Annotated in this window: 426 protein-coding genes, 12 pseudogenes and 2 riboswitches (1 of these 440 cut by a window edge); of the genes and pseudogenes, 205 read left to right on the top strand and 233 right to left on the bottom strand. The window is 65.2% G+C overall.

Annotation, left to right across the window (positions count from 1 at the left end):
* From PRtIB026_RS16985 to PRtIB026_RS16925, 13 genes and pseudogenes are all read left to right on the top strand, one after another.
* A protein-coding gene (locus PRtIB026_RS16985; RefSeq protein WP_267812558.1) for a filamentous hemagglutinin N-terminal domain-containing protein crosses the window boundary here: on the top strand, positions 1–5,753 show its 3' end. Its footprint begins 9,199 nt before the window's first position; the window shows 5,753 of its 14,952 coding nt (coding positions 9,200–14,952); the start codon falls outside the window, past its left edge; the stop codon is at positions 5,751–5,753.
* On the top strand, positions 5,750–6,346 hold the full coding sequence (locus tag PRtIB026_RS16980; protein ID WP_324256548.1) for a hypothetical protein: 597 nt from the start codon (positions 5,750–5,752) through the stop codon (positions 6,344–6,346). The genes PRtIB026_RS16985 and PRtIB026_RS16980 overlap by 4 nt, the downstream gene beginning before the upstream one ends.
* 341 nt (positions 6,347–6,687) lie before the next feature.
* The gene (locus PRtIB026_RS16975) at positions 6,688–7,134 is read left to right on the top strand and encodes an HNH endonuclease (RefSeq protein WP_203646267.1); all 447 of its coding nucleotides are present in this window, start codon (positions 6,688–6,690) and stop codon (positions 7,132–7,134) included.
* Positions 7,135–7,159: 25 nt separating this feature from the next.
* Entirely contained in the window at positions 7,160–7,498 is a 339-nt protein-coding gene (locus tag PRtIB026_RS16970; RefSeq protein WP_203646269.1) for a hypothetical protein, read from the top strand.
* Between the two features lie 487 nt (positions 7,499–7,985).
* Positions 7,986–8,198 carry a hypothetical protein gene (locus PRtIB026_RS16965; RefSeq protein WP_244670876.1) on the top strand — a complete coding sequence of 71 codons (213 nt, stop codon included), beginning with the start codon at positions 7,986–7,988 and terminating at the stop codon, positions 8,196–8,198.
* 304 nt (positions 8,199–8,502) lie between these two features.
* Complete coding sequence (locus PRtIB026_RS16960; protein WP_203646271.1) at positions 8,503–8,823, top strand: hypothetical protein; 321 nt, start codon at positions 8,503–8,505, stop codon at positions 8,821–8,823.
* Positions 8,810–9,145 carry a hypothetical protein gene (locus PRtIB026_RS16955; protein WP_203646273.1) on the top strand — a complete coding sequence of 112 codons (336 nt, stop codon included), beginning with the start codon at positions 8,810–8,812 and terminating at the stop codon, positions 9,143–9,145. The genes PRtIB026_RS16960 and PRtIB026_RS16955 overlap by 14 nt, the downstream gene beginning before the upstream one ends.
* Positions 9,146–9,251: 106 nt before the next feature.
* Positions 9,252–9,536, top strand: coding sequence for a hypothetical protein (locus PRtIB026_RS16950; protein WP_203646275.1), 285 nt, complete (start codon positions 9,252–9,254; stop codon positions 9,534–9,536).
* Positions 9,537–9,590: 54 nt separating this feature from the next.
* Complete coding sequence (locus PRtIB026_RS16945; RefSeq protein ID WP_203646277.1) at positions 9,591–10,226, top strand: hypothetical protein; 636 nt, start codon at positions 9,591–9,593, stop codon at positions 10,224–10,226.
* Positions 10,227–10,903: 677 nt separating this feature from the next.
* Positions 10,904–11,299, top strand: a complete 396-nt coding sequence (locus tag PRtIB026_RS16940; RefSeq protein WP_203646279.1) for a barstar family protein — start codon at positions 10,904–10,906, stop codon at positions 11,297–11,299.
* A 203-nt stretch (positions 11,300–11,502) separates the two neighbouring features.
* Entirely contained in the window at positions 11,503–11,805 is a 303-nt protein-coding gene (locus PRtIB026_RS16935; RefSeq protein ID WP_203646281.1) for a contact-dependent growth inhibition system immunity protein, read from the top strand.
* A 106-nt stretch (positions 11,806–11,911) separates the two neighbouring features.
* Positions 11,912–12,190 (top strand): colicin immunity domain-containing protein, encoded by a 279-nt coding sequence (locus tag PRtIB026_RS16930; protein WP_203646283.1) that lies wholly within the window; start codon positions 11,912–11,914, stop codon positions 12,188–12,190.
* Positions 12,191–12,254: 64 nt separating this feature from the next.
* A pseudogene (locus PRtIB026_RS16925) lies at positions 12,255–12,386 on the top strand (DUF3077 domain-containing protein); the annotation flags it as partial.
* A gap of 133 nt (positions 12,387–12,519) precedes the next feature.
* On the opposite strand, the gene PRtIB026_RS16920 reads toward PRtIB026_RS16925, so the two are convergent.
* Both PRtIB026_RS16920 and PRtIB026_RS16915 read right to left on the bottom strand, forming a co-directional pair.
* A complete protein-coding gene (locus tag PRtIB026_RS16920; RefSeq protein WP_203646285.1) occupies positions 12,520–13,074 on the bottom strand; it encodes an RNA 2'-phosphotransferase in 555 nt (184 codons plus the stop codon).
* Positions 13,075–13,358: 284 nt separating this feature from the next.
* Positions 13,359–13,496, bottom strand: coding sequence for a hypothetical protein (locus PRtIB026_RS16915; RefSeq protein WP_203646287.1), 138 nt, complete (start codon positions 13,494–13,496; stop codon positions 13,359–13,361).
* A gap of 239 nt (positions 13,497–13,735) precedes the next feature.
* Here PRtIB026_RS16915 and ilvA point away from each other — a divergent pair, with 239 nt between their 5' ends.
* Positions 13,736–15,298 carry a threonine ammonia-lyase, biosynthetic gene (ilvA, locus tag PRtIB026_RS16910; protein ID WP_267812554.1) on the top strand — a complete coding sequence of 521 codons (1,563 nt, stop codon included), beginning with the start codon at positions 13,736–13,738 and terminating at the stop codon, positions 15,296–15,298.
* A 239-nt stretch (positions 15,299–15,537) separates the two neighbouring features.
* Here the strand turns inward: ilvA and PRtIB026_RS16905 are convergent, their stop codons facing one another.
* From PRtIB026_RS16905 to PRtIB026_RS16875, 7 genes are all read right to left on the bottom strand, one after another.
* Positions 15,538–15,807, bottom strand: a complete 270-nt coding sequence (locus tag PRtIB026_RS16905) for a PAAR domain-containing protein (protein ID WP_203646289.1) — start codon at positions 15,805–15,807, stop codon at positions 15,538–15,540.
* 3 nt (positions 15,808–15,810) lie between these two features.
* On the bottom strand, positions 15,811–16,749 hold the full coding sequence (locus PRtIB026_RS16900) for a hypothetical protein (protein ID WP_244670877.1): 939 nt from the start codon (positions 16,747–16,749) through the stop codon (positions 15,811–15,813).
* 261 nt (positions 16,750–17,010) lie between these two features.
* A complete protein-coding gene (locus tag PRtIB026_RS16895; protein ID WP_244670878.1) occupies positions 17,011–17,931 on the bottom strand; it encodes a hypothetical protein in 921 nt (306 codons plus the stop codon).
* Complete coding sequence (locus PRtIB026_RS16890; RefSeq protein ID WP_244670879.1) at positions 17,928–19,814, bottom strand: hypothetical protein; 1,887 nt, start codon at positions 19,812–19,814, stop codon at positions 17,928–17,930. The genes PRtIB026_RS16895 and PRtIB026_RS16890 overlap by 4 nt, the downstream gene beginning before the upstream one ends.
* Positions 19,807–20,646, bottom strand: coding sequence for a hypothetical protein (locus PRtIB026_RS16885; RefSeq protein ID WP_203646291.1), 840 nt, complete (start codon positions 20,644–20,646; stop codon positions 19,807–19,809). The genes PRtIB026_RS16890 and PRtIB026_RS16885 overlap by 8 nt, the downstream gene beginning before the upstream one ends.
* Entirely contained in the window at positions 20,643–21,215 is a 573-nt protein-coding gene (locus PRtIB026_RS16880) for a DUF4123 domain-containing protein (protein ID WP_203646294.1), read from the bottom strand. The genes PRtIB026_RS16885 and PRtIB026_RS16880 overlap by 4 nt, the downstream gene beginning before the upstream one ends.
* The gene (locus tag PRtIB026_RS16875) at positions 21,212–23,320 is read right to left on the bottom strand and encodes a type VI secretion system Vgr family protein (protein WP_267812552.1); all 2,109 of its coding nucleotides are present in this window, start codon (positions 23,318–23,320) and stop codon (positions 21,212–21,214) included. The genes PRtIB026_RS16880 and PRtIB026_RS16875 overlap by 4 nt, the downstream gene beginning before the upstream one ends.
* Positions 23,321–23,675: 355 nt before the next feature.
* On the opposite strand from PRtIB026_RS16875, the gene yiaY reads away from it, so the two are divergent.
* Entirely contained in the window at positions 23,676–24,824 is a 1,149-nt protein-coding gene (gene yiaY, locus PRtIB026_RS16870) for an L-threonine dehydrogenase (RefSeq protein WP_096047947.1), read from the top strand.
* 86 nt (positions 24,825–24,910) lie between these two features.
* Here the strand turns inward: yiaY and PRtIB026_RS16865 are convergent, their stop codons facing one another.
* From PRtIB026_RS16865 to PRtIB026_RS16850, 4 genes are all read right to left on the bottom strand, one after another.
* Positions 24,911–26,104: a hypothetical protein gene (locus tag PRtIB026_RS16865; RefSeq protein ID WP_203646297.1), complete on the bottom strand. Its 1,194-nt coding sequence runs from the start codon at positions 26,102–26,104 to the stop codon at positions 24,911–24,913.
* Between the two features lie 87 nt (positions 26,105–26,191).
* The gene (locus tag PRtIB026_RS16860) at positions 26,192–26,659 is read right to left on the bottom strand and encodes a VOC family protein (protein WP_232856938.1); all 468 of its coding nucleotides are present in this window, start codon (positions 26,657–26,659) and stop codon (positions 26,192–26,194) included.
* Between the two features lie 269 nt (positions 26,660–26,928).
* A complete protein-coding gene (locus tag PRtIB026_RS16855) occupies positions 26,929–28,548 on the bottom strand; it encodes an NADP-dependent glyceraldehyde-3-phosphate dehydrogenase (RefSeq protein ID WP_203646299.1) in 1,620 nt (539 codons plus the stop codon).
* 97 nt (positions 28,549–28,645) lie between these two features.
* The gene (locus PRtIB026_RS16850) at positions 28,646–31,774 is read right to left on the bottom strand and encodes a dermonecrotic toxin domain-containing protein (RefSeq protein ID WP_203646300.1); all 3,129 of its coding nucleotides are present in this window, start codon (positions 31,772–31,774) and stop codon (positions 28,646–28,648) included.
* Between the two features lie 136 nt (positions 31,775–31,910).
* On the opposite strand from PRtIB026_RS16850, the gene PRtIB026_RS16845 reads away from it, so the two are divergent.
* A complete protein-coding gene (locus PRtIB026_RS16845; RefSeq protein ID WP_203646302.1) occupies positions 31,911–34,154 on the top strand; it encodes an EAL domain-containing protein in 2,244 nt (747 codons plus the stop codon).
* Here PRtIB026_RS16845 and PRtIB026_RS16840 read toward each other — a convergent pair.
* Genes PRtIB026_RS16840 through PRtIB026_RS16765 form a run of 16 tightly spaced genes read right to left on the bottom strand, consistent with a single transcriptional unit; the run spans position 34,151 to position 52,148 of the window.
* The gene (locus PRtIB026_RS16840; protein WP_203646304.1) at positions 34,151–34,927 is read right to left on the bottom strand and encodes a ChbG/HpnK family deacetylase; all 777 of its coding nucleotides are present in this window, start codon (positions 34,925–34,927) and stop codon (positions 34,151–34,153) included. The two genes, PRtIB026_RS16845 and PRtIB026_RS16840, sit on opposite strands and share 4 nt — an antisense overlap.
* Positions 34,899–36,071, bottom strand: a complete 1,173-nt coding sequence (locus PRtIB026_RS16835) for a GNAT family N-acetyltransferase (RefSeq protein WP_203646306.1) — start codon at positions 36,069–36,071, stop codon at positions 34,899–34,901. The genes PRtIB026_RS16840 and PRtIB026_RS16835 overlap by 29 nt, the downstream gene beginning before the upstream one ends.
* Before the next feature lie 4 nt (positions 36,072–36,075).
* On the bottom strand, positions 36,076–36,765 hold the full coding sequence (locus tag PRtIB026_RS16830) for a GNAT family N-acetyltransferase (RefSeq protein ID WP_203646308.1): 690 nt from the start codon (positions 36,763–36,765) through the stop codon (positions 36,076–36,078).
* A gap of 34 nt (positions 36,766–36,799) precedes the next feature.
* A complete protein-coding gene (locus tag PRtIB026_RS16825) occupies positions 36,800–38,710 on the bottom strand; it encodes a hypothetical protein (protein ID WP_203646310.1) in 1,911 nt (636 codons plus the stop codon).
* Entirely contained in the window at positions 38,707–40,011 is a 1,305-nt protein-coding gene (locus tag PRtIB026_RS16820; RefSeq protein ID WP_203646312.1) for a lipopolysaccharide biosynthesis protein, read from the bottom strand. Before PRtIB026_RS16820 ends, PRtIB026_RS16825 begins: the two co-directional genes overlap by 4 nt.
* Complete coding sequence (locus tag PRtIB026_RS16815; RefSeq protein ID WP_254464886.1) at positions 40,011–41,018, bottom strand: polysaccharide deacetylase family protein; 1,008 nt, start codon at positions 41,016–41,018, stop codon at positions 40,011–40,013. The genes PRtIB026_RS16820 and PRtIB026_RS16815 overlap by 1 nt, the downstream gene beginning before the upstream one ends.
* 9 nt (positions 41,019–41,027) lie before the next feature.
* Positions 41,028–42,164: a glycosyltransferase family 2 protein gene (locus PRtIB026_RS16810; RefSeq protein WP_186735661.1), complete on the bottom strand. Its 1,137-nt coding sequence runs from the start codon at positions 42,162–42,164 to the stop codon at positions 41,028–41,030.
* Positions 42,157–43,122, bottom strand: a complete 966-nt coding sequence (locus tag PRtIB026_RS16805; protein WP_203646314.1) for a glycosyltransferase — start codon at positions 43,120–43,122, stop codon at positions 42,157–42,159. The genes PRtIB026_RS16810 and PRtIB026_RS16805 overlap by 8 nt, the downstream gene beginning before the upstream one ends.
* On the bottom strand, positions 43,119–44,489 hold the full coding sequence (locus PRtIB026_RS16800; RefSeq protein WP_203646316.1) for an O-antigen ligase family protein: 1,371 nt from the start codon (positions 44,487–44,489) through the stop codon (positions 43,119–43,121). The genes PRtIB026_RS16805 and PRtIB026_RS16800 overlap by 4 nt, the downstream gene beginning before the upstream one ends.
* Positions 44,486–45,718 (bottom strand): glycosyltransferase family 4 protein, encoded by a 1,233-nt coding sequence (locus PRtIB026_RS16795; RefSeq protein WP_232856947.1) that lies wholly within the window; start codon positions 45,716–45,718, stop codon positions 44,486–44,488. Before PRtIB026_RS16795 ends, PRtIB026_RS16800 begins: the two co-directional genes overlap by 4 nt.
* Positions 45,715–47,289: a GumC family protein gene (locus PRtIB026_RS16790; protein ID WP_203646318.1), complete on the bottom strand. Its 1,575-nt coding sequence runs from the start codon at positions 47,287–47,289 to the stop codon at positions 45,715–45,717. Before PRtIB026_RS16790 ends, PRtIB026_RS16795 begins: the two co-directional genes overlap by 4 nt.
* Before the next feature lie 14 nt (positions 47,290–47,303).
* Positions 47,304–48,323 carry a polysaccharide biosynthesis/export family protein gene (locus PRtIB026_RS16785; RefSeq protein WP_203646320.1) on the bottom strand — a complete coding sequence of 340 codons (1,020 nt, stop codon included), beginning with the start codon at positions 48,321–48,323 and terminating at the stop codon, positions 47,304–47,306.
* A gap of 22 nt (positions 48,324–48,345) precedes the next feature.
* Positions 48,346–48,993, bottom strand: a complete 648-nt coding sequence (locus tag PRtIB026_RS16780; RefSeq protein WP_203646323.1) for a CpsD/CapB family tyrosine-protein kinase — start codon at positions 48,991–48,993, stop codon at positions 48,346–48,348.
* A 1-nt stretch (position 48,994) separates the two neighbouring features.
* Positions 48,995–49,741, bottom strand: a complete 747-nt coding sequence (locus PRtIB026_RS16775) for a sugar transferase (RefSeq protein WP_050705463.1) — start codon at positions 49,739–49,741, stop codon at positions 48,995–48,997.
* Positions 49,738–50,802 (bottom strand): NAD-dependent epimerase, encoded by a 1,065-nt coding sequence (locus PRtIB026_RS16770; protein ID WP_203646324.1) that lies wholly within the window; start codon positions 50,800–50,802, stop codon positions 49,738–49,740. Before PRtIB026_RS16770 ends, PRtIB026_RS16775 begins: the two co-directional genes overlap by 4 nt.
* The gene (locus PRtIB026_RS16765) at positions 50,799–52,148 is read right to left on the bottom strand and encodes a UDP-glucose dehydrogenase family protein (RefSeq protein ID WP_203646326.1); all 1,350 of its coding nucleotides are present in this window, start codon (positions 52,146–52,148) and stop codon (positions 50,799–50,801) included. Before PRtIB026_RS16765 ends, PRtIB026_RS16770 begins: the two co-directional genes overlap by 4 nt.
* Before the next feature lie 384 nt (positions 52,149–52,532).
* Between PRtIB026_RS16765 and PRtIB026_RS16760 the strand changes: the two genes are divergently transcribed.
* Complete coding sequence (locus PRtIB026_RS16760) at positions 52,533–54,242, top strand: sulfatase-like hydrolase/transferase (RefSeq protein ID WP_203646328.1); 1,710 nt, start codon at positions 52,533–52,535, stop codon at positions 54,240–54,242.
* 2 nt (positions 54,243–54,244) lie between these two features.
* On the opposite strand, the gene PRtIB026_RS16755 is transcribed toward PRtIB026_RS16760, so the two are convergent.
* Positions 54,245–56,491: a TonB-dependent receptor gene (locus PRtIB026_RS16755; protein WP_244670880.1), complete on the bottom strand. Its 2,247-nt coding sequence runs from the start codon at positions 56,489–56,491 to the stop codon at positions 54,245–54,247.
* A 123-nt stretch (positions 56,492–56,614) separates the two neighbouring features.
* A complete protein-coding gene (locus tag PRtIB026_RS16750) occupies positions 56,615–58,342 on the bottom strand; it encodes an NAD(P)H dependent flavin oxidoreductase family protein (protein ID WP_203646331.1) in 1,728 nt (575 codons plus the stop codon).
* Here PRtIB026_RS16750 and PRtIB026_RS16745 point away from each other — a divergent pair, their 5' ends adjacent.
* On the top strand, positions 58,343–59,833 hold the full coding sequence (locus PRtIB026_RS16745; RefSeq protein ID WP_203646333.1) for a PLP-dependent aminotransferase family protein: 1,491 nt from the start codon (positions 58,343–58,345) through the stop codon (positions 59,831–59,833).
* Positions 59,834–59,839: 6 nt separating this feature from the next.
* On the opposite strand, the gene PRtIB026_RS16740 is transcribed toward PRtIB026_RS16745, so the two are convergent.
* A complete protein-coding gene (locus PRtIB026_RS16740) occupies positions 59,840–60,628 on the bottom strand; it encodes a formate/nitrite transporter family protein (protein ID WP_267812541.1) in 789 nt (262 codons plus the stop codon).
* A 297-nt stretch (positions 60,629–60,925) separates the two neighbouring features.
* Between PRtIB026_RS16740 and PRtIB026_RS16735 the strand changes: the two genes are divergently transcribed.
* Together PRtIB026_RS16735 and PRtIB026_RS16730 are read left to right on the top strand one after the other, a co-directional pair.
* On the top strand, positions 60,926–61,753 hold the full coding sequence (locus PRtIB026_RS16735; protein ID WP_203646335.1) for a DNA-binding protein: 828 nt from the start codon (positions 60,926–60,928) through the stop codon (positions 61,751–61,753).
* Between the two features lie 213 nt (positions 61,754–61,966).
* On the top strand, positions 61,967–62,860 hold the full coding sequence (locus PRtIB026_RS16730; RefSeq protein WP_203646337.1) for a sterol desaturase family protein: 894 nt from the start codon (positions 61,967–61,969) through the stop codon (positions 62,858–62,860).
* Here the strand turns inward: PRtIB026_RS16730 and PRtIB026_RS16725 are convergent.
* Complete coding sequence (locus tag PRtIB026_RS16725; protein WP_203646339.1) at positions 62,843–63,529, bottom strand: helix-turn-helix domain-containing protein; 687 nt, start codon at positions 63,527–63,529, stop codon at positions 62,843–62,845. The genes PRtIB026_RS16730 and PRtIB026_RS16725 overlap by 18 nt on opposite strands.
* 203 nt (positions 63,530–63,732) lie before the next feature.
* Between PRtIB026_RS16725 and PRtIB026_RS16720 the strand changes: the two genes are divergently transcribed.
* Entirely contained in the window at positions 63,733–65,412 is a 1,680-nt protein-coding gene (locus PRtIB026_RS16720) for an MFS transporter (protein WP_203646341.1), read from the top strand.
* 60 nt (positions 65,413–65,472) lie between these two features.
* Here PRtIB026_RS16720 and PRtIB026_RS16715 read toward each other — a convergent pair whose 3' ends face one another.
* Positions 65,473–66,042: a hypothetical protein gene (locus PRtIB026_RS16715; protein WP_203646344.1), complete on the bottom strand. Its 570-nt coding sequence runs from the start codon at positions 66,040–66,042 to the stop codon at positions 65,473–65,475.
* A 146-nt stretch (positions 66,043–66,188) separates the two neighbouring features.
* Between PRtIB026_RS16715 and PRtIB026_RS16710 the strand changes: the two genes are divergently transcribed.
* From PRtIB026_RS16710 to PRtIB026_RS16680, 7 genes are read left to right on the top strand one after another with little or no spacing between them, the layout of a single operon-like run.
* Positions 66,189–66,866 carry a thermostable hemolysin gene (locus PRtIB026_RS16710; RefSeq protein WP_203646346.1) on the top strand — a complete coding sequence of 226 codons (678 nt, stop codon included), beginning with the start codon at positions 66,189–66,191 and terminating at the stop codon, positions 66,864–66,866.
* Complete coding sequence (locus PRtIB026_RS16705) at positions 66,856–68,322, top strand: AMP-binding protein (protein WP_232856960.1); 1,467 nt, start codon at positions 66,856–66,858, stop codon at positions 68,320–68,322. Before PRtIB026_RS16710 ends, PRtIB026_RS16705 begins: the two co-directional genes overlap by 11 nt.
* Before the next feature lie 8 nt (positions 68,323–68,330).
* On the top strand, positions 68,331–69,011 hold the full coding sequence (locus PRtIB026_RS16700) for a TenA family transcriptional regulator (RefSeq protein WP_203646348.1): 681 nt from the start codon (positions 68,331–68,333) through the stop codon (positions 69,009–69,011).
* Entirely contained in the window at positions 68,998–69,804 is an 807-nt protein-coding gene (locus PRtIB026_RS16695) for an SDR family oxidoreductase (RefSeq protein ID WP_203646350.1), read from the top strand. Before PRtIB026_RS16700 ends, PRtIB026_RS16695 begins: the two co-directional genes overlap by 14 nt.
* The gene (locus PRtIB026_RS16690) at positions 69,801–70,442 is read left to right on the top strand and encodes a tetratricopeptide repeat protein (protein WP_203646352.1); all 642 of its coding nucleotides are present in this window, start codon (positions 69,801–69,803) and stop codon (positions 70,440–70,442) included. Before PRtIB026_RS16695 ends, PRtIB026_RS16690 begins: the two co-directional genes overlap by 4 nt.
* A 2-nt stretch (positions 70,443–70,444) precedes the next feature.
* Complete coding sequence (locus tag PRtIB026_RS16685) at positions 70,445–71,107, top strand: response regulator (RefSeq protein WP_203646354.1); 663 nt, start codon at positions 70,445–70,447, stop codon at positions 71,105–71,107.
* Positions 71,104–72,477, top strand: a complete 1,374-nt coding sequence (locus tag PRtIB026_RS16680; RefSeq protein ID WP_203646356.1) for a sensor histidine kinase — start codon at positions 71,104–71,106, stop codon at positions 72,475–72,477. Before PRtIB026_RS16685 ends, PRtIB026_RS16680 begins: the two co-directional genes overlap by 4 nt.
* On the opposite strand, the gene PRtIB026_RS16675 is transcribed toward PRtIB026_RS16680, so the two are convergent.
* Both PRtIB026_RS16675 and PRtIB026_RS16670 read right to left on the bottom strand, forming a co-directional pair.
* Positions 72,478–72,864: a VOC family protein gene (locus PRtIB026_RS16675; RefSeq protein ID WP_203646358.1), complete on the bottom strand. Its 387-nt coding sequence runs from the start codon at positions 72,862–72,864 to the stop codon at positions 72,478–72,480.
* Between the two features lie 120 nt (positions 72,865–72,984).
* Positions 72,985–73,704 (bottom strand): IclR family transcriptional regulator, encoded by a 720-nt coding sequence (locus tag PRtIB026_RS16670; protein ID WP_203646361.1) that lies wholly within the window; start codon positions 73,702–73,704, stop codon positions 72,985–72,987.
* A gap of 171 nt (positions 73,705–73,875) precedes the next feature.
* Between PRtIB026_RS16670 and PRtIB026_RS16665 the strand changes: the two genes are divergently transcribed.
* From PRtIB026_RS16665 to PRtIB026_RS26700, 3 genes and pseudogenes are all read left to right on the top strand, one after another.
* A complete protein-coding gene (locus PRtIB026_RS16665) occupies positions 73,876–74,628 on the top strand; it encodes an SDR family NAD(P)-dependent oxidoreductase (protein WP_203646364.1) in 753 nt (250 codons plus the stop codon).
* Positions 74,629–74,719: 91 nt separating this feature from the next.
* Positions 74,720–75,511 (top strand): annotated as a pseudogene (locus PRtIB026_RS26705) (PAS domain-containing protein); the annotation flags it as partial.
* Positions 75,512–75,601: 90 nt separating this feature from the next.
* Positions 75,602–76,096, top strand: a complete 495-nt coding sequence (locus tag PRtIB026_RS26700) for a methyl-accepting chemotaxis protein (protein WP_371349979.1) — start codon at positions 75,602–75,604, stop codon at positions 76,094–76,096.
* Here PRtIB026_RS26700 and PRtIB026_RS16655 read toward each other — a convergent pair.
* From PRtIB026_RS16655 to PRtIB026_RS16625, 7 genes are all read right to left on the bottom strand, one after another.
* Positions 76,071–79,352 carry a transporter substrate-binding domain-containing protein gene (locus PRtIB026_RS16655; RefSeq protein ID WP_203646368.1) on the bottom strand — a complete coding sequence of 1,094 codons (3,282 nt, stop codon included), beginning with the start codon at positions 79,350–79,352 and terminating at the stop codon, positions 76,071–76,073. The genes PRtIB026_RS26700 and PRtIB026_RS16655 overlap by 26 nt on opposite strands.
* A 3-nt stretch (positions 79,353–79,355) precedes the next feature.
* The gene (locus tag PRtIB026_RS16650; RefSeq protein ID WP_203646370.1) at positions 79,356–79,970 is read right to left on the bottom strand and encodes a response regulator transcription factor; all 615 of its coding nucleotides are present in this window, start codon (positions 79,968–79,970) and stop codon (positions 79,356–79,358) included.
* A 173-nt stretch (positions 79,971–80,143) separates the two neighbouring features.
* Positions 80,144–80,386, bottom strand: coding sequence for a DUF1272 domain-containing protein (locus PRtIB026_RS16645; RefSeq protein WP_203646372.1), 243 nt, complete (start codon positions 80,384–80,386; stop codon positions 80,144–80,146).
* Positions 80,387–80,451: 65 nt separating this feature from the next.
* On the bottom strand, positions 80,452–81,204 hold the full coding sequence (gene cobM, locus PRtIB026_RS16640) for a precorrin-4 C(11)-methyltransferase (protein WP_203646373.1): 753 nt from the start codon (positions 81,202–81,204) through the stop codon (positions 80,452–80,454).
* Between the two features lie 29 nt (positions 81,205–81,233).
* Positions 81,234–81,635, bottom strand: a complete 402-nt coding sequence (locus PRtIB026_RS16635) for a cobalamin biosynthesis protein (protein WP_203646374.1) — start codon at positions 81,633–81,635, stop codon at positions 81,234–81,236.
* Positions 81,635–82,330 (bottom strand): CbtA family protein, encoded by a 696-nt coding sequence (locus PRtIB026_RS16630; protein ID WP_203646375.1) that lies wholly within the window; start codon positions 82,328–82,330, stop codon positions 81,635–81,637. The genes PRtIB026_RS16635 and PRtIB026_RS16630 overlap by 1 nt, the downstream gene beginning before the upstream one ends.
* A 10-nt stretch (positions 82,331–82,340) precedes the next feature.
* Entirely contained in the window at positions 82,341–82,526 is a 186-nt protein-coding gene (locus tag PRtIB026_RS16625) for a CbtB domain-containing protein (protein WP_028690797.1), read from the bottom strand.
* A gap of 99 nt (positions 82,527–82,625) precedes the next feature.
* Positions 82,626–82,848, bottom strand: a riboswitch (cobalamin riboswitch).
* Between the two features lie 60 nt (positions 82,849–82,908).
* A riboswitch (cobalamin riboswitch) is annotated at positions 82,909–83,109 on the top strand.
* Between the two features lie 99 nt (positions 83,110–83,208).
* Here PRtIB026_RS16625 and cobW point away from each other — a divergent pair.
* Genes cobW through PRtIB026_RS16605 form a run of 4 tightly spaced genes read left to right on the top strand, consistent with a single transcriptional unit; the run spans position 83,209 to position 89,710 of the window.
* Positions 83,209–84,276 (top strand): cobalamin biosynthesis protein CobW, encoded by a 1,068-nt coding sequence (gene cobW / locus PRtIB026_RS16620; RefSeq protein WP_203646376.1) that lies wholly within the window; start codon positions 83,209–83,211, stop codon positions 84,274–84,276.
* A 3-nt stretch (positions 84,277–84,279) separates the two neighbouring features.
* Positions 84,280–88,041 (top strand): cobaltochelatase subunit CobN, encoded by a 3,762-nt coding sequence (gene cobN, locus PRtIB026_RS16615; RefSeq protein WP_203646377.1) that lies wholly within the window; start codon positions 84,280–84,282, stop codon positions 88,039–88,041.
* A 2-nt stretch (positions 88,042–88,043) separates the two neighbouring features.
* Positions 88,044–89,042: an ATP-binding protein gene (locus tag PRtIB026_RS16610; protein WP_203646378.1), complete on the top strand. Its 999-nt coding sequence runs from the start codon at positions 88,044–88,046 to the stop codon at positions 89,040–89,042.
* A gap of 53 nt (positions 89,043–89,095) precedes the next feature.
* Positions 89,096–89,710 carry a vWA domain-containing protein gene (locus PRtIB026_RS16605; protein ID WP_244670881.1) on the top strand — a complete coding sequence of 205 codons (615 nt, stop codon included), beginning with the start codon at positions 89,096–89,098 and terminating at the stop codon, positions 89,708–89,710.
* A gap of 103 nt (positions 89,711–89,813) precedes the next feature.
* Here PRtIB026_RS16605 and PRtIB026_RS16600 read toward each other — a convergent pair whose 3' ends face one another.
* The gene (locus PRtIB026_RS16600) at positions 89,814–90,080 is read right to left on the bottom strand and encodes a hypothetical protein (RefSeq protein WP_028690802.1); all 267 of its coding nucleotides are present in this window, start codon (positions 90,078–90,080) and stop codon (positions 89,814–89,816) included.
* Positions 90,081–90,413: 333 nt separating this feature from the next.
* Here PRtIB026_RS16600 and PRtIB026_RS16595 point away from each other — a divergent pair, with 333 nt between their 5' ends.
* Positions 90,414–91,739, top strand: coding sequence for a sigma-54 dependent transcriptional regulator (locus PRtIB026_RS16595; protein ID WP_203646383.1), 1,326 nt, complete (start codon positions 90,414–90,416; stop codon positions 91,737–91,739).
* Between the two features lie 156 nt (positions 91,740–91,895).
* On the opposite strand, the gene PRtIB026_RS16590 is transcribed toward PRtIB026_RS16595, so the two are convergent.
* From PRtIB026_RS16590 to PRtIB026_RS26690, 11 genes and pseudogenes are all read right to left on the bottom strand, one after another.
* Positions 91,896–94,091 carry an LTA synthase family protein gene (locus tag PRtIB026_RS16590; RefSeq protein ID WP_203646385.1) on the bottom strand — a complete coding sequence of 732 codons (2,196 nt, stop codon included), beginning with the start codon at positions 94,089–94,091 and terminating at the stop codon, positions 91,896–91,898.
* Between the two features lie 129 nt (positions 94,092–94,220).
* Positions 94,221–95,501: a hypothetical protein gene (locus PRtIB026_RS16585; protein WP_203646387.1), complete on the bottom strand. Its 1,281-nt coding sequence runs from the start codon at positions 95,499–95,501 to the stop codon at positions 94,221–94,223.
* Positions 95,502–95,547: 46 nt separating this feature from the next.
* Positions 95,548–96,285 carry a hypothetical protein gene (locus PRtIB026_RS16580; RefSeq protein WP_203646389.1) on the bottom strand — a complete coding sequence of 246 codons (738 nt, stop codon included), beginning with the start codon at positions 96,283–96,285 and terminating at the stop codon, positions 95,548–95,550.
* 33 nt (positions 96,286–96,318) lie between these two features.
* Complete coding sequence (locus PRtIB026_RS16575) at positions 96,319–96,999, bottom strand: C39 family peptidase (protein WP_203646390.1); 681 nt, start codon at positions 96,997–96,999, stop codon at positions 96,319–96,321.
* A gap of 63 nt (positions 97,000–97,062) precedes the next feature.
* On the bottom strand, positions 97,063–98,373 hold the full coding sequence (locus PRtIB026_RS16570) for a heme utilization protein (RefSeq protein ID WP_203646391.1): 1,311 nt from the start codon (positions 98,371–98,373) through the stop codon (positions 97,063–97,065).
* Positions 98,374–98,425: 52 nt separating this feature from the next.
* A complete protein-coding gene (locus PRtIB026_RS16565; RefSeq protein WP_203646392.1) occupies positions 98,426–98,998 on the bottom strand; it encodes an adhesin in 573 nt (190 codons plus the stop codon).
* Position 98,999: 1 nt separating this feature from the next.
* Positions 99,000–99,443, bottom strand: a complete 444-nt coding sequence (locus PRtIB026_RS16560; RefSeq protein ID WP_203646393.1) for a hypothetical protein — start codon at positions 99,441–99,443, stop codon at positions 99,000–99,002.
* A 298-nt stretch (positions 99,444–99,741) separates the two neighbouring features.
* Positions 99,742–100,293 carry an AAA family ATPase gene (locus PRtIB026_RS16555; protein WP_203646396.1) on the bottom strand — a complete coding sequence of 184 codons (552 nt, stop codon included), beginning with the start codon at positions 100,291–100,293 and terminating at the stop codon, positions 99,742–99,744.
* Positions 100,290–100,856 (bottom strand): nicotinamide riboside transporter PnuC, encoded by a 567-nt coding sequence (gene pnuC, locus PRtIB026_RS16550; protein ID WP_203646398.1) that lies wholly within the window; start codon positions 100,854–100,856, stop codon positions 100,290–100,292. Before pnuC ends, PRtIB026_RS16555 begins: the two co-directional genes overlap by 4 nt.
* Positions 100,857–100,981: 125 nt before the next feature.
* Positions 100,982–101,497: pseudogene (locus tag PRtIB026_RS26695) on the bottom strand (methyl-accepting chemotaxis protein); the annotation flags it as partial.
* 405 nt (positions 101,498–101,902) lie between these two features.
* Positions 101,903–102,526, bottom strand: a pseudogene (locus PRtIB026_RS26690) (cache domain-containing protein); the annotation flags it as partial.
* Positions 102,527–102,916: 390 nt separating this feature from the next.
* Here PRtIB026_RS26690 and PRtIB026_RS16540 point away from each other — a divergent pair.
* Positions 102,917–103,747 (top strand): undecaprenyl-diphosphate phosphatase, encoded by an 831-nt coding sequence (locus PRtIB026_RS16540; protein ID WP_203646402.1) that lies wholly within the window; start codon positions 102,917–102,919, stop codon positions 103,745–103,747.
* Positions 103,748–103,757: 10 nt separating this feature from the next.
* A complete protein-coding gene (locus PRtIB026_RS16535) occupies positions 103,758–104,165 on the top strand; it encodes a DUF1294 domain-containing protein (RefSeq protein WP_420713668.1) in 408 nt (135 codons plus the stop codon).
* A 971-nt stretch (positions 104,166–105,136) separates the two neighbouring features.
* Here the strand turns inward: PRtIB026_RS16535 and PRtIB026_RS16530 are convergent.
* The gene (locus PRtIB026_RS16530) at positions 105,137–105,781 is read right to left on the bottom strand and encodes a helix-turn-helix transcriptional regulator (RefSeq protein WP_203646406.1); all 645 of its coding nucleotides are present in this window, start codon (positions 105,779–105,781) and stop codon (positions 105,137–105,139) included.
* 229 nt (positions 105,782–106,010) lie between these two features.
* Between PRtIB026_RS16530 and hisN the strand changes: the two genes are divergently transcribed.
* The 3 genes from hisN (at position 106,011) to PRtIB026_RS16515 (ending at position 108,842) form a co-directional block, all read left to right on the top strand.
* A complete protein-coding gene (gene hisN / locus PRtIB026_RS16525) occupies positions 106,011–106,802 on the top strand; it encodes a histidinol-phosphatase (RefSeq protein ID WP_203646408.1) in 792 nt (263 codons plus the stop codon).
* A 111-nt stretch (positions 106,803–106,913) separates the two neighbouring features.
* Entirely contained in the window at positions 106,914–107,648 is a 735-nt protein-coding gene (locus tag PRtIB026_RS16520; protein WP_203646410.1) for a hypothetical protein, read from the top strand.
* A 237-nt stretch (positions 107,649–107,885) separates the two neighbouring features.
* The gene (locus tag PRtIB026_RS16515; protein WP_203646413.1) at positions 107,886–108,842 is read left to right on the top strand and encodes an AraC family transcriptional regulator; all 957 of its coding nucleotides are present in this window, start codon (positions 107,886–107,888) and stop codon (positions 108,840–108,842) included.
* Between the two features lie 49 nt (positions 108,843–108,891).
* Here PRtIB026_RS16515 and PRtIB026_RS16510 read toward each other — a convergent pair whose 3' ends face one another.
* On the bottom strand, positions 108,892–109,590 hold the full coding sequence (locus PRtIB026_RS16510) for a pirin family protein (RefSeq protein ID WP_203646415.1): 699 nt from the start codon (positions 109,588–109,590) through the stop codon (positions 108,892–108,894).
* Between the two features lie 187 nt (positions 109,591–109,777).
* Between PRtIB026_RS16510 and PRtIB026_RS16505 the strand changes: the two genes are divergently transcribed.
* Positions 109,778–112,282: a UvrD-helicase domain-containing protein gene (locus PRtIB026_RS16505; protein ID WP_203646417.1), complete on the top strand. Its 2,505-nt coding sequence runs from the start codon at positions 109,778–109,780 to the stop codon at positions 112,280–112,282.
* Between the two features lie 2 nt (positions 112,283–112,284).
* Here the strand turns inward: PRtIB026_RS16505 and PRtIB026_RS16500 are convergent, their stop codons facing one another.
* Complete coding sequence (locus tag PRtIB026_RS16500; RefSeq protein WP_267812524.1) at positions 112,285–117,285, bottom strand: dermonecrotic toxin domain-containing protein; 5,001 nt, start codon at positions 117,283–117,285, stop codon at positions 112,285–112,287.
* A 222-nt stretch (positions 117,286–117,507) separates the two neighbouring features.
* Between PRtIB026_RS16500 and PRtIB026_RS16495 the strand changes: the two genes are divergently transcribed.
* From PRtIB026_RS16495 to PRtIB026_RS16420, 16 genes are all read left to right on the top strand, one after another.
* Entirely contained in the window at positions 117,508–117,930 is a 423-nt protein-coding gene (locus PRtIB026_RS16495; protein WP_203646423.1) for a VOC family protein, read from the top strand.
* 565 nt (positions 117,931–118,495) lie between these two features.
* Positions 118,496–119,311, top strand: coding sequence for an ABC transporter permease (locus tag PRtIB026_RS16490; protein ID WP_203646424.1), 816 nt, complete (start codon positions 118,496–118,498; stop codon positions 119,309–119,311).
* A 2-nt stretch (positions 119,312–119,313) separates the two neighbouring features.
* Complete coding sequence (locus PRtIB026_RS16485; protein WP_420713583.1) at positions 119,314–120,075, top strand: ABC transporter ATP-binding protein; 762 nt, start codon at positions 119,314–119,316, stop codon at positions 120,073–120,075.
* Positions 120,072–121,262: an acyl-CoA dehydrogenase family protein gene (locus PRtIB026_RS16480; RefSeq protein WP_203646425.1), complete on the top strand. Its 1,191-nt coding sequence runs from the start codon at positions 120,072–120,074 to the stop codon at positions 121,260–121,262. Before PRtIB026_RS16485 ends, PRtIB026_RS16480 begins: the two co-directional genes overlap by 4 nt.
* Positions 121,259–122,203: a D-isomer specific 2-hydroxyacid dehydrogenase family protein gene (locus PRtIB026_RS16475; protein WP_203646426.1), complete on the top strand. Its 945-nt coding sequence runs from the start codon at positions 121,259–121,261 to the stop codon at positions 122,201–122,203. Before PRtIB026_RS16480 ends, PRtIB026_RS16475 begins: the two co-directional genes overlap by 4 nt.
* Complete coding sequence (locus tag PRtIB026_RS16470; RefSeq protein ID WP_203646427.1) at positions 122,200–123,018, top strand: class II aldolase/adducin family protein; 819 nt, start codon at positions 122,200–122,202, stop codon at positions 123,016–123,018. The genes PRtIB026_RS16475 and PRtIB026_RS16470 overlap by 4 nt, the downstream gene beginning before the upstream one ends.
* Before the next feature lie 15 nt (positions 123,019–123,033).
* Entirely contained in the window at positions 123,034–123,990 is a 957-nt protein-coding gene (locus PRtIB026_RS16465) for an ABC transporter substrate-binding protein (protein ID WP_203646428.1), read from the top strand.
* Positions 123,991–124,150: 160 nt separating this feature from the next.
* Positions 124,151–125,347 (top strand): dipeptidase, encoded by a 1,197-nt coding sequence (locus tag PRtIB026_RS16460; RefSeq protein ID WP_244670882.1) that lies wholly within the window; start codon positions 124,151–124,153, stop codon positions 125,345–125,347.
* Positions 125,348–125,667: 320 nt separating this feature from the next.
* Entirely contained in the window at positions 125,668–127,242 is a 1,575-nt protein-coding gene (locus tag PRtIB026_RS16455; protein WP_203646430.1) for a flavin monoamine oxidase family protein, read from the top strand.
* A gap of 75 nt (positions 127,243–127,317) precedes the next feature.
* Positions 127,318–127,812, top strand: a complete 495-nt coding sequence (locus PRtIB026_RS16450) for a RidA family protein (RefSeq protein ID WP_110737047.1) — start codon at positions 127,318–127,320, stop codon at positions 127,810–127,812.
* Between the two features lie 55 nt (positions 127,813–127,867).
* Entirely contained in the window at positions 127,868–130,318 is a 2,451-nt protein-coding gene (locus PRtIB026_RS16445) for a TonB-dependent receptor plug domain-containing protein (RefSeq protein ID WP_203646432.1), read from the top strand.
* 328 nt (positions 130,319–130,646) lie between these two features.
* Complete coding sequence (locus tag PRtIB026_RS16440) at positions 130,647–131,558, top strand: aliphatic sulfonate ABC transporter substrate-binding protein (RefSeq protein WP_244670883.1); 912 nt, start codon at positions 130,647–130,649, stop codon at positions 131,556–131,558.
* A gap of 220 nt (positions 131,559–131,778) precedes the next feature.
* Positions 131,779–132,555, top strand: coding sequence for a 2OG-Fe(II) oxygenase (locus PRtIB026_RS16435; RefSeq protein ID WP_050705786.1), 777 nt, complete (start codon positions 131,779–131,781; stop codon positions 132,553–132,555).
* Positions 132,556–132,560: 5 nt separating this feature from the next.
* Complete coding sequence (locus tag PRtIB026_RS16430) at positions 132,561–133,310, top strand: tRNA-dependent cyclodipeptide synthase (RefSeq protein ID WP_050705754.1); 750 nt, start codon at positions 132,561–132,563, stop codon at positions 133,308–133,310.
* Positions 133,311–133,380: 70 nt separating this feature from the next.
* Positions 133,381–134,925 carry an MFS transporter gene (locus PRtIB026_RS16425; RefSeq protein ID WP_244670886.1) on the top strand — a complete coding sequence of 515 codons (1,545 nt, stop codon included), beginning with the start codon at positions 133,381–133,383 and terminating at the stop codon, positions 134,923–134,925.
* The gene (locus PRtIB026_RS16420) at positions 134,912–136,252 is read left to right on the top strand and encodes an LLM class flavin-dependent oxidoreductase (RefSeq protein WP_203646436.1); all 1,341 of its coding nucleotides are present in this window, start codon (positions 134,912–134,914) and stop codon (positions 136,250–136,252) included. Before PRtIB026_RS16425 ends, PRtIB026_RS16420 begins: the two co-directional genes overlap by 14 nt.
* A 132-nt stretch (positions 136,253–136,384) precedes the next feature.
* Here PRtIB026_RS16420 and PRtIB026_RS16415 read toward each other — a convergent pair whose 3' ends face one another.
* From PRtIB026_RS16415 to PRtIB026_RS16385, 7 genes are all read right to left on the bottom strand, one after another.
* Entirely contained in the window at positions 136,385–137,299 is a 915-nt protein-coding gene (locus PRtIB026_RS16415) for a fatty acid desaturase family protein (protein ID WP_244671009.1), read from the bottom strand.
* Between the two features lie 88 nt (positions 137,300–137,387).
* Positions 137,388–138,455 carry a GNAT family N-acetyltransferase gene (locus tag PRtIB026_RS16410; protein ID WP_203646440.1) on the bottom strand — a complete coding sequence of 356 codons (1,068 nt, stop codon included), beginning with the start codon at positions 138,453–138,455 and terminating at the stop codon, positions 137,388–137,390.
* Positions 138,456–138,882: 427 nt separating this feature from the next.
* Positions 138,883–140,166, bottom strand: a complete 1,284-nt coding sequence (locus PRtIB026_RS16405) for a histidine decarboxylase (RefSeq protein WP_203646442.1) — start codon at positions 140,164–140,166, stop codon at positions 138,883–138,885.
* A gap of 80 nt (positions 140,167–140,246) precedes the next feature.
* Positions 140,247–140,996, bottom strand: a complete 750-nt coding sequence (dhbA, locus tag PRtIB026_RS16400; protein ID WP_203646444.1) for a 2,3-dihydro-2,3-dihydroxybenzoate dehydrogenase — start codon at positions 140,994–140,996, stop codon at positions 140,247–140,249.
* On the bottom strand, positions 140,996–141,862 hold the full coding sequence (locus tag PRtIB026_RS16395) for an isochorismatase (RefSeq protein ID WP_203646446.1): 867 nt from the start codon (positions 141,860–141,862) through the stop codon (positions 140,996–140,998). The genes dhbA and PRtIB026_RS16395 overlap by 1 nt, the downstream gene beginning before the upstream one ends.
* Positions 141,863–141,879: 17 nt before the next feature.
* Positions 141,880–143,481, bottom strand: a complete 1,602-nt coding sequence (locus PRtIB026_RS16390) for a (2,3-dihydroxybenzoyl)adenylate synthase (protein WP_203646448.1) — start codon at positions 143,479–143,481, stop codon at positions 141,880–141,882.
* A 26-nt stretch (positions 143,482–143,507) separates the two neighbouring features.
* Positions 143,508–144,680 (bottom strand): isochorismate synthase, encoded by a 1,173-nt coding sequence (locus PRtIB026_RS16385; protein WP_110737067.1) that lies wholly within the window; start codon positions 144,678–144,680, stop codon positions 143,508–143,510.
* A 128-nt stretch (positions 144,681–144,808) separates the two neighbouring features.
* Between PRtIB026_RS16385 and PRtIB026_RS16380 the strand changes: the two genes are divergently transcribed.
* Both PRtIB026_RS16380 and basC read left to right on the top strand, forming a co-directional pair.
* Positions 144,809–149,095 carry an amino acid adenylation domain-containing protein gene (locus PRtIB026_RS16380; protein ID WP_267812518.1) on the top strand — a complete coding sequence of 1,429 codons (4,287 nt, stop codon included), beginning with the start codon at positions 144,809–144,811 and terminating at the stop codon, positions 149,093–149,095.
* Positions 149,096–149,156: 61 nt separating this feature from the next.
* Complete coding sequence (gene basC / locus PRtIB026_RS16375) at positions 149,157–150,476, top strand: putative histamine N-monooxygenase (RefSeq protein WP_203646450.1); 1,320 nt, start codon at positions 149,157–149,159, stop codon at positions 150,474–150,476.
* Between the two features lie 119 nt (positions 150,477–150,595).
* Here the strand turns inward: basC and PRtIB026_RS16370 are convergent, their stop codons facing one another.
* Positions 150,596–152,701, bottom strand: a complete 2,106-nt coding sequence (locus tag PRtIB026_RS16370; protein ID WP_267812516.1) for a condensation domain-containing protein — start codon at positions 152,699–152,701, stop codon at positions 150,596–150,598.
* Between the two features lie 217 nt (positions 152,702–152,918).
* Between PRtIB026_RS16370 and PRtIB026_RS16365 the strand changes: the two genes are divergently transcribed.
* From PRtIB026_RS16365 to PRtIB026_RS16325, 9 genes and pseudogenes are all read left to right on the top strand, one after another.
* Positions 152,919–153,434 (top strand): sigma-70 family RNA polymerase sigma factor, encoded by a 516-nt coding sequence (locus tag PRtIB026_RS16365; protein WP_110737074.1) that lies wholly within the window; start codon positions 152,919–152,921, stop codon positions 153,432–153,434.
* A gap of 120 nt (positions 153,435–153,554) precedes the next feature.
* Positions 153,555–155,339 carry an ABC transporter ATP-binding protein gene (locus tag PRtIB026_RS16360; protein WP_203646452.1) on the top strand — a complete coding sequence of 595 codons (1,785 nt, stop codon included), beginning with the start codon at positions 153,555–153,557 and terminating at the stop codon, positions 155,337–155,339.
* A 2-nt stretch (positions 155,340–155,341) separates the two neighbouring features.
* Positions 155,342–157,111, top strand: coding sequence for an ABC transporter ATP-binding protein (locus PRtIB026_RS16355; RefSeq protein WP_203646453.1), 1,770 nt, complete (start codon positions 155,342–155,344; stop codon positions 157,109–157,111).
* Between the two features lie 50 nt (positions 157,112–157,161).
* Entirely contained in the window at positions 157,162–158,052 is an 891-nt protein-coding gene (locus PRtIB026_RS16350) for an ABC transporter permease (protein WP_232856261.1), read from the top strand.
* Positions 158,052–158,987 carry an iron chelate uptake ABC transporter family permease subunit gene (locus PRtIB026_RS16345; RefSeq protein ID WP_203652649.1) on the top strand — a complete coding sequence of 312 codons (936 nt, stop codon included), beginning with the start codon at positions 158,052–158,054 and terminating at the stop codon, positions 158,985–158,987. The genes PRtIB026_RS16350 and PRtIB026_RS16345 overlap by 1 nt, the downstream gene beginning before the upstream one ends.
* On the top strand, positions 158,984–159,766 hold the full coding sequence (locus PRtIB026_RS16340) for an ABC transporter ATP-binding protein (RefSeq protein ID WP_203646455.1): 783 nt from the start codon (positions 158,984–158,986) through the stop codon (positions 159,764–159,766). Before PRtIB026_RS16345 ends, PRtIB026_RS16340 begins: the two co-directional genes overlap by 4 nt.
* Positions 159,763–160,725, top strand: a complete 963-nt coding sequence (locus PRtIB026_RS16335) for a siderophore ABC transporter substrate-binding protein (protein WP_203646456.1) — start codon at positions 159,763–159,765, stop codon at positions 160,723–160,725. Before PRtIB026_RS16340 ends, PRtIB026_RS16335 begins: the two co-directional genes overlap by 4 nt.
* A gap of 240 nt (positions 160,726–160,965) precedes the next feature.
* Positions 160,966–163,203 (top strand): TonB-dependent receptor, encoded by a 2,238-nt coding sequence (locus PRtIB026_RS16330; RefSeq protein WP_244670890.1) that lies wholly within the window; start codon positions 160,966–160,968, stop codon positions 163,201–163,203.
* Between the two features lie 248 nt (positions 163,204–163,451).
* Positions 163,452–163,592: pseudogene (locus PRtIB026_RS16325) on the top strand (CopG family transcriptional regulator); the annotation flags it as partial.
* Positions 163,593–164,016: 424 nt separating this feature from the next.
* On the opposite strand, the gene PRtIB026_RS26685 reads toward PRtIB026_RS16325, so the two are convergent.
* Both PRtIB026_RS26685 and PRtIB026_RS26680 read right to left on the bottom strand, forming a co-directional pair.
* Positions 164,017–164,721, bottom strand: coding sequence for a methyl-accepting chemotaxis protein (locus PRtIB026_RS26685; protein ID WP_420713667.1), 705 nt, complete (start codon positions 164,719–164,721; stop codon positions 164,017–164,019).
* Positions 164,722–164,925: 204 nt separating this feature from the next.
* Positions 164,926–164,979: pseudogene (locus PRtIB026_RS26680) on the bottom strand (hypothetical protein); the annotation flags it as partial.
* A gap of 875 nt (positions 164,980–165,854) precedes the next feature.
* Between PRtIB026_RS26680 and PRtIB026_RS16315 the strand changes: the two are divergent.
* Both PRtIB026_RS16315 and PRtIB026_RS16310 read left to right on the top strand, forming a co-directional pair.
* Positions 165,855–166,703, top strand: a complete 849-nt coding sequence (locus PRtIB026_RS16315; RefSeq protein WP_203646459.1) for a hypothetical protein — start codon at positions 165,855–165,857, stop codon at positions 166,701–166,703.
* Positions 166,704–166,810: 107 nt separating this feature from the next.
* Positions 166,811–167,548, top strand: a complete 738-nt coding sequence (locus tag PRtIB026_RS16310; protein ID WP_203646461.1) for a hypothetical protein — start codon at positions 166,811–166,813, stop codon at positions 167,546–167,548.
* Positions 167,549–167,840: 292 nt separating this feature from the next.
* Here PRtIB026_RS16310 and PRtIB026_RS16305 read toward each other — a convergent pair whose 3' ends face one another.
* From PRtIB026_RS16305 to PRtIB026_RS16285, 5 genes are all read right to left on the bottom strand, one after another.
* Complete coding sequence (locus tag PRtIB026_RS16305) at positions 167,841–169,199, bottom strand: DUF4041 domain-containing protein (protein WP_203646463.1); 1,359 nt, start codon at positions 169,197–169,199, stop codon at positions 167,841–167,843.
* Positions 169,200–169,546: 347 nt separating this feature from the next.
* A complete protein-coding gene (locus PRtIB026_RS16300) occupies positions 169,547–169,855 on the bottom strand; it encodes a DUF3077 domain-containing protein (RefSeq protein WP_203646465.1) in 309 nt (102 codons plus the stop codon).
* Between the two features lie 76 nt (positions 169,856–169,931).
* Entirely contained in the window at positions 169,932–170,168 is a 237-nt protein-coding gene (locus PRtIB026_RS16295) for a hypothetical protein (protein ID WP_028688843.1), read from the bottom strand.
* Between the two features lie 367 nt (positions 170,169–170,535).
* Positions 170,536–171,087, bottom strand: coding sequence for a YdeI/OmpD-associated family protein (locus tag PRtIB026_RS16290; protein ID WP_203646467.1), 552 nt, complete (start codon positions 171,085–171,087; stop codon positions 170,536–170,538).
* 22 nt (positions 171,088–171,109) lie between these two features.
* Complete coding sequence (locus tag PRtIB026_RS16285; RefSeq protein WP_203646468.1) at positions 171,110–172,243, bottom strand: aminotransferase class V-fold PLP-dependent enzyme; 1,134 nt, start codon at positions 172,241–172,243, stop codon at positions 171,110–171,112.
* Between the two features lie 288 nt (positions 172,244–172,531).
* On the opposite strand from PRtIB026_RS16285, the gene PRtIB026_RS16280 reads away from it, so the two are divergent.
* Positions 172,532–173,467, top strand: a complete 936-nt coding sequence (locus PRtIB026_RS16280; RefSeq protein WP_203646469.1) for a cyclase family protein — start codon at positions 172,532–172,534, stop codon at positions 173,465–173,467.
* A 69-nt stretch (positions 173,468–173,536) separates the two neighbouring features.
* On the opposite strand, the gene PRtIB026_RS16275 is transcribed toward PRtIB026_RS16280, so the two are convergent.
* The 3 genes from PRtIB026_RS16275 to PRtIB026_RS16265 form a co-directional block, all read right to left on the bottom strand.
* The gene (locus PRtIB026_RS16275) at positions 173,537–176,560 is read right to left on the bottom strand and encodes an amino acid adenylation domain-containing protein (RefSeq protein ID WP_267812508.1); all 3,024 of its coding nucleotides are present in this window, start codon (positions 176,558–176,560) and stop codon (positions 173,537–173,539) included.
* A 328-nt stretch (positions 176,561–176,888) separates the two neighbouring features.
* Entirely contained in the window at positions 176,889–178,034 is a 1,146-nt protein-coding gene (locus tag PRtIB026_RS16270; RefSeq protein ID WP_203646474.1) for an AAA family ATPase, read from the bottom strand.
* Between the two features lie 14 nt (positions 178,035–178,048).
* On the bottom strand, positions 178,049–178,909 hold the full coding sequence (locus PRtIB026_RS16265; protein WP_203646475.1) for an RNA ligase family protein: 861 nt from the start codon (positions 178,907–178,909) through the stop codon (positions 178,049–178,051).
* A gap of 297 nt (positions 178,910–179,206) precedes the next feature.
* On the opposite strand from PRtIB026_RS16265, the gene PRtIB026_RS16260 reads away from it, so the two are divergent.
* Entirely contained in the window at positions 179,207–179,425 is a 219-nt protein-coding gene (locus tag PRtIB026_RS16260; protein WP_050705559.1) for a hypothetical protein, read from the top strand.
* A gap of 21 nt (positions 179,426–179,446) precedes the next feature.
* Here the strand turns inward: PRtIB026_RS16260 and PRtIB026_RS16255 are convergent, their stop codons facing one another.
* The 4 genes from PRtIB026_RS16255 to PRtIB026_RS16240 form a co-directional block, all read right to left on the bottom strand.
* Positions 179,447–179,983, bottom strand: coding sequence for a DUF3833 domain-containing protein (locus tag PRtIB026_RS16255; RefSeq protein ID WP_203646477.1), 537 nt, complete (start codon positions 179,981–179,983; stop codon positions 179,447–179,449).
* A 2-nt stretch (positions 179,984–179,985) separates the two neighbouring features.
* Positions 179,986–180,528, bottom strand: a complete 543-nt coding sequence (locus PRtIB026_RS16250) for a chalcone isomerase family protein (RefSeq protein WP_203646479.1) — start codon at positions 180,526–180,528, stop codon at positions 179,986–179,988.
* A gap of 115 nt (positions 180,529–180,643) precedes the next feature.
* Complete coding sequence (locus PRtIB026_RS16245) at positions 180,644–180,970, bottom strand: putative quinol monooxygenase (protein ID WP_203646481.1); 327 nt, start codon at positions 180,968–180,970, stop codon at positions 180,644–180,646.
* A 409-nt stretch (positions 180,971–181,379) separates the two neighbouring features.
* Positions 181,380–182,387 carry a zinc-binding alcohol dehydrogenase family protein gene (locus PRtIB026_RS16240; protein WP_203646483.1) on the bottom strand — a complete coding sequence of 336 codons (1,008 nt, stop codon included), beginning with the start codon at positions 182,385–182,387 and terminating at the stop codon, positions 181,380–181,382.
* A gap of 106 nt (positions 182,388–182,493) precedes the next feature.
* Here PRtIB026_RS16240 and PRtIB026_RS16235 point away from each other — a divergent pair, with 106 nt between their 5' ends.
* Positions 182,494–183,384 (top strand): LysR family transcriptional regulator, encoded by an 891-nt coding sequence (locus PRtIB026_RS16235; protein WP_203646485.1) that lies wholly within the window; start codon positions 182,494–182,496, stop codon positions 183,382–183,384.
* On the opposite strand, the gene PRtIB026_RS16230 is transcribed toward PRtIB026_RS16235, so the two are convergent.
* The 3 genes from PRtIB026_RS16230 to PRtIB026_RS16220 form a co-directional block, all read right to left on the bottom strand.
* Positions 183,385–184,002: a dTMP kinase gene (locus PRtIB026_RS16230; protein ID WP_203646487.1), complete on the bottom strand. Its 618-nt coding sequence runs from the start codon at positions 184,000–184,002 to the stop codon at positions 183,385–183,387. It abuts the gene before it with no gap.
* A 42-nt stretch (positions 184,003–184,044) separates the two neighbouring features.
* The gene (locus PRtIB026_RS16225; protein WP_203646489.1) at positions 184,045–184,467 is read right to left on the bottom strand and encodes a hypothetical protein; all 423 of its coding nucleotides are present in this window, start codon (positions 184,465–184,467) and stop codon (positions 184,045–184,047) included.
* Positions 184,468–184,531: 64 nt separating this feature from the next.
* Positions 184,532–185,440, bottom strand: coding sequence for a hypothetical protein (locus PRtIB026_RS16220; protein WP_203646491.1), 909 nt, complete (start codon positions 185,438–185,440; stop codon positions 184,532–184,534).
* A 256-nt stretch (positions 185,441–185,696) separates the two neighbouring features.
* Here PRtIB026_RS16220 and PRtIB026_RS16215 point away from each other — a divergent pair, with 256 nt between their 5' ends.
* Complete coding sequence (locus PRtIB026_RS16215) at positions 185,697–186,533, top strand: bifunctional allantoicase/(S)-ureidoglycine aminohydrolase (RefSeq protein WP_110739035.1); 837 nt, start codon at positions 185,697–185,699, stop codon at positions 186,531–186,533.
* 192 nt (positions 186,534–186,725) lie between these two features.
* On the top strand, positions 186,726–187,325 hold the full coding sequence (locus PRtIB026_RS16210) for an START domain-containing protein (protein ID WP_420713666.1): 600 nt from the start codon (positions 186,726–186,728) through the stop codon (positions 187,323–187,325).
* 3 nt (positions 187,326–187,328) lie between these two features.
* On the opposite strand, the gene PRtIB026_RS16205 is transcribed toward PRtIB026_RS16210, so the two are convergent.
* The 4 genes from PRtIB026_RS16205 to PRtIB026_RS16190 form a co-directional block, all read right to left on the bottom strand.
* A complete protein-coding gene (locus PRtIB026_RS16205) occupies positions 187,329–188,837 on the bottom strand; it encodes an MDR family MFS transporter (RefSeq protein WP_203646495.1) in 1,509 nt (502 codons plus the stop codon).
* Positions 188,827–189,963, bottom strand: a complete 1,137-nt coding sequence (locus tag PRtIB026_RS16200) for an HlyD family secretion protein (protein WP_203646497.1) — start codon at positions 189,961–189,963, stop codon at positions 188,827–188,829. Before PRtIB026_RS16200 ends, PRtIB026_RS16205 begins: the two co-directional genes overlap by 11 nt.
* A gap of 240 nt (positions 189,964–190,203) precedes the next feature.
* Entirely contained in the window at positions 190,204–191,076 is an 873-nt protein-coding gene (locus PRtIB026_RS16195) for an alpha/beta fold hydrolase (RefSeq protein WP_203646498.1), read from the bottom strand.
* Between the two features lie 18 nt (positions 191,077–191,094).
* The gene (locus PRtIB026_RS16190) at positions 191,095–191,715 is read right to left on the bottom strand and encodes a LysE family translocator (RefSeq protein WP_203646499.1); all 621 of its coding nucleotides are present in this window, start codon (positions 191,713–191,715) and stop codon (positions 191,095–191,097) included.
* Between the two features lie 245 nt (positions 191,716–191,960).
* On the opposite strand from PRtIB026_RS16190, the gene PRtIB026_RS16185 reads away from it, so the two are divergent.
* A complete protein-coding gene (locus PRtIB026_RS16185; RefSeq protein WP_203646500.1) occupies positions 191,961–192,440 on the top strand; it encodes a GNAT family N-acetyltransferase in 480 nt (159 codons plus the stop codon).
* On the opposite strand, the gene PRtIB026_RS16180 is transcribed toward PRtIB026_RS16185, so the two are convergent.
* On the bottom strand, positions 192,422–192,862 hold the full coding sequence (locus PRtIB026_RS16180) for a general secretion pathway protein GspC (protein ID WP_203646501.1): 441 nt from the start codon (positions 192,860–192,862) through the stop codon (positions 192,422–192,424). The genes PRtIB026_RS16185 and PRtIB026_RS16180 overlap by 19 nt on opposite strands.
* Positions 192,863–192,977: 115 nt before the next feature.
* Here PRtIB026_RS16180 and PRtIB026_RS16175 point away from each other — a divergent pair, with 115 nt between their 5' ends.
* Positions 192,978–193,412, top strand: a complete 435-nt coding sequence (locus PRtIB026_RS16175; protein WP_244670891.1) for a GspH/FimT family pseudopilin — start codon at positions 192,978–192,980, stop codon at positions 193,410–193,412.
* A complete protein-coding gene (locus tag PRtIB026_RS16170; protein ID WP_203646504.1) occupies positions 193,409–194,002 on the top strand; it encodes a PulJ/GspJ family protein in 594 nt (197 codons plus the stop codon). Before PRtIB026_RS16175 ends, PRtIB026_RS16170 begins: the two co-directional genes overlap by 4 nt.
* Here the strand turns inward: PRtIB026_RS16170 and PRtIB026_RS16165 are convergent.
* From PRtIB026_RS16165 to PRtIB026_RS16155, 3 genes are read right to left on the bottom strand one after another with little or no spacing between them, the layout of a single operon-like run.
* Entirely contained in the window at positions 193,995–194,897 is a 903-nt protein-coding gene (locus PRtIB026_RS16165; protein ID WP_203646505.1) for a FecR family protein, read from the bottom strand. The two genes, PRtIB026_RS16170 and PRtIB026_RS16165, sit on opposite strands and share 8 nt — an antisense overlap.
* Positions 194,898–194,926: 29 nt before the next feature.
* Entirely contained in the window at positions 194,927–195,469 is a 543-nt protein-coding gene (locus PRtIB026_RS16160; protein ID WP_028692228.1) for an RNA polymerase sigma factor, read from the bottom strand.
* Positions 195,466–196,110, bottom strand: a complete 645-nt coding sequence (locus PRtIB026_RS16155; RefSeq protein WP_234561166.1) for an STN domain-containing protein — start codon at positions 196,108–196,110, stop codon at positions 195,466–195,468. Before PRtIB026_RS16155 ends, PRtIB026_RS16160 begins: the two co-directional genes overlap by 4 nt.
* 160 nt (positions 196,111–196,270) lie before the next feature.
* Here PRtIB026_RS16155 and PRtIB026_RS16150 point away from each other — a divergent pair, with 160 nt between their 5' ends.
* On the top strand, positions 196,271–196,585 hold the full coding sequence (locus PRtIB026_RS16150; RefSeq protein WP_203646506.1) for a hypothetical protein: 315 nt from the start codon (positions 196,271–196,273) through the stop codon (positions 196,583–196,585).
* Between the two features lie 108 nt (positions 196,586–196,693).
* On the opposite strand, the gene cobF is transcribed toward PRtIB026_RS16150, so the two are convergent.
* Both cobF and PRtIB026_RS16140 read right to left on the bottom strand, forming a co-directional pair.
* Positions 196,694–197,443, bottom strand: a complete 750-nt coding sequence (gene cobF / locus PRtIB026_RS16145) for a precorrin-6A synthase (deacetylating) (protein WP_203646507.1) — start codon at positions 197,441–197,443, stop codon at positions 196,694–196,696.
* 64 nt (positions 197,444–197,507) lie between these two features.
* Positions 197,508–198,797 (bottom strand): OprD family porin, encoded by a 1,290-nt coding sequence (locus tag PRtIB026_RS16140; RefSeq protein ID WP_084942878.1) that lies wholly within the window; start codon positions 198,795–198,797, stop codon positions 197,508–197,510.
* A 346-nt stretch (positions 198,798–199,143) separates the two neighbouring features.
* Between PRtIB026_RS16140 and PRtIB026_RS16135 the strand changes: the two genes are divergently transcribed.
* From PRtIB026_RS16135 to PRtIB026_RS16125, 3 genes are all read left to right on the top strand, one after another.
* Positions 199,144–199,500 (top strand): histone-like nucleoid-structuring protein, MvaT/MvaU family, encoded by a 357-nt coding sequence (locus PRtIB026_RS16135; RefSeq protein ID WP_186713382.1) that lies wholly within the window; start codon positions 199,144–199,146, stop codon positions 199,498–199,500.
* A 206-nt stretch (positions 199,501–199,706) separates the two neighbouring features.
* Positions 199,707–200,234, top strand: coding sequence for a lactoylglutathione lyase (gene gloA, locus PRtIB026_RS16130; RefSeq protein WP_203646508.1), 528 nt, complete (start codon positions 199,707–199,709; stop codon positions 200,232–200,234).
* Positions 200,235–200,331: 97 nt separating this feature from the next.
* Entirely contained in the window at positions 200,332–200,577 is a 246-nt protein-coding gene (locus PRtIB026_RS16125; protein WP_203646509.1) for a hypothetical protein, read from the top strand.
* A 115-nt stretch (positions 200,578–200,692) separates the two neighbouring features.
* Here PRtIB026_RS16125 and mnxG read toward each other — a convergent pair whose 3' ends face one another.
* Complete coding sequence (gene mnxG / locus PRtIB026_RS16120; protein ID WP_203646510.1) at positions 200,693–206,542, bottom strand: manganese-oxidizing multicopper oxidase MnxG; 5,850 nt, start codon at positions 206,540–206,542, stop codon at positions 200,693–200,695.
* A 649-nt stretch (positions 206,543–207,191) separates the two neighbouring features.
* Here mnxG and PRtIB026_RS16115 point away from each other — a divergent pair.
* The 12 genes from PRtIB026_RS16115 to PRtIB026_RS16060 all read left to right on the top strand — a co-directional run bounded on the left by PRtIB026_RS16115 (position 207,192) and on the right by PRtIB026_RS16060 (position 221,969).
* On the top strand, positions 207,192–207,335 hold the full coding sequence (locus PRtIB026_RS16115; RefSeq protein ID WP_181427902.1) for a hypothetical protein: 144 nt from the start codon (positions 207,192–207,194) through the stop codon (positions 207,333–207,335).
* Positions 207,336–207,384: 49 nt separating this feature from the next.
* The gene (locus PRtIB026_RS16110) at positions 207,385–208,446 is read left to right on the top strand and encodes a 3-deoxy-7-phosphoheptulonate synthase (protein ID WP_203646511.1); all 1,062 of its coding nucleotides are present in this window, start codon (positions 207,385–207,387) and stop codon (positions 208,444–208,446) included.
* Between the two features lie 79 nt (positions 208,447–208,525).
* Positions 208,526–208,807 carry a peptidylprolyl isomerase gene (locus PRtIB026_RS16105; protein WP_203646512.1) on the top strand — a complete coding sequence of 94 codons (282 nt, stop codon included), beginning with the start codon at positions 208,526–208,528 and terminating at the stop codon, positions 208,805–208,807.
* 16 nt (positions 208,808–208,823) lie between these two features.
* Positions 208,824–210,746: an extracellular solute-binding protein gene (locus PRtIB026_RS16100; protein ID WP_420713582.1), complete on the top strand. Its 1,923-nt coding sequence runs from the start codon at positions 208,824–208,826 to the stop codon at positions 210,744–210,746.
* Positions 210,743–211,801, top strand: coding sequence for a microcin C ABC transporter permease YejB (locus tag PRtIB026_RS16095; protein WP_203646514.1), 1,059 nt, complete (start codon positions 210,743–210,745; stop codon positions 211,799–211,801). Before PRtIB026_RS16100 ends, PRtIB026_RS16095 begins: the two co-directional genes overlap by 4 nt.
* Positions 211,801–212,817, top strand: a complete 1,017-nt coding sequence (locus PRtIB026_RS16090) for an ABC transporter permease (protein ID WP_203646516.1) — start codon at positions 211,801–211,803, stop codon at positions 212,815–212,817. Before PRtIB026_RS16095 ends, PRtIB026_RS16090 begins: the two co-directional genes overlap by 1 nt.
* Positions 212,818–212,979: 162 nt before the next feature.
* Complete coding sequence (locus PRtIB026_RS16085; protein ID WP_203646517.1) at positions 212,980–214,365, top strand: sigma-54 interaction domain-containing protein; 1,386 nt, start codon at positions 212,980–212,982, stop codon at positions 214,363–214,365.
* Between the two features lie 278 nt (positions 214,366–214,643).
* Positions 214,644–216,035, top strand: coding sequence for a GntP family permease (locus PRtIB026_RS16080; RefSeq protein WP_203646518.1), 1,392 nt, complete (start codon positions 214,644–214,646; stop codon positions 216,033–216,035).
* Positions 216,036–216,046: 11 nt separating this feature from the next.
* On the top strand, positions 216,047–216,817 hold the full coding sequence (hbdH, locus tag PRtIB026_RS16075) for a 3-hydroxybutyrate dehydrogenase (protein ID WP_203646519.1): 771 nt from the start codon (positions 216,047–216,049) through the stop codon (positions 216,815–216,817).
* A 213-nt stretch (positions 216,818–217,030) separates the two neighbouring features.
* A complete protein-coding gene (locus tag PRtIB026_RS16070) occupies positions 217,031–218,980 on the top strand; it encodes an acetoacetate--CoA ligase (RefSeq protein ID WP_203646520.1) in 1,950 nt (649 codons plus the stop codon).
* Between the two features lie 163 nt (positions 218,981–219,143).
* Positions 219,144–219,419 (top strand): peptidylprolyl isomerase, encoded by a 276-nt coding sequence (locus PRtIB026_RS16065; RefSeq protein WP_008095636.1) that lies wholly within the window; start codon positions 219,144–219,146, stop codon positions 219,417–219,419.
* 120 nt (positions 219,420–219,539) lie between these two features.
* A complete protein-coding gene (locus tag PRtIB026_RS16060; RefSeq protein WP_203646521.1) occupies positions 219,540–221,969 on the top strand; it encodes an autotransporter outer membrane beta-barrel domain-containing protein in 2,430 nt (809 codons plus the stop codon).
* Here PRtIB026_RS16060 and PRtIB026_RS16055 read toward each other — a convergent pair.
* From PRtIB026_RS16055 to PRtIB026_RS16040, 4 genes and pseudogenes are all read right to left on the bottom strand, one after another.
* Positions 221,966–222,244: pseudogene (locus PRtIB026_RS16055) on the bottom strand (LysE family translocator); the annotation flags it as partial. The gene PRtIB026_RS16060 and the pseudogene PRtIB026_RS16055 sit on opposite strands and share 4 nt — an antisense overlap.
* 179 nt (positions 222,245–222,423) lie before the next feature.
* Positions 222,424–223,101, bottom strand: coding sequence for a hypothetical protein (locus PRtIB026_RS16050; RefSeq protein WP_267812486.1), 678 nt, complete (start codon positions 223,099–223,101; stop codon positions 222,424–222,426).
* A gap of 235 nt (positions 223,102–223,336) precedes the next feature.
* The gene (gene umuC / locus PRtIB026_RS16045; protein ID WP_203646524.1) at positions 223,337–224,608 is read right to left on the bottom strand and encodes a translesion error-prone DNA polymerase V subunit UmuC; all 1,272 of its coding nucleotides are present in this window, start codon (positions 224,606–224,608) and stop codon (positions 223,337–223,339) included.
* Positions 224,598–225,026, bottom strand: coding sequence for a LexA family protein (locus PRtIB026_RS16040; RefSeq protein WP_203646525.1), 429 nt, complete (start codon positions 225,024–225,026; stop codon positions 224,598–224,600). Before PRtIB026_RS16040 ends, umuC begins: the two co-directional genes overlap by 11 nt.
* A 107-nt stretch (positions 225,027–225,133) precedes the next feature.
* Between PRtIB026_RS16040 and PRtIB026_RS16035 the strand changes: the two genes are divergently transcribed.
* Positions 225,134–225,811 carry an SOS response-associated peptidase gene (locus PRtIB026_RS16035; protein ID WP_203646526.1) on the top strand — a complete coding sequence of 226 codons (678 nt, stop codon included), beginning with the start codon at positions 225,134–225,136 and terminating at the stop codon, positions 225,809–225,811.
* A gap of 46 nt (positions 225,812–225,857) precedes the next feature.
* On the opposite strand, the gene PRtIB026_RS16030 is transcribed toward PRtIB026_RS16035, so the two are convergent.
* The 34 genes from PRtIB026_RS16030 to PRtIB026_RS15865 all read right to left on the bottom strand — a co-directional run bounded on the left by PRtIB026_RS16030 (position 225,858) and on the right by PRtIB026_RS15865 (position 253,450).
* Positions 225,858–226,043: a hypothetical protein gene (locus PRtIB026_RS16030; protein ID WP_203646529.1), complete on the bottom strand. Its 186-nt coding sequence runs from the start codon at positions 226,041–226,043 to the stop codon at positions 225,858–225,860.
* Positions 226,044–226,128: 85 nt separating this feature from the next.
* Positions 226,129–226,923, bottom strand: a complete 795-nt coding sequence (locus PRtIB026_RS16025) for a DNA adenine methylase (RefSeq protein WP_203646530.1) — start codon at positions 226,921–226,923, stop codon at positions 226,129–226,131.
* A 151-nt stretch (positions 226,924–227,074) separates the two neighbouring features.
* The gene (locus PRtIB026_RS16020) at positions 227,075–227,617 is read right to left on the bottom strand and encodes a lysis system i-spanin subunit Rz (RefSeq protein WP_203646531.1); all 543 of its coding nucleotides are present in this window, start codon (positions 227,615–227,617) and stop codon (positions 227,075–227,077) included.
* Positions 227,617–228,168 (bottom strand): glycoside hydrolase family 19 protein, encoded by a 552-nt coding sequence (locus PRtIB026_RS16015; RefSeq protein WP_203646533.1) that lies wholly within the window; start codon positions 228,166–228,168, stop codon positions 227,617–227,619. Before PRtIB026_RS16015 ends, PRtIB026_RS16020 begins: the two co-directional genes overlap by 1 nt.
* A 23-nt stretch (positions 228,169–228,191) precedes the next feature.
* Positions 228,192–229,250, bottom strand: coding sequence for a phage late control D family protein (locus tag PRtIB026_RS16010; RefSeq protein WP_203646535.1), 1,059 nt, complete (start codon positions 229,248–229,250; stop codon positions 228,192–228,194).
* A gap of 57 nt (positions 229,251–229,307) precedes the next feature.
* On the bottom strand, positions 229,308–229,514 hold the full coding sequence (locus PRtIB026_RS16005; protein WP_203646537.1) for a tail protein X: 207 nt from the start codon (positions 229,512–229,514) through the stop codon (positions 229,308–229,310).
* The gene (locus PRtIB026_RS16000; RefSeq protein WP_267812479.1) at positions 229,489–230,331 is read right to left on the bottom strand and encodes a phage tail protein; all 843 of its coding nucleotides are present in this window, start codon (positions 230,329–230,331) and stop codon (positions 229,489–229,491) included. The genes PRtIB026_RS16005 and PRtIB026_RS16000 overlap by 26 nt, the downstream gene beginning before the upstream one ends.
* A 9-nt stretch (positions 230,332–230,340) precedes the next feature.
* Positions 230,341–232,947, bottom strand: coding sequence for a phage tail tape measure protein (locus tag PRtIB026_RS15995; RefSeq protein WP_203646542.1), 2,607 nt, complete (start codon positions 232,945–232,947; stop codon positions 230,341–230,343).
* A 131-nt stretch (positions 232,948–233,078) separates the two neighbouring features.
* A complete protein-coding gene (locus PRtIB026_RS15990) occupies positions 233,079–233,375 on the bottom strand; it encodes a phage tail assembly protein (protein ID WP_203646544.1) in 297 nt (98 codons plus the stop codon).
* A gap of 27 nt (positions 233,376–233,402) precedes the next feature.
* On the bottom strand, positions 233,403–233,912 hold the full coding sequence (locus PRtIB026_RS15985) for a phage major tail tube protein (protein WP_046856348.1): 510 nt from the start codon (positions 233,910–233,912) through the stop codon (positions 233,403–233,405).
* Between the two features lie 12 nt (positions 233,913–233,924).
* A complete protein-coding gene (locus PRtIB026_RS15980) occupies positions 233,925–235,091 on the bottom strand; it encodes a phage tail sheath family protein (RefSeq protein WP_203646546.1) in 1,167 nt (388 codons plus the stop codon).
* A gap of 102 nt (positions 235,092–235,193) precedes the next feature.
* Positions 235,194–235,619, bottom strand: coding sequence for a phage tail assembly chaperone (locus PRtIB026_RS15975; RefSeq protein WP_203646548.1), 426 nt, complete (start codon positions 235,617–235,619; stop codon positions 235,194–235,196).
* Positions 235,620–235,627: 8 nt separating this feature from the next.
* Positions 235,628–237,304, bottom strand: coding sequence for a phage tail protein (locus tag PRtIB026_RS15970; RefSeq protein ID WP_203646550.1), 1,677 nt, complete (start codon positions 237,302–237,304; stop codon positions 235,628–235,630).
* Positions 237,297–237,905, bottom strand: a complete 609-nt coding sequence (locus tag PRtIB026_RS15965) for a phage tail protein I (protein ID WP_203646552.1) — start codon at positions 237,903–237,905, stop codon at positions 237,297–237,299. The genes PRtIB026_RS15970 and PRtIB026_RS15965 overlap by 8 nt, the downstream gene beginning before the upstream one ends.
* A gap of 1 nt (position 237,906) precedes the next feature.
* Positions 237,907–238,788, bottom strand: coding sequence for a baseplate assembly protein (locus PRtIB026_RS15960; RefSeq protein WP_203646554.1), 882 nt, complete (start codon positions 238,786–238,788; stop codon positions 237,907–237,909).
* Complete coding sequence (locus tag PRtIB026_RS15955) at positions 238,785–239,111, bottom strand: GPW/gp25 family protein (protein WP_203646557.1); 327 nt, start codon at positions 239,109–239,111, stop codon at positions 238,785–238,787. The genes PRtIB026_RS15960 and PRtIB026_RS15955 overlap by 4 nt, the downstream gene beginning before the upstream one ends.
* Positions 239,112–239,113: 2 nt before the next feature.
* On the bottom strand, positions 239,114–239,329 hold the full coding sequence (locus PRtIB026_RS15950) for a hypothetical protein (protein WP_203646558.1): 216 nt from the start codon (positions 239,327–239,329) through the stop codon (positions 239,114–239,116).
* 44 nt (positions 239,330–239,373) lie between these two features.
* The gene (locus PRtIB026_RS15945) at positions 239,374–239,955 is read right to left on the bottom strand and encodes a phage baseplate assembly protein V (protein ID WP_203646560.1); all 582 of its coding nucleotides are present in this window, start codon (positions 239,953–239,955) and stop codon (positions 239,374–239,376) included.
* Positions 239,952–240,464, bottom strand: a complete 513-nt coding sequence (locus PRtIB026_RS15940; RefSeq protein WP_203646563.1) for a hypothetical protein — start codon at positions 240,462–240,464, stop codon at positions 239,952–239,954. The genes PRtIB026_RS15945 and PRtIB026_RS15940 overlap by 4 nt, the downstream gene beginning before the upstream one ends.
* On the bottom strand, positions 240,457–241,119 hold the full coding sequence (locus tag PRtIB026_RS15935; RefSeq protein ID WP_203646564.1) for a hypothetical protein: 663 nt from the start codon (positions 241,117–241,119) through the stop codon (positions 240,457–240,459). Before PRtIB026_RS15935 ends, PRtIB026_RS15940 begins: the two co-directional genes overlap by 8 nt.
* Positions 241,116–241,430, bottom strand: coding sequence for a head-tail joining protein (locus tag PRtIB026_RS15930; RefSeq protein WP_203646566.1), 315 nt, complete (start codon positions 241,428–241,430; stop codon positions 241,116–241,118). Before PRtIB026_RS15930 ends, PRtIB026_RS15935 begins: the two co-directional genes overlap by 4 nt.
* A 2-nt stretch (positions 241,431–241,432) precedes the next feature.
* Positions 241,433–242,428: a major capsid protein gene (locus PRtIB026_RS15925; protein ID WP_203646569.1), complete on the bottom strand. Its 996-nt coding sequence runs from the start codon at positions 242,426–242,428 to the stop codon at positions 241,433–241,435.
* A gap of 62 nt (positions 242,429–242,490) precedes the next feature.
* On the bottom strand, positions 242,491–242,838 hold the full coding sequence (locus PRtIB026_RS15920; protein ID WP_203646572.1) for a head decoration protein: 348 nt from the start codon (positions 242,836–242,838) through the stop codon (positions 242,491–242,493).
* Positions 242,835–243,986, bottom strand: a complete 1,152-nt coding sequence (locus PRtIB026_RS15915) for a head maturation protease, ClpP-related (RefSeq protein ID WP_203652652.1) — start codon at positions 243,984–243,986, stop codon at positions 242,835–242,837. The genes PRtIB026_RS15920 and PRtIB026_RS15915 overlap by 4 nt, the downstream gene beginning before the upstream one ends.
* Positions 243,987–243,991: 5 nt before the next feature.
* Positions 243,992–245,473, bottom strand: a complete 1,482-nt coding sequence (locus PRtIB026_RS15910) for a phage portal protein (protein WP_203646574.1) — start codon at positions 245,471–245,473, stop codon at positions 243,992–243,994.
* Positions 245,470–245,676: a phage head-tail joining protein gene (locus PRtIB026_RS15905; RefSeq protein ID WP_203646576.1), complete on the bottom strand. Its 207-nt coding sequence runs from the start codon at positions 245,674–245,676 to the stop codon at positions 245,470–245,472. Before PRtIB026_RS15905 ends, PRtIB026_RS15910 begins: the two co-directional genes overlap by 4 nt.
* Position 245,677: 1 nt before the next feature.
* Positions 245,678–247,711: a phage terminase large subunit family protein gene (locus tag PRtIB026_RS15900; protein ID WP_203646577.1), complete on the bottom strand. Its 2,034-nt coding sequence runs from the start codon at positions 247,709–247,711 to the stop codon at positions 245,678–245,680.
* A 4-nt stretch (positions 247,712–247,715) separates the two neighbouring features.
* The gene (locus PRtIB026_RS15895; RefSeq protein WP_203646578.1) at positions 247,716–248,297 is read right to left on the bottom strand and encodes a terminase small subunit; all 582 of its coding nucleotides are present in this window, start codon (positions 248,295–248,297) and stop codon (positions 247,716–247,718) included.
* A 160-nt stretch (positions 248,298–248,457) separates the two neighbouring features.
* On the bottom strand, positions 248,458–248,805 hold the full coding sequence (locus PRtIB026_RS15890) for a phage holin family protein (protein WP_203646579.1): 348 nt from the start codon (positions 248,803–248,805) through the stop codon (positions 248,458–248,460).
* Between the two features lie 510 nt (positions 248,806–249,315).
* Positions 249,316–249,678, bottom strand: a complete 363-nt coding sequence (locus tag PRtIB026_RS15885) for a hypothetical protein (protein WP_203646580.1) — start codon at positions 249,676–249,678, stop codon at positions 249,316–249,318.
* Positions 249,675–251,891, bottom strand: a complete 2,217-nt coding sequence (locus PRtIB026_RS15880; protein ID WP_267812473.1) for a VapE domain-containing protein — start codon at positions 251,889–251,891, stop codon at positions 249,675–249,677. Before PRtIB026_RS15880 ends, PRtIB026_RS15885 begins: the two co-directional genes overlap by 4 nt.
* Entirely contained in the window at positions 251,881–251,958 is a 78-nt protein-coding gene (locus PRtIB026_RS15875; RefSeq protein ID WP_244671011.1) for a hypothetical protein, read from the bottom strand. The genes PRtIB026_RS15880 and PRtIB026_RS15875 overlap by 11 nt, the downstream gene beginning before the upstream one ends.
* Before the next feature lie 142 nt (positions 251,959–252,100).
* Positions 252,101–252,619 carry a phage regulatory CII family protein gene (locus PRtIB026_RS15870; protein WP_203646583.1) on the bottom strand — a complete coding sequence of 173 codons (519 nt, stop codon included), beginning with the start codon at positions 252,617–252,619 and terminating at the stop codon, positions 252,101–252,103.
* A gap of 606 nt (positions 252,620–253,225) precedes the next feature.
* Positions 253,226–253,450 carry a helix-turn-helix domain-containing protein gene (locus PRtIB026_RS15865; protein ID WP_125858024.1) on the bottom strand — a complete coding sequence of 75 codons (225 nt, stop codon included), beginning with the start codon at positions 253,448–253,450 and terminating at the stop codon, positions 253,226–253,228.
* Between the two features lie 103 nt (positions 253,451–253,553).
* On the opposite strand from PRtIB026_RS15865, the gene PRtIB026_RS15860 reads away from it, so the two are divergent.
* The 10 genes from PRtIB026_RS15860 (at position 253,554) to PRtIB026_RS15810 (ending at position 260,679) form a co-directional block, all read left to right on the top strand.
* Positions 253,554–254,222, top strand: coding sequence for an XRE family transcriptional regulator (locus PRtIB026_RS15860; RefSeq protein WP_267812470.1), 669 nt, complete (start codon positions 253,554–253,556; stop codon positions 254,220–254,222).
* A gap of 246 nt (positions 254,223–254,468) precedes the next feature.
* Positions 254,469–254,780 (top strand): hypothetical protein, encoded by a 312-nt coding sequence (locus tag PRtIB026_RS15855; RefSeq protein WP_203646585.1) that lies wholly within the window; start codon positions 254,469–254,471, stop codon positions 254,778–254,780.
* A gap of 9 nt (positions 254,781–254,789) precedes the next feature.
* Positions 254,790–255,074 carry a phage antirepressor KilAC domain-containing protein gene (locus PRtIB026_RS15850; RefSeq protein ID WP_203646586.1) on the top strand — a complete coding sequence of 95 codons (285 nt, stop codon included), beginning with the start codon at positions 254,790–254,792 and terminating at the stop codon, positions 255,072–255,074.
* Between the two features lie 158 nt (positions 255,075–255,232).
* Positions 255,233–255,550, top strand: a complete 318-nt coding sequence (locus PRtIB026_RS15845; RefSeq protein ID WP_203646587.1) for a pyocin activator PrtN family protein — start codon at positions 255,233–255,235, stop codon at positions 255,548–255,550.
* A gap of 57 nt (positions 255,551–255,607) precedes the next feature.
* The gene (locus PRtIB026_RS15840) at positions 255,608–256,015 is read left to right on the top strand and encodes a hypothetical protein (protein WP_203646588.1); all 408 of its coding nucleotides are present in this window, start codon (positions 255,608–255,610) and stop codon (positions 256,013–256,015) included.
* Positions 256,012–256,560, top strand: coding sequence for a hypothetical protein (locus PRtIB026_RS15835; protein WP_203646589.1), 549 nt, complete (start codon positions 256,012–256,014; stop codon positions 256,558–256,560). The genes PRtIB026_RS15840 and PRtIB026_RS15835 overlap by 4 nt, the downstream gene beginning before the upstream one ends.
* The gene (locus PRtIB026_RS15830; RefSeq protein WP_420713581.1) at positions 256,557–258,737 is read left to right on the top strand and encodes a DNA cytosine methyltransferase; all 2,181 of its coding nucleotides are present in this window, start codon (positions 256,557–256,559) and stop codon (positions 258,735–258,737) included. The genes PRtIB026_RS15835 and PRtIB026_RS15830 overlap by 4 nt, the downstream gene beginning before the upstream one ends.
* Positions 258,734–259,255: a hypothetical protein gene (locus PRtIB026_RS15825; protein ID WP_203646590.1), complete on the top strand. Its 522-nt coding sequence runs from the start codon at positions 258,734–258,736 to the stop codon at positions 259,253–259,255. Before PRtIB026_RS15830 ends, PRtIB026_RS15825 begins: the two co-directional genes overlap by 4 nt.
* Entirely contained in the window at positions 259,252–260,193 is a 942-nt protein-coding gene (locus tag PRtIB026_RS15820; protein ID WP_203646592.1) for a hypothetical protein, read from the top strand. The genes PRtIB026_RS15825 and PRtIB026_RS15820 overlap by 4 nt, the downstream gene beginning before the upstream one ends.
* Positions 260,194–260,406: 213 nt before the next feature.
* A complete protein-coding gene (locus PRtIB026_RS15810; protein WP_203646594.1) occupies positions 260,407–260,679 on the top strand; it encodes a hypothetical protein in 273 nt (90 codons plus the stop codon).
* A 3-nt stretch (positions 260,680–260,682) separates the two neighbouring features.
* Here the strand turns inward: PRtIB026_RS15810 and PRtIB026_RS15805 are convergent, their stop codons facing one another.
* Entirely contained in the window at positions 260,683–262,308 is a 1,626-nt protein-coding gene (locus tag PRtIB026_RS15805; protein ID WP_203646596.1) for a recombinase family protein, read from the bottom strand.
* A 163-nt stretch (positions 262,309–262,471) separates the two neighbouring features.
* Here PRtIB026_RS15805 and PRtIB026_RS15800 point away from each other — a divergent pair, with 163 nt between their 5' ends.
* Positions 262,472–263,092, top strand: a complete 621-nt coding sequence (locus PRtIB026_RS15800) for a LysE family translocator (protein WP_203646598.1) — start codon at positions 262,472–262,474, stop codon at positions 263,090–263,092.
* Positions 263,093–263,128: 36 nt separating this feature from the next.
* Here PRtIB026_RS15800 and PRtIB026_RS15795 read toward each other — a convergent pair.
* A pseudogene (locus PRtIB026_RS15795) lies at positions 263,129–263,497 on the bottom strand (LysE family translocator); the annotation flags it as partial.
* Between the two features lie 136 nt (positions 263,498–263,633).
* On the opposite strand from PRtIB026_RS15795, the gene PRtIB026_RS15790 reads away from it, so the two are divergent.
* Positions 263,634–264,449 (top strand): AraC family transcriptional regulator, encoded by an 816-nt coding sequence (locus PRtIB026_RS15790; RefSeq protein ID WP_203646600.1) that lies wholly within the window; start codon positions 263,634–263,636, stop codon positions 264,447–264,449.
* Between the two features lie 63 nt (positions 264,450–264,512).
* A complete protein-coding gene (locus PRtIB026_RS15785; protein WP_203646601.1) occupies positions 264,513–265,133 on the top strand; it encodes a LysE family translocator in 621 nt (206 codons plus the stop codon).
* On the opposite strand, the gene PRtIB026_RS15780 is transcribed toward PRtIB026_RS15785, so the two are convergent.
* Positions 265,111–265,806 (bottom strand): metallophosphoesterase, encoded by a 696-nt coding sequence (locus tag PRtIB026_RS15780; RefSeq protein ID WP_203646602.1) that lies wholly within the window; start codon positions 265,804–265,806, stop codon positions 265,111–265,113. The genes PRtIB026_RS15785 and PRtIB026_RS15780 overlap by 23 nt on opposite strands.
* A 74-nt stretch (positions 265,807–265,880) precedes the next feature.
* Here PRtIB026_RS15780 and PRtIB026_RS15775 point away from each other — a divergent pair, with 74 nt between their 5' ends.
* Positions 265,881–266,387, top strand: coding sequence for a DUF3016 domain-containing protein (locus tag PRtIB026_RS15775; protein WP_203646603.1), 507 nt, complete (start codon positions 265,881–265,883; stop codon positions 266,385–266,387).
* Between the two features lie 3 nt (positions 266,388–266,390).
* On the opposite strand, the gene PRtIB026_RS15770 is transcribed toward PRtIB026_RS15775, so the two are convergent.
* Positions 266,391–266,915, bottom strand: coding sequence for a DUF2867 domain-containing protein (locus tag PRtIB026_RS15770; protein WP_244670898.1), 525 nt, complete (start codon positions 266,913–266,915; stop codon positions 266,391–266,393).
* 141 nt (positions 266,916–267,056) lie between these two features.
* Here PRtIB026_RS15770 and PRtIB026_RS15765 point away from each other — a divergent pair, with 141 nt between their 5' ends.
* Positions 267,057–267,299, top strand: coding sequence for a hypothetical protein (locus tag PRtIB026_RS15765; RefSeq protein ID WP_203646606.1), 243 nt, complete (start codon positions 267,057–267,059; stop codon positions 267,297–267,299).
* Positions 267,300–267,302: 3 nt separating this feature from the next.
* On the opposite strand, the gene PRtIB026_RS15760 is transcribed toward PRtIB026_RS15765, so the two are convergent.
* Entirely contained in the window at positions 267,303–267,803 is a 501-nt protein-coding gene (locus PRtIB026_RS15760; protein ID WP_203646608.1) for a methylated-DNA--[protein]-cysteine S-methyltransferase, read from the bottom strand.
* A 150-nt stretch (positions 267,804–267,953) separates the two neighbouring features.
* On the opposite strand from PRtIB026_RS15760, the gene PRtIB026_RS15755 reads away from it, so the two are divergent.
* Positions 267,954–268,463: a GNAT family N-acetyltransferase gene (locus PRtIB026_RS15755; RefSeq protein ID WP_050705405.1), complete on the top strand. Its 510-nt coding sequence runs from the start codon at positions 267,954–267,956 to the stop codon at positions 268,461–268,463.
* Here PRtIB026_RS15755 and fos read toward each other — a convergent pair.
* The 3 genes from fos to PRtIB026_RS15740 all read right to left on the bottom strand — a co-directional run bounded on the left by fos (position 268,454) and on the right by PRtIB026_RS15740 (position 269,968).
* On the bottom strand, positions 268,454–268,864 hold the full coding sequence (gene fos / locus PRtIB026_RS15750; RefSeq protein WP_203646610.1) for a fosfomycin resistance glutathione transferase: 411 nt from the start codon (positions 268,862–268,864) through the stop codon (positions 268,454–268,456). The genes PRtIB026_RS15755 and fos overlap by 10 nt on opposite strands.
* Before the next feature lie 79 nt (positions 268,865–268,943).
* A complete protein-coding gene (locus PRtIB026_RS15745; RefSeq protein ID WP_232857654.1) occupies positions 268,944–269,291 on the bottom strand; it encodes a hypothetical protein in 348 nt (115 codons plus the stop codon).
* Between the two features lie 137 nt (positions 269,292–269,428).
* Positions 269,429–269,968 carry a GNAT family N-acetyltransferase gene (locus tag PRtIB026_RS15740; RefSeq protein ID WP_203646612.1) on the bottom strand — a complete coding sequence of 180 codons (540 nt, stop codon included), beginning with the start codon at positions 269,966–269,968 and terminating at the stop codon, positions 269,429–269,431.
* Positions 269,969–270,122: 154 nt separating this feature from the next.
* On the opposite strand from PRtIB026_RS15740, the gene PRtIB026_RS15735 reads away from it, so the two are divergent.
* The gene (locus tag PRtIB026_RS15735; RefSeq protein ID WP_203646614.1) at positions 270,123–270,569 is read left to right on the top strand and encodes a hypothetical protein; all 447 of its coding nucleotides are present in this window, start codon (positions 270,123–270,125) and stop codon (positions 270,567–270,569) included.
* 77 nt (positions 270,570–270,646) lie between these two features.
* Here the strand turns inward: PRtIB026_RS15735 and PRtIB026_RS15730 are convergent, their stop codons facing one another.
* Together PRtIB026_RS15730 and PRtIB026_RS15725 are read right to left on the bottom strand one after the other, a co-directional pair.
* On the bottom strand, positions 270,647–271,027 hold the full coding sequence (locus tag PRtIB026_RS15730; RefSeq protein ID WP_110738881.1) for a hypothetical protein: 381 nt from the start codon (positions 271,025–271,027) through the stop codon (positions 270,647–270,649).
* 274 nt (positions 271,028–271,301) lie between these two features.
* Entirely contained in the window at positions 271,302–271,499 is a 198-nt protein-coding gene (locus tag PRtIB026_RS15725; protein ID WP_203646616.1) for a hypothetical protein, read from the bottom strand.
* A gap of 729 nt (positions 271,500–272,228) precedes the next feature.
* On the opposite strand from PRtIB026_RS15725, the gene PRtIB026_RS15720 reads away from it, so the two are divergent.
* From PRtIB026_RS15720 to PRtIB026_RS15705, 3 genes are all read left to right on the top strand, one after another.
* Positions 272,229–272,747: a GNAT family N-acetyltransferase gene (locus tag PRtIB026_RS15720; protein WP_203646618.1), complete on the top strand. Its 519-nt coding sequence runs from the start codon at positions 272,229–272,231 to the stop codon at positions 272,745–272,747.
* A 213-nt stretch (positions 272,748–272,960) separates the two neighbouring features.
* Complete coding sequence (locus PRtIB026_RS15710) at positions 272,961–273,626, top strand: SOS response-associated peptidase (protein WP_203646620.1); 666 nt, start codon at positions 272,961–272,963, stop codon at positions 273,624–273,626.
* 620 nt (positions 273,627–274,246) lie between these two features.
* Complete coding sequence (locus tag PRtIB026_RS15705) at positions 274,247–274,570, top strand: DUF2388 domain-containing protein (RefSeq protein ID WP_203646622.1); 324 nt, start codon at positions 274,247–274,249, stop codon at positions 274,568–274,570.
* A gap of 132 nt (positions 274,571–274,702) precedes the next feature.
* Here the strand turns inward: PRtIB026_RS15705 and PRtIB026_RS15700 are convergent, their stop codons facing one another.
* Positions 274,703–274,942, bottom strand: coding sequence for a YceK/YidQ family lipoprotein (locus PRtIB026_RS15700; RefSeq protein ID WP_203646624.1), 240 nt, complete (start codon positions 274,940–274,942; stop codon positions 274,703–274,705).
* Between the two features lie 128 nt (positions 274,943–275,070).
* Between PRtIB026_RS15700 and PRtIB026_RS26480 the strand changes: the two are divergent.
* The 3 genes and pseudogenes from PRtIB026_RS26480 to PRtIB026_RS15690 all read left to right on the top strand — a co-directional run bounded on the left by PRtIB026_RS26480 (position 275,071) and on the right by PRtIB026_RS15690 (position 278,540).
* A pseudogene (locus PRtIB026_RS26480) lies at positions 275,071–275,451 on the top strand (integrase).
* Positions 275,452–275,483: 32 nt separating this feature from the next.
* Complete coding sequence (locus tag PRtIB026_RS15695; protein ID WP_203646626.1) at positions 275,484–277,070, top strand: ABC-F family ATPase; 1,587 nt, start codon at positions 275,484–275,486, stop codon at positions 277,068–277,070.
* A gap of 303 nt (positions 277,071–277,373) precedes the next feature.
* Positions 277,374–278,540 carry an MFS transporter gene (locus PRtIB026_RS15690; protein ID WP_203646628.1) on the top strand — a complete coding sequence of 389 codons (1,167 nt, stop codon included), beginning with the start codon at positions 277,374–277,376 and terminating at the stop codon, positions 278,538–278,540.
* On the opposite strand, the gene PRtIB026_RS15685 is transcribed toward PRtIB026_RS15690, so the two are convergent.
* Both PRtIB026_RS15685 and PRtIB026_RS15680 read right to left on the bottom strand, forming a co-directional pair.
* The gene (locus tag PRtIB026_RS15685) at positions 278,499–279,548 is read right to left on the bottom strand and encodes an alpha/beta hydrolase family protein (protein ID WP_203646630.1); all 1,050 of its coding nucleotides are present in this window, start codon (positions 279,546–279,548) and stop codon (positions 278,499–278,501) included. The genes PRtIB026_RS15690 and PRtIB026_RS15685 overlap by 42 nt on opposite strands.
* Before the next feature lie 148 nt (positions 279,549–279,696).
* On the bottom strand, positions 279,697–280,308 hold the full coding sequence (locus PRtIB026_RS15680) for an FMN-dependent NADH-azoreductase (protein WP_062363121.1): 612 nt from the start codon (positions 280,306–280,308) through the stop codon (positions 279,697–279,699).
* A 133-nt stretch (positions 280,309–280,441) separates the two neighbouring features.
* Here PRtIB026_RS15680 and PRtIB026_RS15675 point away from each other — a divergent pair, with 133 nt between their 5' ends.
* The 3 genes from PRtIB026_RS15675 (at position 280,442) to PRtIB026_RS15665 (ending at position 283,029) form a co-directional block, all read left to right on the top strand.
* The gene (locus tag PRtIB026_RS15675; protein WP_203646632.1) at positions 280,442–281,344 is read left to right on the top strand and encodes a LysR substrate-binding domain-containing protein; all 903 of its coding nucleotides are present in this window, start codon (positions 280,442–280,444) and stop codon (positions 281,342–281,344) included.
* Positions 281,337–281,714, top strand: coding sequence for an MmcQ/YjbR family DNA-binding protein (locus PRtIB026_RS15670; protein WP_203646633.1), 378 nt, complete (start codon positions 281,337–281,339; stop codon positions 281,712–281,714). Before PRtIB026_RS15675 ends, PRtIB026_RS15670 begins: the two co-directional genes overlap by 8 nt.
* 289 nt (positions 281,715–282,003) lie before the next feature.
* Positions 282,004–283,029: an IS110 family transposase gene (locus PRtIB026_RS15665; protein WP_203646634.1), complete on the top strand. Its 1,026-nt coding sequence runs from the start codon at positions 282,004–282,006 to the stop codon at positions 283,027–283,029.
* A 364-nt stretch (positions 283,030–283,393) separates the two neighbouring features.
* Here PRtIB026_RS15665 and PRtIB026_RS15660 read toward each other — a convergent pair whose 3' ends face one another.
* On the bottom strand, positions 283,394–284,290 hold the full coding sequence (locus PRtIB026_RS15660; RefSeq protein WP_203646635.1) for a LysR family transcriptional regulator: 897 nt from the start codon (positions 284,288–284,290) through the stop codon (positions 283,394–283,396).
* A gap of 110 nt (positions 284,291–284,400) precedes the next feature.
* Between PRtIB026_RS15660 and PRtIB026_RS15655 the strand changes: the two genes are divergently transcribed.
* The gene (locus tag PRtIB026_RS15655) at positions 284,401–285,003 is read left to right on the top strand and encodes a cysteine dioxygenase (RefSeq protein ID WP_203646636.1); all 603 of its coding nucleotides are present in this window, start codon (positions 284,401–284,403) and stop codon (positions 285,001–285,003) included.
* Positions 285,000–286,583, top strand: coding sequence for a rhodanese-related sulfurtransferase (locus PRtIB026_RS15650; protein ID WP_203646637.1), 1,584 nt, complete (start codon positions 285,000–285,002; stop codon positions 286,581–286,583). Before PRtIB026_RS15655 ends, PRtIB026_RS15650 begins: the two co-directional genes overlap by 4 nt.
* Before the next feature lie 174 nt (positions 286,584–286,757).
* On the opposite strand, the gene paaX is transcribed toward PRtIB026_RS15650, so the two are convergent.
* Both paaX and paaY read right to left on the bottom strand, forming a co-directional pair.
* Positions 286,758–287,681 (bottom strand): phenylacetic acid degradation operon negative regulatory protein PaaX, encoded by a 924-nt coding sequence (paaX, locus tag PRtIB026_RS15645; protein ID WP_203646639.1) that lies wholly within the window; start codon positions 287,679–287,681, stop codon positions 286,758–286,760.
* A gap of 59 nt (positions 287,682–287,740) precedes the next feature.
* Positions 287,741–288,340 carry a phenylacetic acid degradation protein PaaY gene (gene paaY / locus PRtIB026_RS15640; protein WP_203646641.1) on the bottom strand — a complete coding sequence of 200 codons (600 nt, stop codon included), beginning with the start codon at positions 288,338–288,340 and terminating at the stop codon, positions 287,741–287,743.
* Positions 288,341–288,681: 341 nt separating this feature from the next.
* Between paaY and paaF the strand changes: the two genes are divergently transcribed.
* The 16 genes from paaF to PRtIB026_RS15560 all read left to right on the top strand — a co-directional run bounded on the left by paaF (position 288,682) and on the right by PRtIB026_RS15560 (position 304,874).
* Entirely contained in the window at positions 288,682–289,455 is a 774-nt protein-coding gene (gene paaF, locus PRtIB026_RS15635; protein ID WP_203646643.1) for a 2,3-dehydroadipyl-CoA hydratase PaaF, read from the top strand.
* A gap of 31 nt (positions 289,456–289,486) precedes the next feature.
* Positions 289,487–290,281: a 2-(1,2-epoxy-1,2-dihydrophenyl)acetyl-CoA isomerase PaaG gene (gene paaG, locus PRtIB026_RS15630; protein WP_203646645.1), complete on the top strand. Its 795-nt coding sequence runs from the start codon at positions 289,487–289,489 to the stop codon at positions 290,279–290,281.
* 2 nt (positions 290,282–290,283) lie between these two features.
* Positions 290,284–291,801, top strand: coding sequence for a 3-hydroxyacyl-CoA dehydrogenase PaaH (gene paaH / locus PRtIB026_RS15625; RefSeq protein ID WP_267812462.1), 1,518 nt, complete (start codon positions 290,284–290,286; stop codon positions 291,799–291,801).
* On the top strand, positions 291,794–292,243 hold the full coding sequence (gene paaI / locus PRtIB026_RS15620; protein ID WP_203646647.1) for a hydroxyphenylacetyl-CoA thioesterase PaaI: 450 nt from the start codon (positions 291,794–291,796) through the stop codon (positions 292,241–292,243). Before paaH ends, paaI begins: the two co-directional genes overlap by 8 nt.
* Positions 292,236–293,456, top strand: coding sequence for a 3-oxoadipyl-CoA thiolase (pcaF, locus tag PRtIB026_RS15615; RefSeq protein ID WP_324256542.1), 1,221 nt, complete (start codon positions 292,236–292,238; stop codon positions 293,454–293,456). Before paaI ends, pcaF begins: the two co-directional genes overlap by 8 nt.
* Positions 293,457–293,550: 94 nt before the next feature.
* A complete protein-coding gene (gene paaK / locus PRtIB026_RS15610) occupies positions 293,551–294,870 on the top strand; it encodes a phenylacetate--CoA ligase PaaK (protein WP_203646649.1) in 1,320 nt (439 codons plus the stop codon).
* A gap of 288 nt (positions 294,871–295,158) precedes the next feature.
* Complete coding sequence (paaA, locus tag PRtIB026_RS15605; RefSeq protein WP_203646651.1) at positions 295,159–296,148, top strand: 1,2-phenylacetyl-CoA epoxidase subunit PaaA; 990 nt, start codon at positions 295,159–295,161, stop codon at positions 296,146–296,148.
* A 28-nt stretch (positions 296,149–296,176) separates the two neighbouring features.
* Positions 296,177–296,458, top strand: a complete 282-nt coding sequence (gene paaB / locus PRtIB026_RS15600; protein WP_011533969.1) for a 1,2-phenylacetyl-CoA epoxidase subunit PaaB — start codon at positions 296,177–296,179, stop codon at positions 296,456–296,458.
* A gap of 8 nt (positions 296,459–296,466) precedes the next feature.
* A complete protein-coding gene (paaC, locus tag PRtIB026_RS15595; RefSeq protein ID WP_203646653.1) occupies positions 296,467–297,225 on the top strand; it encodes a 1,2-phenylacetyl-CoA epoxidase subunit PaaC in 759 nt (252 codons plus the stop codon).
* Complete coding sequence (gene paaD, locus PRtIB026_RS15590) at positions 297,212–297,736, top strand: 1,2-phenylacetyl-CoA epoxidase subunit PaaD (protein ID WP_232856182.1); 525 nt, start codon at positions 297,212–297,214, stop codon at positions 297,734–297,736. The genes paaC and paaD overlap by 14 nt, the downstream gene beginning before the upstream one ends.
* A gap of 15 nt (positions 297,737–297,751) precedes the next feature.
* Positions 297,752–298,828, top strand: coding sequence for a 1,2-phenylacetyl-CoA epoxidase subunit PaaE (gene paaE / locus PRtIB026_RS15585; RefSeq protein WP_203646655.1), 1,077 nt, complete (start codon positions 297,752–297,754; stop codon positions 298,826–298,828).
* A gap of 171 nt (positions 298,829–298,999) precedes the next feature.
* The gene (locus PRtIB026_RS15580) at positions 299,000–299,308 is read left to right on the top strand and encodes a DUF485 domain-containing protein (RefSeq protein WP_110736998.1); all 309 of its coding nucleotides are present in this window, start codon (positions 299,000–299,002) and stop codon (positions 299,306–299,308) included.
* A complete protein-coding gene (locus PRtIB026_RS15575) occupies positions 299,305–300,867 on the top strand; it encodes a cation acetate symporter (RefSeq protein WP_244670900.1) in 1,563 nt (520 codons plus the stop codon). The genes PRtIB026_RS15580 and PRtIB026_RS15575 overlap by 4 nt, the downstream gene beginning before the upstream one ends.
* Positions 300,868–300,902: 35 nt before the next feature.
* Entirely contained in the window at positions 300,903–302,135 is a 1,233-nt protein-coding gene (locus PRtIB026_RS15570; protein WP_203646657.1) for an OprD family porin, read from the top strand.
* A 25-nt stretch (positions 302,136–302,160) separates the two neighbouring features.
* Positions 302,161–304,209, top strand: coding sequence for a phenylacetic acid degradation bifunctional protein PaaZ (paaZ, locus tag PRtIB026_RS15565; protein WP_203646659.1), 2,049 nt, complete (start codon positions 302,161–302,163; stop codon positions 304,207–304,209).
* A gap of 353 nt (positions 304,210–304,562) precedes the next feature.
* Positions 304,563–304,874 (top strand): hypothetical protein, encoded by a 312-nt coding sequence (locus tag PRtIB026_RS15560; RefSeq protein ID WP_232856177.1) that lies wholly within the window; start codon positions 304,563–304,565, stop codon positions 304,872–304,874.
* Positions 304,875–304,879: 5 nt separating this feature from the next.
* On the opposite strand, the gene PRtIB026_RS15555 is transcribed toward PRtIB026_RS15560, so the two are convergent.
* Positions 304,880–306,511: a hybrid sensor histidine kinase/response regulator gene (locus tag PRtIB026_RS15555; protein WP_203646661.1), complete on the bottom strand. Its 1,632-nt coding sequence runs from the start codon at positions 306,509–306,511 to the stop codon at positions 304,880–304,882.
* Positions 306,512–306,618: 107 nt separating this feature from the next.
* On the opposite strand from PRtIB026_RS15555, the gene PRtIB026_RS15550 reads away from it, so the two are divergent.
* Positions 306,619–307,233: a LuxR C-terminal-related transcriptional regulator gene (locus PRtIB026_RS15550; protein ID WP_203646663.1), complete on the top strand. Its 615-nt coding sequence runs from the start codon at positions 306,619–306,621 to the stop codon at positions 307,231–307,233.
* Between the two features lie 159 nt (positions 307,234–307,392).
* Here the strand turns inward: PRtIB026_RS15550 and PRtIB026_RS15545 are convergent, their stop codons facing one another.
* The 4 genes from PRtIB026_RS15545 to PRtIB026_RS15530 form a co-directional block, all read right to left on the bottom strand.
* Positions 307,393–307,614 carry a DUF6555 family protein gene (locus tag PRtIB026_RS15545; protein ID WP_186713273.1) on the bottom strand — a complete coding sequence of 74 codons (222 nt, stop codon included), beginning with the start codon at positions 307,612–307,614 and terminating at the stop codon, positions 307,393–307,395.
* Between the two features lie 157 nt (positions 307,615–307,771).
* On the bottom strand, positions 307,772–308,323 hold the full coding sequence (locus PRtIB026_RS15540; RefSeq protein WP_203646666.1) for an ATP-dependent Clp protease proteolytic subunit: 552 nt from the start codon (positions 308,321–308,323) through the stop codon (positions 307,772–307,774).
* 14 nt (positions 308,324–308,337) lie between these two features.
* Entirely contained in the window at positions 308,338–308,733 is a 396-nt protein-coding gene (locus PRtIB026_RS15535) for a low affinity iron permease family protein (protein WP_203646667.1), read from the bottom strand.
* Between the two features lie 13 nt (positions 308,734–308,746).
* Positions 308,747–308,875 carry a hypothetical protein gene (locus PRtIB026_RS15530; protein WP_267812455.1) on the bottom strand — a complete coding sequence of 43 codons (129 nt, stop codon included), beginning with the start codon at positions 308,873–308,875 and terminating at the stop codon, positions 308,747–308,749.
* Between the two features lie 260 nt (positions 308,876–309,135).
* Here PRtIB026_RS15530 and PRtIB026_RS15525 point away from each other — a divergent pair, with 260 nt between their 5' ends.
* The 5 genes from PRtIB026_RS15525 to PRtIB026_RS15505 all read left to right on the top strand — a co-directional run bounded on the left by PRtIB026_RS15525 (position 309,136) and on the right by PRtIB026_RS15505 (position 312,838).
* Positions 309,136–309,432, top strand: a complete 297-nt coding sequence (locus PRtIB026_RS15525) for a hypothetical protein (protein WP_203646668.1) — start codon at positions 309,136–309,138, stop codon at positions 309,430–309,432.
* Positions 309,433–309,538: 106 nt separating this feature from the next.
* Entirely contained in the window at positions 309,539–309,682 is a 144-nt protein-coding gene (locus tag PRtIB026_RS15520; protein ID WP_203646669.1) for a hypothetical protein, read from the top strand.
* Positions 309,683–309,906: 224 nt separating this feature from the next.
* On the top strand, positions 309,907–310,680 hold the full coding sequence (locus PRtIB026_RS15515) for an endonuclease/exonuclease/phosphatase family protein (protein ID WP_267812453.1): 774 nt from the start codon (positions 309,907–309,909) through the stop codon (positions 310,678–310,680).
* The gene (clsB, locus tag PRtIB026_RS15510; RefSeq protein WP_203646670.1) at positions 310,677–311,879 is read left to right on the top strand and encodes a cardiolipin synthase ClsB; all 1,203 of its coding nucleotides are present in this window, start codon (positions 310,677–310,679) and stop codon (positions 311,877–311,879) included. Before PRtIB026_RS15515 ends, clsB begins: the two co-directional genes overlap by 4 nt.
* Positions 311,879–312,838, top strand: a complete 960-nt coding sequence (locus PRtIB026_RS15505) for a lysylphosphatidylglycerol synthase domain-containing protein (protein ID WP_267812452.1) — start codon at positions 311,879–311,881, stop codon at positions 312,836–312,838. Before clsB ends, PRtIB026_RS15505 begins: the two co-directional genes overlap by 1 nt.
* A gap of 1,033 nt (positions 312,839–313,871) precedes the next feature.
* On the opposite strand, the gene PRtIB026_RS15500 is transcribed toward PRtIB026_RS15505, so the two are convergent.
* Positions 313,872–314,102, bottom strand: coding sequence for a metallothionein (locus tag PRtIB026_RS15500; RefSeq protein ID WP_203646671.1), 231 nt, complete (start codon positions 314,100–314,102; stop codon positions 313,872–313,874).
* Positions 314,102–314,563, bottom strand: coding sequence for a phosphotransferase system, HPr-related protein (locus tag PRtIB026_RS15495; protein WP_203646672.1), 462 nt, complete (start codon positions 314,561–314,563; stop codon positions 314,102–314,104). The genes PRtIB026_RS15500 and PRtIB026_RS15495 overlap by 1 nt, the downstream gene beginning before the upstream one ends.
* A gap of 157 nt (positions 314,564–314,720) precedes the next feature.
* Here PRtIB026_RS15495 and ligD point away from each other — a divergent pair, with 157 nt between their 5' ends.
* Genes ligD through PRtIB026_RS15470 form a run of 5 tightly spaced genes read left to right on the top strand, consistent with a single transcriptional unit; the run spans position 314,721 to position 320,218 of the window.
* Positions 314,721–317,183: a DNA ligase D gene (ligD, locus tag PRtIB026_RS15490; protein WP_267812448.1), complete on the top strand. Its 2,463-nt coding sequence runs from the start codon at positions 314,721–314,723 to the stop codon at positions 317,181–317,183.
* Positions 317,183–318,205: an acyl-CoA dehydrogenase family protein gene (locus tag PRtIB026_RS15485; protein ID WP_203646673.1), complete on the top strand. Its 1,023-nt coding sequence runs from the start codon at positions 317,183–317,185 to the stop codon at positions 318,203–318,205. Before ligD ends, PRtIB026_RS15485 begins: the two co-directional genes overlap by 1 nt.
* A complete protein-coding gene (locus tag PRtIB026_RS15480; protein WP_203646674.1) occupies positions 318,202–318,972 on the top strand; it encodes a PIG-L deacetylase family protein in 771 nt (256 codons plus the stop codon). Before PRtIB026_RS15485 ends, PRtIB026_RS15480 begins: the two co-directional genes overlap by 4 nt.
* Positions 318,969–319,568 (top strand): class I SAM-dependent methyltransferase, encoded by a 600-nt coding sequence (locus PRtIB026_RS15475; RefSeq protein ID WP_203646676.1) that lies wholly within the window; start codon positions 318,969–318,971, stop codon positions 319,566–319,568. Before PRtIB026_RS15480 ends, PRtIB026_RS15475 begins: the two co-directional genes overlap by 4 nt.
* A complete protein-coding gene (locus PRtIB026_RS15470; RefSeq protein ID WP_203646677.1) occupies positions 319,565–320,218 on the top strand; it encodes a glycosyltransferase in 654 nt (217 codons plus the stop codon). Before PRtIB026_RS15475 ends, PRtIB026_RS15470 begins: the two co-directional genes overlap by 4 nt.
* A gap of 23 nt (positions 320,219–320,241) precedes the next feature.
* On the opposite strand, the gene PRtIB026_RS15465 is transcribed toward PRtIB026_RS15470, so the two are convergent.
* The 3 genes from PRtIB026_RS15465 to PRtIB026_RS15455 all read right to left on the bottom strand — a co-directional run bounded on the left by PRtIB026_RS15465 (position 320,242) and on the right by PRtIB026_RS15455 (position 321,554).
* Entirely contained in the window at positions 320,242–321,078 is an 837-nt protein-coding gene (locus tag PRtIB026_RS15465) for a Ku protein (protein WP_203646678.1), read from the bottom strand.
* Between the two features lie 9 nt (positions 321,079–321,087).
* On the bottom strand, positions 321,088–321,225 hold the full coding sequence (locus PRtIB026_RS15460) for a PSPA7_2676 family Cys-rich small protein (RefSeq protein WP_203646679.1): 138 nt from the start codon (positions 321,223–321,225) through the stop codon (positions 321,088–321,090).
* 140 nt (positions 321,226–321,365) lie between these two features.
* Positions 321,366–321,554 (bottom strand): general stress protein, encoded by a 189-nt coding sequence (locus PRtIB026_RS15455; RefSeq protein WP_203646680.1) that lies wholly within the window; start codon positions 321,552–321,554, stop codon positions 321,366–321,368.
* Positions 321,555–321,794: 240 nt separating this feature from the next.
* Between PRtIB026_RS15455 and PRtIB026_RS15450 the strand changes: the two genes are divergently transcribed.
* Positions 321,795–323,006 (top strand): multidrug effflux MFS transporter, encoded by a 1,212-nt coding sequence (locus PRtIB026_RS15450; protein WP_203646682.1) that lies wholly within the window; start codon positions 321,795–321,797, stop codon positions 323,004–323,006.
* A 5-nt stretch (positions 323,007–323,011) separates the two neighbouring features.
* Positions 323,012–323,644 carry a TetR/AcrR family transcriptional regulator gene (locus tag PRtIB026_RS15445; RefSeq protein WP_203646684.1) on the top strand — a complete coding sequence of 211 codons (633 nt, stop codon included), beginning with the start codon at positions 323,012–323,014 and terminating at the stop codon, positions 323,642–323,644.
* Positions 323,645–323,740: 96 nt separating this feature from the next.
* Here the strand turns inward: PRtIB026_RS15445 and hpaR are convergent, their stop codons facing one another.
* On the bottom strand, positions 323,741–324,163 hold the full coding sequence (hpaR, locus tag PRtIB026_RS15440) for a homoprotocatechuate degradation operon regulator HpaR (RefSeq protein WP_203646685.1): 423 nt from the start codon (positions 324,161–324,163) through the stop codon (positions 323,741–323,743).
* A gap of 171 nt (positions 324,164–324,334) precedes the next feature.
* A complete protein-coding gene (hpaA, locus tag PRtIB026_RS15435) occupies positions 324,335–325,237 on the bottom strand; it encodes a 4-hydroxyphenylacetate catabolism regulatory protein HpaA (RefSeq protein ID WP_028688922.1) in 903 nt (300 codons plus the stop codon).
* Between the two features lie 162 nt (positions 325,238–325,399).
* On the opposite strand from hpaA, the gene PRtIB026_RS15430 reads away from it, so the two are divergent.
* From PRtIB026_RS15430 to PRtIB026_RS15395, 8 genes are all read left to right on the top strand, one after another.
* Positions 325,400–326,074: a fumarylacetoacetate hydrolase family protein gene (locus tag PRtIB026_RS15430; protein ID WP_203646689.1), complete on the top strand. Its 675-nt coding sequence runs from the start codon at positions 325,400–325,402 to the stop codon at positions 326,072–326,074.
* The gene (locus PRtIB026_RS15425; RefSeq protein ID WP_203646698.1) at positions 326,071–326,850 is read left to right on the top strand and encodes a fumarylacetoacetate hydrolase family protein; all 780 of its coding nucleotides are present in this window, start codon (positions 326,071–326,073) and stop codon (positions 326,848–326,850) included. Before PRtIB026_RS15430 ends, PRtIB026_RS15425 begins: the two co-directional genes overlap by 4 nt.
* Positions 326,847–328,307, top strand: coding sequence for a 5-carboxymethyl-2-hydroxymuconate semialdehyde dehydrogenase (gene hpaE / locus PRtIB026_RS15420; RefSeq protein WP_203646701.1), 1,461 nt, complete (start codon positions 326,847–326,849; stop codon positions 328,305–328,307). Before PRtIB026_RS15425 ends, hpaE begins: the two co-directional genes overlap by 4 nt.
* A gap of 156 nt (positions 328,308–328,463) precedes the next feature.
* Positions 328,464–329,387, top strand: coding sequence for a 3,4-dihydroxyphenylacetate 2,3-dioxygenase (gene hpaD, locus PRtIB026_RS15415; protein ID WP_203646703.1), 924 nt, complete (start codon positions 328,464–328,466; stop codon positions 329,385–329,387).
* A gap of 11 nt (positions 329,388–329,398) precedes the next feature.
* A complete protein-coding gene (locus tag PRtIB026_RS15410) occupies positions 329,399–329,809 on the top strand; it encodes a 5-carboxymethyl-2-hydroxymuconate isomerase (RefSeq protein WP_203646704.1) in 411 nt (136 codons plus the stop codon).
* 7 nt (positions 329,810–329,816) lie between these two features.
* Entirely contained in the window at positions 329,817–330,620 is an 804-nt protein-coding gene (hpaH, locus tag PRtIB026_RS15405) for a 2-oxo-hept-4-ene-1,7-dioate hydratase (RefSeq protein ID WP_203646706.1), read from the top strand.
* A gap of 135 nt (positions 330,621–330,755) precedes the next feature.
* Entirely contained in the window at positions 330,756–331,556 is an 801-nt protein-coding gene (gene hpaI, locus PRtIB026_RS15400) for a 4-hydroxy-2-oxoheptanedioate aldolase (RefSeq protein WP_203646708.1), read from the top strand.
* Positions 331,557–331,678: 122 nt separating this feature from the next.
* On the top strand, positions 331,679–332,638 hold the full coding sequence (locus tag PRtIB026_RS15395; RefSeq protein WP_267812440.1) for a ribonuclease Z: 960 nt from the start codon (positions 331,679–331,681) through the stop codon (positions 332,636–332,638).
* Positions 332,639–332,853: 215 nt separating this feature from the next.
* Here PRtIB026_RS15395 and PRtIB026_RS15390 read toward each other — a convergent pair whose 3' ends face one another.
* Together PRtIB026_RS15390 and PRtIB026_RS15385 are read right to left on the bottom strand one after the other, a co-directional pair.
* On the bottom strand, positions 332,854–334,422 hold the full coding sequence (locus tag PRtIB026_RS15390) for a sensor domain-containing diguanylate cyclase (RefSeq protein ID WP_203646710.1): 1,569 nt from the start codon (positions 334,420–334,422) through the stop codon (positions 332,854–332,856).
* Positions 334,423–334,615: 193 nt separating this feature from the next.
* Positions 334,616–335,506 carry a LysR family transcriptional regulator gene (locus PRtIB026_RS15385; RefSeq protein ID WP_203646712.1) on the bottom strand — a complete coding sequence of 297 codons (891 nt, stop codon included), beginning with the start codon at positions 335,504–335,506 and terminating at the stop codon, positions 334,616–334,618.
* A 108-nt stretch (positions 335,507–335,614) separates the two neighbouring features.
* Between PRtIB026_RS15385 and PRtIB026_RS15380 the strand changes: the two genes are divergently transcribed.
* The gene (locus PRtIB026_RS15380; protein WP_203646714.1) at positions 335,615–336,589 is read left to right on the top strand and encodes a polysaccharide deacetylase family protein; all 975 of its coding nucleotides are present in this window, start codon (positions 335,615–335,617) and stop codon (positions 336,587–336,589) included.
* Between the two features lie 130 nt (positions 336,590–336,719).
* Here the strand turns inward: PRtIB026_RS15380 and PRtIB026_RS15375 are convergent, their stop codons facing one another.
* Positions 336,720–337,274, bottom strand: a complete 555-nt coding sequence (locus PRtIB026_RS15375) for an ester cyclase (RefSeq protein WP_203646716.1) — start codon at positions 337,272–337,274, stop codon at positions 336,720–336,722.
* 128 nt (positions 337,275–337,402) lie between these two features.
* Between PRtIB026_RS15375 and PRtIB026_RS15370 the strand changes: the two genes are divergently transcribed.
* Complete coding sequence (locus tag PRtIB026_RS15370) at positions 337,403–337,816, top strand: winged helix-turn-helix transcriptional regulator (RefSeq protein WP_267812437.1); 414 nt, start codon at positions 337,403–337,405, stop codon at positions 337,814–337,816.
* Positions 337,817–337,948: 132 nt separating this feature from the next.
* On the opposite strand, the gene PRtIB026_RS15365 is transcribed toward PRtIB026_RS15370, so the two are convergent.
* The 20 genes and pseudogenes from PRtIB026_RS15365 to PRtIB026_RS15270 all read right to left on the bottom strand — a co-directional run bounded on the left by PRtIB026_RS15365 (position 337,949) and on the right by PRtIB026_RS15270 (position 354,707).
* The gene (locus PRtIB026_RS15365; RefSeq protein ID WP_186735546.1) at positions 337,949–338,800 is read right to left on the bottom strand and encodes a CsgG/HfaB family protein; all 852 of its coding nucleotides are present in this window, start codon (positions 338,798–338,800) and stop codon (positions 337,949–337,951) included.
* 32 nt (positions 338,801–338,832) lie between these two features.
* Positions 338,833–339,252, bottom strand: coding sequence for a curli assembly protein CsgF (locus PRtIB026_RS15360; protein ID WP_050705917.1), 420 nt, complete (start codon positions 339,250–339,252; stop codon positions 338,833–338,835).
* The gene (csgE, locus tag PRtIB026_RS15355) at positions 339,249–339,644 is read right to left on the bottom strand and encodes a curli production assembly/transport protein CsgE (RefSeq protein WP_203646718.1); all 396 of its coding nucleotides are present in this window, start codon (positions 339,642–339,644) and stop codon (positions 339,249–339,251) included. The genes PRtIB026_RS15360 and csgE overlap by 4 nt, the downstream gene beginning before the upstream one ends.
* Positions 339,641–340,162, bottom strand: a complete 522-nt coding sequence (locus PRtIB026_RS15350) for a type II secretion system protein (RefSeq protein WP_203646721.1) — start codon at positions 340,160–340,162, stop codon at positions 339,641–339,643. Before PRtIB026_RS15350 ends, csgE begins: the two co-directional genes overlap by 4 nt.
* Positions 340,137–340,511 carry a type II secretion system protein gene (locus PRtIB026_RS15345; protein WP_096050074.1) on the bottom strand — a complete coding sequence of 125 codons (375 nt, stop codon included), beginning with the start codon at positions 340,509–340,511 and terminating at the stop codon, positions 340,137–340,139. Before PRtIB026_RS15345 ends, PRtIB026_RS15350 begins: the two co-directional genes overlap by 26 nt.
* A gap of 5 nt (positions 340,512–340,516) precedes the next feature.
* On the bottom strand, positions 340,517–340,990 hold the full coding sequence (locus PRtIB026_RS15340) for a type II secretion system protein (protein WP_203646723.1): 474 nt from the start codon (positions 340,988–340,990) through the stop codon (positions 340,517–340,519).
* Positions 340,987–342,864: a secretin N-terminal domain-containing protein gene (locus PRtIB026_RS15335; RefSeq protein WP_203646724.1), complete on the bottom strand. Its 1,878-nt coding sequence runs from the start codon at positions 342,862–342,864 to the stop codon at positions 340,987–340,989. Before PRtIB026_RS15335 ends, PRtIB026_RS15340 begins: the two co-directional genes overlap by 4 nt.
* On the bottom strand, positions 342,861–343,361 hold the full coding sequence (locus PRtIB026_RS15330; RefSeq protein WP_203646725.1) for a hypothetical protein: 501 nt from the start codon (positions 343,359–343,361) through the stop codon (positions 342,861–342,863). The genes PRtIB026_RS15335 and PRtIB026_RS15330 overlap by 4 nt, the downstream gene beginning before the upstream one ends.
* A complete protein-coding gene (pilO, locus tag PRtIB026_RS15325) occupies positions 343,361–343,912 on the bottom strand; it encodes a type 4a pilus biogenesis protein PilO (RefSeq protein WP_203646726.1) in 552 nt (183 codons plus the stop codon). Before pilO ends, PRtIB026_RS15330 begins: the two co-directional genes overlap by 1 nt.
* Complete coding sequence (locus PRtIB026_RS15320; protein WP_203646727.1) at positions 343,899–344,441, bottom strand: PilN domain-containing protein; 543 nt, start codon at positions 344,439–344,441, stop codon at positions 343,899–343,901. Before PRtIB026_RS15320 ends, pilO begins: the two co-directional genes overlap by 14 nt.
* Before the next feature lies 1 nt (position 344,442).
* Positions 344,443–345,225 (bottom strand): hypothetical protein, encoded by a 783-nt coding sequence (locus PRtIB026_RS15315; RefSeq protein ID WP_203646728.1) that lies wholly within the window; start codon positions 345,223–345,225, stop codon positions 344,443–344,445.
* On the bottom strand, positions 345,206–346,957 hold the full coding sequence (locus PRtIB026_RS15310; protein WP_244670903.1) for a GspE/PulE family protein: 1,752 nt from the start codon (positions 346,955–346,957) through the stop codon (positions 345,206–345,208). The genes PRtIB026_RS15315 and PRtIB026_RS15310 overlap by 20 nt, the downstream gene beginning before the upstream one ends.
* A gap of 54 nt (positions 346,958–347,011) precedes the next feature.
* Complete coding sequence (locus PRtIB026_RS15305; protein WP_203646729.1) at positions 347,012–347,545, bottom strand: response regulator; 534 nt, start codon at positions 347,543–347,545, stop codon at positions 347,012–347,014.
* Between the two features lie 239 nt (positions 347,546–347,784).
* Positions 347,785–348,426: a SurA N-terminal domain-containing protein gene (locus PRtIB026_RS15300; protein WP_203646730.1), complete on the bottom strand. Its 642-nt coding sequence runs from the start codon at positions 348,424–348,426 to the stop codon at positions 347,785–347,787.
* Positions 348,427–348,447: 21 nt separating this feature from the next.
* Entirely contained in the window at positions 348,448–350,016 is a 1,569-nt protein-coding gene (locus PRtIB026_RS15295) for an ABC transporter substrate-binding protein (protein WP_267812419.1), read from the bottom strand.
* 83 nt (positions 350,017–350,099) lie between these two features.
* Positions 350,100–350,756 (bottom strand): SCO family protein, encoded by a 657-nt coding sequence (locus PRtIB026_RS15290; RefSeq protein WP_203646732.1) that lies wholly within the window; start codon positions 350,754–350,756, stop codon positions 350,100–350,102.
* The gene (locus PRtIB026_RS15285) at positions 350,753–351,406 is read right to left on the bottom strand and encodes an SCO family protein (protein ID WP_203646734.1); all 654 of its coding nucleotides are present in this window, start codon (positions 351,404–351,406) and stop codon (positions 350,753–350,755) included. The genes PRtIB026_RS15290 and PRtIB026_RS15285 overlap by 4 nt, the downstream gene beginning before the upstream one ends.
* On the bottom strand, positions 351,403–353,382 hold the full coding sequence (locus PRtIB026_RS15280) for a cytochrome D1 domain-containing protein (protein WP_267812416.1): 1,980 nt from the start codon (positions 353,380–353,382) through the stop codon (positions 351,403–351,405). Before PRtIB026_RS15280 ends, PRtIB026_RS15285 begins: the two co-directional genes overlap by 4 nt.
* Positions 353,383–353,741: 359 nt before the next feature.
* Positions 353,742–353,816 (bottom strand): annotated as a pseudogene (locus PRtIB026_RS15275) (DUF3077 domain-containing protein); the annotation flags it as partial.
* A gap of 69 nt (positions 353,817–353,885) precedes the next feature.
* Complete coding sequence (locus PRtIB026_RS15270; protein WP_203646738.1) at positions 353,886–354,707, bottom strand: shikimate 5-dehydrogenase; 822 nt, start codon at positions 354,705–354,707, stop codon at positions 353,886–353,888.
* A 164-nt stretch (positions 354,708–354,871) separates the two neighbouring features.
* Between PRtIB026_RS15270 and PRtIB026_RS15265 the strand changes: the two genes are divergently transcribed.
* Both PRtIB026_RS15265 and PRtIB026_RS15260 read left to right on the top strand, forming a co-directional pair.
* The gene (locus PRtIB026_RS15265; protein ID WP_186735574.1) at positions 354,872–355,216 is read left to right on the top strand and encodes a hypothetical protein; all 345 of its coding nucleotides are present in this window, start codon (positions 354,872–354,874) and stop codon (positions 355,214–355,216) included.
* Positions 355,217–355,318: 102 nt separating this feature from the next.
* Positions 355,319–355,501: a hypothetical protein gene (locus PRtIB026_RS15260; protein ID WP_203646739.1), complete on the top strand. Its 183-nt coding sequence runs from the start codon at positions 355,319–355,321 to the stop codon at positions 355,499–355,501.
* Positions 355,502–355,569: 68 nt separating this feature from the next.
* On the opposite strand, the gene PRtIB026_RS15255 is transcribed toward PRtIB026_RS15260, so the two are convergent.
* The 12 genes from PRtIB026_RS15255 to PRtIB026_RS15200 form a co-directional block, all read right to left on the bottom strand.
* On the bottom strand, positions 355,570–356,628 hold the full coding sequence (locus tag PRtIB026_RS15255; protein ID WP_203646740.1) for a metal-dependent hydrolase: 1,059 nt from the start codon (positions 356,626–356,628) through the stop codon (positions 355,570–355,572).
* A gap of 75 nt (positions 356,629–356,703) precedes the next feature.
* Positions 356,704–357,954: an OprD family porin gene (locus tag PRtIB026_RS15250; protein WP_203646741.1), complete on the bottom strand. Its 1,251-nt coding sequence runs from the start codon at positions 357,952–357,954 to the stop codon at positions 356,704–356,706.
* 192 nt (positions 357,955–358,146) lie between these two features.
* The gene (gene catA / locus PRtIB026_RS15245; RefSeq protein WP_203646742.1) at positions 358,147–359,061 is read right to left on the bottom strand and encodes a catechol 1,2-dioxygenase; all 915 of its coding nucleotides are present in this window, start codon (positions 359,059–359,061) and stop codon (positions 358,147–358,149) included.
* A gap of 35 nt (positions 359,062–359,096) precedes the next feature.
* On the bottom strand, positions 359,097–359,387 hold the full coding sequence (catC, locus tag PRtIB026_RS15240; RefSeq protein WP_203646744.1) for a muconolactone Delta-isomerase: 291 nt from the start codon (positions 359,385–359,387) through the stop codon (positions 359,097–359,099).
* A 144-nt stretch (positions 359,388–359,531) separates the two neighbouring features.
* The gene (locus tag PRtIB026_RS15235; RefSeq protein WP_203646746.1) at positions 359,532–360,653 is read right to left on the bottom strand and encodes a muconate cycloisomerase family protein; all 1,122 of its coding nucleotides are present in this window, start codon (positions 360,651–360,653) and stop codon (positions 359,532–359,534) included.
* Between the two features lie 29 nt (positions 360,654–360,682).
* Positions 360,683–362,017 carry an MFS transporter gene (locus tag PRtIB026_RS15230; protein ID WP_203646748.1) on the bottom strand — a complete coding sequence of 445 codons (1,335 nt, stop codon included), beginning with the start codon at positions 362,015–362,017 and terminating at the stop codon, positions 360,683–360,685.
* Positions 362,018–362,072: 55 nt separating this feature from the next.
* Positions 362,073–362,834: a 1,6-dihydroxycyclohexa-2,4-diene-1-carboxylate dehydrogenase gene (locus tag PRtIB026_RS15225; protein WP_050705109.1), complete on the bottom strand. Its 762-nt coding sequence runs from the start codon at positions 362,832–362,834 to the stop codon at positions 362,073–362,075.
* Positions 362,835–363,036: 202 nt separating this feature from the next.
* Positions 363,037–364,047 (bottom strand): benzoate 1,2-dioxygenase electron transfer component BenC, encoded by a 1,011-nt coding sequence (gene benC, locus PRtIB026_RS15220; RefSeq protein WP_203646750.1) that lies wholly within the window; start codon positions 364,045–364,047, stop codon positions 363,037–363,039.
* Positions 364,048–364,113: 66 nt separating this feature from the next.
* On the bottom strand, positions 364,114–364,599 hold the full coding sequence (gene benB, locus PRtIB026_RS15215) for a benzoate 1,2-dioxygenase small subunit (RefSeq protein ID WP_186714351.1): 486 nt from the start codon (positions 364,597–364,599) through the stop codon (positions 364,114–364,116).
* Entirely contained in the window at positions 364,596–365,954 is a 1,359-nt protein-coding gene (gene benA / locus PRtIB026_RS15210; protein ID WP_203646751.1) for a benzoate 1,2-dioxygenase large subunit, read from the bottom strand. Before benA ends, benB begins: the two co-directional genes overlap by 4 nt.
* A 117-nt stretch (positions 365,955–366,071) precedes the next feature.
* Positions 366,072–366,872, bottom strand: a complete 801-nt coding sequence (locus PRtIB026_RS26675) for an RHS repeat-associated core domain-containing protein (protein ID WP_420713580.1) — start codon at positions 366,870–366,872, stop codon at positions 366,072–366,074.
* Positions 366,873–367,010: 138 nt separating this feature from the next.
* Entirely contained in the window at positions 367,011–368,030 is a 1,020-nt protein-coding gene (locus tag PRtIB026_RS15200; protein ID WP_203646752.1) for a LacI family DNA-binding transcriptional regulator, read from the bottom strand.
* Between the two features lie 207 nt (positions 368,031–368,237).
* Here PRtIB026_RS15200 and PRtIB026_RS15195 point away from each other — a divergent pair, with 207 nt between their 5' ends.
* The 3 genes from PRtIB026_RS15195 (at position 368,238) to PRtIB026_RS15185 (ending at position 370,649) form a co-directional block, all read left to right on the top strand.
* On the top strand, positions 368,238–368,777 hold the full coding sequence (locus PRtIB026_RS15195) for a gluconokinase (RefSeq protein ID WP_186735161.1): 540 nt from the start codon (positions 368,238–368,240) through the stop codon (positions 368,775–368,777).
* A gap of 114 nt (positions 368,778–368,891) precedes the next feature.
* The gene (locus PRtIB026_RS15190; RefSeq protein ID WP_203646753.1) at positions 368,892–370,244 is read left to right on the top strand and encodes a GntP family permease; all 1,353 of its coding nucleotides are present in this window, start codon (positions 368,892–368,894) and stop codon (positions 370,242–370,244) included.
* Between the two features lie 105 nt (positions 370,245–370,349).
* Positions 370,350–370,649, top strand: coding sequence for a hypothetical protein (locus tag PRtIB026_RS15185; protein ID WP_203646754.1), 300 nt, complete (start codon positions 370,350–370,352; stop codon positions 370,647–370,649).
* A gap of 156 nt (positions 370,650–370,805) precedes the next feature.
* Here the strand turns inward: PRtIB026_RS15185 and PRtIB026_RS15180 are convergent.
* The 7 genes and pseudogenes from PRtIB026_RS15180 to PRtIB026_RS15150 all read right to left on the bottom strand — a co-directional run.
* A pseudogene (locus PRtIB026_RS15180) lies at positions 370,806–371,054 on the bottom strand (helix-turn-helix domain-containing protein); the annotation flags it as partial.
* Between the two features lie 114 nt (positions 371,055–371,168).
* Complete coding sequence (locus PRtIB026_RS15175) at positions 371,169–372,002, bottom strand: IS3 family transposase (RefSeq protein WP_232857812.1); 834 nt, start codon at positions 372,000–372,002, stop codon at positions 371,169–371,171.
* Between the two features lie 8 nt (positions 372,003–372,010).
* Entirely contained in the window at positions 372,011–372,370 is a 360-nt protein-coding gene (locus tag PRtIB026_RS15170; protein ID WP_075043813.1) for a transposase, read from the bottom strand.
* Positions 372,371–372,505: 135 nt separating this feature from the next.
* The gene (locus PRtIB026_RS15165; protein WP_203646755.1) at positions 372,506–373,933 is read right to left on the bottom strand and encodes a sigma-54-dependent transcriptional regulator; all 1,428 of its coding nucleotides are present in this window, start codon (positions 373,931–373,933) and stop codon (positions 372,506–372,508) included.
* Positions 373,902–375,395, bottom strand: coding sequence for a sensor histidine kinase (locus PRtIB026_RS15160; RefSeq protein WP_203646756.1), 1,494 nt, complete (start codon positions 375,393–375,395; stop codon positions 373,902–373,904). Before PRtIB026_RS15160 ends, PRtIB026_RS15165 begins: the two co-directional genes overlap by 32 nt.
* 290 nt (positions 375,396–375,685) lie before the next feature.
* Entirely contained in the window at positions 375,686–377,131 is a 1,446-nt protein-coding gene (locus PRtIB026_RS15155; RefSeq protein WP_203646758.1) for an ATP-binding protein, read from the bottom strand.
* A 207-nt stretch (positions 377,132–377,338) separates the two neighbouring features.
* Positions 377,339–377,938: a lytic transglycosylase domain-containing protein gene (locus PRtIB026_RS15150; protein WP_203646759.1), complete on the bottom strand. Its 600-nt coding sequence runs from the start codon at positions 377,936–377,938 to the stop codon at positions 377,339–377,341.
* A 185-nt stretch (positions 377,939–378,123) separates the two neighbouring features.
* On the opposite strand from PRtIB026_RS15150, the gene gspG reads away from it, so the two are divergent.
* The 3 genes from gspG to PRtIB026_RS15135 all read left to right on the top strand — a co-directional run bounded on the left by gspG (position 378,124) and on the right by PRtIB026_RS15135 (position 380,962).
* Positions 378,124–378,549, top strand: coding sequence for a type II secretion system major pseudopilin GspG (gene gspG / locus PRtIB026_RS15145; protein WP_203646760.1), 426 nt, complete (start codon positions 378,124–378,126; stop codon positions 378,547–378,549).
* 11 nt (positions 378,550–378,560) lie between these two features.
* Positions 378,561–379,739: a type II secretion system F family protein gene (locus tag PRtIB026_RS15140; RefSeq protein ID WP_203646761.1), complete on the top strand. Its 1,179-nt coding sequence runs from the start codon at positions 378,561–378,563 to the stop codon at positions 379,737–379,739.
* Between the two features lie 65 nt (positions 379,740–379,804).
* Entirely contained in the window at positions 379,805–380,962 is a 1,158-nt protein-coding gene (locus tag PRtIB026_RS15135) for a sensor domain-containing diguanylate cyclase (protein ID WP_203646762.1), read from the top strand.
* Positions 380,963–380,977: 15 nt separating this feature from the next.
* Here the strand turns inward: PRtIB026_RS15135 and PRtIB026_RS15130 are convergent, their stop codons facing one another.
* Positions 380,978–381,892 carry a site-specific integrase gene (locus PRtIB026_RS15130; RefSeq protein WP_203646763.1) on the bottom strand — a complete coding sequence of 305 codons (915 nt, stop codon included), beginning with the start codon at positions 381,890–381,892 and terminating at the stop codon, positions 380,978–380,980.
* Between the two features lie 215 nt (positions 381,893–382,107).
* On the opposite strand from PRtIB026_RS15130, the gene PRtIB026_RS15125 reads away from it, so the two are divergent.
* Together PRtIB026_RS15125 and PRtIB026_RS15120 are read left to right on the top strand one after the other, a co-directional pair.
* Complete coding sequence (locus PRtIB026_RS15125) at positions 382,108–383,289, top strand: NnrS family protein (protein ID WP_203646764.1); 1,182 nt, start codon at positions 382,108–382,110, stop codon at positions 383,287–383,289.
* 208 nt (positions 383,290–383,497) lie between these two features.
* Positions 383,498–384,145 carry a DUF1345 domain-containing protein gene (locus tag PRtIB026_RS15120; RefSeq protein WP_203646766.1) on the top strand — a complete coding sequence of 216 codons (648 nt, stop codon included), beginning with the start codon at positions 383,498–383,500 and terminating at the stop codon, positions 384,143–384,145.
* On the opposite strand, the gene PRtIB026_RS15115 is transcribed toward PRtIB026_RS15120, so the two are convergent.
* Positions 384,071–385,300, bottom strand: coding sequence for a pyridoxal phosphate-dependent aminotransferase (locus PRtIB026_RS15115; RefSeq protein ID WP_203646768.1), 1,230 nt, complete (start codon positions 385,298–385,300; stop codon positions 384,071–384,073). The two genes, PRtIB026_RS15120 and PRtIB026_RS15115, sit on opposite strands and share 75 nt — an antisense overlap.
* Positions 385,301–385,596: 296 nt before the next feature.
* Between PRtIB026_RS15115 and PRtIB026_RS15110 the strand changes: the two genes are divergently transcribed.
* Positions 385,597–385,860 (top strand): DUF1652 domain-containing protein, encoded by a 264-nt coding sequence (locus PRtIB026_RS15110; RefSeq protein ID WP_186714368.1) that lies wholly within the window; start codon positions 385,597–385,599, stop codon positions 385,858–385,860.
* Here PRtIB026_RS15110 and PRtIB026_RS15105 read toward each other — a convergent pair.
* The gene (locus tag PRtIB026_RS15105) at positions 385,857–387,944 is read right to left on the bottom strand and encodes a putative bifunctional diguanylate cyclase/phosphodiesterase (protein WP_203646770.1); all 2,088 of its coding nucleotides are present in this window, start codon (positions 387,942–387,944) and stop codon (positions 385,857–385,859) included. The genes PRtIB026_RS15110 and PRtIB026_RS15105 overlap by 4 nt on opposite strands.
* 364 nt (positions 387,945–388,308) lie before the next feature.
* On the opposite strand from PRtIB026_RS15105, the gene PRtIB026_RS15100 reads away from it, so the two are divergent.
* Entirely contained in the window at positions 388,309–388,590 is a 282-nt protein-coding gene (locus PRtIB026_RS15100; protein ID WP_203646772.1) for a hypothetical protein, read from the top strand.
* 1 nt (position 388,591) lies between these two features.
* Here the strand turns inward: PRtIB026_RS15100 and PRtIB026_RS15095 are convergent, their stop codons facing one another.
* The 3 genes from PRtIB026_RS15095 to PRtIB026_RS15085 all read right to left on the bottom strand — a co-directional run bounded on the left by PRtIB026_RS15095 (position 388,592) and on the right by PRtIB026_RS15085 (position 390,966).
* Entirely contained in the window at positions 388,592–389,272 is a 681-nt protein-coding gene (locus PRtIB026_RS15095) for an alpha/beta hydrolase (RefSeq protein WP_203646774.1), read from the bottom strand.
* A gap of 116 nt (positions 389,273–389,388) precedes the next feature.
* Positions 389,389–390,198, bottom strand: a complete 810-nt coding sequence (locus PRtIB026_RS15090) for a substrate-binding periplasmic protein (RefSeq protein ID WP_203646775.1) — start codon at positions 390,196–390,198, stop codon at positions 389,389–389,391.
* Positions 390,199–390,339: 141 nt separating this feature from the next.
* On the bottom strand, positions 390,340–390,966 hold the full coding sequence (locus PRtIB026_RS15085) for a glutathione S-transferase family protein (RefSeq protein ID WP_203646776.1): 627 nt from the start codon (positions 390,964–390,966) through the stop codon (positions 390,340–390,342).
* 198 nt (positions 390,967–391,164) lie between these two features.
* On the opposite strand from PRtIB026_RS15085, the gene PRtIB026_RS26670 reads away from it, so the two are divergent.
* On the top strand, positions 391,165–391,926 hold the full coding sequence (locus PRtIB026_RS26670) for an RHS repeat-associated core domain-containing protein (RefSeq protein ID WP_244670904.1): 762 nt from the start codon (positions 391,165–391,167) through the stop codon (positions 391,924–391,926).
* Positions 391,927–392,061: 135 nt separating this feature from the next.
* Complete coding sequence (locus tag PRtIB026_RS15075) at positions 392,062–392,379, top strand: DUF2388 domain-containing protein (RefSeq protein WP_186735195.1); 318 nt, start codon at positions 392,062–392,064, stop codon at positions 392,377–392,379.
* 40 nt (positions 392,380–392,419) lie between these two features.
* Here PRtIB026_RS15075 and PRtIB026_RS15070 read toward each other — a convergent pair whose 3' ends face one another.
* From PRtIB026_RS15070 to PRtIB026_RS15055, 4 genes are all read right to left on the bottom strand, one after another.
* The gene (locus PRtIB026_RS15070) at positions 392,420–393,355 is read right to left on the bottom strand and encodes a 5'-nucleotidase (RefSeq protein ID WP_050705958.1); all 936 of its coding nucleotides are present in this window, start codon (positions 393,353–393,355) and stop codon (positions 392,420–392,422) included.
* Positions 393,356–393,395: 40 nt separating this feature from the next.
* Positions 393,396–394,094, bottom strand: a complete 699-nt coding sequence (locus tag PRtIB026_RS15065; RefSeq protein WP_203646778.1) for an MOSC domain-containing protein — start codon at positions 394,092–394,094, stop codon at positions 393,396–393,398.
* A 289-nt stretch (positions 394,095–394,383) separates the two neighbouring features.
* Positions 394,384–394,653, bottom strand: a complete 270-nt coding sequence (locus PRtIB026_RS15060; protein WP_050705960.1) for a hypothetical protein — start codon at positions 394,651–394,653, stop codon at positions 394,384–394,386.
* A gap of 66 nt (positions 394,654–394,719) precedes the next feature.
* Positions 394,720–395,640: a LysR family transcriptional regulator gene (locus PRtIB026_RS15055; protein WP_203646779.1), complete on the bottom strand. Its 921-nt coding sequence runs from the start codon at positions 395,638–395,640 to the stop codon at positions 394,720–394,722.
* A gap of 124 nt (positions 395,641–395,764) precedes the next feature.
* Between PRtIB026_RS15055 and PRtIB026_RS15050 the strand changes: the two genes are divergently transcribed.
* A complete protein-coding gene (locus PRtIB026_RS15050; RefSeq protein ID WP_203646780.1) occupies positions 395,765–396,499 on the top strand; it encodes an SDR family NAD(P)-dependent oxidoreductase in 735 nt (244 codons plus the stop codon).
* A gap of 16 nt (positions 396,500–396,515) precedes the next feature.
* Positions 396,516–396,722 (top strand): tautomerase family protein, encoded by a 207-nt coding sequence (locus tag PRtIB026_RS15045; RefSeq protein WP_203646781.1) that lies wholly within the window; start codon positions 396,516–396,518, stop codon positions 396,720–396,722.
* A 41-nt stretch (positions 396,723–396,763) separates the two neighbouring features.
* Here the strand turns inward: PRtIB026_RS15045 and PRtIB026_RS15040 are convergent, their stop codons facing one another.
* The 5 genes from PRtIB026_RS15040 to PRtIB026_RS15020 are packed head-to-tail and all read right to left on the bottom strand — an operon-like array spanning position 396,764 to position 403,271.
* Positions 396,764–397,141, bottom strand: coding sequence for a response regulator (locus tag PRtIB026_RS15040; RefSeq protein ID WP_203646783.1), 378 nt, complete (start codon positions 397,139–397,141; stop codon positions 396,764–396,766).
* 44 nt (positions 397,142–397,185) lie between these two features.
* On the bottom strand, positions 397,186–398,412 hold the full coding sequence (locus PRtIB026_RS15035; protein WP_203646785.1) for a hybrid sensor histidine kinase/response regulator: 1,227 nt from the start codon (positions 398,410–398,412) through the stop codon (positions 397,186–397,188).
* Positions 398,406–398,981 carry a chemotaxis protein CheB gene (locus PRtIB026_RS15030; protein WP_203646787.1) on the bottom strand — a complete coding sequence of 192 codons (576 nt, stop codon included), beginning with the start codon at positions 398,979–398,981 and terminating at the stop codon, positions 398,406–398,408. The genes PRtIB026_RS15035 and PRtIB026_RS15030 overlap by 7 nt, the downstream gene beginning before the upstream one ends.
* Complete coding sequence (locus PRtIB026_RS15025) at positions 398,978–399,799, bottom strand: CheR family methyltransferase (protein WP_050705979.1); 822 nt, start codon at positions 399,797–399,799, stop codon at positions 398,978–398,980. Before PRtIB026_RS15025 ends, PRtIB026_RS15030 begins: the two co-directional genes overlap by 4 nt.
* Before the next feature lie 4 nt (positions 399,800–399,803).
* Entirely contained in the window at positions 399,804–403,271 is a 3,468-nt protein-coding gene (locus PRtIB026_RS15020) for a response regulator (protein ID WP_267812377.1), read from the bottom strand.
* Between the two features lie 256 nt (positions 403,272–403,527).
* Between PRtIB026_RS15020 and PRtIB026_RS15015 the strand changes: the two genes are divergently transcribed.
* Together PRtIB026_RS15015 and PRtIB026_RS15010 are read left to right on the top strand one after the other, a co-directional pair.
* Positions 403,528–403,893, top strand: coding sequence for a response regulator (locus tag PRtIB026_RS15015; protein ID WP_203646789.1), 366 nt, complete (start codon positions 403,528–403,530; stop codon positions 403,891–403,893).
* Between the two features lie 208 nt (positions 403,894–404,101).
* Positions 404,102–404,389, top strand: a complete 288-nt coding sequence (locus PRtIB026_RS15010; RefSeq protein WP_186714385.1) for a hypothetical protein — start codon at positions 404,102–404,104, stop codon at positions 404,387–404,389.
* A gap of 2 nt (positions 404,390–404,391) precedes the next feature.
* Here the strand turns inward: PRtIB026_RS15010 and PRtIB026_RS15005 are convergent, their stop codons facing one another.
* The 3 genes from PRtIB026_RS15005 to PRtIB026_RS14995 all read right to left on the bottom strand — a co-directional run bounded on the left by PRtIB026_RS15005 (position 404,392) and on the right by PRtIB026_RS14995 (position 406,454).
* Positions 404,392–404,652 (bottom strand): DUF1652 domain-containing protein, encoded by a 261-nt coding sequence (locus PRtIB026_RS15005; protein WP_203646791.1) that lies wholly within the window; start codon positions 404,650–404,652, stop codon positions 404,392–404,394.
* 207 nt (positions 404,653–404,859) lie between these two features.
* Positions 404,860–405,765 (bottom strand): LysR family transcriptional regulator, encoded by a 906-nt coding sequence (locus PRtIB026_RS15000; RefSeq protein ID WP_203646793.1) that lies wholly within the window; start codon positions 405,763–405,765, stop codon positions 404,860–404,862.
* A 146-nt stretch (positions 405,766–405,911) separates the two neighbouring features.
* Entirely contained in the window at positions 405,912–406,454 is a 543-nt protein-coding gene (locus PRtIB026_RS14995; protein WP_186714388.1) for an RrF2 family transcriptional regulator, read from the bottom strand.
* 261 nt (positions 406,455–406,715) lie between these two features.
* Between PRtIB026_RS14995 and PRtIB026_RS14990 the strand changes: the two genes are divergently transcribed.
* From PRtIB026_RS14990 to PRtIB026_RS14975, 4 genes are all read left to right on the top strand, one after another.
* The gene (locus PRtIB026_RS14990; RefSeq protein ID WP_203646795.1) at positions 406,716–407,918 is read left to right on the top strand and encodes an NAD(P)/FAD-dependent oxidoreductase; all 1,203 of its coding nucleotides are present in this window, start codon (positions 406,716–406,718) and stop codon (positions 407,916–407,918) included.
* Positions 407,919–408,136: 218 nt separating this feature from the next.
* Positions 408,137–409,762: a methyl-accepting chemotaxis protein gene (locus tag PRtIB026_RS14985; protein ID WP_203646797.1), complete on the top strand. Its 1,626-nt coding sequence runs from the start codon at positions 408,137–408,139 to the stop codon at positions 409,760–409,762.
* 189 nt (positions 409,763–409,951) lie between these two features.
* Positions 409,952–411,574, top strand: coding sequence for a methyl-accepting chemotaxis protein (locus PRtIB026_RS14980; protein ID WP_203646799.1), 1,623 nt, complete (start codon positions 409,952–409,954; stop codon positions 411,572–411,574).
* A gap of 180 nt (positions 411,575–411,754) precedes the next feature.
* Positions 411,755–413,938 (top strand): response regulator, encoded by a 2,184-nt coding sequence (locus tag PRtIB026_RS14975; RefSeq protein ID WP_203646801.1) that lies wholly within the window; start codon positions 411,755–411,757, stop codon positions 413,936–413,938.
* A 64-nt stretch (positions 413,939–414,002) separates the two neighbouring features.
* On the opposite strand, the gene PRtIB026_RS14970 is transcribed toward PRtIB026_RS14975, so the two are convergent.
* Positions 414,003–416,183 carry an ATP-binding protein gene (locus PRtIB026_RS14970; RefSeq protein ID WP_203646803.1) on the bottom strand — a complete coding sequence of 727 codons (2,181 nt, stop codon included), beginning with the start codon at positions 416,181–416,183 and terminating at the stop codon, positions 414,003–414,005.
* An 87-nt stretch (positions 416,184–416,270) separates the two neighbouring features.
* Positions 416,271–416,903: a LysE family translocator gene (locus PRtIB026_RS14965; protein ID WP_203646805.1), complete on the bottom strand. Its 633-nt coding sequence runs from the start codon at positions 416,901–416,903 to the stop codon at positions 416,271–416,273.
* Positions 416,904–417,010: 107 nt separating this feature from the next.
* Between PRtIB026_RS14965 and PRtIB026_RS26665 the strand changes: the two genes are divergently transcribed.
* From PRtIB026_RS26665 to PRtIB026_RS14950, 3 genes are all read left to right on the top strand, one after another.
* Positions 417,011–417,706, top strand: coding sequence for an RHS repeat-associated core domain-containing protein (locus PRtIB026_RS26665; protein ID WP_203646807.1), 696 nt, complete (start codon positions 417,011–417,013; stop codon positions 417,704–417,706).
* A gap of 393 nt (positions 417,707–418,099) precedes the next feature.
* The gene (locus tag PRtIB026_RS14955) at positions 418,100–418,333 is read left to right on the top strand and encodes a hypothetical protein (protein WP_028689390.1); all 234 of its coding nucleotides are present in this window, start codon (positions 418,100–418,102) and stop codon (positions 418,331–418,333) included.
* Between the two features lie 274 nt (positions 418,334–418,607).
* Complete coding sequence (locus tag PRtIB026_RS14950) at positions 418,608–419,609, top strand: FecR family protein (protein ID WP_203646808.1); 1,002 nt, start codon at positions 418,608–418,610, stop codon at positions 419,607–419,609.
* A 165-nt stretch (positions 419,610–419,774) separates the two neighbouring features.
* Here the strand turns inward: PRtIB026_RS14950 and PRtIB026_RS14945 are convergent, their stop codons facing one another.
* On the bottom strand, positions 419,775–421,094 hold the full coding sequence (locus PRtIB026_RS14945) for a Na+/H+ antiporter family protein (protein ID WP_203646809.1): 1,320 nt from the start codon (positions 421,092–421,094) through the stop codon (positions 419,775–419,777).
* 262 nt (positions 421,095–421,356) lie between these two features.
* On the opposite strand from PRtIB026_RS14945, the pseudogene PRtIB026_RS26660 reads away from it, so the two are divergent.
* The 7 genes and pseudogenes from PRtIB026_RS26660 to PRtIB026_RS14915 form a co-directional block, all read left to right on the top strand.
* Positions 421,357–422,598: pseudogene (locus PRtIB026_RS26660) on the top strand (chemotaxis protein); the annotation flags it as partial.
* Between the two features lie 150 nt (positions 422,599–422,748).
* Positions 422,749–423,504 carry a methyl-accepting chemotaxis protein gene (locus PRtIB026_RS26655; RefSeq protein ID WP_371041468.1) on the top strand — a complete coding sequence of 252 codons (756 nt, stop codon included), beginning with the start codon at positions 422,749–422,751 and terminating at the stop codon, positions 423,502–423,504.
* Between the two features lie 177 nt (positions 423,505–423,681).
* Positions 423,682–424,698, top strand: a complete 1,017-nt coding sequence (locus PRtIB026_RS14935) for an ABC transporter substrate-binding protein (RefSeq protein ID WP_203646811.1) — start codon at positions 423,682–423,684, stop codon at positions 424,696–424,698.
* Complete coding sequence (locus tag PRtIB026_RS14930; protein ID WP_198745492.1) at positions 424,695–425,543, top strand: ABC transporter permease; 849 nt, start codon at positions 424,695–424,697, stop codon at positions 425,541–425,543. Before PRtIB026_RS14935 ends, PRtIB026_RS14930 begins: the two co-directional genes overlap by 4 nt.
* Before the next feature lie 52 nt (positions 425,544–425,595).
* The gene (locus tag PRtIB026_RS14925) at positions 425,596–426,207 is read left to right on the top strand and encodes a cell wall hydrolase (RefSeq protein ID WP_203646812.1); all 612 of its coding nucleotides are present in this window, start codon (positions 425,596–425,598) and stop codon (positions 426,205–426,207) included.
* 239 nt (positions 426,208–426,446) lie between these two features.
* Entirely contained in the window at positions 426,447–427,310 is an 864-nt protein-coding gene (locus PRtIB026_RS14920; protein WP_203646814.1) for a LysR family transcriptional regulator, read from the top strand.
* A gap of 285 nt (positions 427,311–427,595) precedes the next feature.
* Positions 427,596–428,513, top strand: a complete 918-nt coding sequence (locus PRtIB026_RS14915; RefSeq protein WP_203646816.1) for an AEC family transporter — start codon at positions 427,596–427,598, stop codon at positions 428,511–428,513.
* Between the two features lie 459 nt (positions 428,514–428,972).
* Here PRtIB026_RS14915 and ureG read toward each other — a convergent pair whose 3' ends face one another.
* From ureG to PRtIB026_RS14875, 8 genes are read right to left on the bottom strand one after another with little or no spacing between them, the layout of a single operon-like run.
* The gene (gene ureG / locus PRtIB026_RS14910; protein WP_203646818.1) at positions 428,973–429,596 is read right to left on the bottom strand and encodes an urease accessory protein UreG; all 624 of its coding nucleotides are present in this window, start codon (positions 429,594–429,596) and stop codon (positions 428,973–428,975) included.
* An 11-nt stretch (positions 429,597–429,607) separates the two neighbouring features.
* Entirely contained in the window at positions 429,608–430,282 is a 675-nt protein-coding gene (locus tag PRtIB026_RS14905; protein ID WP_203646820.1) for an urease accessory protein UreF, read from the bottom strand.
* Positions 430,282–430,827 carry a HupE/UreJ family protein gene (locus PRtIB026_RS14900; RefSeq protein WP_203646823.1) on the bottom strand — a complete coding sequence of 182 codons (546 nt, stop codon included), beginning with the start codon at positions 430,825–430,827 and terminating at the stop codon, positions 430,282–430,284. Before PRtIB026_RS14900 ends, PRtIB026_RS14905 begins: the two co-directional genes overlap by 1 nt.
* Before the next feature lie 19 nt (positions 430,828–430,846).
* On the bottom strand, positions 430,847–431,332 hold the full coding sequence (ureE, locus tag PRtIB026_RS14895) for an urease accessory protein UreE (protein ID WP_203646825.1): 486 nt from the start codon (positions 431,330–431,332) through the stop codon (positions 430,847–430,849).
* 10 nt (positions 431,333–431,342) lie between these two features.
* A complete protein-coding gene (ureC, locus tag PRtIB026_RS14890) occupies positions 431,343–433,046 on the bottom strand; it encodes an urease subunit alpha (RefSeq protein ID WP_203646827.1) in 1,704 nt (567 codons plus the stop codon).
* Positions 433,043–433,360 carry an urease subunit beta gene (locus PRtIB026_RS14885; protein WP_186714494.1) on the bottom strand — a complete coding sequence of 106 codons (318 nt, stop codon included), beginning with the start codon at positions 433,358–433,360 and terminating at the stop codon, positions 433,043–433,045. Before PRtIB026_RS14885 ends, ureC begins: the two co-directional genes overlap by 4 nt.
* Positions 433,361–433,370: 10 nt before the next feature.
* The gene (locus PRtIB026_RS14880; RefSeq protein WP_038706005.1) at positions 433,371–433,673 is read right to left on the bottom strand and encodes an urease subunit gamma; all 303 of its coding nucleotides are present in this window, start codon (positions 433,671–433,673) and stop codon (positions 433,371–433,373) included.
* Between the two features lie 11 nt (positions 433,674–433,684).
* Positions 433,685–434,518, bottom strand: coding sequence for an urease accessory protein UreD (locus PRtIB026_RS14875; protein ID WP_203646830.1), 834 nt, complete (start codon positions 434,516–434,518; stop codon positions 433,685–433,687).
* Between the two features lie 284 nt (positions 434,519–434,802).
* On the opposite strand from PRtIB026_RS14875, the gene PRtIB026_RS14870 reads away from it, so the two are divergent.
* The 8 genes from PRtIB026_RS14870 (at position 434,803) to PRtIB026_RS14835 (ending at position 441,766) form a co-directional block, all read left to right on the top strand.
* Positions 434,803–435,171, top strand: a complete 369-nt coding sequence (locus PRtIB026_RS14870) for a glyoxalase superfamily protein (protein ID WP_050706017.1) — start codon at positions 434,803–434,805, stop codon at positions 435,169–435,171.
* Complete coding sequence (locus PRtIB026_RS14865; RefSeq protein WP_186733310.1) at positions 435,168–435,521, top strand: hypothetical protein; 354 nt, start codon at positions 435,168–435,170, stop codon at positions 435,519–435,521. The genes PRtIB026_RS14870 and PRtIB026_RS14865 overlap by 4 nt, the downstream gene beginning before the upstream one ends.
* A 347-nt stretch (positions 435,522–435,868) precedes the next feature.
* Positions 435,869–437,449 carry an ATP-binding cassette domain-containing protein gene (locus tag PRtIB026_RS14860; protein ID WP_203646832.1) on the top strand — a complete coding sequence of 527 codons (1,581 nt, stop codon included), beginning with the start codon at positions 435,869–435,871 and terminating at the stop codon, positions 437,447–437,449.
* Positions 437,450–437,587: 138 nt separating this feature from the next.
* Positions 437,588–438,070 (top strand): hypothetical protein, encoded by a 483-nt coding sequence (locus PRtIB026_RS14855; RefSeq protein WP_203646834.1) that lies wholly within the window; start codon positions 437,588–437,590, stop codon positions 438,068–438,070.
* Positions 438,067–438,309 (top strand): hypothetical protein, encoded by a 243-nt coding sequence (locus PRtIB026_RS14850; RefSeq protein ID WP_203646836.1) that lies wholly within the window; start codon positions 438,067–438,069, stop codon positions 438,307–438,309. Before PRtIB026_RS14855 ends, PRtIB026_RS14850 begins: the two co-directional genes overlap by 4 nt.
* A 125-nt stretch (positions 438,310–438,434) precedes the next feature.
* On the top strand, positions 438,435–439,454 hold the full coding sequence (locus PRtIB026_RS14845) for a branched-chain amino acid aminotransferase (RefSeq protein WP_203646838.1): 1,020 nt from the start codon (positions 438,435–438,437) through the stop codon (positions 439,452–439,454).
* 262 nt (positions 439,455–439,716) lie between these two features.
* Positions 439,717–440,397: a response regulator transcription factor gene (locus tag PRtIB026_RS14840; RefSeq protein ID WP_050706019.1), complete on the top strand. Its 681-nt coding sequence runs from the start codon at positions 439,717–439,719 to the stop codon at positions 440,395–440,397.
* A complete protein-coding gene (locus tag PRtIB026_RS14835; protein ID WP_203646840.1) occupies positions 440,375–441,766 on the top strand; it encodes a sensor histidine kinase in 1,392 nt (463 codons plus the stop codon). Before PRtIB026_RS14840 ends, PRtIB026_RS14835 begins: the two co-directional genes overlap by 23 nt.
* Before the next feature lie 120 nt (positions 441,767–441,886).
* Here the strand turns inward: PRtIB026_RS14835 and cysS are convergent, their stop codons facing one another.
* Together cysS and PRtIB026_RS14825 are read right to left on the bottom strand one after the other, a co-directional pair.
* Positions 441,887–443,269, bottom strand: a complete 1,383-nt coding sequence (gene cysS / locus PRtIB026_RS14830; protein WP_203646842.1) for a cysteine--tRNA ligase — start codon at positions 443,267–443,269, stop codon at positions 441,887–441,889.
* Between the two features lie 9 nt (positions 443,270–443,278).
* Positions 443,279–444,982, bottom strand: coding sequence for a glutamine--tRNA ligase/YqeY domain fusion protein (locus PRtIB026_RS14825; protein ID WP_203646844.1), 1,704 nt, complete (start codon positions 444,980–444,982; stop codon positions 443,279–443,281).
* 260 nt (positions 444,983–445,242) lie between these two features.
* Here PRtIB026_RS14825 and PRtIB026_RS14820 point away from each other — a divergent pair, with 260 nt between their 5' ends.
* Positions 445,243–445,746, top strand: a complete 504-nt coding sequence (locus tag PRtIB026_RS14820) for a peptidylprolyl isomerase (protein ID WP_203646846.1) — start codon at positions 445,243–445,245, stop codon at positions 445,744–445,746.
* Complete coding sequence (locus tag PRtIB026_RS14815; RefSeq protein ID WP_203646848.1) at positions 445,743–446,465, top strand: UDP-2,3-diacylglucosamine diphosphatase; 723 nt, start codon at positions 445,743–445,745, stop codon at positions 446,463–446,465. Before PRtIB026_RS14820 ends, PRtIB026_RS14815 begins: the two co-directional genes overlap by 4 nt.
* Positions 446,466–446,568: the final 103 nt, after the last annotated feature.

Below are 446,568 nucleotides of genomic sequence, written 5' to 3'. Positions count from 1 at the left end.
GTTTCGCCAACAGCGGCACCGTGGGCAGCGCCGGCAAGCTCGACCTGGTCAGCCAGGTACTGCGCAACGAAGGCAGTGCCGCTGGCCAGAGCCTGATTTCCAGCGGCGGTGACATGCGCCTGCTGACCGGCAGCTTCACCAACCGCTTCGCCACCGTGTACAGCCTCGGCGGCCTGATGGTGGCGGCCAATGCCGCGCAGGGGTGGGCCAGCCTGATCGAGAACGTTTCCGCCACGCTGCAAAGCGGTGGGGCGATGGCCTTGTATGCCGATACCATCAAGAACCGCCGCGATTCGTTCTCTGCGCCCGAGCAAGTCGTCTCCGGGACCATTACCTATCATTGCATCGACTGCAAAGGCCGCCACTACGACCTGTATTACTACCTGACTGAAGAGATACAGCGCTCGTTCCACTCCGACGTGGCGGCGGCTTCGATCAACGCAGGTTCCACGTTCAAGGCGCAGTCGAACAGTTTCGAGAACACCCAGAGTGCGATCAGTGCCGGGGCTTCGATCGATATCGCCACCGGCGATTTCAATAACGAAGGCGCGGCCAATGAATCCGTGGTGCGCACCCGCCAGTTCCGCAACCCCAACGACAGCGAGCGCTATTGGGTGTGGGAGAGCCTGATCAGACCAGGTGGTGGGGTGTACGAGTACGTCAAGTACAACGCCAAGACCCAGTTCATGTACGAGGAGGAGGTGTATGACAACGACGGCAGCTACTACGTAGGGGTAGCACAGCACCTTCAGAACACGGGCAAGGCCAATCCTTACTACCGTCCCAATTCCGGCGTTGCGATTCCGGCGATCTTCCACACATATTCCCTCGTCGACGATCGTGAAACACGGACCAACACAGGGGCTGGCTCCAACGCGGTGATCCAGGCTGTCGGTGCGGTGAACATCAGCGCCAGTCGCAACCTGGGCAATGGAGTGACCCGTGGCGGCAGTGGCTATGCCGGCCAGGCCTTGAATGCCGCCGACACCCAGGCCGGCAGCCAGGTCAGGAATACGGTCGTCAAGATCAACGCACAGTTGCCGCCAGATCTCGCCCAGCGCCAGGTCAACCCGTTGACCTTGCCCGGCTTCACCCTGCCCACCGGTGGTACCGGGCTGTTCCGCCTGAGCGCCCAGGCCGCCAGTCAGGCCGGTGCCAGCACCACCGCGCCGGCGCCGAGCAACTGGACCCTGGGCGGTGCCAGCATCGACCTGGCCCAGCGTCAGCAACTGTTGCCGGTGGTCCAGGGGCGTACGGTGGACATCGCCGCGATCACCGCCATCCAGGGCACCGAGCGTCAGCTCACGGCCAACCAGCGCCAGGGCCTTGGCCTGGACAACCGGGCCGATGTGGCCAGTGTCGCGGCGGTGGGCCAGGCCCAGGGCGCGGACAACCTGCCGAGCCGCACCCAGGTCGGCACCGGCACCCCGCTGGAGCAGACCCAGGTCAGCAGTCCCGGCCTGGCCGCGCTGGACATCAGCCGCCCCAGCGGCGGCAGCTCCGCCGTCCCGCTCGAACGCAATACCGCCACCCCGATCGTCCAGCCGGGCACCGCGCCGGCGCCGCAGGACGTGCGCATGGCCGCGGCGCAGGCGGTGTCCAGCGCCGCCACCGCGGTCAGCCCGCAGACCATCGCCCGGGTCCAGGGCCTGCCAGCCAACAGCCGCGCGCCGCAGCCGCACAAGTACCTGGTCGAGACCGATCCGGTGCTCACCGACCTAAAGCAGTTTATGAGCTCGGACTACCTGCTCGGCAACCTAGGCTACGACCCGGACCAGAGCTGGAAGCGCCTGGGCGATGGGTATTACGAGCAGCAGCTGATCCAGCAGGCGGTGACCGCCCGCACCGGCAAGCGTTTCATCGATGGCCAGACCTCCGACGAGGCACTGTATCGCCACCTGATGGACAACGCCGTGGCCAGCCGCGAGCAGCTCGGCCTGTCGGTGGGCGTCACCCTGACCTCCGCCCAGGTGGCGGCGCTCACCAAGGACATCGTCTGGCTCGAAAAGCATGAAGTGAAGGGCGAGCAGGTACTGGTGCCAGTGCTCTACCTGGCCCATGCCAATGATCGCCTGGCGCCGACCGGGGCGCTGATCGAAGGCAAGGACGTCAACCTGGTCGCCGGCGAAAGCCTGAGGAACAGCGGTACCCTGCGCGCCAGCAACAACCTGTCGGCCAGCGCCGGCAAGGACCTGGTCAACGCCGGCTTGATCCAGGCCGGTGGCCGCGTCGACCTGCTGGCCGGCGACACCCTGTTCAACGGTGCAGGGGGCATCATCAGCGGGCGCGATGTTGCCCTCAACACGATGCTTGGCGACCTGATCAACGAGCGCACCCAGACGATGCTGGGCGGCATGTTCGTTACCGAAGGGCGTCTCGACAACACCGCGCGAATCGAGGCCGGCAATGACCTGACACTGGGCATCGGTCGCGATTTCCTGAACGTGGGCGGGATGCTCCAGGCCGGCCGCGACGTGGACGTGCGCACCGGTCGTGACCTGCTGATCGGCTCGGCCGAGCAAACCTACAGCTACCAGAACGGCCATAACAACCGCAGCAGCTCGGTGCAGCAGTTCGGCTCGCAGATCAGCGCCGGGCGCGATATCGGCATGAAGGCCGGCCATGACTTCGCCGCGACCGGCAGCGAGCTTGATGCCAAACGCAACATCGCCATCAGCGCCGTCAACGACATGACCCTGTCCTCGGCGGCCAACGAGGAGCACTTCTACTCCAAGACCAAGAAAGTCACCCGCCAGGAGGACCACGTCCGCCACGTCGGCACCCGCGTCACTGCCGCTGGCGACATATCGCTGACCGCCGGCGAGGACCTCAAGCTGATTTCCAGTCGCGTCAGCGCCGGTGACGAGGCCTTCCTCCGTGCCGGTGACCAGCTGGAACTGCTGGCCGAGACCGACAGCGACTATTCGCTGTACGACAAGAAGAGCAAAGGCAGTTGGGGCAAGAAGAAGACCCGCCGCGACGAAGTCACCGACGTGCGCCATGTCGGCAGCGAGATCAGCACCGGCGGCGACCTCATCCTGGAGAGTGGCGGCGACCAGCATTACCAGGTGGCCAAACTCACCAGCGGCGACGACCTGACCCTGGACAGCGGGGGTGATATCACCTTCGAAGGGGTCAAGGACCTGCACGACGAGAGCCACGAGAAGAGCAAGTCCAACGCTGGCTGGTTCAGCATGAAGGGCAAGGGGCGTAGCGACGAAACCTTGCGTCAGAGCGAACTGGTGGCCCAGGGCGAAGTACTGATCAACGCCGTCGGCAAGATTCGCGCGGATGTGCGGCAGGTCAACCAGCAGTCGGTGCATGAGTCCATCGACGCGATGGTCAAGGCCGATCCGAAGCTGGCCTGGCTCAAGGACCTGGAAGCGCAAGGCGGCGTCGACTGGCGTCAAGTGCAAGAGATCCATACCAGCTTCAAGTACAACAACTCGGGCCTTGGCCCGGCCGCCCAGCTGGCCATCGCCATTCTGATGGCCGTGGCCATGGGCCCGGCGGGGTTGGGGCTGACAGGCGCGCCGTTGGCCGGGGCCACGAGCCTGGCGACTACCGGCGCGGTCAGCACCATCAACAACAAGGGCAACCTGGGCAAGGCGCTCAAGGAGACGTTCAGCAAGGACAGCCTGAAGAATGCCGCGATCTCCATGGCGGTCGCCGGGCTGGCGCAGAAGTTCATCACCCCGGCGTTGCGCGGCACCGATGCGGTGTTCGACAAAACCAATGGATTCAACCTGGGCACTCTGGAGGGTATCGGCGGCTTCAGCCTGCATGCCGGCGCCATCGGCCTGACGTCCGGGCTGGTCAAGACGGCGGTCAATGGCGGCAGCCTCAGCGACAACCTGCTCCAGGGGCTGGTCTCGCAAGCGGCGACCGTCGCGGCTGCCGTGGCCTTCAACAACATCGGGACCTATGCCGACAAGCAGGTCAGCCTGGCGGAGTCGGCCAAGGACAACAGCACCGCGGCGATGTGGAAAGAGGGGGGTATTGGCCGCACCGCGCTGCACGCACTGGCCGGTGGCGCCATCTCTTCGGCGACGGGGGGCGACTTCACCACGGGTGCCGTGGCGGCGGGGGCCAGCCAAGCCATGGCCGGCGTGCTCAAGGAGCGTTTCGCATCCAAGCCTGAGTTGCGAGAGGCATTCGCCCAGCTGATCGGCATGACCTCGGCCGGCTTGGCCGGGGGCGATATCCACAAGGGTTCGTGGGTCGCGCAGATGGCCGACCAGTACAACCGTCAGGCGCACCCGGACGAAATGCGCCTGATCAAGGGCCAGGCCGAGGCGTTGGCCAAGGCGCAGGGCATCAGCCCCGCAGAGGCCGAGCAACGCATGGCCCGGGCATTCGCCTACCTCACCGACAAACAATGGCAGGAGATGTTGACCAAGGAAGGCCTGGTCATCGACCCCGTCACCATGAGGTATCTGGCCCAGGCACTGACGCCACTGGCCAAGCGCTTCGATGTGCCCGAGGCCACGGGTGACGTACCGGTAATCGAGAACCCGGACAAGCAGTACACCACGGAGCAGACGCTCGGCTTGCTCAATGCCTACGCGATCAACCACAGCGTCGCCTTCAATGATGACACGTTGTATGGCGAGTTCATGCAGAAGGGCAAGGGCGCCGACTACTACCAGAAGAACCTGAACTTCGGCAAGGTCGACCTGGGCGCTGACGCCGTCGGTGCGGGCAAAGGCATTGGCGATGCCCTGGGTGGTTTCCTCAAGGACCTTGCCGGGCTGGCCGAGGGGTTAGTCAAACAGCCTGAGCGCACCACGACCGGCATCCTGCATCAACTGATCAGCTCGGCCAGCAATCCCCAGGACGTCGTCAAGTCGTTCCTGCAGGCCAAGCAGGATGCGGAGGTCAAGTCAAGCCTGCTGCGTCTGCAGGGCAAGCCCGAGGAAGCGGCAAGGGTCGAGATGGACTGGCAGATGCAGTTCTACATGAACTTTGTCGCGGTCAATCGCGTGGCCAAACTGGGGCAGGTTGCCAGGATGCTGACCGCCAGCGAGGAGGCAGCGAAGGCGGGCACCTTGGTTGGTGCGGGCGCTACAGCTCGAGAGGTGGCCGGGCTACCTGCCTGGTATCGCGATGCCAGTGGGGTTGGCGCCAATGTGGCCAAGCTGGATGGATACCAGACCGTATTCAACAGCAGGACAGGCAGCTTTGAATACCTTGCTTCGGACGGGAAGCTGTACTTCTACACCGAATCAGGGCTCAAGCCGAAGGTGGGAGGTAATCTAGCTGAGTTGGCGACGGCGGAAAGGGATATCATTGCATCCAGGCCAAGCGTCGAAGGATCCAAAGTAGAGACGCCAGGAAAAGAGAAATATTTTAGAGTTGAGGGTGGTGGAGCGGGCACAGCAACAAGCCAGTACCGTATTACCGCAAACTCTGATGGAAGTATCAGTATAAATCCGGGCTGTGCTGGCCAGCTTTGTGTTAGCGTCGGAAATGCAGATCATGCAACTTATTATTTGACAAATAAGCGTCCTGATGGTTCTGTGGTGGTGTTTGATGTGGACGCTAAGCTTCATAAAGAAATAATGGAAAAGGCAGTTCCTCAAAGGCCGGTGCCCGGTGTCCCACGGGACCCGTCAGCACCTAAGGTTGTGGACCCTAGTAAGCCGGGTACTGCGCTGGAACTACCGAGAATGTGGGAGGCGCTGCTTGAGAAAGGTTCAAGTAATGCCAGGGTATACACACAGTCGGAGTTCTTGAAGGAGTTTAATAAATGATGTTTAGTCCAGAATTGCTAGAGGATCTTTGGAATGGTGAAAAAAGCATATGCTTATTCATTCTTGAGGGGCGGTTTTATTGGGTTCTAGATTATAAGTACAATTTTACTCTTGATGCCGAAAAAGATTATGCGGCTTATCTTCGGCGGGGCGATATAACCAAAGAGCAATATGTGCAGGCGTGTAGAGAATTTAGGGGTGGCACTCTGAGGCTGACGGCAGATAATTTTTTGCAGTATGTGAGTTGGCTTGAAGCCGGCGTTTTGTTGAGTGAGGATTTTGATAGGATTTTCGATGTAGAGGGGTGCGATGTAGGAGCTTTGTTCAAAAAGATTGAGGATTATTATGTGTCAGGCGAGGGGTTGGATTCGGAGGCGTACTATTATGCAGGGCAGGTAGCTGCAAGGCTACCAATGTTTTATGTTAATTTTGATAGAAAGATCTATCTGCACATGGATGCGGGGAGGTCGCATGAGGATCTTGTGTATCCTGATTGGCATGCGGAGTGTTTGGACTTTAGCTTTCTGATACCGGATGCAGAGCGATATTGGGTTAAGTTTGGCGATTTTTGGAAATTCAGGTTTGTGCAGTGAGGGTTTGGGGCAAAAGGGGATAGATTTATTTGTTCTAATTTAATCTATTCTGTTGCATGGCCTAGACGACGGCGAAGCCTGGTGCTTAAGGTCTCGGTGAGGAGGTTGAGCGCTGGAGGCGGGGCGCGCTGAAGTTAGGGTATGGAAGTTAAATCTCCCCTTTTGAAATTCAGGGCTGTCAAGAACTATCTCTGGCGATCATTGGGGGCCGAAAAGCGACCGATTTATTTTTTCTACTATAATTTCTGCCTTTGCACGGCCAAGACGGCGACGAAGCTTGATGCTGAAGATGTTAGTGAGGACGTCTAGCGCTGGGAGCGGGGCAAGTCGAAATTTAGAGTGTGAAAAATAAATCTGTCCCCTTTTTCAGTGACAAAGTCGTTTCCACTACAGTCCCACCAGTTGATGGTCGGAATGTGCATCTTGCAGGACAGCGGCATCCGGTGACGGGTGTTGTATTCGATAACAAGGGCTTTCCTATTTTTGATGATATAACTGCGTTTGATACACGTATATCAATTGATGTGTTTAGGTCAGCGAGTTATCAAGGGCAGATGAAGCTCGCTACCAAGGGTTTATCGGATGCAATACAGAGGGGGCAAGTCAAAGCTTCAAGCTTTACTGTAAAGCAACTCCAGCAGATTAGCGCAGGAGCAAGAAAAATCGATGGCTATACTTGGCATCACCATCAAGATAGCGGGCGAATGCAGTTGGTTCCTGAATTGGTTCATAAAAAGACAGGACATATTGGCGGAGAAGCAATGGGGGTGGAATGTGAGATCTATTGAGTTTAATGGTTTTAATGATGAGCTGATGGCCTTCGTCATTACTTGCCTGTTTTGTGGGGCCATCAGCAAAGAAGAGCTCAATGTTTGGTGTGCTGAAGCGTTGTCGCTGGATAAGACTCCGCCATATATATATGACCTGATGGAGTTTCAGGATGAGATTTTTAAGGTGTATAAGGTAATTGGCTTCGTGCCCTATTGGGAGCATTCGGATGTTGACGAGTATGCGTTATATGGTATTGCAGTTCGTCGAGGTTTTGAGCCTTACGATATGCCTTTGACTCCGAGCGAAGCACTTACCCACCTTGAAGCATCGCCTGATATCGAAAATTCATTTAGAAAGGTTTTTTCCTTTATCAAGCTGTAAGTCGCTGATCGGTATAAAGGGGCTCCTTCAATTGTTGAGCTGAAAATTGTCCGGTAGATGGGTGGGCGAGGTTAAAGAGAAAAGGGCAGATATATTTGTTCTAGTCTAGTTTCTGCTGTTGCATGGCAAGGACACGGCAAAGCCTGGTGCTTTAAAGAGAAAAGCAAGAGAAAAGGGGCAGATTTATTTTTCTACTCTAATTTCTGCCTTTGCATGGCCAAGACGGCGACGAAGCTTGATGCTGAAGATGTTAGTGAGGATGTCTAGCGCTGGAAACGGGGCAAGTCGAAATTTAGAGTGTGAAAAATAAATCTGTCCCCTTTTTTCGGTCCCCTTTTTCCGCTTTTTGCCGCTGCTCAGTATTTACAGAATGTCGCGAATGGAATGACAAAAGAAAATGCTGCTTTGAATACGTGGACTGGTCGGATGTCTCAGAAGTATGGGTATACCAAGATCTTAAAGGTTGAGGACGTTAATGGAGTGATCCATGCTACTTTCGGAAAATAACGATTTGCTGGCGCAAATTCTGGGAGGGATACTACCAAGCGTTGTGTTAAATAGAGTGCTGGAGGAAAATCCAAGATTGGATAAATATGATTTGGCTAATATTTTTCTTGGGGAGTGCGATCTCTTGGATAGTAAAACTCTTCCGATTGTTTGGAATTGGAAGAGTGTCAGGTCAAATAGGGGGGGTGTCTGACGAAGTATTTGATGAAATGGTACTTGCACACATGAGGCTTGCGGGCTATAGGGTATAGGTTTGCAGGCGCTCTCGTTGAGTTTGATGCGAAGTAGAAAGATTGAAGAGAAAAAGTGAAAAGGGGACAGATTTATTTTTCTACTCTAATTTCTGCCTTTGCATGGCCAAGACGGCAACGAAGCTTGATGCTGAAGATGTTAGTGAGGACGTCGAGCGCTGGAAACGGGGCAAGTCGAAATTTAGAGTGGGAAAAATAAATCTGTCCCCTTTTTGCTAGTCGTGCACCGAGTGTGAGCTTACCAAAATGACTGTTGCGTATGATCTATATGGTGCGAAAGGCCTAGGTCTTCTCTCGGCAAAAGTTAATGTAGAACGAACCTTGGGGGAAGCTTTCGAGGAAAGGGATGGCTCTTATCAAGGGGGTATTTATTATATGTTGGGTGGGGGTGACGCAGAGAATTTTGTTCTAAAGCTGAATGTTGATCCTTTTGATGGTGATGCGGTGGAGCAAAATTATCCGGATTATACGGTCCTGCTTTATATAAATGCTACGGATCGCTCATCTGTTTTAGAGAGAGTCATGAGGCAGGCGGGGTTTAAGCTGCTTAGACATGAAGTGTTTTAAGGGTATCCATGGTTATTTGGTAAAAATAACTGGGGTAGTAGTGCTGGGATGTTCAGGAATTCAAGTGACTGATCAAAGGCTTGAACTGCTTAAGGTCGTTTTTGCGCCAGAATTCGTTTCGGATGAGGACGTAATTGAAGGGTTTTGGAATCGCTATCCAGCGGAGAAAATGGGGCAAATAAAAAAAGGGGCGAATTTTTTTGCTCTAATTTCTGTCTTTGCATTGCCAAGACGGCGACAAAGCTTGATGCTTAAGATGTTAGTTAGTGTGAAAAATGAATCTGTCCCCTTTTTCTCCATTTTTCTTGTTTGCTTCCCGTAGAGCAGTTGATCAAAAAATGGAGTGGATGGCCCGTTTGTGGGCAAGGTTGCGACGGGGAAGCTGGCGAATGTTCAAGATATTTCCAAAGCATTGAGAGGCTGGGCTAATGTCTTCTAATGAGTTTTCTGATAGATATGCGGCTCGTTTCGGCTTGCCAAGTATGAGTTGTGTCGAGTTTGACGGTTTTGTTCAAATTCTTGAGCGAGTGGCAGTGAAGAATAAAGGGTTCTTTATATTTAAGGTGGGCGGTGAGCGAGTGGGTAGTATTTATGCTTTTGTTTTAAGTGTGTCGGCGACCAAGGGTGTTTTAATAAGAAAGGATGCATGCAGTATACGGGAAGGTATGGTTTTTTTGTTTTGCGAGCTTGAGCGGGCTGGCATATATCCATAGCCTGAGTGCAGGGCTTAAGGTGTATTCTTAAACTACGGTGTAAAAGGATTTTCCATGATACGCGGCATTCTGTTTTTGTTGGGCTGCTTACTCGCTGGCTGCTCCGGCTTCGATTCTGTCCCCTATCTTGAGCCGACCCCGCCTGCCGACATGGCGTCGGTACGTGTAACCACCAATACCGATGTATATGGCGACTCCCTCGCAGGTTCGTGCGTACCCAAGGTAAGGCACCTGATGGCCATGGCGGGCCGTGGGTTCGATGAGGTCAGCCCGGCTTATCCTGCATTTCCCAGGCAGAGCGCTTCGGTAGGCATGTCGCTCCCTGTCATGACGTCGTTACCGGCCATCAGTGGTATCCGGCAAGCGTCAGCCGGGCCTTACCAGCCCGTGGTCACGGAGTATCGCGTCCCGGTGTCGGTGCCGTTCATGTTCTCCACCAACCGCTCCGTTGCCGCTGACAGCAGTATCAGCTCGGTGAGCTGTCCGGAACAGAGCAAGGTCTATCGACTGGAGGCGGGGCAGCAGTACGAGGTGACGGTGGGTATCGACACACCTTGGAACAGCAAGGGCACAGGGCAGTGGCGGTGTGTGTTCGAAGTCCGCAAGCTGGTGCCCCTGGCGCAGGTCGAACAGACCTTGCCGGTGCCTGTGCAAGGGAGCACTGCACCCGAGATAAACTGTCGTGAGTGATGCTCCAACGCACGGGGCGAATATCCAGTGGGCATGATGGGGTGCGTTGGATACAGGCTAAATGTGAATCAGGACTTCTCAACCCATCTTGGTTTGAAGTGGCGGAGGAAAGGTAAGTTATGCAGGTTTTATACGCTTTGGTAATAATGACGGGCAGGTTCGCGGGGCCGTAACCCAATGGACTAACAATTCTGGCTATTATCAGCCTCCTGCTACGCTGAGTAGAAATTCGGGCTTGCCGCAGGATGTATTGAAGCCAAGGTAGGTGGTGTTATGAATTCACAGCAGAAGCAGCTGTGTCAACAGCTTGCGGCGCTGAGCTCAGAGCAGGCTGTTGAATGGCTAATGAGGACCTATCCGTTAGAATCCATGGAATATGGTGAGGCGCTGTTGCTGATTCCTCACCGCTCTTGGAAGCGATCCGATCAAAGGCGATTGGCTAGCTACTATTTTAAGAAGATACCGTTTTCCAGTGCGAGAGGGTACGAGGTGTTTTCCTCGTGTATGTCAGTAAAGACATTTATTGAGTGTGTCAGGGACAGCCTTCCAGCTAGCACTTCTGATAGGGCGTTGCTGCTCTACTATCTGACTCCTGTTCTGGGTAAGGCCGCAAAAAATGAATCTGACCGACTGTTAGTAAGAGGCTTTTTGAGTGAGGTTGGCTCTTGCGACTAAAAATGAATTCGGATAAGCAAGCACCGTTTGTATTCTTCGATAGTCATAGGGGCTACGATACAGCCAAAGCTTTCTATGTGCGTATAGACCCCGGAATAGCGTTACCAGCCGAATTGCTGAGGGCGCTTTATTATGGACTTTGGTTTCCTGGATATTTTGGGTTTAACTGGAATGCATTGTATGATTGCTTGACAGATCTTGAGTGGATTACCTGTCAAAAAGTGATCATCGCTCATGAGGGGGTGCCTGCCTTGCCGGACAGTGAGTTTAAGGTCTATTTAGAAGTTTTGCGAGATGCAGCTCTTAGTTGGGAGGTGGGGTGCGAACATAAGCTTGAAATTTTGTTCAGGGAAGTCGATAGGGGCATGATAGAGCGATTCTTGAATTCCGGCGTTTGAGTCACAACGGAGAAAACGAGGAGGGCAGGTTTGTTTGCTCTATTCTAATGTCTGCTGTTACATGACCAAGACGACTACGAAGTCTGATGCTAAGAAAGTGCTGATGTAGTCGAGCGTTGCAAACGGATGTGTAAAAAAATAGTGCGGAAAATAAAAATGTCCTCTTTTTGGCCCGTCTTTCACCTCTTCGAGTTAAGGTGTTTATGAAGCTCCCCGTGCTCTCTCACTTGCTGGGCTGTTACTTTCATCAGGACTGGCCAGAAGAATATTCCGACAGCGCTGAAGCGTTGCGCAACATGCTTGTGGATGAACCAAGGGAAATGCATGCAGCAGGCGTGCGAGAGATTGATGAGGTGCTGGGCTTCAATTTTTCTGAGGAGGCGCTTGAATATCTCGTGGTACAGGAGGTAGGTTGCTTCTTTGCGCCAGATTCAGAGGGTCTGGATTATGCTGGTTGGCTGCGCAAGATACGGGAGGTGCTGGCTGATGGGCACCCACAGTGCTGAGGACGGGAAGTTGGGGCGCAGCATGTCCGCTTTCACAGCGGTAATCCTGCCTTGCGAAACGGTGATGGATTAAGTCTGTCGAACCCCTTTGTTTATGGTGATGAAGATGGATGAGACAGTATTGTCTTATTTTGCCCTGATCAAAGGGTGTTTGGATGGAGAGTGTTCGCTTGAGCAATTCTCCGAATTATATTTTGAACGTTTCAAACGCGAGCAGTCCCCTCTTTTAGAGGAGGCCTATGTCGTGCTGGATAAGCTGTTCGGCGATCTTGATGCTTTTACGAAGAGTGAGCGTTTGCTTCAGAGCGATCCAGATTACTATCTTGGCGCAGAGCAAGTTCGCGATTGCATCTGGTGTGCATATGAAGCACTGAAGGGTTGTTGATGTTCATCTCGCCGGAGGACGAAGGGGCAAGTACAGGGCCAGGTTAACACTGGAAATTGCTGCGATGGACTATGTGCGTCACCTGACCTTGGTCAGGGTGATGGACGAAGACCCGCGGGTGGTCTGGACGGCGCATTACCTCAGTGCCTTGGCCAAGGCGCTGATGGATGATGCGGAGTTGGGGATGGCGCATTAGTCCCAGGCTTTGCACATTCTCCTGTAGGAGCGGCCTTGTGTCGCGAAAGGGGTGCGAAGCGGCCCCAGGATTTGTGCATCAAGCTGATATCGCCGGGGCTGCTTCGCAGCCCTTTCGCGGCACAAGGCCGCTCCTACAGGGCTTGGCGTGACAGATGGGCCGGTGGCACTTGGTCTACCAGCCAGACACCGTTGTCGGCTTGGTAGAACACTGTTCCTGCTGCGCACATGGCCCGGGTATCGACCGTGAGCAGCACCGGCTGACCATAGCGCTTGCCCACCGCCAACGCGGTCTGCGGGTCCTCGCTCAGGTGCACATGGTGGCGGCTGCCGGGGATGAGGCCCTGGGCTTCAATGGAGGCGATGAAACGACTGGCGGTGCCGTGATAGAGCAGGGTGGGTGGCGTCTTGGCGACATGGCGCACTTCGACCTGGGCGCTGCTGTGGCCCTGGGCGGCGCGGATGCGGCGGCCATCGTCGGAGAGGGTGAAGCGGCGCTTGTCATTGGTCTCGACCACTTCGCGCAGGGCGTGCAGGTCGAAGGCATGGCCTTGCCGGCCGGCGCCGTGGATCAGCGCGTCGACATCGGCCCAGCCGTCGCGGTCCAGGGACAGGTCGATGGATTCGGGGGCATGGCGCAGTACGTAGCTGAGGAATTTGCTGAGGGCGTCGCGTTGTTTCTGGTTCACTGGAAAGGTCCTTTTCCATGGCTTCTGGTCGTCTGGTTCGGTGCATTCTCCGGGTTCGGGGTTGAGTTCTCAAGCGTGCAGATGACCTGTGGGAGCGGACTCCCGCAGGCACGTCGCTGATGCTAGTGTCCTGTCTCGGGAATACGTTCTCTTTTGGCGAGTGGCTTGGGTGTCCGGCCAAGGCGCCGCGACGAGTCATAGCAGGGCTATGGCGAGGAGTGGCAACGCCGGCCGGGCATCCAAGACGCCGCCAAAAGTGAACAGCTTATTTCCGAGACAGGACACTAGCCCTGACGCAAGGCGTCGAGCAGCGTCCTCATCTGGTCGCGGCCTTGGGCATCCAGCCCGAACACCCGCCGCCGTGGTTCGCCCACCGGCAGCCCGGTCATCTCCAGGCCCGCCTCGATGATCACCCTCGCCAATAAATGCGCATACAAACACTCAAACCAACACGCTTGAGCCAAAGCTGAAGTCCTTGACTTCCGCCCGTCCCTCAAGCTAGCTTCCCACCCCATGAACCTATTCCCGCAGCGTCGCGCCCTCAGCATTATTACCGCCATTATCAGCTTGGCGGGCTAGCGCACACATGCACTGAACCCGCCCTGGAGGCGGGTTTCTTCTCTCTGACTCCTGGGCACTACAAAAAAACCAGGAGTCATCGATGACCAGCCTCAGCGCCACCCTGCGTACCCCGGCAACGCCCCAGCAACTGCTGTCCGAGCAAGTGCGCCGGATTCTCTCGGCCCCGGTGTACGACCTGGCCATCGAAACCCCCTTGCAAGCGGCGCCGGCCCTGTCGGCCAGCCTGGGCAACCAGGTCCTGCTCAAGCGCGAAGACCTGCAACCGACGTTCTCCTTCAAGATCCGCGGCGCCTACACCCGGCTGTCGCGCCTGACCCCCGCCCAGCGCGAGCGCGGCGTCATCACCGCGTCGGCCGGCAACCACGCCCAGGGCGTGGCCCTGGCCGGCTCGCACCTGGGCATCAAGACCACCATCGTCATGCCCACCACCACCCCCTCGCTCAAGGTCGAAGGCGTGCGTTCACGGGGTGGCCATGTGGTGCTGCACGGCGAAAGCTTCCCCCACGCCCTGGCCCATGCCCTGCAACTGGCCGATCGCGACGGCGCGACCTTCGTGCCGCCGTTTGACGACCCCGACGTCATCGCCGGGCAGGGCACCGTGGCCATGGAGATCCTGCGCCAGCACCCCGGCCCGCTGCATGCGATCTTCGTCCCGGTCGGCGGCGGCGGCCTGATCGCCGGCATCGCCGCCTACGTCAAGTACCTGCGCCCCGAGGTCAAGGTGATCGGCGTCGAGCCGGAGGACTCCAACTGCCTGCAGGCCGCCATGGCCGCCGGCGAGCGGGTGATCCTGCCGCAGGTCGGCACCTTCGCCGACGGCGTGGCGGTGGCGCAGATCGGCGCGCACTGCTTCGAGCTGTGCCGCCACTTCGTCGACGAGGTGGTGACGGTCAGCAGCGACGAGCTGTGCGCGGCGATCAAGGACATCTACGACGACACCCGCTCGATCACCGAGCCCTCCGGCGCCCTGGCCGTGGCCGGCATCAAACGCTACGTGGCCCGCGAGGGCCTGCAGGGCCAGGCCTTGGTGGCCATCGACTCCGGCGCCAACGTCAACTTCGACCGCCTGCGCCATGTCGCCGAGCGCGCCGAGCTGGGCGAGCAGCGCGAGGCGATCATCGCCGTGACCATCCCCGAGCGCCCCGGCAGCTTCCGCGCCTTCTGCCTGGCCCTGGGCAAGCGCCAGATCACCGAGTTCAACTACCGCTACTACCCGGGCAAGGAGGCGCGCCTGTTCGTCGGCGTGCAGACCCACCCCCAGCACGACCCTCGGGAGCAACTGCTAACCAGCCTGCACGAGCAGGGCTACCAGGTGCTCGACCTGACCGACAACGAACTGGCCAAGCTGCACGTGCGCCACACCGTCGGCGGCCACGCGGCGCCGGGCGCCAGCGAGCGGGTACTGCGCTTCGAGTTCCCCGAGCGTCCGGGGGCGCTGCTGGGCTTCCTCGAACGCCTGGGCAAGCGCTGGAACATCAGCCTGTTCCACTACCGCAACCACGGCGCGGCACAAGCGCGGGTGTTCGCCGGGCTGGAGGTGCCGGACGACGAGCTGGCCGGGCTGCCACAGGCGCTGGACGAGATGGGCTATCAGTACTGGGACGAGACGGAGAATCCGGCGTACCGGCTGTTCATGGGGTAAACATGCCGCCACTGGCGTTGCCGGCGCTCTACAGCTCCCAGTGCTGCACATACCAGCGTGGGAGCGGGCTTGCCCCGCGATGGCGTCGGCGCTGCCAGCCAACCTCCCCAGGTCGGCTTACGCTATGACGCCACTGGCGTTGCGGGCGCTCTACAGCTCCCAGTGCTGCACATACCAGCGTGGGAGCGGGCTTGCCCCGCGATGGCGTCGGCGCTGCCAGCCAACCTTTTCAGGTTGGCTTACGCTCTGGCATTACCCGGCATACAGGAAGACAAAACGCTGCAGCCACACGCCAGCTGCGCAGGTTCGAACACCAAGGGGATGTCGTTGAACAGCAAGGTGTTGTCAGCGCTGGATACCAGCGCGAACTCACCACCGTGCAGCGGGCAGGCTGCGCGATCGCCAAGCACACACTGCGGCACACCATCGATCAGTACACCGCGGCCCTCGAGCATCCGACCGCCACCACTGTGACGGTCACCCTTGCGAATCGCGCCGTGTCGGGCCATGCCTCAAGACTCCTCGGTTGATTGCATGACGGCTTGGTAAAGTCCTTCCGGCATGGCTTGTGGATCGTATTTGCAGACTGCAGCCATAAAACGCTCCAGCAACTCGTCTTTTTCCAGCCGGGTGCCTGGCGGGCAGGTGAGCTTCGCGTACGGAGTTGTCATCAGTGGATGATCAATGAAGGGATTGGTCAGGCCCAGTGATCGTCGCAGATTGAGGATGGCGAGGATTTCGGCGGGGTAGACGGCTTCGAAGGGCGAGCCGAATTCGAAGTTACCTGAATCAAGTTCCCGGGAGTTGAGGGCGATGCGCTCGACATGGGTGTCGCAGGCCGCCATCAGGATGGGTAGCAGTTTCTCTGGATCGGGCTCGCGCCAATGGGCGACCAGTTGGCCCCAGGCTGGATCACGGGGCAGGGCGTGCTTGTCGAGGTCCAGTGGTTTGCCCAGCCAGTCGCCAATGATTGCTAGACCGAAGGCGGCGTAACGTAGTGTGGTGCCGATAGGGAGATCGTGTCCATCACTTACTCCATAGCCTTGCCCAAGGCCTTCGAAGACAGTCTGATGAACTGGGTGAATTAAGTTGAACTGGCCACAAGCTAGTGTACAAAGCATGAGGTGGGTAAGGTCGTCCAGTGTTGCAAGGCCTAACTCTTGAGTGTCTTTAAGTTTATGTGTTCGAATTGTGTCTGCGGTAAGCATTTTCATGATCGCATTGGAGAAAACCATTCTGATCGCAAAGTGTTGCTTGGTTGTGGCGGCTGTTAGCGCGCCCCCTATTTTGGTCATGCCGGCTACAAATAGCTCTCGACTTGCTTTGTGAAGATGGCCGACCCCGTGAACATAGTCAACGATCAAATGTTCTCTGTTAGGGAAGTTGTCAGTGCTCCATGTTGAAATTTTTTTGAGAGAGCACTGAAGGCGTGACGGTATCTTGGGCTTCATTTCTCGTTCCACTGGTTGATCTGAAAGGCGTTCTTATTTTTTCTTGGCTTTCTCAAGGAATTCTATTCGTCGAAAATGCTAATCGGGTTAAGCTCGCTTATCGAGAGTCTGAGGGGGGCGTATACCAGCATGTCGATGTCCCTCTCGCCTTGCCTTCCAAACTGGCCTGGCGGGCTTGAGAGAGAAGGGGACGCATGCCTAGAAGCCTCTCCGGTTTGAGTGGCTGATCAGCGCTGCTTGCATACACCGGGTATTACTGGTTCAACTCAATGGTGGTTTCTGAAATACAGCTTCGTAGAGCCCCTCTGGCGTGGCTTCCGGGTTGTATTTACGGATAGCGATCAGAAAACGCTCTAGCAGTTCGTCTTTTTCGAGTTGGGTGCCCGGTGGGCATGTGAGCTTCGCGTACGGGGTTGTCATCAGTGGGTGATCAATGAAGGGATTAGTCAGGCCCAGTGATCGTCGCAGATTGAGGATGGCGAGGATTTCAGCGGGGTAGACGGCTTGGAAGGGAGAGCTGAACTCGAAGTCACCAGAATCAAGTTCGCGTGAGGTGAGGGCGATGCGGTCGATATGGGTGTCACAGGCAGCCATCACGATAGGCAGGAATTTTTCGGAGTCAGGTTCGCGCCAGTGGGCGACAAGTTGGCCCCAAGAGGGGTCTCGGGGCAGGACATGTTTATCGAGATCCAGTGGTTTTTCAAGCCAGTTGCCGATGATCGTCAGGCCGAATGCGGCGTATCGGAGGGTGGTGCCGATAGGAAGATTATGACCATCCTCAACACCATAGCCTTGACTTAGTGCTTTTATGACAGTTGAGTGTAAGACACCTAGAAGCTTGTATTGCCCAGTGGCGGCCGCACAAAGCATGAGCTGTGTTAAATCATCTAATGTTGATGTGTCTGACTGTTGAGTGTTTTTAAGGCGCTCTATCAATATGGCGTCACAGGCAATCATCCTGGTCAATCCAGTTATCAGGCTTGAGTAGGCTGTTGTGTGGTGTGCTGCACAAAAAAGGCTTTTTTTGATTTCGAGAAGTCCCAGCCTAAACAAGTCGTTGCAAGCGAGTACTAAGTTGGCGGTGCCTGATATATAGGTTTCGAGGTCTTCGGGGATATAGGGATGTTTCTCCGTTACCCAGTCTTGCACTGAGTTCAGGCTTTTTGATAGGCGGCTTTTCAATGTGATGATCTCCACATGTTTAACTGGATTCCGGGTGCTTTGTTTGTTAGGGGGTTAAGTCTCCCTTGAGAGTCTAGGAAGACCTGTGCATGAATGTACTGGGCTTTCCCAGAGCTAGTGGCTAGCAAGGTGGCTTTGTATTTTTTAATTATGTCGGGGTCAATATTTATTATATTGCTTAGTTTCCAAGAGGCACTGTCATTTTTGATCAGGCCGTGAATTCTCTTCAGGTTCTTATCCCCACCGACAGCCTGGGTTTTCAGAAACCCCGGCGTCTTGGTTTTCCCCAACGTCGTCTTCACCTCGATCACCAACAACGTCCCCTCGGCAAACTGCAACTCTTCCATCGGCGCCACCCCCTTGATCCCATCGATGTGATGCCGCATCTGCTGGTTCGTCGGATTGCGCACGCTCATCGATGGCGGTGGCGGCACGTAGACCAGCATGTCGATGCCCTGGTCGCTCTTGTTCTTCAAACCGAACTGGCTGGCTCGCGAGGGATGGGTGCTCATGCCGAGGATGTTCTCCGGCTTGACCTTCCAGTGGCTGACCAGCGCCGCGGCCAGTGCCTCTTCGCCCGCGTCGGCCACCACCCGGGTCAGGCCGCCGCCCATGCGCACCGGCCCGACGGCGTGGCTGATCAGCGCCACCAGGCGGTCGCGCATTGTCGTGGCCATGTAGGCGTAGTCGGCACGGCCGCCGACCACCTCCAGCGCTATCCGGCTGGCGTTGCGGTCGATGGCGTGCAGCTCGCTGGCGCGCACCGCCAGCCCGCCGTCGCGAGCCGGACGGTCGATGCGGGTCTCGAGCACGCTGACCTCGCCGGCCTCACGCCGGCCCAGGCGGCGTACCTGTTCCTCGGTCAGCGCGGCGTTGTCCAGGCGCACCGTGGTGACGCTGCCGGGCCGCAGCTTGTGCATCAACCAGCGCGCGCCGCCCAGGGCGTTGGGCAGCAGCAGGGCCAGGTTGATGGCCATGAACACCTGCTTGCCACGGGCCTCGGCGGTGGTGGGGTTGGCCAGGCTGGCCAGCTCGGTGAAGAACGCCTCGCCGATGCTCAGGCCTTCGCCGGTGATCATGCGGCTGCTGCCGTCGACCATGGCGTCGGCGGCCAGGGCGCCCTCCAGGGCGAGGAAGGCGTAGCGCCCGGCGCTGACGCCGCCGCGAATGCCGCGCACCACCGGTACCGTGGCCAGCAGGCCGAGGGCGAGTTCGGCGGCGCCCTTGACGCCCTCCCAGGTGCGCGACTTGGCCTTGGCCTCGGCGAAGTGGGCGGCCAGTTGCGTGCACGCCTGGTCGACGGGGTAGAGGCCGCTGGGCGAATGCCAGGTGTAGGGCGGGCTGATGTGCCGTTCGCCCTGGTCGTCCAGGTACTCCTCGCGAGGGGCTTCGGACCAGCGGGCGTGGGTGAAGGTGGCGAAGTAGATGCTGTGATCGGCGAAGAAGAAATTGCTGTGCAGTTCGAAGCCCATGCCCTGGTGGGTGCGCACGCCCATGTGGTCGAGCACGGGCGGCGCCAGGTCGTCCAGGCGCATCTGCTCGTCGATGCAGACCAGCTGCAGTTTTTCGCGAGCGGCGAAGGCATGGAACTCGGCGAGCCAGGCGTCGCCGTAGGTGCTGCCGGCCTGCTCAAGGACCTGCTGCAGAAAGGTGTCGCGGTGGTTGCGGGCCGTGTCGCGGATCCATGGGTTGTCGCGGAACCAGGCGGGGCCGACGCCCTGGCGTGGAATGCCCAGCAGGAAGTCGCAGCCCTCGTCGCCCTCAAGGGAGAACATCGCTCCGGGGAGGGTGCAGGGGATGCACAGCTCGACGGGTTTGGGCAGGTTGCCGTCGAGGATGTCCTGGTAGATCTTGTCCTGGGATGAAATAGCTCTTTCAGGCATGGGGCACGACCTCCACCAGCGTGCGTTGATAAGTCGTCAGTAGCCCGGCCAGCGTGGCGCGTCTTTCCCTGGAGGATGTTTGCTGGTCCAGTGCCGCCATCCACTTGGTGAACGCTGCGCTGAGGAAGAAGGCGCGGCCGAACACGATCGCCAGCAGGATGTGCTGCACTATTTGGCTACGTTGCAGAGCGGGCTGTTTTGTCAACGCATCGGAGAGCTTCGGGATGCGCCAGCCGTAATGACGGTAGGCGAGCACTTCCTGGCCATTGAGCTCGCGATGGACCAGGGGCGGCAGGCCATAGCGCTCACAGGCATCCGTTTCGTAGGTGCGGTAGATCTTCTCGTGCGTCTCCAGCGCCAGGCCTCGGCGGGTCATGAGCCGGGCCAGCGTGTCCCAGAGCCGATCCATCTCCCAGGTGTCGTCATGCCAGCCCAGCAGGTCGAGGAGGACGGCAAGCATGCCGGGCAGCACAGCCTGCTGGCGCTTGCCCTGGGCAATCGCCTGCGCGGTCAGCAGGTGCAGCCGTTGGTCATGGTGCAGCCCATCAACCTCAAGCAGCGAGCACAGTGGCTGGCAGCTGGGGTCGTTCCACCAGGCGAGCCCCAGGAGCACGTGGATCAAGGTCTGCGTGGCGTACTCCGTGGCGTCGGGGGAGTCACTGCTCCAGGTGATGCTGCCCGCCTGGTCGATCAGGTGGGGAAGACGCTCCTGGGTGATGGGTAGATGCGCCAGCGCATCGAAGTGCTCTTTCAGGTAACGGACAAGCTGGCGATTGGCGTTTTGCCGGGAGGCCGTGGTCAGGGCGTCGAGGTCGAGGGTGGGCAGTTTCACCGGGCGACCTCCATGGACGGTGCCAGCCAGGCCAGGCAGCCGTCCTGTTCGCAGTCTTGCGCGGTTTGTTCGAACAAGGGTTGAACGCCTTGTGCCAGGCCGGTCTGGGGGACATGGAAATACAGCTGGCGTATGCGGCCATGGGCGAAAAGGTCTGTCAGGGCCTGCGGTTGTTGCGCCAATGAGGCCACATACAGGTGCAGCGAAGCGGGATCGCCAAGGCGCAGGAAGTAACGCTGTCGACCCTGTTGCACTTTGCCGAAACGCCGCAAGTGCGATGCCAGTTCCGCGAGCGGCAGAGTGCTCTGGACCACGGAGCAGGCGAACGTCGTCTGTCGGCTTGCGAGCCAGGTATCGAGGTCAGTGCCGGGTGACAGCTGCAGGAGCAGTGGCGCATGGTTTTCCAGGCCTGGGCGCAGGTGCAGGTGCCACAGGTATTGGTAATGCGCGCCATGGAACTCCAGCCGCCCCGGCAGGCCAGGCACGGCGCAGGCCTCCGCCAGCAGGTACAGAGGCTGGTCGGCGCTGACTGGCGCACCGGCCTCGCTCAGTTGCCGATGCAGGCTCATGCGTCGTCCTCCCCGGCAAAGGGGCATTCCTCGATCAGCGGCGTCCCTTCGCGGATTGCCGCTTCGATGGCTTCGACCTGGGCCTGGACCGGGGGATGGTAGGTGACGTTGCCCTTGAAGCGGATGTTGGGGGCTTCGAGGGTGATGCCGTCGGCGTCCAGGATGATCTTGCCGGCGGGGCCGCGGATATGGATTCGCTCGGTGCCCTGCAGCATGTACGACGGTGTCAGCAGGCGCTGGGCCGTGCGGGCCTCGAGGGTCTGGGTGCCCTCGATGATCAGTGTCTGGTCACGCCCGATGCTCAGGTGGTGGTCGCTGCCGATCGTCTCGTTGCAGGTGTTGCCGATGGTGTGCACCAGGTTGCGGTCGATGTCGGTGAAGCAGTCCTGGCGCACATGGTCGCGGCGGTCGCGACCGGTGCTGAGTGTCGCGTCGCGGGCAATGCAGGTGCTGCTGTCTCGGCCGGTGGAGAGGGTGCGATCGTTGCCCACGGTGTGGCTTTCATCGTGATTGATCTTGGCGTTGAGGTCTCGCTGCGCATGGATGAACACCTCTTCCTGCCCCAGTTCATCCTCGAAGCGCAGCTCGTTGAAACCTTGCCCCTTGTGGGTCTTGCTCTTGATGGTCATGCGCGTGCGGTGCTTGGGCAGTTCGTAGGGCGGCCGCTGGTTGCCGCAGTAGGTGCGCCCGGTGATCATCGGTTGGTCGGGATCGGCGTTGACGTACTGGATGACCACGTCCTGGCCGATCCGTGGGATGGCCATGGCGCCCCAGCCGCCGCCGGCCCAGCCCTGGGACACCCGGACCCAGCAGGAGCTGTACTCGTTGTCGCGGCTCTCGCGGTCCCAGGGGAAGCTGACCTTGACCCGGCCCCACTCGTCGCAAAAGATCTCCTCGCCCTCGGGGCCGACCACCGTGGCCATGTGCGGGCCGTCGATGCGCGGCTTGGGCGGCGCCTCGGGGCGCCACTCGATGCGCCCGGGCACCAGCAGGGCCTCTTGCGAGTAGCGCGTGCCTTGCTCGGCGCCGGCGGCTTCCTCCTGCAGGCTGGTGAACTGCGCGCCTTCGTGGCGCACGCTGGCCACCCGCCAATGGATGTTGAGGTCTGCGCGGGGGTGTTCGACCAGGTTGAAGCTCAGGCCCGGCTGCAGGCGCACGTCGTCGCCCTCGACCTCGGCGATGCGCGCATCGTGGCGCAGGGCGGTGAGGCGGGTACGGGTGAAGGGGATGCCGACTTCGTCGCGCTTGTAGCGGCCGGGGTAGTCGAAGCGCTCGTAGTCGTCGGCCTGGTGCTGCAGGTCGCTGGCGTTGAACTCCTGCTGCAGGTGGTAGGCCGGGTGGGTGAAGGAGTAGTCGCGTTGCACCTGGCGGGCCGTGCGCACCTGTTCGCGGTAGTGCAGGCGGCGCAGGCAGGGGCGGGCCTGGTCGCCGCCGCTGTTGGCGTGGTAGAGCACGGCGAGCGGGTCGGGGTAGTCGTCGTCGATGAAGCCTTCGTCGTCGTCATCGTCTTCGGGCTTGACCAGGCTGGAGCTGATCATGCCCAGGGTCAGCACGCGGTCGCTGACGAGCAGGCGATGGCCCTTGGCGCTGTGGACAAAGCGGTAGATGAAACCTTCCTCGGCGGCCAGGCGGGTGATGAAGGCGAGGTCGGTTTCGCCGGCCTGGACACAGAACTCGCGGGGGGCGTGGGGGAAGCTGTGGCCCAGTTCGAAGTCGGTGATGCGCTGGGCCTTGAACAGGGTTTCGAGGATCTGCGGCACACTTTGTTGCTGGAAGATACGCCAGTTCGAACGCAGCCCGGCGCGGGCCAGCTTGGGCTCGATCACGGCCTGGTAGCGGGTGCGGCAGTTGCCGGTGTCGCCCTGGCTGAAGGCGCTGATCAGGCCGTGTACATGGCGCATCGGTCGCTGGCCGCGCAGGATGGTGAACAGCGCGGGCTTGTCGAGCAGGTGGGCGAAATCGACGTTGTCTTCGTAGCTGACCAGTTCGAGCACCAGCCTGAACGGGGTGCTGAGGGCTTCGTCGAGGGTGAACGAGACCACTTCGAACGGGTCCTGGCTGGCCAGGGGCTCGAAGCGGTAGCTCAGGTCGGATTGGCGGGTCATGGCACTCCAGTGTTTATATGTAACTAGTTGTTATCTGGAATTGTCAGGGCTGCCGTAGAGTCCGTAGGACCCTGTTAATGGCGAGCAAGAAAATGCCCCTGGCAAAGACGAAGGCCTAGGCTAGAACGCTATTTCAAATAATTAAATAAACTTTGCGTTCTTATTTTGGTGGGTTTGTAGGATGTTTCTTAGTTGGCGTTTTATTGATTTTTACTACTGGGTGAAAGAGTCCGGCCGTATACAACTAGATTCGTTTTTCGAATGCCGGCCCGCATCAGTCTTGCCCTGGATCAACGCCTCCACGCCCATTCCGGCGGATGCTGAAAACCTACCGTCAGCTTGAGAGGATCCGGCCATGAGCAGCACGTTCTTCATCCCCGCCGTGAACATCATGGGCATCGACTGCCTGGACGAGGCGATGACCGCGATCGCCGGCTATGGCCTGCGCAAGGCATTGATCGTCACCGATGCCGGGTTGGCCAAGGCCGGCGTCGCCGAGCGCATCGCCGGGATGCTGGCCATGCGCGACATCGATTCGCGGGTATTCGACGGCGCCAAGCCCAACCCGAGCATCGCCAACGTCGAGGCGGGCCTGGCGATGCTGCGTCGCGAGGGCTGCGACTGCGTGGTCTCGCTGGGGGGCGGCTCACCCCATGACTGTGCCAAGGGCATCGCCCTGTGCGCCACCAACGGCGGGCATATCAGCGACTACGAAGGCGTGGATCGCTCGGCCAAGCCGCAGCTGCCGCTGATCGCGATCAACACCACGGCGGGCACCGCCAGCGAGATGACCCGCTTCTGCATCATCACCGACGAGGCGCGCCACGTGAAAATGGCTATCGTCGATCGCAACGTCACGCCGATCCTGTCGGTCAACGACCCCGCGCTGATGGTCGGCATGCCCAAGGGCCTCACCGCCGCCACCGGCATGGACGCGCTGACCCATGCCATCGAGGCCTATGTCTCCACCGCCGCCACGCCGATCACCGACGCCTGCGCGCTCAAGGCCGTCAGCCTGATCAGCGACAACCTGCGCCAGGCGGTCGCCGACGGCGGTGACCTGGTGGCGCGGGAAAACATGGCCTATGCCCAGTTCCTGGCGGGCATGGCGTTCAACAACGCCTCGCTGGGCTACGTGCACGCCATGGCGCACCAGCTGGGTGGCTTCTACGACCTGCCCCATGGTGTGTGCAACGCGGTGCTGCTGCCCCATGTGCAGCGCTTCAACGCCAAGGTCAGCGCCGCTCGCCTGCGTGATGTGGCCAAGGCCATGGGGGTGAAGGTCTGCGGACTGGACGCGGAGCAGGGCGCCGGGGCGGCGATCTCGGCCATCGAGCACCTGGCGGCGGCCATCGGTATCCCGGCCGGGCTGGCGGAGCTGGGAGCCAAGGTCGAGGATGTGCCGGTGCTGGCGGCCAATGCCTTGAAGGACGCCTGTGGGTTGACCAATCCGCGGGTGGCCAGCCAGGTGGAAATCGAGGCGATCTTCAAGGCGGCGTTCTAGCCAGGTCGAGTCATCGCGGGGCAAGCCCGCTCCCACACAAGCCAGCTCTCACAAGGGCCGTGAAAATCGGCCCTTGTGGGGCTTGCTCAGCGTTCGCGCATGAAGAACCCGGCCACGTACTTGCGGAAGGTCTCCAGGCTCTTGAAGTCGGCGTAGCGCTTGAAGTTCTCGGCATCCGGCTCCGGCCCGATCGGCTGCTCCAGCAACGACACCGACAGCACCCGGTCCTGGTCCGAGGTCAGCACCAGTTCGTCCATCACCTGGCCGCCGATCACCGGGCGGCGCATCAAAACTTTCACCCCCTTGCTCACCATCCAGTCGATCAGCGACACCAGCGCCTTGAGCGGTTCGCGCTCTTCGTCGCGGTACACCGGGAACAGGTGCCCGCGTGACAGCACCGGCACGCTGGCGACATGGATCAGTTCGTAGAAATGGCTGCCGGCGGTGGCCGGCGAGTACAGCGCCAGTGCCAGCAAGGGGCCTGAGGCGCGGTTGCCGCCCCAGTAGTGGTGGTGGCCCTGGAAGTCGAAGCCGTCCTCGCTGCGGTTGTTGAACAGCTTGCGGCCCTTGACCTGGTCGACGCAGTCGAGCAGCAGGCCATGGCGGCGATGGTTGCCGAACACCGTGGCCTCGCGCAGGCGCGCCTTGAGCATCATCATGTGCTTCATGTCCAGGCGTGTTTCCAGGTAGTTGCTGGCCGGCACCCGTTCCAGCAGCGGGTAGCGGCCGGCGACGCCGCGCAGCTCGGCGAACTGGGCGGTGAGGTCCTTCTTCAGGTGGGTGGCGTAGACATTCAGACCGCTGGCCTCGATCCAGGTCAGCAGCAGCGACAACAGGCGCTGCTGCTCGCGGCGCTCGCCGGGGTCGCGTGGTCCGGCGGCCGTGTCCCCGTCAATGGCACGGCGGTAGTCGCCGAGCAGCCGCAACGGCGCATCCGGCGCCAGCCAGGCCGCGGGAGGCGTGTTGTCCTCGGCGCTTGCGCCGGTCTCGCGTTCATCCTTGCTGAACGGGCAGCCCGGGGTGTGTTCCGGGGTGTCGGGGTTGTTGCGCAGGAACAGGGTGCCGGTGTTGCCGTTCAGCGACACGTTGAGCACCGGCAGGGCATCCTGGCGGCAATCGCAGGCCAACCACTGGTTGGCGCTGCGCACTTTCATCAGCCACTGGTTGGCTTGCAGCAGGCGGGGGCCGGCCAGGGTGCCGGTGGCGAAGCTGGCCAACAGTTCCTCTTCGGCCAGGGTCAGGCTGCGCACCTGCGCGCCGGATTTTTCGATGATACGCATTGAGAGGCAGCTCCAAGCTACAAGCCTCAAGCTTCCAGCAAAGCGCGACGGCTTTCAACTTGAAGCTTGCGGCCTGGAGCCCGCCGCTCACTGGCTGCTGAACAGCTTGGCGGCGCGGGCGCGGATTTCCTCGGGGGTGAGGTCTTCCTTGTGGGTGGAGACGAACCACAGATTGTTGAACGGATCCATCAGGGTGCCGCTGCGGTCGCCGTAGAACTGGTCCTGTACCTCTTTGATCGGCTTAGCACCAGCGGCGATGGCATTGGCGTAGACCTTATCGCAGTCCTCGACATACAAGTGCAGGCCGACCCCCGGGACCTCGATGTCCTCGCTGGGCTTGAGGCCGCCCTCCATGTCACAGGGTGAGCCAAGCATCAGCGACGAGTCGCCGATTTTCAGTTCGGCATGGCCGACGCGGCCTTGGGGGTCTTCAAGGCGGAACATCTCGACCGCGCCGAAGGCCTTCTTGTAGAACTCGATGGCTTTGGCGGCGTCCTTGATGCCGAGGTAAGGGGTGATGCTGCGCTGGCCTTCGGGGATAGGTTTGACTGCCATTTTCGTAAACTCCTTTCACGTGGGTTGTTGTTTGCAACAGCCTGGTGATTAGAGTCGTCTAGGCGGATGGAAAATCGACAGTCGCGTTATATCGATTGTCGATTAAAAACCCGGTTTTGGGACTGATGCGGTCAGGGTAGGAGCGGCCTTGTGTCGCGAAAGGGCTGCGTAGCAGCCCCGGCGATTGATGCTTTTACGCTGAAAACCTGGGGCCGCTGCGCGCCCCTTTCGCGACACAAGGCCGCTCCTACAGGGGGAGTGTGTGGTGATCAGAAGATGTAATCGGTCGTCAGGAAACTCGACTGCCGGTTACGGATGATCTCGCTGATCAGCTCCTTGTTCGCCTCCTGGAACTTGGTCGCCACCAACGTACGGATGGAGAACACCCGCAATGCATCATGCACCGACAAGGTCCCCTCGGCGCTGTTCTTGCGGCCGTTGAACGGGTAGGTGTCCGGCCCGCGCTGGCACTGGGCGTTGAGGTTGATCCGGCCGACCTGGTTGGCGAAGGTGTCGACCAGCGCGCCGACGGTCTCGGGGTCGTTGCCGAACAGGCTCAGCTGCTGGCCGTAGTCGGAGTCGAGCACGTAGTCGATCACCGTCTGCAGGTCGCGGTAGGGCACCACCGGCACCAGTGGGCCGAACTGTTCCTCGTGGTAGACACGCATGTCCTGGCTGACCGGATAGAGCAGGGCAGGGTAGAAGAACGAACCGCGGCTGTGCCCGCCGCCTTCGTTGAGTACCCGCGCGCCCTTGGCGGTGGCGTCGGCCACCAGGCCGTCGAGGTAGTCGACCTTACCCGGCTCCGGTAGCGGCGTCAGCGCAACGCCCGGCTCCCAGGGCATGCCCGGCTTGAGCGCGGCGAGCTTGCGCTGGAACTTGTCGAGGAACGCATCGACCACGTCTTCGTGCACGAACAGGATCTTCAACGCCGTGCAACGCTGGCCGTTGAACGACAGGGCGCCGGTAACGGCCTCTTCGACGGCGTTGTCCAGGTCGACCTGGGGCAGGACGATGCCGGGGTTCTTGGCATCCAGGCCCAGGGCCGCGCGCAGGCGGTGCGGACGCGGGTGGAGTTTCTTCAGGTCGCTGGCGGCCTTGTGGGTGCCGATGAAGGCGAACACATCGACCTTGCCGCTGGCCATCAGCGCGCTGACGGTCTCGCGGCCACGCCCGTAGATGACGTTGATCACCCCCGGCGGGAAGCTGTCGCGGAAGGCCTCGAGCAGCGGGCGGATCAGCAGCACGCCGAACTTGGCCGGCTTGAATACCACGGTGTTGCCCATGATCAGCGCCGGGATCAACGTGGTGAAAGTTTCGTTGAGCGGGTAGTTGTAGGGGCCCATGCACAGCGCCACGCCCAACGGCGCCCGGCGGATCTGGCCGAGGGTGCCCTGTTCGAGCTCGAAGCGGCTGGAGCGGCGGTCGAGGTCCTTGAGCGCGTCGATGGTGTCGACGATGTAGTCGCAGGTGCGGTCGAACTCTTTTTCCGAGTCCTTGAGGTTCTTGCCGATCTCCCACATCAGCAGCTTGACCACCGCCGTGCGCTGCTCGCGCATGCGCGCCAGGAAAGCCTCGACATGCTGGATGCGCTCGGCCACGCGCATGTTCGGCCAGGCACCGCGGCCCTTGTCGTAGGCGGCCACGGCCGCGTCGAGGGCGGTGAGCGCGGTGTCGGCGTCCAGCAGCGGCGCGCTGCCGAGGATCACCTGGCGTTCGCTGTCGCCTTCCTTGAGCCACACCGGGCTGCGCACGGTGGCCAGCGGCCCGTCCCAGCGGCGCAGCTCGCCGCCGACCAGGTAGTCGCGTTGCTCCAGCGGCGCACCCAGGCGCCAGGCTTCGGGGATGTCCTCGGGGGCGGGAAACAGCGAATCGAGCAGACGGTCCATGGGTACTGCACCTCTCAAATCCGGATGGTGAAACGCTTCAGCCTGCGAGCATGCGCCGACCGGCTGAAAATTGCCAGCCTGGCGCAGCCGCACGCGGTCATTCCTCGAAGGGCGGCGGGAACACCTCGGCGTCCATCAGCCGCATCGCTCCGATCGACAGGCCATAGTCCATGGCCCGAGGGTCGGCGAACGTGCGCAGGCGCTGCCACAGTTGCGGCTGAGTGTAGTCCGGCAGGTCCTGCAGCCCGCGCAGGTCGCGGCGATACTGCAGCGGCAGGGTGTTCCAGATGCTCCAGTCGTCGACATTGGTGTCCTCCAGCATGTCTTCGTACTCCGCGTCGGCCACCAGCAGGTCGACGCCATCGCGCTCGTAGTAGGCCTGGATCTGCTGGCTGACGCGCTCGCTGAGTTCGGCGCTCTCCAGCCACAGGGCCTGGCCCGCCACCCGCGACAAACGCAGGTCGTCCGGCAAATGAGTGAACCGGTTATCGCGCAGATCGAAAACGATGGGTCGCCAGTCGGCATCGTTGCGGATGCCGGCTGGCCAGTCCGTCAGTTCGCAGGTGTTGAGGTTGAGCATGTCCAGCGCGGCCAGGCGGCTCAGGTCAGGGCTGCGGGCCAGCGGGTTGTGTGACAGGTCGAGCAAGCGAAGATTGTCGAGGCGATCCAGGGCAACCTGATTGGTGTCGTTCCAGAGGATGCTGTTGCCTTGCATATCCAGCCATTCCAGTGAGTGCGGCACGGCGACCGCTGGTATTTGCTCGAAGCCGCAGTTCATCAGGTGCAGGCGTTGCAAGTGGGGAAACCGTTCGAGGAACTCCGCAGGCAGTTCGCTCAGGGCGGGGTTGGCGGTCAGGTCGATGCGCTGGATATGGGTGAAGCGATCAGGTAGCGCCAGCGAGGCCAGGTCCTGGTGGGTCAGGGCCAGGTCGGCGAGGCTGATCAGGTGGATGACCCGGCCTTCTTCCTCTGAGTACTCCGAGATCCGTTGCCAGTTGCTCACCAGTCGGCGTGCGGCGGCCTGGCGCAATGGGTTTTCGCCTGCCCAGGCACGCACCTGGTCGCGGAACGCAAGCAGTTGCCGCTCCAGTTCGGCGAGCTGCTGCGCCGGATCCAGGCCGGCTTCGAACCATTGGGTCAGTTGTTCGTTGACCTGGAAATCGACGGACTCGGGGTAGAGCGCCCGGTAGCGGCGCAAGAGCGCGCCGACGTCGATGCGTTGCGCGGCAAGGGCAGGCGCGTCCAGGCCGCCGCGCAGCAGGCCTTGACTGCTCCAGCCCGACGCCGGGTTCTCCAGCAGGCGACTGGCCATGTCACGGCTCGACAGGGCCAGATCGTGGATCCGCTGGCGCAGCTCACCGATGCTGGTGGTCTTCAGTCCAAGGGCCGCACGGTCATCGGCAGGCAGTGCCTGCATGACAGCGCGGCAGAGGTCGTGGTCCTGGTGAAGCGGGGCCGGTCGCTCTCCGAGGTAGGCTTCATAGCCGTCGGCTGACTTGAGCACGGTGCAGGCGCGGCTGCTGTCCCTGGCGCCGGAGGCCAGCAGCAGCGGACCCTGGGGCGACGCCGCCCGCAGCTCGAGACGCAGATGCTCCGGCCAGCCGGGCAGTCGCGGCATCGCATTGATGATCAGTCGCTCGCTCAGCAGGCTGGCTTGCTCGGGAAGATACAGCCCCTTCAGGGCGTTCTTCAGGACGCTCTCGTCACGCTGATCGGCGCGCCGCAGGCGCTGGCTGCCGTCTTCGAGGGTGACGGGTTCGAGGCTCTCCATCAACGGGCTGCTGGCCAGGCGTGACACGGCCTTGCCTGCCAGGTGCAATCCGCCGATCAACGCCAGGTTGAGGCCCACCGACTTGAGGTGGGCCATGGCTTGCTCGCGGTCACCGACCTGCCAGGCTTCATAGCCTTCGTAGGCGTCATCCAGCAGCTGGTAGGCAATCACCGCGGTCATCATCGTGCCTAACGCGGGGACGAACATGCCGGCGATCATCAGTATGTCGAGGCCGGCACTTTCCCAGAGGGCTTTGCGCGCCTTGAGCGCCTGTTCGTCGGCTTGCGCAGTGGGCACGGCCAGTTGTCGGGCTTCGTGCTTCAGGCGTGCCAGGTGGTCGTCGTGGAAAAATATGTACAGGTCTGCGGCGATGGGCAGGGTGCGCAAGCGCAGGTCGCCACCGGCATTCTGGCGCAGGCGGCTGGTGAACTGGTCCTGTTGCTCGCTTGGCACATAAGCCATGAAACCCTGGCGAAATGGCTCCTGTTGCAAGTCGCTGCGCAACTGGTCATGCAGGGTTTCGAGGTTGTCGAAGGCACGTAGGTGGTCTGTCTGTTCCGGCAGGTACAGCACGATGCCCGGAGTGCCGGTGTCGATCAGGACGGCCTCGTGCAGGGTGATGCCGAACAGGCTCAGTTGGCTACTGGGCAATGCTTTGCCATTTTCCAGCAAGGTCTGCAGCGCATCCCATCCCGCACCACTGAGGCGGTTGCGGACTCGGGCGAGGTCAGCCGCCAGACGCAGGCTGTCCTGGTACACGCGCAGCGCCGCCGGGCGCACGCCGGACGCGGCGAAGGCGGTATCGAGGTGATCCTGGTAAGCCTGGCCGAGGTCCAGCTCGCGGCAGGTTCTGGCGAACGCTTCGGGTGTCAGCGCCAGGGGCTTGATCTGGATCTGCTCCGAAGGCAGGTCGATATCGACTTCGGTCTCGCTGTCGCCCAGGGTCGTCTTGCCGGTGACCACGGTCTGGCTGACCTGCCAGTCGCTGTCCAGGGCGAGGGCGCTGTCGCGGCTGAAGGTCACGGCGTCGCTGAAGTTGTGCAGGGCGGCTTCGAGCAGGCTGCGGTGTTCGTGGTGGGTGAGGTAGACCTGGAAGCTGTAGAGGTGCTTCACCCAGACCAGCGACGTGCTGCGCAACGGCGCGCTGAATCCGTGTTGCGTGCGCAAGCGCTCGGTGAGCAGGGGCTCGGCGAATTCGTTGATGTTCTTCAAGCCGCGCAGGTGCCGTGCCAGCGCACGTTGCGCCTGCATCAGGCGTGTCTGGCTGGTCTGGACCGCCTCGCGCAGGTGTGGCGCGGCATTGGCGAACCAGGCCGCCTCGGCGCCGGGCAGGCCCTGCGCCGGCAGGATGGCGTCGCTCAGTTGCTGCCAGTGTTCGGCTCTCGCCTCCCTTGTCCAGGCGGGCAGTCGGCGTTGCAGAAGGGCATGGTGTGAGTGGGGGATATTCGCTGTCATCTGTGGCTCCTTGCAAAGCGCACATCAGAGCAGCTGCATCGGAGCTGTCGGTGGTACATGCTTGTACTGGTAAAACAGGCCTCAACATTGGCCGCGCAGCGCCGATAACTGCGTAATTGCCTGCCATCGCTTGCCTATGATCACTTCCCAGCCCCCACAAGACCCCACGCCAGCCCCAGCCGGGACCTTGCGCCAATCGCTCAATCGCCTGCTGCCGGTCGGTCTCGCCCTGGTGGGTATCGGCCTGTCAGTGGTCCTGGGGCACCTGGATGCGCAGCGCGAGCGCAGTGAGCAACTTGGCAACCTTGCGGCCCGCCTGGCAGGGATGCGCGGCGCCCTGGAAGCCCAGTTGGGTGCGGCATTTGGCGAGGCCGAAGGCATCGCCCAGTTGATCAGCGCCGACGGTGGCATCAGTCCGGCGCACTTTCACGGCATGGCCCGCGATGCCTTGCAGTCGGTCCCCTACATGCGTCATATCGCACTGGCGCCGGGGGATGTGATCGGCGATGTCTACCCGATGGCGGGCAATGAGCGGCTGGTCGGGCTGGACTATCGCCAGCTGCCAGACCAGTTCCCGCTGGTGCGCTCGGCCCGCGACCAGGCCCAGCCGGTGCTGGCCGGTCCCCTGCAGCTGTACCAGGGTGGCCGGGCGCTGGTCTACCGGCGCCCGGTGTTCGTCACTGGCAAGCGCGGCGTGCGCTTCTACTGGGGCAATGTGTCGATCGTCGCCGACATCGACCGCTTGCTGCTGACGGCGGGATTGCGCCCGGATACCGAGTTCGAGGTCGCCGTGCGCGGCGGCGACGGCAAGGGCGCCGAGGGTGCGTTGATCTGGGGCGATCCGAAGCTGTTCGACACGTCGCAGGTGAAGATGACCGTGGAAGTGCCGGGCGGTGTCTGGCAACTGGTGGCGGCGCCACGGGGTGGCTGGTCGGGGCTGGACCTGTTCGGCTCGCCGCTGTTCCTGTTCGCCTTGAGCTGCACGGGGCTGTTCAGCCTGTTCGTCGCCCAGCTCAACCGCAAGCAGCGCCTGCTCGAGCAGCGCAACCGCGAGCTGCAGCGCTACCAGGCCCAGCTCGAACGCCTGGCCCATTACGACACCATCACCGGGCTGCCCAACCGGATCCTGTTCCAGCAGCAGCTGGGCGCGGCGATCCTGCAGGGGCATGGCCTGGCGGTGCTGATGCTTGATATCGACGGTTTCAAGCAAGTCAACGACAGCCTCGGGCATCCGATGGGCGATCTGTTGCTGCAACAGGCGACCGCGCGCTTCTTGCAGGAACTGGACAGCCAGGACCGTCTGTGCCGCCTGGGCGGTGACGAATTCGTGTTCATGTTGCAAGGCGCCCAGGGCCAGGTGAACCACCAGGTCCGTGCCTTGTTGCGCTGTCTGCAGCGGCCATTCGACCTCAATGGCAACGCCGCCCTGGTCACCGGCAGTATCGGCCTGGCCTGGTGCCCGCAGCACGGCGAGGACGCCGACAGCCTGCTGCGCCATGCCGACACCGCCATGTACGCGGCCAAGGAAGCCGGGCGCGATGCCTGGCGGCCTTACCACCCGGACATGACCGAGCGCCTGCAGCAGCGCCTGGAGCTGGAACGCAACCTGCGTCGGGCGCTGGAGCACAACGAATTCGAGCTGTGGTACCAGCCCAAGGTCGATTTGTTCAGCGGCCAGCTGGAGGGCGTCGAGGCCCTGCTGCGCTGGCGCGACCCCGAGCATGGCCTGGTCTCGCCGGGGGAGTTCATTCCCCTGGCCGAGCGCACCGGGCTGATCATCCCGCTGGGCGAGCGGGTGCTGGAGCTGGCCTGCGCGCAACTGGCCGAGTGGCGCGCCGGCGATGGCCTGCCCGGGCCGCTGGCGATCAACGTTGCGGCCCTGCAGATCGAGCGCAGCGACTATGTTACCAGCCTGGCCTCGGCGCTGGAGCGCCATGGCCTGCCGGCCAACCTGCTGGAAGTGGAGATCACCGAGAGCCTGCTGATGGAAAGCCAGCAGCAGGCCTGCGCGGTGCTGGCGCAGCTGCAGGCCATGGGCGTGGCCACGGCGGTGGACGACTTCGGCACCGGCTATTCGTCGCTGGCCTACCTGCGCGCGTTGCCGATCGATCACCTGAAGATCGACCGCGCCTTCATCAAGGACCTGCCCGGCGACGATGACGCGGTGGCCATCGCCAGGGCGATCATCGACCTTGGCCACGCCTTGGGTTTTCGCATCACCGCCGAGGGCATCGAAACCCAGGAGCAATACGACTTTCTGCGCCATGCCGGCTGCGACCAAGGCCAGGGCTTCCTGCTCGGGCGACCGATGCCGGCCGAGGCGCTGCGTCGCTGGCTGGCCGAGAACCACGAACGGCGGCATCGGCCGCCGGGGCGTTAGCTCGCTTGCTCGAGGCTCAGGCTCGCATACCCCACCCGCGGCACCTGCCCCAGGCGCTGCTCGACCAGCGCCAGCAGCGATTCGCCGCTGGCCAGGTAGGCGTCGCCGAAATCATGCCCACCCAGCGCGCTGGGATGGGCCACCAGCTCCAGCACGCCATGCTCGGGGGCCAGGCCGGCCTTGAGGTCGGCCGGGGTGCAGACGAAGTCGGCGGTGCTCCCGGCGAGCTGGCGCAGGCGCCAGTTGAGCAGGGTCTTGAACGCGCGCTTGGCCGGCCCGATGTTGTGCCCCAGGTTGCGCGCCAGGCGCACCGGCACGCCCTGGTCGCGGGCGAAGCGGGCGACGACGGTGCCCACCGGCCAGATGTTGTGCACGTGCTGGTGCGAATCCAGGTGGCTGGGCATCAGGCCGTGGTCCAGGCAGTGTTTCCATTGGGCCTCAAGCTCCGCTTCCACGGCGGCCCGCTCGCGGCGCGACAGGCGCAGGGTACGTTGCTTCAGGCGCAGGTCGAACTCGCCGTGGGGCGTGCAGAAGCGCGGCTCGTCCAGGATCGCCTGGCTCAGCGGACGGCCGTAGGTGAGGTTGAAGTGCAGCCCGATGCGTCCCTTGAGCGCCGGTTGCTGGGCCAGCGCGCAGGCGGTGGCGAAGGCCGGCATGTTGGCCATGGCCGTGGCCGAGCTGATCAGCCCGGCCTGGAAGGCGTGCAGGATGACCGCGTTGGTGTGGGCGCTGAGGCCGAAATCGTCAGCGTTGACTATGACCTGGGATGGCATCCGGGCGCTCCTGTGGCGGGGTGGGGGCGACAATATCGGCTTCTTTGCGCGGCGAGCGCCTGCGCAGGCGTGGTTTGAGCCAGTGCCAGCAGCGCTGCGCCAGGCCCAGCAGCACGCCGTCGGGGCGCCAGCTGTAGCTGCTCAGGCGCCACTGTTCGAGCTGGCCGGTCATGCGTTCGTGCAACTGGTGGCTGGAGTTGTCCAGGCTGACCCGCGAGGCGTCGATCCATTTCCAGTCCGCGTCCAGGCCCCAGTGGATCCACTCCTCCAGCAGCACGCGGCCGCTGCCCAGGTCGCGGTGCTCCGGGACGAAGGCGAGGTTGTAGTCGTAGACCCGGCCGCGCTCCACCAGGCCCAGGCGGTAGCTGATGCAGCGCCCGTCCAGCTCCAGCAGTACCAGGCACACCAGGCCGTCGCCGGCCAGCGCGGTGAAGGCCTGGTCCATCCACTGGCGGCGCAGGGGGCCGGAGAATATGCCGACCTCGTCGTCGCCTTTCCAGCTCACGGCCTCGACGGCGCTGATGGCCGCGAGCAGTTCAGCCATGTTCTCGGCGGTGGCCGTGACCCGGCGCACGCTGGCGCCGCAGGCGTTGATCCGCTTGCGCGCGCGGCGCAGTTTGTAGCGCGGATCACCGCTGACCTCCTGGCGGTCCTGCTCGTTGATGCGGTGCACCGGCACGCGGCAGGTCAGGCGCTGCTGCCAGGTGGAACTGGCGCCGGCCCACTGGCGCAGCCAGCCTTCGTGCTCGGCGTTGTCCGGCACCTCGTTCAGTTGCAGCAGGGCATGGGGCAGGTGTTTGCGGATGGCCTGCAGGACCTGGTCGGCGTACAGCGCCGGCAGGTCGATGAGCAGGGCGATGCGGTCGCTCAGCGGATAGCCCAGGTGGCGCACCACCGGCGCAAACAGCGGGCCGAAGGGCTCCCGGGCGCGAACCAGGGGCAGGCACAGGCATAGGCGTTCGTCCTGGTAGCCGAGCAGCACGCCGAGCCGCTGGCCGGGCAGCAGGGCGGCCTCGGCGGCGCGCAGCCAGCCGAGGTGGTTGAACGGCGTGCTGCCGGGCAGGCGCCGGCGCAGCGCCTCGTAGTCGGCGGCGGGGAAGTCGTCGCTGCGCAGCGACGCGCACCAGCTGAGCTGCAGGGCCATGGGCTCAGCCCGCCGTGGCCGAGGAGGCCGGGGCCTCCGGTTTGCGCAATGGCTCCAGGCGCGAGGTGGTGTAGCGGCTCTCGCGGTAGAACCTCCAGCGGCCGAACAGGCAGTACACGTTCATGATCCGTCCTTGCTCCTGATAGCCCATGCGCAGGTGCAGCTTGAGCGCCGGGATGTTGTGCTGTTCGCACACGTCCACCACCTTGGTGCAGCCCTGGGCGGCCATGGCCTTCCACAGCGCCAGTTGCAGGTCCACCGACAATTCGGTGCCCCAGTACTTGCGGATCAACTCGCCACCGAACTCGAAGAACTCGCCCGGTCCGACCGGGAACCAGCAGCCGTAGTAGTGGCGGTCGTGATAGTGGCGGCTGCTGCCCCAGATGAAGGCCACGGCGTCGTTGTCGTCGTCGAGGAACATCAGCCCGGTGTGGCCTTCGGCGGCCAGCTCGCGCATGGTCTCGACCCGGTCGCCGAAGTGGCGGGCGAAGGCCTGCACGTTATGCACGGTGATGCCTTCGACGCGCAGGCTGCCGTAAGGCTTGAGCCGGTGCGGCGGCACCGGGCTGACCAGGTCGCGCTCCATCCACAGCAGCTCCCAATGATAGAAGACGTAGTGCCGCAAGGCGCTACCGAGGGTGTCACGCAGTCCCTTGCGCTTGATGCGATCCTGGATCTTGGCAAATGCAGTCATGGTGCCTCCTGGGCATGGCTGATCGAGGTGCGTCTCATGACGCGCTCCAGGTCAGGGCGAATACGGTCTGCCCTGGCAGTTGAAAACGGACCTGGCCATCGGCGCAGCTGAAGCTGGCGCGGCGGCTCTGGTTGTCGGGGCCGAACAGTTCGAGCTGGCCGGCCGGGCAGTCGCCCAGGACCAGCGCCACCTGTTGCAGGCGCTCGGCCTTGTTCACCCCCAGCAGGCTACGTTGGTGCTGGCGGGCCATGGCCAGGGCGTCGACCTCGAAGGCGTCGTTGTCCAGGGTCAGCACCTGGTCCAGCCAGTGGCGCTGGATGAACTGCTGGGCCAGGCCCACCGGCTTGAGCTCGTAGCGCTGGTCGCCGGCATCGCGCAGCATGCCCTTGGGCCATTCTGGCTCGTCGGCGACATGGAACCAGTTGAGCATGTCGAGCAGGCCGTCGCCGGCGGCGTTGATCACCACCGAGGTCCACCACAGCCCGGCGTAATGGGTGTTCTGTTCGTAGGGGCTGAGGCTCGAGCCACTGGACAGGTTGGTCTGGTCCAGCAGCAATGCCTTGCGTGGCCGGCCCCGGCCATCCAGGCCCACCAGCTCGGCGGCCTGGCGCACGCTGTCGCGGTAGCTGCGGGTGGCGAGTAGGTCGCGGACCATCCATTCGTGCCAGGCCAGGGCGTCGATCTGCGCGCCCTGTTCGGCGAGCAGGCGCCGCGCCCAGTCGATGCCGCGGCGTTGCTTGCCGTCGTCGGTGAAGGGCCCGCCGAGCAGGCGCGAGGAGGCCGGCATGGCGATGCGCACGCCGGCCTCGCGGGCGCCGGGGTATTCGCGCACGCGCCTGGCCATGGCCTGGAAGAAGTCGCGGTAGCTGGCGTAGTCGCGGTAGTTGAGGTTGGGCTCGTCGGCAAAGGCCAGGTAGTGGGTGCCGTTGCCGCCCAGGGCCTTGGTCGCCTCGAGCCAGGCGTCAAGGCCATCGCTGCTGGTGCGGTCGCTGCGCAGGTCGGCGACCCGGGCGCTGCCGGCCAGCAGGGTGATGTCCTGGAGGATGCCGAAACGTTCCTGGTAGAGCTTGCGCCAGGCGTTCTCGAAGTCGGGTTGGCGTTGCAGCACGTCGACGAAGCTGTAGAAACCGGCGGCCTGGGGGCGCAGGGCGTCGAGGGCGGCAAAGCTCGAGGCCGGCGGCAGCACATAGGGCAGGGCCACCCCTAGCCTTGGCGTGGGGCCGAGTACTTTGCTGCCCAGGGCCAGGCGCACCTGGCCTGGTTGCTGGGGCAGGTCGCCCAGGTCGTCGGCACGCTGGGCGAACAGGTTGGCGCTGCCGTCGAGCCAGAACGCCGCCTTGCCGCTGCCCTGCAGGCCCAGGCGCCAGGTCTCGTCGCGGCTGCTGACCGGTAGCGGCAGCTGGTCGAAGCGCCAGTAGGCGCGGTAGGGCTTGAGCGGCAATTGCACGCGGCGACCGTCACCGAGGCGTTCGGCGAACAGCCCGTGGACGCCGCCGTGGTGCTTGCCGGCCAACACCGCCCGTTCGCCGGCCTTGACCCGGAAGTACAGCTCGACACCCGGCCCGACCTCGGCGCTGAAGTGCACCTTGGCCGGCGCGAACAGCGCACGGGTGCTGGCATCGTGCTGGATGCGGTAGTCGCGGAAGCTGTAGCCGGGCACTTCCAGGCGATAGGTACCGCCACCGGCTGCCAGGGGCCAGCGCTGCTCGCCGCGCACCTGCGCGGCCTCGATGCGCCGTTCGCCGGTCAGGCGGCCCTGGCCGTCCAGCAGGTACAGGCGCTCCGGGTTGGCGTCGGCCTGCCAGGCCGGGCGCCACTGGATGCGCAGCTCGTCGGCGCGGGCCGGGAGCAGGTACAGGCTGCCATCGCGGATCTCGCCCCATTGCACGGGCGCGGCGAGCGCCGACTGTGCCAGCAGCGCGGTGCACAGCAGCAGGGCTCTCATGCCGCCCTCCGTTGCAGCATCTGGCGCAGCGGCGCCAGGTCGGCGGGCAGGATGATCAGGGTCTGGCCCAGCGGCACGCCGCTGAGGCGGCAATACAGCACCAGCATGGCCACGGTGACCGCCAGGTAGGCGATGGACGAGGCCGCCGCGGCGCCGACGATGCCCCAGGTCGGGATCAGCAAGACGTTGAGCACCAGGTTCAGGGCGGCGCCCGCGCCCATCAGCAGCGACACCGTGCCAGGGCGGTTCTTGCCCAGCAGGTCCAGGCGCAGGATGCTGGCGTAACACAGGCCGAGCAGGCCCGGCAGCAAGGCCAGCAGCGCCGGATAGGCCGGCGCGTAGTCGGCGCCGAACAGGGTGACGATCAGCCACTGGCCGATCAGCGCCATGCTCAGGCAGGCGCCGAGCATCACTGTGGCGGTCAGGCGCAGGGCCAGGGGTGTCAGCCGCTCCATGCCGGCGTCCTGCTGCAGCAGGCGTTTCATCAGCGGCGTGGTCACCGCCTCGGGGACGATCAGCAGCAGTTCGGCGGCGGCGCTGGCCATGGCGTAATGGCCCAGGGCGGTGCTGCCGAGCATGGCGCCGATGAACAGGTAGTCCGAGCGCAGGATCACCTGCTGGAAGAGCAGATCAGGGTGGCTCTTGGCGCTGTAGCTCAGCAGCTCGCGCTGGCCGCCGCGATCCCAGCGCAGGGTGAGCGGGTGCTGGCGGCGCAGCCACCACAAACCCAGCACCAGCACCAGGGCAATGCCGCACAGCCAGCTGATCAGCGCGGCCTCCAGGGCCTCGTCGCGCCACATCCAGAACAGCCCGAGGAACAGCAGCAGCGGCGCCAGCGATTCGGTCAGGCGCAGGGCGTTGAAGGCGCCGACGCCGCCGCTGGCGTTGTGCAGGGTCAGCAGGCCGCTCTTGAGTACGGTCATCGGCACCGCCAGCAGCAACAGCCAGGCCAGCAGGCCCAGCTGCACGGTAATTTCCAGGTCGCTGCCGAACTCGCGCACCAGCAACACGCAGACCAGCGTCAGCAGCCCGGCCAGCAGGCAGCCATAGACCAGCACCTGGGTCAGCAGCAGGCCCATGTCGCGTTGCTTGGCCGCCTGGTAGCCGACCGCGCTGTTCAGGCCGCCGCTGGTGGCGGCGCTGATCAGGTCGGGCAAGGTGCTGAGCAGGGCGAACAGGCCGCGCTCGCTGGGCCCGAGGATGCGCGCCAGCAGCACGTTGCGCAGCAGGCGCAGGGCGATCATCGCAAGCTTGGTGCCCATGCTCAGCGCCAGGTGGCGCAGGTAGCTGTTGCGGTTCATCAGCGTTCTCCGCGGCTGATGCGCCAGGCCAGCAACGAGGGCCGGCTGGCATTGCGCTGGCTGACGCCGATGCGCGGCAGCGCCAGCGGGTCGTCCTGGCCCTGGCAGATCCCCGGGCGGGTGCTCAGGGCGTAGGGGTAGCGGTGCGCGGCGACCCGCGCGCGCACACGTTCGTCGTGGTCGCCGTTGGGGTAGCAGTACACCGGCAGCGGTTCGCGGCAGCCTTCGTTGAGCGCGGCGTGGCTGCGTTGCAGCTCTTCGTTGAGGCGGTGGTCGTCCAGGTACGGCAGCAGGGCATGGCTGGCGCCGTGGGGGCCGAAGCGCACCAGGCCGGAATCCTCCAGGGCTCGCACCTGCTGCCAGTCCATGGCCTGGGGCAGCGACTCCGGCGGGCAGGCGTCGGTCAGCACATGCAGGGCCTGGGGGCTGAGGCTCTTGAGGGTCTGCAGGTAGCGCGCCAGTACCAGGCTGCGGGCCTTGCTGTGGTCGTGCATGAAGTAGGCCGCAGGCAGTGGCCGGCCGAGCTTGCGCAGGCGCTCGATCAGTTGCCGTCGAGCCTCCTCGCCATGGGTGCCCCACAGGGTTTCGCCGACGCTTTCCCACCAGAAGCGCTGGCGGCTGCCGATGTAGTCGGTGGACAGGAAGATGCTCGCCGGCACCTGGTGGCGTTGCAGCAGCGGGAAGGCGTTGACGGCATTGTCGCGCCAGCCGTCGTCGAAGGTCAGGGCCACTTTGGGGCGGGTATCGCCTCGGGGCTCCTCGTGGCTCTTGAGCAGGTCCATGAGGCTGACGCAGTCGAAATGCCGGGGCAGCCAGCGCAGCAGCCCTTCGAAGGCCCGGGGGCCGACGCACAGCTCGTTGCGATGGGGCAGGGCGGCGCTGGCGTCATCGGCCAGCACCCGGTGCAGCATGAGGATCACCCCGGCGCCGCGCAGTTCGGCGCGGCCACGCGGCGACTTGAAATAGAACCAGCCACTGGCCTGCTTGATGTGGGTCTTGATCGGCATGTCCGTCGCTCATCGATTCTGGTCGGGGTTCCATTGGCTGTAGCTGTGCCCGCGCAGGAACTGCCACAGGCCCACGCTCATGCCGGCGAGGGTGACCAGCACGAAGGCGGCCAGGCGGAACGGGCGCGGCAGGCGGCGGCGGGCGTCGAGCAGGCCGGCGATGGCGGCGGCGTAGCCGAGCAGCTGCAGGGCCAGGGTCAGGCGGTAGAAGCCGGGCTCGATGGCCAGCCACAGGTTGGCCAGCAGCAATGGCAGCAGCAGCACCGGGGCCAGGCGGCGGATCAGTTTGTGGCTGATCAGGGCGATGGCGTACAGGCCGTGACGCGCCGGGTTGAGCAGCTCGCGGCGAGCGGCCAGGCTCAAAAGGCCGCCGACGGTGACCCGCTGGCGGCGGCGGAACTGCTTGTCGGCCTCGTCCACGCCCTGGTCCAGCACCACCGCCTCGGGCACGTAGACAATGCGCAGCCCTGCGGCCGGGGCGCAGGTGCTGATGAAGAAGTCGTCGTTGACCTGCTTGGGAATCGGTTGGTACAGCGCCCGGCGCAGGGCCAGCAGGGCGCCGTCGGCCGAGACCATGCAACCGGTGCGGTTCTCCACCTTGCGCACCCAGGCTTCGTAGTGCCGGTACAGGCTGTCGCCGATGCTCAGGCCCTTGCCCGGGTCGGGGATGATCATGTGCCCGGCGGTGCCGCCAACCTGGGCGTCGGCGAACGGCGCCAGCAGCAGCCCGAGGGTATCGGCCGACCACTGGTTGTCGGCGTCGGTGAATACCAGCAGGTCGCCCGTGCACACCTGCACGGCACTGTTCAGCGCCCCGGCCTTGCCCAGGCGCGGCAGGTCGAGCACTTGCACCCGCGGGTCACCCAGGGCGCGGGCCAGCGCCACGGTGCGGTCGCTGGAGCCGTCGCTGGCCACCACCACCTGCAGCTCGGCGGCCGGGTAGTCCTGGCCGAGCACGCTGGCGAGCTTGGCTTCGATATGCCGCTCTTCGTTGTGCGCGGCGATCACCACGCTCACCCGTTGCGCCGGCAGCGGCGAATGCGTGCGACGGGCAAAGAACGGCGCGGCCAGGGTCAGCAGCAGGGGATAGCCGACCCAGGCGTACAACGGCAGCAACAGGCATAGCCAGAAGATGAACTCAGCCACGGGCGGGCCTCCTTGCGGTGCGGTTGAACAGGCTGAGGATGAACGCCGCGCCGGCCAGGTGCAGGCGCAGCCAGTGCAGGCCCCAGAGTTGCAGGGTGAGCAGCGGGTCACGGTGCCGGCGGCTCTGGCGCAGGCTCAGGAACAGCGCGGGCAGGGCGCTGACCAGCAGGAAGAACAGCGCCACATGGGGGAATCCGTCGAGCAGGGCCGACAGGGCCATGGCGTCCAGCACCCACGCCCCCACCGAGAGTAGCGGGAAGCGCAGCAGGCGCAGGCTCACGCCATGGCTGCGCAGCAGTTGCAGGTGGCTGCCCTGGCGCCACATCTCCTTGCCCAGCCATTCGCGCCAGTTGGCCTCATAGCCCCAGTGCAGCACCGCGGGCTGGCGCAGCACGCGCAGGCGGGCGCCGGACTCGTGCAGGCGCAGGGTGAAGTCCTTGTCCTCGCCGGTGCGCAGGCGCTCGTCGAAACCACCGACCTGCTCGAACCAACTGCGGCGCATCAGCAGGTTGGGGGTGGGCAGCCAGGTGCAGTCCTGCACCGTCTGCCCGGTGCGCAGGGTGCGCCGCTGCCAGGCCTGGGCGAACCACGGGGCGTGGCGCGGGGTGTCGCAGTCGAGGGCGAAGACATCGCCTTCGCCGCGACGCTGCAGGTCCAGCAGCAGGTCCAGCCAGTGCTCGGGCACCTCGATGTCGGCGTCAAGGAAGGCCAGCCATTCGCCGTGGCTGGCGGCTACGCCGGCGTTGCGCAGGGCACCGATGGCCACCCCGGGCAGCGTCAGCACCTGGGCGCCGTGCTCGCGGGCGATCCGCGGGCCGTCGTCGCTGGAGCCGTTATCCACCACGATCAGCTCGCAGGCCAGGCCCGCCGCGCTGGCCGAGCGCCGGGCGGCGTCCAGGGTACGGCCGATATGGCGGGCCTCGTTGAACATCGGGATGACGATGCTCACCCGGCTCATCGGGCCACCTCCACCGGCTGTTGTTCACGGGCCTGGCCCAGCAGCACGCTGGACAGCGCCAGCATCAGCCACAGGTACTTGTGGCTGGGGGCGCTGAGGAACATCAGGAACAGGCCGATGGCCAGCATGCTCATGGTCAGGTGGGTCATCAGGTCGGCGCGGTCCGCATCGCCGGCCGCGCGGAAGGCGGCGCGGGCCTGCCAGAAGTTGCGCAGGGCCAGGGCGATCATGCCGACGAACAGCAGGCCCGCCGGCAGGCCGACCTCACTGAACAGCTCCAGGTAGGTGTTGTGGGCGCGGCGGTAGAGGTCGGTGGTCTTGCTGTTGACCGGGGCGAAGGCCTTGGAGAAGCCGGTGTCGGCATAGTGCAGCGGGAAGGTGCCGGGCCCGGTGCCGAGCAGCGGGCTGTGGCTGATCATTTCCTTGCCCACCACCAGGTAGGAGGCGCGGCGGCCCAGCGATTCGTCCTGGTGCGCGTTGACCCCGGACTTGAGCAGCATCAGCGACTGGATGCGCTCGGCGTAGCCCGCCGGCATCAGGGCCACGCCCAGGGGCAGGACAATGGCCAGGCCGAGCATGGCGAAGCCCAGGTGGCGCGGGCGGATGCGCGTCAGCTGTTCGCGGTAGTTGTACAGCACGATGCCCAGGCTGATCAGCAGTACCACCAGCCCCGAGCGCGATTCGGTCTTGGTCATGCCCACCAGCAGCAACAGGCAGCAGCCGGCCCAGAACAGCTTGACCGGGATCTGCCGGGCCTTGATCGCCAGCCACAGCCCCAGCGGCATGGCGATGGTGATCAGCAGGGCGAAGGCGTTGGGGTCGAGCATGGCCGAGGCGCGGCCCTGTTCCTGGTACTTGGTGGAGAAGATCGCGAACAGGCAGGTGACGCACACGCTGACGGTGATCAGCCGGGCCAGCATCGGCAGGTTGAGGTCGCGGCCGACCAGCAGGGTGATGACGAACACCACCAGGCCCACCAGCAACTCGCGCAGGTGACCGCCCGACAGCGCCAGGTCGTCGCTGGCCCACAGGCTCAGCAGGTACAGGGCCATGAACGGCAGCAGCAGGCGCCATTGGTTGCTGCGCAGGCGCTCGCCGGGCAACTGGCGCACTGCCAGCTGCAGGCTGAGGATCAGCACCAGGCCGATGCCCACCAGCTTGGCGCCGGACACCAGGCCGTCCTTGAGCAATCCCTCCAACGGCACCAGGGTGGCGATCGCCAGCAGGCCCCAGGCTGGCTTGCGGTACAGCACTAGTACGCCGGCCAGGCCGATCACGCCGCCGGGGGCCAGGAATGGGTAGGGGCTGGCCAGCAGCCCCAGGCTCAGCAAGGCCACCAGGGCCACCAGCGACAGGGGAATGATCATGCGACAACCTCCTCGGCCGTGCCCCGGTACACCAGGGCCCAGCGGTGTGCCAGGGTCGGCAGGTGGTAGCGTTCGCGTTGCGTGCGGCGGGCGCCGGCGACCAGCTCGGCGGCCTGCGCGGGATCCACGAGCAGGGCCTCGAGGTGTTCGCCCAGTTCAGCGCTGGCCAGCGGGGCGGCCAACAGACCGTTGCGCCCGTGTTCGATGACGTCGGGAATACCGCCGACACCGAAGGCCACTACTGGCACGCCGTCCTGCATGGCCTCGAGCAGGATCATCGGCGTGCCTTCGGTGCGCGAGCTGATGACCAGGGCGTCCAGGCGCTTCATCCAGCCGCGCATGTCGCGCTGGAAGCCCGGCAGGGTGATGCGCGCGGTGAGACCGGCGGCGTCGATGCGGGCCTGCAGGGTGTCGCGCTCGGGGCCTTCGCCGAGCATCACGGCGTGGACCTGTGGGTGGCGCTGGCACACCGGGATCAGGGTGTCGAGGAACAGGTCGGGGCCTTTTTCGCTGGACAGGCGGCCGACGTAGGCGGCGAGCCAGGGGGCCTTGTCATGATCGCAATCCCTGTAGGAGCGGCCTTGTGCCGCGATCGGCCGCGAAGCGGCCGCCGCTGCGGGGTAATCCGATGTGCCTGACTTATCGGCGTGGGTGGCCTTGGGGCCGCGTTGCGGCCCATCGCGGCGCAAGGCCGCTCCTACATGATCTTCATCAGCCGTGCAGGCCTCGGGCAGGCCGTTGGGAATCACCCGCAACTTGGCCTCGGGAACGCCGGCATCGCGGTGGATGCGGGCGATGCTCTCGGCCACGCACACCACCGTGTCCACCGTCGGCGTGCGGCACAGTTGCAGGCTCAGCCAGGTGTAGAAGCGCTGCTTGCGGCTGCGCGGGGTGAAGCCATGCTGGGTGCTGACCATCGGCAGGCGCCACAGGGTGGCGCCGATCCAGCCGAACAGCTGGCCCTTGAAGTTGTGGCTATTGACCAGCGGACGTTGGCCGCGCTGCGCACCGAGTACCTTGAGCACCGCCCCCAGCCCCCGGCAGGTGTCGCATTCGACCCCGGCCTCGCGAAAGCGCGCCACCAGCTCCGCCGGGGCATCGAGAAACAGCACCCGATGCTGGCCGGGGGTCGCCTGGCAGTGGTCCAGGAGCATGCGCTCGGCGCCGTAGAATCCGCCACTGCCGAGCAGGTGCAGGATCGGCCGGCCGGCGTGCAGCGCGGCGTTCAATTGCGCACCCAGTGCCACAGGCGTGGCAGCGACCAGCTCTTGTGCGGGTTGGGCAGCGCCGGGGCCTGGTCGTTGATCACCAGCAGCACCGGCAGGCCCAGCTCGTGGCTGATCTGCGCCGGATGCTTGAAGCGATGGTCGAAGAACTCCCTGACGTAGACCACGGCGATCGCCAGCAGCAGGCCGGTGACCAGGCCGAACGGAATGATCAGGCCAGGTTTCGGGAAGCTCGCCGCAGTGGGCTCGTAGGGGGCGCTGAGGATCCGCGCGTTGGACTGGCTGCCGTCGAGCAGGCCCTGGCCGCGGCTTTCCTCGTAACGCTGGGCGTAGGTGGAGAAGGCCTTGTGCAGGGCATCGATCTCGGTGTCCAGCTGGCGGGTCTTGCTCTGGGTCTCGCGCAACTGGAGGATGCGCTTGCTGTAGTCGGCGATGCGCTGGGTCTTCTGCTCGATCACCTGCTGGGTCACGGCCAGGTCCTGCTGGCGCTCGCGGATGCGGTTCTCGACGATCTTGAGGAACTGCGCGCGCAACTGGGCGATTTGCTGGCGGGCCATGACCATCTGGTCGGAGCCTGGCTGGAACACCGTGGCGTCGCCGTTGTAGCGGGCCAGCTGGGTGGTCAGCTGTTCGCCGAGCTGCTTGATCTCGCGGTCCTCGAAGGCGACGTTGTCGACCGTGGTGGTGAAGGTGTAGGGGAACGCGTAGTCGGCCATCCTCGCCTTGCTGGCCGCGGCCAGGCTGCTCTGCAGGTAGTCGAGCCACTTCTGGTTCTGCAACTGGCGGTCACGTTGCAGGTTGAGCGCCTGCTCCTCGGTGTTGATGGCGTTCAGCCGGAAGGTGATCTCTTCCTTTGGGTCAGACGAGCCGATGGCGGTCAGCAGGCCCAGGCGCTGGCTTTCCAGGTCGCCCAGGCGGGCCTGGTAGTGCAGCTTCTTCTGCTCGTAGAACGCTTCGGGCAGCTCGTTGGACTGCAGGTCCTGGCGGTTGGCCAGGAAGTTCTCCAGCAGGCGACTGACGAACAGCGTGCCCAGCTTCGGATCGTCGGCGCTGTAGGTGATGGAGATCACGTTGGAGCCGGGCAGGGTCTCGACCTTGAGGTCCTTGACCGCCTGGTCGGTAAGGGTGTCGAGCTGGGTGTCGCGGTCATCGGCCACGCTGTTGCCGAACAGCCGGTGCAGCGGGTCGAATACCGCGTGGCGCACCGGGTCGAGCACGGTACGGCGCAGCAGGCCGGGCTCGTCCGGGTAGTGGCCTTCCTTGCGCAGCTCGCCGATGGTCTGGCGGATCAGGGTCGGCGAGCGCAGGATGTTGCTCTCGGTCTCCATGTCGGCCAGCGACGGCGGGATGAACTGGTCGGCCTGCTGGCTGAGCGCCGAGGTGGTGTCGCTCTGCGAGAGCTTCTTGGACTGCACGATGACTTCGGCGGTGATGTCGAAGCTCTGCTTGAGCACCAGCGGTAAAATCACCGCGATCACCGCGAACACCAGGAACACCCGTTTCACCAGCTGGCGGTTGGCGAAGAAGATGCGGAAGAACTCATGTACGTAGTTTTCTTTGGGTTGCGTGGTCATGGTTCGTCCCCCGGTCAGTCGTCGCTTTCTTTGTTGTCGACGCGGTAGCTGAAGCTGAAGCCGAAGCCCTGGAACAGCACCACGTCGGCCAGTTGCCGGGACAGCTCGGCGGCGCTGGCCAGCTTGGTCTTGGGCACGTAGAGCATGTCTTCGGGCTGCAGGTAGGCGAGTTTCTGGGTGCCGCCGGACAGCGCCTGGTCGACGTCGTAGTTGACCGCGTGCACGGTGTTGCCTTCACGGCGCATGATCACCACCGAGCCGAGCTTGGCCTTGAGGGTCGGGCCGCGGGCCAGGGTCAGCGCTTCGAGCACCGATATTGGGCGGCGGATCTGGAAGGCGCCGGGCTGGCCGACTTCGCCGAGCACATAGATCTCGTTGGCGGCGGTGGACTTGAGCAGCACGTCCACGCTCATGCGCCCGGGCAGGGTGGCGTAGCGCTCGTTGAGGTAGTCGCGCAGCTGGTTGACGGTCATGCCCTGCAGCGGCACCGAGCCGATTTCCGGGAAGGTGGCGCGGCCGTCGTTGCCCACGGTGATGTCGCGGCTCATGCCGGTGCCGGGGTGGTTGAGGGCGTTCTTCAGGTTGACCTCGTCGGTCATTGGGCTGATCACCCGCACGGTGACCTGGTCACGGTTGGGCTTGAACACCCGCTTGTCCTGGTAGGCCTGGCGGATGGCGCTCTCGGCCTCGCCGGGGGTCATGCCCTCGACGCGCACCGCGGCGTTGGTGCTGGGCAGGGTGATGCTGCCGTCGGGCTGCACCAGCTGGTTGCCGTTCAGGCCGCTGGCGGCCATGAAGTTCAGGTCCAGGGTGTCGCCGGACTGGATGCGGTAGACCCCGGCCGAACGGTTGCTGACGTGGAAGATCACCTCCAGCACGTCCTGCGGGCGCAGCACCTGCTCGCGGCGGGCGACTTCGGTGGCCTGGCTCTCGGCCGGCGGCGCGGTGAGGATCTGCACCGGCATCTGGCGGTCTTCCTGGCTGGCGCAGCCGGCCAGGGCCAGCACGCACAGGGCAATCGATGGGTATCTCATGGCGTTCATCCTGTGCGGCCTCTCAGAGATTTTCGTACAGCCACTTGGGCATGTAGTACTTGCGCTTGTTGAACACGCTGCCGATCAGTCGCGCGCCGGCCTGGGTCAGGCGCTGGCTGGCGGCCTGGGCGACTTCCCAGCGGGTCTCCTCGGCGCAGACCACCAGGATCACGCCGTCGACCAGGGTGCCGATCACCAGGCTGTCGGCGCTGGCGTAGATGGCTTCGCCATCGATCACCACGAAGCGGTACTGGTTGCTCAGCTGGTGCAGCAGCATGCGCAACTGCTCGTGGTCGAGGCGGTCGCGGCCGCGTTTCCAGGTGCCCACCGGCAGCACGTCGAACGGCTGGTCGGACAGGCGCACGATGCAGTCCTGGGCCAGCGGCGGTGTGTCCTGGTTGAACAGCAGGTCGCTGTAGCCGCGCAGCTTGCCCAGGCCCAGTTGCTGGCTGAGGCCGCCGGGGCTGAGGCTGGCGTCGATCAGCAGCACGTTGCCCGCGCTCATCAATGCCAGCTGGCTGGCAAAGGCCAGGGCGCTGGTACTGGTGCCGCTGCCGGTGTTGGCCGCGGTCAGCAGCAGGGTGCGCTGGTCGAGGTCGAGCACGGTGGAGGTCAGGTTGGTCTCGCTTGGGGTAGCGATGGTCAGACTTCTTGAGGATGAACCGTCCATCTCAGCTTGCTCCGTGGCCAGTGAACACTTTGAACGGGGTCTTGAGCAGGATCTTCAGGTCCAGCATCAGGCTCTGTTCGTTGATGTAGCTCAGGTCCAGCTCTACGCGTTGGTCGAAGTCGATATTGCTGCGCCCGGAGATCTGCCACAGGCCGGTCATGCCCGGGTAGATCGACAGCCGTGCCAGGTGGTTGTCGTGGTAGCGGTAGGCGTTGAACGAGGTGGGGCGCGGGCCGACCAGGCGCATGTCGCCGGTAACCACGTTGATCAGGTTGGGCAGCTCGTCCAGGCTGCTGCGGCGCAGCCAGCCGCCTATCGAGGTGATGCGCGGGTCCTTGTCGATCTTGAAATCGATGGATTCGGCGCCGTGCTTGTTCAGGTGGCGCAGCGAGTCCTTCAGCGCCTCGGCGTTGGCCACCATGGTGCGGAACTTGTACATGCCGAAGGCGCGGCCCCGGTAGCCGGTGCGCTTCTGCACGAAGAACACCGGGCCCTTGCTCGACAGCTTGATCAGCAGCGCCAGCACCAGGAAGACCGGCGACAGCAGCAGCAGCAGGGTCAGCGCGGCCAGGCACGACAGCACGCGGTTGGTCCGCGACAGCGTCCACGGGCGGCCCCCGGCACGGCCGGTCATCCAACCGCGGCCCTGCATGTGGATGGCGGCATCGATGCGCTGCCGGTGCGCCGGGTCCATGCGTTTGTCCTGGTACAGCGCCTGCAGTTGCGCGCTCTTGGGTTGTCCTGTCATACCGCCCTCCGCTGATCTGGCTGCTCGCCCGTGGGCGCCGCTTCGCTGGCGGCGGGCGAGTGGTAGCTCTTGAACCAGGCGACGAAGCGCCCGAGCCCTTCATCAAGGCCTATCTGTGGGGTGAAACCGGTGACCCTGGCCAGGGCGCTGGCGTCGGCGCAGGTGGCCAGCACATCGCCCGGTTGCAGCGGCAGCAGTTCGATCACCGCGTTGCGCTGCAGGTGTTTTTCCAGCAGGGCCAGGTAGTCGAGCAGCTCCACCGGGCGCTGCCCACCGATGTTGTACAGGCGCCAGGGCGCGTGGCTACTCGCCGGGTCCGGGTTGAGCGCGTTCCACTGCGGGTCGGCGACCGGGGGCAGGGGGATCAGCCGCACCAGGCTTTCGACGATGTCGTCGATGTAGGTGAAGTCGCGCTGGTGACGGCCATGGTTGAACAACTGGATCGGCCGGCCTTCGCTGATCGCCTTGGCGAACTGCATCGGCGACATGTCCGGGCGGCCCCAGGGGCCGTACACGGTAAAGAAACGCAGGCCGCTGCAGGGGATGCCATAAAGGTGGCTGTAGCTGTGGGCCATGGCCTCGTTGGCCTTCTTGGTGGCGGCATACAGCGACAGCGGGTGGTCCACCGGATCCTGCACCCGATAGGGCGTCTGCTGGTTGGCGCCATACACCGAGCTGGACGAGGCGTACAGCAGGTGCTTGACCGGATGGCGGCGGCAACCTTCGAGAATGTTGAGAAAACCGGCCAGGTTGCTGTCCAGGTAGGCTTGCGGGTTTTGCAGCGAGTAGCGCACGCCGGCCTGGGCCGCCAGGTGCACCACCACCTCCGGACGCTCGCTGGCGAACAGCCGGGCCATGCCGTCGCGATCGCCCAGGTCCAGGCAGTGCAGCGGGAAGTCGCCGACCGTCTGCCGTACCCAGTGCACGCGGGCGTGCTTGAGCGCCGGCTCATAGTAGTCGTTGAAATTGTCCAGCCCCACCACCTGGTGCCCCTCGAGCAACAGCTGACGGCAGGTGTGGGCGCCGATGAAACCGGCCGCGCCGGTCACCAGCACTTTCATGGCGCATCCGCCTGCGGGGCGATCTGGCGCAGGCCGATGCCGCTGTAGTGCAGGCCATGGGCGGCAACCTGCTCGGGGTTGTACAGGTTGCGCCCGTCGACGATCACCCGCTCGCGCAGCTTGCTGGCCAGCATCGAGAAGTCGACCACGCGAAAATTCTTCCACTCGGTGCAGATCACCAGGGCATCGGCGTCCTGCAGGGTGTCGTCGCGGGTGGCGCACAGGTGCAGGTCGTCACGGTAGCCGTACAGGCGCCGGCACTCGTCCATGGCTTCAGGATCGTAGGCGCGCACGGTGGCGCCTTCAGCCCACAGGGCCTCCATCAGGTAGCGGCTGGGGGCCTCGCGCATGTCGTCGGTATTGGGCTTGAAGGCCAGGCCCCACAGGGCGATGGACTTGCCGGCCAGGCCCGACAGGCGCTGCTTGAGCTTGGCGAAGAGGATGCGCCGCTGCTGATCGTTGACCTCGTTGACGCTCTGCAGCAGGCGCAGCGGCATGCCGCTGTGGGCGGCGGTGTGCAGCAGGGCCTTGATGTCCTTGGGGAAGCACGAACCGCCGAAACCGCAGCCTGGATAGATGAAGTGGTAGCCGATGCGCGGGTCGGAACCGATGCCCCGGCGCACCGCCTCGATGTCGGCGCCCAGGTGTTCGCTGAGGTTGGCCAGCTCGTTCATGAAGCTGATGCGGGTGGCGAGCATGGCGTTGGCGGCGTACTTGGTCAGCTCGGCGCTGCGGTTGTCCATGAACATCAGCTTTTCGTGGTTGCGGCAGAACGGCGCGTACAGTTCGGCCAGCTGGTCATGGGCGACTTCGTCGAGGGTGCCGACGATGATCCGGTCCGGACGCATGCAGTCGGCCAGGGCGCTGCCTTCCTTGAGAAACTCGGGGTTGGACACCACGCGCACCTGCAACTGGCCCTTGCCCAGGCGCTGCAGTTCGTCGCGGGCCAGGGCCATGACCTGGTCGGCGGTGCCCACCGGCACGGTGGACTTGATGATCAGGGTATGGTCGGTCTCCATCAGCGCGGCGATCTGCCGGGTGACGTTGAGCACATGGCTGAGGTCGGCCGAGCCGTCCTCGTCGGGCGGCGTGCCGACGGCGATGAAGATCAGCTCGGCGTGGCTGACCGCATCGCTGGCCTGGGTGCTGAACAGTAGGCGACCTTCCTTGATGTTGTCCTCGAGCAGGTCCGACAGGCCCGGCTCGCTGATCGGCGGCACACCCTGGCGCAACTGGTTGATCTTGTGGGTATCGACATCCACGCACAGGACCCGGTGACCTACGTCCGCCAGGGCTGCTGCCTGTACCAGTCCGACATAACCGGTGCCAAAAACGCTCACGTCCATGCGCGGTGCCTCGTATGGATGAGTAAGGGAGATGAAACAGTGGTGTGAATTGGGTATAGCTCAGCCCGGTGGATTTGCGTCAAAGCAATGGCATGTTTCGTCGAATTTACAGACCCTGGCGAAACGGGCGTTCTGCCACCAACCTGTTTCCAATCCGTGTGTTAGCGCGCATAGCTAGTGGCAATTGGCCGTTCGACGAACCGATGAACGGTTGGACGCACCGAAATAAGCGGGTTGCAGACGATAGGGAGAATCAACAACAACTTGCGGCAGGTGCCAGATTCTGGTGTCGGTATGTCGTCGGAATTTTGACTTTTTTGCGTTGTAGTTTGTTTCACAGCTGCTACGGTTTGAGGAGATTCCCATGACCGGAGTGGCCGAAACATGCGCGGATGGATCAAGCTTTTGCTGTTGCTGGTCTATCTGGCCAGCTTTCATGCCTATTACCGCGAGCGCATAGAAGCCCTGGGTATTGGCCTGCCACTGGTGCTGTACCTGGGGATCTTCGCTGTATTGGCTCTGGCCCTGCTGCTGGCCGCGTTCAGCCGCCCCGGCTGGCTGCGCTGGTCGCTGGCGCTGGCGTTCACGGTCAGTGCGATCTTTCTCGACGCTTATAACCGCATCACCGACTCCTACCTGACCTATAGTGCATTCGTGTCCATGGTCTATGCCGGCGGTTTCGTCCAGGAGGCCCTGCAGCAATATCACTACGCTATTACCCTGGCCGCGGCACGGGCGCTGTTGCTGCTGTTTGGTCTTGGCTTGCGCCCGGGGCCGACCCCTCGGCTACCGTGGCTGTTGCCACCCGTGGCACCGGTGCTGGGTCTGCTGGTGCTGATCGCCATCCTGTTCGTGCGCGCCGGCGAGGGCGCCCGCGGGCTGCCGGTGATGTACACGCCGCTGGCCTATCTCAGCCTGTTCGGCTACGAGACCCTGCACGACCATGTCGGGCCGCGCCAGCCAGTGACCCTGGCCCAGGCGGGGCCGGCGATGGCGCGGGATATCGTGCTGCTGATCGACGAGAGCATCTCGGGCAACTACCTGGACCTGAACACTCCGGCCGGGGTCACCAGCCACCTGGGCCAGGCCCAGTCCGGCGTGTCCATCGTCAACTTCGGCTATGCCGCGTCCATCGCCAACTGCAGTGCCGACACCAACGTCACCCTGCGCTATGGCGGCACCCGCACCGATTACCTGCGCATCAACTCGACCCAGCCGTCGATCTGGCAGTACGCCAAACGCGCGGGCCTGGGCACGGTGTATATCGATGGCCAGCGTACTGGCGGCAACTTGCAGAACCTGATGACCGAGACCGAGAAGCGCGATATCGACCAGTTCATCCAGTTCGACGACACTCCTGTGGTGCAGCGCGACATGGCGGCGCTGGAGCGCCTGGTGGCGCTGCTCAAGGATGGCAGGCCGCAGCTGATCGTGGTGAACAAGGTCGGCGCCCACTTCCCGGTGCATGACAAGTATCCGGATGACTTCCTCAAGTACCAGCCCGCCTTGCCTCGGGGGCGTTACGTCGATATCGCCGACACCGGCACCCGCGATGGATTCGATGGCCGTCCGCAGGACTGGGTGTTGTATCGCAACGCCTACCAGAACACCGTGCTGTGGAATGTCGGCGAATTCTTTCGCCGGCTGTTCGCCGAGGGTGATCTCAGCCAGGCCGTGGTGCTCTATACCTCCGACCATGGCCAGGACCTGCATGAGCGCGGCAATCCTGGCCTGAACACCCATTGCGACAGCGATCCTGTGCCGGAAGAGGGCCTGGTGCCATTGGTGGTGATCCAGGGCGAGGGCCTGCGCACGCTGGACTGGCAGGCCCATCTGCAGGCCAACCGCAACGCTTCCAGCCATTACAACCTGTTCCCAACGCTGCTCAAGCTGATGGGTTATGACGGCACGGCCGTGAGCGCGCGCTACGGCCGTTCGCTGGACATGCCGACCGACGACCCGTTCACCTTCAACGTGCGTTTCAATGCGCGGCTGGGGGCCAAGCCGGATTTCCGTCACATCGACCTGGGGCAGGTGGTCACGCCCGCCAGTGTCCTGGCGGGGCAACCGATGCCGGTAGGCAAGGCGGACTGAGGTCAGAAATCGATGCTGGCAGACAGCTGTACCGTACGCGGCGCACCCAGCCCCAGGCTGGTGAGCAACGGCATGCCCCAGTAGGCCTTGTTGGTCACGTTCTCCACTGTGCCGCGCAAGGTCACCGGGTGGTCGGCCACCTGCAGCCGGTAGCGGGCACCGACGTCATATATCGTGTAGCCAGGAATCGACTGGCTGTTGTCGTCGCTGATGTACTGCTTCGACACGGCGGTGGCGTTGGCGGTCAGGGTCAGGCCATCGAGCAGTGGGGTGTCCCACTCCACGCCCAGCTTGCCTTGCAATTTCGGCTGGCCGGTGGCGGTCTTGCCTTCCTCGGCGGGGTTCTCGGCCTTGGTCACCTTGGGGTCGAGGCGCGCCACGCCGCCCATCAGGCGCACATCGGTCAGCGGGGTGCCGAAGAAGCTCCACTCGAGCCCGCGGTTACGCTGTTCACCACCGAAGGAGAACACCTTGGTCACCGGATCGGTGAAGCTGCTGGGGCGTTCGATCTGGTACAGGCTCAGGGTGTGGGCGAAGTCGCCAAGGTCGAGCTTGATGCCGACTTCCTTCTGCTTGGACTTGTAGGGGGCGAACACTTGGCCGGCGTTGGGCGCGGTAATCGGGGCGATGGCACCCTTGCTCAGGCCTTCGATGTAGTTGGCGTACAGCGACACTTCGTCGGTGACCTTGACCAGCACCGCTGCCGCTGGCGTCGTGGCGCTTTCGTTGTAGCGCGTGGTGTGCGCACCGGTGCTGACGTTGAAGCTGTCGGTCAGCACCTGCTGGCGACGCACGCCCAAGGTGAGTTGCAGGCGCTCGTCGAGGAACGACAGGGTGTCGGCCAGGCCGTAGCTGCTCAGGCGCGACTCGGTGTGGGAGATCGGCGGGTAGCTCCTGGCGGCCTCCGGTCCCCAGACAGGGTGGTAGATGTTGTTGATCCACTCGGCCCCCGGGACGTTACGTCGGCCATAATCGTGCTGCTTGTCCGAGTAGTGCGTGGCGTTGAGTGACCATTGGTGACCGACACCGAACGTGTCGAAATGGCCGCGCAGGCCGGCCTCGCCCGAGGTCTTCTTGAGGTCGATCTTCAACTGGCCCATGTTCGTCTCCATGTCTCCAGCGGTGTTGAACACCTCGGCGAGCATGGTGCCACTGTAGGCATAGTCGGTCTTGCTGGTACCGGCCGCGGCATAGGCCATGAGGTTGTCGTTGAGGTCGTACTCGCCGCGCACGATCACGCCCTTGTCGCGGGTCTGGACGAAGCCCCAGTCCGGGTTGAGCAAGGTCTCGGACTTCGGCGGCCGGGGCACTGGCACGCCTGCGGCCAGGCCGATGCCGCGGTTCTGGCCCCTGACCCGGTCCTCGCTTTCGTACAGGTCGGCGGACAGGCGCGCCCGCTCGCCGCGCCAGTCGAGGCCCAGGGCGTTGAGCTCGGCCTTCATGCGCTGATGGTCGGTCGCGGTGTCGCCGTCGCGATAGACACTGTTGAAGCGCACGCCGAACTGCTGCTGCTCGCCGAAGCGGCGGCCGACGTCGAGGTGCCCGCCGAACTGCGCGTCGGACATGTAGGTGGTGGTGATTCGGGTCAGCGGTTCGGCGCCGGCGCGCTTGGGCACCAGGTTGATGCTGCCGGCCACCGAGCCGCCCGGCGGCATGCCGTTGAGCAGGGCGGACGGGCCTTTGAGCACCTCGATGCGCTCGTACATCTCCGGCGAGATCCGGTAGTAGGGCGCCATGCCGTACAGGCCACCGATGCTCACATCGCTGATGTTGGAGTTGAAGCCGCGGATCGAGTAGTTCTCGCTGTAGGTGCCCTTCAGGCCATTACTGAACACCGCGGGGTCGGTCGCGGCGATCACGTCGGTGACGGTCTGGGCCTGGGTGTCCTGGATGTACTGGTCGGTGTAGCTGATGGTGCTGAACGGCGTCTCCATGAAATCCTTGTTGCCCAGCAGGCCGACCCGGCCACCCGAGGCCACCTGGCCGCCGGCGTAGGCGGGGGGCAGTGCGCTCGGGGCGTCGAGGTCGCCTTCGACCCGGGTCTCGGTCAGCTCGAGGCTGCCGCTGGCCTGGTCTTGGCGGGATTTTTCCACTTCCTCGGCTCGTTCCACGGTCTGCGCCGCGGTCACGCTCATGGAGGCACCGCCCAGGCCGAGCAACAAGGCCATGTGCACGGCGGCGAAGGTGCGATTGAGGTCGAAGTGGGGCACAGCCGGCTGCTGCGCCGGGCTGACACGCTGTTGCGACATGCTGGATTCCTTTCGATTCGCAAGTGAGTGAAGGCATTCACTAGGCTTTCCGACCCAGCACGGTAAAACCTCAATGCAAATCATTAACATCCAACAGTACAGCTGACGATCAGCCCGGCAGGGTCAGCTGGCGATGAGGATATCCTCGAAGAACGCCCCGACCGGTTCGCTGGGATGGCACAGCTGGATTTCCAGCACCCAGACCATCTCCCCCGGCACGATCTGCAGGTCGGCCAGCTTCTCCTGCCCGTACAGGACATGGGGGAAGTCGGCGATGCGATGCCCGGCCAGGTTGCGCTCCAGACACCAGCCCTTGGCCTGGGCACTGCGCTCGGCGACGTTGTACAGCTCGCGCCCGGTCAGTCCGCGGCGCCAGGCCAGGCGCGTCTCGTCGAACACGGCGTGCAGCGCTTTGACGCAGGCCCGGTGCAGGGGATGGTCGCCGAACACGAAGGTATCGCCATAATCGCCCTCGTAGCCGTCCCATACCGGGCCGAGATCGACCACGGCGATATCGCTGGCGCGCAGCCTGCGCTGCGGGTCGATGCCCTGGCGCGGCGTGCGCACGGTGTCGTCGCCGAAGCGGATGTAGGTCGGGTGCCAGGTGTGCGAGGCGCCCATGCCCCGCAAGGTGCGCTCGGCCATGGCCAAGGCCTGGGCGGTGGTCATGCCGACCTCCAGCTGGCTGGCGATGGCGGCCAGGGCCCGTACCGTCTGTTCGCGGGCGGCGAGCATGCCGTCCAGCGAGTAGCGCGGGCCGACTTTCTCCAGTTGCGGGTCCAGTGCGGTCGGCGGCAGCGCTGCGCCGCTGGGCACGAAGGCCTCGGCGATGAAGCGATGGGCCTGCACACCTGCGCCAAGGCATTGCTCGCGGACCTGCTGGATCATCGTGGCGTTGCCACAGGCGTAGACCTGGGTATCGGCCCAGCGATGCGCCTGGGCCAGCGCCACCTGCTGCACGCGGGCCTGGGTGGCCAGAACCGAATGCCAGCGAAACCGAGGGTGCGCCTGGCTGCACTGGTCGAGGAACGCACGGTCGTAGAAATCGGCCGGCGAGGCGCCGCCCCAATACAGCGTGACATCGGCATCGCGTGTCAGGGCCATCAGCAGCAGAGGCTTGATGCCGGCATAGCCGGTTCCGGTGGCGAACAGTACGACGGGGCGTTCATCTTCATGTTGCCAGGTGCAGGCCCCCACCGGGCCTTCGAGGTTCAGCACGTCGCCTATGCCGAGTGATGGCAGCAGGTGCTCGGAAAACAGGCCGCCAGCGACCTTGCGGATATGAAACAGCATCCGTCCCTGATCCTGCGCCGGCAGGTTGGCGATGGAGAAACAGCGGCTGTCACCGTTGTCGAGGCGGAACCTGAGGTACTGGCCGGCACGTACCTCGACGGGCTGTTCGGGTTGCAGCACCAGTTCGGTGATATCGACGCTCAGGGAGCGCTTGTCCAGTACCCGCGCGCTGAAGGCCAGCGTCGGCGTGTCCAGTGACCAGCCGGGAATCGCCAGGCGCATGTCGCCGCAAGCGTGGCTCTGGCACAGCAGCAGTTCGTCGGCGGCCAGGGGATAGGAGGGCGCGGGTGTATCCGCGTCGCGCAGCCTGTCGCGATACTGGCCGGCGACGACCTTGACCTTGCACGAGCCGCAGGCGCCTCGACGGCACGAGAAGGGCACGGCAAGGCCACTGGCGAGCATGGCGTCGAGCAGCAGCTCGTCGCCGGCCTCGAAGGTTCTGCCCGAGGGCGACAATTCAATGACATGGTGGTTGGGCATGGCGACCTCGCGGCAGTGGGAGTGGTAATTGTTGCGGTAGACTTGGACCAGGAAAACCTCCAGTTTTGGATAATTCACATGGTCCAGTTACGCAAATGGCGGCCGTTGCTCAACCTGGACGGGGGCGAGCCGCAGGCCTCCTATCGAAAGATCGTCGAAGGACTGGTCAGCGCGATCAGCGATGGCCGCCTGCTTCCCGGAACCCCCTTGCCGGGTACCCGGGACATGGCGCAACTGCTCGACGTCAATCGCAAGACGGTGATCCTTGCCTACGAGGAAGCGGCGACCAAGGGCTGGCTGTACAGCGTGCCGCGCCGGGGAACCTTCGTCAGCCAGCAGCTCGCCGCGCAGGCGACGCCGGCGCGCCAGGTGGCGCAGCCATTCGCTCCGAAATTGCGCGATGCGCCTGCCACTGCGTATTTCGCGGCGAGCGAGCAGGCAACGGCGTGGCACCAGCGCCCCGGGGCACTGTTCTTCGACAATGGCGCCTGTGACCATCGCCTGTTGCCCCAGGCGGTCCTGCACCGTTACTACCGCAAGGCCCTGCGTCACAGCTTCGCCACCAATACCGTGCGCCATGGCAGCGACGGCAGCGGCCATCACCTGCGCCGGGTGCTGGCGGACATGCTGCGCCAGGAGCGCGGGCTGAACGTGGGGGCCGAGCACATCTGCCTCACCCAGGGCACGCAGATGTCGCTGTACCTGGCCGCCAGCGTGTTGCTCAGGCCCGGTGACGTGGTGCTGGTGGAGCGGCTGAGCTATCCGCCGGCCTGGGAGATCTTTCGCCAGCTGGGTGCCCGGCTGGAGACCGTGGACCTGGACGAGGAGGGGTGTCGCGTCGAGCAGATCGAAGCGCTGTGCCGGCTGCATCCGGTGCGCTTTCTGTATGTCACGCCCCACCACCAGTTTCCCACCACCGTCAGTTTGCGCGCCGGTCGCCGGCGGCAGTTGCTGGAACTGGCGCGGCGCCATGATTTCTGCGTGATCGAGGAGGACTACGACCACGAGTACCACTTTGCCGGGCGGCCCTACCTGCCGCTGGCCAGTGATCCCCTGCAGCGCCATGTGATCTATGTCGGCTCGTTGTCCAAGTCGCTGGGCAGCACCTTCCGTTGCAGCTTCATCGTCGCGCCGCCGGCGGTGGTCGAGACGCTGAGCCGCACCGCGGCGCTGAGCCTGGGGCAGGGTGATGCGGTGATGCAGCGGATGCTCGCCGACCTGATCGAGGCTGGTGAGCTCAGGAAGCATCTGCGGCGGGTATCCAGGGAATACCGGCAGCGCCGGGATATGTTGCTGGCTTGCCTGCGGGAGGCCTTTGGCGAGCGTATCGCAGTGCAGGTGCCGGAAGGCGGGTTGGCGCTGTGGGTGAGGTTTGCCCCGTCGATCAATGTGGATCGGCTGGCGGTCGAGGCGCTGCGACTGGACCTGGTGGTGCGTGCCGGCCGGCAGTTTTCACCCGCCGGCCAACCCGAGAATGCCCTGCGCCTGGGGTTCGCCTCGCTGGATCCGGACGAGATCCGCCAGGCCGTGCAGCGTCTGGCCCAGGCTGCGAAGGCGGTGGCCGGCTGAGGCCAGCTACTGCAGCGCGCCCTGTTCCTGAGCCGGTGCGCCGAACGAGACGTAGTAGGCCAGGCCGACGAAGATCGCCCCGCCCACGGCATTGCCGAGGAACACCGCCGCCAGGTTTTCCAGCAACTGCCCCCAGCTCAGGTAGCCGGCAAAGATCGCCGCCGGGATCAGGAACATGTTGGCCACCACGTGCTGGAAGCCGATGGCGACGAAGGCCATGATCGGGAACCAGATGCCGAGGATCTTGCCGCTCATCTCACGGCTGGCGTACGACAGCCACACCGCCAGGCACACCAGCCAGTTGCAGCCGATGCCGGAGACGAAGGCATGCAGGAAATCGGCACTGACCTTGCTGGTGGCGCCCGCCAGGGTCTTGCCCAGGTACGGCCCCTCGGTCAGTCCGAGCAGATGGCCGAAGCAGTAGGCGACGAACAGCGCGCCCAGCAGGTTGGCCAGGGTCACCAGGGCCCAGTTGCGCGCCACCGCCCACAGGCGGATACGTCCGGCGAACATCGCCAGGGGCAGGCTCATCATGTTGCCGGTAAGCAGTTCGCCCCCGGCCAGGATCACCAGGATCAGGCCGATGGGAAACACCGCGGCGCCCAGCAGGGTGCCGAACGAGGCCCATGGTGTGGGGATCATGGTGCTGACGTGGATCGCCAACAGGAAACCCAGGGAGATGAACGCCCCGGCCAGGAAACCGAGGATCAGGGTGGCGCGGGTGGGTAGATGGGCTTTACGGGTGCCGGCTTCTATGACCAGCTCGGTGATCCGGGAGGGGGTATTCACAGACATTTCAACAACTCGAACGCAAGGACGACGGCTCAGGCCGTGGATCGGGGTTTGGCAGCAGCGGGGAAGGCTTCGAAGCGGGCGGCACGTTAGCTGAGGCAATTTGACGCGGTCAAATCGATAGGCTGGATGAGGTGATAGATATCATCTATGAAGGGCGGGTGTTCAAGCGGGCTGTACTATATCAAAGCGACCGTAATGGACGACCTGCAACCGACGCGCTTGAAAAGGCGGCGCGGGACGTGCAGTATTCAGAAAATTACATGGTACATGCCATGGTATGTAATGGTGGAGTGAGCAATGGCCCGCATAGGCATCGACAAGGCAGCTGTTCAGCAAGCGCGGCAGGCGCTGATGGCCCGGGGTGAGAATCCGAGTATCGATGCGATACGTATCGAATTGGGCAACACCGGGTCGAAGACCACCATCCACCGCTACCTGAAGGAACTCGATCGCCAGCCTGTGTCGCTGCTGGGCAACAGTACGGCGCTGAGCGAACCGCTGGGGCGGATGGTCGAGCGACTGGCCGCGCAATTGCAGGAGGAAGGGCAGGCACGCATCGATGCCGCCGAGGCTGCCGCACAGGCCCATTGCGCGGCGATGCAGGCTGAGCTGCAACGGGTCCAGCGCGAACTGGCCGGCGCGCTGCGCCAGGTCGAGACCTTGAGTGGTGCGCTGCACGTCGAGTCCGAACGCCTGGCCGCCAGCCAGGCCAACCTGCAGGCCGAACAATTGCGCAGTGCCGGTCTGAGCCAGTCCCAGGGCGAACTGCAGGCGCGCCTGGCCGACAAGGACGAGCAACTGCGCGCCAGCCTCGAACAGCGCCAGCAAGAGCAGCGCCGGAGCGAGACCCAGGTGCGCCAGTTGCAGGGCCAGTTGCAGACCCTGCAGCAGGGCGCCATCGCCCGCCAGGACGAACTGACTCGCCTGCACCGCGACAACGAACGCCTGCTGGCCGAGCAGCGCCAGGCGACGGCACAGAGCAGGTTGCTGGACGAGCAATTGCAGCAGCGTGATGCCCAGGTGCAAGGGTTGCGGGCGATACTGGCCCAGGCCCAGGGCGCCAATGACGAGATGCGCCGTCAGTTGGCGGCACGAATCCAAGGCGCGATCGACGGTCCCCTGTAGGAGCGGCCTTGTGCCGCGAAAGGGCTGCGTAGCGGCCCCAGGATTTCAGCGTCGATGCAAAGATCGCCGGGGCCGCTTTGCGGCCCTTTCGCGGCACAAGGCCGCTCCTACAGGGACGTGTGCAGGCCTGAGGCAGGAAATGCGCCGTTCGTTCAAGCGTCACGTTCAGGCACCAGGCAACACTCGCGGCTCCATCCATGACCGGAGCCTTCCATGCGCATCCTCTATGCCCCATGCTTCTTCCTCGGTTTCATCGGCACAGCCGTCTACCTGATCAACCTCGGCGCCGACATTCTCTGGCTGCTGCCCCTGCTCGGCGTGGCCATCCTGCTGTCGTTCACCTGCGAAGCGCTGTATCCGTACAAGCCTGCCTGGAGCGAGGCTGACGGGGAGGGCGGGCGCGATGGCTTGCACGCGCTGGTCAACGAAACCCTGAATGTCGCCAGCATCGCCACGATTCCACTGTTCGCCGGCTGGCTGCCGGCCAGCGGGCTGTGGCCCAGCCACTGGCCGGTGCTGTGGCAATTGCTGCTTGCCATACCCCTGGCCGACCTGGGCATCACCCTGGTGCACTACGCCAGCCACCGCAGCGCGCTGCTCTGGCGCCTGCACGCGGTGCATCACAGCGTGACCCGGCTGTACGGCTTCAACGGCCTGATGAAGCACCCGCTGCACCAACTGGCCGAGGCCCTCGGCGGTGTGCTGCCGTTGCTGTTGCTGGGCTTGCCGCAGGATATCGCGGCGCTGCTGGCCTTCAGCATCTCGATGCAGTTGCTGCTGCAGCACAGCAATGTCGACATGCGCATCGGCGGCCTGCGCCATCTGTTCGCCTGGGCGCCCGTGCACCGGCTGCACCATCTGAAGTACGGCACGCTGGGTGACGTCAATTTCGCCCTGTTCTTCCCGCTGTGGGATCGCCTGCTGGGGACCGCGCTGCATCTGCCTGGTTATGGGCTGGCCGATGACGACATGGGCATTGGTGATCGCCCGGACTACCCGCAAGCATACCTGGCACAGCTGCGTGAGCCGTTTCGCCCGGCAGCCACGGCGCAGCCGCCGGCACCACTGCCACGCGGCCTGCGCCAGGCCCTAGACCAGCGAGTCTGAGCGCAGGTGGCGCAGGGCCTCGCTGGCGCGGATACCGAACTGCTGACGCAGGCTGCGTGAAAGGTGCGCCGAGTCGGCAAAGCCCGCTGCCATGGCTGCTTCGGTCAGGGAGGCGCCGGTCAGGGCTTGGCGCAGGGCTTGGCGCAGACGCTGCCACAGCACCAGGCGTCGTACCGACAGGCCGAGGCTGTCGCTGAACAAGCGTTCCAGCTGGCTGATCGACAGCGCGGCCTCCTGCGCCAGCGCCGTGGCAGGCAGACGCTGGTCGTCCAGCGCACGGATCCGCGCCAGTGCCCGGTTCAGGCGAGGGTCCAGCGAACGGCGCGGTGTCAGACGCAGTGCTTGGGCCAGACCGGGGATGCTACGGGGTGCCTGTTGGCAGACGTCGAGCAAGGTCTCCAGGGAAAACGCCAGAGGTTCGGCGAACAGAGTGATGCAAGGCGGCTGATGAGCGAGGATGGCGTGGGGCTGCAGCGACCCGATGGCCAGCAACCTGCCGCTGCGCTGCTCGCCCGCGATCTCAACGCACACCTTGCCCTCGAGGGGCAGCAGCACCTGGTGGGCATAGTGGGCGTGTGCACTGGTACGGCCCGGCGTGCCGAACAGCAGGCAATGGTCATCGGCCAGCCAGAGTCGACCTCGCCAAGCGCCGTCCTGTCGTTCGTTCATCCCTGCTTCCTATCCAAATTGGCCCATAAACACTCATGCGAGTGGATATCGTTCAAAGGCCGATTATGCTTGAGGTGACTTGCCGCGATCCGAGGCCGATGCCTCGTCGTGCTTCGCGCAGCCTGCAATGCCCTTGGGCCTGGGTGCGTGCTTTGGGATCTGCTGGAGCACTCCGGTCTACCACAACCAGACGGAGGCGACCCATGGCGGTCCTAGACAGCGCATCCACGGGCAGTAGCGCGCCCCAACGTGGCATCACCCGGGAGGAGCGCAAAGTCATCTTCGCCTCGTCCTTGGGCACCGTGTTCGAATGGTACGACTTCTACCTCTACGGATCACTGGCGGCGATCATCGCCAAGCACTTCTTCGCCGGGGTCAACGAGACCACCTCGTTCATCTTCGCCTTGCTCGCCTTCGCCGCCGGCTTTGCCGTGCGGCCATTCGGCGCCATCGTGTTCGGGCGCCTGGGCGACATGATCGGGCGCAAGTACACCTTCCTCATCACCATCGTGATCATGGGTATATCCACGGCGGTGGTGGGGCTGCTGCCCAGCTACGCGACCATCGGCGTGGCCGCGCCGGTGATCCTCATCAGCCTGCGCCTGCTGCAGGGGCTGGCGCTGGGCGGCGAGTACGGCGGCGCCGCCACCTATGTGGCGGAACATGCGCCCAAGGGCAAGCGCGGCTTCTTCACCGCATGGATCCAGACCACCGCCACCCTTGGCCTGTTCCTCTCGCTGCTGGTGATCCTGGCCTGTCGTACCGCCATGGGTACCGAGGCGTTCGAGGCCTGGGGCTGGCGCATACCATTCCTGCTGTCGATCCTGTTGCTGGCGATCTCGGTGTACATCCGCCTGCAGCTCAACGAGTCGCCGGTATTCATGAAGATGAAGGCCGAAGGCAAGGCGTCGAAGGCGCCGCTGACCGAGTCGTTCGCCCGTTGGGACAACCTCAAGGTGGTGATCATGGCGCTGCTCGGCGGCACCGCCGGGCAGGCGGTGGTGTGGTACACCGGGCAGTTCTATGCGTTGTTCTTCCTGCTGCAGACGCTGAAGATCGACCCGCAGACCGCCAACCTGCTGATTGCCGGTTCGCTGCTGATCGGCACGCCGTTCTTCATCGTCTTCGGCAGCCTGTCCGACCGCATCGGGCGCAAGAAGATCATCATGGCCGGCTGCATCATCGCCGCGCTGACCTACTTCCCGATCTTCAAGGCACTGACCGAGTACGGCAACCCGGACGTGTTCGTCGCCCAGGAGCAGAACCCGGTGGTAGTGGTGGCCGACCCCGGGCAGTGCGCGTTCCAGTTCGATCCGGTGGGCAAGGCCCGGTTCACCAGCTCCTGCGACATCGCCAAGAGCCTGCTGGCCAAACGGGCCATTCCCTACGAGAACGAGAAAGCCGAGCCTGGCAGCGTGGCGCAGATCCGCATCGGTGAGCGGGTGATCCCGAGCTTCGAGGGCAGCAGCCTGGCCGCGGCGGACCTGAAGACCCAGGGCGATGCCTTCACCGCCACCTTGACGGCGGCTCTCAAGGAAGCCGGCTACCCCGAGAAGGCCGACCCGGCGAAGATCCACTACCCGATGGTGTTGCTGCTGCTGAGCATCCTGGTGATCTACGTGACCATGGTCTACGGCCCGATCGCTGCCTGGCTGGTGGAGCTGTTCCCGGCGCGGATCCGCTATACCTCCATGTCGCTGCCATACCACATCGGCAACGGCTGGTTCGGCGGCTTCCTGCCGACGGTGGCCTTCGCCATGGTCGCGGCGACCGGGGACATCTACTACGGGCTGTGGTACCCGATCGTGATCGCGGTGATGACCGCGGTGCTGGGGATCTTCTTCCTGCCGGAAACCAAGGATCGCGACATCAACCACACCTGACCGCCCGCAAGCCCGCTCCACACGCTCGTGGGAGCGGGCTTGCCCCGCGATGACGGTTGATCAGTCGAAGTACCCACGCAAGGTAAATCGGTACCCGACATCCACCGCTGAGGTCTGCGGTTTGGCATACGCCTTCTTGAGCACGAACTCGATCGCCGGTTCGTACAACCCGTCGCGCACCACGGCGCCCGCCAGTACCTCCACCACGTACCAGCCGTTGTCCAGCTCGATGATCGGCCGCCCCGGCTCCTGGTAGCGCGCCAGCAGGTCGCCCAGGGTCTTGTTGGTGAAGTGCTGCAGGACGCGCCAGGTGAACAGTATCAGCGCACGGTTCTCGACCCGCAGCACATACCCCGCGCGACGATGCTTGAGACGGCTGCCGGGCTCCAGCAGTGCCGGCGTGCGCTCGTCGAGGGTGAACAGGATGCGATAAGGCAGGTTATCGATTCCGGCCAGCGGCAGGATCACCCCTTGCGCCACCGCCAGGTCGCCGCTGTCGGTGCTGGTGAAGGCGCGGGCGAGGTCGTCGGGCAGGTCGTGGTCTTCCTTGAACTGTTCGAGCAACTGGATATCACCAAGCAGGAAATAGTCGATCAGGTCGTTGAGCACTTCGCTGAATTCGTAGCGCATGGGTAGTCCTTGTTCTGGCTGCGCCGGAGAAGTCAGCAATGTAGCAGTCCTGGCAAGGCCCGCCATCACCTATCGAGTGGGTCACTTCAGGCTGCCTTCAGATTCGCCGCCGATACTGCCTGCACTGTAACCTGCGGGGGCCTGTCATGACCGAGCCGACCTGGAACAGCCTGTTCCCCTTGCCTATTGGCAACCATGCGCCCCACCAGGCGCGGCTCACGCTGCACGACCCGGAAACATCCGGTCGCGCTGCCATAGAGCAGTTCATCCACGCACGCTTCGCCTGTGTCCACCATGCCGATGTCCATCACTACCTGCCGCAGCTGCTGGGCCTGCAGGACTGCCATGGCCGGCTGATGGCCGCCGCCGGCCTGCGCCTGGCCGCCGCTGCGCCGCTGTTTCTGGAGCGCTACCTCGATATGCCGCTGGAACGCGCCGTGGCGGGGGTGGCGGGAAGCCCGGTGCCCCGCGAACAGTTGGTGGAGGTGGGCAACCTGGCCGCACTCAGTGCCGGCAGCGCGCGGATCATGATCATCGCCGTGACCTGGTTGCTGGCTGCCCGCGGTCTGAGCTGGGTGGCCTTCACCGGTGCGGCGACGTTGCTCAACAGCTTTCGCCGACTGGGCCTGGAACCTACGGTAGTTGCTCAAGCCGACCCCCGGCGTATCGACGATGACTCCGGCGCTTGGGGCAGTTATTACGCACATCACCCGCAGGTGTTCGTCGGCAGCATCGACCAGGGCCATGCGGCATTGGCCCATGCCGGCGTGTTCGAGCGGCTGGGCCTGCCGACAATCCGCCAGGAGGCCGGTCATGCCGCATGACATCCAGAGCTTTTTCGAAACGCTGCAGGTCCATGGCCGACACCGCGGTGCCCAGCCAGCGGTACAGGGCGCTGGCGAAAGTTTCACTTATGAGCAACTGCTGTGCGAGGTTCGGCAGCGGGCGGGCTGGCTGCGCGAACAACCGCCCGGTACCTTCGCCCTGGCCCTGGAAAACGGCCCGCAAGCCCTGCTGTGGGATCTGGCGGCACTGATGGCCGAGCGTCCGTGCCTGCTGCTTCCGGGCTTCTTCAGTGCGGCCCAGCGACGCCACTGCCTGGTGCAAGGTGGCGTGACACGGGTGCTGGCCGATGCCGGCCTGGCGGCGGAACTGAGCGACTGCGGATTCACCCGGGACGCGCGATTCTGGAGCCGGGACAGCGTCGCGTCGCCGCCCCTGCCGGACGGCACCGCCAAGATTACCTACACCTCCGGCAGCACCGGGGCGCCCAAGGGCGTGTGCCTGGGCGCGACGGCCCTGGTCAGGGTGGCCCACGAACTGGAGGTCGCCAGCCGCGCGGCGGCGCCGGGCAAATACCTGGCGGTGCTGCCGCTGGCGGTGCTGCTGGAGAACCTGGGGGTGTACGCGGCGCTTCTGGCAGGCGCCAGCGTAGTGCTCTACCCACAGGCACAGCTGGGCATTGGCGGCGCCAGCCAGGTGGATTTCAGCCGTCTGCTCGGGGCCATCGCCCTGAGCGGTGCCGAGAGCCTGATCCTGGTTCCGCAGCTGCTGCTGGGGTTGGTCACGGCTATCGAACGGGGGGCGATGCGGGTCGGTCCGCTGCGTTTTGTTGCCGTGGGTGGCGCCCGGGTGGCCGACAGCCTGTTGTCGCGCGCCGCGGCGGTGGGGTTGCCGGTGTACGAGGGGTACGGGTTGTCCGAGTGCGCATCGGTGGTGTGCCTGAACCGGCCCGGGGCGCTGCGCCCGGGCAGCGTCGGACGACCGCTGCCCCATGTGCAGGTGCGCATCGCCGAGGATGGCGAGGTGCTGGTGGCGGGTACGGCGCTGCTCGGCTATCTGGGCGAGCCTGCGTTCACCGGCCAGTGGTGGCCGACCGGCGACCTCGGCCAGCTGGACCGTGACGGCTACCTGCACCTGGCCGGGCGCAAGAAGAACCAGTTCATCACCAGCTTCGGCCGCAACGTCAACCCGGAATGGGTCGAGGCCGAACTGACCCAGGGTGGGGTGATTGGCCAGGCCTTCGTGCACGGCGAGGGCCTGCCGGGCAACCTGGCCCTGCTCTGGCCCCTGGACCCGCAGGCCAGTGATGGGCAGATCGCGACGGCGCTCCGCCAGTGCAATGACGGCCTGCCGGATTACGCCCGGGTGCATGCCTGGCGACGCCTGCCCGAACCTTTCAGCGCCGAGGCGGGCACCCTGACCGCCAATGGCCGTCCGCGCCGCGACGTGATCCTGCGGCATTACCAATCACTGTTGTCCGACCTTCAGCATCCGTGAGGTACGCCATGTCCTTTTTCGAAATCCTGCAAGCGCAGACTGCGAGGGAGCGTGAAGCCTTGTTCAGCGTCCCGGTGATCCGCGATGCCTTGGGCGGGGTGGTCAGCCTTGAGGGCTACGTGGCTTTCCTGACCCAGGCCTACCACCATGTTCGCCATACCGTGCCGCTGATGATGGCCTGCGGCGCGCGGATGCCGTCGCGCCTGGAATGGCTGCGCGGCGCGGTGTGCGAGTACATCGAGGAGGAGTACGGCCATGAGCGCTGGATCCTCGACGACATCGCCGCCTGCGGCGCCGACCCGGCCACTGCCCGTGACGGCCGGCCGGCACTGCCGATCGAACTGATGGTGGCCTACCTTTACGACCTGATTGCCCGGGGCAATCCGGTAGGGCTGTTCGGCATGGTCAATGTGCTCGAAGGGACCAGCATCGCCCTGGCCACCCAGGCCGCCGGCAGGATCCAGGGCAGCCTGGGACTGCCGGACAAGGCGTTCAGCTACCTCAGCTCCCATGGCGCCCTCGACCAGGACCACATGCTGACGTATCGCGGCCTCATGGACCGCCTGGAGGACAGCGACGACCAGCAGGCGGTGATCCACGCCGCCAAGGTGGTGTACCGACTGTACACCGAAATGTTCCAGGGCTTGCCGCGGGCCGGCCAGACCGAGGTGCGCCATGCGCTTGCCTGAATGCGTGGTGGTGCTGACCGGTGCCAGTGGCGGCATCGGCCTGGAACTGGCCGAACAGCTGTGCGCCGCCGGTGCGCGGGTACTGGCGGTGAGCCGGCACATGGGCAGGCTGGCGCAGTTGATGAACCGCTACCCGCAACAGTTGCGCTGGCAGGCGGCCGACCTGCGCGGCGCCGAGGGTCGCCAGGCGGTACTGAGCGCCGCCCGGGCCATGGACGGGGTCAATGTGCTGATCAATGCCGCCGGGATCAACCGCTTCGCCTTGCTCGACCAGCTCGACGAAGCCGCCCTCGACGAACTGCTGGACATCAACCTCAAGGCCGCGGTGCAGCTCACCCGTGGCTGCCTGCCATTGCTGCGCCTGCAGCCTCGGGCACTGGTGGTCAACGTCGGCTCCACCTACGGCTCGATCGGCTACCCCGGCTATGCCGTCTACTGTGCCAGCAAGTTCGCCCTGCGCGGCTTCTCCGAGGCCTTGCGCCGCGAATTGGCCGACACCTCGGTGAACGTGCTGTACGTCGCGCCACGGGCAACGCGCACGGCGATGAACAGCAGTGCCGCGACGGCGCTCAACCAGGCGTTGAAGGTCGGCGTGGATCAGCCGGGGGATGTGGCCCGGGCCGTGCTTGCCGCGGTCCAGGCCGACCGCAGCGAGTTGTACCTGGGCTGGCCGGAAAAACTCTTCGTGCGTTTGAACGGCATGCTGCCCGGGCTGGTCGATCGTGCCCTGCGCAAACAACTGCCGCTGATTCGTCGCTACAGCGCCCACTCGGGCAAGGAGTCAGGCAAATGAAACGTCTGTTACTGGCCAGTGTGCTGGCCTTCTCGCCGGTTGTCTGGGCTCTGGACCAGGCCGGCAGCCAACGTCTGAACGAGGTGCAGCAGCGCTGGGCGCAGATCCAGTACAAACTGCCCGAGGCGCAGCGCAGCAAAGCCTTCGAGGCCCTGGCGGCGGACGCGGCGGCTTTGGTTCGTCAGTACCCGGGCTCGGCGCAGCCGCTGATCTGGGAAGGTATCGTCGACAGCAGCTGGGCCGGTGCCACGGGTGGGCTCGGCGCATTGGGCAAGGTCAAGGCCGCCCGCGCCAGCCTGGAGAAGGCCTTGGCGATGGACCCCAAGGCCCTGCAAGGCTCGGCCTACACCAGCCTCGGCGCATTGTACGACCGGGTGCCGGGCTGGCCTTTGGGGTTCGGCGACAAGGACAAGGCCGAAGCCATGCTGCGCCAGGCATTGGCGATCAACCCCGACGGTATCGACAGCAACTACTTCTGGGCCGACCACCTGTACCGGCAGAACCGCTACGCCGAGGCCCGCGCCGCCCTGGACAAGGCGCTGCGCGCCGCGCCACGTCCGGGGCGCGAACTGGCCGACGAGGGTCGGCGCGGGGAAATCGATGCTTTACTCAAGGCCATCAGGGACAAACAGGACTGAGCATGCGCCTGCTGCTGGTTGAAGACGACCCCGCCCTTGGCGAGGGGATCTGCGATGGCTTGCGCCTGGAGGGCTATACCCTCGACTGGCTGCAGGATGGCCAGAGCGCGCTGCACGCCCTGGGCGTCGAGACCTTCGACCTGCTGGTCCTGGACCTGGGCCTGCCGCGGCTGGACGGACTCGAGCTGCTGCGACGCCTGCGGGCGACCGAAAACACCATGCCGGTGCTGATCCTCACGGCTCGCGACGCGCTCGAGGACCGTATCGCCGGGCTCGATGCCGGCGCCGACGACTACCTGGTCAAACCCTTCGATCTCAACGAACTCAAGGCCCGTCTGCGCGCCTTGCTGCGGCGCAGCGCCGGCCGCGCCAGGGTGCTGATCGAACATGCCGGCGTCAGCCTCGACCCGGCCACCCAGCAGGTGCGCTACAAGGGCCAGCCGGTGGTGCTCACGCCCAAGGAGTACCTGCTGCTGCACGAACTGCTCGCCCAGCCGGGCAAGGTCTTCACCCGCGAGCGCCTGACCCGGTTGCTCTACGGCTGGGACGAAGAGCCCGAGAGCAATACCCTGGAGGTCAACATCTACCAGTTGCGCAAGAAGCTGTTCAATGGCCTGATCCGCACCGTGCGTGGCATCGGCTACCTGGTGGAGGGGCGTGCATGAGTTCGCTGCGCCAGCGAACCCTATGGCGGGTCATGCTGTTGCTGCTGGTCGGCAGTGGCCTGCTGGCGCTGTACAACTACCACGACAGCCGTCATGAGATCACCGAAGTCTACGACGCCCACCTGGCGCAGAACGCACGCCTGCTGCAAGGGGTCATGAGCCTGCCGGTGCAGGAGCAGAACCGCCAGGCGCTGTACCAGGCATTCGATGAGGCCTTGAGCAAGGCGGGGCGCCATCGGGTCGGCCACCCGTATGAGAGCAAGCTGGCCTTCCAGGTCTGGGACGACCGCGCCAACCTGCTGGTGCACACGCCCAGTGCGCCTGCATTCACCACGCCACCGAGCACGCCGGGGTTTGCCGACATGCAGGTGCAGGGTCAGCGTTGGCGCGGCTTCGTGCTGCCGGTGCCGGAGAAGCGCTGGCTGATCTGGGTAGGGGAGCGCAATGACGTGCGCTACGACCTCATCGACCGTATCGTGCGCCATACCCTGATGCCGTTCCTGCTCGGCAGCCTGGCCCTGGCCCTGCTGGTCTGGGCCGCGATCGGCTGGGGCCTGCAGCCGCTGCAGAACATGGCCCGGGTGATCCGCGGGCGACATGCCGAGTCCCTTGAGCCCCTGCAGTTGGTGCCGCTGCCCAAGGAGCTGGAGCCCATGCAGGCGGCGATCAACCGGTTATTGGCGCAGATCGACGAACTGCTGCGCCGCGAGCACCGGTTCATTGCCGACGCCGCCCACGAAATGCGCACGCCACTGGCGATCCTGCGCCTGCATGCGCAGAACGCCCAGGCCGCCACCAGCGCGGCCGAGCGCGACAAGGCCCTGGGATTCCTGATCGGCGGCGTCGATCGCCTGACCCGGGTGGTCAACCAGCTGCTGACCCTGGCGCGGCTCGAGCCGCGTCTGGCGCAGCGCGACTGGGCCGAGCTCGACCTGGCCGCGCTGGTCGTCGAGACCTTGGCGCAGCTGACACCCTGGATGCTCGAGCGCGGCCAGGAGCCATCCCTGGACATTGCCGAGGGTGCTGATTACCGCTTGTACAGCGATGCCGGCGCATTGGGCATTGCCTTGCAGAACCTGGTGACCAATGCGGTGGACCATTCGCCGCCGGGTGGACGGGTACGTGTCACGCTGCGCTGCGAGGACCATGCGTTGGTCCTGGCGATCGAGGACGAAGGGCCGGGTATCGAGGCGGCGGATCTTGAGCGCGTGTTCGAACGCTTCTACAGCAAGGATGCGCCCAATGGCGCCGGCCTGGGACTGTCGATCGTGCGCACCATCGTCCAGCGCCTGGACGCTAGCGTGCAGTTGCGCAATGGCTCGCCACGGGGCCTTTGCGCCACGCTGCGTTTTCCGGTGCAGCAGGGCTGATCAATGCCGCTGGGCGATCTGGATCAGGTTGCCGCAGGTGTCGTCGAACACGGCCACGGTGACAGCGTCCATGGCCGTGGGCGGCTGGGTGAACTTCACGCCGGCCTTGCACAGCCGCTCATACTCGGCCTGGATATCGCGCACGCCGAACGAGGTGGCGGGAATGCCGGCCTGCTTGAGCGCGGCCTTGTAGGTCTTCGCCGCAGGGTGGGCGTCGGGTTCGAGCAGCAGCTCGACGCCGTTGGGGTCGTTGGGGGAGGTGAGGGTGAGCCAGCGGTGCTCGCCCATGGGGATGTCGTGCTTGGGTTCAAAACCCAGTATATGGTGGTAGAAGGTATGGGCCCTGGCCTGATCGTCGACGAGGATGCTGGTGACCACGATCTTCATGTGTATCCCTCTGGAGGGGCAGCATCGCGCTGCGGGTACCTGGAGATTATAGAAGGACCGTCTGCGCCGGGTGGATTGGCGCGCAGACTTTGAGTGGAGGTTGCTGCGCCTTGTCGCGAGTCAACACTTCACCAGGTCGAACAGCGAGCGCATCGCCCGGCTCGCCATGCGTCGCATCACCGGCGCCGGCAGGCGTTGCGCCGGCCCGCCGGCACCGAGTGCAGCGACCACCTGGCCGCGCAGGCGCAGGGGCAGGGCGAAGCAGTGCAGGTCCCCACGCGAGGCGGCCAGGTCGAGGGCAAACCCCTGGCTGGCGACCTGGTGCAGCTCCTGCTCGAGCGTTTGCGGGACTGGTTGGGTGCGCAGCAGTTGCCTGGCCAGCTGAGGGTCATGGGCCAGCAGCACCTTGCCGATCGCCGAGGTGGCCAGGCCGTCGCGACGGGTGTCCGCGGGCAGTTGCAAAGCCTGACCCCGGCCATCCAGTGCCGCCAGCGTGAGGTAGGCACGCGTGCCGCCGGGCACTGCCAGGAAGCAGTGCTCCCCACACAGGTCGGCAAAGGCGCGCAGCGCCGGGGTGAAGGCCTGGCGCAGGCGCTGCTCGGTCTCGCTCAGTGGCTGGGCCAGCTGGCGCAGGCGCAGACCGAGGGCGTAGTGACGCTGCTCGCGAGTGACGTAGCCCAGCGACATCAGGGTATCCAGCAGCCCATGCACCGTGCTCTTGCCCAGGCCACTGCGTTCGGCGAGGTCGTTCAGGCGCGCCCGACCGCCTTCGGCGCGGATAAGTTCGAGCAGGTGCATGGCCCGTTCCAGGGACTGGATCTGGCGACTGTTGGCGGACATAAAGCGATCCCGGTATTCGATGACTGCCCATTGTGCCTGCAATCGCAAGGCGGCGCAGGCGCTCGAGTTCGGCAATGCCGAACCTTGAGGCTTTTCTGCGCCCGCTTCCACTGTTGACGGGGGGCCGTGCCTACACTCGCCGGCACTTCAACCAGCCAGAGGAATCAGTACATGGATCTGCAACTGCAAGGTGCCCGGGTCGTGGTCAGCGGTGGCACACGGGGTATCGGCCGGGCCATTGTCGAGTGCTTTCTCGCCGAAGGCGCCCAGGTGGCGTTCTGCGCGCGGGACGAGGCCGGGGTGCGCCAGGCCGAGGCCGAGCTTGGCGACCAGGCCTGCGGCAGGGCGGTGGACATCACCGATGCCGCGCAGGTCGACGGGTGGATCGCCGCTGCCGCCGAGCGCATGGGCGGCATCGATATCGTCGTGCCCAACGTCAGCGCCCTGGCCCACGGCAGCGAAGCCTCGATATGGCGCCAGGCCTTCGAAACCGACCTGTTGGGCACGGTGGGCCAGGTTACGGCGGCGCTGCCTTGGCTAAAGGCTTCCGCGCAAGCGGCGGTGGTCTTGATCTCCAGCGTGTCCGGGCGTGAACTGAGCAGTTTCGACGAGCCGTACGGGGTGCTCAAGGCCGCGCTGAATCACTATGGCAAGACACTATCGGCGCGCCATGCCGGCGAGGGTATCCGGGTAAATTGCGTATCGCCCGGCAACGTGTATTTCGTCGATGGCGTCTGGGGACGGATCGAACGCGAGCAGCCCGAGGTGTTTGCCCGCAGCCTGGCGGCCAACCCGCTCGGACGCATGGCGCGGCCGGACGAGGTAGCCCGGGCTGCGGTGTTCCTGGCCAGCCCGGCGGCAAGCTTCATCACTGGCACCAACCTGCTGGTCGATGGCGGCCTGACCCGCGGCGTGCAGTTCTGACGACAGCCCGAGCCTGGACTGGCGGGAGTTGAGGCCACGGGCAGACAAACGGTACAAATGCCTAATCCAAAAGTGATATCAGATCGCTTGCATGGCGCTTGGGCCGATCTATGCTCAGGGCATTCCGTGGATACAGGAGCCCCGGCCCATGTTCGAATACCATCGCAAGTCCGATCTGGTCGAAATCCAGCGCGCCCGGCAGGCCCTGGCGGGCATGGAGGCGAAGCTGGCCGCGATCAGCCGTTCCATGGCGATGATCGAGTTCGCGCCGGATGGCACGATCCTCGAGGCGAACGAGCACTTCTGCAAGACCATGGGCTACAACGCCGATGAGATTCGTGGCAAGCACCACCGGATCTTCTGCGACCCGACCTACGCCAAGAGCGCCGAGTACCAGCAGCTCTGGCGCGAGCTGGGCGAGGGCAAGGCCATCAGCGGCACCTTCGAACGCCTGGACAAGGCCGGTCGCGAGGTGTGGCTGGAGGCCAGCTACATGCCGGTGATCGACGAGCGCCAGCAGGTCACCAGCGTGATCAAGGTGGCCTCCGACATCACCCGCCACGTGATCGAGGAGCATGAGAGCGAAAGCCTGCTCAAGGCCATTGGCCGCTCCATGGCGGTGATCGAGTTCACACCGGCCGGGCGGGTGATCAAGGCCAACCAGAACTTCCTCGACACCATGGGCTATCGCCTGGAGGAGGTGGTCGGGCGCCACCATGGGCTGTTCTGCCTGCCCCATGAGCGCGAGTCGGCCGAGTACCGCGACTTCTGGGCCTCGCTCAATCGCGGCGAGTACCATTCGCACCGCTTCGAACGCGTCAACAAGCAAGGCCAGACCGTGTACCTGGAGGCGTCCTACAACCCGATCTTCGACAACAAGGGCCGGTTGTACAAGGTGGTGAAGTTCGCCAGCGACATCACCCGTCAGATCAGCACCCAGCAGACCGCCGCCGACGCCGCCCACGCCAGCTCGATGCAGACCGACGCCTGCGCGCGCAAGGGCACCCAGGTGGTGCAGCAGGCGGTGGAGGTGATCGAGCAGATTTCATCCGAGCTGAACGATGCCGCCCGCACCATCGACGCGGTAAGCAAGCAGTCCGAGGTGATCGGCCAGATCGTCCTGACCATTCGCGGCATCGCCGACCAGACCAACCTGCTGGCACTCAACGCCGCCATCGAGGCGGCCCGGGCCGGCGAGCATGGCCGGGGCTTCGCCGTGGTCGCCGACGAGGTGCGTAACCTGGCGGCGCGTACCAGCAAGGCGACCCTGGAGATCGTCGAGGTGGTGCGACAGAATCATGACCTGTCACTGACCGCGGTGGCCAGCATGCAGTCAAGCCTGACCCGTACGGGGCTTGGCGTGGAGCTGGCCAACGAGGCCGGCACGGTGATCATGGAGATCCAGCAGGGGTCGCGGCACGTGGTGGACGCCATCAGCCAGATCAGTTCGACCCTTCAATTGCACTGAGGCTCTGGCGCAGTTCCAGCTCCAGGCTGCGCAGGCTGGCCTGGAGCCGGGCGAGCAGCCGGTCCACCGGTTCGCCTTGGGCGATGGCCTGCTCCAGGGCCTCGCAGTCCTGTTTCACGCCCCTGACCTTGAGCATCTTGGCGCCCCCCTTGACCCGGTGGACCACGGGCACCAGGGCCTCGGGTAACGGATTGGCGCCGAGCGCCTGCAGTGCTTGCAGGTCTTCGGCGCTGCTTCGTGCCAGTTGCTCCAGCAGGCGCCTGATCAGCTGGTTGTCGTCCTGGGTGAGGTGACGCAGCTCGGCCAGGTCGAAGCCGCTGGAGCGCGGCGCTTCCCGAGCCGGGTCAGGCTGGGGCGCGGCAGCCAGTGGCAGGCAGGCCTTGAGCGCCTGCAGGCCGATCGGCTTGAACAGGCATTCATCCATGCCGTTGTCCAGGCAGCGTTGACGCTCTTCGGCCTGGGCGTTGGCGGTGACGCCGATGATGCGACAGGCCGATGAGCCAGTCTCGCGCTCCTGCGCCCGAATGGCGCGGGCCAGCTCATGGCCATCCATGACCGGCATGCTGCAGTCGGTGATCACCACGTCGAAATGATCCGCCTGCCAGAGTGCCAGCGCCGCCTTGCCCTGGTCGGCGAGGCTCACCTGGTGGCCCAGCAAGCGCAGCTGTTTGTCCAGCAGCAGCAGGTTGGCCGGGTAGTCGTCCACCACCAGGACCTTTAGCGGCCCGCTGAGGGCTGCGACCAGCGCGTTGTCGGGCATCGCGTCGGCGCTGGGCTCGGCGCCGGGCAGGGTGAGGCGGACATCGACCTGGGTGCCCAGGCCCTCGATACTGTGCAGGGTCAGTTCGCCCCCCATGAGTTCGCACAGCTCGCGGCTGATCACCAGCCCCAGGCCGGCACCCTGGCGCGCCTGTCGACCATCGACCTGGGAGAAGGTGGTGAACAGCCGCGCCTGGTCGCTGGCACCGATGCCTACGCCGCTGTCCTTGATCTGCAAGCTGGCCTGCTGCAGGCCGCCATCGAGCGAGGTCATCAGCAACGACACGTCGACCTGACCGTGGTCGGTGAACTTGATGGCATTGCTCAGCAGGTTCGACAGCACCTGCTTGAGGCGCAGCGGGTCGGCGAGCACCCAGGCCGGGGCGGCAGGCAGCACCGCACGCAGTGCCAGCCCCTTGAGGCGGGCGCTGCCCTCGAAGATCCGCAGGGTGGAGCGAATCAGCTCGACCAGGTCGATGGCCACCGGTTGCAGGATCATGTGGCCGGACTCGATGCGTGAGATGTCCAGCACATCGCCGATCAGCTCGAGCAGGCCGATCGCCGAGTCGTGGGCCGCCTCCAGGGCCTGGCGATCGCTATGACCGTGCCGGCTGTCCTCCAGGGCCATTTCCAGCAGGCCGATGACGGCGTTCATGGGCGTACGGATCTCATGGCTCATGACCGCCAGGAAGGTGCTCTTCGCCCGGCTGGCCTGTTCGGCATCGTCCTTGGCCTGGCGCAATTGTTCGAGCAGGCCGCGGCTGAGCGCCAGCTGCTCCTGCAGCGCGCGCTGGGCCTCGCTGCGCTGGTGGATCAACTTGCGCAAGTAGGTGTTCCAGAACACCACGCCAGTCAGCAGCAGGGCGGCCAGTACCAGGACCTGCAGGGCCAGGGTGCGGTAGTTGCGCCAGGGACTGTCGCTGACCACGGTGTTGGTGCGCCAGCGATTGACCAGTTGCTCCAACTCGTCGGGTGGAATGCTCAGCAACGCTTTGTCGAGGATCGCCTGCAACTGGTGTTCCGTCGGGCTTACCGCGAAGGTCGCCAGCGCCGGTTCGTCGCCCAGCAACCCGGCAATCCTGAGCCGGCCGTTGAACACCTGGTTGATGAAGTAGGTGGCATTGATCTGCGAGCTGAGGGCGACATCGGCGTCACCGTTGGCCACGGCCTCCATCAGTTGCAGGGGGTTTTCCCGTTCGACGGTGCGCAGGCCTGGGTACTGGCGTTCGAGCCCTTCGAGCGAAGGCGAGCCGCGCAGCAACGCCACCCGTTGGCCTTGCAGAGGTTGCACGGCGTCCAGTGCTGGCGCGTCCTGGCGGGTGACCAGGACCCGTGGGCTGATCATGTAGGGGCGGCTGTAGCGCATGCGCTGGGCGCGAAGCACACCGTAACCGATGGCAGCGATCATGTCGGCCTTGCCCTGGGCAACCTGCTCGACCATGTCCTCGAACGATTCCGACTCGACGACCTGGAAGCGCAGGCCGGTGCGCAGGCCAATACGCTCCAGCAAGTCCAGGGCGATGCCCCGTGGTTGCTGTTGGGCATCGGTGAAGCTCAGCGGCGCGAGAGAGGTGTTGATCATCACCTTGATCTGCCTGTGTCGGGCGATCCAGTCGCGCTCCTCGGCCGTCAGGGCGTCCAGGCGACGGTCGAGCAGGACACTGGTGCTGCCTCCGGTCCAGCGTCGCAGGATGTTCAGTCGCTCACTGTCGGCGATGCGTCCCAGGGCGAGGTCGACCAGTTGCAGCAGGCGTTGGTTGTCGCGCGCCAGGGCAAAGGCGAAAGTGCTGGTTGGCGCCTTGACGAAGTGATCGACCTTGACCCGTTCCTGGAAACCCTTGGCAATCGCGTAGTCGGCGCTGATCGCATCGCCCAGGTAGACATCGGCCTGCCCCAGTGCCACCGCGGCGACACCGGCGAGGGTGGAGCGGTAGAGGTTCAACTGCGCGCGTGGGTAGAGCTGCTGCACCGTGTGGATGGGCAGGTAATGGTCGACCATGGCCAGGCGCAGGCCTTCCAGGTTGTCACCCTCGGGCAGGCTCTGGTTCTGTCGCGACACGATCACCGGCAGGTCGTCGGCATAGGGCGTGCTCAGTACCAGGTCGGCATCACTGGCTTCGAAGGCATTGGAGCTGCCCAGCAGGTCGATTTCGCCCGCACGCAGCGCGTCGAGGGCCTGGGCGCGGCTGGTATAACGGCGCACCTCGATCGGCACACCCAGTTGTTCGGCGATCAGACCGGCGTAGTCGGCGCTCAGGCCCTCGTAGTCGGCCTGGCTGATGTTGATGTCGAAGGGCGGGTAGTCCGGGTGCGAGCTGCCCAGTACCAGGCGCCCGCGTTCATTGAGCCACTGGCGGTCGGAAGCAGCCACCGCCAGCGGCGGCGCCACGCTCAGGGCGCGGGCCAGCAGGTGGCGGGGCTCGCTGTGCACTTGCGCCTGGGTGGGCAGCGACAGCAGCGCGACCAGCAGCAGGCAAAGCGATGTCCCCTGGTGCATGGCTCAGGCCACGTTGTTGCGTTTGGCCAGGTCGACCATTTCCACCAGCGACTCGACCTTGAGTTTCTCCATGATCCGGCCGCGGTAGGTGCTGATGGTCTTGGCGCTGAGGTTCATCTGCTCGCCGATCAGTTTGTTGCTCTGGCCGGCGCTGAGCCGGCGCAGCACTTCCACTTCCCGGTTGGACAGTAGCCTCAGGCGCTCGGTCTCGCTTTCCAGGGTGTTGCTGTTGACCGCCATCTGCGGGAAGGTCGAGTAACCCTTGACCAGGGCCTTGAGGGCGAAGACCAGGGCGTCGAGGTCTTCGTCCTTGTTGACGAAGGCCGAGATGCCGGCATCCATGCAGCGGCGCACGTAAAGGTCGGCGGGTTGGCCGGTCAGGGCCATGATCCGCGGCGGCGGGTCGATCAGCTTGAGGCGCTTGATCACCTCCATGCCGTCGAGGTCCGGCAGGCCGATATCGAGGATGACCACATCCGCCTTGGTCTGCTCGGCCAAACGGGCGGCTTCCTTGCCTTTACCGGTTTCCCCCACGACGGTGAAGCGTTCACGTTCGAGCAGCATGCGTACGGCAAGTCGAACAATGTGATGGTCATCGACCAACAGCACGGATGTCATTCAGGTAACTCCTGTCAAAGTGCAGCGCGCTTCCAGCCTACGATTACAGGCGCTGGGCAGCGGACTTGCTGGGCAGCGCGCACCTTACGGATATTCAGGAGCCTTGGTAATAGGCGAGTATAGGTGTGTTGAAATACCTGCACCAACCTGTAGAAAAGTCCTACAAGGAAGGTTCAGGCGCAGGGTGCGTGCGGCTTGTGCACACGTTGTGTCGAGGCGGGATTGTTGTCCAGTACCTTGCCGACACGGGTGGGGCGGATCACCAGCTGGCCGCCGCAGTTCGGGCAGCGGTTGTGGAAGTGCTGGTCGTTGCAGGCACGGCAGAAGGTGCATTCGAACGAGCAGATCAGTGCATCCGGGCTATTGGCGGGCAGGTCGGTGTCGCAGCATTCGCAGTTGGGGCGCAGTTCGAGCATGGGCTTGGTTTCCGTCCAGTTGGAAAATCCAGTGTGCTACGCCGCGCCCCCGGTCGGCAATCGTTTCACGAGCCTGGGCGATAGAGGTGGGCATGACCGGCGCGGTACAGGGCCGAGTCGGCGAACGGCGCGTCGCCCAGCACATGGCCGACCAGGATCAGCGCGGTGCGTCGGAAGCCTTTGGCGGCCACGCGTTCGCCGATGTCCGCCAGGGTGCCCTTGACCCAGTCCTGGTCCGGCCAGGTGGCACGATGGACCACCGCGATCGGGCAGTCGACACCATAGTGTGGCAGCAGCTCCTCGACGATGCGGGCCAGGTGGCGCACGCCCAAGTGGATGGCCAGGGTACTGCCGTGGCGGGCCAGGTCGGCCAATTGTTCACCGGCCGGCATCGGCGAACTGTCGCCAAAGCGGGTGAGAATCACGGTCTGTGCCACATCGGGCAAGGTCAGCTCGCAACCGAGCAGCGCGGCACTGGCGGCGGTGGCGGTGACGCCGGGGACGATCTGGTAGCCGATGCCCAGTTCGCGCAAGTGGCGGATCTGTTCGCCGATGGCGCCGTACAGGCTGGGGTCGCCGCTGTGCACGCGGGCCACATCCTCGCCATTGGCGTGGGCCTGGCGCATCACCTCGACGATCTGTTCCAGGTGGAGTTCGGCACTGTTGATCACGGTGTGCGCCTGGTGACCTTCCAGTACAGCGGCGGGGACCAGGGAGCCTGCGTAGATGATCACCGGGCACTGGCGGATCAGGCGCTGGCCCTTGACCGTGATCAGCTCCGGATCGCCGGGTCCGGCACCGATGAAATAAACCGTCATGGGGGTTCCTTGCAGAAATATGGCGCGGATTATCCGCCGATCGCCAAGGCGAGGGTAGCGCCGCCGAGTACCTGCCTGGGCACGTGCAGGCGGCCGTTTTCACCAGCCAGGGCCAGGGCGGTGCTTTCGGCGACGCCCCAGCAGCCGGTCTGGGCGTACACCGTGGCCGAACGATGGCTGAGCAGCGGCTCGAAGACCGTCAGGTGCGTGGCGTCGAAGCAGATGTAAGGCAGCCCGAGGCGCTCGGCCAATGCCAGCAGGCCGGGTTCGCGAGCCTTGGGCTCGATGCTGGCAATGGCGCGCAGGGCCGAGAGGGGCAGGGCGTGGCGGGTGAGCGTCTGGCGCAGCAGCACCGCCAGTGTCTCGACCGGGCAACCACGGCGGCAACCAAAGCCGGCGAACACCGCCGGCTGCACGGGCAGATCGCGCATCAGGCCTGGCTGGAACGACGGTAAAGCCACGCGCTGAGCAGGCCCAAGGCCAGCCAGAACGCGGCGTTGGTCAGCCAGGAAGCGATCTTGAACTGGGTCTCGAGGGCTTCCGGCGCCAGGCTTTCATGCACTGCGGGTTGCGGCGCGCCGATCAGGTGCGGGATCACCAGCAGGGCCACACCAAGCACCTTGAACAACCAGTGCCGGGCGAACACCAGCAGCGCCAGGCCGGCGGCGGTGGCTGCGGCGGTGCCGATCCACCAGGTCTGGCGCTGGCCAAGGTCGGCGGCGGCGGTGCCGGGCAGTTCCGGTGGCAGGCCCAGGGTCGGTGCCAGGCAGAACACGGCGAAGCCGGCCAGGCCCCACAGTGCGCCGGTGGCCACGCGGTTCGGTTCGCGCAGGCTGTAGAGGGCGACCAGGATCAGGGCAAAACCGACGGCGACCACCAGGTTGCCGCCAGTAGTGGACAGCACGCGCTGCCAGCCGTCCTCCGGCGCCCAGGCCTCGGCACTGTGTTCATGCTCATGGGGCGCTGCGGCGTCGCCGTGCTCATGCTGTTCGGCGACCGGGGCAGTGGATTCGTAGGTTTCCGCCTGGAGAATCAGTGGGGCGACCCAGAAGCTTTGCAGCAGGGTCAGCAACAGGGCCGCGAGCAGGCCGCTGAAACCCGCGGTACGGGCGATGCGCGTAATCATGCGGATTTACTCAGTGGCAAGGGAAGGCGGCGCTGTGGCGGGTGTCGTGGGCGGCATTGTGCACCGCCTCGATGTGCGAGAAACCGGCGAAGTACACCAGGCACAGCCCCAGCAGGCTGGCGCCGACCGCGACGATCAGTCGCTGGCTGAGGCTGACGGGGGTGGCGATACTGTGTTTGGCGCTGGTGATGGGCATGACGCGTTCCTCTGCTGCTTTTGTTGTGGCAACGGGCATGCGCGACGACCCCGGGCACGGCTGGCCCGAGTGATACGACGACGCCCGCCCACCGCGGGGTGTACTGTGAGCACGTCAGGCCGGTCTCCGGGCTCGCGAGGTGGAGCAAGGCTCCTTCCATGGCGTCACCTTCCCATGCCTTGAGGCTGGCACAGTGGTCCGGACGCTTCTCTCGCTTACCGTTGCGGGGGCAGCACCGGCCTTGTCGGCTCCTGGAATGGAGACGCGACGCACCGGTTTCCCGTTTCACCCCCGTGGGGGCACCTGAACGCAATGCGCTAGCAAATCACGGGGCCGGGCCCGCGTCAATCGCCGCGGCGGTTGACCGCCAGGCAGGCACTGCGTAGCCTTGCCGCTGCGAGGTTCTCGGGCGTTGGCCCGAGCTAAGACGGGAACGCGGTACAAGCCGCGGCTGCCCCCGCAACTGTAAGCACTGAAGGGTTCGGCACAGCCACTGCGCAGGCGCGCGGGAAGGCGCCGGCCCACCGGCCAGCGAGCCGCAGCGGTGCAAGCCAGGAGACCTGCCTCGTGACGTTTTCGACTTTCAACCGGGCGGGGTGATCCGGTGGCGAACGCGCCAGGCCGGCATGGCCGTGGCTGTCGTCCTGCATGCCCGCGCCATTGCTGCCAAGGGCATCGCGACATGAAAACACTGGCCAAGCTTCCCGTCACCATCGTCACCGGCTTCCTCGGCTCAGGCAAGACCACCTTGCTGCGCCATATGCTCGACAACGCCCAGGGCCGCCGCATCGCGGTGATCGTCAACGAATTCGGCGAGCTGGGCATCGACGGCGAGATCCTCAAGCAGTGCAGCATCGGTTGCACAGAGGAAGAGGCCAATGGCCGCGTCTACGAACTGGCCAACGGTTGCCTGTGCTGCACCGTGCAGGAAGAATTCTTCCCGGTGATGCGCGAGTTGGTGGCCCGGCGCGGCGACCTCGACCACATCCTTATCGAAACCAGCGGCCTGGCCTTGCCCAAACCGCTGGTACAGGCCTTCCAGTGGCCGGAAATCCGCAACGCCTGCACCGTCGACGCGGTGATCACCGTGGTCGACAGCCCGGCCGTGGCCGCCGGCACCTTCGCTGCCTACCCGGACCAGGTCGACGCCCAGCGCAAGCTCGACCCGAACCTCGACCATGAGTCGCCGCTCCATGAATTGTTCGCCGACCAGCTGGCCAGCGCCGATCTGGTGGTGCTGAACAAAGCCGACCTGATCGACGCCGAGGGCCTGGCCAAGGTCCGTGCCGAGGTGGCCGAGGAACTGCCGCCGGCGGTCAAGGTGATCGAGGCCAGCAGCGGCCGCCTGCCGCTGGAAGTGTTGCTGGGCGTGGGCGCCGAGTCCGAGGCGCATATCGACGGTCGCCGTACCCATCACGACTCGCATCACGACGGCGATGACCATGACGACCATGACCACGACGCCTTCGACTCGATCTCCATCGACCTGCCCGAGGCCGACGAGAGCCTGCTGCTCGATGCCCTGACCCAGCTGGTCACCGAGTTCGGCATCCTGCGCGCCAAGGGCTTCGCCGCCATCCCCGGCAAGCCGATGCGCCTGCTGATCCAGGGTGTGGGCACCCGCTTCGACAAGCATTTCGACCGTGCCTGGCGCAGCGACGAGCCCCGGATCACCCGCCTGGTGCTGATCGGCCAGGATCTCGACGCAGCGCAGCTGGAAGCGCGCCTGCGCCAGGCCCTGGGCGCCTGATCCATGCACCTGCTGCGGACCCAGCCCGGCGGCTTCGTGCCGGACGACAGCATCGCCGATCTCGGCCAGACCCCCGCCGACCTGGTGATCCTCTGCAGCGGCGATTCACACCTGGCGCTGCTCGCCGAAACCGCCGAGCAGTTGCCGGCGGATTTCCCCAGCGTGCGCCTGGCCAACCCGATGCAGGTGCAGAACCACGCCTCGGTCGACTTGTATATCGACCAGGTGCTGCGCCATGCCAAGGTGATCCTGATATCACTGCATGGCGGTGTCGGTTACTGGCGCTATGGTGTCGAGCAACTGGTCGAACTGGCGGGGCGAGGGGTACAGCTGATCCTGGTGCCCGGCGACGACCGCCCCGACCCTGAGCTCACCGACCTGGGCACGGTTCGCGGCGAACAGGCCGAACGCCTCTGGCACTTCCTGCGCCAGGGCGGCAAGGCCAACGCGGTGAACCTGTTCAACTGCCTGGCCAGCCAGTGGCTGGGGCGCGATTACCCGTGGGACGAGCCACAGCCCTTGCCGCGCACGGCGGTCTATCATCCAGCCAAGGGCACGGCTTGTCCCGAGGACTGGTACGCCGAGTGGAACCCGGAGCATCCGGTGGCGCCGTTGCTGTTCTACCGTTCGCACCTGCAGGCGGCCAACACCGCGTTCATCGATGTGTTCTGCCAGCGCCTGCAGGCCTGCGGTCTGAACCCATTGCCCATCGCCGTGGCCAGCCTGAAGGAGCGCGCCTGCCTGGACCAGGTCGAGGCCTGGCTCGATGAGGTGCAGGCCGAAGTGGTGATCAACACCACAGGTTTCGCCCTGTCCAGCCCCGAGCAACCCAACCTGCGCCCGCTGCGCCGTGACGTACCGGTGCTGCAGGCCATCTGCGCCCAGGACAACCAGCCTGGCTGGGAGCAGAGCGAACAGGGCCTGGGCGCTCGCGACCTGGCGATGCACATCGCCTTGCCGGAACTGGACGGGCGCATCATCACCCGGCCGGTGAGTTTCAAGGACCTGGCCTGGCGCAGCGAGCGCAGCCAGGCCGATGTGGTCTGCTACCGGGCCCATCCCGAGCGCATGGACTTCGTCGCCGAACTGGCACGGCGCTGGGTGACCCTGGCGCGTCTGGACAACCAGGAAAAGCGCGTGGCCCTGGTGCTGGCCAACTACCCGACCCGCGACGGGCGCATCGGCAATGGCGTCGGCCTGGACACGCCGGGCGCGGCGCTCAATATCCTCAGGGCCCTGCAAGCGCAGGATTACCCGGTGGCCGGGCTGCCCGACAGCGGCACCGAGCTGATTCACCAACTGCTCGGCGGGGTTACCAACGACCTTGACCACCTCGACCAGCGCCCCTGCGCCCAGAGCCTGGCCCTGGCCGACTACCAGCGCGCCTTTGCCGCCTTGCCCGAGGCCAACCAACGCGCCGTGCTGGAGCGCTGGGGGCCGCCCGAGCAGGATCCGATGTTCCGCAGTGGGCGCATGATGGTCGCCGGCCTGCGCTACGGCCTGACCTTCGTCGGCATACAGCCGGCGCGGGGCTATCAGGTGGACCACAGCGCGGTGTACCACGACCCGGACCTGGTGCCACCGCATGGCTACCTGGCGTTCCACTTCTGGCTGCGCAACGGCTATGCCGCCGACGCGGTGATCCATGTGGGCAAGCACGGCAACCTGGAATGGCTGCCGGGCAAGGGCGTGGGCCTGTCCGCCGAGTGCTGGCCGGATGCCTTGCTCGGCCCGTTGCCCAACATCTACCCGTTCATCGTCAACGACCCGGGCGAGGGCGCCCAGGCCAAGCGCCGCACCCAGGCGGTGATCATCGACCACCTGATGCCGCCGCTGACCCGTGCCGAGACCTACGGCCCGCTGCGCCACCTGGAGCAATTGGCCGACGAATACTACGAGGCGCAGTTGCTCGATCCGCGCCGCGCCCGCGAGCTGCAACGGGACATCCTTGAACTGGTCAAGACCCATCATATCGACCGCGAGCTGCAGCTCGAAGGGCAGATGGAGGACGCGGCGGTGTGGCTGCCGCGGCTGGACACCTACCTGTGCGACCTGAAGGAATCGCAGATCCGCGACGGCCTGCACGTGTTCGGCCGATCGCCGCAGGGGCGTTTGCGCAGCGATACGCTGCTGGCGTTGCTGCGGGTGGCACGGGGCGATGGCAAGGGCGGTAACGCCAGCCTGATCCGTGAACTGGCCAGGGCATTGGGGCTGGGCTTCGATCCGCTGGATTGTGATCTGGGGCAGACCTGGAACGGGGCACGCCCGGACCTGCTGGCACAACTCGACGCCAGCCTCTGGCGAACCTGCGGCGATACCCGCGAGCGCCTGGAGTTGTTGGCTTTGTCACTGATCGAGCAGGCCCTGCAGGGTGCTGTCGCGCTGCCGGACGAAGCAGGGTGGGACGCGGTGCGCGCGGTACTGCGCACGCTGGCCGAGCAGGTCGCCCCCGACCTGGATGCCTGCGGCGCTGCCGAGATCGATGGCCTGCTGGCGGCCCTGGCCGGGCGCTTCGTCCCTGCCGGACCCAGCGGCGCGCCCAGCCGCGGGCGGCTGGACGTGCTGCCCACCGGGCGCAACTTCTATACCGTCGATGTACGCAACCTGCCCACGGCCACGGCCTGGCGCCTGGGCTTCGCCTCGGCCAACCTGATCCTCGAACGCCATTTGCAGGACCATGGCGATCACCTGCGCCAGCTGGGCCTGTCGGTGTGGGGCACGGCGACCATGCGCACCGGCGGCGACGATATCGCCCAGGCCATGGCGTTGATGGGCGTGCGCCCGGTGTGGGCCACCGGCAGCCAACGGGTCGATGACTTCGAGATCCTGCCGCTGAGCCTGCTCGACCGGCCACGGGTGGACGTGACGCTGCGGGTGTCGGGCTTCTTCCGCGACGCCTTCGGCAACCTGATCCGCCTGTTCGATGCCGCCGTGCAGGCGGTGGCGGCGCTGGACGAGCCAGGCGAGCTGAACCCACTGGCCGCACGGGTGCGCGCCGAGCGTGAAGCGCTGCTCGGCGCTGGCATCGAGCCCGAACAGGCGGCGCGACAGGCCGGTTGGCGGGTGTTCGGCGCCAAGCCTGGCGCCTACGGAGCCGGTGTGCAGAACGCCATCGACGGGCGCCTTTGGCACAGCCGCGACGACCTGGCCGAGGTCTACCTCAACCATGGTGGCTACGCCTATGGCGCCGCCGACGAAGGCACCCCGGCCCGCGCCGCGTTCGCCCAGCGCCTGGCGCAGGTACAGGCGGTGCTGCAGAACCAGGACAACCACGAGCACGACCTGCTCGACTCCAACGACTACTACCAGTTCCAGGGCGGCATGCTGGCGGCCGCCGAAACCCTGGCCGGCACCTCGCGGGCCAGCTACCACGGCGACCATAGCCAGGCCGACCGGCCGCGGGTGCGCACCCTCAAGGAAGAACTCAACCGGGTGATCCGTGCCCGGGCGCTCAACCCCAAGTGGATCGACGGCGCCAAGCGCCATGGCTATAAAGGTGCGTTCGAGCTGGCGGCCACGGTCGACAACCTGTTCGCCTTCGACGCCACCACCCACCTGATCGACGATCATCATTACCAAGGGCTGGCCGATGCCTATGTGCTCGACCCGGCCACCCGTGATTTCATGCGCGAGCACAACCCCGAAGCCCTGCGTGACCTCACCGAGCGCCTGCTGGAAGCCCAGCAGCGCGGGTTGTGGCAGGAGCCGGGCGACTATCGTGAAAGCCTCGAGCAGCAGTTGCTCGCCGGCGAGGAAGACAGCTGAACATGAGCGAACCCGTGCAATTCCCCCTGGCCGCCGTGGTTGGCGCCGACGACCTCAAGCTGGCCCTGTGCCTGACAGCCATCGACCCGAAGATCGGCGGCGTGCTGATCGAAGGCCCACGTGGCATGGCCAAGAGCACCCTGGCCCGGGGCTTGGCCGATCTGCTTGGCGACGGCCCGTTCGTGACCCTGCCGCTGGGGGCCACCGAGGAGCGCCTGGTCGGCACCCTCGACCTGGATGTCGCGCTCGGCCAGGGCCAAGTGCGGTTCTCACCGGGCGTGCTGGCCCATGCCGACGGAGGCGTGCTGTACGTCGATGAGGTCAATCTGTTGCCCGACCCCTTGGTAGACCTGCTGCTGGACGTGGCCGCCAGCGGCACCAACCGCATCGAGCGCGACGGCATTTCCCACCGGCACGCGGCCCGTTTCGTGCTGATCGGCACCATGAACCCGGAGGAGGGCGAACTGCGCCCGCAACTGCTCGACCGCTTTGGCCTCAACGTGGCCCTGGAAGGTTTGCCGGCGCCGGAGGCGCGTCAGCAGATCATTCGTCGCCGGCTGGCTTTCGACAGCGATCCAATGGCGTTCTGCGAACAATGGGCCGAGCAGCAGGCGGCGTTGCGCGAACGCTGCCGGTCGGCCCGTGAGCGCCTGGTATCTATCGCCCTGGACGACCAGGCCCTGGCGTGGATCACCGAGCGCTGCTTCGCCGCCGGCGTGGACGGTTTGCGTGCCGACCTGGTCTGGCTGCGCGCGGCGCGGGCCCACGCCGCCTGGCGGGGTAATTCGGTGATCGAGGAGGTGGATGTACAGGCGGTTGCCGAGTTTGCCTTGCGCCATCGGCGCCGCACCGAGGCACCGCCACCCCAGGCCACTTCGGCGGGCGGGCAGGCGAGTGCGCAGGAGGCACCGGGCGGCCAGGGTGACTGGGGGGCATTGCCTGCCCAGCCGGTGGTCACGGGAGCTCGGCGCGAGGTGCCGAACTGGGCAAAAAAGCCCTGAGCATCCGTTCGCCCCATGATCGGGTGGCGGATGCCAGGCCTCGCGTCGGTCATTTGACGGGGACTTCCCGAGGCCGCCCGCGCACCAGCGATAGCGGGCGCATCGCCTGGCTGGCAACCTTGCTCAAAGGGCGGCCACGCCAGCGCCGCGACTTGTGTTGGCAGCGGCGCCAGGCACAGGCGCCGGAACTGTGGCTGGTGATCGTCGATGCGTCGGCTTCGACCCGGCGCAATCAGGCGCTGGCCCAGGCCAAGGGCCTGTTGGCCGGGTTGTTCGATGAGGCCTACCGTCAGCGCGCACGCCTGGCCTTGCTGACAGCCAGTGGCAACCGTCCGCAATGGCAACGTCACGGCCTGAAAGCCTCGGCGGCCTTGCAGCCCTGGTTGCAGGCGCTGGGGGCGGGCGGCGGTACACCGTTGTCGGCGGCACTGGAAGAGGCGCGTCAGTGGTTGCTGGCCCGGAGCAAGCGCCTTCCCCATGAAACCCAGCGCTGCCTGGTGTTGACCGATGGTCGCCTGCAACAGGGCCCTGTGTTGCAGCCACTACCTTGCGTGACGTTGCTGGTGGATATGGAAACAGCGGCGGTGCGCGTGGGCCGGGCACGTCAACTTGCCGAACAACTGCAGGCCGACTATCGGCATATCGAGCAGTTCGCGGTGGTCAAATAAGGATGTAACTGCGACAGGATGTCGCAATAGAAAAAGTTATCCCCGAAAGTGGGGAAACTTGCACAAGTGCGTGGCAACCACGCACTGGCGGCACAGTGCTCTTTTACTTCGGCATTGACCAGGGTTGCAGGTCGTAACCTTTGCCGGATAGTTCGGCGCGCACTTCCTCGATCAGGCTGGCCCATTGCGCGGGGTCGGAATAGACGCGCGAGGACACTTGTTTGCTGCCGATACGGGTGCTGGTCCGGTCGATCACTGCCAGGCTCAGTTCACCAGTACCGTTGGGTGCATCCCAGGCTACGCACTGGAAGGGTTCGAAGGCGTGGTCGGCGATCAGCAGTGCTTCGTTGACACGGAGCGGGGCGTTCATGGTTCGGTCTCTCTCATGGTCCCAAACAGCGAAATAAGGTGCCGCGGTGTTATTCCACAAAAGTGTACAGCGCGGGGTTATTTGTACTGATGCTCCAGATCAGGGTTCAAGTCACATGGCCGTTGAAATTTTTTTATATCGATGATGTTTTCCTGCCTGCCCAGCGCACCTAAGACGGCAATTGAGTTGGAAAATTCCCGGAGGCGTATGCGTGGATCAAGGCGGGCTGACCAACGGTAGTGGGGGGCGTCAAGTTCATTGCTACTGTTAATTCGGGCGTCGCAACTGTCTGTTTATAGTTAAAAAACCTAAATCTGGCGCCAAGGAAAGGTCATGCTCGATACCGCATCCCTACGCCGCTTGCTGATTGTCGACCCCTGCGATGATTGCCACCGCCTTTTACCGGGCCTGCGCAGTGTCGGCTGGGATGTGCGAAGTAGCACGCTCGAGGCGGCAATGGAGCAGCCCTGCGACGTCGGCCTGGTACGCCTGCAGGCCTCGCACCTGCTGCACCCCGAAGCGCTCAAGGACCTGATCAAGCGCAGCAATACCGAATGGATCGCCGTGCTCAGCGCCGAAGAGCTGCGCCTGCAGAATGTCGGCGATTTCGTCTGCGAGTGGTTTTTCGACTTCCACACCCTGCCGTTCGATGTCTCGCGAGTGCAGGTTACCCTGGGCCGCGCCTTCGGCATGGCGCGGCTGCGCGGCAAGGGCGCGGTACGGGTGGATGAGCCCGAGCATGAACTGCTGGGTGAGAGCCGGCCGATCCGCGAGTTGCGCAAGTTGCTGGGCAAGTTGGCGCCAACCGAATCGCCGGTGCTGATCCGTGGCGAAAGCGGCACGGGTAAAGAGTTGGTGGCGCGTACCCTGCATCGGCAATCGCAACGGCGCGACAAGCCGTTCATCGCCATCAACTGCGGCGCCATCCCCGAGCACCTGATCCAGTCCGAGCTGTTCGGTCATGAAAAAGGCGCGTTCACCGGTGCGCACCAGCGCAAGGTGGGGCGTATCGAGGCGGCCAATGGCGGCACCCTGTTTCTCGACGAGATCGGTGACCTGCCGCTGGAGCTGCAGGCCAACCTGCTGCGCTTTCTCCAGGAGAAGCACATCGAGCGGGTAGGGGGGAATCAGCCTATCGCGGTGGACGTCAGGGTTCTGGCGGCTACCCATGTGGACCTGGAGAAGGCCATCGCGCTGGCGCGCTTTCGCGAGGACCTGTACTACCGGCTCAATGTCCTGCAGGTGATGACCGCGCCGCTACGTGACCGGCATGGCGACCTGTCGATGCTGGCCAGTCATTTTTCCCAGTTCTACAGCGCCGAGACCGGCCGGCGCCCGCGTTCGTTCAGCGACGGCGCCCTTGCGGCCATGGGGCGCCACGATTGGCCGGGCAATGTCCGGGAACTGGCCAACCGGGTACGGCGCGGCCTGGTGCTGGCCGAGGGGCGGCAGATTGAAGCGCAGGACCTGGGCCTGCAGGAGTTGCAGGAGCAGGACCAGCCATTGGGCACGCTGGAGGACTACAAGCACCGGGCCGAGCGTCAGGCGCTGTGCGATGTGCTGAACCGGCACAGCGACAACCTGAGCATCGCGGCCAAGGTGCTGGGGGTCTCGCGGCCGACGTTTTATCGGTTGTTGCACAAGCATCAGATTCGTTGACGCCAGGGGCTGCTTTGCAGCCCTCTTCGCGGCACAAGGCCGCTCCTACAGGGGGCGCGGTCCTCTGTAGGAGCGGCCTTGTGCCGCGAAAGGGTCGCAAAGCGACCCCGGCAATAAATGCAAAATCCTTGAAGGGATGACCGTTACAACCATCCCTCAACTCGACTGGGCAAGATGCCCATCCGCCAGTTCCTCCACCGTCTCCGGCTCATCCGGCAGTGCAGTGATCACGCTGAAGTCACTGACCTCCACCTCGCCACCGCCATACCCCAGCAAATGGAAGGAAAACGCCTTGCGGACGGTAGGGTTGTCGAAGTCGAACTCCATTTCCAGCGGTTCGTCGGCCGTCACCCGCATCTCTTCAGGCAGCCCGAGCTGCACGTCCTGCTCCAGTTCCTTGGCCTTGAGGCGGATGTACGCCGCATGCCGGGGATCCAGCGCCCGTACCTTCAAGCGTACGCGGGTGCGGGAGCCCTCAGGCATTTCCAGGTACTGCGCGCCGATCAGGTTGTCCGCCCAGTCATCCTTGATCCGCTCGGCCAGGGCGATGGGTGATGGCCCGCCGAACTGGTAGCGCAGGTTGAGCGGGGTCTGCAGCAGCGACTGATCAAGGCTCGCTGCCAGCAGATTGAGCTGCGGACCGAGGCTGTCGTCGCCACGGCCGAGGAATTTGGCCTGGTCGGCAATGAACCCGCTGCTGGCATAGCGTCGGCAGCGTTGCTGGAAGTCGCATTCGTTGAGGGTGCCCTGGCCGTCATGGTAGCGCAGCATGCCATTGGTGAAGGAGATCATCTCGCGGCCGTTGTCGTAATCGCGGTACAGCGAACGTCCGCCCAGGGCTGCCGGGATCGGCAGGGCGAAGTAGTCGAGCAGGGAAGTGCTCAGGTCGATATGGCCGTAGGTGCCCTGCTTGAGCCTGGGCAGTTGGGCCTGTTCCGGCGCCAACGTAAGGTTGAAGCCCCAGGCCGAGGCCAGGCGCACGCCATCGATGCCATGGGATTCGTCCGAGGTGACGATCACCAGGGTATCTTCCAGCACGCCCTGTTTCTCGAGGCTGTCGAGGAAGCCGCCCAAGGCATCGTCGAGGTAGGCCACCGCGGCCTGCTTTGGCGTATCGAAGCGTTGCAGGTAGGCGTCAGGCGCCGAATAGGGCTGGTGGGTGCCAACCGTGAGCAGGGTGAGCATCCACGGCTGAGGTTGCTTGCGCAGCTCACCGACGTAGTCGAGCGCGCCTTCGAAGAAGGCGCGGTCGTCCTTGCCCCAGGGGAACTCCAGGTAGTTGTCGTTGGCGAACCACTCCAGGCCATGCACCGAGTCGAAACCGATGTGCGGCATGATCCGGTCCTTGGCCATGAAGCGCAGGCCGGCGCCCTGCAGATAATGGGTGGCGAAACCGGCCTCGCGCAGCTGGGCCGGCAGGCAGGCCTGGTTGCGTTGCTGCTGGGTCAGCAGCTCGACGCCCTTGGGCGTGCCGTTGGCCAGCTTGTCGTAGTCGCCGCAGAGCATCGCGTAGAGACCGCGAATGGTCTGGTGGGTGTGCAGAACATAGTCGGGGGTGTTCATGCCGCGCTCGGCCCACTGGCTGAGCCGCGGCATCAGGTCCTGCTCGAAGCGACTGCCCAGTGCCTCGCGGTTGGGGCGCAGGTAGGCGCCGGGGATGCCCTCGACGGTGATGATCAGCAGGTTGCGCGCCTTGCCTGGCGCATCCAGCAGTTTGACGCCATTGAGGTCGGACTGGGTCAGGCCGGCGCTGGACAGCGCCGTAACCGTTGGCGCCTGGCCCATGCCACTCAGGGCCTGGTGCTGGAGTTTGCCCACCGCCGCCGACAGCGCCTGGTGGGTGAGACCGTACTGGCGCCATTGGTCGGCATCGGAGGGGGTCAACTGCTGGCCGCCCCAGTGCAGGCCGAACAGCACCACGGGCACGGCCCAGAGGCGTCGTGGCAATGGCGCGCCGACAGGTGAGCGCCATACGCTCGCCAGCCAGCCGCCAAGGCCGGCGGCCAACAGGGCGGGCAGCCAGGGATGGGCCAGGGCGCCGGCGGTGGAGTTCTCCATGAACTGCGGGTCGACCAGATAGGCCAGGTCGTCGACCGTGGGCAGCCGGCCGACGGCACTGACCAGCTCGGCGGAGGCCACCCACAGGCCGCCCCAGGCCAGCAGCAGCGGCAGGGCCAGCCACCAGGCGCGACGCTGCCCGAGCAGCAACAGCAGGCTGCCGATGGCCAGGTCGGACAGGTAGCCGAAGGGGTTGGACCAGCCCAGCAGGGCACGCGCGGTCAGCGGAATCACCAGCACCAGGATTGCCAGCGTGGCAAGGCGGGCGCGAGGGTGACCGAGCAGGTTGTTCACGAAACTTTCCTTAATGCCATTAAATCGTCACAAAACTGTGCGCGATGATAACAGGCCGATGCCGGGAAAGTCGGTCGCTACAAAACCGGTAACCAAATCCCGGGCCCTGGATCGGGCCCGGCGGAAGGGTCAGAAGTAATAGGGGAATTTCAGGCTGAACGAGAAGTCCGGCGAGTCCTCGGTAAGGCCGATGGACAGGTTGGGCACGATGGTCAGGTTGTCGGTGGCGGCGAAGGTCAGGCCGATGTTGAAGTTGGCGGCGTTGTAGTCGCTGTTGGTGATCGACTGCCAGTCGCCGCCGTCCGGCTTGATCTTGCTCTTGCTGGCGAACTGGTCGGTGACCGAGAACGACATGCTCATGCGTTCGTTGAGGGCAAAGGCGATACCGCCGCCGATCTGCCAGGAGTCGCCCAGTTTCACGTCCCCCTTGACCTTGCTGTTGACCTGGGGGCTGATATCGCTGAACGAATCCTGCATGTTGTAGGTATACGACAGGCTGGCGAACAGCACCGCCGGGTCGAAGGTCTTGACCAGCGAAATGCCCGGCGTGATCGCCCAGACGCCGTTGCCGGTCGGCAGGCTCTCCGGCACCGACAGGTTGTTGTTGGTCGGGTCCTCGACCAGCTTGATGCCATAGGGGTCCTTGCCGGTGGGCGCCTTGACCCGCAGGGTGAACACCGCGTCGGGCCAGTTCTCCGATTCGTCGAGGAATTTGTAGGCCACGCCAACGTTGACGTCGCCGATGGCCGGGTCGCGGGTGACCGACGCATCGGAGGTGACCGGGCCGGCACCGCCGGCGCCGCCGGAGGAATAGGTCGATTCGCGATAAACGATAGGTACGTTTATATCGAACTGCCAGCGTTGATCCATGTTGTAGCGGGCAGTCAGGTCCAAGGTCCAGTTGTCGGCCTTGATCCGGTCCAGGTTGATGTTGCCGAGGAAGATCGAGTCCAGGGCGAGGAAACCGTTGAGCGTCAGGGCGCGGGTATCGTAGTGGGTGTAGGTGATGCCGGTCTCGACGCTGAACTTGCCGCCACCGAAGAAGCCACTGGCCTCGTCATACAGGTTGGAAACGCTTTGCGCGGGTTCCGAATCGTCCTTGAGCGACTGGCCGTAGGAGCTGCCAGTGCTGCCCGGTGCGCCGGATGCCACGGTCTGTGCGCCTTTGGCCGGTGACGAGGGGGATTTGGTCAGGCGCTTGGGCGGCGGGGCTGCCGGGGTTTCCTCGACCTGGCGCACACGCTGCTCAAGCACCATCAGGGCATTCTGCTGGGCTTCGTAGCGTTGCTTCAGTTCGCGTAATTCCTGCTTCAGTGCCTCGACCTGAGGGTCCGGAGCCGCGTTAAGCATTGTCGCAGGGGCCAATGTACTCAAACAGATTACAGCTCTGAACGTCAACGATCGTTGCATGGGTTAGCCGTCCCTTCTGACTACATACGATGAGACTGAGCGTAGATCAGTATCCGAGGGCGCGAAGACCTTTGAGCTGGTCAAGATTGCCGTTCAGCGCGGCGGCAGGGACATTGTCGCGCAACACGACGTTGAGCGAAGTGAGGTTGCTGACCTGGTTGCCGCTGCCGAGCAACGTGGCGTTCTGCATCAGCCCGCCCTGGGCGATCTGCTGCAGGGTGCTGCCCTGGTTGTTGCTGGCCACGACGTTCATTTGCACGCCGGTACCGCTCGCGGAGACGCTCAGGGAGCCTGCGGCATTGCTGCCGACCAATGTCGAGCCCGCAGCCAGCACCTGGCCTTGCTGTGGCGCCTCGGGGGCCTGGTTGGCCTTGGTGACGTTGATGTCGACGTTGTTGTTGGCCATGTTGTTGTCACCGGCCGCGCGCACCACCTGGGTGACGCCGACGGTGGTGTCCAGGCCACCGCCACCGGTGACGGTGCCGGTGCCCTTGGAACTGGACGAACCACTGCCTTTCTCGTCGATCATGGACACGTAGAACTGCGGCTTGATGGTCGACTGCTGCACCTGCATCGAGGTCTTCGCGCCGATGACATCGCCATTGGCGTTCTGCCAGGTGCTGCTCATGACCACGCCGAAGCTGACGATCCGCCCCGGCAGCACATAGCGACCGCGCAGGTTGGCCAACTCCTGATCCTTCAGTTCAATGGGTTTGAACGTCTCTGCCTGGATGGGCAGGGCGGTGGCCAGGCAGATCAGGGTAAGCCAGGCTGGAGTCTTCATGGGATGCTCCCGACGCGTCGCGCTCGATTATCATTAGAAGAAGTCGCTGCGGATGAAGCCGAAGTCCATCAGTTCGGCATCCTTGACCGGGGTGAAGGAATTGATGCGGTCCTTGGCACTCAGCGGCAGGGGCGGGTCGAGCAAGGCGTTGGTCTTGTCGTAGCCCTGGCCGATCACGGCGAAGATGATGCCGTTCCAGCCCTTGAGAAAGTCTTCGACCTTGTAGCGTTTGTGGCCGAGTACCGGGTCGCCGATGTAGACCCAGCCCTTGTCGACCCGTTGCAGGACCACGAAGTGCTTGTAGCCACGGATGTCCATCAGCACCACCACGGGAATGCGCACGCTGGTCAGGGTGTCGGCTGCGACCCGGTAGCCGCGGGCACGCATGCCGAGGCTTTCCACATAGCGCTTCATGTCGAGCATGGAGAAGCCCTGGACCTTGACCAGGTCCTGGTCGGCGTGGGCCAGCATGCCCTCGATGATCGTGTGTTCGTCCACGTCCAACCAGTAGGCTTGGCGCAGGATGGTTGCCAGCGCTGCGGCGCCGCAACTGAAGTCGGTCTTCTGTTGCACCAGGTCGGCGAATTTGCGCTCGCGGATGCTCTGGATGGGCTTGTAGATCACCGCGCCCCCCGGCAAAACCGAAAGCGGCATCTGCGCCGCTTCGCTGTAACTGGCCATGCACAGCAAAAACGCCAAGGCGATCATACGCATGGTCTTGTCCCCCGATCCTGTTGAGGAAAAGGCCCCCCGAAGGGGGCCTCAAGGTCACAGCTGTCAGAACGAGGTGTTGGAGATGGCCAGCGAGTTGCTTTGCTGGTTGCCCACACCGGCTGCCACGTTGACACCGAGGTTGCCGCTGCCGCCATTCACCGAGCCACTCAGGGTGGCGGTGTTGGTCACAGGGTTAGCCCAGCCGGTAGGAGTCAGCACCTGGAAGGACACGGTGTTGCTCAGGTCGTACGAGCTGGACTCGCTGTAGCTCTTCGAGCCGGATTTGGCGTACTCGGAGGCTTTGCTACCCGATTTTTCGAACGAAGAGTCGTAGGCCTTCTCGAACGAAGAGTCGTAGGACTTCTCGAACGAAGAGCTGGAAGACTTGTCGCGCGACTTGTCATACGAGGCGTCGATCGAGGCGCTCAGCGACGCATCGAACGAATCGGTGCGGCTGCGCTCGTGGCGGCCGAAGTCCTGGGTGTGGGTCACGCTGCCACTTGCCGAGGCATCCAGCGAAGCGTTCAGAGAACCACTGGCCGAGGAGCTCGACTCATGGCTACGCGAACCACTGGCGTCCGAGCTCTTCGAGCCACTGGCGCTCCAGCTGTTGGCACCGGCGGCCTCCCAGCTCGACGAGGAGCTGCCTTCCTTGCTGAAGCTGGAGTTCTTGTCGTACGAGGCGCTGCCACTTTTCGTGGTGGTGAAGGTCAGCGTATCGACCCGGAAGGTGCGGTCGGCGTTGTTGTTCACGACCAGGCCTGGGCCGTTCTGGTCGGCGGAGGCGGTGGCGGTGGCATTACCCAGTGGCGCATTGGAGTTGGCAATGGCCATGGTGTTTTTCTGTTGGTTCAGGTCGCCACCGGCAATGTTGATGCCCATGTTGCCGCTGCCGTTGTTGCCCGAGCCGCTCATGATGCCGGAGTTGGTGACGCCGTAGTTGTTGACCTTGTTGTTGTTGCTGTACTGACGCACATCGGCGGTGGCCGAGGCGGAGCCGAACACGAAGGTGTTATCCAGGCTCGAGTCGGCACCGGCGTTGGCGATGGCGGCGGCGTTGTCCTGCTGGTTGCCGGCGCCGGCGGCCACGTTGACACCGACGTTGCCGCTGGTGCCGGAAGCCGAGCTGCTCATTTCGGCTTCGTTCACGGTGCCTTCATTGCTGATGCGGTTGTTGGTGCTGCTTTGCTTGTCCCAGGCATTGGCGGTTGCATACACCGGGATCTTGGTAGGAGGAGGGGTGTGATGACCGTTGTTGTGATGACCATTGTGATGGTCGTTGCCACGCCGATCATTCTGCCCAGCTTGTACAGCCACAGCCATGATCGCAGCAATTGCGAAAACCAGAGGCTTGAGTGCCATCGAGGGTTTCATGGTGGTTCTCCGTACTTTATTTTAGGTTAAGTGTTGTTGTTACCTGTTTGGGTCAATCCGCGACCCGGATGCTCAGGGTGTTGGCCGTTCGGTTTCCCACCCCGGCACTCTGATTCAACTGCACCACGCCACGGCTACCGGTGAATGCCTGGTCGCTGGTGCTGACCTGGCGATGGCCGGGTGTCTGGGCAGTTGGATCCGAGCTGTTGACCAGCGCCACGTTCTGTTGCAGAAGGACGCTGTCGTCGATGCTTTGCGGTTGGGCACTGACGCTGATGCGCAGTGCGTTGGCTTGTTGGTTGCTGGCGCCGGCGCTCTGGTTGACCCCGAGGATGCCGTTGCCATGACTGAAGGCCGTGCCCTGGATGCTGGACTGGGCGTCCAGCGCAGGGTCGACATGGGTGCGCAGGCGCTGGCGGATCTGGGTGCTGGCGTTGGCGTCGTGGCCGATGGCGATGGCCCGGGCGTTGACCTGTTGCTGTTGGTCGCCGGCTGCCTGGTTGACGCCCAGGTTGCCTTGGTATTGCGCGCCGGAACTGTCGATGGTGGCATTGTTGATCACGGGGGATTGGGCGAAGGCCGAAGCACTGCACAGCGTGGCCAGGATCAGCAGCGAATGCCTCATGTCATTGGCCTCCGCCGAGCACTTTCAACGCGCCCAGGCCTTGCTGGACGTTGGAGTTGACCATGTTGGCGATGCCGTTGCCGCCCGAGCCCGAGCCACGTCCGCCGGCGATGTTGGGCAACTGGGTCTGGTTGCCGATGTTGCTGCCGATGGTGTTGGTCTGCTGGGTGATCAGCGAGTTGATCCCGGCGCCGCTGGTGATGCCGGCGAAGTCGCCGTCGCTCAGCTCACTGGTCTGCCTGAGGATGTGCGCGGACGGGTTGGTGTTGACAGTGACCGGATTGGGGTCGGGCATCATGGGGGCGCGTATCGCGCTGCGCGTCTGCACTTCGCGGGTGATGACGACGATGCCGTTGTCTGCCTGGGCGGGCAGGCTGAAGCTGGATCCCAAAGCGCAACCAAGCAGCAGGAGGTGACAGATCTTGCCTTTTTCTGGTTTCCCCACGATGGCAATTCCTTCTTCGGCGTTTGGGCCAGGGGCCGCGTTGCCAGAAGGAGAGCAGAAGCTGTGCCGGTTTTTGTTATTGCTTGAGAATCAGGAGCTTGTGTGGGAAGCGCTCGTGCGTCAGAGAGTTGGTGTATCAGTGCTGAGACAGATCCCGGGCCAGGGAGGGGGCGAAGCCCGTATTATCGGGCTTCGAAGGGGAGGCGACGGCGGTGTATCAGCGATGTGACACTGCCCCCGAATCTGCGGCAATACGCGCAAATCCGGGGACTAAGGCCAGTCGATGTGTATCAGCGGTTTAACATTCAGTGGGGATGGCCGGGCATTTTCCGTCAAGCAAGCGTTGCACCGCGCCCAGTACCGTGACGCTGCGCTGTGGCCAGTCTCCGTCGATGACCTGCACGTTCTGTTGATGGCGTTGCAACCAGGCCAGGCTGTCGTCAAAGAACGCCTGGCGCTCCTCAAGGCGGGGCTGGCAGCGTTGCCCGTCACCGACCCATTCGACGCCCTCAGGGCGCAGCAGCAGGTGCAGGTCGTAATGGCGCGCCGTCAGCGCTTCTTCGATCCAGGCGGGGCAGTCACCGAACAGTGCCCGGCTCCAGAGGATGTTGCTGAGCAGGTGGGTATCGAGAATCAGCAGTGCCGGTGCTTGCTCTCGGCCTTGATCTTCCCAGGCCAGCTGGCCGCGGGCGATGGTGGGGATGTCGGCATAGCAGGTGTCGCGTTGTTCGCGCTCCATGAAATGGCGGACGTACTCGCCGACCAGCATGCCACCGAAATGCGCCTGGATTTCGCCGCTCAACCAGCTCTTGCCGCTGGACTCCGGGCCACACAGCACCAGCACTTTCATACCGTTGCCAGCGCCGGGTCGCGGCGCCACTCCAGCCAGCCGCGCACGGCGATCAGGGTGAACAGGGCGTAGAGCGCGGCGGTGAGGTACAGACCCTTGTACAGGAACAGGCCGACGAAGATCACGTCCACGACTACCCACAACGCCCAGCATTGCAGGCGCTTCTGCGCCATCCACAGCTGCGCCACCAGGCTGAAGCCGGTGAGGGCGGCGTCCAGCCAGGGCTGGGCGGCGTCGGTCCAGTGCGCCATGCCCGCGCCCAGCAGCAAGCTGGCCAGCAGGCCGGCCGCCAGGCCCTTGAGCATCGGCGCAGGGGCCAGGCGGGTCACCTGGCGGGCATCCTCGATACGGTCAGGTCGGGTCCACTGCCACCAGCCGTACAGCTGCAGCACCGCGTAGACCAACTGCAGGAGCATGTCCGAGTACAGCTTCACCTCGTAGAAGATCCAGCTGTACAGCACCACCATCACCAAACCGATCGGCCAGCACCAGGGGTTCTGCTTGACGGTGAGCCAGACGGCGATGACGCCGAGCGCGGCGGCGAAGAGTTCGAGGCCGGACATCGGCGATCCTTGGGCGGGGAAAGGGCGGGATGCTACAAGTTTCGAGCGGCAAGCAGCAAGCTGCAGTGGCGGGGACACTGCTGGGGCGCTCTTTCTTGCCGCTTGCAGCTTGTCGCTTGCCGCCACTAAACCCTGAACTGGCGCAGCAGTTGCTCCAGGTCCTCGCTCAGCCGCGCCAGGGCTACTCCGGCGTCGCTGGACTGGCGCGCGGCCTCGGCGGTCTGTTGCGACAGGTCGGCGGTTTCGGTGACGTTGCGGTTGATCTCCTCGACTACGTGGGACTGCTGCAGGGTGGCGCTGGCGATCGAGGCATTGAGCGCACCGAGGTTGCCCAGCGCCTGGCTGATGGCATCGAGGCTGCTACCGGCCTCGCGAGCCTGCTCGACCGTCTGGCGCGAGGCTTCGCTGCTGGTGTCGATGGCCCGCACTGCGGCCTCGGACTGACCCTGCAGGTGCTCGATCATGGTCTGGATCTCGGCGGTCGACTGAGCGGTGCGCTGCGCCAGCAGACGCACCTCGTCGGCGACCACGGCGAAGCCGCGGCCCTGCTCGCCGGCGCGGGCGGCCTCGATGGCGGCGTTGAGGGCGAGCAGGTTGGTCTGCTCGGCGATCGAGCGGATTACCTCGAGCACGCCACCGATCTTGGTGCTGTGACTGGCCAGTTCACGGATCACCTGCACCGCTTGCTCGATGGTTGCCGAAAGCCGGTCGATCTGCTGCAGGCTGCCGTGGATCGCCTGCTGGCCATGGCCGACCTGGGTCTGGGCGTTGCGCATCTCGCTGGAGGCCTGTTCGGCGTGCTTGGCCACGTCATGCACGGCGTAGGAAACCTCGTTGATCGCGGTGGCCACCTGGTCCATCTGCAGCGATTGCTGGGTACTGCGGGCCTGGGCGGCGCCTGCGTTGTCGCCGACATGGCCGGCAGATTCGGCCAAGTGATGGGCAGCGCCCTGCAACTGGCCGACCACCCCCTGCAGCTTGCCGTTGAAACGGTTGAAGTGTTCGCCCAGAAGGGTGATTTCATCACGGCCATGGGTGTCCAGGCGCCGGGTCAGGTCGCTTTCGCCACTGGCGATGGTGCCCATGGCTTGTACCGCCTCCTGCAGCGGGCGGGCGATGCTGCGGGCGATCAGCATCACCAGCAGGGCCATCAGCAGGGCGATGCCCAGGCCGACCAGCGAGGCGTCGCGCAGTTGGCGGGCGAACTCGGCCTGCACGTCGTCGACGTAAACGCCCGAGCCGATGATCCACCCCCAGGGTTTGAACAGCTGGATGTAGGAGGTTTTCTCCACCGGGTCGCTGGCGCCGGGCTTGGGCCAGCGATAGTCGACCGGCCCCGCACCCTGGCTGCGGGCCAGGGCGACCATCTCGTTGAACACGGCAAAGCCATCCGGGTCGCGGATGGCCGAGAGGTCCTGGCCATCGAGCTTGGGGTTGGCCGGGTGCATGACCATCTTCGGTTGCAGGTCGTTGATCCAGAAGTAGTCGTTCTGGTCGTAGCGCAGCCCGCGCACCACTTGCAGGGCTTGCTGCTGCGCGGCTTCGCGGGTGAGCGTGCCGGCGGCCTCCAGGCCCTGGTAATACGTCAGGATGCCGGCGGCGGTCTGCACCACATGGCGGGTCTTTTCGGCCTTGGCCTGGTACAGGTCGCCGTGGAGCTGGCGCAGCATCAGCAGGCCCAACACCAGCAGCATGGCCACGGCCACCAGCAGGATCAGCCACAGACGGCGGCTGATCGACATCGACCTCAGGGTCTTCATGATGCGTTACTCCAGTCTTTGTTCTTTTTATCCAGGGCATCCAAGCATGCTTTGCCGCCGGCCCCCACTCGACCAACGGCTAATGAGTCTTTCTTGACATCCTGTGTAGCAGGTAACGCAAGCCTTGAAACACAGGCTCTGCTAGGATTTCGGCCGCGCCAGATGAAACCTTTAGGCTGCTGGGCTTTTCAGCTGGCCTTGGGAGCCACTGTCGCTGTAAAAAGCACGCGCCGCGTGCGGCATCATTGAGTCAATCAAAACAAGCGGCCTGCCACGCGCAGCGTCGCACTTGGGGGAAAGATGGATTTTTGGAGTGCCTTGCAGGCAATCATCTTGGGCGTGGTCGAGGGGCTGACGGAGTTCCTGCCCATTTCGAGTACCGGGCACCAGATCATCGTCGCCGACCTGATCAACTTCGGCGGCGAACGTGCCATGGCGTTCAACATCATCATCCAGCTGGGCGCGATCCTGGCGGTGGTGTGGGAGTTTCGACGCAAGATCTTCGACGTGGTGCTGGGCCTGCCCACACAGGTGCCGGCACGGCGTTTTACCGCCAACCTGCTGATCGCCTTCTTCCCGGCGGTGGTCCTTGGCGTGCTGTTCGCCGACCTGATCCACGAGTATCTGTTCAACCCCATTACCGTGGCCGCCGCACTGGTGGTGGGCGGGGTGATCATGCTGTGGGCCGAGCGTCGCCAGCATCGGGTGGAAGTCGATCATGTCGACGACATGCGCTGGAGCCATGCGCTGAAGATCGGTTTCGTCCAGTGCCTGGCGATGATTCCGGGCACCTCGCGCTCTGGTTCGACCATCATCGGCGGCCTGCTGTTCGGCCTGTCGCGCAAGGCGGCCACCGAGTTCTCGTTCTTCCTGGCCATGCCGACCATGGTCGGCGCGGCGGTGTATTCGGGGTACAAGTACCGTGAGTTGTTCCAGCCGGGCGACCTGCCGGTGTTCGCCCTCGGTTTCGTGGTGTCGTTCATCTTCGCGATGATCGCTGTGCGTGGGTTGCTCAAGTTCATTGCCAACCACAGCTATGCGGTGTTTGCCTGGTACCGGATTGCCTTTGGCCTGCTGATCCTGGCGACCTGGGAGTTCGGTTGGGTCGACTGGTCGACGGCGCACGGTTGACATGGCCCGTATGCAGTCTACGGCTAGGCGCGAGGAGGGCGTGCGCCATGCACGCCTGAAATGGCTGGTACTGGTGGTGCTTTGCCTGCTGCCGGTGGTGGGTGGCCTGCGAATGGGGTTGAGTGATGGGACCTGGCTGCCACTGGCGATGTATCCGCTGGTGAGCCTGGTCAGCTTGATGTTGTACTGGCAGGACAAGCAGCAGGCGCGGAACCAGGCTTGGCGCACGCCGGAGAAGGTGTTGCATGCCAGCGAGCTGCTGGGGGGATGGCCGGGGGCGTTGCTGGCGCAGCAGGTGTTTCGGCACAAGACGCGGAAGGTTGCCTATCAGGTGGTGTTCTGGGGGATTGTTTTTGTGCATCAGGTGTTTTGGGTTGATTATCTGTTCTTGGCGGGGCGTTGGGGGTTTGTGATCTGAGGATTGTTGTTGTTTGGTGGTTTTGGAAGTTGTATGCGCATTCATTTATGATGTCGACGCTTATTCACCTTTCCGCCCTTACGGCGGGTTACTTTGGTCTTGGTGTAGAGACCGGACCATAATGTGTCAACCATGTCTGCGCACATGTGTCAGCGATGTGTCCGGTCTCTACATCTTGGCCAAAGTAACCAAAGCCGCCTCGCTCCATTCATCCGGCCCTCCGCTTCGCTCCGGGTTCCCTCACTCCGGCCTTGCTCCCGGGAGGACCGCGCTGCAGGGCCCATCCTGGGCCCCAGCGCTTGACGGGCATCCATGCCCGTCACCTCCCTTCGCAAGGCCTGCGTTCGGCCTCCTGAAGTCGCGAAGTTACGGGCGGCGCCTGGATTGGCGCAGCTGTCGCTAGTTTGAATTTAATTAATCTCTCGATCGCATCGCGGGGCAAGCCCGCTCCCACGCTGTAGGAGCGGGCTTGCCCCGCGAAAGGGCCGGAACAACCGATGCATAACTAATGCTCAAACAACTAACTTCGCATTTCGTGCTCTTGCTCTTGCTCTTGCTCTTGCTCTTGCTCTTGCTCTTGCTCTTGCTCTTGCTCTTGCTCTTGCTCTTGCTCTTGCTCTTGCTCTTGCTCTTGCTTCTAAGCGCGCGATAGTTCAGGCAACACCAATTGCGACTTCAGGAGGCCGAGCGGAGTTCTTGCGGAGGGAGGTGACGGGCATGGATGCCCGTCAAGCGCTGCGCCCCAGGATGGGGCGTTCAGCGCGGTCCTCCCGGGAGCAAGAACGGAGCGAGGGAACCCCGGAGCGAAGCGCAGGGGCCGGATGAACGGAGCGGGGCGGCTTTGGTTACTTTGGCCGCGGACGGCGAGTTAAGACCAAAGTAACCCGCCGTAAGGGCGGAAAGGTGACTAAATGTCGATATCTTCTACGAATGCACATAAAAAACTCAAAACAACCACTGAAGAACCCAACTCACCCCTCAGCATACATCCACCTCATCAACGAATGCCGCCCACTGATCCCCAACTTTATCGCCGCCCTACGCAGGTAGCTCTCCACAGTATTGACCTTGAGCCGCAAGTGCTCGGCCTGCTGCGGCGCCGTAAGCCCGGCCAGCAACCCCTCGCACACCTGCATCTCCCGCTGCGACAGCCGGATCCCCGTCTGTCGCAGCCGTTCCAAAAACCGCTGCTCGACACTGTCGAGGTCCACCGGTCCAGGCGCGGCCGGCTGCAAGGCATTGATGTGCTTCTCCAGCATCGGCATCAGCAACGGCGAAATGTCTTCAAGCCGGCTGCGCTCGGTCGCCGAAAAGCCAACCCGCGGGTCAGCCCGCAACACCGTGATCTCGTAGCGGTAACCATCCTTGCGCCGCGCCAGGTGCAGGCGGGCAGGGTCGTCGAAGTCTTCGCCCGAATCACCGGCACTGAACACCGTCTCGCTGATCAGCGTCGCGTCCGGGCGGGTGGCGCAAACCGGGTCGCGCAACTGGCGAATGTGTGTGGCATCAATAGTCAGGTGGGTCTGGATCAGGTCGTGCAGATACCGCGGAAAATGGCGGCTGCCGGTACTGGCTATGACTTTGCCGATCTGCGGGAAGAGCAGGTGCGAATTCATCGTGTCATCCATGATAGGCGTTGGAACAAAGGGCCCGCGCACGCCAGTGACCAGCGTCCTTGACTGCCGGCGGGGCCGTTGGAGCTGCTTGCTATCCTAGTACAACGATTGAGTGACGGTTAAATGAAGCAGGAATAATGGCATAACAATATCATCGATCCCGCCGGGCATCCGCCTTATCGTGCAGTCGGGTATGATGCCGATCCTTTCCCATCACGAGGCCCGCCCCATGTCCCTGAGCGCTGACCAGATCGTCGAATTCCGCCATTTCGCCGAACAGCTGGCCGAGGCCGCCGCCACCGCGATCCAGCCGTACTTTCGCGCCAGCCTGGATGTCGAGGACAAGGGCGGACGCCTGTACGACCCGGTGACGGTCGCCGACAAGGCCGCTGAAGAGGCCATGCGCCAGCTGATCCAGGTTCATTATCCAACGCATGGCATCCTTGGCGAGGAGCAGGGCGCCGCACAGGGTAGCAGCCCGTTGACCTGGGTGCTCGACCCAATCGACGGTACCCGAGCCTTCATCACCGGCCTGCCGCTGTGGGGCACCCTGATCGCTCTCAACGATGGCGAGCGCCCGGTGGTCGGCGTGATGAACCAGCCGTTCACCGGCGAGCGCTTCATCGGCACCCCGCAAGGCGCATGGCGCGGCGAAACGAAGCTCAAGACCCGCGCCTGCGTCGACCTGGCCTCGGCCACGCTGATGTGCACCACCCCTGACATGTTCGACACCCCGGCACGCAAGGCGGCCTTCGAGGCGGTCGCCGGCAAGGCGCGGCTGATGCGCTACGGCGGCGACTGCTACGCCTACTGCATGCTGGCTTCGGGGTTCGTCGATGTGATCGTCGAGGCGAGCCTGCAGCCGTACGACGTGCAGGCGCTGATGCCGATCATCGAAGGGGCGGGCGGTGTCATCACCGCCTGGGATGGCAGCTCGGCCCAGGACGGTGGCTGCGTGGTGGCCTGCGGCGATCCGGCGCTGCACGCACAGGTGGTGGAGATGCTGCGTCACGCCATGTAAGGCTGTGCGCCCGCAATCGGCCTCGCCATCGCACTTTTTCGCATTTGTGCGTTCTATGCATGGCCAGGCCCCGCCGATCCCCGGCTGGGCCGACGACTTCCACCGGTGCCGATGGCCGTACGACGACATGCTCAGTTTCCCCGCCGCCTGCTGCTGGCCGGTACCCTGGTGTGCCTGGCCGCCTGCACCCAGCAACAGGGGCGCGACATGCTCACCCAGTTCGGCAACGGCAAGCCGGACGAGCTGTTCCAGACCAGTGTCGACCGCATGGCGACCCTGGCCATGCGCGACAACCTGCAAAGCCTCTACTTGCTGATGAACAAGCTGTACCTGCGTAACCCCAGCCAGTGGAAACAGTCCGGGTACCTCGACGCCACCACGGCGGCGCGGCAGATCCGCATCGCCATCGAGCAGCGCCAACCCTTGCCGCAACTGGGCGAGCGCCGTGACCTGGCTGCCCTGAGCTACGCCCTGAGCCCTGAATTTCGCGGTGATAGGGTCGGCGCGTTCATCTACGCCATTGGCAGCATGCTGGTTACCGCCCATGGCGGGCGCACCGAGTTCTACATGACCGACACCCTTGACCCGTTGTTCATCAACAACGCTGCCCGCAACATCGAGAAGGCCACCTGGATGCTCAGCCAGCGCCAGGATGCCAACGGCGTGCTGCTGCTGTTCTCCAACGAGATCTCCGAGCAGGGCAGCAACCTGAGCTTCGCCGTGGAGTTCGGCAAGGTCGTCGCCCGCCTGGACCTGCTGGCGCAGATGCTCGATGAGCGCTACCGACGGATCGGCCTGAACTATGCGCAGAGCCTGCTGCTGATGAATTTCCTGCCGGTGCAATGATCCATGTCCGCTGATCGCACAAGCTGACCCGGTCACTGTCCGCTGTCCGCCCGGCGTTTGTCGCCTGCGCATTGCCCAGACCCTGGGTTTTTGCTTAGTGTGGGCTTTGCCAGCCGACCGTCACCTGCCCCGACACACACCCCGCGGCTGAATAGAATGACCGTGAACGACCACCTGCGCACCCCTCGGTAGCCGCAGGCGGCGCCCATAACAATAACGATGGCGAGTGCCTTGTCCATGGAAAGCCGCCTGCTGAGCGAGCAAAGCTGCGTGTTCCACCACGCCGACCCTTATGCCGTGTCCGACTATGTGAACCGGCATGTGGGCCAGCACCATATCGGCCTGTCCCGCACCACCCACCCCCAGGCCAGCCTCAGCCACCGCAAGTTCGCCGAGCTGGACCTGTGCCGCATCAGCTACGGCGGCAGCGTTCGCGTTACCTCGCCGGCACTGGAAACCATCTACCACCTGCAGGTGTTGCTCAACGGCAATTGCCTGTGGCGCGGGCACCAGCGCGAGCACCACCTGGTGCCGGGCGAGCTGCTGCTGATCAACCCGGACGACCCGGTGGACCTGACCTATTCCGAGGATTGCGAGAAGTTCATCCTCAAGCTGCCGGTGCACCTGCTCGACAGTATCTGCGCCGAACAACGCTGGCAGCGCCCCAGCGGCGGTGTGCGCTTCCTGCGCAACCACTACCGGCTGGAGGAACTGGGCGGTTTCCTCAATCTCTTGGGCATGATCTGCAACGAAGCCGAAGTGAGCGGCTCACTGCCGCGGGTGCAGGGGCACTACAGCCAGATCGTCGCCAGCAAGTTGCTGACGCTGATGACCACCAATGTGCGCATGGAGACGCTGGGCGGGGCGGGCATGGGTCTGGAGCGGATTCTGGACTATGTGGAGCGCAACCTGAAACTGGAGGTGAGCGCCGAAGCGCTGGCCGAGCAGGCGAACATGAGCGTGCGTTCGCTGTATGCGCTGTTCGATCGCCACCTGAGCACCACGCCCCGGCAGTACATCCGCCAACGCAAGCTGGAGCGCGTGCAGGCCTGCCTGAGCGATCCCAGCTGCGCGGTGCGCAGCGTCACCGAACTGGCGCTGGACTACGGCTTCCTGCACCTGGGGCGGTTTTCCGAGAGCTATCGCCAGCGTTTCGGTGAGTTGCCGTCGGAAACGCTCAAGCGGCGAGGCTAGCCAAAGCGCGGGACAAACCCAAGTGGGCTTGCCCCGTCTTCGAGGTGGATCAGGCCACATCCACCAGCACGATCTCGCTGTCCTGCAGCGCGGTCACCTTCAGTACCGTCTCCTGCTCGATCGCCACGCCGTCGCGCGCCTTGGCCTGCAGCCCGTTCACTTCGACCAGCCCCTTGGCCGGTACCAGGTAAGCACGGCGCCCTTCATCGAGACGGTACTCGGCGCTTTCCCCGGCGCGCAGGGTAGCGGCCACCAGACGTGCATCGGTGCGGATGCGCAGGCTCTGCTCATCGCCCTCGCGACCGCTGGCCAGGGTCACGAAACCCTCGCCACGCTCGCCTTTGGGGAACGGCCGGGTACCCCAGGACGGCGCATCGCCGACCTTCTCGGGGATGATCCAGATCTGGAAGATCCGCGTGTCGACCTTCTCCAGGTTGTACTCGCTGTGGACGATGCCGCTGCCGGCACTCATCACCTGCACGTCGCCGGCCTCGGTACGGCCCTTGTTGCCCAGGCTGTCCTGGTGGGTGATGGCACCTTCGCGAACGTAGGTGATGATCTCCATGTCACGGTGCGGGTGAGGCGGGAAGCCTGCGCCGGCGGCGATCAGGTCGTCGTTCCAGACCCGCAGGTTGCCCCAGTGCACACGCGCCGGGTCATGGTACTCGGCGAACGAGAAGTGATGGTGGGCGTCCAGCCAGCCGTGGTTGGCGTGGCCAAGGCTCTCGAAGGGTCGCAGTTGCAGCATGGTGATGCTCCTCTGATTCGGTGGAATGGGGCCATGATGCGGCTTTAATAGATCGATAAAAAGCGTAAATATCGGCTTTATATGATCTGATAATTCGATAATATTTGGTGTGAATCAGCATGCGTTTCATCGCCTAATGCCCTGATCCATAAGCATTCGCTGGCACTTTTGCGTGGATGAGGCGAACATGCCCGTTGTTTCGACTTTCAATGGAGTGACCGTGCCTCACGAGCATCCCCAGGCCCCGGCCGACCTGACCCCGCCCGCCCAGTTGCCCTGGCTGCGCCGCCTGGCGGCCCGCCTGCTAGGGCGTGGCCTGTCGCGCCTGCAGGCGCAGCACCGTGACTCCTGGTTCCTGGGCCACGCCACGGGGCAGCGCAACGGCCATTCTGACGGCCTGCGCGAAGGCTATGAGCGGGGCCGGGTGGATGGCTATGAGGCCGGGCGCCAGGTCCTGGTAATCCGCGATACACGCCCCGAGCATGTCGCCGTGCCGGGCCAGGACGACAACCTGTTTGACGACTGGCGCCTGCCGCTGACCACCGAGCTGAAGAAGCGCTTCAAGGCCGATGTCGCCCAGCGCCTGCCTGCCGAGGCGCAACCGAGCGCGGCGCAGTGGAAGCTGATCTTCAGCGACACGCCGTCCACTTGCGTGGTGGCCGGTGCCGGGGCGGGCAAGTCGACCTCGCTGGTGCTGCGCATCCTGTTGCTGCGCCACTACCTGGGCTTCGAACTCGATGCCCTGACCGTGGTGACCTTCACCCGCGAGTCGCGCAAGGACTTCATCCAGCGCCTGCTGCAGGTGTTCGCCCTGTGGCAGGTTGAGCTGTCACCGGCCCAGGGGCGCGAGCTGGTGCGCACCTTCCACTCGCGCATCCTGCCACTGGTGCGCAGCCTGCCGGGTTTCGCCCAGGTACGGGCGTTCGAGACCCTGGGCAGCGAGATGCCCGTTGGCAGCGAGGCCAGCGCCGACAGCAATCCGTTCGACCTGCGCCTGAACGACGCCCAGCGCCAGCAACTCAACCTGTGCTACCGCGACCTGATGGGCCAGAGCCCGCGTTTTGCCCAGTTGATCGGGGCGCTGCGCCAGGAAGCCCTGCTGCTCAAACCGCTGGATCCGGATCACCCGGACGTGCAGAAACGCGCCCAGGTGACCCAGTTGGCGGCCCAGCGCGACGAGGAGTTGTGCGATGTGATCGAGGACCTGTGGTTCGCCGCCGGCGCCTGGCCGATCAAGGGCATCGAGCCGTGCCGGGACACGGTGCAGATCCGTGGCAGCCGCTTCCATGTGCACGGTCGCCTGGAAGGGCTGGATGCCTGGGTGGTACTGGGCTTCGACCCAGCCGAGAGCGGCCAGTACCAGCGCCCTGGCGCCAAGCTGGCGGTGCGTGCGGAATGGGCGGTTAAACGCACCCTGTTTCAAGCTTTCTGTGATAAGCCATTGATATGGCTTGATAACTACTCATCGGCAAAGCGCTTGGCGGCATCCTTGGCGGGTGATGCCGTGGCGGGTCCTGGCTTCGAGTACAAGGTCAAGGGCGAGCTGGCCCCGGCGCCGCTGCTCGACGCCTTCGTCACCGCGGCAAGCTTTATCGAGAACCTGGGCCTGGACGTCAATGCCGCAGTGGCGGCCATGAGTTTCCCGTCCGGCGACACCGATGCGGTCTTCTTCGAAGCCCTGGCCTTGTACTGGAAGGCGCTGGAGGCTCATCTGCTGGCCCAGTCGCCGCCGGTTATGACCTACAACCGCATGTTCGCCCTGTTCGGCGAGAACAACCCGGAGAACCTCGGGCTGTTGCCCGACCCGCTGCTGCGCCCCCTGGCGCACCTGATGATCGACGAGTTCCAGGATGTCTCGCCGCAGATCGTCAGCTGGCTGCGTGCGAGCCTGACCGAGATTCGCCGCCGTGGGCCGACCCTGCATGCCGGACGGGTGGCGCAGCATTCGTCGCTGATGTGCGTGGGCGATGACTGGCAGTCGATCTACGGCTGGCGCGGCAGCTCGCCGAAGTACTTCATGGAGTTCACCAAGGCGTTTCTGTCCCCCGCCAACACGCGGGTGATGCTGGTGGAAAACTACCGCAGTCAGCAGCACATCATCGATGCCGCCGAGCACCTGGTCAAAGGCGCGCCGGCCATCACCGGGAAGAAGGCCAGGGCCGCGGGGCCTGCGGCCGAGCTAGCGCTGACGCCGGTTCGGGTCTTCGACCGCGACGAGGCGGCACTGGCCGAAACCGTGATCGAACACTATCAGCGTGGCGAAACGGTCATGATGCTGTTTCGAAAAACAAGCGATAAGTTATTGATTGAACAGCATTTGTCGGCAGTTATTAAGGCTGATTCTAGCTTGCCGCCTGGCCAGCGCCGCCTGCGCCAGCTGACCTATCACAGTGCCAAGGGCCTGCAGGCCGATGCGGTGTTCATGCTGGGCGATTGCCAGTACCTGACCAGCTCGCCGTACAAGAACCAGGTCTACCGCCTGGCCGGCCTGGGCAAGCCAGGTGATGCCCAGGCGTTCGACACGGCGCAGAAGGAAGAGGTGCAGCGCCTGGCCTATGTGGCGGTCACCCGGGCGGTCCGCCATTGCTATTGGCATGTGGAGAAGGCCAGCGGCGAGACTGCCGGGCAATCGCGCGCATCGAGCCAGGTGCAGGGTCGGCAGGTCTTCTTCGAGGACCTGCGCGGCCAGTAGCTTCAGTCGTTGGGATCGCGGCGGGTGGTCAGGCGCAGGTAGAGGCCGTCTTCGTCCTCCTCCAGGCCCTGGGCCATGCGGTTCATGCCCGCGATGTAAAGCTCGTTGGTGATGGCCAGGCGCAGGGGCTGGCCATCATCGCCAAGGGGGCTGCGGCCCAGTGCCTGGGTCAGGGCCTCGATTACCGGGGGTTCCAGCGTGCCCTCCAGTTCATTGCCTTCCAGGTAATCCAAGCCGACGTCCCAGCGGCGCCTGAGCGCATCGAAGCGGGTACTGCACTCCCGGCGCAGCAGACGACGCCAGGTTGGATGACGGGAGATCCATTGGCGACGTAAATCTGCGCTGGCGTCTTGTATCTCGACCTCGTCATGTACCGCGTCTTCGGTCCACGTAGAGACCTCGGCGGTTTGCCGGTAAAGCATCTCCTGCTGCGGTTCGGGGAAATCGAGACGCCTCGACAAGCGGGTGCGCAGGGCCAGGCGGATCTCGATCAGATCCAGACCTTCGCCCAGGCCGTTGTGCAACACGTCGTCCGACAGCGTATCGAAGCGATGCAGGTCCGGCAGCGCAGGCCTGGCGCCACGCTCGCCCAGCGGCCGGGCTTGCCAGGCGTCCAAGACTCGCAGTGCATCGCGCCGCGCCAGTCGCGCGTTATAGAGGTCCTGTGCCAGGGCGTTCACCTGATCACGCCGGAACAGGCGCCGGAAGAATTGGAACAGAGGTGGTGTGGCAATCTCCATGCCTGCGGTTTCATCGTAGGCCATGACTTCGATTTGCAGCGTACCGAACCCATCGGCACCGGCATCACCGCAACTGACCGGGAATGCGGCGGCCACCTCGTTCAGCCGCCTGCGCAGGCGGCTACTGGCAGCTGCCCGGTCAAGCAGCGTCCAGACCTGGCGGGCAAAGACCTCGGGTTGACGCAGCGCACTGGCCGACATGCCGACCTGTTCGACCACATCACGCAGGCAGGCATTGCGGTCACCTTCAAATAGTGCGTTCCAGGTGGCTTGCTGGGCATTGCTGGCGTTGTTCAGCCAGGTTGTTCGCTGCGCTGAAGCTGGAAGAGGTTCCGCGACTGCTTCTTCCTCGACGGAGGCGCCGATTACCCTGAGACTTTCTCGGGTCCGTTCATCCAATGGGTTGTAATTGAAGCGCCAGCGATAATTGGCGCGCCTTGCCAGCAGATGGTCGAAATAGGCAGAGTTCAGGAGGGTGTCGAAATCGGGAACCTGCCCGATGCGATTCATGCTCAGGTCCACTTCGCGCAGCATGCAGGGGGTGCGTTGCATCAAGGTGCTGAGCCCGGTGGGCCACTGCTGAAGTTGGCCGCTGTCCAGGCGCAGGGTGGCCAGATTTTCCAGGCCGCTCAGGTCTGGACTGAGGCCCAGCGGATTCAGGGTCAGGTGCAAGTGCCGCAATTCGCGCATTGAACGGAACGCGCCCGCCATGTCCGCATCCAGCGCAATGCGGTTGGCCCGCAAGTCCAGGTTCTCCAGGCGCAGGCCTGCGATCATCTGCAGGTCCGCCAGGGTGAGGGTCAGACGGTTGCGGGGCAGTTCCAGGCTGCGCAGATTGTTCAGGGTCGGCAATACCTCGTGGGCGGTGACCGGCAGCTGACCCAGGCGCGCACTGCTCAAGCGCAGTTCTCGAAGTTGCGGGGCATTGCGCAGCGCTCGCAGGAGCGATGTGGCGCTGAGTTGCGGGCTGCTGCGTACATCGACTCGGCGCAATGACGGGAAGGCCTGCAAAAAGTCGGCGGGTATCTCGATCACATTGAGGTTCTCCAGCGTCAGCGTGGTGATGTGATCGAAACGTGTCGATAGCGGCGGCAGCGCATCGAGGGCGACATTGGACAGGCTGAGCATCTCGCCGTCCAGGCGTTGCCAGGCCCGGATCAGCCGGTCGGTGGTGGTGGTGTAAAACGCGCCGACTTCCTCGCCCCAGTCGTTGGCGCCTGCGCTGGCCCAGGCGCCAAGTTGCTCGCGCAGCACTGCCAGTTGAGTGCGCATCACCTGTATCTGCTCGGTCGCGCTACCTCTGGCGCGCAGGATGCCCAGCAATTGTCGGATCTCGCGCCCCGTGAGCCCGGGGTACAAGGCGTGCAACTCGCGCTCGGCACGGGAGGCGAACATCCCAGGGCTGAGCGGGTAGCCATACCGGCCATCGCTCAGCCGCAGTGGCGAGCGAAAGCCGGTGGGCATGGGTTGCTGGCCAATCAGCCGGGCGGCGGCGGATCGGTCGGCGAGTGCCGCGTGATAGCGCTGTTGCGCGGACCATTGCGGGTGGCGGGCCACCAGGTTGTCGCTGATGAGCTGGCTATCGGTGTTGGCCAGGCTGTTGCGGTACAGGCCAAGAATTGCACGGTCCAGTCGCACGCGGGCTTGCAGCAGCCGTGCTTCCTCGGCGATACGCAGCGGCACCCGGCCTGCAAGCAGGCTGTCCCGTTCGGCACTGTTGGCCTGGCCGGCCAGTTCGTCGAGTGCCCGCCAGGGCAGGCTGGGAAACTGCCGAGCGATGGCCAGGGTCGCGGGGGAAGCTGCCTTGGGCTGGCTGCTGTACAGACTGTCGAACAGCGATGCCCGCCTTGCGCTCAGCCGGTCGGCCATCAGCGTCTGCAAGGCCTGTTGACGTTGAGCGCCTGGAGTTCCTTCAGGCAGCAGTGCCACCACCGTTTCTTCGTCCAGGTTTTCCAGGACGATCCTGGCCAGGTATCCATTCTCAAGGTCGCTGCGGGTCACCTGTATCACCTGGTCGCCGAGCCGGTTGCGGCCATAGCGGGTGGCGCTGCCCATGGGCTCGGCACCGTCGAACACCTCCAGCGCCACATCCTCGGGCCAGCCGGGCAGTTCGCCGAGTACGCTGATGGCGAATTGTTTGTAGGCGGCCAGCGGACGGCCCTGGCGGGTTCGGGCGATGATGGTGTCGGCGGTGCTGTCGGCGTTCAACCGTCGCAGGGCGTCCTCGAGCAATGGCGCAGGGCGTCTGCCGTCGGCGTGGGCCTGTTCCAGCACGCCACGCTCCAGGCCGCTGCTGTCGAGTGCGGCCAGCAGGTCCTCATCGGTCAACCCCTTGCAGAGTGGGCCGAGACGACGCATCAGCTTGACCCGAGGCCACGCCTGAGGCCGCTCGTGCGCCACGCGCCAAGCGCCGTTGCCATTGCCGTGCAAGCGTGGCTGGTAGGCCTGTGGATCGTCCGGGTGGAGGATTCGCCAGTCCCCCCCGGCATCTTTGCGGACCTCGTGGAGGGCATCGTCCAGTTCCAGGAAATGCCGATCGTCATACTGCAGGATGCCTTCATCGTCCGGCTGCAGGTCCACCGGCAGTTCGACCGGGCTGCGATAGGGCGCGAGCTGAGGCTGCCACAGCCGTTCCTGGTCATCGAGCCGGAGGCTTTCCATCCAGTCGACGAAGCCCGAGGCCTTGGCCAGCCTGGCGACACCGGCGATGGCGACCACACTGCCGAGGTTGACGAGCAACGACTCGACCTGGCTCACGGCCTGGGCGTTGTCACCTTCGGACCAGGCCTCGAAACCGTGGAAGATGCTGCTCATCACCTGGCCGGCGCCTACGGCCAGCATGGCGACGTCCAGGCCCGGAACGAACATGGCCGCCACCCCCAGCAGGGTCAGGCCGCGTTCGCCCCACAGCATCAGGCGTTCCTCCCGGGCCTTGGTGTCGATATCCGCCGTCGGTACCGCTACCCTGCGAGCGTCGTCCAGCAGCCGCTGCACATGGTCGTTGAACAGCTTGGGCCACACCGGGAAGGCAATGGGCGTTTCATGTACCGCCAGCGCGGGGAAGCGGACGGGACGCGGTGCTGACTGATCATCTGATTCGCTGGCAATCTCCCTTCCTTGCCAGGGATGCGTGGCGGGCTCGGTCTCGGCAAAGGCCGGGGAAGGTGTCTCGAGAGGGGTCACTTCGGCCAGTGGGCCTTCGAACAACCTGGCCTTGAGTTTTCTTGCCAGCTCCGGGCGATCCTTCAGGGCGACATGTTCCAGAAAACGTTCGCGATAGTCGGGCTCCAGCAAGCGGCGACGCAGGTACCTGCCGAAGGCCAGCAGGTTGATGAATTCCTGTACAGGCCGATCGTCGTCGAAGGGCAGGTAGGCGATATAGACGGGATCGGACTGTCCGTCTGCCGCCAATAGCCACAGGTCGTGCAGTTGCGTGCCCAGCATGCTCAAGGTCCGCACAGAGGCTGTTGCCGCTCCGTAACCTGGCGCCTGGTCGCTGGCGCAGAGCTGGAGCAAAGCCTGGAGACCATCATCGGTCAGGTGTCCACGCATATGGGCGATCAGCGCCTGCGCGGTGAGTTCGTCGCGCCGCGCCTGGCTCCACAGCGGTTGCAGCACGTTTTTTCGCCTACCGCCATAGAAGCTTCGCAGGTGCTGCTGATAGCGCTTGCCCAGGTCGAGCGCACGGCAGTGGCCGACAAAAGCGCTGGTACTCAGACCTGGGACCGGGGTGGTGTCGTCGACGCTGAGCTGCAAGGTGCTGAAGGGGCCGACTTCGGCCATGCCTTCGAAGTTGTGCAGGGCGGCTTCGAGCAGGCTGGTGAGGGTGGCGGCGCCGGACGGTTGTGCGCTCGGGATCGCAGGGCGAGGCCTGTCATGGGAGGCATCTGGATCGGGGAACCCGCCCTCCAGACCCTGGGTGAATGGTTGACGGCTGAACTGCGCTTGCGTGAGGGAAACCTGAACGCCCAACCGCGCCTTCAGCAAAGGTTCGCAGAACTCGGTAATGCCCTGCAGGCCCTGCAAGGCCTTGGCCAGTGCCTTGCTGCTGGCCGCACGCTGCTTGATGGCTTGGCGCAATTCGGCTTGTCGGACAGGGGACGCCAGGACGAACCAGTCCGCGAGCTGCCCGTCCGGTTGGACGTGCTCCCGGTGGGCGCGGCGCAACAACCTTTGAGCGTGGGCTGGCTGCAGCTGTCTGGTCCAGCCTGGCAGGCTGCGCAGGATCTGTTGCCGGTGGTAGGGCGGGTCGATGCTATGCATGGTCGCATTCCAATGAAGGGGAGCGGCCATTCAAGTGCAGGTGGCAAGGTCTCGGGCGGTACATAATTGAGCCGCCGCCAGGGTGATGGCTGACACGCCCCAGACCGTTTGGCCCACAGCATCTGCGGCGGACTCACCGTCGGCCATTGACGGCGACGGCCTAGGGTCAGTCGGCGGGGACGCTGCTATGGTCTAGACAAAGCCTGAACGTGGAGCACTGCCATGCCAGCTTTCACCATCCTGCATATCGACCACCTGGTCCTGCGCGTCGGCGATCTGCAGCGCAGCCTGGCCTTCTACCATGAACTGCTTGGCTGTCCGGTGCGCAAACGCCGGGATTCGCTGGGCATGATCCACCTGGGGGCCGGCGACGGCCTGATCGACCTGGTGGCGATCGACGGCCCGCTGGGGCGCCAGGGCGGCGCGCAGCCCGGCCCGACCGGGCACAATGTCGATCATTTCTGCCTGCGCATCGAGCCGTTCGACGAACCGTCGCTGAGCGCACTGCTGCGCGATGCCGGGGTACGGGTCGAGGCCGCGCAGAAACGCTACGGGGCTGAAGGCGAGGGTGTCTCGCTGTATTGCTATGACCCTGATGGCAATCGGGTCGAACTCAAGGGGCCGCCGTTGGGTAGGGAGTTTTAGAGGCAGGCCGTCAAGGTTGTTGGGCGTTGACCGAGTGAGGCTACCAGGTGTCCGCCGCAACCCTTGCAGCGCCTATCAGATCGAGCGCCGCCCGCGCGGCGCATCGCGGCACAAGGCCGCTCCTACATTTGTTGCAACGTGCCAAACCTGTCAGGCCATGGTTGCCCGCCTTGGTGCATGTCTTGAGACAGGTTAGGCGGCAGTAGTGCCCACAAGGCGGCCCAGGTAATGGCACAGGTTTGACTGGCCCGAAACAGATGTAGGAGCGGCCTTGTGCCGCGATGCGCCGCGCGGGCGGCGCTCGATCTTGAGGGCGCTGCAAGGGTTGCGGCGGACACCTGGCGGCCATCACGCAAGCAATAGCCCTGCACCCGAACACTTAAAATATTATTTATATAATAACGATCAATAAATGCACATTTTCTATATTAGGTTAGAAGCAGATCGAATTTCACGTCCCTTTTTAAGATCGATAGCATAAGGATCAAGCCAGGCACCGGCGGGCTCGATCCACACTCCCGCCACCGCCAGCAATCAATGGAACGGCCTTGAGCGAGGAGATGGAATGTCCCGGCACAGCAACACCCTGGTACCCATCACAGCCCTGCTGCACTGGCAGGGCTTTCGCAATCTGGGCCTGCGACTGGTCAGCCCGTTGCTGCTGCTGGCGGCCTGGGAGCTTGCCTCGCGCAGCGGCCTGCTACCGCCGCGAATCATCGCCGCGCCCAGCGCCATCGGCGACACCCTCTGGCAGATGATCGTCAGCGGCGAGCTGGCCGGGCACCTGTGGGTGTCCCTCCAGCGCGCCCTGAGCGGCCTGGCCATCGGTGTCAGCGTGGGCACTCTGCTGGCCTTGCTCGCAGGCCTGTCACGGCGCGGCGAGCTGGCCATCGACTCGCCGGTGCAGATGCTGCGCACCTTGCCGTTCCTGGCCATCGTGCCGCTGTTCATCCTGTGGTTCGGCGTGGGCGAGACGCCCAAGATCGCCCTGATTGCCCTGGGTACCACCTTCCCGGTGTACCTCACCCTGTTCTCCGGCATCCGCGGCGTCGACCCCAAGTTGGTGGAGGCCGGGCAACTGTTCGGCCTGGGCCGCCTGGGGCTGGTCTGGCATGTGATCCTGCCCGGCGCGCTGCCGGCATTCTTCGTCGGCCTGCGCTACGCCTTCGGCATCAGCTGGCTGGGCCTGGTGGTGGTCGAGCAGATCAACGCCAGTGCTGGCCTGGGTTACCTGGTCAATGACGCCCGCGACTTCATGCGCACCGATGTCATCGTCATCTGCCTGATCGTCTACAGCGTGCTGGGCCTGTCCATCGACGCCCTGGTGCGCCTGCTCGAACGCCTGGCCCTGGCCTGGCGCCCCACCTTCATAAGGAACTGACCATGGAAGTCGCACTGCAACGCCTGCGCCCCCCGGTGCGGGTGCGCGGGCTCACGCGCAGGTTCTTGGGCCACACGGTGCTCGACGGCCTGGACCTGGACCTGGCGCCCGGCGAATTCGTTGCCTTGCTCGGCCGCAGCGGCTCGGGAAAGACCACCCTGCTGCGGGCGCTGGCCGGGCTCGACCGGGTGGAGGCGGGCACCCTGGAGGTGCCCGGCGCCCATGCGGCGGTGTTCCAGGAGCCGCGGCTGATGCCCTGGAAGCGGGCCTGGCGCAATGTCGTCCTGGGCCTGAAGGGCGCCGAGCCGAAAGCGCGTGCCCTGGCGGCGCTGCGCGAGGTGGGCCTGGCGCACCGCACCGAGGCCTGGCCGGGCACCCTGTCCGGCGGCGAGGCCCAGCGCGTGGCCCTGGCCCGGGCATTGGTGCGCGAGCCGCAACTGCTGCTGCTCGACGAGCCGTTCGCCGCGCTGGATGCCTTGACCCGCATCCGCATGCACCAGTTGATCCTCGAACTGTGGCGCACCCATCAGCCGTCGGTGCTGCTGGTCACCCACGACGTCGACGAGGCCTTGCTGCTGGCCGACCGCGTGGTGGTGCTGGAGGCGGGGCGCCTCGCCGAGCAGATCCCGATCCGCCTGCCGCGTCACCGCGAGGTGGCCAGCCGTGGCTTCCAGGAACTGCGCCAACACCTGCTGGCCCTGCTCGGCGTCGAAGCGCCCGCGGCCAGCCATGCCCACACCCTCGCACGGACCGCCCAACGATGAGCCTCGACCTGCACACCAGCGCCAAGGCGCCCGATCTCGATTCACCGGCCTTCGCCGATCTGCTGGCCCACCTGAGCGACGAATTTGCCGCCAGCGCCGCCGAGCACGATCGCCAGGGCAGCTTCCCCCACGCCAACCTGCGCCGCCTGCATGAACACGGCCTGCTGGCCCTGACCGTGCCGCGCCGCCTGGGTGGCAGCGAAGCAACGCTGGCCCAGGCACGGCGGGTGATCGCCGCCGTGGCCCGAGGCGAGCCGTCCACCGCCCTGGTACTGGTGATGCAGTACCTGCAGCATGCCCGCCTGCAGCAGAACCAGGCCTGGCCCGAGCACCTGCGCCTGCGCCTGGCCCGCGAGGCGGTGACTGACGGCGCGCTGGTCAACGCCCTGCGCGTCGAGCCGGAGCTGGGCACCCCGGCGCGGGGCGGCCTGCCGGGCACCGTCGCCCGGCGGGTGGCCGAGGGCTGGCGGATCAGCGGGCGCAAGATCTACTCCACCGGCATCCCCGGGCTGACCTGGCTGGCGGTGTGGGCACGCAGCGACGAGGCCGAACCGCGGGTCGGCACCTGGCTGGTGCACCGCGACACGCCGGGCATCCGCATCGAGGAAACCTGGGACCACCTGGGCATGCGTGCCACCTGCAGCCACGATGTGATTTTCGATGATGTACTGGTGCCCGCCGAACAGGCCGTGGATGTCCTCCCGGCGCACCAGCCACGCCCGTCCGAGCTCGACCACAACGGCGTACTGTGGCTGGCCGTGCTGCTGTCGAGCATCTACGACGGCGTCGCCCGGGCCGCCCGCGACTGGCTGGTGGGCTGGCTGGCCGGGCGCACGCCGGCCAACCTCGGCGCGCCGCTGTCGAGCCTGTCGCGATTCCAGGAACTGGTGGGGCGCATCGATGCCTTGCTGCTGTCCAACCGGGTCCTGCTCGACGCCGCCGCCGAAGGGCGCATCCCGGCGAGCGAGGCCACCCAGGTCAAGTACCTGGTGACCACCCAGGCCATCAGCGCTGTCGAGCTGGGCGTGGAGGCCATAGGCAACCCGGCGCTGGCCCGGGGCAACCCGCTTGAGCGGCATTACCGCGACGTGCTGTGCAGTCGTATCCACACACCACAGAACGACGCGGTGCTCGGCGCCGCCGGTCGCGCGGCGTTCGCCTTGCCCAGCCGTGGCGGCCAGGCATGAGCGGCGTGCGTATCGCCAGCCAGCTGGACGCCCGGTTCAACGCGTTGCTGGCCGCCGCCGTGCCGGGCGTGGAGATCCTGGCGCTGCCCAGGGGTGTGCCCCATGGCCTGCCGGACGATGTACGGGTCCTTTTGGCCGCGCCCGACGCTAGCCTGCGTGACGCCGTTGCGCCGCCCTCGGGCTGGCCGTTCGGGCTCGGCTTCGTGCAATTGGTCAGCTCCGGCATCGACTACTTTCCCGGCTGGCTGCTCAAGCCGCTGCCTGTGGCCAGTGCTCGCGGGGTGACGGCGGACAGCCTGGCCGAATTCGCCCTGGCATCGATGTTCGCCGCCGCCAAGCAACTGCCACATCTGTGGATCGACGAACCCGGGCAATGGCAACCACGTCCGCTGGCCTCGCTGGCCGGCAGCACCTTGGGTCTCTACGGCTTCGGGCGGATCGGCCAGGCCCTGGCGCGCAAGGCCCTGGCCCTGGACATCGAGGTGATTGCCCTGCGCCGTTCGGCCAGGCCGTTCGAGGTGCCCGGCGTACGGGGCGTGGCCAGCCTCGAGGAGCTGTTCGCCCGCGCCGATCACCTGGTGCTGGCGGCGCCGGCCGACCCGTCTACCCGGCATGTGGTCGATCGGCGCAGCCTCGCCCACGCCAAGCCCAGCCTGCACCTGATCAATATTGCCCGTGGCGCCCTGGTGGACCAGGACGCCTTGCTCGAGGCCCTGGACAGTGGCCAGGTGGCGCTGGCCAGCCTCGACGTCACCGAGCCCGAGCCGCTGCCGGCCGGGCACCGGCTGTACAGCCACCCCCAGGTCCGGCTGAGCCCCCACACCTCGGCCAACACGCCGCAGGTGTACCGCAACCTCGCCGCGCTGTTGGCGCGCAACCTCGACCATTTCCGTAGCGGACGACCGCTGGAGAACCTGCTGGCCCAAGGAGAGACCGCATGAGCGCCAGGCTGAGCCGCCTACCCACCGCCTATTCATTGCCCCGCGACGGCCACACCGTGCATCGCTGGCAGGACCCGCCGCAACAATCGACTCACGAGGCCGAGCGGTTGCTGCGCAAGCAGCGCCTGGCCGGTTCGTTCCGGCTGTTCGCCCGGCACGGCTTCGACATGGGCGGCGCCGGCCATATTACCGTGCGCGACCCTCAGTACCCCGATCACTTCTGGGTCAATCCGGTGGGCGTGTACTTCGGCCATATCCGCGTCAGCGACCTGCTGCTGGTCAACCCACGGGGCGAGATCGTCGAAGGGCAGGGCGCGTTGAACCTGGCCGCCTTCGCCATCCATGCGGCGCTGCACGAGGCGCGTCCGGACGTGGTGGCCGCCGCCCATGCCCATTCGTTGTACGGCAAGGCGTGGTCGAGCCTGGGACGCCTGCTCGACCCGCTGACCCAGGACGCCTGCGCCTTTCATGGCAAGCACGCGCTGTTCGACAACTTCACCGGGGTGGTGCTGGAGGCCAGCGAGGGGGCGCGTATCGCCGCCACCCTGGGGCCGGACAAGGTCGCGCTGATCCTGCAGAACCATGGGCTGCTCACGGTCGGGCGCACGGTAGAGGCCGCGGTGTGGCGCTTCATCGCCCTGGACAACGCCGCCCATGCGCAACTGCTGGCCGAGGCCGCCGGCACGCCGCGGCCGATCCCGGCGGCGGTGGCCGAGCACACCGCGCGCCAGGTCGGCACCGAGTTCGGCGGCTGGTTCAGCTTCCAGCCGTACTGGGACCGCCTGCTGCGCGACGAACCCGATTTTCTCGACTGAGTGCAAGGAGGCGCCATGAATCGCCGTCGTTTTCTGCAGTACAGCGCCCTGGGCGGGCTCGCCTGCGCGCTGCCCGGCGCCTTTGCCCGCGACTGGCAGGGGCTGACCCTGGGCGTGGCCACCTACAAGGGCGCCGCGCCGACCTTCTTCGAGGAGGCCGGCATCGAGCGCCCGCCCTACGCGGTGAAATACGCCGAGTTCAACGGCGGCAACCTCGGCTTTGAAGCGTTGATCAGCGGTACCCTGGACCTGGCGCCGATGAGCGAGATCCCGCCGATCTTCGGCATCCGCAACCAGGCGCCGGTCAGGCTCATCGCCGTGCTGACCGGTGACGTCAACAACCAGGCCTTTGTCGTGCCCAAGGGCTCGACCATGCAGTCGCTGGCCGAGCTGCCGGGCAAGCGCGTGGGGTACATCCGCTCCACGTCCTCGCACTACATGCTGCTGCGCGCCCTCAAGGACCAGGGCCTGACCCTGGCGGACATCCAGCCCCTGGCGCTGACGCCCCAGGATGGTTTCGCCGCGTTCCAGAACGGCAACCTGGATGTCTGGGTGACCTTCGGCTACTTCATCCAGCTGGCCGAGCTGCGCAGCGGGGCGCGGGTGCTGCGCACCGGGCAGGGCTACCTGTCGGGCAACTACGTGATCGCCGCAAACCAGCGGGCGATCGAAGATCCGCGCAAGCGCGCGGCGATCGAGGACTACGTGCGCCGCGAGTACCGCAGCTGGCAGTGGGTGCAGCACCACCCCGAGGCCTGGGCCGCGCGTTGCGAGCAGGTGCTGGGCATTCCCCGGGAAGTGTTCATCGCCCAGTACAAGGCCCAGAGCGGGCCGCGGGTGCTGCAGGCGGTGGACGATGCCGCGGTGCGCTCGCAGCAGGATGTGGCCGACACTTTCTACGCCGCCGGCGTGCTGCCCCAGCGCCTGGATGTGGCGCCGTTGTGGGATCGGAGTTTCAGCTGGGCTTCGTGATTAACGCGGCCCCTCTGTAGGAGCGGCCTTGTGCCGCGAAAGGGCTGCAGAGCAGCCCCGTCGATCTTTGCGACAACGCCAAAATCCTGGGGCCGCTTTGCGGCCCTTTCGCGGCACAAGGCCGCTCCTACAGGGACCGCGCCTGGCAATAAGGAATTCTATGCCTCGCTCAACTCGATATGTCTGGGTGGCGTTGATGCTCGCCTGCGGCTGCGCGCTGGCCGATGTCCGCGCCCTCCACGAACGCCTGATCGTCCTCGACAGCCACCTGGACACGCCCATGCAACTGGCCCGGCCCGGCTGGGACATCGGCCAGCGCCACCGCTATGCCGACGACCTGTCCCAGGTCGACCTGCCGCGCATGCGCGACGGTGGTCTGGACGGCGGTTTCTTCGCCATCTTCACCCCCCAGGGACCGCTCACGCCCGAGGGCCGTACCCTGGCCAGCGAGCATGGCCTGGCGGTGATCACCCGGATCCGCGACATGGTCGCCGCCCGGCCGGACGCATTCGCCCTGGCCACGCGGGCGCAGGAGGTGCCGGCGATCGTCGCCTCCGGCCGGCGGGTGGTGCTGATCAGCATGGAGAATGCCGAACCGCTGGCGGCCGACCCCGGCCGGTTGGCCACTTACCACCGCCTGGGTTTGCGCATGCTGGGCCTGGTGCATGCGCAGAACAACGACTTCGCCGACTCGGCCACCGCGTTGCCGAATTGGCATGGGCTGAGCCCGGCTGGCCGCGAACTGGTGCAGGCGGCCAACCGCCTGGGAATCCTCATTGACGTGTCCCATGCCTCCGATGCGGTGTTCGACCAGGTGCTGGCGTTGTCCAGCGCCCCGGTGATCGCCTCGCATTCCGGGGCCCGGGCCATCGGCCCGCATCCGCGCAATCTCGATGACGAACGATTGCGCCATCTCGCCGCCAAGGGTGGAGTGGTGCAGGTCAACACCTACGCCAGCGACCTGGTGCCGCGTGCGCCGAACCCCGAGCGGGACAAGGCCCTGGCGCCGCTGTACCGGGAGTTCCGCCTGGCGGCCAGCCTGCCGCCGGCGCAGGTGGCGGACCTGGCCCGGCGCATACGCGAGGCCGAAGCCCGGTATCCGTTGCCGGCGACCAGCCTGGACGACTTCATGCGTCATCTGCTGCACATCCTCGAGGTGGTTGGCCCGCGGCATGTCGGCATCGGCGCTGACTGGGACGGTGGTGGAGGGGTGGAGGGGTTGCGCGATGTCAGCCAGTTGCCAGAGATCACTGCGCGGTTGCTGGCGGCGGGGTACAGCGAGCAGGACCTGGCGGATATCTGGGGTGGGAACCTGTTGCGGGTGATGGAAGAAGCGCAATCTACGTGTCCACTGTAGGAGCGGCCTTGTGCCGCGAAAGGGCTGCATCGCAGCCCCCAGGCATTGGTGTCACATCGTCGATCGTCGGGGCCGCCTTGCGGCCCTTTCGCGGCACAAGGCCGCTCCTACAAAAAAGCAGGTGTTTCAAAATAATTATGCGTTCTGCGCAGCATGCAAAGCTTAAGACATTACACATTTTAATATTTGCATATGCTCAAAATGTATTTCTCTTAGCTCATCCCGCTCTCTAGGATGGCTCCACATAGAGCGTTTTCGTAGCTTGAAAACATCAAGTCATAACCGAAAGCGATAACCGTGGACCAGGGAGAGTGCCCGCGATGCCATTGACCAGACGCCAGCTCATTGCCCGTATCGGTATGGTCGGTGGCCTGCAAGCCGCCACGGCGGCCCTGGGGTTGTTCGGGTCGCTGGGCCCGGCGCGGGCCGGCCAGGAGAACTACGCTCAGCTGCCGCTGGCCCGTGTCGGGCAGGGCGCCACTGTCACCGTGGTCGGCGCCGGCATCGGCGGCCTGGTGGCCGCCTACGAGCTGCGCAAGGCCGGCTTTGCCGTCACCCTGCTGGAGGCCCGCGAGCGGGTCGGCGGGCGCAACTGGACCGTGCGCCGGGGTGACCGGGTCGCGTTCACCGATGGCAGCGTGCAAACCGTCGAGTTCGACGATGGTTTCTACCTCAACGCCGGCCCTGGCCGGTTGCCCAGCCATCATCAGCTGATGCTCGGCTACTGCCGCGAACTGGGGGTGGAGCTTGAAGTGCTGGTCAACACCAGCCGCAACGCCCTGGTGCGTCCCGACCTCGACCAGCCACCGATGCAGATCCGCCAGGCGGTCAACGACAGCCGCGGGCACCTGGCCGAACTGCTGGCCAAGGCCGTCGACCGCCAGGCCCTGGACCAGGAGTTGAGCCTGGACGACCGGCGCAACCTGCTGGGCTTCCTGCGCACCTGGGGCGACCTGTCGGAGAAGCTCGAGTACCTGGGTTCGGCGCGCTCCGGCTACAAGGTCTGGCCCGGCGCCGGCGACCAGCAAGCACTGCGCAACGACCCGCTGCCCCTGCGCACCTTGCTCAACCCGGCGCTGGGCACGGCGCTGATGATCGACGAGTACCCGGAGTTCTCGCCGACCATGTTCCAGCCGGTGGGCGGCATGGACCGCATTCCCCTGGCGTTCCAGCGCCACCTGCAGGATGCCCTGCGCCTGGGGGCCGAGGTACGCTCGATTCGCCATTTCGACGACCGGGTGGAGATCGGCTACCAGCAGCATGGCCAGCCACGGCGCATCACCAGCGACTATGCGGTGATCGCCTTGCCGTTGCCGCTGCTGGCGAAGCTCGACAGCAACTTCAGCGCCCCGGTGCGCCAGGCCATCGGCGCCGTGCAGTTCGGTCATGCCAACAAGGTGGCCTGGCAGTCCCGGCGCTTCTGGGAGACCGACTACCAGATCTACGGCGGCCTGTCGTTCATCAACCAGGCGTCGTCCGGGCTGTGGTACCCCAGCGGCGGCTTCAACCAGGCCGAGGGCATTCTCGTCGCCGCCTACAACAACGGCGAGACCGCCCGCCAGTTTGCCGACAAGTCGGTCGCCGAGCAGATCGCCCTGTCGCGCCAGGCCGTGGAGCTGCTGCACCCGGGCCACGGCCACGAACTGCGCAAACCGCTGGTGGTGGACTGGGGGCGCATACCCCACAGCCTCGGGCCGTGGATCAGCCACCCGCTGGCCGACGCCGACTACGACCTGCTCAACCAGGCCCAGGGCCGGGTGCACCTGACCAGCGACGCCCTGGCCCACAGCGGTATCGGTATCTGGCAGGAAACCGCTGCCGGAGCCGCCCGGCGGGTGGTGCGCAACCTGTGCGAGCGTGCCCAGGGCACCTCGCAGAGCTGGCAGACAGCCTGACTACTACACAACTAAAACCATCTGCCAGGTAGCGGACCTCCGAGGCTGGCGCCTACACATCAGTGGAGCTTCGCCATGCCTTTCAAGCACGCCCTTCTGGGGTTGGGGGTCCTGTTCGCCGCGGCCAGCCAGGCCGCCGATATCGAGCGCGTCCCCTCGACCTATCCCAACTCGCCGATCCTGCAGTCGGCGACCCTGCCGCCGGGCACGGCGCTGACCTTCGTCTCCGGCATCCTGCCCGACCCGGCCGACCCCAAGGCGGCCAAGGACGAGCTGCGCGCCAGCGGCGACACCGAGGCGCAGACCGTGGCGGTGCTGCGCAAGGTCGAGGCCGCCCTGGCGCCGCGCGGGCTGGGCCTGGGCGACGTGGTGCAGTTGCGGGTGTACCTGGTGGGCGACCCGGGGTTGCAGGGCCGCATGGATTTCGACGGCCTGCAGCGCGGCTTCCGCCAGTTCTTCGGCAATGACCGTCAACCGTTGAAACCGACACGCACCACGGTGCAGGTGGCCGGGCTGGTGTTGCCCGGCGCCCTGATCGAAGTCGAGGCGGTCGCCGCCAAGGCCCGTTGAACCCCGAACCCGATAGCGGCGGCCGGGCCATGGTCGCCACAAGGAATATCCGCAGATGCCCAAGACCTTCAAGCTTTCCCCCGTGGCCACCGCCCTGGCCCTGAGCCTGGCTGGCGAGGCCATGGCCGCCGAAGACCCGGCGCTGTCCACCGTGGTGGTGACCGGCGTGCGCGGCAGCCAGCAGCGCACCGTGACCGACAGCCCGGTGCCGGTGGACGTGATTTCCGGCGAGCAGTTGCGCACCAGCGGCCAGAACGGCCTCAAGGACATGCTCACGCGCCTGCTGCCCTCGTTCAACGCGCCGACCATCAACGGCGGCGGCACTGCATTCCTGGTGCGCGGCATCAGCATGCGCGGCCTGGGCGGCGACCAGGTGTTGATCCTGGTCAACGGCAAGCGCCGGCACAACACGGCGATGATCAACAACAACGCCCGGGTCGGCACCGCCGCGGTGCCGGTGGACCTCGACCTGATTCCCACCGCGGCGATCGAGCGCATCGAGGTGCTGCGCGACGGCGCGGCGGCGCAGTACGGCTCCGACGCCATCGCCGGGGTGATCAACATCATCCTCAAGCAGGATGCCGAGGGCATCACCTCCGACAGTTCGCTCGGCCAGTACTACGCTGGCGACGGCACCAGCGGCCATGAGGCGGCCAATGCCGGCTTCGGCCTGGGTGACGGCGGCTTCCTCAACCTGTCGTTCGACGCCAAGGTGCAGGAGCCCTACGACCGCGCCGGCGCCGTGCGCGGCAATTTCACCACCTTGGCCAACGGCCAGCCCGACCCGCGCCTGACAGAGCGTCACGGCTGGGGCGAGGAGTACGGCCTGGGCCGCGACCGCACCTACAGTGGCGCCTACAACCTGGAACTGCCGCTGGGCGAGGACCTGAAGCTGTATTCGTTCTCCACCCTCAGCTACCGCGATGGCAAGAAAGTCCTCGGCCACCGCGCGCCCACCGACATCACCGCCACCAACTGGCTGCCCAACGCGCCTTATCCGAAAGGCGGCCAGGCCACCCGCGAAGTGGAGGAGACCGACTACCAAGTGCTCGCTGGCCTCAAGGGACTGGCCGCCAACTGGGATTGGGACCTGTCGACCACCTATGGCCGCGACAAGGCCAAGCTGTACACCGACAACAACCTCAACCTGTCCAACGACCCGTTGCTGAGCCAGCGGCGCTTCCACCTGACCGACGAGATCTTCGACCAGTGGACCACCAACCTGGATTTCAGCCGGGCCCTGGATATCGGCTGGAGCAGTCCGCTGGAAACCTCGTTCGGCGTCGAGTACCGCTGGGAGAAGTACGAGCTTACCGAGGGCGAGCCCAATTCCTACAACTACGGCGACTATGTGATCCCCAGCGGCCCGCTGGCCGGGCGGCGCCCGGACCCGGGGCTGTTCTCGGTCAACGGCACCACCCCGGAGGACGCCGGGCAGATGATCCGCCACAGCGGCGCGGCCTATGTCGACTTCGGTATTAACCTCACCCCACAGTGGTACAGCGCCTTCGCCCTGCGCTATGAGCGCTACAACCAGGAGGTCGGCGAGACCGTCAGCGGCAAGTTCACCACCCGCTACGAGTTCGCCCCGGGCTATGCGGTCAGGGCCGCGGTGAGCAATGGCTTCCGCGCGCCGTCGCTGGCGCAGAACGTGTTTTCCTCGACCAGTTCGGTGACCATTTTCGGCGCCGGCGGCAGCACCAGCACGGCGCGCACCAAGCAGATGCGCCCAGGCTCGCCCGAGGCCATCGCCTTGGGTGCCCAGACCCTGGAGCCGGAAAAGTCGCGCAACTACAGCCTGGGCTTCACCGCCGAACCCACCGACCGCTTGCGCCTGACCGCCGACTTCTACCTGATCGACATCGACGACCGCATCCTGCAGACCGGCGTGCTCACCGGCCCCGCCGTGTCGAGCATCCTGGTGGCCAACGGCCTGTCGCCGGACCTCTCGGGGCAATACTTTGCCAACGCCGCCGACACCCGCACCAAGGGTGTCGACCTGGTGGCCGAGTATCGCCAGCCGCTGGCCGAGTACGGCACCGTGCGCTGGAGCCTGGCTTACAACCACAACAAGACCAGCATCCGCGACCTGGCCGACACCCCGGCGAGCCTGTCGAGCCTGGGCGCGGGCTACGTGCTGTTCGACCGCCAGCAGCAGATCGACCTGACCAAGGCCACACCCAAGGACAAGTGGATCCTCAACAGCAACTACAAGGTCGACGACTGGACGGTGAACCTGACCCTGACCCGCTACGGCGAGTACACCGAAGGCTCGAACATCCCGGCCAACGACCGAACCTACGGCGCCAAGTGGATCACCGATATCGACGTGGCCTACGACCTCACCCAGAACATCACAGTGGCGCTGGGCGCCAACAACCTGTTCGACAAGTACCCGGACAAGATCGGCATCGTGCCCTGGGCCGGGACCTACGAGTACGGCATGTTCTCGCCTTATGGACTGGGTGGGGGGTACTACTACGGCCGTGTGAGCCTGGCGTTCTGATGGGTACTCGCGAAGCTGACGGCTTTCCTGTGGGAGCGGGTTCACCCGCGAACACCGGCATGGCCGGTGCCATCCACCGCGGTGTGCCATTCGCGGGTAAACCCGCTCCCACAGGGGCGTGGCTCGCTGGCGTGTTGCTGTGCCTGATGCTGGGCGTGTCACACGCCGGCCAGCCATGGGAGTTTCCTGCATGATTGAGCGTGGGAGCGGGCTTGCCCCGCGATCACCGGCAGAGCCGGTGCCATCCAACGCGCTGCCTGCATCGCGGGGCAAGCCCGCTCCCACGGGATTCAGGGGGCGTTACATCCTGGCGGGGTTGCTGTGCCTGATGCTGGGGATCGCACACGCCGACGAAACCCTGCGCGTCTCCAGCCAGAAGAACTCGCTGCAGGTGCTGCTGCAGGCCGCCGGCGAGCTCGACGATGTGCCATACCCTCTGGAGTTCGCCGCCTTCGGCGCTGCCGCGCCCACCGCCGAAGCCCTGGCGGCCGGCGCGGTGGATATCGGCACCCTGGGCACCGCGCCGTTCGTGTTCGCCACGGCGGCCGGCGCCGGGCTCAAGACCGTCGGGGTGGTGCGCCTGCAGGTGACGCCCACGGCGGTGGCAATTGTCGTGCCCGACAGTTCACCCCTGACCGACGCGGCGTCGCTGGTGGGCCGGCGCATCACCACCACCCGTGGCTCCATCGGCCATTACCTGGCGCTGGCCGCATTGCGCGCCAGCGGCCATAAAGGCCGCGACGCCACGTTCGTGTTCCTCCAGCCGGGCGAGTCGCGCAGCCTGCTGGCCAACGGCGGCGCCGATGCCTGGGCCACCTGGGATCCGTACACCAGCATGGTCCAGCTCGAAGGCGGCACGCGGGTGCTGGTCAGCGGCGAAGGTTTGTTCGCCGGCAACATGCTGCTGGTGGCCAACCCCGCGGCGATTCGCGACAAGCCGGCGCAACTGCGGGATTTCCTGCATCGGGTCGGCCGCGCCTGGGACTGGGCCAACGCTCATGTCGAGCAATTCTCGGCGATCCAGGCCCGCCAGAGCGGGCTGCCACTGGAAGTGCACCTGCGCTCGAACCGCTATTCACAGCCACGCCGGGTCGCGGTGGACGACGCCCTGGTCAGGGACCTGGCCGACACCGCCAGGCTGTACCGGGACGAGGGGGTGATCGGTCCGGGCTTCGTTGCCGAACAACAGGTGGACAGGCAGTTCAATGAGGCGCGAAAGTTCAGTGAAAGTTGTCCGTAACACATGAGCCAAGTTGTCATTTTTATAATGTTCATGCGCATTGCTGATAATGGTTGAAGTTGCTCTGTAATATTTTGAAAAAGTTTTGACGCTAGAGAAAAACGATATTTCACAAGTGCTTGCCGCTTGCTGAAGATGGCCTGGCGACCATCGGATGTCGCCGGTTATCCGCCCATCACAGGTGCAGTCAAACCGTTCAGGAATAGGCGAGGGAGTGTTCATGCTGACAATTACCACGGTCGAGGAGTTGACCGCCGCACAGTTAGACGATGTGATTCACGCCCGTACACTGGGCATCCTGATCAAAGGCTTCGCACCCGCCGATACCGTGGCCCTGGCTCTGGAGCGCCTGAGCCATCACGAACTGCGCGGCGCCTTCAGCGAACAGACCGAGTTCGTGCGCCTGGGCAAGGCCTATATCGAGATCAAGGACGAAGCCAGCCGCGCCGAGTATCACGGCCAGGCCATCGGCAACATCCGCAAGATCCGCAGCGCCTTCGGCCCGCTGGCGTCGCCCATCGATCACCTGCGCCTGCTGCTCGACGAGGTCTGGCCCAAGGGGGCGCGGCTGCTGGATGTGAACGGGCAGAAGTGCTTCGTCGGCATTGCCCGCTTCCAGGGCAACAATGTCGACCTCACGCCGCATACCGACGACCTGGCGCGCAACGCCCCGGCCGACCACCAGCCGCGGCTGCTCACCCAGCTGTCGACCAACATCTACCTGCAGATCCCCGAGGACGGCGGCGAGCTGGAGATCTGGAACCTGCACCCGGACGAGGCCGAATACCAGCGCCTGCGTGGCCAGCGCGCCTACGGCATCGAGCGCCACCTGCTGCCGCCGCCGGACCTGGTGGTCAAGCCCGAGCCGGGCGACCTGATCTTCCTCAACCCGCGGCTGATCCACGCGGTGCGCCCTTCGGCCACCAGCACCCGGGTCACCCTCGGCGTATTCATCGGTTATTTCGGCGACGACCAGCCTTTGGCCTACTGGAGCTAAGCGACATGAGCAATGTGGAAGCGATCAACCTCAAAGCCTATTTCAACAAGGGCGGCGAAGAACTGGACTTCACCGGCAAGCGCTGCGTGCTGGCGGTCAGCGTGGGCCAGGAATACCACGAGGAGCACAAGCTCAGCTCCACCGTGCACCTGATCAACAAATCCGGCTTCAGCCAGGTGAAGGTGGTGGTGGCCGACACCCTGCAGCGCCACAACAAGCACGGCAAGTCGCCGGGCGAGGCGCTGTCGGCGTCGATCCGCGACGGCGACGCGTGGTTGGCGCGCAATCGCAAGTACCTGGCCGGGCTCGAGGCGCCGGTGCGCATCAGCCGCTGGAACCAGGAGCTGGCCTCGGACCGCTACGCCGAGCTGCGCCAGCAGGTGAACCAGCTGTACCGCGACAGCGAGGACCTGCGCGGCGCCATCGAGGCGACCATCGGCGTGTTCATCGAGCGTTTGCGATTGCGCGACCCCGAGGCGGATCTGGAGCGCGCCGCCGCCCAATGCCGCGAGTACATCCTCGAGGAGGTGCCGATCATCCTGCCGCAGTGGGCCGAGGAGGGATACGACTACGTGATCTACCCGCAGCAGATGACCGATGCCATGGCCACCGCCCGGCGCCTGCTGGTCGAGCCGCACGCGCCGGAGCGGGTGCACTGGCTGCCGCTGAAGTTCAAGAAGCGCGGCATCCCGATTCCCTTCACCCTGCCAGGAGCGGTGCATCCGGCCTGGGCCGCCAGCGCCATTGCCATCTGAGTCTTCGCAATCCCGGCCCCACGCCACACGGACGACGGCCTTCATACTGAAATCCGGAACAGGAGTTTCCATGGGCGTTTTTGCGCAACAGCAACGCAAATGGTGGGCTTTGCTCGGTGTGAGCATCGCCAGTTTTCTCGGCTGCGTCGACTTCACCATCGTCAATACCGCGCTGCCGGCGCTGCAGGCCGACCTCGGCGCCTCGGTGGACAGCCTGCAGTGGGTGATCAACGGCTTCATCCTGGCGCTTTCCAGCGCCATGGTGCTGGTCGGCCGGCTGGCCGACCTGAAAGGCCGCCGACGGGTGCTGAATATCGGGTTGGGAGTGTTCGGACTGGCCTCGCTGGCGGCGGGGCTGGCCACCGGCATCGACACCCTGGTGGCGGCCCGGGTCGCCCAGGGCCTGGCCTGCGCGGTGCTGTACACCGCGTCGGGGGCGATCGTCGCGGCCACCTTCGCCAGCGAGGAGCAGGGCAAGGCCTTCGGCGTGCTGTTCGGGGTCAACGGCATTGGTCTTGCCGCGGGGCCGGTGCTGGGCGGGCTGATCACCAGCGCCTTCGGCTGGCAGTGGATCTTCCTGGTCAACGTGCCGTTCGTGCTGCTGAGCCTGGCGATCATCGCCGTGGCGGCGGACGAGTCGCGGGCCGGCGAGGAGGGCGCGCGGCTCGACTGGCTGGGCGCGCTGCTGTTGCTGGTGGGCTTGCCGAGCCTGGTGCTGGTGATCGTCCAGGGCGCCGCTTGGGGCTGGACCTCGGCCAATACCTTGGGCCTGCTGGCGGTGGCGCTGCTCGCCTTGCTGGTCTTCGTTGGGGTCGAGTTGCGGGTCGATGCACCGATCATCGACCTGCGCCTGTTCGCCAACCGCCGTTTCGTCGCGGCGGTCACCGCCAGCTTCGGCCTGGCGGTGTTCTATTGCGTGGCATTCTTCGTCATGCCGCTGTACCTGGCGTTGATCCGTGGCGAGAGCGTGCAGGCCAGCGGCCTGCTGTTGTTGCCGACAACGCTCGGGGTGGCGTTGCTGTCGCCGCTGGTGGGCCGCCTGGTGGACCGCAAGGGCCCGGCGCTGCTGGTGCAGGCCGGGCTGCTGCTGTTCGTGCTGTCCGCCGTGCTGCAGGCAGCATTCGGCGAGCACACCTCGCTGGTGCATCTGTTGGGCGCCTTCGCTGTGATGGGACTGGGCTGGGCCTGCATCCTCGGGCCCTCGACGGTGCTGGGGATCTCGTCGGTGCCGCAGCAGGTGAGCTCGGTGGCCATGGGCTCGCTGATGACCCTGCACAATGTCGGCGGCGGGCTGGGGCTGGCAGTCGGGGTGGGGTTGTACCGGGCGGTGGCGGTCGACACGCTGTCCGCAGCCACGGGCGTGCCGGTGCAGACCGACTGGCTGGCCCGGGCGGCGGCTGCGCCGGAGCAGGGTGCGACCTTGTTGGCCGAGCACCTGGGGCAGGGCGACGATGTCCTGCAGGGCTGGGTGCATGCCGCGTTCCTCGACGGTTACCAGGCGCTGATGGTGTTCCTCGCCGTCAGCCTGTTGCTGGTCTGGGGTAGCGTGACCCTGCTGCTGCGAGCGAAGAAGGCAACCGTACCCGCCCAGGAGCCCAGCCATGGCAAGGCGTGACGGCCGCCTGCGGCTGGGCGCCTTTCTCTCCGGCGCCGGCGCTCACGCCGGCAGCTGGCGACACCCGCAGGCGGACGCCGATGCCTCGATCAACTTCGAGCGCTACCGGCAGTACGCCCAGACCTTGGAGCGCGGGCGTTTCGATGCGCTGTTCCTCAACGACAACGTCGCCGTCGGCGAGCTGGACCCTCGGGTGCTGCGCAGCAGCGCCTACAGCCTGCGCTGGGACCCGCTGACCCTGTTGCCGGCGCTGGCGGTGGTAACCCGCCATATCGGCCTGATCGCCACCGCCAACACCAGTTTCAACGAGCCGTACAACATTGCCCGCACATTTGCCTCCCTCGATCACTTGTCCGGTGGCCGCGCCGGCTGGAACCTGGTGACCGCGCTGATCGGTGGCGAGAACTTCAACCAGGGGGCGCACCTGCCCCATGCTGATCGTTACGCCCGCGCCGAGGAGTTCTTCGACGTGGTCACCGGGCTCTGGGACAGCTGGGCGGACGATGCCTTCCCGCTGGACAAGGCCTCAGGCACCTGGCTGGAGCCTGCGCGCATGCGGGTGCTCGAGCACCAGGGCGCGCATTTTCGGGTGCGTGGCCCGTTGAATGCCCCACGCCCCGTGCAAGGCTGGCCGGTGATTGCCCAGGCCGGTTCCTCGCAGGCCGGCCGGGCGCTGGCGGCGCGCAGCGCCGAATTGGTGTTCACTGCCCAGCAGACCTTGAACGAGGGCCGGGCGTTCTACGCCGACATGCACCAGCGCCTGGCGCTGGCCGGGCGGGAGCCGGAGTCGTTGCTGGTATTTCCGGGCCTGGCACCGGTGGTGGGGCGCACGGTCAGCGAAGCCCAGGAAAAGCACGAGCAACTGCAGGCGCTGGTGGATCCGGAGGCGGCGCTCAAGGCGTTGTCGTTCCTGCTGGACATCGGCATCGACCTGGAGCAGTTACCGGCGGATGCCCCGGTGGTGCTGCCGGACCCTTTGCCGTTGACCGAGCGGCACCAGAGCCGCCAGCAGTTGGTGGTGGACCTGATCCGCCGCGAACGGCCCACCGCCAGGCAGTTGCTGGCCAGGCTCGGCGCGGGCGGGCACCGGCTGCTGGTGGGCACGCCGGGGCAGATCGTCGAGGAGATGGCCTGCTGGTTCGAGGAAGGGGCGGCGGATGGCTTCAACCTGCTGTTTACCCACCTGCCGGGTGGGCTGGACGATTTTGTCGGGCAGGTGGTGCCCGAGTTGCAGCGGCTGGGGTTGTTCCGGCGTGAGTATGAGGGGCGCACGTTGCGGGAGAATCTGGGATTGCGGTATGTGCCCAATCGATATTTTCAGGGCTGAGGATCGCTGGGGGCGCGTTGCGCCCCTTTCGCGGCACAAGGCCGCTCCTACAGGTTATCGCGTGCCTGTGTAGGAGCGGCCTTGCCGAGGCGTCGGACCGGCCGGAAAGGGCTGCATCGCAGCCCCAGGGCCTCAACCCCGCTGATCGAAGAAATGCCCCATCAGCTGCAACAACGGCCGCCGCCGGTTCTTCACCGCGAACTCCCACTCATGGGTCTGCGACGGCGCATGGCCGACCTCATGCTCGCTCAGCAGCTTCTGCACCTGGGCCAACCGGTACCACGGCACCGAGGGGAAGGCGTGGTGGACGATATGCAGGTTGAAGTTGAGGATCACATAGCGCGACCACAGCGGCAGGTCCTTGCAGTCATGGGACACGCCGTCCTGCTCCCAGAACTGCAGGCGGTCGGCGTCCCGCGCAAGCAACGGCGCCTCGGCGTGGTGGGGCAGGTTGAGCAGCTCGACCATGAAGAACAGGAACACCCAGGTGATCCCGTAGAACAGCACCAGGTCCAGCAGGTGCCCCAGGCTCCAGGCCAGCACGGCCGCCGCCACGTACCCGGCCAGGTACAGGCGGGCGAAGCGGATCTCCTTGAGAATCCTCGGCGAACTGTCGCCCTTGGCCCGGGCAATGAACGGCGCGCGCCAGTTGAGCAGGAAATGGTTGGCGGCGATCATCGGGATCCAGTGCTTCCAGACGAACTCCAGGGTGCGCTCCTGCTTTTTCGTCATCACCGAGAAGCGCTCGATCATGCCGCGGTTCTCCGGGTCGTTCACCGGGTGTGCGGTCCAGGTGTGGTGGGCCATGTGGAAGCGCCGACGGACCAGGAACGGCAAGGCGATCAGCCAGCCGTCGCAGTGGCCGATGAAGTCGTTGAGCCGACGGTTGGCCGAGGCGGCGCCGTGGGTCGCCTCGTGCATGATCAGGTAGAGCTGCACGGTGGCCAGGCCTGCCAGCACCAGGCCCAGCAACTGCAAGGCGGTGGAGTCGGCGAGCCACAGGTTCCAGGCCACCGCCAACAACGCCAGGTCGGCGACCCAAAGCATCACGGTCCAGGGTTCCCGGGCGCCGTCGGGGATCTGTTTTCTTACACTAAGCCATTGGTCCTTGGTCACTTGCAAAAACTCCGATCGGTTAGCTGGCGGCCCGGGAAGCCGGGGCCGCGGGAAGGCTGCAGAGGTTGTTGGCCAGGTGCGCGTAGGCCAGGTCGAAGCGGGCGATGTCGTCGTCGAAGCCGTGGCTGCGCGGCGCCACGTCGAAGTCCTGGAACACCAGCTGGATGCAGTCGTAGCGCGTGCCGTTCTCCAGGTGCCAGGCCGGCAGGTAGGCGGTGATGGCAAAACCCAGGCGGCGCAGGCTGGCCAGCAGTTCGAGCTTGTCGGCCAGGATCACCAGGCTGACATACTCGGCCTGCGCATGTTGGCGCAGCAGTGCGCCCAGCTCCGCCAGCACGGCTTGGCTTGACAGGTAGCGACCGCACTGGCCCGACAGCATCAGCGCGCCGGCCTTGGGATCGTGGGTGTAGCTGAGCTGGCCATGGCGTTCGGCGCCGGTGGGGCCGCTCAGGAAGGTCTCCGGGTAGCTGCCGGGAGTGACGCCGAGGCGCAGGGCGGGGTAGAGCAGGCGGCGGACGAAGTCGGCGGCGCGGGTGGTCACGTACCAGGGCGCAACATGGACAAAACCGGCCTGGAGCACCGGCTGGATGGCGGTCAGGTGATATTCGCGCAGGCCGTCGACCGTGTCCGGGCCGCCGTCATGCCCCACCAGCACGGCGGGGCGGATCTTGTTCATGACGCTGTGGCTTGCGATGTTGCGGGTGATGTAGAAGCCCAGTTCCACGGGCTCGGGCCGGTGGGTCTCAAAGCCCAGGCGGATCAGGCTGGAGATGGCGCCGGTCCTGCGCGCATCGGGGTGGATGACCCCGTGGCAGACTTCCCACGAGCGGTTCCAGGGGCGACGGGCGATGCAGCAGCAACCGAGCAGCTGGCCCTCGGCCTCGGCAACGAACCACTGTTGTTGCCCACTGCCCATGGAGTAGTGGATATAGCCCGGGTTCTGGCAGGGGTGGGTGGTCTGCCCATACACCTGCTGGAACAGCGCGGCGAGGGCTTCGATATCGGCGGGGCTGGCCGGGCGATAACGCAGTGATTCGGTTTCCGGCAACGGCGCAACGGCCGTTTGCGGCGAACGGGTCGCAGTCATGACGCACCTTTTGTCTTTATTGAAGGCGAACGAATGCAGTGACCGCCCAAGGCGGGTCACAGGCACGTGGCGGGGTGGGTGCAGGGGTCAGTGACGGGGATGTCGTCGCAGGTCGGCGCGGCTGGGTGATGTGTGTAGAGGGTGAGGCGAGGGTGCGTCATCCGTGAGCATGGCCATCATACGACTCCTGTACATGGCGGGTTCTTGTCCAAGGCCAGCGGAAATCCTTGCCGCTGCCAGGAAACGGACTATAGAGCCACGCCATGGGCCGTCAAACGGGGGGCGACCGGTGTCTGCAACGCGGTGCCCCGTCACGGTGCCGAGGCGGCGGGCAGGCCCGCCCCCTGTTTTTCGGCGCGCAAGGTCCCGGAGCAGTGCGCCGTAAGAAAAGGCTTACATGTAAATGGTTGTAAAGACGACCAAGCGTTCAGATATCGCTGTCCTTGAGGCGGGCAAGGCCGCTGTCGCGCGCGGGTCTGGCATGGCCCGGCAGCGGCTCCGGCCGGGGTAGTCCTGCCGTGCTGTAGACTCGGGTACGACTGCCCAGGCCATCCACCAGTGGCGCCTGCAGCGGGTATCGGGTGCGAGACTTGAGGTCAGCGATCACCTCGTCGAGCAGGGCGTCGATCTGTGCGCTGTCCTGATGATGGGCAGTGGTGATCAGGTGCGCGGTGTCGCCCGAGGTGGCCAGGCAATGGCGTTTCCACACGCTGGCCGAGGGGCAGGGGAACACCACGGTGATCGAGTTGGGGTTGCGCCAGGCCTCGATGCCGGCCGCCCGCAGCCGGTCCACCGCGTGCTGGGCCAGGTCCAGGCAGCGCTGGATGCGTGCGCGCCAGTCCTCCCGCGACCGGCTGCACAGGGCGGCCCACATCATCAGTGGCGTGTGACCATTGCGCGAGCCGCTGATGGTCTGGTCGCGGGCGCTGATGTAGTCGATTTCCACCGAGATGCGCTCGACGTTGCCACGCCGCGCCACGACGATGCCGCAGGGCATCGGCGAGCCGATCATCTTGTGTCCGGAGACGCAGATCGAGTCGATGCCGTCGGCGAACGAGTAGGGCTCGGGGGCGTCGACGAAGGGCAGGATCATGCCGCTCAGGGCCGCGTCGGCATGCAGGTAGTAGTCCTCGCGGCGGATGCCGGCCCGGGCCAGGCGTTGCTGGATGGTGGCGATGTTGTCGGTGGCGCCGCGCAGGGTGGTGCCGATATTGGCGAAGATGATCGGGTGGCGCTCGCCATCGGCGGCGATCCGCGCGACCAGGTCGTCGTAGTCCATCTCGCCGTTGGCCTGGGACTCCACCACTTGGGCCTTGATGCGCAGCAGGCGGACGATCTTGGCCACCGAGTAGTGGGTGTCCTTGGAGTAGTAGAGGGTGGCGGCGGGGAACAGCTCGCGGGCCAGGTAGCAGCCGAACATGTTGCCTTCGGTGCCGCCGTTGGTGACGTAGCCCCAGCTGTCCTCGAACGGGATGTGGAACAGCTCGGCGAAGCAGCGCATCACCTCGCGCTCGAAGTCGAAGGAGTTGAGCAGGTAGTTGCTGGGCTCGTTCCAGTCGCCGCAGTTGTTGATGGAAAAGCGCATGAAACGGTGCAGCAGGCTGTAGTCGAAGTCGGCTGACTCGGGGTAGCCGACATTGAAGTACTGGTGGGTGAGGCAGTATTGCCAGAAAGCCTCGAGACGCTTGTGGTTGGCGGGTGAGAATGTCATGTCCAGCTCCATGGTGCGCGCTCGGCCAGCCAGGGCCGAGCGCGGTGCGGGTGAAAGTCCTTGTCAGTGCCGCATCAGGCTCAGGCGGCCAGGGTGGCGCCGCCGTCGACCACGATATCCTGCAGGGTCACGTGGCCGGCCTGCTCGGAGGCCAGGAACAGCACCACATTGGCGATGTCGTCGGGCGTGGCGATCTTGCCCAGCGGCACGCCGAGCTTGAACTGCCCGGGCAGGCCGTCGACCAGCTGGCACTCGAGCGCCGGGTCGCCGAGCATGCCGGCGAGCATCGGCGTGCGCGTCGAACCCGGCGAGACCACGTTGCAGCGCACGCCATAGGGCGCCAGTTCCAGGCCCACGCAGTGGCTCAGGCTGACCAGAGCGGCCTTGGAGGCGCAGTAGGCGGCCATGTTCAGGCGCGGCACGTGGGCGGCGTTGGAGGCGACATTGACGATGGCGCCGCGGCGCTGGCGGCGGAACACCGGGGTCCACTGGCGCATCAGGTAGAACGGCGCGCTCACGTTGACATCCAGGCAGCGCTGCCAGTCCTCGCAGGACACTTCGTCGCTGCGCCCCAGGCGCAGCACGCCGGCGACATTGACCAGCACATCGAGGTACTGCGCCTGCTCCTTGAGGCGGTCGCAGACCCGCTGCACATCGGCCGGGTCGGTCAGGTCGACATGCAGCAGCGGGAACGGCACGTCGGCCTCCTCGCAGTCCAGGCCGATGACCTCGGCGCCTTCGTCGAGAAACTGTTGCGCCACGCAGCGGCCAATGCCGCTGGCGGCACCGGTGACCAGCACGCGCCGGCCGGTGAAACGGGCCATGGCCATCAGGCGGCACCCCGCGCTTGCACCAGCGACCACCAGCCATCCAGGGTCGGCGCGTTGGCCAGCTCCTCGAAGCTGACGGCGATGCCGCGCAGCTTGAGCTCGGCGGCCAGCTTCATCACCTGCAGCGAATCCAGGCCATAGAAGATCAGGCTTTCCTGGGGATCGAGCTCGCTGTCGTCCTCGATCATCTGGCGCACCCGGCCGTGCAGCCAGTCACGGGTGGTCACGCCCGCGGGCTGGGTCAGCAGGGTGGCGGTATCGGTGACATGGCCGCAGCGGGTGGCCACGTACTTCAGGGCCAGACGGTGCTCCTCCTCGGAGAAGTCGGCCACCGCATCGCCCACCAGGAAGGCCTGGATATCGTTCATGAAGGCGTCGGCGGCGGTGATCATGCAGCCGATATGAGCGTACACGCCACCGATCAGCAGCTGGTCACGCTGCCAACCGCGCATGCGCTCGAGCAGGTCGGAGCGCTGGAAGGCGCTGTAGCGCCACTTGGTCAGCACGGTATCGCCCGGCTGCGGCGCCAGGGCGTCGATGATCGGTTGCTGCTCGGGGCTGGCCGCCGGCAGGCCCGGGCCCCACATGGCGTTGAGCAGGGCGCGGTCCTCGGGCGGCTGTTCATGGGGCTGGGCGGTGTAGACCACCGGGATGCCCTGCTCGCGGGCCCACTGGATCAGCCGCGACAGGTTGTCCACCAGGGCGGTGAGCAGGGCGCCGTCGGGCTGGTAGAAGCGCAGGAAATAGCGCTGCATGTCGTGGATCAGCAGCACGGCGCGGGCCGGGTCGGGCTGCCACTGGGTCTTGTTGGCCGGGTAGCTGGCCCGCTGTGGCATGGCATAGTCGTGGATGGTTGGAATGGTCATGTCGGGTCCTTGGACGGTCAGGCGGTCGGGGCAACGGCGAGCAGCGCGCGCAGTTGCTTCTTGTCGATCTTGCCCACTGCGGTCAGCGGCATGGCGTCGATCAGCCGGATCCGGTCCGGGAGCTTGTACTCGGCGATGCCCAGGCCCATCAGGTGACGGCGCAGGGCAATCGGCTTGAGCTGCGGATTGCGCGAGACGATGAAGGCGCAGCTCTTTTCGCCGAGCAGGTCGTCGGGCAGCGCCACCAGGGCGGCGTGGGTCACGTCCGGGTGCATGACGATCAGGTTCTCGATCTCTTCCGAGGCGACCTTCTCGCCGCCGCGGTTGATCTGGTCCTTGACCCGGCCGACCACCCGCAGGTTGCCGTCGGCGCTGCGCTGGACGATGTCGCCGGAGTGGTAGAAGCCGTCCTGGTCGAACACCTGGGCGTTGTGCTCGGGGCTTTTGTAGTAGCCGCAGAAGGTGTAGGGGCCGCGGGTGGCGAGCATGCCCGGCTCGCCGTCGGCGACCGGCTGGCCCTGTTCGTCGAGGATGCGCACCTCGTCCAGCTCGCTTATCGGCCGGCCCTGGGTGGTGAACACCTGCTCGTTGCTGTCATCCAGGCGGGTGTAGTTGACCAGGCCCTCGGCCATGCCGAACACCTGTTGCAGCCTGCAGCCCAGCACCTCGGGAACCTGCCGGGCCAGGGCCTCGGCGAAGCTGGCGCCGCCGACCTGCAGCAGGCGCAGGCTGCGCAGCTTGGCCGCGTGCCCAGGCGCGGCCTGCAGCCACAGGGCCACGGCGCTGGGCACCAGGGCGACCATGGTCACGGCGTGGCGCTCGATCAAGGCGAAGCAGTTGAGCGGCTCCGGATTGGCCGCCATGACGACGCAGCCACCGGCATGCAGCACGCCAAGGCCGCCGGGCGAGCTGAGGGTGTAGTTGTGTGCGGCGGGCAGGGCACAGAGAAAGCGTGTGTCGCTGTCCAGGGCGCAGATCTGCGCGCTGGCGCGCACGCTGTAGGCGTAGTCGTTGTGGGTGCGCGGAATCAGCTTGGGAGTGCCGGTGCTGCCGCCGGACAGCTGGAACAGCGCCACTGCGCCGGCTGGGCTGGGCGCGTAGTGGGTACCGCGCACGTCGGCGCTGGCGCTCCAGTCGTCGAGGGCATCGAGCATCAGCGTCAGCTTCGGACGCAGGCCTTCCTTGGCCAGGTCGTCGAGGAACGCGTCGTTGCGGAACACTTCGTGCTCGGCCGAGGCGATCAGCAACGCGGGGTGGATCTGCCGGGCAAAGGCGCCCAGCTCGTGCTGGCGGTGACTGTAGAGCGCGTTGACCGGGGCGATGCCGGCCTTGAACAGGGCAAACAGCACGATGTAGAACTCGGCGACGTTGGGCAACTGCACCAGCGCCGTGTCGCCCTGGCCCAGGCCGTGGGCGGCCAGGCGCGAGGCCAGGTTGGAGGCGCGCCGGTCCAGTTCGCCGTAGCTGATGCGGCGCTCGCCGCAGAGGATCGCCGGTGCTTGTGGCTGCGCGGCGGCGCGCTCGATCAGCAACTGGCTGAGCGGCTGGTCGTTCCAGTAGCCGGCGGCGCGATAGCGCTGCGCCCGGTCCGCCGGCCAGGGGGTGAATTCGATAGTCATGAAGGTCTCGGAAAACGGATTTGAGGTCAATGGTCCAGGCCGCAGGCACGCAGCATGGTGCCGAGCTTGGTCTGTACTTCGTTCCATTCAGTATCGGGGCTGGAGGCCTCGACGATGCCGGCGCCGGCGAACAGGCGCACGCGCTGGCCGTTAAAGGTGCCGCAGCGGATGGTCACCACCCACTCGCCGTTGCCCTGGGCGTCGCACCAACCGACCATCCCGGTGAACAGGCCGCGCTCGAAGGGTTCGACGAAACGGATCAACTGGCGTGCCCGCTCGGTGGGATAGCCGCACACGGCGGGGGTCGGGTGCAGGCGGCAGGCCAGTTGCAGGGCGTCGATATCGGCCGTGGCCAGTTCGCCCTCGATGCGGGTGGACAGGTGCCACAGCGCGGCGGTGCTGATCAGCGACGGTCGCTCGGGAACCTGCAGGCGGCTGCACAGTTCGCCGACGCGCTGGGCGATGTCCTCGGTGACCAGACGGTGCTCGTAGTGGTCCTTCTCCGACGCCGCCAGCCATTGCGCATTGGCGCGGTCGGCCTCAGGGTCGGCCATGCGCCGCACCGAGCCGGCCAGCGGGTTGCTGACGAACGCCGTGCCTTGCTTGTGCACCAGCAGCTCCGGGCTCACACCCAGCAGGGTGGCGCCATCGGCCAGGGGCACGCGGAAGTGGTAGCCCTCGCGGTTCAGTGCTTTCAGGTTGGCCTGCACCTGTGCCGGGTCCACGGGTGCGGCAAAGTGCAGTTCACGCTGCACCGAGAGCACGGCCTTGCGCACATCGCTGTGCTGGAAGTTGACGATGGCGTGGCGCACGGCGCGCTTGAAGCCGTGTTCGTCGGGGATGTTGGCCTGGCTGAGCAACGCCGGCAGTGCGCCGGCCTGGGCGGGAGCCGCGGTGCGCGCCTGCCAGGCATAGGCCTGGGGGACGTACAGGCTGCAAGCCTGGGTGGTGTCGAAAGGGATGGCGCCGACCACGATCGGGTTGTCCTGCCCCGCCTGGCGGGCGCGTTCGAAGGCCTGGTCGATGCTGCGCCGCAGTGCGCCGCCGGCCAGATGGCTTCCTTGCGCCGGGGTGTCGATACGCTCGCGCAGACCGCTGACGCTCAGTTCGCGGTCGCCGGATGTGAATGAAAAGCTCGAGTCCTCTTGGATGAGCGGCACGGTGTCCCTGTCTTGCAAACGCAGGGTGCCTGTCTTCATGGGTAGCCTCCTTGGCGATGGGTGAGAAAGAAAACCTTGAAATATAATCATTCTCGTTAGTAAATATGAGGACGCGAAACACATGGATTTGTCAACCACGCGGGTAAGCGATGAGAGAGTTAACTTCGATGCAGGCCGCCTGTTGGATCGGGCGGGATGCACATGCGGCACTGGGTGGCGTCAGCGCTCACCTGTATGCCGAGTTCGATGGCCAGGCCATCGATGTGGCGCGCCTGACGGGCGCACTTGAGGGGCTGTACCGGGCGCATTCGATGCTCAGGCTGCGCATCGACGGGCAGGGGCGGCAGACCATCGACGAGGCGCTGTGCGCCCAGCTGGAGCTGGAGGATTTCAGCCACCTGGACGGGCCGGCCGTGGAGCGGCGCCTGCTGGAGAAACGTCGCCAGTGGAGCCACCAGCGCCTGGACCTGAATGTCGGCCAGGGCGCACGCTTCGGCCTCAGCCTGCTGCCGGGCAATGCCAGCCGGCTGCATGTGGACACCGACATGATCGCGGTGGACCCGTCGAGCTTCCGGGTACTGATGGAAGACCTGGCCCGGCTGTACGACACCCCTGGAACCGTGCTGCCGACCACGCCGAGCTACTTCGACTGGCTGGACCAGGTGCGTGCCGATGCCGACCTGCGCGCCGCCCGCAGCCGTGACCGCGGCTGGTGGCGAGCACGCCTGGCGCATATCGCCCCGGCGCCCTCATTACCCTTGCTCCCGCCAGGGCCGGCGCGCAGCGAGCGCCTTGCCGCCCGGCTCGAACCTGCCCAGTACCGCGCCTTGCAGCAGGCGGCGCGGGCGCAGCGGATCACTTCGTCGGCGTTGCTGCTCGGGCTGTTCGCCAGCGCCTTGGGCGAACACACCGGGGACCGCCGCCTGCGCCTGAACGTGCCGGTGTTCTGGCGCGAGCCGGTGCTGGAGCCGGTGCAACGGATCGTCGGCGAGTTCGCCAACCTGGTGCTGGTCGATGTCGACTTCACCGGCGTCACCAGCCTTGCCGCGCTGTGCCAGGACCTGCACCGGCAATTGGTCGAGCGCCTGGCGCACAGCGCCTATCCGGGCGTGGACCTGATGCGCGACCTGTCGCGCCATCACGGCACGCCGCAACTGGCCCCGGTGGTGTTCACCGCAGGGCTGGACCTGCCCGGTGGCGAGCTGTTCTCCGAGCGCGTGGGCCGGGTGTTCGGGCCGATGGACTGGGTGATCTCCCAAGGTCCGCAGGTGGCACTGGACGCGCAGGTGGCCCAGGTCGATGGCGGCCTGCTGGTCAACTGGGATGTGCGCCTGGACGCACTGCCGGCGGATTGGGTCCAGACGCTGTTCGAGCGCTTCATTGCCCTGGCTGTCGCGGTGGCTGCCGACACGGGCGCGCTGCAACAGCCTTTGGCGATCGCGGCCAGCCGGGATTGTCCCTTGAACGCCTTGCAGCAGGCCTACCTGCTGGGGCGAGGCGAACATCTGCCGCTGGGTGGCGTGGCCATGCAGGAGTTTCGCGAGTATCGCGGGCGCATGGACCTGGCGCTGCTGCGCAGCCGCCTCATGGACATGGTGCGCCGCCACGACAGCCTGCGCACCCGCATCGACGCCCAGGCGCTGACCCAGTCGGTAAGCGACCAGGTGCAGGTCAACCTGGAGGTGATCGACCTGCACGCCTTGACGGCCGAGCAGGCCCAGGCACAGCTCGACGTCCGTCGTGAGGTCTACGCCCATGCGCTGTTCGACTTGGCCGGGCCACCCTGGAATGTCACCGCCGTCCAGCTGCCGCAGGGCGAGCTGGTGGTGTTCGTGCGCTTCGATGCACTGATCCTCGATGGACGCTCCATCGCCAGCTTGATGATCGAGCTGTTCGACGGGCACTGCCAGCCGCTGACCGCCAGCGAGCCGACGGCGGCTGTTAACGACCAAAGCGAGGTGCGCAAAGCCGATGCCGAGTATTGGAAGTCAAAGCTGGCCGAGGTTGATGGCGCGCCACGGCTACCGTGGCGCTGCGCTCTGGACAAGGTCGGCGTGGCCCGGTACGCACGCCAGCGTCAGGTGATCCCGGCCCCGGCGTTCAAGGCGCTGAGCCGCGCCGGTGCGCGCGAGGGGCTGTTCAAGAACTCGACGATCATGGCCGTGGTACTGGAAGTGCTCGGCCACTGGCTCGATGAGGGCAGCCTGTGCGTGGCGGTGCCGGTGGCGCCGCCCCAGGACGGCGCGTTCGCCAACCGTTCCAGCTTTATCGCCCTCGATTGGCAACGCAGCCTGCCCACGCTCGCCGAGCGCGCCAAGCGCCTGCAGGCCGATGTGCTGGAGGGGCTGCAGCACCTGGCGTTCTCCGGTGTGGACCTGGCCCGCCTGCTATACGACAGCAACGGCCCGGGCCCGGCACTGCCGGTGGTGTTGACCAATGGCCTGTCCTGGCCGGTGGGCGCGGTCGATGGCCCGATGACCTTGCGCACGGGCCTGACCCAGACGCCCCAGGTGGCCATGGACATCCGCTTCTGCAACACCGCCGAGGGAGGCCTGGCGTTCGAGATCGACTATGCCCGCCAAGCGGTCGATGGCCGCTGGGTCGTACAGTTGCTCGCGGCCCTTGGCCAGGCGGTGGAGCAGTTGGCCGGGCAGGCTGCCTTCGAAATTCATGCACGGCAGTTCATCGACCTTGGTCACTATCGCTTGAACAGTAGTGAGGAACAGGCCGAACCTGTCGACTTCCTCGGGCGCATCGCCCACAACCTGTTCGGCCCGGACAATGGGCGCATTGCCTTGCTGCACGGCGAACGGCGTATCAGCTATGCCGAACTGGGGCAGGGCGTGAGTCGCATCGCCGGGGCATTCCAGGCTCGCGGGCTGCGCCCCGGCCAGGTGGTCGCCATCTGCCTGCCACGTGGCCCCGAGCACACCATGACGACCCTGGCCTGCGCCCTGAGCGGGCTGGTCTGGGTGCCGATCGACGCGGCGGCGCCCGAGGAGCGCCTGCGCTACCTGCTGGACAACTGCCAGCCGGCGCTGGTGGTCGACGCAGTCGGTCCACTGCTGGCGAGTCCACCGGCAACCGTGGACCTGACTGGCCTGGCGGCCTTGTCGGCCAGCAGCGCGCCGGCCTACTACCTCTACACCTCCGGCACCACCGGCAAGCCCAAGTGCGTGGTGCTGAACAACCGCGCCACCGCGAACGTCATCGGCAGCACCCTGGCACAGTGGCAGGTCAGTCGCGACGATGTGTTCATCTCGGTGACCCCGCTGCACCACGACATGTCGGTGTTCGACGTGCTCGGCAGCCTCTGCGCCGGGGCGGCGCTGGTGTTGCCCGAGCCCGGCGAGGAGAAGGACGCGCTGCGCTGGAACCAGCTGGTCAGGCAGCATGGCGTGAGCCTCTGGTGCTCGGTGCCGGCCATCCTCGAAATGCTCCTGGCCTGCCGCCAGGGCGACGGACTGAACAGCCTGCGCCTGCTGGCCCAGGGCGGCGACTACATCAAGCCGGCGGTGATCGCCGAGCTGCGCGAGCAGTTGCCAGCGGCGCGTCTGGTGTCCCTTGGCGGGCCGACCGAGACCACCATCTGGAGCATCTGGCACGAGATCGGCGACCAGGACCGTGCCAGGGTGCCTTACGGCCGGCCACTGCCGGGCAATCGCTACTGGCTGCTGGACGAGCACGGCGAGCATTGCCCGCAGGGCGTCGCCGGGCGTATTCACACCAGCGGCGTGGGCCTGGCCCTGGGCTACCTGCAGGAGGGCGAACTGGTGCAGAACGACTTCGTCAGCGTGCTCGACGAGCACGGCGCGCCGGTGTGTGCCTTCCGTACCGGCGACCGTGGCCGCTATCGCGAGGACGGCGTGCTGCTGTTCGACAGCCGGGTCAATGGCTATGTAAAGGTGCGCGGCGTGCGCGTGTCGCTGCCGGACATCGAGATCGAGCTGATCCGCCACCCGGCGGTGCAGCAGGTGCTGGTGGTGGACTACGGCGACACGCAACAGGGCGAGGCCTGCATCGGCGCGCTCTATGTGCGGCGCAACGGCGCGCCGCCCGGCGCCGTGGCGCTACGCGAGCATGCCCGGGCGCTGCTGGCGCAGTCCCACGTGCCCACGCGCTTCATCGAGGTAGCCGAGTTGCCGTTGACGGCCAACGGCAAGCCGGACCGCCGCCGCGCCCGCACGTTGCTGGAAGGCGAAACCGAGCAGGCGCCGGCAGCGACGCCCAGTGACCCGCAGCGTTGCGCCCAGGTGCTGGCGATCTACCAGCAGGTGCTCGGCGCCACGCAACCGGCCCGGGATTTCCTCGCCATGGGCCTGCGGCCGCAGCACCTCAAACCCCTGGCGGCACGCCTGGGCGAGGCCTTCGCGGTGCGCCTGTCGCCCGCGCAGTTGTTGCCGTGCCGCACGGTGGAAGACGTCGAGCGCCTGCTTGCCGCCACGCCTGCCTGAATCAACCGCCCTGGGCCCGGCCCAGGGCGCCATCCGTAGTTTTTGGGAAATCATCGAGCATATGGACATAGCAACCGTAGACATCGCCGGCATCGGCGTCGGACCGTTCAACCTGGGCCTGGCCGCGCTGCTGTCGCGCCACCCGGAGCTGCGCTGCGCGTTCCTCGAGCGCAAGGCGGAATTTCGCTGGCACGAGGGGCTGCTGCTGCCGGGCACCACCTTGCAGGTGCCATTCCTCGCCGACCTGGTGACCCTGGCCGACCCTTGCCACCCGCTGAGCTACCTCAACTACCTGCACCAGCACGACCGGTTGTTCCAGTTCTACTACTACGACCACTTCCAGGTGCCCCGGCGCGAATACGATCACTATTGCCGCTGGGCCGCGCGCCAGCTGCCAGCCTGCCACTTCGGCGAGGAAGTCACCGGGGTGCGCTACGATGGCGGCAGCGAGCGCTTCGTCATCGACAGTGTGTCGGTATCGGGCCTGGAGCGGCGCTACAGCAGCCGCGACCTGGCCATCGGCCTCGGTACCCGGCCGTGGCTGCCGGCCTGGGCGCGCGCGCGCAGCCAGGCACCGGTGCTGCACTCGGCGGAGTTCGGCAAGCGCCAGGGCGAACTGGAGCAGTGCCGGCGCGTGGTGGTGGTCGGCTCCGGGCAGAGCGCGGCGGAGTGCGTGCTGGCCCTGTTCAATGCGTTGACGCCGCAGCAGGTGGAGGCGGGGGCGTCGATCCACTGGATTACTCGGTCGGGGGGCTTCCATCCCATGGAGTACTCCAAGCTTGGCCAGGAGTGCTTCACCCCGGCCTACATGAACTACTTCCACACCCTGGACCGCGACAAGCGCCGCGAGATCGTCGCGGAGCAGGGCCTGCTGTACAAGGGCATCAGTTTCTCCACCATCGGCGCAATCTACGACCTGATCTACGAGCGTTCCATCGGCGGGCGCGAGCCGGGGCTGACGTTGTTGTCCAACTGCGACGTGGAGACTGTGGAGGACCTGGCCTCGGCGGGCCTGCGCATGACCTTCCGCCACCGCCAACTGGACCAGCGGGCGACGCTGGAAACCGATGCGATTGTCGCGGCGACCGGCTATGCCCATGCCTGGCCGCAGTGGTTCGAGCAGCTCAAGGGCACGGTGCTGGCCACCGACACGCACGGTGACTGCATCGTCGGTGAGGATTTCACCGCACAGCGTTGCGATGGCGGCAGTGGCCGGGTGTTCGTGCAGAACGCGGAGATCTTCCAGCATGGCGTCGGCTCGCCGGACCTGGGTCTGGGGCCGGTGCGCAATGCGGTGATCCTCAACCAGTTGCTGGGCCGGGCGCAGTACCGGGTGCCGCAGCGGTCGTCGTTCCAGCGGTATGGGTTGCCGCAGGACTGAGCCATGGGGCTGCTTCGCAGCCCTTTCGCGGCACAAGGCCGCTCCTACAGGGGAACGCATACCTCTCTCTGTAGGAGCGGCCTTGCGCCGCGAAAGGGGCGCAAAGCGCCCCCGGGGTGCTACAACACCACGTCGCCCAGCGCCCGCCGGCCAGCATCCACCTCGGCAAATACCCCAAACGCCGCCGAAATCATCGCGCACAGGCGCTCGACCTGGGCGGCGCTGTAGCGATCACTGCGGTAGGTAACCACCAGCCGCAGCGAGCGCTGGCCGTCGAACACATCCTCCATGATCTCGAACTGCAGGCCGAACATCGACTCGCTCTTGTCCGGGTCGATCTGCTTGTAGCGGATCGCCTGGCCCTCGGGCGTGCGCAGGGCGCCATTGAGGGCGTTGTTGGCGTGGATCTGCACGTACACATCGAACATCAGGCCCTCGGCGGGCGTCATGCCCAGTGCCTGCTGGATGGTCTCCATGGGCACGTCGGCATAGGCCATCGAGTCGTTGATCATCCGCGTCACATCGCCCAGCAGCTCACCCAGCGACTGCTCGGGGGCGAACTGCACACGGTGGGCGACCATGGTGGTGAAGTAGCCGACGGTGTCGAAGAACGCCGGATCCGTACGCCCCGAGGCCGAGGTGCCGATCACCAGGTCCGAGAGGTTGCCGAGCTTGTGCAGCGACAGGGCGATGGCGGTGTAGATCACGCTGAACAGCGATGATTGGTGCTGCCGGGCACTGGCGCCGAGTTGCTCCAGCACGCCGGGTTCGGGGCGCAGTTCCAACCAGCGTGCGCGTGTGGTGGCTTGTTCGGCGGGAACGCTCGGGGCGTCGGCGCAGGCGGGCAGGGCAAGGCCACGGGTGGCGTCGCGCAGCAGCTCGGTCCAGTACGCCAGGTGGCGCGGGTTCGGGCCCTGGACACTCTGGGCGAGGGCGAATTCGTGGAAGGTGCGCGCCGCCGCCGGCCATTGCGGCGCCCGGTCCTGGGCACGGGCCAGGTAGGCCTCGGCCAGTTCGGCCATGATCACGTTCAGCGACCACTCGTCGATGGCCATGTGATGGACCAGGAACGACAGCACCTGGTGGCCGCTGTGCGGGTCACGCAGCAGGCGCAGCCTCAGCGGCAGCTCGCGGGCCAGGTCGAAGCGGTGCGCCGCCTCGCTGGCAAGGCTTGCCCCGGTGCTCTCGGCGCTGCTCCAGAACCACTTGTAGCGGCCCAGTTCGGCCAGCGGCACGATGCGCTGGCAGGCGCTGTCGCCTTCGCCATGGTAGGTGGTGCGCAGGCTGGCGTGGCGCTCCAGCAGGTCAGTGAAGGCCTGTTGCAGCAGCACTTCGTCCACCGGGTCGTGGAAGTCCAGGGCAAAGGGCAAGTTGAAAATGGTACCGTAGTCGAAGGCCGCGCAGGCGCGCCACAACGATGCCTGGGCCAGGGCCATTGGCGCCTGCTGGATATCCCCGGCCTGATCGCTGGCCTGGTTGGCTTGCCCTTGGCTCAGCTTGGCGCGGGTGGCCAGCGCCGACGCGCTGGGCGAGGCGAAAAAGTCGCTGAAGCGCAGTTCGATACCGTGCTCGCCCTGCAGGCGACCGATGATCCGCGTGGCCAGCAGCGAGTGGCCGCCCATGTCGAAGAAGTCGTCGTGCAGGGTCATGCCAGGCTCCGCCAGTGCCTGGCGGAACGCGTCGAGGATGCGTTGCGCGATGTCCGTCGAGGGCGCCTGCGACAGCGGTTCGAGCAGCAGTGGCTGGTCGCCGGCCTGGGCGTCGTATTCGGCGCGGATGCGTTCGAGCAAGGCTTGTGGCGACTGGCGCAGCACCGCATGGCAGAGCAGGCCGAGCGCGGCCTGCTGTTCGCCGGCCAGCAGCAGGGCCTCGAACGGCGGCTGCCTGGTGGAATCCCAGGGCGCCACCTGGCGCGCCCGCAGCAGGGCGTCCATGCCCTCGGCCGCGCTCCGCTCGATGCGCAGGCACGGGTACCAGCCGGGTTCCTGGGTCTTGTACAGGTCGCCGTCGTCGCTGAAGTGGTAGCGGCTGTTCAGGCCCGGCGTGGCTTCGACCACCGCCTGCACGGCCAGGGCCAGCAGCGACAGGTCGGCCCGGGGGCCAAGGCGCCAGGCACCCAGTTGCCGGTGCAACCGCTCGGGTTGCTGCTGCTGGGCGAACCAGGCGAGTTCCTCGTGTTCGTCAAGGACCTGGGGCGAGGGTGGGGTGGTGTTGCGTTCCAACATAGCTAGCTTCCTGCTGTTCGATCGTTCAAGGCCCGCGTCGGCCTCACTGCCATCCATGGATCGCGGTGAGTGGCCGCGCAGAGGGGTTGCACCACCGGGGTGCATTGCGTGAATCCCGGGGATTCGTTATGGTGTGAAAGATGCAAATAATTATCATCTAGATTGGCGCACGTCAAAGCAAGCCGTCTGGAATGCACCACGCTCAGGGAGAGGTACCGTGGACAACGGAACGTTCGCGCTTCGTCAGCAGCTGCACCAGCTGTATCAGGATCATCACGGCTGGCTGTGCGACCTGCTGCGGCGCAAGCTCGGCAACTCGGTGGACGCGGCGGACCTGGCCCACGACATCTACCTGCACCTGATGAACAAGGGCCAGGTGCCCAGCGCCGAGCAGTCGCGCTGCCACCTCACGCAGATCGCCAACGGCAAGGTCATTGACCTGTACCGCCGTCGCCAGCGCGAAAACCGCTACCTCGAAGACCATGGCCTGCTGCCCGAGCCACGGGTGCCGTCGGAGGAGGCGCGGGCGTTGGTGGTCGAGGCCCTGGGGGCAATCGACAGCGCCCTGCAGCGGCACTCGCCCAAGGCGCGCCAGGCCCTGTTGCTGTGCCGCCTCGACGGCATGGCCCATCGCGCCATCGCTGACGAGCTGCGGGTCTCGGTGTCCTCGGTGGAAAAGTACATCGCCGCTGGCCTGCGCACCTGCAGGCGCTATCGGCTGGGCGGCGCCTGAGCGTGCGCAGATTTTCTTGCGGGTTTGACCGCCTCGTGCGGAATACAGGTTGAGAAGGACACGCGGGCAGGGCGCCCCTGGGACGGCCCGGCCCGCCCCTCGTGCTGAAAAGGAGCATTCATGAGTGTTGAACAAGGGGTGGCGGAATCGTCCGCCCGTGGGCCGGTCGCCGCAGTGCTTGCGCCGATACGCGGCCGATTGATCGTCGCCGGGCTGCTTGCCGCCCTGGGCGCCATGCTGACCCTGGCGCCCCTGGCGGCGATCGCCGAAGTCGCCCGGCTGGCCTTCGCCGGCGGGCAGGGCCTCGACCAGGCCTGGCCGGTCATCGCCGTGGGGCTGGGTTGCCTGTTTGCCGGCATGGCGCTGATCTCGCTGGGCGACCTGGTGGCGCACCTGGCCGACAACCACATCACCGGCACGCTGCGCCTGGCGATCATCCGCCGCCTGGCGCGGGTGCCGCTGGGCTGGTTCACCAGCCGCGCCTCGGGCGAGGTCAAGCAGGCCATGCAGGACGACATCGGCATCCTGCACAGCCTCACCGCGCACTTCTATACCACTCTCGGACGCAGCGCCGGGGCGGTGCTGGCCTCGATCGTCTACCTGTTCGCCATGGACTGGCGCATGGCGATCGTGTCGATGCTGCCGTTCCCGCTGTTCTTCCTGTTCTTCGCCCGCGCCCACCAGGCCAGCGCCCGCAACATGCAGGCCTTCGGCGCCGGCATGGGGCGGATCAACCAGGCGGTGGTCGAGTTCGTCAACGGTATCCCGGTGGTCAAGGCCTTCGGTGGCCAGCGCAAGGCCCATGGCAGCTACCGCGAGGCGGTGGACGCCTTCGCCGCGGCCTTCACTGACTTCACCCGGCCGCTGGTCAGCGCCATGGCCAACGCCAACGCAATGATCGCCCCGGTGTCGGTGCTCGGCGTGGTGCTGGCGTTCGGCACCCTGTTCGTCGGCCTGGGTTGGATCACCCCGGTTCAGGTGCTGCCGTTCGCCCTGGTGGCGCCGGGCATCTGCGCACCGTTGCTGTTGCTGGCCTACATCACCCACGACCTGAACAACGCCACCGGCGCCGCCCAGCGCGTGCAGGCGTTGCTGCGCACACCGGTGCTGGAGACCGACGGCCAGGGCGCCGACAAGCTGCCGGCCAATGCTCGGATCGAAGTGCAGGGCCTGGGCTATCACTATGACCCGCGCAATCCGGTGCTGAGCGAGGTGTCGTTCACCCTCGAGCCCGGCACGGTGACGGCGGTGGTCGGTGCCTCGGGGGCCGGCAAGTCGACCCTGGCGCGCCTGCTGCTGCGCTTCTTCGACCCCAGCGCCGGGCGCATCACCCTGGGCGGCGTCGACTTGCGCCAGATCGACAGCGCCCAGCTGTACCGGCGTATCGGCTTCGTCCTGCAGGACGTGCGCCTGATCCATGCCAGCGTGCGCGAGAACATCGCCCTGGGCCGGCCTTCGGCGAGCCAGGAGCAGATCGAGGCGGCGGCGCGGATCGCCAACATCCACGAGCGCATCCTCGCCCAGCCACGCGGCTACGACGCGGTGATCGGCGAGGACGTGCAGTTCTCCGGCGGCGAGCTGCAACGGCTGAGCATCGCCCGTGCCGTGCTGCTCGACCCGCCGGTGCTGGTGCTCGACGAAGCCACCGCGGCGGCCGACGCCGAGAACGAAGTCAAGCTGCAACAGGCGCTGTCGCGCTTCGCCCAGGGGCGCACGCTGCTGGTGATCGCCCACCGCCTGGACACGGTGATGCACGCCGACCAGATCCTGGTGCTGGACCAAGGCACGGTCGCCGAGCGCGGCAATCACGACGAACTGCTGGCCCGGCGTGGTCTGTACGCCCGCTTGTGGGCCGCCGGGGGTTATGCGAAGGCGCGGGTGACCGCGCAGGTGGAGGAGCACTGATCATGCTGGGGATTTTCGTTCGACTGCTCGGCGCCGACGCCGTGTTCCTGCGCCGCTACCTGCGCCTGGCACTGGTGTATGGCGTGCTGTGCGGGCTGACCATCGTCACCCTGGTGCCGATCCTGCGTCACCTGCTGGGCAACCAGCTGGAAGCCGCCGGCCAATGGCTGGCGCTGCTGGCCCTGGGCGTGGTGGTGTGCTGGTACCTGCGCCGGCGGGTGGAGAAGGCCGGCATCGCCGTGGGCATCGCGGTGCTGCGCGGCGGCCGCCAGCGCCTGGGCGAGCATGTCGGCACGCTGCCGGTGGGTTGGTTCAGCGCCGCCAATACCGCGCGCCTTAGCCATGTCACCACCCAGGGCATGATGGAGATTGCCCAGCTGCCAGCCCACGTGTTCACGCCGCTGTTCACCGGGGTGGTGACGCCGCTGGTGATCCTCGTCGCGCTGTTGCTGGTCGACCTGCGCCTGGGCCTGGTGGCCCTGGTCAGCCTGCCGCTGCTGGCCCTGGTGATGCTGGCGACCATGCGCCTGGGCCAGCGTGCCGACCAGCGCTACCAGCGCGACACCGCGCAGACCAGCCAGCGCATGGTCGAGTTCGCCCAGGCGCAGTCGGTGCTGCGCGCCTTCAATGGCGAGCAGGGCGGCACGCGCTTCCTGGAGCAGGCCGTGGCCCAGCAACAGCAGGCCGCGCGCAAGCTGATCCAGCTCTCGGCGCTGTCGTCGGTGCTCAATGTCTGGGCGGTGCAGGCCAGCTTCGCCGCCTTGCTGGTGGTCGCCACGCTGTGGCTCGGCGAGCAGGCCGGCGCTGCCTTCGACAGCGCGACGGTGATCGCTACCCTGGTCGCGCTGGTGCTGGCGACCCGCTTCATCGATCCGCTGCTGGACGTGGCCGGCTACAGCGAGGTACTGCGTGGCACCCGTGGCCAGTTGCAGGCGGTGGCCGAGCTGCTGGCCGTCGAGCCGCTGCCTGAGCCCGCCGCACCGCAGGCGCCGGCCGACGGTTCGGTGCAACTGGAACAGGTCGGTTTCCGCTACGGCGATGACCAACCCGAGGTGCTGCGCGAAGTCAGCCTGGACATCGCGCCCGGCAGCATGACCGCACTGGTCGGCGCGTCGGGGTCGGGCAAGACCACCCTGGTGCGCCTGATCGCCCGGTTCTTCGATGTCACCCAGGGCCGGGTCAAGGTCGGCGGGGTGGATGTGCGGCAGATGTCCGCCGAACAGCTGGCCGGGCAGATCAGCCAGATCTTCCAGGACGCCTACCTGTTCCAGGGCAGCATCGCCGACAACATCCGCCTCGGCAAACCCGACGCCAGCGAGGCCGAGGTACTGGAGGCAGCGCGGCTGGCCGGGGTGCAGGAGATCCTCGAGCGCCTGCCCGAAGGCTTGCACACGCCAGTGGGCGAGGGCGGTGCGCGGCTGTCCGGCGGCGAACGCCAGCGCATCTCGATTGCCCGGGCACTGATCAAGGATGCGCCGATCCTGCTGATCGACGAGGCCACCGCGGCGCTGGACGCCGAGAACCAGGCGGCCATCGCCGAGGCACTGGCACGGCTGCGCGGCAAGCGCACGCTGATCGTCATCGCCCACCAGCTGTCGACGGTGGCCATGGCCGACCAGATCGTGGTGCTGGACCAAGGGCGCATCCGCGAGCAGGGTGCCCATGCCCAGCTGGCTGCCGAAGGTGGGCTGTACGCGCACTTCCTTGAGCAGCGCCGGGCCGCCAAGGGCTGGCGTATCGGCGAGGCGGCGGGTGATGGAGTGACCGCTTGAGTCGGGTGCTGCTGCCAACGCTGTTGTTGCTGCTGTGTGGCGTTTCATTGATGGTCGGGGCCAGCCAGATGTCCTGGTCGGCCTTGTGGTCGGCCAGCGACGATGCCTGGCTGACCCTCACCGCCAGCCGCTTGCCACGCCTGGCGGCGCTGGTGCTGACCGGTGTCGGCCTGTCGATCTGCGGGGTGATCCTGCAGCAGATCGTGCGCAACCGCTTCGTCGAGCCGGCCACCTGCGGCGGACTCGACGCGGCCAAACTGGGCATCCTGGTGGCCCTGACCGTGCTGCCCGGGGCCGGGGCCAGCGGGCGCATGCTGTTCGCCCTGGTGTTCTGCCTGCTGGCGAGCCTGGTGTATGTGGCGATCATCCGCCGCATCCGCTTCACCAACCTGGTGCTGGTGCCGGTGATCGGCCTGATGTACGGCAGCCTGCTAAGCGCCATCGCCGAGTTCTACGCCTATCGCCACAACATCCTGCAGAGCATGCAGGGCTGGCTGCTGGGCGACTTCTCGCGGGTGATCGAGGGCAACTACGAGATCATCTACCTGATCCTGCCGATTGTCGTGCTCACCTACCTGTACGCCCAGCGCTTCACCGTGCTCGGCATGGGCGAGGGCATGGCCACCAGCCTCGGGCTCAACTACGCGGCCACCGCCATCCTCGGCCTGGTGCTGGTGGCGGTGACCGTGTCGGCCACGGTGATCACCGTGGGCGCGATTCCCTTCGTCGGCCTGGTGGTGCCTAACCTGGTGGCGCTGCGCTACGGCGAGAACCTCAAGCGCACCCTGCCCATCGTCGCCATGTGCGGCGCGGCGCTGCTGCTGGCCTGCGACATCCTCGGCCGGCTGCTGATCCACCCCTACGAAGTACCCATTGGCCTGACCGCCGGCAGTGTCGGTGGCGTGCTGTTCCTGTTGCTGATCCTGTGGAAGTGCAAATGATGCGCCGCGCCGCCTGGTTGTTGTTGCCGGCCCTGACGCTGGCGTTCCTGTTGCTGGGCTCGGGCATGGACTTCAGCTACGTGATCCCCAAGCGCCTGGTGCGCCTGGGCGCGATCGTCGTGGCCGGGGTGTGCATCGCCTTGTCCTCGGTGATCTTCCAGACCCTGGCCGGCAACCGCGTGCTGACCCCGGCGATCATGGGCTACGAAGGCATCTACCTGTTGTTCCAGGCCCTGCTGGTGCTGTGGCTGGGCACCGCCAGCGTGGCGCTGCTGGGCGCCCAGGGCAACGCGCTGCTGTCGATCGCGCTGATGCTCGGTTACTCGTGGCTGCTGCAACGCTGGCTGCTGCGCGAGGGGCGGGGTGATGTCTACCGCCTGTTGCTGCTGGGCCTGGTGCTGACCATGGTGCTGGGCACCTTCACCCAGTTCATCCAGCTCAAGACCAGCCCGGGAGAGTTCTCCATCCTGCAGAGCCTGGGCTACACCAGCTTCAACCGCGCCCAGCCGGCCCAGGTGCTGTACTCGGGCCTGCTGGTGGCGGCGGTGGCGCTGCTGGTGGCGCGCGGCACGCGGGTGCTCGACGTGCTGGCGCTGGGGCGCGACCAGGCCATCGCCCTGGGCCTGGACCATGGCCGCTGCCTGCGCCTGCAGATGGCGCTGATCGCCGTGCTGGTGGCGGTGTCCACCAGCCTGGTGGGGCCGACCGCGTTCATGGGCGTATTCGTCGCCAACATCGCCTACGCCCTGGCGCGCAGCGCCCGGCACCAGGTGACCCTGCCACTGGCCTGCGCAGTGGCCATCGGCATGTTCCTGCTCGCCCAGATGCTGGTCGAGCACCTGTTCAACTACCGGACCAGCGTGAGCATCCTCGTCAACCTGGTGTGCGGCGCGTACTTCCTCGCGCTGATGGTCCGCACCCGAGGCACCCCATGATCACCCTCGAACACCTGCACAAGGCCTACGGCGAGAAGACCGTGCTCGACGATGTGAGCCTGGCGTTTCCCGCAGGCCAGGTCACTTCGCTGATCGGCCCCAACGGCGCCGGCAAGAGCACCCTGCTGATGTGCATCGCCCGGCTGCTGCCGGCCAATCGCGGGCGGATCCTGCTCGACGGCCAGGACATCGGCCGCATCGCCATCGCCGACTACGCCCGCCGCGTGGCCACCCTGCGCCAGGTGCTGGACTTCAACCTGCGCCTGACCGTCGAGGAGTTGGTCGCCTTTGGCCGCTTCCCGTACAGCCGCGGCCTGCTGACCGCCGACGACCAGCAGGTGATCGACGAGTCGCTGGATTTCCTGGGGCTGCAACCCCTGCGCGGGGCTTACCTCGACGAGCTCAGCGGCGGCCAGCGGCAGATGGCGTTCCTGGCCATGACCATCGCCCAGCGCACCGACCTGCTGCTGCTCGACGAGCCGCTGAACAACCTCGACATGAAGCACGCGGTGCAGATCATGCAGGCGATCCGCAGGCTCTGCGACGAGCAGGGGCGCACGGTGATCCTGGTGGTGCACGACATCAACTTCGCCGCCAACTATTCCGACCACATCGTCGCCATGAAGGGCGGCGCCGTGCACAGCCACGGGACGGTCGCCGAGGTGGTCACCCAGGCCAACCTGCGCGCGCTGTTCGGCCTGGCCTTCGAGATCCTGCCCAGCGCGCACGGTTTCGTCTGCAACTACTTCAACCCATCACTATCGAGAGAGCTGGTATGAACGGAATCTGCAAGATACTGCTGGCCGCCGCCGTGGCGGCTGCGTTGCCCGGCTGCGACCAGGCCCCGCCGGCACAGGCGCGCGCCGCCAGCGCCGACTACGCCCCGGTGAAGGTCGAGCACGCCCTGGGCACCACGCTGGTCGAACACCAGCCGCAGCGCGTGGTGGCCTTCGACATGAGCGAGCTGGACACCCTCGACCAACTCGGCGCGCCGGTGGTCGGCATCGCCAAGGACTATGTGGCGGGCTTCCTGGTCAAGTACCGCGACGACCCGCAGGTGGCCGATGTCGGCACCACCATCCAGCCCAACCTCGAACGCCTGCATGCGCTCAAGCCCGACCTGATCCTGATTTCGCCGTTGCAGGCGCAGAGCTACCAGGAACTGAGCCAGATCGCCCCGACGGTGCACTACGACATCGATATGGACAACCGCCAGGGCAACGTCATCGAGACCGCCAAGCAGCACTTGCTGACCGTCGGGCGGATCCTCGGCAAGGAAGAACGGGCCCGGGAAACCGCCGCGCGCATCGACGCCAAGGTGGCCCAGGTACGCCAGGTGACCGACGGGCGCCCGGAAAAGGCGCTGGTGGTGCTGCACAACAACGGCGCGTTCACCGCCTACGGCGTGCGCTCGCGCTACGGCTTCATCTTCGACACCCTCGGGGTCAAGCCGGCCAGCGACGACATGCAGGCCGGCCTGCACGGGCAGCCGATCTCCAACGAGTTCATTCACCAGGCCGACCCGGACATCCTCTACGTGATCGACCGTACGGCGGTGATGGAGCGCCGGGCCGCGCTGGACCGCGAGACCCTGGACAACCCGCTACTGCGCCAGACCAAGGCGTGGAAAAACGGCCATGTGGTGTTCGTCGACCCGCAGACCTGGTACCTGTGCACGGCCAGCGTGACCTGCCTGGAGCGGGTAGCGGACGAAGTGGTGAAGGGGTATCAGGGCTGATCCTGCCATTTGACACACTCCCTGTAGGAGCGGCCTTGTGCCGCGAAAGGGCCGCAAAGCGGCCCCGGCGATCTTTGCGTCAACGCTGAAATCCTGGGGCCGCTGCGCAGCCCTTTCGCGGCACAAGGCCGCTCCTACACGGATAGTGGCCAAATGACTGTAATTTCTGTTGAGGGATTCACCGCCTCGTACGGAATGACTAATGAGAAACATTACCATTCCGTCCCAAAGGAACCCCTCATGTCGCCACTGCAATACCCCAAGGCCCCAAACCTGCCCCGCAGGGCCTTGCACATAACCCTGCTGCTGGGCATGGCCACCCTTGCCGGCAATGCCTTCGCGCAACCGCCACGCCCCACCTCCTCGGCGCAGCAACAGACCCCCGATGTGAAGGAAGAGGGCCTGACCCTGCCGGAAACACTGGTACAGGACACCCGCGACGCCCTCGGCGCTCCGCCGCCGGAATATGCCGGTGGCCAGGTCGGCTCAGGCAGCCGGCTCGGCCTGATGGGCAACAAGGACTTCAGCGAAACGCCGTTCAACGCCATCAGCTACACCAAGGAATACATCGAGAACCGCCAGGCCCAGGACATCGGCTCGGTGATCGGCGCCACCGATCCGTCGGTCTACGTGCCGAGCAAGCGCGGCATCTTCGAAACCTTCTTTATTCGTGGCCTCTACAGCACCGGCAACGACATTACCTTCAACGGCCTGCCGAGCATGGCGCCGAACATGCGCGGCTCCACCGAGCTGGCCGAGCGCATCGAGGTGCTCAAGGGCCCGTCGGCGCTGCTCAACGGCATGCCGCCCGACGGCAGCGTCGGCGGCAGCATCAATATCGTGCCCAAGCGAGCCGGCGACGAGCCCCTGGCCCGGCTGACCGCCTCCTACGAGTCCGACGGTCTGGCCGGCATGCATGCCGATATCGGCCGCCGCTTCGGCGACCAGAAGCAGTTCGGCGTGCGCTTCAACGGCGTCTACCGCGACGGCGACACCCCGGTGGACGACCAGCAGCACCGCATGCAGTTGTCGTCGCTGGCCCTGGACTGGCGCGGCGAGCGGGCGAGGGCGTCGCTGGACTACTACCACCAGCGCGAGCGCATGGACGGGGTCAACTATTTCGGTATCTCTTCGATCAGCCCCGGGGTGACCCACCTGCCCAAGGCCAAGAAGGGCGATCACTCGCTGGCTCCGGAGTGGGGCTACACCGTCAACGACACCGACACCGTGGTGCTGCGCGGCGAGTACGACCTCAACGACTCGCTTACCGCCTTTGCCGGCTGGGGCCATAGGGAAGGGGGCTACAACGCGCTGATGACCAGTGGCATGCTGCTCAATGATGCCGGCGACATCGCCGCTACGCCGATCCGCTCGGCCCGTGATGGCGAGCAGAAGTCTGGCGAAGTCGGCCTGCGCGGGCGTTTCGCCACCGGCCCCGTGGACCACGCCTGGTCGCTGGCGGCCACCCGCTACGACTCCGAGAACAGCTTCAAGGACAAGCGCCTGCCGACGCGCATCCTCACCAACTACTACAACCTGGACTACGGCCCGCGCCCGGAGATCGGCGAGTACGGCAACGTCACCTCGCGCATGCGCGCCCGGCTGAGCAGCGAAGCCTTGCTCGACACGATGTCGTTCCTCGATGACAAGGTGCAGTGGACCGTGGGCGCACGTCACCAGAACGTGCGAGCGTCGAACTACGACGGCAACCACCAGCGCACCTCCAAGGCCTACGATGAAAGCCGTGTATCGCCGGCCACGGCCCTGCTGGTCAAGGTCACCGACGAGCTGTCGCTGTACGGCAACTACATCGAAGGCCTGAGCCAGGGCGGCATCGCGCCGGACAACGCGCGAAACGCGGGTGCGATCATGGCGCCGTACCAGACCAAGCAGTACGAACTGGGCGCCAAGCTCGACCTGGGCACCTTCGCCCACACGGTCAGTGTCTACCAGGTGAAGAAGCCAAGCGCCTATACCGACCCGGCCACGCAGATCTACGGCGTGTACGGCGAGCAGCGCAACCGTGGCCTGGAATGGTCGTTCTTCGGCGAGCTCGAGCCGGGCCTGCGCCTGCTGGGCGGTGCGTCCTACACCAAGGCCGAGCTGACGAAATCGATACGCAAGGAGAACGAAGGCAACCAGGCCACCGGCGTGCCCAAGGTGTTGGCCAAGCTCGGCGTCGAGTACGACCTGCGCGCGCTTCCCGGCCTGACTCTGACCGGTAACGCCAACTATGCCGGCCGGCGCTACGCCACCGATGCCAACAACCTGTCGCTGCCGTCCTACACGATCTTCGACCTGGGCGCCCGCTACAGCCTGAAGATTTCGGACAAACCGGTGACTTTCCGCGCCACCGTGCAGAACGTGGCCAACAAGGCTTACTGGATCGGTTCGTGGAACGGCGGTGATGGCAGTGGCCTGTCCGGCGGGCTGGGGACGCCGCGGTCGTTGTTGTTCTCTACCTCGGTGGATTTCTAGCCAGACCAGCGCTGGCTACGTGGGAGGGGCGGTGCGACTTGCACCGCGATCACCACGCAGCCGGTGCCAGGCTCTGCAGCCCATGGACGCTGGATGACCATTTGCTACTTTTGCATCAAACTGCTGAACGGCCTTGCAAAATGGAGCACTGGTGAAGGTGTTCATGAGCGGGCGGTCAGTTTCAGCCCGACTACTGAGGAGATCCGATCATGGTGACTCGTATCAAAGCCTGCTCAATCTTGGCCAATGAAAAAGAACACATGCGGTTAACATTGGAAGCACTGGCGGATGTTGATACTGACTGTGTGATTGATCATCAGGCCGTTCAGGCCTGGGTTGATAGCCTCGGCACGGACACACCATTACCAGCGCCGCACGGTGACGCATAACCGCTCGTACAGGGTTCGAAGTTGACAAGCATCATCAGCGTGGGAGCGGGCTTGGCCCGCGATCACCGGCATAGCCGGTGCCAGGCGTGTGGTCACCAAGTGCTTGGCGATAGTCTTGCAGCGCCTACAAGATCGAGCGCCGCCCGCGCGGCGCATCGCGGGACAAGCCCGCTCCTACATTTTTTGCAACGTGCCGAACCTGTCAGGCTATGGTTGCCCGCCTTGGCGCTTGCCTTGAGACAGGTGAGGCGCCAGTGGTGCCCACGCTGAAACCGCGTCATACCAACAAGACGGACCCGGTAATGGCACAGGATTGACTGGCCCGAAACAGATGTAGGAGCGGCCTTGTGTCGCGATGCGTCGCGCGGGTGGCGCTCGATCTCAAGAGCGCTGCAACTCTCTTGTCGGGCACCCCGCAGCCCCCTCACACCCGAAACCGCGACACACTCGCTTGCATACCCTGGGCAATCTCCCCCAACCGCTGCGCCGCCGAGGCCAGCTGCCGCGTGGTGTCGGTACTGTCCCTGGACATGCGGGCAATCAGCTCGACCTGCTGCGCCACCTCCTGGCTGGCCTTGGTCTGCTCGCCGATGGTCTGCGAGATCTCCTCAACCACCGAGGCGGCGCGCCGCGCACCTTCACGAATCTGCTGGATCGACGCGCCGGCCTGGGTGGCCAGCTCCACCCCGGCGCGCACCCGGGTGACGCCAGTCTGCATGCTGTCCACGGCATTGCCGGTGCTGTGGCGGATGCGCTCGATCATGTCGGCGATTTCCCGGGTCGACTGCGCCGTGCGCCCGGCCAGGCCACGCACCTCGTCGGCCACCACGGCGAAGCCGCGACCGGCGTCGCCGGCGCGGGCCGCCTCGATGGCCGCGTTTAGGGCCAGCAGGTTGGTCTGCTCGGCGATGGTGTTGATCACCTGGATGATCGAGTAGATCTCCTCGGAACTCTGCCCCAGCACGGTGATGGTCTCGGAGGAGCGGTTGACCGCCTCGTCGATCCCCTGCATGCCGCCGACCACGCTGAGGATGACCTCGCCGCCGTCGCTGGCCAGGCGTTCGGACTGCCCGGAAATGGACTGCGCATCCCGGGCATGTTCGGCAATCTGCGCTAGGTTGGCGATCATCTGCTCGGTGGCCGAAGCCATGCTCACGGCGCTGTCGGACTGCTGGCTGGTGCGCTCCACCAGGCTGCTTGAGGCCAGCCCCAGTTCGTCGGCCACCTCGCGCAGCAGCAGGTTCTCCTGGTGGATCGCCTTGATCATGTTGCCCAGGCTGTCGCGCATGTCGGCCAGCGAGCGCAGCAGACGGCCGGTCTCGTCGCGGTCATGGACCTGGATCTCGGTGGTCAGGTCGCCCTGGGCGATGCGTTCGGCCACCGCCATGGTCTGGCTCAAGGGGCGCAGGATCGAGCGCAGCAGCAGGACGGTGCACAGCGCCAGGACCAGTGTGGCCAGGACCATCCCGCCGACCAGCACGGCGACGCCCTGGTGCAGGGTGGCGGTGCTCTGCTCGCGGCTCTTGTCGGCGTTGCCGGCGATCAGGTCGCTGAGGGTGCTGTTACGCTGCTCCAGCTCCTTGAACGCCGCGACGAAGGCCGGCAACTGCGCCTGTGCCTGTTCGGGCGATTTCAACGCCAGCTGGATGATCGAGGTGGCGCTGGCGATGTAGTGGTCCAGCAGGGGGCCGAGGTCGCTGATGGCCTGGTGCAGATCGGCGTCCAGGGACAGCTCGAGATTGCTCTGCACAACACTGCGGAACCACTTGGCGTGCTCGTCGAGGTCGGCCAGCACCTGGTTGGCGGTATCAACATCGCCCGGCTTGACCAGCAGGGCGGCGAGCACGTCGGCGCGCAGCGCGTCGTGCATCATGTCGCCTTCCATGTGGTTGCGCAGGGCGGCCATGCTGTCCTCGCTGCGCTTGAGTGCCTGGTTCTGGTCATGCTCGGCGAGCAGGCCGCTGCCGCCGAGCAACAGCGCGGCGAGGATGCTGACCAGACCGAACCCGATGGTTTTCTGGCGAATGTCCATTTCGAACAGGCTCCGTGGGGTGGGTCTGGTGAGCATAGTTTCTACTAGCCTCTATTTCCTCTATGAAAAATCATTTCTGCATCTTGATGATGCCAAAATGATGGCGAACTGCGATAAACTGGTCAAAAGTGTAATCCATACAGTTCTGCGTTAGAAGGTTAGCTTTTGAATCACTGGCGGTGCCAGTCATATTTCAGACACGCAAGCAGCGGCGAGCCAAGGCAATAGTTATGAGTGGTTTTTTCGAGTTCATCGCAATTTATCAATGCGCTACCGTTTACCCTACACAGGAAAAAATAATAGTAGACCCAGTAAAGTTGATATTCTTTCGAGGGCCCAAACAGTTTTCGGTTGCATTGCAAACCTCTATAGTCGCTACGCCCAGTCAAGACCTGGTCTTTCCTACTGAGCAGCTTTTACTACCAGAGGGTAGTTATTTTTCACTTACAGCCAGAACGAAAGCGGAACATCCATCACAAGCAAGAGCGTTTTGCGAAGCTGCGATTGATCGTGCTGTTTTGAATCTTTCCTTGATAGCCGATCCATCCATATTTTCGAATTGTATTTACAGAGGATGGTTGGTTTCCAAGGAGCGCTCGATCCACGAGAGCTGGGTCAAGCATGTCGAGGCCACTCTAATAGACTCCAAATGCCGAGAGCGCTGGCTGGTGATAAACGCCAAGCAAAATGAAAACGGTGACGGCTCATCTAAAGTTGACTTGATGGCAAAGTACTACTCTAAAGCGATATCAAGTCCACCAGGGGAGGAGAAATTCCTGTACCTTTGGACGATATTGGAAATTTGGCCAATGAGCGGAACGTCCGATATACGTCCGATCAGCGACCAACTAGGGGAGCATATGTCCAAAGCCCCCAAGCACGTAAAGGAAACGCTGGAAATAGGGCGCTTTTTCGGATATAGATCCAAGCTTCTTCACGATGGTGTGTTCCCGATACCCTTGACCGATATGGGGCGCTCATTCAGTTTGCTTGAGGATATCTGCAAGGAAGTTCTTTGCTGTGTCAGCGGGCTTGAATACGCCGGGGCACTTGATAAGTATTTTAACTCAACTAAATGAGCATTTAGTTGAGTTAAAATACAGGTTTATCAAAAAACGGGCAGGGCGATTGCAGGTAGCCATCGACTCACATGCCCTGGCAAAACCCAAAGGAATGAGACACCACCATGCGTGGATTCACCGTAGTACCACTGTTGTTTTTCCCCATGATCGCCTGGGGCGACTGCACGGAGCACCTGCAAGCCTGGGCCCAGGACCTGCATCCAACCTTGACGCTCGCCAGCGAGTTTGCGGTTTGCAAGGCCAATCCTGCGAATGCCAGCCAGGTACTTGCAGCCTTGCCTTTTATGGTGAACGTCGATGAAAACGGGCATGGCGATTACGGGCTGGAAGTTCTGGTAGCCGATGCCGCCAGCGGTAAGTTCATTGCTCACAGCTACCAAAACACCGCGATCGCGTCCGACGCGGTGCGGTTTTCAGGCCTGAGCCTGGACACGGCACGCTATCAGGTTGCACCCGGGCTGCGGGCATTTGGCGTGCGCATCAGTCATACAGGCTCATCACGGGTCAATCCGTTCAGCAGTGAAACCCTGAATCTCTATGCGAGCGACGGTTCATCGTTGCGCCAGATCATGGGGCATTTTGTTGTAAGCGAGAGCACTGGCGAATGGGATGGTTTCTGCGTCGGTGAGTTCGGCGAGACAAAGCGGACGCTGGCGATTGGCAAACCTGGCAATAATGGATTTGCCCGATTGCGGGTTACTGAGGTTTCAACTGGGAGGCAGGCCGTTCTCAAGGGCGAGGATGACTGTGAGGAGTTCGAGGCCAAGTCGACGACGAAGACGTTCAGCCTGGATTATGACGGCGGACGGTATGGGGTGCCGAAGGAATTGACGTTCCAGTGATCTGGGTTGGCGACGGGGCTTTGATGGAGGCTGAAATCTGGCCTCCCTCTGGGCATGACGCTCAATACGAACCTACGCATAATGTATATTATGTTAAATTGAGTATTATGGGAGGTGACCTCCTGAGTCGATCACCTGTGGTTTATGCCTGCGATCACGCTCGAGCTGCCGGCGCCATCTCGACAACTGCGCAGCGTCCCTTCGTGCGTACCTTCTGCACCAGTCGAGCCCTGTTGATGAACACATCGATCTGACAGCTGCCTGAGTGCTGCACATCTTCCCAGGTCACAAATTAGCTTCGCGCAGCTATGCGCTCTGATTGCTGGATTGCCGGCTTGGGCAAGGCCATGCGAAGGCTTTCACGATACTGCTCCGCCGGCGCTTCATGGGTTACCTCGACAACCGCATCGTAATTTTCCCGGATGATCCTCTCGATCTCTGCAATCTCAGCTCGGAAGAACTCTTTCCGCCCGTTGACTTTGTTAAGCCGGCCAGATGCGAAATGCTCGTGGAGTTTCGCTTCCAATGCTGGTGCGTTGTTCGAGAAAACCATTGCATGCACGTCGAACCAGAACGGTACTGACGCGTCACCCAGCTCATCAACTCGATCCATAGGCTCCAGGCGGCGAGTCATGCCGATCTTGTAAATCCCTTCCCCGAATGCCCCCAGGTTGGAGATCACATACACATACCCAGCTTTGGCATTCTGCTCACGGTAATCAATGAGCTTTTCTTCGCTTTCAAGCTCGGCTCGACCTGCCTCAACCTCGGCCAACTTCACCAGCAGCGCTGAGCGCTCCTCATCAGATTGCACCTGCTCAAGGCGAACCTGAAGGTCACGCATTGCGGTCGTGAAGTGTTTCCGCTCCTTGGCAATTTTCTCTCGGGCCGCGCGAATTTCCTGCTCGAGCTTCTGCTGCTCTCGAAGCTCTTCACGAGCGCGTTTGGCCTCCTCCTTTTCCTCTTGTTTCTTGATCTGGAATTCATGAGCAAGGTGCAGTTCATCGAGCTTGAGATCGAGATAGATTCCAGATATCTCTACGCTCATGATCTTGCCTAGTCGATTGCAAGCTTCAAACGATTTGAGAATTCGCTTTTCACCTAGCTCGACATTGTCAAATTTAACGTTTGACACGCAGGCATCGGCTTCGTTGTTGAATGAACGAATCACCAATTTGATCATGTCGTTTACGAGCTTACGACCTTGGGTTTGGCTGTTGTTCACCGTCCAGTTCATGTTGCCGGTGGCTGCCTGCCCGTTCTTGATCTGGACTTTTTGACGATCACGAATATGATCCAACCGAGCCTTGTACTCCTGGCTGGTTGTCAGCTTGAACTTAGGCTCGTAGAGAGCAAAGCTTTCGAGGAGCAACGTCTCTTCCCATACGAGTATCTGCCCCTGCAGATCAGTGGACCGCTGTGCAAGTGAAGCCAACTCCCTCTCTGAACGCTGGATTTCCTCGCGTACACCTGCCAGCCTCGCTTGCTCTTGTTCAATCAGCCTCTGGATATCCACTACATCCATGGCGCCAATTTTCGTAACGAGCTCTTGCAACTGCGAATGCTTTACCAGAAGCTCCGCAAGCTGTGCTTCTAGAGCTTCAGCACGCTGTCGGTGAGCCGGGCCTTTCAGATAGTCGCTAAACGACATGGGTTCCTTCCTCGTTTTGAGTCGAATGCTTAGACTGAAGAAGCACGAGGTAGGTATCGCAACGCCCTACAACGATTTGCCGTGCAAAGCCCAAATGGCACTGGATCATTGCACCTCTTCTCTGCCGAGAATGAGCGTAACCGGAGCGAAATCATAAAGCCATCACGAACTCAGCGGTGTCCGGTGCTTCACTCTGCCTGGGGAAAAAGCTATTTGCATTCACACCGTGAGCGGCGCATGCCTGCTTGAGAGCGGCGCGGTCGGTGGGAGCCGGCTTGCCGGCGATGGGCCGCAACGCGGCCCCGGGGTCTAACAGACTGACGCCAGCCAGAGCGACCATCGCATTCCTACTCAGCCCTCCGACCCACCATCAACCCATGATTCAAATCCTGGGCCAGCGCCTTGGCCATGCCACTGAGGTAATGCACCGCCGTCAGTAAAGTCGGCAAATGATCCGTCTCCGCCATGGCCAGATCACTGATCTTGTGCACCGCACACATCAGCACGGTCGCCTGCTCAACCGCATGGTCCATCGAATGGCCCGCCACAACACGGAACAGCGGGTCTTGACCGCCCTCCTCTCCAGCCTCGCCGAAATGCCCGACGCCGGTGGTGGCGAGCTTCTTGATGCGCGAGATTTGCAATTCCTTATCCATACCATTCCTCCTGCGGCCCCGCGAACGGCGCGAGGCCTGATCGGTGAACATCAAGTGCGAGCTCAGGCTCGCCAGGTCAGTGCCGGGATTGCACACGACTCAGCGCCACTTCCACCAGGGTGCGGGCGCTGTCGATTTCGTGCATGGCGGCGAGGGTCAGGACCTGGCCTGGCGGTTTGGCGTGGAGCAGGACGGTTTGCTGGCTGACGGTCAGGGCGCAGACGAGGTATTCGGAGATCTGGACCAGGAGGTCCTCGAGGGTGTGGGTGGTGTATTTGTCGTGTAGCGGTGGGTCAGGAACGATCTTTAGCATGGTTACACTCCTTCATCGGGATTGAACCGCCAAGATCCTGCTGTCAAACAGAATGGTGGCAGCGGTACGTGGGTTGACAGACCGAGGATGAAGGAACCCGGCGCACACGAGGTGCCCCACGTACAGCCGCCATAAGCGACAACGTGCAGTCCTTCTATCAGCAACGGCCTGTCAAAGCCGTGTCGCGGGTTTGGTAGCGACTTGGCGAGACTAGATGGCTGATAGGAGTGCTGCAATGGGCTGTAAGGCGCTGGGAGTATGTTTCGGAAATGGACTACAGAGAAGAGGGAAAATCCGATTCAGAGCACATAAAAAGTGTTCTCTTGTCGTCAACATAGGGCTGGAAGCTCCCGGGCTGCACCACGGATCAATCTTCTGCCTCGGGCGCCCGAAATGCTTTGCTGTAGTAGCCGGACGAGTCGAAGCAGCAAACCGCCTTCTTGCCGGTCGCAAGCATCTCGCAGGCATCACCTATTCGCTTTTCACGCGTCTTGAGCTGCTTCGCTGAGGTAATCCAGTGGATCCAGTCCACCCGCGCGAGGGTCGTCGTACTGTTCCAAACCTTTCTAGCCTCAGGCATGGTTGCCAGGGCTTCCTCGAAATCCGCTGGGATGTCAGGCTCGGGCTCCTTCTTCACAGGGACTAATTCGAGAGTAACGATATCGCCGACGGCCACACCTGCCGCGTCGAGTAACTCGCTACCGACCTTCAGCCAATGGCTCAGCTGACCATCTGGCTCAAGGGTTGCCCGGAAAGGATGCCCATTGATCGTGCCGTCAACGGATGTCCTTCCCCGCCTCGGTAGCCGTTCACTCGCGTCCCTTGGAAGAACTGCAAACGCCCACGACCTGTCATCACCGGGCTTTAACGGACGAAGAAGCTTTACTTCGAATCGGGACCTCGCATCGTCTGTTGTCATTGCAAGTTCTCCCACCGAGCGCCTAGTTAACCATCACCTCGTCCAGCGCCTGCTCAAGTGTGCTGACCGTGCGCTCGATATTGTGCAGCTTTTCCAGCCCGAACAGGCCGATGCGGAAGGTCTGGAAGTCAGCCGGCTCGTCGCATTGCAACGGCACGCCGGCGGCAATCTGCAGGCCGTGGCTGACAAACTTCTTACCAGTCTTGATATCGGCATCATCGGTGTAGCTCACCACCACGCCAGGGGCCTGAAAGCCCACTGCGGCCACGCTCTTGATCCCTTTGCGGGTCATCATTGCGCGCACCCGATCACCCAGGGCCTGTTGTTCATCGCAGACCTTGTCGAAACCGTAGGCTTGCGTCTCTTTCATCACTTCGTTGAACCGCGCGAGGGCATCGCTGGGCATGGTCGCATGGTAGGCGTGGCCGCCCTGCTCATAGGCCTGCATGATCTGAAGCCACTTCTTCAAGTCGCAGGCGAAGCTGGTGCTTTGCGTCGATTCGATGCGCTCCAGGGCCAAAGCGCTGAGCATCACCAGGGCGCAGCAAGGTGAGGCGCTCCAGCCTTTCTGCGGTGCGCTGATCAGCAGGTCGACCGCGCATTTGTGCATATCAACCCAGATCGCGCCGGAGGCGATGCAGTCCAGCACGAACAGGCCACCCACCGCATGCACGGCGTCGCCCACGGCCCGCAGGTACTCATCGGGCAGGATGATCCCTGATGACGTTTCAACGTGGGGGGCGAAGACAATCTGCGGCTTCTGCGACGCAATGGCCGCCAACACTTCGTCCAGAGGGGCCGGGGCGTAGGCAGCCTGGCGCCCCGCTTCGACCGGCCGGGCTTTCAGCACCGTTGTGGCCGCCGGGATGTTGCCCATTTCAAGGATCTGGCTCCAGCGATAACTGAACCAGCCGTTGCGTATCACCAGGCATTGCTGGCCGGTGGCAAACTGCCGTGCCACCGCTTCCATGCCGAATGTGCCGCTGCCCGGAACCACCGCAACCGCCTGGGCGTTGTAGACCTGTTTCAGGGTGGTTGAAATGTTCTTCATCACCCCTTGGAACGACTGGGACATGTGGTTGAGCGAGCGGTCCGTGTAGACCACCGAGTACTCGACCAGCCCTTCGGGATCGATACCGGGATAGATCTTCGACATGGTGCGGTTCCTTTGGCAGAGAGGTCCATGGCATCGACCCTGCCCTAAGCCATTGCAAATGACAAGATGCACCAGGCACACCGCATCGTCAGCCTAGCCCCCTGCCTGACTTAAATCAGGGAAGCGCCCACTGGTTGTAGTCCCAACAGCTTCCCCTGCATGAACATCAGAGATGTCCACTTCCTTGCCCCACACGCAAAACTCCTTGTCCCACCCACCACTTTTTCCCGCACCGGCCTCCACCCAAAATCCGCCCCTGATATCAACTGCCGTTCAGGAGCCTAAGAATTGCGCCATTTCAAACCCCTACTACTCAGCCTAGCCCTGGCCACCACCGCCCAATCCACCTTGGCCGCCGACTGGCAATCCTCCCCCTACGGCCCCAACGACGAAATCGGCGCCGCCAACCTCCTCACCCCCGAGGTGGTCAAGCAAGCCATCACCCTGGTCAAGACCGGCAAGACCTACCCCCTGGCCGTCCCCGTCAGCAAGGACCTGCCCGCCTTCCGCCACCGCAGCTTCCACCTCTACAACATCCAGCCCGGCGAACAGGCCGGCCAGACGTTGGGCAAGAACAAGTTCAGCTTCAACGACGAGCTGGTCAACGGCTGGACCGGCGTCGGCACCCAGCTCAACGGCATCGGCCATATTGGCATCGACAACGTCTACTACAACGGCAACAAGGCCGCCGACTTCGTCACCGTCGAAGGCGTGACCAAGCTCGGCGTGGAGAAAGTGCCGCCGATGGTCACCCGCGGCGTGGTGCTGGACATGACCGCCTACTACGGCAAGACCATCGTGCCGGGCGGTACGTCGTTCAGCGTCAACGACATCAAGGCGGTGCTGAAACGGCAAGGCATCACCCTGCGCAAGGGCGACGTGGTGCTGTTCAACACCGGCTGGCTGGAGCTGATCGGCAAGGACAACGCGCAGTTCCTCGCCACCGAGCCGGGCATCGACCTGCCGGCGGCCGAGTGGCTGGCCGACCAGGGCATCGTTGCCTTCGGTGGCGACACCTGGGCTTCGGAGGTCTATCCGAACCCCACCGGTGAGGAGTTCCCGGTCAACCAGTTCATGCTGGCCAAGCGCGGCATCTACAACCTGGAACTGATCGACACCCGCGCCCTGGTGCGCGACAAGGCCTTCGAATTCCTGTTCGTGCTGGGTCAGCCGCTGTACAAGGGCTCGACCCAGGTCAATATCAACCCGGTGGCCATCTATTGATCGCCCTGCCGCGATACCGACTCATCGGGCAGGTGAAAGGGCCAGGCCGGCAGCAGCCTGGCCCGGCCTTCACTTTTCCCTGTGCAGCGTGACGCCCATGAAGTCCAGGTACCTGGACAGCAGCGCCTTGTCCAGCGGCGGTGTCTTAATGCCGCTGCCCGCCAGGAAGCGGTCGGTGTTGCGCCGCTCGAAGTAGTAGGTCATCTCATAGACTTCGACCAAGGACTTGCCCGGGACCACCTCCTCCGTGAACAGGCTCAGCAGGCTGTAGAGCGGGCTGTTCTCATTGTTGCGCCAGAGCGCGAGCCAGTCGTGGAAGTGCGCCGGCTTCAGGTCAAGGTCGAAGATCTCGTTCAGGCGCACGAAGAAGTCCGAGACGGAAAGGTCGTTCACCGGGTCGGGCACCATGTGGAAGTACTGGCCGACGGCATCCTTGTTCCTGGCGATATGGACGATGGCCTTGGCCACGAAGTCCACGGTGACCAGCTGGTCCTTGAGCCCCATGATCATCGGGTAGGTACCCAGTGACAGGCAGCACCTCACGAAACTGCCCCACCACTGGTTCATTTCGGTGGCGCCGGTCTCACCGTTGCACATCACGAAGCCCAGGCGGATGCCGATCACCGGCAGCCCCTTCTGCCTGGCCTGCTCCAGCACACGCTCCATGACCCATTTGCTTCTGACGTAGTTGGTGTCACGGCAGACGACCGGCAGGTTTTGGTGAATGTCTTCGTCCTCGTACATCCAGGTCTTGCCGGTGAGCAGGTAACCCCAGCTGAATACCGCCACGGTGGAGCATGCCACCAGGTACTTGAGCTTGAAGCGGGTGGCGAACTCGATGATCTGCTGGATGCCGTCGACGTTGACGGCCTTCATGATGGGGTACGGCTTGATGTAGTTGACGTTACCCCCGGTGTGGTAGACCACCTCGACCTCACTCGCAAGGTCGCGGTAGGCCGCCTCGGGCAAGCCCATGCGCGCCAGCGTGAAATCGCCGACCACGGGCTTGATGCGGGCAGCCTGCTCCTCTGGCCAGGCCTGCTTGTATTTCTCGAGGGTGAACTTGATCCGGCTGATGGCATGGGTCGCGCTTTCGGCCCGCACCAGGCAATAGACCTCGGCGGTGGTCGTGTTCAGCAGCTCCAGCAGCAGGTGCGCGCCGACGAACCCGGTGGCACCGGTGAGCAACACCTTGCGCGGGTTGGCCAATACCTCGGGGTCGATCTGCGTCGGATAGTCATGATCCGCCTGCAACGAAATGTCGCCCAGCAGGACCTGGGTCGAGATCCGCTGCTTTTCCTCGAAGGTCAGGGGCACCTGGTCGTATCGTGCCCTGACCTGCGCGGCGAGGCCCTCCAGCGTCGGGTACAGGTAGAGGTCTATCAGCGTCAGGTGCTTCCTGATCTGCGCAGGCAAGGCGGTGAGCACCCGGACCACGCCCAGTGAATGGCCACCCAGTTCGAAGAAGTTGTCCGCAGGATCGATGTCCTGTACTTGCAGTACGTGGCGCCAGATGGCGAGCAGAATCCCTTCGATGTCCTGTTCGTCAAAGCCGTCCAGCGACAATGCTTCGTCGGTGGGCATTGCCTGCAGCGCCTTTCTGTCCACCTTGCCGCTGAAAGTCAGCGGCAGGCTGTCGAGGATCACGATCTTGTCCGGCACCATGTAGGTGGGCAAGGTCTTGTGCAGTGCCTTGCGGATACGGGCTTTCACCTGTAGCGCAGTTTCCCGCGTGGCGCCGCCCAGGGTCACGAAGGCCGCCAGGATGGGTTGCCCGTGCTCGGCGTTCACCGCCACCACTGCGGCTTCCTTGACATCCTCGAGGACGTTGATTGCCCCCTCGATCTCCGCCGCCTCGATGCGGAACCCGCGCACCTTGAGTTGCGTATCGTTCCTGCCGATGAACTCGAGGTTGCCGTCCGCCAGCCGCCGCACGATGTCCCCGGTCCGATAGGCGCGCAGGCTCGGCGCCCCGACGTCCGCGTCGATGAGCACGAACCTTTCGCGGGTCTGCTCCGGTTTGCCAAGGTATTCCTTGGCCAGCTGGTCGCCGCTGATGAACAGCTCCCCGGGCTCTCCCACCGGTAATGGCTGTAGCGTGGCGTCGAGCACATGGAATCCCACGCCGGCCAGTGGCTTGCCGATGGTCCTGACACTCTGCCCCGGCTGGTAAGGATGACAGGTGACCGCGATGGTGCTTTCGGTGGGCCCGTAGGCGTTGTACAGCTTCACCTTTTCCGCCCAGTACAGGAACACGTGCTCGGCGCAGGCCTCCCCGCCCACGCCGATACTGCGCAGCTCGCCGATCGGCTCCTCGGTAGGCAGCGACGCCAGGATCGTCGGGGTGATCATGGTGATGACGTCGATGTGGTTGGCCCTGATGAAATCGAGCAGCGGCGCGCCCAGCACCTTGTTGTCGGGGTACAGGTACAAGCTGGCCCCCACCAGCAACGGAACCCACAGGTCCATGAAGGAGGCGTCGAAGGTATAGGAAAGCAGCTGGATGACCTTGTTCTTCGCAGACACGCCCGTGACGCCGGGGTAGTTGACGGCAAAACTGTGGACGGCACCGTGCTGGACCGCGACGCCCTTGGGCTTTCCGGTACTGCCGGAGGTGTAGATGACATAGATGAGGTCGTGTGGGGCGACTTTAACCGGCAGATTGTCAGCCGGGTGATCGGCAATCACGCGCGCCTGTTCTTCCTCGGCCGGCACCACCCGCCGCCCCTGGTAACTGGAAAACTTTTCGAGCACCTGTTCAGAAGCGATCAAAAACCGCGCACGGGTGTCTTCCAGGATCAGCTCCAGACGTGCCTCGGGATAATCCGGGTCAAGCGGGACATAGGCCGCACCGGCCTTCATGACCGCGAGCATGAACAAGGGGCGGTCAATCGACTGTACGGCACAGATCGCCACCAGCGCCCCGGGGGTGACGCCGATGTCGATCAGGTGCCTAGCAAGACGATTGGCACGCTCGTTGAGCGCCTGGTAGGTGACACTGTCCGTCCCATGGTAAATGGCCGTCTTCTGCGCCTGCAGTTCTGCCTGGTGTTCGAACAACTCGACGACGGTAGTTGCGTGTGCATAGTCCATTGCAATGTTCCTCCGTTGTGTCCGACACGTGTCTGGACGCGCTCACGCCATAAGGGGGCAATGCCTCCCTTTCATGGATCGACGTCATGAGCAAACTTGGAAACTGCAAAGGGCAAGCAAAGCCGTTCATTCCAGAGGCCGGGCTCCATGGCCTGATGTCGCGTTGGGTGTCGGTAGCCCCAGACTAGTCGAGCACGCCGCTGTCATGGACCAGAGGATTACGAAAAGGCCGAGGTTTCGACAAACGGGCAATCGATGCGCAAGAGTGCCTGTAGTGGTGAACCCAGCGGCCATCCAAGGAGCGTGGGAACTTGAACATCAAGCCCCCTCACCCCGTCACCACCTCATACCTCACCCGATGCGCCTCGGTCGGCAGCGGCACCTCCCACTTGAACAGCATCCGCCGTATATCGTCATTGCGCAGCGACGTATCCCGTCGCTGGTTACGCCGCATGATCTCGTCCTCCGGCCGCTCCAGGTAGACGATCTCCACCTGCGCCCCGTAGCCATACAGCAAGTCCAGGGTACGGCTGCGCATCTGCGCCGACAGGTGCGTCGAGTTCCACACGAAGGGCCGGCGCTCGCGCAACAGCGCCTTGGCCCGGTCGATGGCGTAGTGCGCTGCGGCGCCCTCGTTCTGGCCGTGGCGCAGGCCCAGGGCCTGGCGCGCGTCGTCGAACGACACCACCGGCAGGTCCGGGTGGTGTCGGGCGGTCCAGGTGTCCTTGCCGCTGGCCGGCAGGCCGGAAAGCATCACCACATGGGAACCCTGGGGTTCATGCAGCGCATAGTCCGGGTGCACGCGGGCGCCACGCAGGTACTGAATGCGTGTGTAGTCGTCGGCAAACGCCCGTGGGCCGTACAAACACCCCTCCTCTGCCGCCAGATCGCGCCACAGTTCGATGGCGGTCAGCACATCGGCCTTGCCGGCATAGTGGCGGCCCTGCATGTCGGCCTCGGCCACCGCGCAGAGCATCCATACCGGCAGTTCCCAGGACAGCTTGTGCAGCAGGAACTCCGCGCTGCGCCCGCTGCGATCGCCCTGCAGGGCAAAGAACGGCAGTTGATGCACAGTGATGATCCGGCAGATCTGTTCGCGCAGCGCGAACGGCACGCCGGCGCGCCACAGCAGCAGACGCGCATCCACCGCGCCTCGGCGCGAGTGGCCGGGTTGGCCGATGCGCCCGGTCTGCGGGTCGATCACCGTGGTGTCGGGTTTGGCGATGTCATGCAGCAGGGCAGCGAAGAACAGCACGAAGCGCTGCTCGGCGCTGGCGTCGCGGTAGGCGCTCTGCGCCAGCAACGCCTCGACCACCAAGCGGGTATGGACCCATACATCGCCTTCGGCGTGATAGGTCGGATCCTGCGGGGTGTCGGCCAGGCGTGCCAGGGCCGGGATGGCCGCGAGGCAAGCGGCGCTGTCCATGTCGTGCCCGGGGTCGGGCACCAGTTGTTGCAGTTGTCGAATATCCATTTCAGGAAGCTCCTTCAGTCGCCGCGGCGGGCGCCGTGCCAGTCCAGGGACAGGCGCGGCGCGTAGAGATCGACGCCGGCGGCCAGTTGATTGGGTATGTACGGTTGGTTGGCATGGTGCTGGTCGGCGTCGAGGATGGCCTGGACGAAGTCCTGGCGCACCCACTTGAGCCGGCCCAGGGTCTGGCGCTCGTCTTCGAGCTTCAGGTACAGGCCCTCCATGCGGCTCGAGCGATCGCACTGGCGCCAGGCGCGGGCCAGGTCGAGGCCTTCGCGGCGCACCACCTGCTCGAAAACTTCGCGCCATTGCGCGGTTTTGGCCAGCGAGTCGCCGAGCAACGCCATCAGCTCGGCGTAGCGGCGTGGTGCCGGGCCTTCGTACAGCACCGGCACCGACAGCACCGGTCCATCGGCGAGCAGGCGGCGGCGCGCCGCGGTGGACAGGAACAGCCCCGTGGCACGGTCCCACACGTCGAACTCGCAGAAAAAATGCGGCAGGTGGTCGTAGAACACCGAGTGTTTCTTGTGCAGCCACTCGCCATACAGCACGAAGCGGTCTTCAAGACGCTCCAGCAACCAGTGCTCGTGGGCCACGGCCCATTGCTTGAACAGGTTGAACTGGCGCTCGCGGCCACCGCCGGTGAGGTAGTGGCCACGCGATTGCAGGCGGAGCTCGCCACCGTTGGTAAAGCTGATGCCGGCGTTGGCGCCGTCGAGTTTCTCTTCCACCACCAGCCATTGGCCGGCCAACGAGGCATAGGCCACCTGGCCGGCATCGCTGTCGCCGTCCTGCAGGCGCGAGCCTTGCAGATGGGGTGTGCGGGGGTATTTGAACAGTTCGAGGGAATGTGCGTCGGCACGAAAGTCCATGTTCATGGGTTTCTCCTTGGAAATAGGGAAAAACCGACGACAGGATCAGGCAGGTACGAGGATGAAGCGCCGCCGCGCGCAAGCACGGGCAGCCATCAGGCACGATGGACCGTCGTCGGTATCAGGCGTGTTTGATGGCGCAGGGCACTGGCTTCACCACTTGGCAAAAGGTTGCGGGGATTCGAGGGCGCATATTCAACAGCAGGTACCGGTAGCGGGTCAAGCCTTCAATAGCATCAATGTGATAGCATCCGCGTGCCCCTGGAGGGGCAATCTTTTGAAACCCCGCAAGGAACATGCTTCGTGAAAGACTTCGTCATCAGCGTCAACAACATCGTCCTCTACATCTCCCTGGCCGTTATCTGGCTCTTCGCGCTCATCACCCTGTTCACCGGCGGATTCCTGCCAGCCTTGGGTGTGTTCGTGGCCGGTAGCCTCGGCTGGTGCATCGTTTCCGGCTTCTGGTTCGTCCAGTCCGCCACCTACGAAGAGCTGCGCAAGCTCAACGCCAGCAAAGACTGACGCTCTGCTCGGTACGCGCGCTCATGGCGCGCCTTCCGGCAAGCGTCGGAAGAACAGGGTGATCTGGCCGATCTCCAGGCCCAACTTGCTCATGCGCGAGCGGTTGATCAGGGTGTCCTTGTCCATCAGGTACATCCAGTCGTCCAGGTCCACCTGCCAGTGCCGCCCGTCCACGGGCAGATCCAGCGTGTAGCGCCAGCGCAGTGCGTTACCGGCCACTTCACCGCGCGCCTCGCCGATCACATCCCCCGCCGTGCCGCGCCAGCGATCGGGGCCGTCAGGCACCAGCGTCCAGGTGCGCCGCTGGCGTGTGCCATCGCTGTAGAGAAACTGCTCGTCGAGGATCAGCCGTTCGCCTTCCCGGCGGCTGTCGATGCGAACGTGAAAGCGCTTCACCACTTCCCCGGAGCGCTTCTGGAACATGCCCCAGGCCTGCACCGGGCGCGAGAAGAAGGCCGCCAGGTCGAAACGGGGTTGCTCCGCGGCGTAGCGCTCGACGTCGACATTGCCGCAACTGCCCAGTACCAGGCAGGCCGCCAGCAACAGCATTCTGTACATGTTCAGGATCCTCCTCGAGGCTTGCCGGCCAGGCCGAGCAGTTGCAGGCGCAACTGGGCGTCCCGAGCCCGCGGGTCCAGCCAGATGGCGAAGAACGCCCGGGCAAAGGCCGGGTCGGCAAGGGTGCGGGTGGGCTGCTCATCGACATAGAAGCGACCGCCCTGCCCCGGCAGGTACAAGCCTGTGATGCGCATGCCGGGGCGCACATCCACGAATGCCTCCTGTAGTGCCTTGGCCCAGGCTGCAAGCTGTTGCGGCGTCACCCGGCCAGCGCTTAGTCGGCGCATCTCTTCAAGGCTGGCTTGCACCAGCGTGTCCCGGGACAATGAGCGGTGGTAGGTCAGTTCCAGGGCGAAAGGTTGGTTCCAGTCATGGCGCGAACCCTCGGTCCACAAGCGGGCGCTGTACAGCCGCAGGCCGAACCAGGTGAAGTCGCCACCGCCCAGTTGCTGGGCCGCCGGCAGCGCTGCACGCCAGTCCGCGTTGGCCACTGGCATCGACATCAGCAGCAGGCAGAGACAGGCCCAGCGCGCAAGGAATGCCATGGCGAATCTGCAAGGAGAGAAAACCTATACAATACTAGATTTTTGTATAGATAAAATCAAATCATGTATAGATCAGCGGGTGCACCACTGCGCGATGCCGGTTGCCCGTTGTGCCTCACGGGTGAGGCGCAACGGTAGTGGATATCGGATCAAGGAAGACCAGTTGCAGCGGCTCCGCCAACAGCAGGTCGGCCTGTTCGGCAAAGCGCTGGAAGTGGGCGGTGGCCAGGTGCGTGTCCAGGGCCTGCTGGTGGTCGAACGCCTCGCGCATGTAGAACGTTCCGGGCTCATCGCTGCGCTCGAACAGCATGTAGTCGCGGTTGCCGGGTTCCGCCCGGGTTGGCTCGATCAAGGCCAGCAAGGCGGCTTTCAGCGAGGCTGCCTGGCCTGGCTTGGCCTTGAGGATGGCAAGGGAAACGAGGGGATGGTCTTGTTGCTTCATATCTGGCTCCTGGTCAGTTGCGGATCGACTGGCCTGCGGTTGTTTGTGCATGGTCTATTGACCGTGTGTGGGCCGTTGGGTGTCCGCCGCGATTCTTGCAGCGCCTATGAGATCGAGCGCCGCCCGCGCGGCGCATCGCGGGACAAGCCCGCTCCTACATCTGTTTCGGGCCAATTTTTCCTGTGAATGAGGCGGCGCCCGCCTTGGTGCATGCCTCAAATCGTGCGGGGCGGCAGTGGTGCCCATGCAGAGATTTCGTCGGGCCAACAAGGCGGACCCGGTAATGGCACAGGATTGACTGGCCCGAAACAGATGTAGGAGCGGGCTTGTCCCGCGATGCGCTGCGCGGGCGGCGCTCGATCTCAAGAGCGCTGCAAATCCAACGTTGAACGCCCTGAAAAGATGGGCTTCAGAACCCTTCCAAAACAATCTTGCCGCGCGACTTGCCGCTCTCGACCAGCGCATGGGCACGGCGCATGTTGGCGGCATTGATAGCACCGAAATGCTCGCCCAGGGTGGTGCGCAGGATGCCCTGGTCGATCAGCCCGGCCACCCGCTCAAGCAGCTCGTGCTGGCGCACCATGTCGTCAGTCTGGTACAGCGAGCGGGTGAACATCAGCTCCCAGTGCAGCGACAGCGACTTGCGCTTGAGCGGCATGACATCCAGGGTCTGCGGGTCGTCGATCACCCCCAGGTGACCTTGTGGCCGCAGCACCTCGACCAGTTGCGCGAAGTGCTGCTCGGTATGGGTGAGGCTGGCGACATGGCTCACCGACTCGATCCCCAGGGCCTGCAGTTGCCCGTGCAGTGGCGCGCTGTGGTCGATGACATGATGGGCGCCCAGTTCGCGCACCCAGTCGGCGGTCTCGGCGCGGGAGGCGGTGCCGATGACCGTCAGACGGGTCAGTTGCCGGGCCAGTTGCACCAGCATCGAGCCGACGCCGCCGGCGGCGCCGACGATCAGCAGGGCATCGCCCTCGCCGCCGCCTTCGACTACTCCCAAGCGATCGAACAGCAGCTCCCAGGCGGTGATGGCCGTCAGCGGCAGCGCTGCCGCTTGCGCCGCACCCAGGCTGCGCGGTTGGTGCCCGACGATGCGTTCGTCGACCAGGTGGTATTCGCTGTAGCTGCCGGGCCTGGCGATGGAGCCGGCGTAGTACACCTGGTCGCCGGGCTTGAACAGGGTCACCTGAGGGCCGACTTCACGGACGATACCGGCCGCGTCCCAGCCGAGTATTTTCGGCTCACGCGTGAAAGTGCCGGCACGCACCTTGGTATCGACGGGGTTGACCGACACGGCCTTGACCTCCACCAGGATGTCCCTGGGCCCTGGACTCGGCCTGGGCATGTCGATGTCCTGAAGGGACGCAGGGTCTTCGATGGGCAGGCCGTTCTGGGTATAACCGATCGCTTTCATAGGCACTCGCTGCTGGATATGGTTTGATTCGTGAACCCAGTCTGGCGTGTCCGGTCGTTGGGAAAAACGGGTTGTACCCGTGAACACTTTCATTGCAGGAGTGAAAATGATCCGCCTCGACGACCTGGCCATCTTTGTTCGCAGCGCCGCGTTGGGCAGCTTTACCGCAGCCGCCCACGAAGCCGACCTGCTGCCCGGGCAGGCAGCCGAGGCGGTCAAGCGCCTGGAGCGTGAGCTGGATGTGCGGCTGTTTGCCCGTACCACGCGCAGCCTGCGCCTGACGGCCGAGGGCGAGCAGTACCTGCCCTCGGCCTTGGCCGCCCTCGAGGCCCTCAGGCAAGGACGGGACAACCTGCAGCAGGAAAGCGCCCAGTTGAGCGGGATCCTGCAGGTGGCCGCGCCGTCCGACCTGGGGCGCAACGTGCTGCTGCCCTGGCTCACGGCGTTTCGCCGCGAGCACCCGCAATTGAACCTGCGCCTGTTTCTCTCCGACCAGATCGCCGACCTGTTCCGCGATCCGGTGGATATCGCCATCCGCTACGGCCTGAACACCGACGCCAACTACATCGCCCTGCCACTGGCACCGTGGAACCGCAAGGTACTGGTGGCCTCGCCCGAGTACCTGGCCCGGCAAGGCCCGCTGCAAGCCCCCGCAGAACTGCGCGAACACCAATGCCTGCTGTACATGCAGCAGGGCCGGGTCTACGACAAGTGGCAACTGGGGACGCAGACCGTGCAGGTGCGTGGCGCCCTGCTCTGCGACGATGCCGATATTGCCCGCCGATGGGCCGTGGCGGGCGAAGGGATCACCTACAAGTCCTGGCTGGATGTGAGCGACGATGTATTGGCGGGGCGGCTCGTCGTGCTGTTGCAGGATCACCCAGGGCCGAGCATGCCATTGAGCCTGGTGTGCCCGCACCGCAAGCAGTTGTCGCCTGCGGTGAAGCAGCTGCACGCCTGGCTGTCGAGCCGTATCGCCGCGCTCGAACGCTACTGATCAGCCTGCTGGCAGCACGCCCTGGATCGCCGATACCACCTGCCGCGTCGCCGCTTCCAGGGTGTCTTCATTGCGGCACAAGAACCAGCCTTGATCGGCAACCGCTCGCTCGAATGCTTGCGTGCAGGCCACGTGTTCATCCAGTTCATGCATCACGGTACTGCCTAGCCCACGCGAGCGCGCCGCTGCCCTGCCCCAGGAAATTTCAGGGTCGGTGATCACGCCCACATGCAGGTCCGGCACCCGCACGTCGCATTCGATGTTCAACCGTAGAATCTCGGCAAACGGCACCAGCCGGCGAAACGCGGCATCGGACGGGTACCAGCGATCGATCAGGATGATGCTGTCCTTGGGCTGTCTGGCCAGCACATGCCGGGAAATCCAGGCCCGGCTGTGCGCAAGGCGCTCACAGACCTTCATCTCCAGTTCCCGGCAGGGATGCCTGACGAACTGGTTGACCAAAACCATGGTTTCGCCCCGATAGGGATCGCTTTTCTTCTCGCTGATGCGGATCACTTTCCTGTTGTCCGCCCTCAGTGCTTGGGTGACGGACTCCAGCAGCGTGGTCTTGCCGGTGCCTTTTGGCCCGTCCAGGGAAATGAACAGCGAATGATTCATGCGTCACACAACGATTGGATTCCTTTATCAACTGACATCGACTCACATCAGGCAGTAGAACTCGCTGACCTCGGCGACGATCTCCCGGGCGGCATTGTACAGCCTTGCCTCAGGTGTCAGGGCCATGGAGCGGGCTTCGAGCACATAGCGCTGGCCGGCCTGGAAACCGGCGTAGTCGAGGGTCAGGTAGCATTGGCGGACCGTGGTGCCGCCCATCATGCTCAGCCCGCCTCCGCCGCTCGTTTCGTAGTCGAACCTGACCACCAGCTCATGGCTGCCGGGAGTCACCTGGAAGAAGCGGCCTTCGACAAGGCGCTGCTTGTCCAGGCGTTCGGCCAGCAGGACACGGTCGTTGGGAAACGGCAGCGAGAGGTCGACCCAGGCCATCTGCGGGTTGGCGGCGGGCATTGGCGCCTGGCAACCCGGGATGACGGTGATCAGCAACAACAGCATCAGCCGGCGCATGACAAAGACTCCTCTGGGGCCTGTATCAAGGATAGCGCCGTGGCCTTTGCAATGGAGGGGTTTGTCAGGCTTCGGGCACCCGTGGCAGGGATTCGGCCTGGGCGGTGCTCTGCGCAGCCGGCGGGGTCAGGCGCAGCACCCGGTCGCGGCCACCCTCGGCGAGCAGATAGCCGCCCCTGCCGTCCGGGACGATGGCCTGGGGCGCCTTCAGGTAGTTGAGCACCGTGTGACGGGTGCCATCGCCGTCGATGCGCAGCAGGCGCGCACGGTGGGTCGAGTCCTCACTGATCCACAACCCACGCTGGTCGCACAGCAGGAACGTCGGATTGCGCAGGCCCTCGACCACCACCGGGTCGGCGCCTTCGGCATTGTACGCACGAATCTTGCCGGTGGCTTTCTCGGTGTACAACAGGCGCCCGTCGGTGCAACGGGTCAGGCCTTCGGTTTCGGTCAGGCCCGCACGCAGCACATCGAGTTCGCCGCTGCGCCAGTCGTAGCGCATCAGCCGGCCATCGCCCTTGCGGTCCTCGATGGCGTAGAGATGTTCGCCATCGTTGTACAGGCCCTGCACATTGTTGCCTTCGAACAGCTGGCTGACCTGGCCGTTGCGCGACACGCTGACCGGCGCCCCGCCCACCTCCTGGCTGAACGCCCAGCCACCGTCGACGGCGACCATGCCGTCGGGCTTGGACAGGCCGTCGAGCAACACCACCCGGTCGCCTTCGGCGGTGATGCGCATGATGCTGCCCTTGCCGCCGTTGAGTTCGCGGCTGACCAGCAGGCTGCCGTCAGCCTGGGGCAGCAGCGAGGCAGCCCGGGTCACCGAGTTGTGCAGTACTTGCACGCCCCAGCCTTCGGCGGCCTGCACCGGGTAGAAGGACTGCCAGCCGAAGAAACCCAGGGTACAGGCTACCAGACCTCCGGCACCGGCCAGAGCGAGGCGGACAGCACGTTTGCGCAAGACAGGCATCATCGATTCAGCTCCGTGGAAGTGCTGGCGATGCTAGCAAGGTGATGTGAAAAAAATGTCATTGCCATAAAGCCTGGGAAACTTCCTACACCCGCACCATGAGAATACCGTCATCACATTCAGCAATTGGATACCGGGTATTCCAACATTTAATTTGTAGATGGCACAGCCACGCCCCTATGCTGGCGGTGCATCCCCTGCACGCACCGGCCGGTGTGGTCCAAGGCATGGGGAGAGAACAACAAAGTCGAGACCGTTCATGTCGAAACCTTCCTACTTCGCCCCCCACGGTGGGCACCCGGCTCAGACCGAGCTGCTGACTGACCGTGCCATGTTCACCGAAGCCTATGCCGTCATCCCCAAGGGCGTGATGCGTGACATCGTCACCAGCCACCTGCCATTCTGGGACAAGATGCGCATGTGGGTCATCGCCCGCCCGCTGACCGGTTTCGCCGAAACCTTCTCCCAGTACATCGTCGAAGTCGCCCCCGAAGGCGGCAGCGAGCGCCCTGAGCTGGACCCGAACGCCGAAGCGGTGCTGTTCGTGGTCGAGGGCGAGATCGATATCACCGTCGAAGGCAAGCACCACACCCTGGTGCCGGGCGGCTACGCGTTCCTGGCCCCGGGCGCCGACTGGAGCCTGCGCAACAACAGCAAGGCCAATGTCACCTTCCACTGGCTGCGCAAGCACTACCAGAAGGTCGAGGGCCTACCGGTTCCGGAGTCGTTCGTCACCCACCGCGACAACGCCACCGTCATCGAGATGCCGGGCACCGAAGGCGCCTGGAAGACCACCCGCTTCGTCGACATGGCCGACATGCGCCACGACATGCACGTCAACATCGTGACCTTCCAGCCGGGCGGGGTGATTCCGTTCGCCGAGACCCATGTCATGGAACACGGCCTGTACGTGCTGGAAGGCAAGGCGGTGTACCGCCTGAACCAGGACTGGGTCGAGGTCGAAGCCGGCGACTTCATGTGGCTGCGCGCCTTCTGCCCGCAGGCCTGCTACTCCGGCGGCCCGGGCCCGTTCAGCTACCTGCTGTACAAGGACGTCAACCGTCACGTGCACCTGACGCTCAATCCGCAGCGCTGAGGGCTTCAAGGTGACTCTGCAGGTGCCGCCAGGCCCTGCAGGTTACCTGTGGGAGCGGGTTTACCCGCGAATGCGTCGGTGAAGGCACTGCCGCATTCGCGGGTAAACCCGCTCCCACAGGTCGGTGGCTGCAACACCATGCATTCCCGGCCATACTGAGCGGACCACCCCTCCCGGCCCCACGCCATGCGCCTGCCTCGTCTCCTGCTTGCCCTGCTGCTCCTGCTGCCGACCACCGCATCGTTGGCAGACGACTGGCAACTCGCCCACCAGGAAGACGGCATCGATGTCTACCTGAGAAGTGTCGACGGTTCGCCCTACCAGCAGTTCCGCGGCATCACCCGGATCAAGGCCAGCGTCCGTACCCTGATCGACCTGCAGGAGAACCTGCGGGTGGCCTGCAAATGGCTGTACGCCTGCGCCGACATGCGCCTGCTGGAGGTGGACGGCGACACCACCTGGGTCTACCTCACCACCGCCCTGCCCTGGCCGGCCAAGCCCCGCGACATGGTGCTCAAGGTACGCACCGAGCGCCTTGACGACGACACCCTGGTCCGCCACCTGAGCGCCGAACCCGGGCGGGTGCCGGCAACACCTGGGCTGATCCGCGTGCGCCGGCTCAGCGGCGAGTGGATCATGCGCCCGCTGGGCGAGCGCGAGACCGAGGTCACCTATCAGCTGCGCGCCGACCCGGCCGGCGATGTGCCGGGCTGGCTGGCCAACCGCTTCGTCGTCGATGCGCCGATGGTCACCCTGAAGACCCTGCGGGCGGTGGCCGAGCGTCAGCCGTAATCGCTAGCGACTGCGCAGCAGCAGGGACGCCAGCGCACAACCGAGCAACGCCACGCACGACAGGTAGAACGCATCCGAGTAGGCCATCAGGTAGGCCTGCTCGCGCACGCTCTGGTCGATCAATGCCAACGTCTGCATCACCTGCGGCGACTGCGGGTCGACCATGCCGCCGGGCAGGCGTTGCTGCAACGCGCCATCGAACAGCGTCAGCCCTTCGCCCACCCGCACCGAATGAAAACGCTCGCGCTGCGACACCAGTTGCGTCAGCAACGCCGTGCCCAGCGCGCCGCCGAGGTTGCGCAGCATCGAGATCAGCGCCGAGGCGGAGCCTGCCTGGGCCTTGTCCAGGCCCTTCACCGCCAGCACCGACAACGCCACCATGATCAACGGCTGGCCGATGCCGCGCACCACGGTCGAGGGGATGATCACGTTGCTGCCCGAGTCCACCGTCAGCGTCGACCCCAGCCAGCAGCCCAGGGCCATGATGGCGAAGCCGCTGGCCACCAGCAGCTTGGCATTGAGCCAGCGCATCAGCCGTGGCAGCAACGGCGCCAGCAGTAGTTGGACCATGCCGTAGGCGATCAGGCTCTTGCCGATCTCGCTGGCGCTGTAGCCCTGCACCAGCGACAGGTAGTTGGGCACCAGGAACACCAGGCCGAAGGTGGCCGCGCCGAACACTGCCATGGCCAGGCTCGACACGCCGAAGTTGTAGCTGCCCAGCAGACGCAGGTTGATGAATGGTCGCACGCCCCACAGTTGGCGCTGGATGAACAGCGCCAGGGCGATCACCGCGACGAGGCTGAAGCCGACGATGAAGCGCGATTCGAACCAATCCTTGCGCCCGCCCTCCTCCAGCACCACCTGCAACGCCCCCAGCCCCAGCGCCATGGCGACGATGCCCAGCCAGTCCGCCTGGCGCAAGGCGCCGCGATCACCGGCCTGGCCCTTGATCGACCAGGCCACCGCCGCCAGCAGGGCCATGCCCGGTGGCAGTTGCAGCAGGAAGATCCAGCGCCAGGAGTACATGTCGGTGAGCCAGCCACCGATCGACGGCCCGGCGGCCTGGGCCACGCTGTTGGACAGGCTGAACAGTGCCATGCCCAGCGCCAGGCGGCTGGCCGGCAGCTCGGTGATGATCAGCTGCATCGACAGCGGGATCAGCACCGCGCCGGAGGCGCCCTGGATCACCCGCAGACTGATCATCGCCTCCAGGCTGCCGGCCATGGCGCAGCTCACCGAGCTGGCCAGGAACACCGCCGAGCCCACCAGCATCACTCGGCGCAGGGAGAACACCTGCACCAGCCAGGCCGTCAGCGGGATCATGCTGATCTCGGCCACCAGGTAGGCGGTGGAGATCCACGAGCCTTCCTCGAAGCTGGCCCCCAGCGCGCCCTCGATCTCGGGCAGGGCGGCGCTGGTGACATGCACATTCATGCCGGCCATGAAACAGCCGAACAGGCCGCCGATCACCGCCACCCAGGCGCGCAGCGAGACTTTGTCCTCAGCGCTCATGGCGGGCCTGCCGGGTGTCGACGGTGGCAATCACCGACATGCCGGGCAGCAGTCGTGGGCTGTCGTCGCCCTCCGGGTCGAGGTGGATGCGTACCGGAAAGCGCTGGACGATCTTGGTGAAGTTGCCGGTGGCGTTGTCCGGCGGCAGCAGCGCGAACACCGCGCCGGAGCCAGGGGAGACGCTGTCCACCGTGCCGCGCCAGTGCTGGCCGAAGGTGTCCACCTCAAGGGTCACCGGCTGGCCGGGGCGCATCTGCGCCAGCTGGGTTTCCTTGAAGTTGGCCACCACGTAGGCCTGTGCCACCGGCACCACCGCCAGCAGCGGCAGGCCGGGGGTGACGTACTGCTGCTGACGCACCTTGCGCTGGCCGACCACGCCGTCGAACGGCGCGCGGATCTCAGTGTCGGCCAGGGCGCTGCGGGCCAGATCGGCCTCGGCGCGGGCCTGGTCGAGGTCGGCCTGGCGTTGCAGCAGTTCGGCTTCCAGTTGCTTGCCCTGCTGTTCCAGCATCGCCTTGCGTGCATGCTGGCGGGCCAGTTCGGCGTCGGCGGCGCGCTGCATGGCCTGGGCCTGGATGCGGGTGGCGCGGGCCTGCTCCATGCGCTGCACACTGGCCGCCTGCCATTGCGCCAGGTGCTGGTAACGCTGCCAGTCGGCCTCGGCCCGCTGCGCCTCGCCGCGGCTGCCACCGCGTTCGGCGTCGGCGCGGGCGATGGCGTGGGCCTGCTCGTCCTGCTCGGCGACGAAGGCGCGCAGGCGCATGCGCTGCACCTGCAGCGCCGCCTCGCTCACTGCCAGCTGCGCCTCGGCCTTGCGCAGGCGGTCGCGAAAGTCTCGTTCGTCCAGGCGCACCAACAGGTCGCCGGCCTTGACCGTGGCGTTGTCCGCCACCGCCACCTCGGCCACATAGCCACTGACCCGGGCACTGATCGGCGCCCAGTCGGCGCGCACGTAAGCGTCGTCGGTCTGCTCCAGGTAACGGCCGTCAAGCCACCAGTAGCCGCCATAGGCCGCGACCAGCAGCCCCAGTCCCCCGGCCAGGCCGAAGCGCAGCAGGCGCTGACGACGCCGGGCGCGGGTTTGCTCGAGGGTGTGCTGGGGATCTGGGCTGACCGCCTGGTTCATGCTGGGCTCCATCCGTTGGGGGGGAGCGACAGGGTACGGAATCTGAGATTGTCGTTCGCTCGCGAATCGGCAAGCAATCGTCGCGAAATGGACAGCAGATCAGCGAATAGAGGTCCTGTAGGAGCGGCCTTGTGCCGCGAAAGGGCCGCAAGGCGGCCCCGGCGATCTTTGCGTACAGGCTGACATCCTGGGGCCGTTGCACGGCCCTTTCGCGGCGCAAGGCCGCTCCTACAGTAATGCTCAATCCTGCAGGAACGCCAGCACCTGCTCCGTGGCCATCGGCGGGTCTTCCTGCATGAAACAGTGCCCACCGGCCACCTGCTGCGCGCTCACCTGGGCATTGAGCCCCGCCAGGCGCTGTACCGAATGTGGCACGAAGGGATAGGTCTGCTCGCCGTACAGGATCCGCGTCGGCGTCTGGATACTGCCCAACTGCTGCCACATGCGCTCTGGGAACGAACTGAAGATCTCCACTTCACGGCTGGGCCGGCACTTGAGCACCACGCCTTCGCCGCAATCGCCGATGGCGTGCTCCACATAAGCCTGCAAGGCCGCATCGCTCCACCCCTTGAAGATCCCGCGCCCCTGCAGCGAGGCCTGCGCCGCCTCGCGGTCGGGCCAGTGGCTGCGGCGGGTGGCGGCCTTGCGCGCCAGGGCGTGGCGCCGGTGCAGGCCGACCATGGCGGCGGCGCCCATTACCCCGATCATGCGCCGGCTGAACAGCACCGGATCCAGCAGCACGGCGCGCTGGAACAATTTCGGCTCGCTGGCCAGGATCAGCCCGGTGAGCACGCCGCCGAAACTGTGGCCCAGGGCGTAACGCGGGACATCGCCATACTCGCCGCGCCCGGCCTCGAACGCCTCCACCGCCAGCGCCGCGCTGCGGTTCCAACCGCAAAAGGCGCCGCCGTGGTCACTGTCGCCATGGCCCTGCACATCGCTCAGCCACAGGTCGAAATGCTCGCCCAGGCGCATGAGCATCGGTTGGTAAACCAGGCTGCAGAAGCCGTTGCCATGCAGGAAGTGCAGCAGCGGCTTGCCGCTGGCGGGGGTTCGCCATCCACGCAGGCTAAAGCCTTCTGCGCATTCATGGGACCAGGGAATCAACTCCATCGACGGCACTCATCGGCTCTATGAAAACGCCGATTCTACAAACAGCAGCGGATACAGTGAAATCACCAGCAGCACGGCCATCAGGACATTGAACAGCACCACCGCGCGCGGATTGCGCAGCAAGTTGCGCAAGGCGCTGCCGAACATCACCCAGACACCGACACTGGGCAGGTTCACCAGGGCGAACACGGTGGCGATGACGATCACGTTGAATACGTAACCCTGGGCCGGCGTATAGGTGGTGATCGCCCCGATCGCCATCACCCAGGCCTTCGGGTTGACCCACTGGAACGCCGCGGCGCCCCAGAACCCGAGCGGCTTGCGGCTAGCGGCGCTGTCGCCGGACATCGGCCCGGAGGTGGCGATCTTCCAGGCCAGGTACAGCAGGTACGCCGCGCCCGCGTAGCGCAGGATGCTGTACAGCGGCGGCCAGGCCTTGAACACCTCGCCCAGCCCGAGGCCCACCGCCAGCACCATCACCATGAAGCCGACACTGATGCCCAGGGCGTGGGGAATGGTGCGGCGCACGCCGAAGTTGACCCCCGAGGCCAGCAGCATGGTGTTGTTCGGACCGGGGGTGATGGAAGAGACGAAGGCGAACAGGACGAACGCACTGAGCAGATCGAGGGAGGCAAGCATGGCGGCGGTTTCCGGCTTTTCTGATTATCGAAAGGCCACAGTAGCGGAGGGTTGGGGGGAATGACCGGTACAGTTGAATTAAATTGAGCAGATACACCCTTCTGTTTCATCCGAATGCATGCCTGCTGGCCGCCATGGATATACCGGCGCGGTAAATCTACCGCCAGACACCTGGCGATCTTCCTTCCTCTTCCCTGACACTACAGACCGTCTACGCACCTTATCAATTACAAGGAAGCCCCACCATGCCCGTGACCATCCGCCCTGCAGTCCGCAGCGACGCCACCCAGATCCTGGCCTTCATCACCGAGCTGGCCGACTACGAGCGCGCCCGCCACGAAGTGGTGGCGACCCTCGCCGACATCGAGCACAGCCTGTTCGACGAGAGCAGCACGGTGCGCAGCCTGGTCTGCGAGCGCGACGGCCAGGCCATCGGTTTCGCCGTCTACTTCTACAGCTACTCCACCTGGCTGGGGCGCAACGGCATCTACCTCGAGGATCTCTACGTCACGCCCCAGCAGCGTGGCGACGGTGCCGGGCGCACGCTGCTGCGGCATATCGCCCGCGAGGCGGTGGAGAATGGCTGCGGTCGCCTGGAATGGAGCGTGCTGGACTGGAACGAGCCAGCCATCGGTTTCTACCGCTCGCTGGGCGCCGAACCGCAGGACGAGTGGATCCGCTACCGCCTCGACGGCGAGCGGCTGCGTCAGTTCGCCGAAGGCTGAGGCGCCTCGCCCCAGAACGACGCCTGCGCCAAAACCGGCACCTCGACGCGGCTGCGCTGGCCGCCGCGCTCGATCACCAGGCCGCGGCCTTCGATGGCCACCAGGCGCACGCCGCGGGCCAGTTCCTCGCCGCTGCGCACGGCACGCGCGGGGCCACCGTCGATGCTGACGATGGCCACCGCGCCCTGGCTGCCGGCCATCACGCCGCTGACCTGAATCTGCACCTGCGACGGCAGGTCAGCGAACCAGCGCCCGGCCGGCGTTTCGCTCGACGCCAGGGCCTCGGCGGGTTGCAACCGAGCCACGTCCGCCGTGGACTGCAACAACAGGCTGGCCCAGGTCGCCAGTCCGGCGATGAGGGCCAGCAATCCCAATCCCTGCAACCACAGGCCGAGGGACAGGTTCGGACGGGTAATACGCATGGTCACGCGCTCCTTGTGTGCCTGCGACCGAGCATACCGACCTATTCTCACGGTTTTGTTTCACACGGCGATCATCTTGCTCGGGCAATCTGCCTGGCAGGACAAGGAGCGCCCCGTGAACGGACAACGTGGTTTCACCCTGATCGAACTGATGGTGGTGCTGGTAATCGTCGGTATCGCCAGCGCCGCCATCAGCCTGAACATCCGCCCCGACCCGGGCAAGCACCTGCGCGCCGACGCCGAGCGCCTGGCACGCCTGCTTGAACTGGCGCAGAGCGAGGTCCAGGCCGACGGCCAGCCGCTGCGCTGGCAAAGCGATCGCGACGGTTACCGATTCGTGCGCGCCGATGGCCAGGTACTCGCCGATGGCCCGTTCAAGCCGCGCCGCTGGCAGGCCGAGGCGGTCAAGGTGCAAAGCGAGCCCCCTGGCGCGGTGTGGCTCGACGGCGAGTGGATCGGCACGCCGCTGACCCTGCGTCTGCGCAGCGGCGCGCTGCGGGTGGAGCTGGCGCGCAACGCCGCCGGCCAGGTGCGGGTGAGCCAGCCATGAACCGGCAAACAGGTTTCACCCTGATCGAAGTGATGATCGCCATCCTGCTGATGGCGGTGGTCAGCCTGATCGCCTGGCGCGGGCTGGACAGCGTCAGCCGCGCCGACCGCCATGTACGTGAGGCCAGCGAGGACCAACAGGCGATCCTGCGGGTGTTCCAGCAGCTGGAGCGCGACCTGGCCCTGCGCGCCACCGTCGAACTGGTCGAGCCGCCCCTGCCCGGCCGCGAACCGCCGGGCAAGCCGTTGCTGCCCGCCGTGCGCGCCCGTGCCGATCGTCTTGAGCTGGTGCGTTCCGGCGCCGTCTCCGGCAGCGGCCTGCAACGGGTTCGCTGGTACCTGCGCGGCGGTACCCTGTACCGCGCAGCCGCGCCGCTGCGCGAGCGTTTTCCACTGCCCGCGCCCAAGGCCGCGGTGGCGGTGCTGGACAACGTCAGCGCCTTCGACCTGCGCAGCTGGCAGGCCAAGGGCGGCTGGCGCTCACCGGCCAGCGAGGCCGACGACAACCCCGTCGGGCTTGAGGTACGCCTGACTCGGCGCGGCCCTCAGGGCGAGGAGCGTTACCGCCAGGTGCTGGGCCCGTTCAACTGACCAGCACCACGCCGCCCGGCAACTCCAGGCAGCGTGCGCCATAGGCGACGCGGATCAGTTCGGCGGCCTGGCGCAACTGGTCGAAACTGAACCGCGCCTGTACCCGCCGGCGCCCCAGCGTGGGGTTGAGCAGCACCAGGCGTCCCGGGCGGTAGCGGTTGATCTCGTCGATCACCCGGGCCAACGGCGCGTCGCGGAACACCAGCATGCGCTCACGCCAGGCCATCACCTGGCCCGGGTCGAACGACTCCGGCATACCGATGCCTTGCGCGCCATAGCGCAGTTGGCGACCTTCCGGGAGCACCTCGATCCGGCCCTGGACGGCCACGCGCAACTCACCGCCCAGACAGGTGACGCAGACCCCCTCATCGTCCTCGCGCACGTTGAACCGGGCCTGCTCGGTGCTGATCACCCCATCCTGCGCCCGCACCTGAAGGGGCTGGCCGGCCTGCACCTCGATCTCGCCGGCGAGCAGGGCGATACCCTCGGCCTCGCGGCTGACCCGGGTGCGCACGTTCAGCTCAAGCTCGATCCCGGGCGTCAGCACTACCCGTTGCTGCTCGCCGATATCGGTGGCAAACGCCGGTGCCGGCGCCATGACCTCCTCGAGCAGTCCGCCACGCCAGGCCAGCAGCGCCACCGACGCCGCCAGCGCGCCGCCCAGCAACGCCCGGCGACCGAGCAGCGGCGCGCCCTGCCCGGCTTGTCGTGCTGCTGGGCCGAGCAGGTGCCAGAGCTGGCGGGCCTGGGCAAAGGCCTCGGCATGCGCCGGGCTGCGCGCGCACCACTGGCGCAGGGCTCGGGCATCGGCCTGGGTGGCCTGGCCGGACGTCAGCCGCAGCAGCCAGTCCTGGGCCTGGCGCTGCAAGTCGGAATCGGGCGGAATCTGGGACATGGGGCTCACATGAAGAGGTCGACTATCGTTCAAGACGGTTTTCCCGCGCCGGGACCGAACCGCTGAAACACTTTTCTGTCCAGGCGCATCGCGCAATGCCCCAGCGCCGCCTTGAGTTCCTTCTCCACCGTGCGCGTGGAGATGCCGAAGCGCTGAGAGATTTCCAGGTGCGAGGCTTCCTCCAGGCGGGCGGCGATGAAGATCCGACGACGCCGGGCCGGCAGCTCGTAGAGGGCGCCCAGCAGGTTCTGGATCTCGCGCTGGCCGCCGACGATGCGCGCCGGGTCCTGGTCTTCGGCCACCTGCAGCAGCGCTTCGATCTCGGCGCCAGTGAGCAGCCGGGCGTCGGCCTCGCGACGGTCGGCGGCGACGTTCAGGGCCATGCGGTACAGGTAGGCGCCGGGACGCTGCAGGTCGTGCGTCGCATCCATGCGGTCCACCCGCAGGTAGGTTTCCTGCAGCACGTCGTTGGCCAGGTCGTCAGAACCGAGCCGACGCCTAAGGCGTACCCTGAAGGCGTCATAGGAGGTCAGAAACAGCTTGACCAGCGCACTGTCCCGAGGTTTGTTCATGCCGCCGCAGCTCCTTGCGAAAGTGGGCAATCCATAGGTTCCGGACGCAGCAGCAGGGTCAGCGGCTGCGCCAGGGATGTCGGCGGCGCCTGTTCCAGGCGCACCGTGCGCAGGCGCTCGACCAGCGCGGCGTCGCGGGCGAAGTCGCCGGTCGAGGCCAGCAGGCGGCTCTGCACCAGTTGGCCGCCGGCATCGATCCACACCTGCAAGGCCGCCCGGTAAGCGCCCGGCCGGGTCAGCGGCGAGGCGCACAGGGCGCGTTCGACCGCGTGTTGCAGCGCCAGCGCATAACTGCCCGACGACAGGCCGCCGTTGCGCCCACGCCCAGCCGTGCCGCGCAGGCGCAGCGGTTGCAGGGTGAAGCCGCCGCCACTGTAGTGCGCCTGCAAGCCGGTGCCCTGCAACAGTCGCTGCAGGCCTTCGCGAGCCGGGTAACGGCCCAGGACCTGGCTGGAGCGCTGACCGGCGAGCAACGCCTGGTCGACCAGCACCGCCAGGCCGCTCTGCCGACCGAAGCTGTCCAGCGCCCGGTCCAGCGCCTGGGCCGGGATATCCAGGGTCAGCAATGGCTGGCCACGCAGACCGGGGGCCGCCAGCAACCAGGCCAGCATCAGCGCGCCGACCACGAGCAATGCACGCACAGATATCCGGGCCTCCTTGCTGGCCGCCGTCGCCGGGGAAACGTCATCCTGGGGCCTGTGTATGACGCTGTGGTGACAGCCTGCGGCAACCAAAACTTCACCTCGATTGCGGCCTGCGAGGGCTAGACTGCGCCGAGGAACGATTGCCCGGAGACCCGCCATGGCCCGCCTGCCCCTGACTGCCCTGCCCTTGCTGCTGACCTGCGCCCTGCCGGCCTACGCGGAACCGCCCAAGGGCGGCCAGGGTTGCATCGATGTGCAGGTGGGCCAGTCACGGGCCCTGGCCTATGACTGCCTGACCCAGCAGCTGCAAGGCACTGATCCGCGCGCCGCCAAAGGGCTGCGCGAACAGCTGGATCCGGCGCGGCAGATGCAGCGCAAGGCGCCGAACCAGATGGGGTTGGCGACGCCGGCGGCGACGTCGACGCGCATGGGTAATAGTTTTGGCAGTTCGGTGGTGCCGCAGCGGCCTTGATGGGGTTGGCGGTGGATCGGCGGTGCCAGTGAGATCGAGCGCCGCGCGGGCGGCGCTCGATCTCATAGGCGCTGCAACTCTCCTGTCAAACACCAACCAACCCAACCACTACCCCTCCCTGCGCAACAGATAGGTATCCATGATCCACCCCTTGCGCCGCCGCGCCTCCTCGCGCAACTGCACGATGCGCGCCTTCACCGCCAGCAACGGCCCGCTGACCAGCAGCTCGTCCGGCGTGCCCAGGTAGGCGCCCCAATAGATCACCAGTTGCGGGTCGTCCAGGGCAGCAAAGGCGCACTGGCCGTCGAGCATCACCAGCACGTTGTCGATCCGCGCCTGTTCGCCCAGGCGTCGACCCGGCAGCACGGTCAGCGGCTCGCCGATGCGGTTGAGAGGGATCTGGTGGCGGGCGGCCAGGGCCTGGATGCTGCTGATGCCGGGAATCACCTGCAAGGCCAGCGCCACGCCGCGTTGGCGCACCAGGTCGAGAATGCGCAAGGTACTGTCGTACAGCCCGGGCTCGCCCCAGAGCAGGAAGGCGCCGATGTCATCGGCGCCCAGTTCATCTTCGATCAAGCGGGCATACAGCGCGGCGCGCTGGACGTGCCAGTCCTGCACGGCACCGACATAGTCCGGCGCCTGGCCGTCCCGGCGCGGGTCTTCGACCTGCACCAGGCGGTAGCCGCCCTCGGGCCGGTAGCGCTCGAGGATGGCCCGGCGCAGGCGCACCAGTTCATCCTTGTCGCTGCCCTTGTCGAGGACGAAGAACACCGTGGCGCGGCGCAATGCCTCCACCGCCTCATAGGTGACCTGGCGCGGATCGCCCGGCCCGATGCCGATCAGAAGAAGCTGTTTCATCGCCTGCCCTGCCTGGTTGCCGATGGTCATTGTCGACCGACCACCGGCCCTTTGGCAAAGCGGCTCAGAAGATCGAGAAGTTGTAGCTGACGATGACCCGGGTCTCGTCCATGTCACGCGCCCACTTCTCGTAGTTGCTGCGGTAGGTGGAGTTGCGCAGGCGCACGCTGACGTCCTTGAAGGTACCGGACTGCACCTGGTACTTCAGCTCGCTGTCGCGTTCCCATTCCTTGCCCTCGGCATTGCTGCCCGGGACCTTGACGTTGTCGCCGTTGATGTAGCGGGTGAAGAAGGTCAGGCCGGGCACACCCAGGGCCTTGAAGTCGTAGTCGTAGCGCACCTGCCAGGAGCGTTCCTGGGCGGCGGCGAAGTCGTTGACCTGGGCGTAGTTGACCAGGTACGGGTTGCTGCCGTCGAGGTACGGCATGGCGCTGTCGCCGTACATGCGCTGCCAGCCGGCGCTGAGCTTGTGGCCACCGAGGCTGTAGCCGAGCATGCCGCTGAAGGCACGATGGTCGATGTGCCCTGCGCGGGCGTTGCCGATATCGTCGCTCTTGATCAGCCGCAGGTCGGCCGACAGCGTGCCGACCTCCAGGGGCTGGCTGGCGACCAGGCCGAGGAAGTGCTGGCGGTAGATGTTCTCGAGCTTGGAAACCTGGTACTGGGCGCTGACCCGCTCGTTGACGCGGTAGTCGACACCAGCCAGGTCGAAGTGGTCGGCCTCGATGTCGCAGGCGTAGCGCTTGTTCTTGCAATGCACGCGGATGTCCTGGCGATCGGTGGAATCCCGCGCGGTGTACTGGTTCAGGCGCGCCAGGGTGAACTTGAGGTCGCGCACTTCCTCGGAGGTCAGCCAGGCACCGTGGAACATGGTCGGCAGCAGGCGGCCGTCGTTGTACTTGAGCAGCGGCACGTCCGGCATCATCGAACCGTACTTGAGCACGGTGTTGGACACTTTCACCTTGCCGGCGACGCCCATCTTGGCGTACTGGTCGGCAGAGTGACGCGGATCGTGGCCGGAAGACGGCAACAGGCCGCTATTGCTGTCGGCGGGGCTGGAGTCGAGTTTGAAACCGACCATGCCCAAGGCATCCACACCAAAGCCGACCGGGCCCTGGGTATAACCGGACTGGACATTGAGGATAAAGCCCTGCGCCCACTCTTCGCGTTTCGACGCGCCCTGTTTGGAACTGCTGTGGCCGTCACGGAAGTCCCGATTGAAATAGACATTGCGTGCTTCGACCTTGGCACTGCTGTCTTCAAGAAAACCGGCGGCCTGGGCGTTGACACCGGCACACAGGAAGAACAGGCCGGCAACTCGGCGCCCGGGGGCGAGGGGGAAAGGGGCAAACATGCGAGGGAACATCCAAAAGAAAGGCGAAAAACCATCCGGGCAGTCATCTGCACCGGCACTACGCGATGAACGAATACACTTCGACCATCATCCATAATTTTCCAACAATGGCTCTAGCCCGCGCCATGGGACCATGGTCTAAGGCGTTTGGCAGGGTCTTTTCGAACAGCGCGCAAAAAACCGGCAAAGTTCCCGACTAATTGATTGAAAGTTTGCTGTTTACCCCCTTGCGAGCGACTACTACACTCTCGCTTAGCGAACAGCTTCACCCATCCCCGTGGCCGGCGTTCAGTCTGGTTTCATGTTCGTCACGTCCCGCCACGACAGACTTACAGGAGTGATGACAGTGTCCAGACTTGCAGAGTTTCGTGCTGCCGAAAAAGCGCTCAAGGAACAGATGGCACAACTGGAAGCGCTGAAAAAGGATGCCGGCCTTAAACGCGAAATCGAATTCGAGCAGAAACTAGTCGGCCTGATGAAAAGCTATGACAAGAACCTGCGCGACATCATCGCCATCCTCGATCCGAAGGCCGTGAGCCGCGCCCCCGCGCAGGTCAAGCAGCAGCGTCGACCACGGGTGGTGAAGGTCTACCAGAACCCGCATACCGGCGAGCGGATCGAAACCAAGGGCGGCAACCACCGTGGGCTGAAAGCCTGGAAGGAACAGTACGGTGCGCAGACGGTGGAAAGTTGGGTGCGCTGATGAAACCTCGACACCCGCTTCACACTTTTTTCACATGCGCAGGCCCAGTATCGAACCAGCTAAAGGACTAGCGACCCCATCACGCGCCCGCACATGCGGGCCTCTAATTCCGGCGCCCCGCACTCGTGCGGGGCGCTTTCATTTGCGCTGAAGGCTGACTTCCGTATCATGATCCACCTGTTTTAGGCCCCGATTCTGGAGTACCCATGAGCCTGCACGATCTGCAAACCCTGCCCGGCGTTACCGCCCAGCCGGACACCGCCACCGCCCAATTCGTGTTCAACCACACCATGCTGCGGGTCAAGGACATCGAGAAGTCCCTGGACTTCTACACCCGCGTCCTCGGCTTCCGCCTGGTGGACAAGCGCGACTTCCCCGAGGCGGCCTTCAGCCTTTACTTCCTGGCCCTGGTCGACCCGGCGCAGATTCCGGCCGACGACGCCGAGCGCCACCAGTGGATGAAATCCATCCCCGGCGTGCTCGAGCTGACCCACAACCACGGCACCGAGAACGATCCCGAGTTCGCCTACCACAATGGCAACACCGACCCGCGTGGTTTCGGTCACATCTGTATTTCGGTACCGGACGTTCGTGTTGCCTGCGCCCGCTTCGAGGCGCTGGCCGTACCGTTCCAAAAACGCCTGGAGGATGGCCGCATGAACCACCTGGCCTTCGTCAAGGATCCGGACGGCTACTGGGTCGAGATCATCCAGCCGACCGCACTCAAGGACTGACCTTCGTCGGGTCGCGCTCGTCGGGCCGGGAACTCCCGGCCCCTCGCTGTGGTATCTAGAAGGAACGCCTGTTCCCAGCCACAGCGAGGTAAGGACGATGCAAACCCTTCACTGTGAATACCGCGACCACACCATCACCGCCAGCGTGATGCCCCACCCCGACTCGCCCCTGCCCTACGCGGCCGGCTGCGTGATCACCGATCCCGCAGGCCATAGCAGTCGACGAATCTCGATACCGATGAAGTTCTTCGCCGACCTGGACAATGCCCAGCATGTGTCCCTGGCCCATGGCCGGGCGCTGGTTGACCGGCAACTGGACCAGGCTGACCAGCGGGTGTTCTGAGTTGGGGCCACCCGCGTCCCTTTGAATCGCGTTGCGTCACGCCAGCGTCTGGCGCTGTAACCCTACCGGCAAATACCGGGTGGCCTCCCTGTTGCCAAGAGGCCACCCGGTTCATTCACTGCGCCGGCGCCGTGGCCGGCGGCGCTTCGTTGGTCACCCGCAGGATCCCCCACAACCCCGAGGCATTGCCATAGGCGGCATAGTCGCGGAACAGATAATCCCCCGGCACCGCATTGGCGCCCCCGGCGCTGGGCAGCATGAAGCTGAAGTGCGCCGCCGGCAGCACGCTCTCCTGCGCACCCACGTACATTGCCATCGGGTTGTAGCCGTAACGCACCGAGCCGATGCCTGGCAAGCCCATGGGGTAGCCGTGCACATCGCTCTTCTCGGCCTGGTAGTTGTGCAACGGCCACAGATGCCCGTCGAGCTGGTAGGTGATGCCGCGGCTGCCGCCGCTGGGCATCAGCACGTGACTGCGCGCAGGCTGGCCCGGCTTGGCCCAGAGCACCGGGGTCTGCGGATCGCCGCCAACCAGGGCGTTGCTGTAGGCCATATGGGCGTTGGGCACATCGGCGAAGCCAAAGCCGTCGGCATGGCCGAACGGCGCGTCCGGCGCCAGGCCGAAGCGCAGCCACAGCGGCTCGGTCTTGTAGTTCATCGCCATGTTGCCGTTGTCCTTCGGATCACCAGGCACGCCATTGCCCTCGGTGGCGATACCCTCCACCGGCCGGCCATCGGCCCAGCGCATGTTCAGCGAGCGCTGCCACACGGTGACGAAGTCGCGGTAGTCCGCCTGACCACTGATCTTCACCGTGGCCTGGGCGCGGCTGGCGTTGTCCTCGGTCCAGGTCGCGCCCTGCGCCAAGACGCTCATGGCGCCCACCAGGCCTTTCTGCGGCTGCTTGATCACATCCGCCGGGGTCAGGTTGAGGCCGCCGAACTCGATGGCCGTGGTGTTGATGTTGTCCACCGTTCGGCCCAGCTGCAGCACAGGCTTGCCTTCACGCTCCAGGTGCCCGGCGTAGTACTGGTACACCCGGCTCGGGTAGGCGCCGCTGGTGCCGGCGCGCGGCGGCACGGTCTGCACCGGGTTGAGGCCGACGTTGACGCCATCCGACTTGGTGATGTCGTAGGCCAGCAACTGCGCATGCAGGCCGACGTGGCTGGACGGGCGCATCAGGTTGTTGTTGAACGCCGTGGAGCCCTCGCCGCCGGCCCGGTCGCGCTTGACCACGTTCTGCATCACCGCGGTGCTGGGCAGGTCCGGCATCATCAGCGGCAGGCGGTTCTCCAGGGTGATGCTGATGCAGTCGCCGGCATTGGCGCGCAGCACCAGGGGCTCGACCGGCACGCCGGCCTTGAGCTTCCCAGTACTCGCATCGAGGTCGGCCTTGCGCACGTAGAGCACCGCGGTCGGGTCGTGCAATGGCGAGCTATGCCCGCCGACGGTGAAGGTCGCGCCGTCCTCCTCGTCGGTGACCGTGGCCATGGGGATATCGACCTTGCGGCTGTTGAACACCAGGGTGCCGCCATTGGCCTTGAGCGCGCCGCCCACGTGCTGGCCGATCCCGGCCGGGTCGCTGATGCTGACCCCGTGGCGATTCTCGAGGATGTCGTTGGCCAGGGCCGCGACGATCTCGTAGCTGCGCTTGACCGTAGGCCGGGTGCCGATGCCATTGGCGTTGGCCGTGGTTTTCGGGCAGATGCCGTCGAAGTTGACGGTGTTGCGCATGGCCACCGGCTGCGGGTTGTTGGGCAGGGCGAACAGGTCGGCGCGCTGGGCGGTGTAGTTGCGCATGATGCCCCAGATGCCGTTCCAGTAGCCTTCCAGCGCGGCGTCCAGCGAGTACAGGTAGTCGCCATTGGTGGCGGCGGAGCTCGAGATCATCGACACCGGCGCCATGAACCCGAGCTGCTCGGAGATGCCCACCATCTGCGACGATTTCCACCCCGAGTTGGAGCTGTTGCCGAAGCCTGAACCGTTCTGCAGCCACTTCACGCCGTGCAGGGTGACGTTGTGCTCCTCCTCATGGCCACCGGCGTGCATGCGCAGGCGCACGTTGTCGCCGGAGTAGGTGCGCAGCAACGGCGTGAACGGGTCACCCGGCTCGCTGCCCTTGTTCACGTGCGGCGGGAACAGCGTGGTGCCGCCGGTGGGGCCGGTGGCCTGGGTGATCGCCGAAGGCGCCAGGTTCATCGCCGGGATGGCGCGGTCGGTGCGGCTCTGCATGGCGTAGGCCAGGTCGCCGCCCAGGCCGTCGGCCTGCATGCCGCGCTTGCCGTCCGGGCCGACCTTGTTCGGGTCGAACACGCGCAGGGCCAACGGTTCGTTGCGGTAGTTGACGACGAACATGCCCGGGTCATCCACCGAGATCGCCTGTGGGCACGGCCGGGTCGGGCAGCCCGGGCTCAGCCCGCCACGGGACTCGACCACCGACTCGAGCAAGTTCGAGGCTTTCTGCCGCACGGGCGGGTTGATGGCGTAGCGGAAACTGTCGGCGGTGGCCGGGTAGGCCTGGCCGTCCGGTACGCCGTTGGGGCCGGCGCCCACATACACGCCAGCTTCATAGGCGTGCTGGAAGTCGCTGTACTCGAGGAAGAACTCGCGGTAGCTGTCGTTTTTGCCGTCGCCGTCATGGTCGCCGGTCTGGATCACCGCCTGCCACGAGGTCGGGCCACCGTCCTGACGGGTGGCCGGGTTGTACAGCTGCTCGCCGGTCTCGGCGTGGTACCAGGTGGAACCGGCGGGCTCGGCCAGCACGGTCGCGTACAGCCCCAGTTGCTGGTGGGTCGATGGGCCGAGGTGGTCATGGGTGAAGATGGTGCCCAGGCCACGGTCGACGTTGTGCACGTTCACCAGCGGGTCGGCGAACCAGCGCTGCATGGCGCTGCGCGCGCCGAGCCAGTCGGCCCGGCCAAAGCGCCCGAAGTACGGATGCTGTTTGGCTTTCGGGCACGCGGCAGTGCCGTCGCGGGCGTCGCCCTCGGTGCAGTTGTTGAAGCTGCGGATGGCATGCACGCGCTCGACCACGCTACCGGGCGAGAGGATGCCGTCCTCGTAGTTCCAGCCATTGGCCGAACCGTCGGCGGCGGTCAGGTCCCACTTGGGCAGGTGGATATGCTGGCCGATCACGTCGGTCGGCGTGCGCACCTGGTAGTCGTCCATCTCGTAGAACGACGGAATCAGGTTGGTGTGCACGTACTGGGTGCAGTCGAAGGTGTTCATGCGCATCACCAGCGGCTCCGGCGGACGCTGCTTGGTGATCACCGGCCAGGCGTCCTCCCACAGGGCGAGGATGCGCGCCTGCGGGAAGTGGTAGCCGACCTTGTTGTACACCGCGTCGAACTGGATGTTGGCGGCCTTGTAGATACGCGGGCGGTCGGCGGTGAAGGTGGACGAACCGCGGAAACTCATGCCGCTGAGGTTCTCACCGCTGAAGAACTCGCCGATGCCCGAGGACTGGGTCAGGCGCTTGCCACGGTCATCCATGCACGGCTCGTAGAACGGCGCCCCTGCCGTGGGCAGCGCGCCGTTGGTGCGGAAGGCCTTGGCCACCGGCGCGCTGCCGGGGATCAGGGCAAAGCTCGGGTGCTCGGCCTTGGCGTGGAACTGCATGGCGGCCTGCTCGACCTCGGTGCCCTCCTCGGGCAGGTAGATCGGCTTGGCCTTGTGCACCACCTTGGAGAAATCCAGCTTGGTGGTGGTGGTCACCGCCTCGCCGCCGGCCGATACGCCGTCCAGCGCGTGACGACCGAGGCCACCGTCCCAGCCGTCGACCTGGTTGGGGTCGAGGTTGGCCCACAGGGCCTTGCCACTGTCCTTGAGCTGGCGAGCCAGGGCCGGGTCGAGCATGTCCAGCGGCGGGGTTGGTGGGCGCTGGCCGACGCTGCTTTCCATGCCGCCGATCCAGAACGGGTAACCAGGGTTCTTCAGGCTGCCGTCGGCGTTGCGGTTAGTCTCGCTGCGGTCGACCAGGGCCAGGGAGCCGACCGCGCGCGGGGTGGCTGGCACGTGCGGATGGTCGTCGCCCTCCTTCTCTTCGTCGTCATCTGCATGCCCGGCGACCAGGGTCTCGGACAGCTTGGGCACCACGGTGACCTTGCCCGGCATAGGCGCCATGGCCTTGCCCGGCAGCGGCACGATGGCCGGGATCGGCGTGCCGGCAATGATCTCGCCGTCCGGCAGCGCCCGGGCGCCCTGGGCCGGCTTGCCATTGCGCAGGGCGAATGGCGTGCTGTGGAAGCCGTTGGCGCCCTCGCCGCTGACTTCCAGGCGGGTACCCGGCTCGAACACATCGTGCACCCGCCACATGGCCCACATGCCCTGGGCGAAGTGCGGGTAGAAGTGGCAGTGATAGATGGCGTCGCCCGCCACCCGATTGCGGTTGCCCGAGCCACCGTTGGCGATCTCGTAGGTGTAGCCCACCCCCGGGCCGATGCCCTGGGCGTCGATGTAGTCGGAGTTGTCGTCGTTGGGGTTGAACAGCCACTGGTGCCCGTGCAGGTGGAAGATGTGCTGCTCGTGGCCGTTGTGGGTGTTGCGGAACTTGGTGAAGTCGCCGATGTAGCTGTGGTGCACGTTGGCGGGCTCGGCCGGGTACAGGGCCATGGTCGCCTTGACCCCGGTAGCGCTGGCCGGCGGCGTCTGGCCAGGGCGGATGTTCTCCAGCCCGACGTTGGCCGGGATATCCACCAGGGTGCCGATATCGCCCACGGTGTGGGCACTGAGGAAGAACTCTTCATAGGCGCATGACAGGCAGTCGTGCATCGGCCCCACGCCCAGACGGTTGGCCACCACCTCGGCGCCCATGCCACCGGAGCCGTAGTTGATCATGAACGAATCGCGGGTCGGCTCGAGCACATGGCCCATGACCGGGTCCGCCCAGTAGGCGGGGAACGCCTGGGTCGCGGCCACCTCGTCGGCGAATTGCGAGGCGAAGTCGCGGAAGGCCTCCAACCGATTGGGCAGCGCCGGGTTGCGCTTGCCAACGCTTTCCAATGGGTAGGTGCTGGCCGGGAAGCTGCCGTCGGGGTTGGGGCCCATGACGATGGCGTCGGTCTCGCTGCTGAGGATCTCGTTACCATCGAGCATGGCGATGATCGGCTTGCCGGCCTTGCCCTCGGCGATCCACGGCTCGGCGTTGGGGTAGCGGGCCTGGTAGTCGATCACCGGCTGGCCGGTGGCCGTGCGCCCCGTGGTGGCCAGGCGCATCTCTTCCTCGGTCAAGGTGTTGCGGTAGGTACGCCCGGCCTTGGGCACCACCACCACCTGGCCGAACAGGCCGTTGGCGACGTTGCCGGCGCCGCCCTGGCCGCCGAAGGTGGCGCCCTGGCTGGTGACGGCGAACGCGCCTTCGCGCTCGGCGTACAGGGTGTAGCTGCGGGTGCCGCCCGGAGCGACCAGGAAGTTGCCGTTGCGCCCGGTGTTGGCGGCGATGTCGCCGATGCTGTTGACCGCCTGCAGGCCGTTGACCTGGAAGCCGACATGGCGGTCGGTGACCTGCTCGTCGGCAACGAAGTGTTCGTCACCCTCGTTCTCGACCTCGGCGCCCTCTTCTTCCTCGCCTTCGACTTCGGTTTCGTCGTGGTCGACGCCGTACTTGTTGGGGTTAGCCTGGTAGGCCAGCAGGTTGGTCAGGTTGACCGTCAGGCAGTCACCGGCGGCGACCCGCAGCACGATCGGCCGCGGGCGCTTGTCCGGGCGCAGGGTGACCTTGCCCGGTACCGCGGCGCCGCCCTTGCTCAAAGGCACCCGGTGCTCGTCCACCACATCGTGGCGCAGGGCGTACATCATGCCGTTGGCGTTCTGCGCACCGAGGCGGTTGAACATCAGTGGCTGATCCAGCGCCACCACGTTGGCCACCAGCGTGCGCTGGCACTGCACCGCGGCTTCGCTGGAGACCTGCCAGCCCAGCAGGGCCAGCAGGAAGGTGGACAGGACCGGGCCTTTGCGAGGGGTCGACATGGGGCACCTCCGGGGACACAGGGATACTGCGGGGAGGTGAGCAAGGCTTGTGCCATGAATTTAATTGTTGTTTATCAAGTGCTTGAGAGAAATAGAAAGGATGAGCTGGGCGCTTTCACCCTTAATTGGGGGGCTTTGCTGGAACAGCGTGGGAGCAAGATCTCTGTAGGAGCGGCCTTGTGCCGCGAAAGGGCTGCACCGCAGCCCCGGCGTTCTTTGCAACAACGCTGAAATCCCGGGGCCGCTACGCAGCCCTTTTGCGGCACAAGGCCGCTCCTACAGGTTGGCGTGGTACCTGTGTGCCGCTCCCACGCAATCGAATCGATAGCATTTAGTGATTGAACACGCGCGCAAAGGTACAGTAAGCTCGGACCCAATCACTGGAGAGCAACATGTCGAAACAAACCCGCAACCACGCCAACCACACCGGTCGCTCCGCGCACCGCGTGCTGGCCGTTGCCGGTCGTAACGCCGTTGCCAGCTTTTATTTTGGGTATTGGTTTAGCCACTAGGCGCCGATGACCCATCCGGCGCCCACCTTCGAGGGGCCGCCGAACATGAGAATACTCAAACCCCCGGTCGGCTCCCCGACCGGGGGTTTTGCTTTTCCGGGCCCACGAAACACACCGATTACCTTGAGGACAGCGTCATGAACTACACCACCTACTACCGCACCTATGCATGGCGATTTAGCCAGTTCCGTTCGGGCCAGCCTGCCGCCTCCGTTCGGTCGATTTCCGGTGGCAATGCCGCACAGACACCCCATTTGACGATCAGTCGAACACCTCGATAGGGCCGACGACGCGGGCCAGAACCCGCCGTCCGCCCAGGGAAAAAACGCCATGCAAGCCTCGAACCTCGCCCTGCCCCTGACCCAGCCGCACGCTGCCAACACCACCGTCAGCCAGCGCCTGCCCAGCCCGCACCTGCTCAAGCAGCAGATGCCGCTGTCCAGCGAACTCACCCAGCAAGTCCACGCGCACCGCCAGGCGATCCGGGCCATCCTCGAAGGCCGCGACGAACGTCTGCTGGTGGTGGTCGGCCCCTGCTCGATCCATGACCCGCGCTCGGCCCTCGAATACGCCGACCGCCTGGCCGCGCTCAGCCGCGAAGTCGACGACAAGCTGCTGCTGGTGATGCGCGCCTACGTAGAGAAGCCGCGCACCACCGTGGGCTGGAAAGGCCTGGCCTACGATCCGCACCTTGACGGCAGCGACGACATGCACGCCGGCATCGCCCTGTCCCGCGGCCTGATGCTGGGCATGCTCGAACGCGGCCTGCCGATCGCCACCGAGTTGCTGCAGCCGATGGCCGCCGGCTACTTCGACGACCTGCTGGGCTGGGCCGCCATCGGCGCACGCACCACCGAATCGCAGATCCACCGCGAGATGGTCAGCGGCCTGGAGCTGCCGGTCGGCTTCAAGAACGGCACCGACGGCGGTATCGGCATCGCCTGCGACGCCATGCGCAGCGCCGCCCACCCGCACCGCCACTTCGGCATGGACGCCCAGGGCCACCCGGCGATCATCGAGACGTTGGGCAACCCCGATACCCACCTGGTGCTGCGCGGCGGGCACAAGGGTCCGAACTACGACGCCCAGAGCATCGCCCTGGCCCGCCAGGGGCTGGCCAAGGCAGGTCTGGCGCCACGGATCATGGTCGACTGCAGCCACGCCAACAGCGGCAAGGACCCGGCGCGCCAGCCGGTGGTGTTCGAAGATGTGCTGGCCCAGCGCCTGGCCGGCGACCGTTCGCTGGTCGGGGTGATGCTCGAAGGTCACCTGTTCGATGGTTGCCAGGCCCTGGGCAAAGGCGCGCTGAAGTACGGCGTGTCGATCACCGACGGCTGCCTGGGCTGGGACGCGACCGAGGCCCTGCTGCGCGAGGCTGCCGCACGCCTGTAAGCCTGCATGGCAAGCCTTGCGAGACACGGCACGAACAAGTGCGCTAGGCTTGCCTTTTTGATCCCAAGGAGCAGTACCCATGGCCCGAGCCACCGCCCGCCACATCCTGGTTGCCAGCGAAGAGAAGTGCAACGAACTCAAAGCGCAGATCGAAGCCGGCGCCGACTTCGCCGAAGTCGCCAAGGCCAACTCCACCTGCCCGTCCAGCCGCCAGGGCGGCGACCTCGGCTCGTTCGGCCCGGGCCAGATGGTTCGCGAGTTCGACACCGTGGTCTTCAGCGCGCCGCTGAATGTCGTCCAGGGTCCGGTGAAGACCCAGTTCGGCTACCACCTGCTGGAAGTGACCAGCCGTCAGGACTAAGTCATCGAGGGCGATGATGTCCCCTGTGGGAGCGGGTTTACCCGCGAATGCGCCCGTACATGCAACATCGTTGCCTGAGCTGACGCATTCGCGGGTAAACCCGCTCCCACAGGTGCTGTGTTGCATGATCCTGTGGTGCTCGCTCTCGTTAGCCCACGCCGCCCCCACCCACGCCCTCACCGTCTACGCCGAAGCCCCGCGCTACCCTGCGAACTTCCGCCATTTCGACTACGTCAACCCCGACGCCCCCAAGGGCGGCAGCCTGCGCCGCTCGGCCATCGAGATCGGCAATTTCGACCATATCCTGCCCTACATCGACAAAGGCATCGGCGTCAGCCAGGTCGATGGCTGGCTGTACGCACCGCTGGCCGTGCGCTCACTCGATGAACCCTACACCGTCTATGGCCTGATCGCCCAGCGCATGGAACGCGGCCCCGACGACGCCTGGCTGCGCTTCTACCTCGACCCCCGCGCCACCTTCGCCGACGGCAAGCCGGTACGGGCCGAGGACGTACGCTTCAGTTACGAATTGCTGATGAACCAGGGCAGCCTCAAGTTTCGCACCCAGTTCGCCGATGTCGCCGCGGTGGCGGTCGAAGGCCCGCGCCAGGTGCGCTTCGACTTCAAGCAACCCCATGGCCGTACCCTGGCCCTTGAACTGGCCGGCCTGCCGGTGCTGCCCGAGCACGACTGGCAGCAACGCGACTTCGCCAACGGTGCCGGTTTCGACAAGCCAGTGGGTAGCGGTCCGTACCGCATCGGCAGGATCGATAACGGCCGCAGCATTACCTTCGAGCGCGATGCGAGCTGGTGGGCCCGGGACCTGCCGGTCACCCGCGGGCTGTACAACTTCGCGCGTATCGGCGTCGAATTCTTCGGCGACACCGAAGTGGCCCGCCAGGTACTTAAGGGCGGGGGCTACGACTACAACCGCGAGTACTCCGCTACCGCCTACACCCTCGGCTACAAGGGTGCGCCTCTGGATGACGGGCGCCTACAACGCGCCCACCTCGCCCCGGCCAAGCCGCAGATCGCCCAGGGCTTCGTGTTCAACCTGGACAAGCCGCAATTCAAGGACCGCCGCGTGCGCCAGGCCCTTGGCATGCTCTGGGACTTCGAGTGGAGCAACCGGCAGATGATGCGCAACATGTACATCCGCCAGCAGAGCCTCTACTCCAATACGCCTCTGGCCGCCCGCGCCCTGCCCGACGCCGAGGAGCTCAAGCTGCTCGAGCCACTGCGCAGCCAAGTGCCGGACGAAGTGTTCAGCCGGGTGTTCAGCGCGCCGGTCACCGACGGCTCCGGCATCATCCGCCAGCAGCAACTGCAGGCCCTGGCCTTGCTGCAGGACGCCGGCTGGCATCCCCAGGGCGATCGGCTGGTCAACGCCCTGGGCCAGCCGCTGAGCTTCACCTTCCTCAATGGCCAGTCGGGCCTGGAGCGCCTGCTGCTGCCGTGGAAGCGCAACCTCGCACAGATCGGCGTCGAGCTGAACATCCGCAACGTCGACTCCGCCCAGTACGTCAACCGGGTGATGGCCCGCGACTACGACATGATCGTCACCGGCTACCCGGTGACCCTGTCCCCGGGCAGCGAGCAGTACAACTACTTCGGCTCCGCCGCGGCCAACGATCCGGGCTCGAACAACCTGATGGTGCTCAAGGACCCGGCGGTGGACCGCCTGCTCGACGGCCTGGTGCGCGCCACCAGCCAGGCCGACATGCTGCGCCACGCCCGCGCCCTGGACCGGGTGCTGCAATGGAACTACTACTGGATTCCCAACTACTACCCGCCGGGCAGCTCGACGGTGTGGTGGAACCGCTTCGGCCTGCCCAAGGTACAGCCGGCCTATGACGAAGGCCTGGACACCTGGTGGGAAGTCAGCCCCCGGGCGCTGACCAACCCGCAGATGGCCGAACGGCTGCGGAGTGCGCCATGACTGCCTACATCCTGCGCCGCCTGCTGCTGATCATCCCCACCTTGCTGGCGATCCTGCTGGTGAACTTCGCCATCGTCCAGGCCGCGCCCGGCGGGCCGGTGGAACAGGCCGTGGCGCGCCTGCAGGGCATCGGCGGCGGCGCGCCGGGCGCCCGCGTCGAGGCGGTACAGGGCGAGTCGCGCGCGACCCGCGGCCTGGACCCGAAGCTGATCGAGGAGATCAAGCGCCAGTACGGTTTCGACAAGTCCGCGCCCGAACGGCTGTGGCTGATGCTCGGCCAGTACGCACGGCTGGATTTCGGCCAGAGCTTCTTCCGCGGCGCCACGGTCACCGAGCTGATCGTGCAGAAGCTGCCGGTGACCCTGTCGCTGGGCTTCTGGGCCACGCTGATCACCTACCTGGTGTCGATCCCGCTGGGCATCCGCAAGGCGGTACGCCATGGCAGCCGTTTCGACGCCTGGAGCAGCGCGTTGATCGTGATCGGCTACGCCCTGCCCTCGTTCCTGTTCGCCCTGCTGTTGATCGTGTTGTTCGCCGGCGGCACCTCGCTCAACTGGTTCCCGGTGCGCGGGCTGGTGTCGGAGGACTTCGACCAGCTCAGCCTGATGGGCAAGGTCGCTGACTACTTCTGGCACCTGGTACTGCCGGTCGGCGCCCTGGTGATCGGCGGCTTCGCCACCCTGACCCTGCTGACCAAGAACGCCTTCCTCGACGAGATCGCCCGCCAGTACGTGGTCACCGCCCGGGCCAAGGGCCTGAGCGAGCGCCGGGTGCTGTACGGCCATGTGCTGCGCAACGCCATGCTGCTGGTGGTGGCCGGCCTGCCCCAGGCGCTGATCACGGTGTTCTTCGCAGGTTCCCTGTTGATCGAGGTGATCTTCTCCCTCGACGGCCTCGGGCGCATGAGCTACGAGGCGGCGGTATCGCGGGATTACCCGGTGGTGTTCGGCACGTTGTTCATCTTCACCCTGGCCGGGCTGCTGATCCGCCTGCTGGGCGACCTGTGCTACACGGTGCTCGACCCGCGCATCGATTTCGACGCGAGGGGCCGCTGATGTTTTCGCCCATCGCCCGGCGGCGTCTGCGGCGTTTTCGCGACAATCGCCGTGGCTGGATCTCGCTGTGGTTGTTCGCCGGGCTCTTGCTGCTGAGCCTGGGCGCGGAGCTGGTGGCCAACGACAAGCCGTTGCTGCTGGGCTACCAGGGTGAGCTGTACACCCCGGCGCTCAAGCGCTACACCGAGCAGCAGTTCGGCGGGCAGCTGCCGTTCCAGCCTGACTACCGCAGCCAGTACGTGCGCCAACTGATCGAGGGCCAGGGCGGCTGGATGCTGTTCGCGCCGATCCCGTTCAGCGCCGATACCCCCAACTACGACCTGCAGGTGCCCACCCCCAGCCCGCCCAGCGCGAGCAACTGGCTGGGCACCGACGACCAGGGCCGCGATGTGCTGGCGCGGGTGCTGTATGGCACGCGGGTCTCGCTGTTGTTCGCCTTCGCCCTGACCCTGATCAGCGTGCTGATCGGCGTTACCGCCGGCGCCCTGCAGGGCTACCACGGCGGCTGGGTCGATCTGCTCGGCCAGCGCCTGCTGGAGGTGTGGTCGGGGTTGCCGGTGCTGTACCTGCTGATCATCCTGTCGGGGTTCGTCGAGCCGGACTTCTGGTGGTTGCTGGGGATCATGGCGCTGTTCTCCTGGCTGGCCCTGGTCGATGTGGTGCGCGCCGAATTCCTCCGCGGGCGCAACCTGGAGTACGTCAAGGCGGCACGGGCGCTGGGGCTTTCAGACACCCAGGTGATGCTGCGGCATATCCTGCCCAATGCCCTGAACGCGACCCTGACCTATGTGCCGTTCATGCTCACCGGGGCGATCACCACCCTCACCGCGCTGGATTTTCTCGGCTTCGGCATGCCCGCCGGCAGCGCCTCGCTGGGCGAGCTGGTGACCCAGGGCAAACAGCACCTCGAGGCGCCTTGGCTGGGCTTTACCGCATTCTTTGCCCTGGCGTTGATCCTGTCGTTGCTGGTATTCATCGGCGATGCGCTGCGCGAGGCGTTTGATCCTCGCATGTAGGAGCGGCCTTGCCGAGGCGTCGGACCGGCCGGAAAGGGCCGCAGAGCGGCCCCGGGATTTCAGTGGCGACGCAAAGATCGCTGGGGCCGCTTTGCGGCCCTATCGCGGCACAAGGCCGCTCCTACACGTTCGGCATATATTTCGATTACGGGTATCCCTTCCATGCACGACAACCTCAAGGACTACCCCCAGGTCCGCCAACTGGCCATCCGCTCGCTGTTCGAGATCATCGAGCAATCCAGCGAAGGCACGGTGATCGTCGACCGCCAGGCGCGCATCGTCTGGATGAACGAGCGCTATGCCCGCCGTTTCGGCCTGCAGGATGCCGCCAGCGCCATCGGCCAGCCCTGCGAGGCGGTGATCCCCGGCAGCCTGATGCGCGAGGTGGTGAGCAACGGCAAGCCGATCCTGCTGGACATGCTCGACACGCCGAACGAGCCGCTGGTGGTGATGCGCCTGCCGATCCACGACGACCAGGGCGCGCTGATCGGCGCCATCGGTTTCGCCCTGTTCGACGAGCTGCGCAGCCTGTCGCCGCTGCTCAAGCGCTACGCCAGCATGCAGCAGGAACTGGCCTCGACCCGCTCGCAGCTGCGCGCGCGCCAGGCCCGCTACAGCTTCGCCCAGTTCGTCGGCAGCAGCCCTGCCTGCCTTGAGGCCAAGCGCCGCGCCCGCCGCGGCGCGACCAGCGACTCGCCGGTGCTGCTGCTCGGCGAGACCGGCACCGGCAAGGAGCTGCTGGCCCACGCCATCCATGCCGCCTCGGCGCGGGCGCACAAGGCGTTTGTCAGCATCAACAGCGCGGCGATCCCCGAAGCGTTGCTGGAGGCCGAGTTCTTCGGCACCGCCCCCGGCGCCTTCACCGGCGCCGACCGCAAGGGCCGCAGCGGCAAGCTGCAACTGGCCGAAGGCGGCACCTTGTTCCTCGACGAGATCGGCGACATGCCCCTGGCCCTGCAGAGCAAATTGTTGCGTGTGCTGCAGGAGAAGGAATACGAGCCGGTGGGCAGCAACCAGATGCTGCGCAGCGACGTGCGGATCATTGCCGCCACCTCCATCGACCTGCAGGCGGCCATGGCCCGGGGGGCGTTTCGTGCCGACCTGTACTACCGGCTGAACGTGCTGCCGGTGCAGGTGCCACCGCTGCGCGAACGCCTGGAAGACCTGCCGGCGCTGTGCGAGGCGATCCTCGCCGAGTTGGGCAGCCAATATGAGCTGGAGGCCGAGGCCCAGGCATTGTTGGGGCGGCATGCCTGGCCCGGGAATATCCGAGAACTGCGTAATGTGCTGGAACGGGCGACCTTGCTGGCGGATCAGCCGCGCTTGAATGTGTCGGACTTGGTCAGTGCATTGGGGCCGTTGAGCCCGGTGGCCGAGACAGCGCCGCAATTGGGGTACCGGGAGGCCTGCGCGCAGTTTGAACGCGGGCTGATTGTGCAGGCCTTGGCACGCAGTGGCGGGAATGTGCCGGAGGCGGCAAAGGCATTGGGATTGGGGCGCTCGACGCTGTACAAGAAAATGGTGGTGCTGGAGATATTGTCTCAATAAAGAGATTTAAGTTTCATAATAGAGACTGTTGCGAGGGCTTCGCCCTCGATCGCGGGGCAAGCCCGCTCCTACAGGGATTGGTGATACTCGCAAATACACCGCCCCCTGTAGGAGCGGGCTTGTCCCGCGATGGCCTTCAGCCCATATGCATCTCTAAACAGAGACAAAAAAATCAGCAAAAGAACATTTATTCAATAAAATCAATTAGTTATAAGCATGGCACGATTCCCGCTATCTCCCCGGCAACCATAAAAACAACACCCTGGAGATCCCCCTCGATGACCGTGCTCATCGCCCTCGCTGCCCTGGCCCTGCTGATGCTCGCCGCCTACCGCGGCTACAGCGTAATCCTCTTCGCCCCCATCGCCGCCCTCGGCGCCGTGCTGCTCACCGACCCTGCCGCCGTGGCCCCGGCCTTCACCGGGGTGTTCATGGAGAAAATGGTCGGCTTCATCAAACTGTACTTCCCGGTGTTCCTGCTCGGCGCCGTGTTCGGCAAGCTGATCGAACTGTCGGGCTTCTCGCGCTCGATCGTCGCTGCCGCCATCCGCCTGCTTGGCACCCGCCAGGCCATGCTGGTGATCGTGCTGGTCTGCGCCCTGCTCACCTACGGCGGCGTGTCGCTGTTCGTGGTGGTGTTCGCGGTGTACCCGTTCGCCGCCGAGATGTTCCGCCAGAGCAACATCCCCAAACGGCTGATCCCGGCGACCATCGCCCTGGGCGCGTTCTCCTTCACCATGGACGCCCTGCCCGGCACCCCGCAGATCCAGAACATCATTCCCAGCACCTTCTTCAACACCACCGCCTGGGCCGCGCCCTGGCTGGGGCTGATCGGCACGCTGTTCGTGTTCTGCGCCGGCATGCTCTACCTGCAACGCCAGCGCAACAAGGCCCAGCGCAAAGGCGAAGGCTACGGCAGCAACCTGCGCAACGAGCCGGAAACCGCCGACGATATCGCCCTGCCCAACCCCTGGCTGGCCCTGGCGCCACTGCTGCTGGTGGGGGTGATGAACCTGCTGTTCACCCACTGGATCCCGCAGTGGTACGGGACCAGTCACACCCTGCAGTTGCCGGGCATGGCCACGCCGGTGCACAGCGACGTGGCCAAGCTCACGGCGATCTGGGCGGTGCAGGCGGCCCTGCTGGTGGGCATCCTGATGGTGCTGGTGTGCGCCTTCGGCACCATTCGCCAGCGCCTGGCTGAAGGCACCAAGAGCGCGGTGAGCGGCGCCCTGCTGGCGGCGATGAACACCGCCTCGGAATACGGTTTCGGCGCGGTGATCGCCTCGCTGCCGGGCTTCCTGGTCCTGGCCGACGCCCTGCGCGGCATCCCCAACCCGCTGGTCAACGAAGCCATCACCGTCACCCTGCTGGCCGGCATCACCGGCTCCGCCTCCGGCGGCATGAGCATCGCCCTGGCGGCCATGAGCGACAGTTTCATCGCCGCCGCCAACGCGGCGAACATCCCGCTGGAGGTGCTGCACCGGGTCGCCGCCATGGCCAGCGGCGGCATGGACACCCTGCCGCACAACGGCGCGGTGATCACCCTGCTGGCGGTTACCGGGCTGACCCACCGCGAGGCCTACAAGGACATCTTCGGTATTACCCTGATCAAGACCCTGGCCGTGTTCGTGGTCATCGCCACGTTCTACGCTACCGGCATCGTATGAAGGAGAACGGCATGACGCTCAAAGGCAAGACCGCATTGGTCACCGGTTCCACCAGCGGCATCGGCTTAGGAGTAGCCCAGGTGCTGGCCGAGGCCGGCGCCAACATCCTGCTCAACGGCTTTGGCGACCCGGCGGCTGCCATTGCCGAGATCAGGCAGCACGGGGTCAAGGTGGCCCACCACCCCGCCGACCTGTCCGACGTCGCGCAGATCGAACAGATGTTCGCCATGGCCGGGCGCGAGTTCGGCGCGGTCGATATCCTGGTCAACAACGCCGGCATCCAGCATGTGGCACCGGTCGAACAGTTTCCGGTGGAGGCCTGGGACAAGATCATCGCGCTGAACCTGTCGGCGGTGTTCCACGGCAGCCGTCTGGCGCTGCCGGGCATGCGCGCGCGGGGCTGGGGGCGGATCATCAACATCGCCTCGGTGCACGGCCTGGTGGGCTCCACCGGCAAGGCCGCCTACGTCGCCGCCAAGCATGGCGTGGTCGGCCTGACCAAGGTCATCGGCCTGGAGACCGCCACCAGCAACGTCACCTGCAACGCCATCTGCCCAGGCTGGGTGCTGACCCCGCTGGTGCAGAAGCAGATAGACGACCGTGCCGCCAACGGTGGCGACGCGCAGCAGGCGCAGCACGACCTGCTGGCCGAGAAGCAGCCTTCGCTGGCCTTCGTCACGCCCCGGCATCTCGGCGAGCTGGTGTTGTTCCTGTGCAGCGAGGCCGGCAGCCAGGTGCGTGGCGCCGCCTGGAATGTCGATGGCGGCTGGCTGGCCCAGTAAGCGGCTAGAATGATGGTCGGGGTTGCGCATTCTCTGTGTGTAGGAGCGGCCTTGCGCCGCGAAAGGGCCGCAAAGCGGCCCCGGCGATCGATGATGTGACACCAATGATTGGGGGGGCTGCGATGCAGCCCTTTCGCGGCACAAGGCCGCTCCTACAGGGGGAGCGCAAGCCCTGAAGAGGCGAGTGGATCAGCAATCACCGAGGGTCCCGGCATGAACGACGTACTCTGGCGCCCCTCCACCTCCCGCATCGAAGCGAGCCGGATGGAAGCCTTCCGCCGCCGGGTCAACCGGCGCTTCAATCTCCAGCTCGACAGCTACGCCGCCCTGCACCGCTGGAGCATCGAGCAGCGCCCGCAGTTCTGGCAGGCCCTGGCCGAGTACTTCCATGTGCGCTGGCACACGCCACCGACGAGCATCCTCGAGGAAGGCGAGCACATGGCCGACGCTCGCTGGTTCCGCGGCGCCACCCTGAACGTCGCCGAGCATCTGCTGCAACGCCGCGACGACCGTCCCGCCGTGGTGGCCGTGCGCGAGGACGGCACTCGCCACCGCCTCACCCACAACCAGCTGGCCGGCCAGGTCGCCGGACTGCAACAGGCCTTCAGGCAGGCTGGCATCCAGCCCGGCGACCGTATCGCCGCGGTAATGCCCAATACCTGGGAAACCCTGGTGGCCATGCTCGCCGCCACCAGCCTCGGCGCGGTCTGGTCCAGCTGTTCACCGGAGTTCGGCACCCACGGCATCATCGACCGTTTCGGCCAGATCGCGCCCAGGCTGCTGGTGGCCTGCGCCGGTTATCAATATGCCGGGAAGGTCATCGACCAGGTCGAGAAAATCAACCAGGTCGTGGCCCAGCTACCAAGCGTCAAGCAGTTGCTGGTGGTGCCGCATACCCGACCGCAGACCCGCGCCGATGAGTTCATCGGCGCGCCGACGAGCCTGTGGGCCGATTACTTCACGCCCGGCGGGACGCCGATCTTCACCGCGCTACCCTTCGATCATCCGCTCTATATCCTGTACTCCAGCGGCACCACCGGCGTGCCCAAGTGCATCGTCCACCGTGCCGGCGGCGTGCTGCTGCAACACCTCAAGGAACATGGCCTGCACAACGACCTCAAGGCCGACGACGTGCTGTTCTACTACACCACCTGCGGCTGGATGATGTGGAACTGGCTGGCCAGCGGCCTGGCGGTCGGCGCCACCCTGCTGCTGTACGACGGCTCGCCGTTCCACCCAGGCCCCGCGCGCCTGCTCGACCTGATCGACGCCGAAGGGATCCACGCCTTCGGCACCAGCGCCAAATACCTTGCCGCCCTGGAACAGGCCGGTGTCGAACCGGCCAAGTCCCACCGCCTCGACAGCCTGCGGCTGATTCTCTCCACCGGTTCGCCCCTGTCACCGCACAGCTACGACTATGTCTATGCCAAGGTGAAGCCCGACGTGTGCCTGGCGTCCATGTCCGGTGGCACCGATATCGTCGCCTGCTTCGTGCTCGGCAACCCGCTGCTGCCGGTGCGTCGGGGCGAAATCGCCGGCAAGGGCCTGGGCATGGCGGTGGATGTTTGGAACGAACAGCGACAGTCGATCAGCGGCGAGAAAGGCGAGCTGGTCTGTACCCAGCCCTTCCCTTCGATGCCGCTTGGCTTCTGGGGCGACGACGATGGCAGCCGCTACCATGAGGCGTATTTCAGCCAGTTCGAGGGCATCTGGTGCCAGGGCGACTATGCCGAGCAGATACCCGACGGTGGCCTGGTGATCCACGGCCGTTCCGACGCCGTGCTCAACCCCGGCGGCGTGCGCATCGGCACCGCGGAGATCTATCGCCAGGTGGAAAAGGTCGAGGAGGTGCTGGAGAGCGTGGCCATCGGCCAGGACTGGCACGGCGACGTGCGCGTGGTGCTGTTCGTGCGCCTGCGCGACGGCCTGCAACTGGACGATGCCCTGCGCCAGCGTATCCGCCAGGTGATCCGCCAGTACACCACGCCGCGCCATGTGCCGGCGGTAATCGCCCAGGTCGACGACATCCCGCGCACCCTCAGCGGCAAGCTGGTGGAACTGGCGATCCGCAATGTGGTGCATGGCCTGCCGGTGAAGAACACCGATGCCCTGGCCAACCCCGAGGCGCTGGAGCAGTTCCGCGACCGTGCGGAATTAAGGTAACTGGAGAACCTCGTGGGAGCGGGCTTGCCCCGCGATTTGGCACCGACTTCGTCGGTGTTCGCGGGGCAAGCCCGCTCCCACGCCCCCGCGACAGCCGCGCTGCCCCAGGTTCTCCGACATCAGGCATAATGTCGGCTTTTTGCCCTGAAGCACAGGTACCCCAATGAAAGCCCAAGCCCGCCATATCCTGGTCAAGACCGCTGACGAAGCCGAAAAGCTCAAGCAGCGCATCGCCAACGGCGAGGCCTTCGACGTGCTGGCGAAGAAATTCTCCACCTGCCCGTCCGGCAAGCGCGGCGGCGACCTGGGCGAAGTGCGCCCTGGCCAGCTGGTCGGCGCCATCGACCAGGTGATCTTCAAGAAGCCCCTGCGCGTGGTGCACGGGCCGATCAAGAGCAAGTTCGGTTATCACCTGGTGCAGACGTTCTACCGCGACTGACAGGCGACGGCCACTGGCCACCTGACATTTCTGCCAGTTGTGCCCCTCTCCCAGACCTCTATACAACCGGGTTGAGCCTGCATGCGCTGCGGGCCTTCCCGGAACCACGGAGGTCTACCCATGCGAACGCGCCTGCTGCTGACTCTCGCCACCCTGCCCCTGCTGAACGTGCCCACCGCCCAGGCGGCCTGCAGCTTCACCGCCGGAGCAGGTGACGATACGTACATCTGCGACAGCGGCACAGCAGCCACGCTGATTGACACCAATGGCAACAACAGCCTGGGCATGCCAGTCGGTGGGACAGGCCTCATCAGTGGCGATGTGACCTTCGGCGCCGGTGCGGACCCTATCGACATGGCCTCCGGCAGCATCGGCGGCAACGTCGACCAGGGTTCGGGCATCGACGACTTCAAGATCAGCGGTGGCGTAATCGAAGGCAACCTCAACCAGGGCGATGGCCTGGATACCTTCCGCATGACCGGTGGCTGGATCAAAGGCACCTTCGACAGCGGCGACCATGCCGAAATGGACGCCGGGCGAATCGGCAACGTCAACATGCGCCTGGACGAAAACACCTTCATCATGCGCGGCGGCGTGATCGACCGGAACATCATCACGGCCTTCGACAAGGACTATGTGGAGATCTTCAACGGCGCCGTGGGTGGCAATATCAGCGTCAGTGGCGGCGACGACCGGGTGCTGGTGCATGGCGGCCGGATAGGCGGTGATGTGTTGCTTAGCACGGGCAACGACACGTTCACCTGGGACGGTGGACGTATTGCCGGTCGCGTTGACCTTGGGCCTGGTGATGATCAGGCCCTGCTCAAGCGCCTGGAGCAGGATGCACTGTCCATCCCGCTCGACGGCGGCACAGGCAACGATACGTTGACCTTCAACGCCAGCCGGAGCACCGGGGGCGGCCAGTACCTGAACTGGGAGCGGATTGCGCTGAACGCGGGTAGCCACCTGGAGCTGACCGACACCTTGCGCCTCGGCGATGCGGATACCGGTCGTGGCACATTGAGCATCGATGCCGACAGCACCCTCGTTTCCCGGCAAGGCATCATCTCTGCCGTTGCCACAGGCCAGCCGGCGACTGTGAGCAATGCCGGCACCCTTAACCTCGGCACCGGCGAGGATGGACTCGGACGCTTGACGATCCACGGCAACTACGAAGGCGCCAACGGCACCCTGCGCCTCAACAGCCAGCTGGCTGGGGACGATGCGGCTTCCGACCGTCTGGTGGTCGGCCAGGGCGCCATCACCGGCAGCACCCGGTTGCTCGTCAACAACCTCGGTGGCACCGGCGCCGCCACCACCCAGAACGGCATCCAGGTGGTCGAGGCCCGCGACGGTGCCACCAGCAGCGCCAACGCCTTCGTGCAGACCCAGACACTCTCGGCCGGCGCCTACGACTACCGCTTGTTCAAGGGCGGCGTGACTGCGGGCAGCGAGAACAGCTGGTACCTGCGCTCGACACTGGTCGCGCCACCTGCGCCCGCGCCGGGTGAGCCGCCCGTTACACCGCCCGTGCCGGCGCCGGCGCCCGGTCAACCCGATCTTCCCGACCCGGTGGCCGGCGAGAGCGTGCCGCTGTACCGCCCGGAAGTGCCCGTGTATGCCGCGGCCCCTCGAGGCGCCGCGATCATCGCCCGCCAGGCCCTGGGCACCTTCCACCAGCGCCAGGGCGACCAGCGGTTGCTGGCTGGCCAGGGCGCATTGCCGGCCAGTTGGGGCCAGGCCTATGGCGGCGCATTGCGCCAGCGCTGGAGCGGTACCGTCAGCCCGAGCCTGGATGGCGACCTGCAGGGCTTCAAGGTGGGCCAGGACCTCTATGCCACGGTCAGTGACAATGGCTATCGCCAGCAGATGGGCGTGTACGTCGGCCACAGCCGGCTGGACGCTGACGTCAAAGGCTTTGCCCTGGCCGTGGAAGACCGCCGCGTCGGCGACCTGGTGCTCGATGGCAAGAGCGTCGGCGTCTACTGGACGCTGGTCGCGCCGCAAGGCGGGTACCTCGACACGGTCGTCCAGTACACCGACCTCGATGGCCGGGCGCGCTCGGACCGCGGCGGCAAGCTGGAGCTTGACGGCCATGCCTGGAGCGCGTCGGTTGAGTCCGGCTTGCCGATTGCCTTGTTCGAGCGCTGGACCCTGGAGCCGCAAGCGCAGCTGATCGCCCAGAAGACCTCACTGGACAGCGCCAGCGACGGCGTCTCACGCATCAGCCATGACGCCCAGGTGGAATTGACCGGTCGCCTTGGCGTGCGCCTGGAAGGCACTTTCAAGGTCAGCGGCGATCGCCTGCTACAACCTTACGCACAACTAAACCTGTGGCATGGCGACGGCGGTCGCGACACCTTGACCTTCGATGGCGTGGACAGGATCAAGACCGACTACCGTTACACCTCGGCGCAACTCGAAGGCGGCCTGGTGGCCCAGGTCAACCGGGCCTTGAGCCTGCACGGCGGCATGCAATACACCAGCAACCTGGATAGCCGCCAGCAGGAAGCCAGCGGCGTGAACCTGGGCGTACGCTGGCAGTTCTAGCGCCGTGCGGCGAGCAGGCCGATACCGGCGCAGCCGAGCAGCGACGCGCTGATCCGATTGAACAGCCGCCGTGGCCCGGGCCGCTCGAACCAGCGCTGCAGGTAGGCGCCAAGCCCCGCGTAGATGGCGATGGCCGCCCACTCCAGCAGCAGGAACAGCACGCCCAGTTGCAGGAACTGTTCGCTCACCGGCGTGGCGCTGCCCATCGAGACGAACTGCGGCAGGAAGGCGGTGAAGATCAGAATGGCCTTGGGGTTACCTAGCGATTGCCAATATAGACATACCAAGCCTGCTGCCTCTCAGCACGATCAAGGCTTGGTAAACTCGACGCAACGCCAGCCATATTGGCCGGTTACCCAGCCAGCGCAGACTGAAAGCCCACTGCTGTCAGAAGCCTATCTCGGATTGAGTGGATCTAGCGTATGACCAGATCAGACCTAGCCTCATGCAAGGCTCATTCTGATTTTGGCCGATAATTTTGAATGTGTCTTTCTATCTCTAGATCGAGCCGCTCAAAGAAGGCAATCAGCAGGTTAATAAACTTAGGAATAAAATCAGAATGAATTGACACATATCCAGCTTCCACACCTGAAAGGCCCGCAGCTTTGGAAATAAACTTATTCACCTTCGCCTGTGGATCCGAAGGGAGTACCCCTCCACTGTGCACCACCACATTCCGCACCAGATTGACCCCCTTGATAAATGGAATCTCCCCCCCGAAAGATGACAAGTCAACACCTGCCACTTTCGCTAGAAATAAAAAAGCTCTTTCTATACCGCGCCCATTTATATCGTTAAGCTTTAGATCGCTACCCACACTCTCATACATAATCTCAGCCAGGGAATTCAACTGATGCTCTAAGAAGCTAAATAAGGTTATCAGTAACGAGGCCCGATGAAGAGCGGGATACTTGGATTGATTCAGATGCAAATCCCAAGCATAGCTATCAACAATATCCTCATGCTTAGCTTTTGGGTACTTGTTAAAAATACCCTCTAACTCTTCTTGCAAATCAACATCTTTAGCCCGCCAAGCCTCTTCAGTTTTATCATTGAAAGCCAGGAATTCTATAAGTTCGTTTTTCGCCAAATGGCAATGAATACAGAGTCCATTCCCGAAAAAATCTACCATTTTACCTCCCTCCAGCTTTCCACGAGATGAGCACACCCTTGGTATTTAACTTGCAAAATCATACCGACCACACCCCGATTGTGCTGGAGTATTGACGAGAAAATGCGCCCAAGCCCCATACACAAAGAGCTTGGGCGCATTTCTCTACCTGCCGGTGAAGAGTCCAAAGGGCATAGAGAGGCATAGAATGGCGCTCAGTTTGCCCCATTTTTGCCCCATGGTCTGGACTGCCTTCCTACCGGACTCGCCATAGCTGATCGATCCGCGTGGTATACGAACGACTCATCATCTCGCGCCGCATCCCCCAGTCAGGGGTACCGGGGACGCTGGCGGTACGCATCGTCCCTCGGCCGTACTTGCCATTGATTTCATCCAGCATCGACATCAGCCGATCGCAGGCCGCCGGCTGCGTCACAGCGAACAGATCATCGCTGAACTCCCCCGGCTGCCGCAGATCCATCAGCAGAACCTCGGCCTTGCTATAGCGGAACCCTGAGCGGTAGACCTGCCCAGCCGCTTCGGTGGCGGCCCTGGTAAGCAGCAGCGTGTCATTGGTTGGGTATGGCAGCTCGACCAATGCGCCCTTGGCATACTTGGCTTCGTCCGGGTTGAACATCCCAGTACGGATGCTGACCCGCATGCGCTTGCATACCGATCCCTGGGCGCGCAGCTTCTCCGCCGCTCGCGCCGTGTAGGTGGCCACCGCCTGTTTGATCGGTGCCAGCTCCGTCAGACGCTTGCCAAACATCCGACTGCAGCAGATCTCCTGCTTCGGCGGATCAGCCTCCTCCAACTCGAGGCAAGGCGTGCCGGCGAGCTCGCGCGCGGTCTTCTCCACCATCACGCTGAACTTGTCGCGCAGCATCCGTGGGTCTGCCTTCGCCAGATCCATGGCCATGCGGATGCCCATCGCCTCGAGGTGTGCCGTCATCCGTCGGCCAATGCCCCAGACCTCTTTCACCTCAGTGTTGCGCAGCACCCAATCGCGCTTGAAGTCATCAGTGATATCAACCACCCCACCGGTATGCGCCTGCAAGCGCTTCGCCGTGTGGTTAGCGAGCTTTGCCAGGGTCTTGGTGCGAGCGATACCCACACCGACGGGGATGCCTGTGCAGCGCAGCACCTTGGCGCGCACCTCTCGGCCGAACTGGGTCAAGCTCCCCTGCACACCCGTGAGATCAGCGAAGCATTCGTCGATCGAGTAGACCTCGGCCACCGGTACCATGGCCTCGATCAGGGACATGACCCGCTCACTCATGTCGCCATACAGCGCATAGTTGGACGAGAACGCCACGATGCCATGCCGCCGCAGCTTCTCCCTGGCCTGGAAATAGGGCTCGCCCATCTTCACGTAGGGCTTGGCGTCATATGACCTGGCGATCACACAGCCATCGTTGTTGCTCAGCACCACGATGGGTGTCTTGGCCAGATCCGGCCGGAACACGCGCTCGCAGCTTGCATAGAACGAGTTGCAGTCGATCAGCGAGAACACCTGGTCACTGGGCATGATCACGCACGCTGTAGCGAACCACACCCCAGACGACTAGGTCGTCGCCTTCCATGACGTGTCGCGCTGGGTAGGCGGGATTCTCCGATTGCAGTATCAGCACGCCGTCACGCCGGTACAGGCGCTTGCACACGGGCTCGGCGTTGATCGCTGCGATCACGATGTCGCCGTGTTCGGCCTCCTTGCTGCGGTCTACGATGAGAAGATCGCCCGAGAAGATCCCGGCCCCTTGCATGCTGTCGCCCTCCACCTGCACCAGGTACACGTGCGGGGCACGCAGGTCGAACAGCTCGTCTAGGGAGATATGGCGCTCCAGGTGATCCGCCGCTGGCGAAGGGAATCCGGCCGGCACACGGAACGAATACACCGGCAGCAGCGCAGGGCCGCCCGTCGGCGCGCCGAGGAAGGTGATGGTCATGGCAGATCAACTCGAATGAATGGCTGTATATTCATACAGTAAACTGTCAGACCGTTCCTACGTCAATGCGCGGACGCGAGGAAGTCGACAAACGAGCGAGGTGGGTTATGTGTGGGAGGCTAAGCCAGTACCGAGGCATCCATGACTTCGTTGACACCCTGAGCATGCCAGAGGTATGGCGGAACAACGTCGGTGACCAAGCCCTGGACCGGTACAACGTCGCGCCAACGACAAACGTGGCGGTGCTTCGAGTAGATGACGCAGGCCCGCGCGCGGACCTGGTGAGGTGGGGGTGGCGGCCGCACTGGGCGGCGGACCGGGCGGTGCCTATCAACGCCAGGGTCGAAAAGGTGGCGCACGGCCCCTTCTTCCGCGCGATCTGGCCGCACCGGGCGATCACACCGGTGGACGGCTGGTACGAATGGGTTGATGAAGGCGGGCCAAAGAAGCAGCCCTACTACATCCGCCGGCGAGATGGACGCCCCGCCCTTTGCGCCGCGATCGGTCAGTTCACCGGTACTGAGCATGACGGGTTCGTGATAATTACCGCCGACGCTCAGGGCGGGATGGTCGACGTGCATGATCGGCGGCCAGTCGTACTGTCGCCCGATCTGGCCGTTGAATGGGTCGCGGCCGGCATGCCAAGCGAGCATGCCGAACAGATCGTGCTCAACCTTGGCGAGCCGGCCGAGATCTTTGAGTGGCACCGGGTCGGCACCGCTGTAGGCAACGTGCGCAACCAGGGGCCGAGCTTGATCGAGCCTGTGCTCTTCCCAGCCTCATAGCCCCTCCCGGACTAGCTTCGCCCGGGAAAGCGCTAAGGCGTCGCGGTTACTTACCCACCGACTCCGCCATGATCCGGGCGGACTCGGCAAAGCCAACCCACTTGCCAGCGGAGTCCAGGCCGCGGTTCACCAGCTGCTGTTTAGCCAGCTCGTTCAAGTCAACTTCACCGCGCAGAGCCGCCAGCAGGATGTGGGAGGGGAAGGTTTGAAGGTACATCTCGGCGGTTTCCATGAAGCGGCTTCCTTTGTGATCGTTGACACAGTAACGCTCCACGCAAATCGAATAGCAAGCGGATCAGATCCTGAGCGACAACCATCTAGAACAGGCCTCCCAGGGCTTCGGGAACCCAGTTCAAGATCACCAGCTCGCCGGTCACATCAGCCTTGCCTTGCCGCTGGTTGGTGTTGCTGTAGCGGATATCCAGGCACTCAAAGTGGAAGCCGTCGAAGGCGCGCCGGATGTCCGGGTGATCGTTGATGCTGACCATCACCCTGCCCTTGCAGCGCCGCATGAAGTCGGCCATGCGCTCGTACTCCTCGAACGGGAAGTCGACGCCGTAGCCGGCGGTCTGCCAGTAAGGCGGGTCCATGTAGAAGAACGTGTGCGCTCGATCGTAGCGCTCGGCGCAGTCGAGCCAGGAGAGGTTCTCGACGTAGGTGCCGGCCAGGCGCTGCCATGCGGCCGAGAGATTCTCCTCGATGCGCAGCAGGTTGATGGCCGGCCCCGTGGTAGCGGTACCGAACGTTTGCCCGGTGACCTTGCCGCCGAAGGCATGCTGTTGCAGGTAGAAGAACCGGGCGGCGCGCTGGATATCGGTCAGCGTCTCGGGGCGGGTCATCTTCTGCCACTCGAAGATCTGCCGGGAGCTGAGTGCCCATTTGAACTGGCGGACGAACTCCTCGAGGTGGTTCTGCACTACCCGGTAGAGCGTCACCAGGTCGCCGTTGAGGTCGTTGAGCACCTCGACCGGGGCGGCCTGGGGACGCATGAAGTACAACGCGGCACCGCCGGCGAAGACTTCGACATAGCATTCATGAGGGGGAAAGAGGGGGATCAAGCGGTCGGCCAGGCGGCGCTTGCCGCCCATCCAGGGAATGATTGGAGAGGTCATTGATTGCAAGTCTTTACTGTATGGATAAACAGGTGTTAGGCTCGCCGCGCTTTGTGCACAAGGCAGGGGCCACGGCTGGACTTGCAGGAAGGGTCTGCGGGTTCGGCGGGCCGGGCTGGATGTTGACGCATCCACCCGGCTCGCCTCTTTACTACTTCGTGACTTCGCGCACGTAGGCCTGACAGGCCTTGAGCGCGATCAATCCTCGATCGCCTTCGTCGGTGATGGCGATAATTCGTCGAGCATGCGCTGGGTCAAGTTGGGCGCGTAGGGCTCCATCCACCAACCCTCCGGTGCCGGCGGGCGCTCGCCCCCCACTGCCACAACCCTGGGCGGCAACGGATCCGGCGTCGACCAGGACTGACAACCGCAGATCAGCAGTAGCAAGCCGGTCGCGCAGGCGAGCCTGAGCTTGTTGAGCATCGTTCATCTCCTTCCAGTGGGTTTTGTCTTGGGCCTGCAGGCGATCTTCCAACGCGCGCCTTGCTGCCTGCTGCTGTTCGAGCTGACCGAGCACCACCACCGCAGCACCCTCCCGCTCCCGACTATGCTCCAGATCCTTTGTCGCAAGCCGCTGCTCGTAGCCTGCCGCCTGCGTGGCCAGCTCGTTGGCCTGCCACAACCAGGCAAGCCGTGCACCGACCACGGCACCGAACACCAGGGCCAGCAGCGCAAGCCGCGATTCCAGGCCCATCAGATCAGCACCTCCTCGGCACGCTCGTAGATCTCCAAGCGATCGGCCTGCCCGTTGAGCCCGCCGTTGATGCGTCGCGTGATGGCTTCGAACGCCGACGGTCCCTTGTCAGCCAGCGAGTTAAGGCCCGCCTGATGCCAGAACCACCCGGCCGAGTCAGCGGCATGCTCAGGGCGCTCGAGGAGCTCGGGATGGGCCAGCAGGTCCAGGCCCAGCGCCTCGCCACAGCGCTTGTAGTTGTCGTGCCCGGTGACCTGAATCAGGCCACGGCCGCGGTACTTCTGGCCGTCACCGTCGGCCTCGGGCGTGTTGCCCAGGCGGGCGGCGAGCTTGCCGGTGTCGTACTTCGACAGGTACTGATCGCCGCCCAGCTCGCGGACGTAGCGCAGCTGGCCCGACTCATGGCCGACTTGGGCGAGCCACGCACGCTTGCGAAAGGGAGTGACGATCCCCCACTTCACCATCGCCGCGTTCAAGACAGGAAGAAAAACGCCGGCTTGGGTGCCGGCGTTGGGGAGGATCTGCTGCAGCTGCTTGAGTGTGACGGTCATCTTGAATCTCCTGTTGTGGCCGCTCAGGCCGGGTTCACCGCGACCACCCTCAGTGGCTGGTCGGATTTCTTTTTCTTGCCCTTGCCTTTGGCCTTGGCCTTGCCCTTCTTCCCGCCGTTGCACTCCACCGCGGTCGACCAGCCAGAGGCATCGAACGTCTGCTCGACGCTGTCGACCAGGTACTGTCCGTCCAGCCCATCCTTGAAGCCCTGGGCGTTGATTACCCGCTCAGCGAACAGATCGGTTCGACCGGCCATCTGCAGGCGCACGCTCGCCGTACTGCGGTTGAACGCCGCGAGCTTGGCTTTGGCCGCCTGCTGGGCTGCCGACTTGTTCGGGTAGATGTGGCGATCGGTATGCACGCCCGGCAGGCCGGAGGGGGCGTCGTCGTTGCTCAGCTCGATGACGGCCAGTTCTCCAGTCTTCTTGTCCTGGTGCGTGGTTTTCACGGCCGCCTGCGCGTTGCGATCGCCGAGTCGGAACTGCCACCGGCTCACATCTGCCGGGGCGATGGTGACCGTGCCAAAGGCCTTGCCGCTGGCACTCAGGCTGGCCTCGCGGGGCATGACCAGTAGCTTGCCGGCGGCCACCTTCGCCGTGCAGTCGTACTGTTTTGCCAAGCGGGTGATGAAGTTGAAGTCGGACTCGTTGCGCTGGTCGACGCGATCGACCTTGGTTTGCACCGGACAGACCGGTGTCCAGCCGTTGCGGGCGGCGATGTCGCGGACGATCTGCGACAGGGGCACGCCCTCCCAACTGCCACTGCGCGTGGTCTTGCCGGTGCCGCGCATGTCGCTGGCCTTGCCGCGGATCACCATGGTGCGGGGCGGCGCCGAAACCTCGATCTCGTCGACGGTGTACCGCCCCAGACGAGCCAGGGGCTGGCCAACGTAGCCCAGGTGGACTTCGATCCGGGCGCCCCTGGCAGGCAAAGCCACCGCGGCGTCGCGGTCATCGATCCGCAGCTCGAACTCGTCGGAGTCCATGCCGGGCTTGTCGGTTGTTCTCAGCATGATCAGTCGGTCGTTGATCAGCATCGTGATGTCCCTGCCATCAGCGACGATGCGGAAAGTGGGTTGCATAGGCCCTCCAGAATGAAAGAGCCCCGCACTGGGCGGGGCTCGGTGTGTGGCGGTGGGTCATCCCCACAGCTCGATTGTCTCGATCGAGGGCGCTGCCAGCTCGGGCAGTACGATGATGACCCCGGCCCGGTAGGGTTGCGGCTCATCCGCCAAACCAGGGTTCTCCTGCAGCACCAGTTCGACGGCGCCGTTGAGGTGCCCGTAATGCTGGTAGCACAGCGTGTCCAGCAGATCCCCGTCAGACGTTCTGCATGTCGTTGCCATACTTCACAAACTCCAGTGAGAAACCCTGCTTACGCGGAATGCCGCCGGCCAGCAGCGCGCCCTGCTCCTCGTCCAAGTTGGTCAAGCACCAGGTGCCCAGCACGTCGCCGTAACCGGTCACCAAGCTGACCGGCTGTAGCCGGCGGACGATTGTGCGCAACGCATCCAGCTGCTTGATCCCGCCCCTGCTGGTGAAGATCACCCCCTTGAGCGTGATCTTGTCCTCGCCCTGCCCGACCGCCTGCTGCGCAATATCCCGCGTGAGGCGCTCCTGGCCGGCCCAGCGCGCCGACGTCTGCCGGCGGAGTTCGTCAAAGGCCGCGGTATCCAGGTTGAAGTAATACGGCTGCAGCTTGGCGTCGAGCGGCTGCAGGATCAGCAGGTGCGGGAAAGGCTTGATGGCATCGGCTGCCGGCGTGGCCAGCGGCGCAAGCGCACTGGTCGGCAGGATGTTGGCCAGCGCAGGGCTTGCCTGACCAGCGATGCGGCTGATCGCCGCCGACGCCCTGCCGGCTTGTTCCTTCAGCGAGCCGAGGCGGTCTTGCACCGCTGCCGCTCCGCTGACCACCTGGCTGTAGGTTGATGCCACCTGCCCCACCGTGGACTGGGCCGCATTGATGGCTCGCATCGTGCGCTGCAGCTTCTGGCCGAGGGCCGGGCCAAGGACTGGCAGGCTCTCCAGCTCCGAGGCGGCTCCGGTCATATCGCCGACGGCACCGGTCAGCGGTCCCAGCATACCGTCGAGGCTGGTGCGGCCAGCCTCCCCCGCCGCAATCAACGACGACAGCGTCGACTGCATGGACGCCATGTAGGCCATGGCACCTCCTTAGACATGTGGTTGATCGAAGAGCTGGCCAGCAGCCTGCCGCGCGACGCTTTCCCGTGACCAGGTTTCCCAACTGCTGCGGATCATCCCCTCGAGCGAGCGAAACACCTGCTGCGGATCCTTGACGTCGCCTTGAACGGTGATCGGCATGTTGGGCATGTACGAGAACTGCTGGTCGACCTTGGGCGGGTCTGTCCTGGGCTTGGCTTGCTCGAGCGCCTGGGCCACAACGGGCGCCGTGGGAGCGGGCGCCGCAGCGGCGATCGATCGCGCGACATCCCCGGGCGCGGCTTTGTCCTTGTCCGCCTTCGCCACCTGCTCGTCCTCGCCGAACAGTTTCTTGCCCAGCCAACCACCCAGGCCCTCACCGCCAAGGCCGCCGATCGCAGCCCCGATGGCACCACCAATCGCTGTACCCAAGACCGGCACAACCGAACCGAGCGCCGCACCTGCAGCACCGCCCGCCAGCGCGCCGGCCAAACCGCCCGCCGCACTGCCGTAGCCCTCAGCCTTCTCGTCCTGGGTTTTCGCGTTCAGGGCCGTCTCGACAACGGTCATGCCCGCATCGAGGACCTTCCCACCTGGGAGCCTGCCGACCACCTTCGACACCTTGCCGACGGCACCCATCATGCGGCCTATGCGGCCGACCTCGGCTGCAGCCGTCGCAGCACCTGCGGCCGCCACACCTGTCGCAGCCCCGGCTCGAGCGACTCGGCCGACAGCCCCCGTAGGAGCGGATCGACGCGGCGCAGGTCCAGCCCGGCCCCTGCGCTGCCGACGGCGCCGTCGACCACCCGGCTCACCCGCGTCGGCCGTTGAGCCAATCCCGCCCAGATCCTTGCCGTTGACGACAAACACACGCTGCGGCTCGCTCCCGAGGCCACCACGATCATCGTTCGCAGCACCAGCGCCGAACACCTTGCCTAAAGCGCCAAGGCCTGCATCGACCACCGGATTGCCGGTCTCCGGCAGCTCTCCCTCGCTACCGGCACCACGCCCCATCCTTCGGCCACGCGCAAGGTTGAACACCCCACGCCCGACCCTGACCGCGCTGCGAGCAGTGAGGAACGCCATGACCGCCGCAGCAACACCCGCGATGCCCATGACCAGCCCAGGCAACTTGTCTGACAGGTCGGTGATGCCGTGGACGATCTTTGTCAACCCCGTCGCCAGCAGGTCAGTGGCCGGGCGGATCGCGTCGCCGATGCTACGCATTGAGTCGTCCACGGCCTGGCCCAGCTCGCCCCACCGTTGCTTGGACGTTTCCCGACGCTCGGCCAAGTTCTTGTCGAGGATGCCCGCGACCTTCTTGGCGTCTGCCGAGTCGGCTTTCAACGTGCTGTAAAGGCCACGGTTCTGCGCGTAGGCCGTCAGCGCCGCTTTGACCTGCTGGTCAGCAAACACGTCACCGGTTCGCAGGCTTTTCTCCAGGGCCGCCAGCGCCGCCGTGGCCTTCTCCGGATCGACTTCCTTATCGATCTTGGCCTGGGCTTCCTTCATTGCCTGGGCCTTCTTCGGGTCAGTCTTCTCGACGTACTGCAGAGCAAGGCCCATGGACGCCTCAAAGACGTTCATGCCCTTTTGCAAGCCGGTGTTCAGCGACTTCTGGTAGTCGATCCCGACCTTCTCATAGTTCTTCTGGATGTCGCCGGCACCGATCTTCTCCATCCAGTTCTTGAAGTTGTTCGCCGCTTCGTCGGAGCTGCCGGCGGTCTTCATCTGCACCTGCAGCATTGCACCCAGCGAGGTGACGGCATCCAACCCCGTGACACCACCCTTCTCCATGCCCGCCAACAGCTGCGGAAACCAGCGCGCCATGTCGCTGGCTTCAAAGCTACCGGCCTGGCCCTGGTAAGCGATGGCCTCCAGAGCCTGCTGCATGACCTTCGGATCGGTGATCTTGGCGTTCTGCTGCAGCGCCTGGATCATCGCCGCCGTGTCGACGCCCGATGCTCCCTGACCGATGGCGAACTTCGCCGCCGTCGGCGCATAGGCCATGGCCTTGTCCACCTCCATACCGGCACCGACCAGCTGGTTGATCAGGTCCGCCACGTCGTTGCGCGACATCCCTGTATCGCGCGCAGTATCGATTACCGCCCTGCTTAGCTGGGCCTCTTGCGGCTTGTTGACGATGTCCGACTTGATCGCGATATCACGGATGATCGCTTGATAGTCCGCACTGATCTTCGTCGGGATCGCAGCCAGACCCGCGCCGACAACGGTGGCACCGATGTTGGACTTGAGGGAGGACTTGCCTGCATCGATCTGCTGCCTGCCTTTGTGCTGCAGATCTGCAGCTTTTGCCTCGCGCCCGAGTCGCTGGTACTCCTTCGCCAGCCGACCGACTTCGACGCCCTGCTTCTTCAGCGCATCGAGATTGCCGTCGAGGCGCCGCAGCAACCCGGAGGCCGCCGCCGAGCCGCTGTCGTGCGCCTTCTTCCATTCCTCCCGGAGCTTGATCGTTTCGCCGATGGTGTTCTTCAACACCTTCGCGCGGCTGCCGCTCTCCTCGAGCCTTTTGATATGACCCTTGGCGGTACCGAATGCCGAACCAAGCGATGCGGCAACGGCCCCGCCGATTTCCAGCGCGATCGCCAGCTTTGCCATGCGCTACCCTCCTGCAGGCTCAATCCGTGAGCCACCAGACGATGTCCATCCAGGGCATCGCAGAGATCTCTGCCGCCGAGAAACCCAACTCCTTCGCCAGCCGCTTGGCCAGCTGCTTCTGAGATCGCGGGTCAAAGCTCGTCGTCTTGCACCAGGCGAAAATAGCCGGCCTGCAAGCGGCTGTAGTCCTTCAGGGTCAGGCCTTCGAGGTCCTTCAAACCGACCTCGGCCAGCGAGGCGAACAGGTTCAGTTCGCGTTGTTCATCGTCACCGTTGGTGAGCTGCTGTGCAGCACGGATATCGCGCACTGTCGGCGCACGCAGGTTCAGCTTGTCCACCTGCACGCCATTGCACTCAGCTGGCTTGCTCAAGGTGACGATGACGCGGTCGGTTTCAAGCTGCAGGTAAGCGGGAATCTTCTTGCTCATAAGGTGTTGTCCTTGTCTGTGAGTACGTTAGAGGCCCAGGGCCTGGCGTTGCTGGGCGAGTTGGTCGACGCCGTCGATCACGCGCTTCATGCCCAGGGCATCGATCTCGTAGATCAGGCGCCCGTCGACCTCGAGCTTGTAGTAGGTCACCGCAACGTTGTGCTTGATCTCGGCCTTGTCACCCGCCTTCCAGTCGCCCATGTCGACCTCCTTCAGCGCGCCGCGCAGGGTAACGATCACTGGGGTGACCTTGCCCTTGAGGCCCTTGAAGGCACCGCGGAAAGTGCCGTTGAAGGCGGTGCCGTCGGCCAGGCCGAAGAACTTCAGCGACTCGCGGCGCACGCCGGTGGTGGTGAAGGCGGCCTCTTGCTTCTCCATGCCCTGCTCCATCTCGATCGGCATGTCCATGCCGCCCGGGCGGTGCTCTTCCATCTTCAGGGTTAGCTTGGGCAGGGTCAGGCTGGGCACGTCGCCCTGGAAGCTGACGCCGTCGACGAACAGGTTCAGGTTGGCCAGTGTTTCGGGAATCATCGCCATGGGGTTCGCTCCTTATGCGTTGCCGTCGAGGACTTCGGTCAACCACTGGTTGGTGACCTCGACGCGGAAGTTGGGGTTTTCGGCAGGCGGGACATCGGTGAACCGGATGTTCCAGTACACCTTGCCCTGCTCCAGCTGGCTGGCGGTGTTGAGCTCGGGGTCGGCGAACACCTCGAAGTTGATGATCGCGCCCTGGTTCTTCAGGTCGCGCATGAAGGCCTGCAGGCCCTCGGTGACGTCCTTGACGTAGGTCGCAGTGATCGATCGGTCGACGGCCCACTTGTGGCCGTAGAGGATCGCGTCCATGACGATGTCCATGGTTCGCACGCGGGTGACGAAGGCCCACTTCGGATCGCTGGACAGGGTGCGGTTGCCCCACAGCCGATAGCCGTCGTCGCGGATGATGGTGGCGATATTGGCGTTGTTCAGCAGGTTGGCCCGGCAGGTCTCGTCGCCATCGAGGAACTCGATCGGCCGCGAGGTGCCGGTGATGCCGACGAACTCCTTGTTCGACGGCGAGGCCCAGAACCCATACTCGCGGTCGGTCCAGGCGAACAGGCCGGCCACCCAGGCCGAGCTGGGCGCGTCCACCGTGGCACTCGCGTCGGTATCCCAGAACCGCAAGCCCGGGTCGACCAGGAACGCACGCTTGGCACCGAACTCGCCGGCATACGCGACAGCTGCTTCGTCAGTGGTGTTCGGCCCATCGAGGATAGCAATGCCGCGCAGCTTGTCGGCCAGGGCCACCAGGGCGGTACCAACCGCCTGGGTCGCGCTGTGCTTGGGCGTCACCAGCAGCCGCGGCTGGGCGTTGAAGCGGCTCTTGCCGTCGAGCAGCGCCTGCAGGCCAGTGCGCTGGCCGCCCGCCTTCGTGCCCCCGATGATCGCCGAGGTCTGCTCGGCGGCGTCTTCAAGCTTGGCCACACCACAGGCGACGATGACCGCCTTGGCACGTGTGTAGATGGCGCGGCAGGCCTTGGTGATCGCCGCGCCCTCACCGAAGGCCGCCACCGCCTCGCGCTCGCTGGTGATCATCACCAGGTCGTTCGCTTTGGCCGTGGCATCGGGGCCGGGGGTGAAGGTGTCGACCAGGCCGATGATCGAGGACGACGGCAGCGCGATGGTGCGCGCGCCGGTGTCGACGTTCGTTACGGTAACGCCGTGGAAAAAACCGCTCATGCAAGTCTCCAGATACGAAAAGGCCCCGCATGCGCGAGGCCTGGAAAGGTGCCGCCGGCCATAGCCGACAACGCCAAAAGAAAAGCCCCGACGGGCGGGGCCTTACAGGATCAACTCGGCGAGCCAGTCCGGTGCTACCGGACGGTTGGCCAGCGCCGGGAAGGCGTCGGCCGCTGGCCAGTCACGCAGCGCCTGCCGATAGGCCAGCAGCGCGGCATATTGCTCAGCCGTGAGCGTCGTTACGCCTCCCAGCTCGACCTCATCCCTGTGGCGCGTAACCACCCACTCGTAGCGGGACAGCTCTACAGTGCGCCAAGCGCGCTCCCGCTCCATCACAAACTCGATGGGCGGCGGCTGTCGCTCAGTCAACGTTGGCACCCCATCATCGCCGGGCGCGATTGACTGCCCCGAGGCTTCGGCCGCTAGAAGCTCTGCATGTCGTTTGTTTGAAATTTTGGCCCCGCCGTTGTCCCTGACATCGAATGAGAACCGCTGATCGACCTCAACCCACTTAGCCCAAATGCCCATGCTTACCCTCAATAGCCAACGGCCATCCAGTGGATGTACGCAGTGCCGGAAAATGATGAACTGTTGATGACGTCTTCCCGTCGAGATTGAAAGCCTGTCGCGGTGAGCAACCTAGCTTGCGTCGTCACTGTCGACTGGGTCATGACGCCGTCATGCGTGAAGCCACTCAAGCACGAGGGAATGATGCTGAAACCCAGGGGAAACGTGACCGTTGTCTCCGCGTCTGCCGCGTTGGCAATGTGAACACCCCACTGAATCATCAGCCCGCCCAACCAGGTCGGAAAGACGATGGCGTTGCTTGCGCCGCCCCCGCCCTTGATGAATGAGAACCCCCAGCGCAGCTTGAACGGCGTCACGAAACCGGTATCGGTGCTACCGGTGTCGACCTCAAGCTGGCTGGCGTTGGTACCCATCAGCAGGGGCTGCCCGTTCCATTTCAGCTTGCCGATTGAGTCCATTACCAGCTTGCCGGCCACCACTCCTAACCAGTGAAAGCCGATGCCGGGCGCGCATACTTCTCGTTGATCCGTAGCACCGACCTCCATCGCCTCACGGATGACGATGGCACCAGAACCGTACTCCCCGCCCCATGCTGGCGACGCAAGTACCGGCTGCTGTCGGCTGACAACACCTACAGCCAGCGCCTTGTCCTTGTCGGCCTTGGCGAGCAACGCGGTAATCACCTCGCCTTTCGTGTAAGCGTCGGTGATGCCATAGCCACCCAGCGTGATCGCCCAGTTGGCCTTGCTGGCCAGCATCCCGTCGACCTGGGGGCGGGTGTAGCCATTGGCAACACTGATGTAGCCCGATGGGTCAAAGTTGCCGCTGTGCCACAGGACACGCGTCCTGCCCCACTGACCCTCGCGGGCCGAGCGAACGATGATGATCGGTTCTTCGCCGTCGTACTTGAACCCCAATTGCGCCGCGTAATCGCCGGCGATGTACGGGATGTTCAACACTGACGTGTAATTACCGAAGGTGGTTTCACCATCCGTGTAAGAGTAGAAACCACCCTCCAGGCCGATAGTGTCGATCTGGCCGGCCGGGGCTATCCTGCCACCCAGGCCAAGGTGGCCTTTCTTCAGGGCGTCGGTGATGCCATAGCCGCCCAGGGTCGTGGGATTTTCGCCAGCGGTGACAATGCCGCGTTCATTGGTCGTGACCTTGGTGTAAGTGCCTGCCGGCTTCCCACCTGGCAATACCCCGGCGACCTTGTTGTCGACGTACTCTCGAGTAGCAAGCACGACGCTCGGGTCAATGCGCAGCTGGACGTTGCTGGAGCTGCTGACGATCAGGTTCATGCGCACCACCTGGGTGCGGCCGGAGCCCTGGCTCAGCAGCGGTTTGTAGGTCGGTGCGCAGTTGGCCACGGCAACCATGTCACCGTCGGTGTCGTACAGGGCGATCTCGCGGATCCACTTGCCGCCGACATCCGCCGGGATAACCTGCTCGGCGATGATGATGGCGCTGTTCTTGTCGTCCACCTTCAACTGGTTCAGCGGCGCCCGGCGCCATTCGTTGATCAGGCTCGTCTGTGTGGCATTGGGTGTGGGGTCGGTGCCGTTGGCATCGCCCACGCCCATCTGAGTGATTTTCCACGGGATGCCCAAGGCATCCGCGTTGGCTTGTTTCGCCGCACCCACGTTGGTGAGGATGGCGTAAAACTGTGAGTTCTGGTCAACCATGAGCAATGTCCAGGGTGTCGATTGTATGTTCACGGCCACCGCGCCCGATGGCACCGGTGACGACAATGTCGCGCTGCACGGGCGGATAGATGTCCAGCACGTCGCCTTCGCTCAGCGCCCCCGCCAGGTAGAAAGCGCCACTGGTTTCAAGGCTGATCTGCAGGGCTGTGAGGTGGCGGCTCACCGGGCGCGCGTCATCCAGCAGCGAGGCCAGCTCTCGATAGGTCTCCTCATCGATGCCTCCGTCCGAAACACCAATCTTCAAACCGAAGGTGCCCGGGGTGCCGAGCGGCCACTGCTGCCACCACTCACTGACCTCGATCAGATAGCCGAACGGCTCGACCACCCGGCGAAGCGCGCCGATCGTGCCCTTGTGCGCATGCACGAAGAACGCGGAGCGGATCACCGAGCGCTTGACCGCCTCTGACCAAGTGTCGTCCCAACGGTCCACCGACCAGGCCCAAGCCAGCTGGTACAGCAGGTGCGCCGGACAGGTGTCGGGGTTGTACAGGGTCCGCAGGGGGATATCGGTCAGCTCGTCCGTGGCGACCTCGACGGCGCGTTCCAGCTGGGTGCTGTTCACGGGGAGCAGACTTTTCATGTCAGCCACCCCATGCCACGTCGATCGTCTCGCACCACGCCGCCTGTTCCCTGGTAGGACGGATGTCCGTCCACCCCACCAGTTCCACGCGGCTCACACCGTCGATGTGCAACTGAGCATCAATGCCGGACCGCGAGACCTCCAGGCCCAGCCGGCGACGGGGGTTCACCCAGGCCTGCAGCCGAGCCTTGCATGCCGCCAGGATGGCTTCGTTCTCCGGCCCAGTGCCGGCCTTGTACAGCACGGCCTCGACCCGGTACGGCAGGATCTCGGCGGCCTGGACCGTGAGCCGATCGGCCACCGGGCGCACGTCGTCATCGCTTAGGTGTGCACGTACCGTCTCCAGTAGTTCCGGCGGGGCGAGGCCTGTGCCCTCCAGATCCAGCACCGTGACCACCACCTCGGCCGGGGCCGGGCTCTCGGCTGTCGCGTCCGCCACCCGGCCGGAGGCATTGCGCGCATGCAGGATGTAGCTGTTCCTCGGGCCGGCGGTGGTCAGGCCCTCATAGACCAACTGCACGCGTTCACGCAGTGCATCGTCAGCCTCGAGGACGCGCTCGACCGGAGGTACCGCATTGAGATCCTCGGCCTGCACCACCAGCCGCTGCAGGTTCACATTGGCGGCCAACTGGTCAAGGTCCGCGCCGCGTGCATAGGCCAGCATCAGGGCCTTGGCCGCGTCGTTGACCCGTGCGCGGTTCTGCATCCGCCGGTACGCGCCCAGTTCGAGGAGCTTGGTGATCGGGTCACTCTCGAGCAACGCATCCCATTTATCCCCCATGTACGCACGAAAGCGCTGCAGCTCTTCGCCGTACACCCCTTCGAAATCGAGGCTCTCCAGCACCTGCGGCGCCGGGAGCTGCGACAGATCCACTACGCTCATGCACTTACCTCCAATACTGCGCTGTCGCCCAGGTACGTGCCGGTCAATTGCAGGTCGATCTTGCCGTCGATAACCGCAAGCACCCGCACCCGCTCCAGCCGCAGCCGCGGTTCCCAACGGCCCAAGGCCCGGGCGACCTCGGCCTGCACCGCACTCTTCCAGCCCTCGTTCACCGGCAGGTCGACGTAGCGGCGCAACTGGCAACCGTACTCAGGGCGCATCCGGCGGCTGCCTACCGTGGTCGTGAGAATGTCCTCGATGGACTGCCGCAGGTGCCCCAGGCCGGCGACCGGCTGGCCCGTTCGACGATCCATGCCGATCACGGTCAGGCCTCCTTGAAGTCGGACCGGTTACGCATGTAGGCCAGGCCCACCGCGTCATCACCCTTGATCGTGACCCGGCCCTGCACCACCTCGAGCTCCACCCAGTCGGGCAGAATCAACTTGCGCCGGGTGTACTCCTGATCGATGAAAGTCACCGGCCCGTGCGGTACCGGCGCCGCTTCGCTGCCCTCATCAGGCACTGTCTGTGTTCTGGCCATGCTTTCCTCCAGGCATGAAAAAGCCCGCACTAGGCGGGCTCTGGTCAGTGTTTGTGGTTTGCCGTGTTGCCGGCGGTGTCGATGATCCGGCCCCCGCCGTTGATGTCACCCGTGACCATCAGTGCTCCGTTGATCGTGACCGCGCCGGTCAGCGTGATCGTGTCGCCCTGAGCGGTGATGCTCGAGGACTGGGCCGTGATGGCGTCGTCCGTCAGCACCGCCTGGGAGGCCCCGACCTTCACCGTGACCGTGCCGCTGGGCAACTCGATCGTGTAAGTCTTGGCCTGCCAGTCGTAGACCAGGGAGCCACCGTCGTCGAATCGCCAGACCTCGACATGGTCGCGGTTGTCCGGCGCCGGGCCGGCGTTGCCGTACAGCCCCGGCACGAACGTGCCCTGGGCAGGCTCGCCGCTGGGACTGATCAGCGCGCCCTGCTCGTCCAGGCTCGGCGCCCGCCAGTGGCGTGCCTTACCAGCGGCCTGGCTGTGCCAGCGGACCCAGGCGCTGGTCCAGCCGCTGCCGTCCGACACCCGCACCATCGCGGCGGCCAGGTCGACGGCGACCACCCGGCAGGGGATCACCAGGCTGGCCAGCATCCGGTCGTGCATGGCGGATGCGTAACTCATGACAGTTCCTCCGGGCTGACGGGCTCAGCGTCCTGGCCGACCTTCAGTACCAGTGTGCCCGGTGGCTGCCTGGGCCATGGCCACTCTTCCTCGCCCAGATAAATGATCTGGGTCCACTCCACCACCCAGACCGCGTAACCGTCCAACTCAGGCCGCGTCCAGTCCTGTGCTGCTCGGACGAACTTGGCCTGCTCGATCTCGATGCCCCATGTCTGCATACGCAGCAACACGGTCAACTGGGCCGCCGAGAACGCGGCGATACGGAGGCTAAAGTCTTCCTCCCCCGCGACAATAACGCGCGCCTCGAAACGCGCCTCCACCCCAGCCTCGCCCGTACCAGGGTCCGGCCCCGGCTCCCACTCGACCAACTCGATCACCACTGCGGGGATCGCAATCCGATCAAGCCGGTCAGGCATGGTGCCGACGTATTCCAATGCAGGCAGCGCCTCGGCGATGTGCGCCTCGATCGCGGCGTACAAGCGATCAAGTGGGATCGGATCCTCAGCCATTACCAACCCTCCCCAACAGTTTCTGCAGCTCGTAATTGAGCTCTTGCCTCATGACCTCCAGCAGCCGCTGGTGAGCCTTCTGTGTCCACGACTCGAAGTGCGGCTTCACGTCTTCCAGGGAGATCATCGCCTTGGCCAACGGAAAGCGACTGCCGTTCTCGGCGATCCAGCCGGAGCTGGCCCCACCGGCCCCTGACACTTCGCTGGCCGGGTAGTCGCTCGCCTTGAAATGCTTGCTGGCCGTGCGGATCCAGATATCGGGGTTGCTCCCGTACACCGCCTTGAAGAACGCCCCCTGATAGCGGCGCCCAGCCACCGAGACCCCATTGCGGGTTTGCCGTGGCCGACCCGCGCGACTTGCTGCGATTGGGTCAAGGCCGAACCACAGCTTGCCGCGACCATCACCGCCCACCGGATAGGCCCGCAGGCGCTGACGAACCGAGGCCACGGCGATCCGCTCCTGCACGGCGACTGCCCTACCCACATGCGTGCGCAGCCAGCGCAGGGTCTTGTTGATCGCTCGACGCTGAGCTTTGGCGATGGCCTTGGGGGCCAGCGCCGCGAACTCATCAAACTGTGCGACCTGCTGAGGCAGCGCCTGCAGGGTGATCATCCCGGTACCGGAGGACACCTTGTGATAGCTGCCGACGCTCATACCGATTTCCTCAGCACCAGGGCCACCAGCCCGTCACCGCCTGGCTCGACGCTGGCGATCGTGTACGCGCCGCCGCCGTCCTCCGCCGGCAGGTCGATTTCTACCCGCTGCCGGGCTTCGACCCCGGCGTTGTCCTTCACGCGGATAACCAGGTGCGGCTCCCGCAGCGACGTGGTGATGCGGCCGAGCTTCGGCTGCAGCCACGGTGCAGAGAACATCCCCTGCACTTCGCGCCCATCGATCAGGGCGCGATCGCCCAGGACATCGAACACCGTGTCATCCACTTCGTCGATCAGGTCCCGGAAGGCCATGATCAGAGCGTCAGGCGCAGCACGGCACGCGGCCGGGTGCAGATGTGGAGTGGGTTGGATTGGGCTTCGCCATCGATGCCCTTACCGAACGGCATCTCTTCGATCTTGCTGTAGTACGGCAGCCCCTCGGTGTTGACGGTCTCGATGTAGTCCGCCGGCGCGTAGACCGACAGGAACAAGTCCGAGACGCCTTCGGGCACGAGGCGGGCTTCGTCGTCTGGGACGTAAGCATTGCCGCCCACCTTACCGCGGTAGCGCTCCCAACTGATGCCGCCGAACTCGAACGACTCACGCCCATCACCGCGCAGCGATGCGGCCTGCTGGCTGCCCTTGTAAGTGTCGACCACCGACTTGTGGGCGATCAGCTTTTTCCAGAAGGTCTTGCCGCAGAATGCACGCGCGCCCGTAGTGGTGACGTTGCCAAGAGCATCCTCCTGCATGTCCAAGGCATCCACGCACTGGGCCTGAACGTTCGACTCCTGATCGTTCAGGCCCATCGCCAGCCGCTGCTGGGACACGCCAAACACCTTGTAAATGTCCAACAGCACCGAGGTGCCGTCGGCATCGAGCACCTTGCCGTTGAGTGCCCCCATGCGGTGGAACTCGTGGGTGGCGTCGAGCTGGCTTCGGGCCTTGCTCAGGCGCTTGTTCACTACGGCCTGGACGGCCTGCAGCTCTGTCAGGGCGCCGAAAGCACGGATGCCCTGAATCTCGTCCGCCTTGATCGCGAAACGTTGAGGCAGGTGGATCGTGTTGAGCGGGATCAGGCTGCGCTTGCTACCGCCGACCACCAGACCGGAAGTGCCGCGCTCACCCGCCGGCACCAGGGCGAGGGTATCGCCGTCCTTTTCGATCTGCACGGTCAGGGTCGGGACACCCTCTTCGCGGAACAGGCCCAGCGCGGCCAAGCGGCCGGGAACGTATTCCTGTTCGTTGATGGCTGCGGTCAGGGCCGCAACGCTGAAGGCATCGTCTTGAAAAATGGCGATCTCGGCCATGGGGTACTCCAGAAAGTAAGAACCCCGCTCGGGGCGGGGTTGGGGGAAAACGGAGGGTGAGGTCAGCGCAGGATGATGAAGTGCGCAGCCAGGGCTTTTTCAGCATCGACATCGACGCCTGTCAGCAGGGCCTCGGTGACCTCGGCCAGCCGCACCACGGCGCGACCGCGGCGGGTAGTGTCCGACTCGCCGAGTGGGGCGAACAGGATGCAGACGGCGTTTTCGCTACCATCCTCCGCCGCGGGGCTATAGGCGGTGAACTCGCCGCTCGCGGCGAGTCGCCCCAGCACCTGCCCAGCGACCAGGGCCGGGCCAGCTGCGATGTCGATGGCTTCGCGGGAGATCTTGCCCGCCCCCTCGGAAAGCAGGAACTCACCGGCGTGAACCGGCTCCAGCTGGATGTTGCTCATGGTCGTGCTCCTTTGTTGGCGGCCTGCCGGCGGGCAGCCCAGATATTGGATGGGTTGGGGAGTTGCGCCTTGACCTTCTCCGGTTCGTCGTCAGCCGGTGGCAGGCTGTTGTCGATCTCAAAGCCTTTGCCGGAGCTGACCAGCTTCTCGAACAGGCGCGCCCGCACCGCATCAGGCTCCAGGCCGGCGTTAACGTACTCCGCCGTAAGCTCGGGCAAGCGCGCCGCGACGCAGAGGTCGTGAACACCTTTGGCCCGTGTCAGCGCAGCCTGCACCGTAGCCTGGTCGGTCAGTTTGGTGGAGGCGATCAGGGTCTCGGCCAGGTTGCTGATACCGGCCTTAGCGCAGCCCTGGGTGATCATCAGCGCCAGCACCGTGGAGGCTGCTGGATCCGGCGGGGTTGCTTCAGGAGGAGTTGCTGGGTCATCGTCCGGCGTCTGATCGGCCAGCTGATCCAGCAGCGCCTGCGGCGTCTGGCGGTACCGCTTCATCGCTGCGCCCTGCGCCAGGCAGGCTTTGACCTCGACCCCGTTGCCCACCTCATCAGCCAGGCCCAGCGCCAAGGCTTCCTGAGCCGTCAGCCAGGTCTCATCGTTGACCATGCGGCGCAGCTCGGCGTCGTCGATGTCTGGGGCCTTGGCCCGGTACGCCGCGATGATGGCTTCGAAGGTCTGGTCCAGGACGTCAGCGACGCGGCGCAGGTCCTCGGCATCGCCGCTGGTCCAGGTCCACGGGTTGTGCACCATCAGCATGGCGTTAGAAGCCATGACCAGGCGGTGGGCGCCACAGGCCGCGACACTTCCTGCACTGGCGGCCAGTGCATCGATACGCGCGGTGCAGCGCTCGCCAAGGCGATTCAGCGCGTTGTGAATGGCCAGGCCGTCGAACAGGTCACCACCAATGGTGTTGAACGCCACCACGACCGGCGACACGCCGTCGTCGATCGCCTTCAAATCCTTGATGAACTCGTTCGCGGTGATGCCCCAGCCACCGATCTCACCGTAGATGTAGATCTCGATGGGGACAGGCTCGGTGTTGGCTGCGCCCTCGCCTTCGACCGCTGCGCTGATCTTGTACCAGTGCTGGTCTTCGACCTTCGGCGCCGAGGGCACCTTGTTGAAGATGCGGAATGGCATCAACGGCTTCAACGGTTTCATGGTTTCTCCTTCTCCTCGGGGTCATCACCGACCGCCGACAAAGTGCTGTAACTGAGGCCCAGAGCTTTCGCCCGGGCGAGATCGGCAGCGTTCTCTTCGTCCACCACCTCGGCATCGGTACCGCCGCGCAGGCACACTTCTCCACGCGAGGCGAACCCAGCCTTGATTTCCAACATGCGGGACTGCACGTCCTGAACCGGATGAATGTAGGCCCAGCCCTGCGGCACCCAACGGGTACGCTGGTACTCCCGGCGCCGCAGTGAGTAGTCCGGCAGATCGAGTGCACCGGCGAGCACCGCCATGTCCAACCAGGCTTTGCGCACTGGCCGGCACAGCTGGTGGACGTATACCTGGAACTGGAGCTGCTCCAGCCGGCGTCGAAACTCCGTCAGCACCACACGGATCGCCCGATCGTTCACGCCCTGCATGTCGCCGGTCATCAGCTCGTAGGGCAGCCCCGATCCTGCCGCTGCAGCCATCAGCTGCTGCCGCATGAAGTCGGGGTAGTTGTTGCCCGCGTCCGGCGGGTCCGAGAACTCGACCTGCTCACCAGGGAGCAGCTCCTGCATCGTGCCGGGCTCAAGCCCCACCATCGGCGTGAAGCCATCGCGGTCGAACTTGACCGGCGCACCGGTCAGCGGGTCGATCTGTGGGGGGCCGTCTGGAGAAGGCTTGCGAACAAAGCCTGCGAACAGGTTCGCCACTTCCTGGCGGAACAGCACCGCGTCGTCGAAGTTGTCCAGGCTGCGCAGGCGCTTCAGCACCGGCGCCAAACGCGGTACCCCACGCAACTGGCCAGGCTCCAGCGGCTCGAACACGTGCAACATCTGCTCGGCCGGGATCCGCACCAACTGGTTATAGCCAGCATTCAGCGTGGACTTGTCGCTGGGGTGATTGCGATAGCACCAGTACGCCACGCGCCGGCCCATGCCGTTGAACTCGATCCCGGCCCGGATAACGTTGCCGAAGCGGGTTACCTCGAACTTGTCATGGGGGACGAACTCCGGCGACAGGCACTGCAACTGCAGCGGCACCGCGTAGCCATCCTCCAGACGACGCGGACGCAGGCGGATAAAGCATTCGCCTGACTGCTCCACGGTACGCGCCACCAGGGCTTGCTGGCCGTAGAAGTCGGTGAGCTGATCGGCGTCCGCTTCATCGACCCAGTCCTCCCACAATTCCTGCATCGCCTTGCGGACCGCCTTGTCGAGCAACCGCGGATGCGGCGTGATGCCGGTGCCGATCAGGTTACTGACGCGCTTGTCGATGACGTTGGCGGCATAGGGGTCATTGCGGACCGCGCTCCGTGAGCGGGAACGCAGGTTGCGCAAGGCCGGCATGATCAGGCTGTTCACGCCGGTGTCCGGCGCATCCCACCCTGATGAGCGCCGTCCCTCGGCGGCGCCTTCGTAGCTGGCCTTGATCCGTTCGGGCACCAGGATGCCCGAACGGCCAAGGGACAGATAACGTCCACTCACAGTCCCTTGCCCCCATGGTAGACACGGGTCACGCGCGAGCGCGGCCCTGCGGCGCTCACCAGCTCGGTGCGAATCAGGTCTCGGGCCTTGATCAGCTCGTCAACCGTTCGATACTCCACGGTGCGGTCCGAGTAACGAACGATCTTTTCACCGCGCGCAATCGCCCGCTCGACAGCGTCGAGGTGTGCTTTTGTGTAGGCCATGTCAGCGTCTCTTGAGGTAGCCGCTGCTGGAGCTGCGGCGTTGCATAGGTTGAGGCGCGGCTCGCGGAGCCGGCGGTGTTGGCGGATCGGCGCGCCTGATCGGTGCCGATGCCGGCTGCTCGACCTCTTCGTCCTGGTCGTCGGCATCTGGCTCGCTGGCCTGGGGCCGGGCTGGAGGCTGCTCGCCCTGGTCGAACAGGCTGGCCTGAGCAAGCGCCTGCCGCAGCTTGTCCCAGTCCTGTTCGCCATAACGGTGCAGGCCGAGGAAGTTGGCCATGGCCAGGTTGTACACCATGAGGTCAAGCGCCTCGTTGCGCTCGGCTTTGCTCTTGACCCACTCAATCCGCTTGTAGCCCTTCACGTAGCGGGCGATCTTGCGTTCGGCCACGCACTGCTGGAAGAACTCGTCCGGCAGGTCCTTGGCGAAGTGCAGCGCGCCCGGCCCCGTCTCAAAGCTGTAGCGGTTGTAGATCCAGTCCTTGGCCGTGTCGGTACCAACGATCCACAGCTCAGCGCCGTTGCGCTCGGTCTGGCCCTTCCAAGTGACGTCCACCTGCGACGGGCGCTGGGCGATCACTGGCCGGCCCGGCTTGCTTGCTCCCTTGAGCGCAAAGACGTTGCGCCAGCGGCGCACGCGGGTGAACTGGTAGACCTCATGCGTGTGGTGGCCGCCGGAGTCGATGCCGGTAGCCAGGATCCCCAGGCTGACGCCGCAAGGGTGCCGGTAGCGGATCTTGAGGCGGTCATCCAGTAGAGCCCAGGTACGCTCGTCGGCCGGGTCGCCAGGGATCACCTGGTGATCGACCACCCAGCGCTCCATGCCGGTGCCCCAAGCCATGACCATCAGCTCAAGGCGGTTGGCCTGGACGTCGACGGAGGCCGTCAGCGCAAGCGCCCCCACGGGCAAGGTGCCCAGCACGTAGTCTTCCTGAAGCGCACGGGCCTGTAGCACCTCGGCCTTGGTCTGCTCGATCGCGCTATCCCAGACCTCGGCCAGACGGGTGTTGTAGAACACCTGCATGGGTTCAAGGTCGCCGCGGTCCTGGGCGCGCTTGGCCTCCTCGAACTCGCGGGCCAGCATGGCCCAAGAGTGCCAGCCGAGCGGGGCGTACAGTGCATTGAGGTGGAAGCTCACCGTTTCGCCGTCGCCCTGGGCGTGGGCACGCCACTCGCCCTTCGCCAGCATATCGGCCTTGTGATGCTCTTCGATCAGCACGTCGCAGTCGGCGCCTTCGCACTGGTAGTGCACGCGGCTGAAGTCAGGCGAGTACAGCAGGCGATCCCACTTCAAGACCTGCATCGTCCCGCACGTTGGGCAAGGCACGTAGTAGTGCCGCTGATCCCCCATCAGGAACAGGTCGTCAATCCGCGAAGCGCCTTTGATGAGCGGCGAGCTGGAGAAATAGAACTTGGCGTTGCGGCCGAAGGTACTGCCCCGCGCCTCGGCCAGTTTGATCGGGTCGCCCTCTTGGTCGACGTCGACGTCCCAGCGGTCGACCTCATCGCCATACACGTAGCGGGCGGACAGCTCCGACAGGTTGGCAGCCGAGCCAGCGGTGGTGGCGTACAGCGTGCCACCCTCGAACTCTTTGGTGTCCATCGTGTTGCGGGCATCCCTGGAACGGTTAGCCGCCACGCGCGCCTTGAGTTCTGGCGTTGCGTCGATCGTCTTGCCAATCCGCGAGGACACCCGCTTGGCTAGGGCCAGGCTGGGCAGCAGGGTCAGGATGTTGGAAGGCGCCATGTGGATCAGTGCGCCGATCCAGTTCAGGGCGATCTGGGTTTTCATCAGCTGCGATGCAACCTTGGTCACCACCCGTTTGCAGGGGTGAGCAGGCGACAGGCAGCGCATGGGTTCGCGGGCATACGGGGTACGCGCGGTGCGGTACTTGCCGGGCTCGGCGGCGCCGGTATCACGCGGGATCCGCATGTACTCGTCCGCCCACTCGTCTACCCACAGCTCGGGGTCAGGCGTCAGCCCTCGGCAATACGCTTCGCGGAACACCTTGGCACCGTCTGCGTATCCGGTGGGCATAGGCTCAGCTCTGTGTGATGGCTCGGTCGAGGTCGGCACTGCTCATCTTGTCGACCTCGGTGAATACGCGGCGGAACGCGGTGGCAAGGTGCTTCTCGATGTCCCATGGATCGTCCATCCCCACAAGCTCGGCAGCGAGCTGGGGTGCAAGGCCGAAGAACTGGTCGCGAAGCATCCGACCGGCGGCGTAGGCCGCGTCTTCCACCGCCTTGCGCTCGACCAAGTCGCCCTGAACCTTGTGGAACTCGGCCTCGGCCAGCTGCGCCAGGTAGAATTCGCGATGGGCTTTCGACCGCTGGAAGTTGTGGCCACTGCCCGGCGCCGGATCCGCCTGCTGCACCGCAGGTGTGTCGCGGCCTGGCTGGAGCTGGCTGCGCACGTCGCGTTCTATCCGGGCTTCTTCATGCCGGGCCGCGACGGGCGCCTTAGCCGGATCCGCCGATTCGGCCAGCAGCAGCTCGGTGGCTTCGACGTCGACCTTGCCGTCGGCAGTCAGCACCAGGCGTTCTTGCTTGGCCAGTTTGGAAACGTAGGATTTCGACCATCCATTGCGAGCGGCGAACTCCGATTTCGTCAGATGGGTCATGTCGAAAAGTCCAGTTCACCCAATGAATTCAGGGGGTTAACCAGTTCACCGCAGTTCACTAAGCGGGTGAACCGTCCGCTAACAAAGAATCGCGGGTTCCCGGTCCCGTACCCCGTCCATATCGCCAGGGTCCCCGGCCCCACCCAGGATTCCGGGCGGGTCACTGACCCGGCTCGCCTGCCTGCGGCGCCACTTGCCCGAGGCCCAGCCGCTTGGCGGCCCAGCGCTCGTACAGGTTGATCGCCACGTCGGCACCGGCCATCGCGGTCAGGCAGCCAATCGCTGCCGATGCCCATACCGACATGCCGCTGGCATACAGCAACATGTTGGTCGACAACCCGCAGGTGACGCAGGCACCCGACCGCAAGGCCAACCGGCGAACCAGCCCCCAACCGCGAGCGCCCGCCTTGTCCGCCCGCCACATCTCCCCCGACACGCCGCCGACCAGGGACAACACAATCACCATCCAGATTGGCAGTTCGGCCAAGGCTTGTTGCTCGCTGTTCATCCCTTCCCCCAAATGCAAAAACCCCGGCGCCAGGGCCGGGGTTTTTGGTGTGTGGCGAGCTGCTTTGTGCGCCCGCACGTCTCGAAGATGGGTACTTTTTACAGGTCGATTCCGGTGGCAGCAAGCGAGTTTTAATGCCACCCCGCAATAAGGGGGTAACGCAGGGGGAATGTCTGGAGAATGTCGGGGGAATACACCACCCCGGCTTAGCTTCACTTTGGTGTTGCCCCATAGGTCCCAAGGCTAGCGGTAATGGTGGGACTGTGGAGCCCTTGAATTTAAAGGGCTGTCCCACCGTCTAACTGTTTTAACCCTTTCCCGTGTAAAGAGAGAGATTTAAAGCACGCTGCGCGCAATGCGCGCGTAACGCGCTACATGCGCCCTACGTGTGCGTCTGCGGGTGGATGGCGGGACAGTGGGACAGCCCGCGACCTGCACGGGCTTGAGTGTGGATGACCTGCGAAAAGCATGGTAGTCCAGCGGCTGGACGGTGGGACCACGGAAGGCGAATCATGCCGCACTCCCCATCAGCAAGCCTGCGATGCAGACGTGCGCCTCATGCAAGCGCTTGTAGTACGTATCGCGACTACACCCACAGTGCTGGTACTTCTGGTACAGCTCGCTGTCAGCGTTGCAGTAATGCTCATTAACCACCAGGTAAAGCTCCGGTGTCAGATGCTTGTTCACTATGATCTCGATGTCCGCAGACTCATCGAGCAGCACCTTGCTGCCTCGGGTTCCGCGCACCAGATCACCTTTACACTCCATCAACAGGCCGAGCATGCTACCAACACCTCCCGCCGAATGACAGGGCTCCGGCGCATGCAGCTCTTGCGCCCACAGTTTCAGCATCTCATCGATGTGCTTGATCAAAAGCACTCCTCCTTCGGTGCTGGAGCCTGCTGTTCCAGGGGACTGGTGCGGCCCCAACCCTCGGGCTTCTGATACGCCCAGGGCCGCTTGCCGCTCTTCGGCAACGCGGCAAGCCGCCGACGCCGCCAACCCAGGCGGTGCATGATCGACCCCACACGCATCTGCTCAGGCTTGCCCCAGTGACCGGGGTCCAGCTTGAGCGCCTGTCCCAGCACTTCGCTACCGGTGACTGTCTCCCCGACCTGCGATGCCTCCAGCCACTCAAGGATCGGGCCTTCCCATTCATCGACGACGAAGCGCTCTTCCTGCTCGGTCGTGAACAGTTCTTCCTCCTCGCGGGTGACCCACCAGATATCACCGGCCTGGTAGCAGAACATGGCCTCGGCCCACAACTGATCGCGGACCCGGCGCAACGCCTCCAGATCGACCTTGACGCAGGCGACCGGCCAATAACGCCGGTTACCCGTGGCGTCTTTGAGGTATTCATCTTGGTTCGTGGTACCCGCGAAAACACACTGGCGTGGCACGTCGCTCGTTCTTCGCCCGTAGCTTTCGCGGTAGGTGTCGATGGAGGCCGAGAAGAACTGCTTGGCCTTGGTGCTCTCAGCCTTGTTGAAGCTGTCCAGCTCGCCCAGCTCGACGATCCATTTGCCCCGGATCGCCTGGAACGCGTCCTTGTCACCCAGAGTGAACGGCGTGTCCATGAACCACTCCCCCCCAAGAATGCCCAAGGCCGAAGACTTGCCCGCGCCCTGCGCCCCCTCAAGGATCATCACCGCGTCCGCCTTGCAGCCGGGCTTCATGACACGCGCCACCGCCGAAATCATCCAGCGCTTCCCGACCTTGGCGCTGTACTCGTTCCGGGGGACGCCGAAGATCTCATGCAGCCAGCGCTCCAGGCGTGGAACGCGATCCCATTCAAGCTTGGCCAGGTAAGTGCACACCGGATGGAAGGCGTTGTCATGCGCCACAACACTGACTGCCTCGACCACATGCGAGGCTTTAACGCGCAGGCCCTGTTGAGCCAGCCACTTCATCACACGCATGTCGTCGATGTCGCTCCACTCCCCCGGCACGCCGCCATAAGGCGCCGCACGGAGACGCATGATCTTCGAGCTGAAGGCGTTGTAGCCGATCACCCCGCTCCACCGCTCGTCGTTGGCCAGGATCAGCTCGACGTTCTGCATGTGGGCGATCATGGCACCGCTCTCGGTCCTGGCCAGCATGTCTTTCCAACCACCAGTAGCAGGTGGCTTGATCACCGCGGTGACCTGCCGACGCACGGCCTCGAGGCCTTCGGCGCAGTGCAGATCATTGAAGTCGGTCCACTTCACTTCGCGCTCGACCGAGAAGATCGGGCCGACCACCTGGCCACCGACCACCACCGCCGCGTTGTTGGCCTTTTCCTCACCAGGGTTCCAGGGCTCGCCCGTAGGCCGCTTGGTCTTCCAGTCGTCATCGCGGCAGATGATGATGGACCGACCAGGGAAGCGCTCGCGCATGTGCTTGGCGACCGCCATCAGGTTGCCCGCATCGAAGGCGATCGCCACCGCCTGGGAGGTCGCCATGTGCAGGCTAGCGCCGGTGGCGTATCCCTCGCACACCAGCACCGGCTCGCCTGGTTCGGGGTGACCGCCAATCATGTGGAAAGCCCCGTCCTTGGCCATGCCATGCGGCCAGTAGGACTTATCGCGGCCGGTGTCCTCTTGGACCGTCGGATAAATCACCTGCAGGCCGACGATGGCATCCTGTGCATTCTGCATCGGGACGAGCACCGCGCCCGACTTCGGGGCATAACGAACCCCGAAGCCGACCACCTGCTTGCGGTCAAGGTAAGCGCTCCGCCCTTTCTCGGGCATGCGCTTGAACAGTGCGTCGGCGCGCTTGCCCGCACGACGTGCCGCGTTGGCGGCGACCTCCGCTGCACGCCGCTTGGCGTCAGCCTGCCGGGCCCGCATCACTTCACGCTCGTCCGGGGTCAGCCCTCGACCATCGGTCTTCACCTTCTGCGTTTCGCCAAGACGCCAGTCACCGAAGCTGCCGAAGATCAAGGTTTGCCCTTTCTCGGTCAGGTGTTCATGCAGGACATACCAGCCGTTCTTTTCCTTGCCCTTGTCATCCTGGGTGCGGCAGCGGGTCAGCTTGCCAAAGATCAGGGGCTGTTCAGGCTGCAGACCGTAGTCGTGCAGCTGATCAAGAACCTTATCGAGCATACCGAGCCCCCCGCCCCTCATGGATCTGCTGGCACTCAATGCAACGCGCACAGCCCTTCTCTGCCACCCTCCTGGCTTCGGGAATTGGCTCTTCACAATCAACGCAGTCCAAAAGGGACACGGGCAGTACCCGCGCCCGACGTTTCGCAGCCGCCGCGATTGCGGTGTCGTTGTGCCACTGAGCTTGATCATTCGCCCGGTCGATTACATCACCCACGGCGCGCCCCCCGAGTGGTCTGGTTGACGTACTCGGCCCGGCGATACATGCCGAGTAAACCTTGGATACCTCGGAATACCTGGTGCTGGATCTCGGCCAGCTCCTGATCGTCGACCTTTCCGTCGCCAATGCTGCGCGCCCAGGTCTCGGACAAGTTGGCAACCTGCCGGAAGAACTCGGCAAGGCCCATGGTCAGCGTCTCGGGGATGTCACGGGTGTAGGCGTCCGACAGCTCCTGCCAGATGGTGTCACCAACCAGGGCATGTACCGAGTCGAGGATGCGCGGATCCTTTGTCAGCTCAAGGATCTCGCTGAACTCTTGAACGTTGACGGTATGGGTAGGATGGGTGGGAGACAGCTTGTGTTGGAGGGTGGTGGCGTTTCGGCCAGTGGTAGCGGCGATGGCAGCTGCACCGCCTGGGTAATCACGTACAGAGTGGTACAGCGCGAGTTCGAGCGGCAGCACTTCGCGCTTGGCGCGGTCAGGGCAGCTCATTGCGATTCGGCTCATGGCATATGTCCTTGTCAGTAGCCAGTGCCTGCGGCGGGCAGTGGTGTTGCATGCGCCGCATAGCGTTGAGAGAGTAAGTAGCCGGGCAGCGAGGGGCTGATACGGCCTCCTGCCGGGGCATCGTTCCATCGACAGCCCCTGGCGAAACTGTCGCCTCCCGTGGTGAAGGAGGCGGTACCCAAGCTCCGTGCCTGGGTGGTGCGATCAAGGTAGTTGGACCTATGTGGTGTGCCCGCCGACCTATCACGCATCCCGGCAGCATCGTGGTGCTACTGCCGAGTGATGGAGGCGATCACACGCCTCCTCTTTTGACACATGGCATTACGCCACAAAGGCTGCCAGTGTCGGCGGCGAGCCGTGGTGTTACACTCGCCGCGTGGCTTGAGAGAGTCACTGCCGGAACAGCCCAATGGACTGGCCCGGCCCCGCCGCCCAATCTGTGGTGGAGAAGGCGGCACCTCCAGGCACTAATGCCTGGACCCCGTGTACAAGGTGAGCGGTTACGTGGTGTGCCCTCCCACCCTAAACACGGCCCGGTAGCACTGTGGTGGTGCCACCGGGAGAAATCAGGCGACCTTCGGGTCGCCTTTTTTCTTTGTATGCGGCCTATGCCGCTCGCGGCTCGTCCATCTCGGGCGGGAAAACATCATCCAGCGCACATTCCGCGCCCAAGTCATTCAGGGCTGCAGTGATAGCACGGCACTCACTTAGCCCCGGCATACGAAGCCCAGACTCATAGTTACTCAATCGGGCTTGGGTCCATCCCAACCGAGCAACCAGGTCCCTCTGCTTGATACCAGCGCTTTTTCTTATCTCAGCGATACGATTCATAACGAAGACTCCGGTTGACTCGCTGACAAAGATAACACGGACCGTGGACTAATCAACACGGTTAGTGCAAAAAAAACATTTCAGTACGTGATAAAAATCAGGGATGAAGACACTCGCACAACGCATAAAGCACTTCCGCAAGGCCAAGGGCCTGAGCCAGCAATCACTGGCAATCGCATGTGGCTGGGAATCTCAATCCCGCATAGGCAACTATGAGCGGGGCATCAGAGAGCCCAATCTCGCAGACATTGAAAGGATGGCGAGCGCGCTGAACATCACCTTGGGAGAATTGCTGCCGGGCTCCGCCCCGACTGAAGCGCCGCCCAGCGTCAACATTACATTCGCAAGACGGGCCTTGGAGGGCGCGGTGCCGGTAGTAGGCTATGCACAACTAGGGACTGACGGATACTTCGAAGCCCTGGATTTTCCCACAGGGCATGGCGATGGATACCTCAACATCCATAGCGATGACCCTGATGCCTATGGCTTAAAGGTTACAGGGGACAGCATGCACCCGAGGATCAAGAACGGGGAATACGTGCTTGTGGAGCCAAGCAAGAGGTACTACAGCGGCGACGAGGTGCTGGTCAGAACATCGAACGGCAGAACCATGATTAAGGAGTTCATCTACCTGCGCGACGGAATGTACCGGTTCGATAGCGTCAACGCTGACCATGCGCCGATCCATGTCGATGAGGCAGAAATTGAGCACATCCATCTGGTTGGCGGCATCCTCAAATCATCACGGTTCATGCACACCTCGAAAAAATAAAACGATCTGTGTTGACACGAGCAAGCACGGTGCGTGATATTTGCCTCACTCTTCCACCACAGAGTGAGGCACCACCATGCACACCACTGCATCACTGCACGTCCATCCGGCCGCCGCATCAACTGATCTGATCTTCAAAATCCGCCGCCTAGCCCGGCAACACGGCTGCGCGTTTGGCGCCACCAAGCGCCCCACGACAGCGCCCACCATCCGCCCAGCGGCCCCAGACGATGGGGGGCACGCAGCATGAGCTACGCACTGAGCCATAGCGCTTTCAGCTGCCTCAAAGCGCAGACCAACCTGTCCGGGCAGTTCTCCCACATCCTCCGCGACGAGGCGAACGGTGCCCGCGCCAAGGCCACTCTGCAGACGGAGGTCTATCTCGACCAGCTCAATGTGGTGATCCGCATGGGCTCGACGGTGAACACGCTGACGTTGCCAGCAAACAGCCTCGCCAGTGCGAGAAAGATCGCGGGTCACCTCGAAGCGATCGCCAACGGCCAGCTGGACACCGCCGACATGCCCCCAGTCGAGCAAGCGCTCGCTGACGCAGCATAGGAGGCGACCATGGAACGTACCCTGGCACAAACCGCCAAGCTGTTCGGCATCAGCCGCAACGAGCTGATCAGCCGGATGCGCGAGAACGAACTGCTGAACGATCGCAACCTGCCCCGCTACCCCACCCGGGACCGCGAATACCTGCGGACGAAGGAGGGGCAGTGGTTCCATCCCAAAGCAGGGATGCAGTACAGCGAGTCGACCCGCGTGAAGCAGGCCGGGATTCCCTGGCTGGCAGAACGTCTGAAGCTGCAACTTCCGACACCACCGGAAGACAAGCGCTATGCGGCCTAGGCAGTACGCAGCCCAGATCCTCCAGCTCAAGACCCGCGAGGAGCGCAACGCCGCGCTCCTGCAGGTTCCTGAAGAGTGGCGCGACCTGGTACGCAAGCACTGCGAAACCACCTGGCACCATCCGTCACGCCACAAGCTCAGGGAGAGCCCGAAGCCTGATGAGCAATACAACAGACCAACTAGCGCTGCGCCTGCCGCACGCACCTGACGCAACGACTGTAGAGCTGCTCTACCGCATCTTCGGCGATGTTCTCATCCCGCTCGACAAAGTGCGCATGCAGTACTTCCGCAACCTCAACGAAGACACCTTTTCCGAGCAACTGAAGGTCGGCCGGATCTGCCTGCCAGTGACCACGCTGGACAACAGCCAGAAGGCCTTGAAGTTCGCCCACATCCGCCATGTTGCCGCCCTGATCGACAGCAGGGCCTATCAGGCGGACGAAAAGCAGTCTCGACCCACCGAGCAAGACAAGTAGTAGCAACACCACCAAGGGCCGCCACCACCGGCCCGCACACCACAAGGAGTTAGACCCATGACCCCCCAGCAGGTTATCGCCCTCATCGTCATCAGCGCATTTGTCATTGGGCTGTTCGCTTACGCTTATTGGTTTGGCCGCCAAGAGGGGCGTATTCGAGGCCAGGCGGCAAGCGATCGCGAACACAAAGCAACCATTCAGAAGCTTGAGGCGTCCCTGGAGTTCCTGCGCAATGACCACCGCCACCTGGCAGAGCACGCCAAGCAGCTCAAGGAAACCAACGCGCTGCAGGAGACACATCACCGCTCGCTGCTGGAGATCGCTGAGGCACTGCGCATTGCCGCCGAGACCTGGAGCGCCTTCAAGACAGGCAAGAAGCTCGAGCGCGATGCACGCCGCCTGCGCGACGAAACCCTCGCCATCGCTCACTTGCTGAAGCCCGCCGAACAGGAGGCTGCAGCATGAATCAGCCCCGCCACCACATCGGCTTGCTCTTCGATTCAGCGCCCTGCGCCGGACATGCCCGCGCCATCGCACCGGGACAGACACCGACCCAGACCCCGGAGGAAAGCGGGCACGCGCGCGACCAGGTGAACGCTACCCGCACTCCCGCTTTGCTCCGTGAAGCAGCTGGCGTCGACGCGCAAAAAACAAAGAGCCTCTGCTGCGCAGCAGCAGGCATTATTTCCACCCTCAACGCCCCCGCCAATTTGCAGATACCCCACGACAGGCTGCGCCAGGCAGCGCCCGCTGATGCAACGCTAATCGCTTCAGATCGCCCGCACGCGCAGCTTGCCAAGGGGTATACGCACCTCCCCTACTTCGCACTCACCGCCAATGAGCAAGCCGTATGCAACTGCATCGCCGACGCGATCAACTCGACGCTTGCGGGGAATGCTGCAGGCGTGTTCGCCTCCGTCGATGAGATGGCCTTGGCCATTCACGACGCCCTGCTGCAGGCCGACTCCCTGAACGCTAAGCACGCGCACCAGGGAGGGCAACAGGCATGACCTCGATCGCTGCAGCAAAACTACCCAACCCCCAACACTTCAAGACCCAATTCTCCCTGGCGCTGGAGCCACAGGACGACGAGTTGGTAGTCGATTTCTTCTGTGGCGGCGGCGGTGCCGGTACCGGCTTGGAGATGGGCCTCGGCCGCAAGGTTGATGTAGCCAAGAACCACAGTCCGGCCGCGATCAGCATGCACACCGCCAACCACCCGCACACCCGACACTTCACCACTGACGTATTTGACGGTGACCCAGACGAGGAATGCCAGGGCCGCCCAGTGGGCTGGTTCCACATGAGCCCCGACTGCACACACCACAGCCAGGCTGCCGGCGGGCAACCTCGTAAGCACGAGATCCGCAACCTGTCGTGGAGCGGTCTGAAGTGGGCCGGCAAGAAGAAACCCCGAGTGATCAGCCTGGAGAACGTGAAGCAGATCCTGCAGTGGGGGCCGCTGATCGCCAAGCGCGACAAAGCAACCGGCCGCGTCATCAAGCTGGACGGTAGCATGGCCAGCATCGGCGAGCGGGTGCCAGTACACCAGCAGTTCCTCGTGCCTAACCCGAAACGTCGCGGCATCACCTGGCGCCGCTTCGTGCAGTTGCTCGAAGGGATGGGCTATCAGGTGGAGTGGCGCGTGATCAAGGCCTGCGATTTCGGGGCGCCGACCAGCCGGGAACGCCTGTTCATGATCGCCCGTTGTGACGGCCAGCCAATCGTGTGGCCGGAGCCGACCCACGCCAAGAACCCGGCCAAGGGCCAGCAGAAGTGGCGCACCGCCGCCGACTGCATTGATTGGAGCGTGCCGAGCAAGAGCATCTTCGGCCGCAAGAAGGACCTGGCCGCCGCCACCCTGCGCAGAGTGGCCAAAGGCATGAAGAAGTTCGTACTGGACAACCCGCAACCATTCATCGTGCCGATCTCGAACTGGTCAGGCGAGCTTGCCCAATCGGCACACGAGCCGCTGCGCACCGTAACCTCCTGGCCGCGCGGCGGTGCCTTCGCCATGGCCAGCCCCACCCTGGTACAGACGGGCTACGGTGAGCGCGAGGGGCAGCAACCGCGCGTGCCGGGCCTCGACCAGCCGCTTGGCACTGTCGTCGCGGGTGGCGTGAAGCACGCGCTGTCGAGCGCGGTCATTCTCCCCGCCACTCACCAGGGCGCAGACCGTGTCAATGACCCCGCCGAACCGTTGCCCACCGTGACCGCCGCCAACCGCGGCGAGTTGATGATGGCGAGCCCGATCATGGTCGGCGCCGGCGGGCCTGTGTATGCCGGCCACCCCGTAACTGCCGATCACCCCATGGGCACCTTGATGACGCGCAGCCACCGTGCACTGGCATCGGCGCACCTGGTCAAGTTCAGGTTCAACAGCGAGGGCGCGGCCATCACAGACCCAGTTCCGACCATCACCAGTGGCGGTAACTACAAGCGGCCAGCCGGTGCGGCTCATGCCATGGGCGTCTGCACAGCGTTCATCGAGCAGGCCAACGGCGGGTTCAACACCACGCCAGCCCGGGGCATGGATGAACCCATGAGCACCGTCACCAACACCGGTAGCCAGCAGCGCCTGGTAACGGCGTACCTCGCAACCCTGCGTAACGGCAGCACCGGGCAGCAGGCCAATGACCCGCTGAGCACGGTCACCGCCGGAGAGCATCATGCACTCGTGGGGGCAAACCTGCTGCACCTGCGCGGCAACTGCGATGCCCGTGACGTTGGCGAGCCCCTGCACACGGTCAGCGCCGGCGGCACCCATCACGGCCTGGTCGAGTACAAGCTGTCTCCAGAGCAGGAAGAAGGCGCGTTGCGGGTCGCGGCGTTCCTGATCAGCTATTACGGCACCGAGAACATAAGCAGCTGCGACGCACCGGCGCCGACAGTGACCACCAAAGATCGCCTGGGCCTGGTCACCGTCTTCGTGAAGGGCACCCCCTATGTGATTGTCGACATCTGCCTGCGCATGCTGCAGCCGCACGAGCTCTACCGCGCCCAGGGCTTCCCAGCCAGTTACATCATCGACCAGGGAGCCGACGGCAAGCCCTTCACCAAGACCGAGCAGGTCCACATGTGCGGCAATAGCGTCAGCCCGCCGCCGATGGCTGCTCTGGCCAGGGCCAATGATCCTTGGAAGCACCGTATCCATCACAACGACCACCAAGCGAGGAAGGCAGCATGAGCCGCACTCAACACATCATCTTCACCGCGACCTCGCTTGAGCACGCACTTTCATCCGTTCGCAGCCTCCACGACATGAGCACAGAGCTGATAGCCCAAGAAGTGTTCCGGCAGATGTCGGAGCTAGCCACCCATCGACTGACACCAACGACCGTCTGGTGTGGCCCAGGCGGACTGTACCAGTCGAAGTTGGATGCAACCCGCAACGGCGAGCAACAGATCGACTCAGCCATTCTGGTCGACACTTCAGATCTCGCAGATCTAGCCGTCGACATGAACGACGCGCATGACGCCATGAGGGCAGCTGACTTTGCTAATCGCCGGTACGCCGCCGCAGTCCAGCACTCATACCCCAAGGGGACCAAAGTGCAGGCCGATGTAGGAGGCCATTTAATTACTGTGGAAATCACTGGTTACGGCTCTTATTGGAGCAACCCAGGCGAGCTTTACGGCACCAACGTGAAGACAGGAAAAGCCCGCCACTTCAGCCACAGACATGTGCTGGAGGTGCAGCCATGAATCACACCAGCCAAATGGTCAGCGCACCCAGCGAGCTGCTGGAGCAAGCCCTTGATGCCGCCGCTGCCGTCGGCATGCAGGACGTAGCGGACGAACTAGACCGCATACTGACCCCGGCACCCAATCAGCCACACGAAGTTGCGGCGACGCCAGTTGACATCATTCGGTTCGTGGCGAATGACCAGGGCATGGAAGAGCACGACCTGGGTGAATGGGTCGCCTATGGCGCCCACGCTGAAACCGTTGCGCGACTGCGCGAAGGCGTCAGCAAGCACTGGAAGGTGGTGTGCGATCAGCGCGCAGAAATCAACACCCTGCGCGCCCAGCTGGCCATTGCTCGGACCGCTTTGCAGAAAATTATGCACGCCACTGACGACTCACAGGATGACGGGGCGCACCACAAGAACGCCTACAGCATCGCCGAGCACGCCGTGAACAACATGAATGCTGCGTGCCGGCACCTCAACGTGGCGCCACGCAGCACCATCACAGACGGAAAGTTAATTGGCTATTTTTGCAAAGACTGCGGATCCCCATCCGCCAGCACAGAACTGAGCGCGCCTGAGTACCCACGCGTCGAAATCGTCAGGGCGCACGAGCACAGCTGCGCAAGTTGCAAGGAAGGCGCCGACTATGGCCCTTGCGACTGCGGGGCGATCGTTGATGGTGTAGCGGTGAAGGTAGATGCGAGCGTACCAGTAGAGCGCGCCGATCCAGGCAGGCAAGTGCCTCTCTCGCGGATCAGGGAAGCCATGGAGTTTAGTGCCGCAGGCCACAGAGCGGCAGAACTCCAGATAGGTGAGACACATTTGCGTGTCACGTACCACGGAATCAAGTGGCACCACGACAGGAGGCATTGCAATCGGTGGGAGCCTCTGGCTATCGAGGAGTTCGACGACCTCCTTTGCTTTGCCCTGAAGCGCGAGGTGCAACCATGAGCAAACCAGCAACCAGGCCTCGCCTGGCAACCCACGGACTCGACCTGCCCGCCATCTGCGATGTCTGCGGCAAAGGCAGATCAACCCGACGACACCAAAGCTGCAGCCGGATCCGTCAGCAGCGCGAGAGTGGCAGATGGGAAACCTACATGGCCAACGTGGCCGCGAAACAAGCACTGGGGAGACGGGCTTGAACCCGCAGGGAGATATCGAATGAAAACAGCAGTACCCAACCCAGTACTTTCAGGCGCAACTCTATCCGCGACAGTAAGCACTGGCTTCACAGCACGCAGCGAATCGGGCGCCAAGGCCCGCATGGCGATCATTGATGACCAAGGCAACATCCTTGCTGTCGGTGAAGATGTGGCCTGGGCTGCCTGGCGGGTGTGCGTAGAAGTGCAAGAGAACTTCTGGGAGGGACAAGGGCACCTGGTGGTACACGCAAGCCCACCAGGCCATTTCCAGGACAGCAAGAAATCTGCCTAACCGCTACATCGGGCGGTCGACAGCGGCCGCCCAACTACCCGTCTTTCTCTCTACCCGCAACCAACGCCGCTGCCCCGCCCTTGAGATCAGAAGTACGTCGATGTACTTCGCGTTCCGCCCCTGCGGTACAACCCCACGCATGTAAATAACGATCCGCTCGAATGTATCGAGCATGAGCTGCCGCATTTTGTCTCTAGGCTCAACCTGCTGGGCCTCGACGCCCAAAGCAAGGTCCGCCCACAGTTTCGCATCGGCCGGTTTCTGCCTCGCCGCAACGCCTGCGAGTTCTCGCTCAACGCGGCGCTCTACTGTCCGTGCAGCATTGAGCTGCTCTTCCAGGTCGCGGGCCTTCCTCAAGAACGTGATGGGAAGGACACCATCCCCCTCACCCAATGCCAGCGCCTCTGTGATCCGGGTGAGCTGCTGCTCGAGATCTGCGACCTTTTTCCGCGACTCAGTCAGGCCGAGATGAAGATCGCCCCGAGGCCCAGCTGGCTCCTGCAGGCGGACCAGATTCATCTGATCCGAGCAAAATGACATGACGGCGCGCTCCACTGGCGCAACACTGCAACTCCCCCCAACGGTACACCCGCCTTTGTCCATGTAGGATGTGCACATGATGCGCCTATGGCCGTCCGACAACGTTCCATCTAATCGCACCTTAAGCATCACATTCTGCGCCGTCATCGAGGTACCACAGTACCCGCAGTAGGTAATCCCAATTCCGGTAACCACCCCAGGAATAGCACCTTTACCACGCCTTCGGCTTCGGTTCCCCCTCAGCAACTGCAACTCATCAAACTGTTGATCACTGATTAAGCGCGGATAATAGTCTTCAAGTAGATACTCGCTACCATCAACAGATATCTGTTTCGCGCCTTTGAGGCTTACCAGCTTTATTAAACGATAGATCTGCTGGGCCGAGCTTCCAACATGAGACGTATCAAACCCATTAGCCTGCATCAAACTATAGATCCGATCAGCACCATATCCATCACGGTACTTATCGAGTGCGAACTGCACCACTTGAACACGCTCGGGTATCAGCTCCCATTGACCATTGACAAGACGTACCCAGCTAGGATCTGCGCCGTTGCGTATCAGACCACGGTATGCCCCGTTAACCCAGCCTTCGCACTGACGTTTAATTGAGGCCTTGACCCGCTTGCTCTTGGTATCGCTTTCCTCATGCGCACGAATCATCACTAGGAGGCTGTAAACCAAATCCATCGGCTGCGCTTTGAGCTTTTCCCGATTGTACTCACGACCATCACTGGCTGTAACAACCGTGATCCCTGCATTGATGATTTGAGCCAGCTGGGCTTGAGCCTGGATGGGCTCGGCCCTACTGAGACGATCCAGCCCTTCCACAACCAGAACCGACCCCGCAGGAATCCGGCCATCATCCACCGCCTGGAGAAAAACACCCAAAGCCCCCTGCTTTACGTGGCGCTGATGGAAAGCCGAGAGCCCCTCATCACGCAGTGAGAGGGAGTCGTCCAGGGAAAGCCCGCGCTCCGCCGCCCAAGACTTTGCATATTGCGCCTGCCTGTCAGCGCTATGGCCAGCCGCCTGACGCGGATCCGAGAAGCGCAGGTAGCTGTAGACCATCCCGGCTGATGCTGACATTTTCACCCCGCAAACGTTATGACAAGGGCTAGTATATATCAGCAATCAGACGGCAGTCTCACAACAACCCTTTTTGTTCCCCTTCAATTTTACTTCTGCATTGCAACCCCCATCGGCTTGAGGAATGATGGGTAATCGGCCATGAAATGATCAAGACGCACTGATGAATACTTCGACACTCCTGCTGTTTATACCGGCATGTTTCGCCCTCAACATGGCACCCGGCCCAAACAACCTGCTTTCTATCAGCAACGCTACACGTTATGGCTTCACTGCATCTTGCCTCGCCGGCGTCGGCAGACTAAGTGCTTTTGCCGCAATGATCGCGCTTTCAGCAGTAGGCCTTGCAGCCATACTTGAAACCTCGGCCCTAGTCTTTCATGCGATAAAAGTCCTAGGCGGAGCTTATTTGCTATACATTGCATTCAAGCTGTGGACTGCAAGCACAACTGCAGAAGAAGCCAAGACAACAAACCCGAAAAAGCAAATTGAACTTATCAAACAAGAGTTTTTAATTGCCGCTGGAAACCCGAAAGCAATTTTAATATTTACTGCTTTCCTGCCACAATTCATAGATCCAAGTCAGAATATCGCACCCCAATTTACAATACTGGGCGCGTTGTTCCTTTTGCTTGAGGTAATCGCTCTTGCTGGCTATGCACTGATCGGACTGCATCTCCGTCGCTGGTTCAATCAACCCAAGGGTAAGCGGCTGTTCAACCGGGCCTGCGCGGTCTTGCTCTCGGGCGCCGCCACGCTTCTGCTGACCGCCCGCCGAACCTGAGTCTAGGCTTCAGCAGGGTTTATATTGACCATCGCTAGGCTTGCCCGCCGCCACCCAGAACTCCTGGCGCGCCAGTTTCCAGGTGCCGCGCGGCTGCTCGCCAGCCACCGCCGTCTCGCCGACCGGCGCTCGCCACAGCTGCCAGGCGATATAGAACAGATAGCCCGCGCCCAGCACCTTGATCGCCAGGAACAGGTACTCGCTGGTGTGCAGCACCACGGCCAGGCCCATGGCCGCCAGGGCGATCATGCCGCTGAAGGCGAGCAGGCGCCCGCCGCCGGCCACGCAGGCGGTGCGCAGGCCATAGCGGCTGGCGTTGTGCAGGGACAGCAGGTTGTTGGGGCCCGGCGCCATGTTCAGGGCGAAACAGGCGGGGATGAACAGCAGCAGGCTCGACAGGTCCATTATTCTTCTCCAGCGGGGACCGTCGCAGCGTCGCGTCTGGCGGGCGTGCGCGTCAAGCACAGCGGCGCGGCAAATGGCCGGAACAGTAGGTAGACGCTAGACTGGCGCCCTGCGTCCATTTCCAGGCTCCCTCGACATGCCCCTTCCGAGCAGCGAAATCTGGCACGATCCGGCCTTGCCCTATGTCGAGAGCCGACGCGCCTGCCACAGCCGCGCCTGCTACAAGGCCCACAGCCACCCAAGCTTTTCCATCGGCGCGGTGGATGCCGGCCAGAGCCGCTTCACCGGGGCTGGCGACGGACAGGTGCGCCTGACGCCTGGCACCCTGGTGTTCGTGCCGGCCCAGCGGGTGCACGCCTGCAATCCCGAACCTGGGCAGGCCTGGAGCTACCAGATGCTGCACCTGGACGCCGACTGGCTGCGCTGCCTGTGCCTGGAGTCGGGGATCGCCGCCGACCAGCCCGGCGCAGCGGCCCGGATCAGCCGCTCGGCAGCGCTGTACCGGCAGTTCTGCGCGCTGAACACCCTGCTGTTTTCCAGGGCGACGACGTTCGAGAAAGAGGCGGCACTGGTGGCTTTTCTTGGCGACAACGACTTCTCCATCCATCCGGACCTGCCACCTGCGCCACCCATGCCGCCTTCGACACTGCGCGACCTGCTGGCCCATGCCGAGGAGCAGGCGTTGGCCGAACTAAGCCTTGATGGCCTGGCACGGCTGGCGGGCATGGGGCGCTATCAATTGATCCGCTCCTTCAACATCGCCACCGGCATGACACCCCATGCCTACCTGCTCAACGCCCGGATAAACAAGGCCCGGCAACTGTTGCGCCAGGGCCGGCCGCTGGCTGAAGTCGCGTATCGCCTGGGCTTTGCCGACCAGAGTCACTTCCAGCGAGTGTTCAAGGCGCATGCGGGGGTAACGCCGGGGGCCTACCGCGCAGCCTTGCAATAATCTTCAATACCCGCCCTATTGCCCGGTCACAGACTACGGTTTCCTCGTTCTGGAAGCCCGCCCATGCAACTGTTCCTGCTCATCGCCACCGCCCACTTCCTCGCCCTGCTCTCCCCGGGTCCGGACTTCTTCCTGGTGGCCCGGACCTCGGCCAGCGCCGGTTGGCGGGTGGCCAGTGGCGCCTGCGCAGGCATCGCCCTGGCCAATGGCGTGTTCATCGGCGCGGCGTTCGCCGGGGTGTCGTTTCTGCGCGACGGCAGCCCGCTGTTCGTCGCCTTGCAACTGGCCGGCTGCGGCTACCTGCTGTACATCGGGCAACTGTTCCTGCGCCATGCTGGAAAGAGCGGCCTGACGGGGGCTTGCGCCAACGCTTCATCGCGCGCCAGAGGCTGGCTGAACAGCCTGGGCATGGGCTTCGCCTCGGGCATCCTCAACCCGAAGAACGCGCTGTTCTACGCCAGCCTGGCGAGCATGATCGTCAGCAGCAGCACCTTGGCCAAGCTGGCCTACGGCACCTGGATGTTCGCCATCGTCCTGGCCTGGGACCTGCTGGTGGCCGTGGCCATCGGCAATCAGCGGGTGCTGCGCCGCTTCGCCCGCGCCCTGCCCTGGCTGGAACGCGCCTCGGGGGTGATGCTGATCCTGCTCGCCAGCGGCGTGCTCATGCACCTGGCCCTGGGCTGAGCAACGTCAGCCCCCGCAGTTCGAGCAGGCTGAAATGGCCACGGCTCCAGCCGCCGGTGTCCAGGTGCCAGACATTGCCCAGCACCTTCACCTCCAGCACCGGCGTATGCCCGACCAGCAAGGCCCGCAGGCCCTTCACCGGCCGGCTGTCGCCCTCCTTCAGGCGCCGTCGCGACCACTGGCACACCTCGCGCACCTCGGGGTCATCTCCGGCCTGCAGGTTCACGCACAAACGCTCCCAGTCGTCGAACGGGCTGTCGGCGTGCAGCAGCCCAACCGGACCGTCGGGTGTGTCGACCTGCAACGCGATCGGCAACCGCTCGAACACCTCGACGAATCGCGCTTGCTCAGTTTTCGGCAGGTCGAGGAACCAGCCGCCGCCGGCCGCCCGGTACATGTCCAGGTCGACCCGACCACCGCGCAGGTGATTGACCGCCAGCGACTCGTGGTTGCCCTGCACCGCGTGGAACCAGGGCTTGGCCAGCCATTCCAGCGCCTGCGGGCTGGCCGGCCCGCGGTCGACCAGATCGCCGACGCTGAACAGGCGGTCGACCGCTGGATCGAATTCGACAGCTTCGAGGCATACTTGCAAGCGCTCGAAGTGCCCGTGAATATCACCCACGGCCAGGTCACGCCCGCGGGTATTGGCGGTCATCCGCCGAAAAGCGCTCATTGCATCAGTCCTCTGCTTATGCCCCGCACCGGCGTAAAATAGGCAGGCAAGCCGCCCCACCCCGGAGGTGCATCATGCGTACCATCCTGGCCAGCGCCCTGTTGCTGGTGCTGGCATTCGACAGCATGGCACAGGGCACCCCGACCGCGCAGGTCGAGGTGCGTTTCGACCATCCGGAAAAATTCCGCGATGCCAGCCTCGACAACCGCGGCTACCCCCAGGGCGCCGACCCGCAGGTGATGAAGGCCATCACCCAGCACCTGCAGAAGCTCGGCCAGCGCTACCTGCGGCCCGGCCAGCAACTGCTCATCGACATTCGCGACATCGACCTGGCCGGGCGTTTCGAGCCGTGGCACAGCCAGGCCTACGATGTGCGCTTCATGCGTGAGGTCACCTGGCCCAGCATCGACCTCGACTACACCCTCCAGCAGCCCGGGCAACCCGCGCTCAAAGCCCAGGAACACCTGAGCGACAAGATGTACCTCAGCCGCCCGGGACGTCTGGGCAGCAACGACCGGCTGTATGCGGAAAAGGCCATGCTTGGTGATTGGTTCCGTCAACGCTTCGCGCCGCCGTCCTGATCGTCACAACGCCAGCCGGCGCAGGGCGATGGGCGCGATCAGCCGATGGAACGGCGCCACCGGCAGCATATACAGGCGACCCAGCCAGTTGTGCGTGCGCACCACGGTGCTGACCAGCACCTCGCACCGTCCTGGGGCCGTGGGGCGGCGCATCAGGGCAATATGCACGTCCAGGTGATGATCGCAGTCGACCAGCAGCACCTCATTCACGCTGTTGCTGAGCAACGTGAAGATGCCCACCCGCTCTCCGGTTTGGTAGCTGTCCGGGGTGCGGGCCGGGTCGATGGCAGTCAACCGCCCCAGGTTCTTCAGCCCGAACAGCCCGACCAGGCGGTTGCGCAACACCATCATGTCGTCGATCCAGCCAGGCATGCTCGCCATCAGGCGCAGGAAGTGCGCCATGGCGGGCTGCCCATCGTCCGTAAGGTCGATTGCCCGGCAATGACGAAAGCCCGCCTGCGCGGCATGGGGGGCGATCAGCGAGTCGGCGGGGATGGCTGCGGCATGGGGCATTGTGGTCTCGTCCATGAAATCGACACATCGGCGCTGGGAGTCTGCGCCCGTCGATTGTATCCTCGTCAATCGACGACATGCCAAGGACGGATGCACCATGAGGACCTGCGCACTGCGATCGGCGCCACAGACGGGCACTGACGGGTTATCGGCCATATGAAATACGTGCTGGTGATCCTGGCCAGCTATGCCAGCGTCTGGTACCTGGTGGGCACCCTGATTCGCGGGCGCCTGGCCGATATCGCCGAAGGCCTTCGCCATCGCCCGGACGCCCCACCTCCAGGCCAGTACCTGCGGGAGGTCGAAGCCCACGCCCGCCGCGCCCACCGCCACTACAGCCTGTTCGCTGGCACGCTGCTGGCCCTCGCGTTGGCGCTGCTCTGCTTCTGGCTCGGCTGACGCCTAGAAATCTAGCGCCAGGCTCTGCCGCCCTTCCAGTGCCAGCAGGAACTGCTTGGCCGGCAGGCCGCCGGCAAAACCAGTGAGGCTGCCCGAGGCTCCAATCACCCGGTGGCATGGCGCGATGATCGAGATCGGATTGCGTCCGTTGGCCGCGCCCACCGCACGGACCGCGTCGGGCTTGCCGATCTGTCGGGCAATCTCTCCATAGCTGCGGGTCTGGCCGAAGGGAATGGTCAACAGCGCCGCCCAGACCTCACGCTGGAACTCGGTGCCGGCGAAATCCAGTTGCAGCTCGAAGCGCTGGCGTTGCCCGGCAAAGTACTCGCCCAGCTGGCGGGCGGTCTCGCGCAGCACGCCATGCTGGTCGTCGCGGTGCAGGTCGCCCAGGCGCACCCGGTTTTCCCGCTCGTGCTCCCATAGTACGGCGGCCAGCCGCTCGCCCCGCGCCACCAGGGTCAGGGTGCCGACAGGCGATTGCATGAGGGTGAAGGCACAGGACATGACAGGCTCCGGCAAGACGACGATCACTGCACTGTACCCATCGCGGCGTGCCGGCGCATCCGCTTTCTTGTCCAGCCATCGCCACTGGCCAGCCCGGTCCTGCGCCCCGTACACTCAGGCGCCACTCGTTTTTCAAAGGATGGAAACACAGTGAACGACGCATCGCCCGACATCGTCATCGAACGGTTTGCCGAGCAGCACTTGCAGGGCATCGCCGCGCTCTACAATGAACCGGCCGTGTGCCGCCAGGTACTGCAGATGCCCTACCAGTCCGTCGAGGTCTGGCGCGAACGCCTGGCCGCCTATCACGAACGCCAGGTCCGCCTGGTGGCGGTGCACCAGGGCCAGGTGATCGGCAATATCGGCCTCGACCAGAGCACACGCATCCGCCAGGCGCACCTGGGCGAGCTGCTCATGGGCGTTGCCCAGGCCTGGCAAGGCAAGGGCGTCGGCTCGCGGCTGATGACGGCCATCCTCGACATTGCCGACAACTGGATGAACCTGCGCCGGGTCCAGCTCACCGTCTACGCCGACAATGAACCGGCGCTGGCGCTGTATCGCAAGTTCGGCTTCGAGACCGAAGGCCGGCTGCGCGATTACGGCGTGCGTGACGGGGTGTACGTCGATGCGCTGTGCATGGCGCGGATGCGTCAGTCGTAGAACACCATGCCCGCGTAGGGTTTAACCCGACAGGCAGCCAGCCGCGACTGCAGATCGCCGACATGGGCTTCGAGCTGGTGGCCGTCCGGGTCGAGGAAGTACAGTGAGTCGCCCTCGCTGCTGTCCTGTTTCCACAGGCTCACAGCATGCTCATGCAAGCGCTGGGCAAATGCCGCGAAATCGGTCTGGCGGATGGAAAATGCGTAGTGCGTGTAGTTGCGCTGCAAGTCGCCCGCCTCGACCTGGTCGACCGACAGGCACAGCCAAAGGTCGCCCAGACTCAGGTAGGCACCACGGTCCCAACGTGCATCGAGCTTGAAGCCCAAGATCTGCTGATAGAACACGATGCTGTCTGGCAGGTTCGAAACCGCCAGGGTGAGATGGTTGAGTCCGTTCAACATGAGAGGCACCTTGAGGTGAAGTGGGGCGGGATCGCTTCACGAGGCGCGATGGAAACTGGCGCGCCCCGCTAAGCTGCGATCATACCCGCGAACACATCAGCGCGGCATCGAGCAGGCGCCCCTTGTCATACCAGGCATCACGTTGGTACGCCGAGAACTGCTGCCGCCCGGCGGAGCCTTGAACCTTGACCAGCCCCTCGGCCTTGTTCGGGTCAGTGCTGGCGACAAACAGCTCCAGGGCGTCCTGGTTCTGCACGACATAGGTCGTGGCCGTGTCGGGAAGCTCGGCCTTGACGCAGTTCAGGTACTCCGGCGGGCTTTTCGCGGTCATGCCGAAGGTGTTGTCGCGGCCCGCACGGATATCGGGATCGTGTGCGCAGCCCACCAGCAACAGGCTGGCGGCCACTGCCATCATCAAACGGCTCATACAGACTCCAACCACCCCAGCAGGAAGCCCCGGACAGGGTCAGACACCTACCACCCTTTTTAATAGTCTGCTTACGATCTACAAGACTAGCTCCGGGTGATGGGCGCGGTAGGCCGGTTCGCTATATCGCATCGCTTTCAGGCCGGCCTGTGGATTCGGTAGAGCACGTGCGGCCGCAATGCATTGCCTTCAGGCACCGTCGGGTCGGGGAAGTCCTCCGCCGGATCCGAACGCATACCCAACCGCTCCATCAAAGCCCGCGACGGGGTGTTGATGCTGGAGGTGTAGCCGATGACCTGCCTTAGCCCAAGCGTTGACCACGCGTGCTCCAGACACGCGCTGGCCGCCTCGAAGGCGTACCCCTGCCGCCAGTGGCTGCGCCCGAGAATCCAGCCGATTTCGACCTGCGGGCCGCCCGGTATCTCATCCCCGGTCAGGGACAGTCCAAGCCCGCCGACCAGCGCGCCATCGACCTTGCGTTCGACGGCGACGAAACCGAAACCATGGACCTGCAGATGGTGATCGCAGTCCGCGAGCATCGACCGGGTTTCATCGGGAGACAGTATCGCGGGATAGTAGTAGCGCCTGACTTCGGGGTCGGCATTGACGAGGGCAAAAGCCTCTATGTCCCGCTCGGCCCAGGGGCGCAGGACAAGACGCGGTGTTTCGATGAACATGGAGCGAGCCCTCACCGGCTTGATGTCTGCAAGACCTTGAAATCTAGCACAATTGCCACCCTGGTAAAGGTACCCAACCGATGCGTCCAAGTGCTGGGCGTTGCGAGGCGAGATCGCTAGAATGCGCGCTGCATTTTGAAAGGGATTTCACGCGATGATTTCGACAGGTACCGCGCCAGCCCGGCGCGTCGGCCACTGGATTGCATTAGTCGCAGTGCTGTGGGCAATGACCAGCGCTACCCTCCTTACTCGGTTCGATGAATACTTCTGGGGCAATTTCGCTCTCTTGCTGGCACCTCACGCCATCGTACTGGGCGTCTTGCTGATTTTCAGAGGGCCATGGGCGGTATTGGCGGGCGCGGAGATAGCGATGGCACTATTCCTGAGCCTCTTCGGACTCTGGTTCTCCACGGGAGGACGTGCCGAGGCAATGGCTTGGCTGTGGTATTTCTTCAGTTTTCCCGGCGCCTTGGCCGGCGGTTTCCTGGCCATGCTTCGAACCAGGGATACAACGCCCCTGATCGCCGTGTCCCTGACTGCCAGTTGGGTCTTCGCAGGGATGCTGGTCGATCTGGCCAGCGTCTTCCTGTGGGTTTGGTAATACCTGGCAGGCCGAGGACACACTTATGGACTCCGGCCGTGAACCGACCGGAATCCATGCAGGTCAATCAACCCTGATCAAGGTTTTCCGAACACATAGAAACTCAGGTTCGCCGAACTCTTGCCGGCGGCGAACAAACCACGCAGATTGCTCATCGAAACGCTGCGAATGTTGAAGGTCTCCTGGGTGGAGTAGTTCGCATCGATACTGACGTACTGCAGGTTCTTGTCGCTGCCGCCAGAGTAGTCCAGGCGCACCATGAACGTGCCCGCACCGGCGGTGGTCCTGAGGATGAAGGATTTGTACTGCTGGATCTGCGCTTCGACGAAGTTCGCGCCGGCCCGCTCTCCTTCCTTGCCCTTCACATCGCAACGACCGCTGCTCAGGTAGGTATACCCTGGAGGTACCTGAACATCGGCGGCCAGTTCTTCATCAAAAGCCTTTTGTTGCTGTGCCATGACTCATGCTCCTTATGAGTGGGACTTGCTTACCGCACGGGTGAGTGTACTAGCGTCCAGTGGGTCGGCTTGTCCAGCAGACAAGCGGAACACTCAAACGAATACTTATTCGAATCAACAAACGCCCAGATAGATAAAGGGCCTGCCGTGAATGTTCAAAGGCCGGTATAAACCCCATGCCAAACAAGAAGGTTGCAGGAAGCAAAGCTACAGGCATCACCAGCGTGGGAGCGGGCTTGCCCCGCGATGCAGTGCATGGCACCACGAAGGTCACTCAGGGTCGTTTGTTGATCCGGACTGTCACGGCGCCGAAGAACATGAGCATCGAACCGACATACAGAAACACAAGATCAACGCCGGGGAACGCGGCCGTTCCTGCAAGCCAGGCGACCAACAGGCCCGCACCGACAATGCAGCGTTGCCGAGCGGTGAATCGCTCACTCGTGGCTTTTACACGGTCCATCCACGCCATCCACAGACTCCCGATCAGGTAAGCGGCGCAGCATATCACCCTGGCCACGCGCTACCACCTCGAGGTGAGCGCCAATCAATCAACCCTGAACCGAACGACCGCCGTGCGCCTGGCCCCGATTCAGGGGGCTGTTCCCCAGGATTGGGATCAGGCACTGGCTTGCAGGAACATGAAGATCGCCACCACATCCACAGCCAGCACGGCAGCCACGACGAAGCTCATGAAATAGAAGTCATCCTGGAACATGTCAACTCTCCCCGCATGATCGGTTTCCTGGGATCAAGCAACTCCCATTCCAGCCTGCCTGCGCCAGAATCACGTCCATTGGTCAGGCAAGACGGGTATTTCGGGCAAACGGGCGCTTACTGATGGTCGTGCCCTCCGGCTCTACGCAAGGATGCCAATCGAGGTGTACCCCGATGAGACGCATCCAGAAGATCATCCAGCAGCGCCGCCGGCAGTTGCATGTGCACCTGCCACCCAGCGAATTGATGGGAGTGAATTGTGACGATGGACCCAGCGGGGCGAAACCGATGCCGCAGCGAGAGGTCAACCTGGCACGAATGAGAAGAGCCACGTTTGAAGGTTCGGCCGGCGACTGAACAGGTGCTGCTCGACCTGATAGAGTGAGCCGGGAGGCAGATCCGGAGAAGCCCCGTACACCCAGATGGCCATGGACTCACGCCCGACCAGGCGCCGAACCCTACAAGCGATGCCAGGAGGCAGGCAATGCAGCCAATCACTTTGCGCAAAGCGCTTCCTCAGGATGCCCTTTGCCTTGCCGCACTGGGTATTCAGGTGTTTCTCGACACCTATGCCACTGAAGGCATACGCGATGCCATCGCCCAGGAAGCCTTGGAGTCATTTTCGCCAGAGCGCCTCTCGAAGGTGATTGCCAGGCCAGGTACCCTCATCACGCTCGCAGAGATTGGCGACCACCTGATCGGCTTTGCCCAGGTCGCAATGAACAGCAACCATGAACGGATCACCAGCCCTCGGGCAGGCGAACTTCAACGCCTTTACCTACAAGAACGATTTACCGGGCAAGGCATTGGTTGCCGGTTGCTGGAGGCAGCCGAGCAACAGGCCAGGCTCGATGGCGCATCGCTCCTCTGGGCCACTGTCTGGGCGGGGAACGACCGAGCGTTGGCATTCTATCCTCGACAAGGCTATGAACACTTTGGCTCGCAACCGTATACGTTCCAGGACGAGACGCATGAAAACCAGCTGTTCGGCAAGTTCTTGTGAGTGCTGGGACAGCCCACAAAACCCGCCGCGATGGGATTGCTCGAAGACAATGGCATCATTTGCCGGGACGGCGAGAACGCTCGACCACGGGCAATGATCCAGCAGCAAATTGCCTCGCTGATCAGCAGGTTTCTGGAGCAGTCATTCAACAACTGACGATCGCTGACACTGCTCGACGACCTATCCTTTGAGTTCAAGCAGGAGGGATGGGAAATGTGCGGCAGGCTGAGCCAGTACCGCGGAATCCATGACTTCGTAGAGACCCTGAGCATGCCACAGGCCTGGCGCAACAACGTCGGTGAGCAGCCGCTCGGTCACTACAACGTTGCACCGACCACGCAGGTCGCTGTGCTTCGGGTAGACGACGCCGGCCCGCGTGCGGACCTGGTGAGATGGGGGTGGCGCCCGCACTGGGCGACCGACCGCGCCGCGCCGATCAATGCCCGCGTCGAGAAGGTGGCTCACGGCGTGTTCTTTCGGGCGATATGGCCGCATCGGGCGATCACGCCGGTGGACGGCTGGTATGAATGGGTGGACGAAGGCGGGCCGAAAAAGCAGCCCTACTACATCCACCGTTGTGACGGTCGCCCTGCCCTGTGCGCAGCCATCGGCCAATTCGCCGGCAACGATCACGACGGGTTCGTGATCATCACCGCCGATGCCCAGGGCGGCCTGGTAGACGTGCACGACCGGCGTCCGGTGGTGCTGTCATCTGATCTGGCTGTCGAATGGGTGGCGGCGTCTTTACCCAGCGAGCACGCCGAGCAGTTACTGCTCAACCTGAGTGAACCGGCAGAAGCTTTTGTCTGGCACCGGGTGGGAACTGCAGTGGGTAACATCCGCAACCAAGGACTTGAATTGATCAAGCCGATTCCGTGACGGATGAGCGGCGGCGGCCCAGGGCTCAACGCTCAGCACCCCATGCGAGGTCCACGGGGATGAGGAAGAACGATGCGCAGAGCCTTCATGAGGGACACCTTCAGTCAGCTTCAGAGGCCGGCTTGTCCATTACTCCAATGGCTGCTTGTGATGGCTATAGCGCTCGGCATTGGATGCCCTCGATGGGTCCGGCGGCCCTTGCCTATGCCCGCGACGAAAGGGGTGATTGTCGATGTGGCCATCACGATCCTCTGGAAGCGCTCTTTCGCTCTCGACGTCTTGACCACCTGGCGAACCATCGCTTTTCGCAGGCTTGCTACCCAACCGATTGTTATCTATCCCATACCTGTCTCTGGTCATACTCACCTCTCAATGCTCAGAAGCTCTGAGCGAATTCGAGTGTGCGCCTTGGGCGCCCAGAGAAGTTTTATATCGGACCACCGGGCACGACAGAGCGATCCCTCAGACTAGAGCATCGCCATGGCCCATGCCTGGGCCTTCCTCATAAACTCATCCTTTTGCATAATATCTCCGGTCTTGAAGGGACACGGCGCTAGTTTTTTATCGGCACTGGATCAGCTATTCAGACATCGTCACCAGGCGGCAGGAAGCAATTAGGAATGGATCCCCTGAAAACACTAGGTATGTTGCTGGCGTTGGCCAGCGCTCCATCCGTGGCACACGAAAACAATGATCCCATCGAAAGAGCGATGTTCATCACGACGATTGTTCCCACGCTTATTGTCGGCGGCACCACTGCACTAACGGTCTATGGCCCTTCGAACATGAAGTCGGCAAAGGCCGACGCGCTGGCGTTCATCGGCTCAGATGGCGAGATCCGCGGCGCTCAATTTGAGCAAGCGGTTCGTTACTACCACGCGGCGTATCGCCAGCCGTATATGTCTGACAAGCAGTTGGCGTTGGCAATCGCAACGTCGCTCTGAGGCCTCTTCTCCTCTCGTCATCTACCGGGTGTCCTGTCTTGGATACACGTTCTCTTTTGGCGAGTGAAGCATCAGCCCTTGCGATGACCCCGGTGCCGGCCAGATCCCCCCTGGGCGGACGAGTCAGATACGTTAAAAATTGCAGGTGTATTCATATTCGAAGGGAAAGAAAACTGTGTCGACCACCAGGGAAAACGGCGCGTCCATGAGTAAGAACGGGATCAGCTTTCCCTTGGATGTGCCTACCAGCCACCAATCGAACCTGAGTCCGATGTAGGGGCAACGGTGCTTGTCATAGTCCATCCGCATCGCGGTTGCCATGCACCCGCTCAAGCTGGCAATCAGCACCAGTAAAGTCACCTTCCGAACCACGTAATGTCCCTGTTACTTCTTTGTGCAGACCTGCATAGACGCGGCTGCGTAGCGTTAGTCACTCCATTCCCCGATGCTGACCGAACGCTCGCTCATTGGCGCTCAACGGTAACCAACGGAGCGAATGAGTGTACGCGGGTTTTGCTGGATCAACGCACGCCGCTCCGGAGGTGGCATGTGCAGATTGCCCATTTGTGTTCCAACCGAGCAAAGGTGGGCTGTGGATCAACGAACCAAGTGTTACAATCCGCCTTTCAAATCAGCGCCCAAGGCGTTGGACATCCGTGAACGCCGGCAGTACGACACCCGCCACACCTACGCAACCATGTGCCTGAGAGCTGGGATGAACCGAAGCGTTCATCGCGAACCTGCTCGGCCATAGCGTCGAGATGTTGCTCTCTACCTACGCGAAATGGATCAGCTCCTCCTCGGACTGGAGGGAGCTGGAGAAGCTGCCGCCCCGAGTCGAATTGGCCAAGAACTGGCCAAAAACTGACGAGAGGGCCTAAATACACCTCTGGAACCCCCGCAGGACAAGCACTTGATTTCTACCGCCAACATCACCATGCAGTTCGGCTCCAAGCCCCTGTTCGAAAACGTCTCGGTCAAATTCAACAACGGCAACCGCTACGGCCTGATCGGCGCCAACGGTTGCGGCAAGTCGACCTTCATGAAGATCCTCGGCGGCGACCTGGAGCCGTCCGGCGGCCAGGTGATGCTCGAACCCAACACCCGCCTGGGCAAGCTGCGCCAGGATCAGTTCGCCTATGAAGCGTTCACCGTGATCGACACGGTGATCATGGGCCACGAACAGCTGTGGAAGGTCAAGGCCGAACGCGATCGCATCTACTCGCTGCCGGAGATGAGCGAGGAAGACGGCATGGCCGTCGCCGAGCTGGAAACCGAATTCGCCGAGATGGACGGCTACACCGCCGAGTCCCGCGCCGGCGAGTTGCTGCTGGGCCTGGGTATCCCGCTGGAACAGCACTTCGGACCGATGAGCGAAGTAGCCCCGGGCTGGAAGCTGCGCGTGCTGCTGGCCCAGGCGCTGTTCTCCGATCCGGACGTGCTGCTGCTCGACGAACCGACCAACCACCTGGACATCAACACCATCCGCTGGCTGGAAACGATCCTCACGGCGCGTAACAGCACCATGATCATCATTTCCCACGACCGTCACTTCCTCAACAGCGTCTGCACCCACATGGCTGACCTGGACTACGGTGAGCTGCGTCTGTTCCCGGGCAACTACGACGAGTACATGACCGCCGCGACCCAGTCCCGCGAGCAGCTGCTGTCGGACAACGCCAAGAAGAAAGCCCAGATCGCCGAACTGCAGACCTTCGTCAGCCGCTTCTCGGCCAACGCCTCGAAAGCCAAGCAGGCCACCTCGCGCGCCAAGCAGATCGACAAGATCCAGCTGGCCGAGGTCAAGCCGTCGAGCCGGGTCAGCCCGTTCATCCGCTTCGAGCAGACCAAGAAACTGCACCGCCAGGCAGTGATCGTCGACAAGATGGCCAAGGCCTTCGACGACAAGGTGCTGTTCAAGGACTTCAGCTTCACCATCGAAGCCGGCGAGCGCGTGGCCATCATCGGCCCCAACGGTATCGGCAAGACCACCCTGCTGCGCACCCTGGTCGGTGAGATGACCCCGGACAAGGGCGAAGTGAAGTGGACCGACAGCGCCGAAGTGGGCTACTACGCCCAGGACCACGCCCACGACTTCGAAGACGACGTCACCCTGTTCGACTGGATGGGCCAGTGGACCAGCGGCGAGCAGGTGATCCGCGGCACCCTGGGGCGCATGCTGTTCTCCAACGATGAGATCCTCAAGTCGGTGAAGGTGATCTCCGGCGGTGAGCAGGGCCGCATGCTGTTCGGCAAGCTGATCCTGCAGAAACCCAACGTGCTGGTGATGGACGAACCGACCAACCACCTGGACATGGAATCGATCGAGGCGCTGAACCTGGCGCTGGAGAACTATCCGGGCACCCTGCTGTTCGTCAGCCACGACCGTGAGTTCGTGTCGTCGCTGGCCACCCGCATCATCGAGCTGACGGCCGATGGCGTGGTGGACTTCAGCGGTACCTACGACGACTACCTGCGCAGCCAGGGTGTGGTGGTCTGAGCCAACGCTGAGTAACCTTCATCGCGGGGCGAGTCCGCTCTCATAACCCGCCCTTTCAAGTGTCGATAATTGGCGCCCGACTTGGATTTGCCAGGGCTGCTTTGCAGCCCTTGTGCCGCGAAAGGGTCGCAAAGCGACCCCGGCACAAAATCTTGAAAGGGCTGGCTCTCACAACGGTATTTGACATGCTTGTGGGAGCAACTGTCTTGCACTGCCTGCGGCCAATTAGTTAGCCTGCTTTCTTTTCCGTCGCGCAGCGGCCATGATGGGCACAGCCCCACCGCCCGCCCGCGAACGAGCCCCATGACCGCGCCACACGCCTCCAGCGTCACCCTGCAGATCCTCTCGATCGTCTTCTATACCTTCATCGCCTTCCTCTGCATCGGCCTGCCGATCGCGGTGCTGCCTGGCCATGTGCACGACCAGCTGGGCTTCGGCGCGGTGATCGCCGGCCTGACCATCGGCCTGCAGTACCTGGCCACCCTGCTCAGCCGGCCCTTCGCCGGACGGGTGGCGGACACCCTCGGCGGCAAGCGCGCGATCCGCTACGGCCTGTACGGCATCGCCGGCTGTGGCGTGCTGACCCTGCTGTCGGCCTGGACCTTGACCCTGCCCTGGCTGAGCCTGGCACTGCTGCTGGGCGGCCGGCTGTTGCTGGGCATCGCCCAGGGGTTGATCGGCGTCGCGACGCTGAGCTGGGGGATCGGCCAGGTTGGGCCGGAACATACTGCCCAGGTCATTTCCTGGAACGGCATCGCCTCCTATGGCGCCATCGCCATCGGCGCGCCCGCCGGCGTGCTGCTGGTGGGTGGCCTGAGCTTCGCCGTGCTCGGTCCGGCACTGCTGGGCTTGGCGCTGCTGGCCCTGTTGGTGCTGCGCACCCGGCCGGACGTGGTGGTGGTGCGCGGCGAACGGTTGCCGTTCTGGTCGGCGTTCGGCCGCGTCGCGCCCTGCGGCGTGGGACTGACCCTGGCGTCGATCGGCTACGGCACCCTGACCACCTTCGTCACCCTGTACTACCTCGAGCGTGGCTGGGTTGGCGCCGCCTGGTGCCTGAGCGCCTTCGGCCTGTGCTTCATCCTGTCGCGGCTGCTGTTCGTCAATGCGGTCAACCGCTTCGGCGGCTACAACGTGGCCATCGTCTGCATGGCCACCGAGGTGCTCGGGCTGACCTTGCTATGGCTGGCGCCGTCGCCGTTGTGGGCGATGGTCGGTGCCGGGCTGACCGGCTTCGGCCTGTCGCTGGTGTACCCGGCCCTGGGCGTCGAGGCGATCCGCCAGGTGCCCAGCAGCAGCCGTGGCGCCGGGCTGGGCGCCTACGCGGTGTTCTTCGACCTGGCGCTGGCCATCGCCGGCCCGGTGATGGGCGCGGTGGCGGTGCACCTAGGCTATGCCTCGATCTTCTGCGTCGCCGCCCTGCTCGCCCTGTCAGGGGTGGGCCTGACCCTGCTGCTGGCCCGCCGCGGCTGAACGCTCGGCGGGCTCCGGCGCGCCCAGTGCCTGGCTGAAGAAGGCGGTGGTCTCGCTGCGCAGCGAACGATGGATATGCCGACGGTCGACGCCCTCGGCGTCCTTGCACAGCACTGGCATGCGCTGGTGCTGCTCGTCGTCGCACGGGGCCATGAACACGAAGTGTCCGGCACCGGCCAGCAGACGGTAGTCGGGCGTGACCGGCAGCTTGCGCGCCAGGGCATCGGCGTTATGCTCCAGGGCCAGGAGCTGGTCGTTGTCACCGCTGTAGATCAGTGCGGGCACCTGCACGCCAGCCAGGGCGTGGCGGCCGAACATCAGGCTCAACGGCGCCATCAGCATCACCGCGCCCACCCGGGGGTCGGCGCGGGGCGCCAGCTCGCTGTGATCGGCGATCAGCACACCATGGGTCTTGCAGGCGTCAGCGTCAGTGGGGCGTTGCTCGCAATAGCGGCGCAGGCGTTCGAGGTCAGGACGTGCGCCGGACAGGATCAGCGCGGTCTCGCCGCCGGCGGAATAGCCGATCACCCCGACCTTGCCATCGTTCAGGTACGGCGCGAGCAGCCTGTCATTTCGCGCCGCGGTGATCGCGGCGCTGATTTGCAGCGGCCGGCCATAAAGGTTGCTGAGGGTACCCAAACGACTGTGGTCACGGTTGTTATCGCCGGGGTGGACCACCGCCACCACCACGAACCCCTGGCGGGCCAGGCCATTGGCCAGGTCATGCAAGGCCATCGGGCTGCCGGTATTGCCGTGGGAGATCACCAGCAGCGGGAACTGGCCCATGGCTACCGGCGCCTCTTCGGCGACACGGGTCTGATAGCCCTCGATGCGCTCCGGATGCGCCTCGCCGCTGGAGGGGTAGAACACCAACGCCTGCATGGGCCGGGCGTCCACCGGGTCGCTGAAGGTCAGGCGGTGCAAGCCGGCGGCCCACGGCGCCGCGTCGGCGCGGGCCAGCAGACCGCCCAGCAGCAACAGCGCCATCAGCATGCGGGTTCGCTTCATCGCAGGGCGCTCCTCGTCGCAAGGCACTGCGCGGTGCTCAGGTATGGGTGCCAGCATAGAACCCGGCGCGCCGGCGGCACATGAAAACTGGATGAAAAAAGCCGACTGGCGCGCTGGGCGGCAGTCGGCTTTAGGTGCGCAATGGCGATCAGGCGGCAGCGAACAGCTCACCTGCTATCTGCGCCTGGGCGGCGTCGATGGCCTTGGCACGGTGTTCCGGGCCGTAGGCCAGGCCGTGGGCGCGGACGATTTCCAGGTCGGTGATGCCGATGAAGCCGAGGAACACCTTGAGGAAGTCTTCATGGCCGACGCCGGTAGGCTGGCCCTGATGCAGGCCGCCAGCGGTGGACACCAGGATCACCTTCTTGTCGCCGCACAGGCCTTCAGGGCCGGCCTCGGTGTAGCGGAAGGTCTTGCCGGCCACCGCCACGCGGTCGATCCAGGCCTTGAGCTGGGTCGGCACGGTGAAGTTGTACATCGGCGCGCCGATCACCACGGCGTCGGCGGCGAGGAATTCTTCCAGGGTCTCGGCGCTCAACTTGGCCTCGTGGGCCTGGGCAGCGTCGCGCATCTCTTCCGGGGTGCCGGCGGCTACCAGGGTGGCGGCGGAGAAGTGGCTGATGGCGTCGGCGGCCAGGTCACGGTAAACCACTTCGAGGCTCGGGTCAGCAGCTTTCCAGGCCTCGACCACTTCGCGGCTCAGCTGGCGGGAGGCGGAATTGTCGCCCAGGATGCTCGAATCGATATGCAACAGTTTCATGGGACTCTCCTGTGAATGAAGACCGCGGCGGTGGGCGATCACGATGGGAGCAATCCTATAGGCACATCGAATAGCTGATAAGTCGGTAAAAACGCGTTAGTTTGTTCCACTGATGGAACAATGAGACAGCCAAATGCAAGACCTCAACGACCTCTTCTACTTCGCCCGGGTGGTCGAAGCCGGTGGTTTCGCCGCCGCCGGGCGCCAGCTGGGCATCCCCAAGTCACGCCTGTCGCGGCGCATCGCCGAGCTGGAGGAGCGCCTGGGCACCCGCCTGCTGCAGCGCACCACCCGCCTGCTCAAGCTCACCGCCGTGGGCGAACGCTACCTGAACCATTGCCAGGCCATGCTGCTGGAGGCGGAAATGGCCGACGAGGTGGTGGCCAGCATGTCCAGCGAGCCCCGCGGCCGCCTGCGGGTGTCCTGCCCGGTGGCCCTGGCCCACGCCTTCCTGCCGGATGTGGTCAGCCGCTTTCTTGCCCAGTACCCCCTGGTGCAGCTGGACATGGTGCTGCTCAACCGCCGGGTCGACCTGATCTCCGAGGGCATTGACGTGGCCCTGCGGGTACGCGACCTGGGTGACGAGGACCCGGCGCTGGTCACCCGCCGCCTGCGCCAGGCGCAGATGCAGCTGGTGGCAGCGCCTGGCTTCGCCGACCATATCCGCGAACCCGCCGAGCTGGCCAGCCTGCCAGTGCTAGGCGCGGCCGAGGCCGACCGCCTGGTGCACTTCCGTTTGCATGGGCCGCACGGGCGCCAGGAGGACGTTGCCCTGGAGCCGCGGCTGGCCATCGACGATTTCGTCGTGCGCAACGCCGCGGTACGCGCCGGGCTGGGCTTCACCGCCCTGCCGTCGATGTTCTGCGAGGAGGAACTGGCCCGTGGCGAACTGGTGCGCCTGCTGCCAGACTGGTCGCTGCCCGGCGGCTACCTGCAGGCGGTCTACCCGCACCGCCGCGGCCTGCTGCCGGCGGTACGCGCGTGGATCGATCACCTGGCGGTCTCGTTCGAGGCCTGTGGAGAGCGTTATGTCTGAGAAAAGGATGTCCGAGGATCAGGTGGCGGCGCTGTGCCTGGCCCTGCCCGGGGCGCGGGAGGACTACAAATGGGGCGGCATCCGGGTGTTCTCGGTGGCCGGCAACAAGATGTTCGCCGTGCAGGACCTGGGCGGCGCCGGCTTGTCGTTCAAGGTGGCCGACGAGCTGTTCCTCGGCTACTGCGACCGCCCTGGCATTCGTCCGGCGCCTTACCTGGCGCGGGCGAAATGGATCAGCATGCTGCCGCCCTACCCCTTGGGCCGCGACGAGCTGAGCGACCTGCTGCGGCGGTCGCACCAATTGGTGGTGGGGCGGTTGCCCAAGCGTCAGCAGGTTGGGTTGTTGCTTGGGGCGGACGAGGTTCCTTAGGGTGATCGGCGTTGTAGTTGCAGCGCCTGTCAAATCGAGCGCCGCCCGCGCGGCGCATCGCGGCACAAGGCCGCTCCTACATCTGTTTCGGGCCAGTCAAACCTGTGCCATTACCTGGGCCGCCTTGTGGGCACTACTGCCGCCTAACCTGTCTCAAGACATGCACCAAGGCGGGCAACCATGGCCTGACAGGTTCGGCACGTTGCAACAAATAATGAAATGGCTACCCCCGCCCCACCCTGTGTCAGCCCTCTAAGCTTTCACAGGGTGCCTATCGGAGTGCAACGCCATGAACACTGTCGCCATCATCGCCATCGACCTGGGAAAGTTGAGCTTCCATGTACACGCTCAGGATGATCGGGGTCATGAGCTCTATCACCGCAGGTTCAACCGTGAGTCACTCATCCGCCACCTTGCCAATCTTGCGCCCTGTACGGTGGCGATGGAGGCCTGTGGTGGCTCTCATTTCATGGCGCGAGAGGTGACGAGACAGGGTCATACGCCCAAACTTATTCCCGCACAGTTCGTTCGCCCCTACGTGAAAAGCAACAAGAATGACTTTGCCGATGCTGCCGCTATCGGTGAGGCGGCAACCCGCGATCAGATGCGCTTCGTGCCTCCCAAAACCGAGGCCCAGCAGGCGCTGGCGATGCTCAATTCACTGCGCGACAGCTTCATCAGAGACCGTACTGCCACCATGAACCGCATCCACGCTTATTTGCTCGAGGTGGGGGTCAGTTTGGCACCCACCTTCAAGGCGGTCCGGGAGCTCCCCATTCTGCTGGACGACAGTACCTTCTCACCGTTGATCAAGAAGCTGTTGCTGGACCTACATGCCCACTTCCGCTATCTCGATGATCGGATCAAGGCTCTAGACAAGGAAGTGCATAGCCAGGCCGTTAGCGATGATCTTGCTTCCCGTTTGATGTCGATACCTTGTATTGGCCCGATCACCGCTACCGCCCTGGCTGCGGAATTGGGTGATGGTAAGCAGTTCCGCTGTGGGCGAAATTATTCAGCCTCCATAGGCCTGGTTCCCAGGCAGCACACGACAGGCGGCAAACCTTGCCTGGGGCGAATCAGCAAGCGGGGCGACGGCAATCAGCGACGACTGCTGATCCAGTGCGCGAGGGTCTATCTGATTGGGCTGGAGCGCAAAACCGGCAAGCTGGCGGATTGGGTACGTGGCTTGCTACGTGTTCACCACCCCAACCTGGTGGTGTGCGCTATCGCCAACAAACTGGCCCGAATCGCCTGGGCCATCACGGCACACCACAGCGAATTTGATGCAGGGTCAAGCGCCATGAACGCTTGACCCTGCAGACACACGAGTAACAACCCACCTGGTTTTGCGATGCTGCACACAGATGACGTGAACGGTATACCGGCCTGGCGATCAACCTGAGCTCCTACTCGGCTTCAGAAGCCGAACAAATATCTAGGCTCGTCGGGCGCGATTTTCATCGAGGCGCGGGACCAACCTCCCACACGACGCCGTATAGATTGACGCAAACCAAACTCACGCACATCTCAGTACAGTATTGCAGAAATGGGGGTAACCATAGATGTAGGAGCGGCCTTGCGTCGCGATGCGCCGCGCGGGCGGCGCTCGATCTCATAGGCGCTGCAAGGCTATCGCCAGGCACCTCTTCGCCTAAACACGATCAAAACCCAAAACCTCACCCCTGACTCACCACCCGCTGCGCCACCGTCTCGCCAAACAACGCCACCGGCGCCTGCAAATTCCCAAGAAAACGCGGATGAATCAGCCACAGGTCAATCACCGGCTTGAAATCACTCACCTGCACAATCTCCAGGCGCTCGCGATGACGGCTGTTGTCCAGCAACGGCCGCGGCACCAGGCCGAAGCCCAGGCCATTGGCGATCAAGCCCAACTGCAGCTCGGTACCGAAGGTCTCCAGGTTGATCCGCAGCGACAGCCCTTCGTCGTTCAACGCCCGCTGCAGGCCGGCACGGAAGCCACAGCCGTCGGGGTTGAGCACCCAGCCGCGCTGGTAGCAGTCGGCGAGCTTGCAACTGCGCTTGCCCACCTCGCCACGGGCGGCCACCACCACCAGGTCCATACGCGCCAGCGAACGGCCGACGATGCCCTCGGGGAACACCTTGCCGGCCGGGAACAGCGCCGCCACGGCGTCCAGCTCGCCGTTTTCCATCTTGCCCAGCAGATGGCTGCCCCAACCGGTGGCGACCTGGGTCTGCAGGTCGGGGTACAGCGCCTTGAGCTGGCTCAGGGCGTCAAGCAGTACCACGTCACCGATTGTCTGTGGCACCCCCAGGCGCAGGGCGCCGCTGGGTGAGGAGTCGCTGAGCACCAGCTCGCGCAGCGCGTCCATCTCGCGCAGTACCGCCCGGCACTGCTCGTAGACGCGCATGCCCATGGGCGTGGGTTTCAGCGGTTTGGTGTTGCGGTCCAGCAGGCTGACGCCCAGGGCCTCCTCGAAGTTCTGCACCCGACGGGTGATGGCTGGCTGGGTCAGGCGCAGCGATTCGGCCGCCTGGCTGATGGACTGGCTGCGGATGACGGCCACGAATGCATCGATATCATCTATCTTCATTCTTAATTCGCATAATAAATATCTGGAAAAATACGCAACAAGAATAATACCTTTTCCCTCGCCACGGTAGCGCCCGGCGCTGCCTCACCTGACAGACATCGAGGGAACCCATGTCTCAAACGCCCAACCTCGGACGGCTACGCGGCTTCATCGGCGAGCTGGCCGACCTCCTCGCCCAGGCGCCGGACGAGCCGCGCCTGCTCGACCACGGCGCGCGGCTGCTGCGCGAGCTGGTCAGTGTCGACGACTGGCTGCCGGACGACTACACCCGGCCCAACCCGGAGCGCTACCAGCAATACCTGCTGCACGCCGATTCCAGCCAGCGCTTCTCCATCGTCAGTTTCGTCTGGGGGCCGGGGCAGGAAACCCCGGTGCACGACCACCGTACCTGGGGGCTGATCGGCATGCTGCGCGGCAGCGAGATCAGCCAGGGCTATGCCCTGGCGCAGGATGGCCTGCAGCAGGAGGGGCCGGCCGAACGACTGGAGCCCGGCCAGGTGATCGCGGTGTCGCCGCGCATCGGCGACCTGCACCAGGTGCGCAACGCCCATGCCGACCGCACCTCCATCAGCATCCATGTCTACGGCGCCAATATCGGCGCGGTGCGGCGTGCGGTGTACAGCGCCGAGGGCACAGAGAAGCCCTTCATTTCCGGCTATTCCAACAACCACCTGCCCAACCTCTGGGATCTGTCGAAAGAGAACCGCGCATGAGCCAGACCACCCACCGCAGCTACCACGCCATCCGCACCGCCCTCCTTGCCGGCCAGGAGCTGGCCTTGCTCGATGTCCGCGAGGAAGACCCGTTCGCCCAGGCCCATCCGTTGTTCGCCGCCAATGTGCCGCTGTCACGCCTGGAGCTTGAGATCTACGCCCGAGTGCCACGGCGCGACACGCCCCTCACCGTCTACGACAACGGCGAAGGCCTGGCGTCGACCGCCGCGCAGCGCCTGCTCGCTCTCGGCTACACCGACGTGGCGCTGCTCGAAGGCGGCCTGGCCGGTTGGCGCCAAGCGGGCGGCGAACTGTTCCGCGATGTCAATGTACCGAGCAAGGCCTTCGGCGAGCTGGTGGAGGCCGAGCGCCATACGCCCTCGCTGGCTGCCGAAGAGGTCAAGGCGCTGCTCGACGCCAACGCCGATGTGGTGGTGCTGGATGCCCGTCGCTTCGACGAATACCAGACCATGAGCATCCCCGGCGGCATCAGCGTGCCCGGCGCCGAACTGGTGCTGCGCGTGGCGGAGCTGGCCCCCGATCCGGCCACCCGGGTGATCGTCAACTGCGCCGGGCGCACCCGCAGCATCATCGGCACCCAGTCGCTGGTCAATGCCGGTATTCCCAACCCGGTGGCGGCCCTGCGCAACGGCACCATCGGCTGGACCCTCGCCGGGCAAACCCTGGAGCAAGGCCAGTCGCGCCGTTTCCGCGCCGTGACCGCCGCCACCCGTGACAGCGCCGCGCAACGCGCCCGCCAGGTGGCCGACCGTGCCGGTGTGGCGCGCATCGATCTGGCAGGCCTGCGCCGATGGCAGGCCGAAGCGCAGCGCACCACCTACCTGTTCGATGTGCGCACGCCAGAGGAGTTTGCCCTGGGCCACCTGCCCGGCGCCCGCTCCACGCCCGGCGGCCAGTTGGTGCAGGAGACCGACCATGTCGCCAGTGTACGCGGCGCCCGCCTAGTGCTGGTAGACGACGACGGCGTGCGCGCCAACATGAGCGCGTCGTGGCTGGCCCAGATGGGCTGGGAGGTGGCGGTGCTCGATGGGTTGTCATCGGACGACTTCACGCAAACCGGAGCCTGGGTCGCGCCCGTGCCGGTGCCGCCCCAGGCCGAGACCATCAGCCCCGCCCGCCTCGCCGACTGGCTATCGGAGCCGGATACCCAGTTACTGGACTTCACCACCAGCGCCAACCATGTCAGGCAGCATATTCCCGGTGCCGTATGGGCGCTGCGCAGCCAGCTGAAGAAAGTACTGGCCTCATTGCCAGCAGCACGGCACTTCGTCCTGACCTGCGGCTCGAGCCAGCTGGCGCGCTATGCCGCGCCGGAGGTGGCGGCGCTGAGCGGCAAGTCGGTGTTCGTGCTCGAGGGCGGCAACAGCGCCTGGATTGCCGAGGGACTGCCTACTGAGCAAGGCGAACAGCGTCTGGGTGCGCCGCGCATCGATCGCTATCGCCGCCCCTACGAGGGCACCGACAATCCGCGGGAGGCGATGCAGGGGTATCTGGATTGGGAGTTCGGGTTGGTGGACCAGTTGGGGCGGGATGGGACCCATGGTTTTTTTGTGATCTGAAGAAAAAGCACCCGACTGTCGGCCCTGTGCTGTCGATTGCGCGGCTGGCGCGCACCCTGTGGGAGCGGCTTTAGCCGCGAAGCAAGCGACGCGGTGGATGGCACCGGCTTTGCCGGTGTTCGCGGCTAAAGCCGCTCCTACAGGTCCCTGCTGAACCCATCAGTTAGATGCCAGTCAACCAAGCCCGCCAAACCGCCGATAGTAACTCTCGTTGGCATCCGGCAGCGGCCCATCCGCCGTTTCCAGCGCGCTGGCCAGGTATTCCTCCGCCCTGCCCTGCACCAACCGGTACAGGTTGCGGCACAGCTGCCGCGCCGCGCGCCCTTCCCAATCCCCCGGCAACAGCTCGTCCGGCAGTTGTGGATCACGCAGCAGCAGGCGGCGGTATTCATGGATCAGCAGCGTGCGCGCCAGGAAACAATCCTGCGGGCTCGGCGCCTCGAGGTCCTTCATGGCCTGCCACAGCGGGCGGAACAGGCGGATGAACTCGCTGTAGTGCTGGCCCAGCTCCTCGATGTTCCAGCTTTCCCGCACCTGGGCGCGCAAGGCCTTGGAGGCCAGCACTTCCTGAGCGTGGGTTTCGAAGACGATGCAGTCGTCCTCGGCGTCCTGCTCGCGCAGGGTCGCGGCGAGGTCGGCGCGGTCGGTGCGCGGGCAGCCCAGCAGGTTCGTGCCCATGGCGCCGAAGCCCTGCCATTCCAGCTCTTCGCGCACGGCCTTGCGCTTGCCGGCGTCGAGCTGCGCCAGCAGCACCAGGGTCCAGGCGCCGTTCCAGGCCGGCAGGCTGGCGCTGTAGACGCGCTTGAAGGCTTTCTCGAAACGCCGCCGACCGGTGCCGGTCAGGCTGTAGTAGCTGCGCCGGCCGACTTTCTCGGCGGTCAGCCAGCCTTCCTTGGTCAGGCGGAAGATCGAGGTACGGATCAGCCGCTCGTTGATGCCCATCGGCTCCAGCAGGTTGATCAGGCTGCCCAGCCAGACCGTGCCGCCATGGGGTTCAATGGCATCGCCATACAGGGTGATGATCAGGGAGCTTGCGCGGATCGGCGTCTGCTCCTGGAAACGGGTAATCAGGTGGTTCAGGGGGGCAAGGCTGCTCATGGGGGAACGAGGCGCGGCTAAAGCCTCGACTATACCTGCCTGCCGCGACCGCGCAAGGCTCATGCGCCGCCCTCGGCCTTGGGCCGGAAGCCGGAGTCGCACATGCGTGGGCGGTCCGCTTCGGGCGCGGTCAGCGGTGGGCACTCCACCAGCGCGGTCATGCAGCGCCGGGCCAGGCTGTGGTATTCGGCAGTGCCGCGCTGTTTCCAGGCCAGCTCCTGGTCGCTGATCGGGCGCTTGACCTCGGCCGGCGCGCCGACCACCAGGCACTGTTCCGTACACGTGAATCCCGCCTTGACGAAGGCCGTGGCGGCGACGATGCAGCGTGGGGCGATATGCGCGCCGTCCATGACCACCGCGTTCATGCCGACCAGGGCGTCCTCGCCTATCCGACAGCCGTGCAGCACGGCGCCATGGCCGATATGGCCGTTGCGCTCGACCACCGTGTCGGCGCCGGGGAAACCGTGCATCACGCAGGTGTCCTGCAGGTTCGCGCCCTCTTCCAGGATTATTCGCCCGAAATCGCCGCGCAGCGAAGCCAGGGGGCCGATGTAGCAGTTGGGGCCGATCAACACGTCGCCGATCAGCACGGCGCTGGGGTGTACGTAGGCGCTGGGATGAACCACTGGGGTCAGGCCGTCGAGGCGATAGCAGGGCATGGGCTGGGTGCTCGATATGATTCAGAAGACCCGGTGATCCTGTATCAGATCAAATCACTTAGTCAATGCCTTGCTGGTGTATCGCTTTCCTCACAAAGCGTCAGCACGGTGATGACCTAATCGCTGGGCAAGCCAGCGCCCACAAATGGCTACAACAGCGAGACAGCGTGGGAGCGGGCTTGCCCCGCGATAGCGTCGCTCGCCTCAACTATAGATACGCAATTACAATTTCAATGTTGATTTTACGTATCACTTTGAACATATACTTGCCCCAGCACCACGAACAATTCCAAGAAAAGCCGGCCCCAGCCGGCGCCGAACGTGCAGCCTGAGGTACCCCCATGCCAAGCAACCTCATCGTGCAGGCCCCGGCGGACGGCGTCCGCCTGATCACCCTGCACCGCCCGCAAGCCCTCAACGCCCTGAACACGGCGCTGCTGGAAGAGCTGGCCGCAGAACTGGACGCCGCCGACCAGGACCCGCAGATCCGCGCCGTGGTCATCACCGGCAGCCGCAAGGCCTTCGCCGCCGGCGCCGATATCAACGAAATGGCCCAGCGCGACCTGGTGGGCATCCTCAATGACCCGCGCGTGGCCCACTGGCAGCGCATCGCCGGCTTTGGCAAACCGCTGATCGCAGCCGTCAATGGCTTCGCCCTCGGCGGTGGCTGCGAACTGGTGATGTGCGCCGACATCGTCATCGCCGGCAGCGACGCCCGTTTCGGCCAGCCGGAAATCAACCTCGGCATCATCCCCGGCGCCGGCGGCACCCAGCGCCTGCTGCGCGCCGTGGGCAAGCCGCTGGCCATGCAGATGGTCCTCGGCGGCGAAGCCATCGACGCCCGTCACGCCCTGCAGGCAGGCCTGGTCGGCGAAGTCACCCAGCCCGAACTCACCGTCGAGCGCGCCCTGCAGGTGGCCGCCGCCATCGCCGCCAAGGCACCGCTGGCGGTGCGCCTGGCCAAGGAGGCGCTGCTCAAGGCCCAGGACATGGACCTGGCCTGTGGCCTGCGCTTCGAACGCCACGCCTTCACCCTGCTGGCCGGCACCGCCGACCGCGACGAGGGTATCCGCGCCTTCCAGGCCAAACGCCCGGCCCGATTCCAAGGGCTGTAAGCCTTCCACCGACTGACGGAGCGAGCCAGTCATGTCCTTCCAGCACATCCTGTTTTCCATCGGCGACGACGGCGTCGCCCTGCTTTCGCTGAACCGGCCCGAGCAGCTCAACAGCTTCAACAGCGCCATGCACCTGGAAGTGCGCGAGGCGCTGAAGCAGGTGCGCCAGAGCGAAACCGCCCGGGTGCTGCTGCTGACCGGCGAAGGCCGTGGCTTCTGCGCAGGCCAGGACCTGGCCGACCGCAATGTCGCCCCCGGCGCCGAGCTGCCTGACCTGGGCCAGTCCATCGAGCAGTTCTACAACCCGCTGGTGCGCGGTCTGCGCGACCTGCCGCTGCCGGTGATCTGCGCGGTCAATGGCGTGGCCGCCGGCGCCGGCGCCAACCTGCCGCTGGCCTGCGACCTGGTGCTGGCGGCGCGCTCGGCGAGCTTCATCCAGGCGTTCTGCAAGATCGGCCTGGTGCCGGACTCCGGCGGCACCTGGCTGCTGCCGCGCCTGGTCGGCATGGCCCGGGCCAAGGCGCTGGCCCTGCTCGGTGAGCGCCTGAGCGCCGAGCAGGCCGAGCAATGGGGGCTGATCCACCGGGTGGTGGACGATGCCGCGCTGCGCGACGAAGCGCTCAAGCTCGCCCGCCACCTGGCGACCCAGCCTACCTATGGCCTGGCCCTGATCAAGCGCGCCCTCAACCAGAGCTTCGACAACCGCTTCGACCAACAGCTGGAACTGGAGCGCGACCTGCAACGCCTGGCTGGGCGCAGCGAGGACTACCGCGAGGGCGTCGGCGCCTTCATGAACAAACGCACAGCTGTGTTCAAGGGGCGCTGACCATGGCCGCACTCGACAACGACGCTCTGGTGGCAGTGATCGGCGCCGGCGCCATGGGGGCCGGCATCGCACAGGTGGCGGCGCAGGCCGGCCACCCGGTACGTCTGTATGACAACCGCCCCGGCGCCGCCGCGCAGGCCATCGAGGGTATCGACCGACAGCTCGGCCGCTTGGTGGAGAAAGGTAGGCTTACCCCCGACACCCGCAGCACCATCCGCGCTCGCCTGCAACCGATCGACAGCCTCGACGACCTGGCCGATGCCCGCCTGGTGATCGAGGCCATCGTCGAAAGCCTGCCGATCAAGCAAGAGCTGCTGCGCCAGCTTGAAGCCCGGTGCGCCGACGACTGCATCCTGGCCAGCAACACCTCGTCACTGTCGATCACCAGCCTTGCCGCCGGGCTCCGGCACCCGCAACGGGTGATCGGCATGCATTTCTTCAACCCGGCACCGCTGATGGCGCTGGTGGAGGTCGTGTCCGGACTGGCCACGGCGCCGACATTGGCGAGCACCCTGTACGACACCGCCCGCAACTGGGGCAAGCAACCGGTGCACACCCGTTCGACACCGGGCTTTATCGTCAACCGCGTGGCTCGGCCCTTCTACGCCGAAAGCCTGCGCCTGCTGCAAGAAGGCGCCGCCGACTGCGCCACCCTCGATGCCCTGCTGCGCGACGCCGGAGGCTTTCGCATGGGCGCCTTCGAGCTGACCGACCTGATCGGCCATGACGTCAACTACGCGGTGACCTGCTCGGTGTTCGAGGCGTTCTATGGCGACTTCCGCTTCCAGCCATCGCTGGTGCAAAAAGAGCTGGTCGACGCCGGGCGCCTCGGGCGCAAGACTGGCCAGGGCTTCTATAGCTACGCTGAAGGCGCCGAGCGGCCAGCGCCTGCGGCACTCACCAGCCAGGCGCCTGTCGAGCGCTGCACGGTGGAAGGTGACCTCGGTGTCCTGCGGCCCTTGGTCGAGCGCCTGCGCGCCAAGGGTATCGACGTCACCGAGCGCGCTGGCGGCGGCCTGCTGCGGGTGAGAGACGCCACCCTGGCGCTGTCCGATGGCCGCCTGGCCAGCCAGCGCGCCCGCGAGGACGGTTTGCGCAACCTGGTGCTGCTGGACCTGGCCCTGGACTACACCAGCGCCACGCGCCTGGCCATCAGTCACGGCGCCGAGTGCAGTGCCGAGGCCCTGGACCAGGCCGTTGCCCTGCTCGCCTGGGCCGGCTTGAGCGCCTGCCCGGTGGCCGACCTGCCCGGCCTGGTGGTGCTGCGCACCGTCGCCATGCTCGCCAACGAAGCCGCTGACGCCGTGCTGCAAGGCGTCGGCACGCCCGGCGACATCGACCTGGCCATGCGCGCCGGGGTCAACTACCCGCGCGGCCCGCTGGCCTGGGCCGACGACCTGGGGGTCGGCTACACCCTGAACGTGCTCGACAACCTGCAACGCAGCTACGGCGAGGAACGTTATCGCCCGTCCCTGCTGCTGCGCCGCACCCACGCCGAAGGAGGCCGCCTGCATGGCTGAACAATCCGCACACACCCTGGCCCGCGCCTGCGCCCAGGCCATGTTCGCCCGCGACGCCGCCAGCCAGGGCCTGGGCATCGAACTGCTCGACGCCGGCCCCGGCAGCGCCCGGCTGGGCATGCGCGTGCGCGCCGACATGCTCCAGGGCCACGGCACCTGCCACGGCGGCTACCTGTTCGCCCTGGCCGACTCGGCCTTCGCTTTTGCCTGCAACAGCTACGATGAAGCGGCCGTGGCCCTGGGTTGCAGCATCGACTATGTGGCGCCAGCACGCCTGGGCGATCAGTTGCTGGCCACCGCCAGCGAGCAGAGCCGCAAGGGCCGTACCGGCAACTACGACGTGCGCATCGAGAACCAGCAGGGCGAGCTGATCGCCCTGTTCCACGGCAAATCCTACAAAGTGCGCGGCACCGTGCTGTCGCCGGAGACCTCCCATGACTGACGCCACCCTGCCCCACGCGCTGATCATCGATGCCGTGCGCACGCCCATCGGCCGCTATGGCGGCGCCCTGGCGAGCGTGCGCCCCGATGACCTCGCCGCAGTGCCGATCAAGGCGCTGATGGCGCGCCATCCCGATTTGGACTGGGCGGCCGTGGACGATGTCATCCTTGGCTGCGCCAACCAGGCCGGCGAAGACAACCGCAACGTCGCGCGCATGGCCGGCCTGCTGGCCGGGCTGCCGATCGAGGTGCCCGGCACCACCCTCAACCGTCTGTGCGGCTCGGGCCTGGACGCCATCGGCAACGCCGCCCGCGCCCTGCGCTGCGGCGAGGCCGGGCTGATGCTGGCCGGCGGCGTCGAATCGATGTCGCGGGCGCCCTTCGTCATGGGCAAGTCGGAACAGGCCTTCGGCCGCAGCGCGCAGCTGTTCGACACCACTATCGGCTGGCGTTTCGTCAATCCGCTGATGCAGGCGCACTACGGTATCGACTCGATGCCCGAGACCGCCGAGAACGTCGCCGAGCGCTTCGCCATCTCCCGCGAGGACCAGGACGCCTTCGCCCTGCGCAGCCAGCTCAAGGCCGCCGCCGCCCAGGCCAATGGCCGCCTGGCCCGGGAGATCGTCGCGGTGCAGATCCCCCAGCGCAAAGGCCCGGCCAAGCGCATCGAGCAGGACGAACATCCCCGTGGCGACACCACCCTGGAACAGCTGGCGCGCCTGGGCACGCCGTTTCGCGACGGTGGCAGCGTCACCGCCGGCAATGCCTCGGGGGTCAACGACGGCGCCTGCGCCCTGCTCCTGGCCAGCCCCGCGGCAGCCCGGCGACATGGCCTCAAGGCTCGCGGCCGGGTGCTTGGCCTCGCGGCGGCGGGCGTCGAGCCGCGACTCATGGGCATCGGCCCGGTGCCAGCCACCCGCAAGGTACTGGAACTGACCGGCCTGTCCCTGGCCGACATGGACGTGATCGAACTCAACGAAGCCTTCGCCGCCCAGGGCCTGGCCGTGCTGCGCGAGCTGGGCCTGGCCGACGACGATCCCCGGGTCAACCCCAACGGCGGCGCCATCGCCCTGGGCCACCCGCTGGGCATGAGCGGCGCACGGCTGGTCACCACCGCCCTGCACCAGCTGGAACAGACCGGCGGGCGTTATGCCCTGTGCACCATGTGCATCGGCGTCGGCCAGGGTATCGCCCTGGTGCTCGAACGCCTCTGATCAGCCGCCAGAGACGCCACGCGACGCGGGCAGTATGCTGCCTGCCATGACACTCAGGGCTTCGGCCCACGACAAGAACAACTCGAGTGAAACCATGAACCTCTACCACGATGCCGACCGCGCCCTGCTCGACCCGATGGAAACCGCCAGCCTCGACGCGATGCGCCAGCACCAGCTGGATCGCCTGCGCTGGAGCCTGAACCACGCCTACGCCAACGTGCCGCTGTATCGCCAGCGCTTCGACGCCTGCGGCGCCCACCCCGATGACCTGAAGTCGCTGGACGACCTGGCGAAATTCCCCTTCACCGGCAAGAACGACCTGCGCGACAACTACCCCTACGGCATGTTCGCCGTGCCCCAGGACCAGGTGGTGCGTCTGCACGCCTCCAGCGGTACCACCGGCAAGCCGACGGTGGTCGGCTACACCCAGAACGACATCGACACCTGGGCCAACGTGGTGGCGCGCTCGATCCGCGCCGCTGGCGGGCGTCGTGGCGACAAGGTGCATGTGTCCTATGGCTACGGCCTGTTCACCGGCGGCCTGGGCGCGCACTACGGTGCCGAGCGCCTGGGCTGCACGGTGATCCCCATGTCTGGCGGCCAGACCGAGAAGCAGGTGCAGCTGATCCGCGACTTCCAGCCCGACATCATCATGGTCACGCCGTCGTACATGCTCAACCTGGCCGACGAGATCGAGCGCCAGGGCATCGACCCGCACGACCTCAAGCTGCGCCTGGGCATCTTCGGCGCCGAACCCTGGACCGACGAACTGCGCCGCTCCATCGAGCAACGCCTGGGCATCGATGCGCTGGACATCTACGGGCTCTCGGAAATCATGGGCCCGGGCGTGGCCATGGAATGCCTCGAGACCAAGGACGGCCCGACCATCTGGGAGGACCACTTCTACCCCGAGATCATCGACCCGGTCAGCGGCGACGTGCTGCCGGACGGCCAGCTTGGCGAGCTGGTGTTCACCTCGTTGAGCAAGGAGGCATTGCCGATGGTGCGCTACCGCACCCGTGACCTGACCCGCCTGCTGCCCGGCACGGCGCGGCCGATGCGGCGCATCGGCAAGATCACCGGGCGTAGCGACGACATGCTGATCATCCGCGGGGTCAATGTGTTCCCGACGCAGATCGAGGAGCAGGTGCTCAAGATAAAACAGCTTTCAGATCTTTATGAGATCCATCTGTATCGCAATGGCAACCTCGACAGCGTCGAGGTGCATGTGGAACTGCGCAGCGACAGCCAGTACCTCGACGAGGGCCAGCGCAAGCAGGTGGTGGGCGAGCTGGCGCGGCAGATCAAGACCTATATCGGTATCAGTACGCAGATCCAGTTGCAGCCTTGCGGCACGCTGAAACGTTCGGAGGGCAAGGCTTGTCATGTGTATGACAAGCGGTTGGCTGGCTGACGGCAAGCGCTGAGAAGGAAGCCCCGGCATGGTCCGGGGCTTTTTTTGGCCTTTAGAAAGCTGGGGGGCGCTCTGCGCCCCTTTCGCGGCACAAGGCCGCTCCTACAGAGGAGATCGCATTCCCCTTGTAGGAGCGGCCTTGTGCCGCGAAAGGGCTGCGCAGCAGCCCCGACAATCCCAATGCGATACACAATTCTTATTTGATACATCAAATACTGTTTGATGTTGTGTTTTGTATCGCTTATAAATGACCCACGCCCCAAGCAGCCCACAACCGGGAGCCTGAACATGTACGCACAGCTCGTAGAAACCGGCGTCAAGCGCCTCAAGTCCCTGGAGGAGATGTCGCCCGAAGAGCGCGCCTTCCAGGAGAAGATCGACGCCGAGATCAAGATCGAAGCCAAGAACTGGATGCCCGAGGCCTACCGCCAGACCCTCATCCGCCAGATCTCCCAGCATGCCCACTCGGAAATCGTCGGCATGCTCCCGGAAGGCAACTGGGTCACCCGCGCCCCGTCGCTCAAGCGCAAGCTGCAACTGATGGCCAAGATCCAGGACGAAGCCGGCCACGGCCTGTACCTGTACAGCGCCATGGAAACCCTCGGCGCCGACCGCGACGAAGAGATCGCCAGGCTGCACAGCGGCAAGGCCAAGTACTCGAGCATCTTCAACTACCCGACCCTGAGCTGGGCCGACATGGGCGCGGTGGGCTGGCTGGTGGACGGCGCGGCGATCGTCAACCAGGTGGTGCTGCAGCGCACCTCCTACGGCCCCTACTCCCGCGCCATGATCCGCATCTGCAAGGAAGAGAGCTTCCACCAGCGCCAGGGCTACGAGCTGCTGCTGACCATGATGCGCCAAGGCACCCAGGCGCAGAAGGACATGGTCCAGGACGCCATCGATCGCCTGTGGTGGCCGGCGCTGATGATGTTCGGCCCCAGCGACGAGCATTCCCCCAACAGCGCCCAGTCCATGGCCTGGAAGATCAAGCGCCAGACCAACGACGAACTGCGCCAGCGCTTCATCGACCAGACCGTGCCCCAGCTCGAACTGCTCGGCTGCACTGCGCCGGACCCCGCGCTCAAGTGGAACGAGGCCCGTGGCCACTACGACTTCGGCGAGATCCAGTGGGACGAGTTCTACGAAGTGATCAAGGGCAACGGCCCGTGCAACCAGGAACGCCTGGCCACCCGGCGCAACGCCATCGAAAGCGGTGCCTGGGTGCGCGAGGCCGCCGTGGCCTATGCCCGCAAGCAACAGAACAAGAACGCCGCCTGAAGCGGCGAATGATGCGGAGATACCCCCAATGTCTGTCTGGACCCTGTTCGAAGTCTTCGTGCGCAGCAAGCACGGCCTGAACCACAAGCACGTCGGCAGCGTGCACGCCGCCGACGCCGCCATGGCCATCGAGAATGCCCGCGAGCTGTACACCCGCCGCAGCGAGGGGGTGAGCCTGTGGGTGGTGCCCTCGGCGCTGATCACCGCCTCCTCCCCCGACGAGAAGGACCCGCTGTTCGCCCCGGCGGATGACAAGGTCTATCGCCACGCCAGCTTCTACGAGCTGCCGGCCGAAGTCGGACACATGTGAGGCGCGCCATGCACAAGCAAGCATTGATTCAATACCTGCTGCTGCTCGGCGACAGCGCCCTGGTCCAGGGCCAGCGCCTGTGCGAGTGGTGCGGCAAGGCTCCGGCGCTGGAGGAAGAACTGGCGCTGATGAACGTCGGCCTCGACCTGGTCGGCCAGGCCCGGAACTGGCTGGACTATGCCGCCGAACTGCAGGACGACGGCCGCGATGCCGACGCCCTGGCCTTCCGCCGCGACGAGCGCGCCTACCGCAACCTGCTGCTGGTCGAACAGCCCAACGGCGACTATGCCGTGACGATGCTCAAGCAGTTCCTCTACGACGCCTGGCACCACGCTGTACTTGACGGTCTGTGTGCCTCGAACGATGAGCGCATCGCCGGTATCGCCGCCAAGGCCCTGAAGGAGGTGACCTACCACCTGCGCCGCTCAGGCGAATGGGTGCAGCGCCTGGGCGGCGGCACCGAAGAGAGCCGCCAGCGCATGCTCGAGGCCATCCCCGTGCTGTGGCGCTTCACCGTCGAGCTGACGGTCGCCAGCGACAGTGAAGTGCAACTGGCCCAGGCCGGCATCGCCGCCCACCCGGCGCAGGTCGCCCAGCGCTGGCACGCCACGGTGGAAACGATCTTCGCCTCGATCGAGCTGCCGCTGCCCAAAGCCGCCAGCCACTTCTACCTGGACGGGCGCAAGGGCCTGCACACCGAGCACCTGGGCCTGCTGCTGGCCGAGATGCAGTGCCTGCCGCGAGCCTACCCCGATGCGACCTGGTGAGCTGATCGCGGGTGACCGCGGCGCCCGCGCCCTGCGCGACGGCGACCTGGCTCAGGCCTGGGCGGTGCTGGCCGAGGTGATGGACCCGGAGGTACCGGTGGTCAGCGTGGTCGACTTAGGTGTCGTGCGCGACCTCGACTGGCGCGCCGGCCACTTGCACCTGGTGGTCACCCCGACCTACTCCGGCTGCCCGGCCACCGAGGTGATCGAGGGCGATATCCGCCAGGCGCTGGAACAGGCCGGGTTCGCCGAGCCTGCGCTGGAGCGCAGGCTTACCCCGGCCTGGAGCACCGACTGGATCAGCGACCAGGGCCGCGAGCGCCTGCGCGCCTACGGCATCGCACCGCCCGTCGGCAGTGCCAGCCTGCGGGGGGCCTCGCCCACGGTGTGCTGCCCGCAATGCGCAAGTAGCGATACCGAACTGCTCAGCCAGTTCGGCTCCACCGCCTGCAAGGCCCTGTACCGCTGCCGTGCGTGCCTGGAGCCGTTCGACTATTTCAAATGCCTTTGAGCCGTGGAGAACGCCATGAGCCAGTTTCACAGCCTGACCGTCAAGCAAGTGCGCCAGGAGACCCGCGACGCGGTGTCCATCGCCTTCGACGTGCCCGCGCACCTGCACGATGAGTTTCGTTTCACCCAGGGCCAGTACTTGGTCATGCGCACCCGATTGGATGACGAAGAAGTGCGCCGCTCCTATTCGATCTGCAGCGCGGTGCAGGACGGCGAATTGCGCGTGGCGGTCAAACGCGTGCCGGGCGGTCGTTTCTCGGCCTTCGCCAACGAAGTGCTCAAGGCCGGCCAGCAGCTCGAGGTAATGCCGCCGTCGGGCAGCTTCTTCGTGCCGCTGGACCCGACGCGCCGAGGTCACTACCTGGGCGTGGCCGCCGGCAGCGGCATCACCCCGATCCTGTCGCTGGTCGCCACCACCCTGGCCTGCGAACCCCACAGCCGCTTCACCCTGCTGTACGGCAACCGCGCCAGCAACAGCGCGCTGTTCCGCGATCGCCTGGAAGACCTGAAGAACCAGTACCTCGACCGCCTCAACCTGATCTTCGTGTTCAGCCGCGAGCAGCAGGATGTCGACCTGTACAACGGCCGCATCGACGCCGACAAGTGCGGCCAGCTGTTCGCCCGCTGGCTCGACGTGAAGTCACTCGATGCGGCATTCATCTGCGGCCCGCAGGCGATGACCGAGACCGTGCGCGACAGCCTGCAGGCCAATGGCCTGGCCAGGGAGCGCATCCACTTCGAGCTGTTCGCCGCCGCCGGTGCAGAGGCCCGTCGCGAAGCCCGCGAGGCGGCGCGCCAGGTGGATTCGGCGGTCAGCCACGTCACCGTGATCAGCGACGGCCGCGCCCTGGCCTTCGACCTGCCGCGCAACACCCGCAGCGTGCTCGAGGCCGGCAACGCCATCGGCGCCGAGTTGCCCTGGTCGTGCAAGGCCGGGGTGTGCTCGACCTGCAAGTGCAAGGTGATCGAGGGCGAGGTGGAGATGGACAGCAACCATGCCCTGGAGGACTACGAAGTGGCGGCCGGGTATGTGCTGTCGTGCCAGACCTACCCATTGAGCGACAAGGTGGTGCTCGATTTCGATCAGCTCTAGCACCGCGTCGCCTGCTTCGCGGGTAAACCCGCTCCCACAGGTACATCGGCGCCCTCAAGACCAACGCCGTCCCTGTGGGAGCGGGTTTACCCGCGAAGAAGCCAACACAGATACCGGCAACACCCGCGTGACCTGAAAAAACAATTACAACAGCCAGAGAGAACGCTCCCCATGACACCCGAACACCTCGAATCCATCAGCAAGCACCCCGCCTTCGTGCAACTGATCCAGCGCAAGCGCCGCCTCAACGGCTCGCTGACCCTGGCCATGCTCGTCGCCTACTACGGTTTCGTCCTGCTGGTGGCCTTCGCCCCCGGCGTGCTCGGGCAATCGCTCAGCGGCGGCGTGACCAGTGTCGGCATGCTGGTGGGCGTGCTGATGGTGCTGCTGTCCTTCGCCCTCACCGGCATCTACATGCACCGCGCCAACCGCGTCATCGACCCGCTCAACGAGGTGGTCAAGCAGGAGTGCGCGCGATGAACTGGACCGCCATCTCGATGTTCCTGGTGTTCGTCGGCTTCACCCTGCTGGTGACCCGCTGGGCCGCCCTGCGCACCCGCTCGGCCAGCGACTTCTACACCGCCGGCGGCGGCCTGACCGGCATGCAGAACGGCCTGGCGATCGCCGGCGACATGATCAGCGCCGCCTCCTTCCTCGGCATCTCGGCGATGATGTTCATGAACGGCTACGACGGCCTGCTCTACGCCCTGGGCGTGCTGGCCGGCTGGCCTATCATCCTGTTCCTGATCGCCGAGCGCCTGCGCAACCTGGGCAAGTACACCTTCGCCGACGTGGTCTCCTACCGCCTGGCCCAGGCCCCGGTGCGCCTGACCTCGGCCTTCGGCACCCTGGCCGTGGCGCTGATGTACCTGGTGGCGCAGATGGTCGGCGCCGGCAAGCTGATCGAGCTGCTGTTCGGCATCAGCTACCTGTACGCGGTGATGCTGGTGGGCGTGCTGATGGTGCTGTACGTCACCTTCGGCGGCATGCTCGCCACCACCTGGGTGCAGATCATCAAGGCGGTGATGCTGCTGTCGGGCACCACCTTCATGGCCTTCATGGTGCTCAGGCACTTCGGCTTCAGCACCGAGGCGATGTTCGCCAGCGCCGTGGCCGTGCACGCCAAGGGCCAGGCGATCATGGCGCCGGGAGCGCTGTTGTCAAACCCGGTGGACGCCATCTCCCTGGGCCTGGGCATGATGTTCGGCACGGCCGGCCTGCCGCATATCCTCATGCGCTTCTTCACCGTCAGCGATGCCAAGGAAGCGCGCAAGAGCGTGTTCTACGCCACCGGATTCATCGGCTATTTCTACCTGCTGCTGATCGTCATCGGCTTCGGCGCCATCGTCATGGTCGGCACCGAGCCGTCCTACCGCGACGCCAGCGGGGCGATCATCGGCGGCGGCAACATGGTCGCGGTGCACCTGGCCCAGGCCGTGGGCGGCAACCTGTTCCTCGGTTTCATCTCGGCGGTGGCCTTCGCCACCATCCTCGCCGTGGTCGCGGGCCTGGCGCTGTCCGGTGCCTCGGCGGTGTCCCACGACCTGTACGCCTGCGTGGTGCGCAAGGGCCAGGCCAGCGAGCAGGAAGAGATGCGCGTCTCGCGCCTGGCCACCCTGGGGATCGGCCTGTTCGCGGTGCTGCTGGGGCTGCTGTTCGAGTCGCAGAACATCGCCTTCCTTTCCGGCCTGGTGCTGGCGGTGGCCGCCTCGGTCAACTTCCCGGTGCTGCTGCTCTCGATGTTCTGGAAAGGCCTGACCACTCGCGGCGCGGTGGGCGGCAGCCTGGCCGGGCTGGTCTCGGCCATCGTCCTGGTGGTGCTGGGGCCGGCGGTGTGGGTCAACGTGCTGCACAACGAGCGGGCGCTGTTCCCCTATAGCAACCCGGCGCTGTTCTCCATGTCGCTGGCCTTCCTCGCCGCCTGGGCCTTCTCGGTCACCGACAGCTCAGAGCGGGCGCGCGAAGAACGTGGGCGCTACCTGGCCCAGTTCATTCGCTCGATGACCGGTATCGGCGCCGCCGGCGCCAGCAAGCACTGACCTCAAGAACAATAAAAATGTCGGGTACAACAACAATGAACCGCACGCACCTCAAGTCAGCCGCCTGGCTGGCCACCCTCGCCCTGCCCTTGCCGGCCATGGCGGACTTCGTCGCTGACAGCCACGCACGCCTCGAACTGCGCAACCACTACATCAACCGCGACTTCCGCCAGGGCAACGCCCCGCAGAGCAAGGCCGAGGAATGGGGCCAGGGCTTCACCGCCCGCTTCGAATCGGGTTTCACCGAGGGGCCGGTCGGCGTCGGGGTGGACGCCATGGGCCAATTGGGCATCAAGCTCGACTCCAGCCGCGACCGGCGCAACACCGGCCTGCTGCCCTACGGGCCACGCAGCCTGGAACCGGTGGACGATTACAGCGAACTGGGCCTGACCGGCAAGCTGCGGGTGTCCAAGAGTACCCTGCGCCTTGGCACCTTGCAGCCGATCCTGCCGGTGGTGGTGTACAACGACACCCGCCTGCTGGCCTCGACCTTCCAGGGTGGCCTGCTGACCAGCCAGGAGCTGGACGGCCTGACCTTCAACGGAGGCCGCCTGACCAAGGCCAACCTGCGCGACTCCTCCGGGCGCGACGACATCGGCTACGGCGCCGCCAGCAGCGACCACTTCGACTTCGGCGGCGGCAGCTACGCCATCACCCCGCAGGCCAGCGTCAGCTACTACTACGCCAAGCTCGAAGACATCTACCGCCAGCAATACGTCGGTTTGCTGCACACCCAGCCCCTGGCCGAAGGTGTCAGCCTGCGCAGCGACCTGCGTTACTTCGACAGCCGCGGCGACGGTGCCGAGCGCGCCGGGCGCATCGACAACCGCAACTTCAACGCCATGTTCACCCTGGGCGTGAAGGCCCACAAGTTCACCGCCACCTGGCAGCAGATGTCCGGCGACAGCGCCTTTCCGTTCCTCAACGGCGGCGATCCGTACACCGTCAACCTGGTCACCTACAACACCTTCACCCGCGCCGGGCTCGACTCCTGGCAGCTGCGCTACGACTACGACTTCGTCGCCCTGGGCATCCCCGGGCTGAGTTTCATGACCCGCTACACCGACGGTCGCCACGCCGAAACCGCCACGCTCAGCAATGGCCGCGAGCGCGAACGCGACACCGACATCACTTACGTCATCCAGAGCGGCCCGTTCAAGGACGTCAGCCTGCGCTGGCGCAACGTCACTTTCCGTTCCGGCAACGGCCTGACCAATGCCGTGGACGAGAACCGCCTGATCATCGGCTACACCCTGGCGCTGTGGTAACCGCGCCCCTTCAAAGGAGAACAGCATGTCCGCCGCCCCTACCCTGCAAAGCTTCATCGCCGGCCGCTGGATCGGCCAGCACGGCGCCCAGGCCCTGCGCAGCGCCCTGGATGGCCATATCCTGGCCTACAGCCACGAAGAACGCCCGGACTTCGCCGAGGCCGTGGATTTCGCTCGGGCCCAGGGCCTCAAGCAGCTGCTGGCCATGGATTTCCAGCAGCGCGCCGCCCGGCTCAAGGCCCTGGCGCTGTACCTGGCCGAGCGCAAGGAGCAGCTCTACGCCCTGTCCCACCACAGCGGCGCCACCCGCGCCGACAGCTGGATCGACATCGAGGGCGGCAACGCCACGCTGTTCGCCTATTCCAGCATGGGCCGGCGCGAACTGCCGTCGGGCAACCTGGTGCATGAAGGCCCGGCAATCGCGCTGGGCAAGCAAGGCCATTTCGCCGGCAGTCATATCCTGGTGCCGCGCGCAGGCGTGGCCGTGCATATCAACGCTTTCAACTTCCCGATCTGGGGCATGCTGGAGAAGTTCGCCCCGACATTCCTCGCCGGCATGCCGTGCATCGTCAAACCCGCCACCTCAACCAGCTACCTCACCGAAGCCGTGGTGCGCCTGATGAACGAATCGGGCCTGTTGCCGGCCGGCAGCCTGCAACTGGTGATCGGCAGCACGGGCGATCTGCTCGACCGCCTCCAAGGCCAGGACGTGGTGACCTTCACCGGCTCCGCCGACACAGCGGCCAAGCTGCGCGTCACCCCGAACCTGATCCGCAACTCGGTGCCCTTCACCGCCGAGGCCGACTCGCTGAACTGCGCCATCCTCGGCCCGGACGCGGGCCCCGACAGCGAGGAGTTCGAGCTGTACATCAAGGAAGTAGCGCGGGAAATGACCACCAAGGCCGGGCAGAAATGCACGGCGATCCGCCGCGCCATCGTCCCGGCCAAACACATCGACGCGGTGGCCACCCGCCTGCGCGAGCGGCTGCGCAAGGTGATGGTGGGCGATCCTGCGGTCGAAGGCGTGCGCATGGGCGCGCTGGCCTCCCACGACCAGCAGCGCGATGTCGGCGAGCGCGTGTGCCAATTGCTGGACAGCTGCGAGCAGTTGCTGGGGGCCAGTGACGGTTTCACCCCGGTGGGTGAAGGCGTGGCCGAAGGCGCGTTCTTCGCCCCGACCCTGCTGCTGGCCCGCGACCCGCATGCCGAGGGCGGCGCCCATGATATCGAGGCGTTCGGCCCGGTGAGCACGCTGATGGCCTACGACGACCTCGACGAAGCCCTGACCCTGGCCGCCCGCGGCAAGGGCAGCCTGGTGGCATCGCTGGTCACCGCCGACCGCGCCGTGGCGGCCAAGGCCATTCCGGTGGCGGCGGCCTGGCACGGGCGGCTGCTGGTGCTCGACAGCGAGGCGGCCAAGGAATCCACCGGCCATGGCTCGCCATTGCCGCAGCTCAAGCATGGCGGCCCCGGCCGTGCGGGCGGTGGCGAGGAGCTGGGCGGCCTGCGCGCGGTCAAGCACTACCTGCAACGTGCCGCCGTGCAAGGCTCGCCGAGCATGCTGATGGCGGTGACCGGCGAATACGTGCGCGGCGCCGAGGTGATCGAGACCGAGGTGCACCCGTTCCGCCGTCATTTTGACGACCTGCGCATCGGCGAATCGCTGCTGACCCACCGCCGCACCGTGACCGAGGCCGACCTGGTCAACTTCGGCTGCCTGTCGGGCGATCACTTCTACATGCACTTCGACGAGATCGCGGCGAAGCAGTCGCAGTTCGGCAAGCGCATCGCCCACGGTTACTTCGTGCTGTCGGCGGCGGCCGGGTTGTTTGTTTCTCCGGGCGAAGGGCCAGTGCTGGCCAACTATGGCCTGGACACCCTGCGCTTCATTACCCCGGTGGGGATCGGCGATACCATCCAGGCGCGCTTGACCTGCAAGCGCAAGATCGACCAGGGCAAGACCAGTCCGCAGGGGCAGGCGCAAGGGGTGGTGGCGTGGGATGTGGAGGTGACCAACCAGCTGGGTGAGCTGGTGGCCAGTTATGACATCTTGACGTTGGTGGTGAAGCGGTGAGCGTGGTTGGGTTGCGAGGGGCTTGGCGATAGGCGGCCATCCCTTTCAAGGTCTTGCGATTACTGGGGTCGCTTTGCGACCCTTTCGCGGCACAAGGCCGCTCCTACAGGAGATTCGCGCCCCCTTGTAGGAGCGGCCTCGTGCCGCGAAAGGGCTGCAAAGCAGCCCCGGCAATTCCAAGCCGGACGCCAAGTCTCAACACCTTGAAATTGCCATCACTATGCCACCTCGCACATCCGCCCTACATCGCGCAATGCTCCCTCGGCGCTATAGTCGGCCCATCGCCCCATAGCCAGCCCCCCTTCCTGGCGGTGGGTGCGCCGTACCGAGAACAATGCCAAGGAAGCAACGCGATGATCCCCATGTCCTTCCCCTTCAAGTCCCTGGTCCTGCTTGCCGGCCTCGCCACCCTGGCCGGTTGCCAGACCGCCAGCCCCAGCGCCGACACCCTCAAGCAGCGTACCGAGGTCACCCTCGGCGTGCCGGTAAGCAAGGTCAGCAACCTGCGCAGCGACTCCAATACCACCTACTTCACCGCCAGCACCTCCAAGGGCCAGTTTGACTGCCAGGTGCCCAGCGGCGGTCTGGTCGCCGTGGCCGGCATGGGCATCTACACCCCGTCACCAACTTGCTGGAAGGAAGGCCAGGCCCCCGTCTTCCAGTGACACCCTCAAGCGCCGGCCTGAACCGCCGGCGCCGCTGCCGTCTCGCGCAGGGCGCGCAACGCCGCGCGCAACTCGGCAGGTCGCACCGGCTTGGCCAGCACCGCGATACCCCGCGCGTGCAAGGCGCCCTGCAGCCTGTCGATGTCGTGACCGGTCATGATCAGCGCCGGCACATCGGCACCGCGCTGCGCGCGCAACTGGTCGATGCAGTCAATGCCGGTAGCCTGCGGTCCCAGGTCATAGTCGGCGACGATCACATCACAGTCGCTGACCAGGCCATGGGGCGAACTCTCGGCCTGCACCTCGCACCCCCAGCGTTGCAACAAGGCACTGGTGGCCTGCAGCACGTTGTGGTCGTCCTCCACCAGGCACACCCGCAGCCCGGTGAGCAGGCCCGCCTGCACGGCCTGCTCAAGCGTGGCCCGCGGCACTTGCGCAGGGGCCCTGGCCAACCCCTGCAGGGTCACGCAGGTGCCATGCCCCAGGCGCGAGCGCAGGCTGACCTGCAGGCCCATCAACCGCCCCAGGCGCTTGACGATGGCCAGACCCAGGCCAACCCCCTCGACATCCTTGTCGCGTGCCTCGCGCACCCGGTAGAACTCCTCGAACACCCGGTCCTGGTGCTCCTCGGCAATCCCCCGACCCTGGTCGCAGACAACGATGGCCAGGCCCTGCCCGCAAGGCCGCACGCCGATCAGCAACCGGCGTCCGGTGGCGTACTTGAAGCTGTTGGACAACACGTTCTGCACCATGGTCGCCAGCATGCCCGGATCGGCGCGGATCCAGTGACGGCTCGGCACCAGGCGCATCTCGACCCCGGCCCAGCGCGCCGCCTCGCTGTTCTGGCGCAGCAGCTCGCGCAGGAAGCCGTCCACGGCAAAGGTCTCCCATTTCGGCTGCACCCGGCCGTTGTCCAGGGTGTACAGGTCGAGAATCGAGCGGAACAGCTGCGAGACGTTGAGCAGCGAGCGGTCGATGCTGTCCACCAGGCGCCGCTCCTCCTCGCCCAGGCGTGCCTCGCGCAGGCAGGCGGTGAACAGGCCGATCGAGTGGATCGGCTGGCGCAGGTCGTGGCTGGCCTGGGCCAGGAAGCGGGATTTCTCGCGGGTCGCGGCCTCGGCCAGGGCCGTGGCCTTGCGCGTGCGCTCCAGCAACAGGTGGGCATAGAACGGGATCAGGGTGCTGGTGGTCAGCAGCATCGGCAGTAGAAACGGCTGCTCCTGCCAGTAGGGGGTCAGCCGCCAAACCACCAACAACGCCCCCAGGGCCAGCACAGTGGCAATGGCCAGGTAGCGCGAACCGAAGCGCATGCCGTTGCCCAGGTTGATCCACACCATCACCGCATACAGCGGCAGCGCGGTTTCGCCGCCGACCACCAGGCCGAAGCTGGTGCCGGTGTAGTCACCGAGCATGCCGAAGATCCGCCGCGCCGGATAATGCCCCGGCCAGCGCTTGATAGCCTGGCGCATGCCGATCGAAACCACCACGAAAGCGGCGTAGTAGAGTATCACCGGCAGATAGGTGGCCGGCGAGCGACCCGGCAGGAAGCCCAGCAGCGCCACGTAGCTGATCGCGCAGGAGGCGACGATGATGCGCAGGTTGGCCTGGTCCAGTTCGTTGTTCTTTTCGAACTTCATGGGGTAACGTCCTTGTGCGCCAGTCGGCATTTGCGGCAAGCATCATGGGAAAATGCCGCAGTTGACTGCTAAATTAGCATGTGTCGGACGACAGGGAGTTCCTCGACGTGAGTTGTCGCATCATCGTGGCAGATGACCATCCGCTGTTCAGGGAAGCCATGGTCAACACCGTGCGGCGCATCCTGCCCGAAGCCCGGCTGGAGGAAGCCGGCAGCCTGGCCGACGTGCTGCGCCTGGCGACCCTGGGCACAACGCCCGATACCCTGATCCTCGATCTGCGCTTTCCCGGCCTGACCTGCATCGGTCGCCTCGCCGAGCTGCGCCGGCAACTGCCGCGTACCACGCTGATCGTGGTGTCGATGGTCGACGACCCGGAGGTGATCTGCGAAGTCATGGCCGCCGGCGTCGATGGTTTCATCGGCAAGAGCGTCAGCCCCGCGGAGATCGGCACGGCCATCCTCGCCATCCGCGCCGGCGAGGTGGTGGTCAACTACCTGCCCAGCGGCCTGCTGCCGCAACTGGGGGCTTCCAGCGAGCTGGAACAGCTCACCCACCGCCAGCAGGACGTGTTGCGCCTGATCGCCCAAGGCAAGACCAACAAGGAGATCGCACGTGCGCTGGATATCTCGCCGTTCACGGTGCGTATTCATGTGTCTTCGCTGCTCAAGACCCTCAATGTGCCGACCCGCACGGCGGCGGCGGTCAAATATTCGGGCAATTAAGCGCAGATCGGGCTGTCAGCTGTCGCGGGGCCCTGTGGGAGCGGGTTCACCCGCGAACACCGGCGCAGCCGGTGCCATATACCGCGTTGCTTTATTCGCGGGTAAACCCGCTCCCACAGGATATGTGACTCGCTGTCGGGCGTTGTTCCCTGCGCGGGTTCACACCCGCCAGTGCACATCGGTAATGCCATGCCGCTCGGCCATCGGCCGGCTGACCTTTTTGATCTTTTCCCGTCCGAACTTCGGGATGATCCCCAATCCCGCATCGCAACTGGCCCAGTGCCAGGCTTCGGCGTTGTCCATGTGTTCCTGGCGGATGATGAACCGCCGCGGCTCTCCGTGCAGCCGATATTCAATGGTGTACAGCTGGGGACTTGGCATTGCCGCAGGCCCTCCTCTTCTCCATGGATGACTCTTTGACTGATCGTGGTGTTCCATGAAAATTCAATAAATTGTCAGGCAGACTGAAGGGAGGGCCAGCCCATTACAAAGTTGCCCGGATTGGTTTGCCTGGTCCCGCCGCGCAGGCCGTCCGGGCTCACGCATGCACGCTCCATTGCACCGCATCCGCAGCGATCGGCAACTCGTCGATGGCATGGATCATCCCGCTGGCCAGCGCCTCCTGCGGCTCCAGGATGCGCGGATAGGCCATCAAATAACGCGGCACGTCGAGCACTTCGCTGGCACCTTCGGTCCGCTCGGCAACAATCTGCGCATACAGGCGCAGGTCGTAGTCCAGGCTCATGGCGTATTCGGCCATGCGCGCATGGTCTACCGAACCGTGCAAGGTCCAGTGGAAGGGATGAAACAGGAACTTGCTGCAGGCACAGGCCGTACGGTGAACACCGGCAAGGAACAGGATATTGCCCATCGATTCGACCGTGCCCAGGTTGTGGGTATGCACCGGCACCGGCAAGGCGCGCAGGAAGTTGTACAGGGTGAAACCGTAGCTGCACTCGCCGCCCATGGTGGCGATATTCAGCTGCAATACCTCGGCGCCCTGCTGCAAAGCCTTGGAGCAGGTACTGATCAGGTTGCCGCAGGTCGCGGAGTTGATCGGGCCGGTGTAGTGGATGATGTGTCTGGCCATGTCGTCCTCCAGGGTCAGTCAGGCGTGTTCTTTTGCGCAGAGTCACTGCCCGGCACCGTCGTGTCGTGCTCGCCCATTCGCTGGTAATGCTTGCGCAGCGCATGCAGTTCGGCCGGCCCCATGTCCTCGAGGTCGAGCAGTGCCTTGTGCGCCCGCTTGGTGGTGCGCAGCAGCTCGTCGATCTTGATGTGCAACTCATCGTTGTCGCGGTTCTGGGTGTTCTGGATAAGGAACACCATCAGGAAGGTGATGATCGTGGTCGAGGTGTTGATCACCAGTTGCCAGGTATCGTTGAAGTGGAACAACGGCCCGCTCACGCCCCAGGCGATGATCAGCATCAATGCGATGGCGAAAGTCACCGGGCGTCCACTGTGGTTGGCCAGCCATTGGGCAAACCGGTCGAATTTCATGGCTGGATCTCCTTCAGGCCGATTGCCCGGCTTCGCCAGGCTGGCCTATGTCCGGGTCGTCTGATTGCACCTGCGGCTCGTCATCCTCCGGTTGCACCGGGGATTGTGGTCGATTGTCGTCGGTATCGTTGTCGCTGTTCATGGACTCACCTCGATTTGCACGCCGGCATGCGGTGGAGACCCACAAGGCGGGCAAAGTTCCGGTTTTTCTCGCCCCCTTCGGCAGGTGTTCTCACAGTGCAGGGCGCCTCCCTGCACTGCTGTTGTTCACCCGCTAAATATTTGCCTCGCGGTCCTTCAGGCAACTGGTCCGAAAAACCGAGAATATTTTTACTGCGATGACTGACAGCCCAGTCATAACTGAACACAGACCTTCCTGTGTTCGACCAGAGGTAAGCCATCATGGCTAACAATCAGGACAAGGGCGGCGACCGTAGCGCCGACAACAACATGGGCAACGCCGGCCAACAAGGCGGCCACGGCTCAGCAGGCGACATGACCGACCGGCAGAAAGGCGGCCAGCAAGGCGGTCAACGGCCTGAGGACAAGACCGACAAGGATTGGGCGCAGTCCCAGGATACCGGGCGACAAGGCGGGCAATCGGTGGAACAGCCTGATGACAGGGAGAACCTTACCGACACTGGAAAAGTCGGTGGTCAACAACGCGACCAAGACCAGGGCATGGACAAGGAACGCTGATTCCGAAGGGGTCCAACCAGGGCGACAGCGTTCGCCCTGGATCGTATCGAACGGTTCCGGTCCTGCCGGTATGTGAGGCCGCGAATGCTTTAACGAGGTAACAGCAATGATCGACCCCAACCATCCAGACCCCTATGTCGATGAAGTACCGCACGATCCCGGCGAAAAGGTCCCAACGCCCGCTCCGGAACATGAGGTACCCGACTGGCCGGAAGGCCAGGTGCCACCCGAGGAACAATCCGACGGATGACGGCACCTTGGTGCAGCATGGTCATCATGCCAGAGGTGAACCGGTTTCCCAGCCAGCGCCACTCGTCAATCCTGCTGAACCCTCTCGCTCCGCTACCGGTCGCTACTGATAAGTACACGAACGTAGGAAGCCCTCGTGAGCGAGATCCGCATTGGTATTTCCGGTTGGCGCTATGGCCCATGGCGCAAGGGCTTCTACCCCAGGGGACTGTGCCAGGGGGCGCTATGAACGGGACCCTGCCCGCCCCCCGCTGCATCATCGACAAGGTCAGCGCCGTGCACCGCCTGACGGTGCTGACCCTCAACGTGCACAAGGGCTTTACCCTGTTCAACCGCCGCTTCATCCTGCCGGAGCTGCGCGAGGCGGTCCGCTCGACAGGCGCCGACCTGGTGTTTCTGCAGGAGGTCCACGGCAGCCATCAACAGCATGCCGAGCGCCACCCCACCTGGCCGCAGACCCCACAGTACGAATTTCTCGCCGACAGCATGTGGCCGCAGTTCGCCTACGGGCGCAACGCGGTCTATCCCCATGGCGATCATGGCAACGCCCTGCTGTCGAAGTTTTCGATCCGCGCCTACGACAACCTGGACGTCTCGATCCACGGCAACGAGGAGCGCGGTCTGCTGCACTGCCAGCTCGAAGTACCCGGCCATGAGCAGATCCACGCGATCTGCGTGCACCTGGGGCTGCGCGAAGACCATCGCCAGCGCCAGGTCGACCTGCTGCTGGCGTTGCTCGACAGCCTGCCGGCGGACGAACCGGTCATCGTCGCTGGCGACTTCAACGACTGGCGCCTGAAAGCGGATGCGCGGCTGTCGGGCCATCTGCGCGAAGCCTTTGGCAAGCCAGCGCGCAGCTTTCCCGCCCGCCTGCCCCTGCTGCGCCTGGATCGCATCTATCTGCGCAATGCTCAGGCCTGCGAGGCGCAAGTGTTGGCCAGGTACCCGTGGTCGCACCTCTCCGACCATGCCCCGCTGGTGGCGCAGGTGACGCTATGAAGCAGTCCTGGAGCGACGGCAACCGTGTCGAACTGCTGATCAATGGCGAGCAGTACTACCCGCGCGTGTTCGAGGCCGTGGCCCAGGCGCGCAAGGAAATCCTCCTGGAAACCTTCATCATCTACGACGACAAGGTCGGCCAACCCTTGCGCCAGGCCCTGATCGACGCCGCGCGGCGCGGGGTGCGGGTCGAGGTGGCGGTGGACGGCTACGGCACCGCGGACCTGCCCGACGACTTCATCGCCTCGATGACCGAGGCCGGGGTGCGTTTCCATTCGTTCGATCCGCAACCACGGCTGGCCGGCATGCGCACCAACCTGTTCCGCCGCCTGCACCGCAAGATCCTGGTGATCGACGGGCAACGCGCGTTCATCGGCGGCATCAACTACAGCGCCGACCACCTCGGCGATTTCGGTCCGCAGGCCAAGCAGGACTACGCCGTGGAGGTCGTCGGCCCGGTGGTGGCCCAGGTGCACGCATCCTCCTGCCGCATGCTCGCACCAGTGCTGGATACCACCAGCCGGGTAGAGCCGACCTGCACCGCCGCAGGCCCGGCCAGCGCCGTGCTGGTGGAGCGCGACAACCGGCGCCATCGCAACGATATCGAGGTCTGCTACCTGCAGGTTTTCCGTGAGGCCAGGCAACGTATCGTCGTGGCCAACGCCTACTTCTTTCCCGGCTATCGCCTGCTACGCGAACTGCGCAACGCCGCCCGGCGCGGGGTCGAGGTGACCCTGATCCTCCAGGGGCAACCAGACATGCGCTGGGTACGCGCCCTCTCGCGGCTGCTCTACAACTACCTGCTGCGCGACGACGTACGTATCCACGAGTACTGCCAGCGTCCGTTGCACGGCAAGGTGGCGCTGGTGGACGACGACTGGTCCACGGTGGGCTCGAGCAACCTCGACCCGCTGAGCCTGTCGTTCAACCTCGAAGCCAACCTGCTGATCCGCGACCGGGCGTTCAACGACGTGCTCTACCAACACCTGAGCGAGCTCACCCGCGAACACTGCAAGACCGTGACGCTGGAGCGCATGGTGCGTGGCTACTGGTGGCGCGCACCCTTGATTTTCCTGGGTTTCCACATCACCCGCTATTTCCCGCGTATCGCCGGCTGGTTCCCCGCGCATCGGCAGCGCCTGCAGTCGCTGCAAGCCGCCAGCGAGGCCCCGGCCGACTACCACGGGGGCAAGACCTGATGGCCACGCCACGCTGGAAGACCTGGGGCAAACGCCTGCTGACCGTACTGTTCCTGGTGTTGATCCCGGTGCTGCTGTTCACCCTGGCGCGTAACCTGGACTGGAACGAAGTGCGCCAGTCACTGCTGGCCTACCGACCCTCGACCCTGGCCCTGGGGTTGCTGCTGGCCCTGTGCAGCTATCTGGTGTTCGCCAGCTACGACCTGCTCGCCCGCGCCTACACCGGCCATCGCCTGCCGGCCCGCCAGGTGCTGCCGGTGGCGTTCGTCTGCTATGCGTTCAACCTCAACTTTACCACCTGGGTCGGCGGGGTGGCCCTGCGCTATCGCCTGTACGGCAGGCTGGGGCTGGATACCCCGACCATCACGCGCATCCTCACCCTGGGCCTGTTGACCAACTGGATGGGTTACCTGCTGTTGGCCGGAACGGTGTTCGCGTTGGGCTTGGTCAAGCTGCCGGATAGCTGGGCGGTGGGCGCCGGCGGCCTGCGTCTGATAGGCGTGCTGATGGTGGCGGTCGCGTTGGCTTACCTGTTCGCCTGTGCCTTCGCCAAGCGGCGAACGTGGGACCTGCGAGGGCACGAAATCACCCTGCCGAGCCTGCGCCTGGCGCTGTGCCAGGTGGCCCTGGGGGCCAGTAACTGGGCGCTGATGGCGGCGCTGATCCACCTGCTGCTGCCGCCGGAACTGTTCTACCCATCGGTGCTGGGCGTGTTGCTGATCAGTTGCGTGGCGGGCGTGGTCGCGCATATTCCCGCCGGGCTTGGCGTGTTGGAGGCCGTGTTCCTCGCCCTGCTCCACGGCCAGCTCGGCCAGGGCACGCTGGTCGCCGCGCTGCTGGGTTATCGAACGTTGTACTACCTGATTCCGCTGCTGTTGGCGGTGGTCACCTACCTGATCCTCGAGAAGCGCGCCAAGGCCTTGCGCCAACAGGCCGGGCCGGCCCTCGACAAGCGCTGAAGGGCCTTCGGGCCTGGGAGGTACTTGGCCAACCCCGATGCCACAGGGCGTGGCGAGCCCTCCACCCGCCCTGCCGTGCCCAAGGATGCGCGGATCATCACCTATCACTGCGACACCCCGAGCTTGGGCCAGGCGCGTAGCGATTGTGAGCGCAACAACGCCGAAGTCCCAACGAGGCAAGCTCAGCGCTATGCCGTTGCCGTTGCCGTTGCTGTTGCTGTTGCCGATCAAAACTTTAACCCCATAGCCCGCTAGCGACAGCTGCGTCAGCCCAGGCGCCGCCCGTACCTTCGCGACTTCAGGAGGCCGAACGCAGGCCTTGCGGAGGGAGGTGACGGGCATGGATGCCCGTCAAGCGCTGGGGCCCAGGATGGGCCCTGCAGCGCGGTCCTCCCGGGAGCAAGGCCGGAGTGAGGGGACCCGGAGCGAAGCGGAGGGCCGGATGAATGGAGCGAGGATTTTTTGGTTCCTTTTTGATCCTTCAAAAAGGAACTCGCCGTAAGGGCGAAAAGGTGACTATGCGTCGACATTGCAAATGAATGCACTTACAACCCTTAAAACCAGCACCGGCCGACGTTGATTTTGACTTTGACTTTGACTTTGACTTCTAGAGCATGTGTATTGAAAGTTATAGGCGCATTCATTTGCGATGGTGACGCAAAGTCACCTTTCCGCCCTTACGGCGGGTCCCTTTTTGAAGGATCAAAAAGGAACCAAAAAATCCTCGCTCCATCATCCGGCCCCTACGCTTCGCTCCGGGGTTCCCTCGCTTCGTTCTTGCTCCCGGGAGGACCGCGCTGAACGCCCCATCCTGGGGCGCAGCGCTTGACGGCCATCCATGGCCGTCACCTCCCTCCGCAAGAACTCCGCTCGGCCTCCTGAAGTCGCAATTGGCGGCGTCTGAACTATCGCGCACTTAGAAGCAAGATCAAGATCAAGATCAAAATAACTACTGCTGCTGTGCGTACATTGATGTAGCAATTCGCTCTTCACCGGAGATTTCAACGAAAGGGCCGTCGAGAGTGAAAGAACCTTATGGCGATATAGGATCACTCGCCGGGAATGTTTCATCCAGCGCGTTATCGACATTACTCTCCTTCGGCCGGGTCATCTCACCACATTTGCAATCGGCCATACGACAAGGCTCCCCATCGCGATGCCCCGTCGCACAGGCTTCGCAGCAATAGGCCTTGCCATCCTGGACCACGGCATTGGCATCCACGGTGCAGGAACAGTGGTTGCAGGAACAGCGTTGCTCATTCATCACGGCTCTCTCCTGTCGTCATCAGGCACCACCACATCGGCCCACGGCTCACCATCCAACGGCGCCGAGCGGGCCAGTTCGGCCTCGTCCAGGCCGATGCCACCACCGATCTCGTGGGCCTCCACCTGGCGCAGGGTCTGGTCGGCAGGTCCGCTGCCTGTGCCAGGTTCATGCGGGTCTCGAGCGCCGGTTTCATCGAACAGCGTATCCGGGCTCAAATCGTCGAGGGTGACATTGTCCTCGTGCAGGCTGTCGCCCAGGGTCTCGCCACCGGTCATGCCGCTTTCGGCGACGCGCCGGGGCGGGTAGTCCTCGGCGATCTCCCGCGCCGGACGCTCGTCGCCGACACGCCCCTGGCGCTCATCGCGGCGCTCGCTGAAATCCAGCTCGTGGACACTGCCCATGCGGTCCTCGGTGTCGTCTATATCAACCTGCGGTCTTGGGTCATCGGGTCTAGGCATGAACGTTCTCCGTCAGTGGGCTTCACACGGTCGACTGCCCCCACCAAGCAATGATTCAGAGTTTCTTCAAAAGGCACCGCCCCGCGCTTTTTTTGAACTCCGCGCCGCACCGCCGCCTCCCAATCCTGAGACCCCGCGAACCGTCCCGGAGCCCGCCATGGCCAAGCCCCTGCAGGAGTACCAGCGCAAGCGCGATTTCAACGCCACGCCCGAGCCGGCTGGCAAGCGCGCCAGGCCACGCTCGGCCCACGCGCTGCAGTACTGCATCCAGAAGCACGATGCCAGCCACCTGCATTACGACTTTCGCCTGGAACTCGACGGCACTCTCAAGAGCTGGGCGATCCCCAAGGGGCCCTCGCTCGACCCCAAGGTCCGGCGCCTGGCGGTGCACGTGGAAGATCACCCACTGGACTACGCCAACTTCGAAGGACACATTCCCGAAGGCCATTACGGCGCCGGTGATGTGATCGTCTGGGACCGGGGTGTCTGGGAGCCCGAGGGCGATCCGCATGAAACCTATGCCAAGGGCAAGCTGCGCTTTCGCCTGCAAGGCGAGAAGCTGTCGGGAATCTGGAACCTGTTCCGCACCCACCTGGCCGGCAAGAAAGAGCAGTGGATGCTGGTCAAATCCCATGACGGACAGGCGCGCAGCGAATCCGACTACCGCATCGTCGAGGCCCTGCCGGACAGTGTGCTTAGCGACCGCACCCTGCCACCGCGGCGCCCGACCAAGGCAACCGCTTCCACGCGCAAGCGCAAGGCCGGTCGCAAAGCCCTGCCGGCGCTGCTCCAGCCACAACTGGCGACGTTGCTTGACTCACCTCCCAGCGGCGACTGGCGTTACGAAGTCAAGTTCGATGGCTACCGGATCCTGGCGCGCATCGACGGTGACGACGTACGCCTGTTTACCCGCAATGGCCACGACTGGAGTGCGAAGATGCCTCGTCAGGTCAAGGCGCTCAAGGCACTGGGGGTCGACACGGCGTGGCTGGACGGCGAGATGGTGGTGGTCGACGACAACGGCGTGGCCGATTTCCAGGCCTTGCAGAACGCCTTCGACTCCGAGCACGACGAACGCATCACCTATTACCTGTTCGACCTGCCCTGGCTGGGCGGCGAGGATCTGCGCGAACTGCCGCTACAGGCCCGTCGCGCCACCCTGGCCAAGCTGCTGGAAGACAACGCTTCGCCGCTGCTCAGGTATTCCACCGATTTCAACGAGCCGGTTGACTCGCTGCTCGACAGCGCCTGTCGGCTGGAACTCGAGGGGCTGATCGGCAAGCGTGCCGACAGCCCCTACGTCGGCCGGCGCAGCAGCGACTGGATCAAGCTCAAGTGCAAGCAGCGCCAGGAATTCGTGATCGTCGGCTATACCGACCCCAAGGGCAGCCGCCACAGCTTTGGCGCCCTGCTGCTGGCCCTGCACGACCATGACAGCGGCCAGCTGCGCTACGCCGGCAAGGTCGGCACCGGCTTCAGCGCCGCCACCCTGGACAGCATCCTCACCCGACTGAAACCGCTGCAGACCGCCAAGCCGCCCTTGGCCAGCCCTCCCACCGGAGCCGAAGCCCGCGGCGTGCACTGGCTCAAACCGCAACTGCTGGCGGAAGTCGCCTACGCCCAGATGACCCGCGAAGGCATCGTGCGCCATTCGGTGTTCCACGGCCTGCGCGACGACAAGCCCGCCACTGCCATCGACCTGGAGCCAGCGATGCCCGCCAAGCACGCAGCACAACCCGAGGGCCTGGGCACCCTGCGCCTGACCCACCCCGACCGCGTGGTCGACGCAACCACCGGGGCCACCAAGCGCCAGGTCGCACAGTACTACGCCCAGGTCACCGACTGGCTGCTGCCACAGCTCAAGGATCGGCCTGTAGCCCTGGTCCGGGCACCGGATGGCCTGGGCGGCGAGCTGTTCTTCCAGAAGAACGCCGGCCAGCTGCATATCCCCCACGTGCTCAGCTACAGCAAGGCCCAGGCCGGCCAGGCGGCCATGGTGCTCAACCGCGCCGACAGCCTGCTGGGCGCGGTGCAGATGAACACCCTCGAACTGCACACCTGGAATGCCACCACCAAGGACTTCGACAAGCCCGACCGCTTCGTCCTCGACCTCGACCCTGATCCCGCACTGCCTTGGAAGGCCATGCTCGAGGCCACCCAACTGACCCTCACCCTGCTCGATGAGCTGGGCCTGAAGGTGTTCCTCAAGACCAGCGGCGGCAAGGGCATGCACCTCGTCGTGCCGTTGACCCGGCGCGCCGGTTGGGACGAGGTGAAGGACTTCAGCCATGCCTTGGTCGAGCACATGGCCGGCCTGTTCCCTGACCGCCTCAGCGCCGTGTCCGGGCCAAAGAACCGGGTCGGGCGGATCTTCATCGACTACCTGCGCAACGGCAAGGGCGCCACCACCGTGGCCGCCTACTCGCTGCGCGCCCGCGAGGGATTGCCAGTGTCGGTGCCGATCTGGCGCGAGGAACTGACTCAGCTCAAAGGCGCCAACCAATGGAACATCGGCAACCTGCAGGCCCGCCTTGCCGAGGTGGACGATCCGTGGGCCGACATGGCCAGGACCCGTCAGTCGATCACCGTGCGCATGCGCAAGCAATTGGGGGGCGCCTGATGGACCCGACCCGTTTCGATCAGCTGCTGCACCGGCTCGCTGCCCGTTCGCAGCCCCTCGAACTCGAACCCTTGCTGCCGGAGCTGCTGCAGGCTCTGCAGCGCGAACACCTCGACCTGCTGCCCTTGCCGGGCCAGGGGCAGACACTGGAGCGCTGGCGGGCCCTGGCGCGGGTCGCCGCTTGCGATCTCAGCCTGGCCAAACTCTACGAAGGCCATACCGACGCCTTGGCGATCCTTGCCGAGTGCGGCGCCGCTCATCATGCCGGTGAAGGGACCTGGGGCGTGTGGGCTGCCGAACCGCCGGATGCCCGCACCCTCATCGTCGAACGGAACGGCGAGCAGGTTCGCCTGCAAGGCCGCAAGGCCTGGTGTTCGGGGGCGTTACAGATCGACCGTGCGCTGCTGACCGCCTGGCAAGACGACCAGCCTCAACTGGTGGCCATCGAGCTGCGCCATCCCAGCCAGCGCATCCATGCCGACCACTGGCAGGCCGTCGGCATGGCCGCCACCACCAGTGTCGCCATCGCGTTGGACGACTCGCCGGGGCTGGCCATCGGCAAGCCCGGCCAGTACCTGTCCCGTCCGGGCTTCTGGCACGGCGGCGCGGGCATCGCCGCCTGCTGGTACGGCGCCGCCGAAGCCTTGGCGGACTACCTGCGCGAACACTGCCGCAAACCCCGGCCCGACCCGCACGCCGATGCCCACCTGGGCGCGGTCGATGCCGCCTTGTTCGGGGCCCGTGCCGCCCTGCGCGAATGCGCCGCCTGGATCGACCGGCACCCTCACGACGATGCCAGTTTCGAGGTACGCCGCACCCGCGCCCAGGTCGAGCAGGCGGTCGAGTTGGTCATCCAGCATGTCGGCCGGGCGCTGGGCGCCACACCGTTCTGTTGCAGCAGCCATTTTGCCCGGCTCAGCGCCGACCTGCCGGTATACCTGCGGCAAAGTCACGCAGAACGCGACCTGGCCGAGCTGGGGCGGCAACTGACCGACATGCCTGCAGGAGCATGGCAACTATGAGCCAGAATCTGATTCAGACCGCTGACGGCACGCCATGGAGCGCCTGGCAGCAATCCGCGCACCTGGCCCGGGCCACCTGGCTGACACCCGACCGACTGTGCCCGCCCGGCAGACGGCTGGTGCTGCTGGCGCCGCACCCGGACGACGAAATCCTCATGGCCGGCGGCCTGTTGGCCAGCTTCCACGGCCGGGAACAGGACCTGGTGCTGATTTCCGCCACCAACGGCGAGGCCAGCCATCCGCATTCCAGCCAGTGGACCGAGCACCGCCTGCGCCATCAGCGCCCCCTTGAGAGCCGCCATGCCCTGCACAAGCTGGAGCTGGACCTCAACCGCGTCGATTGGCGACGACTCAATCTCAAGGACGGCGCCCTGCCACGCGACGAGGCTTTCCTGGTCACGCACCTGGAACAGTTGCTCCAACCCGACGACCTGCTGCTGACCACCTGGCGTGGCGATGGGCACTGCGATCATGAAGCCGCCGGCCGCGCCTGCGCCCGAGCGGCCCAGTCGCGCCGCGCGCAGTTGGCCGAAGTACCCGTGTGGGCCTGGCACTGGGCCGTTCCCGACGATCCGCGCCTGCCTTGGCCCCAGGCATATCGCCTCCAGCTCGACGAAACGCGCCTGGCGCGCAAGCGCGAGGCCCTGGCCGCCCATGCCAGCCAGTTGCAGCCCGATGGCGATCGTCCGCCGGTACTGCCCGAACAGCTGCAGGCCTGCCTGCTGCAACCCTTCGAACTGGTCTTCCTGTCAATGGAGTCGCCATGAGCCTCGACGCGCAGTACTTCGCCGACCTGTATGCCGGCAACGATGACCCGTGGGCCTTTCGCACCCGCTGGTACGAACGACGCAAGCGCGACCTGGCCCTGGCCAGCCTGCCGCGCCAGTGCTACGCGCGCGTGTTCGAGCCGGCCTGCGCCAACGGCGAATTGAGCGTCCTGCTGGCCGGGCGCTGCGCCGACCTGCTGTGCCAGGACATCGACGCCACCGCCGTGGCCCTGGCCCGCCAGCGGCTGGCAGGCGTGAGCCATGCCCGCGTCGAACAGGGACACCTGCCGGGCGATTGGCCGGGCGGGCAGTTCGACCTGATCGTGCTCAGCGAGATCGGCTACTACCTGGACCCCACCGAGTGGCTGCAGGTGATCGAGCAATCGGTGGCCAGCCTGAGCCATGACGGCGGCCTGCTGGCCTGCCATTGGCGCCATCCCATCGCCGGTTGCCCGCAGGATGGCCGTGAGGTCCATGCCCTGCTGGCCCGACACCTGCCGCTGTACCCGTTGCTGCGCCACGAGGAGGCGGATTTCCTGCTCGAGTACTGGTCGTGCCAGCCCAGCGTCGTGGACCTGGGCGAGACCTGCCCATGATCGCCGTCATCATTCCGGCCCACAACGAGGCCCGCCGCCTCGGGCACTGCCTGGCCGCCGTCAAGCTGGCGGTGGCGCGGGCCGAGGCGGCGGGCCTGGAGGTCGAGGTGCTGGTGGTGCTCGATCGCTGCGTCGACGCCAGCGCGCGCATCGCTCGTCGTCATGGCGTGCACACCCTGGAACTGCAGGCCGGCAACGTCGGCTTCGCCCGGCGCCTGGGCGCGGCGTGGATGATCGAGCGCGGCGCCCAGTGGCTGGCTTTTACCGATGCCGACAGTCGCGTGCCTGGGCACTGGCTGGTGTCGCAACTGCAATGGCATGCCGACGCGGTTTGCGGCACGGTGCACATCGAGCGCTGGCAGCCCTGGCACGGCGCCGCCCTGCGCCAGTTGTACCGTAGCCGTTACCAGGCCCGGGACGGGCACCGGCATATTCACGGCGCCAACCTGGGCGTCTGCACCAAGGCCTATGAGCGCGTCGGCGGATTCCAGCCGTTGCCGGCCCACGAAGATGTGCAACTGGTGCTGGCCCTCGAGGCCAGTGGCGCGCAGATCGTCTGGACGGCGGCGCACAGCGTGGCCACCAGCAGTCGCCGGGACAGCCGCGCTCGCCAGGGCTTCGGGGACTACCTGAATGGACTGGAAGGGTAACTGCCGTAACCTCTGCGCAACCGCTATGACGCTTTGCGCGGTCGCTTGGTCGCCGGTTTCTTCGCCCTGGCCTTGCCACCCAGGCTGCGCTTGAGCAGCTCGGTAAGGTCGATGATGTCCGCGCCCTTCTCCGCCGGCGCGCCCTCGCCTTTGTCCACGGTCTCGATCTTGCCCTTGCTGGCCTTCTCTTCCACCAGGTCGAGGATGGTCTGGCGAAAGGCATCATGGTACTTGTCGGGCGTCCATGGCCCGCTCATGTCTTGCACCAGCTTCCTGGCCATGTCCAGTTCGCGCTTGTCCAGCTTGCTGTTGGTCACACTCTTGTCCAGTTCCAGCGACTCCAGGCCGCGCACCTCCTCGGGCCAGCGCAGGGTGATCATCACCAGCGCGTCCTCCAGGGGGCGCAGTAGCGCCAGGTGCTGGCGGGTGTGCAGCACCACGGTGGCCAGGGCGACCTTGCCGGTGCTGTGCAAGGTCTCGCGCAGCAAGGCGTAGACCTTGCCGCCGCGGCGGTCAGGGCTCAGGTAGTAAGGCGTGTCGAACTGTTGCAGCGGGATCTCCCCGGCATCGATGAAGGAAAAGATCTCGATGGTCTGGGTCGCCTCGGGCCGGGCCTTGCGAATCTCCTCCTCGCTGATCACCACATAGCGGCCCTTCTCGTACTCCACACCCTTGACGATGTGCGCCTTGTCGATCTCCTTGCCGGTCACCTTGTTCACCCGCTTGTAGCCCACCGGCTCCATGCTGCGTTTGTCGAGCCAGTCGAAGTCGACGCGTTCGGTACGCACGGCGGTGTTGAGGGAGACGGGGATATGCACGAGGCCGAAGCTGATCGCACCTTTCCAGATTGCCCGGGGCATGGTCGGCTCCTACGCGTCGAACGGTTGGCCGGGCTGGCTGTAGCGCAACGCGCCGCAGCGCTCGCAGCACTGGCAGTCAAGCCCGGCGATTTCCCGGACCAGCAGGCTGCGCCATTGGCAGCCACGCAACAGGCAGACGAGTTTCATCAGCCACCTCCTTGGCCCGCATGTAGGGGCTCATACAAGGAATGACTGCACAGCATGTCAAAGGTTTACTCGATGTTTTCGGCCGATCCAAGTCGGGATATGCGCGGTACCAGGCGAACCCGGCACCGCGTGCCCTTCACTTACGAGCGGCCACCCTTGCGGCCGGACTCGGTCTGGCGGTTGTCGCCACTGCTCTGACCGCCCTTGCGGCCGGCTTCGGATGCCTTCTCGCGGTCATTGGCGAAGTTGCCCGGGTTCTTCGATCCACCCTGGCTGCCGGTCTTGTTGCTGTCCTGGCGACCGGTCATGTTGCTGTCTTTATTGGCCATGGTTGCAAAACCTCATGTGGCTGGGGGATGCACGGCTGCATGCCGTACAGAGTTGGGAGTGCAGCGATAAGGAGGGATTCGGATTATTCCGGGGTGATCGGACCGGTGGCGCTAAACATGCCGATGCCCTGTATCTGGGACGCAAGCGGACGCTGCCATGGTTGACCCCTTCACGCACTCTGGCATAATTCGCACAACCTACCGGTCGGTAGGTTTATTTTGCCAACGGATTTTCCAGTCATGCCTGCTTCCAACCTGCGCTTCGCCGCCTCCCTCGCCCTGATCGGCGCCCTCGGCCCTTCGGCCATCGACATGTACCTGGCCAGCCTGCCGGAAATGGCCCGCGACTTCGCCACCGGCTATACCCAGGTGCAGCTGACCCTGACCGTGTTCCTGCTGGCGATGGGCGCCGGCCAGCTGCTGTTCGGCCCCGTGGTGGATGCCCTGGGTCGTCGTCGTCCATTGCTCGCGGGCCTGATGGTGTTCTGTCTGGCCTCCCTCGGCGCCGCCGCCGCGCCATCGCTGGACACATTGCTGCTGGCACGCCTGGTCCAGGGCCTGGCCAGCGCGCTGACGCTGGTGGTGATCATGAGCATGGTGCGCGACAGCGCCGACGGCGCGCGGGCGGCGCAGATCTTCGCCCTGCTGATGACCATCGAAGGCCTGGCGCCGATCCTCGCCCCGGCGCTGGGCGGGGTGATCGACGCGGCCTACGGCTGGCGGGCGATCATGCTGGTGCTGGCCGGTCTGGGCCTGCTGACCCTGCTCAACTCGATGCTGACGCTCGACGAGACATTGCCTGTGGCGCAGCGGGTACGCCTGGCGCCGACCAGTGTATGGCGCACCTATGCGCGCATCGCCGCCGACGGCGCGTTCCTGCGCCCTGCCCTGGCGTTGTCGGCGGTGTTCTTCTTCCTGTTCGCCTACATCGCCGGTTCCGCCTACGTGTACCAGCAGCATTTCGGTCTCTCCAGCGCCCACTTCGGCCTGCTGTTCGGGGGCTGTGGCGTGGCCATCCTGCTCGGCGCGGCGCTGTCCGGCTACTGGGTAACGCGCCACGGCGTGGCTCGCGTGGCCTGGTGGGGCGCGCTGTGCATGGGCGGCGGCGCGCTGCTGACGGTACTTGCCGGGCTGAGCGACGCGGACCTGGTGCTGCTGCTGGCGGGCGTGGTACTGGCGCTGTTCGGCTTAGGCATTTGCGAGGCCACCTTGATGGCCCTGGCGATGTCGTCGCAACAACGTGACGTCGGCTCCACCGCAGCGTTGCTCGGCGCCCTGCAACTGGTGATCTCGTCCAGTGCCACACCGTTGGCCGGGCACCTGGCAACGCTGGGGCCGCTGGCCTGGGCCTGGCTGCTGGCGGCCGCTGCCCTGGTCATCGTCGGTTTGACCCGCGCCGCCGTGGCAAAGACAATCAGCGCCTCGCCCTACCCCAGCGCCAATCCGGAGTGACCGCCTTGAAAGCCCTGACCCCTTCCGCCGCGCGCATCTGCGACCATGCTGTCGAGCATTTTGCCGAACACGGCTACGACGGCTCGTCGCTGAACGAGATCGCCGTCCTGGCCGGCATGCGCAAGGCCTCGCTCTATGCCCACTTCGCCAACAAGGACGCGTTGTTCGTGCGCGCCTTCGAACGGGCGCTGGCGGACGAGACCGCCTACGTCGAGGCCGGATTCGGCCATGAGGCGGCGGGCCGCGAGGCGCCGGGGCACTGGCACCCGCTGCACCTGGCCGAGCGCTACGCCGCCTCGGCCAACCTGCGCTTCGTGCTGCGCACGGCGTTCCTGCCGCCGGCACCGATCCGTGCGATCGTCACCGGCGGCTTCGAGGCCTACCTGGAGCGGATCCGCCTGGGCTTCTGCCAAGCGCTGCGCGAGCGCCACGCCTGGGCTCGCAGCGATGGCAACAAGCTTGAGCTGTATGGCGATGCGTACCTGGGGATCATCGACAGCCTGCATGTGGAGCTGCTGTATGCGAACCCGGCGGTGTATGCGCGGCGGGCGGCTTCGTTGCTGAAGATTCTCGATGATTCTCTGTATCTGTGCGCAACCCCTGTAGGAGTGGCCTTGCGCCGCGAAAGGGGCGCGTAGCGGCCCCAGGATTTCAGCGTTGACGCATTAATCGACGGGGCTGCTACGCAGCCCTTTCGCGGCACAAGGCCGCTCCTACAGGGATTGCGCACGGCATCAGGGCCTGACCTTCTTCAACTCGTTCAACAACCCCATCAACTGCTCCAGCTTGTCCTCGCCGAACTGGCGCTGGATCTCCTGGTAATTGCGCTCCATCTCCTCGCTCATGGCCAGGAACGCCTGCTGCCCGCGCACGGTCAGGCTGATGAAGATCCGCCGCTGGTCCTCCGGCGACTTGCGCCGGCCCACCAGGCCGTCGCGCTCCAGGCGCTTGAGCACGCCGCTCATGCTCGGTTTGAGGATGCAGGCCAGGTCCGCCAGCTGGTGGCTTTCCAGCTCGCCCTGCTGGCGCAGGATGCGGATCACCCGCCACTGCTGCTCGGTCAGGTCATGGGCATTGAGGGCCGGGCGGAAGAACGCCATGGTCGCTTCGCGGGCCTGCAACAGGGTCAACGTCAGGGAAGGTCTAGGAGTGGTCATCAGGATAAACGGCTGGTTTTATTAAGATATTAATAAAGTGAAAACCATTTTCACCCGTGCTGTCCAGCCCCTGTGAAAAGTACCAGCGCTCCCGGCAAACGCCTATTTTCCAGGCGCCGCCTTCGTTGCACGATCAGTTGAAGCCTGTAGCCCGGAGCTGATCGCCCCATGTCAACGCAATCCCGCCTGGCGCTGGCGATACTCCCCCGGCGTCATCTGCGCATGGCGCTGGAAGAAGCGGCTGAAATACGCCGGATCCTTGAACCCCAGCCGATAGCAGATCTCGTTGGCCGAACCGCCGGTGTACAGCAGCAATCGGCGCGCCTCCTGCATCAGCCGTTCGAACACCAGGCGCTTGGACGGCAGGTCGGCCATGCGCCGGCACACATCGTTCAGCCGCGCCTCGGTGACGCCCAGCGCCGCCGCGTAGGCCGGCAGCGTCCAGTGGTCGAGGTAGTGGCGCTCGATCAGCTCATTGAATCGATGAAACAGCTGCAGGTCCTCGTGCCGCGCAGGTGTGGCCTCCAGCGAATTGGCGCCCAGGCGCAGCAGGCTGATCATCACCAGGCGCGCCAGGTCCTGCACGGCGGTGCCCTGCCCGGCCTGGCCATGGCCGATTTCGTCGCCAAGCAGGTCGAACAGTTGCTCCAGGCGCCGCACCTCGCCGGCCGCCGCCCCCTGCAGGTGACCCAGGGCAACGCACGCCGGTTGCAGCCGCGGCCCCAGCGCCAGCCCAGGCTCGGCCTGCAGCAGTTGCCAGACCAGTTGCTGGCGCACGGTCAGCACATGGCCGTCGGCGTCGGCCTCGGTGACGAAGGCATGGGGAATGGTCGGCGGGGTGAGGAAGAACATCGGCCCGGACTCGTGGTAGCGCTGCTCGTCCAGGTACACCCGCACGCTGCCGGTCTTCACGTAGTGCACCTGGAAGAAGCGGTCGTGGCGGTGCACCGGCATGTTGCGGCCGAAGAATCCGGCCAGGTTGCCCAGGCGGTCGTAGTGCACCTCGCTGTCGCTATAGCGCTGGTCGTACACCTGACCGATGTTGATGTTGGGAATCGGCTGTCGTTCTTTCATTGTTGTTCTCGCAGCGGTGAAACGCGCCGGGGAAACCATCGTAGCACCACCGGCCAGCGGTAGACGCCTTGACGATCGTTAACATATTAAATATAACGTTAACACATTAACAAAAACACCACGAGGCGCCCCTGGTCGCCTCAATCACCGCAGGAGAAAAGCATGAGCCGTGCCTTGCACGAGGTCGCCAACGGCAGCTTGTTCGGCGTCGCCCTGAACTACCAGGGCCTGCTGCAGCAGCATCTGGCATCCTTCCATGAAGCGCCGTACCTGCAGCCGCCGGTCAAACCGGTGCTGTTCATCAAGACCCCGAACACCCGCAACGAGCATGCCCGACCGGTGACCTACCCATCGGCAGTCGAGCGCCTGCAACCCGGCCCCGCGTTGGGCGTGGTGATCGGCAAGGACGCCAGCCGCGTCAGCGTCGACGACGCCCTCGCGCATGTGGCCGGCTACACCATCGTCAACGAGTTCAGCCTGCCCGAGGACAGCTACTACCGCCCGGCGGTCAAGGCCAAGTGCCGCGACGGCTTCTGCGCCATCGGCCCGCAGCTGGTGCCGGCCGCGCAGGTCGGCAACCCCGACGCGCTGGGCATCCGCCTGTGGGTCAACGGCGAGCTGCGCCAGCACAACAACACCGCCAACTGCGTGCGCGGCGTGGCCCGGCTGATCGCCGAGATCAGCGAGTTCATGACCCTGCATGCCGGCGACGTGCTGATCACCGGCACCCCCGAAGGCCGCGTCGATGTGCTGCCCGGCGACCGGGTGACGGTCGAGATCGACGGCCTTGGCCAGCTGACCAACCCCATCGTCGCCGAACAAGGACTCGCCCCATGAAGCACGCCCGTATCCAGTTCGACGGCCAGGTCCATCAGGTCACCGTCGAGGACGAGCAGCAACTGCGCCTGGCCGATGGCCGCCTGGTCCATGTCGACCAGGTCACCTGGCTGCCACCGGCCACCGGCAACATGTTCGCCCTGGGCCTGAACTACGCCGACCACGCCGCCGAGCTGGCCTTCACCCCGCCCACCGAACCGCTGGCGTTCATCAAGTCGCCGGGCACCTACACCGGGCACGACCAGGTCACCTGGCGCCCGGACAACGTCAAGTACATGCACTACGAGTGCGAACTGGTGGCGGTGATCGGCAAGCCGGCGCGCAACGTCAGGCGCGAGGACGCCCTCGACTACCTGGCCGGCTACACGGTGTGCAACGACTACGCCATCCGCGACTACCTGGAGAACTACTACCGCCCCAACCTGCGGGTGAAAAACCGTGACGCCACCACCCCGGTGGGCCCGTGGATCGTCGACGTCGCCGACGTGCCGGATCCATCGAAGCTGACGCTGCGCACCTGGATCAACGGCGAGCTGAAACAGCAAGGCAGCACCGCCGACATGATCTTCGACATCCCCTACCTGATCGAATACTTCTCCAGCTTCATGACCCTGCAGCCCGGCGACATGATCGCCACCGGCACCCCGGAAGGCCTGGCCGACGTGGTACCGGGCGACGAGGTGGTGGTGGAAGTAGAAGGCGTTGGTCGCCTGGTCAACCGAATCGTCAGCGAAGCCGAGTTCTTCGCCCGCAAAAAACACGAGGCAACAGCATGATCAAGCACTGGATCAACGGCCGCGAAGTCGAGAGCCGCGACACCTTCATCAACTACAACCCGGCCACCGGCGAAGCCATCGGCGAAGTCGCCAGCGGCGGCGCCGAGGAAGTCGCCCAGGCCGTGGCCGCGGCCAAGCAAGCCTTCCCCAAATGGGCCAACACGCCGGCCAAGGAGCGCGCCCGGCTGATGCGCCGCCTGGGTGAGCTGATCGAGCAGAACGTGCCGCAGCTGGCCGAACTGGAGACCCTGGACACCGGCCTGCCGATCCACCAGACGCGCAACGTGCTGATTCCCCGCGCCTCGCACAACTTCGACTTCTTCGCCGAGGTGTGCACGCGCATGGACGGCCACACCTACCCGGTGGACGACCAGATGCTCAACTACACCCTCTACCAGCCGGTGGGCGTGTGCGGGCTGGTGTCGCCCTGGAACGTGCCGTTCATGACCGCCACCTGGAAGACCGCGCCATGCCTGGCCCTGGGCAACACCGCGGTGCTGAAGATGAGCGAACTGTCGCCGCTGACCGCCAACGAGCTGGGCCGCCTGGCGGTCGAGGCTGGCATCCCCAATGGCGTACTCAATGTGATCCAGGGCTACGGCGCCACCGCCGGCGATGCCCTGGTGCGCCACCCGGACGTGCGCGCCATCTCCTTCACCGGCGGCACCGCCACCGGCCGCAAGATCATGCAGACGGCGGGCCTGAAGAAGTACTCGATGGAGCTGGGCGGCAAGTCGCCGGTGCTGATCTTCGAAGACGCCGACCTGGACCGTGCCCTGGACGCCGCGCTGTTCACCATTTTCTCGCTCAACGGCGAGCGCTGCACCGCCGGCAGCCGGATCTTCATCCAGGAGAGCGTATACCCGCAGTTCGTCGCCGAGTTCGCCGCCCGCGCCAGGCGCCTGATCGTCGGCGACCCGACCGATCCGCAGACCCAGGTCGGCTCGATGATCACCCAGCAGCACTACGACAAGGTCACCGGCTACATCCGCATCGGCCTCGAGGAAGGCGCACGCTTGGTGGCCGGCGGCCTGGAGCGTCCGGCCGGGCTGCCGGCGCACCTGGCCAAGGGGCAGTTCATCCAGCCGACGGTGTTCGCCGACGTGAACAACTCGATGCGCATCGCCCAGGAAGAGATCTTCGGCCCGGTGGTCTGCCTGATCCCGTTCAAGGACGAGGCCGAGGCGCTGCAACTGGCCAACGACACCGAATACGGCCTGGCGTCGTACATCTGGACCCAGGACATCGGCAAGGCCCACCGCCTGGCCCGTGGCATCGAAGCGGGCATGGTGTTCATCAACAGCCAGAACGTGCGCGACCTGCGCCAGCCGTTCGGTGGGGTGAAAGGCTCGGGTACCGGGCGCGAAGGTGGGCAATACAGCTTCGAGGTCTTCGCCGAGATCAAGAACGTGTGTATATCCATGGGTAGCCATCACATTCCGCGCTGGGGAGTGTAACGCTTCCAATCGCCGGGGCTGCCTTGCAGCCCTTCGCGGGTAAACCCGCTCCCACAGGAACAGCGCTGAACCTGTGGGAGCGGGTTTACCCGCGAATCGAGGGCGCAGCCCTCGCCATGGACACCAAGAACAACAACCTTCAACAGGAGACATACCATGGGCAAACTCGCTCTCGCCGCCAAGATCACCCATGTTCCCTCGATGTACCTGTCCGAACTGCCCGGCCCGCGCCAGGGCTTTCGCCAGGCGGCCATCGACGGCCACCACGAGATCGGCCGGCGCTGCCGTGAACTGGGCGTGGACACCATCGTCGTGTTCGACACCCACTGGCTGGTCAACGCCAACTACCACATCAACTGCGCCGCGCATTTCGAAGGCCTGTACACCAGCAACGAACTGCCCCACTTCATCGCCAACATGGACTACGGCTTCCCCGGCAACCCCGAGCTGGGGCGGATCCTTGCCGAGGAATGCAACCGCCTGGGCGTGGAGACCATGGCCCACGACGCCACCACCCTGGCCCCGGAGTACGGCACCCTGGTGCCGATGCGCTACATGAACGCCGACCGCCACTTCAAGGTGATCTCGGTCTCGGCCCTGTGCACCTCGCACTACCTCAATGACAGCGCGCGCCTGGGCTGGGCCATGCGCAAGGCGGTCGAGGACCACTACGACGGCACCGTGGCCTTCCTCGCCAGTGGCTCGCTGTCGCACCGCTTCGCCCAGAACGGCCAGGCCCCGGACTTTGCCACCAAGGTCTGGAGCCCGTTCCTGGAGACCCTCGACCACCGCGTGGTGCGCATGTGGCAGGACGGCGACTGGGCCGACTTCTGCGCGATGCTGCCCGAGTACGCAGTCAAGGGCCACGGCGAAGGCTTCATGCACGACACCGCCATGCTGCTCGGCGCCCTGGGCTGGTCCCAGTACGACGCCAAGGCCGAGGTGGTGACGCCGTACTTCGGCTCCTCCGGCACCGGCCAGATCAACGCGATCTTCCCGGTCACCCCGCAGGACGGCAGCGCGATCCCCGCCGCCCAGGCCTCGAACCCGGCCGGCGTCACCGCCACCAGCCGCCTGTAAGGAGTACCGTCATGCCTCATCTGGTCCTGCTCTACAGCCCGGACATCGAAGCCGACGCCGATATGCCCGGCCTGTGCCGCGCCCTGGCCGACTGCATGCTCGCCCAGCGCGACGAACATGATCGCCAGGTGTTCCCCACCGGCGGCACCCGCGTGCTGGCCTACCCGGCCGCCCACGCGGCGATCGCCGATGGTCGTGGCGACTACGGCTTCGTCTACGCCAACCTGCGCATGGGCAGCGGTCGCAGCGCCACAGTGCACCAGCAGGTCGGCGATGGGCTGCTGGCGGTGCTGCGTCGGCAGTTGGACGCGCTGCTGGAACGTCGCCCGGTCGGGCTGACCCTGCAGATCGATGAAAGCCAGGCGCAGGTGTACGACGCCAAGCACAGCAGCCTGCATCCCCTGTTCACCCGTCAGCCCTGAGGTCTCCATGCTCGACGCCCGCATCATCCAGCAAGCCGCCGCCCGCCTCGACCAGGCCGAACGCACCCGCGAACAAGTCGGCCAGTTCTCCCTGGAACACCCCTCGATCAGCATCGAGGACGCCTACGCCATCCAGCGTGCCTGGGTGGCGCAGAAGATCAAGGACGGCCGCAAGCTGGTCGGCCACAAGATCGGCCTGACTTCCCGGGCCATGCAGGTCTCCTCGAACATTACCGAGCCGGACTATGGCGCACTGCTCGACGACATGCTGTTCGACGAAGGCAGCGACATTCCCTTCGAGCGCTTTATCGTGCCCCGGGTCGAGGTGGAGCTGGCGTTCATCCTCGGCAAGCCGCTCAAGGGGCCGAACGTGACCCTGTTCGACGTGCTCGACGCCACCGAGTGGGTGATTCCGGCCCTGGAGATCATCGATGCGCGCATCCAGCAGGTCGACCCGCTCAGCGGTGCCACCCGCAAGGTGTTCGACACCATCTCCGACAACGCTGCCAACGCCGGCGTGGTCATGGGCGGTCGCGCCGTGCGCCCGGGCGACGTCGACCTGCGCAAGGTGCCGGCGGTGCTGTACCGCAACGGCGTGATCGAGGAGTCCGGCGTGTCGGCGGCGGTGCTCAACCACCCGGCCAAGGGCGTGGCCTGGCTGGCCAACAAGCTGGCGCCATACGACGTGGGCCTCGAAGCCGGCCAGATCATTCTCGGCGGCTCGTTCACCCGCCCGGTGGCCGCCCGTCCTGGCGACACCTTCCACGTCGACTACGATCAACTCGGTTCGATCGCCTGTCGATTCGTCTGACGCCTGCCCAGACAGCAGAGATTCCTGTGGGAGCGGGTTCACCCGCGAAAGCAGCATCAGCATCACCATCGCATTCGCGGGTGAACCCGCTCCCACAGTGTACCTGCGACCCCACACGCTCAACGAGGACCGCCCATGGACATGCCCATCAACACCTTCAAACAACGCCTGCGTGCAGGCCAGGCGCAGATCGGCCTGTGGCTCGGCCTGGCCGACCCGTACTGCGCGGAGCTGGCGGCCAATGCCGGCTTCGACTGGCTGCTGCTCGACGGCGAGCACGCGCCCAACGACCTGCGCAGCCTGCTCGGCCAGTTGCAGGCGGTGGCGCCCTACCCGGCCCAACCCATCGTGCGCCCGGTGATCGGCGACACCGCGCTGATCAAGCAATTGCTGGATATCGGCGCGCAGACCCTGCTGGTGCCCATGGTCGAAAGCGCCGAGCAGGCACGTCAGCTGGTACGGGCGATGCGCTACCCGCCCCACGGCGTGCGCGGCGTTGGCAGCGCGCTGGCACGCGCGTCACGCTGGAACAGCCTGCCCGACTACCTGGACCAGGCCGACGAACAGATGTGCCTGCTGGTGCAGGTGGAGAACCGCGAAGGCCTGGCCAACCTCGACGCGATCTGCGCCGTCGAAGGTGTCGATGGCGTGTTCATCGGCCCCGCCGACCTCAGCGCCGCCATGGGCCACCGGGGCAACCCGGGGCATCCCGAAGTGCAGGCGGCCATCGACGACGCCATCGTGCGCATCGGCCGTGCCGGCAAGGCGGCGGGGATCCTCAGCGCCGACGAGGCGCTGGCGCGCCGTTACATCGAGCTGGGCGCGGCGTTCGTCGCGGTCGGGGTCGACACCACGGTGCTGATGCGCGGCTTGCAGACGTTGGCGGGCAAGTTCAAGGGAGGGGCCGCTGCCAGCGCCCAGGGCGGTGTCTACTAGTCCGGCCTGGTAGCGCGTAAGCTCGATGTTGGGAGCACACTGGCCCCTGCGACAGTGCCATGCTAGCCTCCGCGCGCCCCGTCCTGCGGGGTCGCAACAACATCGAATCAAGGAGTCAGGCAATGGACCTGCAGTTTCTGGGCACCTCTTCCGGTGTGCCCACCAAGGCCCGCAACGTCAGTGCGACCGCGGTCATCGAATCCTCAGGCACCGGCTGGTACCTGGTCGATTGCGGCGAAGGTACCCAACACCAGTTGCTGCACAGCCCGCTGTCGGTGCGCGACCTGCGCGCCATCCTCATCACCCATGTGCACGGCGACCACTGCTTCGGCTTGCCGGGGCTGCTGGCCAGCGCCGGCATGTCGGGGCGCAAGGAACCCTTACAGCTGGTGCTGCCGGCCGAGCTTCAGGCCTGGGTGCGCCAGAGCCTGGCGGTCAGCGACACCTACCTGCCCTTCGAATTGCAGATGCAGCCGGTCGAGACCTTCACCGGGCTGGAACATGGCAATGTGCAGATCGGCGTGGTCGAGCTGTCGCATCGGGTGCCGTCCTACGGTTTCGTATTCGAGGAGCGTGACCCAGAGCCACGGCTGGACACCCAGCGCCTGCAGGCCGACGGCATCCCCGCCGGGCCGTTGTGGGGGCAACTGGCCCGTGGCAGGACTGTCGAGCACGAGGGACGCCAGCTCGACCCGCAGGCCTACCTGCAACCGACGCGCCCGGCGCAGCGGATCATCGTCTGCGGCGACAACGACCGCCCGGAGCTGTTGAGCACGCTGGCGGCGAACGTGGATGTGCTGGTCCATGAGGCGACCTTCACCCAGCCGGTGGTCGAGCGTGCCCAGGCGACCTTCGGCCACAGCACCGCCGCCGCAGTGGCGCGCTTCGCCGAAACGGCGGGCGTGAGGAACCTGGTGCTGACGCATTTCAGTGCTCGCTACCAGTCGGGCGGCGGGCGTGGTGGCTCCATCGATGAAGTCCGCGAAGAGGCGCAGGCGCACTACAACGGGCACCTGACCCTGGCCCGGGACCTGCAGCGTTATCGGCTTGGCCGTGATGGGGTGTTGGTAGAGGTGGAGTGAGCAGGCCTTGTGGCCAGCCCCTTTTGGATATCAACGCTCCGATTCAAGATTGCCGGGGTCGCTCTGCGACCCTTTCGCGGCACAAGGCCGCTCCTACAGGGGGACGCAATCGCCTGTAGGAGCGGCCTTGTGCCGCGAAAGGGCTGCAAGGCAGCCCCAGCAACTCCAAGCCGGACGCCACTCTCAACCCCTGGAAAAGGCTGGACCTTGCGGCCTCAATGCGCCGGATGCTGCGCCACGCTGGCCGCCAGGCAATAGCGATCCCGCCCCTGGCGCTTGGCTTCATAAAGCGCCGCATCCGCAGCCGCCATCAGGTTCTCCGGGGTCACCGTCTCCAGCGTCGGCGCGCCCACCGCAATACCGGCACTGGCCGAGACGTGTCCCAGCGGGCTGCCGGCATGCTCGATGGCCAGCCGGCGCAACAGCTGGAGGATCTCCTGGACGATCTGGCTGGCGCCCTGGCCATCGGTATCGGGCAACAACAGGGTGAACTCCTCGCCGCCATAGCGCACCGCCAGGTCCCCCGGGCGCTTGAGCGCCTGGCGCAGCAGCTCGGCGAAACGCCGCAGGCACTGGTCGCCCGCCGGGTGGCCGTAGCGGTCGTTGTAGGCCTTGAAGTAGTCCAGGTCGAGCATCACCAGGGCCAGCGGCCGACCCTGGCGCCGCGCCCGGCGGATCTCCGGCTCGAACACCGCGTCCAGGCGTCGGCGGTTGCCCAAACCGGTCAGGCTGTCGCTCAGGGCCAGCGCCTTTAGGGTCTGGTGGGCCTGGTGCAGTGCGCGCTCGATGGCGATGCGCTCGCGCAACTGGCGCAGGACGATCCAGCCGAAGCCGGCCAGGCCGACCAGCAGCAGGACCAGCACGGCCAGTGACTTGATCATGTCATGCCGCCAGGGCCCGACGATCGACTCGCGGGACAAGCCCGCCTGTACCACCAGCGGGTAGCTGGACAGCGCACGGAACGCATACAACCGGGTGGTGCCATCAACCACCGCCACCGCTTCGGTCACGCCTTCGCTGGCGTAGGGCAGGTAAAGACGGAAGATCTCGCTGCCCGCCAGGCTGCGGCCAATGACCTGCTCGACGAACGGCCGGCGCACGAGGATGGTACCGTCGCGTTTGGCCAGCACCAGGGCGCCACGTTCATCGATCTTGAAATCACCGTAGTAACGCACGAACCAGTCGACCTTGATGGTGCCCAGCAGCACCCCGGCGAAGCGGCCATCGGGCAGGTCCAGGCGCCGCGAGATGGGGATGATCAGGTCGCCCGTGGAACGGCTGCGCACCACCGAGCCGATACGCACCTGGTGACCGGCGTGGGTCTGGTGGTAGATGAAATAGTCGCGGTCGGCGTTGTTGGCACCCGGTGGCACGGCGTCCTTGTCGGTGACGATCCAGCTGCCATCGGCGCCGTAGACGAACAGGCCGTGCAACTGCGGCATGATCTGCACCTGTTGCTTGAGCAGGGCGTGCAGGCGCGGTCGATCGACATGGGCGAAGCCATCGCCTTCCAGGCGCTCGGCCAGGACGGCGGTGATCGCGTCCACCTGGCGGATAGCGTCCTCGGCGTGCTGGGCGGTGGCCCTGGCCAGGTTGGTGACCGCGTTCTCGGCGTCGCTGAACGCCTGGCGGTACTCGCGCCAGATCCGCCAGCCCTCGATCAGCACGAACGCCAGCATCACCACCGCCATGAAACCCAGCACCAGGCGGAACAACGACACGGCGCGGCCCTCGCCGGTCACCGCGAAGACGCTGTCATCAGTGTGTTTCCTGGCTGCTGCCATCAAAGTCCCTTGTCGTCACGCACTGGCCGCTCATCACTATAGTTCAGCCAGGCCACTGTCCATCTACTGTAGGAGCGGCCTTGCCGAGGCGTCGGACCGGCCGGAAAGGGCCGCGTAGCGGCCCCGGCGATCTTTGCGTCAACGCTGACATCCGGGGGCCGCTCTGCGGCCCTTTCGCGGCACGAGGCCGCTCCTACAAATACCCCGCCCCAAGCTCCGCCACGATCGCCTCCATCAGCGCCCGCACCCGCCTCGGCTGCACCCGGGTCGGCGGATAGACGATCTGCAGCGCCACCTGCCCGGCGCTGAAGTCTCCCAGCACCTCCACCAGCCTGCCACTGTCCAGGTCATCGCGTACATCGCGCAGCGACTTCAGGCACAGGCCATGCCCGGCCAGGGCCCAGCGCCGCACCTGCTCGCCGTTGTTGGCGACCCGCCGGCCGCGCACGCTGACCGGATAGGCCGCCGAGCCCAGGCGAAACGGCCAGACCCGCTCGGTGTGGATGCCGAAGCGCATGACGATGCAGTCGTGCCGCGCCAGGTCGTCCGGGTGCAGTGGTGTGCCGTGCCGGCCCAGGTAATCGGGCGCGGCGCACACCACCCGGCGGTTGTCGCCCAGGGGCCGGGCGCGCAGGGAGCTGTCGGCCAATGTGCCGTAGCGGACGGCGAAGTCGATGCCCTGCCCGACAAGGTCGACGTAGCCATCGGTCAGGTCCAGGTCGATCGACACTTCGGGGTGTTCGGCAAGGAAGCGGTCGAGCAGCGGCGCGATGCAGTGCTGGCCGAGGTCCACCGGGGCGCTCAGGCGCACCAGCCCGGAGATCTTCTGCTGGCCGTGGCGCAGCTGACTCTGCAGCTCGTCGGCCTCGGCCAGCAAGCGCCGGGCGCCGTCGGCCAGCAGCCGACCGGCGTCGGTCAGGCTGAGCGAGCGGGTGCTGCGGGTCAGCAGTGTCACCCCGTAATGCGCCTCCAGCGCCGACAGGCGCTCGGACACCGTGGCCGGTGACAACCCGCGCTCACGGCCCGCCGCCGACAGGCTGCCCTTTTCGATGATGGTGAGGAACAACGCCAGTTGATCCAGCATGGCTTTCGACTTTTCCGAAATATGATTTTGTCTTTCGGCTGATTATTAGCGATTTTCTCGCTAATTACACTGCCCGGCATCGAAACCCACGCACTCAGGAGCGAACCGATGACCAGCAGAAGAGACTTCATGAAAGGCACCCTTGCCGGCGGCATCGCCGTGGCGGCGGGCGCGGCACTGGCGAGCGAGCCAGGCAGCACCAGCGAGGCGACGCCAGGTAGCGGCGATGGCAAGGCGTTCTGGCCCAACGGCGCGCAACTGGTGATATCGGTGTCGTTGCAGTTCGAATCGGGTGGGCAGCCGGAGCATGCCGAAAGCCCCTTCCCGCCCCTGGACCCACGCTACCCCGACACCATCGCCCCCAGCTGGTACCGCTACGGCCCGCTGGAAGGCGTGCCGCGCCTGCTCGCGCTGTTCGACCGGCACGGCATCAAGGTTACTTCGCACATGGTCGGCAAGGCCGTGCAAGCCTACCCGGAGCTGGCGGCCGAGGTGGTCCGGCGTGGTCACGAAGCCGCCGGTCACGGCCTGCACTGGGCGCCCCAGTACAGCCTGACGCCCGCCGAGGAGCGCCGCCAGTACCAGCAGGCCAGCGCCATCATCGAGCGCGTCACCGGGCAACGTCCGCTGGGTTTCAACGCGTTCTGGATGCGCCACTCCCGCGAGACCCTGAATATCCTCCAGGACCTGGGTTTCCTCTACCACATCGACGACCTGGCTCGCGACGAGCCGTCGATCACCCCGGTGCGCGGCAAGCCGTTCGCCGTGGTGCCCTACACCCTGCGCAACAACGACATCGGCCGCATCGCCGGGTCCACGGCGATGACTGGCGCGGCCTTGCTGCAGGAGCTCAAGGACGAGTTCGACGTGCTGTACGCCGAAGGCCGCCAGCGCCGCCGGCTGATGTCACTGTCGGCCCATGACCGCATCGGCGGCACGCCCACCGTGGTACGGGCGCTGGACCAGTTCTTCGCCTATGCCCGCAGCCATGCCGGGGTGGCGTTCATGCGCAAGGACGACATCGCCCGCTGGACCCTGGCCCAGGGCGATGCGCCGGTCAATCCGCCGCGGGTGTTCAGCTGATCGCAGGCCAGGCCCAACCTGTAGGAGCGGCCTTGTGCCGCGAAAGGGCTGCGCAGCAGCCCCGGGATCTCAGCCTCAAGGCAGATATTGCTGGGCCGCTTCGCGGCCCTTTCGCGGCACAAGGCCGCTCCTACAGCCCCACCAGGCCCGCCTGGCGCATGAACGCCAGGTTGTCCTCCAGATGCCAGTCCTCGGCGATGCGGCCATCGGCGATGCGATAGATGTCCATGGCGATGAAGTCGATGGCCTGACCCTGGCCCCGGTGCTCGCCCAGTGTGCCGGTGAAATGGCCGGTAAAGCGCAGCGCCGCGGTGACCCGGTCGCCGGCGACGATCATCTGCAGCACCTCGCAGCGCAGGTCCGGCACCGCCGCGCGGAATGCCCGGGAAGCCTTCAGCGGCCCTTCGACGCCCTGTGGCCGCCCCGGCGGCAGAGTGTTGTCGCGAAAGTCGGCGGCCAGCGCGGCGCGGGCCATGGCCTCGTCGCCGGTGTTCCAGAAGGTGTCGTAGCGGCGGGCGGCGAGGATCTGCTGCTGCGCCTGGGCCGCGGGCAGGCTCTGATCGACCACCAGCGTGACCGGCGTCACCAGCTCGCTGGCGTTGCCCAGATTGGCCGCCGCAGTCAGCAGCAACGTGGAGATCCAGCGGGCGGCACGCAGCGCCGAAGCCTTGGTTTCGGTGTTCATCCTGATTTCCTTCAGTGCGTTTACAAGGGGGCATGGCGCGGCCGCGAACCATGGACAACAGCCTAACCAGCCCCGAGCAAGCGCTCAAGAAGGCACTTTTCACTCACCTGATTACCTTGGAGTAACCCATGGCCCACTACCGCGAATGCCCGGCCTACGACGTCTTTGCCCCGAACTGCCCGGCACGCCTGGTGCTCGATCGGCTGGCCGACAAATGGGTGCTGCTGCTCATCGACCGCCTCAGCGCCGGCGAGCGGGTGCGCTTCAACCAGCTGCGCCGGGATATCGCCGGGGTCTCGCAAAAGGTGCTGTCGCAGACCCTGAAGAGGCTCGAGCGCGATGGCCTGGTGGAACGCCAAGTGCATCCGACCGTGCCGCCCACCGTCGAATACGCCCTGACCGAACTGGGCGCGACACTGGGCGGCACGGTGGAACATCTGGCGCATTGGGCGGAGTCGAACATGCCGGCGATAGTTCAAGCTCGGCAACGCTACGATAAGAGGCCGGACCCAGGATCCCCCCGCAATGCACTTCCCCTATAGGAGCGGCCTTGTGCCGCGAAAGGGCTGCAAAGCAGCCCCGCCGATCTTTGCATTAGCGCGCAAATCCCGGGGCCGCTGTGCGGCCCTTTCGCGGCGCAAGGCCGCTCCTACAGGCAAGCGCGTAACCTCGACTTACGGCTGCTGATACTGACTCAGGTACTTGTCCAGCACCGCCTTGTCCCCCGCCCCATCCCCCGCCACCTGCCACAACCGCCGCTCGATCCCCTGGGCCAGCAGGTGGCCCACCGCGGCTTCGATGGCCGACAGCACGCACAGCTGCGCCGGTTCGTTGGTGGTGTAGCCCACCTCGGCTTCGAGCAGCTTCTTGAACTCGATGAACTTGAACACCCCGGCGTTCTGCCCGACCGAGTAGATGGTCTTGCTGGTCATCACGTTGGCCAGCACCTGGCCGGTGCGCACGTCCACCGCCCGCAGGTTGACCGTGACCTGGTCGACCCGGTACTCGCGGGACAGGCCGATGCCCAGGTAGCGGGCGCCCTCACCGCCGCTGCGCACATTGGTGTCGTAGGCGATGATGCCGCCCTCGAGCATCAGGTTGGCCGCCTGCAGCGGCGGCAGCTCGCCCTGGATGTTTTCCGCGACGTCGGGCTTCTTCTGCGAGGCGCGGATGATCTTGCGCTCGGTCAGCAGGTTCTGCAGGCCCTCGCGCTCCAGCACCACGAACCAGCCGCTGGCGTTGAGCGCGTCCATCAGCATGCTCGCCGCCCCCTGGGTGACGCTGGTGGAAAACGAACTGGCCGGGGTCGGCTTGTATTGCCCGGTCTGGTCGCGGAAACCGTACACCACCGCCATCAGCCGCCCGCGCGGCCGAGGCATGTTGACCAGGTCGTAGTAGGTCGAGGCCCGCGGCGTCAGCGTCGGGGTCTCGGGGTCCTGTTCGGCGGGCATCGGCTCGCGCAGGCCGCAGCCTGGCAGGCTACCCAGGGCGGCGAGGACCAGCAGTGTGCTCAGCAGGCGTTTCATGGCGTTCTCTCCCCAGTAAAGACCCGTCCCTCTCAGGGGTTCAGGCCGCTGACCTCGATGATCGAGACTTCCCCGGTGGCCCGGTCGGTGACCTTGATGCTCAGCGCCCCCGAGTCGTCGATGACGTCGATCAGGAAGGCGTCGGTGGACATGCTGCCGGTGTTGCCGTTGCTGATGTTGTCCAGCAGCTGCCCGAGCAGGCGCGACTCGAGCTGGTTGCTGAAGCGCTCCAGGGCCGAGGTGCCGGCGAATGCCGAGCTGCGGTCCTTGAGGTCGGGATCGTCGTAGTCGTTCTGCGCCTGGGCGTTGTTCAGCAGCCAGGTGCCATTGATCGGGTTGCCGCCGAAGGACGGGTTGACCGGGGTGTACACCAACTCGGTGGCCAGGGCCTGGCCACCGAGGCCGGCAGCCAGCAGGCAGGCGGCGATGCGTCGTGCAAGATGGGTGCTCATAGCTCGTCCCTCTCCAGATCGGTTGTGTCCTGCAGCAGTCGTTGCAGCTTGCGCTGGATGATCTGTTGCCTGACCAGGTCGGCGGCCGCGATGGCCTCGTCGTTGAGTTGCGTGGTGTTGGGCGGCAGGAAACGCCGGTACAGCACCTCGCGCTCGTATTCCACCGTCACCAGGCTGCCCCAGCGGGCATCCGGGCGTTCGCGCACCACCAGGTTGAAGTCGAGCCGGCTGGTGGCGCGCAGCCGGTCGCTGAAGGCGTGATAGAAGTCGTGGCCGATGTGCGAGATGGTGTTGTCGACGATGAAACCCATCATCTCGTCCTCGGCACCCGCCCGGGCCTGACCCTGCAGCAGGGCCAGGCACAGGCACAGCAACGTGGCCAGGCGTTTCATGGCGCCTCTCCCGGGCCTGCGTGTTGACGGGCGCCGCCGGCACTCTCGGCAAAGGCCTGCTCGGCGACGAACTGCCAGTCGCTGTAGTGTTCCAGCCCTTCGAAAGCGCTCCACTGGGCGTCGAAGCCACTGCGCTTGAGCGGCGCGGTCTCGGAGCGGCTGTACACCCCGGTGATACGGCCATCGACCGCGCGCAGCAGGCCCCACGCCTCGCCGCCGCCGACCGGGTCCGGGTAGAGCCTGCGCAGGTGGCGCTGCGGCGATGGAAAACGGTTGTCCTCCACCAGCTCACCCAGGTCCTGCGGGTACTGGGCCAGGCCCGGCGAGGCGCGGTAGTAGCTGCGCAGGGCCTGGGCATACTGGCCGCCCACCCACAGCAGCTGGCGTTCACGCTCACGCTGCACGCTGGTGGCCCACAGGGTGCCGGTGGCCGCCAGGGCCACGCTGCTGACGGCGATCAGCAGCAGCACGCCCAGGTAGGTGAAGCCGGTTTCACCATTCGGCATAGAGGCTGCCATCACGCGCCCTCCCGCTGGCTCCACTCTTGATGTCGGCCACCCCGCCAGCCACGCCCTCGGGCGGCGGCACCAGCTGCCAGGCATCGCGGCGCTCGGTGATCGGGTCGACCGGTGTGTTGCGCAGGTAGCGCTGCTCCACCAGCTGATCGAGGGAATCGGGGTAGTGCCCGGTGTCGCCGTAGTAGTGGTCCAGGGCCTCGCGCAGCACCGCCAGGCTCTGGCGCAGGGTGGCCTCGCGGGAGGCCTCCAGGCTGTTGAAGTAGCGCGGCATGGCGATGGTCATCAGGGTGGCGATGATCGCCATCACCACCAGCAGTTCGATGAGGGTAAAGCCCTTGCTCGGTTTCATCGCCGTCACCATTGCCCGTAGGGGACGTTGTTGAGGCCCTTGCCGGCGGCCGTGGAATAGACGTCGAACACGTCCTCGCCCTCGCGCGGGCTGTCGGCCGCGCTGTCGTAGGCGCGCAGGCCCCAGCCGCCCTGGTCGTCGGCCTTGGCGGCGCGCAGCGGGTCGTGGGGGATGCGCCGCAGGAAGTAGAACTTCGCGCCCTTGGCGCTGCGCACATCGCGCACGCCGTCCACCAGCACCTGCAGGTTCGGTGGATAGCCGCTGCCGTTCAGGCGCTTCTCGATGTAGCCGGCGTCGAAGGCGCGCTTGTAGGCATCGATGGCGTCGCGGATCTGGTACAGGGCCTCGCGCAGCTGCTGCTCCTTGCCCCGACGCACCACGGTCTCGGTCAGTGGCGCGGCCATGCTGGCGAGCAGCCCGAGCAGCGCCAGGGTCAGCACCACCTCGATCAGGCTGAAGCCCTGCTGGCGGCGTGTCATGGCCGTGGCCTCGGGCTGGCGGGCACCACGGCCATCTGCCCTTCCACCAGCGGCGCCTCCTGCGACTCGCTGCCCGGCACCTCGGTGGGCACCGCGCTGGCCGGCACCGGCTGGGCCAACTGGCGCACCTGCAGGGCCGACTCGGTGCCGGTGGCGAACTCCATGTCCGACGGGCTCTGGTACGGCAGGTTGCGCACGATGCGCGGGGTGATCGCCAGCACCAGTTCGGACTTGCTCATGTCGTCCTTGTTGCTGCCGAACAGCCGGCCCAGGCCGGGAATGTCACCCAGCCCCGGGATCTTGTTGCCGCTTGCGTTGTGGTCGTTGCGCACCAGCCCGGCCAGCACCTGGGTCTCGCCATCGTGCAGGCGCAGGCTGGTCTGGGCGTTGCGGGTGTCGACCTGGACCGGAATGGTGCCCTGGCGGGTCGCCTCCAGGGGCGTGGCGTTGCTCACTTCCAGCGCCACCTTGATCGCCACCTCGTTGTTCAGGTGCACGGTGGGCTGCACTTCGAGCTTGAGGCCGACGTCCAGGTAGGTGACGCTCTCGGTGATCACCGGGCCCTGGGTCGAGGGCACCGAGGTCGCGCTGATGATCGGCACCCGCTGGCCTATGTGGATGCGCGCCTGCTCGCGGTTGCTGACCCGGATCACGGGGCTTGCCAGGGTGTTGATGTCCTTGTCCTGGGCGTTGATCTTGGCCTGCGGCGCCGGCGAGATGCTGATGCGGCTGGAGTCGATGCCGCGCAGCTGGTCGAGCACGCTCACCGACTTGCCGTCGCTGGTCAGCACGCCGAAGGTGTTGGGCCATTGCAGGCCAAGGTCGAGGATGCGCGAGGTGGCCACCTCCATCACCTCCACCTCCAGCACCACCTCGGGGTTGGACTGGTCCTGGGACTGCAGCAGTTTCTCGGCCATGCGCACGGCGTCGGGAGTGTCGCGCATGGTCAGGGTGTTGAGGCGCTCGTCGACGAACACGTCGCGGGTCTTGAGCATGGTCTTGACCATGTTCAGCGCGGTGTTGGCGTCGATGCTGGTCAGGTAGAAGGTGCGCATGACCAGTTCCTGGTAGTCCTTGGTCTTCTGCGGCGAGTCCGGGTAGATCAGCAGGGTGTTGTCGTTGACGATCTTCTGGCGCAGCTGGTTCTGCTCCAGCAGCAGGGCCACGGCGTCCTCGATGCGCACCTCGCGCACGAAGATGGTGGCCTTCATGTCCGGGCGCAGGTCCTTGTCGAAGATGAAGTTGATCCCGGCAACCTGGGCCAGCACCTCGAAGATGGTCTTGAGGTCGGCATCGCGAAACTCCAGGGTGACCGGCCGTTCCAGCTTGCTGCGCAGCTGCGGGTACGGCGTGGCGGTGCGCGCCTGGACGTTCTCGATGTCGCTGCGCAGCATCTGGCCTTTCTGGTTCTGCGGATCCAGGCGCAGCACCTCGCGCATGTAGCGCTCGGCGCCGAACAGGTCGCCCTGGCGCAACGCCGCCTGGCCGAGGGCAACGCGATCGTCGAGGGTGCGGATCAGCTCCAGCTGGCGGATGCCTTCCTGGGCACGGCGGTTGTTGGCCTCTATGGTCAGCACCCGGCCGTAGCCCATGCGCGCGCCAGCGAAGTCGTGGCGCACGCGGTCGCTGTCGGCCTGGGTCAGCAGCGCCTCGACCGCGGCCTGGCGGCCGTGGGCCAGGGCGATGTTCAGTTCGGTGTCGCGCGGGTCCTCGCGCAAGGCCTCTTCCAGGCGGGCGATCCCGGCCTCGTACTGGCCTTCCTTGATCAGCTCCTGGCTGTCCTTGCGCGCGGCGCTCGAGCCACATCCGCCGATGGCCACGCACAGGGCCAGGAGCATGAACGGTGCAGGCTTGCACAACTTCGACGATTTCATGGGGCGCTCCCGACAGACAGGGTCTGTGGCTGGTGCAGTGGCAGGTAGACCAGGCTCAGCTCGGTGGCCGAGACTTGGTCCAGACGGTAGGTGTCATCGATCACGTCGCCCTGGCGCACGACGTAGAGCTTGTCGCCGCTCTGCAGGAAGATCTGCAGGTCGTCGCGTTCGCCCATGCGGCCGATGAAGCGAAACGGCAGTGTCGGCGCGGTGGGCGCGGCGGCCACCGGGGCGGTGACCACGGGTTGTTCGGTGACAGTGGCCAGGGCCTGGGGTGGGGTCCATTGCTGGCTGGGGAACAGGTCGCGTGAAGGGCTAGTGGCCTCATCGCGGGGCAAGCCCGCTCCCACGTTGGTGGGGGCTGCGTGGGAGCGGGCTTGCCCCGCGATCGGGCCGGCCGCCTCGTCCTCCAGGCCGAACCAGTGCCCCGGCGCCCACGCCAGCGCGGCGCTCACCCCGAGGAACCCGGCCCACATCACCGCACGCTGAGTGTTCATCACGACCTCGACAGGTAAAGGGTCATGCGCACACGACCGGTCAGTTCCCGGTCACCGATCCGCTTGCGCTGCAGCTCCAGGTCTTCCAGCACCAGGGTCGGCAACTGGCCGAGCAGTGCCTTGAGGAAGCCGCGGATCTGCGGGTAGCTGCCACGCACCGGCAGGACAATCTGGTAGCGCGCCAGCTGGGTCCTGGGGTCCACCCCCAGGGCGTACTCGCCGCGGGACAGGCTGATGCGCTCGGCGCTGGCCAGGTGGTACAGGCGCTCGATCAGCTCGCTGGCCTGGGGCTGGCCGGGCAACTGCTGGCGCAGTTCGTCCAGGGCCTGCTGCTCGGGCCGGGCCTGGACCTTCAGCTCGCCGCGCGCCAGGCGCTGCACCTGGGCGCTGGCATCGGCCTCGCTGGCGCGCAGCTCGCGCACCGCCTGCCAGTGCGGCAGCACCCCAGCCAGGGCGATGGCCAGCGCCAGGGCGCCAACCAGCAGCGCCGCCAGCCCTGCCCGGCCCAGGCGCCGCAGCGCTTCGTGGACAATCAGGCTAGGGACGCGCATGGCCGGTCTCCCAGGTGGCGGTGAGGTTGAAACGCACCGGATGCTCGGCCTGCCCGGCCAGCACTTCGTGGTTGAGCAGCGACACGTCGGACAGCTCGGCGCTGCGCTCCAGGCGCTGGTGGTACTGCAGCATCGCCTCGAGGTTGCGCGCCTCGGCGCTGATGCGGACCTGGCCCTTGCGTGCGTCTGGGGTCAGGCTGAGCAACGCCACGTCTTCCTGTGGCATCGCCTCGAGCATGGCGAACAGTTGCTGCCAGGGACGCTGCAGCTGCTGCGAGACGCTGCGCATCTGTGCCAGGCGCTCGGCCTGCTCGCGGATCACCGCGCTGCTCTGCACGGCGGCGGTGGCCGGGCGCCGGCCGAGCTTGAGTTCGAGCTGGTGCACGCGGCCTTCAAGGTCCACCTGCTCGCTCACCAGTTGCTGCTGGGCCAGCACCAGCACCGCCAGCACGGCGCCGCCCAGGACCAGCAGCGACCAGGCCAGGGGGCTGCTGTGACGGGGCTGGAATTCCAGGTCGAGGCGGCGCATGTCAGGCCACCGCCCGCCACATGGCGCACAGCGGGTCGGCCTCGGCGCAAGGCGCGCACAGCTGCACCGCCGCCAGCTGCGAGGCCGCCGTGCGTCCCGGCGCGTGCAGGTACACCCGCGGCAGCTGCTCGCCGTACAGCTCGCAGGTGCGCTCGATCAGCGCCTGCAGGGCCTGGTCGCTGTCGGCGCAGCCCTGGGCCAGCACCTGTTGCCAGGCGCCGCCGGCGGCCAGCAGCAGCACGCTGCGGCGCGGCTCGGCGAGCACGAACAGGAAGTCGCCCTGGGCCAGCTGTGCCGAGCAGCGGTTGTAGGCGGCCATCAGGTACGGCTGCACCGAGCGCAGGCTCAGCCGGCTTTCCCGGCCCAGGGCCTGCAGGCCCTGGAGCAGCGCCTCGGGCAGCGCGGTGGCGATGCGCGCGGCGCCTGCCGGCTCCGGCGACAGGACGATGCGCCAATCGTCCAGGGCCTGGCCGTAGAGGTGTTCGAAGCAGGCCCGGGCGTAGCTGTCCAGCTCGCCCGGGGTGCCGATGGCGTCGCTCCAGGGCACCAGGCAGAAGCGGCTGTAGCGGGCCGAGAGCAGCACCCGCAGTTGCGCGCCGCGTGCCGGGTGCTCGTCGAGCAGGCCGGCCAGGGCCTCCAGGGCCGCGGCCCAGGCCGGCTGGGCGGCGTCGCAGTTGAAGGCGCGACTGCCCAGCCACTGGTGTTGATGACCGTGCCAGCGGCCCAGGCCGACACCCTCGGCGCCGAGTACGGCGCAATACCGATCAGGCGATAAATGTGACACGGTTGATCTCCTCGAGTGTGGTGCGGCCGTTGCGGACCTGGTCCAGGGCCGAGGCACGCAGCAGGCGCAGACCGCGTTGGCAGGCCAGCTGCTTGATCTGTGCGAGCGGGCGGCGTTCGACGATCATCTGCCGCAGGTCGTCGTCCAGGTGCAGCAGCTCGGCAATGGCGTTGCGCCCGCGGTAGCCACTGCCACGGCACTGGCCGCAACCCTGGGTGCGCACGAAGCGCCAGCCGGCCACCGCGTCACGGGCCAGGCCCGAGGCGGCCAGCAGTTCGTCGTCGGGCTCGCAGGGCACCGCGCAATGCGGGCAGGCCAGGCGTACCAGGCGCTGGGCCAGCACGGCGTTGAGCGCCGAGACGAAGCTGTAGGGGTCGACCTGCATCTGGCTGAAGCGGCCGATCACGTCGAACACGTTGTTGGCGTGGATGGTGGTGAACACCAGGTGCCCGGTGAGCGCCGACTGCACGGCGATCTGCGCGGTGTCCGGGTCGCGGATCTCGCCGACCAGGATCTTGTCCGGGTCGTGGCGCAGGATCGAACGCAGGCCGCGGGCGAAGGTCAGGCCCTTCTTCTCGTTGACCGGGATCTGCAGCACGCCGGGCAGCTGGTACTCGACCGGGTCTTCGATGGTGATGATCTTGTCGACGCCGTGGTTGATCTCGCTGAGCATGGCGTACAGCGTGGTGGTCTTGCCGCTGCCGGTGGGCCCGGTGACCAGGATCATGCCGTAGGGTTCGCTGGCCAGGCGGCGCAGGGCGCGCAGGGTGTGCTCCTCGAAACCCAGCGCCTGCAGCTGTACGCCGCTGACCTGGTCGGACAGGTCCTGCTTGTCCAGCACCCGCAGCACCGCGTCCTCGCCGAAGATGCTCGGCATGATCGAGACGCGAAAGTCGATCTGCCGCTCGCCGATGGCCACCTTGAAGCGCCCGTCCTGGGGCACGCGCTTCTCGCCGATGTCCAGCTCGGCCATGACCTTGATGCGCGAGATCACCTGCTCGGCGAAGGCGCTGCCGCTGGCCTTGCCGGCACCGTTGAGCACGCCGTCGATGCGGTACTTGATGGTCAGGCCCTGGCCGGTCATCCCTAAGTGGATGTCGCTGGCGTGCAGCTTGAGGGCGTCGTACAGGGTCGAGTTGACCAGCTTGACCACCCGGCTCTGGTCTTCGCTGATGCTGGTCAGCGACAGGCGCTGCAGCGGGTCGGCCTCGCCACCGGCCTCGGCGTCGTGGCCGAGGGCGTCGACGGCGTGGAAGCTCTCTTCGTGGAGGGCCAGGAACGCGGCCAGGTCGGCGGCGTGGACCAGGTACAGCGGCGCGCCCTGCAGGCAGTCGTCGATCCAGGCCAGGCGGGCACTGTCGAAGGGGTCGGCGAACACGCCGACCCGCTCGCCGTTGTGCTCGACCAGGGCGAATTCGCGCTTCAGGCATTGCGCCAGGCTGACCTGGTCGAAGGCCGGGGCGCAGGCGAACAGGGTCTGGGTGGCGAGTGCCGGGTAATGCAGGGTGGCGGCCAGGCGCTGGGTGAAGGTGGCGGGCGTGTCACCGGCGAGGCGTTCCAGACAGGCCAGCAGGCGCTCTTCGCCGGCTTGCTGGCGGGCCTGGGTCAGGAGATCGCGGGGGTAGCCAGCAATCGCGGGGCAAGCCCGCTCCCACGAGTCCGTAGCCAGTTGCGTGGGAGCGGGCTTGCCCCGCGATGGGTCCAGTGGATCTGTATCGAATGCCTGGGACATGGCCTGCGACTCCGCTCAGGGGCGGCGCTGCAGGCTGGGGGACCTTGGGCGCCGCTATTCCCCGGTGAGCAGTTGATCGTCGTCAGGTTCGGGAGGCTTGGCGCCGTTGCGTCGGCGGTCGGCCAGGACCCAGCTGCCATCGTACAACTGCAAGGGGAACGACTCGTTCCTGTTCTGGCGTCGTTCGACGAACCCCGTGGCCGGCTGGTCGGTGCTCCTGCGCTGGCGCTCGATGCCCATCAGGTCGAAGACGGCGCGGGCCAGTTCCATCAGCGGGAACGGCTTGAACAGGACATGGGTCACACCCAGCTCGGCGGCGCGCTCACGGACCTCGGCGGTCGGGTGGGCGGTGATCAGCACGAAATGACACGACCTGTTCCTGCGCACGGTCTCCAGGACCTGAAACCCCTCCATGTCGGGCAAGCGGTAATCCAGCACGATCACGTCCGGTGCCAGGTTCTCGGCCTGATCGATGCCGCTGGCACCGTCATGGGCGAGATGGACCTCCAGGCCTTGCGCCTGCAGATACGCTTGCAGGTTCTGCGCAAGGGTCTGTTCGTCATCGACTACCAATACTCTGTTCACCAAGGTCCACTCCCATGAACTGCCCGGTTTCCCGGTCTGCGAAGTGCGGCCTTGTAGAGGCTTGAGCAGGCTTCGTGCCAGGCATGAAAAGTCATTGCGCACCGCTTTCAAGTCATTGATATCGTTGTCGCTTTCAATCCACTTCAAGCCGTGCCGGCAGGCCGTCCCCCACAACCGGGGAAGCTGATGGCACTTTGCCTTTGGGGCATTCCCCAACAGTGGGGGAACGCCCTGGCGCGGCTTCAATCGCCGCGCTCCACTGTAGCGGAATCACGCAAACGTTGGCGCACCGCTTGACGCGCCTGGGCCTGCAATTGCGCGACGAGCGCTGCCCTGGCCAGGCGCAGGCCGTGTTCAGGTAAGACAGAAGTATTATCACTTTGGTTCTGCATCCCTTGCAGTCTTTGCCGATTGGCCTGATGGAAGGCCGCGACCTCGGCTTCGCTGGGCTCGACCACCGCCGTCAGCCGGGCGTAGACCTGCTGGGCGGCCATCTCCTGACGAGTGTAGTCAGCGAAGCTGCGCCGATCGAAGCCCGCCTCCTCCAGGCGGCGCTCGAACACCGCGGGACTGCCGAAGGCCGCCTCCACCTCGCCGACCCGGGCCGTCAGCTGCGCCTCGCTGATCTCGACGCCCTGGCGCTTGGCCTCCTGCCATAGCAGCTCCTTGTCGATCAGTTCATCCAGGGCCTGCTCGCGCAAGCGCTGGTAAAGGTTGGGGTTGCGGATGCTCGCCACCGCCCGCCCCTGGGCCTGCAGGTATTCGCTGAAGTAGCGCTCCAGCCGCAGCACGCCGATGTCTACGCCATTGACCCGCGCCGCCGGCGTGTCGGCGTGGCTTGCCAGGGCAAGCAGTGACAGCAGGCAGGCAATCAGTACGCGCATGGTCATCCACTCCTGAAGGGATCATGGTGAGTCCGGCACCGGACGATACGGCGCCACCTCGACATAGCCCGGCCCCGGCAGGCTCACCGCCACCACATGGGCGCCGGCCATGCCCTGGCGGCGCCCAGGGCCGAAGCCCAGCAACGGCGTCAGCCCGGTCTCGACGTCATGCAACTGTTCCAGGGCGCCGAGCAGTTGTTCACGGCTGGCGTCGCGCCCCACCTGTTTCAGGGCTTCGACCAGCAACTGCCAGGCGCACAGCGTGCTCACCTGCAGCGACGCCTGGCGCGGTTCCAGCCCCTGGCGCTGCTGCACGCCGGCCAGGGTAGCCCGGCCCCTCGCGGTCCAGTCGCCAGGCACGAACGGATAGGCCAGAAGCACGCGTCGCGACCAGGCCGGTGCCAGCCCCGGCACGGCACCGGCCACCTGGCTCGACGCGGCCATCAGGTATGGGTTGCGTCCGCCGGCCTGCAGGCTGGCGGCCAGCTCGGCAAACGCCTGGGCGCGCCCCAGGAAGACGATGCCCTCGCCCGCCAGCGCCTGGCCGGTGAACGCTTGCGCGGATACGCCAGGAAAGCCCAACTGGCGCAAGCGCTGCTGTACAACCTGCGCCGCCTCGGCCTGGTCGTCACCGGCGTAGATCACCTGCACGGCATCGGCTGCCAGGCCAAGGCTGTCGCGGGCATGCAAGGCCACGCTGAGCAATTGCTCGGGCACGCCCGGCAAAGGGTCGAACACCTGCGCGTTGCCGCCACTGCGCGGCGTGGCGCCGATCAGCGGCAGGCTCGCCTGTTCCAGCTGGCGACTGTCGAGCAGTGGTGCCACGGGCGCGATCAGGGCGAAAACCTGCTCGCGCTGGATCAGCTGGTCCAGCGCCTGTGCGGTACTGGCCGGATCCGGCCCAGGGTCCAGCGCGATCAGCTGCAGTCGACGGCCATGGATGCCCCCCGCCTGGTTCAGCTGAGCGACACCATCCTCCAGCACCGCCCGCACCGTTCGCCCGGCCTCGGCCAGCGGGCCCTGTTCGGGCAGCAAGGTACCGAGGCGCAGGGTGCCCTCCTCCACGCCCGGGTCGCGGTCTTCGCCCAGGCGCTTGAGGTAGGCCGCCAGGTTGCGCTGGTCGGCCAGGCTCAGCTCGAAGCGTGGCATGGCCGGGTCCAGGTGGTTGCCGGCGGGATCGACGCCGCTGCGCACAACCCGCGCCAGGCTGGCTTCGGTATAGGCCGGGTAGCGTCGGTTGTTGACCTCGCGATCGCCTGGGCCGAGGGCCAGGCGCTGCCAGTCCAGGCTCGGCGGGCGTACCCCGCCTTCGCTGCGGCCGCGCCCGTCGTTGCCGTGGCAACTGGCACAGGGCAGCACGCTGGCCGGCACGCTCATGTCAGCGGGGCCGACCCGGGCCAGCAACTGGGCGTCGCTGCTGGAGAGGCCTTCGCGGTAGAGGCGTTTGCCCGCTTGTTCGTGGTCGGTGAGGTCCAGGGCCAGGGCTGGGGTGCATAGCAGCACCAGCCACAGTGCCCCTGTAGGAGCGGCCTTGTGCCGCGATCGGGCGCGCAGCGGCCGCCATGACAGGCGATGGGGTATATCAGGCATATCGGCGTCGCCTGATTTACGGCCGCTTCGCGCCCGATCGCGGCACAAGGCCGCTCCTACAGGGGTCGGTAAGTACATGGTAGTCACCGCCCCGCCAGCGGTTGCGCCAGCAGCTGCATGCGCTGGGCGATTGCCGCCGGTGGCGCGTCCGGGCGGATCTTGCTCCAGCGCTTGCCTGCCACATCACCGGCGATCAACTGCGTCGAATGCTGCTCGGGGCTGGGCAGGAACTGCCCCAGGCGCCCGAGCACCAGGTCGACGCTGGCCTTGTCGCCGGTCAGGAACAGCCAGTTCGGCCCGTCCACCCCTTGCTTGCGGGCAAACGCCTTGAGCACCTCGGGCGTGTCGTTCAGCGGATCGCTGCTCACCGAGACGAAGGTCACCTGCGCCGCAAGCTCGGCGCCCATGGCTTCGCGCACCTCGCGCAACTTGCGGGTGATCAGCGGGCAGGCATCGTTGCAGTGGGTGAAGATCACGTTGAGCATCACCACCTTGTCCTTGAGCACATCGCTGTAGAAGCGCAGTTCGCGGCCGTCCTGGTCCTTGAGCACGGTGTCGGTGAACCAGGTCTGCGCATCGCGGGTACCGCCGCCGCTAACCATGGGCTGCGGCGCAGGTTGCGGTGCCGGCGCGTGGCCCTCGTGGGCGAACGCGACCGAAGCGAGGATCCACAGGCAGCCGCCGAGCACCAGCCAGTCGAGGCTGCGCATGCCGGCATGGCGGGAGGTCTGCGCGCTCATGGCCGCACCTCCTGGCCGGCGATGGCCGTGCTCTTGGCGTGCACCCGGCGCGCGCTCAGGCGGTTGATCTCGCCGATCAACACGTTGGGGTCGGTGAAGCCGTAGTAGCGCGTCCAGTGCCCGCTGCGACCGTCCCCGACCAGGATCAGCGGCGGGTGCTCGCTGAGGTTGGCGCTGAAGCTGCCCAGCCCCTTGAGCGTCTCGCTGATGGCATAGGGCGAACCGGTCAGCCAGCTCCACCCCGGCCCGTGCTGGAACGCCCGGGCATAGCCGGCCAGGCGTTTCGAGTCGTCGCGCTGCGGGTCGACGCTGATCGATACCAGGCGGATCTCCTCGCCCACCCGCCCGCCCAGCTGCTGCTGGACCTTGCTCATGATCGACGAGACCACCGGGCACACCGTGGTACAGCTGGTGTAGATGAAGCCCATGACCACCAGGTGATCGCCCACCAGGTCTTGCTCCAGACGCACAGGCATGCCGTCCTGGTCCAGCAGCGCCACGTCGGCGAAGCGCACGCTGGCTTTCTCCTGGCGTGCGGCCGGGGGTTGCTCGGGCTGGCCGCCGTGATCGTGACCAGCGTGGGCCAGGGCCAGGTTGCTGGCCAGCAGCAGGCTCAGGCCCAGTAGTTTTCCGCCATGCAGACGCGTCATCGCACACTCCTGGCTTCCCCTTGGGAAGTACTGGGCTTTGCTGCGGCCGGCAGGACGCGCAGGCTGGTGTAGTTGTCTTCGGTGAAGGCGCGCCCGAGGCTGGGCGACTGCACGTGCAGGTACCAGGCGCCGGCCTCGGCCAGCTCCAGCGGTGCCTGGTAGAGCCCGTCGCCCACCTCGACCAGCGCCACGTCACGCGGCAGCGACGAAGGCGCCAGGAAGTAGCGCAGGCTCAGGTCATCGAGCCCGTGGCGCGGCTTGCCGTCCTCGCCGAGGATGCGTACCTGGGCCATGTAGGGCGCGTGCTGCTGCAACGGCCGGGCGGTGCCGATGAACTCGGCATGGGCCCGCTTGCGCAGGCTCGACTGCGGCAGCGCCGCGACCTCGGTGCTGAAGCAGTGGATGATCTGCGGCTGGTTGAGCAGGAACGCCACGTCGAAGGTGCCGGCCGCCGGCAGCTTGACCGTCGAGCCATACACCCCCGGCGCCACCTCGCGCAGGCTACGATCGATGACCAGCGCGGCGCGGGCCTGGTGGCCGCGGTTGTTGTAGCCCGACATCGGTGCGTTCATGCCCTCGGCATAGAAGTAGGTGGTGTTGTCCACCGGATTGACCACGAACACCGAGTTGTCGTCGCGGGAGATGCTCACCCCCTGGGCCAGCGGCAGGTCGCCGGCCTGGCGCGGCGCCGCCGGCCCGGCCTCGAAGCCCTGGACGATCGGCGTGCGCCCCTGCCCCAGGCTTGCCAGGTTGATCATGCTCACCTTCGGCGAGGCCAGGCCGCGCACGTAGGCGTAGGCCTTGGTAAAGGTCAGCTGGTAAGGCTCGGCGGCCACCGGGATGCGGTGGATCAGCTGGTCGGTACTGGCATCTATCACCAGCGCCTGGTTCTCCAGGGTATTGAGCACCACGCCGTAGCGGCCATCGTGGCTGAAGCGCATCGGCCCCAGGCCCTGCTCGGCCTTGACCGTATGGCGCAGGCTATGGCTGCGCGCATCGATCACCCGCACCGAGCCCTCCTGGCCATCGACCACATACACCGCCTGCGACAAGGGCGAGTACGCCACCGCCAGCGGATGCGGGCCGACTTCGAGGGTCTTCACCAGGCGCATCTGGGCGGTGTCGATGACGCTCAGGGTGCCGCCGTCGCGGTTGCTGACGAAGGCGAAGCGCGAATCGGCGCTGAAGGCGATCTCGTGGTGGCCGGAGCCGGTGACGAACGACTTGAGCTTGGTACGGCTGGGCACGTCGATCACCGTTACCCCGCCCTTGGCCGGGTCCTGGCTGTTGTTGCCCACCCACAGCAGGCGCTGGTCGGGTTGCAGCGCCACCCGCAGCGGCTGCTCGCCGGCCTCCAGGGTGGCCACGCGGGTGAAAGTCTCGGTGTCGATCAGCGCCACCTGGTTGCGTTCGGGCATGGACACGAACACCTGCTTGTCATCGCCGGTGGCCACCCAGTCCATGGGCCGCCCCGGCAGGTCGATGCGCGCCAGGGTGCTGGTGACCCCGCCCACCGACACGGTCGGGTCGATCACGGTCAGGCTCGCGTCCTTGTTCAGCACCAGCAGGAAGTAGCTGTTCAGGTCTAGCAAAGGGCGAGCGCCGATGCTGCTCTTGAGGAACAACGCCACTCGCGCCTTGCAGCTGCTGTCGCGGTCGCCGACCGGCGCCGACTGCGCGGGGTCGAGCCAGGCGCCGGGGGCCATGCCCGACAAGGGCTGGCCGCTGGTCTGGTCGCTGACCTTGAAACGGATGTTGGCAAAATCCCCCTCGCGCAGCTCACCCCCGCTCAGGGGGCGGGCCTCGAACTCCACGGTCACACCATCGCGGTTGAGGGTATGCAGGGCTTGGGGGTCGGCGGCTTCCTGCAGCAGCTCGCGGGGGTCGCACCAGAGCTTTTCGTAGGCGACGCCAAGGCCGATCAGCGCCGTGCCCAGCAGCAGGCCCAGGTAGGCTGGGCGCAGCTTGCGGTTCATGCCCGCGCTCCGCTGGCAGGGGTGGGCGCGCACGGAACAGCGCCTTCGAGCGGGATGACCATGCTGCACCTCCACGGGGCTCAAGGGTTCTGTGGAGGGTGGAAGCAAGCGTTATGCCATCAATAAAAGTGTTTTGAATCAGTGTGTTGGAGAAACAAGTGGAGTGTATTGGGGAGGCTGCCCCAAAGACGGGGGCGCTTTGCGCCGCTTTCAAGGCTTTTGCGGTTTTCAAGATTGCCGGGGTCGCTTTGCGACCCTTTCGCGGCACAAGGCCGCTCCTACAGAGGATCGCGCGCCCCTGTAGGAGCGGCCTTGTGCCGCGAAAGGGCTGCAAGGCAGCCCCGGCGATTACAAGCCGGGCCCAGTTCGGCATCGTCCATCAACGCCTTGGCCAGGGCACTGAGATAGTGAGCGGCCCAGACCATGCGTGGGTCGCTCTCCACCACCCCGACCAGGGTCAGAAGAAAGCGGTTAAGTCTGATGTTTCTGGGCAAGGTTTCAGGTCAGATCTCCCGGGCATGCGCCACTGCCGCCGCCACCTGCTCGGCCGTCGGCCGCATCCCGGTATACAGCACGAACTGCTCCAGCGCCTGCAACGCGATGACATCGAGCCCGGTGATCACCGGTTTGCCCAGCGCCTCGGCGGCGCGGATCAAGGGCGTGCGCACGGGCATGGCCACCACGTCGAATACCTGCTGCGCCGCCGCGATGGCGGTTTCGCTGAACGCCAACTGCTCGGCTTCAGGCCCTCCTGCCATGCCGATAGGCGTGACATTGACCAGCATCGGCGGACACCGGTCGCCCAGGTCCGGCAACCAGCGGTACCCGCAGGTGTCCGCCAACTGCCGCCCGGCTTGCTCGTTGCGGGCGACGATAGTGCCCTCACGGAATCCTGCGTCCCGCAGCGCACTGGCCACCGCCTTGGCCATGCCGCCGCTGCCGCGCAGGGCGAACGCGGTGCTCGGATCGACCTCATGCCGGGTCAACAGTTGGCGCACCGCCAGGTAATCGGTGTTGTAGGCCTTGAGATGGCCATCGGTGTTGACCAGGGTGTTCACCGAGGCGATGGCCGCGGCGGACGGATCGAGCTCGTCCACCAGCGCCAGGCACGCCTCCTTGTACGGCATCGACACGCCGCAGCCACGGATGCCCAGGGCGCGGATGCCGGCCACGGCGGCGGGCAGGTCATGGGTGGTCATGGCCTTGTAGTAGTAATCCAGCCCGAGCTGGCGGTAGAGGTGGTTGTGAAAGCGCACGCCGAACGTCCCGGGGCGCCCTGCCAGGGAGATGCACAGCACCGTGTCCCGGCTCGGAGAATGGCTCATCGCGGTTCCTCTGTCATGTGGCTGAATCGATTTTTCCAGCGTACCAGACCCTGCCGCCGATCGCCCCTTACACAACCTTTACCCTTTGCCGGCACGCACTTTACCGTGGCTGCGGTCATAGTTATCAGGCCCCGTGCGTGGGGTTGTCTTGCGAGGTGTTCGCCATGAAGCGTTTCATCCCCGGAATCGCCCTGCTGGTCGGTGCGCTGGCCATCAGCGGGCAGGCATCGGCCCATGGTGGCGGCTGGTATGGCCCGGGGCCAGTGATCGGCGCGGCGGTAGTGGGCGCGGTGGTCGGGGCGGCGGTATCGGGCGGCCACGACCGTACCGTCTATGTCGAGCGCCAGCCGGCCTACTACCCGCCGCCACCGGTCTACGTGCAGGCGCCACCGCCGCCGGTCTACTACCAGCCCTACGTGGTCGAGCGCTATGTCCCCGCCCCGCCGCCACCGGTGTACCGTCGCTACTACGGCCCGCCACCGGTGTACTACGGTCCGCCACGCTGGTAAGGGGGCATAGTTGATAAAAGCAATGACCACTATCGAGGACATTGATTTCAAACCCTGAGGGCATCTGCGTAAGGTGGGGCCATGTTCGAGAGGAGATACACCATGGCCCCGATCCAGATCATGTCCGTTGTCGGCAGCGCGGTACCCAGCAGCCTGCGCCAACAAGGCCTGCTGGCCTGCTGGTACCTGTTGCGCAACGGTGAAACCATCAGCGGCCCATTGACCAGCCGCCGCTCGGCCGAGACCCTGGCCGACCGCCTGCTCGGCGAGACGTTCGCCGCCTGACCCCGAATTTGTTGTGCGTTGCTCCCTACGCCTCTTGTTGCCCGCCGTCATGGCGGGCTTTTTTTGCCTCACAAGTGCCCGGAGCCCGGCGTCGCCCATGCCGCCAAAGGCAGCGGCGGTTGCTGCTCGAGGATGCGACGCCAGATCAAGGCCAACCTGCCGCCATCGAACAGGGACGCGGCTCCGCCACCGATCCAGCCCCGGGGCTGGGAGACCGCCCATTGTCCGGCAGCGTCACGCCGGGCCATCTCGAAGCGGAAACTGTAGCTACCAGGCATGCCCATGCGCAGGTCGGTGACCACCAGCGAGTCGCCGATGATGTCGTAGCGCAACCAGTCATCGGTGAACCAGCGCAGCCGCTCGTGTAACGCGGCTCCCGCCAGTATCCCGGCCATCTCCAGGTTGCGCGACTGACGCAGCATCTCGGGCGGCTCGCGATCAAACCAGCTGCTCACGCCCTCGTAGTAGTCGCCCTCCGGGGTTTTCGCCAGCACTCGCCAGATCAGGCTGTTGAAGGCGATGGGCACCGCGCGGACCTCGCTGTTGCTGACGCCTTGCGCCTGCAGGGCCATGGCGAAACGTTGCTCGGCAGCCATCCGCCCAGCCAGGCCGAAGCCCAGGTATGCAGTGCTGAACGCCAGCGCCAGGGACAGCAACACGGTCGCCCTGCCCTTCAGGCCCTTGACCGCCGCATAGCCGACCGCCAGCAACAACGGCACGGTGTATACCGGGTCGATGATGAACACCGCGGCCCAGCTTTCCGGCGTCAGGTGCAAGGGCCAGAACAGCTGGGTACCGTAGACGGTGAACGCGTCGAGAATCGGGTGGGTGACCAGCGCCAGCCAGAAGGCCAGGAACAGCCGGGGCCGGGTGTAGCCCTTGTCCGGCCAGCGCCAGGCGACCAGCCAGGCCAGCAGCAAGGCCAGGCCGGTCAGGACGAAGATCGAATGGGAAAAGCCACGGTGGAAGGTCATCTGCGACACCGGGTCGGCGTAGCGGATCACCACATCCAGATCGGGCACGGTGCCAAGGGCGGCGCCGTAGAGCAGCGCACGGCGCCCCTGGAGGCGGCCCAGCACGGTGCCCTGCAGGGCGGCGCCGAGTACGGCTTGGGTGAGTGAGTCCAAAGGGAACGGTTCCTGAGCGAGACCTGCGCAAGCTACCTGCTTCGCCAGTGAATATGCAAATAGCCATCGTGGCAGTCAGAACAGCTGCCAGGTGTACACCAGGATCAAGCGGTTCTCGTCGATGTCGCTGCGATAGTTCGAACGTGCCATGGCGTTGCGCACCCGGATCCCCAGCCCCTTGAACACCCCGCTCTGCACCGCGTAGCCCAGGTCGATGTCGCGCTCGCGATCCCGGCCTTCGAAGCCCTGCCCGGTGTCGACGTTGTCGCCAGTGATGTAGCGCACCGTCGCGGTCAACCCGGGGATGCCCAGGGCGGCGAAGTTGTAGTCGTAACGCAGCTGCCAGGAGCGCTCGTCGGTGTAGGCGAACTCGTAGGTCGGCACCTCGTTGCCCAGCGGCGAGATGTTGGCGAACACCCGGGGAAACGGGCTGTCGCCGTAGATGCCCTGGTAGCCGACATGAAAGCCGTGCCCGCCACGCCGGGCAGTCAGCAGCGAGAAGAACGCCTGGTTGTCGATCCGCCCCAGCCGCGCGTCGCCCGCCTCGCGGGCGCTGAAGTAGCCGAGGTTGGCGCTGAGCACCCAGTCGCCCACCGGCCTGCTGTGCTTGAGGCCCACAAAACCCTGCCGGTAGATATCCTGCAGTTGCCCGTACCACAGGCTGACACTGCTCTGCCCGGCATTGAACCCGTAGTCGCCGCCCGCATAATCGAAGGCGTCGCTCTGTGCCTGGCGCATCGGCACATGGCCGAGCATGGCGCTCATCCTGTCGTCGCCACCCTCGTTGCGCAGGTGCGTGCTGCTCAGGTGACCGGCCTGCACGGTCAGGCCCTCCAGCTCGGCCGAGCTGAGGCTGATGCCCTGGTAGGTCGGCGGCAGCAGGCGGATATCGCTGAAGGTGAGGACCGGCAGGTTGGGTTGCAGCTCGCCCAGGCGCAGTTCGCTCTTCGACCAGCGCGCCTTGAAGGTCGGCGCCAGGCGGCTGTACTCGGCCGCGGCGCGGCCATCGCCGTGCACCGGCAGCAGCCCGCTGTTGACCCGATCGGGGCTGCTGTCCAGGCGGATGCCCAGCAGGCCCAGGGCGTCCACACCGAAACCGACGGTGCCGAGGGTATAGCCGGACTTGAAATCGAGGATGAAGCCCTGGGCCCACTCCTCGGCCCGGGACTGCCGGTTGGCGCCGACGATGTCGCCGTAGTCGCGGCTGAAATAGTAGTTGCGCGCGCCGAGGCTGGCTTTGGCGTCTTCGAGGAAGCCGCCTTCGGCGGCCAGCAGGGTGGGGCTGAGCAGGGTCAGGCCCAGGACGACGCAAGGGGTGTGGTTCATTCCGAAGCTCTCTGATCTTGTTGTTATGTGATGAAGTGCTGGAACGGGGGTGAAACGCTGGTATGCCCTCCTCCTGGGCATGGCGAAGGCTGCGCCTTCGATCGCGGGGCAAGCCCACTCCCACGCGGCCCTTGGCAAACCAAAGGGCCACGGTTTGATCTGTGGGAGCGGGCTTGCCCCGCGATGAGGCCCTCAGTCCTGCTGCAAGGCCCGTGGTCTTGCGCTGCGTTGCTCGGCCTCGCTGTCCTGCGCCTGCTGCAGCTGGAAGTCGAAGGTCAGTTCGGCAACCCGCCCCTGCCCGTCGTCGCGCAACACCACCTCGCCCACCAGCCCTTCACGGGTGGCATAGGCGAAGTCGTCCCACAGGTAGCGGTCGCCGGCGAGGTTGATCTGGGTGGTCAGGTGGCGGTAGCCCGGTGCCGAGATGAAGAAGTGAATGTGCGCCGGGCGCTGGCCGTGGCGACCGAGCAGGTCCAGGCACTCCTGGGTCGGCCCCTGCGGGTCGCAACCGTAGCCCGACGGCACGATCGAACGGGCGCGGTAGCGGCCCTGGGCGTCGGTAACGATGCGTCGACGCAGGTTGTAGGCGGACTGGCTCTGGTCGAAGAACGAGTAGGTGCCCCGGGTGTTGGCGTGCCACAGATCGACCGTGGCGCCGGCCAGTGGCTGGCCCTGCGGGCCGAACACCTGCCCCTCGAGGAACATCACCGTGGCCACGCCCTCCTCGCTGCCATCGTCCATGCGCGCCTCGCCCTCGGTCATCGGCGCGCCCGCCACATACAACGGACCTTCGATGGTGCGTGGGGTGCCGCCACCCAGGCCGGCCTGGGCATCCTTGGCGTCCTGCAGCAGGTCGAGGAAGTGCTCCAGGCCCAACCCGGCCACCAGCAAACCGGCCTCGCCGCGTCCGCCGAGGCGGTTGAGGTAATCGACGGCGTGCCAGAACTCGTCCTCGCTGATCTCCAGGTCTTCGATCAGGCGCGCGGCGTCCTGCAGCACCCGCTGGACGATACGCTTGAGGCGCGGACTGCCGTTGTCGTTGTGCAGGCCCGCGGCCTCTTCGAAGAACTGCTGCACCTCAGGGGTATGGGAAATCTTCACGGTCATGATCAGGTACCTCGTGTTGTTCTTGTCGTGTGGGGTCAGCGGTCGTCGGCATGGATCGACGAGGGGTGGCGGCACAGGCCGGCGACCTCGATGTCCATGTAGGGGAACAGCGGCAGTTGCAGCAGGGTGTCGTGCAGCGCCTCGACGCTGGGCACGTCGAACACGCTGTAGTTGGCGTAGTGGCCGGCGATGCGCCACAGGTGGCGCCAGGTGCCCTCGCGCTGCAGCCGCTGGGCCAGTTCCTTTTCATCGGCCTTCAGTTGCGCGGCCTTGGCCGGGTCCATGTCGACCGGCAGTTTCACGGTCATCTTCACGTGGAACAGCATGGCGTCTCTCCTTACGTATGACGGAATCATTCAGGCAGGGACCCTGTGGGAGCGGCTTCAGCCGCGAACACCGGCGCAGCCGGTGCCATCCACCGTGTCGCCTGCTTCGCGGCTGAAGCCGCTCCCACAGGACTGGGTGTTTCTTCAGCGGCGGGCGAAGCGCGACAACCGCGCCTCGTCCAGGGTCAGGCCCAGGCCGGGGGTGGCCGGAACGTGCAGGTGGAAATCGCGGTAGACCGGCCCCTCGCAGACGACGTCCTCGGTCAGCAGCAACGGGCCGAACAGCTCGGTGCCCCAGGTCAGCTGGCGCAGGGTGAGGAAGGCATGGGCCGAGGCCAGGGTGCCCACCGCCCCTTCGAGCATGGTCCCGCCATACAGCGAGATGCCGGCGGCCTCGGCGATCTGCGCGGTGCGCAGCACGGCGCGGGGGCCGCCGTTCTTGGCGATCTTCAGGGCGAAGACGCTTGCCGCGCCCTCGGCGGCCAGGCTGAAGGCGTCTTCCACGCTTTCGATGGACTCGTCGGCCATGATCGGTGCCGGGCTGCGCTGGTTGAGGCGGACCTGGCCGCCACGGTTGATGCGCGAGATCGGCTGCTCGACCAGGTCGACGCCGTTGTCGCCCAGCACCTGGCAGGCGCGGATGGCCTGGGACTCATCCCAGTACTGGTTGACGTCGACCCGCACACTGGCGCGCTCACCCAGTTCGCGCTTGATCGCCAGCACGTGCCTGAGGTCCTGCTCCAGCGGGTTGGCGCCGATCTTCAGCTTGAACAGCCGGTGACGGCGGATCTCCAGCAGGTGCTCGGCCTCGGCGATATCCCGGGCGGTGTCACCGCTGGCCAGGGTCCAGGCCACCTCCAGGCTGTCGCGTACCCGCCCGCCGAGCAGCTCGCTGACCGGCAGCCCCAGGCGCTTGCCCTGGGCGTCGAGCAAGGCCGTCTCGATCGCCGACTTGGCGAAGGTATTGCCCTTGGCCTGCGTGTCCAGCCTGAGCATGGCGGCGTTGATGTTGCCTGCGGGCAGGCCGATCAGTGCCGGCGCCAGGTGCGCGTCGATATTGGCCTTGATGCCCTCGGGGCTTTCGTAGCCATAGGCCAGGCCGCCGATGGTGGTGGCCTCGCCGATGCCCTCGACGCCGTCGCTGCAACGCAGGCGCAGGATCACCAGGGTCTGGCGCTGCATCGTGTGCATGGCCAGCTTGTGCGGGCGGATGGTCGGCAGGTCGACGATGAGCGTCTCCAGCCGGTCGATGGTCGGGCGTGTCATGCAGGCTCCAGTTCAGTCAGGGTGGGGGTTCAGGCCGCCGCGGCCAGGGCGTGCCGCCGGCCGCTGGCCAGGTGCACGGCCATGGCCAGCGCGGCGACGGCGCCGGGGATGGCGAAGGCGATGAAGTTCAGTTGCAGCGGCAGGTTGATGCCCATCAGCGCGCCGCCCAGCAACGGCCCGACGATGGCGCCGTTGCGGCCGATGCCGGAGGCCCAGCCCAGGCCCGTGGAGCGCACCGCCAGGCCATACAGCTGGGCGGCACCGGCATACAGCAGGATCTGCGTGCCGATGGTGGTGGCGCCGGCGATGAAGATCAGCAGGTACAGCACCGGCATCGGGCTGTTCACCCCCAGCAGGCTGATCGACAGCGCGGCGGCGAGGAAGAACGCCACCTTGACCTTGACCAGGTTGTAGCGGTCGCCCAGCCAGCCGCCGAGAATCGCCCCGGCCATGCCGCCGAAGTTCAGCACCAGCAGGAACGACAAGCTCGAGCCGAGGCTGTAGCCGGCGCTGGCCATCAGCTTGGGCAGCCAGGAGCTGAGGGCGTAGACCATCAGCAGGCAGCAGAAGAACGCCAGCCACAGGGCCAGGGTGCGGATCGCCAGGCCGTTGCGGAACAGTTCGAGCACTGATGAGGCTTTACCGGCATCGCGGGGCAAGCCCGCCCCCACGACCAGGTCATCGTGCTCGGTGACACCGCAATCGGGGTCGAGGCGCTTGAGCAACCGGCGCGCTTCATCGACGCGGCCCTGGCGCACCAGGAAGCCGATGGACTCCGGCAGGTAGAACAGGATCACCGGCAGGAACAGCAGCGGTACGGCGGCAGCGAAGAACATCGACTCCCAACCGAAGCGCGGCAGCAGGAGGATGCCGATGCCCGCCGAGAGCATGCCGCCCAGCGAGTAGCCGCTGAACATGATCGCCACCAGGGTGCTGCGCAGGCGCTTGGGCGCGTACTCGTTCATCAGCGCCACGGCGTTGGGCATCAGCCCGCCACAGCCGAGGCCGGCAAAGAAACGATAGAGGCCGAACTCGCTGGGGCTGCTGGCGAAGCCGTTGAGGATGGTCGCCCCCGAGAACAGCGCGAAGCACAGGGCGATGCCCTTCTTGCGCCCGATGCGGTCGGCCAGGCTGCCGAACGCCAGGGCGCCGAACATCATGCCGAACAGCGCGTAGCTGCCCAGGGCGCCGGCCTGCAGCGGGGTCAGCGCCCACTCCTGCATGATCACCGGCAGCACCACGCCGTAGATGAACAGGTCGTAGCCGTCGAAGATCAGCAGCAGGCCGCACCAGGCCATGACCCTCCAGTGGAAGGGGGTGAAGCGGGCATTGTCGATGATCGCGTGGACGTCGAGTGTTCGCATGGCATCTGTCTCCGTTGTTCTTGTTGTGTGCAGAGAAACCTTGCCGGGGCGGCCTTCAGCCGAGGTCGCCACCGCCCACCGGCAGGGTCACGCCGGTGATGTACGAGGCCTCGTCAGAAGCCAGGAAGAGGATCGCGCCGACCTGCTCGTCGAGGCTGCCATAGCGTTTCATCAGGCTGCTGGACAGGGTCTGGTCGACGATCTGCTGGTACCAGGCCCGCTCCTGGGCGCTCTGCTCGGCCTCGTTGCGCGGAATGCGCCGCGGTGGCGCCTCAGTGCCGCCGGGAGCGGTGGCGTTGACCCGGATGCCGCGCCCGGCGGTTTCGAAGGCCAGGCACGCGGTGAGCGCGTTGACGCCGCCCTTGGCCGCGCCGTAAGGCACGCGGTTGACGCCCCGGGTGGCGATGGACGAGACGTTGACGATGGCGCCGCTGCCGCGTTCGAGCATGTACGGCAGCGCCGCGTGGCAGCACCATAGGGTGGGGAACAGCGAGCGGCGCACCTCGGCCTCGATCTGCTCGACCTGGTAATGCTCGAAGGGCTTGGCCCAGATGGTGCCGCCGACGTTGTTGACCAGGATGTCGAGGCGGCCGAAGGTCTCGACGGCGCGGGCCATGACCTGGGCGCAGTCGGCATGCCGTTCGAGGTCGGCGGTGAGGGTCAGCACGCCCTCGCCCGCCAGTTCGTGGACCAGTTCGGAGCGGTCCACCGCCACCACCTGCGCGCCCTCGGCCTTGAGCCGCCAGCACACGGCGCGGCCGATGCCCTGGGCGGCGCCGGTGACCAGGGCGACTTTGCCTTGGAATCGGTTGTTCATGTAGATCTCCTGCTTGATCCGGAAATGCCGGGAGGGCTCCGCCCTCCATCGCGGCACAAGGCCGCTCCTACAGAAAAGCGCGATCCCTTGTAGGAGCGGCCTTGTGCCGCGAAAGGGCCGCAACGCGGCCCCGGCGCTCTCGAAATTCATGGATAAAAAGAGGCCACCCCACCCGCACGATGCAGGCAGCCCCATAAAAGCTTCAGGCCGCCGCCGCGAACTTCTCGTAGTAGAAATTGGCCGGGGTGATGCCCTGCTCGCGGATGTACTGGCTGACCGCCTCGACCATCGGCGGCGGGCCGCACAGGTACACATCGACATCGCCGTCATTGAGGTGGCGTGGCTCGATGTGCTGGGTGACGTAGCCCTTTTGCGGATACTGGCTGTCGGGGTTGGCCACACAGGCGCTGAAGGTGAAGTTGGGAATGCGCGCGGCCAGGGCTTGCAGGCGATCCAGTTCGACCAGGTCGAAGTCGTTGGTCACCCCGTAGACAAGGTGCAGCGGATGCCCACTACCCTGCTCGGCGATCTTCTCCAGCATTGCGGTGAATGGCGCGAGTCCCGTGCCGCCGGCCAGCAGCAGCAAGGGGCGCTGGATCGGCCGTAGGTAGAAGCTGCCCAGCGGCCCGGCCAGGCTGAGGCTGTCGCCGGCCTTGGCCAGCTGGGTGAGAAAGCTGCTCATCAGCCCGCCCGGCACATTGCGAATCAGGAAGCTGACTTCGCCGTCCTTGGGCAGCGAACTGAACGAATAGGCGCGGCTCTGCTCGCTGCCCGGCACCTTGAGATTGACGTACTGCCCCGGCAGGAATGCCAGGCGACTGAGCGCCTCGCCCTTGATCGAAAGGGCGATGGTGCTGGCCGACAGCTGGCGCACGTCGCTGATGGCCGCTTCAAAGCTGGCCTGCTCGGTCTTGCACAGTTGCGACGAAGCCGGGATGCGCACCACGCAATCGCTGGCGGCGCGCATCTGGCAGGTCAGCACGTAACCCTGGGCGATTTCCTCCTCGCTCAGGGCGTCCTCGATGAAGTTGTCGCCCAGCTCGTAGTACCCGGACTCGGCCTTGCACTTGCAGGTGCCGCAGGCGCCGTCGCGGCAGTCCAGCGGGATGTTGATGCCCTGGCGGTAGGCGGCGTCGGCCACGGTCTCGTGGCCTGTGGCCTCGATGAAACGGGTGACCCCGTCCTCGAAATTCAGTGCGATCTGGTAGCTCATGGTGCACCTCGCAGGCGAGCCTGGGCGCGGCGCGCCATCAGGCACACCGACAGGCTCGGCGGTGAATCAGATGTGGTAGATGTCGATGACCTGACGCACGTAGTCGTTCTTCAAGACCACCTTCTTGGCCTTGATCAGCGGCTGTTCGCCGCGCAGGTCGAGGGTGTAGAAGCTGGTGCCGAAGTAACTGTCGGTGGTCTTGTAGCGAAAGCTCAGGGTGTGCCAGTTGAAACGCACCTGGCAGCTGCCCTCGTCCGCCGCGACGATCTCGATGTTGCTGAGATTGTGCGAGGTGCGGGTATCCGGGACCGTGGCGCTGGAGCGCTCGGTCTTGATGCGGAACACCCGGTCCTCGAGGCCGCCACGGTTGCCGTACCAGATCAGCGAGATCTCGCTTTGCGGGTCCTCGGTCAGGGTGTCGTCGTCATCCCAGGAGGGCATCCAGAAGGTCGCGTCGCAGGCGTACAGCTCCAGCCATTGGTCCCACTGGGCGTCGTCCAGGTAGCGCGCCTCGCGGTAGAGGAAATCGCGCACGGTGTCATGCAGGCTCATTGCACGGCCTCCACAGGGATCAGCTGTTGTTCGTCCTTCAGGGCCTGGACCATGGTGTCCTGCCAGTACTTGTGCTGCAGCACGAACAGGCCTTCGTCTTCGGTGCGCACGCCCGACAGCAACGGCTTGAGCGCGATCTCGCTGGCCGCCGCGTCGGCGCCTTCGATCCAGTGCCTTGCGCCCCGGGACATGTCGTTCCAGCCGGCACCTGCGCCGTAGCCGGTCTGGCAGGAGCGGAACTCTTCCAGATCGTCCGGGGTGGCCATGCCGCTGACGTTGAAGAAGTCCTCGTATTGGCGGATGCGCCGGGCGCGGGCCTCGGCGCTTTCACCCTTAGGCGCGATGCAGTAGATGGTGATCTCGGTCTTGTTCACCGAGATCGGCCGGGCCACGCGGATCTGCGAGCTGAACTGGTCCATCAGATAGACGTTCGGGTACAGGCACAGGTTGCGCGAGTTCTCGATCATCCAGTCGGCGCGGGCCTGGCCGAAGTCGGCGGCCAGTTGCTCGCGGCGCTCGTAGGCCGGGCGATCCTCAGGGTTGGCCCAGCGGGTCCAGAGCAGCAGGTGGCCGTGCTCGAAGGAGTAGAAGCCACCGCCCTGCTTGGCCCAGGCGCCGGCGCTCATGGTCTTGATCTCGTCGCCCGCCTCGCGCTGCTTGCGCTGGTTCTGGGTGGCGGCGTAGTTCCAGTGCACGGAGCTGACGTGGTAGCCGTCGGCGCCGTTCTCGGCGGTGAGCTTCCAGTTGCCTTCATAGATGTAGGAGCTTGCGCCGCGCAGCACTTCCAGACCCTCGGGCGACTGGTCGACGATCATGTCGATGATCTTCGCCGACTCGCCCAGGTGTTCGACCAGAGGCTTGACCTCGGCATTCAGGCTGCCGAACAGGAAGCCCCGGTACGACTCGAAACGGGCGACCTTGGTCAGGTCGTGGGAGCCGTCGCAGTTGAAGCTGTCGGGATAGCCGGCGTTGCCCGGGTCCTTGACCTTGAGCAGCTTGCCGCTGTTGTTGAAGGTCCAGCCGTGGAACGGGCAGGTGTAGCTGGAGCGGTTGCCGCGCTTGTGCCGGCAGAGCATGGCGCCGCGGTGGCTGCAGGCGTTGAGGAAGGCATTGAGTTCGCCGTCCTTGTTGCGCGCGATGAAGATCGGCTGGCGCCCCATGGTCAGGGTGAGGAAGTCGTTGTTGGCGGGAATCTGGCTTTCATGGGCCAGGTAGATCCAGTTGCCCTCGAAGATGTGCTTCATCTCCAGGTCGAACAGGCGCGGGTCGGTGAACATCTCCCGCTTGCAGCGATAGACGCCCTTCTCCCGGTCATCCTCGAGCAAGGCATTGAGATAGTCGAATCCCAGGGACATGGCCAGGGCCTCCGTTGTTATTGTTCAGGCCGGGTCAGGTTAGGTCCCTGGGTGGGACGGGGATATCCGGATTGTGCAGAGTGCTATCCGTTTTGTGCAGGCAGATTCATTAAATGCTCAACTCGCCTCCCTTACCTGTTGTCCAACCGCAGCGCTGGAGGGAGGCATAGCGGTTGTTGGAGCTTGTGGGCGCACAACGCCCCCCGCTTTCAGCGCCTGATCACCCGTGCCGTCGAACATCGGAGCTGATGGCATGTTGTTTGAAATGATCGACTCCACGGAGGTACGTCGCACAAACTCAACTACCGGTGGCGCAGTAGGTATATGTTCCGACTCCTGTGACGCACTCGAATGACGCCTGACGATCTCAGAGACTGGTGGCGCACTGGGCGTATAACCCGATGCAAGAGATGATAGGGAGTCACGCCGACTTAATTCATCGAAAGCCGGAGCAGTGGGGGTTGCGAGTACTCCCGCAGAGAACGTGGACACATTGTCGAGATCCCCCGACAGACTCCGATAACCCGTCAGGGCAGGCCTGGGTTCTGCTTTGCCCATCAGACCTTTAACCGATGATTTGACGCGATGCATGTGCCCGGACGGGTCTGTTCGATTGACGGGGTCGCCGGCACAGTATGCAAATCCGTTCAATCCTCCGGTCCCAAACGGACTGTAACTGTCTGGAGAGTTAAAGCGCATCAATACCGGGTTGTATCCTCGGTAGCCGTTTCCCAGCAGGTAGTGACCGCAAGGCAATTCGAATAACTGACCGTTGAACCTAGATAATGGCGCGCAAGGCAGGGACGCTGAATTCAAACCGTAGACGGAGTATTCAAGGTCTACATTGCCTGAGTTAGAGCGTGTGGACGTCACTGTACCCTTGCTATCCAACTGCAATAAATAGGTTGTTGCCACCATGGCTCAGTCCCCCTGATATCTACTGGCAGCGTTGTCAGTCAGGAGGACGGACGCAACTGGCAAAATTATCAGGTGGGTACCGATTAAATGGGAAATCACCGATTTCCCATACGACAGTGCGGTCCAATGTTTACCGCCCTAAGAACTCTCCCGCACCATCAACTCGAACCCCAGGTCCTGCTGCCCGGTGGCCACCCGCTTGCCGTCGAGCAGCGCCAGCAGCGCCTGGGCCGCGCCGCGGCCGACCGCCGCGCGCGGGGTGCGGATCGAGGTCAGGCGCGGGACCATGTGCGCCGAGGCCGGCAGGTCGTTGAAGCCGACCATCGCCACCCGCTGAGGCACCTCGACGTCCTCGCGCAGCGCCTGCAGCACCGCGCCCTGGGCCAGGTCGTCGTTGCAGAAGAAGATCCCGTCTACGTCCGGCGCCTTGGCCAGCAGGCGGCTGAACAGCGTGCCGCCCAGGCCGATGGACGACGGCTGCGGATCGAGCATTTCCAGCTCGGGCGCCTGCAGTCCGGCCTCGGCCAGGGCCTGGCGGAAGCCCTCGGCGCGCTGCATCACCCGCGGGTCGAGCTGCGCGGCGATGAAGCCCAGGCGCCGCCGGCCCCGCTCGATCAGGTGACGCGCCGCGGCGCGCCCGGCCTCGTGCTGGGAGAAGCCCACCGACAGGGCATCGGCCTCACCACCCAGCTCCATCATATGCACGCACGGCACCCGGCTGGCGGCGAGCATCTGCCGCGAGGCGTCGCTGCGTTCGAAGCCGGTAAGCAGCATGCCGCACGGCTGGTAGGCCAGGTAGTTGCGGATCAGGTTCTCTTCCTCGGCGATATCGTAGTGATAGTTGCCGATCAGCACTTCCAGGCCACGGGGGCGCATCACCTCGTGGATGGCCTCGAGGGTATCGATGAACAGCTGGTTGGACAGCGACGGGATCAACACCACCACCGACTGGCTGCGCGCCGAAGCCAGGGCGCGCGCCGCCGGGTTGGCGACATAACCCAGGCTGGCCGCCGCGGCCATGACCTTCTGCGCCAGTTCCGGCGCGACCGTGCTGACGCCGCGCAGGGCGCGGGAGGCGGTGATGGGGGAAACCCCGGAAAGCCTGGCGACTTCCGCCAGGGTGGGACGACCGGTAGTGCGCGAGCCAGTGCGGGACATGAGTGTTGTAATTTTACCGCTTGCAGGAATGGGGAACGGTCACTAAGGTAGCGCTGTCTCTGAATGCAGGCAATGCAATCTTGGTAGCAGGCATGCGTTCAGCGTCCATACTGCCAAAGACAAGATCAATAACACCCGGGAGGGTGGCGCAAGACCTTCGGTTCGTCCCGACCGAGACAGCGCTATCTCACCCAGCAGGAGGTACAGATGAACCCTTCCCTGTCCGCGATCGTGGTCATGGGCGTAGCCGGCTGTGGTAAAAGCAGCGTCGGCGCCGCCATTGCCACCCGCAGCGGCGGCCGCCTGATCGAAGGCGATGCCTTCCACCCCGCCGCGAACATCGCCAAGATGAGTGCCGGTATTCCCCTGGACGACGACGACCGCGCCGGCTGGCTGGTGCGTCTGGGCCAGGAGCTGCAAGACACCCTGGCCGCCGGCGAACGCCCAATCCTGACCTGCTCGGCCCTCAAGCGCCGCTACCGCGACACCCTGCGCCAGGCCGTGCCCGAACTGTGCTTCGTGTTCCTCGAACTGACCCCGCAGGAAGCGGAAAAGCGCGTGCTGGCCCGCCCCGGCCACTTCATGCCGGCCAGCCTGATCGACAGCCAGTTCGCCGCGCTGGAACCGCCGCACGCCGAGCCCCTGACCCTGGCCCTGGATGCCACCCGCCCGCTGATTACCCTGGCCGAGGACGTGCACCAATGGCTAAAGCCTTGCGGTGAGCAGGCGCTGGCGCGGACTGCCTGATCCGGCGGTTTTTCCGGCTCACCAAAGACAGCGCTGTCTCCATGCTTCTCAAGACGCAATGACGCAAGACACGCGACACCAAAACAACAACGAAAAGACCGAGGTTCACGAACCATGTTCGGACTGGCTACCGATACCTTCCTGTTGCTCGACGCACTGGTCACCATCGTCGGGCTCATCCTGCTGATCACCCATTTCAAAGTCCACCCCTTCGTCGCCCTCACCCTGGCCGCAGGCTTTCTCGGCCTGACCTCCGGCATGCCGGTGGCCAAGGTGATGAAATCGTTCCAGGACGGCTTCGGCGGCGTGCTCGGCTTCGTCGGCATCGTCCTGGCGCTGGGCACCATGCTCGGCAAGCTGATGGCCGACTCCGGCGGCGCCGACCAGATCGCCCAGACCCTGATCCGCGCCTTCGGCAAGCAGAAGGTGCACTGGGCGATGATGTTCGCCGCCTTCCTGGTGGGCATCCCGCTGTTCTTCGAGATCGGCTTCGTGCTGCTGATCCCGCTGGTGTTCATCGTCGCCCGCCGCTCCGGCGTGTCGCTGGTGAAGATCGGCATCCCGCTGCTGGCGGGCCTTTCGGTGGTGCACGGCCTGGTGCCGCCGCACCCGGGGCCGCTGCTGGCGATCGGCATCTTCCACGCCGACATCGGCAAGACCATCTTCTACGGCCTGCTGGTGGCCCTGCCGACCGCGGTGATCGCCGGCCCCCTGTTCGGCAACTTCATCTCGCGCTACATCCCGGGCAACCCGTCCCAGGAGCTGATGGACCAGATCGCCCGCGAGTCGAACCAGCAGAACCTGCCGAGTTTCAGCGTGACCCTGATCACCGTGCTGCTGCCGGTGGTGCTGATGCTGCTGAAAACCTTCGCCGACGTGGTACTGCCGGCCGAGCACATCGTGCGCCAGTGGATGGACCTGATCGGCCATCCGATCACCGCCCTGCTCGCCGCCCTGCTGCTGGCCTTCTACACCTTCGGCTCGGCCCGCGGCTTCAACCGCCAGCAGATCATGAAGATGCTCGACCAGAGCCTGGCGCCCACCGCCGCCATCGTGCTGATCGTCGGCGCCGGCGGCGGCTTCAAGCAGATGCTGGTGGACACCGGCGTCGGTAACGTGATCGGGCAGATGGCGGTACAGGCCGAGATCTCGCCGATCCTGCTGGCCTGGCTGGTGGCGGCGGTGATTCGCATCGCCACCGGCTCCGCCACCGTGGCCACCATCACCGGCGCCGGCATCGTCGCCCCGGTGATCGACCTGGTGCCGGGGGTCAACCGGGAGTTGCTGGTGCTGGCCACTGGCGCCGGTTCGTTGATCCTGTCCCACGTCAACGACGCCGGGTTCTGGCTGGTCAAGCAGTACTTCAACATGACCGTGGCCGAGACCTTCAAGACCTGGAGCATGATGGAGACCATCCTCTCGGTGGTCGGCATCATCTTCATCATGCTGCTGTCGCTGGTGGTGTGACCGTTGGTCGCCGTCATGGCACCTTGCTGACGGGCCACAGGCCCAAGTGAGACAGAGGTCCTGCGCTGGCAGGGCCGCTTTCTCCGTCGCAAAGGAGCCTGCCCCATGAAACACGCCTTCCTCCTGGCCGCCCTGCTCGCCTCGCCCCTGGCCTTCGCCGCCGGTACCGGCGCCACCTACCCAGACGACCCGCACAATCCGGCGCCACAGCCGGGGGTCGACAGCACCCTCAACCCGATCGAGAAGCCCATGCCGCGGGATACCGATCCGCGGATCAAGGGCAATGACCCGGAAAGTCCGCCGGCCGAGCAGAACGATGATCGTGATCTGCCGGGGATGGGAGGTAGTGGATCGGAGGGGATGGGGCGTGACGGTGGTGGATCAGGAACTGGCGGCAAACCTTGAGCTCACAACGCTACTCGGTCCCTGTAGGAGCGGCCTTGTGCCGCGAAAGGGCTGCAAGGCAGCCCCGGCGATATCGGCTTGATGCACGAATCCGGGGGGCGCTTCGCACCCCTTTCGCGGCACAAGGCCGCTCCTACAGGGATCGCGCTGGGCTGGTTACCACTGGCGCTTGTCTGGACGGGTCAGGCCTAGCTTTTCGATCTTGTAGCGCAGCATGTCCCGCGACAGCCCCAGCAGCCGTGCCGACTTGGTGACGCTCCAGTCGGTGCGATCAAGCGTGCGGCAGACCATGTCGCGCTCCATGTCCGGCAGGCTTGCGGTGCCCTGTGGTTCGTGGCGCGGCACTTCGAACGCCAGCACCTGCGCCGGTTGCGCCTGTGGCTCGTCGACCAGGGTCAGGCACAGGGGCGTGACGGTGGTGGGTCAGGGACTAGCGGGAAACCTTGAGCTCACAACGCTACTCGGTCCCCGTAGGAGCGGCCTTGAACTGGTCAAGTAATTTTGGACACCGGTTAAGGTTCATGCCGCTGCCTTGAGCTTTTCCTCCATGGCTACTGGCGTTTCATAGCCGTTGTAGCTGTGGAGGCGCTTGAGGTTGTAGCGCATCAGATAAGCCTGGATATCCACTCGTGCCTGCGCTTCGGTCTCGTAACCCTCTGCCGGCACCCATTCTGATTTCAATGCTCCGAAGAATCGCTCCATGGCAGCGTTATCCCAGCATTGGCCTCGATGGCTCATGCTCTGGTTCAAGTTGTACTCATCGAGCGCGGCTCTGAATTTATGGCTGGTGTACTGACAGCCCTGGTCTGAATGAAACATTACGCCCGCCGGCCTACCCCGCGACTCAGCGGCCATGCGCAGGGCGTTACAAGCTAAGTTGGCATCTGCAATCATCGAGAATGCCCAACCCACTACGCGACGGGCATAGAGGTCAATCACGGCGGCTAGGTACAGCCAGCGCCTGCCAACCTGGATATAGGTCACATCGCCACACCAAACCTCATTGATCGCCGAAACCTTGAAATTGCGCTTCAGCTGATTCTCGGCGATCAACGCTTCTGCCCCTGATGACCGATAGCGGTGCGGCCTGCGCTGTTTGCACTTCAGGCCAGCTTCACGCATTAGCGCACGCACCTTGTATCGTCCTATTTCATGGCCTTCGTGCCGCAATTCCTGCGCCAGGGTTCGCGAGCCAGAAGCACTTCGCGATGCGTTGAAGTGCTTGATTACCAGCAGGCGTAGCGCATCTCTTGCCGGGTTTTCACGTCCTTGCCGTTTACGCCACGCATAGAAACTGCTGCGCTTAACCCCAAGCACGCGGCAGCAGTCGACAACAGGGTATTGCTCACTCAGCTCGTTGATCAGCGAGAACGATCTTTGGAGTCCCGAAGCAGGAGAGCACTGGCCTTTTTTAGGATTTCGATATCCCGATCCTTTTGCCGAACCAGCGCTTCGAGTTCTTCAATTCGTTGCTGCTCGGGTGTGATCGCTTTGGCTCCAGCCGGAACCTTACCGGCTCTCTCTTCACGCACCTGATCAACCCAGCGGCGAAGCGCGGTAGGGCCCAGCCCAAGGGCGGCACAGACCTCAGGAACTGACTGCCCACCGTCCAGCACCATTTCGGCAGCTTGGACTTTGTATTCTCTTGAATAAGATTTACGCACTGATTTTGCCTCCAATTGGGCGCCATCATAGCGCCCGATGAAGGTGTCCAAAATCATTAGGCCAGTTCACCTTGTGCCGCGAAAGGGCTGCAAGGCAGCCCCGGCGATATCGGCTTGATGCACGAATCCTGGGGGCGCTTCGCACCCCTTTCGCGGCACAAGGCCGCTCCTACAGGGATTGCGCAGGGCTGGTCACCACTGGCGCTTGTCTGGACGGGTCAGGCCGAGTTTTTCGATCTTGTAGCGCAGCATGTCCCGCGACAGCCCCAGCAGCCGTGCCGACTTGGTGACGTTCCAGTCGGTGCGATCAAGCGTGCGGCAGACCATGTCGCGCTCCATGTCCGGCAGGCTGGCGGCGCCCGGAGGCTCGTGGCGCGGCGCTTCGAACGCCAGTACTTGCGCGGGTTGCGCCGGCGGCTCGTCGACCAGGGTCAGGCACAGGTTCAGCTGATGGGCGCCAATCACCTCGCTGGGGGCCAGCAGCACCGTCTGCTCGAGCATGTTGCGCAGTTCGCGCACATTGCCCGGCCAACCGTAACCCAGCATCAGCGCCTCGGCCTCGGCCGAGAAACGCAGGTTGGGCTTGCCGTAGCGCCGCCCGTGGTGGGCCAGGAAATGCCGGGCCAGGCGCAGGATATCCTGCCCGCGCGCGTACAGGCGCGGTACCTTGAGCGCGATGATGCGCAGGCGGAAGAACAGGTCGCGGCGGAACTTGCCCTGCTGGACCATCTGCTCGAGGTTGCAGTTGGTGGCGCTGATTACCCGCAGGTCGACCTTGCGCTCCTTGACCGCGCCGATGCGGCGGATGGTGCGGTCCTCCAGCAGCTTGAGCAGCTTGGCCTGCAGCACCAGGTCCATCTCGCCGATCTCGTCGAGGAACAAAGTGCCGCCGTCGGCCGCCTCGACCAGGCCCACGCGACGTTCCTTGGCATCGGTGAAGGCGCCCTTTTCATGGCCGAACAGCTCGGCCTCCAGCAGGTTGGCGGGAATCGAGGCGCAGTTGAACTCGATGAACGGACCCTTGGCCCGGCTGCCGTCGAAATGCAGGGCGCGGGCCACCAGCTCCTTGCCAGTGCCGGTCTCACCCTCCACCAGTACTGGCGGCAGGTCGCCGCTGGCCATGCGCTGCTCGGCGTCGAGCAGCTGGCGCAGGGTGTGCTTGAGCTCGAGCATGGCCGGCGACTCGCCGATCAGCGCCTGCAACCCGGACTTCTGCGCCTCGCGCTCCTGGTAGAACGACAGCGTGCGCTCCATGCGTTCGGCGGCCAGGGCCTTGTCCAGCATCAGCTTGAGCTCGGCCAGCACCACCGGCTTGGTCAGGTAGTGGAACGCCCCCTCCTTCATCGCCAGCACGGCGTCCTCGACGTTGCCGTAGCCGGTCATCATGATCACCTTGAGCTCCGGCGCCTTTGCCACCAGCGTGCGCAGCAGGTCGTGGCCGCTCATGCCGGGCAGCGAGTTGTCGGTCAGCACGGCGTCCGGCTGGGCGCGCTTGATCTGCTCCAGCGCCAGTTCCGCACTGTGGCACACCGTGACCTCGAAGCCTTTCAGGCCCAGGTAGGTGCGAATGTTGTCTGCAAGGATTTCATCATCCTCTACCACCAGGATGCTGTGCTCCATGGTCCCCTCCCGCTGCAATGTTGAAAGTCAGGCTGACGCGGGTTCCTTCCTCTTCGCGGCTGGTCAGTTCGACCGCGCCGCCAAAGCGTTCCATGATCCGTTTGACCAAGGCCAGGCCGACACCCAGCCCGCCCTGCTTGGTGGTGAAGAACGGCTTGAACACCATGCGCCGCTGCTGCTCGCTCATGCCCTTGCCGGTGTCGCTGAGCTGCAGCTGGGCCTGCTGGCCCTCCAGCTGGCGCACCTCGGCGCGCAGCTCGCCACCCTGGGGCATGGCCTCCAGGGCGTTGGCGAACAGGCTGTTGAGGATCTGCGTCAGTTGCAGCGGCTGGCTGGCCACCCATTGCGCCGGCGGCCCGTCGAAGGCGAAACGTACGCCGTTGCGCTCGATCTGCGGGGCGAAGGCCTGGCGCGCATCCTCGATGGCCGCCACCAGGTCCACCGACTCGGCTTCGTCGCTGGTCGGGCGCAGCGACACCAGCAGGTCGCGGACCCAGCGCGACATACGGTCGACCTGGGTGATGATGTCGCCAATGTTCTTCTGCGCCGCCGGACTGGCGATGTCCTGCGCAAGTTCGGCGCTGGAGCGGATGTTGGCCAACGGGTTGCGCAGGCTGTGGGCCACCGCCGAGGACATCTCGCCCAGGGCCACGTAGGTCTCGCTGGCCACCAGGCGGTCCTGCTGGTGGTGCAGCAGGCTGGCGGCGCGGCGCACGATCCAGAACAGGCCGAAGTAGATCAGCGCCCCGCCGACCAGGGTCGAGGCCCAGATCAGCACATAGCCGCGCTGGATACGTCGCACCAGGTCCTGGGGTTCCTTGTAGATCTCGACCATGGCCAGCACCTGTTCACCCTGGCTGTCGAACAGCGGGATGTAGTTCTCGATGAACAGGTGCCGGGGCTCGCGCTGGAACTTCTGTTCCTCGCGGTCCTCGTCGGCCTTGTGGTAGCTGGCCGATACCGCCTTGCGCGAGTGGAAGGCATGCTCCAGGTCGTCGTCCTCGTCGATGCGCTTGCCGATCAGGTTGGGGTTGGTCGACCAGACCACCAGGCGGTCGCGGGCGTAGACATTGGCCAGCAGGGTGTCGGGCAGGTGTTCGACGTGGTCGAGAAACTCGACCCGGGTCGACTCCGCCAACTGCGGGGTGAACTGCAGGTGTTGCTGGTCCAGGCGCGGGTCAAGCAACTCGCCCATGGTGATGCCCGGCGGCAGTTGCGAGTGACGCACCTCGGCCTGGGCCATGGCCTGGATGAACTGGGCGGTGAGCATGGCGTCGCGCTCGACGCTGTCGCGTACCACGAAACGCGTCGAGACGTACCCCAGCCCGCCGGCGACCGAGGCGATGATCAGCAGGCTGACCAGCGAGAACCAGCGCAGCAGGTTGAACTCGCGCAGCGGCGCGGCCAACCCGCTGGCAGAGGCGCCGGGCTTGTCTGGGGCTTCGTTTTCGAGCGTCTGCATCGCGTCGCTCCCGCCTGGGGCCGATGAGGGCTATCGGCATGCCCTTGCTACCGGTGGTAGCAAAGTGACTCCATTGAGCCCGGACAGACGATGCCGCCTCAGGCCTGTATCAGGTCTAGCAAAAACTCAGCCAGCACATTCAATATTCTATTTTTTATTATAAATCATAGACTTAAATGAATTTGTTAATGCTAAATGTTGAAAAACCCCCCACTTTTGGGGAATTGCTACCCAAATCCAATAAATTCCTTATAAAACAATCAATTAAGAGACATTTCTACCGTTATATATCACACTGCTGCGACGCGAAAATTCAACAGCACCCGTGTCCCCATCCCCTCGCGACTGCTCAACCGCACCGAACCACCAAAGCACTCCATGATCCGCTTGACCAGCATCAGCCCTACCCCCACGCCACCCTGCTTGGTGGTGAAGAATGGCCGGAAGGCCATGCGCTGCTGCTGCTCGCTCATGCCCTTGCCGGTATCCGATAGACGCAGGCTGAGGGTGCGTCGGTCGTGGCGCACCACCTCCACGCGCAACTCTCCGCCCGCCTCCATCGATTCCAGGGCGTTGGCGATCAGGCTGTTGAAGATCTGCCCGAGCAAGGCCGGCTGGCCCAGCACCCGGACCGTCGGCAGGTCGGCCAGGACCAACCGTACACCACCCTGTTGCAGCGCCTGGCCATGGGCCTGGAGGCTGTCGCGCAGGGCCTGGGCCACATCCACCGGCACAGCCTCGTCGCCGAGCGGGCGCAGCGACTGCAGCAGCTCGCGCACCCACTGCGACATGCGATCGACCTGGTTGATGATGTCGCTGATGTTCTTCTGCGCCGGGCCTTCGTCGAACGCCTGGGCCAGTTCGGCGCTGGAGCGGATGCTCGCCAGCGGGTTGCGCAGGCTGTGCGCCACAGCCGACGACACTTCGCCAAGGGCGACGAAGGTTTCGTTGCCGATCAGCCGCTTCTGCTGCACCGCCATCAACCGGGCGGCGCGGCGCATGATGCCGTACAGGCCGACATAGACGAGGCCGACGCCCACGGCAATGGCCAGCCAGATCAGCAGCAGGCCGTGCTCGATGCGCACGATCAGGTCGTGGGGCTCCTTGTAGATCTCGACCATGGCCGTGACATGTTCGCCGTCGGCATCGAACAGGGGGATGTAGTTCTCGATGAACAGCTGCTCGGGCGGGGTGACGAACTTCTGCTCGCTGCGCGCCTGCTCGAAGTCGTGGTAGCTGGCCGACACCCGCATCTTGTACTCGAACGCCCGGTCGAGGTCGTCGTCCGACTCGATCAGCTTGCCGATCAGCGCCGGGTTGCTCGACCAGATCACCGTGCGGTCGGGGGCGTAGATGTTGGCCAGGAGCATGTCCGGCAGGTGGGCGATATGGTCGAGGAACTCGCCCCGGGCCCGGCGCCGGGCCTCGGGATCGACGTCCGAAAGGGCGTGGTCGGTGCGCGGATCGAGTAGCTCGCCCATGGTCCGCACGTTGGGGATCGACACATGGCGCACTTCGGCATCGGCGATGGAGGTGATGAACTGCGCGGTGAGCAAGGCGTCGCGCTCGACGCTCTCGTCGATGATGAAGCGGCTGGAGATCAGGCCCAGGCCGACACCCACCGAGAGGATGATGGCCAGGCTCACCCAGGCGTACCAGCGCAACATGTTGAACGGCTTGCGCGCCGGGCCGGTGTCGGCGGGCGGCAACGTGTCGGGACGTGGGGCGAGGTCCATGGCGGGCTCCGCGGCTGGGCACCTCTAGAGGTTATAGCCCAGAGTTGGGGGAAGCATGGGGTGTTGGGGGAGCTATTGATCGTGTGAGGGCTGCCAGGTGCTTGTCGTAACCCTTGCAGCGCCTGTGAGATCGAGCGCCGCACGGGCGGCGCTCGATCTCATAGGCGCTGCAAAACTCACGGCGAACACCTAGAAACCCCACCCCGATCAAAGCGGCGCATCCTCAGCCAACCCCCGCAACAACCGATACTCACGCAACACCGCCGGCACATACCGCCGCGTCTCGGCAAACGGCGGCACCACCCGCCCCCGGCTGAGCACGGCATCGGGCCCGGCATTGTAGGCCGCCACCGCCAACGTGATGTCGTTGTCGAACAGCTTGAGCATGCGCTTGAGATAGCGCGCCCCACCCTGCACGTTGGACGCCGGGTCCAGCACATCCGCCACGCCCATCTCCTTCGCCGTGTCCGGCATCAGCTGCATCAGCCCCGCCGCCCCTTTGGCCGAGCGGGCCTTGGGGTTGTAGCCAGACTCGGCCTTGATCAGCGCATGCAGCAGCGCCGGCGACACACCGTTGGCCAGGGCCGCGGCCGCCACCAGGTCGGCATAGGGCCTCCCGGTGACCAGCTGGGCGTTGACCGGCCCGCCAGCCACCCCGTTCTCCTGGATCACCCGCTCATAGTGCCGTCCTGGCCGATGCACGTTGGACAGCACGAAGCCGCCTTTGCCATCGCTGGAGATGTAGATGTCGGCCTGGGCGCCAAACGCCATCAGCCCCACCGCCAGTCCCAGGATCAGTCCACGCATGTCGGTCGCCTCCCGTCGCACAAGATCAAGAGTGGCCCCCGATGTGGGGGATATGCCCCGTCGATCCGGGCTTTTCAGCTATGACGCAAGCGCCGTGCCGCCCGCCATCACGCACGGCGCAAGGGCCCGACGCAGACGTGCACGGCTGTTGCATGGCAGGGGCAAACGCACTGGAGGGTTTCACCATGCAGCGCAACATCCACAACCAACGCGGCTTCACCCTGCTCGAACTGTTGGTGGTGCTGGTGGTGCTGGGCCTGCTGGCCGGCATCGTCGCGCCCAAGTATTTCAGCCAGCTGGGCCGCTCCGAGGCCAAGGTGGCGCGGGCGCAGATCGAAGGCCTGGGCAAGGCCCTGGACCTCTATCGCCTGGAAGTCGGCCACTACCCCAGCAGCGAACAGGGCCTGCAGGCCCTGGTGGTCGCACCCGGCGGCGAGGCGCGCTGGTCGGGGCCGTACCTGCAGAAAGCCGTTCCCCAGGACCCCTGGGGACGCCCCTACATCTACAAGCAGCCCGGCGAGAACGGCGGCGAGTATGACCTGCTGTCGATGGGCAAGGACGGCCAACCCGGCGGTGACGGGGAAAACGCCGAGATCACCAGTTGGCAGTGAGGAGCCCGGCCATGCGCTATCAGCTCAAGGCCCTGGGCAGCCAGGGCGTGGTGCAATTGCAGGTGGAAGCCGAGGACAGCGACCAGGCCCGGCGCCAGGCCGAGGACCAGGGCCTGCGCGTGCTCAGCGTGCGCAGCCAGGGCCTGGCCCTGCGCCGGCGCCCGGCGGCGTTCGACCTGATGCTGTTCAGCCAGGAACTGGCCACCCTGCTCGGCGCCGGCCTGCCGCTGATCGACGCCCTCGAGAGCCTGGCCGAGAAAGCCCCGGGCGGCGCCATGCGCAAGACCCTGGAGCAACTGGTGCGCCAGCTGTACGAGGGGCGCTCGCTGTCCCAGGCCCTGGCCCAGCAGCCACGGGTGTTCCCCGCCCTGTACGTGGCCCTGGTGCAGTCCAGTGAACGCACCGGCGCCCTGGGCGACGCCCTGAACCGCTATATCGGTTATCGCCAGCGCCTGGACCTGGTGCGCCAGAAGCTGGTCGGCGCCTCGGTCTACCCGCTGCTGCTGTTGCTGGTGGGCGGCGGCGTGGTGCTGTTCCTGCTCGGCTATGTGGTGCCGCGCTTCAGCCTGGTGTTCGAGGGCATGGGCACCGAACTGCCCTGGCTGTCGCGGGTGCTGATGCGCATCGGCCTGTTCCTGCATGCCCAGCAACTGCCCCTGGGGCTGGGCACGCTCATCGGCATCGGCGCGCTGGTCGCCCTGCGTCGTCATCCGGCGCTGCGCCGTGGCGCCGGCCGCTTGCTGCGGCGGGTGCCGGCCCTGCACCAGCGCCTGGTGATGTACGAACTGGCGCGTTTCTATCGCTCGCTGGGGATTCTCCTGCAAGGCGGCATTCCCATCCTCACCGCCCTGGGCATGGCCCGGGGACTGCTGGGCAGCAGCGCGGCCGAAGGCCTGGAGCAGGCCAGCCGGCGGGTCGCCGAGGGCCTGCCGCTGTCCGATGCGCTACAGGCCGGGCAACTGGTCACGCCGGTTTCGCTACGGCTGCTGCGCGCCGGCGAGCAGTCGGGCAACCTGGGCGAGATGCTCGAGCGCTGCGCGGACTTCCACGACCAGGAAATCGGCCGCTGGGTCGAATGGTTCGTCAAGCTGTTCGAGCCCTTGCTGATGACCTTCATCGGCCTGCTGATCGGGCTGATCGTGATCCTCATGTACATGCCGATCTTCGAGCTGGCGTCGAGCATTCACTGAGCAAGGTAGCAAATGGCCATGCGCATGGCTTAGCATCGCCGGTTTGCCCTTTGAGCCCTTGTATCGTGCCGCTTAGCCTGCCGACCCTGATCCTGGTCGCCGTTTTCATCCTGACCCTTACGGGCATCCTGACCCTGCACGCCTGGCGGCGTTGCGCCAGCGATCCGAGCTTGGGCTACCTGGGCGCGATGCTGCTGCTCTCGGCCCTCGGGGTCAGCCTGAATGCCCTGCGTGGCATTGACATGGACTACCTGGCCCTGGTGCTGGGCAACATCGTCCTGCTGGTCGGCACCGGGCTGGGCTGGACGGCCATGCGCGTGCTCGGCGGGCGCAAGCCGCACTGGCCGCTGCTGCTGGCCGGTGCCGTGTTCTGGGGGCTGTTCAGCCTGTGGCCGGGTTTTTACGGCGATCTCGGCCTGCGGGTGAAAGTGTATTCGCTGCTGACCCTGGGTTACACCTGCCTGAGCATCGGCGAGTTGCTGCGGCCACGGGTGCGCCTGCAGGTGTCCTATACCCCGGCGTTGATCCTGACCACCCTGCATGCAGCGCTCTACCTGATGCGCACGCTGCTCGAGGACGGTGTCGCCCTCGACCACGCCATCAACAGCGGCGGCGCCAGCCCGGGCTTCTTCGCCTTCATCCTGTTCGAGTCGATGCTGTTCGCCATCGGCATCTCTTATGTGACCCTGGCGATGGTCCGCGAGCGCGCCGAGATCCTGCTCCGCGCCGCAGCCTACAGCGACCCGCTGACCGGCATCGACAACCGTCGGGCGTTCATGGAGCGCGGCGCGCAGTTGCTGCATGACTGCGCGGCAGGCCAGGCACCGGTGGCGTTGCTGTTGTGCGACCTGGACCACTTCAAACGGATCAACGACCGCTTCGGCCACCCCGTCGGGGACGAGGTACTGCTGGCGTTCGCCCGGGAAACCGCCCGCCACCTGCGCCGGGACGACCTGTTTGCGCGCATCGGTGGTGAGGAGTTCGCCTGCCTGCTGCGCGGCGCCAGCGAAGCCGAGGCCGAACAGGTGGCGCAGCGGATCTGCGCCGGGTTTTCCGGGCTGGCGCTGCTGGAGCCGGGGCTGCTGGGCGTGAGCATCGGCATCGTCAGCCAGCCGGCCGCGCAAGGCGAGCTGTCGCGGCTGCTGTCGATGGGCGACCGGGCGCTGTATGCGGCCAAGCAACAGGGGCGTGGCCGGGTGTTGCGCTATGCCGAGGTGTCCTGACGCCCTCGATCCCTCTCAGTAGTCGAAGCGCTCCACCGCCCGCCGCCGCTCGTTGTCATCGCGCCGGTCATAGCTCGCCGTGGTCTGGATGTTGGCATGGTGCGCGAGCTTCTGCGCGATCGACAGATCGTGCTCCTCGATCACCCGGGTGATGAACGCCCGGCGAAAATCATGGGGCATGATCTTGGCCCCCACCTGCGCTCCGCGCTGGCGGGCGATGTAGTAGATCGCGTGCTTGGTGATGCGCGCTCGGGTGATATGGCTGCCGCGGCGGATGCGGTTGAACAGGAAGCTGTCGTCGCGCTCGCCGGCGGGCAGGTGCTGGCGGCGCAGGTCGAGCCAGGCCTGCAGCTTGTCGAAGGCCCAGGCCGGGGCGTACTTGACCAGCTGGCGGTTACCCTTGGCCAGCACCTGCACGCTGCGCTCCTGGAAGTCCACCTGGTCCAGGTCGACGTCCACCGACTCCGACTTGCGCATGCCGGTGCCGTAGAGCAGCGCCAGGATCGCCGCGTCGCGCACGCCCTGGGGGCGCGGGTCGGCGGCGCACACGTCCATCAGCTCACGGATCAGGTTGCGTCGCAGATTGCGCCCCGGCGGCAGGCGGCTGCCGCCGGCCGGCTTGACCTCGCGGATCATCAGCAACTGCTCATGGTCGATCAGCCCCTGGCGCCAGGCCTCGTTCATCACCCCGCGCACCGCATTGACGTACAGCGACGAGGTATTGGGCGCATAGCCATCGGCGCGCAACGCCGCGACCAGGGCAATCACATGGCCGGGTTCGAGTCGGTGCCAGGGCACCTCGGCGATATCGACATCGGCGAAGCCCAGGCGGTCGGCGGCATCCTGCAGGATGTAGCGCATGGTCAGCTGGCTGGACGGGGCCAGGCGGGCAAGGTACTGCAGCAGCGGATTGCGCAGGAGATCGGTCACAGCGGGGATCCTGTAGCAAAGCCGAATGCGCGGCGGGCGCAAGACGGCGCAAAGCGAGTCATTTCAACCCTGATCAAGGTCAAAAAGACTACAAACAAAAAGAGTCATAATGACTTCGCGCAGTGCCATCACCTTGATATTCAAGGCCTTTGAACGCTGGCATGCTTCGTGATGGTACCCCATTCAACCGCTCCGATCGAACCAAGGTCCTCGCCATGCTCGTCCAGCCGATCACCGCTCGCCCACGCCGGGCCCTCTGGGCCCTGGGTTTTCGTCCGTTCTTCCTCGGCGGCAGCCTGTTCGCCCTGCTCGCCCTGCTGCTGTGGGCCGGCGTGCTGGCCGGCGCGTTCGAACTCAACCCGGCGGGCGGCATGCTCGCCTGGCACCGCCATGAGATGCTGTTCGGCTTCGCGGTGGCCATCGTCGCCGGCTTCCTGCTCACCGCCGTACAGAACTGGAGCGGCATCCCGGGCCTGAGCGGCCGACCGCTGCAGGGCCTGTTCATGCTCTGGCTGCTGGGCCGGGTCAGTTGGTTCCTGCCCTTGCCGGCCTGGCTGCTGGTCCTGATCGAGGGCGCCTTCCTGCCCCTGGTGGCGCTGGCCCTGGCACGACCGATCATCCAGCGACGGCTGCGCAACAACTACCCCATCGTGGTCCTGGTGCTGCTGATCGCCGCCGGCCAGTGGCTGACCCTGGCCGGCGGCCTGCAGGGCAACGAGGTGTGGCAACGGCGCGGCGTGCTGGCCGGGCTGTGGCTGGTGGCGGCGATGATGAGCGTGATCGGCGGCCGGGTGATCCCGTTCTTCACCCGTCGCGGCCTGGGCAACATGAGCCCGGCGCCGGCCCGCCCCTGGCTGGACCGTACCTGCCTGCTGGGCAGCGTGGCGCTGCCACTCACCTACGTACTGGGCTTCAACGATGCGCCGCAGCCACTGATGGCCGCGCTGTTCGCCGCACTGGCGGCGCTGCACGGCGTGCGCCTGGCGCTGTGGCATGACCGTGGCCTGTGGCGGGTGCCGCTGCTGTGGTCACTGCACCTGGCCTACGCCTGGCTGATCCCGGCTTGCCTGGGCCTGACGCTGTGGCATGCCGGGTTGGCGATCAATCCGAGCCTGGCCGCCCATGCCCTGACGGTCGGCGCCATGACCGGACTGATCGTGGCGATGATGGCCCGGGTCAGCCTGGGGCATACCGGACGGCCGCTGGCGGTGCCGCGCAGCATCGGTTGGGCGTTCGCACTGATCCAGCTGGCGGCGCTGGCCCGGGTCGTGGTGGTGCCGTTCACACCGCTGGGGCTCGGGTTGTCGGTGCTGTTCGGCAGCGCCGCGCTGCTGCTGTTCCTTTGGCACTACCTGCCGATCCTGCTGCGAGCGCGAGTGGATGGCATGCCGGGCTGAACGACATTCGGGCCACCAGGGTGCCCGCCGCAACCCTTGCAGCGGCGGTGAGACCGAGCGCCGCGCGGGCGGCGCTCGATCTCATAGGCGCTGCAACTCTCACGTCGAACACCTTGAAAGGCCCTGGGTTGAAAACGCGCAGGCTTGCCCCGCGATAGGGGCGCATCTGGTCTACAGTTCAACCCACGCCCATCCGCCAAGGGACCGCATGGCCTTCCACCACCTCACCCGCACCCACCCCCGTCTCAGTATCGCCACCCTGGCCGGCCTGCTCGGCGGCTGGCTGATCCCCGCCGGCGACACCGTGCAGCATATCCTCGTCGGCTGGAACCTCGGCGTCTGGTTGTACCTGGCCATGGTCCTGTGGCTGAGCCTGCGGGCCAATGCCGAGCGGGTGCGCAAGGTCGCCCGTATCGAAGATGAAAACGCCGGCCTGGTGCTGATCACCGTTTGCGTCTCAGCCATCGCCAGCCTGGCCGCCGTCACCCTGCAATTGGTGTCCAGCCGCGGCCTGGACGGCGGCGCCCTGGCCCTGCACTATTTATACACCGGGCTGACCGTGGCCGGCTCATGGCTGCTGATCGGCTGCATCTTCAGCCTGCACTACGCCCGGCTGTTCTACACCGGCGACCGCCATGAACCGCCCCTGCGCTTTGCCGACGGCGAGCGCAACCCGGACTACTGGGACTTCCACTACTTCTCGTTCACCATCAACGTCGCCGTGCAGACCTCGGACATCGGCGTCGCCTGCCGGGCCATGCGCCGGGTGGTGCTGGCCCACTCACTGGTAGGTTTCGTGTTCAACACGGCGATCCTCGGCTTCACCATCAACATCGCCGCCGGACTGCTCGGCTAGCACCCGCAGCGCGCAGGCGGCGATCCGCCGGCACACCTGCTCCAGCACATCGGCTTCCAGCACCAGCCCCAGGCGCAGGTGCCCCGCCGCACTCGGTCCGAAACCATCCCCCGGCAGCAACGCCACGCCCTCCTCGTCCAGCAGGCGCTGGGCGAACGCCTGGGCGCCGAGCCCGCTGCCGCGGATATCGAGCATCACGAACATGCCACCGGCCGGCCGATGGGCATGAATGCCAGGACAGCCCTCCAGCACCGCGCATACCCGGTCACGCCGCTGCCGGTAGATCTCGCGCATCCGCCGCACGTCATCCCCTGCCTGATCCAGGGCCACGCAGGCAGCATGCATGACGAACTCCGGCAGGCCGAACAGCATGCTCATGACCAGGGTACCGAGGTGCCTGGCGAACAGCGGCGGCCCGATCACCCAGCCGACCCGCCAGCCACTCATGGCATGGGACTTGGACAGGCTGCCGATCGACACGCAGCGCTCGGCCATGCCCGGGAGGCTCAACGGACTGGGCGCCTCACCGTCGTACAGCAATGACTGGTAGACATCGTCGCAGATCAACCACAGATCATGCTCCCGGCATAACTGCGCCAGGCGCTCCAGGTCGGCCTGGTCGATCATCGCGCCCGTCGGATTGTGCGGACTGTTGAGCAGCAGGCCCCGGGTGCGCGGGGTGATCGCCCTGGCCACCGCCGCAGGATCCAGGCGAAACCCCTGTTCCGGCCGCACCGCGACCTGCACGGCCCGTGCACCGCAGGCACCGAACACGCCGTGATAGGTCACGTACATGGGTTCGGCGACGATCACCTCGTCGCCGGGTTCGAACAGGCACTGGAAGGTCGCAAACAGACCGCACTGTGCCCCTGCGGTCACCACCACCTGCACGGGATCGAGGGGCAGTTGGCTATGGCGCACCACCGCCTCACGCAGGGCGAGGCTGCCGCGCACATCGCTGTAATGGGTGTCGCCGCGGCGCAGGCTGGCCACGGCGGCCTCGACCACCGGGGCCGGAGTGTCGAAATCGGGGTCACCCACCGACAGCAGGAAGATTTCGCGCCCCTGGCGGCGTTGCTCCAGGGCCTGGTAGTGAATGTCCCAGGCGGCGACTGCATGGCCGGCAATACGTTGGGTGAGCGTGGAATAACGCATGACTGTCTCCCTGTCTGCCGGCCGGCACCGTTGGTCCGAAAAGCGCTGCAGATAAACATAGCAGAGCAACCCTCGCTGCCAGCCGTCCACCCACGGGGAAAACGTTTGCCCAGCCAACGAGCACCCACCGTTCATCGTGACAGGACTGTGACCGCCGTCATGCATTAGTACATCTGCCATATTTTCCGGCGAACACTGCCATGGCAGGTGCTATGGTTAGAGTCCCGACGGCCAGGACGGCCACAGTATTACCGCTACGCAATCACCGCGTTCAGGATACGAACAAGGAGGCTGGCATGAACAAGATGACGTTCCCCAACGCCTGCCAGGTGATGCGCTGGCATTTCCATCCGCTGGGCTTCGAGGCCAGCATGGATGCCCCGCGCAGCATGGTCGCCCGGCTGTTCGACCGGGCCACTGGCGAAACCCTTCTGGCGATCGCCGGCATTCCCTGCGCCACCATCATGCCCGCCGCCGATGTCGAGCGGATCATCGAGGCGGTGGAGGCCGAGATGGAAACCTTCGACCTGCTGGCCGGCCCCATGCGCAGCGCTGTCTAAATTGCCTGTTCCTGACGCGCTTTCAACGCCTGCAACCCCTTCATGAACTGCTCGGGCGGCACTGGCTGGCCGAGCAGGTAGCCCTGCAGCGAGTCGCAACCCAGGCGGGTCAGGAAGTCCTGCTGGCGGTCGGTCTCCACGCCTTCGGCAACAATCCGCAAGCCCAGTGCCTGGCCCAGGGCGACGATGGCCGAGACGATCGCCGCATCGTCGCTGTCCTGCTCCAGGTCACGCACGAAGCCGCGGTCGATCTTCAGCTCGTTGGCCGGCAGGCGCTTGAGGTACATCAGGCTGGAGTAGCCGGTGCCGAAATCGTCGATGGACAAATCCACGCCCATGTCCGACAGGCGCTGCAGCACATGCAGGCTGGCGTCGGCATCGCGCATGGCGGTGGTTTCGGTGATTTCCAGGGTCAGGCGGTTGGCCGGCAGGCCATTATCACTCAACGCCTGGGCCACGTTGTCGACCAGTCCGGCATGGCAGAACTGAATGGCCGACAGGTTGACCGCGATACGCCAGTCGTCGTTGCCCTCATCCAGCCACTGGCGCATCTGCCGACAGGCTTCGCCCAGTACCCACTCGCCGATCGGAATGATCAACCCGGTCTTCTCGGCCAGGCCGATGAAACGGTCCGGCAGCATCAGGCCATGTAGCGGGTGCTCCCAGCGCAGCAGGGCCTCGGCGCCGATGGGCTGGCGCTGCACGGCGTCGAACTTGGGCTGGTAGTGCAGGCGGAACTGCTGGTGCTCCAGGGCCGTGCGCAGATCCTGCAGCAATTGCAGTTGCTGGCGCGCGTTGCTGTTCATCGAGGCGTCGAAGAAGCTGTAGCCGTTCTTGCCGGCGCTCTTGGCGTGGTACATGGCCGCGTCGGCGTTGCGCAGCAGCTCGTGCTGGTCCAGGCCATTGCCCGGGTACATCACGATGCCCAGGCTTGCCGACAGTTGCAGGTCGTGCTCGGCCACGCGGAACGGCCTGGCCATCAGGTTGACCTGCTTGACCGCGACATTCATGGCGTCGTCCGGCTCTTCCAGCTCCACCAGCAACACGAACTCGTCGCCGCCGATCCGCGCCAGGGTGTCCTGGCTGTGCAGATGGCCGCGCAGGCGCGCCGCCACGGCCTTGAGCAACAGGTCGCCGACATGGTGGCCGAAGGCGTCGTTGACCGGCTTGAAGCCGTCCAGGTCGATGAACATCAGGGCGAAGCAGCCGCCCTGCTCCGCCACCCGGCCCATGGCCTGGTCGATACGGTCGGCCAGCAGCGTGCGGTTGGGCAACCCGGTCAGGGTGTCGTGCAGGGCCAGTTGGGTCAGCTCCTGGTTGGCCAGGGTCAGCGAGCGTGCCAGCTCCGCCGTGCGCGCTTCCAGGCGGGCATCCAGCACCGAGGTGAGCAGGGCCACCGCCAGCACCGCCAGGGTGGTGATCAGTACCAGGTAGTCCAGGCCGTCGCCGGCCAGGCCGGTGGCCAGCGCGCCACAGAAGCTGCCCGCCGGGAAGTTGGCCGCGGCCATGCCGGTGTAGTGCATGCCGACGATGGCGATGCCCATCACCACTGCCGCGACGCCGCGGATCTGGCGCACATAGGGCGTGTGCTGGCGCAGGCGGAAGGCAATCCACAGCGCCGCCGCCGACGCCCCCACCGCGATGGCCAGCGACGCGCCGAACAGCGTCGGGTCGTAGTCGATACCCGGCTGCATGCGCAGCGCGGCCATGCCCATGTAGTGCATGCAGGCGATGCCGGTGCCCATGATCAAGGCGCCGAACGCCAGCTGCAACCACGGCAGCTTCGGCTGGCTCACCAGCCACAGGGCAAAGCCCGAGGAGGCCACCGCGATCAGCAGCGACAAGGCCGTCAGGGCGGTGTCATAGCCCAGCTCGATCGGCAGGCTGAACGCCAGCATGCCGATGAAATGCATCGACCAGATGCCGATGCCCATGGCGAACGCCCCGCCACCCATCCACAGGTACACCGCCCGCCCCTTGGCCGTGGCGATGCGCCCGGTAAGGTCCAGGGCCGTATAGGAGGCAAGGATAGCCACGCACAGCGAAATCAACACCAGCGAGGAGGAGTAACTACCGATCAGCATTCGCACTTCCAGGAACAGGCCGAAGGACGGCCCGGGAAAAGCCGATAATTGTACTCAAGCTTTGGCGAAACGCACGGGGTTTTCGCGGGTCTGAGTGGATCCAATGATTGACCGGAGGCGCCGCAGGGACTGGGCTAGAGCGCGTTCCCCAGCAATTGAAGGCATATTGCCACTTGTCGTCTCGGACCTCATCGCGGGGCAAGCCCGCTCCCACGCTGTGAAACATGCCTGAATGACCTGGAAGATGGCGTGGGAGCGGGCTTGCCCCGCGATAGCGTCACGACGAAACCCAAGCCAGGCGAAGCGACTCCAGCTAATCTAAACAGGCCAACACCCTGAAACCACGCCGCCCCAGGAGCTCGCCATGGCCACCCGCCCCAGGCAGGCAGTGCTGCTCACCCTGCTTGCCGCCTCACTGTCCCTGAGCGCAGGCTGTTCGAGCAAACACGCCACCACCCGCTACGCAGCACAAGGCTCCGCTTGCTATGCCAAGGCCCTGCCCAGCAGTGGTGAGGGTGGCCTGGCCTTCGGCCCCACCCTCGCCATGGCCAGCAAGAAGTCGCTGGCCAGCTGCGTGCGCTACGCTGGCAGGTCGGGCGGCACGCCGCATACCTGCCAGGTCGTCGTGGCCAAGTGCAAGGGCTGAGCTAGCCCAGCGCCTCCTCGATCAATGCGGCGACTTCCTTGGCGCGGGAGGCCAGCGATGCATGACTGGCATCCAGGGTGATGACCTTGCGCGCCTTCAACCGCGCCGACATCATCTGCTGGTTGGCCGGCGCGATCATGTGATCCTGGCTGGAGACCTGGTACCACGACGGTTTGTGCTTCCACGCCGGATCAACGATGGTGTCGCCAAAGGTGCTCGCCAGCGGCGCCTTCTGCGTCACTGCCATGACCAGCGCCTCATCCGCCGACAGGTCCTGGCAGAAACTCTCGTGGAATTTGTCGGGTTTGATCCACAGGTAGCCGTCGCTGTCCGGCGCCAGGTTCGCTGCCGCCAGCGGTGGATGCTGCTGGGTCAATCCGCCCGGGCTTTCACCCGCATCGGGTGCGAAGGCCGCGATGTAGACCAGCCCCGTTACATTGGCCTGGTTGCCCGCCTGGGTGATCACCGCCCCGCCATAGGAGTGGCCGACCAGCAGCACCGGTCCGCCGACCTGCGCCACCATCTTGCGCGTGCGCTCGGCGTCGTCCGCCAGTGAGGTCAGCGGCAGCTCCACGGCGCGGACTTGCGTGATGCCCTTGCGCGCCAGTTCGACGATCACCTTGCCCCAATGGGCGGCACCGCCCCAGAAACCGTGTACCAATACGACCGTTGGCTTGCTCATGGATGAACACCTTTGCTAGGGAAACAGGGATGTGATTCGCCGCAACAGCATAGGCCATAGGCTGGCGCGCCTTAGATCAAAGGCACTGGACGGCACTCGCGCAAATGACGCAAAACCTATTGGCCGGTCTGCTGGCGTTTCCAGCGTTGCAGGTTCTCGACCACCAGTTGCTCGGGCAACGGGCCTGCAACCAGCGCCTTCATCTTGCGCGCCAGCTGCTCGCGCAGCGCCGGCTTGTTGCAGCCGGACTTGTGTGACAACGCCAGGTACAACCCTTCACTGGAGATTGGTGGCTCAAGCACCTCAAGCGCCTGCTCCTTACCCAGCGTGCGAGCCAGGGCCAGCCCGGGATAATGTTCGAAGATCACATAGTCGCTGCGCTTGAGCAGCAGCTTCTGGAATGCCTGGGTGACGCTGGGTACGGCCTCGAGGTTGAGCTGCGCCCGCGCGTAGTCGTCGAAGGCCTGGCCGTGGCTATTGTTGACCAGCGTCCCGCCGCGTCGCCCCTTGAGGTCGGACCAGTCGCTGTAGGCGAAGCCCTCGCCCTTGCGCACCCAGACCACACTGGAGTTGAACAGGAATGGCGGATTGACGAAATCCACCAGCAGTTCCCGCGCCTGGGTGTGGAAATACCCGGCAAGCATGTCGACGCGCCCGCTGCTCACCTCTTCCTGGGCCCTCGACCAGGGCCCGACATACACCACGTCCACCACCAGGCCGAGCTCCTTGGCCACCTGCTTGAGCAGGTCGGCATTGGCACCGATAAGGCGCGAGGGGTCCTGCGGGTCACGCCAGAGGTAAGGGGGGTATTCAGGATTGCCGGTGGCGGTGAGGTGCTGGCAGGCGTCAGCGGCGACGCTGGTCTTGGGCACCATCGCCAGGGCGAACGACAACAACACAGACACGCCCAGACAACGTCCGTTCATTGCGTTCCTCGTACTATGGATTACGCCACTGACAACGTGGCCTTACACAGTGTGCACGAGAAATGGCCGAACGCCACGTGCGCTGTCGCGATCCGTGCTGCGGTACGTCGTCACGCCTGCTGCTGAACGTGCAGGGCTGCCTCAGCCGGCCGCCCGCGGCATCAGGTTGTAGGGGTGCTTCCAGCCTGGAACCGCCTGGATACGCGCCTTCCAGGCTTCGATATGGCGGAACTCCTCCAGCGCCAACCCCGTGTCTTCAGGCATGTACACATATCCCGCCAGGGACAGGTCGGCAATGGTCAGCCGCCCACCCACCATGAACGGCGTGTTTGCCAGGTGCGCATCGACGATCTGGTAGGCCGCCCTGGCCCGCTCGCGCAAGAAGCGGGTGACATCCGACTCGCCCATGTTCTTCAGGCAGTAGATGAAACGCAAGGCCGCGTAATAGCTGGTGAACTTGTGGTTGTCGAACAGCATCCAGCGCCAGATCTCGCGCTTCTCATGCTCGTCGCGCGGGCCAAAGCGGCCGGTGCGCTCGGCCAGGTAGTCGAGGATCAGCGCCGACTGGGTGAGCTTCTCCCCGGCATGCTCCAGCACGGGCACCTCGCCCTGTTCATTGACCGCATCACGCCAGTCCTGGCCACGGGTCTGGCCGTGGAAGAAATCGACGAACACCGGCGCCCAGTCCTGACCGGTGAGTTCCAGCATCAGTGCGACCTTGTAGGCGTTGCCGGATTCGGCAAAGCAGTGGAGCGTGTATTCGGCCATGGGTGTCAGGTTCCTTGGATTGACGAGCAGGTGCGGGCAGAACAGATCTCTGAGGGGCGGGGTTGACCCCATGCGAATGGCCCATCGTATAGCTGACAGAGGAGTGTAGCGTATCTCGAAAAACTGATAATTTTGTCAGTTGTCATCACCACGCGAGAGGACCAACATCAGGAAACAATGCCATTAGCGAAGCACAGCATGAAAAAAACAACAGCAATCACCACCGACATGAAGGGTTCGCCTATACACCTTTCCTCCAGGCAAAAATTCTTCATGTTTTCATATAGTGCCTTCGGCCATGACCCATTCTGCAACCGGGAATTTTTCGAGATTGGTTTTAACGGGCAGCTTCGCGACCCTGAAGGATTCTACATCCTTGGCAATGGACACCGTGCCTACCTACCGACACTCTCACGTTTTGTTTCACCAGACGCTCTTAGCCCTTTCGCTCAAGGCGGTGTGAATGCATACATTTATTGCTTAGGGGATCCTGTAAACCGGCATGACAACTCTGGCCGCACACCTGGAATATCAATGAAAAATGGGATACTCAGGGCCGTACCTAAAGATTACCTTTCACTGGAGACCGACACCACCAGAGAAAAGTCCCCATCCAAGATCACATTTGGAGGCACCCAGGAAAAGACACTAGAAGAACACAACACGCTGCATTACTTCCCGGGATGGGAAAACTACTCAGGACTCAAGAAAAAAGACATAAAATCCATAAACAAACTTGGCGCAAGGGAAGAAAAACTAAAAAGCCACCAGGAAGATCTGGAAGCACTGAGAATTGCAGCCAAATCCAACACCCCAAAGGATAACAGGAAATATATCAACTACAAACTAAATACAGTCGACCCTCTCGCCCGAAAAATAAGTAAAACCATTGAGCGACTAGAAGTTCTCGCGAACTCTCAACCCGTTGAGCGTGTCCCTGAAACTCGTGAAGCGACATGAGCAGAACCACGAGTGTCCTGTCTCGAAAATTAGCTGCTCAATTTGCGCATAGCGTTTGGGAACTCTCTGCGCGACGCGGCACTCTTAAGCTCATGCAGTAACTCCCTTGGGCATTACCTTTCCGGAGGACTCGCCATGCGCCATTTACTGCTCGTTCCCTCACTGCTGCTCCTGCTCCCCGCAGGTTTTGCCCTGGCTCGCGTCGATGCCGGGGATGTCGCCACCTCGGCGGGGATCTCCGCATCGCTGTACTCGACCTTCAAGGACGACAAACGGATCATTCCGGCCCGTGACGAACTGTCGGCCTTCGTCGCCAGTGGTGGTGCCATTCGCGGGGCTTACCTGGAGTCGGCGCTGGCCCATGTACGCCAGGCCAATCCCGGGCTGCAGGCCAGTGACGAGGAACTGGCCCGGGCGCTACTGTCGCAGGATGACGGCTTGGCGGATCACTGAGCGCAAGAAACCCGGGGCCGCCCATGCGGCCCCTGCCTGCTCAACGCGCCCGGTTGGTAACCCCGAACGGGATGTGCACCGACGGCGCCACGGTGCTGGTGCTCTTCAAGTGCCCCGACTGGTCGTCGAAGAAGATGTGCGGCTTGAGCACCTGAAGCACCCGTCTCTTCTCGATGCCGCCGAGGAAGAAGGCGTCGTTGGCCATCACCCCCCAGCTTTTCAGGGTGTTGAGCGCCCGTTCATGGGAGGGCGCGTTGCGCGCCGTGACGATCGATACCCGCAGACGGTTCTCGTAGCCGGGATGGGCCAGCTTGTGCTGCTCCTCGGCCGCCTGGATACGGGCGATACGCACGAAGAACTCCTTGAGCGGGCCAGGGTTGTGCGGCTGGGTGACGTTGATCACTTCATGGGCGTGGAAACTGTCCAGCCCGCCTGACTGCATCACCGCCTCCGACTCGTCCCCGGCCAGCACGCCGTCGAAGTCGAAGGCGATGCGCAGGTTGTCGTCGCTCTCGTCGTCATCGAACTTCGAATCCAGCACCTGCCCTGCCGGATAGCCGGCCTTGATCGCGGCATCGACGTGCTGCTTGTCAGCGGAGAGGAACAGAGCGATGTTCAACGCCGGGATGTACTCGTACGGCGAGCGGCCCTGGGTGAAGATCGCCCGGGTCATGTTCAGGCCGTAATGGCCGATGGTCTTCATCACCCGCATGCCGGTGTCCGGGTCGTTCTGCGACAACAGCACCACCTCCACCAGCGGGTCCTCGGGATCGCCGCGCAGGTCGTTGAGGGCCAGCAGGCGCTTGATGAAGGGATAGGCAATGCCTTTTCCCAACGGCACGTCCAGGTGCTGCTCCTGGTATTTGCGGTACTGTGCCTCGCCCTCTCGACGGAACACCGCGTCCGATTCACTGAGGTCAAACACCGCACTGGAGGCGACACCGATGACCAGCCGATCATCCAGTTCGAAGGCCATGGGGCTTTCCTTGTATTGATAACGTTGTACGCGATGCCGCTCAGCCTTCGCTGCGGCCCTGCAGGCGCGAGGTCCAGTCTTCGACCTGATGTTGCTCCAGGCGCTTCTCCAGGGTCCGACGCCAGTTCGGCACCAGCGGCAGCACCAGGCACTCGCGCAAGAGGTCGGGTTCCAGGCGCTTGTCGAACAGCACCGCCGAAAGCCGCGCCACCGACCATTCGCCGTGCGGGCGCTCGACCAGTTGCAGGGCATCTCCGGCCTCGACCACGCCCTCCTCCAGCACCCGGTAGTACCAACCGGTTCGCCCGCTCTGTTGCACCCGCAACGCCATCTGCGCCACGTCGAAGCGGTCGTTGAGCTTCCAGCACGGCATGCGCCCCTGGGAGATTTCCAGCAACGCCGTGCCGACGCGGATCCGGTCGCCCAGGCAGACATCGGCCTCGCGCCAGCCGGTGCTGCTGAAGTTTTCGCCGAAGGCGCCGGGCCGGCTCAGCAAGGGATGCTCGCCCAGTTCGGCGGTCCAGTCGGGATAGTGATCGCGGGGGTAATGGTGGATGGCTTTCTCGACACCACCGTGTACCCGCAGATCACCCTGTTCGTCGCCGGCGATACCGAGGAAGGTCACTGCCAGAGGCCCTTGGCGAGGCTGCTTGTCGATGGCGCTGTGCGAACCCGGGCGGGTAAACGGCCGGGCGCAGCCGGTGAGCAGGCTGTCGAGGCGCGGGCTGGGCAAGTTCATGCGGCGGTCTCGTTGAAAGATCCGCCAGAGCTTACACCAGAGCGCCTGAGGGCCCAACCGCATTACCTGTGGGAGAAACTGTCTTGCTGAGTTTTTTCAGCTGCCGCGATCTCTGTAGGAGCGGCCTTGTGCCGCGAAAGGGCTGCGAAGCAGCCCCAGGATTTCAGCGTTCTTGCAAAGATCGCCGGGGCCGCTTTGCGGCCCTTTCCGGCCGGTCCGGCGCCCCGGCAAGGCCGCTCCTACAGGTTGGAGTAGCACCTGTGGGAGCTGGCCGCGCAATCATAGACCGTTACTTGCCCCGCGCCTTGTTGTAGATGGTCTTGGCGCGGTCGGCCGAGGCTTGGCACTTGGCCATGTCGCCTTTGTCCCGTGCGTCCTTGGCCTGCTTGAGCAGCTCGTGATAGTCATGGGCCATGCCGCCGTGCAAGGCCTGGCCATCGGTCTTGCTGATGCTCTCCAGATCATTGATCTTGGCATCGCAATTGGTCGCCGGACCATCCTCGGCGTAGGCGGCGAAACTCAGTACACAGGTGATCGCTAGCAGTGTCATGGATTTCATGGCGTGTTCTCCTGGGAAATCGACGCAGCTCAGAGCTTAGTCCGCCAGTGCCTGCCCGACGGGACTTCAGCCCAACGGTCGTGCAACCTCGCCGACCAGGAAGTCGATGAACACCCGCACCTTCAACGGCATGTGCCGGGCCTGCGGATACACCAGCATGAACGGCCGCGACGTCCCGCCATGTTCGGCCAGCACTTCCACCAGCTCGCCGCTGTCCAGCGCCTCCTGCACGGTGAAGCGGTAGGCCTGCATCAGGCCGCCCCCATGACGCACCAGGGTGGTGGTGGCGAGGAAATCGCCCAGGCAAGTGAGCGCACCCTGGGTCTCGAGCTCGACCAGCAGCCCGTCACGGCGAAAGCTCCAGGGCGGCCGCCTGCCACTGCTGGGCAGCTCGAACTGGATGCACTCATGCCCGGCTAGGTCCTCCAGGGTCCGTGGCGTACCGGCCCGGGCCAGATAGCCGGGGGTGGCGACCACCACCAGCTCGGCGTCCTCCAGGCGCCGGGCCACCAACCGCGAATCGGCGGGCGCGCGGCCACGGATCGCCAGGTCGAAGTGCTCCTCGGCGAAATCGACGTTGCGGTTGCTGACATGCACATCCACCTGTACCCCTGGATAGCGCTGGCGAAAACGCGGCAGCAGTGGCAACAGGCGGTGATGGGCATAGGGCGTAGGTGCGCTGATGCGCAGGCGGCCAGCGGGCTCGAGCTGGCCACCGGTGACTTGGCGCTCAGCCTCGACCAACTGCCCCAGTGCCTGGCGGCAGTGCAGGTAATAGGCCTGGCCGGCCTCGCTCAGGCGCATCTGCCGGGTGGTGCGCACGAACAGGCGCACGCCCAGACGCTCCTCCAGGCGCGCCACCGAGCGGCTCACCGCCGCGGGGGTGACCCCTGCCAGGGTGGCCGCCTCGGTAAAGCTGCCGGCATCGGCGGCAAGGCAGAACAACTCCAGGCTGCCCAGTTGCAGGTCATCGAAATGGCGGGTCATGGCGGGCTCTATTAATTACATGATGTATCGATTGAAATGCCCTGCGCCTCATTTTTCAAGCCGAGATTGCAACTTAAAGTGGCTCCACACCCGAGCAACGGCTCGCATCACCGGAGAGTTTCCCATGAGCAACGCAAGAACCGTCATCATCACCGGCGCCTCCAGCGGCCTGGGCTTCGCCCTGGCCCAGGCCTACCTCAAGCGTGGCGATAACGTGGTCGGCAACGCCCGCACCCAGGCTCGCCTGGACGAAGCCGCAGCGCGCCTGGGAAATCCGGCCGCCTTTATCGGCGTGGCGGGCGACATCGCCGAAAAAGCCACCGCCGAGCGGCTATTCGCCGCCGCCCAGGAAGCCTTTGGCCGGGTTGATATCCTGGTCAACAACGCCGGCATCTTCATTCCAAAGCCCGTGACCGACTACACCGAGGCCGACGTCGATGCGCTGGTCGGCACCAACCTCAAGGGTTTCTTCTACCCCGCCCAGGCAGCAGCCCGGGTCATGAAGGCCCAGGGCCACGGTCATATCGTCGCCATCACCGCCTCGGTGGCCCTGCAACCGGACACCCGCGTCCCGGCGCTGCTGCCGGTGCTGGTCAAGGGCGGGCTGAACCAGGCGGTCAAGGGCCTGGCCCTGGAGCTGGCAGCGAGCGGCGTGCAGGTCAACGCCGTGGCCCCGGGCATCATCGACACGCCGTTGCACAGCGGCCACACCGAAGGGCTCGGCGCACTGTCGCCAAGCGGTCGCACCGGCAAGCCCGAGGATGTGGTGGACGCCGTGCTGTACCTGACCGATGCCCGTTTCGTCAGCGGCGTCATCCTCCCCGTCGACGGTGGCAGCACCGCCGGTACCTGGCACTGAACCTGGAGCGACGCACATGCCTTATGTCCATATCCGCGTGACCGATGAAGGCGTCACGGCCGAACACAAGCGTCAACTGATCGAAGGCACCACCCGCCTGCTGGAAAAGGTCCTGAACAAGCCGCCGGCGAGCACTTTCGTGGTGATCGAGGAAGTGCCCACCGACAACTGGGGCGTCGGTGGCGAATCGGTGACCTCATTGAGAGCACGCGAACGGCGATAAAAGCAACCACCGGCCTGGAAAACTGGCCGGTTCGCATGCGCCTAGCGCAACAGCGTCTGGATCTGCTCGTGGAGCGTGTCGAGGTCGAAAGGCTTGGCCAGGATCGGCGCCTTGCGCGCGATCGGGCTGCCCGACTCGACGATCTCGGCCGGGTAGCCACTGATGAAGATCACCTTCAGGTCCGGGCGCAGCTTCACCGCAGGCTCGGCGATTTCCACCCCGGAAATCCCGCCTGGCAGGCGGAAATCGGTGACCATCAGGTCCAGGTGCGGCTTGCTCGCCAGGATCGCGAACGCCTCCTCGCCGTCCTCGGCCACCAGCACGTGGTAGCCCTCACCGGCCAGGTAATCGCGCAGGATCATGCGGATCGCCGGTTCATCCTCGACCACCAGTACCACGTCTTGTGCATCTTCACTCATGACAACGCCTTCGCATTCAACAGGTTGGCCATCAGACCCCAGCACTACGCAGAGGTTGCGCGGGCCGGGTCACAATGTTGCGACTGTGCCGACAGCGGCAGATACACGGTGAAGGTCGAGCCGATGCCGGCCTGGCTGTCGACCTGGATCCGCCCGCCATGGGCCAGGACGATCTGCTCGGAGATGTACAGGCCCAGGCCCAGCCCGCCCGTGGCCTGCTGCGCGGCGACGCGCTCGAATTGCTGGAAGATCCGCTGCAGGTGTTGCGCATCGATACCGATGCCATGGTCCTGCACCTGCACGCAGGCCATCTCGCCCGCTTCGAACACCCGCACCTGGACCGGTTTGCGCTCACCATAGCGCAAGGCATTGGACAACAGGTTGGCCACCACTTGTTCAATGCGGAACTCGTCCCATTCACCCTGCAAAGGGTCGCAGCGCTGCAATTCGAGCGGCGTGTCCACGGCGCCGGCCTGGGCGGCGAAGTTCTCCACCAGGCCCCGCACCAGTTGCCCAAGGTCGAAGGTCCGCGGGCGGATCGACAGCTTGCCGGTACGGATCCGCGATACATCGAGCATGTCCTCGACCAGGCGGATCAGGCTGTTGATCTGGCGCTCGTCGCGCTCGACCATGGCCTTGAGCTTGTCCTCGCTGAACGCCGCCAGGTTGCCGCGGGACAGGTGCAGGCGGCGCAACTGGGTTTCCAGGATCAGCCCGTTGAGCGGCGTGCGCACCTCATGGGAGACAATCGACATGAAGTCGTCACGCATGCGCACCGCGTGCTCCAGCTCGCCCCGCGCCACCTTCAACTGGGCCAGCAGCAGCTCTTGCTCCTGGCGGCTCTGCTCCAGGGCCTGCAACTGTCGGTCGAGGGCCTTGCGCTGGCGGAACAGATCGACGAACACCGACACCTTGCTCTTCACCGCCAGGGTTTCCAGCGGCTTGTGCAGGAAGTCCACGGCGCCGCTCTCGTAGCCCTTGAAGGCGTAGTTCATCTCGCGCCCGGCGGCGCTGACAAAGACGATGGGGATGCTGCGGGTCTTTTCCGTGCCGCGCATCAGCTCGGCCAGCTCGAAGCCGTTCATGCCCGGCATCTGTACATCGAGAATGGCCAGGGCGAACTCGTGCTCGAGCAGCAGCGACAACGCCTGCTCGGCGGACTGCGCCTGGTGCACCTCGCGGTCCTCGCCCTGGATCAGGGCGTCGAGGGCCAGCAGGTTTTCCGGCAGGTCGTCGACGATCAGCAGTTTCGCGGTAATGTGGCTTAGCATGCGCTGGGTTCCAGGGTAGCGAGCAACTGCCCGATACCGCCAAGGGAAAGAATATGGTCAGGGTCGTGCAGGGCCAGGGCGGCCTCCGGCATCAACGCCACCTGTGCGTCGCGGGGGTCCTGGACAACCGTCCGGCCACCGCTTTGTCTGATGCGCAACAGCCCCCGGGCGCCGTCTTCGTTGGCGCCGGTGAGCAGCACGCCGAGCAGGCCCGGGCCATAGGCATCGGCGGCCGACTCGAAGAGAAAATCGATTGCCGGGCGCGAGAAATGCACCGGCGCTTCCTGGCTGAGCGAGAAGCTGAGGTCGCGCTCGACCGACAAGTGATAGCCCGGCCCCGCCACGTAGATCAGCCCAGGCTCGATCCGCGCCTTGTCGAAGGCTTCGCGCACCGGCCGGCGCAGGCGCCGCTGCAGCACCTCGGCGAGCTGGCTGTGGCGGTCGTCCGGCAGGTGCAGCAGGCACAACACCGGGATGGCGAAGTCCGCCGGTAGCGCGCCAAGCACGCTGAACAGCGCCGTGACGCCGCCCGCCGAGGCGCCGATGACGATCGCGCGCACGCCGTTCATGTCTTGCGGTAGATCCGCTCGGGCCGCACCAGCGGCTCGAAGCCTTCGCTGTAGGCCGAGAAGTCCACCGACTCCTTGCTACCCAGCACCAGGAAGCCGCGGTGGCACAGCGACTCGTGGAACAGGCCCAGGGCGCGGTCCTGCAGGTCCTTGTTGAAGTAGATCAGCACGTTGCGGCACGACACCAGCTGGGTCTCGGAGAACACGCTGTCGGTGGCCAGGCTGTGGTCGGCGAAGGTCACGTTGTCGCGCAGGCTTGAGTCCATGATGGCGTTACCGTAGGCGGCGGTGTAGTACTCGGAGAAATCTCGCCGGCCACCGGCCTTGCGGTAGTTCTCCTCGTACTCGCGCATGCTCTGCATCGAGTAGATGCCCTGTTTGGCGCGCTCCAGCGAATGCGGGTTGATGTCGGTGGCGTAGAGGATGGTGCGCTCCAGCAGGCCTTCCTCGCGCAGCAGGATGGCCATGGAGTATACCTCCTCGCCGGTGCTGCAGCCGGCGATCCAGAGCTTCAGCGACGGCCAGGTGCGCAGCAGCGGCACCACTTCGTTGCGCAGCGCGAGGAAATGCCCGGGGTCGCGGAACATCTCGCTGACCGGGATCGTCAGGTACTGCAGCAGCTCGAGGAACATGCCCGGGTCATGCAGCACCCGCTCCTGCAGCGCCGACACCGTGCGGCAGTCGAACTGGCGCACGGCGTGGAGGATCCGGCGCTTGATCGAGGCGCCGGAGTAATCGCGAAAATCGTAGCTGTACTTGAGGTAGATCGCCTCGATCAGCAGCCGGATCTCGATATCGGTGTTGCGTTCACTGGTCAAGATTTCAGATTCGCTCCAATTGCGGCAGCCAGACCCGGATCAGCGAGAACAGGCGGTCCAGGTCGATCGGTTTGGCCAGGTAGTCGTTGGCCCCGGCCTGCAGGCAGCGCTGCTGGTCATCCTTCATCGCCTTGGCGGTCACGGCGATGATCGGCAGCTTGCGCCAGCGCGGCTGCTGACGGATCAGGCGGGTGGCCTCGTAGCCGTCCATCTCCGGCATCATCACGTCCATCAGCACCAGGTCGATGTCATCGTTGGCCTCCAGGCACTCGATGGCTTCGCGCCCGTTGCGGCCGATCTCGACGATGGCGCCCTTGTGCTCCAGGGCGCTGGTCAGGGCAAAGATGTTGCGCACATCGTCGTCCACCAGCAGGACCTTGCGCCCCTCGAACACCTTGTCGCGGCTGCGCGCGGTCTTGAGCATGCGCTGGCGTTCGTTGGACAGCTGCGACTCGACCTTGTGCAGGAACAGCGTGACTTCGTCGAGCAGGCGCTCGGGCGAACGCGCGCCCTTGATGATGATCGAGCGCGAATACTTGAGCAGGTCGGCCTCTTCCTCGCGGGTGAGGTTGCGCCCGGTGTAGACGATCACTGGCGGGAAGCTGCGGATGTCCTCGGCGGTCATGCGCTTGAGCAGCTCGTTGCCGAGCATGTCGGGCAGCTTGAGGTCGATGATCATGCAGTCGTAGATGTTCTCGCGCAGCAGCGCCAGGGCGTCCTGGGCCATGGCCACGGCGGTGATCTGGATATCGTCGTCACCGATCAGGCGGGCGATGCTCTCGCGCTGCAGGTCATCGTCCTCCACCAGCAGGATGTGCTTGAGCTTCTGCGTGAGCTTGGCCTCCAGGCGGCCGAACACCGCCTTGAGCTCCTCGCGGCTGGTGGGTTTGACCGCGTAGCCCACCGCGCCCATGTGCATGGCCGCCTCGACGCGATCTTCCACCGAAATGATGTGCACCGGGATGTGCCGGGTGCCGGCCTGCTCTTTCAGGCGCTGCAGCACGGTGAGCCCGGAATGGTCGGGCAGGCGCATGTCCAGCAGGATGGCGTCGGGCAGGTACTGGGCGGCCAGCTCGAAGCCTTCGTCGGCGGCATGGGCGACCAGGCAGCTGTAGCCCAGCTCGTGGGCCAGGTCGAAGAGGATGCGGGCGAAGTTCGGCTCGTCCTCGATCACCAGGATGCAGCGGTTGGCGAACGGCGCCTGGGCGCGGTCGTCGGCAAAGGCCGGGGCCGGGCGCTCGGTGCGCACCGGCGCCGGTACCGGCGGCGCCGGCGGCAGTTCGTCGACCGCCGGGCGCAGGCTGTGCACCTCTACCTGCTGCGCCGACGGCTCGAAGTGCTCGGGCAGGATCAGGCTGAACACGCTACCCTGCCCCGGGCTGCTGTCAACATTGATCTGCCCGCCCAGCAGGTGCGCCAGGTCGCGGGAAATCGACAGGCCCAGACCGGTGCCGCCGTAGCGGCGGTTACTGGTGCCGTCGACCTGGTGGAAGGCGCCGAAGATCGCCTGCTGCTGGTCGGCGGCAATGCCGATACCGGTGTCGCGCACGGCAAAGACGATGCCCAGGCCGGCCTGGTGGCTGATGCCCAGGCTGACCTGGCCGCGCTCGGTGAACTTGATGGCGTTGGACAGCAGGTTCTTGAGGATCTGCTCCAGGCGCTGGCGGTCGGTGAACAGGCTCGCCGGCAACGGCTGCTCGAGTTTCACCTCGAAGGCCAGGCCCTTGTCCTGGGCCAGCGGCTGGAACATGCCCCGCAGCCCTTCGACCAGGCGCTCCAGCGGCGTGCTCTCGGCGCGCACCTCCAGCTTGCCGGCCTCGACCTTGGCGATGTCGAGGATATCGTTGATCAGGTTCAGCAGGTCGTTGCCGGCCGAGTAGATCGACTCGGCGAACTTGACCTGCTCCTCGCTGAGGTTGCCTTCGGCGTTCTCGGACAAGAGCTTGGCCAGGATCAGCGAGCTGTTGAGCGGCGTGCGCAGCTCATGGGACATGTTGGCGAGGAACTCGGACTTGTACTTGCTCGAACGCTGCAGGTCGTCGGCGCGGGCCTGCAGTTCGACCTGGGCCTGGTTCAGCTCGCTGTTCTTGCGATCCAGGGCCTCGGTGCGCTCGGCCAGCTGTTCGTTGGTCTGCTCCAGTTCCGCCTGCTGGGTCTCCAGGTGGGCCTGGGACTCCTTGAGCACCCGCGATTGCTCCTCGAGCTCTTCGTTGGCGGTCTTGAGCTCTTCCTGCTGCACCTGCAGCTCTTCGTTGAGCTGCTGGGTCTCGGCCAGTACTTCCTGCAGGCGCTGGCGGTAGCGTGCGCTCTCGATGGAGATGCCCAGGTTCTCGGTGATCCGCTCCAGCAGTTCGACGTCGCGCTCCTGCAGCGTGCGCAGGAAGCCCAGCTCCAGTACGCCGTTGACCCGCCCGTCGTCCTGGGACGGCACCAGCACGCCGCTGCGTGGCAGGCCGCGCCCCAGGCCAGAGCTCAGGCGGTAGTAATCCTCGGGCAGTTCGTCCAGGCGCAGCAGGCGCCTCTGGATCACCGCTTCGCCCAACAGGCCGGCATGATCGCCCAGACGCGGCTCGCTGCCCTGCTGCTCGGCGTCCAGCCCATAGGTGGCGACCCGCACCAGCTGGCCATGCTCGTCGCGCACGTACAACGCACCGACCACGCTGCCAAGGTAACCGGCGAAGAAGCGCAGGATATTGTCGCCGAGCATGGGCAAGGTCAGCTGCCCCAGCACCTGCTCGGCCAGCTGGGTCTGCCCGGCCCGCAGCCAGGCCTGTTGCTCCAGGCGCTCGGCGGCGCGCTGCTGGGCCTCCAGGTTCGACACATAGCTGGCCGATAGCGCCAGCAGGTCGCGGCGCCCCAGGTAGGCAAGCAAGGCACTCAGGGCGACGATGAACAGCACAAAGGCCGAGATCGCGGTCATGGTGACCGTGCTGACCGTCTCGTTGCGGGTCGTACGCAGTTGCTGCTCGGTGTTGATGAAGGTGTCGAACTCCTTGCGGATCTCGTCGGTCAGGCGCTTGCCGCGGCCACGGCCGATCGACGCCTGCACGTCGCCCTGGCTGCGGCGCTGGCTGATCATCTCGCTGCCGAAGGTATTCCACTCGCGCTGCAAGGCCGCGATGCGGTCAATGCGGTCGACCTGCTGGGGGTTGTCCGCGACCATTTCCTTCAAACTGTCCAGGCTGCCGAAAATACGCGGCTTGGCGACCTCATAGGGGTCGAGGAAACGCTCCTCGCCAGTCAGCAGGTAGCCGCGCATGCCGGTTTCCATGTCGATCGACAGCTTGATCGTCTCGTTGGCATTGCCGATCACCCGGTCGGTGTGCTCGACCCACTGCATGGCCGAGAGCAGGTAGTTGATCACCGCGACAAACGCCACGGCGCCCAGGAGCCCTACGCCCAGGGGCAGGCCGACGTTGCGGCTCAGCAGTTTGCGAAAGCTGCGTTGGTCCATCGAGGCTGCTTGAATCATCTGAAAGTGCCCGAGTGAAAAAAGTCCATTGAACAGACTGGCGTCTACATCGTGTAAGGGTTGCCCTGCGCCAGACCGACCGGGGGAATACAGCGAGTCTAACCAGCTTTGGCGGATCTGGCAGGGCATTTAGCCAGTATTTGAAGCCTGTCTGCGGCAATCGTTCCATCTATTTGCCGGTGCCGTTAAGCTTGGGAACTTCTGCCACCGCCTTGCGCACAGAGTAGAGACAATCCACCGAAACAGGATCCGCACAATGCACCTTCTGGTAGTCGAAGACGACGACATCGTACGCATGCTGATAGTCGAAGTGCTCGGCGAACTGGGCTACACCACTATCGAGGCCGACAGCGCCGGCGCGGCCCTGAAGATCATCGAGGATCCCGAGCAGTCCCTGGCACTGTTGATGACCGACGTCGGCCTGCCCGACCTGCGCGGCGAGGAACTGGCCGCCAAGGCCCGCGAGGCCCGGCCACTGCTGCCGGTGCTGTTCGCCAGCGGCTATGCCGAGAGTTTCACCGTGCCCGAGGGCATGCACCTGATCGGCAAGCCGTTCAGCATCGATCAACTGCGCGATAAGGTGCTGGAGATTCTCGGCGCGCCGTCCATGCCTGGCCTGTAGGAGCGGCCTTGTGCCGCGAAAGGGCTGCGAAGCAGCCCCGGCAATTGATGCATCAACGCAGAAGCCCTGGGGCCGCTCCGCGCCCCTTTCGCGGCACAAGGCCGCTCCTACAGGCGCCCAGCGAAAGGCACAGGCTGAAATAATTTGAACGTCTTGCGCTTTTAAGCTTCCAACGTTCGAGGTATGCCTCTTTCGCCGGAAAGCCACCATGAAGATGCCCTGCCGCGCACCCTGCGTCCTGCTGGAACTGGACTTCGTCCGCGACACCCTGTTCGGCCGGGTGGCCCAGCGCGCCGAGTGCCAGGTGCAACTGGCGGCCCTCAGCCTGCAAGGCCGCCCGGCACTGCGCCTGCATATCGAGCCGCCGCTGCCGGGCAAGGTCGAGAAAGCCCACAGCGTCGCCTTCGCCTGGGAAGGACGCAACTATCGCGGCGTGGTCCGCGAGCATGTCAAATGCGGTGACGGTGGCATCAACCTGCTGCTTGAACTTTTATGACCTCAGGCGCTGACCTTGCGCACGGTGGCCGGGGCCTTGCGCTGCGCCTTGACCCTTGCCACCAGGCCCAGCAGGTCATGACAGCTGTTGAGCTCGGCGATCGGCACGCCGGTCACGGTCAGGCAGTCGTCCAGGCTCTGTCCCTGGCCCAGGCGAATGGTGAGGTGTTCGCCGTCCGGGCAGCTCACCTCGCAGCGGTCAGGCAGGCAGGCCTGTTCGATCATCTGCCGCATCTCAAGCATTGAAACGCCAATCAACGACATGGTACGACCCTCTCTGTACTGGATGGCCTGTTGGGTGTGGTACGCCCTCGACTGGCAGGCTGCCAATTGATATTGCCCATGCCCGGGTGCAGGTCCATTCGCCCAGGCAATGACAACGTCGAAGTGCCTCTAGCACCTTAGTGGAAGAAACCGCTGGCATGGCAACGTTCGCTCGCCAGCGCCATGTTGGCGACGGATGGTCAACGCCTACAGGCGTGCCAGTTCCTCGCGACAGAACTCGACGAACAATTGCGCCGGCTTGGTCAGCTGCACGCGCTTGAGGTGCGCCGCCGCCAGGCCCGACAGCGCTACAGGCTCGGTGATGTCGAGGGTCACCAGGCGCTGTCCGTCGTAGGTGAATTCGGAATGCGGCCGGGTCACCAGCAGCGAGAAACCGAAACCCTGCCCCACCATGCCCCGGACCATCTCTATCGACGGCGAGCTGAAGACAATGTTCGGCGTCAGCCCCAGCTCGTTGAACAGACTGACGAAATAGGTGCGGCTCGGCGCCACGTCGAGCAGGATCATCGGTTCCGGGCACAGGTCGCGCAGCGACACCTGGGTTTGGCCGGCGAAACGGTGTTTTTCCGGCAGCAGCACATAGGGTTTCTGCGCTGGCATCAACGGCTCGGTCTCTATGGTGCCGTCCAGGTCATGGTCGTAGAGGAACGCCAGGTCGAAGGTGCCCGCCGTCAGGCCCTGGATCAGGTCCTGCTGTTCGCCGTCGCGAAGGCGGATGTCCACCCCGGGATAACGCTGGCGAAAACCGGCGATCAGTCGCGGCAGGTACAAAGGCGCCACGGTCTCGAAACAACCGATGTCGATCTGCCCGGCCACCGTGTCGTTGTCGGCCAGGGCGTTCTGCTCGAACTCATGGGCCATCTGCAGCAGGGCCCGGGTCTTGGCATAGAAGCGCTTGCCGCTGGGCGTCAGCGACACGCCCTGGGCGTGATGGCGGATGAACAGCTGCACGCCGAAGCTCTCTTCCAGGCTCTTGATCGCCGTGGAGATCGACGGCTGGGCGATATACAGCTGGCGCGAGGCCTCGGCGACGCTGCCGGCCTCCACCGTGGTGACGAAGTACTTGAGTTGGCGCAAGGTGTAGGAAGCCACGCTGACCTCTCTGGCGCCGGGAGCGGCGCACGGAATTTTTCTGTCAGCTTACCTCGGCTTGGCACCTGTGGGCTGATCGCGCAGGCAAGGATTTACCTTGGGGTTGAGCACAATTTTCCGTTGCGCCGCCCAACCGACCCAGCTCGTCAGACGGCCTGCAGCGGAATGTCCCCACCGGCGCCCTTGCCGTCGCGCCGCTCGCTCATCCAGTCATTGACCTTCTGCCCGAACTCGGCCGGCGCCTTGCGCCCGAAGCGCCGCGCCAGGTCGAGGATGGTCTGCTGGGCCAGCGCCTCCTCCATACGTTTCTGCGCCCCCAGCATCACCGCATGGATCGCGCAGGTGCCTTCGGTGGCCCAGGCCGGCGCGGCGCCCTCGAACACCGCGCAACGCTCGCGGATCTCCCGGCAGTCGAAGAGCTTCTTCGGCCCATCGATGGCCGTGACGATATCCAGTACGGTGATCTCGTCTGAAGGCCGCGCCAGACGGAATCCGCCGCGCACGCCTTCGGTCGCCGCCACCAATCCAGCGCGGGCCAGCTTGGTGAAGACCTTGGCCAGGTATTCCTGGGGCACGCCCTGCAACTCGGCCAGGTCGCGTACGCTGGATTCGCGGCTGTCGCCGCGCTCGTCCACCAGAAACAGCAGGCAATGGATGCCGTATTCGACGCCGGCGCTGTAAAGGGACATATCAATCTCCGACTAATTCTGTCGCAAATAGTACGCCCATAATCGGTGGCAGGCAAAGCCGGTCGTCGCCGTGCAAGCATATCAACATCCCAGCAGAAGCCAATAAACACGCTGGATACAGCCGATACACCTGCGTTTGCGAAAGGACGACCCGAAAAATAACACTTGCCGATTTAAACTACGATCAATACAGTCGTAGTTATTCGACGGGCCGTGAACGCCTCATCGAAGACCTTTTTCCTGTCCTTGCGGAGCATCCACATGACCTCTCGTATCCTGATCATCGGTGCCGGCTTTGCCGGTGTCTGGAGCGCCCTGAGCGCCGCCCGCCTGCTCGACCAGGCACAACGCGGCGACGTGCGCATCAGCGTGCTGGCCCCGCAGCCGCAACTGCGCATCCGTCCACGCTTCTACGAGGCCGACGTCCACACGCTGCAGGCACCGCTGGAGGCGCTGTTCGACGTGGTGGGCGTGGAGTTCATCCCTGGCACCGCCGACAGCATCGACAGCGCCGCCCGCCAGGTCGGCTACCGCGATGCCGATGGCCTGCCGCAGCAGCTCGCCTACGACCGCCTGATCCTCGCCGCCGGCAGCCAGGTGGCCCGCCCTGCCGTACCGGGCCTGGCCGAGCACAGCTTCGATGTCGACCAGATGGAGTCGGCCGTGCGCCTGGAACAGCACCTGCACGGCCTGGCCAGCCTGCCCGCCTCGCCGGCGCGCAACACCGTGGTGGTCTGCGGCGGCGGCTTCACCGGCATCGAGACCGCCACCGAGATGCCGCCGCGCCTGCGCGCCATCCTCGGTGAAGGCCATGCCCGCGTGGTGCTGATCGACCGTGGCGCCAGCGTCGGTGCCGCCCTCGGCGCCGGAATCACCCCGGCCATCGTCGCCGCCAGCGAGCAGGCGGGCGTCGAATGGCTGACCGGCACCTCGGTGGTGGCGGTGGATGCCGGTGGCGTGACCCTGGACAACGGCGAGTACATCGCCAGCAAGACCGTGATCTGGACCGCCGGCGTCAAGGCCAGCCCGTTGACCGCGCAGGTCGCCGGCGAGCGTGACGGCTTCGGTCGCCTGCGGGTCGACGACCACCTCAAGGTGATCGGCCAATCGCACATTTATGCCACCGGCGATGTGGCCTGGGCCGCGGTGGACGAGCTGGGCAACCACGCCCTGATGACCTGCCAGCACGCCATCCCCATGGGTCGCCACAGCGGCAACAACGCCATGGCCGACCTGCTGGGCCAGGCGCCGATAGCGTACCGCCAGCCCAAGTACGTCACCTGCCTGGACCTGGGCGACTGGGGCGCCGCGTACAGCGAAGGCTGGACCCGCGAACTGAAGCTGCAGGGCCAGGAAGGCAAGGTCCTCAAGCGCCAGATCAACTCGGTCTGGATCTACCCGCCGGCCGCCGACCGCGCCCTGGCCCTGGCGGCGGCCGACCCGCTGATTCCGATCGTCGAGTGAACGAAAACAACAGGCCCGTCCCGGAAGTGACGGGCCTGTTTGTATGCGTCATTACATTGAACGACTGGTCAATAATAGTGGCGTTATGTCATCATTCAGAAAAAACAACATGAACCGTGAGGATATAACCCCCCTTCGCAGTGCATCGAGAGCCTTTCCAGCCGAGCCCGGTCAGTCCGCGCTCTTGACGCCTGCCAGCCACCGTCAAGGAGCGTCGCATGCAGTTACGGAACATGAAGATCGGTATTCGGGCAGCAGGAATGTTCACCCTGCTCGGGATCCTGGTCCTGGCCCTGGGCCTGGTCGCCCTCTACGAAACCCGGCGGATGGACAGCGCCACCGACGAAATCCGTCTCACCTGGATGCCCGCCGTGCTCGCCCTGGGCGAGGTCAGCAGCAACCTGGGCCGGGCCCGCGCCCTGACCCTGCGCAGTGTCCTTGAGGACAGCAGCAGCGCCCGCCATGCCACGCTGGACAAGATCGTCCAGGTCAACCAACAGCTCGAAAACGACCTCAAGGCCTACGAGCGCACCATCTTCGCCGCGGACGACCGCGCCCTGTTCGACACCTTCATGGGCCTGAGCGAACGCTATCACGCACTGCAGCAAGCCATTCGCAGCGCCGCCGGCGATGACCGACTGGACGAGGCCCGACGTCTGGTCAACGGCCCGCTGGCCGAGTACGCCGACAGCATGATGAAGGCCCTGGCCGAACTGATCGACTACAACACCAAGGGCGCCGAGCAAGCCTCGCTGCGCAGCAGCGCGGCCTCCGACGAAGCCTTCAGCCTGATCATCGCCGCCATTGCCGTGATCACCCTGGCGCTGATCGGCATCGCCACCCTCCTCACCCGCAGTATCGTCGTGCCCCTGGCCGACGCCGTTGCCGTGGCCGAGCGGGTCGCCACCGGCGACCTGACCCGCGAGATCGTCGTGCTCGGCCGCGACGAACCGGCCTTGCTGCTGGCCGCCCTGAGCCGCATGCAGCATAGCCTGCGCGACACCCTGCGCAGGATTGCCGCGTCTTCCGACCAGCTGGCCTCGGCCTCCGAGGAGCTGCACACCGTCACCGAGGACACCAGCCGCGGCCTGCACCAGCAGAGCGCCGAGATCGATCAGGCCGCCACGGCGGTCAACCAGATGACCGCCGCCGTCGAAGAGGTAGCGAGCAACGCCGTGAGCACCGCCGACGCCTCCCAGGGCGCCGACCGCACTACCCGCGACGGTCGCGACCAGGTCAACCAGGCACTGGCCTCGATCCAGCACCTGGTCGATGACGTGACCGGCACCTCCGGGGAAATCGAGCAACTGGCCAGCCACGCCAACGAGATCAGCCAGGTCTTGGACGTGATCGGTTCGATCGCCGGGCAGACCAACCTGCTGGCCCTCAACGCCGCCATCGAGGCCGCCCGCGCCGGTGAGGCCGGCCGCGGTTTCGCGGTGGTCGCCGACGAGGTGCGTGCCCTGGCCCACCGCACCCAGCAGTCCACCGCGGAGATCGAGCAGATGATCGGCGGCATCCAGTCCGGCACCGAGCGTGCGGTCAGCGCCATGCACAGCAGCCAGGGCCGTGCCAACGGCACCCTGGCCGTGGCGCAGTCGGCCGGCCAGGCCCTGGAGCTGATTGCCGAGGCGATCGCCACCATCAACCAGCGCAACCTGGTGATCGCCACCGCCTCCGAACAACAGGCCCAGGTGGCCCGGGAGGTGGACCGCAACCTGGTGAACATCCGCGACCTGGCGATGCAGACCTCGGCGGGCGCCAACCAGACCAGCGCGGCGGCGCAGGACCTGTCGCGCCTGGCGGTGGAGCTGAACGGGATGGTGGCGCAGTTCAAAGTCTGAGCAAGCGCATTACATTGCCGCTCAACCGGGCTCCCAGCGGATGACGCCATCCGCCGGGAGCCCGCCTACGCCGGGACAGGTACCGGCAAATAGGAAAATCCGCCGCAATACGTGCGACCTGGCGACTATCTCCCCGCAGCCCCCGGAATCATGCTCCTGACGTTTGCATTCTGACGTCAAGGAACATCCATGCTGTTGAGAAACATGAAGATCGGTAAACGGGCGACCAGCCTGTTCACGCTGCTGGCCGGCCTGGTCCTGGCCATGGGCCTGGTGGCCTTGTACGAAACCCGGCAGATGAACGATGCCACCAACGAGATCCGCCGCAACTGGCTGCCGGCCGTGATCGCCCTCAACGAGATCGGCGGCACCCTGGCCCAGGAACGCGCCGCCACGCTGCGCGCGGCGCTGGAGGAAGACACCGACGAAAACGCCAGCGTCAACCTGCTCAACAGTATCGAGGAAGCGATCCAGCAGGACCTCAAGGATTACGAGAAGACCATCTCCGACGCCCAGGACCGCGGCCTGTTCAATGCCTTCCTGGTGGCGCGCCAGCAATACACCCAGCAACAGCAACAGGTGCTGGCGAACATCGGCGCCGGGCGCATGGCTGAAGCAAGGCGCCTGATCAACGGCCCGCTGATCCAGCGCGCCGACCGCATGATGGACGCCATGGCAACACTGGTGGCCTTCAACTACAAAGGCGCGGAAGCGGCCTCGCACCGCAGCGACACGGTCAGCGACCAGGCGTATGCGGTGATCATCACGGCACTGGTGCTGATCGTCCTGGCACTGATCGCCATCGCCACCCTGTTCACCCGCAGCGTCGTCGCGCCGCTGGCCGACGCCGTCATGGTGGCCGAGCGCATCGCCACCGGCGACCTGACCCGCGAGATCACGGTAGTCGGCCACGACGAGCCGGCATTGCTGCTGCACGCCCTGCGCCGCATGCAGCAGAGCCTGCGCGACACCATCGGCAAGATCGCCGCGTCCTCCGACCGCCTGGCCTCGGCCTCCGAAGAGCTGCACAGCGTCACCGAGGACACCAGCCGCGGCCTGCAGCAGCAAAGCACCGAAATCGACCAGGCCGCCACTGCGGTCAACCAGATGACCAGCGCCGTCGAGGAAGTGGCGAGCAACGCGGTGAGCACCGCCGAGGCCTCCCAAGGCGCGGACCAGACCACCCGGGACGGCCGTGACCAGGTCAACCAGGCGCTGGCTTCGATCCAGCATCTGGTCGACGATGTCACCGGTACCGCCGGGGAGATCGAACAGCTGGCCAGCAGCGCCAACGAGATTACCCGGGTGCTGGATGTGATCGGCTCGATCGCCGGGCAGACCAACCTGCTGGCCCTCAACGCCGCCATCGAGGCCGCCCGTGCCGGCGAAGCCGGGCGTGGCTTCGCCGTGGTCGCCGACGAGGTGCGGGCGCTGGCCCATCGCACCCAGCAGTCCACCGCCGAGATCGAACAGATGATCGGCGGCATCCAGGTCGGCACCGAGCGCGCGGTCAGCGCCATGCACAGCAGCCAGGGCCGTGCCAGCGGCACCCTGGAGGTGGCGCAATCGGCCGGCCAGGCCCTGGAACTGATTGCCCGGACCATCGCCTCGATCAACCAGCGCAACCTGGTGATCGCCAGCGCTTCGGAACAACAGGCCCAGGTGGCGCGGGAAGTGGACCGCAACCTGATGAACATCCGCGACTTGTCGATGCAGACCACGACCGGGGCCAACCAGACCAGCGCATCGGCCCAGGACCTGTCGCACCTGGCGCTGGAACTCAATGGGCTGGTGGCGCAGTTCAAGGTCTGATTCGGGTCGCCCTGCGCTCCATCGCCGGCAAGCCGGCTCCCACGTGATTCTTCCAGAGATGCATACCGTGGGCGCGGGCTTGCCCCGCGATGGCGCCCCCCCAGACGACACAAAACCCCTCGCCAAGCGCCGCGTCTCGGTGCACCCTGATGCTCTAACGCACAAGGACCCGCAAAGCACATGGCGAAATGGCTCGACGGCGGCGGCCTCATGGCCGAACGCATCCGCAACCACGACTGGTCGTCGACCACCCTGGGCCCCCTTGCCAGCTGGCCCGATGTGCTCAAGACCACGGTTGCCCTGTGCCTGGCCTCGCGCTTTCCCCAGGCCGTGCTGTGGGGCGACGCGCTGATCACCCTGCACAACGACGCCTTCAGCGAAATCCTCGGCAACAAACCCTCTGCCCTGGGCCGCCCCTTCAGCGCGGTCTGGCAGGAAGCCTGGAGCGATATCCGCCACCTGGCCCAGCGCGCCCTCGACGGCGAAGCCGTATACATCGAAGATTTCCCGCTGATGATCGAGCGCCACGGCAGCCCGGAGCGCGCCTACTTCACCTTCTGCTACAGCCCCATCCGCGACCACGACGGGCAGGTGGTGGGGATGATCGACACGGTTACCGAGACCACCGCCAGCGTGGTGGCCAACCAGCGCCTGAACTTTCTCGACAGTTTGAGCCGGGCGGCGGCCAACGCCATCGACCCTGAACGGGTCATGGCCACCACCACGCGCCTGCTGGGCGAGCACCTGCACCTGTCGAGCTGCGCCTATGCGGTCATGGCCCCCGACGAGGACGGTTTCACCATCTGCGGCGACTGGGTCGCGCCAGGTTCGCCGCGCCTGCTTGGCCAGTACCGCCTTGCCGACTTCGGCGATCTGGCCGTCAGCCGCCTGCGCGCTGGGCTGGCGCTGGTGATCGAGGACAACCTTGCGCAACTGTCACCCCATGAATCGGCGACCTTCCAGGCCATCGGCATTACCGCCACCATCTGCATGCCCTTGATCAAGGAAGGCCGCCTGACGGCGCTGATGGCCATCCATGACAAGGCGCCCAGGACGTGGACCCGCTACGAGAGGGCCTTGATCGGTGAGGCCACGGAGCGCTGCTGGGCACATATCCAGCGGGTCCAGGCCAATGCCGAGGTGCGCGAGGCGTTGACGGCGCTGGAGGCCCTCAACGCCACCCTCGAGCAACGCGTGGAGGAGCGCACCAGCCAGCTGCTGCACACCGAGGCCGTGCTGCGCCAGGCGCAGAAGCTCGAGGCCATCGGCCAATTGACCGGCGGCGTGGCACACGATTTCAACAACCTGCTGACCATCATCCGCTCCTCCATCCACTTCCTGCAGCGGGCGGACCTCGACGAGACTCGGCGCAGCCGCTACTTCAAGACCGTCTCCGACACCGTCGACCGCGGCGCCAAGCTCACCGGGCAACTGCTCGCCTTCGCCCGCCGCCAGGCCCTCAGCCCGCAGGTGTTCGAGGCCGGTCCCAGGCTCGAGGCCATGGCCGAGATGCTCGACACCGCCACTGGCGCCCGCATCCAGGTCGGCCTGGAACTGCCCGACACGCCCTGCCACGTGCACGCCGACCTCGGCCAGCTGGAAACCGCGGTGATCAACCTGATGATCAATGGCCGTGACGCCATGGACGGCATCGCGGGCACGCTGCGTCTGCGCCTGGAGGCCAATCAGCGACTGCCGGCGTTGCGTGGACAGGCGGCGCAGGACGGGCCGTTCGCGGCGATCTCGGTCATCGACAGTGGCGTCGGCATCGCCCCGCACCTGCTGGAGCGCATCTTCGATCCGTTCTTCACCACCAAGGCCGCCGGCCAGGGCACCGGGCTTGGCCTGTCGCAGGTGTTCGGCTTCGTCAAGCAATCCGGTGGCGATGTGCAGGTGCTCAGCGTGCCAGGCCAGGGCACCACCTTCACCCTGTATCTGCCCCAGGTGCCGCAGGCCGATGGCGAAACACCTGACGTGACGGTGCCGCTGGTCCTGCCCGGCGAGCGCAAGCGCATCCTGGTGGTGGAGGACAATCCGGATGTCGGCAGCTTCACCGCGCAGATCTTGCGTGACCATGGCTACCAGATCAGCTGGGCGACCTCGGCCGAGGATGCCCTGGCCCAGATCGCGGCGGCCCGCGGCGGATTCGACGCAGTGTTCTCCGATGTGGTGATGCCGGGCATGGGCGGTCTCGCCCTGGCCAGGGAACTGCGGCGCAGCCAACCGCAACTGCCGGTGATTCTCACCTCCGGCTACAGCGAAGCGATCGCCGAAGGTGGCCACCAGGGCTTCGCGTTCCTGGCCAAGCCCTATTCGGCCGAACAGGTGTGCCAGATGCTGGGGGATGTACTGGCTAGTCGGTGAGTCGTATCAACTCACCATGGCATGGGAGCGGGCTGCATGCTGTTCGAGGTTTCCTCCACAGCGTTCACTTTCGCGTCGCCAATAGCCGCGCCAGACTCTGCCCCAGCTCGTCCTGGCGAAACGGTTTGCGCAGTACCTCGAAGCCATGCAACTCACGTGGCGTCAGGTTGGTGTAACCGGTAATGATCAGCACCGGCAATTGCACCAGCTGCTCGCGCACCTGCTGGGCGAAGCGCACGCCGGTAGTCTCGGCCATGACATGATCGGTCAGCAGCACATCGGGCAGCAGGCCCTTGTCCAGCAACGCCAACGCCTGGGCCGGTCCCTCGGCCTCGGTCACCTCGTAGCCGAGGGCGCGCAGTTGCAGGAGCGTGGCCTGACGCACCAGTGGCTCGTCGTCCACCAGCAGCACGCGGATCTGGCCTTGCGCCCGGGGAACCTCGAGCGGCTTGGCCGCTTCATCAACCACTTCCTGCTCGCTGGCCGGGAGCCACAAGGTCGCTTCGGTGCCCTCACCCACGCGCGAACGAATGCCGAAGCCGCCGCCGGACTGCAGCGCCAGGCCCTGCACCATCGGCAAGCCAAGCCCGGTGCTGCGGCCCACGCCCTTGGTCGAGTAGAACGGCTCGACGCAATGCGCCAGCACCTCCTCGCTCATGCCACAGCCATTGTCGGTGACCCGCAGCCACACCTGTGGCCCTGCCTGCAGACCGGGCGGACCAGGCGTACCGTCGCCGCCAAGACCGGCGCGTATGGTCAACTTCCCGCCCTCGCCCATGGCATCGCGGGCATTGACCACCAGGTTCAGCAAAGCCAGTTCGAGCTGGTGCGGGTCCACCAGCACCCCCGGCAGTGCCGTCTCGACACTGACCTCCATGGCAACGGTCGGGCCCAGCGAGCGAGCGATCAGCTCGCGCATGTCCCCCACCAGTGCCGCCAGCGACACCGTCGTCGGCTTGAGGGTCTGCCGCCGCGCGAAGCTGAGCAGGCGCCCGACCAGATTGCGCGCGCGCTCGGCCGCCTGCAGGCCGCCATCGATGAGACGCTCGGCGCGCTCCGGTTGCGGATGGCGGCGCAGCAGTTCCAGGGAAGCGATGATCGGTGTCAGCATGTTGTTGAGGTCGTGGGCAATGCCGCCGCTAAGCTGGCCGATCATCTCCATCTTGCGTGCTTCGTGCAGTTGCACCAGTGCGGCCTCGCGCTGGGCAAGCATGTTGGCCACCCGCTCCTCCAGGTTTTCGTTGAGCATGTGCAGGGCGCGCTCGGCACGGGCGTGAGTGACCGCCGCCCAGACCTGCCGGGCGGCCTCTTCCACCAGCAGGCATTCGCTCTCGCCCCAGGCATGGGGTGTATGAAAATGCACCGCGAGCATCGCCTCCAGATGCTCGGCGCGCAGCACCGGCACGTGCAGCGTGGCGCACAGGCCCTTGAACCGGGCCGACGCGCCCTTGCTCGGTTCATAGTTGCGCTGCACCGCCTGGCCGGCCAGCAAGGCCTCACGCAGGGCCGGGTCCAGGGCCGAGTACTGGTTGAAGCCGACCATCGACGGTACTTCGGCGGCCCACTCCTGAGCAACTCGATAGCGTCGGCCATCGCCCAGGTCCTCGCCGAAGCAGACCCGCGCCGCGCCCAGTTCCTCCCCCAGGCGGCGCACCGCATGGGCCTCGATGCGCTCGGCCTCGCCCAGGCCCGGCAAGGCCTGGCGCAACTCCTGGAGAAACGCCTGGCGTTGCTGGAAACGCACCCGCTCGGTGGTGTCGGTGACGATGCACAGCACGCCGCCCACCCCACCGTCGGCCTCGCGCACGGCAGAGTAGGAGACATCGAAATAGGCGGTTTCGCCCGGGCCATGTCGCTCGATATAGAACGGCCGATCCCGGGCCGAGAAGGTCACCCCGGTTTCACGCACTCCGCGCAGCAGCGGCTCGAGGTCGTTCCACAACTCGCTCCAGTGCTCCTGTCCGGGCCGGCCCAGGGCCGCGGGGTGCTTGCTGCCGATGGTCGGCCAGTAGGCATCGTTGTACAACGCGATGTACTGCGGCCCCCAGAACAGCACGATCTGCGCCTGCGCCGGCAGGAGCATGGCCACCACCGACTGCAGCACTGGTGACCAGCCATCCGGGACTCCGAGCGGAGACTGTCGCCAGTCCATCGCCTGCAACAGGCAGCTGACTTCGCCACCGCCGCCCAGGAAGCTCGGCAGTGCTTGCAGATTAACCGTCTTGCTCTCCTGGCGCGCTTTCATGTCTCGGTTTTCCCGGGCACGTTTTCTTTCCTCTGAGGGTAAGAAGTCGCCCGGTGGCAAAACGTTCCATCGGATCGACGCCGACGATCAACGGCGTCCTTCGGCCAGCATGCGCAGCGCCAGTGCCGCCAGCACCGTGCCCATCAGCCAGCGCTGGACTTGCTGCCACACCGGCCTGCCGGCCAGGAACACGGCGATGGAACCGGCCATCAGCGCGATCAGCGCGTTGACCGTGACGCTGATGGCGATCTGCGTGCTGCCCAGCACCAGCGACTGCGCCAGCACGCTGCCGTGGCCGGGCTCGATGAACTGCGGCATCAGCGACAGGTACATGACCGCGATCTTGGGGTTCAGCAGGTTGGTCAGAAACCCCATCATGAACAGCCGCCGCGGGCTGTCGGCCGGCAGGGCGCGGACCTGGAACGGCGAACGCCCGCCCGGGCGCAGCGCCTGCCAGGCCAGGTACAGCAGGTACAGCGCGCCGCCGATGCGCAGGGCGTCGTAGGCGAAAGGCACGGCCATGACCAGCGCGGTGATGCCCAGCGCGGCGCAGAGCATATAGAAGACGAAGCCCAGCGCCACGCCACCCAGCGAGATCAAGCCGGCGCCACGCCCCTGGCAGATGGAGCGGGAGATCAGGTAGATCATGTTGGGGCCCGGCGTCAGCACCATGCCCAGGCTGATCAGGGCGAAGGCCAGCAGGTTGGAGGGTTCTGGCATTGCAAGTCCTCTTTGTCGGTAGTGCCATACCTGGCATTTTTGCCAGTTTCACTGGCCAGGGGCGCACGTTAACGTGGATTGGTCATTTCTGAACAGTGGGGACGCCAATGAGCAGTCCGGCGACCAGGCTGTTGGCGAGCGACCTGGCACGCTCGGTGTTGCGAGGGGCAAGCCATGGGTTTGCCTATTCGGCCTATGGATACGATGCGGTTCGCGAGTCGCCTTGTTTACGCCTTGGCTTCAATGGTGTGATGCGTGATCCACAGGCAGGGGTCTACCTACTGGGCAACGGGTATCGCGCCTACAGAACGGTGCTGATGAGGTTCTGCTCACCAGACAGGTTGAGTCCTTTCGCTACGGGGGGGATAAATGCTTATGCGTACTGCGAAGGAGACCCTGTCAACCACACCGATCCTGAAGGAAGCCGCAGGCTGAGTACCCTGAGGAACGAAACGTTCCCAGTGTTGGCCAGAACTGAAAGAGCTCTCAGGATCGCCCAACAACTACCGAATGCCGCAAACCCTCCACGCCTGACAATGACTTTCCCGGCCACCATTGGCGAGGGGATATCCGATACACATCAGGGCAGGATCAATGAAGTACAGAATGCAGGTAGCAACCTCATGAGTGCGGCCAACCAGTTGGTCAACACACCTTCGCAGCAGAGTCTCAGAACATGGGAGGTACAACTCGATAATTACGAGCGCCTGCGAATGACGTTAATCAATGACCTACAGAATGAAGCTAGCGCTCTGCGGGATATGCAAACGGAAATACTCCTCCCCCCGAATCAGGCTGATTGACGCGCGCTTACCCATAACTACTTACACCTTATTCCTTGAATCACGTGTCCTCCCCCGGTACTCTTTGCCCGTTGCTGTAAGTCCAGCAGCCGGGTTTGGTAGCCCGCGATCAATCAAGGCGCACAAGCGCCCGCTCAACGATTCAGTCGGCGCTTTTTTGTGTCCGCTGTTTTGTTCAATGGCGGCTGTGCGCAGGGCGCCCCCGTGCGCGCCGGTTTCCTTGATTCCCGGTCTACCAACCTGCGTTCAGCCGTCACCATTCGTTTGGTAGCGAACTGTGGCGGCTCCATTGAATCAAGGAGCGACACAATGACAAAAGGCTTACCTGATCCTCCGTCTCGCGCCACCACGGCGCACTCCAGCTTCGGCAATTGCGAATGCAGCCACCCTTCCCTGTTCGCCGTGCGTGAAGGCGTGGACTTCGAAGATGCGCTGGTGCACCTGTCCACCCTGCTCAAAGGCGCATTCGCCACCAACCTCAAGGCCATGGAGCTGGCGACCGGCACCTGTCACGACCTGCTGCTGGGCAACGACCACGGGCTGGACGCGGCCAAGGCGGTAGTCGAGGCGTTGCTCGATGGCGTGGAAATGCAGCAGGTGGAAAAGGCGCGCCTGCGTACCGTCTGAAGGGCTTCATCGCGCCCCCTGTGGGAGCGGGCTTGCCCGCGAACACCGGCGCAGCCGGTGCCATAAACCGCATTACCTTCTTCGCGGGTAAACCCGCTCCCACAGGGTAGGCGATTCGCTCTTGTGCGGGCCCGCAAACCGGCAACTCACCCTGTCGCAGATGAAACCCAACCTCAGATACGACGAAAAACTGCACAATTGATAGTCATTCGCCATTAACTCGTTCTCGGAAGCACCCGCCCGGGGGTAGAATGCCGCAAAACCGGGAGCCGCGATGAACCAGGACCGCCACATTCCAAGCGACGAAGATGCCATTACCGATGCCGCCGCGCATTGGTGCATGCGCCTGCACGCCGACGACTGCACGGCGGGCGAGCGCGAGGCGTTCGGCCAATGGTTGGCGAGCGACCCGCGGCACGCCGAGGAATACCAGGCGATGCTGGAAATCTGGGACACCGCCGACCTGCTCCCACGTAGCGCCCAGGTGATCCCACTGCCCACCCGGCAAGCGACGCCGACGCGTCACTGGCGCCCGTTCGCCTCGGCTGCCGCCATCGCCCTGCTCGCCTTGCCCCTGGCCGGTTGGGTCGGCTGGGAGCAAGGTTGGCTGCCCAACGGCTACCAGCACTTCGAAGCCACCGACCAGTTGCGCCACGTGCGCCTGAGCGACGGCAGCAGCGTCGAGCTGAACCTGCATAGCGAATTGCGCTTCCTCAACTACAAGGACGAGCGCAAGGTCACCCTGGTCAAGGGCGAGGCATTCTTCAAGGTCACCCACGACAGCAACCACCCGTTCATCGTCCACGCCGCCAACGGCCAGACCCGGGTTACCGGGACCCAGTTCAACGTGTGGAAGTATCAGGACCAGGTCAAGGTGACGCTGGTGGAAGGCTCGGTGCTGGTGAGCGCCGGCGGCAACACTGGCGGCTACCGTCTTGGCCCGGGCATGCAGGCCAGCTACCACAAGGGCGATTTCGAACCCGAACTGAACCAGAGCGACGATTACGCCAACAGCCTGGCCTGGCGCAGCGGCAAGCTGGTGCTGGACAACCTCAGCCTCGGCCAGGCCCTGCCGGTGATCAACCGCTACCTGGACAAGCCGCTCATGGTGGCCGACGACAGCACCGCCAGCATTCGCATCAGCGGTGTCTACAGCACAAGCGAGGTTGCACGCCTGGTCGACACCCTGCCCAAGGTGCTGCCGGTGTACCTGACCCGCAGCAAGGACGGTAGCACCGTCCTCAACCGCATCGTCCCCGCGCCGACCCGCGGCTGAGCTGAAGCTGCGCCCTCTGCCCCTGTAGGAGCGGCCTTGTGCCGCGAAAGGGCTGCGCAGCGGCCCCAGGATTTCAGCGTTTACACAAAAATCGCCGGGGCCGCTACGCGGCCCTTTCGCGGCACAAGGCCGCTCCTACAGAAGAGACAGCGGGTCAGTCGCTGGTCAGAGCGTCATCGCCGCCAACCAGCCAAACGCCAGCAGCGGCAGATTGTAGTGGATGAACGTCGGCACCACGGTATCCCAGATGTGATGGTGCTGTCCGTCCACGTTCAGCCCCGAGGTCGGCCCCAGGGTCGAGTCCGACGCCGGCGAACCGGCATCGCCCAGGGCGCCGGCGGTACCGACGATGCACACGGTGGCCAGCGGGTCGAAGCCCAGCTGCACGCACAGCGGCACGAAGATCGCCGCCAGGATCGGCACGGTGGAGAACGACGAGCCGATGCCCATGGTCACCAGCAGCCCCACCAGCAGCATCAGCAGCGCGCCGACGCCCTTGCTGTGGTCGATCCACTGGGCCGAGGTTTCCACCAGGCTCTTCACCTCGCCGGTGGCCTTCATCACTTCGGCAAAGCCGGAGGCGGCGATCATGATGAAGCCGATCATCGCCATCATCTTCATGCCTTCGGTGAACAGGCTGTCGGTGTCCTTCCAGCGCACGATGCCCGACAGCGAGAAGATCAGGAAGCCGACCATCGCACCGATGATCATCGAATCCAGCCACAGCTGGATGATGAACGCGGCGCCGATCGCCACCCCGGCCACCAGCAGGGTCACCGGGTTGTACTGCACGCTGACCTGCTCGACCTGTTCGATGCGTTCCAGGTCGTAGTCACGCTTCTTGCGGTAGCTGAAGAACACCGCCAGCAACAGGCCGGCGAGCATGCCCGCCGCCGGGATGGCCATGGCGTGGGTCACATTGACGCCGCTGACGTCCACCCCGGCGCGGCTGACATTGGCCAGCAGGATCTCGTTGAGGAAGATGTTGCCGAAGCCCACCGGCAGGAACATGTACGGGGTGATCAGGCCGAAGGTGATCACGCAGGCGATCAGCCGGCGGTCGATGCGCAGGCGGGTCAGCACGTACAGCAGCGGCGGCACCAGCAAGGGAATGAAGGCGATGTGGATCGGCAGGATGTTCTGCGACGACACCGCCACCACCAGCATCAGGCCGACCAGCAGCCACTTGACCTTGCCACCGTCGGCATGGCCCTGGCGATCGATCATCGCCAGCGCCCGGTCGGCCAGGGCATGGGCCAGTCCGGACTTGGCGATGGCCACCGCGAAGGCGCCGAGCAAGGCATAGGACAGGGCCACCGTGGCCCCGCCACCCAGGCCTCCATTAAAAGCCTTGAGCGTACCCTCGATACCCAAGCCACCGACCAGGCCTCCGACCAGGGCGCCGATGATCAGGGCGATGACCACATGCACGCGGGACAGGCTCAGGATCAGCATGAGCCCGACCGCGGCAATCACTGCATTCATGGTGTGCGAACCTCGTTACGACAGACAAAAAGCGGGCATTCCGGCGACAGACTGCGCGCAGGCAGTGGCCGGACCAGGGGATGTTGTTATGAAGGGCGCACACTCTGAAGCACAGGCCGGCAGAAGTCAAAAGCGTCTGCTCCGCAACATCGCGTAGGGAATAGACGAAAGTCGCAGGGTTTAATTGAACGTTTGAATAAAGAAAAATCCGAGCAGGCCGACACAGTCGGCAGCATCAAACCTATTACAAGGGATTTTCCCCATGCCTTTGCTGCGACAACTCTCCATCCAATGGAAGATCACCCTGCTGGCGGGCCTGTGCCTGGCGGCCATCGTCACCCTGCTCGTCGGCCTTTCGCTGTACCGCATGGACCACAGTTCGGACCTGGTGAAAGCCAGCAGCATGCGCATGCTCTCCGACTCGGCCCAGTCGCGCATCGAATCCCAGGGCGAGGTCCAGGCCCTGAACATTCGCCGCCAGTTCATGGACGCCTACCAATACGGCGCCGGCTTTGCCCGCCAGGTGCTGTTCCTGCGCGAACAGGCCGAGAAACGCTTCCTCGACGCCTACGACCTGCGCCAGGACATGACCGCCCAGGTGCGTGCCGCGTTGCAGGCCAACCCCGACCTGCTCGGCCTGTCGCTGGTGTTCGAGCCGGGCGCGCTGGATGGCAAGGACAAGTTGTTCGCCGGCCAGAGCGAACTGGGCAGCAACGAGACCGGGCGCTTCGCCCTGTACTGGTCGCAGCCGCGGGTCGGCCAGCTGACCTCGATGGCCCTGCCCGAGCACGACATGGCCAACACCGAGATCGGCCCCAGCGGCCAGCCGGCCAACACCTGGTGGGTGTGCCCGCGCAGCACCGGGACGGTGTGCGTGGTCGAGCCGTACTTCTATGACATCGACGGCCAGCGCGTGCTGATGACCAGCATCGTGTTCCCGCTCAAGGCGGGCGACAAGGTCATCGCCACCCTGTCCATCGACATCAACCTCAACAGCCTGCAGGCCCTGAGCCAGACCGCCAGCCGCAGCCTCTACGACGGCCAGACCACCGTCGGCATCCTCAGCCCCGTGGGCCTGCTGGCCGGCTACAGCGCCGACGCCGGCAAGCTGGCCCAGCGCTTCGACCAGGTCGACCGCACCCAGGGCGCGGAGCTTGTGCGCAAGCTCGCCGACGGCAAGCTGCAGATCCTTCACGACCAGCAACGCCTGAAAGTGCTGGCCGCTTTCGAGCCGATCCCTGGCGGCAAGCCATGGGGCGTGCTGCTGGACGTGCCGGAAAGCGCCCTGACCGGTCCGGCCGAGGCCCTCAAGGTTGAACTCGACGCCCTCAACACCAGCGGTACCCTGCTCGAACTGGGCCTGGGCCTGGCCGCCGCCATCGCCGGCCTGCTGCTGGTGTGGCTGATGGCCCGCGGCGTGACCCGGCCGATCCTCGGCGTGGCCGCCATGCTCAAGGACATCGCCAGCGGCGAAGGCGACCTGACCCGCCGCCTGCAGTACGACAAGCAGGATGAGCTGGGCGAGCTGGCCGGCTGGTTCAACCGCTTCCTCGACAAGCTGCAGCCGACCATCGCCGAGGTGAAACGCTCGGTGCAGGCCGCTCGCGGCACCGCCGACCAGTCCGCGGCGATTGCCGCCGAGACCAGCGCCGGCATGGAGCAGCAATACCGCCAGGTCGACCAGGTGGCCACCGCCTCCCACGAGATGAGCGCCACTGCCCAGGACGTTGCCCGCAGCGCGGCCCAGGCCGCCCAGGCCGCGCGCGAAGCCGACCAGGCGACCCGCGAAGGCCTGGCGGTGATCGACCGCACCACCACCAGCATCGACACCCTGGCCGCCGACATGAGCGGCGCCATGGCCCAGGTCGAGGGGCTGGCGCGCAACAGCGAGAAGATCGGCTCGGTGCTCGAGGTGATCCGCTCTATCGCCGAGCAGACCAACCTGCTGGCGCTCAACGCCGCCATCGAGGCCGCTCGCGCCGGTGAGGCCGGCCGTGGCTTCGCCGTGGTCGCCGACGAGGTGCGCAACCTGGCCCGCCGCACCCAGGAGTCGGTGGAGGAAACCCGCCAGGTAATCGAAGCCCTGCAGGCCGGTACCCAGGAAGTGGTCGGCGCCATGGACAGCAGCCACCGCCAGGCCCAGGGCGGCGTCGAGCAGGTCGGCCAGGCCGTCACCGCGCTGCAGCGCATCGGCCAGGCGGTGACCGTGATCACCGACATGAACCTGCAGATCGCCAGCGCCGCCGAGGAGCAGAGCGCGGTGGCCGAGGAGATCAACAGCAACGTCGCCACCATCCGTGACGTGACCGAGTCGCTGAGCGGCCAGGCCAACGAATCGGCGCGGGTCAGCCAGTCGCTCAACAGCCTGGCCAACCAGCAGCAGGGGCTGATGGATCAGTTCCGCGTTTGATTCCACCCCGTCGGGGCCGCTTTGCGGCCCTTTCGCGGCACAAGGCCGCTCCTACAGGTGCTGACGCGCCCCCTTTAGGAGCGGCCTTGTGCCGCGAAAGGGCTGCGCAGCAGCCCCGGCAACTTCGTCGTCTACACTTCTGCCCGAACCCAAGGACCGGCAACCGACGAGGCCCCGATGAAGAAAGTCCCCACCCTTCTGGCCAGCCTGCTCCTCGCCTTCGGCCTGGCCAGCACCGATTCTGCCGCTGCTGCGGACCAACCCGCCCCCATCCACTTCGGCGCCATCGGCTGGGAAAGCGGTGCCCTGACCACAGAGATCCTGCGCCTGATCGTCGAACACGGTTACGGCTACCCCACCGACACCCTCCCCGGCAGTACCGTCAGCATGGAAGTGGCCCTGGCGCGCAACGACCTGCAGGTAATCGCCGAGGAATGGGCCGGACGCAGCCCCGCCTGGGTCAAGGCCGAACAGGCCGGCCAGGTGTTCGCCCTGGGCGACACGGTGAAGAACGCCGAGGAAGGCTGGTGGGTGCCGGCCTACGTGATCAAGGGCGACCCTGCACGCGACCTGAAACCCTTGGCCCCGGACCTGCGCAGCGTCTACGACCTCAAAGACTACCCCCAAGTGTTCAAGGACCCCGAGGTACCCGGCAAAGGCCGCTTCCTCAACAGCCCCAGCGGCTGGACCTCCGAGACCGTCAACAGCCAGAAGCTCAAGGCCTACGGCCTGGACGGGCTGTACAACAACTTCCGCAGCGGCTCCGGCGCCGCCCTCGACGCCGAGATAGGCTCGGCGATCCGCCGAGGTCAGCCTGTACTGTTCTACTACTGGAGCCCTACTCCGCTGATGGGCCGCTACGACCTGGTTCGCCTGGAGGAGCCGGCGTTCGATGCCACCGCCTGGGCCACCCTGACCGATGCCGCTAACCCCAACCCGAAAGGCAGCCGCTCGTTGCCGGCCAAGCTCTCGATCGGCGTGTCGAAGGCATTCCGTGACGCCCACCCCGAGCTGGTCGCGGTGTTCGAAAAGGTCGACCTGCCCATCATCACCCTGAACACGGCCCTGGCACGCATGAGCGAAACCCGCCAGCCGCCCCGCGAGGCCGCCCTCGCCTTCCTGCGCGACAACCCCGCTGTGTGGAAGGCCTGGATGCCCGCCGAAAACGCCGCCAAGGTCGAGGCCGGCCTGTGAGCGGCGGCTTCCCCGAAGCCCTGCAATTCTCCTTCGCCGCCTGGGTCAACCGCCTGGTCGACTGGCTGGTGCTGCACTATGGCGATCACCTGCGCAGCATCTCCGACCAACTGCTGCAACTGCTGGTGGGCCTGGAGAACCTGCTCCGGTTACTGCCCTGGTGGCTGCTGTTGCTGCTGGTCGGGCTGCTGGCCTGGCACGCCAGCCGCAGCCTGGCACGGGCGTTGGTGTTGCCGCTGCTGCTGGCGCTGATCGGCATGCTCGGGCTGTGGGACAAGCTGCTGCAGACCCTCGCCCTGGTGCTGGTCAGCACCGGCCTGTGCGTGCTGGTCGGCGTGCCGCTGGGCATCCTGCTGGCCACTCGCCCCCTGGCCCGGCGCCTGATCCTGCCGGTGCTCGACGTGATGCAGACGCTGCCGGCCTTCGTCTACCTGATCCCGGTGCTGATGCTGTTCGGCCTGGGCAAGGTGCCAGCGGTGTTCGCCACCCTCATCTATGCCCTGCCGCCGCTGGTTCGCCTGACCGATCTGGGCCTGGCGCAGATCGACCCGTCGCTGCTGCAGGCCGCCCACGGCCTGGGCGCCAGCCGCTGGCAGCGCTTGCGCCGCATCGCCCTGCCGCTGGCCTTGCCGAGCATCATGGCCGGGCTCAACCAGTCGGTGATGATGGCATTGTCGATGGTGGTGGTGGCGTCGATGATCGGCGCCCGCGGGCTGGGCGAAGACGTGCTGGCCGGGATCCAGACCCTGAACGTCGGCCAGGGCGTCGAGGCGGGGCTGGCGATCGTCGCCCTGGCGATGGTCATCGACCGCATCAGCCAGGCTTATGGACGACCTGGGCGCTGAGTTGAAGCCGTGCAGCTAGACTGTAGACAGCCCACCCTCAGGAATATCGACCATGCGCCTACCGTGGATGCTGTTCGGCCTGTCCCTCGCCCTGTTCGCAGGCCTCCTCCCCGCCGCTGACAGCCAGAAAGCCGCGGTCGCCGAAGACAAGGCTCAGGTACTGGAAGAAAAGGTGGCCGAGGATGCACCACCGCCGAAAAAGCAGGAGACCCTGACCCCTGGAGAAGTCCAGGCGGTCGACCCGGCGGGCCAGTCGCCGATGGATGACAGCATCACCTGCCTGGCGCGCACCATCTACTGGGAGGCCAAGGGTGCCAATGCCCAGGACATGGGTGCGGTAGCCAGCGTGGTGCTCAATCGCCTGGGGCACGAGGGCTTTCCCGACAGCGTCTGCGCGGTGGTCAAGCAAGGTGTAGAGAGCAAGAGCTGCCAGTTTTCCTGGTGGTGCGATGGACGCCCCGATCAGGTGGAAGAAGAGGAACGCTATGCAGTGGCCAAGGAAATTGCCCGCAAGGCCCTCAACCAGCAGTTGAAGGACCCCACCGGCGGCGCGCTGTATTTTCACGACCGCAACGTCAACCCGGATTGGGCGAAGGCCTACCGCAAGACGGCCGAGACCACGCACTTCCTGTTCTACAAACCGAACCAAGCGCTAGCCCGATGATGACCGGCGGCAGTCCGACATTGATCCGTGGGCGCCTCGTACGACAATGAAATCGGTCCATCTGAGCCAAGACTTCGCCCATCAGTGTTCCCACAATCTTGTCCTCCAGCATCCTTCGCGTGATCAGACCTCAGGCCAACGCTCGCCTTCAGCGTGGAACCATGTTTTCGCGTATCGTACCCGCCTCCCCCCTCCTGCACGGCCCAACCTGCCAAGCCACGAACCGGAGCCTGCCCCGCGTGTCCCTCAAAGCCTTGCGCACCCTGGTCACCATCGCTCGCCACGGCACCTTCGCCCGCGCCGCCGACCTGCTGAGCCTGACCCCCTCGGCGGTGAGTCTGCATATCAAGACCCTGGAGGTCGAACTGCAGGTCTCCCTGTTCGACCGCAGCCGCCGCCAGGTCATGCTGACCGAGGCTGGCCAACTCGCAGTGGTCCGTGCCGAAGGCATCCTGGCCGCCTACGACGAGCTGGCAGACACCCTGGCCAGCGGCCCAAGCTTGCGTGGGCGTCTGCGCATCGGCGCAATTCATACCGTGCTTGCCCGGCGCCTGCCCAAGGCGCTGGTGTGGATCAAGGCGCACCACCCCGAACTGCATGTCAGTGTGGTTTCGGGCATGTCGGCAGAGCTCGCCCGACGGGTCGAGGATGGGGAGCTGGACGCGGCGATCACCACCGAGCCGGTCAGCCCCTACCCGCAGAGTCTTCAGTACACGCCGCTGTTCGAGGACCGCTTCTGGGCCATCGCCAGCCCGGAACTGGCCGGCCAGAACCTGCCGACGCTGCTCGCCGAGCAGCCGTTCCTGCGCTTCGACAAACGCGCCTGGGCCGGTCGGCAGATCGAGCAGGAGCTGCGTCGTCAGCGGCTGCAGGTGAACGAGCAGATGGAACTGGACAGCCAGGAGGCCTTGGCGCGTATGGCGGCCATGGGGCTGGGGGTGGCGGTGATTCCCATGAGCGACGACGACCTCGAGCGGCTGCCAGCAGCCACCGTGCTGCCCTTCGGCGAACCGCAGCTGATCCGGCGTATGGTGCTGCTGGAGCATGAGAAGAGTCAGCGCCGGCATTTGAGTGCAGTGTTGAGGACCGCGTTGGAGGCCTGATCACAGTGTCGCGCCGCGAACCATGATTGCGCGGTCAGCGCGCACCCTGTGGGAGCGGCTTCAGCCGCGAAGCAAGCGACGCAGTGGATGGCACCGGCTTCGCCGGTGTTCGCGGCTAAAGCCGCTCCCACAGGATAAAATTAAATCAATGAGTCACGCATTGGTCATGGAGCGCGGGCTTTCAGTTCGTGCAGTTTTTCTCAACAGTCGCTCAAGAAAACACCGTTTTTTCTGCTCACTCCACTCCGCTAGTCTGTGACGGTACCCGACCACGGACCCGCCCCCATGCTTCATCTGCTGCTCACCACCCTCGTCCCGATCATCCTGCTCATCACCCTCGGTACCTGGCTGCGAGTGCGTGGCTTTCTCGCCGAAACCTTCTGGCCCGGCGCCGAGCGCCTGAGCTACTACGTGCTGCTGCCGTCGCTGTTCCTCCACGGCCTGGCCACCGCCAACCTCGACGGCGTGCCGGTGCTGGGCATGGTGGGCGTGTTAATGCTCTCGACGCTGCTTGGCGCCCTGTTATTGGTGCTCTACCAGGGCGTTGCCAATTATGACGGTGCCGATTTCACCTCGGTATTCCAAGGTGGCGTGCGCTTCAACAACTACATTGGCGCGACCCTGGCCGCCGGTATCTACGGCACGGCCGGCATCGCCCTGGCGGCCGTGGCCAACGCCGCCATCGTGCCGCTGGTCAACCTGCTCTGTGTGCTGGTCTTCGCTCGCTTCAGCGCACGCCACAGCTCGCCGGCCGTGGTACTCCAGGCGATCTTTGCCAACCCGCTGATCATCGGCTGTGCCGGGGGGCTATTGCTGCGATTGACGGGCGTGGGCCTGCCAGCAGGCCTGGAGCCCACGGTCAAAGCCCTGGGCCAGGCGGCGTTACCTTTAGGACTGCTTTGCGTTGGCGCAGCACTGGGTGGCGCGCGGATCGGCCAGCAGGCCAAGCCCTTGGTAGTCTCGGCACTGTTCAAGTTCCTGGTCATGCCACTGACCACCTGGGCATTGTGCCAGCTGCTCGGGCTGGGCGGCCAGGCGGCGGTGGTGGCGGTGCTGTTCCAGGCCCTGCCCACCGCCTCGTCATCCTACGTGATGGCCCGACAGATGGGTGGTAACGCGCCGCTGATGGCGACCATCATCGCCCTGCAGACCATCATCGCCGCCGTGACGCTGCCAATGGTGCTGACATTGGCGCTGAGTTGAAACAATTCGCTTTGAGGGTGGGCAGCCCACGCTCAGGAGAAAGGCCAGCAAGCAAAAAAAGCGCCGCTGAGCATGACTGCCCAGCGGCGCGGGTATCGCATTGAAACAGCTGACTTGACTTAGTCGAAGTCGAAATCAGGCTGGCAGGATCCCATTGCCGTCGGGTAGTAACCCTCTGGGCATTCGATCGGCATCGGCAACCAGGACGATTGAGCCTGAGCTAAGCCAGCAGTGGCCAACAGAGCGACAAATGCGAACATTTTCATAACAGTTTCCTTCAGTAAATAATGTGGTTTAACCGCGACAAGTGAAACTTCTCATTCCGCCCTGTCATCAGTCCGACACACGATATCCCTTGTCGCAGGAAACGGCTTTCACCAAAGGCCCATCCATAACCCGGAAATCAACGCCTAAACCGTAGGAAATATGTCGAAAATGCCGAGTTAGACACCAATTTCATCACTTATCCTTCTCCAACATCCCCCGCTCGACAATGAAGTCGATCACCGCTTGCAACCCCTCACCCTTCTTCAGATTGCTGAAGGTCCACGGTCGCTCCGGGCGCATGCGCCGGGTATCACGCTCCATCACTTCCAGCGAAGCACCGACATAAGGCGCCAGGTCGGTCTTGTTGATCACCAGGAAGTCCGACTTGGTGATCCCCGGCCCGCCCTTGCGCGGGATCTTCTCGCCCTCGGCGACGTCGATCACGTAGATGGTCAGGTCGGCCAGTTCCGGGCTGAAGGTGGCGCTGAGGTTGTCGCCGCCACTCTCGACGAAGATCACTTCGAGGTTGCCGAACCTGCGCGCCAGATCTTCGACGGCGGCCAGGTTCATCGAGGCGTCCTCGCGGATCGCGGTGTGCGGGCAGCCGCCGGTCTCGACGCCGACGATGCGCTCGGGCGCCAGGGCCCCGGCCTCGGTGAGGATGCGCTGGTCTTCCTTGGTATAGATGTCGTTGGTCACCACGGCGATCTGGTAGTGGTCGCGCATGGCCTTGCACAGGCACTCGAGCAGCGCGGTCTTGCCGGAACCGACCGGGCCGCCGACACCGACGCGCAGGGGTTGCTGGTAGTTTTCCATCTAGGCAGTCCTCAGGAACGGAACAATCGGGTGTATTGGGTTTCGTGACGCGATGAGGCGATGGCCAGCAGCGGCAGGCCGCCGCCGAGCTGGTCGTCATCGAGGGCCAGGGCATGGTCGAGCACGGCGGGCAGCGCCTCGCCCAGGTCGCGCAGCAAGGTCTGGGCGGCCTGCTGGCCGAACGGCACCAGCTTCACCCCTGCCATCACCGCGCCTTCCAGCCAGGCGAAGCCATGGCCCAGGGCGAGCTGGCGCAACGGGATCGACCAATGCGCGCCGAGCCAGGCCATGCCGCCCAGCTGGCTGAGTTCGAGGCTGGCGCGCCAGGCCGGAGCCTGCGCCAGCTGCCAACCATCGAGCAGACGCGCCAGGGCGCTGCCGCGCTGGCGCTCCTCGAGGCGCAACTCGGCGGTCTCGCGGTTGGCCAGCAGGAACAGGCTCCAGTGGGCGAAGGCCTCGGCATCGTCCGCCTGACAGGCCCGGTAGAGGCGCGCCAGCAGCGGCCAATCGAGATGGCCGAGGGTGTCGTGCAACTGCTCGCGCTGCCAGGCGGCAAAGCCCTTGGCATCCTTCACCCAGCCGGCTTCCACGGCCCACTCCAGGCCTTGCGAATAGGTGAAGCCACCCACGGGCAGCCCGGGGCTGGCCAGCTGCAGCAGGCGCAGCAGCGCCAGGTCGCTGGTCATCAACCGGCCAGCACCAGCGCGGCACCGGCCAGCAGGCCGCCGCCAAAGGCTTTCTGCAGACCGGCATGACGGCGCAGCAGGCAGCCGACGCCGAAGCCTGCCGCCAGCAGCAGGCCACTGACCGTGACGAAGCCGGCGCTGAACTGCCAGAACGCGCTGGGGGTGGCTTCCACGCCATGGGCCCAGCCGTGGAACAGGGCGAACACCGGCATGATCAGCGACAGCAGCCACTGGCGGCTCGGCAGCAGCATGGCGGCGGCGGCCACCAGCAGCGAGCCGAGGATCATCTGCTCCATGCCGACCACGTCGCCGAACAGATGGCCGCATACCGCGCCGCCGAACATCGCCGCCAGGGTCGCCAGCGGCAGGGTCAGGTTGCGCCGGGTCAGGGCGGCGAGCACGCCGGTGCCGAGTAGCATCAGCAGGTGATCGAGCCCGGTCAGCGGATGCAGCAGGCCGTCCTGCAGCGGGTTGGCGTCGTGGCCGGGGTGAGCGAAGGCCGGCAGGGCCACCATCAGCAGTACCAGGGCGAAAGTCTTTTTCATTGTGGGCTCCAGGGTGAGGTCAGGAATGGGCTGGCAGGCGTACGAACGGATGGGCGTGGCCATGGGAATGACCATGGGGTGCGCTCTGGTAGGCACCGGCCTCGGGCTCGAACGGCGCCTGTTCGGCGACCACCTCCAGCCCCAGGCCGCGCAGCATGTCGTCGAGCACATGGTCGTGCTGGTAGCGCAGCAGGCCCGGCTCGATCTGCAGCGGCACATGGCGGTTGCCCAGGTGGTAGGCGGCGCGGGCCAGCAGGTGCGGGTCGGCGCAACGCACCGTGGACACCGCCTCCGGCGCGGCGACTACCTGGATCACCTGAGTGCCTTCGGCGTCGCTCAGCAATTCGCCGCCACGCAGCAGATGGCCGCGCTCAAGCATCAATCCGGCCTCGCGGCCATCGTCGAGGGTGACCCGCAGGCGGCTCTTGATGCGGCTGTCGACATTGAGAGTGACGGTGCCGGTGATGGCCTCGACCTGGGTGATGCGACGGGTAAGGACAATCATGTTCGCTCCTTCAGAACAGGAAATAGCGCTGCGCCAGCGGCAGCTCGTGGGCCGGCTCGCACACCAGCAGCTCGCCGTCGGCACGCACCTGGTAGGTCTGGGCATCGACCTCGATCAGCGGTTGCAGGGTGTTGTGGAGCATGTCGGCCTTGCGCACCCGCCGGCAGCCATGGGCCACGCCGATCAGGCTCTGCAGCTTCAGTTCATGGGATAGGCCACGGTCCACGGCGGCCTGGGGCAGGAAGGTCATGCGCGTGGCATGCCGCGCCGCGCCCAGGGCGCCGAACATCGGCCGGTAGTGCACCGGTTGCGGGGTCGGGATCGAGCCGTTGATATCGCCCATCGGCGCCGTGACGATCATCCCGCCCTTGAGCACCAGGGCCGGCTTGACCGCAAAGAACGCCGGCGCCCACAGCACCAGGTCGGCCAGCTTGCCCACCTCCACCGAACCGACTTCGTGGGCAATGCCGTGGGTCAGCGCAGGATTGATGGTGTACTTGGCGATGTAGCGCTTGACCCGGAAGTTGTCGCTGTAGGCACCATCCGGCGCCAGCGGGCCGCGACGCAGCTTCATCTGGTGTGCCACCTGCCAGGTGCGCAGCACCACCTCGCCGACCCGGCCCATGGCCTGGGAATCGGAGGAGGTCATGGCGAAGGCGCCCATGTCGTGGAGGATATCCTCGGCAGCGATGGTCTCGCGGCGGATGCGCGACTCGGCGAAGGCCACGTCCTCGGCGATGCTCGGGTCCAGGTGGTGGCAGACCATGAGCATGTCCAGGTGCTCGTCCACCGTGTTCACGGTGTAGGGCAGCGTCGGGTTGGTCGAGGACGGCAGCACATTGGCCTGCCCCGCCGCGCGGATGATGTCCGGCGCGTGGCCGCCGCCCGCCCCTTCGGTGTGGAAGGTATGGATGGTGCGCTCGCCGATGGCGGCCAGGGTGTCTTCGATGCAGCCCGACTCGTTGAGGGTGTCGGTGTGGATCGCCACCTGGATGTCCATCTCCTCGGCCACCCCCAGGCAGCAGTCGATGGCGGCGGGCGTCGAGCCCCAGTCTTCGTGCAGTTTGAGGCCCACGGCGCCGGCGGCGATCTGCTCGCGCAGGGCCTCGGGCCGCGAGGCGTTGCCCTTGCCCAGCAAGCCGATGTTGATCGGCAGGCAGTCGGCGGCCTGGAGCATGCGCGCCAGGTACCAGGGGCCGGGGGTGCAGGTGGTGGCGTTGGTGCCGGTGGCGGGGCCGGTGCCGCCGCCGATGAACGTGGTCACGCCGCTGGTCAGCGCCTCCTCCACCTGCTGCGGGCAGATGAAGTGGATATGCGAGTCGATACCGCCGGCGGTGACGATCTTGCCTTCGGCGGCGATCACCTCGGTACCCGGCCCTACAGGCACCGTGACACCAGGCTGCACATCGGGGTTGCCGGCTTTGCCGATGGCGGCAATACGCCCGTGCTTGACACCGATATCGGCCTTGACGATGCCCCAGTGGTCGATGATCAGTGCGTTGGTCAGCACCAGGTCCATGGCCTCGGCAGCGAGCATCTGGCCCTGGCCCATGCCGTCGCGGATCACCTTGCCGCCGCCGAACTTGACCTCCTCGCCGTAGATCGTGAAGTCCTTCTCCACCTCCACCCACAGCGCGGTGTCGGCCAGGCGTACGCGGTCGCCGACGGTGGGCCCGAACATGTCGGCGTAGGCCTGGCGGGAAATGCGGCTCATGCCCTGCCCTCCAGCGCGCCCATCACCTTGCCCTGGAAGCCGTACACCTCGCGCTTGCCGGCATAGGCCACCAGCTGCACGGTGCGCGCCTGCCCCGGCTCGAAGCGCACCGCGGTGCCGGCCGGAATGTCCAGGCGAAAGCCACGGGTCGGCTCGCGCTCGAACACCAGGGCGTCGTTGACTTCGTGGAAGTGGTAGTGCGAGCCCACCTGCACCGGGCGGTCGCCATGGTTGGCCACGCTGACGCTGAGGGTCTGGCGGCCGACGTTGAGCTCGATGTCGCCTGCGGCGACCTGGACTTCTCCGGGGATCATGCCGGCCTCCTCAAACGATGGGTTCATGCACGGTCACCAGCTTGGTGCCGTCGGGGAAGGTCGCCTCGACCTGGACGTCGTGCAGCATCTCCGGCACGCCGGCCATGACCTGCTCGCGCACCAGCACCTCACGGCCCAGGCTCATCAGCTCGGCCACCGTGCGGCCATCGCGGGCGCCTTCGAGCACCGCGGCGCTGATCAGCGCCACCGCTTCCGGGTAGTTGAGCTTCAGGCCACGGGCCAGGCGCCGTTCGGCCAGCAAGGCGGCGGTGAACAGCAGCAGTTTGTCTTTCTCTCGCGGGGTCAGCTCCATGGCGGCTCTCTTCAGGTGGCCCAGATGCGCGGCGGGCACGGCGCCAGGCCGAGCACGGCCGGGCGCAGCAGGTGCCAGAGGCGCTGCAGGTTGCGTTGCAGGTGTTGGTTGTCGTGGTCGAGCAGGCGGATCACCAGCAGCGGGCCGAGCAAGGTCGCGCCAGCGGGCGTGGCCAGTTCGTCGAGGGCCTGGCGCACCTGGTCGAGCAGCGCCTGGTCGGCCGGCGCGGCGCAAAACGTGGCGATCAGCGGATGCCCGGCCAGTTTGTCCAGGTGCCCGCCTTCGATGCGCAGGCGCTCGTGCAGGCCGGGCTCACCGGGCAGCTCGATGCGCAATCGGCTATCCAGGGCGCCCTGCTCGAAGCGCTCGCCCATCACCGGGCGGCCCAGGCACAGCGTCTCCCAGGCCAGCAGGCGGGCACCGGGCTCGAGGGTGAAACGGCTGTCCAGGCAGGCTCGGGCACCGTTGAAGAAGATGCTGTCCTGGGGCAGCCACTCCAGGGTGCTGCCGGCGGCGAGGTGAAAGCGCTGGGCCAGGCGCGCGGTGGGGCCGATGCTGCGGTAGAACTTGCTGGCGCCGGGCATGGTCAGCAAGGCGTGGCTGCCGCTCTCCAGGTGGATGTCCAGCTCCAGGCGGTCACCGGCGACAATCCCGCCGGGCGGGTGCAGCACATAGACATGGCACGGCGCGCCCTCCGGGTAGAACGGCCGCTGCACCAAAAGAGGTCCGACATGACGCCGCGCACCAAGGCGGGTCACGCCCTCGCGCTGGACGAAGCGCAACTGCAGATGGGCGCTCCAGCCCGGGTCTGCCTGCGGTGGGTCGATCTGTTGCGCCAACGACATCCTGGAACCCCTGAAATCCGTGGCCTGGTGGCCGGATTGAGGGTCAAGCGCGGGGTGCTTGCGGGCATTCCGGGCTGACCACTCGATCAATATTCGCTGAGGGGATATAGCAGGGAGCGGGCCAACTGCGCAGATGAACGATGATGAAACTTTCGGACCGCCAGTCATGCCGCAAGGCTACGGCCCAGAGCGGCTGCGCCCGGGCGCGCAATTCGGGTGCCAGCCTCGATGGCGAAGTGCGCTAAAGTGACCACCCTGCCCTTTTTCGAGCCAAGGACGCCCCCATGCAATTCGCCCCCGCCATTCCGATCCTGCGGATCTTCTCGGTCGACAAGGCCCGGGAGTTCTACCTCGACTTCCTCGGTTTCCAGCTCGACTGGGAACACCGCTTCGCCCCGGACCTGCCGCTGTACATGCAGGTCCACCGCGACGGCCTGATCCTGCACCTGTCCGAGCACCACGGCGACGCCACGCCGGGCGCGGCGGTGTTCGCCCGAGTCGAGGACCTCAAGGCCCTGGAGCGTGAACTGCTGGCCAAACAATACGGCTATGCGCGACCGCACGCCGAGGCAGTCGACTGGGGCCTGGAGATGCAGGTCGCCGACCCGTTCGGCAACCGCCTGCGCTTCTGCCAGCAGATCGACAACGTCTGATGGCCGGCGGCAAGCGTGCCCTGGCGCGCCTGGAGCGGGAGATGGTCGCCTGCCTGACCGAGGCCTGCGCCACCGCCCAGGGCGAGATCGTCGGTTTCGCCTGGCTCACCCACCAGGTGGACCTCGACGACTTCCCCGCCAGCCTGCGCATCACCTGGGTGTTCACCGACGACACCGACAAGGCCCGGGCCCTGGCCGGCGCGGACAAGGCGCGGATGATCGCGTTGACCGCCCAGGCGCTGAGCGACGCGGGGATCGAGCTGGACCATGTGGCCTGGCATGTGCGCTTCGACAGCGAAGAGGCCTGCTGGCGCGATCATGGCGGCGACTGGAACCGGCGCTTGCGCTGAGCCCTTCAAGCCCTGCGCGGTCCCTGTAGGAGCGGCCTCGTGCCGCGAAGGGGGCGCGTAGCGGCCCCAGGTTTTCAGCGTTGACGCATCAATCGCCGGGGCTGCTACGCAGCCCTTTCCGGCCGGTCCGACGCCTCGGCAAGGCCGCTCCTACAGGGGATTGCGCATGTGCTGACGACGCGCATAGGCGAAAACGTTGCCTTCCAACGCGTTGCTGGACTAGTCTTGCACCCATTCCACACCACGAGGTATTCGTCCAATGCGCCATTGATGCCGCCGTCAGCCTGACGGCCAGTCTTCAGCCTCCGGTTCACACCGGGGATGTCGCGGCATGAGTGGAGTTGTGCATGACGAACTCGTCGATCCTGACGCTGGACAGCGTCACCCTGGTCCTGCCCGATGGCAGGCCACTTTTCACCGACCTCAACGAATCCTTCGACCTGCGCCACACCGGCCTGGTCGGACGCAACGGCGTGGGCAAGAGCTTGCTCGGGCAACTGCTGGCCGGCCTGCGCGAGCCCAGCCAGGGCCACTGCCTGCGCCATGGCCGGGTGCATCATCTCGACCAGCAGGTACTCGCCAACAGCGCCACTCTCGCTGACCTGGCCCGGATCGGTGGCACCCTGCGCGCCCTCGAACGGATCGAACGCGGCAGCATCGACCCGGCGGACTTCGACGCAGTCGGCGATCGCTGGGACATCCGCTCGCGATTGCAGGCTCAGTTGCAACGCCATGGCCTGGGTCATCTCGACCCGCACTGCCCGGCCAATCGCCTGAGCGGCGGCCAGGCCATGCGCGTCGCCCTGCTCGGCGCCTGGCTGAGCGAGGCCGACTACCTGATCCTCGACGAGCCAAGCAACCACCTGGACAGCAGTGCCAGGGCCATGCTGCTGGACATGCTCCAGGGCTGGGACAAGGGCCTGCTGGTGATCAGTCACGATCGGGCACTGCTCGGGCACATGGCACGCATCGTCGAACTGTCGCCCCTTGGCTTGCGCGCCTATGGCGGCGATTTCGCCTTCTACCGGCAGCAGAGCACCGCGCAGGCCGAACTGGCCGCGCAGGAATTGCTGCGCCTCAAGCAGCAACGTCAACGCCAGGCCGTGGCATTGCAACGTCAGCGCGAGAATCTCGAGCGTCACCAGGCCTGCGCCGGGCGCCAGGCCAGGCAGGCGAACCAGGCGCAGATTCTGCTCGACCGCCAGCAACAGCGCAGCCAGGCCACCGCCGGGCGCCAGCGCCGCGAGCAGCAAGACGCCAAGGTGGCGCTGGACGAACAGGTGCGCCAGGCAGCGTGCCAGGTCGAGCGCGAGGTGCCGATCATGCTGCACGCCCCCACGCCGCAACGGCATGCGGGGCGCGAGGTGCTGGCCCTGGAGGGTTTGTGCCTGCCACGGGGCACGACGGATGCGCTGGACCTGCGCCTGTGCCTGGGCCAGCGACTGGGGGTGGTGGGCGACAACGGCAGCGGCAAGTCCACCCTGCTGCGAGTGCTGGCCGGTGAGCTGGCGCCGCGCGCGGGAAGCCTGCGGCTGACCGGCGAAGTGGCCCTGCTCGACCAGCACGGCAGCCGCTTGGAACCGCAACAGAGCGCCCTGGAACACCTGCGCGCCGCCAATCCTCGCCTGCAGCGCGACGAACTGCATCGTCGGCTGGCGCAGCTGGGCATCGATGCGGCACGCATCGCACTGCCCGGTGCCCTGCTCAGTGGCGGCGAACGGCTCAAGGTCGCGTTGGCTGCCGTGCTGTACCGGGAACAGCCATTGGACCTGCTGCTGCTCGACGAGCCGAACAACCACCTCGATCTGCCGTCGCTCGAGGCGCTGGAGCAGTTGTTGCGACAGTTCAAGGGGACGCTGCTGGTGGTCTCGCATGACCACGTTTTTCTGGAAAGCCTGATTCTGAAGGACTATCTGCGTTTAGGCTGAATTCAGCAAAGACATGTCTGACTAAGCATCTGACAACCTTCAGAATCTTCCTACACATCATTCGGAAGTCGGGGTCTTTAGCAACATCCCCCTGCACGGCAATGTTCCTGGCCAAGGTAAAATCTAAGGAAGGTGGATGTGCAGTTCGATAACGTCAGCCAGATCATTACCACACATGGACTAGTATTCGACCTCTATGCACTGACAGTGCACCCCGCAGACCGACCCCACCTGTGCAAGCTGTACTTTGCATCGGCTCGTCAGGCCAGCTACCAGATCAGCGATGCCGCGATCCGGATCTACGATCGAATGCAAGCAGGCGACCGACCATGTGCGCTGCGAATCATGGTGTCCCGACCTCTCTCCAGAGCACAAGGCGATGCACTGAATGACCAACGCGGGCACGTCGGTGCACTAATCAGCACAGCTATTGGCGTACCTGTCGGCTTGGTCGCGCCAATAACCGGCGCCGCGCTGGGGGTGAGCATCGGCCCGCTGGCAAGCAGCAGGTTACCGACTTATCACATGGGCGACAGGATGGTGTACATAGAGGCGACTGTCAGCGGAGGAATCGGACCGCAACGGTCAAGCCAATCGCTGATTATCCAGGCACAGCCATGAACGCCTTCATCGCCGCGATACTGCTCACACTTGTAGCAGCCGTGCTCCACCACAGCCTTCGCGCTGCAAAGCTCCGCAAATGGGCCGGGCTGTCTCTGCTTGGCGCAGGTGCGTTGGCTTGGTGGTTCCTGCCTCAGGGTCTGTACCTGAATGTAGAGTGGTCCATGTGGGTGACATTTCTGCTCTGCACAGGCTCAGGCCTGTTCGTTCATCGTAATCGCCATCGCGACAGCGCCTGACCCGAACGTACACGCCCGGCGGATTGTGTGACTGGCCGTTCCCGATCCGCGCCGGATGTATTATGGTGGCGGGGTGCGCATATAAAAGCAGCCCGCCGTGTTCGGGCCAGAGCAATGAGGGTGTCATGAGTAACGAAAGCATTAACTGGGACAAGCTGGGTTTCGACTACATCAAGACCGACAAACGTTACCTGTCCGTATGGCGTAACGGCGAGTGGGACAAGGGCACCCTGACCGAAGACAATGTGCTGCACATCAGTGAAGGCTCCACCGCCCTGCACTATGGCCAGCAGTGCTTCGAAGGCCTGAAGGCCTACCGCTGCAAGGACGGTTCGATCAACCTGTTCCGCCCGGACCAGAACGCCGCGCGCATGCAGCGCAGCTGCGACCGCCTGCTGATGCCACGGGTCTCGACCGAACAGTTCATCGAAGCCTGCAAGCAGGTGGTCAAGGCCAACGAAAAATTCGTGCCGCCGCACGGCAAGGGCGCGCTGTACCTGCGTCCATTCGTGATCGGCACCGGTGACAACATCGGCGTGCGCACCGCTCCCGAGTTCATCTTCTCGGTCTTCGCCATCCCGGTCGGTTCGTACTTCAAGGGCGGCATGACCCCGCACAAGTTCCTGATCTCCGACTACGACCGCGCAGCCCCGCAAGGCACCGGCGCAGCCAAGGTCGGCGGCAACTACGCGGCCAGCCTGCAACCAGGCTACGAGGCCAAGAAAGCCGGCTTCGCCGACTGCATCTACCTCGATCCGCTGACCCACAAGAAGATCGAGGAAGTCGGCTCGGCCAACTTCTTCGGCATCACCGCCAACGACGAATTCGTCACGCCGAAGTCGATCTCGGTATTGCCGGGCATCACCCGCCTGTCGCTGATGGAACTGGCCGAATCGCGCCTGGGCCTGAAAGTGATCGAAGGCGACGTGGAAATCGACAAGCTCGACCGTTTCATCGAAGCCGGCGCCTGCGGCACCGCCGCAGTGATCACGCCGATCGGCGGCATCCAGTACAACGGCAAGCTGCACGTGTTCCACAGCGAAACCGAAGTCGGCCCGGTCACCCAGAAGCTCTACGCCGAGCTGACCGGTATCCAGAGCGGTGACGTCGAAGCCCCGGCGGGCTGGATCGTCAAGGTCGCCTGAAGCATCCGCCTGAAGTGACGATGGGGCATGCCAGCGATGGCATGCCCCATTTTTCTTGGAACCTCCACGCCCCCCTGTAGGAGCGGGCTTGCCCCGCGAAACAGGCACCGCGTTGCATGGCACCGGCTTCGCCGGTGTTCGCGGGACAAGCCCGCTCCTACAGGGGAATGCGTCTCCCATACAGCCAGATGAATTTTTCTTAAATCGCCGGTTGTCTATTCTTTGGCACAATCAGGTCTCCACTCGCCGCCCAGGAACCAGCATGCCTCGCGTACTGACCATCGAAGACGACGCCGTCACCGCCCAGGAAATCGTCGCCGAACTGTCCAGCCACGGTCTGGAAGTCGACTGGGCCGACAATGGCCGTGAAGGCCTGGCCAAGGCCATCGCCGGCGGCTACGACCTGATCACCCTCGACCGCATGCTGCCCGAGGTCGATGGCCTGACCATCGTCACCACCCTGCGCAACCTGAAAATCACCACGCCGATCCTGATGATCAGCGCCCTGTCGGACGTCGACGAGCGCGTGCGCGGCCTGCGTGCCGGCGGCGACGACTACCTGACCAAGCCGTTCGCCTCCGACGAGATGGCCGCCCGGGTCGAGGTGCTGCTGCGCCGCAACAGCGTGCCGATGACCCAGACCCGCCTGCAGGTCGCCGACCTCGAGCTGGACCTGATCAGCCACGAGGCGCGCCGCGGCGAACAGGCGCTGAACCTGCTGCCCACCGAGTACAAGCTGCTCGAGTACCTGATGCGCCACTCCGGCCAGGTGATCACCCGGATGATGATCTTCGAGGAAGTCTGGGGCTATCACTTCGACCCGGGCACCAACCTGATCGACGTGCACATCGGCCGTCTGCGCAAGAAGATCGACTCGCCCGGGCAGAACCCGCTGATCCGTACCGTGCGGGGCTCCGGCTATGCCATTGCCGAACCCGTCTAAGGGCTGGAGTTCCTCCACCAGCCGCCTGCTGGCGCTGTACAGCTTCCTGTTCGTGGCCTGGAGCAGCATCCTCATGGGGGTGCTGTACTTCGAGGTCACCAGCTACCTGAACAAGCTCACCCGCCACTCCATGCTGCAACGCCAGCACCTGTTCGCCCACATGAGCGGCAAGCAGCTGGACGACGCGCTGATCGCAAGCCAGGCCTTCGAGGAGCGCAGCTTCGACGCCTACGGTTTATTCGACACCCAGCTCAACCCGATCGGCGGGCGCATCCGCACGATACCCTCGGAGCTGGGCCTGGACGGCAAGGTCCACGAGCTCAAGCGCTGCCTGGACGCCGACGACCCCCACCTGCCCCGCGACAGCTGCGACGCCGTGGCGATCAAGGTGCAGGACGGTCGCTGGCTGGTGCTGGTGCGCGACAATGGCTCGCTGTTCGTGGTGACGAGGATCATCCTCGACGCCCTGCTCTGGGGTATCTCGCTGACCTTGATCCCGGGCTTCGCCGGCTGGTACCTGCTGCGGCGCCGGCCGCTCAAGCGTATTCGCGCGATCCAGGCCCAGGCCGAGCTGATCGTCGCCGGCGACCTCACCCACCGCCTGCCCCTGTCGGCCCGGCGCGATGAACTGGACATGCTCGCCGCCATCGTCAACGCCATGCTCGACCGCATCGAGAGGCTGATGCACGAGGTCAAGGGCGTCTGTGACAACATCGCCCACGACCTGCGCACCCCGCTGACACGCCTGCGCGCCCAGCTCTACCGCATCCGCCAGCAAAGCGGCAGCGACTCCGCCGAAGGCGCGGCGCTGGACCAGGCAATCGGCGAGACCGACACGCTGATGGCACGCTTTCGCGGCCTGCTGCGCATCAGCGAACTGGAAGACCGCCAGCGCCGCGCCGGGTTTGTCCGGCTCGACCCGCAGGCGTTGCTGGTGGAGCTTCATGATTTCTACCTGCCGCTGGCCGAGGATGGCGGCATTCGCCTGCACCTGGAGCAGCCTGCGCAGCTGGCGGCGCTGCATGGCGACCGGGAATTGCTGTTCGAAGCACTGGCCAACCTGGTGGGCAACGCCATCAAGTTCACCCCCGAGGGCGGACAAGTGCGTATCGTCGCCAGCGAGGACGAGGCCGGTGTGCATATTGCGGTCGAGGACAGCGGGCCGGGGATTCCGGCGGATGAGCGCGAGGCGGTGTTGAAGCGCTTCTACCGCAGTGAGGAAGGCCATCGCCACGCGGGGTTCGGGCTGGGATTGTCGATCGTCGCGGCGATCGTCGACCTGCATGGGTTTGGATTGGAGGTGGGGACCAGCGAGTGGGGTGGAGCCAAGTTGGTGTTGCATTGCCCATTGGTTGGGGTAGTTCAATAAAGAGCGGGGCCGCTTTGCGGCCCTTTCGCGGCACGAGGCCGCTCCTACAGGGGACCACGCAGCTCTGTAGGAGCGGCCTCGTGCCGCGAAAGGGCTGCGCAGCAGCCCCAGTGGCGCCAATCAGTCAGCCAGGCGCCAGGTGGTGGTGCCCTTGCTGTCTTCCAGCACCACGCCCATGGCGGTCAGCTGGTCGCGGATGCGGTCGGACTCGGCCCAGTTCTTGTCGGTGCGTGCCTGCAGACGCGCCTGGATCAGCGCCTCCACTTCGGCGGCATCGACCTTGCCCTCTGCGCCGGCACGCAGGAAGTCATCGGCCTCCAGCTGCAGCACACCCAGCACATCCCCCAGCTCGCGCAGGCGACCCGCCAGGCCGGCGGCGGCCTCGGGGTCGCTGTCGCGCAGGCGGTTGATCTCGCGCACCAGGTCGAACAGCACGGCGCAGGCTTCCGGCGTGCCGAAGTCGTCGTTCATCGCCACGGTGAAGCGCTCGACGAACGCCTCGCCGCCCTTGGCCACGACCCGCGGCAAGCCGCGCAGTGCGTGGTAGAAGCGCTCGAGCGCGCCCTTGGCGTCGCGCAGGCTGTCTTCGGAGTAGTTGATCGCGCTGCGGTAGTGGCTGGCCACCAGCAGGTAACGCACCACTTCCGGGTGGTACTTGTCGAGCACGTCGCGGATGGTGAAGAAGTTGTTCAACGACTTGGACATCTTCTCGCCATTGATGCGGATCATGCCGCAGTGCATCCAGGCGTTGGCGTACTGCTTGCCGGTGGCCGCCTCGCTCTGGGCGATCTCGTTCTCGTGGTGCGGGAACTCCAGGTCGCTGCCGCCGCCGTGGATGTCGAAGCTCTCGCCCAGGCAGCAGGTGGACATCACCGAGCACTCGATGTGCCAGCCCGGACGGCCCGGGCCCCACGGCGAATCCCAGTAAGGCTCGCCGGGCTTGACACCCTTCCACAGGACGAAGTCCAGCGGGTCCTGCTTGGCCTCGTCGACCTCGATGCGGGCGCCGATGCGCAGGTCTTCGATCTTCTTGCGCGACAGCTTGCCGTAGCCGACGAACTTGCCGACCCGGTAGTACACGTCGCCGTTGCCCGGGGCGTAGGCATAGCCCTTGTCGATCAGGGTCTGGATCATCGCGTGCATGCCGGGGATATGGTCGGTGGCACGCGGTTCCAGGTCCGGCGGCAGGATGCTCAGGCGCCGCTCGTCCTCGTGCATCGCATCGATCATGCGGGCAGTCAGCGCGTCGAACGACTCGCCGTTCTCGTTGGCCCGGTTGATGATCTTGTCGTCGATGTCGGTGATGTTGCGCACATAGGTCAGCTCATAGCCGCTCTTGCGCAGCCAGCGGGTGACCAGGTCGAAGGCCACCATGCTGCGGCCGTGGCCCAGGTGGCAGTAGTCGTACACGGTCATGCCGCACACGTACATGCGCACCTTGTTGCCGTCCAGCGGCTTGAAAACTTCCTTGGTCTTGCTCAGCGTGTTGTAGATGGTAAGCACGAAGGTTCCTCAGCTGCCCCACGAATCGCGCAGGGTCACGGTCCGGTTGAATACCGGGCGACCCGGCTGGGAGTCTTTCAGGTCGGCGCAGAAGTAGCCTTCGCGCTCGAACTGGAAGCGGTCTTCTGGCTGGGCCTGGCCCAGGGAAGGTTCCGCGCGACAACCGCTGAGTACCTGCAGCGAATCGGGGTTGATGTTGTCGAGGAAGCTGCCGCCGTCTTCGGTCTTCTCCGGGTTGGCGGAGCGGAACAGGCGGTCGTACAGACGCACTTCGCACTCGACGCTGCCTTGCGCCGGCACCCAGTGGATCACGCCCTTGACCTTGCGGCCCTCGGGGTTCTTGCCCAGGGTGTCCGGATCGTACGAGCAGCGCAGTTCGACGATGTTGCCGCCTTCGTCCTTGATCGCCTCGTCGGCGCGGATCACGTAGCTGCCGCGCAGACGCACTTCACCGGCCGGCTCCAGGCGCTTGTAGCCCTTGGGCGGCTCTTCCATGAAGTCGTCGCGGTCGATGTACAGCTCGCGGGCGAACGGCAACACGCGCACGCCCATGTCTTCCTTCGGGTGGCGCGGCAGTTCGAGCTGCTCGACCTGGCCCTCGGGGTAGTTGGTGATCACCACCTTCAGCGGGCGCAGCACGCACATCGCGCGTGGCGCGGTGCGGTCGAGGTCGTCGCGGATGCTGAACTCGAGCATCGCCATGTCGACCACGCCGTCGGAGCGGTTGGTGCCGATCATCTCGCAGAAGTTGCGAATCGAGGCCGGGGTGTAGCCGCGACGGCGATAGCCCGACAGGGTCGACATGCGCGGATCGTCCCAGGCCTCGACGTGGCCTTCGTCCACCAGCTGCTTGAGCTTGCGCTTGGAGGTGATGGTGTAGTTCAGGTTCAGGCGGCTGAACTCGTACTGGCGCGGGTGCGCCGGCACCGGCAGCTTGTCGAGGAACCAGTCGTACAGCGGACGGTGGCTTTCGAACTCCAGGGTGCAGATCGAGTGGGTGATGCCTTCGATGGCGTCCGACTGACCGTGGGTGAAGTCGTAGTTGGGGTAGATGCACCACTTGTCACCGGTCTGGTGGTGGTGGGCATGACGGATGCGGTACAGGATCGGGTCGCGCAGGTTCATGTTCGGCGAGGCCATGTCGATCTTGGCGCGCAGCACGCGCTCGCCGTCCTTGAACTCGCCGGCCTTCATGCGCGCGAACAGGTCCAGGTTCTCCTCGACGCTGCGCTCGCGGAACGGGCTGTTCTTGCCAGCCTCGGTCAGGCTGCCGCGGTATTCCTTGGCCTGCTCGGGGGTCAGGTCGCAGACATAGGCGTTGCCCGACTTGATCAGCTCCACGGCCCAGGCGTGCAGTTGCTCGAAGTAGTCCGAGGCATAGCGCACCGGGCCTGCCCACTCGAAGCCCAGCCATTTGACGTCACGCTGGATGGAGTCGATGTACTCCTGGTCTTCCTTGGCCGGGTTGGTGTCGTCGAAACGCAGGTGGCAGGCACCGCCGAATTCCTTGGCCAGGCCGAAGTTGACGCAGATCGACTTGGCGTGACCGATATGCAGGTAACCGTTGGGCTCCGGCGGGAAACGGGTGACGATGCTCTGGTGCTTGCCCGAGTCCAGGTCGGCCTGGACGATCGGCCGCAGGAAGTTCACAGGGACGGCGGGTGCGCCTTTGGCAGCGGCGTTTGGCGCGTTGTCGGCAGTGGGCTTGCTCATAGTGTCCTTGAATGCAGGTAGCCGGCCCGGGTAGGCCGATTGAATCAAAGCGCCTATCATAGCCGAAGCAGTCAAGCTGCTGACAGCCGAAGTGCCCACAAAAGTGCCTTCAAAGTGGCACGTTTTGTCGGCGCGAGGCGGCGCAATCCGGCACAATGGCGGCCCAGCGGCCTGTGTCGCGGTGGCCTGATCCTGCGTCAGGTACTCCGAGCGCCCTGCGCACACTCATTTCCGAATGCCTTGAAAGAGCGATTTTCAGCATGTCCAAAGTCAAACTGAGCACCAACCACGGCGATATCGTCATCGAACTGAATGCCGAGAAGGCCCCTCTGACCGTTGCCAACTTCCTGGCATACGTTGAAGCAGGCCACTACAGCAACACCGTGTTCCATCGCGTGATCAAAGGCTTCATGATCCAGGGCGGCGGCTTCGAGCCAGGCATGAACGAGAAGCGCGACAAGCGTGCCAGCATCCAGAACGAAGCCGACAACGGCCTGAAGAACGACAAGTACACCATCGCCATGGCCCGTACCATGGAGCCGCACTCGGCGTCGGCGCAGTTCTTCATCAACGCCTCGAACAACGACTTCCTCAACCACAGCGGCAAGAATGTCCAGGGCTGGGGCTACGCCGTCTTTGGCAAGGTGACCGAAGGCCAGGACGTCGTCGACAAGATCGAAGGCGTTTCCACCGGCTCCAAGTCTGGCCACCAGGACGTGCCGAAAGACGACGTGATCATCGAGAAAGCCGAGATCATTGAGTGATACTGCTGATCTCCGATCTGCACCTGCAAGAAGAACGCCCGGATATCACCCGGGCGTTTCTTGATCTGCTCGACGGCCGCGCCCGCCACGCCAAGGCGCTGTACATCCTCGGCGACTTCTTCGAGGCCTGGATCGGCGACGATGCGATGACGCCGTTCCAGCAGTCGATCTGCCAGGCCCTGCGCCGGCTGAGCGACAGCGGCACGGCGATCTACCTGATGCACGGCAACCGCGATTTCCTCATCGGCCAGGCGTTCTGCGACGCCGCCGGCTGCACCCTGCTGGCCGACCCCAGCGTGGTCGAGCTGGGTGGCGAGGCGGTGCTGCTGATGCACGGCGACACCCTGTGCACTCGCGATGTGGCCTACATGAAGCTGCGCCGCTACCTGCGCAACCCGCTGAGCCTGTGGATCCTGCGGCACCTGCCGCTGGGCACGCGGCACAAGCTGGCGCGCAAGCTGCGCAGCGAAAGCCGCTCGCAGACGCGCATGAAGAGCACCGAGATCGTCGACGTCACCCCCGAGGAAGTGCCCAAGGTCATGGCCGCCCACGGCGTGCGCACCCTGGTTCATGGCCACACCCACCGGCCGGCGCTGCACAAGCTGGTGGTCGATGGCCAGCCGGCGCGGCGTATCGTGCTGGGGGACTGGGACCGGCGGGGCTGGGCGTTGCAGGTGGACGAACAGGGCTTCCAGCTGGCGCCGTTCGAGTTTTCCTGAACGACAAACGCACAGCCCCCTGTAGGAGCGGCCTCGTGCCGCGAAAGGGCCGCAAAGCGGCCCCCCGATATCAGCGATTATGCAAAGATCGCCGGGGCTGCTT

The sequence above is a fragment of the Pseudomonas sp. RtIB026 genome (assembly GCF_016861355.2).
GTDB lineage: Bacteria > Pseudomonadota > Gammaproteobacteria > Pseudomonadales > Pseudomonadaceae > Aquipseudomonas > Aquipseudomonas peradeniyensis.
The sequence above is the reverse complement of the archived record's forward strand: the minus strand, read 5'-3'. Positions and strand labels throughout refer to the sequence as shown.

What these genes read in the sequence shown, in the direction of transcription:
- PRtIB026_RS16980 (WP_324256548.1), top strand. Translation starts at nt 5,750, where the DNA reads ATGATGTTTAGTCCAGAATTGCTAGAGGATCTTTGGAATGGTGAAAAA.
- PRtIB026_RS16970 (WP_203646269.1), top strand. Translation starts at nt 7,160, where the DNA reads ATGGCCTTCGTCATTACTTGCCTGTTTTGTGGGGCCATCAGCAAAGAA.
- PRtIB026_RS16965 (WP_244670876.1), top strand. Translation starts at nt 7,986, where the DNA reads ATGCTACTTTCGGAAAATAACGATTTGCTGGCGCAAATTCTGGGAGGG.
- PRtIB026_RS16960 (WP_203646271.1), top strand. Translation starts at nt 8,503, where the DNA reads ATGACTGTTGCGTATGATCTATATGGTGCGAAAGGCCTAGGTCTTCTC.
- PRtIB026_RS16955 (WP_203646273.1), top strand. Translation starts at nt 8,810, where the DNA reads ATGAAGTGTTTTAAGGGTATCCATGGTTATTTGGTAAAAATAACTGGG.
- PRtIB026_RS16950 (WP_203646275.1), top strand. Translation starts at nt 9,252, where the DNA reads ATGTCTTCTAATGAGTTTTCTGATAGATATGCGGCTCGTTTCGGCTTG.
- PRtIB026_RS16945 (WP_203646277.1), top strand. Translation starts at nt 9,591, where the DNA reads ATGATACGCGGCATTCTGTTTTTGTTGGGCTGCTTACTCGCTGGCTGC.
- PRtIB026_RS16940 (WP_203646279.1), top strand. Translation starts at nt 10,904, where the DNA reads ATGAATTCGGATAAGCAAGCACCGTTTGTATTCTTCGATAGTCATAGG.
- PRtIB026_RS16935 (WP_203646281.1), top strand. Translation starts at nt 11,503, where the DNA reads ATGAAGCTCCCCGTGCTCTCTCACTTGCTGGGCTGTTACTTTCATCAG.
- PRtIB026_RS16930 (WP_203646283.1), top strand. Translation starts at nt 11,912, where the DNA reads ATGGATGAGACAGTATTGTCTTATTTTGCCCTGATCAAAGGGTGTTTG.
- ilvA (WP_267812554.1), top strand. Translation starts at nt 13,736, where the DNA reads ATGACCAGCCTCAGCGCCACCCTGCGTACCCCGGCAACGCCCCAGCAA.
- PRtIB026_RS16905 (WP_203646289.1), bottom strand. Translation starts at nt 15,807, where the DNA reads ATGGCCCGACACGGCGCGATTCGCAAGGGTGACCGTCACAGTGGTGGC.
- PRtIB026_RS16900 (WP_244670877.1), bottom strand. Translation starts at nt 16,749, where the DNA reads ATGAAGCCCAAGATACCGTCACGCCTTCAGTGCTCTCTCAAAAAAATT.
- PRtIB026_RS16890 (WP_244670879.1), bottom strand. Translation starts at nt 19,814, where the DNA reads ATGCCTGAAAGAGCTATTTCATCCCAGGACAAGATCTACCAGGACATC.
- PRtIB026_RS16880 (WP_203646294.1), bottom strand. Translation starts at nt 21,215, where the DNA reads ATGAGCCTGCATCGGCAACTGAGCGAGGCCGGTGCGCCAGTCAGCGCC.
- PRtIB026_RS16875 (WP_267812552.1), bottom strand. Translation starts at nt 23,320, where the DNA reads ATGACCCGCCAATCCGACCTGAGCTACCGCTTCGAGCCCCTGGCCAGC.
- yiaY (WP_096047947.1), top strand. Translation starts at nt 23,676, where the DNA reads ATGAGCAGCACGTTCTTCATCCCCGCCGTGAACATCATGGGCATCGAC.
- PRtIB026_RS16865 (WP_203646297.1), bottom strand. Translation starts at nt 26,104, where the DNA reads ATGCGTATCATCGAAAAATCCGGCGCGCAGGTGCGCAGCCTGACCCTG.
- PRtIB026_RS16860 (WP_232856938.1), bottom strand. Translation starts at nt 26,659, where the DNA reads ATGGCAGTCAAACCTATCCCCGAAGGCCAGCGCAGCATCACCCCTTAC.
- PRtIB026_RS16855 (WP_203646299.1), bottom strand. Translation starts at nt 28,548, where the DNA reads ATGGACCGTCTGCTCGATTCGCTGTTTCCCGCCCCCGAGGACATCCCC.
- PRtIB026_RS16850 (WP_203646300.1), bottom strand. Translation starts at nt 31,774, where the DNA reads ATGACAGCGAATATCCCCCACTCACACCATGCCCTTCTGCAACGCCGA.
- PRtIB026_RS16845 (WP_203646302.1), top strand. Translation starts at nt 31,911, where the DNA reads ATGATCACTTCCCAGCCCCCACAAGACCCCACGCCAGCCCCAGCCGGG.
- PRtIB026_RS16840 (WP_203646304.1), bottom strand. Translation starts at nt 34,927, where the DNA reads ATGCCATCCCAGGTCATAGTCAACGCTGACGATTTCGGCCTCAGCGCC.
- PRtIB026_RS16835 (WP_203646306.1), bottom strand. Translation starts at nt 36,071, where the DNA reads ATGGCCCTGCAGCTCAGCTGGTGCGCGTCGCTGCGCAGCGACGACTTC.
- PRtIB026_RS16830 (WP_203646308.1), bottom strand. Translation starts at nt 36,765, where the DNA reads ATGACTGCATTTGCCAAGATCCAGGATCGCATCAAGCGCAAGGGACTG.
- PRtIB026_RS16825 (WP_203646310.1), bottom strand. Translation starts at nt 38,710, where the DNA reads ATGAGAGCCCTGCTGCTGTGCACCGCGCTGCTGGCACAGTCGGCGCTC.
- PRtIB026_RS16820 (WP_203646312.1), bottom strand. Translation starts at nt 40,011, where the DNA reads ATGAACCGCAACAGCTACCTGCGCCACCTGGCGCTGAGCATGGGCACC.
- PRtIB026_RS16815 (WP_254464886.1), bottom strand. Translation starts at nt 41,018, where the DNA reads ATGCCGATCAAGACCCACATCAAGCAGGCCAGTGGCTGGTTCTATTTC.
- PRtIB026_RS16805 (WP_203646314.1), bottom strand. Translation starts at nt 43,122, where the DNA reads ATGAGCCGGGTGAGCATCGTCATCCCGATGTTCAACGAGGCCCGCCAT.
- PRtIB026_RS16800 (WP_203646316.1), bottom strand. Translation starts at nt 44,489, where the DNA reads ATGATCATTCCCCTGTCGCTGGTGGCCCTGGTGGCCTTGCTGAGCCTG.
- PRtIB026_RS16790 (WP_203646318.1), bottom strand. Translation starts at nt 47,289, where the DNA reads ATGACCACGCAACCCAAAGAAAACTACGTACATGAGTTCTTCCGCATC.
- PRtIB026_RS16785 (WP_203646320.1), bottom strand. Translation starts at nt 48,323, where the DNA reads ATGAGATACCCATCGATTGCCCTGTGCGTGCTGGCCCTGGCCGGCTGC.
- PRtIB026_RS16780 (WP_203646323.1), bottom strand. Translation starts at nt 48,993, where the DNA reads ATGGACGGTTCATCCTCAAGAAGTCTGACCATCGCTACCCCAAGCGAG.
- PRtIB026_RS16775 (WP_050705463.1), bottom strand. Translation starts at nt 49,741, where the DNA reads ATGACAGGACAACCCAAGAGCGCGCAACTGCAGGCGCTGTACCAGGAC.
- PRtIB026_RS16770 (WP_203646324.1), bottom strand. Translation starts at nt 50,802, where the DNA reads ATGAAAGTGCTGGTGACCGGCGCGGCCGGTTTCATCGGCGCCCACACC.
- PRtIB026_RS16765 (WP_203646326.1), bottom strand. Translation starts at nt 52,148, where the DNA reads ATGGACGTGAGCGTTTTTGGCACCGGTTATGTCGGACTGGTACAGGCA.
- PRtIB026_RS16760 (WP_203646328.1), top strand. Translation starts at nt 52,533, where the DNA reads ATGCGCGGATGGATCAAGCTTTTGCTGTTGCTGGTCTATCTGGCCAGC.
- PRtIB026_RS16755 (WP_244670880.1), bottom strand. Translation starts at nt 56,491, where the DNA reads ATGTCGCAACAGCGTGTCAGCCCGGCGCAGCAGCCGGCTGTGCCCCAC.
- PRtIB026_RS16745 (WP_203646333.1), top strand. Translation starts at nt 58,343, where the DNA reads ATGGTCCAGTTACGCAAATGGCGGCCGTTGCTCAACCTGGACGGGGGC.
- PRtIB026_RS16740 (WP_267812541.1), bottom strand. Translation starts at nt 60,628, where the DNA reads ATGTCTGTGAATACCCCCTCCCGGATCACCGAGCTGGTCATAGAAGCC.
- PRtIB026_RS16735 (WP_203646335.1), top strand. Translation starts at nt 60,926, where the DNA reads ATGGCCCGCATAGGCATCGACAAGGCAGCTGTTCAGCAAGCGCGGCAG.
- PRtIB026_RS16730 (WP_203646337.1), top strand. Translation starts at nt 61,967, where the DNA reads ATGCGCATCCTCTATGCCCCATGCTTCTTCCTCGGTTTCATCGGCACA.
- PRtIB026_RS16725 (WP_203646339.1), bottom strand. Translation starts at nt 63,529, where the DNA reads ATGAACGAACGACAGGACGGCGCTTGGCGAGGTCGACTCTGGCTGGCC.
- PRtIB026_RS16720 (WP_203646341.1), top strand. Translation starts at nt 63,733, where the DNA reads ATGGCGGTCCTAGACAGCGCATCCACGGGCAGTAGCGCGCCCCAACGT.
- PRtIB026_RS16715 (WP_203646344.1), bottom strand. Translation starts at nt 66,042, where the DNA reads ATGCGCTACGAATTCAGCGAAGTGCTCAACGACCTGATCGACTATTTC.
- PRtIB026_RS16710 (WP_203646346.1), top strand. Translation starts at nt 66,189, where the DNA reads ATGACCGAGCCGACCTGGAACAGCCTGTTCCCCTTGCCTATTGGCAAC.
- PRtIB026_RS16705 (WP_232856960.1), top strand. Translation starts at nt 66,856, where the DNA reads ATGCCGCATGACATCCAGAGCTTTTTCGAAACGCTGCAGGTCCATGGC.
- PRtIB026_RS16700 (WP_203646348.1), top strand. Translation starts at nt 68,331, where the DNA reads ATGTCCTTTTTCGAAATCCTGCAAGCGCAGACTGCGAGGGAGCGTGAA.
- PRtIB026_RS16695 (WP_203646350.1), top strand. Translation starts at nt 68,998, where the DNA reads ATGCGCTTGCCTGAATGCGTGGTGGTGCTGACCGGTGCCAGTGGCGGC.
- PRtIB026_RS16690 (WP_203646352.1), top strand. Translation starts at nt 69,801, where the DNA reads ATGAAACGTCTGTTACTGGCCAGTGTGCTGGCCTTCTCGCCGGTTGTC.
- PRtIB026_RS16685 (WP_203646354.1), top strand. Translation starts at nt 70,445, where the DNA reads ATGCGCCTGCTGCTGGTTGAAGACGACCCCGCCCTTGGCGAGGGGATC.
- PRtIB026_RS16680 (WP_203646356.1), top strand. Translation starts at nt 71,104, where the DNA reads ATGAGTTCGCTGCGCCAGCGAACCCTATGGCGGGTCATGCTGTTGCTG.
- PRtIB026_RS16675 (WP_203646358.1), bottom strand. Translation starts at nt 72,864, where the DNA reads ATGAAGATCGTGGTCACCAGCATCCTCGTCGACGATCAGGCCAGGGCC.
- PRtIB026_RS16670 (WP_203646361.1), bottom strand. Translation starts at nt 73,704, where the DNA reads ATGTCCGCCAACAGTCGCCAGATCCAGTCCCTGGAACGGGCCATGCAC.
- PRtIB026_RS16665 (WP_203646364.1), top strand. Translation starts at nt 73,876, where the DNA reads ATGGATCTGCAACTGCAAGGTGCCCGGGTCGTGGTCAGCGGTGGCACA.
- PRtIB026_RS26700 (WP_371349979.1), top strand. Translation starts at nt 75,602, where the DNA reads ATGCAGACCGACGCCTGCGCGCGCAAGGGCACCCAGGTGGTGCAGCAG.
- PRtIB026_RS16655 (WP_203646368.1), bottom strand. Translation starts at nt 79,352, where the DNA reads ATGCACCAGGGGACATCGCTTTGCCTGCTGCTGGTCGCGCTGCTGTCG.
- PRtIB026_RS16650 (WP_203646370.1), bottom strand. Translation starts at nt 79,970, where the DNA reads ATGACATCCGTGCTGTTGGTCGATGACCATCACATTGTTCGACTTGCC.
- PRtIB026_RS16645 (WP_203646372.1), bottom strand. Translation starts at nt 80,386, where the DNA reads ATGCTCGAACTGCGCCCCAACTGCGAATGCTGCGACACCGACCTGCCC.
- cobM (WP_203646373.1), bottom strand. Translation starts at nt 81,204, where the DNA reads ATGACGGTTTATTTCATCGGTGCCGGACCCGGCGATCCGGAGCTGATC.
- PRtIB026_RS16635 (WP_203646374.1), bottom strand. Translation starts at nt 81,635, where the DNA reads ATGCGCGATCTGCCCGTGCAGCCGGCGGTGTTCGCCGGCTTTGGTTGC.
- PRtIB026_RS16630 (WP_203646375.1), bottom strand. Translation starts at nt 82,330, where the DNA reads ATGATTACGCGCATCGCCCGTACCGCGGGTTTCAGCGGCCTGCTCGCG.
- PRtIB026_RS16625 (WP_028690797.1), bottom strand. Translation starts at nt 82,526, where the DNA reads ATGCCCATCACCAGCGCCAAACACAGTATCGCCACCCCCGTCAGCCTC.
- cobW (WP_203646376.1), top strand. Translation starts at nt 83,209, where the DNA reads ATGAAAACACTGGCCAAGCTTCCCGTCACCATCGTCACCGGCTTCCTC.
- cobN (WP_203646377.1), top strand. Translation starts at nt 84,280, where the DNA reads ATGCACCTGCTGCGGACCCAGCCCGGCGGCTTCGTGCCGGACGACAGC.
- PRtIB026_RS16610 (WP_203646378.1), top strand. Translation starts at nt 88,044, where the DNA reads ATGAGCGAACCCGTGCAATTCCCCCTGGCCGCCGTGGTTGGCGCCGAC.
- PRtIB026_RS16600 (WP_028690802.1), bottom strand. Translation starts at nt 90,080, where the DNA reads ATGAACGCCCCGCTCCGTGTCAACGAAGCACTGCTGATCGCCGACCAC.
- PRtIB026_RS16595 (WP_203646383.1), top strand. Translation starts at nt 90,414, where the DNA reads ATGCTCGATACCGCATCCCTACGCCGCTTGCTGATTGTCGACCCCTGC.
- PRtIB026_RS16585 (WP_203646387.1), bottom strand. Translation starts at nt 95,501, where the DNA reads ATGCAACGATCGTTGACGTTCAGAGCTGTAATCTGTTTGAGTACATTG.
- PRtIB026_RS16580 (WP_203646389.1), bottom strand. Translation starts at nt 96,285, where the DNA reads ATGAAGACTCCAGCCTGGCTTACCCTGATCTGCCTGGCCACCGCCCTG.
- PRtIB026_RS16575 (WP_203646390.1), bottom strand. Translation starts at nt 96,999, where the DNA reads ATGCGTATGATCGCCTTGGCGTTTTTGCTGTGCATGGCCAGTTACAGC.
- PRtIB026_RS16570 (WP_203646391.1), bottom strand. Translation starts at nt 98,373, where the DNA reads ATGAAACCCTCGATGGCACTCAAGCCTCTGGTTTTCGCAATTGCTGCG.
- PRtIB026_RS16565 (WP_203646392.1), bottom strand. Translation starts at nt 98,998, where the DNA reads ATGAGGCATTCGCTGCTGATCCTGGCCACGCTGTGCAGTGCTTCGGCC.
- PRtIB026_RS16555 (WP_203646396.1), bottom strand. Translation starts at nt 100,293, where the DNA reads ATGAAAGTGCTGGTGCTGTGTGGCCCGGAGTCCAGCGGCAAGAGCTGG.
- pnuC (WP_203646398.1), bottom strand. Translation starts at nt 100,856, where the DNA reads ATGTCCGGCCTCGAACTCTTCGCCGCCGCGCTCGGCGTCATCGCCGTC.
- PRtIB026_RS16540 (WP_203646402.1), top strand. Translation starts at nt 102,917, where the DNA reads ATGGATTTTTGGAGTGCCTTGCAGGCAATCATCTTGGGCGTGGTCGAG.
- PRtIB026_RS16535 (WP_420713668.1), top strand. Translation starts at nt 103,758, where the DNA reads ATGCAGTCTACGGCTAGGCGCGAGGAGGGCGTGCGCCATGCACGCCTG.
- PRtIB026_RS16530 (WP_203646406.1), bottom strand. Translation starts at nt 105,781, where the DNA reads ATGAATTCGCACCTGCTCTTCCCGCAGATCGGCAAAGTCATAGCCAGT.
- hisN (WP_203646408.1), top strand. Translation starts at nt 106,011, where the DNA reads ATGTCCCTGAGCGCTGACCAGATCGTCGAATTCCGCCATTTCGCCGAA.
- PRtIB026_RS16520 (WP_203646410.1), top strand. Translation starts at nt 106,914, where the DNA reads ATGGCCGTACGACGACATGCTCAGTTTCCCCGCCGCCTGCTGCTGGCC.
- PRtIB026_RS16515 (WP_203646413.1), top strand. Translation starts at nt 107,886, where the DNA reads ATGGAAAGCCGCCTGCTGAGCGAGCAAAGCTGCGTGTTCCACCACGCC.
- PRtIB026_RS16510 (WP_203646415.1), bottom strand. Translation starts at nt 109,590, where the DNA reads ATGCTGCAACTGCGACCCTTCGAGAGCCTTGGCCACGCCAACCACGGC.
- PRtIB026_RS16505 (WP_203646417.1), top strand. Translation starts at nt 109,778, where the DNA reads ATGCCCGTTGTTTCGACTTTCAATGGAGTGACCGTGCCTCACGAGCAT.
- PRtIB026_RS16500 (WP_267812524.1), bottom strand. Translation starts at nt 117,285, where the DNA reads ATGCATAGCATCGACCCGCCCTACCACCGGCAACAGATCCTGCGCAGC.
- PRtIB026_RS16495 (WP_203646423.1), top strand. Translation starts at nt 117,508, where the DNA reads ATGCCAGCTTTCACCATCCTGCATATCGACCACCTGGTCCTGCGCGTC.
- PRtIB026_RS16490 (WP_203646424.1), top strand. Translation starts at nt 118,496, where the DNA reads ATGTCCCGGCACAGCAACACCCTGGTACCCATCACAGCCCTGCTGCAC.
- PRtIB026_RS16485 (WP_420713583.1), top strand. Translation starts at nt 119,314, where the DNA reads ATGGAAGTCGCACTGCAACGCCTGCGCCCCCCGGTGCGGGTGCGCGGG.
- PRtIB026_RS16480 (WP_203646425.1), top strand. Translation starts at nt 120,072, where the DNA reads ATGAGCCTCGACCTGCACACCAGCGCCAAGGCGCCCGATCTCGATTCA.
- PRtIB026_RS16475 (WP_203646426.1), top strand. Translation starts at nt 121,259, where the DNA reads ATGAGCGGCGTGCGTATCGCCAGCCAGCTGGACGCCCGGTTCAACGCG.
- PRtIB026_RS16470 (WP_203646427.1), top strand. Translation starts at nt 122,200, where the DNA reads ATGAGCGCCAGGCTGAGCCGCCTACCCACCGCCTATTCATTGCCCCGC.
- PRtIB026_RS16465 (WP_203646428.1), top strand. Translation starts at nt 123,034, where the DNA reads ATGAATCGCCGTCGTTTTCTGCAGTACAGCGCCCTGGGCGGGCTCGCC.
- PRtIB026_RS16460 (WP_244670882.1), top strand. Translation starts at nt 124,151, where the DNA reads ATGCCTCGCTCAACTCGATATGTCTGGGTGGCGTTGATGCTCGCCTGC.
- PRtIB026_RS16455 (WP_203646430.1), top strand. Translation starts at nt 125,668, where the DNA reads ATGCCATTGACCAGACGCCAGCTCATTGCCCGTATCGGTATGGTCGGT.
- PRtIB026_RS16450 (WP_110737047.1), top strand. Translation starts at nt 127,318, where the DNA reads ATGCCTTTCAAGCACGCCCTTCTGGGGTTGGGGGTCCTGTTCGCCGCG.
- PRtIB026_RS16445 (WP_203646432.1), top strand. Translation starts at nt 127,868, where the DNA reads ATGCCCAAGACCTTCAAGCTTTCCCCCGTGGCCACCGCCCTGGCCCTG.
- PRtIB026_RS16440 (WP_244670883.1), top strand. Translation starts at nt 130,647, where the DNA reads ATGCTGGGGATCGCACACGCCGACGAAACCCTGCGCGTCTCCAGCCAG.
- PRtIB026_RS16435 (WP_050705786.1), top strand. Translation starts at nt 131,779, where the DNA reads ATGCTGACAATTACCACGGTCGAGGAGTTGACCGCCGCACAGTTAGAC.
- PRtIB026_RS16430 (WP_050705754.1), top strand. Translation starts at nt 132,561, where the DNA reads ATGAGCAATGTGGAAGCGATCAACCTCAAAGCCTATTTCAACAAGGGC.
- PRtIB026_RS16425 (WP_244670886.1), top strand. Translation starts at nt 133,381, where the DNA reads ATGGGCGTTTTTGCGCAACAGCAACGCAAATGGTGGGCTTTGCTCGGT.
- PRtIB026_RS16420 (WP_203646436.1), top strand. Translation starts at nt 134,912, where the DNA reads ATGGCAAGGCGTGACGGCCGCCTGCGGCTGGGCGCCTTTCTCTCCGGC.
- PRtIB026_RS16415 (WP_244671009.1), bottom strand. Translation starts at nt 137,299, where the DNA reads ATGCTTTGGGTCGCCGACCTGGCGTTGTTGGCGGTGGCCTGGAACCTG.
- PRtIB026_RS16410 (WP_203646440.1), bottom strand. Translation starts at nt 138,455, where the DNA reads ATGACTGCGACCCGTTCGCCGCAAACGGCCGTTGCGCCGTTGCCGGAA.
- PRtIB026_RS16405 (WP_203646442.1), bottom strand. Translation starts at nt 140,166, where the DNA reads ATGACATTCTCACCCGCCAACCACAAGCGTCTCGAGGCTTTCTGGCAA.
- dhbA (WP_203646444.1), bottom strand. Translation starts at nt 140,996, where the DNA reads ATGGCCATGGCCCGTTTCACCGGCCGGCGCGTGCTGGTCACCGGTGCC.
- PRtIB026_RS16395 (WP_203646446.1), bottom strand. Translation starts at nt 141,862, where the DNA reads ATGACCATTCCAACCATCCACGACTATGCCATGCCACAGCGGGCCAGC.
- PRtIB026_RS16390 (WP_203646448.1), bottom strand. Translation starts at nt 143,481, where the DNA reads ATGACTATCGAATTCACCCCCTGGCCGGCGGACCGGGCGCAGCGCTAT.
- PRtIB026_RS16385 (WP_110737067.1), bottom strand. Translation starts at nt 144,680, where the DNA reads ATGAAGACAGGCACCCTGCGTTTGCAAGACAGGGACACCGTGCCGCTC.
- PRtIB026_RS16380 (WP_267812518.1), top strand. Translation starts at nt 144,809, where the DNA reads ATGCAGGCCGCCTGTTGGATCGGGCGGGATGCACATGCGGCACTGGGT.
- basC (WP_203646450.1), top strand. Translation starts at nt 149,157, where the DNA reads ATGGACATAGCAACCGTAGACATCGCCGGCATCGGCGTCGGACCGTTC.
- PRtIB026_RS16370 (WP_267812516.1), bottom strand. Translation starts at nt 152,701, where the DNA reads ATGTTGGAACGCAACACCACCCCACCCTCGCCCCAGGTCCTTGACGAA.
- PRtIB026_RS16360 (WP_203646452.1), top strand. Translation starts at nt 153,555, where the DNA reads ATGAGTGTTGAACAAGGGGTGGCGGAATCGTCCGCCCGTGGGCCGGTC.
- PRtIB026_RS16355 (WP_203646453.1), top strand. Translation starts at nt 155,342, where the DNA reads ATGCTGGGGATTTTCGTTCGACTGCTCGGCGCCGACGCCGTGTTCCTG.
- PRtIB026_RS16350 (WP_232856261.1), top strand. Translation starts at nt 157,162, where the DNA reads ATGGTCGGGGCCAGCCAGATGTCCTGGTCGGCCTTGTGGTCGGCCAGC.
- PRtIB026_RS16345 (WP_203652649.1), top strand. Translation starts at nt 158,052, where the DNA reads ATGCGCCGCGCCGCCTGGTTGTTGTTGCCGGCCCTGACGCTGGCGTTC.
- PRtIB026_RS16340 (WP_203646455.1), top strand. Translation starts at nt 158,984, where the DNA reads ATGATCACCCTCGAACACCTGCACAAGGCCTACGGCGAGAAGACCGTG.
- PRtIB026_RS16335 (WP_203646456.1), top strand. Translation starts at nt 159,763, where the DNA reads ATGAACGGAATCTGCAAGATACTGCTGGCCGCCGCCGTGGCGGCTGCG.
- PRtIB026_RS16330 (WP_244670890.1), top strand. Translation starts at nt 160,966, where the DNA reads ATGTCGCCACTGCAATACCCCAAGGCCCCAAACCTGCCCCGCAGGGCC.
- PRtIB026_RS26685 (WP_420713667.1), bottom strand. Translation starts at nt 164,721, where the DNA reads ATGATCGCCAACCTAGCGCAGATTGCCGAACATGCCCGGGATGCGCAG.
- PRtIB026_RS16315 (WP_203646459.1), top strand. Translation starts at nt 165,855, where the DNA reads ATGAGTGGTTTTTTCGAGTTCATCGCAATTTATCAATGCGCTACCGTT.
- PRtIB026_RS16310 (WP_203646461.1), top strand. Translation starts at nt 166,811, where the DNA reads ATGCGTGGATTCACCGTAGTACCACTGTTGTTTTTCCCCATGATCGCC.
- PRtIB026_RS16305 (WP_203646463.1), bottom strand. Translation starts at nt 169,199, where the DNA reads ATGTCGTTTAGCGACTATCTGAAAGGCCCGGCTCACCGACAGCGTGCT.
- PRtIB026_RS16300 (WP_203646465.1), bottom strand. Translation starts at nt 169,855, where the DNA reads ATGGATAAGGAATTGCAAATCTCGCGCATCAAGAAGCTCGCCACCACC.
- PRtIB026_RS16295 (WP_028688843.1), bottom strand. Translation starts at nt 170,168, where the DNA reads ATGCTAAAGATCGTTCCTGACCCACCGCTACACGACAAATACACCACC.
- PRtIB026_RS16290 (WP_203646467.1), bottom strand. Translation starts at nt 171,087, where the DNA reads ATGACAACAGACGATGCGAGGTCCCGATTCGAAGTAAAGCTTCTTCGT.
- PRtIB026_RS16285 (WP_203646468.1), bottom strand. Translation starts at nt 172,243, where the DNA reads ATGTCGAAGATCTATCCCGGTATCGATCCCGAAGGGCTGGTCGAGTAC.
- PRtIB026_RS16275 (WP_267812508.1), bottom strand. Translation starts at nt 176,560, where the DNA reads ATGGACTATGCACACGCAACTACCGTCGTCGAGTTGTTCGAACACCAG.
- PRtIB026_RS16270 (WP_203646474.1), bottom strand. Translation starts at nt 178,034, where the DNA reads ATGGATATTCGACAACTGCAACAACTGGTGCCCGACCCCGGGCACGAC.
- PRtIB026_RS16265 (WP_203646475.1), bottom strand. Translation starts at nt 178,909, where the DNA reads ATGAACATGGACTTTCGTGCCGACGCACATTCCCTCGAACTGTTCAAA.
- PRtIB026_RS16255 (WP_203646477.1), bottom strand. Translation starts at nt 179,983, where the DNA reads ATGTACAGAATGCTGTTGCTGGCGGCCTGCCTGGTACTGGGCAGTTGC.
- PRtIB026_RS16250 (WP_203646479.1), bottom strand. Translation starts at nt 180,528, where the DNA reads ATGGCATTCCTTGCGCGCTGGGCCTGTCTCTGCCTGCTGCTGATGTCG.
- PRtIB026_RS16245 (WP_203646481.1), bottom strand. Translation starts at nt 180,970, where the DNA reads ATGAAGCAACAAGACCATCCCCTCGTTTCCCTTGCCATCCTCAAGGCC.
- PRtIB026_RS16240 (WP_203646483.1), bottom strand. Translation starts at nt 182,387, where the DNA reads ATGAAAGCGATCGGTTATACCCAGAACGGCCTGCCCATCGAAGACCCT.
- PRtIB026_RS16235 (WP_203646485.1), top strand. Translation starts at nt 182,494, where the DNA reads ATGATCCGCCTCGACGACCTGGCCATCTTTGTTCGCAGCGCCGCGTTG.
- PRtIB026_RS16230 (WP_203646487.1), bottom strand. Translation starts at nt 184,002, where the DNA reads ATGAATCATTCGCTGTTCATTTCCCTGGACGGGCCAAAAGGCACCGGC.
- PRtIB026_RS16225 (WP_203646489.1), bottom strand. Translation starts at nt 184,467, where the DNA reads ATGCGCCGGCTGATGCTGTTGTTGCTGATCACCGTCATCCCGGGTTGC.
- PRtIB026_RS16220 (WP_203646491.1), bottom strand. Translation starts at nt 185,440, where the DNA reads ATGATGCCTGTCTTGCGCAAACGTGCTGTCCGCCTCGCTCTGGCCGGT.
- PRtIB026_RS16215 (WP_110739035.1), top strand. Translation starts at nt 185,697, where the DNA reads ATGTCGAAACCTTCCTACTTCGCCCCCCACGGTGGGCACCCGGCTCAG.
- PRtIB026_RS16205 (WP_203646495.1), bottom strand. Translation starts at nt 188,837, where the DNA reads ATGAGCGCTGAGGACAAAGTCTCGCTGCGCGCCTGGGTGGCGGTGATC.
- PRtIB026_RS16200 (WP_203646497.1), bottom strand. Translation starts at nt 189,963, where the DNA reads ATGAACCAGGCGGTCAGCCCAGATCCCCAGCACACCCTCGAGCAAACC.
- PRtIB026_RS16195 (WP_203646498.1), bottom strand. Translation starts at nt 191,076, where the DNA reads ATGGAGTTGATTCCCTGGTCCCATGAATGCGCAGAAGGCTTTAGCCTG.
- PRtIB026_RS16190 (WP_203646499.1), bottom strand. Translation starts at nt 191,715, where the DNA reads ATGCTTGCCTCCCTCGATCTGCTCAGTGCGTTCGTCCTGTTCGCCTTC.
- PRtIB026_RS16185 (WP_203646500.1), top strand. Translation starts at nt 191,961, where the DNA reads ATGCCCGTGACCATCCGCCCTGCAGTCCGCAGCGACGCCACCCAGATC.
- PRtIB026_RS16180 (WP_203646501.1), bottom strand. Translation starts at nt 192,862, where the DNA reads ATGCGTATTACCCGTCCGAACCTGTCCCTCGGCCTGTGGTTGCAGGGA.
- PRtIB026_RS16170 (WP_203646504.1), top strand. Translation starts at nt 193,409, where the DNA reads ATGAACCGGCAAACAGGTTTCACCCTGATCGAAGTGATGATCGCCATC.
- PRtIB026_RS16165 (WP_203646505.1), bottom strand. Translation starts at nt 194,897, where the DNA reads ATGTCCCAGATTCCGCCCGATTCCGACTTGCAGCGCCAGGCCCAGGAC.
- PRtIB026_RS16160 (WP_028692228.1), bottom strand. Translation starts at nt 195,469, where the DNA reads ATGAACAAACCTCGGGACAGTGCGCTGGTCAAGCTGTTTCTGACCTCC.
- PRtIB026_RS16150 (WP_203646506.1), top strand. Translation starts at nt 196,271, where the DNA reads ATGGCCCGCCTGCCCCTGACTGCCCTGCCCTTGCTGCTGACCTGCGCC.
- cobF (WP_203646507.1), bottom strand. Translation starts at nt 197,443, where the DNA reads ATGAAACAGCTTCTTCTGATCGGCATCGGGCCGGGCGATCCGCGCCAG.
- PRtIB026_RS16140 (WP_084942878.1), bottom strand. Translation starts at nt 198,797, where the DNA reads ATGTTTGCCCCTTTCCCCCTCGCCCCCGGGCGCCGAGTTGCCGGCCTG.
- gloA (WP_203646508.1), top strand. Translation starts at nt 199,707, where the DNA reads ATGAGCCTGCACGATCTGCAAACCCTGCCCGGCGTTACCGCCCAGCCG.
- PRtIB026_RS16125 (WP_203646509.1), top strand. Translation starts at nt 200,332, where the DNA reads ATGCAAACCCTTCACTGTGAATACCGCGACCACACCATCACCGCCAGC.
- mnxG (WP_203646510.1), bottom strand. Translation starts at nt 206,542, where the DNA reads ATGTCGACCCCTCGCAAAGGCCCGGTCCTGTCCACCTTCCTGCTGGCC.
- PRtIB026_RS16115 (WP_181427902.1), top strand. Translation starts at nt 207,192, where the DNA reads ATGAACTACACCACCTACTACCGCACCTATGCATGGCGATTTAGCCAG.
- PRtIB026_RS16110 (WP_203646511.1), top strand. Translation starts at nt 207,385, where the DNA reads ATGCAAGCCTCGAACCTCGCCCTGCCCCTGACCCAGCCGCACGCTGCC.
- PRtIB026_RS16105 (WP_203646512.1), top strand. Translation starts at nt 208,526, where the DNA reads ATGGCCCGAGCCACCGCCCGCCACATCCTGGTTGCCAGCGAAGAGAAG.
- PRtIB026_RS16100 (WP_420713582.1), top strand. Translation starts at nt 208,824, where the DNA reads ATGTCCCCTGTGGGAGCGGGTTTACCCGCGAATGCGCCCGTACATGCA.
- PRtIB026_RS16095 (WP_203646514.1), top strand. Translation starts at nt 210,743, where the DNA reads ATGACTGCCTACATCCTGCGCCGCCTGCTGCTGATCATCCCCACCTTG.
- PRtIB026_RS16090 (WP_203646516.1), top strand. Translation starts at nt 211,801, where the DNA reads ATGTTTTCGCCCATCGCCCGGCGGCGTCTGCGGCGTTTTCGCGACAAT.
- PRtIB026_RS16085 (WP_203646517.1), top strand. Translation starts at nt 212,980, where the DNA reads ATGCACGACAACCTCAAGGACTACCCCCAGGTCCGCCAACTGGCCATC.
- PRtIB026_RS16080 (WP_203646518.1), top strand. Translation starts at nt 214,644, where the DNA reads ATGACCGTGCTCATCGCCCTCGCTGCCCTGGCCCTGCTGATGCTCGCC.
- hbdH (WP_203646519.1), top strand. Translation starts at nt 216,047, where the DNA reads ATGACGCTCAAAGGCAAGACCGCATTGGTCACCGGTTCCACCAGCGGC.
- PRtIB026_RS16070 (WP_203646520.1), top strand. Translation starts at nt 217,031, where the DNA reads ATGAACGACGTACTCTGGCGCCCCTCCACCTCCCGCATCGAAGCGAGC.
- PRtIB026_RS16065 (WP_008095636.1), top strand. Translation starts at nt 219,144, where the DNA reads ATGAAAGCCCAAGCCCGCCATATCCTGGTCAAGACCGCTGACGAAGCC.
- PRtIB026_RS16060 (WP_203646521.1), top strand. Translation starts at nt 219,540, where the DNA reads ATGCGAACGCGCCTGCTGCTGACTCTCGCCACCCTGCCCCTGCTGAAC.
- PRtIB026_RS16050 (WP_267812486.1), bottom strand. Translation starts at nt 223,101, where the DNA reads ATGGTAGATTTTTTCGGGAATGGACTCTGTATTCATTGCCATTTGGCG.
- umuC (WP_203646524.1), bottom strand. Translation starts at nt 224,608, where the DNA reads ATGCCCAGTGACCAGGTGTTCTCGCTGATCGACTGCAACTCGTTCTAT.
- PRtIB026_RS16040 (WP_203646525.1), bottom strand. Translation starts at nt 225,026, where the DNA reads ATGACCATCACCTTCCTCGGCGCGCCGACGGGCGGCCCTGCGCTGCTG.
- PRtIB026_RS16035 (WP_203646526.1), top strand. Translation starts at nt 225,134, where the DNA reads ATGTGTGGGAGGCTAAGCCAGTACCGAGGCATCCATGACTTCGTTGAC.
- PRtIB026_RS16030 (WP_203646529.1), bottom strand. Translation starts at nt 226,043, where the DNA reads ATGGAAACCGCCGAGATGTACCTTCAAACCTTCCCCTCCCACATCCTG.
- PRtIB026_RS16025 (WP_203646530.1), bottom strand. Translation starts at nt 226,923, where the DNA reads ATGACCTCTCCAATCATTCCCTGGATGGGCGGCAAGCGCCGCCTGGCC.
- PRtIB026_RS16020 (WP_203646531.1), bottom strand. Translation starts at nt 227,617, where the DNA reads ATGGGCCTGGAATCGCGGCTTGCGCTGCTGGCCCTGGTGTTCGGTGCC.
- PRtIB026_RS16015 (WP_203646533.1), bottom strand. Translation starts at nt 228,168, where the DNA reads ATGACCGTCACACTCAAGCAGCTGCAGCAGATCCTCCCCAACGCCGGC.
- PRtIB026_RS16010 (WP_203646535.1), bottom strand. Translation starts at nt 229,250, where the DNA reads ATGCAACCCACTTTCCGCATCGTCGCTGATGGCAGGGACATCACGATG.
- PRtIB026_RS16005 (WP_203646537.1), bottom strand. Translation starts at nt 229,514, where the DNA reads ATGGCAACGACATGCAGAACGTCTGACGGGGATCTGCTGGACACGCTG.
- PRtIB026_RS16000 (WP_267812479.1), bottom strand. Translation starts at nt 230,331, where the DNA reads ATGGCCTACATGGCGTCCATGCAGTCGACGCTGTCGTCGTTGATTGCG.
- PRtIB026_RS15995 (WP_203646542.1), bottom strand. Translation starts at nt 232,947, where the DNA reads ATGGCAAAGCTGGCGATCGCGCTGGAAATCGGCGGGGCCGTTGCCGCA.
- PRtIB026_RS15990 (WP_203646544.1), bottom strand. Translation starts at nt 233,375, where the DNA reads ATGAGCAAGAAGATTCCCGCTTACCTGCAGCTTGAAACCGACCGCGTC.
- PRtIB026_RS15985 (WP_046856348.1), bottom strand. Translation starts at nt 233,912, where the DNA reads ATGGCGATGATTCCCGAAACACTGGCCAACCTGAACCTGTTCGTCGAC.
- PRtIB026_RS15980 (WP_203646546.1), bottom strand. Translation starts at nt 235,091, where the DNA reads ATGAGCGGTTTTTTCCACGGCGTTACCGTAACGAACGTCGACACCGGC.
- PRtIB026_RS15975 (WP_203646548.1), bottom strand. Translation starts at nt 235,619, where the DNA reads ATGGGCATTTGGGCTAAGTGGGTTGAGGTCGATCAGCGGTTCTCATTC.
- PRtIB026_RS15970 (WP_203646550.1), bottom strand. Translation starts at nt 237,304, where the DNA reads ATGGTTGACCAGAACTCACAGTTTTACGCCATCCTCACCAACGTGGGT.
- PRtIB026_RS15965 (WP_203646552.1), bottom strand. Translation starts at nt 237,905, where the DNA reads ATGAAAAGTCTGCTCCCCGTGAACAGCACCCAGCTGGAACGCGCCGTC.
- PRtIB026_RS15960 (WP_203646554.1), bottom strand. Translation starts at nt 238,788, where the DNA reads ATGAGCGTAGTGGATCTGTCGCAGCTCCCGGCGCCGCAGGTGCTGGAG.
- PRtIB026_RS15950 (WP_203646558.1), bottom strand. Translation starts at nt 239,329, where the DNA reads ATGGCCAGAACACAGACAGTGCCTGATGAGGGCAGCGAAGCGGCGCCG.
- PRtIB026_RS15945 (WP_203646560.1), bottom strand. Translation starts at nt 239,955, where the DNA reads ATGAGTTACGCATCCGCCATGCACGACCGGATGCTGGCCAGCCTGGTG.
- PRtIB026_RS15940 (WP_203646563.1), bottom strand. Translation starts at nt 240,464, where the DNA reads ATGGCTGAGGATCCGATCCCACTTGATCGCTTGTACGCCGCGATCGAG.
- PRtIB026_RS15935 (WP_203646564.1), bottom strand. Translation starts at nt 241,119, where the DNA reads ATGAGCGTCGGCAGCTATCACAAGGTGTCCTCCGGTACCGGGATGATC.
- PRtIB026_RS15930 (WP_203646566.1), bottom strand. Translation starts at nt 241,430, where the DNA reads ATGGCCTTCCGGGACCTGATCGACGAAGTGGATGACACGGTGTTCGAT.
- PRtIB026_RS15925 (WP_203646569.1), bottom strand. Translation starts at nt 242,428, where the DNA reads ATGGCCGAGATCGCCATTTTTCAAGACGATGCCTTCAGCGTTGCGGCC.
- PRtIB026_RS15920 (WP_203646572.1), bottom strand. Translation starts at nt 242,838, where the DNA reads ATGAGCAACATCCAGCTGGAGCCGGTTCACGCCGGTGAGTTCCTGCTT.
- PRtIB026_RS15905 (WP_203646576.1), bottom strand. Translation starts at nt 245,676, where the DNA reads ATGGCCTACACAAAAGCACACCTCGACGCTGTCGAGCGGGCGATTGCG.
- PRtIB026_RS15900 (WP_203646577.1), bottom strand. Translation starts at nt 247,711, where the DNA reads ATGCCCACCGGATACGCAGACGGTGCCAAGGTGTTCCGCGAAGCGTAT.
- PRtIB026_RS15895 (WP_203646578.1), bottom strand. Translation starts at nt 248,297, where the DNA reads ATGACCCATCTGACGAAATCGGAGTTCGCCGCTCGCAATGGATGGTCG.
- PRtIB026_RS15890 (WP_203646579.1), bottom strand. Translation starts at nt 248,805, where the DNA reads ATGAACAGCGAGCAACAAGCCTTGGCCGAACTGCCAATCTGGATGGTG.
- PRtIB026_RS15880 (WP_267812473.1), bottom strand. Translation starts at nt 251,891, where the DNA reads ATGCTCGATAAGGTTCTTGATCAGCTGCACGACTACGGTCTGCAGCCT.
- PRtIB026_RS15870 (WP_203646583.1), bottom strand. Translation starts at nt 252,619, where the DNA reads ATGAGCCGAATCGCAATGAGCTGCCCTGACCGCGCCAAGCGCGAAGTG.
- PRtIB026_RS15865 (WP_125858024.1), bottom strand. Translation starts at nt 253,450, where the DNA reads ATGAATCGTATCGCTGAGATAAGAAAAAGCGCTGGTATCAAGCAGAGG.
- PRtIB026_RS15860 (WP_267812470.1), top strand. Translation starts at nt 253,554, where the DNA reads ATGAAGACACTCGCACAACGCATAAAGCACTTCCGCAAGGCCAAGGGC.
- PRtIB026_RS15855 (WP_203646585.1), top strand. Translation starts at nt 254,469, where the DNA reads ATGAGCTACGCACTGAGCCATAGCGCTTTCAGCTGCCTCAAAGCGCAG.
- PRtIB026_RS15850 (WP_203646586.1), top strand. Translation starts at nt 254,790, where the DNA reads ATGGAACGTACCCTGGCACAAACCGCCAAGCTGTTCGGCATCAGCCGC.
- PRtIB026_RS15845 (WP_203646587.1), top strand. Translation starts at nt 255,233, where the DNA reads ATGAGCAATACAACAGACCAACTAGCGCTGCGCCTGCCGCACGCACCT.
- PRtIB026_RS15840 (WP_203646588.1), top strand. Translation starts at nt 255,608, where the DNA reads ATGACCCCCCAGCAGGTTATCGCCCTCATCGTCATCAGCGCATTTGTC.
- PRtIB026_RS15835 (WP_203646589.1), top strand. Translation starts at nt 256,012, where the DNA reads ATGAATCAGCCCCGCCACCACATCGGCTTGCTCTTCGATTCAGCGCCC.
- PRtIB026_RS15830 (WP_420713581.1), top strand. Translation starts at nt 256,557, where the DNA reads ATGACCTCGATCGCTGCAGCAAAACTACCCAACCCCCAACACTTCAAG.
- PRtIB026_RS15825 (WP_203646590.1), top strand. Translation starts at nt 258,734, where the DNA reads ATGAGCCGCACTCAACACATCATCTTCACCGCGACCTCGCTTGAGCAC.
- PRtIB026_RS15820 (WP_203646592.1), top strand. Translation starts at nt 259,252, where the DNA reads ATGAATCACACCAGCCAAATGGTCAGCGCACCCAGCGAGCTGCTGGAG.
- PRtIB026_RS15810 (WP_203646594.1), top strand. Translation starts at nt 260,407, where the DNA reads ATGAAAACAGCAGTACCCAACCCAGTACTTTCAGGCGCAACTCTATCC.
- PRtIB026_RS15805 (WP_203646596.1), bottom strand. Translation starts at nt 262,308, where the DNA reads ATGTCAGCATCAGCCGGGATGGTCTACAGCTACCTGCGCTTCTCGGAT.
- PRtIB026_RS15800 (WP_203646598.1), top strand. Translation starts at nt 262,472, where the DNA reads ATGAATACTTCGACACTCCTGCTGTTTATACCGGCATGTTTCGCCCTC.
- PRtIB026_RS15790 (WP_203646600.1), top strand. Translation starts at nt 263,634, where the DNA reads ATGCCCCTTCCGAGCAGCGAAATCTGGCACGATCCGGCCTTGCCCTAT.
- PRtIB026_RS15785 (WP_203646601.1), top strand. Translation starts at nt 264,513, where the DNA reads ATGCAACTGTTCCTGCTCATCGCCACCGCCCACTTCCTCGCCCTGCTC.
- PRtIB026_RS15780 (WP_203646602.1), bottom strand. Translation starts at nt 265,806, where the DNA reads ATGAGCGCTTTTCGGCGGATGACCGCCAATACCCGCGGGCGTGACCTG.
- PRtIB026_RS15775 (WP_203646603.1), top strand. Translation starts at nt 265,881, where the DNA reads ATGCGTACCATCCTGGCCAGCGCCCTGTTGCTGGTGCTGGCATTCGAC.
- PRtIB026_RS15770 (WP_244670898.1), bottom strand. Translation starts at nt 266,915, where the DNA reads ATGGACGAGACCACAATGCCCCATGCCGCAGCCATCCCCGCCGACTCG.
- PRtIB026_RS15765 (WP_203646606.1), top strand. Translation starts at nt 267,057, where the DNA reads ATGAAATACGTGCTGGTGATCCTGGCCAGCTATGCCAGCGTCTGGTAC.
- PRtIB026_RS15760 (WP_203646608.1), bottom strand. Translation starts at nt 267,803, where the DNA reads ATGTCCTGTGCCTTCACCCTCATGCAATCGCCTGTCGGCACCCTGACC.
- fos (WP_203646610.1), bottom strand. Translation starts at nt 268,864, where the DNA reads ATGTTGAACGGACTCAACCATCTCACCCTGGCGGTTTCGAACCTGCCA.
- PRtIB026_RS15745 (WP_232857654.1), bottom strand. Translation starts at nt 269,291, where the DNA reads ATGAGCCGTTTGATGATGGCAGTGGCCGCCAGCCTGTTGCTGGTGGGC.
- PRtIB026_RS15740 (WP_203646612.1), bottom strand. Translation starts at nt 269,968, where the DNA reads ATGTTCATCGAAACACCGCGTCTTGTCCTGCGCCCCTGGGCCGAGCGG.
- PRtIB026_RS15735 (WP_203646614.1), top strand. Translation starts at nt 270,123, where the DNA reads ATGATTTCGACAGGTACCGCGCCAGCCCGGCGCGTCGGCCACTGGATT.
- PRtIB026_RS15730 (WP_110738881.1), bottom strand. Translation starts at nt 271,027, where the DNA reads ATGGCACAGCAACAAAAGGCTTTTGATGAAGAACTGGCCGCCGATGTT.
- PRtIB026_RS15725 (WP_203646616.1), bottom strand. Translation starts at nt 271,499, where the DNA reads ATGGCGTGGATGGACCGTGTAAAAGCCACGAGTGAGCGATTCACCGCT.
- PRtIB026_RS15720 (WP_203646618.1), top strand. Translation starts at nt 272,229, where the DNA reads ATGCAGCCAATCACTTTGCGCAAAGCGCTTCCTCAGGATGCCCTTTGC.
- PRtIB026_RS15710 (WP_203646620.1), top strand. Translation starts at nt 272,961, where the DNA reads ATGTGCGGCAGGCTGAGCCAGTACCGCGGAATCCATGACTTCGTAGAG.
- PRtIB026_RS15705 (WP_203646622.1), top strand. Translation starts at nt 274,247, where the DNA reads ATGGATCCCCTGAAAACACTAGGTATGTTGCTGGCGTTGGCCAGCGCT.
- PRtIB026_RS15690 (WP_203646628.1), top strand. Translation starts at nt 277,374, where the DNA reads ATGACCGCGCCACACGCCTCCAGCGTCACCCTGCAGATCCTCTCGATC.
- PRtIB026_RS15685 (WP_203646630.1), bottom strand. Translation starts at nt 279,548, where the DNA reads ATGAAGCGAACCCGCATGCTGATGGCGCTGTTGCTGCTGGGCGGTCTG.
- PRtIB026_RS15680 (WP_062363121.1), bottom strand. Translation starts at nt 280,308, where the DNA reads ATGAAACTGTTGCATATCGATTCGAGCATCCTGGGCGACAATTCCGCC.
- PRtIB026_RS15675 (WP_203646632.1), top strand. Translation starts at nt 280,442, where the DNA reads ATGCAAGACCTCAACGACCTCTTCTACTTCGCCCGGGTGGTCGAAGCC.
- PRtIB026_RS15670 (WP_203646633.1), top strand. Translation starts at nt 281,337, where the DNA reads ATGTCTGAGAAAAGGATGTCCGAGGATCAGGTGGCGGCGCTGTGCCTG.
- PRtIB026_RS15665 (WP_203646634.1), top strand. Translation starts at nt 282,004, where the DNA reads ATGAACACTGTCGCCATCATCGCCATCGACCTGGGAAAGTTGAGCTTC.
- PRtIB026_RS15660 (WP_203646635.1), bottom strand. Translation starts at nt 284,290, where the DNA reads ATGAAGATAGATGATATCGATGCATTCGTGGCCGTCATCCGCAGCCAG.
- PRtIB026_RS15655 (WP_203646636.1), top strand. Translation starts at nt 284,401, where the DNA reads ATGTCTCAAACGCCCAACCTCGGACGGCTACGCGGCTTCATCGGCGAG.
- PRtIB026_RS15650 (WP_203646637.1), top strand. Translation starts at nt 285,000, where the DNA reads ATGAGCCAGACCACCCACCGCAGCTACCACGCCATCCGCACCGCCCTC.
- paaX (WP_203646639.1), bottom strand. Translation starts at nt 287,681, where the DNA reads ATGAGCAGCCTTGCCCCCCTGAACCACCTGATTACCCGTTTCCAGGAG.
- paaY (WP_203646641.1), bottom strand. Translation starts at nt 288,340, where the DNA reads ATGCCCTGCTATCGCCTCGACGGCCTGACCCCAGTGGTTCATCCCAGC.
- paaF (WP_203646643.1), top strand. Translation starts at nt 288,682, where the DNA reads ATGCCAAGCAACCTCATCGTGCAGGCCCCGGCGGACGGCGTCCGCCTG.
- paaG (WP_203646645.1), top strand. Translation starts at nt 289,487, where the DNA reads ATGTCCTTCCAGCACATCCTGTTTTCCATCGGCGACGACGGCGTCGCC.
- paaH (WP_267812462.1), top strand. Translation starts at nt 290,284, where the DNA reads ATGGCCGCACTCGACAACGACGCTCTGGTGGCAGTGATCGGCGCCGGC.
- paaI (WP_203646647.1), top strand. Translation starts at nt 291,794, where the DNA reads ATGGCTGAACAATCCGCACACACCCTGGCCCGCGCCTGCGCCCAGGCC.
- pcaF (WP_324256542.1), top strand. Translation starts at nt 292,236, where the DNA reads ATGACTGACGCCACCCTGCCCCACGCGCTGATCATCGATGCCGTGCGC.
- paaK (WP_203646649.1), top strand. Translation starts at nt 293,551, where the DNA reads ATGAACCTCTACCACGATGCCGACCGCGCCCTGCTCGACCCGATGGAA.
- paaA (WP_203646651.1), top strand. Translation starts at nt 295,159, where the DNA reads ATGTACGCACAGCTCGTAGAAACCGGCGTCAAGCGCCTCAAGTCCCTG.
- paaB (WP_011533969.1), top strand. Translation starts at nt 296,177, where the DNA reads ATGTCTGTCTGGACCCTGTTCGAAGTCTTCGTGCGCAGCAAGCACGGC.
- paaC (WP_203646653.1), top strand. Translation starts at nt 296,467, where the DNA reads ATGCACAAGCAAGCATTGATTCAATACCTGCTGCTGCTCGGCGACAGC.
- paaD (WP_232856182.1), top strand. Translation starts at nt 297,212, where the DNA reads ATGCGACCTGGTGAGCTGATCGCGGGTGACCGCGGCGCCCGCGCCCTG.
- paaE (WP_203646655.1), top strand. Translation starts at nt 297,752, where the DNA reads ATGAGCCAGTTTCACAGCCTGACCGTCAAGCAAGTGCGCCAGGAGACC.
- PRtIB026_RS15580 (WP_110736998.1), top strand. Translation starts at nt 299,000, where the DNA reads ATGACACCCGAACACCTCGAATCCATCAGCAAGCACCCCGCCTTCGTG.
- PRtIB026_RS15575 (WP_244670900.1), top strand. Translation starts at nt 299,305, where the DNA reads ATGAACTGGACCGCCATCTCGATGTTCCTGGTGTTCGTCGGCTTCACC.
- PRtIB026_RS15570 (WP_203646657.1), top strand. Translation starts at nt 300,903, where the DNA reads ATGAACCGCACGCACCTCAAGTCAGCCGCCTGGCTGGCCACCCTCGCC.
- paaZ (WP_203646659.1), top strand. Translation starts at nt 302,161, where the DNA reads ATGTCCGCCGCCCCTACCCTGCAAAGCTTCATCGCCGGCCGCTGGATC.
- PRtIB026_RS15560 (WP_232856177.1), top strand. Translation starts at nt 304,563, where the DNA reads ATGATCCCCATGTCCTTCCCCTTCAAGTCCCTGGTCCTGCTTGCCGGC.
- PRtIB026_RS15555 (WP_203646661.1), bottom strand. Translation starts at nt 306,511, where the DNA reads ATGAAGTTCGAAAAGAACAACGAACTGGACCAGGCCAACCTGCGCATC.
- PRtIB026_RS15545 (WP_186713273.1), bottom strand. Translation starts at nt 307,614, where the DNA reads ATGCCAAGTCCCCAGCTGTACACCATTGAATATCGGCTGCACGGAGAG.
- PRtIB026_RS15540 (WP_203646666.1), bottom strand. Translation starts at nt 308,323, where the DNA reads ATGGCCAGACACATCATCCACTACACCGGCCCGATCAACTCCGCGACC.
- PRtIB026_RS15535 (WP_203646667.1), bottom strand. Translation starts at nt 308,733, where the DNA reads ATGAAATTCGACCGGTTTGCCCAATGGCTGGCCAACCACAGTGGACGC.
- PRtIB026_RS15530 (WP_267812455.1), bottom strand. Translation starts at nt 308,875, where the DNA reads ATGAACAGCGACAACGATACCGACGACAATCGACCACAATCCCCGGTG.
- PRtIB026_RS15525 (WP_203646668.1), top strand. Translation starts at nt 309,136, where the DNA reads ATGGCTAACAATCAGGACAAGGGCGGCGACCGTAGCGCCGACAACAAC.
- PRtIB026_RS15520 (WP_203646669.1), top strand. Translation starts at nt 309,539, where the DNA reads ATGATCGACCCCAACCATCCAGACCCCTATGTCGATGAAGTACCGCAC.
- PRtIB026_RS15515 (WP_267812453.1), top strand. Translation starts at nt 309,907, where the DNA reads ATGAACGGGACCCTGCCCGCCCCCCGCTGCATCATCGACAAGGTCAGC.
- clsB (WP_203646670.1), top strand. Translation starts at nt 310,677, where the DNA reads ATGAAGCAGTCCTGGAGCGACGGCAACCGTGTCGAACTGCTGATCAAT.
- PRtIB026_RS15505 (WP_267812452.1), top strand. Translation starts at nt 311,879, where the DNA reads ATGGCCACGCCACGCTGGAAGACCTGGGGCAAACGCCTGCTGACCGTA.
- PRtIB026_RS15500 (WP_203646671.1), bottom strand. Translation starts at nt 314,102, where the DNA reads ATGAATGAGCAACGCTGTTCCTGCAACCACTGTTCCTGCACCGTGGAT.
- PRtIB026_RS15495 (WP_203646672.1), bottom strand. Translation starts at nt 314,563, where the DNA reads ATGCCTAGACCCGATGACCCAAGACCGCAGGTTGATATAGACGACACC.
- ligD (WP_267812448.1), top strand. Translation starts at nt 314,721, where the DNA reads ATGGCCAAGCCCCTGCAGGAGTACCAGCGCAAGCGCGATTTCAACGCC.
- PRtIB026_RS15485 (WP_203646673.1), top strand. Translation starts at nt 317,183, where the DNA reads ATGGACCCGACCCGTTTCGATCAGCTGCTGCACCGGCTCGCTGCCCGT.
- PRtIB026_RS15480 (WP_203646674.1), top strand. Translation starts at nt 318,202, where the DNA reads ATGAGCCAGAATCTGATTCAGACCGCTGACGGCACGCCATGGAGCGCC.
- PRtIB026_RS15475 (WP_203646676.1), top strand. Translation starts at nt 318,969, where the DNA reads ATGAGCCTCGACGCGCAGTACTTCGCCGACCTGTATGCCGGCAACGAT.
- PRtIB026_RS15470 (WP_203646677.1), top strand. Translation starts at nt 319,565, where the DNA reads ATGATCGCCGTCATCATTCCGGCCCACAACGAGGCCCGCCGCCTCGGG.
- PRtIB026_RS15465 (WP_203646678.1), bottom strand. Translation starts at nt 321,078, where the DNA reads ATGCCCCGGGCAATCTGGAAAGGTGCGATCAGCTTCGGCCTCGTGCAT.
- PRtIB026_RS15460 (WP_203646679.1), bottom strand. Translation starts at nt 321,225, where the DNA reads ATGAAACTCGTCTGCCTGTTGCGTGGCTGCCAATGGCGCAGCCTGCTG.
- PRtIB026_RS15455 (WP_203646680.1), bottom strand. Translation starts at nt 321,554, where the DNA reads ATGGCCAATAAAGACAGCAACATGACCGGTCGCCAGGACAGCAACAAG.
- PRtIB026_RS15450 (WP_203646682.1), top strand. Translation starts at nt 321,795, where the DNA reads ATGCCTGCTTCCAACCTGCGCTTCGCCGCCTCCCTCGCCCTGATCGGC.
- hpaR (WP_203646685.1), bottom strand. Translation starts at nt 324,163, where the DNA reads ATGACCACTCCTAGACCTTCCCTGACGTTGACCCTGTTGCAGGCCCGC.
- hpaA (WP_028688922.1), bottom strand. Translation starts at nt 325,237, where the DNA reads ATGAAAGAACGACAGCCGATTCCCAACATCAACATCGGTCAGGTGTAC.
- PRtIB026_RS15430 (WP_203646689.1), top strand. Translation starts at nt 325,400, where the DNA reads ATGAGCCGTGCCTTGCACGAGGTCGCCAACGGCAGCTTGTTCGGCGTC.
- PRtIB026_RS15425 (WP_203646698.1), top strand. Translation starts at nt 326,071, where the DNA reads ATGAAGCACGCCCGTATCCAGTTCGACGGCCAGGTCCATCAGGTCACC.
- hpaE (WP_203646701.1), top strand. Translation starts at nt 326,847, where the DNA reads ATGATCAAGCACTGGATCAACGGCCGCGAAGTCGAGAGCCGCGACACC.
- hpaD (WP_203646703.1), top strand. Translation starts at nt 328,464, where the DNA reads ATGGGCAAACTCGCTCTCGCCGCCAAGATCACCCATGTTCCCTCGATG.
- PRtIB026_RS15410 (WP_203646704.1), top strand. Translation starts at nt 329,399, where the DNA reads ATGCCTCATCTGGTCCTGCTCTACAGCCCGGACATCGAAGCCGACGCC.
- hpaH (WP_203646706.1), top strand. Translation starts at nt 329,817, where the DNA reads ATGCTCGACGCCCGCATCATCCAGCAAGCCGCCGCCCGCCTCGACCAG.
- hpaI (WP_203646708.1), top strand. Translation starts at nt 330,756, where the DNA reads ATGGACATGCCCATCAACACCTTCAAACAACGCCTGCGTGCAGGCCAG.
- PRtIB026_RS15395 (WP_267812440.1), top strand. Translation starts at nt 331,679, where the DNA reads ATGGACCTGCAGTTTCTGGGCACCTCTTCCGGTGTGCCCACCAAGGCC.
- PRtIB026_RS15390 (WP_203646710.1), bottom strand. Translation starts at nt 334,422, where the DNA reads ATGGCAGCAGCCAGGAAACACACTGATGACAGCGTCTTCGCGGTGACC.
- PRtIB026_RS15385 (WP_203646712.1), bottom strand. Translation starts at nt 335,506, where the DNA reads ATGCTGGATCAACTGGCGTTGTTCCTCACCATCATCGAAAAGGGCAGC.
- PRtIB026_RS15380 (WP_203646714.1), top strand. Translation starts at nt 335,615, where the DNA reads ATGACCAGCAGAAGAGACTTCATGAAAGGCACCCTTGCCGGCGGCATC.
- PRtIB026_RS15375 (WP_203646716.1), bottom strand. Translation starts at nt 337,274, where the DNA reads ATGAACACCGAAACCAAGGCTTCGGCGCTGCGTGCCGCCCGCTGGATC.
- PRtIB026_RS15370 (WP_267812437.1), top strand. Translation starts at nt 337,403, where the DNA reads ATGGCCCACTACCGCGAATGCCCGGCCTACGACGTCTTTGCCCCGAAC.
- PRtIB026_RS15365 (WP_186735546.1), bottom strand. Translation starts at nt 338,800, where the DNA reads ATGAAACGCCTGCTGAGCACACTGCTGGTCCTCGCCGCCCTGGGTAGC.
- PRtIB026_RS15360 (WP_050705917.1), bottom strand. Translation starts at nt 339,252, where the DNA reads ATGAGCACCCATCTTGCACGACGCATCGCCGCCTGCCTGCTGGCTGCC.
- csgE (WP_203646718.1), bottom strand. Translation starts at nt 339,644, where the DNA reads ATGAAACGCCTGGCCACGTTGCTGTGCCTGTGCCTGGCCCTGCTGCAG.
- PRtIB026_RS15350 (WP_203646721.1), bottom strand. Translation starts at nt 340,162, where the DNA reads ATGGCAGCCTCTATGCCGAATGGTGAAACCGGCTTCACCTACCTGGGC.
- PRtIB026_RS15345 (WP_096050074.1), bottom strand. Translation starts at nt 340,511, where the DNA reads ATGAAACCGAGCAAGGGCTTTACCCTCATCGAACTGCTGGTGGTGATG.
- PRtIB026_RS15340 (WP_203646723.1), bottom strand. Translation starts at nt 340,990, where the DNA reads ATGACACGCCGCCAGCAGGGCTTCAGCCTGATCGAGGTGGTGCTGACC.
- PRtIB026_RS15335 (WP_203646724.1), bottom strand. Translation starts at nt 342,864, where the DNA reads ATGAAATCGTCGAAGTTGTGCAAGCCTGCACCGTTCATGCTCCTGGCC.
- PRtIB026_RS15330 (WP_203646725.1), bottom strand. Translation starts at nt 343,361, where the DNA reads ATGAACACTCAGCGTGCGGTGATGTGGGCCGGGTTCCTCGGGGTGAGC.
- pilO (WP_203646726.1), bottom strand. Translation starts at nt 343,912, where the DNA reads ATGCGCGTCCCTAGCCTGATTGTCCACGAAGCGCTGCGGCGCCTGGGC.
- PRtIB026_RS15320 (WP_203646727.1), bottom strand. Translation starts at nt 344,441, where the DNA reads ATGCGCCGCCTCGACCTGGAATTCCAGCCCCGTCACAGCAGCCCCCTG.
- PRtIB026_RS15310 (WP_244670903.1), bottom strand. Translation starts at nt 346,957, where the DNA reads ATGTCCCAGGCATTCGATACAGATCCACTGGACCCATCGCGGGGCAAG.
- PRtIB026_RS15300 (WP_203646730.1), bottom strand. Translation starts at nt 348,426, where the DNA reads ATGCGCGTACTGATTGCCTGCCTGCTGTCACTGCTTGCCCTGGCAAGC.
- PRtIB026_RS15295 (WP_267812419.1), bottom strand. Translation starts at nt 350,016, where the DNA reads ATGCCTGATATACCCCATCGCCTGTCATGGCGGCCGCTGCGCGCCCGA.
- PRtIB026_RS15290 (WP_203646732.1), bottom strand. Translation starts at nt 350,756, where the DNA reads ATGAGCGCGCAGACCTCCCGCCATGCCGGCATGCGCAGCCTCGACTGG.
- PRtIB026_RS15285 (WP_203646734.1), bottom strand. Translation starts at nt 351,406, where the DNA reads ATGACGCGTCTGCATGGCGGAAAACTACTGGGCCTGAGCCTGCTGCTG.
- PRtIB026_RS15280 (WP_267812416.1), bottom strand. Translation starts at nt 353,382, where the DNA reads ATGAACCGCAAGCTGCGCCCAGCCTACCTGGGCCTGCTGCTGGGCACG.
- PRtIB026_RS15270 (WP_203646738.1), bottom strand. Translation starts at nt 354,707, where the DNA reads ATGAGCCATTCTCCGAGCCGGGACACGGTGCTGTGCATCTCCCTGGCA.
- PRtIB026_RS15265 (WP_186735574.1), top strand. Translation starts at nt 354,872, where the DNA reads ATGAAGCGTTTCATCCCCGGAATCGCCCTGCTGGTCGGTGCGCTGGCC.
- PRtIB026_RS15260 (WP_203646739.1), top strand. Translation starts at nt 355,319, where the DNA reads ATGGCCCCGATCCAGATCATGTCCGTTGTCGGCAGCGCGGTACCCAGC.
- PRtIB026_RS15250 (WP_203646741.1), bottom strand. Translation starts at nt 357,954, where the DNA reads ATGAACCACACCCCTTGCGTCGTCCTGGGCCTGACCCTGCTCAGCCCC.
- catA (WP_203646742.1), bottom strand. Translation starts at nt 359,061, where the DNA reads ATGACCGTGAAGATTTCCCATACCCCTGAGGTGCAGCAGTTCTTCGAA.
- catC (WP_203646744.1), bottom strand. Translation starts at nt 359,387, where the DNA reads ATGCTGTTCCACGTGAAGATGACCGTGAAACTGCCGGTCGACATGGAC.
- PRtIB026_RS15235 (WP_203646746.1), bottom strand. Translation starts at nt 360,653, where the DNA reads ATGACACGCCCGACCATCGACCGGCTGGAGACGCTCATCGTCGACCTG.
- PRtIB026_RS15230 (WP_203646748.1), bottom strand. Translation starts at nt 362,017, where the DNA reads ATGCGAACACTCGACGTCCACGCGATCATCGACAATGCCCGCTTCACC.
- PRtIB026_RS15225 (WP_050705109.1), bottom strand. Translation starts at nt 362,834, where the DNA reads ATGAACAACCGATTCCAAGGCAAAGTCGCCCTGGTCACCGGCGCCGCC.
- benC (WP_203646750.1), bottom strand. Translation starts at nt 364,047, where the DNA reads ATGAGCTACCAGATCGCACTGAATTTCGAGGACGGGGTCACCCGTTTC.
- benB (WP_186714351.1), bottom strand. Translation starts at nt 364,599, where the DNA reads ATGAGCCTGCATGACACCGTGCGCGATTTCCTCTACCGCGAGGCGCGC.
- benA (WP_203646751.1), bottom strand. Translation starts at nt 365,954, where the DNA reads ATGTCCCTGGGATTCGACTATCTCAATGCCTTGCTCGAGGATGACCGG.
- PRtIB026_RS26675 (WP_420713580.1), bottom strand. Translation starts at nt 366,872, where the DNA reads ATGGTGGCAACAACCTATTTATTGCAGTTGGATAGCAAGGGTACAGTG.
- PRtIB026_RS15200 (WP_203646752.1), bottom strand. Translation starts at nt 368,030, where the DNA reads ATGTCCCGCACTGGCTCGCGCACTACCGGTCGTCCCACCCTGGCGGAA.
- PRtIB026_RS15195 (WP_186735161.1), top strand. Translation starts at nt 368,238, where the DNA reads ATGAACCCTTCCCTGTCCGCGATCGTGGTCATGGGCGTAGCCGGCTGT.
- PRtIB026_RS15190 (WP_203646753.1), top strand. Translation starts at nt 368,892, where the DNA reads ATGTTCGGACTGGCTACCGATACCTTCCTGTTGCTCGACGCACTGGTC.
- PRtIB026_RS15185 (WP_203646754.1), top strand. Translation starts at nt 370,350, where the DNA reads ATGAAACACGCCTTCCTCCTGGCCGCCCTGCTCGCCTCGCCCCTGGCC.
- PRtIB026_RS15170 (WP_075043813.1), bottom strand. Translation starts at nt 372,370, where the DNA reads ATGATTTTGGACACCTTCATCGGGCGCTATGATGGCGCCCAATTGGAG.
- PRtIB026_RS15165 (WP_203646755.1), bottom strand. Translation starts at nt 373,933, where the DNA reads ATGGAGCACAGCATCCTGGTGGTAGAGGATGATGAAATCCTTGCAGAC.
- PRtIB026_RS15160 (WP_203646756.1), bottom strand. Translation starts at nt 375,395, where the DNA reads ATGCAGACGCTCGAAAACGAAGCCCCAGACAAGCCCGGCGCCTCTGCC.
- PRtIB026_RS15155 (WP_203646758.1), bottom strand. Translation starts at nt 377,131, where the DNA reads ATGGACCTCGCCCCACGTCCCGACACGTTGCCGCCCGCCGACACCGGC.
- PRtIB026_RS15150 (WP_203646759.1), bottom strand. Translation starts at nt 377,938, where the DNA reads ATGCGTGGACTGATCCTGGGACTGGCGGTGGGGCTGATGGCGTTTGGC.
- gspG (WP_203646760.1), top strand. Translation starts at nt 378,124, where the DNA reads ATGCAGCGCAACATCCACAACCAACGCGGCTTCACCCTGCTCGAACTG.
- PRtIB026_RS15140 (WP_203646761.1), top strand. Translation starts at nt 378,561, where the DNA reads ATGCGCTATCAGCTCAAGGCCCTGGGCAGCCAGGGCGTGGTGCAATTG.
- PRtIB026_RS15125 (WP_203646764.1), top strand. Translation starts at nt 382,108, where the DNA reads ATGCTCGTCCAGCCGATCACCGCTCGCCCACGCCGGGCCCTCTGGGCC.
- PRtIB026_RS15120 (WP_203646766.1), top strand. Translation starts at nt 383,498, where the DNA reads ATGGCCTTCCACCACCTCACCCGCACCCACCCCCGTCTCAGTATCGCC.
- PRtIB026_RS15115 (WP_203646768.1), bottom strand. Translation starts at nt 385,300, where the DNA reads ATGCGTTATTCCACGCTCACCCAACGTATTGCCGGCCATGCAGTCGCC.
- PRtIB026_RS15110 (WP_186714368.1), top strand. Translation starts at nt 385,597, where the DNA reads ATGAACAAGATGACGTTCCCCAACGCCTGCCAGGTGATGCGCTGGCAT.
- PRtIB026_RS15105 (WP_203646770.1), bottom strand. Translation starts at nt 387,944, where the DNA reads ATGCTGATCGGTAGTTACTCCTCCTCGCTGGTGTTGATTTCGCTGTGC.
- PRtIB026_RS15100 (WP_203646772.1), top strand. Translation starts at nt 388,309, where the DNA reads ATGGCCACCCGCCCCAGGCAGGCAGTGCTGCTCACCCTGCTTGCCGCC.
- PRtIB026_RS15095 (WP_203646774.1), bottom strand. Translation starts at nt 389,272, where the DNA reads ATGAGCAAGCCAACGGTCGTATTGGTACACGGTTTCTGGGGCGGTGCC.
- PRtIB026_RS15090 (WP_203646775.1), bottom strand. Translation starts at nt 390,198, where the DNA reads ATGAACGGACGTTGTCTGGGCGTGTCTGTGTTGTTGTCGTTCGCCCTG.
- PRtIB026_RS15085 (WP_203646776.1), bottom strand. Translation starts at nt 390,966, where the DNA reads ATGGCCGAATACACGCTCCACTGCTTTGCCGAATCCGGCAACGCCTAC.
- PRtIB026_RS26670 (WP_244670904.1), top strand. Translation starts at nt 391,165, where the DNA reads ATGAAAAAAACAACAGCAATCACCACCGACATGAAGGGTTCGCCTATA.
- PRtIB026_RS15075 (WP_186735195.1), top strand. Translation starts at nt 392,062, where the DNA reads ATGCGCCATTTACTGCTCGTTCCCTCACTGCTGCTCCTGCTCCCCGCA.
- PRtIB026_RS15070 (WP_050705958.1), bottom strand. Translation starts at nt 393,355, where the DNA reads ATGGCCTTCGAACTGGATGATCGGCTGGTCATCGGTGTCGCCTCCAGT.
- PRtIB026_RS15065 (WP_203646778.1), bottom strand. Translation starts at nt 394,094, where the DNA reads ATGAACTTGCCCAGCCCGCGCCTCGACAGCCTGCTCACCGGCTGCGCC.
- PRtIB026_RS15060 (WP_050705960.1), bottom strand. Translation starts at nt 394,653, where the DNA reads ATGAAATCCATGACACTGCTAGCGATCACCTGTGTACTGAGTTTCGCC.
- PRtIB026_RS15055 (WP_203646779.1), bottom strand. Translation starts at nt 395,640, where the DNA reads ATGACCCGCCATTTCGATGACCTGCAACTGGGCAGCCTGGAGTTGTTC.
- PRtIB026_RS15050 (WP_203646780.1), top strand. Translation starts at nt 395,765, where the DNA reads ATGAGCAACGCAAGAACCGTCATCATCACCGGCGCCTCCAGCGGCCTG.
- PRtIB026_RS15045 (WP_203646781.1), top strand. Translation starts at nt 396,516, where the DNA reads ATGCCTTATGTCCATATCCGCGTGACCGATGAAGGCGTCACGGCCGAA.
- PRtIB026_RS15040 (WP_203646783.1), bottom strand. Translation starts at nt 397,141, where the DNA reads ATGAGTGAAGATGCACAAGACGTGGTACTGGTGGTCGAGGATGAACCG.
- PRtIB026_RS15035 (WP_203646785.1), bottom strand. Translation starts at nt 398,412, where the DNA reads ATGCTAAGCCACATTACCGCGAAACTGCTGATCGTCGACGACCTGCCG.
- PRtIB026_RS15030 (WP_203646787.1), bottom strand. Translation starts at nt 398,981, where the DNA reads ATGAACGGCGTGCGCGCGATCGTCATCGGCGCCTCGGCGGGCGGCGTC.
- PRtIB026_RS15020 (WP_267812377.1), bottom strand. Translation starts at nt 403,271, where the DNA reads ATGATTCAAGCAGCCTCGATGGACCAACGCAGCTTTCGCAAACTGCTG.
- PRtIB026_RS15015 (WP_203646789.1), top strand. Translation starts at nt 403,528, where the DNA reads ATGCACCTTCTGGTAGTCGAAGACGACGACATCGTACGCATGCTGATA.
- PRtIB026_RS15010 (WP_186714385.1), top strand. Translation starts at nt 404,102, where the DNA reads ATGAAGATGCCCTGCCGCGCACCCTGCGTCCTGCTGGAACTGGACTTC.
- PRtIB026_RS15005 (WP_203646791.1), bottom strand. Translation starts at nt 404,652, where the DNA reads ATGTCGTTGATTGGCGTTTCAATGCTTGAGATGCGGCAGATGATCGAA.
- PRtIB026_RS14995 (WP_186714388.1), bottom strand. Translation starts at nt 406,454, where the DNA reads ATGTCCCTTTACAGCGCCGGCGTCGAATACGGCATCCATTGCCTGCTG.
- PRtIB026_RS14990 (WP_203646795.1), top strand. Translation starts at nt 406,716, where the DNA reads ATGACCTCTCGTATCCTGATCATCGGTGCCGGCTTTGCCGGTGTCTGG.
- PRtIB026_RS14985 (WP_203646797.1), top strand. Translation starts at nt 408,137, where the DNA reads ATGCAGTTACGGAACATGAAGATCGGTATTCGGGCAGCAGGAATGTTC.
- PRtIB026_RS14980 (WP_203646799.1), top strand. Translation starts at nt 409,952, where the DNA reads ATGCTGTTGAGAAACATGAAGATCGGTAAACGGGCGACCAGCCTGTTC.
- PRtIB026_RS14975 (WP_203646801.1), top strand. Translation starts at nt 411,755, where the DNA reads ATGGCGAAATGGCTCGACGGCGGCGGCCTCATGGCCGAACGCATCCGC.
- PRtIB026_RS14970 (WP_203646803.1), bottom strand. Translation starts at nt 416,183, where the DNA reads ATGAAAGCGCGCCAGGAGAGCAAGACGGTTAATCTGCAAGCACTGCCG.
- PRtIB026_RS14965 (WP_203646805.1), bottom strand. Translation starts at nt 416,903, where the DNA reads ATGCCAGAACCCTCCAACCTGCTGGCCTTCGCCCTGATCAGCCTGGGC.
- PRtIB026_RS26665 (WP_203646807.1), top strand. Translation starts at nt 417,011, where the DNA reads ATGAGCAGTCCGGCGACCAGGCTGTTGGCGAGCGACCTGGCACGCTCG.
- PRtIB026_RS14950 (WP_203646808.1), top strand. Translation starts at nt 418,608, where the DNA reads ATGAACCAGGACCGCCACATTCCAAGCGACGAAGATGCCATTACCGAT.
- PRtIB026_RS14945 (WP_203646809.1), bottom strand. Translation starts at nt 421,094, where the DNA reads ATGAATGCAGTGATTGCCGCGGTCGGGCTCATGCTGATCCTGAGCCTG.
- PRtIB026_RS26655 (WP_371041468.1), top strand. Translation starts at nt 422,749, where the DNA reads ATGGAGCAGCAATACCGCCAGGTCGACCAGGTGGCCACCGCCTCCCAC.
- PRtIB026_RS14935 (WP_203646811.1), top strand. Translation starts at nt 423,682, where the DNA reads ATGAAGAAAGTCCCCACCCTTCTGGCCAGCCTGCTCCTCGCCTTCGGC.
- PRtIB026_RS14925 (WP_203646812.1), top strand. Translation starts at nt 425,596, where the DNA reads ATGCGCCTACCGTGGATGCTGTTCGGCCTGTCCCTCGCCCTGTTCGCA.
- PRtIB026_RS14915 (WP_203646816.1), top strand. Translation starts at nt 427,596, where the DNA reads ATGCTTCATCTGCTGCTCACCACCCTCGTCCCGATCATCCTGCTCATC.
- ureG (WP_203646818.1), bottom strand. Translation starts at nt 429,596, where the DNA reads ATGGAAAACTACCAGCAACCCCTGCGCGTCGGTGTCGGCGGCCCGGTC.
- PRtIB026_RS14905 (WP_203646820.1), bottom strand. Translation starts at nt 430,282, where the DNA reads ATGACCAGCGACCTGGCGCTGCTGCGCCTGCTGCAGCTGGCCAGCCCC.
- PRtIB026_RS14900 (WP_203646823.1), bottom strand. Translation starts at nt 430,827, where the DNA reads ATGAAAAAGACTTTCGCCCTGGTACTGCTGATGGTGGCCCTGCCGGCC.
- ureE (WP_203646825.1), bottom strand. Translation starts at nt 431,332, where the DNA reads ATGATTGTCCTTACCCGTCGCATCACCCAGGTCGAGGCCATCACCGGC.
- ureC (WP_203646827.1), bottom strand. Translation starts at nt 433,046, where the DNA reads ATGAGCCGCATTTCCCGCCAGGCCTACGCCGACATGTTCGGGCCCACC.
- PRtIB026_RS14885 (WP_186714494.1), bottom strand. Translation starts at nt 433,360, where the DNA reads ATGATCCCCGGAGAAGTCCAGGTCGCCGCAGGCGACATCGAGCTCAAC.
- PRtIB026_RS14880 (WP_038706005.1), bottom strand. Translation starts at nt 433,673, where the DNA reads ATGGAGCTGACCCCGCGAGAGAAAGACAAACTGCTGCTGTTCACCGCC.
- PRtIB026_RS14875 (WP_203646830.1), bottom strand. Translation starts at nt 434,518, where the DNA reads ATGTCGTTGGCGCAACAGATCGACCCACCGCAGGCAGACCCGGGCTGG.
- PRtIB026_RS14870 (WP_050706017.1), top strand. Translation starts at nt 434,803, where the DNA reads ATGCAATTCGCCCCCGCCATTCCGATCCTGCGGATCTTCTCGGTCGAC.
- PRtIB026_RS14860 (WP_203646832.1), top strand. Translation starts at nt 435,869, where the DNA reads ATGACGAACTCGTCGATCCTGACGCTGGACAGCGTCACCCTGGTCCTG.
- PRtIB026_RS14850 (WP_203646836.1), top strand. Translation starts at nt 438,067, where the DNA reads ATGAACGCCTTCATCGCCGCGATACTGCTCACACTTGTAGCAGCCGTG.
- PRtIB026_RS14845 (WP_203646838.1), top strand. Translation starts at nt 438,435, where the DNA reads ATGAGTAACGAAAGCATTAACTGGGACAAGCTGGGTTTCGACTACATC.
- PRtIB026_RS14840 (WP_050706019.1), top strand. Translation starts at nt 439,717, where the DNA reads ATGCCTCGCGTACTGACCATCGAAGACGACGCCGTCACCGCCCAGGAA.
- PRtIB026_RS14835 (WP_203646840.1), top strand. Translation starts at nt 440,375, where the DNA reads ATGCCATTGCCGAACCCGTCTAAGGGCTGGAGTTCCTCCACCAGCCGC.
- PRtIB026_RS14825 (WP_203646844.1), bottom strand. Translation starts at nt 444,982, where the DNA reads ATGAGCAAGCCCACTGCCGACAACGCGCCAAACGCCGCTGCCAAAGGC.
- PRtIB026_RS14820 (WP_203646846.1), top strand. Translation starts at nt 445,243, where the DNA reads ATGTCCAAAGTCAAACTGAGCACCAACCACGGCGATATCGTCATCGAA.